This window comes from Pseudodesulfovibrio piezophilus C1TLV30 (assembly GCF_000341895.1).
Classification (GTDB): domain Bacteria; phylum Desulfobacterota; class Desulfovibrionia; order Desulfovibrionales; family Desulfovibrionaceae; genus Pseudodesulfovibrio; species Pseudodesulfovibrio piezophilus.
Genome location: NC_020409.1, coordinates 656,029 through 1,117,401, shown reverse-complemented (window position 1 = coordinate 1,117,401; position 461,373 = coordinate 656,029). Strand labels below are relative to the sequence as shown.

The following is a 461,373-nucleotide window of genomic DNA, read 5'->3' as shown; positions in this document are numbered from 1 at the left end:
AGTGGCTTTTCCCCAGGTTCTGCCATTATCCAGGCTGTGTTTGACAAGAAGAGCCCTCCGGCTTGGGGTGACATGCTGGTCTGCCTCGTTATAGGCGATGAGAAGCTGTCCATTCCGGAGGCGGATGACATCTGGAAAGCAGATATACTCTCCTTGACGTCGGTCAATGATGACATGGCGATCTGCTTGATCTGACAGGCTGGGCATCAGTCTGTCCCTCGTTCGTCCTGGACCCGTTTTGTTTTGGCAAAGCTGCGTGGCAGTTCGCCTGGACCAAGTATTCTGACATCACTGCGGACCAGAATATGTTTTCTGATCTCTTCTGAAACCTTGCGGGCCAGTGCAGTAGAGGTTTCGCGTGACGCCTGTGGACCATGTTCGACGCTGACAGACATGTGGTCAAGGCCATCACGACGGGTCAGTGATATCTGATATTCGGCAGACAGGTCATCAAAGCTGCCGAGGACTGATCCGATCTGGCCGGGGTAAATATTGACACCTCGAAAAATGAACATGTCGTCACTTCGTCCCATGATCTTGTCCACACGGGGCATGGACACTCCACAGGAACACGCGCCGGGAATCAGTCTGGTCAGATCGCGGGTACGGTATCGAATCAATGGGGAGGCTTCTTTTTGCAGGCTGGTCACAACCATTTCCCCTACCTCGCCGGGGGCGACGGGGGTGAGGGTCTCCGGGTCGAGAATTTCCATGATGTAGAGGTCCGCCCAATAATGGATTCCCTCGTGCGCCATGCACTCCAACCCGGTTCCGGGGCCGTAGAGTTCTGTCATACCGATAATATCGAAGCTGTGTTCCAGACCGAGGGATTCCTCGAATTGTTTGCGCATTTTTGTGGTATGGGTTTCTGCTCCGAAAATGGCTTTTTTGAGAGCCACCCGATCGAATAATCCCTGCTTTTGCACTTCTTCTCCCATAAGGAGGGCCATAGACGCTGTGGAACATAAACAGGTGGAGCGTAAGTCTGTAAGCATTTGCAATTGAATTTCGAGCAAGCCAGGTCCGACCGGGAGTGCCATGGCCCCGAACCGCTCACAGCCGAGTTGAAACCCTGCTCCTGCTGTCCATAATCCATACCCTACACAAATCTGAACCCTGTCCTCGACCGTCAGGCCTGCCAGTTCGTAACAGCGGGCAAACATATCCTGCCAGAGATCAAGATCGTTTTTCGTATACGCGAGAATTTTGCGTTTACCTGTGGTTCCACTGGAGCCATGGATGCGAACAACATCTGCTTCGGGAACGGAGAGCAGAGGCATCGGGTAGCCATCCTTGAGGTCTTCCGCCGTGGTGAAGGGGAGTTTGCGTATATCCTCCAGGGTTCTGATATCTTCGGGAACGACCCCCTGTGATTTCATGCGTGATCTGTAGAAAGGGCTGCCGTCAAAGGCATGCCGGGCCGTCCATTGAAGGCCGGTCAGCTGTTTATCGGCAATGTGCTCCTCGGTCAGATCGGGGATGAAGCGGTGGGTCATCAATGTCTCCTTTTGCGTTACATCAGGGGCTTCCCCTTGTCTCCTCCGGTCAATTCCGGTAGGTGTTGGGAAGCATCGCCCTCGCGGTATTCATGCAGTAAAAGATGGCATTCTTCAAGAGGCAAGGACTCTTCATGGATCAACTCCCTCCGTATTTCTTTTATATAGCAGCAGCGGTCATTGGGCTGGAGCTTGGTGGTCTGTCTTCCATTTTTATTCAACGTTGGATCGATAACGTTCCTATTTGTCGCCCTGGACGATCCATCTGCCCGGCCTGCCAAAGCAAGCTTGAGTGGCGCGATACGCTCCCAATAATGAGTTATTTTCTGCTCAGGGGGCGCTGTCGGCATTGTCAGGCGCGTATCGGAGCGCAATACCTTCTGGTCGAGATTTCCTGCCTTGCATGGTCACTTGCGCTCGTGAATCTGCATGGTTTTTCTCTTGCATGGGGAATCCACCTCGTGCTCGGCACCATGCTAATTGCGGGGAGTTTCATTGACTTTGAGACCTTTCTTCTCCCTGACAGAATCACTCTTGGGGGCACATCCCTCGCGCTTGCAACGGCCTTTCTCCTCAAGACTCCGGGCTGGCAGAGCGCCATGATAGGCTGTCTTGTCGGAGCTCTGGCCTTTTGGGTCATAGAGCGACTGTATGTATGGCGGGGCAAGTTCGGAGTTGGCCTCGGTGATGTGAAACTCATGGCCATGATAGGGGCCATGGTCGGAGTGGAAGGGTTGCCTGTCACTATAGTGCTGACAGGCGTGCTCAGCTATCTCGCCCTCGGCATCATGGCTCTCCGGATGGGACGTGACGTGTTTGCCAAACCTATTCCCTATGGACCATTCCTTAGCCTTGGTTGCATGCTTTCCATCCTTTACGGGAAGCAAATCCTGGTGTGGTGGGGCCGGATGTGACTTTTCCCGCAGTCCCATGTGCTGTTCCTGTCAACTTTGGGTCAAGGTGGCGCAGTACAGTGTCAGAGACCTGAGATTCTGCCATTGACGACCAATGGGACTGTGGGGGTGGCGCTGGCTATGGTGTGAGGGATATCCTTTATGGTGTGCCGTTGTGGGCCTTTCTCTGGTGGACTCGGTGCGGCTGCGGTATTCAGGCTTGGTAATCCCGCACTCATGATGCGCGGCTGGGGACCGGCATTCTCCTGATGATATAGATATGATACCACACGACCTTGTTGAACGGAATTTAGAGCATGGGCCATGATGCGGTCCCGTTCGGTTTTATCGGAAATAACGCCGAGCAGGATAATGTCATCGTGTACTATTTCCACTTTCACCGGGGAGCTTGTGACTTTAAAATCAGCCAAAAGCTGTGCTTTGAGTTCGGTCATGGTTGTCTGATTGCTCAAGAAGTCCGTCTTGTGCTCGGTGTCTTTCAAGTAGAGGCGATTGATGATGCCGCGTTTGTCCTTCACTGTCTCCATGCATTTGTAAATAGTACGAAGTTGTTCCTGGTCATCATACTCACCCACGAGATAGACTTTTCCGAAGTAGCAATGGGTTGTGATCTGATTTGGCCGAATCTCTTTGTTTTTATACAATTCCGCCTGTGCATGGCCTGCAATGATGGCATCAAGCATCTGTTGACGGGTGGTCCGTTCATCCACTGCTGTTTCGTAGACGGTCTGCCCATTTCCTATGAGGGAAGAAACATAGGATGGTGCTCCCGGTATCAATCCAAGGCCAAATGGAACAGCTGCACACCCTGGTAGCCCGAGCGGGACTAAACACAATAAAAGAATGGTCATACTTCGCATGGTCGATCCTTGGACAGTTCTGTCTGTTTGTCTTCATGCGATAAGCAAAAAACTTGCCACGACCATCAGATAGGTGAATTGCGTTATTCCTCAATGGTAATATGGAAAAGTATTTTTAAAAAAAAGGGCCGAAACCCACAGACAGTGGATTTCTGGCCCTATCAAAGCTCTTTATCTATTAAAAATAGATTAGAATCTATGAGAGGAGTGGACAGGCCATTGTCCTTTGAATCCCCGGCAGAGGTGGAGGGTGAATTTGCGAGCAGGTTGGTCATGGAAGCTCGACTCAAAAAATATCGGCGGACTGACGGATTCAAAGAGGTCAAGCGTCTCGCGCGGGATGGGTGAGTTCGTGAAACGTTTACGAACCATGATGGCATCCCATCCGATTTTTGTTTCGTCAGGTCCGGGCCAGAGGTCATATTGATTCATGCGTCGGTCAGGTGTCCACAGGCAATAGGTGAATGGTTGGCCGGGGGTGTAAAACGCAAGTTCAGACGTGATGTCATACTTGTTGCTGAAAAAGAAGACATGGTTCGGATTTTCGAATTCGGCGGCAGCGAGCCGTTGCATTTCCAGACCGAGCCCTTCCCACCCTTTGAGGCGCTTTGTCAGGTTGTATTGTGCTGGCAAAGGAGCAAGGGGCGAGACGAAGATGAAAAGGGTCAAAAGAGTGGCAACTCCAACAAGTATCTGACGGCCACGGCGGCTGCGGTTCGGTTTTGTCCACCATTTCTTGAAGGCCATACCGCCCACAATGGCTGCTGCCATGAACGAAACCGCAGTCCAGTTCGCTTCGGTTTTGGATTTAAGCGCCCAAAATGTAATGGTCAGCCACAAGGGCCAAAAGAAGAGGGCGGCCTGAAGAGCGTGCCGGTATTTTTCATCAAAGGCTCCGATGGGACCGATGATTGATTTTTTCACTGCACGCCAGCCGCCGATCATGATGAGAGAGAACCACCAAGGTGCCAGCAGGCCCACTTGCGCTCCGAACATCTCGAGAAACGGCATAAGGCGAATTTTGAAAGCCTTGGATTCTCCTGTAGATAATTTTGCCACATGCTTGAAACCGACCCAATCGTTGCCCATATTCCAGATCAGGATGGGAGTGAGTCCCACAAGAGTGCCGACCAGGGAGGCCAAGGCAAATCGTTGCCAGAATCGCTTCGGCATCTGGCCTCGGAATTGAAGAATAAGGGCGTAGATCGTGGCGATGACCAGGAACGCGAGCATCATGTATTTGGCCAGAATGCCCAGCGCCAGGACAATCGCCAGGATGACGAAGGGGGTATTGCCCGGAGTTTGATCCGGTTTGTTCCGCGTTGCGGCAGAGAGTGCGAAAAAAGCCACGGTCCAGCAGAAGATGAGCGGGTTGTCCGTGGTCATGAGTATACCCAGTCCATTGAGCAACGGTAAGGTGGCCGCTATGAAAAGGACATAGAGAGCCAAGCGGTATTCGCGCCAGACTCTTGAGATACCAATATAAAGCGCGGTTTGGATACCAGTCATCCCGAGGACTGCACCGAATCGGACTCCCAGTTCTGTGGAGCCGAAAACAGAGCACCAGGTGGAAATGACCCAGGCGATCAGTGGGCCTTTGGAATAATAGGAAAGCTGCGGGCGTCGAATCCAATCCCAATACTGGGCTTCATCTTGTACGAGGTTGAGTTGGCCGGTAGCCACAAACCAGTATCTGATCGCAAAAGAGATGGCGATGATCACCAAAGCGAGGACGTCCAGCCGCAGAGAATATGATTCGTTGGATTTTGTCATGATTGAGGGGATGGGTATAATATATGACCCTGCCTTGGCAAGGAGGGCGTCCATAATTGAATGTGTGTTCTGTTCAGAACGCAGTGTCGTCCGGAAAGGCCTTCTTTTGCCTTTTTTATTTCTTTCCGTCTAGGGTGTCGAGATCTGTTTGCCATAGATTTTTCTTGTGCGATAAAGGCTATTGGTATTGCTTGGGAAACTGTTCTCCCATGAGGTATTCAAGAGCTTCCCTGTCAATGGTTCCCGAGGCTACGAAGAACTCAAGGCCGACAATCATTGGATGATAGGTCAGTCCATGGGGGAGTTCATCGGCATGATCATACAAATACCTCTCTGCCGGGAGCATGTCGTCCACTGTAATAATGCCGTCGGCCTGTAAGCCCGGGAGAATGGCATGATCCAGAATATACCCACCTGGCAAGGTCGTCCAGAGGTGATAGTGTCCCATGTTTTCTTCTCCTGATTGCTCGCGGATGATTTCCTTGAAACTCGTGGAGGTTGCCTGGAAACGTTTTTCTCCGTGAACTTTCACATTGCCGAGGGTCATGATTGCGCCTGGGATGTGAAATTTCTTGGCCACCATGTGGAACATGCCGAAATTGACATTGAAGGCATTCTTCGCTCGTTGGGCAAAAGGGATATGTCCTGTTGCTTCCAGAGCGTTGAGGAGACTCGGATCAAGTGCCATTGGGGTTTCATGCATCGCAATATCGTCAAGGCCGAGTTTTCGGGTGCGGCTTGCTGCTGCCCTGAATTCTTTAAGATAGCTCATGCAGGAGGGCGTATCACTTTTTTGAGTGGAAGAAAATATGGATATCCGAAGAGAAATTTCAATGGTATCAGAGTTTCTTGTCTTCTTTTCCCATAAAAAAAACCGCCTTGGCTGGCGGTTTTTTTTATGGACTTGAGTCTTGGGCAAGAGCCTTATTCAATGGGCATCGCCCCAATCTTTGGCAACTCCCATGTCAACCTTGAGAGGAACAGCCAGGTCGGCTGCATCTTGCATGATTTCAACAAGGCGAGCACCAGCAGCTTCAATGTGTGCTTCAGGGGCTTCCACTATCAGTTCATCATGTACTTGAAGAATAAGCTTTGCACCGAGGGCGGCCAGTTGCTTGTCCGTATGGGCAGCGACCATAGCCATTTTGATGATGTCGGCTGCAGTTCCCTGAATAACTGTATTCACCGCCTGACGGCGTGCTTCACTGGCCAACATGGTGTTTTTGGAATGTAGTTCGGGGAGGAGACGACGACGTCCTGCAAGAGTGGTGACAAAGCCGTGTTCCTGAGCGTCGCTTACAATGGTGTCGTAATAGGCCTTGAGAGTTGAAAGCTTTTCAAAATAGCGTTCTGTGAACTCTTTGGCTTCGGTCTGTTTTATTTTGAGTTCCCGAGCCAGTTTCTGAACTCCCATGCCATAGATAAGCCCGAAGTTGATGGTTTTGGCATTGCGTCGCTCGTCAGGCAGCACCTCTTCGGGAGACTTGTCCGTGAGCAGAGCGGCTGTCCGTGTGTGAATATCCTCGTCATTGCGGAAGGCTTCAAGCAGGGCCGGGTCTTGGGAGAAGTGGGCAAGTACGCGCAATTCTATCTGTGAATAGTCTGCGGCAGCCAGCAGATTCCCTTCGGAAGCGGTGAAGCAGGCTCTCATGCGCGGGCCGTATTTCCCGCGAATAGGGATATTCTGTAAATTGGGCTTGGAGCTGGAGAGCCTGCCTGTTGCCGTGGCAAGCTGGTTGAAATGAGTATGCAGGCGGGCGTTTTTATCTACCAGCTTGGGAAGTGGTTCCAGGTAGGTTGAGCGCAATTTTTCGAGCATGCGATAGTTGAGTATATCTTCGACTATGGGGTGGGCATCCTTGATTTTTTCCAGAACCTGGTTGGCTGTGGAGCGTTTACCTGTGGCCGTTTTTGACCCTGCCTTGATCTTGAGCGTGTCAAAGAGCACCACTGCAAGCTGCTGGCTGGAGCGAATATTGAATTCCTCTCCAGCGTGATTGATTATGGATCGCGTCAGGCTATCGAGTTGGCCGGAAACATCATCAAGAAACTCCTTGAAGGAAGTGAGGTCAATGCCGATACCTGCCTTTTCCATGCCGACCAAAGCCGGAATAAGTGGAATTTCCAGATCGCGCATGAGTGGAACAAGTTCGGCACTCTGAACCTGTCCTTGTATACCACGCATGTATGCAAGAGCAGCGCATCCTTTGGCCTGGGGGTGCAGGTCCGCTGTTACGTCGGAGAATTCGGGGCGGCCATCCTGGTACAGTGATTGACGCAATCGCGGCCATGTGTAGTTGCGCGATTCAGGGTCAAGTAGGTAGGCGGCCAGACTGAGGTCGAACCATTGGGAAGAGAGGATGTAGCCCCATGCTTCATCTGCACGAAGCAGGTCTTGTACACTCGGAGTGGCAATGACCGAGGAATCTGCCAAGGCGCGGACAAGGTCAGCCGGAGAACCTGTAAAATGATATTCGATGCCTTCGAGTCCCAGAAAAAAGCCAGTGTCCTCCATGAGCAGGCCGACATCCTCACCTGCAAAATTTGGAAGCTCTGACGGAGTGGATATTGCTTGTGTCACCAAAGGCGCTTCCGGTTCCTGTTTTGCGGGTGGTGTGTCTCCAAAAAGGGAGAGCATCCCACTGCTGGCAGATGGTGAAGGCTTGGCCTTTGGGGAAGGAATGGAGGAGTCTGGAGAGGCACTGGCACTGCTTGTCGGAACCATCCGCTTGAGTCCTCGAAGTTCAAATTCATCGAGAAAAGCGTGGAGGGCATCTGTGTCCGGCTGCCTGATTCGGAAGTCCTCCAGCGGGATGTCACAGCAATCGGTTTTCATGCGGGTAAGCTGACGGTAAAGAAAAACATTTTCGAGTTCCGGTTCGACCTTGTCTCGCAGTTTGTCCGGGAGCCGGGTGTAGTTGTCCCTTAGGTCTTCAAGAGTCGGGCCTGTCTCGGCAAAAATCTTGCGTGCTGTTACCGGGCCGACTTTGGGAATGCCAGGGATGTTGTCCGCCGAGTCCCCGATAAGGGCTTGGAAATCAGGCCATGTTGAAGGCTCCATGCCCTCTTTTTCCCGAAAACCATCCAGAGTGTAGATGGTTTCATTTCGGCCGTGTTGACTGACCATGAAGACGTTCGTGTCCAGACTTTGCTTGAGATCTTTGTCCGAGGCCATTATCACTACTGGCCGTTCGCTTTTGTATTTTTCCGCAAGAGCACAGATGCAGTCATCCGCCTCGACTCCGTCAGAAATGAAAAGTTTGAAACCAAGCAGTTCCACTCCGGTTCGAACCGGCTCTATTTGTTGTGCCAGAGGTTCCGGCATTGATGGTCGGTTGGCTTTGTAAAGATCGTACAGAGCATTTCGAAACGTCGGTCCCTTTCCGTCCATGAGAAACGCGACATGAGTCGGGTTTTCATCTCGCAGGATATTCATGAGAACTCGGAGGACTGTATTGATGGCATTAGTAGGAAATCCATCCGAGCGGGAAAGGTCAGTGCGAGCATAAAAAGCGCGATAGAGCAGCGCGGTCCCGTCAATGAGATAGACGGGTTCCGTATTGAGATTGAGGCGTTCTTTGAGGGACATAAGTGTATAGTGGTTGTCGGTTGATGAGGATAAGAAGAAAGCTACTGGACCTGTGAAAAGAGCGCAAGAAACAAACAAGACAGGCCGACGAAAAACTGTCCTCGTCGGCCTGGTAAAGACTGTTTGGGGTGGTCTAGATTCGGCGAATGGTGTTCTTTGTACCTTGGCCGAGTCGCTTGAGCATGAAGATTTCCGGATCTTCTCCGGCAAGGTCTGTCAGTTCAACTTCGGCACGGGCAGCCTGTTTATGGCCTCCGGCGCTCCCCAGTCCGTTCATCAGCTTTTGCGCCATTAGTCCCATATCGCGCCGCAAGCCGTCCCCCCGATATATGGAGACCAGTTTGTCGTCAGCAGTACCGGAGACAACAACCCATGGCACATTGTGAACTCGAGTGAAGAAATCAGCGACAATGACAAGGATGTCCGGGTTTTCCACATTCCCGCAATGGGCAAACAGCCCTTGCCCGACCCGGCGCAGATTATAAAATGCACGAGAGAAATAACGCATCCAGTCAAGATGGAATTCGCTTCGACTGATGCGGTTCATGAGCTTGGAGTCGGCAAACTTACTGAGATATTTGAATGCAGACATGTCTGCATCAATAAATTTTCGCTCAAATGTTCGTGTGTCGCACCGGATGCCGTACATGAGTGCTGTTGCAAGGAGTTTTGCCGGGCGTATCTTCATGTTGTAAAGATACTCCGTCATCATGGTGCAGACTGAGCCATACTTGGGACGGATGTCCACAAAGTCGGCGCATACAAGATTTTCTTGCGAGATCGGGTGGTGGTCAATGACCACGGAAAACTCGAAGTTCTTGAATTCTGGGTTGTGGTGAGGTTGGGAATCCACCAAGGCGAATTTATCGTATTGTGCTGCCAAGTTCGGGATGAGTTTCTGGGTGGGGATTCGCAGGTAGCGGATCATGGACAGGTTGTCCGGTCGCTTGATCTCGTTGATCTGGCCAATGGCGATGTTATTGACCTTGCGGGCCATGATTCGTCTCAGCGCAAGCGCCGAGCCGAGTGCATCGGGATCGGCGTTGATAGCGATCAGCCAGTTGTCTTCTTTGTTGAACAGGCTCAGGAGTTGTTCTACCTGACTGTCCAGCTGTTTGAATAGTGCCACAAACTATCCCTGTTTCAGGGTTATCGGGAGTCCGGCGGTAATCAGAAAAACCTGGTCTGCCGCTTTGGCCACTTTTTGGTTCAGTGCACCAAGACTCCGAATGAAAGCACGGACTTCACGCCCTACAGGCAGTGGTCCAAGCCCTGTCTCACATGAGACCAGTATCAAATCAGTATCAGTCCAATTGTTCAGTAAAGCAATAAATTCATGAATCTTATCGTCTTCGCATCCTGCATTTCGGCATTCAAAAAGCCAATAGTCGAGACTGTCGACCAACACAGAAGGAAATTTCAGTTTAACGTGTCTGAGCGCTTGAGGCAAGTCTTCGCAAACCTCCATGACTTCTAGTTCCGGGCCGCGGCTTATGCGGTGTTGTCGGATTTGTTCTCTGAAGTCGAGGTCTTTTGCCTTGCCAGTAGCTATAAAAAGTGCCGGATCAGGCCGCTTGCCCAATAAATCGAGCGCAAAGTCAGATTTCCCGGATTTGTTACCGCCGAGGACAAAAGTAATCAATTTTGCGTGCTCCATTGGCTCATCCAGCGGATGAGGGTCTCAATAGACTGAAATATTTCAGTTTCATCGAAAACTTCCAAAGTGACGGTGTCACCGCGAAATTTGGAGAGCATCAACCGAAGAAGTGCTTTGCCTTCCTCGTCGAGATGAGTCAAGCCTGTGTGTCGACTTCCGTGAATAGGGGCGTATATGTGGAGCATCCGTGTGGACTCCCATAGGCCATCTAACTCCAAAAGGGGATACTGATTGTAGGCCATGATATGGCCGAGGTCCAGGCAGGTGGAGTAGCCTGCGCTGCGTGCTTCAGGCCAGAGGGCTGCAAGGTTGGTTTCCTCAACATTTTCCAGCAGGATATCAATTGGATCAAGACCATACGCCCGGAAGCGATCAGCAAGAGGTACGAGAAGATTGGGTTGTGTGGGAGGATGCAGAACCCAGGTTCGTGGAGAGAGGAAAGCCGCTTTATCTAAAAGTTTCGAAAGAATGTCCCATACCGCTGCAATTCCCTTATCCCAAGGGAGGTCGAGTGGAAGATGAACGTGCCAGGAAATAGGCAGGCTGGCAAGGTCCGGTGGAAGGTCAGCTTCAGAATACTTCAGGCAGGCTTCTGTTTCAAAAAAGAGAAGGCCTATCTCGGAAAAGAAATCTGCGAGAAAACGGGCGTTTTCCGCTGCACCCGCAGGAATGACAAAGGACGGTGCCGCAAGGGTGAATGGAAAATCTTCCCCGATTTTTTGTTTTGAAATCGGGGTAAAAGAATGACATTTTCGTGCAGAATTTTCCATGCTCACCAAAAAAAATGTTGAAGGGACGATTGTTATTGAATTTATGGTTTCAGGCATATTGATTGCATTTGGGTTCAGTAGTGAACAACCATGCGTCTGAGGGTATGACCATGAAACATATTCGTGATTATTGTCAGCATGTATTGAACCCGCTCCATATTTTCTGCCGATTACGTCGGATCGGATTTTCCATTGGAGTGGCCAGAAATGTCAGTCGGCTCTATGAGGTCGGTGTGTATCGTTTTTTATTGTAGCCGTCTTAATCAAGCAACCCAAGCTGTTTTTCCTTGGTAACCTTTTTTGCGGCCAAGGTGGAATGAGTCACCAATCCTTCGGGGATTTCCCTGAGATATCTGGAGGGTGGAAGGTGCAGGGTTCTGCCGTATATTTGTCTCTGCTCGGCCCGGCTGATATACAGGGTTCGTTTTGCCCGCGTCATGCCGACGTACATGAGACGCCGTTCTTCCGGGAAACGTTGTCCTCGTCCCGGTGTCAGTGTCACTTTTGCTGTCAGCAGGTCCATTCCGGCAAAGGGAAGGATACCTTCTTCGCAAGCGGGCATGAAAACAGCATCGAATTCAAGCCCCTTGGAAGCATGCAGCGTCATGATCTGGACTTTTTCGGCTGAGCGGCGCACTAACTCCAATTCAGTCTGGAGACTGACCCAGTTGACAAGTCCTTGCCAGCCGCCACGTCGGTCAAATTCCAGTTTCAATTCTTTGAACTGGCGACTTTCCCAGAAAAATTGATCAAAGGGGGGTGTTTCTGCCAGGTATGCGGCAAGTCCTACCGGTCCTTTGGCAAGGATATGGTCAGGGATGCTGACAAGTTCGTTCTTGTCGTCTGCATCGCTGTCCGTGACATCTTCAAGCTCGCTGTCCGGAGCATCCAGAGCCATACCGAGAAATCTCTGAGCAGCTCGTAGGAGCGATGCTACCCTTGGCTCTTGCCAGAAGCCGTCCAATTCCGGTGTTGAGCAGGGAATTCCAGCTCGTTTGAGTGCCTTGTCAATGGACGGGATCAAAGCCTTGAAGCGGACCAGTACCGCGATATCTCCCGGAGCAAGTTCTCCATGGCCTTCTGAGTCGGCAAGTGAATGGCTGGTTGTCCCGATCAATTCTTTTATCTTGTCGCTGATCCAGTTTGCTTCACGAACGCCATCCGGGGCTTCAAAAAAATGTATGGTGCCTGCTATGTCGAGGTTGGAATGCAGCTTGGGTTCATCAGGGAAGAGCATGGTCGATCCGTCGAGGATATTTTGTCCGGATCGATAGTTTTCAAGCAGGGTCACTGTCTTGATATTTCCCCATATTTGGGTGAGCCGCTTTGCAACATCACCTGCTGCGCCTCGGAATCCATAGATGGATTGTTTGGGGTCGCCGATGCAGAAGACCCCTTTGCCTGATTCTCCAGCTATTCCACGAATTACAGCGAGTTGCAAAGGGGTGAGGTCTTGTACTTCGTCTACCAGAACATGGCGGTAGGGCAGCTTGAAAGTGGGTGCGCCCGACTGCTCCAGCATGAATTCCAGGAGATCGGTATAGTCCACCAAATCCCAGTGGTTTTTTTGATTTCCGTAGTTGATATGGGCATCGGCAAGGTCTTCGGGGATATCGGTCAGTTGCTCTCGCCCGAGATTATATCTATTCCAGTGGTAGTCGAGATTCTTTCCTGAGAATTCCGGATTCACGTCGGCAAAGAGTTTTTTGGCGGCGGATTCAGGCAGTACGATTGGCGTTTCATTATAGGCGTGCTTCCAGTAATCAAAGCAGAGGGCGTGGAGCGTTCCAGCTTGTGGCATTTCTGCACTATTTCCACGGAGTTCCTTCATGCGATCGCGCATTTCCTGAGCTGCCCTTCTGGTGAAAGTCAGAGCGAGAATTCGCAGGGGAGCTTCTCCCTTGTCGATCAGGTGCGCCACTCGTCCCATGAGGGTTTGTGTCTTGCCGGTTCCAGGCCCGGCAAGGACCAGAACAGGGCCAGGACCAGCCTTGATGGCTTTCTGTTGAGCCTTGTTGAAAGAAAGAGGCTTGTCCTTACTGGCAGCCTTGCCCATTGGGACACACGTCATGGGTGCTTCTTCTCTTGGAGTATCTTTTTTCTTTTGCGGGATGGAAATGAGCGTGGCTCCGTTCTTTATTTCAGCCCGTTCCTTATCGGTGAAGACCGAGATGACGCCGAATTCGCCGTCAAACCCCGGTTTGCGGATGACGTTTCCATCTCGCATGCGGGTAATGCCTTCGCCCAGGGAGCAGGAGTATTTATTCAAATCTTCGGGTGGGACTCGTTGCAGAATATCCAGCTCATTGCCGAATTCCCTGATGAGTCGCATATACAAGGTGTTCACTTTCTTGGAGTTGGGACCGACCCCCACGACTTCAGACAGGACTTCCTTGAGCGGAATCAGCGAGACAAAATTTGCGGCTCCGGCTGGCTTGAGCGGCTCCTGGCGATCCGCCAGTTCTAGAATTCTGTTATATACGCCGACAGTCACGGGTTTGCCGCAGACTGGGCACATGCCACCGCGTGCTATGGTTTCATGCGGGTCCATAAGCACACCGCATTTTCGATGCCCATCCATGTGATATTTCCCTTCTTCGGGGAAAAATTCGACAGTGCCGAGAAATTTATGACCTAACCCTTCACTTCTGAGTGCTCGATAGATGCCTTCATATGAGACCTCTCCACGGAAAAAATTCGCCTCGCGGCCGAGCTTTTCACCGGAGTGAGCATCGGAATTCGAAATGAGTTTGATCCTGTCCAATTCACTCCATGTCCAGTTCATTTCAGGGTCCGATGACAGCCCAGTCTCCATGGCGAAGATTTCCTGGGCATAGTCTCCATAGCATTCCCTAATGGAGTCGAATCCTGATTTGGAACCGAAAAGTGAGAACCATGGTGTCCAGATGTGGGCAGGAACGAGAAATGCCTGAGGGTCGCATTCAAGGACCATGTCCATCAGATCGCGGCAATCCAAACCGAGGATAGGGCGACCGTCCGACAACAGGTTGCCGACTTCGCCCAATTTTTGATTGAAGCGTCGAACAGCATCAAGATTGGGCATGTATACAAGGTTATGGACTTTGCGGACTTTGCCGCCGCGCTTGTAGATGGAGCTGATTTCGGTTTGAAGCATGAACCGTGTACGGCCGGGGATGTTTCCTTCGAAGGTTGGAATTTCTTTTTCCAGTCCTGTATCATCTCGCAGGACAAGAAGACCGTCCCCTTTGTCCACAAGCTGTTCATCAATCTCTGCAAGCCACTCAGGATGGGTGAAATCCCCGGTGCCGAGGACATTAAGTCCCTTGATTCGGCCCCATGCGGCAAGGCTTCGTATAGTGAGGGTCTTGCTTGTCGCCCTGGAAAAACGGGAATGTATGTGCAGGTCTGCAGTAAATCGTTCCATAGGCGGGACAGTAAAGCCATACTCCCATTAATGCAAGTCGTGGAGTGCGAAAAAGTGGTTGACCCCAAGTTTCGTTGCACATACAACCATCCGATGTCTATCAAGCACTTCAATCCAAGGGACTCCTTGGGATTTTTGACATGGAAAGTCTCTCGCCTGGCAACGCGGGAATTGGCTGCCCGTTTTGCGAAAAGTGACATAGATGTCACAGTGGAGCAGTGGCGGGCTCTGATTCCCTTATATAAGAAGGATGGGCTTTCTCAAGGCACGCTTTGTGATTTGATGTCGCAGGAAAAGACAGGCGTTTGCCGTTTGGTTGCAGCCCTGGAAAAGCATGGTTTTGTCAGACGGGAATCCTGCAAGGAAGACCGAAGGGTTAAATTCCTTTTCATAACCAAAGCGGGAAGAGAGTTGGTGGATTCCTCATTGGATTTGGCCGTGGCCAGCCGTGAGGATCTTGTCGACCATATTGACGAAGACGATCTCGCGATCTGCATGCGAGTCCTATGGCAGATTATCGAACCGACCCTGGAAGCGGATTCCATCTGTCCTGAACATATAAAAGATTCGAGAGAAAGATCATGAATTCAATACTAAAGCCTCTTTTCATTACTCTGGCAGTGCTGTGCATGGCTGTGCCCGCACTGGCTCAGGATGGAGGCCGTCCTCCGTCTCCGGTTGTTGTATCCAAGGTCACGAAGGGCGATATGGCTCCTCAGTCAGAGTTTATCGGTACAGTGTATTTTACGGAGATTTCAAATGTGGCATCAGAAGTCACAGGCAAGGTCGTTGATATCAAGGTGACGGATGGTCAGCGTGTCAGCAAAGGGGACGTTATGGTCGTTCTTTCCTCTTCGCTGCTGGAAAAAACTATCCGCAACGCCCGAGCCCTGGCGCTTCAGGCCAAGGCAGACTTCGAGTCCGCCCAATTGGAACACGAACGGGTGTCTGCCCTGTTCAAAACTCGTTCCGTTGCCGAAGGGGAGTTTGACTCCAAACGTCTGACTGCGGATGCATTGCAATATCAATACGAAGCCCGCCAGGCGACCTTGGCCCAGCTTCAGGAAGAAGCGGAGAAAAAACGTATTCGTGCTCCCTATGATGGCGTTGTTATTGATGTGAAGGCCAACCGTGGCGAATGGATGTCTGTTGGGTCCGTTGTTGTCGTAACCGCTCGTGATGATGAATATGAAGTGGTTGTGAACGCTCCCAAGGAAGCATTCGGTGTGGTCAAGCCAGGACTGAAAGTCGGGGTCAAGGTGTCTGGTGGTGAATTGCCGGGTGAAGTTTTTGCAGTGGTCCCCAAGGGGGACGTCGCAACACGGACTTTCCCGGTTAAAATTCGTGTGGATAACAATGGTTCTTTGGCAGAAGGTATGGAAGCTCGAGTCAGCCTGCCGCGAGGATTGGGCGGAGAGACCATGATTGTTTCAAGAGATGCAGTTATTTCCGCACAGGGACAGCAGGTCGTCTGGGCTGTTCTTGATGGTAAAGCCACGCCAATCCCTGTCTACGTTGTCGGATTTCGGGGGCTTTTCGCAGGCGTCAAATCCGAGAAGCTCCAGGAAGGCATGGACATCGTCGTTAAAGGGAATGAGCGCCTTCGCCCTGGGCAACCCGTTGCTGCCCAGCCTCAGAATGACAAGATTCAGCAGGGATCATAGATGGATATAGTTAAAGCCTCAATCGAGAAGCCGGTTGCCGTCCTTGTGGGTGTCATCCTTGTGGTCATGTTCGGCACCATTGCTCTTGCCACACTACCGTATCAGCTCTCTCCCAATGTCACGGAACCGATCATTACAGTCTCCACCAATTGGACCGGAGCAACTCCATTTGAGATCGAACGCGATATTGTGGAGGAGCAGGAAAAGGTGCTCAAGGGGATACCCGGTCTCATCGAAATGGAAAGTTCGAGCTTTAATAGTCTGGCAGAACTCTCCCTGAAATTTGAAATCGGGACAGATATCGATTCCGCTTTGCTGCGTGTGTCGAACAAGCTGGATGAAGTGCCGGAATACCCGGATAATGCCGATAGGCCTATTGTCTCGGCCACAGGAGCTTCAACTTCTCCGGTCATCTGGATGATCCTCAAAACGTTGCCGGGCAATGACAGGGAGGTCCAGACATACAGGACGTACTTTGAAAATGATATCCGTCAATATCTGGAACGCATCAAGGGAGTTGCCGATCTTTTCGTCGGTGGTGGTCGGGAAAATGAGATGCAGATCATCGTTGATCCGGTGCGCCTCGCTGCCTACAATATGACCATCCCCCAGTTGATCGAAATTCTTCAGAACGAAAATATCTCCGTTTCAGCCGGATCGCTTGGTGTTGGGCGTAGGGACTACCGGATTCGGACTCCTGCCGAGTTCAAATCCGAAGAGGAAATGGAGTCCCTCGTGTTATCCTCGTCAGGTGAATATCGGTTTACCCTTGGGGATGTAGCATCCGTTCAGCGGGGAAATGAAAAAGCCACTGTGGCTATGCTGCACAACGGTGATTCTGCCATGGCTATCGGTGTTAAACCGGAATCCGGTGCCAACGTCATCGAAATGACCGATGCCGTGAAAAAAGTCGTGGACGGACTGAACGAGGGGAAGCTCAAAGACAACGGCATTCACTTGGATTGGGTGTATGATCAGCGTCCATATATCAATGGGGCCATCGATTTGGTTCAGGAAAATATCATTATTGGATCAATCCTGGCCATTGTTGTGCTTTTTGTCTTTCTGCAATCGATTTCTGCGACCATTATTGTTGCTGTTTCCATTCCGGTTTCGATTATTGGGGCTTTCATCATTTTTGCAGCTGCCGGGCGATCGCTGAATGTCATCTCCATGGCTGGTATCTCGTTTGCTGTTGGAATGCTCGTGGATAATGCTATTGTTGTCCTTGAGAATATTGACCGACATCGAGGTATGGGCAAAAACGCGCTGGCTGCGGCATATGACGGGGCCAGTGAAGTCTGGGGAGCGGTGCTCGCCTCCACTCTGACGACGGTTGCAGTTTTCCTGCCTGTTGTTTTCATGGAACAGGAAGCAGGGCAGTTATTCAAGGATATCGCTATCGCGGTGACCTGTGCCATTACCTTGTCCCTGTTTGTTTCCGTTCTGGTCATTCCCATGCTGGCGCGCCAGTTTTATGGTATCGCGGAAAGGCGGAGCGGGGGAAAGGAGAGTGGGCCTCGTGCTCCGGTCTCCTTATCTCTATTGAAACGTCTTCTTGCTCCCCTATCCACCTTGGGAAGTAAAATGTCCAATGGGATCATGGCACTGCTTGACCGTTGCATTTCCAGCACGGGGAGTCGCCTGCTGACTGTGCTCAGCTTGACATTGGCCTCTATCCTCATGGTCTGGGCCTTCTTTCCAAAGATGGAATATTTGCCGCAGGGCAATCGAAATCTTGTCATCTCCATATTGATTCCGCCGCCAGGCCTTTCGTACGAGGAACGGCTTGATATCGGCAAACATGTCTTCAATGATACGAAGGAACTCTTCGGAAAAGAAGTTGATGGGCTGCCCAGCGTGCGGGACATGTTCTTTGTTTCCGCGCCGACCATCAACCTTTTTGGTGCCATCTCCGGTGATGAACAGCGGGCTGGCGAATTGACTCCGTTCTTCAATCGGCTGCTTAATTCAATTCCCGGCATGTTCGGTGTGTCCATTCAGGCATCGATATTTGAGCAGGGACTGGGCAAGGGACGAGTGATCGATGTTGACATCTCCGGTCCTGAGTTGGAACCCATTGTGGCTGCAGCCGGAACCATGTTCGGTATGGCGATGCAGGAGATTCCCAATTCACAGATACGCCCTGTGCCCTCTCTCGAGTTACTGTATCCCGAGGTGCGTTTGATCCCTGATCGGGATCGAGTTCGTGCGGCCGGATTGTCTACTAAGGACCTTGGTGTGGCTGTGGATGTCATTTTGGACGGACGCACGATTGGCGACTTCAAGGAAGAGGGGAAAAAGAAAATCGATTTGATCCTGAAAGGCTCGAACAAGGATATCTCAACGCCTGAAGAACTGTACTCGTCACTGGTTGCTGTTCCGCAGGGATGGGCTGTCCCGGTTTCGTCGCTGGCCAAGCTTCAGAGGACGAACTCGATGAATCAGATTCGTCATCTGGAAAGACAGCGGACGATTTCTCTTCAGGTGACGCCACCCAAGGATATGCCTCTGCAGTTGGCCATGGAGACGATTCAGAACAAGTTGATCCCCGAAGTTCGGCAGATGGGTTTGCTGGATGGTTTGACCGTGCGTCTTTCCGGTGCAGCGGATAAGTTGACCGTGACCAGAAATGCGTTGCAGTGGAACTTCCTGTTGGCCATTGTCATCACGTATCTGTTGATGTCTGCACTTTTCGGCAATTTCATTTATCCGCTGATCATTCTCTTTACCGTACCGCTTGCCGGTGCTGGAGGATTTCTCGGATTGAAGCTGGAGAATGTCTTCATAGCCCAACAACCTCTTGATATCCTGACAATGCTTGGTTTTGTCATTCTTATCGGTGTGGTGGTGAATAATGCTATTTTGATTGTTCACCAGTCGTTGGGCAATATCAGGGAACATGGTATGGAGCACAAGGCGGCTATTCTTGAAGCCACACGAACCCGACTCCGTCCTATCTACATGTCTGCGGCCACGTCGGTTTTTGGAATGCTCCCTCTGGCCATTGCCCCTGGTCCCGGCTCCGAACTGTATAGAGGACTCGGTGCTGTTGTTCTTGGTGGTCTGGCCCTTTCCACGATCTTCACGGTGTTCGTGATCCCGGCATTGCTGATGTTTGTCATCCGCATGGAGAAAGTTGGGAATATGACAGAATAGCAGATCGTCACATGCATGATATTAGCCCCGGCAAACGGAAATCCGTTTGCCGGGGCTTCTTCTTTACCCTGTCACCAAAAAAACATTGTCTTTTATGAACGATCAGCCCTGGTGGGGTTGTCGAGGACTCTTTCGATGGCATCGCGTATTCTGCTTCGTATTTCGAAATCAGAGAGACGATCGGAGAGAACGATTGACCCCTTTTGGGCGTAGTGGGCCGGTATCAGATTGAGAGACAGGGCATAAATATCCTGAATATCAAGGGGGTCAAAAATGAAATCAACATAATGTTCTTCCATAAGTTGGGGCAAAAGTTCTGCAACTCTGCTTTCATTACGATTTTTGATCATACCGACATCTATTCCCCTGATTATCAATGTCTGTTGGGTCATGGACTCGTCCTCCCGATGTCAGGATTTACGGTGATTATGGTCAAGTTTAACCCGGTTTTCGGGCAGAAGGCAATGCATCTGGTATGCTTCATGCTTCAAAATGAGTGCCTTATAATGTCCTGTACGGAATCGCGCATATGGCGGGAGGTTCCCATGTCGACTCAACCCATTGAACATAAAGGGTATGGGTACTCATTTAAGCAGCCGAGCAAGATCCATGATGAGGCGGAATTTTCTCTTGATGCCGAGCTGTCAAAAAGGAGGCAGGAGACCGGCAGCGAGGCAAAAAAATCCTCTCGTGATCATATTCGTCGATTACTCGAAGGTATTCCAAAAAGAGCAGGCAACAGACTTTCTTTTACCGATATATCCGAGTATCGCACGGCGTTGGAGTCGAAATGGGATATGACGGTTACACGGGGTCTGGAAGCTGTGGGAGTTGATTTGACTCGAACATTTCACCTTTCATTTGATGCGACAACCGGTTCTGTCACAGCGTCGAGTGATCATCCTGATAAAGCTGCCATTGACGCTTATTTTGACACAGATGCAGAAGTCTCTGAAGAGTTCGATACTCTGGTACAACTCGGAAAACTCGTGGATGTGGCCGAGCGCTCCCTTTCATCCAAACAAAGAGAACAGACTCTTGATTCCGATGCCATGACCTGGTGGTTTCAATCCAGCTTGCCTCCATCGGCCCTGTTCTGTGGCGGCGGTGTGATCTTCGGCATGGGAGGTTCTTCATTTATGGGTGTTGATATCCTCGTGTGAGCACCACTTTTTTGAACACCTGCTTGACACACCTGCTGTGCAGTTCTATTTTATGATATAAGATTAGTAGCTATTGTTAATTAAGGAGAGACTGGCATGTCCTTGAAGGCATATTGTATTTCTCTTGCAGGGGTAGCTCTGTTGCTGGTTGCTCTTGCTCATACCGGGTATGCAGCAGAAAAGGAGACTTCCATGACCGAGACAAAGAAGCTTGAAAGTGCCACGGTAGCCGGTGGGTGTTTCTGGTGTGTGGAATCTGATATGGAAAAGCTCCCCGGTGTGGTCAAAGTCGTGTCCGGATATGCCGGGGGAGAAGAGGTCAATCCCAGCTATGAACAGGTCTCCTCCGGAACAACCGGTCACAGGGAGGCTGTACAGATCTCTTTTGATCCGACCCTGGTGACCTATCGTGAGGTGATTGATTATTTCTGGAAGCATTTTGACCCGACAGATGCAGGTGGTTCTTTTGGAGACAGAGGAGCTCAGTACACATCAGCCATTTTCTACCATGATGAAAGTCAGCGCCGGGATGCCGAGGCATCCAAGGAAGCTTTGGATGCTTCAGGCCGTTTGGGGAAGCCTGTGGTGACACCTCTCATTCCCTTGACAAGTTTTTATGAAGCAGAAGCGTATCACCAGGATTATTACAAGAAGAGTCCGGCTCGGTACAAGACGTATCAATATTTCTCCGGGCGTGACAAGTATGTGAATAAGACTTGGGGCAAGAATGCCGGGAAGAGTGCGCCAGAGAAGGGATCATTCGTGAAGCCGGATGATGAGACTTTACGGCGACTCCTGACAGAGGTGCAGTATGATGTCACCCAGAACAAAGGGACAGAACCTCCGTTTGAAAATGAATATTGGGATAACAAGGCTGAGGGGCTTTATGTTGACAGAGTCTCTGGTGAGCCGTTGTTCTCTTCTCGTGACAAGTACAAGTCTGGAACAGGATGGCCGAGTTTTACCCGTCCTCTGGTGGCAGACAATATCGTGGAAAAGCAGGATAGATCGTTTTTTTCAGTGCGAACAGAAATTCGCAGCAGGATGGGAGATTCCCATCTTGGACATGTCTTTGATGATGGCCCTCCTCCCACGGGATTGCGTTATTGTATGAATTCCGCCGCTCTTCGTTTTGTTCCGAAGGATGAATTGGAAAAGGAAGGATACGGGGAGTTCCTCCCTCTTTTCGAGGAGCGGAAATGAGCGTGCAGGATGGGCGAAAGCCATGTGTGCACCCGTGGTTTTTGCGTGTCACGCAAAACGCCGGGAGCTGTTGGTACATGAACAGGCTCCCGGCGTTTCGGATGGGAATGGAGAGGTATCGGTCAATAAAGAGTTGTGTCCGTCCAGAAAATGAATTTTCTTTAAGAAGTCAAAAAGAGCCATGAAAGAGCATATATGCTGAAGCAGCCGTCATTTCGTGTCAATGGATATTTACGTGGAAGAGGTTACGGGAGTATGGCGGTCAGGGGGCGTTTGTGCGACCTCTCAGCTTTGGGGCGAGAGAGTCTCCAAATCATCCAGAATAATTCCTGCTGCTCGCATGGCTGCTCCGGGGGCACCAACCAATGACCTGAGTTCTCCAAGCGAATTTTTGACTGCTTTGTATGTTTCTGGGTCATCAAGCCATCGGGCTGCTGTTTGGGCAAGGTATGGGCCTGTGGCCTGTTTTTGGATATGTTCCGGGTAAATTTCTCTTTCCGAGATGAGGTTGGGGAGGCTTATATTCTCAACATTGATCAACAGTTTGCCGATGAATGCCGAGAATCGGGAGACTTGATAGGCGACAATGACAGGGGTGCCGATAAGAGCCGTTTCCAGGGTGACGGTTCCGGATGCCGCAAGGATGAATCGGCAGGAGCGGAATACCTCATAGCGAGTGGCTGGCTCGACGATCTCCACGGGAATGTCTTCCGGCCAGAGAGCCTGTAGAAGTTCTTTGTCCATACCGGGTGCGCGGACAATGACATACGTCAAATGAGGGTGGTCTTTTTTCAGAATCTGTGCGGCGCAGGCGAACTCGGGCAGCAGCGTTGCCACTTCCTTGCTCCGGCTGCCAGGAAGCAAGCCGATGCGGTTTTCCTCAACGGGGAGTGTGTCAAGTTGATCAAGGGGGAGAACATCCATCAGTGGGTGTCCCACATAATCAACCTCCACACCGAATTTTTCATAAAATGCCTTTTCAAACGGCAGAATGCAGATCACGCGACGAACATACTTTCGCAAGAAGTGTACCCGCCCGGAACGCCAGGCCCATATTTGTGGGCTGATATAGTAATAGACCGGGATGCTCAGTTTCCTGGCTATCTTCGCCACGCGGAAATTGAATTCAGGACAGTCGATCAGAATAATGGCGCGAGGTTTGATATATGCCAGATTTTTTCTTATCTTCCTCAGTAATAAGAGTATCTTGGGGAGTCCGCCAAGAATTTCCGTGATGCCCACCAGTGAAATGAGCTTCATATCGAAAAGAGCATTCATGCCTTCCCGTTTCATGGCAGGGCCGCCCATGCCGGTGAATGTGGCGGAAGGGTCCTGCTCTTTGAGTGCCTTGATCAGCTCTGCGCCGTGCAGATCGCCGGAAGCTTCTCCGACATTGATCCAAATGGGGCCATGTGAATTGCCAGTGTGCATGGATAGTTAGTACCTCAACTGGGCAGGAGCCGCAAGCCAGGGGGGAATTATGGGGCTAATGAGGTTGCAAACCGCCTGCTGAGCGCGTAGAAACGGCGCGAGCAGGGAAACTGTGACGGACATCAAAAGAAAGGAAAGTATTATGATAAAAGTTGGAGTCGTCGGTTTGGGCTGGATGGGACGTGTCCATCTGCGTAATTATACCGAAATGGCTGATGTTGAAGTCGTCGGGGTGGTTGACGTTGACGCCACGGCCCGTGAAGAAGTAGCAGCTCAATTTGGCGTGAAGACATATGCGACTTTGGATGAGTTATTGGAAAATGACTTGGACGCAATGAGCGTCTGCGTTCCCACCAGTCTACATCATGAGACTGGCCTCAAGATTATCGAGAAAAAAATTAATTTGATCATTGAGAAGCCTCTCGCCGCCACCGCTGCAGAAGGTGAAGAACTGGTCAAAAAGGCTGCGGAAATGGGTATTTCCCTGATGGTCGGTCACGTGGAGCGTTTCAATCCGGCTGTGCAGCGGGTCAAGGAACTTCTTGGCGATGACGTTATCTCCATCCAGATCGAGCGCGTCGGTCCTTATCCGCCACGCATTCAGGATGTCGGTGTTATCAAGGATCTCGGATCTCACGATATTGACCTAATTCGCTATCTTACGGGTTCTGAATTCAAATCGGTCTATGCGGTTTCCTCTACGACTCTTGGCAAGCATGAGGATTCGGCTTTGATCACTGCTGAAATGGAAAACGGTATCTTGGCCAATATTACCACCAACTGGGTTACTCCGTACAAAGGACGCAAAATCAATGTGGCTTGTGAATCAAAGTATATCCAGGCCAATCTGATTACCCAGGAAGTCAAGGAATACTCGGCATTTTCCACTTACGACAAGTCCTACTCCGTGCGAGAGTGGCCTCTGATGTTCCGTGAGCCAGTCAAGGAAGAACTGAATCAGTTCCTTGGAGCCTTACGTAACGGGACAGAAGTTCCCATCACGGGCAAGGATGGGCTTGAGGTGCTCAAGACTTTTGAGCGTATTTTCGAATGCGCTGAATAGATCCAATCAATCTGCTTCATAAGCCCTGTCTCGAAAGAGGCAGGGCTTTTTCGTGCAGTCTCCCTGTCAGTTGGTTGCGATATCTTCGTTTTCCTGTTCCGGCGAAGAAGGGGGGGTGACCACAATGTAGTCAATAACATTGAGGACTTCACCAATCTCGTGGGCTATGGCTACTGCTGCTGTTTTTTGATTCCAACTCCCGGTAGAGCCAATGAGAATGGCATTTCCCTGGATGACTTCCACGCGCAGGTCGGCGGTTTCAAGCATGTTGGATCTCGTGAGCGCACTTGTTAGCTGAGCGAGCAGGTGGGAGTCATCAATGGCTTGTTTCGGGGTCCCCATCGGGTAGAATTTGCAAGTGACGACCTTGATGCCTTGCACTGCACTGGCAATTTTTATGGCATGGTCCGCATCCTTTCGCATGATGACGCGGCCAATCAAAAAAGCCTGTCTTGCGACGACATGGGCCGAGATGGTCTGAAGATTATTGAATTTGAGACGTTCACGTAGGCGTCTTTCAAGCATCTTATCAGCATTACCGCAGATTTCACCACCAGCCACGGAATCGCGAGGCAGATATCTGTCAGCCAGATTGGCTGCATCATAGCCCGTCATTGCGCCGCCTGCCACTTGAACGGCAGGGTAAACGGCACACCCGGTCATCAGTCCGATGTAACCGGCAAAAAGGATATGACGCATCTGTTTCAGCATGACTGACCTGGAACTCTACGCAACTCTCTAGACATTGTCTAATAGTTCAGGAATGGACTGGCCGGGAAATCGTGATAGCTGTGTCAATTTTTGATGACGACGAGGTAGACCATTCCTGCGATATCCTGTCTGTCAACGACTCTGAGATCGGCAGGGCGATCTTTCCATTGTTTCCAGTGTTTTTCGCGAATGGAGAGAACAACCTTGTCATTGTTTGTCATCAGTGAGTCGAGATTGTCCCAGTCCCCGGTCTCAATGATGTCATGTCCAGCGTAATAAGTGAAAATGCCGGAGTAAATCTTGAATGCCACCGGAGTGTATCCGGCAGTGATCAGTTCTCCTATTCTGCTCCCCTGATGTTGGGGGCTCATTGCATTATCCAGTGACGGGGCGACCAGTGCGCCTACAGGGTAGAGCCAGAGTGTGACAGCGAGAGTCGAGCAGATCAGACCTGCCTTGAACCCTGTTTTTCGGAGCGCCATGATTGCCGCGCCCCCCGCCATGAGAGTGACAGCGGCGATACCCATGCCGCGAACAGGAACCTGGAAGGGAAGCAGGTCGCCCGCCAGTACCAACCCTGCTCCCATCACACACCAGAATCCCGCGACCAGAGTCCAGAAACGATTGGTGTGTTTTTCGTCAAGCCGAGGCATGCCATCAGCCATGAGCAAGGCCAGGGGAGTGAACATTGGCAAAATATAAATAAGTACCTTGCCGCTCAGGCATGAGAGGAAGATGAATGTTGCACCAAACATGATCCACAGGAACGAGAGGGGGCCTGCTTCCTTGCGGTTGGTCCAGAGCGTGCGCCAATGCTGGGGCAAAAAAAGTTTTTTTACAGGAGCGACAAAAGCGAACAACGTCCAGGGCAAACAGGCCAGGGGCAAGGCTATGAAGTAGTAGGAGATCGGCTCGCGATGATGGAAAGTATGGGTGGCACGTTGCAGGACATGTTTACCAAGGACTGTGTTGAGGAGGAAAGAAGGGCCTTCCGTCAGGATGACACCGGCAATCCACGCTACAAGCAACCCGAGCATACTGACTATTCCCCAGGCCATTTGGCGAGTGAAGAGTCGGCGAATCTCTTCTTTCCAAAGGAGGTAGAGCAGACATGTCAATAACGGGAATATGAAGCCGAGGGGACCTTTGACCAGAGTCGCCACTCCTGCCAACAGCCATCCGTAGAGGGGCCATCGTCCCTGATCTTCCTGCTGCAGTGCACGAAACAGGCAGGCATGACTCAGCACGATGAGTGCGGTAAACATCAAGTCCATGCGGGAATAGTGGAAAAGGCCGACCAGAAAGAACGTTGAGAGGAGAACCAGAATACCTGTCAGGCTGACAGAACGATTGAATTTCAATGTTCGGGCCAGAATGTAGCTTGCCATCAGAAAAAAGAGCCCTGAGAGAGCTGCGCCAAGGGAAAAGACCGTCGGCATATCTGCCGGAGTCACTGTGTCAAGGAGCCACAGGAACCAGAAATAGACTGGGGGCTTGTCCGGGTAAGGTTGGCCGTTGAGTGCTAGGACCATCCAGTTCCCTTTTTCCACAAGGTTCTGGTAGGCATTGGCATAGCGAACCTCATCGGAAAACCAGAGTGCGCGATTACACATGGTAAACCATGTTTGGGCAAAAACGGCGACAATCATGGTCAACCATGGATGATCTTCAAGGAAACCCCATATCCGGGAAGCAATTGCTTTCATGATGAGCCTTTGTGGTGCTTAAGCCGCTTTTCCCTTGAAAAGCGAGGAAGCTGTGATGACAGAAGTTGCAAAGCCGACGAAGCTGCCTAACAGCCAGCCGAAGAAAACGTCGCTTGGGTGATGCCAGCCGAGATAGACACGGGAGAAGCCAACCAAGCCGATGAACAGCGCGAGAAAACACGTCAACCAGTGCCGCTTTTGTCTGAAGGCGAGCGGCAATGCCCATCCTGTGATCTCCGAGGTGTGGCCGGAGGGCAGCGAATGATAGCTGCCGCGAGCTGTCATGGGTTCGAAATACGTCCCCTGTCCGGGTCTCGGACGGCCAACAGTGAATTTGATAAAGTGAACACACAGGGCGGAAACAACGAACTGGACACTGAAAAGGATGCAGAGATACCGTTTCTTTTCGGTATTATTGCTACGAAAGGCTCGCATTAACATTCCAGCATACAATACATAAAAAGCCGGATTGCTCCAATCGGTAACAAAAGTGAGAATCCCCTTGAGGAGGGGATGGGTCGCCCGGTGGTCGTGAAAAAAAACGGCGATATTGGCTTCCGGTCCGATTCCGATCCAGAGAGCCAGCAGCATCAGGAGTAATGGGCTTGAAAAAATGCACCAGTGTTTCAGCAGGTCGTTACGCATGCGGGTCTTGTAGGTTATCCAGGGCATCCGGGCAAGTCGGATACGTGGATCTTTAATCTTCCGAAATGGTTTCTGGGGTGGCATCCGGGAATTTTTTGTGGGTATATTTGGCCCATGTTTCTTCATCAACACCAAGGTTTGTGAGGATCTCTGATATGGATTTGCCTTCTTGTTTCCAATACTTGTGAGTATGATCTGTGCACTCGAAGGGAATGATAAGAGTGCCGTCCTCGTCGAGGTAGGGTTCTGTTCTGTTCATGGGCGGGGACTATTTCACTTCTCCGTATGAAATTCAAGACAAGGTTTCAGGAGGGGGCGTAACAGTTCTGTGCCCCCCTGCCAGAGTTCCTATAGTATGTATTGGGCGAGCATACGCTGCACGCCGACGACATCCGTACCTTGCTTGAGTTCCTTGGTCATAGGTTCATGCATTCCTGAAAGCCATATTTTGAGCTCGGCGTCCATATCGAAATGCCCGGCTGTTTCTACGGCGAAGTGCGTTATCGATTTGTAGGGCAGAGAATGATAATCGACTTTTTTACCGGTTATGCCTTGTTTATTGACGAGGATCAGCCTTTTATCGGTAAAAATGAAGAGGTCGCGAATAATCTTGTACGCCATGACAATGCTTTCCCCCGGAGCCAGGATGGGGTCGAAGTCGTTTTGCATGTCGCTGATATTCATTTCAGAGGCATTGCCGAGAACCTTGTCAATAAATCCCATGAGAATCTCCGTTGTAACGAGTTATAATCCTGTCAATTTTCTGGCCATTGCCAGTGCTTTTTCGCCAAGTGGTCCGGATGTCCCCAGAGCGGTCAGGGTTTCGAGGTCTTCGATGGTGTCGATATCCTCAAGTGTCTCCATCGTATGTACTGCCAGTCCTTGTGTTTCCATACGTGATAAAGTCTGTTGGGCAACATCCTCGGTGCTCCAGTGCATGGAGTGGAAGACTTCCGGCAGAAAGCGCGATTTATGAAAACCGATACAGTAATATCCGCCATCGTCAGCCGGGCCGAGGCAGGCTGTCTCGGGGGTCAGCGCTTCGATGCCTTCTTCAACAATGCGAGGTGAAAGTCCCGGAATATCACTTCCGGCCAGAAGAACTCGTTCATACCCCATGAAGAAAGCCTCGCGGAAGGCGTTTTCCATTTTGTGCCCCAGGTCTGACCCTTTTTGTGCGAGATGGCGTTGCCGTGTACCGAGCCAGTCCTTCATTTGCAGTCGTGCTTGCTCCGGTGCGAAGCAGACAATTATTTCGGTCCGGCATGCTTCGGCTAATTCAGCGAGTTTTTCCTCGACAAAGGTTTTGTAAAATTCCGCTGCCAGTTCCGGCGAGGAATCTTCGGCAAGACGAGTCTTGACGGCTCCGGGTTCCGGGAATTTTGTAAAAAAGAGTAAACAGTCCTTCATTGACCAGCCTCGCTGTCATGAGGGCGATAGTGCCTGACCAAGTCCTCGGGGCGTGCGCCCATGGCATATCGCAGACGGAGCCACCAATTTGTCAGGGTGCGATGCACCATTCCTTCCTTGTCCCACCGTCGCGATGATGTCGTCACCTTACCCGCCAGGATACTTATGGGCAATCTTTGCCGATTGATTTGTTTAAAAAAAGCAACATCCTCCATGATCGGAATGGGCGCATAGCCTCCAAGGGAGCGAAAAACTGCCGTTCGAACAAAATGAGCCTGATCTCCATAGGGTAGCCGTTCCAGGCGGGAGCGGAGATTGGCAAACCATGCAATGATTTTGAGTTCTATAGAGGAAGAATCTATGGCAAGACTGAAAGCTCCTGCGACAGAGGCTCCACTGAGGGCGTGCGCAATATCTTGAAATGCGGTGGAAGGCAGTCGGGTATCGGCATGGAGAAAAAGCAGGATTTCTCCCGATGCGTGAGCTGCTCCGGTATTGAGTTGAATGCCTCTGCCGGGTTTGGAGGGTATCGTAATGACGCCAGGTGTCTCAATGGCCGCGATGGTCTCATGACCAGGCCCACCATCGCAGACAATAATTTCAACAGTATGTGACTGTGCGACTTCGGCGACGTGGTTTATGGTCGAATTGATGTTCGCAGCTTCGTCATACACGGGGATGATCACGGAAAACTGCGGCTTGGTGGTTGTGTTCTCTCCCATGGAGGATTAATAGACGGTTTGTTCGATTTTTTAAAGTATGAAGAAGCCGATTCGTAAGGAAATAACCAAAGCTGCTTCGGTAGGTGAAGCGACAGGGAGCAGGCGTTCGTTGTCTTATGTGGGCACTCTTTTGTTCATTTCCGATAATGGCGCACTGGATAACCTGATCGCATGGCTCAAGGGGAAAGTATGGTAATTTGTTATATAGGCGATTCAATCACTCTTGGCATAGGTGATGAGACAGGGTTGGGTTGGCCCGGTCGAATCAACGAATCCATCATGCGGGCCGGGCATGATCTGACGGCATATAATCTGGGAGTGCGCAAGGATGCTTCCGTGCGCATACAGCATCGGTGGAAAACAGAAGCCATGCTCAGACGATTGCCGGATGTTCCTTTTAAGTTGGTCTTCAGTTTTGGCGTTGCCGACATTACCAATGACGTGAGCAGTGAAGAATCTCTCGCCGCAGGTGTCTCCATGTTGAGCCAGGCCAAGACCATGGGAGACGTTCTTGTTATCGGTCCCACGCCGGTCAATGATCAAACGAGACGTGAGGCGGTTACCACGCTTTCCAGAATGCAGGCGGGATTGTGCAAGCGGCTCGACATTCCGTTTATTCCGACCATTGACGCCATGCATCGTTCCTTCGTATACGGCCAGGCCTTGAATGACGGCGACGGATACCATCCTGTTGCATCCGGATATGCGGATTTGGCAGAACATATATTGACATTCAGCACGGCTCGGGAATTTTTCGGGCTGGAATAGCTGAGAACATCATCAGACGGGTAACTCCAATGAAAGAACTGAAATCATTCGCAAGTGACAATAATTCCGGGGCGCACCCGGCTATCATGGAAGCAGTGGTCAAGGCCAATATCGGGCATCTCAAATCCTACGGCGAAGATGAGATGTCCATAGACACGGATGAAGTCTTCAAGGAGTTTTTCGGCTCCCAGGCGCGTATCCACTATGTGACAACCGGTACTGCTGCCAATGTTCTTGGGCTGCGGGCCGTAACACATACTTATAATTCAGTGCTTTGTGCCGAGCAGGCGCATATCAATAACGACGAATGCGGTGCCCCCGAGGCCTTCGGCGGCATCAAGCTGGTGCCGATTCCATCGCAGGACGGCAAGCTGACCCCCGGTGCCATTGCTCCGTATTTGGGGCACGTGGGCTTTGTTCATGCTTCCCAGCCCAAAGTCATCTCCATCACCCAACCCACTGAACTGGGTAAATTGTACACGCTCAAGGAAATCGAGGACATTGTCGAGTTTGCTCACGATCGAGATCTGTTGGTGCATCTGGACGGTGCGCGGATGGCGAATGCCTGCGCTGCGTTGAACTGCTCATTCTTTGATATGACAACCGCTTTGGATGTCGATCTTGTTTCTTTTGGTGGCACCAAGAACGGGTGTCTGATGGGCGAAGCCGTGATTTTTCTCAACCCGGATATTGGTCAGGGCTTTCCTTATCTGCGCAAGCAGGCCATGCAGCTTGTTTCCAAGATGCGTTTTGTGTCCGCTCAGTTGGAACGATATCTCCGCGATGACCTCTGGTTGATAAACGCACGGCAGGCGAACAGCATGGCGACGCGTTTGGCTGAGAAAGCGGGGGCCATAGAGGGTGTGACGATCAAGGGCGATGTGGATTGCAACGCTCTATTTGCCCACATTCCCCCGGAGGCAACGGAAATTCTGCTGGAAAAATATTATTTTTATATTTGGGATGAACACGATCATACTGTCCGCTGGATGACTTCCTGGGCTACCACGGAAGATATGGTCGATGAATTTGTGAACGACATCAGAAAAGCCGTGGAGGCTGTCAAGTGACGCAAAAGATGAAACGGGTGTGTGTTTATCTTGGTTCCAATCCCGGCTTCGACCCAGCTTATGCGGAGGCGACCAAGGCACTGGCGAAAGAGTTGGCGGCCCGCGAAATTGGACTGGTGTTTGGTGGCTCCAACATCGGCCTCATGGGACTGATTGCCAACACTTGCCTCGAAGCAGGCGGCGAAGTTATCGGCGTCATCCCGGAATTATTGGTGGGAAAGGAAGTCGCGCATACAGGTCTGACCGAGCAGCACGTGGTTAGCTCCATGCATGAGCGTAAGCAACTCATGGCCGATCTTTCTGACGGCTTCATAGCCCTTCCCGGCGGCATCGGCACGTTGGAGGAGTTTTTTGAAGTCTTAACTTGGAACCAATTGGGGTATCACGCAAAGCCATGCGGCTTGCTTGACGTCAAAGGCTACTATACCTGTCTTGCCGAGCACATGGACCGCATGGTGCTGAACGGGTTCCTCGTGCAGGAACACCGGGGCATGGTGCTGAACGATGCTGATCCCGGTGGGTTGCTTGATCAGTTCGAGACGTATGACCCGCCTCAGGTGGATAAGTGGATTGATAAGAAGAAGGGGCTGTAGGCTAAGCTATTTTAAAGCAAAAGCCCGCTGGTTTTCCAGCGGGCTTTTGCTTTTCTAAAGGCGGACTGTGCCTGAACCGTGGTCAAGAAATCCTAATGTAACTGCTGTCTATCAGGGGCTAAGCCCCAAGTGAATAGAGTATCGACTAAATATCTTTTAGACCCTAGATAGCCAGAGGATTAGTTCGCAGAGGTTGCCCAACAAGGGTGTACTCTAGATGGACTTGGCATCGGAATCGAGAAAGAGTTTAACGCAAAGAAGATCATGACACCCCGTGGCGGCAACTGGCATCCGTCCAGCGTGAAGAGGTTGTTGGAGCGGTTGGCTTAAGATACTGCAGGCAAACCAAATTCTTCAATCACTGCATCCATTTCTTCTTTGAAATCCCTGTACTCCCATGAGGTGGAGAATACAAATTCGCCTATTGCTTCTCCCAAAAACACCACATAGAAGATCGCTGTTTCTTGAGATATTACATCGTCGGGGTAAACTGGACCTTCATCACCGACCGTGGCGTAAAGGCATGATTGACGAACGTTTTCCAGTTCGCCATTTTCTGCCATCCCGACGAATTCGACGACTTTATCTTTCCCGAAGAGCCCCTCAACACGGTGATTCAACAATGCCCCAGAGACAATAGACACGAAATGCTTTTTCTTGTGGTTGAATTTGTAGTCTTTTCTTCTTGGAGGTTGATTCTTCTTTGCGTTGATTGGCTTACCGTCATTATAGAACAGTTCATACCATGCTTGATGAAATTTTGCGGCTTCCTCTAAAGCCAGTATGGAAAGGAAAACAGCTTGAGGGTAGTCGCCCTGTCTGCATGCATTTAATGCTTTTCTCCAACAGTCGAAAACATAGGCATTGCACTTCTGGTATTTCTCAATGCCGTCGTCTATGTCCGTGGCATTCAGCACCGGAAAACAGCATGACTCCAGTATTGTTTCCCAGTTTTTTTTAAATAACCGTGGAGCATCTTTTTCCCGTGCAGCCTTGAATGGATCATCATCACCAACCAGCTTGATCATGACTTCTGTCATTTCGTCATAGTGCTTCTTGGTTTTGTTGAATTCTTCAACACCCATTACAGCCATATATGTTTTACGAAAGGAGTATATATATCCCTTCAGGTCTCCATCCTCAACTTCACCGAAGGATAATTTGACCAGCTCATTGAAGCGATCCCAAAGAGCTTGGTTGTCATCACTCATATCTGCCCCACTTTGCCTAAGGATATAGGAAGTTGATGAGTTGTAGCATGATCATGTAGCCTTGCAAATTGAGTGAATGTGACCCAATTAATCAGGTTGGCTAAAGAATGGGACACAAATGAGTCATTTCTGCAGGGCGCGGTTCAACCGAATTTGGCATGAGACAGCGCGATTGTTCTGTGATTACAGGGCAGTGTTCTTATAGCTCAAGGTGGGCAGAATGGCTCGCAGTGAGTATCCCACCTTCTCTGTCTTTGAGTTGGGATCATTGACGATTTTTTATACTCGTTTATGGCGGAGAGTTGCACACTCACCCATTGGGAAAAAAGGTCTGCCTCGACATCTAGCCCCTCGGCCTAAGTTTTTTTGTTTTCATGGGGTATACGCCCCAGCCACCCCAGGATATCTCCTTGCACTCAAAAGTATATCAAACCGTATATCAAGACGTTGAGAAAAGGATTTGACTGACGCGCCAATACGTCTATAGTTGTCTGAGATTATTAACTATCTCACGACACAACAAAAAGCGCCGTTAAGCCTCAAGCATTTGACGTGGAACTACCTTCGCTCCCACGGCAATTTCTTTGCTATGGGGTCTTGGTATCGTGAAAATTCAATAGAAAACTGCTTTTGAGATGTAAAATAGAGGTTGCGGGTGGAGGGCTGAAACAAAAATCACGCCCTGACATCGGGAGATGTGAGGGCGCGTTTTGTCTGGTTTCTGGTCTTTTCAGTGCGGAAGCGAAAAAAGGGGCAGGTCTATACTGCTTAAGACAGACCGCGCTTGGACGCTTTGAGTGGGTTGATCTTCTTTTTGTTCGCATCACCCACGGTCTGTATTTTTCCTTTGTGCTCTTCGAAAATATCAACCGGAGAAAAACCAAGTTTTTCCAGTCTCTCTTCAAAGCTTTTGCGGGCAACTGCGTATCTGTTGAGATCAGCCATACGAGTATCTATGCGATCAGGTGTCGTCAGATACAGTCCTCGTGCATCAATGGCGAGGAGATATGTGGCATCCCCCTCGATAACTTCCTGGATTATCATGTCTTGTGTCGTGCCAAATCTGTTGACTCGTTCCATCTGAACCTCCATGGGTGATTGGTTCAGGAAAACTTATTGAAAATGATTCTCAAAGTCAACAAAGTCTTTGTTCATACAGGCAAAGGCTCTGATATTTATCTCAAGCAAGAGACTCTCAGGGGTGCTATTTGCAAAAAGCCTTTTCTTCCAGCGCCTTGATCCATGGGCCGGCACCGTACCCCAGGAGCACTTTTTTGCCTGCAACCAAAACCGGGGTTCCGGGCAGTTTCAGTGCATTGCCCAGAGCGGAGCTTTCCAGAACATGCTGTTGGTGGTCATGTTCCAGTCGGGCATAAAGCGCGTCTATATTGGTCCCTTCGAGCATGTCTGGGAAGAATATCAGGAATTGTTGCAGTACAACCATCCGAGCTTCGGCCAAATCCTGTGTCTTCGGCTGCTTCAGGTTCTCATAGGCAAAGTCGACTTTCTGTTTGAGCAAGGGGGAATCCGCCGCATCTTCCAGAATCCAGGCCGCCATATCCGATCCCATGAAACTTCTCCGTGGAAAGAACGAGAGCTTTACGGAACGGTACAGGTTTGGATATTCTTTGAGAAGTTTATGCCCCAGACGACAATGCCAGCAGAGGGGGTCGGTCACCACGAGGATATCCAGATCACCGGTTCCCTTGAATTCGACCAAGGCATTCTCCGCAAGGGCCCGGTACTGGGGATCACAGCCGTTTTCACCTTCGGCAGCAGCGAAATGGGGGACCAAGAGGGCGACAAACAATATGATAAGTGAAGTAAAAGTACGCATGGATGGACCTTATACCGATCTTTTCCCGTTGCCAAGCGGGGGAGACAAGGATGAAGGTCGGGTCGAATCAGAAGTGTTCGTAGTCGTCTTCATCCAGGAGGTCACTGGCTATTCCCATGTCGATTCCTGGCGCATTGTGCGGATCGGAGAGAGGGGGTGCTGATTCCGGGATAGCTGATTTTTGTTTTCCGGCGGAACTGTGAAGGCTCCCTTCGACCCTGAAAAAGGAGACGGAATCCTGAAGGACTTCCGCTTGTGCCGCCAACTCTTCTGATGTCGAGGCGAGTTCTTCAGAGGCAGAGGCGTTTGCCTGGGTCACCAGGTCCATCTGTTGGGTCGCAATGCCTATCTGCTGGATTCCAGCATTTTGTTCGGTACTTGCGATGGTTATGCCCTGAATAAGGTTCGCGGTCTGCTTGATCTGAGGAACCATCTTTTCAAGCATGGTTCCGGCTTTCTCAGCCACGGCCAGACTGGAGCCTGACAGCTCGCTTATTTCATTGGCCGCCTTGCCACTTCGCTCCGCCAGTTTGCGCACTTCCGATGCGACGACGGCAAACCCTTTACCATGTTCGCCTGCCCGTGCCGCTTCTATGGCTGCATTCAATGCAAGCAGGTTGGTCTGTCGGGCAATATCTTCGACGATGCTGATTTTTTCAGCGATTTCACGCATGGCATGGACGGTTTGAGTCACTGCTCGCCCGCCTTCTTCCGCATCTTTTGCCACCCCATTGGCCATGTCTTCGGTTTCTTGTGAATTGTCTGAAGTTCGGGCGATATTTGATCCCATTTCAACCATGGATGCAGAGACTTCTTCAACGGTCGCAGCCTGTTCGGTCGCGGCCTGCGAGAGAGCTTCTGCCGAGGCAGACAGCTCTTCACTGCCGCTGGCGACATTAGCCGCGCTTTCCTGAATGACGCCAATGGTTTCGCGCAGCCGCGAGGCCATGTCATTGAGCGCAATGCACATAAGCCCTATTTCATCCTTGAAATGATACGGGAGGTATTGAGTCATATCTCCCTCAGCCATGAGCCGTACCAGAGTGGCACTCTCCTTGACCGGCTTCGAGATTGACGAAGCAATATATATTGACATGAACACACCGAAGATCAGTGTGAAAGTGAGCAGGACTATGATGGCGATATCCGCTTCACGAACTGCTTCCTGCGCCATGAGCTCCGCTTCATGGGCCAGTTCGGACCCAAGCGATTCGAAGCGCATGAGCAGCCCGTTCAGAGTTCCGTTATCCTTGGCGATGATCGCTTCTTCCCTGATCAGGATGGTCAGGCTGGTAGTGACCTGGGCGACCTCATTTTGAATATTCGCCAGCAAGGAGAGGTCTTCGCTTTCAGTGAGTTGCTCTTTGAGTAAGTCAAGGAGTGCAATGACATCGGTAAAGATGCGTTCCATTGTTGCTATATGGACCGGTTTTTTGTCGAGGATGAATCCCGCTTCATGATACGCCGCTTCCAGCAGTAATTTTTCAGTTCGATTCAGCTCATCAATGATATGATTCAAGCGAATGGCTTTCGCCTTGTCTATTTCCTGAGTTGCGTCAGAAAGTTGTTGAGCCTTGTGATGCTGTCTCATCGATTCCAAGGCGACTCCCATCTTGGTCTGAAGCCTGTCAAGCTCCTCTTTTCGTTCTTCGACTGCTTGGAATGAGGTGACAACTTCTTCAAGGGTATTGGAGTAGGGGGGGAGGATTGTTTCCAATTCTTCCAGATTCCCCTGCATTGTCTGATGCATGAGCCCGGATGTCTTGATCTGGTTTATCGTGTCGATAATGGCAGTCAGGCCCTCATGAATTTTGGTGACTCGACTTTCCCCATAGTCTTTATTCTCCATGCCATGCAGAAGATAGTTTGCCTGTGCCGAACTGATTTCATTGCCGATGGTATCAATTTGAGTGAAATGCATGGAGAGTTTTGCAAACCCGGATGCATGGTCCAGATAGTAAAAAGCCCCAGCCCCCAGAAGAGCTGCAGTCACCACAAGGTATCCGAAACTGACATACATTTTGTATGCGATTTTGAGGTTGATGAAAATCTTACTGAAAATGATAGCGAAAAAACTGATGACCATGAGAGTCATGACGCCGATAATCAGCCAGAATGTCCAGCTTAATCGGGGAGAAAACTCCAGACTCTGTCGAGCTTCCGGTTCCACAAGGAAGTCTGTTCTCAATGTTTCAAGAGTTTTTTCGTCAGCGAACGAGAGTGTGGAAGTTTTGTTGGCCTCGGTCATGTACAGCACAGGGGAGTCTGAAGAAATCGGCTGCGCAGCTGACGCAGGTGACAGACAAAGAGCTGTGCTGATGAGGATCAAAGCAACAATGAATACAAAGATACCTGATCGGCACCAATACCGGAACGTGATTGGCATTGAGAAACTTCCCCCGTTAAACATGACAGATGGACGTTTCTTTTCTCTTATCACACTGGGCCGAACATTCCATTATAATGAATTGTAAGAATGAGATGCTTGCTTTTTTGAGAAATATCCCTTCATGGGAGGAGGAAATAAGCAAAAACAGAATGCTCTCCCATGCTTTTATGGCAAGGCTCAGGGGGAAGATCCGGCTAGGCTGCCGGGTAAATTTCTGCCAAGCGAGAGGGCTTGGTCACAGGAGTGGCGGTGTTACTGTCGAGGAAGGTCTGGACACCATTTTTTCCCATAAACCGTGCCAGGACTTTCGGGTCCGACTGCATTAGGTCAACAAGGATCAGTCCATCCAAACAGTTTCCAAAGTCAGGATCGACATTGAATCCAATGATTTTACCACCAAGTTTGAGGTATTGCTTCAGGAGAACAGGTATGGAGGTTCCTCCTTCCACGTCGCTGACCAGTGCACTGACATCTTCTGGGTCATTGAACATACTTTTGGGGAGTGTGAAATCGACTTTCTTGAGTCGTTTGCTTTTTGGCGGACGCTTGGGGTGTGCCATGTTTGCCAGTTCGGGCAAAGCGCAATGGCGTTCCATGAATCCAATGATCAACTCGCGGGAAACGCCGGAATATTCACCTGAAATTGAGACACATCCAAAGAGTTTCGTATATTTGGGGTTATTGACGACAAACTGTGCAACGCCTCGCCAGAGAAGGAGCAATGGCTGATAACTTTTCTGGTATTGCGGGGTGATAAAGGAACGTCCCATCTCAAGGGCTGGTCCCATATTTTCCAACAGGCCGGGCTGATAGTCAAAAAGCGTGGAAGTATAAAGTCCCTTGGGACCGCTTGATTCGAGTATTTCGTCCGTCAAACCGAACCTGTATGCTCCGGCGACTTCTCGTTCCTTGTGGTTCCACAGTACGAGATGACGGTAGGTGTCATCATATTCATCAATATCCATGGCTCGCCCTGTTCCTTCACCAACTTGCCTGAAAGTCCTTTCTCGCTGGATGCCTATTTCTCGCAAGAGACGGGGAATCTGAAAAGCGCCGGAGTGAAAAACAGTAAAATCACCAGAGCTAATGAGTATTGAATCATCCGGCAGGGCTGCAACTTCACTAGCTAGGATATGCTTCCCACGAGAATTGGCGATAGTTGCCAGTCTCCTTTTGTGTTCTTTCGGTTTGAATCCGAATCGGTGTTCCTCCTTTTTGCGAAGGAGATATGTTCTGAAGCGGAGATAATCCATGAGGTCCTTGTCCGACTCGTGGATGGCGAGCTTCTCCGAATTGACCACCGACCCAAAGGCGACTCGGATGGAGCGTTTGGAAGCATGTTTAAGATTTTCATGAGGTAAGAGCACAGTCCGTAGTTTCGGGTGGATCAGTCCGAGGGTTTGAAATAGCCCACTGTTGCGGCCATCAAAAAAGACCGGAAGGACCGCAGCCCCGGTTTTGCGGATAATACGTCCGATCATGGGGGACCATTCCGGATCGGCCACCATGGCTTTTTTCACTTTGAGACTGGAGACTTCGCCTGCCGGGAACACAATCAGCATCCCGCCATTTCTGAGCCACCGCATGGATTGCTTGAGGCCTGCGATATTTTTTTTGGTAGATTCCGCTCTGCCAAAAGGGTCGACCTCAATGAGAAGTTCATCTATTTCAGGGATTTTCCCCAGCATGAAGTTGGCCATGACTTTGATGTCCGTGCGAACTGCTTGTAGAATCTTAATCAACAGAAGACCTTCGAGTATACCGAATGGGTGATTGCAAACAGCGACCAAAGGGCCGGTCTTGGGGATTCTGCTGACCGGTTGACCGTCAACGGAGAATTTGACCCCGAGGATTCCCATGGCCTGTTCGACAAACGATTGGTCACTGCCGGACTGATGCAGTTCGGTATACATTGCATTGAGCGTTTTCAAACGCAGGACTTTAGAGAGTGGTTTTTTGAAGAATGAGAACAGAGTTTGGCGTACAGGGTCCCCAAAGGGGGAATCAAGATGAAGGAGCGGTCCAGTGATATGGCTGTCCATGAAAGCCTCCAGAGTTGGTTTGTCAGAGACTAAGGGAAACAGGTCTCTCAAATCCTCTCGAAGCAGTGACGAATATTCGTCACTTGGTGACGATTCTCCGTCGATTTCGTGACAGCGCCATGGGTATCTGCAAAAGCGAGTGTGCTCTTACTCTTCTTCCTTTTATTATAATCTATTGAGGAATATCTGGTATCCCTTGAACATGCCAATGCTCACGCGGAATAGGTAGACAGATATTCCTTTTAGCTATTTCGGCACACATGAAAAGATTTCCGGAATTCTCTTCCCAGAACACCCTGTCGACAAACAAGGAAATAGCCTGCGCCACAGTCAGATTTTCATCATTGGCTGCAGGCATGAATTGCCGCATAACAGCCTGTGCTCCATGGTGAACACTGTGAACGCCTTCCAGAGAAAGCGCCACGTCTTCAAAGTCGATAGCATACAAAATGGCATTGGTCTCATAGTCTTCATAGAAGAGGTTCTGTGAAACAGGTTGGTGCATACTAGACATGGTTCCTCCTTATTTTATTAAAAGGAATGCAAGTACCGGACCTCTACTCTATAAAAAAGAACATGAGTGGTTTATAAAAATATATGCGAAGGGTGACATGGAAGAAAATACCGTATAGAATATTCAGCAATGAAATGAATCGCGTTATAGGAGAAGCGCATGTCTTCAAAGCTCAATCTTATCGGTTTTACGGAAGAATACCTGCTGGACATACCGGAAATTGACGAACAACATAAAAGGTTTTTTGATTTGCTTGCCAAGATAGGGGATGCCGCACCGGATCTGTATAAGGTTCTGGATGACGACGAGGTGGATGCCGTTGTCGATGTGCTGGATGAATTGCGTGATTATGCCATGCTCCATTTCCGTACGGAAGAGGCGTACATGCGTGAAGTCGATTATCCCGGCATTGCCAAGCAGAAATCAGAACATAACCGTTTTATGACGGATGTTATTCGTATGGAGGCCGAGTTCATGAATGGTTCAGCCATTCCTGCTATCAAGATCAGAAATTTCATGCATGATTGGTATCGTGAACACATTCTGGAGCTTGATAAGCCGTTTAGTCTTTTCTACAAAGAAAAAACAGGCTAATATTTTCTTGGTATCGTTGGAAAAAGAATTCCGGCAGCGGCGTTCAGTGCTGACCGGAATTTTTTTTGTCTTATGCGCTTGACTCTCGATTAACCATGTTTATCTTTCATCAAGCCTGGAGGAACGATCTCGTTCTCCGGGGCAAGGGAGCCGAAGCAGGGGGTGCAAGCCACTTCGACTCCGCTTAGCAAGTACAATCACAATTGGAGGTATAAAGGAATGAAGCTTAAACCGCTGAACGATCGAGTTCTGGTCAAGCGTCTGGAAGTGGAAGAAAAGACTGCGGGTGGCATTTACATCCCGGACTCTGCCAAGGAAAAGCCCCTGAAGGGTGAAGTCGTTGCCGCCGGTCCCGGCAAGCTCGATGACGACGGCAAACGCGTTGCCATGACCGTTAAGGTCGGCGATACAGTCCTGTTCGCCAAATATGCCGGTTCTGAAATCGCCATTGATGGGGAAGAGAATCTGGTCATGCGTGAGGATGATATCCTCGCCATCGTCGAATAAGTTCTCGGATCATTAATTTTTTCATTCAAAACAAAACGATTTTCCCAAGGAGAATAAACAATGTCGAAAGAAATTCTTTTCGATGCCAAGGCTCGTGAGAAGCTGAAAGCTGGTGTGGACAAGCTTGCAAACGCTGTCAAAGTCACCCTGGGGCCCAAGGGCCGCAATGTTGTGATCGAGAAATCTTTTGGTTCCCCGGTCATCACCAAGGATGGCGTCTCTGTTGCCAAGGAAATCGAACTGGAAGACAAGTTCGAAAACATGGGTGCCCAGATGGTCAAGGAAGTTGCCTCCAAGACTTCTGATGTTGCCGGTGACGGTACCACCACTGCAACTGTCCTGGCACAGGCTATCTTTTCTGAAGGTGTGAAGCTCGTGGCAGCAGGTCGTTCTCCCATGTCCATCAAGCGCGGTATTGATAAGGCTGTTGAAGCCATCGTTGCCGAGCTGGAAGAAGTTGCCAAGCCTACTCGCGATCAGAAAGAAATCGCTCAGGTTGGTACCATTTCCGCCAACAATGATGCTACCATCGGTAACATTATTGCCGAAGCCATGAATAAGGTCGGCAAGGAAGGTGTTATCACCGTTGAAGAAGCCAAAGGTCTGGACACCACCCTCGACGTTGTCGAAGGCATGCAGTTTGACCGTGGTTATCTCTCTCCCTATTTCGTGACCAATACCGAGCGTATGACCTGCGAGATGGAAGAGCCTTTGATTCTGATCAAGGAATCCAAAATCTCCAACATGAAAGAGCTGTTGCCTGTCCTGGAACAGTGCGCCAAAATGTCCAAGCCGTTGATGATCATCGCTGAAGACATTGAGGGTGAAGCTCTCGCCACTTTGGTTGTCAACAAGCTGCGTGGCACCTTGAATGTTGTTGCTGTCAAGGCTCCCGGCTTTGGCGAACGTCGTAAGGCCATGCTGAAAGACATCGCGACCCTCACCGGTGGCACCGTCGTCTCCGAAGACCTCGGAATCAAGATGGAAAGCCTCACCGTGAACGATCTCGGTTCCTGCAAGCGCATTGTCATCGACAAGGAAAACACCACTGTTGTTGACGGAGCAGGTAAAGCCGATGAGATCAAGGCTCGCATCCAGACCATTCGCGCCGAAATCGCTGAGTCGTCTTCCGATTACGATCGCGAGAAGCTTCAGGAGCGTCTTGCCAAGATCGTCGGTGGTGTCGCAGTCATCAATGTTGGTGCTGCTACCGAGACCGAGATGAAGGAAAAGAAAGCCCGCGTTGAAGATGCACTCAACGCCACTCGCGCTGCTGTCGAAGAAGGCATCGTGCCTGGTGGTGGTGTTGTTCTGGCTCGCTCCGGCGTTGCTTGCTCCAAGGTCGAGGTTGTGGATGATGATGAGCAGGCTGGCGTGAACATCATTGCCCGCGCTGTCGAAGAGCCGTTGCGCCAGATCGCTGCCAACGCAGGTCTCGAAGGCTCTATCGTCGTCGAGAAGATCAAGGAAGGCAAAGGTGGCATGGGTTACAACGCTGCTACCGACAAGTACGAAGACCTCATCGAGGCCGGTGTCATCGATCCCAAGAAGGTGACTCGTACCGCGCTTCAGAATGCTGCTTCCGTCGCTGGTCTGCTGCTCACCACTGAGTGCGCCATCGCCGATAAGCCTGAGCCTGCTTCCGCAGCTCCCGCTATGCCTGGCATGGGCGGCGGCATGCCCGGAATGGGCGGCATGGGTGGCATGTACTAAGTCTTCCCGCTTAAGCAAAAAGAATATTCCGGCCTGTGACATCTGTCACGGGTCGGTCTTTTTTTTGCTCTCAATCACAGTTGATGGAGTCGCTTTTTGTCGGTTTTTTGGGAAATCGGGAGCAGGGGGTGATATCTCCGACACTGGGGAATGCACGATTCAGTCTTGGGTGGCATTGAGAGGTGTGAGTCGGCGCCGTTCTTATCGTTGTGCAGATGTTTGAGAGTTTTCTTTATTGAGACATTTGTGCCGCATTTACGGGGTTTGATCTCTGTTTCCTCTATTCTCCAGGCCGAAGGAAGTCTGGAAGTTCGACGGGGTTGCTCTTTTCTGGAAGACAAGGAACGGCTTGTTCGCGAGTGAAGTTCCAACACTCATTGAGTGGTTTGGCTGAGGTGTCACAAAAATCGGCGATGATCGTGAGGAAATAGCGGAGAGGACTAGATATCTCGCCTTTTTTCCATGCGATTTTTATGGAGCTGTGCTGTTCGTTCCCATCCCAGTCAAAGGGAAGAAATGTGACACAGGCGGGGCGGACCTGTTTCATGCGTTCTGGAATGAATCCCATGCCCATGCCTGCTGCTATGAGCGACAGCTTTGCTTGGTGCGTGTTGGCATCCTGAATGATTTTGGGTCTGATATCGAGTGTGCGAAATCGTGTCAGGGTGCGTTCGTAGGCATTGGGATAATTCTCGCGTGAAAACATGATGAATAGTTCGTTATCCAGGTCTCGCCATCCCACACTCTTTCGGACAGCCAAGGGGTGAGTTTCATGCACTGCGAGATAATATGTATCTACCAGGAAAATTCTGGAGTTCAGAGTCCTTGCATCAGACGCATTGTGATGACAGAGGCCAACATCAAGACTCCCGGCACGGAGAGCTTCCTTTTGGTTGCGTGATTCATTTTCTTTCATTTCCAGTGTGATGCCCGGGTGCTGTTTTCTGAACGCTGTCAAAGCCTCTGGAAAGCGGGTCTGGATGGCCGAGTTCAGGTAGCCGACACGAAGGCGACCTGTTTCTCCTCGGGCAATTGATCGAACCGTTTTCACTCCTTCCTCCAGGTTTCTGAGGCTTTCACGGGCGACTGTGAGGAAGGATTTACCTTCCTCTGTCAAGGTGACGATCCGGTTGGTACGGTGAAAAAGAAGAACTCCCAGCTCTTCTTCAAGTTTTTTGATCTGTTGAGAGAGAGGAGGCTGAGCTATGTGGCAACGTTCAGCAGCCCGTGTGAAGTTTAACTCTTCGGCCACGGCAATAAAATATTTGAGTTGGCGTAATTCCATTGCAATCTCCATCATTTCACAAACTGAAAAGAAACGATGTTCTTTTCCTCTCTGTCTTGAATTCTTTTTTATCATATTACTGAAAGCGTATGGGAAAACAAGACGTCACCGGGAGAGCAGAGGGATTATTTATCAGGATTATTACTGAATCTGGCGACAACATCCAGGAACTTTTGCAGAAGTTTTGTGTGGTTCTTTTGCTTCCAGAGGGCTGTTATTTCCCATTGAGGAAGGTCTCCATCAAGTGGCCGAAAGATAACACCGAAGCGTTTGTCCTCTGCGCTGGACGCTGGAACCAAGGCACACCCAAGCCCTGTGGCGACAAGGGCGACAGTCGATTGCTCCGTATTAACTTCCTGAACTATATTGGGCATGAAGCCCGCTTTGTGAAACGAGCCTATGAGTGAGCGGTAGAGGGCGGGCTGCGCGAGGCGTTGGTTAAAAATGAGTGGTTTGCCTTCGAGATCTTTTATATTCACCCGTGTTCGGTGGGTAAAATCATCCCCTTCAGGAATGGCCAGGACGTATGGTTCGCGGAGAAAAATCATTGAATCAAGTCCAGTGGTGTCATGTCCAAAGAGCCTGACAAAGGCTATGTCGAGTCGATCAGCCCTGAGCATGGGGAGTTGTTCGGATGTGGATTTTGCCGAGAAATCCAAGCGGATTTGAGGGTTGTCTTCCCGAAAAGTTCTGATTGCTTTGGGAAGATTACTCAGTGATGCCGGTCCAATGAAGCCTACTCGAAGCTGGCCCTCAAGGCCGAGGGCCATATCCTGAACACAGGCGACAGCTTCGTCAATTCTGTCCCGTATGTCCTTGCAACGGCGCAGGAATTCCTTGCCTTCAGGTGTCAGGGAAACCCTTCGGCTGGTTCGTTTCAGAAGAATGACCCCCAACTCTTCTTCAAGCCGCTTGATTTGTTGCGACAACGGTGGCTGGGCTATGTGGCATTGTTCTGCCGCACGCCCGAAGTGCAGTTCCTCTGCTACGGCAATAAAATAAGCAAGTTGTCTGAATTCCATTTTTTGAGACTTAATTCATATTAATCTTGTTGTAAATATGTATTAGACATATTGATTAAGGCTCTCTAGCGTGAGGCATCAAAGGCAGGAGGTTTGTCATGATGATGTTTCAGAAGAGAAGCGACCGTTGGGTGTCTGTTGTGATGCTGCTGATTGTGTTGGCCAGCGTGCCAGCGTTTGCGGAAAAGGAGCATCGTTCAGTCGTTTGCGCCAAGTTTTCATGCTGTGCGGGGTTGATTATCGATTCTCGGGGATGCCTCTACTCCGCAAATCCTCAGACGGGGAATATCTATTGTATTCCACCGGGGATAGAGCCAGTCTTGCTGGGGAGGGTGGAAGGAAAGCCAACAGTGTTAGCTGTGGATAGACTGCGTATTCTTTTTGTTGCGACAGAGAGTGGGGTTGTCTATCAGGTCGAGCGGACAGGGGAGATCAAAAAAGCGTTTCATGTGCATGGCACGCCGGTCGGACTTGCTGTTGACCGGGATGGGGGGCTGATTATCGCCATTCAGAATGGAACGATTCTTCGAGTACGCCGCTCTGGGCTTTTGTCCATGCAGTAACCGGGAAAAGTGTTTCGAGCTAGCTAGAAGTTCAGGTCGTGCATTTTCTTTTCGCTGTTCGTGCCATTTTTTTGAGGTGCCGTACTTCCGCCATTGCTGCTCCCTGATGTTGTGAATATCCTTGGTTCAGCTTGTTTTATTAACTTCTTGGCTTCATTGTTCAGCGGATTTCTATCCAGGGCAGCTTTGGCATTATTATAGACTTCGCTCCACTGCCGCTTCTTGAGGAAAAGTTTCGCCATTCGCAGGTAGAGGCTTTCGCTCGCGCCGACATAACGCATGGCGTCCTGAATGGCGGCAAGCCCTTTGTCTATCTCCTCCATTCCTTCATAGCTCAGGATCAGCGCATTGTGCGCACGGACATCATTGGGGGATTCGCTCAAGGCTTTGGTCAGGTATTCAACTGCTTCGGAGAACATTCCAAAGGTTGTTAACCTATTTCCGATATCTGAGTCGATTCCTTCGATATCCTGAAAGTATTCTGAAATTTTGCGGTAGAGTTTACGGGCTTCAAGTTTGTTGTCGTCCTTGATGAGTGTTGCGGCTTTGATCATGTTGTCATCCAGGACGGCAAGTCGTTTGCGGAGTTTGGTCACACGAGCCTTTTCCATGGCCTCGCCCAGCTTTTTGTGCAACCGCATCAGGGTTTGGTAAAATGCTTTTTCCTTGCCTTTTTGATACTTGAGCCCTTGGGGAAAGAGCCTATTTATCATTTTCATCTTGTTGAGGTCTCGGAGCGCCTCGTCAAGATGGGCATGGATTTCAAATTTTTCCGCACCAAAAACAGGACTGGTCACCATATTCCGTATGGCGTTTGCCAGACATGAGAGCGTCTTGAGATAATCACTCTTTTTGGTGTAGGCCCGCGCCCTGGCTATATCTTCACGAATTTCCTTCGCTGTCACTTTCGGCATGTTGCAATATCCCCGGCGGTTGTTACGGTCCGGTTAACACGTAAACTAATACAGGGTTGTACTTTTAGCAAGTAGGGAGCAAAAAACGGAGTTTTCCTGAACGACTATGGTATGCTCATGTTCCAGATCCTTGTGTTTTCTTTCTTGCGAATCGAGTCCTTTTGCGGGATCTCTTGCAGACTGGGGTTTTTCGAGATCGGCAAAAGAATATTCAAACAACTTATAGTGTAATGGTTGGATATTATTGTCAACTCGCCATTACTCATCTCATTCCCTCTCAATCATGCTGTCTCAGATCGGATGTCTTCTCGATATCCATTCGTTGACGTCAGGTCCCCCTGCGGATAGCTTTTGTGCCACTTCCATTGACTGGGCAAATATTCGACGTTGATGGCTGGGCCACGGTTTGAAGATGATGCATCATTATTTCTAATAACGGGGGACTTTTGAACATCTATTTCATTATTATATTGGTTTCACTCATTGTATCCTGGGTGCTTGGAGTCCTGTCCAATCTTTTAACTCTCAGGCATATGGAATCGACCCTTCCTCCGGAGTTGGCTGACATCTACGATGCGAAGACCTATGCCCAATCCCAAGACTATGCCCGATCAACCATGCGCTTTTCAACTGTCAATGACACTGTCAGTACTCTGTTGATTATAGTTTTTTTTGTTCTCGGAGGCTTCAACTGGGTCGATGGTCTTGTTCGTTCTTGCAGTTTGCCGCCGATTATCGCAGGTCTGACCTATATAGGTCTACTGGGAGTCGGGAGTTTTGTCGTTGGGCTGCCTTTTGAGCTTTATGAAACTTTCGTCTTGGAAAATAGGTTCGGTTTTAACACCACCACAGTCGGGACTTTTATTCTGGATCGGGTCAAGGGGGGAGTTCTAACAGTTTTTCTGGGAGGAGTCCTGATCGCAGGGGTCCTCTATTTTATTCAGCAAACTGGCACATGGGCCTGGGTTTGGTGTTGGACTTTGACGACATTTCTTTCTCTCGGCCTGACGTATGTCGCCCCGACGTGGATACTGCCTTTGTTCAACTCTTTTAAACCATTGGAAGCAGGGGAACTCAGAGATGCCCTTGAGCATTTTGCAAAAACGGCGGACTTTGAGTTGACCGGCATATTCGTCATGGATGGTTCCAAACGATCTACCAAAGGCAATGCTTTTTTTACCGGGTTCGGCAAGCGTAAACGCATTGCTCTTTTCGATACCCTGATCAAAACCCAGTCACCTGAAGAAATTGTCGCAGTGCTTGCTCATGAAGTGGGGCATGCAAAGAGGGGACACATCAGAAAAGGGTTGTTGTCCAGTGTTCTCAAAACTGGTGTCATATTTTACCTCATGTCAATATTTATAACTTCGCCGGGCCTTTTTGCCGCGTTTGGGATGGAACACATGTCCCTCTATGCCGGGCTGGTCTTTTTTTTCCTGCTCTATGCTCCTCTTTCCCTGGTTCTGGCCGTGGTAAGCAATCTTATCTCCCGAAAACATGAATTTGAAGCCGATGCTTTCGCCGCGGAATCCACGGGGAACCCGGCCTCCATGATTTCCGCGCTGAAAAAATTGTCAGCGAATAATCTCTCGAATTTGACCCCTCATTCGTTGACCGTCTGGCTCGAGTATTCACATCCTCCAGTGCTTGAACGTGTCAGAGCTTTGTCCCGGTTCATGAAATAAATATCGATCACCTTCCTTTTTTATGGCATGTTTCACGGTATCACCGTGAACAATCGATCATGCGAGGGGCCATGAAAGAAGTGCCATTCGATCCGGAAAATGATGATATTATGCTGCATCTGCGTAATGTCCCTGCTTTTAATGCCTTGCCTGACAGGCATATTCGTCAAGCCATGACAGCTGCGTCCATTCGCCGGTACGAATCCGGAGAAGTTATTGTTACGGAAGGGGAGTTCGACAATCAGGTTTACTTCCTGATCTTTGGGGTCTTGGAGGTTTCTGTTGGCGGTAATGTCGTCGGAAATCTCAAGCGGCTCGGTGATGTCTTCGGTGAAATGGGAATTATTGATGGGAGCCCCCGTTCCGCGACCATCATAGCGACACGAACATCTTTGGTGGTGACACTGGACGATACTGCCATTGGTACATTGGGAGACGGTAGTAAAATATTTACGCAAGCAGTCATGTACCGTGTTTTCGCGGAAGTGATGGCTGTGCGGCTACGTGCTGCCAATGAGCAAATCAGCGAATTGTCAAGAGAGCTCGCTCGACTCAAATCCTGAAGCCCAAAGAGTCCTGGATTCCCGAGATGGGGCGCTGTGTTTGAGATGAGAATTTCTTTCCTCACCCCTCATCATTGTGTCCCGCACTTCAATAAAAGCAGAGGGCGCACCCCACCGCTCCAGAGTGAAGGAGGATAATCGGGCAATCGAAAATGGACCTCTTTAATCCAGTATCAATTGCCCGACACAATCTTTAGAATCGTTCGTATTCTTCCTCTTCCTGGCTTCCTGGGAGTGCGGCAGGAGTGGCTGAAAGGTGGGATGATGTGACCTGCTGGTTTCGTGTATGAGGCGTGTTGACCACGCGGACTGATTTTGTGGTGCCATGCGGTCTATTAGGGGCATGGTCACGGTCGACTGTAAAGAATTCCATGGTTTGTTGAAGTTGCACTGCTTGGCCTGATAACTCCTGGGATGTCGCGGAGAGTTCTTCGGAGAATGAAGCATTTTTTTGAACCACTATATCGAGATGCTGGATGGAAGTGGTAATTTGCTTTGCTGATTCGTGCTGTTCACTGCTCGCCGCAGCAACTTCCTGGACAAGCTCTTCGTTGTGTTTGATATCCTTGACAATTTGTTCAAGCATCGAGCCTGCTTTTTCTGCCACTTTGAGGCTGTTACCTGTCAGGTCACTAATTTCAGAGGCTGCTACCCCGGAGCGTTCAGCCAGCTTTCGTACTTCGGCGGCGACCACGGCGAACCCTTTTCCATGTTCTCCGGCTCGGGCGGCTTCGATGGCGGCGTTGAGGGCAAGCAGATTGGTCTGTCGGGCTATTTCTTCAATGATGGATGTGCGATCCGCGATATCGCGCATGGCAGAAACGGTTTTCCTGACCGCGTCGCCGCCTTCACTGGCATCTTTGGCTGTCTTGACCGCTATTTCTCTGGTTTCCTGTGCCACTTCCATATTTTGCTGAATATTGCTGGCCATCATTTCCATGGAAGCTGAAATTTCTTCCACGCTGGCGGCCTGCTCTGTGGACCCTTCACTCATTTGTTCAGCAGAGGCTGCTATTTCTTCACTCCCTGCCGCGACCATTTCAGCAGCGGATTTCACATTGTGGACAACCCGCCGAAGGGATTGGACCATGCTGCCCAGTGAACGCATGAGGTGCCCCAATTCATTGGGAGAGTCGCTCTTCACATCTTTGAGCAGAAATCCGTGTGACATATCTTTGGCAAGAGTCATTCCCTCGGTAACAGGAGAAACGACCAAGCGTTTGAGAAAAAGAACCACCAATCCAATGACAATGATGACAATGAGAGCGCCGATTCCCATAAGGACATACCCCTGCTCTATGGCACCGGACGCCAGGTCATCCTGATAGGCAGACATGCAGACTATCCAGCCTGTCGTGGGATCCGTATGGAAAATCATAAGCTTGTCTTGCCCTTCCCAGTCATACTTGACAATCCCATCCTTTTCTCTGAGGGCAGTCTGAACAAACCCCCACTTGCTGTAGTCCTGCGTAATGAGTTGACTGTCTCGCGGGTGATATATGAAGCGCCCATCGCCATCAAAGACAAACCCATATCCTTCCTTGCCGATGGATATCGGCTCCACAAACGTTTCAACGAATTTATCCCAAGCCCCATAAATAGCCACGCCACCGACGAGTTTTCCTTCGTTGTTGTAGACCGGTGTACTGATGGCAAAAATCAAGGCCCCGTCAGTTTTCGATTTCATGACTGTGCGAGAAATGAAAGATTTTTTGCCGCTTAGAATGGCTTTGACATATTCTCTGTTGGAAACATCCAGGCCGACCATGGAATCTCCATTGGCCATGGTGCCTGCCATGATGTGCCCTTGAAGATTGAATGTGACCGCCGCCCAGAGATTTGAGTTGTCTGCAACATATATTTTAAGCACCTTTTGTGCTCGACTTGGGTCATTTTCAAGTGATTGAACAATCCCGGATCGCCCGGAGAGCGCTTTCACTGCAGCAATGTTATCCTCAATAAAGAGCTGTAAAGCAGCAGTCACAGCTTGTGCTTGATTATTCGCTGCTACTGTCTGATTGGAAAGGCTCATTTCATAAGAAGAATCATTTACATAATATACAAGAGTTGCAATACCGATAATTATTGACATAACAGTTGGTAAAAGCATGGCGCGAGACAAACTTTTTACAATCCAATGTAGCATAGTATTGCTCCTGACAAGAAATAACCCTGATTTGGGCACTCCCACTTGTCTTTTGTTTGGGAATGGGTATCGTTATCAATTTCATCAGACGTATATAGGCGAAATAGTGCCTTTAAACATCCGTGGGATACATCAAGTTAATATGGAATGAAACCTGATTATACCTTTTAGAATACAAAATAATTTTGACGAAATATCGTCTTTGAAAAGAGTGCTTTCAGAGCCAATATTCTACTGTATGTCTTCCTTCTTTTATGAACATCCAATTATTTTTTGTACTTTGTACCGTTATTTTTTCGCGTTATGATTTGACGTCTTTCCTTAAGGTGTTTCCATGGGGGGTGTGGGCTGGTGAGAATGTTCAAACTGACGTAGGAACAGGTAGAAGCGGTCGAGAGAGTGTCTGCTTTATGTGTTTTATTTGATGGGAGTTTTATAACCCTTAACAGGAGAATAGACGTGGCACTGCATGAATTGGCCGGAAAGCCTGCACCTCAAGAACTTCTTGTCAATATCCCACGGCTTGTCTCAGCATATTATTTGGTTCGGCCGAATCCGTTGGAGGCGAGTGGCCGAGTGGCATTTGGGACATCTGGACATCGGGGGTCTTCTCTGGACGGCAGTTTTAATGAAGCGCACATCCTGGCTGTAACGCAGGCCGTCTGTGAATATCGGAGTCGGGTCGGTATCAATGGGCCATTGTATCTCGGTATGGATACACACGCCTTGAGTGAACCTGCTTTGGCCTCGGCTTTGGAGGTCTTCGCTGCCAATGGGGTGACAGTAAGGATTCAGAAAGGACTGGGCTATACGCCAACGCCTGTTATTTCTCATGCCATAATAAGCTGGAATCGAGGGCGAACATCAGGTCTTGCCGATGGAGTTGTGATAACGCCTTCGCATAATCCGCCAAGGGATGGTGGCTATAAATACAATCCTCCACAGGGGGGACCGGCCGATACCGGAATCACTTCAACTATCGAAGCAAGGGCAAATGAAATTCTGGCAGAGGGGTTGAAATCTGTTCGTCGCATTCCTTACGAAAGGGCGCTCAAGGCGGGAACCACGGAGTCCTATGACTATGTAACCCCCTATATCAGTGACTTACGCTATGTCGTGGATATGGAAATGATCAGAGAAGCAAAGCTCAAGATCGGCGTAGACCCCATGGGCGGGTCGGGCATTGCCTATTGGGAACCTTTGGCTGAAATGTACGGACTCGATATGACGCTGACCAACCGCGCCATTGATCCGACTTTTTCTTTCATGACAGTTGATGGAGATGGGAAGATTCGCATGGATTGTTCTTCTCCTTCGGCTATGGCTTCATTGATTCGGCACAAGGACCAATATGATATCGCTTTCGGTAACGATCCTGATTACGACCGGCATGGTATTGTGACCCGGAGTTCCGGGCTTCTCAATCCAAATCATTATCTTGCGGTGTGCATTGATTATCTGTTTTCCCACCGCCCGGATTGGCCCGAAACTGCGGCTATCGGCAAGACGCTGGTCTCCAGTTCCATGATAGACAGAGTGGCAAAAGGACTGGGGCGTCGGTTACATGAGGTTCCCGTGGGATTCAAATGGTTTGTGGATGGGCTTGTGGATGGTTCGTGCGGTTTTGGTGGCGAGGAATCAGCTGGAGCCAGTTTTGTCAGATTTGACGGATCGGTTTGGACTACGGATAAAGATGGCATTATCCTCAATCTTCTGGCTGCGGAAATCACCGCTCGAACCGGACGCGACCCAGGTGAATTATACGGGAAGCTGGAAGAGCTATACGGGTCGCCTGTCTATGAACGGATGCAGGCTCCTGCATCACGAGAGCAAAAAGCGGCGTTCAAGTCCCTGACCCCGGAAATGGTTACTGCGGACACCCTGGCTGGCGAACCTATCAAAGCCAAGCTTACTCGCGCACCGGGAAATAATGCCCCTATCGGCGGGCTCAAGGTGACAACCGAGAATGGTTGGTTTGCAGCCCGTCCATCCGGCACGGAAGATATTTACAAGATTTATGGCGAATCCTTTCGGGGGCTGGACCACCTTCATCGGATTCAGGAAGAAGCTCAGGCAATTGTGAGTGCGGTTTTTGAAAAGGCCGGAGTCTAATGGGAAAAGAAAGTAATTGACTGAAAAAGAATAAGAAACAGGCTTTGACGGATTGTCCTCGTCAAAGCCTGTTTGTTTGAGGGGGATTGTTCTTTTAACCTGAATATTCCTCTCGAACCGTGCTGTGTTTTTTGCGAGCGCGGGCTGACATGATGACTCCGAACGCGCTGAAAACGGTGAGGGAGATGAAGGCGGCATTCATGGCTGTGACATATATCTCGCCGTCACCCTTGTGCAGCGATGCAGGGCCGATGATGATAGCAAAGACCGCACTGATGAAGACGAGGCTCACGGTCATTCCCGTGGTTCGCATACCTGCGACCACTGCGGAAGCGACACCATAATTTTCCCGACTGACTGCTCCCATGATAACCGCCATGTTTGCCGTGGCGAAAATGGCACTCCCCGCACCGCATAATCCCAGTATGATGAGTATCAAGGGGAGTGATCCTTCTGTGCCGAGGAAGATGGCAACGCCAAGGCCAAGAGTTGCCAAGACCATGCCGAGGGTCGCGATGATGTAGGCGGGCCAGCGTTCGCACCAGTTACCACTGATGAGAGAAAAGAGCACCTGCATGACAGGTTGGGCCATAAGAATTATTCCAGCTTCACTGGCGGTCATGCCTTGGGCTATCTGCAAGTAGAGTGATATCAGGAAGGTGACACCGAATGTGGCGGCATAGCTGATGAATTGAACCGCACTTCCCAAAGAAAATGATGGATTCCCTTCAAAAAGAGTCATGTCCAGCAAGGGCTCTTTGGTTCGTTTTTCCCAGAGAACAAAGGCTGCGAGAGAAAGGAGTCCCACAATCAGCATGACTTTTCCGCTGGTGTCATTGAGGTGAGAGCCTCCCTGGGAGAGCATGATCATTCCCAAGGCGCACAGGATCGCACCTCCCCAGTCAAAACGAATCCCACGGGTTATGACTGGTTTGACCGGCAAGGTCTTGAGCGAAAGAATCAAGCCGAGAAGACACGGGAGCGCTCCGGCATAGAAAATCCAACGCCATCCCCAGTGAGTGACGATCATACCTCCGAGCCATGGGCCTGCGGAGAGGCCCAGATAGACGCCTGCTGAAGCGATACCCATGGCCTTTGCCCGTCCCGGTCCGGGGTAAAGGTCCGCAAGGATTGCCAGTCCGGTGGAAACCATCATGGCACCACCCGCTCCTTGAAAGACACGTAAAATGATGAATTGGGTAATGGTCTGGCAAATTGGAATAAGCAGGCTGATCATGGTGAACCAGGCGACTCCAACCGCAAAGGTTGTCCCTCGGCCGATTTTGTCCGAAAGTCGGGTGACCGGGAAAAGCAACATGGCAACGGCAGAGATGTAACCGGATTCAACCAGTCCGAGTTGTGAAGCGCTTGCACCGAATTCCAGCCCCAGTGCGGGGACAGCCACAGCCACGGCCGAGAGCATGAACACCAGCGCAAATTGGGTGATGGTGATGGTCATAAGACCTGTGGTTCTTTCATCTTTCATAGCAGCTTTCCTTCCCGCATGATCCTAGCTCAGTCTTGACGGTCCCTATGACTCTATCCAACAGGCGAAGGAGGAGTTCCTTTTCTTCGGTGGAGAAATCATTGAACATCATATCATCATGTTCATCCAATATGCCAAGCAGATGGGGTAAAACCTCGCGGGCCTTGTCCGTGGGGTAGACCAGTTTTTGCCGCCTGTTTTTGGGATTTTCCTTTCTGACGACAAAATCCAGTTTTTCCAAAGTCTTGAGTGTCCGAGCCGTTGCAGCCCGGTTGACGCAGGCTCGAGCGGCCAGTTGATCCTGTGTCTGGCCTCCCTTTTCCAAAGTTATTTGGATGTAGGGAACCTGTCCCATCGTCAGGCCGCTCCCCGCCAGTTTTTTCTCAAGTAGACAACCGTTTATCCTGAAGAGGCGTGCGACTCGAAACCCCAGGCTATCCAATCGACGTTTTCTGAAATCAATCATCTTTGGGCCTTTGTTGACATGTTAACAGTTTGTTGATTCGGATCTACATCCGCTTTGTTAACCTGTCAACAGTTATTTGTAAAAGGTGCGTTGAGACCGGTCATACCGTTCTGGCGTGCAATATTTATAACCGCATCAAAATTGCCTTCACCTGTACATGATTGTGTCAATCATGCTATGGGAGCTGTAATTGTGTGAAATGGATCTTTATAGGAGAGGCGTTATGAAAACAGTTGAGTGTTTGCTTCGACGCATGCTGTTATCGGGTATCACCATGGGGCTGGTGATGCTTCCGATCATGGCCTTTGCCGGAAATATTCCGGTATCGGAAATGGACCCAGCCGGATATCCGGCTCAAAATACAGGGTGTTTGGCACCCGGAAAATGCCACGCCGGAGTTGAGCCGATACGCGCACATGATTCGGAGATGGCTCGGCAGATTTATGCCAAAGGAGCCGCATTGGGCGACCCGAATGGGTGTGTTGTGTGCCATGGGGGAAATCCGACAGAGGAAAAGGATGCCAAGATCGCTCATACCGGTGTGCCTGGAGGAAGTCTCCTGACAGAATTTGTCACACACGCCGGTTCAATGTGGGTCAATGGCAAGACATGTGGTCAGTGTCATGAAGATTGGGTCTATGCCGGGCATCGATCCATCATGCAGACTGAGGCGGGCAAGATCGCTGGCTGCCTGTGGGGCTGGGGATCGGCAGGGACCGGCATGAAGGTTATCTATGGAAATTATGACATAGATGACCCGGATGGCGATACTCCGGTTTTCGGGACCGAGGAATACAAAGCGTATACTCGTCAATTGATGCAGGCCAATCCGGATGTTTTTCCTCAAAGACTCAAGGTCATGCCTGCCACTGATGTGGAAACTGTCGCCGCCAATCCTGAAACGGCGGTGTATACTTATATCCGCTCTCAATGCCAGCGCTGCCATGTTGGTGTCAAAGGCCGCGACAGGCGAGGCGATTTCCGTGGCATGGGGTGTGCCTCCTGCCATATTCCGTACTCTAATGAAGGTTTTTATGAAGGTGGGGATGTCACAGTTCCCAGAGAGAAGAGCGGGCGTATGCTTGTTCACTCTATCCAGGCCTCTCGCGACGCCAAGGTCGTGGTCAATGGCAAGGTCTATTCGGGTATTCCGCAGGAAACATGCGCTTCCTGTCATAACAGAGGCAAGCGTATTGGAATGTCGTATCAGGGGCTGATGGAATTCCCCTATGGGACGCCGTTTACGGCAGATGGTTCCAAAATGCCAAAACTGCATACCAAATACTATACCCCCATTCAGGACGATGTTCATCACAGGCTCAAGTCCCGTGAAGGGAATCCTGAAGGCGGGTTGCTTTGTCAGGATTGCCACGCAACCACTTCGATGCATGGGAACGGAAATATAACCGGGACCCTCCTGGCCAATGTGGAAATTGAGTGCGCTGACTGCCATGGTACGGCACAGAAGTATCCATGGGAATTGCCCCTCGGGTTCGGTGACGAATTCGGGAACGAATTGGATATGGAAAATGGCCGGGGAACCGCTGATTCCTTGCCGTCCGAGGTTGCCAGTGGAATGATATATCCCATGGAGGATGGCTATATTCTCTCTGCCCGCGGGAACCCGCTTGGGAATATTGTGCGCAAGGGAGATAAAGTTATCGTTCACTCGGCAACGGGGTTGGACTTTGAAGTCCCGGCACTCAAGGGTATTGCCAAGGAGAACAAATGGAAGGAACCGGAAAAGGCCATGGCTGCGAAAATTCGCAACACCGAGCATGTGGCCAAGATGGAATGCTATGCCTGCCACTCCGCTTGGGCTCCCCAATGCTACGGATGCCATATCAAAGTGGATTATTCGGGCGACAAGTCTGATACGGATTGGGTCGCCACCGGGAATGCCCGGCTGGCTGACGGAACCAACCAGCAACAAAAACTTATGGGCAAGGCGAGCGAGAGCCGCTCTTATCTGCGATGGGAAAATCCGGTGCTGGGCATTAATGGAGAAGGACGAGTAACTCCGGTCATTCCAGGTTGCCAGCAGATAACAACGGTGATTGGGCCGGACGGAAAGACAGTCATCAATAATAAGATCTGGACGACGCCCAACGGACCTGAGTATGGAGCAAAAGCTGGGTTGCGCGGGTTGGACATGGCTCCGGCCGCACCTCATACCACGACACGGGAGGCTCGGGACTGCGTTTCCTGCCATGCTTCTTCAAAGGCTCTTGGGTATGGGACGCATGACGGGCGTTACATGAAGTCGTACCAGCAGGGCGTCTATGCAGAGATGATGACGAACACCGGTGAGTTGTTATCCACTCATGCCAAGTACCAGGTGTCGCCTATCCCGGATTTGCCCATGACTCTTGACCAGATAATAACTCGGGATGGCAAACAGTTGCAGACAGTCGGGTCCCATTGGCCGACTTCCGGGCCTCTCACGGCCGAGCAGCGTTCCAAAATGGAGCGTGTCGGTGTTTGTGTCGCCTGCCATAAGGAAGTTCCGGATGGTGCCATTGCCTATGCCATCCTTTCCATTACGGGCAGTCGGTTGGGGTTGATTCCGGTGACGGATAAGGAGCATCAGCACCTGGTCGGTCGCATCATGTTCCTGGCTTCCAACGTGGAAGTCTTCGGAACCGGCGCAGTCATACTCCTGGTACTCTGGTTACTCGTTCGTCGTAAGAAGAGACCCTGATAGAGCGACGACTCCCTCTCCATCCATAAACAAGCGGGCCGCATTTTCAGAAATACGGCCCGCTCTTTTTCTCTTTGAGAAGTGGATCAGGCCACATCCTGATTTTTGAGATCAGTGCAGACGAGTCGATCTATTTCGCGCACTTTTTTCATCACGCATTTGGCAATACGTTTGAATTCGGGAAAATCCTTGATCTCGTACTTTTGTTTGGCACGGGTCAGTCCTGCCAGGTCAATGGCTTCATTGAAAAGGTACGGCATATAGAGAGGGTCTTGCTTGATGAACATTTCCACACGTTTGAATGTCTCGTGAATATCCTTTTGGTTTGCCGTCAGGCTCTTGAATAATTTACCGAGATGTTTTTCCGCATTGCGAAGGGATGTAGACCAGCGTGGACCTCTTGGTTCGAAGAAGATGCTTTCTCCCTTATGCTTGCAGCTTACCAACTCTGTCATGAAACGATCCACACTGCCGGGAGCGGAGGCGAGAATTCCCTGCTTGTACGCCTTTGCAATGTCGATGGGTTTGGTGCCGTTTATGGGAACACCGCCGCCATAGATATTGTACACGGGGAAGGAAGATTGGCGTAAATCGTCTTCCAACTCACGTTTGGCTGTCATGTATTGTACGGTGGTCAGAATTTCTTCGCCATCCATGTTGGTGGTGGTCTGGTGAAAACTTTGCAGTTTCATGTTGGTTGAATGGTGGTGATGGCCTGCTGCGTGAGATTTGTTGTTGAGCCATGCGTAATCCTGGCCGACCATGACCATGTGGCTGACTCCGCACCACCGCAATAGGCGTGATAGGGTGACGGAAACATTGCCGCCAGCGTCGAGGACCAGATCACGCTCTTTCATGACATAGGTTCCCATGCCGCCCACAGTCCACAGGGGAAGAGTGGGACCCGGATATCGCTTGACGACTTCCGGGTTGAGCTTGGTTGAATATATGAGAGGAATGTCATGCGCAAAGTCGGGGTCAAGTCGCATGAAAACATCAAGCATACTCTTGTCGTAATCAATGGCAGCGCAAAAGTGCGGCTTCAATCCCAGTTGGTGAAGTACCGGAACGGTTTGAAGGGCGCAGGTATACAAAACGTGACCGCGATTGGCTTTCAAGGCCGGAACATTTTCCTCCAGGCTTGGACCTGCACCCAGGATGACGCCGCCAACTCCCTGAGCCTTGCCTTGCAGACTTTTCAGGGATCCGTCCTTCAAGGCCCTTTTGAAATTGTGAATTTCATTTCCGACCATAATGTCTTGTCTGAAACGTAGAGTAGACAGTTCCAGAGAAAAGTTTTCCAGTTTATCTCTGACGATGCGTGTCCATCGAGCATACTCTGGCCCCATTTGTTGGCTGGGAATATCAGCCTTGAGGTGAATCTGACCATAGATGAACTGGAGGTCGAGATTGCGGATGACTTCATTGATGAAATCGTGATCAGGAACCAGGATGTGGAATTTTTTGGCTTCGAAAAAAGGACGATAATCTGTTTGTCCCAGGCAGGCTAAAATCATTTCGGCGCGAGGCTCGAGGAGCATGACCTTGTGAGAGTCCGGGGTTTTGGAAAGGATGTGGTTCACTCCATAACCGAGGTTTGCACCGACTATGAATGTCGCTGAAGTATCCGGTTTTTCATTGTGAATCCAGTTTTGGTAAATACCTTGGGGAGGCATTGCTTCAAACATTCCTTGCCCTGTTTCCATGCGCCAATCGTGTATTCCGAATTTATTGATGAAAATATTTTTCAACAACTTGTCCTGCTGAAAATCCTGCGCAGTGAGCCATTGGTAAATTGGATTTCCTGTACGCTGGAGGTATTCTATGTTGGGCTGTAAATGAGGGTAAGCGGTCATGCCAAATCCTTTCGTAGAAAGTTGTGCTTTTTTTTGCAGGGTTTTGCATGTTACGTGCCAGTTGCGCAGAGAGAGAGAATGCCCTACTGTGCTGGAACTCAATGATAATACTTTGCCCATGATTTCAGGGGAATGCCATGAATAAAGACCTGCTGACGCTGATCGGTGGCACACCGATGGTGGAGATACGCCACCTCAATCCGAATCCGAATGTCAAGATTTTGGCTAAAATCGAGTCTCAGAATCCCGGGGGATCGATCAAGGACAGGGTTGCAGTGGCCATGATTGAGGCTGCCGAGGCGTCTGGTGAGCTGACACGAGACAAGATTATTATAGAGGCGACGTCGGGGAATACCGGTGTCGGACTGGCGATGGTCGCTGCCATCAAGGGATATCGCATTAAATTGCTTATGCCCGAGACAGCCAGTGAAGAACGAAAGATGATTATGGCTGCCTATGGTGCGGAGCTGGAGTTGACCCCAGGACATCTGTCAACGGATGGAGCTATAGAAAAGGCGTACCGCTACGCTCGCGAGGAACCTGACAAGTATGTCCTGATGGATCAGTTCAACAATCTCGCATCCATCGATGCCCATTATACTGGTACTGGTCTTGAAATATGGGATCAGACCCATGGTGCGGTGACTCATTGCATCATGACTCTTGGTACCTCGGGAACAGCCATGGGAGTTGCCAAACGGTTGCACGAGATGGGGGATGTGCATGTGACGGCGGTAGAGCCGAACGCGGGTCATAAGATTCAGGGACTGAAGAACATGTTGGAGTCCTATCCTCCAGGTATTTACAATAAGGCATGGCTCGATGAGATTGTGCATGTTGATGACGAGGTTGCCTTTGAAACCTGTCGCCGCCTTGCCCGTGAAGAGGGACTTTTCACGGGCATGAGTTCCGGTGCAGCTATGGCCGGAGCCATGCAGTTGGCAGAACGTTTGGATACTGGGCTTGTGGTCACCATTTTCCCGGATAGTGGGGAGCGATATCTTTCTACTCATTTGTATCGCCAACGAGCGGCGAGTGGGATGAACGTTTTTGACATGGCATCAGGTGCAGAGAAGGAAATTACCATCACGGGAGGGCTTGGTCTTTATTCAATGGGACCGAGCCTGGATAACCCGGATGGGCTGGATGCATGGCGACGGGTGGTGCTTCTTGATGTCCTGACACGGCAGTTAGCGGCACGGGGAGTACCGACTGAAGCTGCCGTGGGATTGACCGACATGGATGATCGAACACTGGCGGCAGCTCGGAAGGAGCATACATCACGAAGCTCTTTTGCCATGCAACGTCGAGAAGATATCCTTGCCCGTGCTGCTCAGATGGGGGTGACGCAGGCCATTGAATTCCCTCTTTCCACGACAAGCAACACCATGTCTGTGGAGTTGTGTGGAAAGTTACTGGGTAAGGGATTGGCATACGAGAAATTGCGATCGGTTTATTTCGATGTGTTCCGTGACAAGCGGTATGGCGAGATCGGGACTGTCGATATGGATAAGGTCTCTGGTGGCCGGACAGTCGATCTCGATGCCTATGTCAAAGATAATCCGCTGGATTTTACCCTGCTCAAACGTGCTTCTCTCCTTGATCTCAAACAGGGGGAAGTGTTGGAAACCCAATGGGGAAATGTTCGTCCCAGTTGGTTTCTGCAACATGCAGCCATGGCTCTGACAGCCATGCCGCGTACCGATATAATTATTGGGAGTGAAAAACATCGATTCCCTCATCTGGAGAATCTTCGTGCAATTTGGTCAGCCTCGGGGCGTGAACTTCAGGCCTGGATTGTGTGTCAGCAGTCTACAGACTGCGCTGATCAGGATTTGGCAAGCGTGGCTGAAAAACTCGGTGGGTTTCATGCTGCCCGCTTCTGGCTCCTCTCTGTAGCGAGTCGTAAGCCGCTTTGTGCTTCGGATGAGAATCTGACCATGTGGGCGCGTAATTGGCGGAGGATTCAGGAAGGGGCAATAGCACTCACTCTGGCTTTGGATGTGAATGGAGAAGACGTCTCCGAGGGAGTCAGGCAGGCAGTCTTCAATCTCAAAGCGGGCTTGAAGGCGGCAGTGAGTGATGATCTCGCCTTGCATCATTTTTGGCCAGTGCTTTTTAAATTTGTGAAACGAGTCAACGGATGGGCTTCGGCTGGACAGCTGAACACAGCCAGCGCTCGTCTCTGTCTTGACGAATTGCTGGGCGTGGATAGTCTTCTCGGTATTCTTGACCATGCGCAAATGCCTCTTCCATTTTCAGACCTTCCCGCACAAGTGAAAGGGCTTTTGACTGATCGTCAAAAAGCCCGTGAGGAAAAGGATTTTTCAGCTTCGGATGCCTTGCGAAATGAAATATCCAAAGCGGGATTTCGGTTGGAAGATACTTCGACCTTCCCTCGTGTCTTCAGGAAATAGCCATTATTTTGTAACGAAATAACGTCTTGCCACAACAAATAAAAGGGATCGGGGAACCGATCCCTTTTATTTGTTGCATAGTTTGATTCTTTCTGGCCCCTCCATGGTTGCTTCACCCCCCCCCCGTCATGTCTTAATATTCGATGGCACGTCTTATGCTTCTTAACAAAGCAGGAAAATATTTCCCGTAACCTCAAGAGAAGAGGAAACAGTTATGTCCACTGATGGCATTAGTTCTCTCAATTATTCGGATACGTATTCCCTGCTTCAAACCACACTGGGGAATTCTTCAACTACGTCAAGTTCAAGTAGTGCGAGCAGCAGTTCTTCTGCAAGCACGACATGGCAGTCTCAGATTAGCAGTCAGATTCAGTCGCTGCTGTCAGAGGTTCCCAAAGGAAATGACGGAAAGCTCTCTTTCAAGGATGTTGATGAATATCGGGAGCAATTGGAGGAGGCTTGGGACGAATCAGTCAAGGCCGACCTTGAGGAACTTGGCGTTGACCCCGATGCAGAGTATCCACTGACGTACGATCCGACAACCGGCAAGGTGACTGTGACCAGTGGACATCCTGATAAGGCGATCATTGATCAGTATTTTGAGGATAATCCAGACAAGATTGACGAATTTCAAAAGATTATCCAGCTTGGAAAGTTGACCAGTGTTTCCAACTCAAAGTTGAGTGCAACGGAGTTGAAACAGAATATTCAGCAGGAATCTCTTTCCTGGTGGTATGAGGACAACAGTGACCCGACCAGTTGGTTTGATGGGGGAGGGCTTGTTCTCGGCTTTGGACAGGGAACAAGTTCGTATACCGGGTTGAATATCGTCGTCTAAGCAGAGGAGAGGCCGTTATTGTCCAACGGCCTCTGTTTTTCTATGCTGGATGGACGTCCGAGTGGGCCATCAGATAGCGTTCCAGTCTATCCATGCCCTCTTTGATATTCTCGATGGAATTGGCATAGGAGAAGCGAATGAACCCTTCGGTATTTTTGCCGAAGTCTATGCCTGGTGTCACTCCGATTTGAGCGTTTGCAAGCATGTCGTAAGCCAGTTGCAGTGATGATCCGTCAAATTTGGCTGCCAGGTGGCGCATGTTGACCAAAACGTAGAATGCACCGGTTGGGTCGTGTTTGATATGAAATCCCATGTTCTTGAGACGGTCGAGCATGTAAATACGTCGTTCATTGTAGATGCCGTGCATGCGTGCGACGTCGAGGTCCGCTTTCTTGAGTGCGGCCACACCTCCCCATTGAGCCATGGTATTGGCGGAGATGAAAAAATTCTGGCACATGATCTGAAGGGGACGAATGAAATCGTGCGGTGCGATCATGTATCCCAATCGCCATCCTGTCATGGCGTAGAGTTTGGAAAATCCATTCAGGACAAAGGCCTTATCTGTAAACTCCAGGATAGAGTGTTCTTTTCCTTCATAGACCAGTCCATGGTAGATTTCATCGGAAATTATCCAAAGACCTTTTTCTTCTGCCAGATCAGCAATGGCCTGCATGCGTTCCGCAGACAGCAGCGTCCCAGTTGGGTTGGCCGGGGAATTGATGAGAATTGCTTTGACACTTTCATTGGTTTCAATGGCTTCGCGAATGGCTGAAACCCTGAACTGGAAAGAGTCTTCCTCGCGCACTGGAATTTTGATGGGCTCGGCACCGGCAAACGTGATGAAATTGTCGTAACAAGCGTAGCATGGGTCCGAGGTGATGACCTTGTCGCCATCTTCCAGAATTGAGGAGAACAGCGCCAGCATCGCGGGGCTTGTTCCTTGTGTAATCGCGATGGTTCCGGGGTCAATAGTGACGCCGTAGCGCATGCGATAATCTTCGGCTATGGCTTCTCGAAGTTCCAGTATCCCCAGCGAGTGTGTGTAGTGGGTTTGCCCTTTGTCGAGCGCTTCGCATGATGCTTGCTTGATACAGTCAGGAGTATCAAAGTCGGGTTCGCCCACTTCCATGTGGATTATGGACTTCCCGGCGCGCTCCATGGCCTGGGCCTGTTCAAGAATCTCCATGACAAGAAATGGGGTCAATTCGCAGCATCGTTTGGAAATACTCATCACTTTTCGTCCTGTTGTCTCTTGTGCAAGAACCCGCTTCGGTCCAATAAAGGCCGAAGCGGGTTTTGAATGTGATATCAATCAATCATTAATATATTAGATGACTTCAACAACCTCTATATCAAAACAGAGGATTTTTCCTGCCAAGGGATGATTGCCATCCAGAGTGACCAGATCTTCTTCGATTGTCGTCACATGCACATAAGCAGGTGTGCCGTCTTCCGAACGGATTTCCAGCATGATGCCTTCTTCCAATTCGACATTGGGTGGAATCTGTTCCTTGCGAACTTGAAAAACAAGCTCATCATTAGGCTCACCATAGCCTTCCTCTGGCGGGATCTCCACGGAGACGGTCTCGCCGACTGATTTGCCGAGGACTGCGCGCTCAAAGCCAGCGATAACCATACCTTCGCCTAACTTGAACTCAAGCGGTTCACGACCTTCACTTGAATCGAACTGGCTGCCGTCATCCTTGAGGGTACCTGTGTAATGAACCTTGACGGTGCTACCTTGCTGTGCGGTCATGTTAACTCCTTTGGGGGGTTGGTCCTCCAGCGGCTGGAGTAAGAGGAGAGAGGAGCCTGTCTTTTAGGGCACCCCTCTCCCCTTATCCCAGCCCCACATCCCGTATCGTCTTTACTGGGATGGTGCGTTCCATGACTGAGGACGCACGAGGCGGGTTACTGGTTTCCATCTCTGTATCGTTAAAGACACTGCAATACAAATAATTCATCTGAAAATTTGTCTCAGCAGCACTAGGGGGAGAAACAGTATGGAAAATGGGAGCCTTGTATCAAAAGGCTCCCGGATATATCTATATAATAGAAGTCCAGATTCGGAATTAGAAGTCCAGATTCAGAACACTGCGAACTTCATCCATGGTTTTCATGGCGAATTCGGTCGCTTTCTTGTTACCGGCTTCCAGAATCTCTGCCACTCGTTCATCTGTACAGGCTGCACGGCGCTCATGGAGCGGTGTCAGGAATTTTTCCATGGATTCCATGAGAACCTTTTTACAGTCCACACATCCCCATGACGCATTACGACATCCTTCCTGAATTTCGGGCAGCTTGGCTGGGTCGGTCATTAGCTTGTGATAAGGGTATAAATTACAGATATCCGGGTTCCCCGGATCTGTTCTCCGCAGACGGTTCTCATCGGTTTTCATGCTCCGAACTTTAGGCAAAATTTCTTCCAACGGCTCAGAAAGCTTGATGGAGTTGCCGTAGCTCTTGGACATTTTGCGTCCGTCGAGACCGGGCAGTTTCGCTTCCTCTGTGAGCATGTCGGCCGGTTCCGGGAACAATTCGGTCTTGTTCAGGTGGTTGAATCGACGAGCTATTTCGCGGGTCAGTTCAAGATGTGGCAATTGATCTTTTCCTACTGGTACAGCAAAAGGCTTATACATCAGGATGTCTGCGGCTTGAAGAACGGGATATCCCAGAAAACCATGTGTGCTGAGGTCTTTTTGGACCAGTTCTCCCTTGATTTCCTTGTAGGTCGGGTTGCGTTCCAACCAACCCAAGGGGGTGATCATGGAAAGAATCAAATACAGCTCTGCATGTTCCTTGACCACTGACTGCTGAAAGATGGTACACTTTTCTGGATCAAGCCCGGCTGCGATCCAATCTTTGACAAGTCCGGGAACAAATCCCTTGATACGAGTCGGGTCGGAGTATTCGCTGGTCAGGGCATGCCAATCGGCGACAAAGAAGAAACAGTCATAGTCTTCCTGGAGCTTGAGCCAGTTGGCGATGACGCCGAAATAGTGACCGAGGTGAAGGGGGCCTGTGGGCCTCATGCCGGAAAGAATGCGTTTGTTGTCGCTCATGATGAAAATCTTTTGTTACAGGTTAATGCCCAGGAGGGCAGCCGATCCGCGAACCAGTGGGAAAATTACTTGGCCGATAAGGCTGTAGCCGGAATATTGTCCAATAAGGATGAGGCCGATGAGCACAATGAACCCATATCGGCTCAGGCTCATGTACAGCTGCGCTATCCGCGGAGGAAGAAAGTATGCCAGAACGTTACTGCCGTCCAGAGGCGGTATGGGGATCAGATTGAAAATGCCAAGGATCAGATTGACGTATACCCCAGCCTGGCAAATCAGATAGAATGGGACAATAATCGATTCCCAGAGTGTCCCTGATTGGAACTGTATGGTCGTGAGAATATGCATAACTATGGCGAACACCGCAGCCAGTATGAAATTTACGCCCGGACCGGCAATGGCTGTAAGCAGCATCCCGAAGCGAACATCCTTGAAGTATCGAGGATTCACCGGAACCGGCTTGGCCCAGCCAAAGTGAACGAAGAAAAAGGCAAGCGTCCCGATGGGGTCAAGATGTTTGAGAGGATTGAGCGTCAGGCGGCCCTGAGATTGAGCTGTTGGATCCCCCAGAAGGTAAGCGACATAGCCATGAGCGACTTCATGGGCGACCAAGGCTATCAGCAAGCCCGGCGCGAGGATAACGTAGCGTTCAAGCGCGTCTGGTGAAAAGATATCAAACATGAGGTCGGCTACCATGTAAGAGGACTGCGGGGCAAGGGGAATGTCTCGGCCGATGCAGTTCTCAAGCGGTTAAACAATTTCTGCCCGTGAAAGCATTTCAACGAATTTTTTGAGAATTGATTTATCCACCAGCCCTTCATCATCCATGATCCGCTTGAGTGCGTTGAATGGAGTGAGTGCTTTGTCATGGCGTGTTGTCCGGGTCAGGTTGTCATAGACGTTGCAAAGGGCGAGAATTTTGGTGTGGATGGGGAGTTCACTGCCCTTTGCTTTGGTGGGGTACCCGGTTCCGTCTTCCCGTTCATGGTGGAACAGGATGCAGTTGGACGCGGCTGTGGGCAGGTTGAAGGCAGAGCACGTTCTCGCACCGATCATGGGGTGCAGGACAAACAGTTCCTTTTGCTCATCGGTCAAATCTTCGTGGGGGCTTTCCACGACTTCTTTTGGTAATCCGGTCTTGCCTATGTCGTGCAGCATGGCTCCCATGCCGCAGGCGAGAATTTTGGCATCGTCATAATCGTATTCCTGCATCAGGCTGACAGTATATACCATGGTTGAAATACCATGATGATATGCTTCATATCCTTTACTGATGAACCGGGAAAGCTCTTTGAGTGACTTGGGAGATTGAAGGAACCTGCTCGAATTTTCAATCAGTTTGGTGAACCGTTGAAATCTGCGTTCAAAAGTTCTGCCAGGGAGCGATTTTTCAAAAAGTTCTTTACCAAGCTGTGTGGCAGTGCCAGCCCATGCCTTGGCCCGTTCTTCCGGGGCAACACTGTCATCGTCAAGAAGATCAGCTATATTTTCCTGAATGTAACGCTTGTAGTGGTCCAGTCCCTGTCTATCTATGTAGAGATGCGGATTTTCATTGTGTGCCAACTCTTGAATCTTGTCGCGTGTAATGACAAGAGAGTTCGCATTGAAGAGGACGTAGTTGGTGCCACGCCGCAGGAATATGTCGAATTGACCTTTGGTATCCGGTCTCAGGACCAGGGGAGAGATGGGAACATATTCAGCATTGTTGCTTTGTGCCAAGTGGGCCTCCTGGAGTAAATTGGGTCGTTCCGCTCAGCTTTTTTTCCTCAAAAGCAGTGCAAGCGTACTGTCCGGCTAATCGCTTGTCAAACAGCCTTGGCTAAGAAAAGCGTGAAAAATCCGAGTTTTTGGCTTGATTGTAACGATGGTGGATTTTGTGACTTTGTCGAGGGAATAGGAACAGTCGTCTGGGAGTGGTCAAAAGCAAGCGACGCACTCCGATTTTTGGGGTGCGTCGCATGAGTGACAGGTTGGGCGGTTGTTAACTACCGGCTTTGTTCAGAGCCATACGGACTTTGTCTTTGAGTTCGGTGAGATCCACGGACTTGACCACGTAGTAGTCGGCTGCAATGGATTTGAGGTCGTGCTGGAAGGAGTCGTATGCTGTGGAGAGTATGACCGGTATGGTCTGGTCCTTGGCGCGAATCTCCTGGAGCAAGTCCAGCCCCGAGCGATTGACGCCGAGTTTGATATCAAGAATCACGATGGTTGGACCTTCTCGGCCTATGACATCAAGAATGTCCTCCTCGCCGTCTGAAGTGGCGACCGTATAGCCGTCGGCCTCCAGTTCTTCTCTGTAGAGCATCCGTATGTGCTTTTCGTCGTCGACAACGAGAATCTTCGGTTGGCTCATGGAATCCTCCTTGGGAATTTACCTTAATTCACTCTACTCGATATTTCTCTTTTGGGTCAATACGGTTTCACTTTTTTTGCCCAGATTCTAACACTCGGCCAAAAAACCTTGTGGTTGCTTCATTGACCATGCCTGTTCCCTGTTTCTCTCCTTGAACTTGGAGTCCATCATCAGTAGGGTCCGACCAACCCGCCGGTATTCAATAAGGCTGGCGGAAAGGAGAAAAATATCATGGTAATCGTTCATCTGGAACCTGATGGAAAGACCATCGAGATTCCCAACGTCAGGAGCGTGCTTGCGGTCCTCAATCGACTCAAACTTCGTTCAACAATGGCTCTTGTCGCTCGCGATGGCGAATTGCTGACCGCAGATCGGAAATTAAGCAACGGCGATACTCTGTTGGTTCGCAAAGTAACCTCAGCCGGGTAAGGAGTCTATACACATGAAATGCTCTCGTTGCAAAAAACTTGCGTGCGTCGCTCTTCCGAGTCATCACGCCGGGTTTTGTCCTGAATGTTTTCCGTTGTTTTTTACCCGCCAGGTTGAAACCGCTATTCGCCGCGAAAAGATGTTTACCAAGGATGAGCGTATTCTTGTCGCTCTGTCTGGTGGCAAGGATTCGCTGGGCTTGATGCTCGAACTCAAATTGCAGGGATATGACGTCACAGGGTTGCATATTGATCTTGGCATTCCTGATTCGTCTTATAAGGCCCGTAAGAAAGTCGAGAACTTTTGCGATGCGCAGGATCTGAAATTGGACGTCTTCGAGATGGAGAAATGGGGTCTACCTGTTTGTGATATCAAAGAGCACGTCGATCGGCCTGTCTGTGCCGTGTGCGGCAAGATGAAGCGGCATCATTTTAACCGCATAGCGAGGGAAGGGGGCTATGATGCACTGGCTACTGGGCATAACCTGGATGACGAAGTCGCACGCCTTTTTGCCAATACACTTCGGTGGGATACAGCGTACCTTTCCGATCAGGGACCGGTTTTGCCCGCTGCCGACGGTTTTGTTCGCAAGGTCAAACCGCTTTTTCGGCTGACTGAATTCGAGACTGCCAACTATGCATTTTTGAAGGGTATCGAGATACATTCGGACCCTTGCCCATATTCTTCAGGAGCCAGTTTTACCAACCACAAGGAATTGTGGGGGGAGTTGGAATATCGTAGTCCTGGTCAGAAGTTTCAGTTTTATCAGGGGTTCCTTCAGCGTGGTAAACAGGCCTTTGCCAATCTTGAGAAAGAGATCGGAGCTGAGTTGAAACCCTGTAAAGAATGTGGCTCTCCCACGAGTGTGGGGAGATGTTCCATTTGTCGAATAAAGGAATCCGTAGCCACTAAAAAGGCCGCTGCCACAGTAGAAGGATTGTAACAAAATGAGCACGCCGAAGATTTCCGTCACCATACCCTGCTATAATTGTGGGGATACTGTCGGGGCCGCGCTGGAAAGCCTGCTCGCCCAGACCATGGCGGATTTCGAAGTGGTGGCCGTAGATGACGGAAGTACTGATACGACTGCGGGAGTTCTGGCTGAATATGCAGGCCGGGATTCCCGTATTCGAGTGGTTACGAGTTTGCATGGTGGTGTTGTTACCGCAGCCAATACCGCGCTCGCAACCGCTCGCGGTATGTATCTGGCCCGTATGGATGCCGATGACCTGGCCCTCCCGAACCGGTTGGCTGCACAGTCCCGTTTGCTCGACTCTGACCCTTCCTTGGGGTTGGTGGGATGTCGAGTTCGATTTGGCGGATGCAGAGAGCAGAGTGCCGGGTATGCCCATTATGTGGATTGGACCAATACGCTTTTGACTCCTGAATCCATTCAGTTGCATAGATTTGTGGAATTTCCTGTACCGAATCCGTCAATCATGTTCCGGCGGGAATGCCTGGACGTTCATGGAGGGTATCGCGATGGTGATTTCCCTGAGGATTACGATCTGTTGCTTCGGTGGCTGGAAGGCGGAGTTGTGATGGCCAAGGTGGATGAGGATCTTCTTGTTTGGAATGACCCGCCAAGTCGTTTGTCCCGAAATCATCCTCGGTACGATGTGGAGGCGTTTTACCGCATCAAGACTGAATATCTGGCGCGCTGGCTCGAACGGAATAATCCGCATCACCCCTGTGTCCATATCCTAGGAGCCGGGCGTGTTACCCGTAAGCGCGCAGATCTTTTGCTTGACTACGGGATAACCTTTGCCGCCTATTATGACATTGATCCCCGAAAGATAGGCCATGTGGTTCATGGTATTGAGGTTCGCGACCGCTCGACCATACCGGCGCCGGGAGAAGGATTTTGCATCCCATACGTTGCCAGTCGAGGTGCTCGGGGGGATATCATTTCATTCCTCGAGAGCCGTGGTCTTGCTCTCGGGCGAGACTATATTCCGGCGGCGTGACACGTTTAAAGGTGTTTTCCTGTTTGAAGATAGGGTATTCACAAGAGGGAGAATACGATGACATCATTAGTGTGCCGTTCCTGCGGCAAGGAGTACGCAGGGAATGAACTGCGTTGGCAATGCGACTGTGAAGGGCTTCTCGATCTTGACTTCACGCCTTCTCTGGATCCTGATGATGTCAGCTCCCGGCCTGCGACGCTTTGGCGGTATCGTGAGGCGCTTCCTGTGCCTGATGGTGTGGAATTAACTTTGGGGGAAGGAATGACCCCTCTGCTGCCAGTTGTCGTTGGTCATCGGGAAATGTGGGTCAAGCAGGAACAACTTTCTCCTACCGGTTCATATAAGGATCGGGGAGCTTCGGTGATGATAGCCATGGCTCGGCATCTGGGGGTTCTCAAGGTTGTGGAAGATTCTTCAGGTAATGCCGGGTGCAGCGTTGCCGCCTACTGCGCCAAGGCGGGAATTGCCTGTCGCATTTTTGTCCCTGCGGATAATTCTCCCGGAAAATTGGGGCAGATAGAATTGTATGGGGCGGATCTTGTTCGGGTGGAAGGAAGTCGGGAAGAAACAGCTTCAGCCTGCATGCGCGCTGCCGCAAGTACCTTTTACGCCAGCCATGTCTATAATCCGTATTTTTTTCATGGAACCAAAACCTTTGCCTATGAAGTCGTTGAGCAACTTGGTTGGAAAGGTCCGGATACCGTGGTGCTCCCGGCTGGTAATGGAACCCTTCTGCTTGGTGCATTCTTTGGATTTTCCGAATTGGCAGAATTGGGAATCATTACATCGATCCCTCGGCTGATTGCCGTGCAGTCGGCTCACTGTGCACCTTTGTCTCATGCCTTTGAGAGAGGGCAGGAATTGGTTTCAGAGGTCAACACCCTGCCAACCCTAGCCGAAGGAATAGCGATAGCTGCTCCTGTGCGTGGTCCTCAAATGCTTGATGCGGTACGTTGTTCAGACGGCATGTTCCTGTCTGTGAGCGAAGGGGAGATTCACACTGCCTTGAATGATATGGGGCGGCGGGGCTACTGTATCGAACCTACTTCGGCTGCTGTTATTGCCGGTGCAACTCGATATGGAGAGAGTGCTCGTTCGGGTGAGAGCATTGTCACAGTCTTTACAGGACATGGACTCAAGGCTGGAGAGAAACTCCATGCATTGTCTCATGGGTATCAGAAACACGCTTGATGCAGGAAGAACACTGTTTGAGCCTGCCAAATTCGATAGAGGTCAGGGCGTTGTGGAACTCGCAGGTTGAGAGCGGTAGGTCTTTCGATTTCGTTCAAGCTGATACTTTCTGACCGCGATATTATGTTCTTTCAGAGTTTTGCTGAAATGGTGGGCGCCGTCACCTTTGGCCACGAAGTAAAGAAAGTCATGGTGTTCAGGATGGACAGCGGCCATGAGTGACTCCAGGCCGGGGGAGCAGATGGGGCCAGGGGGTAACCCCCGGTGCACATAAGTATTATAAGGATTCTCTCGGTCCAACAGATGGCTTTTGGTTATATTCCCATCAAAAGAAGGCCCCAGCCCATAGATAATGGTGGGATCAGCCTGAATGAGCATCCTCTTTTTGATTCTGTTGTGGAAAACTCCTGCAATGCGGGCGCGTTCTTCCGGGATGCCTGTTTCCTTTTCAACGAGAGAAGCCAGGATGACTGCGGTATGTAACTCGTGCCACTGTGGCAGTCCCCTCGGCCAGACCTTGTTGGCGTTCTTGAAGAATTCCTTGAGCATGGTTCGAACAATAGTGTGAGACTGGTCGTTTCGCGGAGGGGTGAGCAAATAGGTTTCCGGGAAGAGATAGCCTTCGGCATTGGAGGCCTGTATGTCGAATTCATCGAGGATGGCCGGGTCTGCGATTGCTTTGGTAAATTGATCTTGCGTTCCCATTCCCGCCTGTTGGATAAGGGCGGCCGTTTGCCACCAGGTTAATCCCTCGCGAATGGAGACTCGTTTCATGATGCCGGTTGAGGAAGTGAGTTCGTGGAGCAGGCGACCAGGTGTCCATCCTGTATTCAATTTGAATTCTCCAGCCCGGATCAGCGCGGTCTTGCCTTTGGAACTGGCCAGTTTACGAAACCTATGCGTATTGGTAACCAGTCCGGCGGTTTTGAGATTGGCAGAAATGGTGGTAAAAATCTGCCCTGGTTCGATACGGAATATGATGTCGAGCCCTGGAGTTTCCGGGGGAGTGGTCAGGAATTGTTTTTCCTGCCATGCCTTGTATCCCAGATATCCGCCGGTCGAAAAGCCGACAAGGATAATGAGGGTGAGAAGGGAGAAAATCAGTGTGCGTTTTCGAGCCATGAGCGCAGTATGATGACGGCCGCCTGACTGTCCAGGGCCATCTTTCGTTTCTTGCCGCGTACATTGGCGGCGTTGAGTTCTTCTTCAGCCTCTGCTGAGGTCAGTCGTTCATCCATCAGATATATGGGGCGGTCTGTCCGACGTTCCAGACTGGCGGCGAAATTACGAGCTTGCCGAGTGGTCAGGGTGTCTTCGCCCGACAGGGAAAGAGGCAGTCCGACAACGACAGCTTCAACCGATTCCTTTACAATGATCTCAATGAGTTCGTCAAAGAGGGCATTGCGTGTGGTTCGCTCTATGGTCCGGTAGGGCGAAACCAGGGTTCCTGTACGGTCGGAAACAGCTAATCCGACACGCTTGAGGCCGAAATCAATGCTCAAGGCGCGCATGGTTATCCTATCGCCATCCAGGAAAGGGAGCGTAACTTTGCAGTGTGTATGAACAACATGGTCGGAAACAAACACGGGAATCGTTTCGGGTCAATATCAAACGCCTTCAAAATATATTATTTTACGATGCCACTTACTCTGAGGCATGAGAGAGAAAAGAACGGCCTGTGGAATGAAAGTACTCCACAGGCCGCTCCGTGTCTTTACGAAAATGGGCTATGAGTTGTCAGCGCCTTTTCTTTCGATCGATTTCATCAACCCCTTAAGTTCCTTGCGCCATTTCTTTCCGCCAATGCATTCGGCCAGGTATTCCGAGGTATGCATGACTCGGTTCGAACGCTTCATCTGGAGCATGGAGCGTTTGATGCCGACCTTGCATGAAGGGCATCCGACTACAATAGGTCTGGTCTGGTCCATGCCGAGGTCCGACTGCATCTGTGACTGTTTTCTTTCGCGCAACAAATTGTAAATGGTCGGGTCTGTCAATGCTCCAAGACCGGATTCCCCACAACAGCCGGGAGAAAGATCCACAGTTGTGTTGGTCATTTTTTCAAGTCCGGAGCGATACATCTCCGGGGCTTTGACCTTGGGAGCATCCACCCACTCGGCATGGCACGAAGAGTGGTAGAGAACCGGTTCGGTCTGACTCATGGGCGGGAGCCTGTCCATGAGGAACTGCATCACGTCGTAGTGAGCAAGTGGTTCTACTAGTTCACCTGAGAAATCATATGTTTGTAACGATTCGCGGCATGTCCCGCAGGCCGTCAACAAAGTTGTTGCCTTGAGTCCTGCTTTACCTGTTTTAACCAGGAGGTCCAGGAATTCCTGCACATTGCGATGTCTGTTGGTTTTGTATGCTTCTTCGCAACCGCTAGCGAGCAGGGGATAACCACAGCACATGTGGTGGTCCGGCAAAACCACGTTCACACCGGATTTGAGCAACAGGTAGACTGAAGCCAACCCGATGGAGCGAGAGAAGAGTGATGCCCCACACCCAGGGAAGTACAGAACTGTTTCGTCTCGTGCTGCCTTGGGATTGCGGAAGATCGAGCCGGATTCGAGCTTCAGTTCTTCAGCAAGATTCTTGAAGTCCATACCGGGGCTGCGGTGTTTGAACATGGGCGACTCGACGCGTGAGAGCCACCGCGCAGGAATCATCCCCAGGGTCTTGTCCTGCACAGATTGGCCGACAGACAGGAGCTTGGCCGTGACCGGGAGACTGCCTGAAGGATTTTTAGCCAGGTTCTTGAGAATGATTTGTTTGAGCGGATGACCTGACTTGCCCTTGGTATCGAGGAAGGCACGCATGGAAAGCGCAGACCCTGCCGAGTCTATCTTGACCGGGCATACAGCCTGACACTTGCCGCAAGCTGTACAATGGGCCATGAGGTCCTGTAATTGAACCATTAGTTCGCGCGCGGGTTCTCCCGATTGGATTTGAGAATAGTAGATTCCCTCAATAATAGCACCCAACGAGATATTCTTGTTGCGCGGGTGATACATCAGCCCCTTGGCCGGATGGTACATGGGACAGACCTGTTTGCACTTGCCGCAACGGGTACAGGTTTGGATGTTGCGCAACAGGCTCATGAGGGCTTCCTTATCCCGCAGGGCAGTTGCATCAAGGTCCTGAATGAGTCGGTTGAATGAGAATGTAAACGGCTCACAAGGGAGTTTGCGAGAAGTCAATTTTCCGGGATTGAGAATATCTTTCGGGTCAACCTTGCTCTTGTATTCGACCAGGGCCTTGATTTTTTCCTCGCTCAGGAAGGCTATTTTGGTAATGCCGATGCCATGCTCACCAGAAACCTCGCCACCCATTTCCAAAACTTTGGTCATGACTTCATCAGCTGCTTCATGCGCCGATGCAAGCATCTCCGGGTCATTGGAATTGACGGGCAGGTTGACGTGACAGTTGCCGTCTCCGGCATGCATATGATTGGCGATGATAATGCGTTTGGCCTGCATTTCATGCCACATGGCGTTTATTTCCCGGTCGAGTTTCGGATAACTGTCGCGGAGTTTGACAAACAGGAAGCGGCACTGGGCTTCTTGTTCCTGATCCGAGAAATCGTTTGAGGTAACCTCGCCGTCAATAATGGAACGGGCGCGGGCCAATGCTTCCCGTATATCCTCGTCCTCGTAATTAACGCCTTTCATATCCCGAACCTTGTGCAGGGTCTTCCGGTATATTTTGGCAAGATAGATGAGGTTCAAGTCTTCAAGGAACTCGGAGAATTCCGGAATGACTTCCATGGGGATGACCACGTCCTCATTGATCTTGAAGCCTGATGTGCGTTTGGAAATGGCAGACAGTTTGTGTCTGTCTTCCCAGAACAGTTCGGCCTCTTTTTCGTCTTGAGCCGTGAAGATATCAACACCCTCGTAAGGTTGAGCCAATGCGACGATGGTTTGGCTCGCGGCATCAAGCGCTTCCTGATCATCCGAGTCGAGTTGGAGTATCAGCACGGAAATGGGGTCACCTTCATACTGAGTGGATTTTGCCTGATATTCTATGGCCTGGACGTATTTGGAACCAAATTCCTCCAGGGCGGAGATTTTGACCAGATCGCCTTCCTCCCGAATCTTGTCGCGCAGGCCGACAACATCCTTGATGACATACATGGCGTTCTTCATGGAGCGACCGTAGAATTCCAGGCAGAGCACACGAGAATGGGCCAGGGCCGGGTAGCAGATGAAGCTTGCTTCGGTTATGATTCCGTCAACGCCCTCTTTTTGGACACCAGGAAGACCCCCGAGATATTTATTGGAAACGTCCTTTCCCAGACCTTCGCCACGGATTTCACTGCCTTTGAGGATTACCGTATCAATCTGGGTTCCGTGTTCATTGAGAATTTCAAAGACAGCTACGTCCTGATTATAAATCTTGTGTCTCGGATGATCCTTGCGGCGAACCTCGATCAAATTTCCCGTTGGAGTGATCATGCGGTATCGAAGGATATTATCTATGGTCGTGCCATATTCGAAGGCGAACGGGCCTCCCGCATTTTCAGAGATATTCCCGCCCAGACTGGAGCCGGCCTTGGAAGCTGGGTCCACAGTGAAAAGAAGGTCCTTTTTGGCTGTGGCCTTGATGGCGTCCAAGGTGATAACACCGCTTTGCACTGTCAGAATGCGGTTTTCCGGATCGATATCAATGATCTTTTTGAAGCGGGACAGGGAAAGGATGACGGTTCGTCCCAGGGCAGGGATGGCTCCGCCTGTGGCTCCGGTACCTCCTCCGCGCGGGATGACGTTGAAGTTCATCTCATTGGACAAGCGGACGATATCCCGAATCTGGTATTCCGTTTCAGGAAAGAGCACGAGCATGGGAAGTTCCATGCGGAGATCTGTGGCATCGGTTGCGGATTCGATGCGACAGTTCGGCTCGTCACCAATACCGTCTTCCGGCATGAATTCCTTGAGTTCTTCTATGAGCGTGGCCCGGAAATTCTGGTCTGCATCGAAGCGTTCCCAGAAAAGCTCTATACCTGTGGTCAGAATCTTGGCGAATTCCCTGTCCAGCATGGGCTTGGACATATTGAGGCGTCGGTCCACGGATGTGCGGACCAGTTCAGGGTCAATAAAGGGATTATATCGCACCATGAACAATTCTGCGGCCAGATTCGAGGCGAGCTTCTTGACGCCTTCGGGCCAGTGTTCGTAGCGGTCCATCTCGACCACGCCCAGGGCGCGGCTGATGAGTTGTTCGTCGGATATGGAAATATGGGGACCAAGCTGGGCCATGACAGTATACTCCGTGTTGAATCAGGGGGAAGAGAAAGTGGTTATTCCCTTTAGGTGTGAAAGGCAAGTATAGGAATGGTTCCTGGCTTTGGCAAGAGCGAGCCCATGAGAGACCGAGGGTGTGGAAAAAAACGATTTTCCCCGATTCCTCTCTCGTCCTCTTCTAGACATCCCGTCTGCCTTCGTTATATGAACGAGACTCTTTCCGATAATGGCTGTTTTTTTTGTCTCCTTCAACCTCATCAGAGGGTATAAGCCATGAGTGCACCTAAATTCGCTTCGTTAAAAATGTTCATCACCGGTCCGACCTATATACGTCAGGAAATCAAAGAGGCGGCATTGCTGCCTGAGTTCGGTCATCGCGATGCTGAAAATGAGCTTCGTTTCGGTCCCATTCGCAGGAATCTTCGGCTTCTGGCTGGATCAGGCGAGGAGTATGAGCCGGTCCTGCTTCTGGGGTCCGGTTCTGCGGCAATGGAAGCTTCCATTCGTTCTCTAGTTGCCGATGATGAAACACTGCTCAATGTTTCCGTGGGCGCTTTCGGTGATCATTACTATAATATTGCGGTTTCCAATGGTAAAAAGGCCGAGAACCTTCAATTCGAATATGGTCGGCCCATTGATCTTGATGTTTTGGAGACAAGACTCAAGAAGCTGAGACCTGAAGTTGTTTCCTTTACACATAATGAGACTTCGACCGGTGTGGTTAACGACATGAAAGCAGTCTGTGCTCTCATTCGCCAATATGGTGCACTTCCTCTGGTCGACGGGGTCTCCATCTTCGGTGGTGCCGATCTTGACCTCGCCAATTCCGGTGCCTCTATGTATTCAACGGCAACGCAGAAGTCGTTGGCTCTGTCAGCCGGATTCGGCATTGGTTTCATCAGTCGGGAAGCCGAGGAAAAAGCTGCGCGGGTGATCAATAAAGGGCATGCAACGGATATTCTCAAGCAGTTGGACAAAGCCCGTTTGAACCAGACCTTGACCACACCAAATACGACTCTGGTAAACCAGATGTATGTCCAGCTTGAGCATATTGTGTTGGAGGAAGGTATTCAGAACAGGTTTGACCGTCACCTTGAAATGCGTTCCATGGTCGAACAATGGGTGAATGCCCTTGAAGGATTTGACATGTTTGCGCCTGAAGGGTTTCGCTCGCCCACGGTTTCGGCTGTTGTTTGTCCTGCCGGAGTCACGCCGGTTCAGCTCAAAATGGTCGTCAAGGAAGCGCTTCGGCAGTCTGGGTATCTCATGGATCCCGGATATGGGAAGCTCAACAAAGCATTGGAAGAAGCCGGGCGTCGTCAGGTCTTTAGGATAGGACACATGGGGGACATCACACCTGAGATGCTTGACGAGTATCTGAATGTTCTTGAACTGGAATTGAAGAAATTGTAGGTGAATTCGTCTTTTATTTTTTGCCTGTTGAGGGGCAGAGGAGTTGAAGACGGTTTAATCTTATAAAACGAATTCCATTGCTTGATGAGAGAATTTTCACAGTGCTTTTTCAGGAGCTGCGGCTAGTGCCGTGGCTCCTTTTCGTTGGAGTGTTTCGAGAAAAGACATTTATGTTTTTCAGATTATAATGGTGCTCTTCTCGTATACGTTTTCTTGTGTATAAGTGGATTAAAAGATTGACTTATAAAAATGTATACGGAGGTTCCCATGCTGCAAGGCCTCAAGCTGAAAACGAAATTGCTGGCAGGCATCGGTATTGTTCTCGTTCTTTTGCTTCTTGTCGTTGGTATATATCAATTTGCCATGACTGTTTCGGTTTCCAGTTTCAAGGCGCTGGTCAAAGAGGAACTCGCAATTGAATCCCATGCATTTAACGTGGAAAAGAATATCTTCGAGTGCCGGCGGTATGAAAAGGATTTTCTGATCGGGAAGGACAAGAAAGCGCTTGCCTCATTTCAGGAGCATTTGGGCGAAGCTTTGAAAAGTGCTGACGAAATTGCCCGCCTTGCAGAGCAGGTGGGGGCTCGTGATCTTGTCAATAAATCCGTTGCCATCAGAGGGGCGGCAGATACCTACCAAAAGGCTTTTCTTGATCTGGTCGCAGCCTGGGAAAGGCGGGGGCTTGATTATAATTCGGGCCTGCAAGGGGCTTTCAGGGGGCTTGTCCGAGATGCTGAAGCTGTTTTCGTGACGCACCAAGTACAGGATTTGTATCTTGATTTGCTTTTGATGCGTCGTTGGGAAAAGGATTACATCCGTTCTGGTGGTACAGCCTATCGGGCAAAAATGGCCGAAACCATGAAATCTTTCAAAAATGGACTTGATGCACGCAAGGAAAAGGGAGCTGAATTACAGAAAGTCGAAGTGGCTTTCGAGAAGTATTCCAATTCCTTTGCGCGGTTTGCCGCATCAGGGGCTGATGGAGATTATGAGGAGGTCAGACAGGCAGCCAATGAAATAGAATCTCCATTGATGCGACTCTTTGTTCCGGACGTCAAAGGTCTGCTGCTCATGGTTCGCCGTTCTGAAAAGGATTACTTGCTGCGAGGTGACGAAAAGTACGTAGCGGCAACCTATGCCAATCTGGATCATTTGATTGGTGCGTTCAAGACATCAGAAGCTGCTCCTGAATATGTTCAGAGGGCCATTCGTATGGGCGAGGCCTACAAGCAGTCTTTTGCCGATCTTGTGGCAGAGGATAGTCGCATAGCGAAAAGTGACGAAAGAATGCGTTCGGCAGTTGAAACAATTATGCCAGTGGTCGGGGCTATTGCCGAACAAGCAGGAGAGCAGGCCTTAAGTAAGGTTGGAAGCACTGAAAAAGAGGCGAATGCGTTGGGTCTCACTGCCATGAGCATTGGAATCATGGCACTTGTTTTCGGTATTGTCATCGCTTTGCTGATAGTGAGGAGCGTGCTGGGGCAACTGGGGACTGATCCCCTGGTTCTGGTGGACATCACACGGCAGATCGCTCGGGGCAAGCTTGGAGTGAAATTTATCGGGCAACCAAGTTCGCACTCTGTTTATGGGGCTATGCAGACTATGGTGACCCATCTGATCCAGACCGTCGGGCATGTGGTTGATTCTGTCAGCCAGGTGGCTTCAGGGAGTGAAGAGTTGGCGGCCTCGTCTGTTCAGGTGGCTCAAGGGGCAACTGAACAGGCGCAAAACGTGGCTGATGTCTCTGATCATGTGAAAACAATGGCTGAGAGTATTGATATCAATTCCAAAAATGCTGAAGAAACCGAATCTATCGCAGGCAAGGCCAGTAATGATGCACTGGAAGGTGGGAAAGCTGTTGATGCCACGGTCTCAGCCATGCGTGATATTGCTGAAAAAATATCTATCATTGAGGAAATCGCCCGGCAAACAAATCTTCTTGCTCTGAATGCGGCCATCGAAGCTGCTCGGGCCGGGGAGCAGGGTAAGGGCTTTGCGGTGGTGGCGGCCGAAGTTCGCAAGCTGGCCGAGCGAAGTGGTAAGGCTGCATCCGAAATCAGCGAGCTTTCTTCTTCCAGTGTGGCCGTCGCGGAAAAGGCCGGGACCATGCTGAGTCAGATGGTGCCGGACATCCAGAAAACTTCCGAGTTGGTGCAGGAGATATCTGCAGCAAGCAGTGAACAGGAGAACAGTGTCGGTTTTATCAGTGACGGTGTTAAGGGACTGGATAAGATTGTTCAGTCGAACGCCTCTGTTTCCGAGGAACTTGCAAGTACGGCGGAGGAGTTGTCCGCCCAGGCTCAGACTATGCAGATGGCGGTCAACTATTTTGATCTATCGGGTTGTGAAGATCGAATGAATCGCCAGGAGCAGGGACATGCCATGCCTCCCCGTGCACTGCCTGCCGGGGAGCACGATGAAGATTCGTTCGGAGAGGAATTTGACAGATTCTGATTTGTGCCTTGCAAGGTGAAAGAGTTTTCTTCGTGTTTTTGCCATGGAAAGAAAAAGATCAAGTCCCCGAAGAACTGGGACTTGATCTTTTTTCTGCGAAGAGAATCAGAGTACCCCGGCGAAACTGGCATTCGCGGTGCTGGGGGATCTGTTCAATTCATTTTCAATGTGTGCCGGGAGTTATTTTCTGGACAGGAGCCAGATGACATGCACAAGACCTGGAAAATACCCGCACAGAGTCAGGATGAGGTTGAGCAGAAATTGCAAACTCAGGCCGACTTTGAGAAATGCTCCCAAGGGAGGAATAAGTACTGAGATGATAATTCGAATGAGTTCCATGGTGACTCCTTTACTGTTCATTGAGATTCATATCTATCTATAGCAACTTTTTATGAAAAAAATCAAATAAGGTTACAATGAGGGTGAAAGCAGGTCGCGAATCTCCGGTTTGACGTATCGCCTGATCATGCTCCATGGAAGGGGCACGGCGGATTCTCCGGCTGCGAAAGGGGCTACTTGATACGGAGAAAAGAAAAAGGTCATTCCCTCGTCACTTAAAATGTAGTTTGCAAAATTGGACAGGGTTGGCCGCGTACCGTCCTGAAGCATTTCCGGGACAAACATATTCCCCAGAGAGCTGCGGAGAACCGTGCGGACATGTGCGGAAATCATTTGGAGTGCATCTTGGGGATCAAGCAGTATCTCGTCGAGAGCCAGTGGTTCGCCATCGGCCATATTGAAAACCCAGGTTTCGGGCCAGTACATTCCATGTGCTCCTCCCGTGTATTCGAAAATCTGAATTTTGACTGAGCCGAGCCGTCCTGCTCCGGCAGACCAGACCGAGTACTCTGATTCCATGCTGTATTTGTGCGGAAATTCTGATTGATCGTGTTCGGGATCTATGGCCTTGAAACGCGCAAGTGTTGCGGTCATATCGTCTCGAATCGTTGCCGTTGCATCCGCATCACAGAGAACCGGGTATCGCATATCAATAAGATGTCCGGCGGTTTCTTCCCTGATGGCGACCTGGCCGAGCATGGTGGGAGCACAGAATGTGAGTGGCGGAGCGGGACATGGTGCGCTCTCTTGTGCCTGGGCAGGTGCCGAGAGGAGCAGAAGTGCTATAATGGTCAGAAAGATGGTGTGCATCATGATATCCTTTATGAATGTTCAAGGAGAAGTTTTCTTTGGCCCCAGGCTGCCTGTCCAAGTGAGATGCAGGCATCATTCGGGGGGATTTTTTTGTGAACCAACGGGACCAGGCCTGCTTGTTCAAGCGCTATCGGAAGTTCTGCGGCCAATGTTAGGTTTTGCATGACACCGCCGGAGAGGGCAATATGATGTATATCGAGTATCAGTGAAAAGGAATAAGCCATATCCACGAGTCCCGTGATAAGGCCGAGGTGAAAGCGACGTGCGACAACGGGCACAGGAACTCCCGCGTCGAGGTCTTCTATGACTCCTCTGATCAACTTGTGGGTGTTGAGAGCTATCGGTTCATGAGACTTGAGAGGACAAGGGTAGGCGTGTGTTTCGGTCATGTCCTGAATTTTTTCCAGACGAATGGCAGCCTGTCCTTCATAGGTGATGGTATTTGCCAAACCACAAAGAGCGGCAACCGCATCAAAAAGTCGTCCGCAGCTGGATGTCAGGGGAGTGTTGATGCGCTTATCGAGAATCTTGGGTAAAAAGGCGGACTCGCGAGAAAACTCATCGAGCCATGGCCAACGATAGGTTCCAGGGCTGGTAATTCCTATTTCCCTGAGAGCCGCTTGGGCTATGCGCCATGGTTCCTTGACTGCAGCCTCGCCTCCAGGGAGAGGAATATGTGAAAAATGGGCTAAACGCTGATGGGACAAATCTTCAGGCATGACCAGGAGACACTCTCCACCCCAGATGGTGCCGTCTTCTCCAAGGCCTGTGCCATCCAGCGCAAATCCAATGGCTGGGTCGGTGAATTGGTTTTCGGCCAGAACCGCATGAATATGGGCGTAATGGTGCTGGAGGATGGCAACCGGGATTGACCGTTCCGAACCGAGAGTCTCGGCTCTTTCACTTGTCATGTAATCGGGATGGAGGTCTCGCACGATGAGTTCTGGCTTTACTTGGAGAGTCTTCTCCATATGCGCAAGGAGTTCCTGGTGAAACTCCATAGTTTCCAGGTTGGCGACATTCCCTATATGTTGACTGGGGAATGCCTGGTCTCCTTTGGTCAGCGTCACGGTGCATTTGAGTTCCGGTCCGACTCCCAGCACCACTGGCCCTTTGTCTGCGAGGAAGACTGGTTCTGGAGTAAATCCGCGTGCTCTGCGCATGAAAAGCGGGTCTCCACTGGTCGGATTGACGCGAAGGACAGAGTCATCCGTCCTCACTAGAATGTCCCGATTGTGGTAGAGAAATATATCGGCAATGTCAGACAATCTTTCCATTGCTTCCCTGTTGCCCAAGGCGATCGGCTCCGAGGACATGTTCCCGGAAGTCATGACAAGGGCCGGAAGAGCTTTCTTTTTTTCCATGCAATTTTGCGTATGAGTCAAATCACTCAGCAGGACATGGTGCAGGGGGGTGTATGGGAGCATCAGTCCAATGAAATTCGTGTCAGGAGCCACGAGAGAAGAAAGCGCATGGGAGGGACGTTTTGCTGCGAGGACAATGGGGCGCTTGACTCCTGTAAGCCATGCTTCCTCAGCCGGGAGGATGTCCGCCAGCTTTTTGGCTGTTTCCATATCCGGGACCATGACAGCCAAGGGCTTGTCTGGTCTGTGTTTACGAGTGCGGAGGGTCGCAACAGCGGTGTCGGAAGTCGCGTCACACACGAGGTGGAATCCTCCCAGTCCTTTGACTGCGGCGATTTTTCCTTCCAGGAGTTCACACGCCAATCGGCGAATGGATTCGTCTCCTTGGGCGATCATGGTGTTTGTATTGCTTGTCAGCCAGACCTTGGGACCGCACCGGGGGCAGGCGTTGGGTTGCGCGTGGAATCGTCTGTCCAATGGGTCGTTGTATTCGCGCTGACAGTCCGGGCAGAGAGGAAAGCAGGCCATGGAAGTTTGCGGGCGATCGTATGGAATGGAGTGGGTGATAGTATAGCGTGGCCCACAGTTCGTACAGTTGGTGAAAGGATAGCGAAACCGTCGGTTTTGTGGGTCTGCAATGTCGTTCAGGCAATCCGGGCAGGTCGCAACATCAGCACTGATGAGTACGGAGTGTCCGCTGCCACCCGTTGATTCAAGTATGATGAATTCTGTTTCTCCTGCAACCGGAGTGAGTTCGTCCATTTCAAAGGTAACGACCTGTGCAAGGGGAGGCATTTCTCCTGCGAGTGTCTCGGTGAATGCTTCCAATTGTTCCGGTGATCCTTGTGCTTCGATGATCACGCCCTGGCTGGAGTTGTTCACCGAGCCGGTAACAGCGGCATCCATGGCCGTTCTATAGACAAACGGCCTGAAGCCGACCCCCTGAACCTGGCCGGTAATGATGAATTGGTGGCGCAACACAAACATATTCTTATCCATATCGTCCCTCTCGGATGAGTGCAAGGGGGGGCTTATTTGACAAACCGTTTCATGAGGCTACGAACCCGTCCTTTGATCAGGCGCAGGAGGTGAAAGTCAAGGGGGCGTTTGTTCGACATCTCGAAACCTGTTGTGTCAAAGACCCCTGTGTTTTCAAATGGATACACGATGTCATCAGGGTGAGAACCAACCAGACGGCGCATGTATGCTTCCTCCCACAATGGCACTTGGTTTGGTTGCAAACCAAGAATAACGTATGCGGCCGTGTCCAGGGCAATGCCATTGTTTGATGCGGAAAGCAGTCCCAGTTCAAATGGCTCTCCATTAATAGGTCCATCCTTGTGCATGGAATGGATTCCGTCCATGAGGTGAAACGTTGTCGGCAGTGCATCGTAAACATCCATAAGCATGGAGCGGAAAACTTCATGACTGTGACCAAGCCTGTTATGAGCGACGGCCTTGCGAAAGCCGACCACACATCCGAAAAGATTCTTGACCGCCCCGGAGATGGTCATCTGGCAGTGGACCTTGAGTTTCGGGATATTGAGTATGAGGTCCTTTTCGAGAGCATCCTTTGAAATCCCTATGGTCCCGCCCTGGCTCAGGGGCAGTGGAGTCGGGTGGCGAAGGCTGGTCACTTCGAGACCGAGTTCTGCCATGGCTTGTCGCAGGCCGGATCGACGTGCGGCATGGGATGCATTGCCGAAAGCAGGAGAATCGGCCACGGTGATTTTCACTTTGTGGTCCAGTAAATAAGCGCACGCCGCCTTGACTATCATGGGATGCGTACAGCAATGGCTGGCATTGCTGGGGGACACCAGGTTGGGTTTCACTAGAATATGGTGGCCGGGAGAGGGAGTGAGACCTGCTTTTTCCAGAAGGACGGCAGTGCGCTGGGCGAGCGAAGGGAACGAGTATTCCGGGATATGGGTGATGACAACTTTGGCAGACATTCAGCATGCTATGCCACAACCGTGTGTATTTTCAAGGCGAAAGGGTTGCCTTTCGGTGAATGAAGGTGAAGAATGTCCTTATGCATCCACTTATTCAGCTTGAAGGCGTGTCCGTGAGACGAAACGGGACACGATTGGTAGGTTCTCTTTCCATGCAGCTTTTGCGTGGAGAGCATGTTGCCGTGGTTGGCCATAACGGATCAGGCAAAACAACATTATTGAAGTTGTTGCGTGGTGATATCCTGCCCGACCCCGGTGGAGTGCGCGTCTATGATTTGGGGGACGGTCCTCAACCAACGGTTCTGGGACTGCGTCAGCGTATCGGACTCGTTTCTGCGGATATGCAGGATTTTTATTTTCTCCATGCCCGACGGTCAGTGGGACGTACTGTTGTGCTGGCCGGGTTCTTTGATACTCCGCTTCTTTATGAGCAGGCATCCCCGCAGCAGGAAGCAGCGGCAGATGAAATCATTGCTCTCCTCGGTATTGAAGAATTGGCGGCAAGTGAGCTGGGGACTCTTTCGACAGGGCAGGTCAGAAAGTTGCTCATAGCTCGGGCCTTGGCGCCTCGTCCGGATATTCTTCTCTTGGATGAATGCCTTGAGGGACTTGATGTGGTTTCTCGTGCCGAAGTGTTGAGCTTGCTCGATACAGCGGGGGAAATTTCCACTTTGGTATGTGCTGCGCATCGAATCGGTGATGTGCCGCACTCCGTGAACCGGGCAGTGATTATGCATGGTGGGAGAATCATCATGGAAGGTGACCGGGAAGATGCGCTTGAGCTTCTTCAGGAGAGTGAACCAGATGTGGTGGCTTGTGAATTGCCAGTGCATAATGAAGTGGATGACGTTGAATTTTTGGTACGTATGAAAAATGTTTCCGTCGTGTCAGGCGGTGTCCGTTTTCTTCATTCTGTCAATTGGACTGTCCTGCCTGGGGAAAATTGGATTATTCTGGGTGACAACGGCGCTGGAAAGTCAACACTACTCAAATTGATTCTCAGTGAAATAGCGCCGTATGCTGACGATGCTCAGGGGCTTGGTGTTGTGGAGCGGTTGGGGGGCATGCCCATGGACAAGGCCCGGCCACGCATTGGTTTTGTTTCTCCTGCCTTGCAAACAGGATATGGGCGTGAACTGGCATGGGAAGTGACAGCTTTGGAAACCGTTCTTTCCGGGTATCGGGGCAGTGTCGGAATGCTGGATGAGCCAGAAAGTGCAGAGTTGCTCGGTGCACAGGATTGGCTTGCCAGAGTCGGGTTGGCTGAGCTTGCGGATCGTCCGCTTCGCCGTATGTCCTATGGGCAACAAAGACGAATCTTGTTGGCTCGGGCCATGGCTTCGAATCCGAGATTATTACTTTTGGATGAACCCATGGCCGGGTTGGACAGTGTCTCGCGTTCACTTATGCTTGGCCTGTTGCAGCAGTTGGCGGACTCCGGTGTACCCCTTGTGATGGTCACGCATCATGTGGAAGATCGAATTGCTGCTATCAATCATGTCATGGTCATGGAGAGAGGAAAGCAGATTTTTTGCGGTACTCGGGAAGAGTTCGAAGGTTCTGTTCCTATGGGAATGGGGAGCTGAAATCTCTTTCCCGCTCAAAGCGCATTGTAATTTTTAAACAATAAAAAAAATTATATTGCTTGACTTATCTTCATAAATAGCAAATAAGTTGGTTTCTACACCAGCGGCACCCGTGGAGGCGCGGTCGAATGTTGGCCGGCGCTGGTTTGAATGAACAGGTATATCGAGGAGCAGCGTGCGCATCGTGTACGCTGCTTCTTTTATTATTTTTATAGTGACGCACGGGCGTCATTTTCACATCACTTTCTTTAGGAGTTTTTTAATGTCCAAGAACATTTATGTCGGCAATTTGCCCTGGTCCGCAACTGAAGATGAGGTCCGTGCAGCGTTTGCGGCATATGGTGAAGTTACTTCCGTTAAGTTGATCGAAGACCGCGAAACCGGTCGTCCCCGTGGTTTCGGCTTTGTCGAAATGTCCGAAGACGGCTACCTGGATGCTATCGAAGCTCTGGACGGCAAAGATTTCGGTGGCCGTAACATCAAGGTCAACGAAGCCAAACCCCGTGTTGAGCGTCCTCGCTGGTAAGCATTTTACCTGCTGATCAATCAGGCACATCTACGCCCGCCTCTCATTCGGGAGTCGGGCGTTTTCTTTTTCCGCGCTTTCAGTCAGAGGCGGAAGTCATCTTAACAGGGAGGAAAATTTGGCCAAGCCCAATTATAAGTTTGCAAAGCGACAGAAGGAAATGGCTAAGAAGAAGAAGAAAGAAGAAAAGCAGAAACGCAAGGACGCCAAGAAGCTGGAAACAGCTGAAGATGGTGTTGGCATACCTGAAGAAGCAGAGAGACCGGTTTCTGAGTAAAATTGTCTCGAACCCTTTTTAAGAGAAACCGGATTGCCAAGAATATGGTATCGGGCTATCTTCGCTTCGTATCTACCTATTCCATGGAGGTCGGTGTGCGGCGAGAAGGGACGGTCAGTTGGTTTAACGAGCAAAAAGGATTCGGTTTCATCCTCGCAGATGATGGATCGGATGTCTTTGTTAATTATTCCGAAGTTATACGTGATGGGTTCCAGACCCTGGATGCTGGGGAGCGAGTCTCTTTCGATATCGTCGATGAGAAGATTGGCCCCAAAGCTGTCGATGTCAGACTAATGCATGCTGCATCACAGTCACTTCATTTCTGATTGTTTATAGCAAGCAGAAAAAAATAGGCCGCCCGAGTTCGGGTGGCCTATTTTTTTCTGAGAATGAGATTTGATTACATGCCGAGGTCACGCATATGAGCATCGAGGACATTATCCACTTTGATTTTCTTGTGCTCTATCTTGCCGGGAGTTATTGTATACCGTGTCACTTCCCATTCGAGGTTGTCGATGAATTCGACATGCCCATAGCCCTCCTCGGGCAGTCTCTTACTGATTAATTCGATAAAGTCGTCCATCAGGATATAGGTCCCTTCATGGTCAATTCGTAACACATCACCATCGTACTCAACCTGATCAACAGGGATTGCATCCTTGATTTGCTCGAAAATATCTGGAGTGATGCGGTGAAAATCGCCGTATATTCTGACGTCGTCCATGGTTATCTCCTAATTCGTACTGAATTGGTCAAGGTAAGAGTAAGCATGGATCCGGTGTGGGTCAACCGAGAAGGGCGGCGAGAAAATCATGTTTGGTTTGCAGGTCATCCCAGAGGCGTTCACGGTTTTCAGCACCAAGCCGGAGTAATTCTTCATCGGTGTATCGAGTATCGAGTTTGAATTTGTTGCCCATGACATGGCCTATCTGCTGCACACTTTTTGATTTGGCAAGACTGGAGTGCTGGACATGATGGATAGCCATGGTTCCTGTATATAGAGCAGGCATCCCTGCCAGCGCAGAACGGAGGTCTCTGTCAAGATCATCAAATTGAGATGGCGTATAGCGTAGGTCGAATCCCCCGGCCATGCGAACAGCTTCCATATTGATCAGGTGGCAGCATCCCGAAACAGACAGACAGGGGCGCGTGTACGAGAATAGTCCTGTATCTGTTGATCCGGCACAATTGTCGTACAGGAGAACCCGATTGGGAAGGTGTCCCGGTGCAGTTTTTTTGGGCGGAGTGGGGAAAAGATTGTAGTCTGCTGATTGTAGACCGAAAGGAGGAGTGGCCGCGGTGATGCGGCAGCCAACCGCACCGAGTTTTTTGTCTCCCTGCGCCGCTCCCAGTAGATGAAGGAGCCAGTCTTTGGGCAGAATAACATCGTCATCAAGAAAGGCGGCCCATTGAGCCGTACGAACAGCTGGCAACGAAAGCAGCCAGTTGCGTGCAGCAGGTGCGCCTACGTTGACAGGGAGGGTTATGGTCTGAAAGCGTTCTGCTCCGAATATATCCTGTGCCTGTCTGAGAACTTCGGGTGTGTTGTCTGTAGAACCGTTATCAAGGGCATAAATTCGGGCTTGCCCGAGATTGCTGGAGGCGAGACTTTTGAGTGTTTGGGCAAGCAATTCTCCTTTATTCCATGAGTAAACGAGGATTGCGGCATCGTTTGTTTTTTCATCTGCGGCCATGACAATGGGGTTGAAGAGGGCGTGCAGTTTGAGGGTCAGATTGATATGCCACGGAATCATGCTCCAGAGGTTGGAGAGTACCTCCTTGGCTTCCTCGGTTTCACCGCTTCGTATCAACACTTCTGCCCCGGTATAGGCCCGCCAGAGTCCCCATAGATCAGAGTCGAGCGATTCTATGGCTTGCAGAGCTTGCTCTGGCTGGTGGCAATGAAAGCTCCATTCAGCTTCCAGCCTGGCTTTGAGCGGAAAGGTGATGGCATCCCATTGAACCATGTCCAGGGCGGCTTTTGGTATCTCAGGTCGTCCGAGAAATAACATATCCTGCCAACAGTGACCAAGCCACGAAAGTCCTTTGGTCGAGTCTGCCAGGACAACGGCGAGGAAACGAAGCAGCAGGGATCGATCCTCCTGTCTAACCAGAGCATGCCATGTTTCCATGGTTTCCGTATCTGTATCATTGAGCTTTGGTGTTGCAGCGATCCGTTCAGCCAGTGCTTTTTGTTGTGGATTCGTATTGACCGTTGCGGTCGTCTCCACGGCTGCTTGAGCCAGATCATGCATGAGCGGATGGGTCTGGAATCCCCACACTCCCATTCCGAGAGCGGTATTTTTACACGAGGGGATATCTCTGCCCAGAGCGTTTAACCCTCTGATGAGCGCGAGAAGGGTTTCAGGCAGCCCCATGCCGAGGTGCCACCCGGAAAAACGTTCCCTGAATTCGGGACGTATGCCACTACAGGGCGGGAGAGTTTGGGGAATGAAAAATCTGTGCATCGTGTTTCTCTTCTACCAGAAAAGCGATAGCTTCGAAAGGAGGGTTTATTGACTTTACCGGAGTTGCCGCATAGTTGGAAACCATGAACCCTTCCTTTGACTTGACTTCGTTGCCACATGATTTGCGGCGACACCTGTTACTCGGTTTCTCGGGCAGGCTGCATTTGCAGAGTGCCACTGGTTCTGCTCTGGCAGGCAATTGGGAAAATTCCCCTATTATAGCAAGCATTGCACAGGATTTATTTCTGGCCGCATGGGGTGAAAATCCTTTTGACGGAAATTGTGTTGCCGGTTTGGCAAGTCATCTGGAATCGTTGCCCCCTGTGTCGCCAGTCCTGTTACCCGTAATCAGGGCAGTTCTTTCCCATTGGCATCCCGAGGTCACGCCCGAAGCTCGGATAGCCATGTCGGCAGACGTCCGTACTCAGATGGATTTTTTGCGAAACCGTCTGGTGAAAACCCCGCAAAATCTTTTCTGGTGGCATCACCTGTATGAATTCGTTCGAATTAATTCTCAGTGGGAATTCCTCGTCGAAATGATATCCAGCACGATACCTCGATCAGAATTGGCATCTTTGTTTGCGTATGCCAAAGCAAATGCCATGCTTGCATTGGGTGAGGTGCTTCCCGCAGCCGGAATGTATCGGGAAAATTTGAATACGTTGCCCTTGCCCGTGGTGAAGGAGCGTCTGATCACGGCATGGCTTCGGTCGGGCAAGGAAGAGAAAGCTCTTGGATTGCTTGAGAGGTGTGTGGCCGAACGTCCGTGGAATGTCAGTCTCTGGCTGCGGCTGCATGATCACCTTGCCGGTTCTGCGAAAAACGTTGCCAGGTTGCCGGGAAGGGTGACGGTGCTTGGTTACAGTTGGAACAAAGCAGACGACCTTGTCACGACTCTGGATTCGTTGCTCTCCAGTAAAGGAGCGGTGGAATCGGACATCCGAGTCTGTTTGCTTGATAATGGCAGTTCGGACACGACTTCAGATGTAATCAATCATTTCATCGAGAAGTTTGGCCCGGAACGGGCTTCATCGGTGGCTTTGCCTGTCAATGTGGGAGCACCGGCCGCTCGCAACTGGCTTATGCATTTGCCTGAAGTGCAGGTTTCTGACTTTGTAGCGTATATCGATGATGACATTGCCTTGCCTGGTGATTGGCTCGGGCGATTGGGTGAGGCTGTGAAACAGTATCCTGATGCCGGAGTGTGGGGATGCAAGGTCGTTGATTTCAACGGTCCGGCCCGGATGCAGTGTGGTGAACACAATCTGGCTCCCTCACCCGGTCACCGGCAGGAGGCATTGATGGGGACTCTCATGTTGCAGGATGCTGATTTCGGACAGGCAGACTATATTCGTCCCTGTGCATCGGTGACAGGGTGTGTGCATCTTTTCCGTACACAACGGCTGCTTGAAACCGGGGACTTTGATCTTCGCTTTTCTCCCACGCAATACGATGACCTGGAACGAGACCTTCGCATGGTTCTTGCCGGTGGATACGCCGTTTATACAGGATTTCTCTCTATTGCGCACAAAAGGAAATCAGGAGCACAGAGTGAATTGGGCGGGGGTGAGTCCGCCGGGGCCACAGCCAATCTTCGTAAACTCATGACCAAATATGAGCCAGAGGAATTTGAGAAAATGGCCCGCGATATGGATAAAGTGCTCTTGGCTGACCTGCTGGCAAAACAGGCTCAAGTGGGGTACCGTTCATGAGCGCGGCCTTAAGAGGAGGTTGGCTTCCCGGGAAAATATAATGCGAAGATATTGCCCGGCGTATCAAACGAGTGCTACATGTGCCGTCAAGCCAGCGATTCAGAAGACACTTCATATCATTTTCAAGGAGAGACCATGTCCAAATACGAAAGCTACACCTTATTCAGCGGCGGAGCCCAGGGCGCGGAAAATCAATTCGGCAAGCTGGCCGAGTATTACGGGCTGGCTGAAGTGAATTACACCTTTGAAGGGCACAGGATTGAGCGGACTCGAGGCGTACGGGTTCTGACCAATGAGGAATTGACCAGAAAAGATGTCAGTTTGACTTATGTAGCCAAGCTGCTCAATCGGAAATTTACCAACGCCGAGAAAATGCGCAAGGTCTTGCAGACCATTATGCATCAGGTCGAGTCTGGGCATGAAGTCTTTGTGGTTGGAACCATCCAGGAAGACGGAACCGTCAAGGGCGGGACCGGGTGGGGAGCCGAGTTTGCCAAGATTTGCAACAAGGACCTCTATGTCTTTGGTCAGGTCAAGAATTGTTGGTTCAAATGGGAAAAGGGTGCGTGGATTTCCGTTGAGACACCAGTTATTACCGACAGGCATTTCACGGGAACCGGGACCCGTTTTCTTGAGGAGAACGGGAAAATCGCTTTGGAAGAGTTATTTGCCCGCTCGTTCAAATAATACGAAGAAAGCATGAAATTGGATAGCGCCCGGTGAATATCGGGCGTTTTTTATATGTTTGTTTTGATTGTTTCCCAAAAGACACGGGCCGTTCCATTCAGGGTAGGAAGGACGGCTTGGAGTGATTTGCTGAATGCGCTTTTGTCAGCGTCCTTGTATGCCGCGTCCATCATGCTCAGTTCTTCCTGTGAAAATATGGCTTCGAGTTTGGAATGATTTGCATAGGTATGCCCAATAGTGGCGCGTGATTGGGCTTTTCCTGTGTCCTGAAGGTGAACCACGCCAACAGAGCCGTCGTAGAAAACCTGTCCGCCTGCTTTCCATATCTGGAGATCATGTTCTATGTCATCCACTTGGGAGGGAGAGAATCGTATATCGAAGTGTGGTACTTTTCGCGCTGCCAATCGTTTGGTGTCCAGCAGATGGCAGCATCCCATGACAGTGAGGCTCGGACGAGCAGAGTCGAATTGGCCCATATCCATGAGTGTGGGAGCATTGGGACTGAAACGAATCATGTCCTGCCCTGTCTGCGTAAAATGTCGGAAAGCGTACTGAATTGTATGCACATTCGGATTCATGCATTTGGGACCGACCGCTGCAGCCTCGGGGAAGCGGCGGAGTGTCTTATGGAATTGTGCCAGCCATGTTCGGGGGAGGAGCACGTCATCATCAAGGAAGGCCACATAGCGACACTGGCGGACTTCGGGCAGGGAAAGAAGCCAGTTGCGAGCGGCTGGGGCACCGATATTTACAGGCAGATGTACCCAATGAATTGAGAGGCCCGGAGTCTGATCATGGACGCGCCTTTCCAATTCATCCGGGGAGCAGGTCGTGGTCCCGTTGTTGAGGACAGTGACGCCGGTCGATCCGATGGCAGTGTGTGCAAGGCTGTGCAGGGTCTGTGCGAGAAGTTCCGGTTTATTCCATGTATAGAGGCATATATGAGTATTATCCTCTGGAAAGGACTCGGAATTGTCTGATTCCAGTGTTGCCAATTGTTCGATGATCGCGGGTTGGAACGGCTCGGCTTCGAGTGACGTCCTCAGATATTCAACGGCTTTTGCATGGATGCCACTGTCCAGGGCTATGCGGGCACGAAGGTTGTGGGCCACGAAGGAATCCACTCCCTCTTCGAGCAGCATCTCGGTGAGTAGAGGTTTTCCCGCAGCATAGGCTCCCCAGGCCATGAGAGGGGCCGCCAACATTCCAGACGGGGAGGCGGCGAGAATCCTGATCGCTTTGATGAGTTCCGGCCCGGCCCCTGTCTGCCAGAGGTGGAGCAGGATGGGGTATCTGTGACTATTGGCGGTTTGATGTGCGATGAATGCAATGCATTCTTGTGCGGAAGCCGTGCTGACATCGGGGAATGGAATATTTTCCGGGATAGGTTCATCTTTGGTCAGAGCCCTGGCATGTCTTATCCATTGGCTGAAGGGGGGATGTGGAATACGTTCGTTGATCTCGTGCGCAAGCCGGATCTTTTCCCTATCAAACGGATCAAAGATGGTAGCATGGCGCAGAAGGGCTGGGGCCAGAGCTGCGAGAGCATCAGGGAGAGGCCGGGCTTCGAGAATATTACCGGCTACTGCCATGGCGTGATCTGGAGTCAGGTAGCCTGTATTTCGAGTCAGAGTGATGAGTTGCTGAATGAGAGAGGTAACTGTGTGCATGAATGGGATGTATCAGAAATGGTGGAGCAAAGGAAATCCCTCGCTCCGGGAGAAGTGGAAGTAAAGGGCAGAAAGTCTTATCTTGAAGAGAAAAATGAAAGGTCCCTGTCACAGAAGAGCGACAGGGACCGTTTTTTCGGGGGCTAGACTTCCAATCTTTTTTTGGATTTCTTTTTGGATTGCGAGAATTTCTTCACGTCAATATTGTACTTCTTTACCTTGTAATTGACAATCCGGTATGAAACACGAAGGTCTCGGGCGGATTGCAGCATGTTGCCACCTGTCTTTTTCAGTGAATCCACCAGTAGTTCCTGCTCAAATTTGGCAACAGCTTCGCCAAAAGAGAGATTGGTCCCTGTGGCCGAACTTTCTGCCGACTGAAGTGTCGGGGGGAGGTGGTAGGTTCGAATCACCGCTTCCTCGCACAGGAGCACTGCGCGTTCCATGCAATTCTTCAGTTCACGCACATTGCCGGGCCAATGGTACATGACCAGAAGTTCAATGGCAGGCGTGGATATTCGTTTGACTTCCTTGCCATATTCATCTGCAAAGTCTGCAAGGAAGTATTCTGCCAGAGGCAGGATATCCTCACGCCGTTCCTTGAGAGATGGAATGAAAATGGGGAAGACATTGATACGGTAATAGAGATCTTCGCGAAATCTGCCGCTTTCAAGGAGTTCTTCAAGAGGTTGGTGTGTGGCGCAGATAAGCCGGACATCAACGGTGATCGTCTGTTCAGACCCGACTCTCTGGATTTCCTTTTCCTGAATGGCACGCAGAACCTTGGCTTGGGCATCCATGGAAAGTTCGCCGATTTCATCCAGGAACAGCGTCCCCTGATCCGCAACTTCAAAGAGACCCCGTTTGGTCTGGAAGGCTCCGGTGAAGGCTCCTTTCTGGTGACCGAAAAGCTCGGACTCGATAAGTTCGGATGGTAAAGCTGCGCAGTTAAGCTTGATAAGTGGTTTGTCGGCCCGAGGGCTGGAGGAGTGAATGGCTTCGGCAAGCAGTTCCTTGCCTGTTCCGGATTCTCCTCGCAAAAGAGCAGTAGCCCGACTTGGAGCGACCTGTCTGGATTGACGCAGCACAAGACGCATGGCCTTGGACGCGGCGACAAAATCCTTGGGAGGGGCTGCGTCCATACCGCCGGCCATCATGCCTTGAGAAAGCAGATGGTTCTGGGTTGCCATCTCTTCCTGCAGCTGTGCGACATGACCGGCGATAATACCGGCAACGACTTCCAAGAACTGGCAGTGTGCCGCCATGTCATCAGCTGGAATCAGTGGAACGTCGACAGAAAGCGCTCCGATGACTTCTTCTTCCTCAGAACGGCGGTTAACGACCGGAACGCAGATGAAACCGAGCTTTTTCAGTTCTTCTTCACTTCGGCCGAAAGCCTTGTTGAGGAATTCTGAATCGTCGGACATCCGTGTCACGGTTATGGATTCACCGGAATCGAAGACACGGCCGATAATGCCGCGTCCAGGCGAATAGGTGACATCATCTGCCTGGGCCGGACTGTATGTGAGCGAGAGTTTGAGGTTCTCGGTCTTGGGGTCCATGATGACCATGAAGGCCCTGACGTACTCCATATCCTGTGCCAGGATTTTGAGCAGTGCGTTCAGTGACTCCTCAAGCGGGGCATCCCGTTTCAGCGTCTCCTGCACCATTTTGAGTGTGACCAGGTAGCTGAGGTCGGAGGGGTCCTGTTGTGTATAAGCCATGTTTCCTTTCTCTAGACGTCAAGTGCCTTGACGCCAAGCTCCAGGGCTTTGAGGTTTACAGCCTGAATCTTCTCGGGAAGATTGGCCTTGATGGTTGCTTCCAGTGCTTCGGGACCGAAGGGAAGTTCGCCAGCGGCGCATAATGCAGCCAGCATGGCTATGTTGCCGGATTGAACAGCGCCTGCTTCAAGTCCGATGGTTTGACTGGACATGAAGTATGCCTTGTCCGTACATGAAGACACGGCTTTTTTGATATCATCAATCGTGGGACAGTCCTGTGTCCCCATGGCTACGGAAAGAGGCGGCATGAACTCAATGCTCGAGACCACCAGGCCTCCTTCCTTCAGATATGGCAGGGCTCGCATGGTTTCCATCGGTTCGAATCCCAACAGGATATCGGCCTCACCATGACCTATTTTGGGAGATTTGCAGCCGATCAGCACAGTGGATTCCACAACACCACCGCGCTGAGCCATGCCATGAATCTCACCGGAAGTGACAGGCAGTCCCTGACTGAGGACAGTCTTGGCGAGCAGGGTGGTTGCGGTCAAGGTTCCTTGGCCGCCCACACCGGTCATGAATATGCGAATTTTTTTTGTATCACTCATGGGTTAGCTGCCCCTCTTCTTCGCTTTGATGTGACCACAGACCTGTAAACAGAGCATACAGCCGTTACACAGGATCGGGTTGACTGCTGCCTTGTCCCCTTCCTTGTACATGGCAGGGCAGGCCAGCTTGTCCAGACAGTCGAATCGGCCTGTACAGGAATCAGCCACATAGGCGACCTGTGGGGCGATTTTCTTGTAGACGCGGCGTGAGTAGAGTGGACATGGCTCCTTGGCGATAAGGACTCGGACGCCCTTCATTGCCTTCAATTCTTCAAAGGCGGCCAGAGTCTTTTTCTGATTGAATGGATTGACGTTACGAATTTCGGTCACGCCAAGCCCTCGCACGGCAGATTCGATATCCAGCGGATGATCATTATCACCCAGGATGGTCTTGTCCACTCCGGGATGTGGTTGATGGCCGGTCATGGCTGTGGTGCGGTTATCCAGGACAACCAGCAGTATGTCATGACTATTGAAGACAGCGTTGGCAACACCGGTCAGGCCGGAATGGAAGAAGGTGGAATCGCCGATGAATGCAACCACGGTTTGGTCTGCCGCTTTGGCTGCGCCACATCCGGCAGAAATAGATGACCCCATGCAGAGCAGGAAATCGGCAGCCTGGAGCGGTGGCAGAATTCCAAGTGTGTAACAGCCTATATCAGATGAGTAGATGGCTTCGTCACCAAACACTTTTTTGGCGGCAAAGTAAGTCCCACGGTGGGGACAGCCTGCACACAGGTTCGGTGGCCGGACAGGAAGCTGCGGTAATTCGCAGGCACATTGAGCGACAAGGGGGTTCCCAGTCATCTCACAAATGACATTTTCGACCATGGTGACGCTGAATTCCCCATTTCGAGGCAATACATCTTTTCCGATAATTTCCACATCCAAAGAATTCTTCTGAGCCAGAACGCGTATCTCGTTCTCCACGACCGGCTCCAACTCTTCAACGACCAGAACTTTGGTCACGGATTTGATGAAATCAAGACACAGATTTTCAGGCATCGGGTTTGAGAAGCCGAGTTCAAGCACTTTGACTGAACCTGTCAGGCCAGCATGTTCAAGGGCGTCTGCCACGTAGGCACGGCTGATGCCGGAACAGATGATACCTATTTCTCCGTCGCCGGAAACGGTGTTATACGGAGAATGCTCCGCTTCATGTCGAAGATTTTCCATGCGTTCCATCAACGCGATATGCATGGGGCGTGCAAAGGCCGGGATAGGGACGAAACGCGATGGATCGCGTTTGAATCCTTCGGCTTTTCCCGGATCAGGGGCATGGCCGAATTCAACCGAGCCGCGCAGGTGATTGACGCGGGTTGTTGTGCGAAGAAGAATCGGAGCTCCGTATTTCTTGGAGAGAGCTAGGCCATCGCGGGTCATGTCCTTGGCTTCCTGCGCCGTGGCAGGCTCCAGAACCGGCATACCCGCAATGCGGGCATAAATTCGATTATCCTGCTCATTCTGGCTGGAATGACAGCCAGGGTCATCCGCCGACAGGAGCATAAGGCCTCCTGGTGCCCCTGTGTAGCACATGGTCATGAGTGGATCAGCCGCGACATTCACGCCAACATGCTTCATGGTGCAGAGTGTCATCGCTCCGGACAAGGTCGCGCCGCCAGCAACCTCAAGGGCGACTTTTTCATTGACGGAGTATTCAAAGTAGAACTTCCCGTCAGGGGAAATGCGGAAGAAGGTATCAGGAACTTCGGACGATGGAGTGCCCGGATAGCAGGTTACTACCTGCACTCCAGCCTCAATGGCTCCTCGGACGATCGCTTCGTTGCCGAGGAGGAGGTGCGTTTCGCCGGGCGTATCGGCCAAGAGCGGGTTTGCCATGGGGTATATCTCTCCGTAGGGTCTGCGCAGGAGCGCGGTTACTTGGCTTCCAGTTCTGCTATTTTAAATTGAATGAAGGGTTTGTCGGCGATCGGCTGCTCTGCCAGTTTTTGATACGCTTTCAGAGCAACATCAGTTTCCCCCGCTTGTTCGGCGGCAATTGCCAACTGACGGTTCACGCTGATGGTAAATTCTGTCGATGCTGCTTCGGCTATGTCCTGCAAGATGGGGACGGCTTCAGCGCCTTTGCCAGCCAGAGTCAAAGTCTTGGCCTTGCCGAGGCGAGCGACGATTTGAAGATCATCGTCAGAAGCTTTGGCGAGTTGGTCCCAATACTGTGAGCTTTTTTCGTATTGTTCATTTTTCATGCAGCTTTGAGCCAGCTCAAGCAAAATGGCAGGGTGAGCACCTGAAGGTGCGGCGTTCAGAAGATCTTGGAGTTGGGAAAGCTTTTCATCCCCTGCGGCCTCGATCAGGATTGTGCCGAGTTTGGCCTGCGCCGTTTTCATGGCATGCTGATTGTAGATGGTCATTCCCGTGTAGACAGCAGCCACAAGGATGACGGCACTGACACCGATGACAACCTGTTTCTGGTGTTTGAAAACGGCCTCAAGAATGGGGTGCAGTTGAGTCGGTACATGGGACTCGATGTTGTCGAGAATTTCCTGCCCGTCAGTATTGTTTTCAACCATTGGTTTTACTGTCCTCCATAAGGTGTATATAAGGGCTGCGGGACCGGAAACCGTGCCGCGACAGCGCAAAGCGCTTGATAAGCAAAATTGTCAAAAAGGTCAAAGGCTATTTTGGAATCAGGGTGTCATTTCGACAAAATCAAACGTTCCCCAAATTGAATTTCATGAAGAAATGACAAAATACGTAAAACTGGTGGTTCAGATACCTCTAAAATGAAGAATATACGTCTCAGGGCTGTTTGACATTTTCCCTCACCCCGGTTTAGCACAATGACTTCATGAAAAATGAATAATATTCGGTTGTAGTTTTCAGAGTATAAGGAGCCGGTATGGGAATTCGCGAACAGATGGTTGATATGGGCATAAGCGCAGTCAAGGCGGCTCGTGCATTATCGAAAGCTTCAGGGTCGGCCAAACAGGATGCACTGCTTCATCTGGCTGATTTGCTGGAGAGTGAATCCAAAGCTATTGGTGAGGCGAATCAGCTTGACCTTGATGCTGCGAATGAACGTGGTTTGGACAAGGCTCGTGTTCAGCGCTTGACCATCAGCGAGAAAGTGTTGGCATCCATGATCCAGGGATGCCGGGATGTCGCGGCCATGCCGGACCCTATAGGTGAAATTGAATCCATGAGCAAACGTCCTAACGGAATGTTGGTTGGCCGTATGCGGGTTCCTCTCGGTGTGGTGGCGATGATTTACGAATCGCGTCCCAATGCTACTGTTGATGCCGGTATTCTGTGTTTGAAAGCTGGCAACTCCGTGATTTTACGCGGTGGTTCAGAAGCTTTTCACTCGAATAGATGCTTGGCAGACCTCATGCATCAGGCTCTTGAAATGGCCGGGTTGCCCCGAGAAGCAGTCCAGGTTCCGCCCACTGCGGACAGGGAAGCCGTAGCGGAAATGCTCAAGCTGGATAAGTATATCGATGTGGTCATTCCGCGTGGTGGGGAGGGCCTGATTCGTGCTGTCACAGAACAAGCGACCATGCCGGTCCTCAAGCATTACAAGGGTGTGTGCCACATCTTTGCTGACGACTCCTGCGACGTTCCCAAAGCTGTCTCCATCATTGAGAATGCCAAGACCCAGTATCCCAGTGGCTGCAATGCTCTTGAATGTTTATTGGTTCACAAGGATATAGCTGCAACTTTGCTGCCTGAAGTTGCGGCCCGGCTTGGCTCTGGTGGGGTGCGGTTCAAGGCTTGTGAGCGCGCATTGCCATTGCTTGGTGATACGGCAGAGAGTGCAGAGGCAAGTGATTGGGGGTTTGAGTTTCTCGATCTGGTCATGGCAGTCAAAGTTGTGGATTCTCTGGATGAGGCAATCGATTTTATTGCTGATCACGGGTCCAATCATACAGAGTCGATTCTCAGCGAAAAGTACGAGCACTGTATGCGTTTCATTCGTGAAGTGGATGCTTCATTGGTCGTTGCCAATGCGACGACTCGTTTTAACGATGGTGCACAGCTCGGACTTGGAGCTGAAATCGGTATCTCGACATCCAAATTGCACGCCTATGGTCCCATGGGGATCAAGGAGTTGACCAGTGCCAAGTTTGTGCTGCTGGGCGAAGGACATATTCGGGAATGATCCCGTCAACACTCTTCAATGGAGAAAGAATGGACGTTAAGGATAGCAACGGTAACATATTGAGCGACGGGGATTCCGTCACCGTGATCAAAGACCTCAAGATCAAGGGGATGTCAAAGACCCTGAAACGGGGCACTGCCGTCAAGAATATCCGCCTGACATCCAGTACGGATGCGGTGGAATGTAAAGTGGGCAAGTCTGTTGTTGTTTTGAAAACCTGTTTTTTGAAAAAAGCCTCATGAACATAAATGATGTGTGGGCCACTTCGCCCATACAACGAGTATGTTTTCAGAAGAAAGGCTTCGAACACAGACTGTGTTCGAAGCCTTTGCCTTGAGACCTTTAGTGGAGGTGGCAAGATAAGCGGATAGATTCTAGCAGGTGCCGGATATTTCGTCGTCGCTTTCCTGCTGGGCTATCTTTGCCATTTGTGCCCGAATATAATTGGCGGCAAGATCCCCAAGTTCGTTATTCGCAGAGGCTGTAAGGCCGTGTTCCTTGAGATCCTTATCTATCTGTTTTTCCATTTTCGCGGATTCAAGAAACATGATGTATGCGAGGGCGAGGGCTGCGTTGTTGTCATCACAGCCATCGCAGAGCAATTCAATGTTTTCCGGTGGCACTGTCTCGAGAAGGCGATCAATGAACATGGTGATCCATTTTTCATAGAGGTCATGCATCAGTGGCGGAATAAGGCTCGCGATTTGCTCGGAAGCATTCCCGGCAGTTCCGGTGACGGCCATGAACTCATTGAGCGCATCAATACGTTTGGCTTCATCCTGCTCTTCGACTTTGTTGATGATGACAGTGAATATGTGCTGACGAATTTGTTTGGGGTCCATGGTCATGTAATATCGACTCCGAAATTGTTATGTTCCCGGCCCGATAGGGCGACAATACTCTAGCGTAATGTTGCCCGTGGGGCAAGGGTGGGCTTTGATGATATTAATAAATATTGTGTGGAGTAGAGTGTCTCCGGTTGGTACAAACTCATGTGCCTCGTATTCTTTTAATACTTATTTTTCTGGCTGTGTCGACAAGTTTGTCAGCAGGGGATGGATTCGTTGTGTCTTTGGTTCGTGTCGTGGATGGTGATACCATTGTTGTTTCCATCCCTGAGTGGCCTTCAGTTCTTGGTCACGAAATCAGTGTGCGTCTGGCAGGGTGTGATGCGCCGGAGATGAAAGATCACCGTCCGGCAATACAATCTATAGCGGTAAAAGCTCAAAAGGCTTTGGTCCAACTCTTCGAGCGCGCTGACGTGGTGACGCTTCGTAACGTCAGGCGTGGAAAGTATTTTCGGCTTTTGGCAGATGTCTATGCCGATGACGTGAATGTCTCTCTCTATTTGATAGAGAAAGGGGTGGCATATCCATATTCGGGAAGGGGAAAACGGCCATGGTAATCCCTTTGCGCTCATCTTTTTCGGTTTTCTTTCGGATTGAAAGGGCGTAGGCGAAAAAGAAAGTGTTCAATAATTCGAAGGACTGTGCATGGAAGACATCTTTATCAAATCCCTCCCGTTTATTAAGGTTATTACCGCGTTTGTTGTCATGCTGGCGGGCATGCGGTTTAAAATCGGGCTTGGGATATCCATTTTGGCGGGCGGTCTCGTTCTGGGATTGCTTTTCGGCCTTGGATTGGGGGAATGGGCACAAACGGGGTTTTGGGCTCTGACACAGGAAAAGTTCCTGTTCCTGGCGGCTATTGTCGGTCTGATTCTTATTCTTTCAGATGCTATGGAACGGTCCGGCCAGTCTCGAAGACTTATGGATGCACTTTCCGGCTATCTAACCAGTCCCAGGCTGCGTCTTGTTTTTTTCCCAGCCCTTATTGGCATGCTGCCCATGCCTGGCGGCGCCGTCTTTTCCGCCCCCATGGTCAAGACTGTTTCTGAAGATATGCATGTCAGTAATAGTGATCGGGCTGTAGTTAACTATTGGTTTCGCCATGTCTGGGAGGTCTGCTGGCCGTTGTATCCCGGCATCATATTGACCGTCGCTCTGGCAGATATTCCCATTCTTGATCTTATTTCAAAAACATGGCCAGGGACAATCGTGATGATTGCGGCTGGTTGGTTTTTCTTTCTTCGTCCAGGCGTACTGGGTAAAGGAGAGTTGATGGCTCCTCAACCAGTCACGGTTCGGAGTAAGCGATCAGTCTTTCGACAGGGATTGCCTTTGCTGCTTGCCATTGTCGGAGCCATTGGTCTGGAAGGATTTATTTCAAGCTTTATGCCGGGTGTTGATTTCGAGTGGGGAGTGATCATTGCCTTGGTTCTTGGCATATTGGCAGTGATGATGCAGAATACCAGCCTTGGCCTGCGTTTTCTGCTGGATGTTGTTTCTAAAAAATCCTTGTGGTCGATGATTTTTGTCATTGTGGCCATTTTTATTTTCAAAGACGTCATGCAGGCCTCCGGTGTCGTGGACCGAATGGCAGAAGCTGCCGGTGGGGGAGCCGCGTTGTTTGCTGCGGCTGTTTTTCTTCCCTTTCTTGTTGGGATGGTCGCAGGGATCAACGTTGCCTTTGTTGGTGCAACTTTCCCTCTGCTTTTGGGGCTTCTGCACAATCTGGGGATGCAGGATCAGATGATCCCGTATCTGGTCCTGGCAACTTTCGCCGGATTCACCGGGGTCATGATCTCTCCGATTCATATCTGTTTTATTCTTACCTGCCAGTTCTTTGAGTGCAACCTAGGGAGAACGTGGCGTAAATTGGTTGGACCGTGCACAGTCTTTTTTCTGTTTGGTGTGTCACTTTTTTCCTTTTTGCAATGGGCGGGCTAGTGTCTTTCCCTTGCCGCGAGGATGAAAACGGCTTGAATATCCGATGAATTTTTTGTAATCAGCTTCGATATTCGAGGGACGTATTTCTAACAGAATCATTGGGGGTTGTGCGTTTATGGATCGATATGGAGATATCTTCACCGCAGAAAAACTTGAATCTCTTTTTCCAGCCGAGAGGACAGACGATTTTTTTGAGGCATTGTTTGGTGATGCTGAAGAAGGGAGTTATGACATAGCGTTGGGCTATACCGGGGGCGATGGAAAATCGCTTGGTTTTGAAATCCGGCTTTCACAGCGACCGGGAAAATGTTTGGCATGCAACCTGACCTATGGGTTGCCGCAAGTCTTTTCCCGTCACCCCATTATCAATGTCCAGGGTATTGCCGATGCCGTGGCTTCTGCTGTGGGTGGTGGTTCTGCTCGTTGGAAGTTGCGGGCAACGGAAGAGGTGAGCAGTACACTGCATATTATTCCACTATGCATAGAGGTCGAGTAATTTGAGGGCAACGGTTGGTTGCCGAGATCTTTTAGACGAAAGGGGTGCAGGTTTTTCCGGCACCCCTTTCCTGTCTTGGACCTATGCGATCTGGAGTGCCCTATTGATCTGATCAATGGTCCCGGAACAAACGATCGGTTTTATGCTCACCCATTGCACAAATCTGGAGATCCGCATAGCGTGCTGGACCATGACTATAGAACGTGAATATGTGTCTGGTATGGCGGCTCGATTGGAGGCTGATTGTACAGGGTGTGGCGGTTGCCGTGTGCACTGTGCTTTCTTGGGTGAGTATGGAACGCCGGGTGAGATTGCAACGGCGGTGAGACTCAGGCCGCAGGAAGAGTGGCCTGATCCTTTTCATTGCAGCTTGTGCGGTTTGTGCGGAGCTATCTGCCCCGAGTCGCTGCGGCCGGAGGAATTCTTCCTTGAAATGCGTCGTACTCATGAGCAGAATGGCCTGCTTGATCTCGCAACATATGCTCCGGTCATGACGTATGAGAAAATAGGGAAAAGCAGGCTTTTTTCTTTGTTACGTCTGCCCGACGGCGGCGACACTGTACTGTTTCCAGGGTGTGCTCTGCCAGGAACCCGGCCACGGACTGTTCGAAGGCTCTTTTTGGCTCTACGGAACCATATTCCTGATTTGGGAGTTGCGCTGGGCTGCTGTTTGAAGCCATCGCATGATCTGGGGCGCAAGGATTTTTTCGAGAATTGGTTTGATGTGCTTTATGCACGGCTTCGTCAGGCAGGGGTCAAGCGGGTGATTACAGCGTGCCCCAATTGCCAGAAGATATTTTCGAGCTACGGCGGCCCTCTTGAATCAGTGCCAGCATATTCCCTCTTGGCGGAAGCCGGGATTGGGCCGAACAAGCCCTTCGCAAAGACCGTTGTGATTCATGATCCTTGTCCTCAACGGTATGATGCATTGACTCAGAAGAGTGTGCGCACTCTGGCCCAAAGGTGTGGTTTGACCGTAGAGAAAGGGATGCCGGAGCGCCAAAAGACGCGATGCTGTGGAGAGGGTGGGGCTGTCAAATTTGCCCGTTCGGAATTTGCGGATGCATGGACGGCTCAGCGAACCAACAAAGCAGCGGGGCGCACTGTGCTTACATCCTGTGCCGGGTGTGTTAATTTCTTACAATCATCCATGGAAACAGAACATATTCTTGATGTTTTGTTCGACTCCAAACCGACTCGTCCCATACGCCCGCCCTTGACCTACCTTTTTCGATTATGGGTCAAGGGGTGGTTTGTCAAAACCGTTCGGTAAACAGGATGCATGAGGAAGATGCACTTTTCTGTTTCCCTATGGTGAGGGCAAAATTCTTTTCTCCATACCGGATGCCGCAGGGGGGGATATGGATGAGAAAATTCTCTCGGGTCAGAGGGACTGGTTTTTTTTTGATAAGGTCTGTCTGTGATGTCGCATGGTTTTGAGAGAATCGCCTGTATAGACTATCAATCCTGACCAAATCAGGCAGAAGGTTAACATGTCCGCCGCACCAAACGGCTCATGGTAGAGAAAAACGCCGAGTATGAAAGCGATACTGGGAGCCGCATATTGCAAGATTCCAAGAGTCATGAGTCTCAGCCTCCGAGCGCCGAAAGCAAATCCGATAAGTGGTAACGCCGTGACCACGCCTGTCCCCACCAGAAGGAAGTCCGTGCTCAGGTCATTGAGGACAAAAGCACTCTCTCCTTGTGATTGAAGAATGAGGATGTACGTTAGCGCAGCAGGGGTGAGAACCATTGCTTCAAGGAAAAGTCCTGGGAGAGATTCCACGGCAGCAATCTTTCGGAGCAGGCCATAAAAGGCAAAGCTGATGGCTAGGGCTAGGGATATCCATGGCACTTCCCCGTAGTTGGCTATGGAATTTATGACACCGAGAGAGGCTAGACCCAGAGCTACACACTGCATTGGGGAGAGGCGTTCTCTAAAGATGATGAATCCAATCAGAACATTTACCAGAGGATTTATATAATATCCGAGACTGGTGGCCAGGACATGGTTTGTATTGACTGCCCAGACATAGATAAGCCAGTTGGAGCCGATGCACAGGCTGCTCAGAACAAGAATGCCGACATTACGAAAGGAACGGAGGGGAGCGAATGTTTCCGCCCAGCGTTTCTTGAAGGTGAGAATGGCACCAAGGATAAGCAGGAGCCAGACTATGCGATGACAGAGTATCTCAAGTGGAGCAACGGTCTGTATCTGTTTCCAGTAGATGGGGAGGAGACCCCAGAGGGTGAATGCGCTCAGAGCAGCTATAAAACCGTAAATGGGATCTTTTTCAGAACGTGGAGTCATCTCGCTCTCTTATTGTCAGAATCGAAAAAGAAAAAATACGTTCTTATTCCCCGATGGTAAAGAATATTTTCGAGGCAGAGAGAGCCGATTTAGAGTTTACTCTGTCAGGGCATGCGCCATGGTTCCGAGAGTCCTGACACCATTATCAAGCTGTTCAGACCATGGAGAGCCACAGCTTAAGCGAATGTAGTTGCTGAACTTGTCCTGAGTCGAGAAAATGGCTCCGGGAGCAATGCCTATACTGTGCGCTCGCGCCTGAAAGAAAAGTTCCACTGAGTCGATACAGTGTGGTAGCTCCAGCCAGAGAACACCACCGCCGCTAGGATGCGTGACCCTGGTTCCCGAAGGGAAATGGCGTTCAAGATGGAGTTGCATGGTGTCCATTTGTTTTTCCATTGCGCTGCGGAGGCGTTTCAGGTGTCGAGTCATACGGCCTTGGCGCAGGTATTCGGCGATGGCTATTTGTGATGGGGCAGAGGTTGAAACATTTGTCGTTGCCTTGATCTCCAATACCTTTTGGCGAAAGCGGCCCGGCAACAGCCAGCCGACTCGATAGCCTGGAGCCAGTGTCTTTGAAAATGAGGAGCAGAGCAGGACAAGGCCTTCCTTGTCATATTGTTTGTACGTGTCTGGGCGTTTCTGGGTAAAGTGAAGGTCCGTGGAGACATCATCTTCCACCAATGGGATGTGCCTTTGCGCCAGCATGGAAACGATTTCACGTTTGGCTCTGTCCGGGGTCAGGCTGGAGTCCGGGTTGTTGAAATTGGGGGACAGAATACAAGCTGCGATGTCGAAGGTCGTCAGGACATGGTGAAGGTCGTCTGGTGAGACTCCGTTTTCCGGGTCTGATGGTACCTCTATGGCCCGAAGGCCGAGGGTTTCCAACAATTGCAGGAAACAGTAGTATGTTGGAGACTGAATGAGGACAGTGTCACCCGGACGGCAGACTGAACGCAGGGCAAAATTGAGCGCTTCCATACACCCGGTTGTGATAATCGGATCATCCGGGGCAACAGGGATGCCATGTTCCATGGATCGAAATGCTATTTGATGAACCAGCTCCGGGTCTCCCGGTATTGGGGTATATTGCAGCGCGCGTTTTGGATTTTCGCGCACGACTGTCGTGGTGATCCTACTGAGTTCGGCAAGGGGAAGCAGGGAAGGGTCCGGAGCATTCACGCCAAGTGGGACCGTGTCGTCTCGTCCCACTGCTTCCAGTACAGTCTGGATAAGGCCGATGCGAGTAACGGGACGAGGGCTGTCCATGGAAGATGGAGATATTTCCGTTCGGGGCAGACGCATGGAGTGTCGGCAGATAAAGAAGCCTGATCGCGGTCGAGCTTCTACCACGCCTTTTCGTTCCAGTTCGACGTAAGCTTGATTGACTGTGGAGAGTGAGACTCCGAGGTTGCTACTCATCTTGCGCAGAGACGGCAAACGGTCGCCCAGAGCAAGCGCTCCCTGCTCCATCATGGCAAGAATATGCTTCTCCACTGTCTGATATCGGTATGGTTCCTGACCCATGTTCGTCTCACTTTAAGTAAATCTGTTCTGCTTTTATATTGTGATATCTGTATCTGTACTGGTGACAGTATTCAGAGTTTACTGCAAGCTCCGGTCGAGTCGAATGCAAAGAAAGGAGTGGGAGAGCGTGACAATTGAGATTATGGAAAAAGAGAATATGCGGTCCTCGACAAGTGGGAGCGTCTTGAATACAGCCCTTCGGCAGGTAACCCCCATTATTATGGGATATGTTCCCGTAGGGGCGGCGTTTGGGGTTTTGGCTCACAAGACCGGGCTTTCCATGCTGAGTACGGTTCTCATGTCCACTTTTGTTTTTGCGGGGTCGGCGCAGTTGATAGCCGTGGCCATGTTTGCTTCGGGGCTTCCTCCTTTTTCCATTATCGCCACGACATTTATTGTCAACCTGCGTCATTTGCTCATGAGCGCATCTTTGGCACCAAATCTGAAAGGGTGGGGGCGCGTTGAGATGGCGTTGTTCAGCTATGAAATCACAGACGAATCCTTTGCTGTCCATTCATCCCGATTCGGCGCTGGAGACACGAGCAAGTCTGTCTCCTTCTTAATCAACGGGCTTGCACATATCTCGTGGATCTTGGCTTCCTGGATCGGTTTTCTGGCCGGTTCCGCAGTCCCAGATATCAGGCCACTAGGCCTTGATTACGCGTTACCTGCGATGTTCATCGCGTTGTTGTCCATGCAGGTGAAGAATGGGCTGCATGTTTTTGTGGCTGGTGTGACCGGTATGGCTTCCATTGCTCTTATCCAGTCCGGGGCAGATCAATGGAGTGTTATTTTAGCAACTCTGATTGGCGCAACTTTGGGAGCAGGGGTGGAATCATGGATGAAAGAATAATTCTGTTGACTCTCGTGGGTATGACATTGGTGACGTATATTCCTCGGATGGCACCGGTTCTTGTTCTTGCGACAAAAACTTTACCGGCTCCAATCGTCCGTTGGCTTTCCTATGTGCCTACTGCCGTCTTATCGGCCATGCTCTTTCCCGCTCTTCTGCTCAAGGATACGGTTTTCGATATATCAATTGAAAATTATTTTCTCTGGGCCTCGATCCCAGCTTTTATCCTGGCTTTTCGCGCGCGGAGTTTTTTCGGTACAGTCGCTTTGGGGATGAGCCTGGTTGCGGCAGGGCGCTATTTTTGGGGGTGACTCTGAGTTCTGGCTTCATAGTCTTAGCCAGGAAAAAAGGGGGGCCCAAAAAGAGAAAGGCTTTCTGATCAGCCTGTCTTTTAAAGGTTTTCTTTATGATAGCCGGCCAAATATAATAGAGTGGAGGTTGTCTCGTTTTTAGGCTAGTCTCCAGCCTTGTTTGTGGAAATTCCCGGTATGAGGCTGCCTGATAGCTGAGGAGATAGGCTGGTTTGATACGGTTTTGGGTTCTTTCGTTACTTTTGACATTCTGCATGGCAGGACCGGTCAATGCCGCTTCGGTAAACGAGATTGTCGTCGGTTATTTCGATGAACCTCCGTTGTCGTTTGCGGATGAGGACGGCCAACCAAAGGGCTTGGCTGTTGATATCTTTTCCTCTCTTGCCGCGAAGAACAACTGGAGTGTCTCATATCTGCGGGGAACCCGTGAAGAGTGCCTGAAGCGCCTGGAGCGCGGTGAACTGGATATGGTCATTGCCTTGCCATTCAGTTATGATTACCGATTCCCCATTCACTTCGCCAAAGAGCCGATAGTGGCGGACTGGGGAACAGTTTATGTGGATAAACTTGCTATTTCAAATCTTCAGGATCTTGAAGGACGCCGCATCGGATACGCTTCCGGTGATGAACATAATGAGCGTTTCAAGAGCCTTGCCGGTAATCTCGGGGTCGGATTCACCCTTATTCAGTTCCCGACTTACAAGGATGTGCTGGAAGCCACGCATAGCGGGGCTGTTGATGTCGGCATAGTGAACAGACTTTACGGCCTTCGGTATGGCAAATCTCTCGGTGTTCATGTCACCCCTATTCTTTTCAATCCCATCTCAATCCGTTTTGCCGTGTCAGGGGGCGCCCCACAGGGGTTTCAGGAAAAACTTAATGCTGGGTTGGAACAACTGAAAGCGGACAATCAATCCGTCTATTATTCTATTTTGCATGATTGGCTCTCCCCTGAGAACGCTCCTGAGGAATTTGTCAGGACCGTGTATCTGTGGATCGGATTGGGAGTTGTTGCCTTCTTCGTTGTCGGGGTGGGAGGCTGGTTCACGCATCAACTTTCAGCCACGACCTCAGAGGTCAGTCGTCAGGAAGAGGCTCTCAAGGAAGAGACAGAGGTCCGGAAGCGTGCGCAAATAGCGCTCTGGGAAAGCGTGGAGCGGCATCGGGCCATGTTCACGGATACCATGTTGCCTCAACTTCTTGTCAGTCTTTCATCCCTCAGTATTGTCGAGGTCAACCCGGCTGCTGAAGCCTTCTATGGATTCCCTCCCGGTCAGTTGGTGGAAAAACTGCTTCACGATATTAATGGTGACACGGTCCGGCGGATGAACACGCTGCTACAGGAAGTCGCACAGGGACGAAACCGATTGATTACCAGGCATCTGCTGGCAGACGGTCGCAGGTGTGATGTCGAACTGTTCGTTAGTACTCTGTACATTCATGAGCAGGTCCACAATCTTATTACTGTGGTGGATATTTCCGAGCGAGTGGCTGCGGAGAAGGCCCGTCGGGAAAGTGAAGAGCGGCTCGACCTTGCTGTGAGGGGTGGAGACCTTGCGTTCTGGGATTGGGATATAACCTCTGGGGTTATTGTCTCCAACGATCGTTTTGCTGAGATGCTCGGATACAGGTCCAATGAAATCGGTAATACTCTGGATGATTGGATTTCACGTATTGAACCCAATGATTATGCCCGATTGAAGTCCGGGATGAATCGAGCTTTGGAAGGTTCTGTCGGACGTCAAAGTTTTCAGATACGCATTCGAACTAAGGCAGGAGAATGGCGATGGTTTCTCTCCCGAGGGAGCGTTTCCCAGCGGTCGGACTCCGGTAAGCCCTTACGTATGTCCGGAATTGCTTATGATATTACCCTGCGAAAGAGAAACGAGGATCGCCTGGCAAATATCAATGCCTGCATTCTGGGCTTTGGTCCGGATCCTGACGAAAATATCGGGAGTTTGACAGCTCTTGTGGGTGAAATGCTCGGGGGAGCGTCGGCCCTGTATTGCCGGGCGCGCCGGGAATCTTTAAGGCCTCTCAGTTCCTGGAATTCCAGCGGAGAGTTGGAAATTCGGGAAATGGAGGCGGGATTCCTGTCCTACGATTTGATGGGCCAAGGTTTTTCGGGTGTGAGGGTTATCAAGAATCTGCAATCAACAAAATATGCTCAAACCGACCCTGTCATTGCGCGTATGAATGCACAGACTTTTGTCGGTCAGGTCGTCAATGTTGGCAATCAGCCTGTAGGTGTCTTGTCCGTTTTGTTGCGCGCGAATTACACCCTTCCCGAGAGTGATGAAAAATTGTTCGGTATTATCACGGCAGCAATCCGAAATGAAGAAGAACGTAAGATATCAGGTGAGCAACTGGTTCAAGCCAAGGAAGTGGCAGAAACCGCCAGCCGTGCAAAAAGTGAATTTCTGGCCAACATGAGCCACGAGATCAGGACGCCTCTCAATGGCATTTTCGGTATGCTGCAATTGGTGGGTGAAACCGAACTTACGGAAGAACAGCGCGACTTTGTTTCCACGGCCCTGACTTCTGGGAGGAGTCTGCTCCGAGTCATTAATGATGTCCTTGATTTTTCCAAGATGGAAGCGGGGATGCTGGCTCTGGAGGAAGAGCCTTTTGATTTCAGGAATATGGTCGGGAGTGTTTTGGATAATTTTACGATTCAGGCCGCAGAAAAGGGACTGAATATGAAAGTGGCCATTGAGGATTCCGTGCCTGATACGCTTTTGGGTGATGAAGGGCGTATTCGTCAGATTCTTTTCAACCTTGTCGGCAATGCTGTCAAATTTACACCGCGCGGAGAGGTCAAGGTTGAGTCCTGGGTGCTAGCTCCCAAAACGGACACACAGAAAATGCGGCTATTGATAAGTGTGTCCGATTCTGGGATCGGTATCCCGGACGACATGATAGATTCCGTTTTCATGGCCTTTTCTCAAGTGGATGGATCATACACAAGAAAATATGGTGGGACGGGGTTGGGACTTGGTATTGTCAAGCGTCTGGTCAATCTCATGGGTGGAGAAATCGCTGTGGAAAGTGATGAAAATGGGACGACTATTCACCTTTTTGTTCATGTTCGTGAGGGGGCAGAATTCCCCAGCGTCAATGGAAAAGAGGTTCCCCCGTCTGTTCACCTTGCCCCGTTGGATGTCCTTTTGGTGGAAGATGAACGAGTCAATCGTCTTTCGGTCAAAAAGCATTTGGAGAAGCTCGGGTGCACGGTTTCCGAAGCTGAAGATGGTGGTGAGGCTCTCGATCTGCTTCGGTGGAACGAGTATGACCTTGTGCTCATGGATATCCAGATGCCGAACATGGACGGGATAACTGCTACGCGAGCCATCAGGGATGATTCGCAACTTGGCAGCAAGGCTCGGATACCGATTGTGGCACTGACGGCGCATGCCATGAAAGGGGATAAGGAACGTTTTCTTGCGGCCGGAATGGATGATTACATTGCCAAGCCTGTTGAGTTTGTTGATCTTGTTGGGGTCCTCGCCCGCCTTTCTATCGCCATTCGGGAGCGAAAAAACCAAGCTTGACCCGAATGCCTGACATGATATGGCTGTGAGCGCATTGCGCATCATTATATGGAGGACCGTGTGAACGAACAAGAAATGACCCTCAAGGATCTGCTTGAGCAGTCCGTTGCCAAGCATGCAGATCGCGTTGCCTTGAGCTTTGTGGGGGGCGATCCCCTGCACTATTCTCGGCTACTCGAACTGGTGAGAGACCTCGAAACGCTCCTGGCCGGGTGTGAGGTCAGACCAGGGGACAAGGTCGCCATTATCGGCGAGAATATGCCCCACTGGGCTGTCACCTATTTTGCCGTGACTTCAATGGGGGCTGTTGCTGTTCCCATTCTGCAAGAATTTCATTGCAGCGCTGTCCATCATATACTTCGACATTCAGAGGCAAAGGTTGTTGTTGTCTCCAGTCGATATATAGACAAGGTTGAAGGCGAGAGTTTTCCTGATCTCAAGACAGTCATCAATATGGATGACCTTTCCGTGGTGAATGAAGACGCACCCAAAACGACTTTCTCAGAAGCTGTCGAAGCGGCAAGGGAAACTTTTGAAGAACTGAGCGAAAAGGCCAGAAAGTACATGGATCGTGCTGATGACAGCACCAAGGCCAGAGTAACGGAAGCTTATGATTCCGCTCGTGAGAAGTTCAGTGAATTCAGCCTCAAGGCCCGTAAGTTTTTTGATCGTAAGACTGGAAAAGCATTTAAGCTCACGTCTGAAACGGTGGCCGCAATCCTGTATACTTCAGGGACCACCGGACATTCCAAAGGCGTGGTCCTGACCCATGGAAATCTTGTGTCGAATGCTTTTGCGGGCATTCAGACCATCCCGGTCTTTGAAACAGATCGATTCCTTTCCGTTCTTCCTATGGCTCATACATATGAATGCACGGTTGGCTTGATTATCCCATTGCATTGCGGCAGCTCCGTTGCCTATCTCCAGCGGCCTCCGACTCCCCGCACGCTGCTTCCCGCCATGGAGAAAGTCCAACCGACTGTCATGAATATTGTCCCTTTGATCATTGAAAAAATCTACAAGAAGCGAATCAAGCCGAAGCTGTCCTCCAAGGGGCTTATGGGCGGTCTGATGAAAATCGGAGCTGCACGCCGTAAAGTTTCACGAATCGCCGGAAAGAAGCTTATCGAGGCTTTTGGGGGCGAATTGCGATGTCTTTGCATCGGTGGAGCCGCGCTTGCTCCGGAAGTGGAAGAATTTTTGCATGAAGCTGAGGTCCCATATGCCATTGGGTATGGGATGACGGAAACAGCTCCGCTTCTGGCCGGGACCAGGCCGGAGAAACAGAAACTCCGAGCCATTGGGCCTCAGATTGCCGGGATTCAATTAAAAATTCTTGATCCCCATCCTGAAACAGGGGAAGGGGAAATCATCGCCAAAGGACCGAATGTCATGCGGGAGTATTACAAAGCACCCAATGATACAAAAAGTACTTTTACCGAAGATGGGTGGCTGCTTACAGGCGATCTGGGGATTATTGACGAGGATGGGTATCTTTTCATTAAGGGGCGCTTGAAAAATGTTATCATTGGTCCCAGCGGTGAGAATATTTATCCCGAAGAGGTGGAATCCATCATCAACCAGTGTGATTATGTCATGGAGTCACTTGTGTATGATGTGGATGGCAAAGTCATTGCCAGAATTCACCTCAACTACGATGCGTTGGATGAAGAGCTTGGAGCTGGAAAAATGATTGAATCAGAGGTCCGTTCCAAGATCAAGGCACTGCTTGAAGATGTCCGGACTGAAGTCAATTCAAAAGTCTCTTCCTTTGCCCGGTTGTCCCGTGTTATTGAGCAAGTGGAACCTTTTGAGAAGACCCCGACCCAGAAAATAAAGCGATTTATTTATCTCGATAAATAGATTTGTCTGAAAGACAGAAAAAGTGGCGTGACTTCATGAAGTCGCGCCACTTTTTCTGTGTCGGTGGGATCGTTATTTCGGAACGTCGGCCGCGACTTGCATGCGGACAATGATATCCGGGTTACTGACCATACCGCTTTGACCGATCCCTTTGCGAATGTGGTCAACATACTCCATGCCGGATATCACCTGCCCCCATACAGTATATTTGCCATTGAGAAATTGAGCCGGAGCGAGACAAATGAAGAATTGACTGTCTGCGCTGTCTGGAGAATTGGCACGAGCCATTCCAACGGTTCCCCGATTGAAAGGAGCAGGTGAAAATTCAGCCTTCAGGTTTTTGCCGGAACCTCCGCGACCAGTGCCGGTCGGATCTCCTGTTTGGGCCATGAATCCATCAATGACGCGATGGAACTTGATGCCATCGTAGAATTTCATGCGGACGAGTTCCTTGATTCTTTTGACATGCTGGGGAGCAAGGTCCGGGCGCATTTCAATAACGACACGCCCATCCTTGAGATCAAGATAGAGGGTGTTTTCAAGGTCTGCGGCATGGCTGGGAAATGCCATCAAGAAAATGAGAAATGCGGCAAGGGAAAAACTTTTCAAAAATGATTTCATGAGTCACTCTGGATGGTTGTGTGTTTGTGATAACGAGGCCCACTCCTTGCGGCTTCTGCAAGAATTTTCAGGTGAATGGGCAAACATTTACTGAGACAATACGTATCGAGTATTGTTTGACGCGCATTGGTTCGCAGGTCGCGGAGTTCGGCCTGTTTTTCAAGCGCAAAAAGGGTTGTATCAGCAATATGAGCAGGGGAATGAAAGTCAGTCATCAAACCGTTTTCTCCGTGCCTCAGCACCTCGTGAACAGGGTCGGTGTCCGAGCCGATAATCAGGCAACCGCATGACATTGCTTCAAGGAGGGACCAGGAAAGAACGAAGGGCCATGTCAGGTAGATATGTGCGGAAGATGCCAAAAGGACCTGTTTATACTGACCGTATGGCAAGGGACCGGTGAAGTGGACTCGACTTTCATCAACCTTGATCTGTGCTTCCATTCGTTTTCGGTAGCTGTCGCCTTCAGGGAGTTTGGGGCTGTAGCAGACTCGATCTTCACCCACGATAAGGACATGGCAATCAGGACGTTGAGCGAGAATGGCGGGCAATGCCTGATAGAATTGCGGAAATCCTCTGTAAGGTTCCATACCTCTCGCGCAATAGGTGATCAGCTCTTTTGCTCCTGTCAGGTCAAGTCCGGGAATGTTCAGTTCTTGAGGAGAGAGCAGTCCTGTGTGGTGTGGAGAAAAGTAGTGCGTATCAATTCCGTCATGAACCTGAACCAGCTTGGAGTGGAACTCTGAAGGAAACTGGGAGCGTTGCCAGTTTGTGGGAGTGATGCCGGATTGGCAGGAGACCAGATCATGAAGGATGGCATCGTTACGCAGGCGTAATTGAGCACGTTCACTTATGGTCCGTTTTCGCATATCAAAGGTGGTCTCTGCGCTGGTAGAACTATAGTACCACTCAAAGTAGCAGATAAAAGGAGTATCCGGAAAAATATCACGCATGAAAAGCGTCTGTCCCCAGCCTGAATGCCCCAGGATAACATCGGGTATGAATCCCCTTTCCTTGAGCGCCACGCATGTCTGGCTCATACCTTGAGCATGGCGGATGCTGTTTTCAAAATTCGTGCAAAGGGGGTGGGAATCTTCTCGCAGACTCTGGTTTGGGGTGAAGATGACCTTGGTTACACCTTCGATTGTCCATTCCTTTCGAGGTGTTTTGGTGACAAAGACCACTTGGTTGCCGGGGGTTCTGCCAAGGTACTCCGCAATATGCCTGAACTGAGCGGGGAAGTTGTTATGAGTGATAAGTATGCGCATGTTTCATTCAATTCTCATTCAACTCGATACCTGCCAATGACGGCAAGTGCAACCATTGCTTGATGATACAACGGAAGCGTCCAAACTCTGTGGAGAATAAGTGGTGGATTACGGTGTCTCAATGCCCCCGTTCTCAGTACTTTTGAGGCATCGTTTGATATAGGTTTGAAGCTCTGCCCGGTCCAGTGGTTTGGCCAGGAATAAGGTCGCTCCAAGTTTCAGTAGATTGGAAATGTCGTTGATACCAACGACTGCTGACATGATAATGATCGGAAAATTCATGAATTGCTGGTCGCCCCGCATGGTTTGGATCAATTGTTGTCCATCCATTACAGGCATCATTATATCCGTAAGCAGTAGGTCAAAATCGTTACAGGCCGTAAGAGCTTCGTATGCATGTTTGCCATGGGGACTGACAAAAGCGATATGTCCAAGCTCCTCAACTATTTTTGCTGCAAGTTTTTGTGATATTCTGTCGTCTTCAGCGATAAGTATCTTTGCCACGTGTTCTCCCCCGGTGCTATTTCTGGTCAGCGCGATCCCATGGCGGGAATGGACACGGATCGGAGTCCTTATTCATTATGTGAGCGATCTTTTTGTAAAAGTAAAGTGAGACGATATTATAATCTGCGTATCAGTGACGGTGTTTAGTAGGGAGGACGCCCGGTCGGAATTTCCAGCCGGGCGGGGGGGCCGAACTGCGGCTGTTACATTTTTTCCACATGCATACAGTCGTCAAATTCGCATGTCACTTTATAACTTCCTCCGGCTGCTTCTACGACATAGTCACAGCCGGGGAACAGGGTGCATGCAGGTTCAAATCCATCGTTGATCATTACATTTTTGGCTTCTCCGTTTGACTCGAAGCGAATTGACGTTCCATCCGTCAGTGTCACCATTTCTCCATGGTGGATGTTTATGGGAAGGTCAGTCTCTGTAAAGGTCGACATAGCTCTCCTCCTTGCTTGGTTGTCAAATTATCCCATACTTTTCCTATACCCTTTCCAGAAACAATTAGACAGTAAAATCCATACGGGGTGAGGCGAATGGGGGCTGGTTATCGAGAAGCAAGTGATGTATGGATGTTTTCAGGAGATTTTCAGGTGAATTCAACCGTTCTCGTCGCCTTGAGCGATGCTGCCATATGTCGGCTTATCTGCGACATCCTCACCAACAAGGGATTTGAGGTGATCGTTGCCACGTCCGGGCAAGAAGCCGTGGATATCATCAAAAGACAAGAGCCTGACGTCTTGCTTGTAGACCATGAGCCGGGCGGAGAAAGTGAAAGGCTGTTGGCATATGTCAAATCACGGGGCGAAAATCTTCCGGTGATTTTGGTTACCGGTGTAGACGTTGAAGCCCCGGAGGAAATTGCTTCCCGCATGGGGGCCTTAAGTTTCGTGCGGTGCCCGGTAGACCGATGCCAGTTGGAGGAGGCTGTACGGCAAGGGGGGATGGTCCGGGACTTGTTGCTTCGGGAGAAGCGTACGCAACGAAGCCTTACTCTTTCCAGAAGTTTTCTCGGTGCATTTCTTGATACGGGAGATGAAGCAGCTTTTCTTTTGGATTCCCGCTATGCCCTGTTAGAAGTGAACAGGGCGGGGGCTCATCTTCTCAATGGTCGGATTGAAGATTTGGTCCTTCAGAAGTATCTATCGAGATTGTCCAGTCTTTCCAGGTCAATTCAGGAAGATGCCCTCGAAAAAGCCAAGGCCACTGGCCAACCGCAGCAGAGAGAGGAATATAGCGGTGGGGCTGTCTTTATTACACAGGTTCGTCCTGTCTATACTGAGGCGGTGCTGGCCGGATTTGTGGTTGTAACACGGGATATTACAGCCCAACGTCAGTCTGAAGTGGGGCTTGCTGAGAGTGAAAAGCGGTATCGTTCAGTCTATGAAGCGGCCAGGGACGCCATCATTATGGTTGATAGAAACGATGGTGCGATACTGGACTGTAACGCGGCAGGGAGGCAGCTTTACGGATATCCCGTGGAAGTTATGCTGGATTTGACCATACGGGATTTGTCGGCTGAACCGGAACGGACCATGGAATCCATTCGTTCGGGAGCTGAACATATTCCTCTGCAATATCACTGTCGTGCGGGTGGGGTGACTTTTCCGGTGGAAGTTTCCATGAGTCATTTTGTGCATGACGGTCGAGAAGTGTGCACGGTTTTTATTCAGGATATTTCACAACGCAAAGTGGCGGAGGAAGCCCTGCGAGAGGGGGCACGACTCTACCGGGCAGTGGTCGAGGACCAGACAGAACTTATTTGCCGATATAATCCCGATGGTGAATTGACCTTCATTAACGGAGCATATGCCAAATTCTTTGGAGTGGATGAAGATGAAATCGTCGGGCAGAAGTATTTTCCGACCCTGGCCGGGAGTGAACGGCGTGATCTTAAATCCTGGATTCATGAAGCAGGCCCGGATCGGCCCGTCTTTGATCGTGAGCAGTATGTTGAACGTTCAGATGGCGAACCGAGATGGGTCTTGTGGACCAATCGCGCTGTTCTGGACCAGCGTGGCGATATCATAGAGGTCCAGGCCGTCGGGCGTGATGTCACGGATCGTAAGGAAGCCGAAAATGCTCTGGACAGGGCCACAGCGGAAAAGGAACAGTATCGTCTTAATCTGGAGGCCACGTTTCGCAGCATCCCGGATGCCATCGTGACCGTGGATAGTGAGCTTCGTGTCATAGCCACCAACAGTGCTGCAGGAGGACTTCTCTCTCTTGATCGCGAGATCGCTCAGGGACGGGATTTTCGGGAATTGATAGGTGATTCGGGACACCCCTGTCTGGGAGTCTTGAAGCAGGTTTTGCGGACGAGTAAATCTGTACGCGGATATGAAGCTGATCTGGATGTTCCGACGCTTGGACAGCGCATGGTAGAGCTCAACTGCACCCCTCTTGTCGATCAGAACAAACAGCATATTGGTGCTGTGCTTGTCGTCAGGGATGTCTCTCGCATAGCGGATCTTGAGAAACGGTTGCACGAGCGGCATGGTTTTCGGGGTATTATCGGTCGAAGTTCCATGATGCAGGATATTTACAAGCTTTTGGAGCAGCTTTCTTCTCTGGATTCCATTGTTCTTATTCTTGGAGAATCGGGGACCGGCAAGGAATTGATCGCAGAAGCACTGCATTATGGCGGATCAAGAGCCGGGGCTCCATTGGTCAAGGTCAATTGTTCGGCGCTGTCTGAAAATTTGCTAGAGAGCGAGCTTTTCGGCCATGTGCGTGGTGCGTTTACCGGTGCCGTGCGGGATAAAGTCGGGCGTATCCAGGCGGCTCAGGGTGGTACGCTTTTTCTGGATGAAATTGGTGATATTTCACCGCTTATTCAGCTTAAGTTACTCCGGTTCCTCGAGCAGAAGGAATATGAGCGGGTGGGAGAATCCAAAACCCACACAGCGGATGTTCGTATCATTGCTGCGACCAATGTGAATCTTTTGCGAGCCGTCAAGATGGGAACATTTCGTGAAGACCTGTATTACAGGTTGAATGTCATGCCGATTTTTTTGCCTCCTTTGCGAGAACGGCAGGCGGATATTCCGCTTTTGGTCGAGCATTTCCTCGAAATTTTCTCAGGGCAATTCAACAAGACTTTTGAGAAGGTTTCAGATGCAGTCCTTGATCTTTTCATGGGCTACAGTTGGCCCGGCAATGTTCGTGAACTACGCCATATTCTCGAGCATGCCTGTATCTTGTCTCCCGGAAGCGAGATAGGGATAAACCATATGCGCAAGGATCTGACGGATCAGATGCGAAACGGTTTCTATCCATACGGCGAAGGGGCCGATGTCCCTCTTTCTTCCCCCTCTGGAATGCAATTGACTGTTGGGAGGGGGAGTGCCACGTCTCAGCCTCCTTCTGCCAGAAAGGTGGGGAAACAAGATATTCTAGAAGCATTGACCCGCTGTGGCGGGAATAAAGCCAAAGCAGCCCGTCAGTTGGGTATCCATCGAGCGACTCTCTATAGAAAGCTTGATGCCTGGGATTTCGAAGCGTGATCTTCTGCAGCGCTTTGCATACATTTTATCAAAGTAGAGTGAGTCTAAGCGCTCAATATGGTGATTTGGTCATGCCCTTGTATGGTGGGAGAAGCGACCATACAAGCGTTGAAAAGTAATAACCATAATTTCTGTATATGGAGCGCCGGGAGTCGGAAAAATGATGAAAACCCGGAATCTTATACACTCGATATGAAGGTGTAAACACGGCGGGAGCCATTTCTGGTGGCATTCCTCAAGCGGAACAGTGTCTTTTTCGAGACCCACATCCTGGGTGCTGCGAGCAGGGACGTTTCGATTGAGTGTGTTATGTTTTCGATGCGTATTACATTGATAGTGCCATGGAGCGTTTCATGATCGATGGAACACCAATATTTCTGCTCTTTTCAAACGGGCGTGAGAAAGATCGACTTATGGGAGATTCTGACAGGGAGATCCCGGAAGAGTGCATTCGTGATTCGGTAGCTACAAAATAAAAAATTCCCGAATCAAACTGAATCGGGAATTTTTTATAGGGCTTGAGGGTGTGATTCTCTTTTACTTTCGGGTGAGAGGATATCCCTTGTCAGTCCAAGCATTGATGCCTTGCGTCAGGTTGTGGATTTCAACGAAGCCGTTTTTGTCCATGGACGATGTTGCAACATGACTCCGTTGTCCACTTCGGCAGTATATAAAATACGGCTTGGTTTTATCCAGCATATTGATTTTTTCATTAAAATCTTCTGCGAAGAAATCTATGTTCACACTCCCCTTGATATGTCCCTGATGAAATTCATCTGGAGTCCTGATATCCAGTATCACCAGGTCAGGGGTTGTATTCATGAGTTGTCTGGCTTGTGCCGGATTGATGTCGTGCACCTGAGCGAGAGCAGGCAAGGCCAGCAGTATCAGGAGCGACAAAGGCGCGAATGTTTTGAACAGCAATTTATTCATTTAAAACTCGCAGATCATTTTTTCAAGGATCGCAGCAAGTTGGCTGCTTTCTTTCCGAGTCAGGTTGACCGTAATGTCACGGGTGAGTTGGTTATGCAATTCATCATGTTCTTCAAAGATCGTCTGCCCTTGGTCGGTCAGTTCCACGAGAATGGAACGGCGGTCCTCTTCGTGCGGCTTGCGGCGGATCATGCCCGCTGTTTCCAGCCTGTCTGCAAGGACAGTGAGGGAGCCGGTAGTGACTCCCATACGTTCAGCCAGTTCCTTCATGCGTAAGGCCTTGTGAGTCCCAAGAATCTCCAGAGCATGGACTTGCGGCAGCGTCAGTCCCTTGTCGCGCACAACTCCATGCTCCCATGAAGAAAGTCTTTCATAGAACTCGACGATCAATGGTGTCAGTTTTTTGATTTCGGGCATGGTCCTCAATGGTTATACAGGGCCGAAGTCCAGGTAAAGGGTGTAAAATCCGAATAATATTGTGAGTACGCCAACCGTACGCATAATGGTTGGTTCGATCCAGGGCTTTTGTAACTTCCTGATCAATCCAGTCACCTTATATATTGCGAAGATGACTCCGGCAAGGGCAATGCCGGTCCCTATCGCATAGCTGGCAAAAACAGACACGGCCTGCATGGGACTGGCCGACTCCAACGCATAAGAATACATGATGGCCACGGTGGGGCAAGGGACAATCATATTGAGAAAACCAAGTGTGGCAAGCCCCCAGACCGTGGATTTTTTGGCCGTGAGTGGTGTGTGATGATGTCCATGCTCGTGCTCATGTTCGTGATGGTTGTGCTCATGATGGTCATGGCCTTCGCAGGCGTGGTCATGCCCGGAGCAGTCGCAGTGGTCATGGTCGTGATCATGCTCGTGACTGTGCAGCAAGTGAGGTCGCCAGAGGAGAATGGCTCCCAGAATGATTATGATTCCGGCAGTAATCATATCTGTGAAATAACGAGTGGATGGCGGCAGGCTGGCTGAGACTGTTCCGAGAAGCAGGCCGATAGCGAGACAGCCAGCTGTAGTTCCGGTGATAAAAGCGGCAGTGAGGCTGAAAACCCGTTTGCCGCTCGAATTGCCAGCTACAAAAGGGGTCAGAACCACCCAGGAATGACCACAGGGGTTGATGCCGTGGATAAGCCCCAGAAACATACTTGATTGAAGCGCGACGAAAAAGAGATGATCCATGATTGTGTGTACTCCATATATCTTGAAATTCAAATTAAACTATTTTGAGATAGTTTGATTGTCAAGGTAAAATGGTTTGTTTTATAAATATGAATAATATAAGATGGTTGTGGTAGTAGTGTGTGGGGATTATACCGAGTTAAGTCTGCGATTTGAAGCTGAACAGACGAAGAGAGCGAGGAAGCAGGACGTGAAAAAGCGCCTTTCGGCGCTTTTTCGTGGAGTCGCGAACGGGTGTCGGGTGCTCAAACGACGCCATTCGCAGGGTGTTCATCTCTGGCTGGGGTTTGGCTAGAGCCAGAGACGAATTGGAGGTGGTTCTAATCTTCTGTAGTCTAACCATAGCTGGATTATGTAGGGAGGCAATTGCTTCTTGCAGAATATAACAGCATCCTTTGTGGCGTGCGTTTGTTCATGGTGGTGTCAAATAAAGGTGGAGAAACTTTGTATGCACGCCATACGCTGGTATTCCAATGTTTTTTAATTTTTTATCTTGGGTGTTGAGAGGGAGTGGTGTGAAAAAAGTCAACTGGCGTATTTTGCTGCACCATGCTACAGTCTGCTGAAAAGACACACCTCTTTCCTGATGATGGAGATCATGTATGCCAAAAGCCGGGTTGCCCGAAAATATCCCTTTGGAATCTGTTCTTGATTCTGTTGCTGAGGGGATTTTTACTGTGGACCTGGACTGGAATATCACTTTCTTCAACCAGGCCGCAGGCCATATTTCTGGTATACCGCCCAAAGATGCTGTGGGGCAAAAATGTTGGGAGGTCTTTGCATCCAATGTGTGTGATGGGGATTGCCCTATGCGCCCATGTCTGGAATCCGGGAAAGCGGTGGTTGGTAAGTCCGGTTTTATCCTCCGTGCCGACGGTGAAAAAATACCCATTGGCATGAGTTCTTCTCCCCTTAAAGACAAGGATGGCACCATTGTTGGCGGGGTGGAAAGTTTTCGTGATTTGTCCTCCATCCAACAATTGATGCAAAAGGTTGAAGAACGGTATTCCGTGGAAGATATTCGTACCAACAATCCGCACATGATCCGGACCCTTCAGATATTACCTCCCATCGCTCAATCCACATCCACCGTCTTAGTGCTCGGGGAATCCGGCACGGGAAAGGAGTTGTTTGCTCGCGCCATACACAATCTTTCTCTCCGGAAGGATGAACCGTTTGTAGCTGTGAACTGTGGTGCTCTGCCGGGAAATCTGCTGGAGTCGGAACTTTTCGGCTATAAAGCGGGAGCATTCACCGATGCCAGAAAGGATAAGCCGGGGCGTCTGGAATTGGCTCAGGGCGGTACTCTTTTTCTTGATGAGATTGGTGATATGCCTTTGCCGCTTCAAGTCAAATTATTGCGAGTCCTTCAGGAAAAGGTCTACGAACCTTTAGGTGGAGTGACTCCTCTGAAAGCGGATGTTCGGTTTGTTGCTGCTACCAATCGGGACTTGGAGCAGATGGTTGCCCAAGGGGAATTTCGTCAGGATCTTTATTTTCGACTTAATGTCGTACGGATGGATATCCCGCCTCTTCGTGACAGAACAGAAGATATTCCGCTTCTGACGAATCATTTTATCCGGCAACAGAACAGCCTGCGTGGAAAATCCATTCGTGCTGTGTCGGAAAATGTTCATCAGATTCTGTTCAACCATGATTTCCCCGGCAATGTTCGGGAACTTGAGAATGTTATTGAGTATGCTTTCATATTGTGTCCGGGGGAGATGATAGAAACCGCACACCTGCCGGAACATCTGAAGCCTGTCTCCGAAAGAGGGCCGGGAGGCTGTACCCCTTCATTTATCAATGCCAAGCCTGGTATGGCAGGGCATAAATATCAGGCTGTGCTGCAAGCTCTGGAAAAGCACAAAGGAAACAAAAGTGCTGCGGCAAGAGAGCTTGGCGTGTCCCGAGATACGGTGCGCAGAATACTTGCGCGAGGTGCAGCAAAATAAGCCATGTTGCTTCTTGAGTGTGACGTGTTATGCGGCAGTTTTGATATCGGATCAAATCTGTAAATAATGTATATATTTAATATAATTGTATATTTTTGTTTGGAATGGACTGTGCACAAGAGGTCGTGTCGTCAGTCCGAAAATGAATCGGCCTCGTAAACAGACTCAGGTTGTATGGAACTCTGTATCGCTGGCTATCAAAACCGGGTGGCGACCCTGCTGGAAACAGCAACGGAATTGAGGTTGTATTCGCTCGAGGAAAAGGACGTGGTCGCAAGCGGCATGACCGCCATGCCCACTGCCGGGGCCTGTGCCCTCCCGAGCTACCTCAAGGCCATGGGTGTCGACATCGTCATCTGCGGCGGCCTCGGAAAGGCCGCGAAGGACGGGTTTGAAGCCATGGGCATTCAGGTCATCCCCTGGGTCAAAGGTCCAATCGAGGGCGTGCTCACCGCCTACATCGAGGACTCAATGGACCGGATGATCATGCCCGGCCGCAGCGCAACCACCGCTTTCTGACGATACCGACCCCCATGTTGATGAAATGGCCGCACTCCGCGGCCCTGCAACATAAGGGGGTGTTATGGGTCACATATCCAAATGGGATTGGGAGGTCGGCCAGAAAACGGTCGTCAATTCCCTCTCTCCTCTTAAAGAACATGTCTGGCAGGAGGAGCCGTACGTTTCCGACGACGGCGAAACCTTGGCAGCCATAGTTAATCTGGGTGAGGGCGAGTTCTCCATCCGTACCAACGACACGGTCTGGGATGCTGCTTTTGAAAAAATCTGGCATCCGAAATTCTCGCCGGACGGCAGGCTTACAGCCATCTGTCAGCAAGATATGGCCTGGGCCGTGGGAGTTGATGGAGAACTGATTGCCGAACCATGCGATTTTGTCTGGGATACCAAGTTCAGCGAAGACGGAAAGGTCATCGCCTGTATGGCCAAGGACAATGAACAATATGGTGTCAGTCTCAATGGAGCGATTTGGGAAAATCTCTTTGAAAATGCCAATCAGTATACTCTGAGTGAAAATGGTGTTCACGCAGCAGCCATCGTTCAGGTCGTTCGCCTTGGGCAGGCAGATATCGCTGGATTCAAAAAGGGAATTTATACCGCTGCTGTAGATGGGGAAATCTGGAAGGGTAAGTATCTCAATCTGTGGACACCGGTCTTTGACGAACGAGGTCTTCGTGTTGCGGCGCAGGCTCGTACGGATGTCCACAAATATACCATTACGGTAGACGACGAACCATGGTCCACTACATACACCCAGGTCTGGGAACCGAGATTTCATCCTGGCGGTGAATATGTTGCTGCTCCGGTACGAGTGGGGGGCAAATGGGGTGTTGCCCGCGATGGAGCCATTATTTGGAAACCCGATTACGTGCAATGTATGAAGTTGCAGTTCTCCCAGTCGGGAGATCGCCTTTGGGCTATCGTGGCCACTGGCTATGGTGAGTTTACTGCCGCCTGTAATGATGTTGCCTGGAAATCGACATTTCCGGTTGTGACTGACCTCGTTTTGAGCCGATTCGGAGATCGAGCCGCTGTCATTGCCAGCAATAACAATTCCCAGTTTCGTATAGTGGTGGATGACAAACCATGGCATGGAACATGGGAAATGGCGTGGCCTGTCACATTCTCCCCTGATGGTAATAATGTCGCTGCTCTCACTGAAAAGGGTGGCAAATATCATACGTTGGTCAACGGTAAGTCTTTTGAACGGAGCTTTGACTGGGCATGGCCACCTGTCTTCAGTGAGGATTCGAGTAAAGTGCTCATCAGAGCCATCGAAAACAACAGCTACGTCCGTATTGTTGCGGATGTGGCCCAGTTCTAGGCGGAGGATCGAACTATGATCGAATTATACAACTTCGTCTCCGGACCACTGGCTTGGGTCGCCTGGGCGATCTTTATTCTGGGGTCGGCTTACCGTTTGATTTCAATGTATTCGTTGGCAAGAAAAAAAGATGGATCGTCAATCGCTTATATGAGTTGGCCGTATGGGATCAGGTCTATCATGCGTTGGTTGATTCCTTTTGGAACCATGGGGTGGAAGGTTGATCCACTGATGACGGTTACAACCTTTGCCTTTCATATCTGTTTTATTTTGGTTGCGGTCTTTTTGAGTGCTCATGTTGTTCTCTGGGACACGGCTTTTGGTGTGAGCTTGTGGTCTTTGCCCACCGAGGCTGGAGATATTATCAGTTTCATCGTCATCGCGGCATGTGTGGTCTTTGCCTTGCGCAGACTTTTTTTGCCACATGTGCGCAGCGTGACGCGGACCAAGGACTGGGTTGCCCTGGGATTAGTCGTCCTGCCATTTATTACCGGAGTCCTCGCGTATCATCAGGTCGGTCCGGCTTTGCTCATGACTCTCCTGCATGTCCTCTCCGGTGAACTCCTCTTGGCGCTCATTCCTTTTACCCGACTGAGTCATGCCCTGTTTGTGGTTTTCACCCGCGCTTATATGGGGTCCGAGTTTGGTGGAGTGAGACATGCCAACGACTGGTAGGAACGTTCTGATCAAAGCAAACCCAAGGATACTATTATGAGTCATATAGCTGACAGAATCATTGCTGATCCCGGCCTTGAGAGTGGGGTGGCCAAACTGACCTCGGAACGGATCGAGGAAGTGGTCAACCGTGTTCTCAAAGGTGAAACCGGGGCCAAACTCAAGGCATATCAGGAAACCTGTATGCGGTGTGGGCTTTGTTCGCAGGCATGTCATTATTACATGTCTCACGACAACGATCCCAGCTATTCCCCTGTAAGCAAAGCAACTGATACAGTTTATAAGTTGATGGAGAAGAAAGGCAAAGTATATCCATATGAGATATATCAGATGGCACAGATCGCATATACCGAATGCAACCTTTGCAAACGGTGCGCTCATTACTGTCCCATAGGTATTGATACCGGATATATTATGTCGACCATGCGCCGAATCTGTTATCTGCTTGATGTCGTGCCACAGTACATCAGTGATACTGCACACTCTCATGCATCAACCATGAATCAGATGTGGGTGAAAGATGACGAGTGGATAGACTCTCTGCAATGGCAGGAAGACGAGGCCAGGGATGAGTTCCCGGATCTGCGGATTCCACTCGATAAGGAAGGGGCCGATGTTTATTATTCGGTCATCGCTCCCGAACCGAAATTCCGCACTCAGCTTATTTATCAGGCCGCAGCGATCATGCATCAGGCCGGGGTCGATTATACCATGACTTCCGGGCCAGGATGGGACAATTCCGATATGTGCATGTTTGTTGGGGATTTTGAAAATATGGGGCGGCTCAAACGCTCTCACTATGAATCCGCTCAAAAACTTCGCGTCAAGCGTATCGTCATGGGCGAGTGTGGCCATGCTTTCCGGTCGGTCTATGACATGGGTAACCGCTGGCTTGGGTATCGGGAGTCTCCGGTTCCGGTGATTCATGCCGTCGAGTTTTACTGGGAGCTTCTGACTCAGGGAAAGATCAAGTTGACCGGAAAGTTCGATAAACCTGTCACTATCCAGGATCCATGCAACATCATCCGAGGCCGAGGTCTCATGGACAAATTGCGCGATGTGACCCACATGCTGTGTGATAATGTCATTGAGATGTCTCCAAACCGTGAACATAACTATTGTTGTTGCGCTGGCGGTGGTGTCATCAACTGCGGTCCTCCTTTCAAAGGGGTGCGCATGCAGGGCAACCGGGTCAAGGCTGAACAACTTGCCGCCACTGGTGTGGAGCACATCGTGGTCCCCTGTCATAATTGTCATGGTGGATTGGAAGATATCATCGGTCATTACGATCTGGGCATGCATGCCAAGTTCCTCGGCGACATCATCTATGAGCTGATGGAAAAACCGGAAGGAATGTAAGGGAGGCAAGCCATGAACAAACAACAAATGAAACGGCTGGCGACCCCCATGGCGATTATCGTCGTCCTGGTGTTCATCTACCTGATACCTACTGCTTTCTCGCAAGACGATATGACACAGGTTCCTGTCACGGCATTTACCGTACTTGAGCGACCACAGGTCGCCTTTAATCATGACATGCATAATGAGAAGGCGGAGATCGACGATTGTGTAGTCTGCCATCACGGTCGTACTGACGATGGTGCAATGGATATGGAAAATTCGAGTGAAGGCGAGTCCTGTGACTCCTGCCACCTAGTGAAACCTGAAAACGGTGAAACGCCGCTCATGCGAGCCTATCACCGTCAATGCATCGCCTGTCATGTCAAATCCCTCAAGGGACCAGTGACTTGTGGCGAGTGTCACACGAAATAATTCAGGAGAGAGGGGATCATGAACACCACGCAACTTGCACGAAACGGGATGCTTATCTCGGATCAGGGGAATGAAGTGGCAAGGCCGCTGTCCGCCCTGGCGGGCAAGGTGCGCCTTGAAACCGGGTATACGCTCCGTTCATTTCTGAAAATGATGCATCGTTATCCCGAATTTCAGGATATCAGTGTGTTCATTCCCCCTCTGGTGGAAGAGTGTGGTCAGTGCCGGGAAATCGGGTGTGTGTCGGATATGCTGACTCATCTTGAGTTCATCAAGAAGGTCGAGATGGTCGGTTTTCCGGGTGAACCTCGGTTCAACGTTCTCTGCACCCTGATCGGGTTTCACAATGAGACCAGACAGGACCTTCGCCTCTTCCAGTTTAATACACTGCTTGATGTTCCCATACGGTTGGGAATGTTGAAGCACACGGTGTTTGGCGACAGCGTGAACATCATGAAATTCGAAACGGATTTCAGTCTTTTTGAATTCATTGAGGGAATAGCCTGGGAGTTCGGTTTTCAGCGGTTCCCTGAACATTGCAGCATAAAGGGGTAGGACATGTTTAACAAGATCATGTTTGCGACGAGTGGTTCTCCCGTTTGCGACAGCCCGGCCAAGATTGCATTCGACCTTGCCGAACGCGAAGACGCTGAACTTCTGCTTTTTCACGTTCTTGGTGTCCCTTCCAGGGGATTCAGCGTGGAAGTGACGGACGTTCGTACAGGTGACAGGGAAGACCTTGGAGAGGACTACGAGTCTTGGGTCAAGGAAGAACTCAGCAATACCTACGATAACCAGTTGAAACTTTACGGAGCTAAGACGCGAATTTTGACCACGGTTGGTGTTCCGGCCACAGAGATTTTGCGCCTGGCCCGCAACGAAGGAACGGATATGATCGTGATGGGTGCCAACACCCGTCCCGAGGAAGGTGGAGGACGCTACCGCGCAATCATGGGGAATACCATGTTGACCGTTTCCAAGCGTGCCCGCTGTCCTGTGCTTATTGTCAACAGACCGTGCAATACATGCTGGAACCTCTTCTCCAGCGTTGTTTTCTGTACGGATTTTTCCAAAGCCGCTGATCATGCTTTTACCTTTGCCTTGAAGGTCGCCAAGGATGTTGGTTGTCCTTTGCATATTTTCCATGCAGTCAATATCCTGTCCGGTGAGTTGGGTGGCAAGCCGACTCAGGAAATGATTGAAACGGAAATTGAAAACGCGACAGAAAAGATCAAGGAACGGTATTTGTCCCAGATTACGGATTTCAACATGGTGGAAGTCGATGTCCGCGAAGGCGCACCGCATGTCGAAATCTTGAAGTACGCACGGGAAAAGGAAGGAGACCTCATTGTGATGGCTCATCATTCCAAGGATATTCCACCAGAAGATGCCGAAATAGGCACAACTCTGGAAGAGGTCGTACTGCGCTCCGCCTGTCCGGTGGCCAGTGTCAATCATCCTGATTGGATAACGGACTAACCCGGACGGCGATACGCCATGACCAATACAATCAAGCGAGTCCTGGTAGTGGATGACGAGATGAACATCCGGTTGTTTCTCAAGACATTGCTTGAGACCAGTGGCTATGAACCACACTTGGCGCGCAATGCCCGTGAAGGTTTGGAGCGGGCCTCGGAGTTGAAGCCGGATTTGATCATTCTTGATGTGATGATGCCCGGAGAGGGGGGATTGGTCATGTACCAAGGGCTTCAGGAAGATGCAGGGTTAAAAAAGGTGCCGGTGATCATGCTCTCCGCTGTGGGAGCTGATACCTTCAAGCATGCGCTCAAAATCATGGGTGTGGGGCAGTCGGATTACCCTGAACCATTCGCTTATGTCCAGAAACCACCCAGGCCGGAAGACATCAAGGAAATCATCGATAACGCGCTGTGCGCGGTTTAGGAATGGAGTAAACAATGCAAGAACTCGGAATAATAGTGTGGATTAACGGGGATATCTTCGGCGGTAACCAAGGCCGGACCAGCCCTGAAACTCAGAGAAAACAGAAGGGGGCAAGCCATGTCTCGTAAAATACTCATCATCGACGATGATCCTTATATCGTTAAATATCTCGAAGATATCCTTCAGGATGACGGGTTTGAGACCTGTGCTGCATCCAATGTTGAAGATGCCCTTGCTCTGTTGAAAAAGGAAAAACCGGACCTCATCACGCTGGACTTGGAAATGCCCAACGAATGGGGCCCACGGTTCTACAGAAAAATGGTACAGGAGCCGGATCACAAGGACACGCCTGTTATCGTAGTCAGCGGCCTGTCCGGGATTCATCTCGCGATTAAAAATGCAGTCGCATCATTTAAAAAGCCCTTCAACCCTCAGGAACTCCTTGGAGCAATTCGCTCCGCTTTGGAGGCCTAGGGACCTCAGCTAAGAGCCTCCAGCGGCGTGCCCCCGTCGCTGGAGGCGTATACGGTTTTCAGACGAGCCGACTTTCTTTTCATGCTTTTCTCCTGTGTGAGCAGGCGGGACATGCTGTTCTTTTCTCCGCACATCACGCCTTTCTTCTCTGGAATGCACTTTAGTTCATCTTTTTAGGGTGTCCATAAAGTCATTGCTCTTTTCCTGTGTACCACGTGCTTTTTTTATGCAATATTTTGATATTAATAGCGAAAATATTTTTTGTATATCCGAGAGTCAAAAGAGAGGGAAAGAGTCCTATTCCCTGCTTTATTCGAGAGATATCTTCCTGACCCCCTGTGCGCATGGTATCTGAAATTCCAGTGTTTCAAATATTGTACAAAACTGGACAAAAGGTATACTCTTTGCTCAATCTTAAAGAATTTCATATCCCCGCCCTTATTCACATTGTCTCCTGGCCGGGATTCACACCATACATAATAGGTCCTTAGATGAACAACGAAAACACACCCGACACCGTCAACGATGACGCTGTCACTGATTCGAAATTTCCAGACATGAAATTCGAGGATTTACCATCCTCTCTCGCTGATGCCTGTGCCCAGGCTGGTTGGGATAAGTTGATGCCTGTGCAGGAAAAGGCGCTACCATATCTATTGAATAATACTGATGTCATGGTGCAGGCGCGAACAGGGTCAGGCAAAACCGGCGCTTTTGTCCTTCCATTGATGGAGAAGCTTGATCCGAATATTCCGCAATGTCAGGCGCTTGTCATGGTTCCGACTCGTGAACTCGCCCAGCAGGTTGCTCAGGAAGCGCGTCTGTTGGCCGGAGAGAGCGGTATCAATGTCGTGGCTGTCTATGGCGGTGTCGGCTATCAGCAGCAGCTCGATGCTTTTCGCGAAGGTGCCCAGCTTGTTGTGGGAACACCCGGTCGAATTCTCGATCACCTTGTTCGCCGCAGCTTGCTTCTCGATTCTCTCAAGGTCCTGATTTTTGATGAAGCGGACCGCATGTTGTCTGTTGGTTTTTACCCTGACATGGTTGAAGTGAAACGCTACCTGCCGCGCAATATTGACGGGAGTTTCATGTTCTCGGCCACCTTTCCGCAATCTGTGTTGCGGTTGGCCGAAGAATTTATGTCCACGCCCGATTTTTTGAGTCTTTCCAGTGATGAAGCCAATGTTTCGGCGATTACCCATCAGTTTGTGGAAGTTTCTGCCATGGGGAAAGAGCGGAAACTCATCAAGCTCATTGAGTTGGAGAATCCGGCCTCGGCAATTATTTTTGCCAATACAAAGCGCAATGTTGAATTCACGGCGGAACTGCTTTCGCAGTTCGGTTTTGATGCCGAGGGATTGACTTCGGACCTGACGCAAAACAAGCGCGAAAAGCTCATGGCCCGTATCAAGGAAGGCAAGCTGCGCTTTTTGGTTGCAACAGATGTGGCGGCGCGAGGTATTGATATCCCCGAATTGTCACACGTTTTTATGATGGAACCGCCTGAAGACCCGGAAAGTTATGTTCACAGGGCCGGACGTACTGGGCGAGCAGGTGCATCCGGGACAGCAATTACACTGGTTGACGTCATTCAGAAAATGGAACTGGAACGCATTGCCAGTCGTTTCAAAATTAAATTTGATGAGGTCAAAGATCCCACAGAAGAGGATGTTGCAGCCATCATCGAAGAGCGATTGACTGCCTTGTTGGAAAAGAAATTCCGTAAGCTGACCCATTTGCAGAGAGAGCGGGCTGCTCGTTTTCTGCCTCTGGCAAAGAAATATGGTGAGGCTGAAGACACCATGGGGCTGATTGCAATGCTCCTGGACGAAATTTATCAGAATACACTGCACGGAAAGCCTGCCGAGCCGGAATTGAAACAGCACGTTTCACAAGATGCGAAAAATGGCTCGCAAGAGGGCGGCAGAAGAGCAAAAAACAGCGGGAACAAGCCTTCAGGAGGCAGGGGGCGCCAGCAACGGGAAATGCGCGGCGAGAAGAGTCATGGTAATGGAGGGCAGGAAAATCGGGGGAGGAAACGTCAGGACGCCCGTTCGGAGTCCAAAGAACGAACCGCCGCAGATCGTCCTGAACGACCAGTGCGTGAGAATCGGCCCAAACGAGTTGCCAAAGATCAGCCTAAAGAACAGCCTGTGAGACAGGCTGAAAGTTCTCCCCAACAGACCGAGGACGAAGGGGGAGCTGCCAAACGTCGCCGTCGTCCCCGTCGCAGGAGGCGTCGGTCCTAGACTCCGTGTCATCTGTTCATCAAGCAAATCTGATACTTGGGCTGGCCGCAGGATACCACTATGGTGATGTGCGGCCATTCCTGTCTTCTCTGGAGCGGAGCGGGACAGAGGGCGAGTGCGTTTTGTTTGTTTCCGAAACAACTCGTGACATTGAACGAATGCAAGCTCATGGAGTCACAGTCATTCCGCTTGTGCGACCGCAGGGTACTGATGATATCCCGTATAATGCTTTACGGTATTTTCTCTACAGGACTTTTTTGGCAAGTTCGGAAATCGATTATGCGCGAGTCCTGATTACTGATGTTCGGGATGTACTTTTTCAGCAAGACCCATTTGGGTATCCCTGGCCTCAAGGGATAAATTGTACGCTGGAAGAGAGAAGGATTTCTCTTGGAGCTTGTCCGCATAATAGTCATTGGGTGCGGGAACATCTGGGTGAAAAAGCCTTGGCATTGGTTGCCGATGGCCCTATCTCCTGTTCCGGCACAAGTGTCGGCAGTCCTCAAGCCATGATAGGATATCTGGATGCCATGATCAATCGGCTGCTTCCTTTTGCTGGGGGCGTTCGAATGGCTGGATACGATCAGGGAGTGCATAATGTTTTATTACACGATGGCAGTTTGTCGAACGTGACCCTTCATGACAATTCCGGCCCTATAATGACACTGGGGTATACTCTGGGTGAGCCGGAATTGGATCGATGCGGCAGAGTGCTGAATGAAAAAGGAAAACCCGCCGTGATTGTTCATCAGTATGATCGCAAACCACAATTTTTTACTTTGATCAGAAAACGGTTTGCTTAAAGCAATCGTTTGAATAAGGACAGAGTTCAGCCATGACTATGAAACGATCACTTGAAGAGCAACCTTCCGTTCTTCCTATGTCTCGCAGGGAGATGGATGCTTTGGGATGGGAAGAGCTTGATATTCTTCTTGTCACAGGGGATGGCTATGTTGATCATCCTTCCTTTGGTGCGGCACTCCTTGGACGATGGCTTGTCCATCATGGGTTTCGTGTCGGCATGGCTGCGCAGCCTCGTTGGGATCGTCCAGACGATGTGTGTCTCATGGGGCGGCCAACCCTGTTCGCCGGAGTTACGGCGGGATCGCTTGATTCCATGCTGTCTCACTACACCGCATTTCGCAAGAAACGCAGTGATGACGCATATACTCCGGGAGGGGTGGCTGGCAATCGTCCCAATCGGGCCAGTATTGCCTATACCAATATCGTTCAGCGAGCCTTTCCCGGTTTGCCCGTCATACTGGGGGGCATTGAAGCTTCTCTGCGTCGTATCTCTCATTATGATTTTTGGTCTGATTCTGTGCGTCGGTCGGTTTTATTGGATAGCAAGGCCACAGCCATTACCTATGGTATGGCGGAAAATTCCATAGTGGCTTTAGCAAAGGTCATTCGAGATTCTGAAGATCGATCCATCAGGGCGTTGCGACCGTTGATGGTCTCCATTCCGGGGTTGGTTGTTGCAGGAGCAAGAAAGGATGTCCCGGAGGATAAGCCTGTCGTTGAACTCCCTTCACATGAGGCAATACTGGATGATCCGCAGGCTCTTATCAGGGCGACATTGCTTCTTGAGCGACAGGTTCATCAAAATCGGGAGATAGCTCTTCAGGAGGCTGGGGGCAGGGTGGTCATCCTCACTCCTCCGGGGGAACCTCTTGACTCCTCGGGGTTGGATGAATTGGCCGGACTTCCCTTTTCCCGGTTACCACATCCTTCCTATACAGAACGTATTCCTGCTGCGGATATGATTCAGACTTCCGTGACAACACATAGAGGGTGTGCGGGGGGCTGTTCATTCTGTACCCTGGCTCTGCATCAGGGGCGTCAGATTCGTTCACGTAGCAAAGGGTCTATCCTGGATGAAGTCGAGCGCATTACAGAAGTCAAAGGATGGAACGGCTCCATTAGTGACGTTGGGGGACCCAGTGCGAATATGTGGGGTGCCCATTGCGCTTCAGATCAATCAAAGTGTCAACGTTCCAGTTGTTTGACTCCTTCGATATGTAAACACTACACTGTGACTCAAAAGGATTTCGTCAATCTGTTGCGAAGCGTCTCCGATGTTCAATCGGTGAAGCATGTGCGTGTTGCTTCAGGATGGCGGATTGATCTCGCTTTGACGGATATGAAGTCTCTTGCATGTCTGATTCGTGAATTTGTCGGTGGGCAGGCCAAAGTAGCGCCGGAGCATCAGGTCGACCATGTTCTTAAGTTGATGCGTAAGCCGACTTTTTCTGCATTTCGTCAATTCTTGGATCTTTTTGACAAGGAATCGAAGAAGGCTGGCAAGAAACAGTATGTCATTCCATATCTCATGAGTGCTTTTCCCGGTTGTACCGATGACGACATGCATGCCCTTGGTGATTGGCTTCATTCGCAGGGGTGGAAGCCGGAGCAGGTACAATGTTTTATTCCTCTGCCCGGGACTGCCGCAGCCGCCATGTTCCATGCTGAAACCGATCTTAATGGCACTCCTCTATACGTGGCGAAATCTGATGCCGACAGGCTTCGGCAGCATGCCATATTGATGCCTATGCATCGCAGTTCCCCCAAGGGCGGAAAGGCTGCCCGTCGAGGGAAAGGGCCTGCTTCCGGCAAATCAAGAGGGAAAAACCGCTCTTTGGGTCCAACGTCTTTCAAATCCAAAGGTGATGGCAAGAAACGTCGATAAGATTGGTTATTGTATAGAAACAAAACCTTCTTTTTGGATAATTGTCTGTCCCTTATCACTTTGGATGAATTCGAGAAATTCTGTTTCTGCGCGTGTTGGAGCACCTTTGGTATAAAGATTCAATGTTCTCACGAGAGGATATCGTCTTTCTCGGACAGTGTGCTCTGTCCCCTCCACTCCATCGAATTGAAGAGCCTTGATCAAGGGGGAAATAAATCCGAGACCGATGTAGCCAATCCCATTTGTGTCCCGCGCGATCGCGTCAACCATGTCGATGTTTGACGCGATGCGAATGCTTGTTGGTATTGGTTCTGTCCGTTCCAGGACTTTCTCATACCAAAGATCATACGAAGCCGATGGTTTTGCCCTCGTATAGATGATTATTGCCGAATCCCTCCCGCCTAGTTCCGCCCAGTTCCGAATCCGTCCTCTATAAATATCTCTCGCTTGTTCCGTCGTCAGGTTGGATATGGTGTTGTTCTGATGAATAATTGGGATCAATCCGTCCAAGGCGATAATGAACCGACTTGGGGTTAATCGCATCTGTTGGCACTGGCGTAATTCAGCCATTGTCATCGGTCGTGACAACATGGCGATATCCGTTGTTCCGTGGAGAAAACCGTGTACTCCGGCCCCGGAACCCGACGCTGTGATACCGAAAGTCTGTTCCGGGTGCTTTTCCCTATACGCCTGCACAATTTTTTTCATGACAGGTGCCATGGTTGTCGAGCCGTTGAGATGGATATGTTCAGCAGCCGGGACCGAAGAGGCTCCAACCGTTAAAGTCATGATTACTAGCAGAGTATAGAGTATTTTGGGCATGGAAAAAAGGCCTCACAGGTCAACAGTAAAAGGGCATCACAGAGAGTTCTTGTCAGGATGAATATAGAGGGTTTTTACGCTCAACAACACCGGATTCTGGAGAACTGAACATTGTCACTGAAATGTCACAGCAGATTGTTACAATGGTCATGAAATCATGCTTAAGTGACAGATTCGTTTTGACACATAAATTTACTATATCAGGCGGTTAAATCATGACCCTTGGATTCCAGAGCAAGTTGACCCTCGCATCTTTGTTCATCGTCGTTCTCACCATCACTTCAATGGCGGGTGTGAATTTCGTGAATTCCAGGAGTGAATATCTTGAAAATGGTATCGCGGCTTTGGAGGATGTCTCCGGCACCTTGGAAGAAATGGTGTCCATGCAGGATCGGCTGGCAAGGAAAAAGATTGTTTCCGATCTCAATATATTCAAATCCATCATGGGGATCAGTGGATTGCCCATGTTCGAAGTCCTCTACGATGTGGATATGAAAATCAGGAACCAGCAGACCGGCGAAGTGGCTGATGCCGTTATTCCGGCCTTCAAATTGGGGTCCAAATATCTGCATGAAACAACAGAGCTTGTCGATACCATGGCTAAAACAGCAGGGGTGCTGTCTTCGGTTCTCCAGCTTGATAGTGATAAACTCATTCGTGTGACATCAACCATTCAGGACAAGGATGGCAAATCCGTTCAGGGGCTTTATATCCCATCTGACAGTGATGCATACAGGACCATCATGGCAGGTCAGCGCTATGAAGGCGTGCTGGCTATTGACGGGACTTTCCTTGTTGTTGCCTACGAAGCTATCCGGGATTTTGATGACAATGTCATGGGGGCATTGGAGGTTGCCCGGCCCCTCATTTCTCCTGATTTTGCCAAGTTCATTCAGAATGTAAACGTGGGAGGGAAGGGGTACTCGTATGTTTTTCGTCAAGATGGCTCCCAGGCGGTGAAAGCCAAAGACAGTGAAGCGGAAGCGGCCATATCAGCACAGGTTCTTCATGACCGATTGCTCTCCAGTAAAGGCGGAACCATTGTGACGCCGATAGAGAGGGACCTCGTGCAATCCAGTGTGGTGCGTTTCGACCCTTGGGATGCCTATCTGGTTACCAGTATCAACACTTCTGATCTTTTGGATGGCGTCAATGCGAGGATTGTCAAAAATGCATTGGTCAGTGGAGCTTTGCCTTTGGTTCTCTCCATAGTCATCATCTGGTTTGTCAGTCGGCAACTGGTCGCTCCCATGAATAAACTTGCTGCCACAGCCGATGATGTCTGCAAGGGGAATTTTGAATGCAATTTCGATTACAACGCCGATGACGCCATAGGGCGTACAATGGAGTCCGTCAATCACATGGTCAGGGAAATGAAGAACCAGCTTGGGTTCAGCCGAGGGGTTCTGGGTGGCGTGACCATCCCCTGCGCTGTCGTCAATTTGGATAACAAGATTACCCATATCAATCAGGCCGCAGTGGAGGTTCTGGGCAAACGTAAAACACCGAAAGAATATTTCGGCCTCCCACTGAATGAGGTCATTTATCATGACCCAAAACGTAAGACCCTGACAGAAGTCGCCATGAAAAAACGGGAGCAGGTGGAGTGGGAAATCAGCCTGGTCCGTGATGTTGACAAGAGTACGGTGACGCTCCATGTCGTGGCAACACCTATTTATGATTTGGATGGGGAGCGTATTGGAGCTATCACCATTTGGGTCGATCTCACGGAAGAACGTAAGCAAAAGAAAGTTGTCGAGGCCAAAAACGCGATTATTGAAGAGGCTGCCCGAGATGCGAATGCCATTGCTCAATCGGTTTCGGCTTCGGCCAGAAGTCTTGCTGACAAGATAAATACTGCCAGCAACGGAGCCTTGGAACAGCGCGACAGGGCTCTGGAAGCCTCTTCAGGAATGGATGAGATGAATGCATCAGTTTTGGAAGTGGCGCGAAACGCCACCTCTACAGCATTGATGTCGGAAGAGACCAGTGGCTTGGCGCGTTCCGGTGCTGATGTTGTCAACCGATCTGTCGAGATGATGCGTGAGGTTTTCCGGCAATCCGAAGGACTTCGGGCGCAGATGAATGAACTCGGCGAGCATGCAAAGGGAATTGGTGCGATCATGGGAGTCATTACCGACATTGCCGATCAAACCAACCTCCTGGCGCTCAATGCGGCTATTGAAGCTGCACGGGCCGGTGAAGCCGGGCGAGGTTTCGCAGTTGTTGCCGATGAGGTGCGCAAACTGGCGGAGAAGACCATGGATGCCACCCATGAAGTGGGGGACTATATCCGGTCTATTCAGCAGAGTGCCAACAACAATATCGAAAGTAACGAAAAGGCGAACAAGTCATTGGAAGAATGTCGGGCCATGATTGAACAGTCTGGTGAGTCGCTGCAAGCCATTGTTTCCAAGGCTGATGAGGCCGCTGCTCAGGTTCAGTCCATCGCCGCTGCTGCCGAGCAGCAATCGGCGACGAGTGAGGAAATCAATAAATCGACAGATATCGTTAATCGTATTGCCGGGGAAACTGCACAATCCATGCAGGATTCTGCTGCGGCCATTGATGACCTCAATACCCTTGCCGGGGACCTCCGTGTAGCCATTAACAAGATGCAGGCCTGAGATATTTTGGAATAAACGCTGTTTTCGCTGTGGGTTTGCGGTTCGGTTGGTTGTGCAAAAAGTATATATCGTGTAGAATTATTATTACAATTCAAGCGATACATTGCAGGAGGCCGTCCCTCATGACCCAGCTCCCCATTCTTCTCGTGGACGACGAAGATGGCATCCGAAAAGTTCTCTCCATCAGCCTGGAAGACTCAGGGTACACAGTTGATACCGCATCCGACGTGGAATCGGCTCTGTCTCTGTTTCATGCCAAACACCACCCCCTCGTTATAACCGATATCAAGATGCCCGGCCGAAGTGGGATTGATCTCTTGCGCGCTCTCAAGCAAATTGCGCCGGAAACTGAAGTTATCATGATAACTGGCCATGGTGATGTTGAATTGGCCGTTCAGAGTCTCAAGAATGATGCTTTTGATTTCATCATGAAGCCAATCAACGATGAAGTGCTGACCTTTGCTTTGCAACGGGCGCAAGAACGGATTCTCATGCGCCGGTCTCTTCAGGAATATACCTGCAATCTGGAAGAATTGATCGAAAGAAAGTCGACTCAGCTTATAGAGGCGGAAAGGCGTGCTGCGGCCTGCCAACTTTTCGAGGGCTTGACATCCAGTCTGAGCGCATTTGCATCTAACCTGGATAATCTCAGTGTTTTTAATCAGATGCCGATGTTTGTCTCCATTCATAACAGGGATAAAGGGGTGGTGACCGTCAATCAACACTACCGTAAAAGGCTGGGCGATCTTGCTGGCAAGAAAAGCTGGTCCATGTACGTTGGGCTTGAGGATGGAGAAAAGCAATGTCCAGTGGCAAAGACCATTGAGACCGGGCAGGCACAGCGGGAAAGTCGCGTTGTCCGGTGCGTCAACGGCAATGATCATGCCGTCATTGTCGATACAGTACCAATCATGTCGACTGATGACGGTGTAGAGCTGGTTCTCGAATTCATGGTGGATCTCCTCGAGGCGGAAACGCTCCGTGAAGAGTTGCGGACTACTCGGCATAAATATGAACAGCTTTTCAACCAGTCGCCTTGTTTTATTTCGGTTCAGGACAGGGATTTTCATATCAATTCGGCCAATGCTCGTTATATTGAAAACTTTGGTGATTTTACAGGGAGGCCTTGTTATGAAAGCCTCATGCATCGTCAGCGACCGTGCATTGAGTGTCCTCTTCAACAGACTTTTGTCGATGGTCAGACACACCAATTGGAAACGGTGGTTACGAACCGCAAAGGGGAAAAGGTCAATATTCTCATATGGAGTTCTCCTATCCGCGATGCATCGGGAGAGATGATTGAAGCCGTAGAGATGATCACGGATATTACTCAAATCAGAAAATTGCAGGATCGGCTCACAAGCCTTGGGCTGCTGCTCGGCTCCACGGCCCATGGTATCAAGGGACTGTTAACGGGAATAGACGGAGCCATTTATCGTCTTGGGTCAGGGCTTGAAAAGCGAAACTTTGATCGGATGGGAGATGGGTTCAACGATTTGCAAACCTTGACCGATCGCATGAAGCAGACGGTTCTGGATATTCTCTATTATGCCAAGAAACGTGAATTGAATTGGAAGGAAATGGATGCCGCTCGCTTTACCATGGATCTCTATGCATCCTTTGCGGCCAAAGCCAAGAAAATGGGCGTGATACTTGATCTTGATATGGGAGCTGTTCTTGGTTCTTTCAAGGTGGATAAATCCATTTTGGCGTCCGCTTTGGGTAACATTATAGAGAATGGAATCGATGCCTGCGCGGCTCACCCTGAAGGGAAAGGGCGCGTGACACTGAAAGTCTATGCCGACTTGGGACAGATCGCCTTTCGGGTGACAGATAATGGCATTGGCATGGAGAGGGAAGTTCGGGAAAAGCTCTTTACATTGTTTTTCTCATCCAAAGGGAGTTCCGGCACTGGGATCGGGTTGTTCATCGCTCATGAAATAGTGACTCAGCATGGTGGTTCCATCACAGTGGATAGTGAACCTGGGAAGGGAGCGGTTTTTACCGTGTGTGTCCCGAGGGAACTCAGCGTCGGAGGCTAATCTTTTTATGAATTATGGGTTAGGTGACCACGTGGGCAGTGGGGATGGTAATGGTAAATGTTGCTCCCCGACCCAGACCTGAATTCGCCATAATTGAGCCGTTCATTTCCTTGACCAGTTTTTTTGTGGCCATGAGTCCGATCCCCGTTCCTCTGCTTCCTTTGGTCGTGAAAAAAGAATTGAAGACCTTTGTCAGTATTTCAGGGGCGATGCCATGCCCTGTGTCGGAAACAATATATTTGACTGACAGTCCTCCGCCATCCATTGTTCGAATCGTGACACGTTTATCACCCTCCAGAAGGTCCTGGCAGGCGTCGATGGCATTTGATACCAGATTCGTCAGACATTCATGGATAGCCTTGGGGTCAAGACGCATGGTCGGGAGGGTGTGAGCCATATCGAGAACAAGTTCGACATTGTTGTTTTGCGCCTTTGAGAGCAAGAGATCCCGGACTTGCTTAGCCGGTGAGTTGGGGTCACATTCCTTGGGGGTGATTGTGACCGGCTTGGCGTAGTCCAGGAGGTCCATGGCCAGATTCTTGATGCGTTCGACATCGCGTCTTACCATTTCCCAGCCTTGTCGGAGATATTCCTGATTCTCCAGTTCCAGCCCTTTTTCCAGGACGAACATGCCGCCTTCCAGTCCCCCTGCGACATTTTTGATGGCATGGGACATGGAAGCCACGGTCTGTCCCACGGCAGCCATTCTTTCGGCTTCTACCAGTTCCTTGCTCTTTTCCAGGACAAGGTGCTCCAGGTTTTCCGTATACTCTCTGAGTTGTTCCCGAATCTGAATTTTTTCCAAGGCGCGTTCAAGTGATATTTCGAGCGCGGCCTCATGAAGCGGCTTGGTGATGAAATCTCCGGCTCCAAGCCGAAGTGATTCAATAGCCGAGTGCATGTCTCCATGACCGGTTATCATGATGACTTCCGCTTCATGGTTGAGCTTCTTGATCTTTTGAAGCAATTCAAGTCCATCCATGCCGGGCATTTTGATATCAGTCACAATGAGCTGAATAGGTTCTCGCGAGAGAATCGAGAGTGCTTCGGTGCCATTTTCGGCGGTCACCACAGTATAGCCAGCGTCGGCAATGGCAACGCTTAAGACAGTGCGGATTCCCTCTTCATCGTCAACAAGTAAAACTTTTTCCTTCATGTTCAGCTTTCCGCCACCGGAAGTGTTATGGTGAATCGTGCTCCGATATCACCGTTTTCTGCACGGATACTCCCGCCGAAATCCTTGATAAGACCATAACTTATGGATAACCCCAATCCTGTCCCTTTGCCGACTTTCTTGGTGGTGAAAAAAGGCTCGAAAATCTTGTGAATAAGTTCTTCAGGGATACCACCTCCGTTGTCAGCTACTTCGATCAGAAGCTCATCCTCTTGCCAGGAGGTCCGAACTGTAATTTCGGGCCTATCAGATTCAGCGGATTCTGTCTTCTCTTCAAGCTCATCCCGAGCGTTGACAAAAAGATTGATGAAAACCTGTTCCAATTGATCCGGGGTTGCCAAAACCGGCGGGAGCGAATCCGCCAAGTGCCAGTTCATGACAATGCCCCGAGAGGCGAATTGCTTGCCGAGCAATGCAAAAGCACGCTCCAGGGATTGATTGACATTCACCAACACAGCGTCTTGGTCGACCTGTCTGCCAAATTCCCGCATATGATTAATTATCTTTGTTGCTCGGTCCACATAACTATCAACTTCACGGGAAAGGGTGGCGAGAGTGTCATCCGGAATAGGTTCACCGGCATTGACTTTTTTCATAAAGTAATTGCTAGCGGATTTAATGACGGTGAGTGGCTGGTTCAATTCATGAGCAACTCCTGTTGCCATCTCGCCAAGAGTTGCCATTTTACCGGCGTGGAAAAGTTGCTGCTCGGCTTCGAGGCGTTCCGTGATGTCCGTAGTGCTTATGAGAAGGTATTCGATTTCCGCAACACCGGAGGTAGCCAGCATGATATCCACGAAGAATGGGTCACCATTTTTGCGGATACTTTTGACCTGATTGATAGTGGTGAAGGCGCGCATTTGCGATTTGAGCCGATCTGTTTCATCTGGGTGGATGACCGCCATGAAAGGTTTCCCGATCAATTCCTCGGCAGGCCAGCCGTATATCGATGTAGCAGTACTATTGCAATCAAGCACTGTCAGGGTCGCATTGTCCAGAACGAAGATGGAGTTGGGGGCATTATTGAAAATGGTATGGTATTTTTTTTCGGATTCTTTGAGTTTTTCTTCGAGCTTGATGCGTTCGCTAATATCCAGGCACATCTCCATGGCCTTGGTCACTTTTCCGTTTTTATCCAGAATGGGTGCAGTATGAACCAGCCAGTGTGAGTATGTCCCGTCGGGATTCCGACGGCTTTCTTCGCTACAGTGAGAGACTCCGGTCTGGAAAGTTTTCTCAACTGGACATTCTTCACATTTTTCGCTGATGCCTTTGTATGCTTCATAGCAATAGGCATCGGGGAATGGGGTGAATCGCTCTCGAGATTCCTTGTTATAGGCGAGAAGTTTATAGTTGAGATCCTGCACCGTGACCACGCATGGCACATTGTCGAAGAGAAGTTCGAATTCTTCCATCTTTTCGTTGATGATTTCTTGTTGTTCATGAAGCGCTTCGACCATTCGCTCATGTGAACGGGCAAGTTTGCCCAATTCATCCGGGCGTTGTGAAATGGTCCGGACAGCACTGCCGTCCTTGCCCTGTGCTATCTCTTCCGAGCACCGGGTGAGAAGAGAAAGTGGGCGGGTCACTATTTGTCTCAGACCAAAGAAAATGCACCCTGATGTGATGATGAAAAAGAAGGTGCCGAGGGTGATGAGTTGCGCTCGATAATCCGAGACCATGGCATTGACACTGTCAAAAGCGAAAATGAGATCAACGGTGCCTAATATGACGGTGTCCTGCTTGTGGAAATGGCATGGGGCTTCGATACAGGACTGACGATTGTTTACGGGGACCTGAACGCTAAAAAAGTTCCTTCCGTCCACTGTGGAATATTTCCATGTCCGTTGTTGTAGCGTCAGGGTCTTTTTCGGTGGCTCTTCACTATGGCAGACGGAGCAGACATGGTGATCCATGCCTATTCCACTCCCGACTTCTCGCGGAATGTCGGAGAATTGTATAATTCCATCCTTGCCATAAACTCGAATTGATTCAACGCGGTTAAATCGGGCCACTTCGGTTATAATCTCATTGATATCTTTCCGAGCGTTGCGGAGCATGGCATCACGGAGTCCGAGTTGGATAGTGTTACCCATCATATCCGCAGTATGGATTCGTTCTGAAAGTGTGTATTCATTAACAAAACCAATGCTCAGATAGATAAGCAACAAGGTACTCACCAGCATGATGGCCCCTGTCGCAAGAATGATTTTTGCGATCAGGTTTTCCCTGATTTTCATAATCGGTCTGAACATGTTCGGCCTGCCCCTCGCTGAACCCATCCGTCAGAAATTTTTACAGATTCTCATTAGAAGTGCTGTATGGACCAGTGACTGTCAAGGAAAAATGATTTGCCTACCACAAAGGTCTGAAATATTTCTTTACTTAAATGAACAAGAAAAATGAGCAGATATAAGAAAATAACTAAGGAAAATGCTGTCTCTAATGGACTAAAATGAATGGCTACTTTAATGTAGACGAAATTAGTCAGATTCAGAGGGATGAAATGTATAGCAAAATAGTCTTGTTTGTTTTTTCGGTCCTTTTACTGCCGGTTATTACCATGGCGGCAGAAATTAATATGCAGGTGATCATATACCCGCCATTGGCTTATGAAGTGGATGGGGAATTACAGGGAGTCGCTCCTGAAGTGGTCCGGGAAATTCAGGCCATGGTTGGTGATACCAATCCGATTCAGGTTGCTCCATGGCTTCGAGCATACGAACAGACTAAAAATAAACCGAAGCAGGCTCTTTTTGCGATTGTCCGTATCCCGGAGAGGGAAGAACTCTTCAAATGGGTAGGGCCAATTTTTGGGGAAGGTGATTATTTTTTCAAGCACAAAGGAAGCCCGATCATCGTCAATACACTTGACGATGCAAGAAAAGTCAAACGAATAGGTGTGCGGAAAGATGGGTACACGCATCAGGCCCTTCTCGCTAAAGGATTCACCAATCTGGATGTGGGGCCGACGTATGATTCAAGCTATAAAAAGTTGGCTGATAAACGGGTCGATCTTGTTCTTATGGGCGAAAGAACATATTACTATATGGTGAAGGAAGCCGGAGTCGATCCAGCAGGTTTTGAACGGACCAACTACCAATTCAACCACTCCGCTGCATGGCTCGCCTTTTCACGCGATGTCCCTGATGAGCTTATCACTCAGTGGCAAACTGCTCTGGATACGCTCAAGGCCAATGGCAAATACGAAGAGATTATGGCTCGAAATTTCAATGCCGATTAGCAAAGATCGGCGGAGACACCGCTTCAGCGTGTAATGAGAAGAAGTCCCGCCGAACAAATTCGGCGGGACTTCTTCATTTAATCAACAAGGATGGCAACTACATCCATCACATTCGTTCGAGTCGGGCCTGTCTTGAGGAGAGTCCCCGTATTCGTGAAGAATTCATAGGCATTATTGTTTTCGAGATATTCTCTCGCTGACCGTGATTGGGCTTGCGATCGAGCCACTGTGTCCGGAAAAACGAATGCCCCGGCTGCATCGGTCGGCCCATCGGACCCATCTGTGCCGAGACAGAGTACCGAGATGTTTTCTCGACAACACTGCATTCCAGATAATTCAATGGCTCCGGCAAGGGCCAATTCCTGATTGCGGCCTCCTTTGCCGTTTCCACGGATGGTGACAGTTGTCTCTCCTCCTGCAAGCAGGCAGACCGGCGGTTTGATCTCATGGTGTCCCTGAGAATATTCTCCGGCCAGCCGGATCAATCTTTTAGCCACATCTCGGGCTTCTCCTTCCATGGAGTGGTCCACCACAATCGGGGTATACCCTTTTTCTCTGGCTGCTTCCGCCGCTCCGGCCACCGCCATGGCGTTGCCAGCGATAATGACATTCTGGACTCGTTCAAAACAGGCATCGCCTTCCTTACATGTCTCAGGAGTTTTGCCTTCGCATCCGTCTGATATGACCTGAGTCACTTCATCGGGAATTTCACCGCACAGGCCATACTTATCAAGGATGGCCTGGCAGTCGAAAAAGGTGGATTCATCTGGTGCGGTTGGGCCGGAACCGATGACATCAAGATAATCTCCGACCACGTCGGATATAATCAGTGTCAATACCGTGGCAGGTTCGAGAGCCTTTGCGAAATGTCCGCCTTTGAAGAAGGAAAGGTGTTTCCTGATTGCATTGATTTCATTAATGGTTGCACCACATTCCAGAAGCTTTCGAGTTGTTTCCTGTTTGATGGCCAAGGTCACGGGATGGCGTGGTGCGGGAACGATGGCGCTGGCTCCGCCTGAAAGCAAACAGAAGACCAGATCTTTTTCTGATATCCCTTTGGCAAGGCTGATCAATTCCTTGGCCGCACGTTCTCCTGCCAGGTCTGGAACTGGATGGTTTGATTCAAGCACTCGTGTTTTTCTGAGCTTGAGACCATGGTTGTATTTGGTTGCCATGATACCACCATGAAGACGGTTTCCCAGAATTTTTTCTAGAGTTTCGGCCATGGCGGCGGAAGCCTTGCCAGCACCCAGTACAAAAATGCGCTCGAACTGGTTCAGGTCGTACTCTCTCTCAGCAACGGTCAAGACATCTCCATCAAGTTTCAGGGCGGAACGAATTGCCGGGTCTGGCGACACCGCATTGATGGTTCGCTCGACGATATGGTGGAGGTGAGCCTGTTTTTCGATGTATGAAGTCATGATGAGTCCTACGATTAAAAGGCGGCCTGCGGGCGGAATTTCATCTGCTTGCAGGCCGTATTATTTGGGCGTTGTGGAATTTTCTTTGGGGAAAGTTCTCAGCCTTATTAGGTGAATATCTCGGGGTTGAGACAGGTTTCCGGCGTTTCTCCCTTGAGCATGGCAATAATATTTCGTGCGGCCATGGTCGCCATATTGGTTCGAGACGATTTTGTGGCTGATCCTATATGAGGCAGGATGACGACATTATCAAGTTCTGCCAGTCCTGGAGCCATGGCTGGTTCATTTTCGTATACATCCAAGCCAGCACCTGCGATTTCACCTGACTGAAGAGCTTGAACCAGATCAGCTTCGTTGATGACTGGTCCACGAGCTGTATTGATGAGGTAAGCTGTTTTTTTCATGAGCGAGAATGCTGATTCATCGAACATATGTTTGGTGGTTGGAGTCAACGGGGCATGGAGTGAAATGAAATCAGACCGTTTCAGGAGTTCTTCAAAGGAGACCAACTCAGCGTTCAGCTCTGCCTCGAGAGCACCGTTTGTCCGGCCCGAGGAACTGGTGTAGAGAACCGGCATATCAAACCCTCTGGACATGAGAGCCATTTCAGTTCCTATGCGTCCTGCTCCGACAATACCGAGAGTCTTGCCCTTGATGTCGCCACCGATGAATTGAAGCGGTCCCCATCCTGTCCATTTGTCCGAACGCATTATGTGGTCGGTTTCAACCACACGTCTCGCCACGGAGAAAAGCAGTGCCCAGGCGCATTCTGCTGTGGCAGTGGTTAGCACGCCGGGTGTATTGGACACGGGAATTTGACGCCTTGTGGCCTCATTGACATCAATATTGTCATAGCCGACTGCATAGTTCGCATATCCCTTGAGATTTTTCGCGGCATCAAAGAATTCGCCATTAATTCTGTCTGTTAATACACCAATCATGGCATCGCATTCAGCAGCTTTTTCAAGCAACAGGGGGCGTGGCAGTGGAGCGTCTTCCGGGTTGATTTCGACATCGGCCACTGTTTCAAGCAGATCAATGCCTTCCTGCGGGATGCGTCGTGTAATGAAAACTTTAAATTTTGCCATGTTTCCCAACCTGTTAAGTGTTTATTTTCTCAGAGTGCAGTCGTTGTCCATTAATTCTTGACTCATAAAGGAGTCTATCATCACAGTACAAGGACTTCAAGGAGTGGGAGCACTCCAAAGAAACCCCATCATTGAGGCTGACGGTGCAATTCATTTTCACAATGTTTCTGAACAGGATATCCGCAGAGAAGAGGGAAAAACGTTTCCACACACATTCCATGAGTTGCGCCTTTGGGAAGCAGTTGCTTTAGGGCGTATCGATATTTATCAATTTACTAGATAAAGTCTGGAAATGAACAGAAGATGCGAATTAACCGAAAGTCAGTGGGCCGTTTTAGGACCGATTGTTCCAGGCAAGGCAGGTGATCCGGGGCGATCTGGAGCAGATAATCGAACATTCATTAACTGTGTCTTGCGGGTGTTATGGAGCGGAGCCCGATGGGCCGTAAAAGGAGTATGGGAACAAGTCTTTGCGTCACTTGTTAAATATAAACACAATAAAAACAGTGTTATAGGCAGTAGTATCGTCCTCGCTCATCAACAGGCCATTACCGGAAAAGGGGGGACTCGTCTGCGACCGAGGGGCGATCCAGAGGTGGGCTGGCAACCAAAATTCATCTGTGTACCGATGGGGAAGCAAAGCCGATTCGTTTCCATCTCTCGCAAGGACACTGTAATGATTGCACTCAAGGCTCATAACTCTTTCGTGGTCTCGAATGCCAATACATGCTCGCCGACAAAGGCTACGATTCCCAACAAGTCTTGGATGCCGTAAAAAAGACAGGTGGCGAAGCGGTAATTCCTCCCCGGAAGCACAGAAAGTATCAAAGGTCATATGATCGTAAACAATATAAGTTACGTAATGCCATTGAACGCACATTCGGCTTCTTTAGACAATTCAGAAGGATTGCAACGTGTTATGAAAGGAAATCTTCAAACTACAGTAGCTTGATCGCGTTGGCTGCCATCACAATGTGGATTCAGTGAATGTCGATAAAACCTAGTCATCTCCGCGAACAACTCCTGGATCGTGACTCTGGACAACCTCTCTGGGGTGCCGGCTATCGCGATTATCGCCACACCCTGGACAACCGGCTGATGAGCGCGGGCAACAACGGGTACACCCACGACGACAACGGGTTCCGTTCCATCTGGTCGAACAGGCGGTACGTACCATCTGTACAAGTACGCACCGGACTACCGGCTGCTCAAAATGGAGGTGGAGGGCCAGAACTGCGTCTACACCTTTCGCCATGACGAGCAGGGCCGGCGGGCCGCCAAATATCTCAACGGCCAACTCGTCGAGGCTTACCAATGGCTCGACTTCGTCCGGCTCGGCGCGTTCCACGACGGGCGCATGGGGTACGAGTTCTGGTATGGCGATAACGCACGCCTTCCATCGGCTATGCGGCGCGAAGACGGGGCCGTATTTACCCTGCACTACGATCAGGTAGGTTTCCTGCGCGTGGTTGCCGACGCTGGCGGCAACGTGATAAAGGAAGTCCGGTACGCTCCCTTCGGCGGGATCATTGAGGACACCAATCCCGGCCTGCGCGTGCCCATTGGCTTTGCGGGCGGCCTGCACGACCGAGATTTGGGTTTCGTCCGCTTCGGCTGGTGTGATTACGACACCTTCACCGGCAGGTGGACCGCGCCCGATCCCATCGGGAACAAGGGCGGCGATCCTGATTGGTATGGCTATTGTTTGGATGATCCGGTCAACATGCATGACCCCATGGGGTTGTTCACTTGGGTTCCGGTTGCAGGGGCCGCGATTGGCGCAGGCTCCAATGCCTACGACAATTGGGATGATTGGAGAAGCGGCAAGATGGGCACAGGGGACTATGCCAAATCAGTCGGCTTGGGCGCTGCAACCGGCGCGGTAAGCACCATGGGCGGAGGTATTGGTTCAACCCTTCTGTTTGGTGGCGGTGCAGCTGTCTTGAATGAAGCCGGGAGCCAGTATATCAAGAAAGGCAAAGTCGATGATGTCGGGAAAGTCGCTGCATCTGGAGTAAGTGGTGCTGTCGGTGGTGCAATCGGAAAAGTAGGCAAGGCTGTCGGCAAAAACTTTGGCAGAATTACACCGCCCAAAAACATACCTCCCAAGCCGTTGAAAGATGCAAGTGACCTTGGAGGTGTTGTCGGCTCAATCGTTGGCAGTGAATACAGCGATTCTTGGCTGAGTAACGCCCTGGAAAACGGGAAGAGGAAAAAGTGATAGCAGGTATCATCTTTTGGATTATTGCAAGCATTGTTTGCTCTGTTGGTGGAGTCGTCTTCATACGAGAGTGGTATTACTCTCGGCATACAGACCTTCGCCCGTTTTCATGGAAACGGTGGTTCAACAAAGATGAGGGCCTGAACCCGCGTGAGAAGCTTATCAACGGGATCATATGTATCATCATTGGTGCGTTTGCGGCATTGATCCTCCTGTCTTACCCTTTCCTTTAGATTCATCGATACGCCCGAGGCAAAAGTCTCGGGCGTATCGATTTGTTATGGTGAGTGCTGGGCGGCATCGCCATCTGGCGGACTGATTTTCGTAAGGGATTAACCACCCGTTGTTGCCCTCACTTATCAGGAAACCAGTCAAATTTGAAAAGAGGGGAGCAGCCATGTCTCTCCTTTTCGTTTACAATAGTTTGTAGACCCATTTCGCCTTGGGCGGTCCCTCATCGTAGGCAAAGACGATCTCGGCGAAGCGGGTAATTCCTTCCCGGAAGCACAGAAAGTATCAAAGGTCATATGATCGTAAACAATATAAGTTACGTAATGCCATTGAACGCACATTCGATTCCTTTAGATAATTCGTAGGGATTGCAAAGTGTTATGAAAGGGAATCTTCAAACTACAGTAGTTTGATCGCCTTGGCTGCCATCACAATGTGGATTCAGTGAATGTCGATAAAACCTAGTCATCTCCGCGAACAACTCCTGGATTGTGACTCTGGACAACCTCTCTGGGGTGCCGGCTTGGCTGTCGGATGCCCTGTGCCGCATGGCTACAGGCGGTAGTTTCTCTGCCCGGAAGTTGTTCACCAACGATAAAGAGGCCCTGTTTACGATCATGCGTCCCATCGTCCTCAACGGGATTGATCAGGTCGCAGACCGTCACGATTTGGCAGATCGGAGCCTTCGGGTAACGCTGCCGGTAATCAGGCCGAGACACAGGATGACAGAATCCCAACTGTCTTTCGTTTTCGATACAGCCGCTCCCAAGATTCTTGGCGGTTTGTGCGATGGCGTCATGTGCGCCCTGAAGAACAGACAGAGCGTCCAAGTCGAAAACCCGCCAAGAATGGCGGACTTCACCCATTGGTGTGTGGCGGCTGAAGAGGCTATGCCTCACTGGGACAAGGGAGAGTTCCTCGAAGCCTACGGAAACAATCAGGACGAATCCATCGAACGTGCTCTGGAATCAGATCATGTCGCCAACGCGATCATTACGCTCATGTCAGATACTTTTGCTTGGGAAGGAAATACAGCTACTCTGCAGAAGGCACTGGAAGGTGTCGTTGATGAACGTATCACCCGGCTGAAGCTCTGGCCCCAAACGCCAAGTTCGCTCGGAAAACGACTGACACGCTGCAAGGGCTTTCTTCGAAGCTCTGGGATTAAAGTGAACCAACAGAGAGGAGGAGATCGTCTCATCACCATAACCAATGAAAAGGCCGCTCCTGCTGCAAGTTCCAATGTGAGCATCAGCAACGGTCAGTTCTTTGAATAAGTAAAATCAAGGCAGTCTGGGGATACTCCCAGGCTGCCCGTTTCGATGGCAGGTCGGGCGGTTGATTTGCGGGGCTTAAAAAGCTGTCAAGTACAATCGGTTGAACGAAACATGTTTTTCACCAGCATGAGCATGTTTTTTGCCGACATGAGAATACATTTGGCCGACCTTGACGCGTTTCGGGGGATTGTGAGTCGAAAATCCATGTTACGCTTTTTCGCAAATATAACAGGGTAGCTCCAATCCTTCATTTCGGAGGTATGGCCAAACCCCAAAAGGAGACAGTTATGAAGAAGCAGTGGGCACAGCATATCGGTGACGATCAGCTCGTTTACGGGATGCCCAAACACATGGTTGGAGTATCAGGTGGTAACACTCAGAAGAATAGACCAGTCCCCGGAGATCCGCCATATAGGCAGCCTTCAGAGAGTAATGGGAAAACCACTTACTGGACCGTGCAGCCAAAGGCGAAGGCGTGCGATAAATGCCAGGCCATGGCGGGGAAAAAGTTTATGGAGAAGCCGGAACCGCCTCACCCCAATTGTAAGTGTGACATTCGTCAGCATGAGCACATTCCGCAAAAGCGCTATCTCAGTGAATTTATCGAAGGCTATGAGGGCAATGCTGTTCAACAGTTCTTTGGTTTGGGTCTTGTCAAAGTCAGGATCAAGCACATTACTGGTGCATTGGCTTCTGGAGTCGAAGTCTATTCAAATCTTGATGGCATCCGGTCGAGTCATACATTGACCAAGGATGTTTCCTTTACCTTCAGCACATTGACCGATACACCTGTGCTTTGGAGTATTCAGATCGTTCAAAAGGGTGCTGATAACACCGTGGTGCAGTATTGGATAGAATATGAAGAGTAGTAGCTTGCTAAGTTTGGTCCCGTTTTTGGCGCTGATGCTGGTCTCAGCAAATTTATCACTGGCTGGCGAGCCGGAGCCTTTTGTCATTTCATGTGATAAAGTGGAGTCGGTAATGGTCGAGCTAGCGTTTGATATAGAGAGCTTTGAGCGTAGAGTCGTTGGATGCCAAGTGCAGTTGACTCAAGAAGCAGGTGTTGAGCTTGATGCTCACTGCGCCAAGTGGTTTGGCGACATGTTTCCGATCTTTTCGGAGGGGAAGGTCATCACCATGTATGACAGCACCACTCGATCAACCCCTCCACAGCTATTCTTCACGGAAGAGACTTGGGAGGCAGCCAAAACAAAGCTTATGGCGATATGCTCGGAGAAGATTCCAGAAATCCCTCAAAGGGTGTTGGATCATCGTCCTGACAATCAGTAACAATGGTTTTTGACTGCCTGAACCGCCCCTGCCGCCGAGGGGCACCATTATAAATTTAAAGAGGGGCTGAAAGCCCCTCAGATCGCTGACAAACCCCACTTTTTTTGAAAGTGGGGTTTTCTCATGCTTCGATTTTTTATCACGTCGCCAAAAGGTTGTTTTGTTGGGTTGTTGTCGTGAAAGAACCACCTGAAAGGGCTCTCAAGCGGAAATGACGTAAAAATGATGACAATATTGCATGCAAAAGGCCTATTGGAACCAGCATCATAGCCATTTTCTTCATATTCTGGCAGGCGGAGGAAAGCAGACTTTGCTCTTGCACTTTAGACAAGCCTCGGAAGCGGGCATAGCGATGCCCATGCAATTCTTTCGCATCGGCAAAGCTGCGTTCAACGGTCTCTTTTCGCCGGACGTAAACCCGCTTTCCATACTCGCTGAGGCGGTGCTGATCGATCAAGTCTTTATGGTTCTGCCAAACATGCCGACTGATTGTCTTTTTGTGAGTTCTGCTCGTCGTACATTCTCCAAGTCGTCGACAGGATTGACACTGTTCTGGCGAAGAAGCGTACTGTCGATACCCTTCTCGGTTCGTTGTCACATAGTGAAGTTTTTGACCCTCTGGGCAGATATAACAATCGGTTTCAGGCTGATATTGGTACAGCCGTTTGGGGAGCATTCCTTTGCGACGAGGTGGCCGACGATAGCCAATGACACCATAAATATCTTTTTCTATCAGCGCCTTGCATATATGTGGTGTGAAATATCCGGCATCAAGTCCTACGTTTTTCACTGAAAAATCGAACCGATCAATCTGCCTTTCTAGCCTTTCCAGATACGGCACGCTATCGTGCAAGGCCGCCGAGGTCACATGGCTGTCGGTGATAATGTTGCAGCGGCTGTCTACCGTGCGATGATCCAGATAAAAGAAGCCTTTGGGCTTACCTTCTCGGACCATATAACCGCTTTCAGGGTCGGTCGTACTTTGCTTGATCTGCTTTTCTTCAGGCTCGACAGATCGTACTTTTAGCGGCTTTTTACCATGCTCACGTCGATCTTCCTCCACGGCTTCATCGAGTTCGCCGAGGTAGGATTTTGTGCTTTTACTGACCTGCTTTTCCTTGTATTTATTCTTGTTCGCATTGGCCTTGAGATGAGTTGAGTCGGTGTAAAGCGTATGCCCACCAACAAGATTCTTGTGCATGGCCTGAACTACGATCCCATCAAAAATGTCTTGGGCAACGCTGGTTCCATTAAACCTGCGCCGCCTGTTCTGGCTGAGGGTCGAGGCATTGGGAATCTTGTCCTGCAAGCCAAATCCGAGGAACCATCGATAAGCCATGTTGACCTCGATCTCTCTCACGAGTTGTCGCTCGCTACGGATTCCGAACAGGTAGCCAATAAACAGCATTTTGAAGAGCACTACCGGGTCAATGGCTGGTCGTCCATTGTCTTCGCAGTACAGCTCCTTGGTGCGTTTGCGGATGAAGGAAAAGTCTATGACTTTGGCAATTTTTCGAAGAAGATGGTTTTGTGGGACCAGGTCATTGATCGAAACAAACTCCATCTTTACTTGTTGGTCTTTAGGCGTTTTCAGCATAAAAATAGTATAAGAAAACCCTCGCCAAAAGGCGAGGGTTTGTCAGCAGTCTGAGCCCCCGAAAGGGGGCTTTGCTTATATAGACACCTGTTGTCGCGTGCAGGGCATCTTTTCCTTATCTGCCTTGCTATCTTTCGTGCGAATCCCAAGTTGAACTGGGCCGCTTCGTAGGTCATTCCTACAAGAGAGTTGCATAACTTCTCTTTTTTATCTGCATTCTTTTCTGCGTTTATTGCTTCAATCATGACTCGTATTTTTCCACGCCGCTTGTTGGGAATATCCAGCCTGTTATTGCACAAGGCAAGTCCTGTAATGACTTTTGCTTTATTGCCTGTGTAAAGACGCTGTTTATGGGGTTTGTATCCATAGCTGGCGATAATCTTATCGATATTGAAGCTGGTTTCTTTTGATAGTTTTTGACCAGAAAAAGAGAAGTGGGTCTAAGAAACTGGACCACAGTATAAGGTGGACATATGATAGCCGAAGGAGGCTTTTCGATGTCCAAGAAGAGAAGAAGATTTACTGCTGAATTCAAAGCCCGTGTAGCCCTCGACGCTTTGTCTGGCGAGCACACACTTTCCGAGCTGGCCAGCAAGTATGGAGTTCACACCAACCAGATATCCACGTGGAAACGACAAGCCAAAGAAGGTATTGTCGCGTCATTTTCTGGCAAGGCAGAGAAGAGCCAGCAAATGGACGATGCACATATCAAGGATCTGCACGCTAAGATCGGCCAACTTCTGATCGAGAAGGATTTTTTGCAACAAGCCTTCGCCAAAATCTGAGCTGCGAGCGAAGGCGTGAAGTCGTCGACAAAGAGCATCCACAACTCAGCGTCCGGCGACAATGCAGAATCCTCAAACTGCAACGCTCAACATACTATTATCAGCCGATTGGCGAATCATCGTATAACTTGGAGTTGATGAAACGCATCGACGAGTTGTTCATGGAGCTACCATTTTTCGGCTCACGCCAGATGCGCAACATTCTGCGGGATGAAGGGCATCTGGTTGGCCGTGGTCGTGTGAGACGACTTATGCGCAAGATGGGCTTGATGGCGATTTACCAAAAACCGAGGACGAGTGATCCTCATCCACAGCACAAAATATATCCGTATTTGTTGCGGAACATGAAGATCACAAAGCCAAATCAAGTTTGGTGTACCGACATTACTTACATTCCGATGAAACGAGGCTTCTTGTATCTCGTGGCAATCATGGATTGGCATAGCCGGGCAGTATTGTCGTGGCGTTTGTCGAATACGATGGAGGCCGACTTTTGTGTCGTAGCTTTGGAGGATGCGATCAACCGTTATGGAGAACCTGAGATATTCAACACAGACCAGGGGAGCCAGTTCACCAGCTATGAATTCACAAAGACTCTGCGGGATGCTGGCATCCGCATTTCAATGGATGGCCGAGGACGCTGGATGGATAACGTCATGATCGAACGACTCTGGAAGTCTTTGAAATACGAATGTGTCTACTTGCGGGAACTGGAGACAGGAAGTGAGCTGCGGAGTGCCTTGGCCTGGTGGTTTAACTTCTACAATAATCGGCGTCCTCATAAGACCTTTGACGGACGCAAGCCGATGGAGATATATCAAAGCGGTCCCATCCCAGAGGGGGTACCCCCTCTGGGATGGACCCACAAGGCGGCGTAACACGTAAAACTGTCCACCTTAAATTCGCCGCTCAGTGGTCCGATAAAGTGAACCCACTTCTAAGTTACGTCGTCGACGTATAAGGTCATGGCAAGGTTGTGTGATTTGCTAAAAGTGGAAAGCTGGTCAAACATGCCAACATTTGTCCAGAATGAAAGTAGTGGGCTAATACATGACCCTGTGGGTAAAGTCCTTTTGAAAGCACATAATCTTGTAAGAAGATGTGCGACATCTGCGTTGCACTTTAGCGTGCTGTTGAAAAAATGGTAGATGCGGCCAAATGTTACCGATTCATAAAAACTTTTAATATCTACTTTATTGGCGGCTTTGTTTGGGAGATGGGTTTCCGCGTTCGTTTTGTAGCGATTTTCCCTTAGTCGCAGAGTGTAAATAATCAGAAGTTTTTACGCATTTTAATAGGGATAAAATTCGTTCGTGAACACTTTTTAGATGTGGTCGAACTTCTTGAACCAATCGTTCTTTTTTTAAAAAGTATGGGTGGGCCAGCTTACCCTTTGGAGAAAGTGTATATACTTTGTAGTTGTCGTTACTTGAGGCTAGTTTTTGTAAGTCGTCAAGAGATTGGCCTAAAAGAAGCGCAAGTTTCTTTTTAGTTCTCAGTTTATACAGGGGGGATTGAGAGAGCGGGTATTTGTGCTTTTGCATTAATCACCAGCAAGTGAAGCAGTTAAAAAAAATCAGAAGGAGTTAGCTTCCGAAAAAAATGTTGATGGCGCTAGCCAACAGCGGGATTAACATGGATCCTATTTGGATCGCAGTTTCAGTGAAACTGGTTTCATGTTTCACGCACACTTCATTCGTCAGCGGTCTTCCAGCAGATGAAAATCTAAATCGAACATCTAGTTCAATAGTCATAAGATGACTCCTTGTGTTATTGGCCTGAGCGCGATTGCTCATAACCGTTACTCTCTACACAAGGTCATTATGAATAGGGGTAGCTAAAAGTTTGTCCTCTTTCTGACTGTCCGGCCGACTCACAGGGCGTCTTAGATGCGTAGATGTCTGTACATGTGTTGTGATCATGCGACAGTGTCGTCCTGTTCGGCGTCGGCCTCATTATGTCAAAGATCTTTGTGATCTTCACGGGATTGGTGAATCCCAACTAGTGAGAGATTCTGCCCTTGATTTTCATCTGTTTGCTAAATAATCCACCAATAGGATCATGTTAATAGAGTTGTCTTTTTTTTATCTGATGTCGACTTTTGGGGTCTGAAATGAGGGGGGCAAGTGGTGGGAATGTGGTGTTTATTGCGGTAAATAAAAAAAGGGTTTCAAGTAATCACTTGAAACCCTTTGTCTTTCTTGGTGGAGACGAAGAGATTTGAACTCTCGACTTCTGCCTTGCGAAGGCAGCGCTCTCCCAGCTGAGCTACGTCCCCAATGGAGTGAAAATCATTAGTCCTTTTTGTGCAGTGGCACAACCTTTTTTCATTGTGTGGAGAGTTATTTGACGGAATCTATTACAGGAAAGTCAGGGAAGCCCGAGAGCTTGAGTGAGGGTTTCAAGTCTGTTGTGATAGGTATGGTGCTCTTGGATTTCTTTTTTCCAGGCGTCTTGTAAAGTGATTTTATCGGAGTCATTCTTTTGAAAGGTAGTGAAAAGTGGTCCGATATCTGCCGTGACCTTATATGTAATGGGCGTGGTGAGCGAATCGGGAAAGATCGTCAGACCGGGGTTGGCGTCGGTGAGGAGGAAGCCGCCAGCGCACCAAACATCAAAGTGACGCTGGGTTAGTCCGGCAGGGAGTTGCATACCCGTGATGTTGAGTATCGCACCTGCAGCGTGGTACACGGCGGGGAGTGCTCCGTAGTAATCGAGAAATCGGCGAATGTCGTTTGTTATCCCTGAGTATTGACGCCATTTATCGTCACCGAAAATGACTGTCTCTTCCCCGGCTGCCGTGAGGCAGTCGAGCTTCCACCGTTGCCCGGTCACTTCTGCGCCTATCCCTACTGTTCGAATCTCATTGCCCGGCCAGGGGCGGGATGGGATTTGCTTATGCCACCAGTGGAAGTGAGGACGCTCCCCACGACTGAGCATTGAGACAGCCTGTTCCATCTGGGCTTTGGGTGGTTTTAATCCTGCAAAAAATTTCTGTTTTCTGGGGAATTCAGAACGGCCGACAAAAACAAGTTTGTTTTCCAGGTCGTTGCCGTGATCCGGCAGGGGGCCGGGCTGAGAGAATAATTCAGGACAGGCCGCAAGGGGGAGATGAGTGACTTCTGATGCTCCGGCTCTTTTGAGGGGAGTTATAAAAGTGTGATCCGTGACGAAAAGAGGGACTTCTTTCCAAAAACCGGACTTTATTGAGGGGAGGATGTTGAATGGATTATCCACCAGCCAGATACCTGTTTTAACACCTGCTTCACGCAGGATGTTGAAGCCAAGCCCAAAGGGGTCCAATCCCTTGAAGTTGACGGAAAGAAATAACGCAGGAGTCTCATGCTCCATGAAAGCGGGGAGAGCTGTGCCTGGCGAGCGTTCCAAGTGCTCCTGATTGATGGTGCGGACAGTATACCCTCTGGCTTCCAAAGCATGGAGAAGTTCTCTGACCAGGAGATCGTTTTCAGCGAAGGGGAGCCAGGCTATTTGTGATTGAGGCGTGAGGATCGTATGGCCCAGAGCCACCCGTGCCGTTAGAGGGGCCCAGAATGACGGAAAGGCCTTGAGACCTGGCCTATATCGTATAATCGTACTCTGCGCCGCCAGTTCTGGAGTAAAAAGTTGAGGGTCTAATGGGAGAAAACCGGATGGAACCCTTTTGTCCCATGATTGAATTTGCGATTGCATGGTCGGGCATTCTATGAAGTATGCGTGTGTATACTGTGGGAATAATTTTTTAATTTCAGCTGGTTCCGGACCAAGACCGAGGCAAATAAGATTTTTGGCACCTGGGATTACTTCGAATTGATTCGGGCCATCGGGAAGGGTCTGTAGGTTGCCCAACTCATTTATTATGCGGATTCTGACAGGTCTGGTCACGTGACTGCACTTGGCTTTTTCGGTATATTCGGGTAGGGAAACGCTCCACGCCGATCAAGGAGCGTTGCCATGAAACAATATCAGGATAAGTACTTTAAAAGGGCCAAAAAGGAAAACTACGCCGCCCGATCCGTCTACAAGCTCAAGGAGATGGACAAGCGGTTCAAGCTTTTCAAGCCGGGCCAGACCGTTCTCGACCTCGGAGCAGCTCCTGGGTCGTGGACTCAGTTTGCTGGAGAGCGGGTTGGTAAGACCGGGCATGTGCTTGGTGTCGATATTCAGGAGACGAAACATAGCTTTCCTGAAAATATTACTTTTTTGCAGGCAGATGTTTTTTCCGATGCTCCCGAATTATTGGAAGCAATGGAACCGTTGCGGCCTTTTGACCTTATTATCAGTGATATGGCCCCCAAGACAACCGGAATTAAATTTGCCGATCAGGCAAACAGTCTGGAGTTGTGTGAGCGGGCTTTTGAAGTTGCACTCAAGTATCTCAAAACGGGCGGTCATTTTACGGTCAAGATTTTTGAGAGTGGCGACACCAAGGATTTTCGGGATGCTTTGCGTCCCTATTTTGGCAAGATAAAGAATTTTAAACCGTACAGTTCGCGTTCTGAAAGCAAGGAGATATTTATCGTCGCCCTTGGCTTTAAGGGCGCGGACGGATAAAGTCGACGGCTCAGAATAAAACAGGATATTTTTTTATACTACTCAGGAGGAAGTATGGCAGGGCATAGTAAATGGGCTAATATCCAGCATCGCAAAGGGCGCCAGGACGCTAAAAAAGCCAAATTTTTCACCAAGGCGGCCAAGGACATTATCCTCGCGGCCAAGGCTGGCGGCGGTAACCCGGAAGATAACTCTGGTCTCCGTCTTGCCATTCAGAAGGCAAAAGCGGTTAACCTGCCCAAGGACAAGATCGACAATGCCATCAAGAAGGGCACTGGCGAATTGGCCGGTGGTGATATCATGGAGATTCTGTACGAAGGGTACGGCCCTGGCGGTGTGGCCATGTTGGTCGATGTTGCCACGGATAATAAAAACCGTGTGGTTGCGGAGATTCGTCACGCCTTTACCAAGCACAATGGCAATATGGCTGAAGCTGGAGCTGTGGCGTATATGTTCAACAAAAAGGGCATCATCGTTTTCGAGAAAGAAAAGTTTACCGAAGACGATCTGATGCTGGTTGGCCTGGAAGCTGGAGCCGAGGATATCGTGGATGATGGTGACACCTTCACCGTGCTGACTGCTCCTGGAGATTTCATGGCTGTACAGCAGGCATTTGTTGATGCTGAGATGGAATATCAATCTGCCGAGTTTGGTCAGGTTCCAGAGAATCTCGTCCCTGTGGATGTTGCGACTGGTAAAAAGGTCATGGCATTGTTCGATGTGCTGGAAGATAATGACGATGTACAGAAGGTTTATCTTAACGCAGATTTTCCTGACGAACTGTTCGAGGAAGAGTAATTCGTGGCAGGTCGCGGATTGGTCGTCATAGGACTGGACCCTGGCTCTCGTGTGACCGGGTATGGCATTGTCCGGGAAGTATCAGGACAAACCTCTCTTATTGAGACCGGCACTATTCGTACCCCGGTCAAAAAGGATATGGCGACCCGATTGGGTGTCATCTTTGATCGGCTGCAAATTCTCATTCGGACTCATGGGCCGGTGGAAGCCGCTATTGAGAATGTTTTTGTTTCAAAAAACCCCTCGTCTGCCCTGAAGCTGGGACAGGCGAGGGGAGCTGCAATGGCAGCCTGCGCCATCAATAATATTCCTGTTTCGGAGTATGAACCGACCAAGGTTAAAAAGAACCTTGTCGGATTGGGGAATGCGCCCAAGGATCAGGTCGCTTTTATGGTCGCGCATTGTTTGGGTGTCAAAAAACCAGATTGGGCGGAAGATGCTTCAGACGCATTGGCTATTGCCATTTGTCATCTGAATGAGCGCCGGATGCGGAGGCTCACCGGATGCTGATGGTTCTCTTGTGGGACTCAAGGCAAGTCTTTTCTACCAGTGCCAGAATGCTTTTTCATTCGTTATAGAGTCATTTTCTTTCTTTCCTTTTATCGTTCAGCTGTGCCGGTATTGACTCCGGTGCGAAAAGTTGACAACCATTCCCTTTGAATTGCGTCCGGTAATGGGCTAATAACCGTGCAACGGAGGCTTTGCATGATCGGATATTTACAGGGGTCGCTCCTTTCTGCGGATGAACAGGGTCTGGTTGTTCTGACGCCGGGAGGTGTGGGATATGAGGTTGCTGCACCGACATCTGTGGTGGCCAAGCTGCCCGGACAAGGCGGTGACATTGCACTGTTTATTCACACACAGGTGGCGGAAAAAGCGATTGATCTATTTGGTTTTTTAGAGGCCGATGACCTGGATTTATTCCGTACGCTCATTTCTATTGATAAGCTGGGCCCAAAGAAGGCGCTCGCGATCCTGTCCATGTACGACGCCGACCATTTGCGCGAAATCGCGTTTCGCGAGGATGTGGACATGTTGTCGCGAGTCCCTGGTATTGGCCCGAAATCGGCCAAGCAGATATTGTGGAATCTCAAGGATAAAGTGAATAAGCTGACCCAGACCACAGCGAGGGTTCATTCTGCTGGAGCCCCTCAGGGGCCGCAGGGGGAATACCTTGATGCCCTCGCCGGGCTGAAGGGGCTGGGGTATTCCGAAGACGAAGTTCGTCCCATGATCATGGCTGTTTTTGATGAAGAACCCGACCTTGAAGCCGCTGGTGCTATTCGTGCGGTTCTCAAGAAAATCAACGCGGCACGTTCATGAGTAAGTGCACTCTTCCCGAAGAAAATGTCAGGCCTAAAAGACTGAGTGATTTCATTGGTCAGGAAGACCTGCGGTGCAATCTAGATGTTTTTATCCGGGCTGCTACGGAGCGAGGTCGTCCTCTTGATCACACACTTTTCTATGGCAATCCGGGGCTGGGCAAGACGACTCTGGCACGGATAATGGCCAGTGAATTGGGTGTAAATATGGTCTCAACGTCCGGTCCCGTCATTGAACGTTCCGGTGACCTTGCCGCGATCCTGACCAATCTGGACAGAGGTGATATCCTGTTTATAGATGAAATTCACCGCATGCCCGCCACGGTAGAAGAAGTCTTATATCCGGCCATGGAAGATTTTCAGATCGATCTGGTAATCGGGTCCGGGCCGGGTGCTCGAACTGTCAAGCTCGATCTGGAGCCGTTTACCCTCGTTGGCGCTACCACGAGACTCGGCCTGCTGACTTCCCCTCTTCGTGATCGTTTTGGTTGCATCTTTCGCATTGAATTCTATTCTCCTGAAGAGCTTGGTCGTATTGTTCAGCGGGCAGCCGGGATCATTGATGTGGAGGTGGAGGAAGAGGGGGCTCTCGCCATTGGCCGCCGTGCTCGGGGAACGCCTCGCATTGCCAACCGTTTGCTGCGCAGGGTGCGAGATTATGCGTTGGTGCACGGAAGTGGCGTCGTCACTCGTGAGATTGCTGAATCCTCATTGGAACGGTTGGATGTGGATCAGCATGGGCTGGACAATATGGATAGGAAAATACTCACGTTGATGGTGGAGAATTTCAATGGTGGGCCGGTTGGCCTCAAGACAATTGCCGCCGCCTGTGCCGAGGAAGTTCGGACCATTGAGGACATTTATGAACCATATCTTATTCAGTGCGGTTTCTTGAAACGTACCCCTCGCGGCCGGGTAGCTACTGCTAAAGCATACCAGCACCTTAAGTTGCGTCTGGAAGACGATGATCAGCTGCGGCTGATCTAAACCATATGGGAGGGGAGAGTGTGTGATCGCTGTTCCCGACCGGACATGGTCCCGCCTCTTGCGGGGCTGCTTCCATGGCAGAGTCTTTTTCTTGCTTTCTGCGCAGGGATATTTTCTTTCAAATATCCGGTGCCGTCTCTGACGGCGTTAGGACTTCTTCTCTTTGTCGATTTTTCTTTGCGCGGTCGGGCTTCACGAGTGCCTTTTCTCCTTTTTCTATTATGCGCCGGGTGTGGCTTTGGTTACACTAGTCTGTGGACGCCTGCTCCGGTTGAGATTCCTATCTGGATGACATCTCGTACTGCCGTCAGGGTAACGGGAACGGTGGATCGGGTTGAGCCGCGCATTGATGGGCGATTCAGGATTCTTTTGCGAGAAATAACCTGCCAGGTCGGGGAGCGGAAAGAAGGGTTGCCCGGCAAATTGGCTTGGACTTGGCGAAAGCCGGATGTGACACCATTGGAAGGGCAGACCGTCACCGCGTTCATGCGAGTGGTACCTCTTCACGGATTCACCAATCCCGGTGCCTGGGATTTTTCGTGGTACTGGCAGAGGCAGGGTGTCTTTTGGCGAGCATGGCGTGTGGGCCAAGGGCGTGAGTTGGTGTGGGGGGATGGTGTTCGCTCGTCTCTTGGTGCCTTGAAAGTGCGGGTGCGCCATCTCGTGGCGGAACACATTCCCGACACCCAGGGCGGAGCTATGGTTTTGGCTCTTGTCACTGGTGATCGATCTCAAATAGAATTGGAGACATCCGCTGCAATGCGTGCAGCCGGACTTGCTCATACATTGGCATTATCAGGTCTTCACGTTGGGTTTGTAGCTGCAATGGGATTCGCCTTGGCATGGCTCATTGGTCGGCTCTCTCCCGATCTGCTGCTCCTAATTCCCCGGCCGAAATTGGCGGTTTTCTGCGCGGCTCCTCTGGTCGCAGCCTATGCTTGGTTGGGACAGCCTTCTCCTTCGCTGACACGGTCGGCGATCATGTTTGGATTTTGGGGCGCTTTGCTCCTTCAGGGGCGCGGGCGAGTTCTCCTGGATGGGCTTTTTTTTGCGCTCGTCGTGATCATTTTTGCGTATCCCCTCGCTCTTTATGATCTGTCCCTTCAAATGTCTGCCCTGGCCGTTGCTGGCATTGGTTTGATGTACCCTGTCATACGACGATTCTTCATGGCGGGCAGTCATTGGGGCCTGACACCTTTTCTCTGGGCGGCCGGTGTGCTTGGAGTGAGTTTCTGCGCCACGACTGCTCTTTTGCCGCTGGTCTCTCGGACATTCGGTTCGTTCTGTCCAAACATACTTTTCAATGTCATTTGGCTACCAACTCTTGGATTTATCGTGATGCCCATGGGTATTCTCGGAACCCTTTTGTGCACATTTAGCTGGACTGTTCCGGTCGGAGGGAGCTTGCTCGCGGGGAGTTCGATTGTCATGAATTGGCTGCTTTCGGTGCTTGCCATGGCAGGAGAGTATGGTCTGACACCCGTCTTTTCAGTCCTCAGACCTTTATGGCCGGAGATGCTCGGTGTGTGCCTTCTGTTGTTACTTGCTCTGGTCGCTTGGTCCAAGAGACGCTTTTTTCCAGTATTGACCGCTGTTGGGTTTCTGTTCATGGTCTGGCCTCATGTGGCAATCATGGCGGCTGATACAGAGGATGTGGTCAAGGTGACGCTTCTTGATGTCGGACAAGGACAAGCGGTGGTTGTGTCTGTTCCGGGCGGACACCGTTGGCTCATCGACGGAGGTGCGGGATCGCGCCATTTTGATTTTGGTGAAGCTGTCGTTGCGCCAACATTGACATTTGGCAGACCGCCCCGGTTGGATGGGGTTTTCATGAGCCATCCTGATGTGGATCATAGCCATGGTTTGCCATTTATACTTTCCCGGTTTGATGTTGGTGCTTTTTACGGCAATGGCACTCTGCCGCGTGGGCGGACCGGGAAAAGGCTCAGAGCTGCATTTGAGAAAAAAAAGCTTGTTCCTGTGACACTTCATGCTGGACAGCGTCTTGCTCTTGGACGTGATATCTCTTTGGATGTCCTGCACCCTGCATTAGACTACAAGAATCGCCATGCCAATGAACGATCCCTAGTCCTCCGTCTTATGCGGCGAGAACATTCTTTGGCTCTCATTCCCGGTGATGTGGAAGAGAACGGTATCAAGGCTATGATGGACTCTGGGGTGGATTTGAGGGCTGATATTTTGGTCCTGCCTCATCATGGAAGTAAGTCGAGTCTGGTTCCTGCATTTTATGGGAAAATTTCACCTTTCTGCGCCGTGTGTTCAAGCGGGTATCTCAATCAATACGGTTTCCCGCATAAAGAGGTGGTGAAAGCTGTCGGTGTCCCTGTTTTTGCGACAGGTAGATATGGTCAGGTAACTGCTCAATGGGGACGGGGCAGGGACTTCTCTCTCCGCGTTGCTAGGCCTTGATCTCCTTGCCAAATATGAATATTTCTGTAATATGAGGAGCATTGGAATCCCCATTTTATCGGCTTGTCGAGTTCACGCATCGTGGATAGGGGAAGGGATACTACATCATGAGAGACTCATGCCGGACGTGAAAGATAAATTTTTGAATGCTGTGGAACAGATGCCCGCTTTTCCGAAAAGTGTCCATTTGGTTCTTAAGCTTTCCAATGATATCAACTGTTCACAGAAAGAGTTGGTGGAAGTCATCAAGAAGGACCCTGTCTTTACTTTGAAGATTCTTCGTTTGGCCAATTCTCCATATTTTGGTCTGTCTCGGGAAATTACATCCATCAATCATGCCAGTGTCTATTTGGGATTGAATACCCTGAAAAACATGGCTTTGGGACTGGCTGCCGTTGGAACCATGCCCAAGTCGAATAAAGCAGGGTTGGATATGGGAGCATTTTGGCTCCATTCGCTGGCCGTAGCTGCCGCAACCCGGATGTTGGGCACCATGCTCGGTGTTTCCAGAGATGAAGCTGCTGATTATTTTGCAGCCGGGTTGTTGCATGATATTGGCAAGGTTGTTTTTGCTTTGTCCATGCCAAAGGAATTTGCTCAGGTTGCCAGGCAGTTAGCTGAAAACCATTCAATTCTTGGAATCGAGGAAATGGCCGTTGTTGGCGTCTCTCATGCTGAGATAGGGGCTATGCTTGCGGAAAAATGGAATTTGCCCTTGGATTTGATAGATGCAATATCTCGTCATCATTCACCGACGGTTGGCGAACCTTCTCAACTGGTGGATTGTGTTTTTGCGGCGGATCAGATTAGTAAAAAACTCGCATTCGGATCAGCAGGTGATTACAATATACAACCGCTGCCCAGGTCCATTCAGGATCGATTCTCTCTTGATCTGGAGGGATTGATCGCTGAATTGCCGAATCTGGATGAAGAAGTTGAGAATGCTCGGATTTTCATTAAGCTCGGGGAGGCGGACTGATGCGGTTTCGTTTTTGGGGAACGCGTGGCTCTCTCCCCGCTCCCGGGCCAGATACCGTCAAATACGGGGGGAATACAACCTGTATAGAAATTCGTACTGAGAATGATGAACTCATTATCTTGGATGCCGGAACAGGTATCCGTGAACTCGGTATGGAGTTGGCGCCGAGAGATTTGTTGGATTGTCACCTTTTCATTTCACATACTCATTGGGATCACATTCAGGGAGCGCCATTTTTCCTCCCTCTGTTCAAACCCGGCAACAAGGTGGCTATTTACGGTCCCCCGGATCCTGTCGCCATGACGGGCATAGAAACGGTGTTGTCCAGGCAGATGGCGTACCCTCATTTTCCTGTACGAGTGGTAGAGTTGCAAGCTGATATCGTTTATGAAACTTTGACGGACGGTCACGTTGTGGATCTTGGCTTTGCCACGGTTTCAACTCACCTGATGAATCATCCTGCCATGAATTTTGGCTGCAAGATCAAGTGCGAAGGGAAAACGATTTTTTTCACGGGCGATCATGAACCTCATTTCAATATATACCAGCCGGATGACGATGGGTATGAAGAGTATGAGGAAGTTGTCAGTGAGCGTTGTCAGGCTTTAGAAGACTGTCTTCAGGGGGTTGATGTTTTCATCGCTGACGCCCAGTATACGGAGGAAGAATATCGTACCAAGCAAGGATGGGGCCATTCCACTTTTGAGAAAACCTTGGAATTGGCGAGAAGAGCGGGAGTGGGAAAAACCTTTCTTACTCACCATGAAACATCACGGTCAGATTCAGAAGTTGATGCTATTTTTGACAGGTTGTGCAAGCAATGGAATACGTGCGGTGTGGATTTTGATATGGCGAGAGAAGGGGAAAAATTTCAATTATAGGGAATTTGAGAATGGATAAAAGTCCAAGGTGGTTGCATTTTTTCAATAAAAATGCGAAAAGTCCTGTACTTTTGAGGGGAGAAAACTTGACTCCGGGAGGGCGAGAATGAAAGCGTTGATCGTGGATGATGATTTTTATAGTCGTAATATGATTCATGAGATCCTTCGGCCTGTTGCTCACTGTGACATAGCAGTCAACGGGGAGGAAGCTATTGAAGCTTTTCGGCGGGGTCTTGATGAAGAAGAGCCATACGACCTTATCTGTCTGGATTTGTTGATGCCGGAACTTGATGGACAGCAGGCTCTCCGAGAAATTCGAGCCATTGAAAAAGAATTTGATGTCGGCCCTCAGACTGAGGCAAAGGTCATTGTCACCACCATGCTTGATGATGAAAAGGAAACACATGATGCTTTCTTTCTCGGCGGTGCAACATCGTACCTTGTCAAACCCATTGATGAAGAAAAGCTGATGACAGAGGTGAAAAGCCTCGGACTTCTTTAGAATAAACACTCTTTTCCTGTCAAACCGGGCCTATGCAACCTGAGCATTCGCCCGGTTTTGTTGTCTTTACCTTGATTTGCTCAAGCCGCCTTTTTCTAATATGTTACTCTCCTCGCAAGACACTTTCTCCCCCGCAAAAACGGGATATATATAGACAGGGAACCATTCAATGAGCCAGATACTTGGTGTTAAATTTAACGATTACGGGCAGGTCTATTATTTTGGATCCGGGCCTTTCGTTGTTCGTGAAGGTCAGCATGTTATCGTCAAGACTGATCAGGGTATGGGGCTGGGGAAGGTCATTCTGACACGACAGGCCCCGGTAGAAAATGAAAGTGAGGACGAAGAAGGCCATAAAGCCATTTATCGTCTTGCCAATGAAAAGGACATGGAGTCCGTGGCCGAAAATGAAGCACTTTCCAAAGATGCCTATCAATATTGCCGTAAGTGTATCACCAAGCACAAACTCGGTATGAAGCTGGTTGATGTGGAGGTTTATTTCGATCGTTCCAAGATGATTTTCTATTTTACTGCGCCAGGGCGGATTGATTTTCGCGAGCTTATCAAGGATCTTGTTCGTGAATACAGAACCCGGATTGAGCTGCGTCAGATAGGCGTGCGCCATGAAACACAAATGCTTGGCGCAATAGGGAATTGCGGACAAATTTGTTGTTGCAGACGCTTTATGCGCAAATTTGTTCCGGTGACTATCAAGATGGCTAAGGAACAGAACCTCTTTTTGAATCCAACTAAAATTTCAGGCATTTGTGGTCGTCTTCTCTGTTGTTTGAGTTTTGAGCAGCAAGGGTATGAAGAATTTCACCGCATGTGTCCTCGTGTTGGCAAAAAATACACAACTTCCATGGGAACCGTAAAGGTCCTCAGGTCCAATTTCTTCAAGAAATCCTTGTCATTGCTGACAGAGGGATTTGAGGAAAAGGAAGTTTCCATTGACGAATGGAATGAAATGGTTAACAAGCCGCCGAGTGAAGATGCCATTGCAGAGGCACGAAGCCAGGGGGCTCGTGCCCGTCGTGCTCCGAGAAAGCCTGCTGCTCCTGCGGGAGGAAGTGAGGCTCGAAAAAGTGATGCATCAGGGGCAGAGACAGCCTCGCCATCCAAAGGGAAGGATCGCCGTTCCGGCAAACCCAAGGGACAGTCTGAAAAGAGTGGACAGGATCGGCCGCGCGGAGAGCGTCCCAAGCAGGATCGCACTAAGCAGGATCAGTCAAAATCGGATCGCCCCCGCCAGGATACTCCCCGCAAGACGGGAGATCAGCCGGACAAGCCCGCTCAGAAGGGCGGAGTGGAAAGCTCCGGAGAAGATAAAAACAAACGGTCACGTAGGCCAAGACGCCGTCGGCGCAGACCCAGGAAGTAAACGTTCTTGCTCCTCATACCGGGGGGTGGGACAAGGAGATTTGGTTTGGAACGTTTTTACATCACCACGCCTATTTACTATGTGAATGCAAAGCCCCACTTGGGACATGCGTATACCACAACGGTTGCCGACTCTCTGACTCGGTTTCACAAATTGATGGGCGAGGAGACCTATTTTCTCACCGGAACGGATGAACATGGTGACAAGATAGTTCAGGCTGCTGAGGCCCAGGGGCAGTCCCCGCAGGAGTATGTGGATACTATCAGCTCCCTGTTCAAGGATCTTTGGCCCAACATGAACATTTCCAATGATGATTTCATTCGGACCACCGAGCCTCGTCATATCGAAGTTGTTCAGACAATCCTTCAGAAAGTCTATGACTCCGGTGATATCTATTTCGGTGAATATGGTGGGCACTATTGTTTCGGCTGTGAGCGTTTTTATACCGAGAAGGAATTGGTGGATGGGAAATGCCCGGATCATCAGACCACGCCGGAATACATCGCCGAAAAGAATTATTTCTTCAAGATGTCCAAGTATCAAGGGTGGCTTAAAGAGCACATCAACAAGAATCCTGATTTCATTCGTCCTGAGCGGTACAAGAATGAAGTCATGAGTCTTCTTGAGTCCGGAGAACTCGAGGATTTGTGCATTTCCAGGCCAAAATCTCGTTTGACTTGGGGAATCGAGCTGCCCTTTGACAAGGATTACGTCACGTATGTCTGGTTTGATGCGCTCATCAATTACCTTTCTGCTCTTGGTTACCCTGATGGAAAGAAATTCGAGAAGTTCTGGCCCAAAGCCAATCATCTCGTGGCAAAGGATATCCTCAAGCCACATGCCATTTTCTGGCCGACCATGCTGAAGGCAGCAGGTATTGAACCGTATCAGTCTCTGAATGTTCATGGTTACTGGCTGGTCAAGGATACCAAAATGTCCAAATCTATCGGTAACGTTGTTGAACCATTGGCAATGAAGGATACTTATGGGTTGGATGCCTTTCGGTATTTTCTATTGCGTGACATGTCATTTGGTCAGGATTCGAGCTTTTCTGAAGAAGCCCTTGTCGGCCGTTTGAATGCGGAACTCGCCAACGACTTAGGTAATCTTTTCAATCGAACTCTTTCCATGACCCACAAGTATTTTCAGGGTATTATTCCCAGGCCCGATGTGGAAGACTTGGTGGATGCGGAAATCAAAAAGCTTGGTCAGATTGCCATGCAATCCTTTCAAGACAATTTTCTGGAATTGAAATTCTCGAGGGGTCTTGAAGGATTGTGGGAATTAGTTCGTGGCCTCAACAAGTATATTGATGCCACTGCTCCATGGACGCTTTTCAAAGAAGAAAACACAGGGCGTTTGTCCACTGTGATCTATGTTCTGCTTGAAAATATGCGTAAGATAGCAGTCCACTTGTGGCCGGTTATGCCGGAAGCAAGTGAGAAGATGCTCTCCCAACTCGGCATTACTTTCGATCCTGAAAAGGTTAATCTTCCCAAGGAATTAGATGTTTGGGGATTGCTTGAATCGGGTGATACTGTTGCTGAAACATCAAACCTGTTCCCACGGGTGGACCTGCCGGAGCCGAAACCGGAAGATTGCAAGCCTCAAGCGGAGAAAAGCAAAGGCAAGGCCAAGAAGTGCAAGAAAGCCAAAGAAGAAAAGTGTGGAACTGAATTTATCGATTTCGAGGATTTTCAAAAACTCGATTTACGGGTCGGCACAGTAAAAGAAGTTGAAAAACATCCCGATGCCGACCGCCTTCTGCTTGTTCGGGTTGATACCGGAGAAGAAGAGTTGCGCCAGGTTGTGGCTGGAATTGCGGATTCTTTTGCGCCGGATGATTTGGTAGATAAACAAGTGGTTATTGTTGCCAACCTGAAACCTCGCAAACTTCGTAAGCAGCTTTCTCAGGGGATGATTTTGGCTGTAAAGAGCGGGGATGGTCTGGAACTTTTGACTCCATCTGGTGCTGTTGATCCAGGAAGCAAGGTTAGCTAGTCACCCTGAAAAATGAAGAATCACATCGCCTGAGGGTGATGAAATAATTAAAAAGCCGTTGCTTTTTAATCGTAAAAAAAACTCAAATTCCCGACTAGTGGGAGTTTGAGTTTTTTTGCGATGGAATCTGAAAGTGGCGGGAGTCCTGTTATTCGGCATGGTCTTTGTATACCTCCATCCCGGATTCGTCATTACGCCAAAAAACAGACGATCCGGGGTGGAATATGTATATTGACGTCATGTCTCCTCAGCCCAGCGGGAAAAATGGGCCATGGGGAGAGTCGTGTGTTGGCGTGTTTCGTGAAGGACAGGTACTGACGCTCGAAGAAGTTCTTGAGTCCATTCGGAGCACATGTCTCAAAGTGTTCACTTTCGAAGATCGGGAGATCTTTTCGGATAATGAGTATGGTCTTCAGTTGTGTGCGGCCTTACGAGAAGCGGGAGTCAACATACTTTGGACAGCGCGGTTGAACCAAGAGCCATCCTGTGAACTCTTGCAAGAAATGAGGTTGGCTGGTTGTCAACGGCTCGATTTTTTTCTCCCCTCAGTGGGCATAGGCGAGGTCGTTTCCCGCGTGAGAAAGTTCGGGTTCGCTGTGAGGTTGTGTTCAATTGGTGGAGTGTGGACTTCTCGCGATGAATGGACCTATTCCGTCGCTGAAAGGGAGAGAGTGGCCACCTTGCTGCCAGATGTCCATGCAGTCCATTTCGAACTGGCTGTGGCATACTACAAAGCCCGCCGATATCGTGAGGTCATGCTTCCTTTGGGAAAAGCCATGACACTCGGATTTCCTATGAATACTCTTTGTTTGAATCTCTTGGCCTGCCTTAGCGCCGTCAAGCATTATCCAGATATGGCGGCGGGGTTGCTTGAGCAGGCCGCTTATGACTGTCCGCCTCCTGTAGTATCCCGGAACCGACGGGAAATCCGGGCATGGCTGGAGAGTGGGGGGGACGTGAGGGGAGTGCCTCTTATCCTTGAGCCGGAAGCTTCTCTTCATGTCTGATGTTTATGCATGGTTTCGCAATTTCAGCTCGAGTGGATGGGGATTCAGGTAATATTGCTCATTCAGATAGGCGACATCATACTTACGTACGTAATGGTTCATGAGCGTAACGGGGACGATAAGCGGTAGAAGATTGGTCTTGTAATTCCCGATAAGTTCGAGGCATTCTTTTTTTTCGTCTGTTGTCAGCAGTTTTTTGAAATAACCCATTATATGCATGAGAACATCAACATTTTTTTTGATGGTCGGTTTTTTTGCCAGGGCAGTGCTCATGAGAGCATGATAGCTTTCAAAGAGTTTCTCAAGCCCCATGTGCTTTCCTTCACCAACAAGTTTTCCCAGAGCGCGATACAGCGTGACGTCATGGGAACGGATAAGCATTTTGTGTCGGGAATGAAAATCGATGATGTTTTTCATATTTCTGCCTGATGCAAGCATTTTGTTCCATCTGTGCTCCACGAACAGGCGTTCAATGAAATTGCCACGGAGTACAATGTCATGGAGTCGCCCCTCGTCCTCCACAGGCAAGAGCGGATAGCGCTCCATGAGCATGCCCGCAAAGAGACCGGTTCCAGCATAGCTGTTTGGTTGCCCGCCTTCTTCGGGGTAGATTTTTATTCTGCACATGCCGCTGGAGGGCGATTTTGCCTTGAATATGAAACCGCAGAGCTGTTTTTCCTCTATTTGTGGCAGTGTTTTTTCTGCCCAAGTGCGCATAATCCCAGTCCAGTCTTTGCCACTTTCTCGTCCCATGAGCTTGTTGTTTTCCAGTGTCCCTACCAGGCGGACAGGCTCTCGCGGTACTCCCATACCACAGCCAACCTCCGGGCATATTGGATAAAAATCAAGATACTCCGCCAATGGCCCCGTGATATGGCGAGCCAAGGCATTCTGCCCATCGTACCGGACATTTTCACCTAAAAGGCATGCGCTGATGCCAATCTTGATTTTCGTTTCCATGGTAAGCTCCTAGACGTGGTTGAGCAGCTTGAGTTCCGATGGGTGCGGGTTGAGGAAGTACTGTTGCCTGAGATAGGATTGATCGAGTTTACGGGCATAGTGGTTGATGATTGTAATTGGAACCAGAAGGGGAATACGTCCACTCTTATATGCATTGATCATCCCAAGCAGTTCACTGGAGTCATCTTTAGGCAGATCTTTTTGGATAAAGCGTAATGCATGCTTGAGAACTTCGGCATTTTTTTTGGGCGTTGCTTTGAGCGACAAGGATTTGAAGAGCAGGCTTGAGTATGCATCAAAAATTTCTTCATTGTTGAAGACAGAACTTTCTCCAAACAGCTTTCCCAATTGGCGATATCCGCGTAAGTCATGGGACCTGATGATCATCTTGTGGCGGTTATGAAAATCAACAAGTTCACCAATCTTTTTGCCTTTGGATTCGAGTCGTTGCCATCGGGAAAAGACGAAAACTCGTCGGATGAAATTTTCCCTTAAAAGAGGGTTGTGCAACCGCTCACTGGCTTCAACAGGAAAGAGGGGAAACATTTTTATGGCGCGGGAAGCGAAAAAACCAGGGCCTTTTTTGGGTGGTTTTCCTGTGGTGGAGAATATTGTGCTTTGCCTCAATGCACAGGAGGGAGAGCGGCTCCGGAACACAAAGCCACTGAGTTTTTCAGATTCCAGACCCGGCAGGACCTTTGTGCACCACCTGTCCATGCGATCCGACCAATCCTCACCGCTGTCTTGACCAATGAGTTTTATCTTACCGCCGCAGTCAATTTGTCTGACCTTTTCGCGGGGGACACTCATGCCACAGGCTATCTCGGGACAGAATGGTATGAATTCGACATATTTTGCCAATGTTTCAGTGAGGTACAGGTCTCGTTCATGACTGCCGTCATAACGAACTTTTTCACCTAATACACACGCACTGACGCCGATTTTTATGGTCTCGGACATGATTCAATGTTCCTCCAGTGGTTAAATGAGACACTACCACTCGAGATGGAATTGATTCAAGTATAATTATGCTTTCATGTTATGAATGAAATGGTGGTGGAATTGGCACGGATAAAATGAAAAAACCAACGTCGCCGTTCGTTGGCTTTGGTTTTTTCAGTGTGGTCGATGTCCCCTCGTTTGAGTGCTTGCTCTCCTGAAAGTGAAAAGGAAGGGAGGTTAGGAAGCTTTGCTGTGTGGATTTGGGCAGCAAGAGCAGGTTAAATCAGATTCGCTGCTCTCCACCGCCATGATTTTGCTTGCCATCCGACAGCAAAGGACTATGTCAGCACCCCTTACTCGGACTTTGTAGCCGTTGGAATCTTCAGCGAGTACTTGGATTGGGCAGCCTGGGGTCATACCCATTGCGAGCATTCTGGATCGGGCTTTTTGTCCTCCCTGAATATTTGCAATTCGTACAGTGCTTCCCTGAGGGTAGGAACTAAGCGGTTTTGTAGTCATTCAAGATTCCTCTCAATGTTTGGCAGGCGTTGAGAATAAAATTCAATTTCGATAGTGTCAACGAAGAATGTGACGATTCAGTAAAAAAATTGACTGATGTTCATGTGACTTTTTGTAGTCAAAGAAGCCAAAAATCTGGACGGTTGGCGAGTCTATGAATTCTGTCTTGTGTATTTTACTGCTCAGTAAAGATTCTAGGGTAAGAAAGGAAAGGTCTGGCCATGCCGTTTGTACGGGCAGAGGAAGAATTCAAGCGGGTTGAAGAGGTTGAAACTTGAGGCAGTCCGGGCAAGAGCATGTTTTTACGTTGCGTTCGGGGAGAGAACCCTATATGTAAACAGCTTGTTTGGGGGGTGGCGGCGTTGCCTACCCGAACGGAAGAGCGGATTGTTTTTCCCGACCTGAAAAAATGCCGTAACTTCAACTCTTTCCAATAAAAAAATGCCCAAACGCACAGATATCAAGAAGATCATGTTGATCGGCTCCGGCCCCATTGTCATTGGCCAGGCTTGTGAATTCGACTACTCCGGCACCCAGGCGCTCAAGGCGCTTAAAGAAGAAGGGTACGAAGTTGTCCTTGTCAATTCCAACCCCGCTTCGATCATGACGGACCCCGAGTTGGCGGATGCGACGTACATCGAGCCCATAGAACCGGAAACTGTTGCCCGAATTATTGAAAAAGAGCGTCCCGACGCTCTTTTGCCGACTTTAGGGGGGCAAACAGGGTTGAATACAGCCCTTGCCCTTGCTGAAATGGGCGTTCTCGAGAAGTTTGAAGTTGAGCTTATCGGGGCGGATATCCCGGTCATCAACAAGGCCGAGAGTCGGGAAGAATTCCGCGAGGCCATGGAGAACATCGGTTTATCCATGCCGCAGGCCGGTATCTGCCGCACGATGGATGATGTGCGCGAATGGGGGCAGAAGATTCCGTTCCCGATTATTGTCCGCCCTGCTTATACGTTAGGTGGTTCGGGTGGTGGTGTAGCCTACAACATGGAAGAGCTTGAGGATATCTGTTCCAACGGCTTGGCCCTGTCCATGAAAAGTGAGATCATGCTTGAACGTTCCATCCTCGGGTGGAAAGAGTATGAGCTTGAGGTTATGCGCGATAAAAAGGATAACTGTGTGATCATCTGTTCTATTGAGAACCTTGATCCCATGGGAGTTCATACTGGCGATTCCATAACCGTTGCTCCTGCCCAGACTCTAAGTGACGATGAATATCAGGCTTTGCGGAATGCCTCCCTTGCCGTCATGCGTGAGATTGGTGTTGAGACCGGGGGCAGTAATGTCCAGTTTGCCATCAATCCGGAAAATGGCGAAATCATAATCATTGAAATGAACCCTCGGGTTTCCCGGTCTTCGGCTTTGGCCTCCAAGGCCACGGGATTTCCTATTGCAAAAATAGCGGCGAAACTCGCAGTCGGATATACGCTCGACGAGATTCCCAATGATATTACGCGCGAAACCATGGCCTCTTTTGAACCGGCCATTGACTACTGCGTGATCAAGATTCCCAGATTTACCTTTGAAAAATTTCCGGGAACCGAAGATTATTTGACAACTGCTATGAAGTCCGTGGGTGAGACCATGGCCATCGGGCGGACCTTCAAGGAAGCGCTCCAGAAAGGACTGCGCTCTCTTGAGACTGGGCATATCGGCCTAGGGAAAAGGTTTGATACGTGTGATATCGACAAGAATGAAATCCTGAGATTGTTGCGTCGCCCTAATTCCGAACGGATATTTGCCGTGCGGAATGCCCTGCGTTGCGGCATGACTGAAGATGAGGTCTTCGAGGCTACTCAAATTGATCCGTGGTTCCTGCGTCAGTTTATTGAGCTTTTTGAGATGGAAAAGGAGCTTGTGGCTTTCGGAAAGAAGGAAGGTGTAAGCTGCGAATCAGAAGGTATGGCCGAGATGCTTAGGAAGGCCAAGGAGTTTGGCTATTCCGATCCCCAACTTTCTGCCATGTGGAAGGTTGGTGAAGATGCTATTCGATCTCTGCGCAAGGAATTGGGTATTGTCCCGACATACTATCTTGTGGATACATGCGCTGCCGAGTTTGAGGCATATACTCCGTATTATTACTCCACCTACGAGACTGGGCAGGAAAATACGCGCGATGATGTCAAGAAGGTGGTCATTCTGGGTGGTGGACCCAACCGGATCGGACAGGGGATTGAGTTTGACTACTGCTGCTGTCATTCTTCTTTTACCTTGAAAGAGATGGGCGTGCAGTCCATTATGGTTAACTCCAACCCCGAGACCGTCTCCACGGATTACGACACGTCTGACAAGCTGTACTTTGAGCCACTGACTTTCGAGGATGTGATGAATATCCTGGAATTTGAGAAGCCTGACGGAGTCATCGTGCAATTTGGCGGACAGACTCCACTCAACCTCGCAATTCGGTTGATGAATGCGGGAGTGCCTCTCATTGGCACCAGTCCGGATGCCATTGATCGCGCTGAGGATCGGGAGCGGTTCAAGCAATTCCTGAATAAATTACACCTCCGGCAACCATCGAACGGTACGGCTATGTCAATGGTTGAAGCTCGCGAAGTTGCTGAAAAAATAGGCTTTCCAGTGGTGCTTCGTCCCTCATATGTCCTGGGGGGCCGTGGCATGGACATCGTCTATACCATGGATGAGTTTGAAGAATACTTTCGGTCTTCTGCTCGGGTTTCGCCTGAGCATCCGACCCTCATCGACAAGTTTCTCGAATACGCCATTGAGGTTGATGTGGATGCTTTGGCAGATGGTGAAGAGGTCTATATCGGCGGCGTCATGGAGCATATCGAGGAGGCGGGAATTCATTCCGGCGACTCGGCTTCCGTGCTTCCTCCATATAGTCTGAGCGCTGAAATGGTGCGAGAGATTGAGAGGCAGACTATTGCCATGGCCATGGAGCTTGGTGTGGTCGGATTGATGAATGTGCAGTTCGCCATCAAAGATGGTGAAGTGTATATCATCGAGGTCAACCCCCGCGCATCCAGAACTGTGCCGTTTGTTTCAAAGGCAACCGGAGTGCCGCTTGCCAAGCTTGCCACCAGGGTTATGCTCGGAGAGAAGCTCAAGGATCTCAAACCAGCTGCCATGCGCAAGAGAGGGCATGTCTCTGTCAAGGAATCCGTATTCCCATTTAACCGATTCCCCAATGTGGATGTTCTGCTCGGACCTGAAATGCGTTCGACCGGAGAAGTCATGGGGATCGACCCCAGTTTTGGGCTGGCCTATATGAAATCACAGTTAGCAGCCGGGCAAAAATTACCGACCGAAGGGACGGTTTTCATTTCGGTGAATGATTGGGATAAATCCAAGCTCGTTCTGGTCGCCAGAGACTTCGAAGCCATGGGATTCAAGGTTGCAGCCACAGGTGGAACCGCTGATTTTCTGATTGAGAAAGGAATCAAGGTTAATAAGGTTCACAAGGTCCACGAAGGACAGCGGCCTCATGTGGTCGATCATATCAAGAATGGGGATTTCGATCTGGTCATCAACACTCCCTCCGGCAAAAAAACCGTGGGGGATGCCAAAATGATCCGCCAGAATACACTGTTGTACGACATTCCCTACACCACCACGGTGTCGGGCGCCCGGGCTGTAGTCCAGGCCATCCATGAACTGAGGGAGAATGGCCTCAAGGTCCAGAGCCTCCAGAAATACTACGGCGAATAACGCCGATTTTGACAAGAGAGAGTCATGAAAAAAGAGTATTGCGGACTTTTCGGAATCTACGGCAATAAAGAAGCCGCCAGGATGACCTATTTTGGGCTTTATGCCCTCCAGCACCGCGGACAGGAGTCTGCGGGCATTGTCACCTGGGACGGAGAGAAAATCCGTGAACAAAAAGGTATGGGGTTGGTGGCAGATGTTTTTAACGAACGTCACCTAGGCAAGGAATTACGTGGTGAAATTGCCATGGGACATATCCGGTACTCTACAACCGGGGCTTCTCTTATTCGCAATGCACAACCGTTTCTTGTCCGTCATGGCGACTTGCGTCTTGCTGTGGCTCATAATGGCAATTTGGTGAACACCTTTGAACTCAGGGCAGAACTTGAAGAGAACGGGTCCATCTTTCAAACGACCATGGACACCGAAGTCTTTGCCCACTTGATCATTAAATATCTCCACCAATCCGAGACCATAGAAGAGGCGGTGGCCAAAGCGTGCAAGCGGGTTCGGGGTGCTTTTTCCATTCTGGTCATGGCCAACGATAAACTCATTGCTTTGAAAGATCCGAATGGAGTGCGTCCGCTCGCTTTGGGACGTGTCGGGGATAGCTATGTGTTTGCTTCTGAAACATGTGCCTTTGATCTCATCGAAGCAGAATACCTTCGTCCGCTCAATCCGGGAGAGATGGTCACTATTCACAAGAACAAGATGACCTCGACGCACTACTGTGAGCCGGAGCCGAAACGGCAGTGTATTTTTGAGTTGATCTACTTTGCCCGTCCTGATTCCACGGTTTTCGGCGATGTTGTTTATGAGAGTCGCAAAGCCATGGGGGCCATGCTTGCCAAGGAAGCGCCGGTCGATGCCGATTTTGTCATGCCGTTCCCCGATTCCGGCAACTATGCGGCCGTGGGGTATTCCCAGGCATCCGGCGTCCCTCTGGAACTGGCCATGATTCGCAACCACTACGTGGGTCGGACTTTTATCCAGCCTTCTCAGGATATGCGGGATTTCTCGGTTCGCGTGAAGCTCAATCCGGTTAAATCCATGGTTCAGGGAAAACGGATTATTATTGTGGAAGATTCTGTTGTCCGGGGAACGACAATTCGAGCTCGTGTCAAGAAACTTCGCGAGCTCGGTGCCAGGGAAATTCATTTGCGAGTGAGTTGCCCCGCAATCAAGCACCCCTGTTTTTACGGGATTGATTTTTCTTCCAAAGGGGAGCTGATAGCTGCCAATCATGAGCCGGAAGAAATTGCACGTTTCATGGGCATCGAATCCTTGCATTACCTGACCATTCCCGGGTTGGTCGATTCGGTGACTGCTAATGATGCATGGTGTCTTGCCTGTTTTGACGGGCATTATCCTATCCCGCTTTCAGACAGAATGGGGAAGGATTGCCTGGAAGCATCTCCTGGTATTATCAAGGAATTTTGCTAAGCGGAGCTATTGTACATGGAATGCACTTCCGGCAGAACCGACTGGGTGAATATCGCCAGAGAGGTTCTGGATACCGAAATAGAGGGACTTGAGGCTGTCAAGGGACAATTAAGTGAAACCTTTGCTACAGCAGTCACGGCCATGGCCGGGTGTTCTGGACGCGTCGTGGTCACCGGCGTGGGGAAATCCGGTCTGGTGGGACGCAAGATTGCAGCCACGTTGTCCAGCACGGGAACACCGTCTTTTTTTCTGCATCCGGTCGAAGGTGCTCATGGCGATATGGGCATGTTGCGTGATGAGGATGTTATCCTGGCTATTTCCAATTCAGGTGGTACGGATGAATTGAACGCGATTCTTCCGACTTTGAAATCACTTGGTGTCACGATCATCTGCATGACTGCTCACACCACTTCGGATATGGCCAGACTCAGTGATATTGTCATCGAGGTCGCAGTCCCGCGTGAGGCGTGTCTGATTGGTCTGGCTCCGACGTCATCAACCACGGCACAGTTGGCTGTGGGCGATGCTTTGGCTGTCTGCCTTATGGAATGGAAGTCCTTTGGGCGAGATGATTTCAAGAAATTTCATCCCGGTGGATCACTGGGACAGCGATTGGCATCCAGCGTGGATCAACTCATGCATTGCGAAGGGCTGCCTGTTGTTGGTTCGGATGCTTCGCTTCACAGTGCCCTGGAAGTTTTGAATTCCGGGGGGCTTGGGCTTGTCGCGATTGTTGATGACGAAACGGTTCTCAAAGGGGTTCTTTCCGATGGAGATGTTCGCCGGGAAGTCTGTTGTGGGCCATTTGACGTTACCCGCCCCATTGGTGAGGTCATGACTCTTTCTCCCAAGCGGGCGAATGTCGGTGAATCCTCGGCTCTGGTGCTCGATGTCATGGAGCAGAACCAGATTACCGTTCTACCTGTGGTCAATGACGATGGCGTGCTGGTCGGCATGGTTCATCTTCACGATCTTCTTGGCAAGGGGGCGTTGCGCTTTTCCGGTTCCGGGCTTACGGAGAATGTCGGGTAACAGGAGTGATGGCATGAGCTTGACCCATACCGGCGACAGCGATATTTGCAGACGGTGTTCCCTTCAGGGACCGACCTGTTGTCGAATAGCCACGGGGCAGGAAGAGTACTGCTTTCCCATTTCTCAAGTAGAAAAAGAACGAATACAGGAACACGCTCCGTTTACTGGTGGCTTTGTTCTTTCTCCAAATTCCAAGGCTTTTGCAGATTATGCTGCTCGCCTCTTTCCCGGCGAAGAGGCTCTGGTCAGAGCGTTATTTCCCGAGGGAAAAGAGCATTTTCGTCTGGCTGTGGATTCTTTGGGCGCATGTCGTTTTCTTGGGCCTGAAGGGTGTGAAATCCCACAGGAAATTCGTCCGTATTATTGTCGCCTCTTTCCCTTTTGGATGGCTGAGGGTGACGTGATTTTTTTTGACTCTCCGACCTGTCTTGCCCGCAGGGAGGAGAGAACTCTCAATCGAATGTTGCGCTGTCTCGACATGACGCGAGCCGAGGTCAAGGATCTCTATGGCCGCTTGCGACTGGTCTGGGGGCTGCCGCCCGCCAAGGGTGCCCGCACGGTTAAAAAAGGTTTTTGAATCAAATGAAAATAATGAAGATTCTTTTTATAACATCCCTCGTTTGTCTTTTTTTGGGTCTCGCCGGAGCTTTTGGCCTTTATAATTGGGCATCACGGGAACTTCCGGGGTTCAAGAAAATCACGGACTACCGTCCCCCATTGGTGACGACGGTCTATGCCAAGGATAATCAGGTCCTTGGATATTTTTACAAAGAGAAACGGTTTTTGGTCACACTCGATCAGATGTCGCCTTGGTTGCCCAAGGCTTTTCTCGCTGCCGAAGATGCGAGTTTTTACGAACATGACGGTGTTGATCTGACGGCCATATCTCGTGCCTTTATTGCCAATCTGCGGGCTGGACATACCAAGCAGGGTGGGTCGACCATCACGCAGCAAATCATCAAGCGTTTGCTTCTGACACCGGAGCGAAGCTACAAACGCAAGCTGAAAGAAGCCATTCTCGCCTTTCGCCTAGAGAATTATCTGACTAAGGAAGAGATTCTTACTATTTATCTGAATCAGATTTTTCTTGGTGCCCATTCCTACGGGGTAGAAGCCGCAGCCAGGACATACTTTGCGAAACACGCCAAAGACCTGACGGTCGCAGAATCGGCCATGCTCGCGGGATTGCCCCAGGCTCCGAGTCGCTATAATCCCTATAGGAATTGGGATCTTGCAAAGCAGCGTCAACGGTATGTCCTGCAGCAACTACGGGCCCAAAATTGGATTACCCAAGCCCAGTATGATGATGCCATGGCAGAAGAGATTACCCTACAATCTATGCCTGACCCATCATGGCATGCCGGGGCCTATTATCTTGAGGAAGTCCGTCGGTGGCTCATTGATCAATATGGTGAGGATGTCGTTTATGAAGGGGGATTGAATGTCACCACCGCATGTGATCTCAAGCATCAGGTCGCGGCGGAAAAAGCAGTCAGACGTGGGCTGCTCAATTCTGCAAAACGGCGCGGTTGGCTTGGTCCTATTGAAAATGTGAGTGCTGGCGATGTCAGTCGGGTTCTGGAAGAAGGTCCACAGGATACAGATGGTATCATGGAAAAGGATACCCCCATGAAAGGGTGGGTTTCCAAAGTCGAAAAAGATAAGGCTTATGTTCGATTCGGGAAATATCAAGGGATAATTCCCCTCAGGGCCATGTGGTGGGTTCGTAAGCCGGATATCAGGAAGAGCCATGAGGATGTCCCCAATCCTTCGGATGCACGCCGGGTTCTCAAGAAAGGAGATGTCATCTGGGTGACTGTTTCCAAAGCACCTGATGCGCCGGAGGGGATATGGGAACTTGATATGGAGCGGGAGCCTCTGGTCGAAGGAGCTATGGTTTCCATCAAGCCGGAAACAGGTGAAGTACTGGCGCTTGTCGGTGGGTATTCTTTTCATAAAAGTCAGTTTAACAGGGCGACGCAAGCACATAGACAGCCTGGGTCGGCTTTCAAGCCCATTGTCTATTCCACGGCTATCGATAATGGCTTTACCCCCGCATCCATTATTCTCGATGCGCCCATTGTGTATGCGAATAATGAGCAAGGCAAGCTGTGGCGTCCTGAAAATTTTGAAGGAACTTTCGAGGGACCGACCTTGTTACGGACGGCTTTGGTCAAATCCAAGAATCTCGTTACCATCCGTATTGCCCAGAAAATTGGGATCAGAAAGATTATTGAAAGAGCCAAGGCTATGGGAATCGAGACTGACTTTCCTGAAGATCTTTCCGTAGCGCTTGGTTCCGCAGTCGTGACTTTGATGGATTTATGCGAAGCCTATACCGCATTTGCCCGCGGCGGTTCCTACGTCAAACCTCGTACAGTGTTGTCGGTGACTTCGGCCTGGGGGGAGGAAATGTTTGCTTCTGCCCCTGAAGCTGTGGATGCTATTAGTCCACAGACTGCCTATATCATGGCCTCGCTTATGAAACAGGTGGTCCAGAACGGGACAGGGTGGCGTGCCAAGGTGCTCAAACGTCCCATTGCCGGGAAGACCGGAACATCCAATAACGAACAGGATGCCTGGTTCATGGGGTATTCACCATATCTTTTGACTGGTGTCTTCGTCGGTTTTGACGAACTCAAACCCATGGGTAAGTGGGAGACAGGTTCTCGTGCCGCGAGTCCCATATGGGTGGATTACCGAAAGAAGGTCGAAGCGGATTTTCCATATCAGGACTTCACTCAGCCGCCAGGTATTGTTATGGTTCGAGTAGACGGAGCAACTGGAAAGCTTGCTTCCCCCAGTTCCAAGACGGAATTTTTCCTGCCATTCAAGGTGGGGACAGAGCCGACGGAGATGTCAACTAGCGGTGGCTCGACAGGGGGAGGACCCGGTTCTGCCGATGATCTGTTCAAGCAGACCTTCTAACAAAGGAGATGCCATGGAACTCGATCTTTATCAGGTTGATGCTTTTGCCGATGAAGTCTTCAACGGTAATCCGGCTGCTGTCGTGCCTCTTTACGAGTGGCTTTCCGATGAGTTGATGCAGAAGATCGCTGCTGAAAACAATCTTTCTGAAACCGCATTTTTTATTAGGAAAGGAGAATACTTCGAGCTTCGCTGGTTTACCGCCGAGTCCGAAGTCGACCTGTGTGGTCATGCGACCCTGGCGAGCGCCTATGTGCTCTATGAGTTCCTGGAGTATACCGACCCTGTCGTGGTATTCGAGACCAAAGGCGGGCGGTTGTTCGTGGACAGGGAAGCAGATACATATTCCATGGATTTCCCTGCCTGGGGATTGCGGGAGATTCAGGTGACAGAACGTGTTTCTCAGGCTCTCGGCGCACGTCCAGCGGAATTATTCATGGGGGAGCGAGACATGATGGCTGTCTTTGAGAACGAAGATGAGGTTCGCGGTCTTTCTCCGGATTTTCGTCTGGTCTCTCAGCTTGACGGCATGTGCATGATTTGTACTGCGCCCGGTCTTGATTATGATTTTGTCTCACGGACTTTTGTCCCGGAGCAGGGAATTCCGGAAGACCCCGTGACTGGGTCGGCTCATTGCACCATGGTGCCTTTTTGGGCAGATCGTCTTGGCAAGACTCTTATGCGCGCCTATCAGGCCTCATCACGAGGGGGGGCTATAGACTGTGAATATCTTGGAGATCGTATCAAGATTGCAGGGAAGGCTGTGACATACATGAAAGGGATTATTACTCTTTAGGATTCAAGAACAGAGGGGATGAGGTCTGCTTGTTTGATTCACAATAATCAGAGATGATTGAGGAGCTTGACCGAAAAGGGCTCGGCCTCTGGGGAAAGAGAAGAAATATTTGACGGCCCTGAAAACAGATGTTTTCAGGGCCGTTCATTATCCTAATTTATGAGGCTGAATACTTCCTGTGGCCTGCCTTTCAAAGTATCGAATGCTCTTTGGGATCAGAGCAGTTTTAATTTCCAGTTGAAGGTACTGGTCCGCTTCGGGCGGGGGACATCACGGGGCCATTCTTCTTTCATAGTAATGAAGCTCTTGAAACCGGCCCGATCAAGATTTTTGTATTCTTCAGTCAGATCAAGTTCCCATCCTGGGTACAGCCAGTTGTTTTGGCCATGTTTGCGAACGAACATAACCTCATGCATCGGACTTTTGATAGGTTCTTCATAGCGAACTGATTCGGCGAGAAATCGAGCTATACCAAATGGCCAAAGACCTTTGACGACAAAGCCGAGGGGAATGGGAGGATTCTTGGCAAGGTCGAATATGTCTTCGGCTGGGAGTTCGGGACTGATGATTGCAGATGAACATCCCAGATCTTTCATGATCTTGAGCGTAAGACGGTTAGACGCATTGCAAAAAGGACCAGCTACGAGAGTCACATTTTTGCGATCTTCAAAAAAACCGGCTTGCCAGGGAGCATTGAGTACAAATTCCCTGGCTCCTTTTTTGACGGCTTCCTTGATGAGAGAGCGTATTTTCTTGTCTTCGTCTGGCCAGATAACTGGAGGTAGCCACCACTGGGAGCGATTAACCAGAGCACGGGCTAGTTTGCTTAAGGTGGAACGTTCCAGCCAGAAAGCGCTTTTGCCGTGGACCCGTCCTTTTGGCAGAGTATGCGAGACAATGATATTTTCGGGTCTCACTTTGGCACGAGAGGCTGTTTTTGGCCATGTGGGCGTAAAGGTTGATTCCTTGGATGTCGGCGCAGGGAAAAGGGCCAGTTCGCCCTCAAGCTCCTTGATCTGTTTGGTCAGTTCCGGCTCACGTCTATCCACGAGAAAGATTTTTGTCCCCACTGGGATTCGGTTGTTTTCCGGTTTCTTGGAGAAGGGGATATCCATACGGCCGCGCTTGGGGACTCGACGACGAATATACAGGGTGCGATGGCCCGGCAGATCTTCATAGCCCACCCGGATGACATCGCCTGGATTGAGCGGTTCTCTGGGTTGGAAGAAAAGTTTTTTCTGGTCGCGCTTGATCTCGCCAACCAGTCTGCCAGATCCTGTCTCCTCACCCGGACGGATCGGTTGAAAAGGGCGCTGGGGCAGGAAAAGGGAATGGCTGGACGGGCGTCCCAAGGCCTGTTCAAGAAGCTCCTGAGCAGCTTTTTTTGCTTGTGCATCCTGCGGATTGTCCCGGAGCATCTGGTAGGCACGGACCGTGTAATAAACGTAATGGGGACCCTTTTTGCGGCCTTCAATCTTCCAGGCCGTGACCTTGGGCATGGAGAGCAGTGGTTTGGTCAGGACGTCCAAGGACAGGTCTGTACAAGAGAACAGGCGTTGGGCATCCTGTTTCTGCTGCGTGTATAAACGTCGGCAGGGTTGCACACAGCGTCCTCGCAGCCCTGATTTCCCTCCCAGATAGCTTGACCAGTAGCAGCGGCCAGAGACACAGTGGCAGAGTGCCCCATGGACGAATATTTCAAGGTCCAAATCTTTGGGGCACGCATCAGCCATCATCTTGACCTCATCAAGGTTCAGCTCACGAGGGATGACGATGCGCTTGACGCCGAGTTTTTTTGCGACGTCAAAGCCTGATGGATGGCTCAGGTTAGCTAGGGTGGAAAGGTGAAGCTCGCCACTATATCCGACCTGTTTCGCCAGCTCCAGCATGGCGAGGTCTTGTACAATGAGGGCGAACGGTTTGACGGTTTTTTGCAGACGATCAATAAGCCGTCCGGCTGATTCCACGTCATTGGGCTTGACCATGGTGTTCATGGCAACGTAGGTCTTGGTGCCGCGGTCTCTGCCTAGGCTTGCCAGCTGTGCGAGCTCGCTGATAGAAAAGTTGGTGGCCTGCATTCGGGCTGAAAAGTGTTTCAGTCCGACATAAATGGCATCTGCGCCGGCTGCGACAGCGGCGAGATAGGAAGCGGAATCCCCTGCGGGGGCCATAATTTCTGGAATATGAATTTTGCTCATAAGGGTTGTATCGATGTCCTTGAGGAATTGCCGGAATGTAAAAGTATTGGAAGTCTCCCCAGTCGGTCAATCAAAAAGGCCTGATGAATTTTTTGAAATCAGGCTTGAATACCCGGACTGGGACGGGTGGAAGCCTGGCCAGTTTGTCATGATCCGCCCCTCCGGCTGGGATTTGGATCTGATTTGGGCAAGGCCGTTTTCCATCTGTTCCGCCGATGAAAATTCGCTGACGCTTTTTATTCAGAAGGTCGGTCGCGGAACAGAACGTATCACCACCTTGAAACCCGGTGATGAAGTGGCGATCTGGGGTCCCCTTGGCAACTCCTTTGCCATGGAACCGGACACGCCGACACTTTTGTTGGCGGGCGGCATCGGAATCGCACCTTTTCGCGGTTATGTCGAGCATCATCCTGCACCGGACAATGTGAGCCTTTTTATGGCCCATCGTCTTCCACTGGAATGTTACCCGTACAATCAGCTTTCCAAGACCGTCTGCGGGAGCTGTATGCTCGAAGAGCAGCCACAGGATCTTCAGGGTATTATCGAGTTCATGCGTGAAGAAATCAAGCGTTATGCAGAAAAAAACGGTTTGATTCTTTCATGCGGGCCAACGCCTTTCATGAAGACCGTCCAGAAATTTGCCAACGAGTTCGGTGCGAGGGCTCAGGTCTCGCTTGAAAATCGTATGGCTTGCGGAGTGGGAGCCTGTTTGGGATGTGTAACCAAGGATGGCGATGACCATCATATTCAGGTCTGTACACGTGGTCCCGTCTTCTGGACTGATAAAGTGAAATTGTAGGGAGTTTATATGAATATGAATGTTTCTTTTGGTGGTCTGGAACTTAAAAATCCGGTCATGACCGCTTCGGGAACCTTCGGGTTTGGCCTGGAATTCGCTCCCTATGGTGATCTGGAAAAGCTTGGCGGTCTTGTCGCAAAGGGAATCTCGCTTAAGCCGCGAGAGGGCAACCCCATGCCTCGGATTGCTGAAACTCCGTGTGGGATGCTCAACGCTATCGGTATACAAAATCCAGGGGTGGAAAGCTTTGTAAGACAGGCATTGCCTGCGCTCAAGTCAAAAGATGTTGCCGTCGTCGCCAACCTCTATGCATGTGATGCCGAAGAATTTGGAGAGCTTGCCGCTGTTTTGGCAGGAGAGGAGGGGGTGGCTGCACTTGAGGTCAATGTTTCCTGTCCTAATGTCAAGGAAGGCGGCATTGCCTTTGGTCAGGACCCGGCTCAGATCGGTAAGGTCACCGAGGCTGTGAAAAAGCGAGCGGGAGATAAGCATGTGATGGTCAAGTTGTCGCCCAATGTGACAGATATTGTGGTCTGTGCCAGGGCTGCGGCCGAGGGAGGGGCGGATTCCTTGTCCTTAATCAATACTCTTTCCGGGATGGCTGTGGATATCCACTGTCGCAAGCCGCGTATCGCCAATGTCATTGCCGGGCTTTCCGGTCCGGCTATCAAGCCGGTTGCGCTTCGTTGCGTTCATCAGGTGGTACAGGCTGTGGATATCCCTGTGGTGGGTATTGGCGGCATTGCATCGGCAGAGGATGCTTTGGAGTTCATTTTGGTCGGAGCCCATGCCGTCCAGATCGGAACAGCCAATTTCCTGCGTCCTGACTTTGCATTTGGACTTGCTGAAGAAATGGAAAAACTTCTGAAAAAAGTCGGAGCTTCCAGTTTGGAACAGTTTCGGGGCAGTCTTGAGTTGCCATTGTAACTCATTGGGAAAATTTCTTTCTTTTTTTACTTGCCATGCCGTCTCATATTAGTTAGTTACTGCCTCTCAGCGCGGAGAGGTGTCCGAGTCCGGCTTAAGGAGCACGCCTGGAAAGCGTGTGTCCCTTCACGGGGACCGGAGGTTCGAATCCTCTCCTCTCCGCCAGACTATTCAACGGGTTAGACTGTATGTCTAACCCGTTTTCTTTTGGCCTTTTGAGGCCTTATGCATGCCGTCATGCGTGCTCTCGTTTGAATGAGTATCAAGCTTCTGTGCGAGAGATTTATCCACGCCAAGTTCATGCAGGTAAATTTCAGTCGTCTTTTCGGTCTTGTGGTGCAGTAAATTCTTCAGTTGGCGAGTGGTAAACTTTTTCGTGTAGGCTCGTCGGCTTGCTACATGGTGCCGAAGGGAGCGAGCCGTGAATGGTTTAATGCCAGCAATTGAGCAGAGGCCTTTCCTTATGACTGACGCCAAGAAGAATACACCTTCGGCGCGATAATGAAATATCGTTTCCAATGAAGATGCCCTGCGAGAGAAAGATGCTTAAATACATTCCTCCTGTCATGGCAGCAACTTGTTCCATGATTGTGCTCATGCTTGAGCTTATTTTTTATCGTTCCGCGTGGACTGGATATGGGGAGTTTGATGGGCGCTTTGCTGAGCTCACCTCTTCAGCAATATTTGAGCATTGGTGATATTGAGTTCCTCGGACATTGCATATCAATTCAGGTCGTTGGCAAGCAGCTCCATCTGGTGCATGTAAGCCTGGATCCCTATTCCAGAAAATTTCAGCATATTTTCATTGAGTTTTTTTTCTTTTGCCTATGGTTCTTCTGAGGTCTTTCGGATTTCGGGAGACCTTTTTTGTGTTCGAGAGTCCTGCATCATGTAACTAACCATGGGAATTGTCGAGACAGTATGCTATGCAGGAGGAGTCTGTGAACTCTGAAAAGTTATTACTGAAGGGTATATGAACCGAATTTTTGAATGTTTTTCGAATCAGTTTATCAAACAGGGGGGCGTTGATCAGTCTGTGGTCTTCTTAACTGATTGATTGCATAGACTGAGTTAAGAAACACAATGAGCAGCCGAACCGTTTGGCTGTGAATTATTGAATGACAGGTTCAATAGGGAGGAGTTGTGGAATATCTCAAGAAATTTTCACCAATTATTGTTACTGTCCTTATGACATTGTTTCCGACACCGGAAGGACTGACTCCCCAGGCCTGGTATTTCCTTGCTATTTTTGTCGGTGTCGTTGTCGGACTTATTGTCGAGCCTGTCCCTGCGGCTCTGGTCGGGCTTGCCGGAGTAGCGGTCGTGGCCATGTTTGGCTTGGTAGACCCCAGTGCGACAGTCAATCGGAACTGGATGTTATCGGGATTTGGCAATGGTGTGATCTGGCTCATTTTTTCTGCATTCATGTTTGCCTTGGGATACAAGAAAACCGGGCTGGGAAAGCGTATCAGCCTGATCCTTATTAAATATCTGGGTAAATCAACTCTCGGGCTTGGGTATGCCGTCGCCTTTTCCGATGCCGTTCTTGCGCCGTTCATGCCTTCCAATACAGCTCGCAGTGCGGGGACCATCTACCCTGTTGCCAGTAATATTCCACCTATGTTTGATTCATATGCAGATAAGAACCCACGTAAAATGGGAGCGTATCTCTGCTGGGTCGCCTTTGCCTCCACATGTGTAACCAGTTCCATGTTCCTGACCGCTTTGGCTCCGAATCTGCTGGCGGTGGACTTGATCCAGCAATCGCTTGGCGTCAGCTTGCAATGGGGAGAATGGGCCTCCATCATGATCCCGACGATGTTGCCGCTTTTTTTGCTGACCCCCTGGCTGGCATATGTGATTTACCCACCAACGCAGAAAGTGTCTCCCGAGGCTCCGGTCTGGGCCACTGATGAATTGAGAAAGATGGGCCCTGTTTCTTCCAAGGAATTTTTGATGCTTGGGTATGCCGTCCTTGCTCTCGTCTTTTGGATTTTTGGAAAACAGTTTGGTGTCAATGGTACTGTTGCAGCTGTCTTTGTTTTAACTCTGATGGTTTTGAGCGATATCATTACATGGGAGGATGTGATTACCAACAAGGGGGCATGGAACGTGCTGGTCTGGTTTGCCACATTAGTCGCAATGGCCAGTGGGTTGAAAAAAACTGGAGTGCTGACATGGATTGGTGATCTCGTCTCCGTCTATCTTCAAGGTCTGCCTGCGGGGACTGTGGCGATCATGCTCATACTCCTTTTTTTCGTGCTTCATTACTTCTTTGCCAGTACGACTGCGCACACAACCGCACTTCTGCCTCTGTTCCTGGCTATAGCCGGACCATTAGTGCCATCGGACATGCTGCCGCGAATCGCTTTGATGCTCGCGGCGAGTCTCGGGGTCATGGGGGTTATTACTCCATATGCGACAGGACCGGCCCCCATCTGGTATGGTGCAGGGTTCATTTCGCAAGCCAGGTGGTGGGGACTCGGGGCTCTTTTCGGGAGTCTCTACCTTGCAGCCATGGTTATTGTCACTTTGCTCTACGTCTGATGAGAAGTTAAGTTTTTAGAACAGGGGTTGTCCTTCAAGGATGGCCCTTTTATTTTGGCATGTGAGAAGGTGGTGGGTGAGGATAAGAAAAAAGGCGCGTTCCGAAGAACACGCCTTTGAGTGGAAACCGGACACCCGATAGCAAACGATACCGCTGCTTCCTTTCGGACCTGACGGAGTTCTCATCGCAACCGCCGTCCGGCTTCCCTCTGAATTGGGAAAGGCATTCCTACAGTGTTCTCTATGGTTTCGTCAACCTTCCATTTGCACCTTCTTTCAAGTTGAGAGTCCTGATTGAATTTATTGATTTCCGACTTGCGCCCGATAGTGATACTGACTTGGTGGATCACAAGGCGAAATTGGACGGTTTCATTGAACAAGGATGGGTAATATGAACAGTTTCGAAAGACGGGTCGGCGGGCCGGTCCAGGCTGTTGCGCTCGAGATTCTTCAGGTTAATGTGGGGCTCAAATGTAATCAGACGTGTGTTCATTGTCATCTGGACTGTTCTCCAGTCCGGGATGAGTCCATGTCTTGGCAAACAATGTTGCAGGTCGTTGAAGTCACTGAATCGATCTCGCCGACTTTGGTGGACATTACGGGAGGTGCACCTGAATTGAATGAATTTCTCAAGCCGTTTATCTCTGAACTGCGTGAAGTCGGAGCTTCGGTACAGGTGCGGACGAATCTCTCGGTGATGGAGGAGCCGGGGCTGACAAGTTATCCGGCATTTTTTGCCAGAAACAAGGTCGGGCTGGCAGCCTCTTTGCCATGTTATCTTGAAGAAAATGTTTGCAAGATGCGTGGGAGCGAGTGTTTTTCAAAAAGTATTTCCGTGTTGCGTCGTTTAAATTCCCTGGGCTATGGGATTGAAAAGGAACTGCCCCTTGATCTGGTTTTCAATCCAACTGACGGCACCTCGCTTCCTCCAGGGCAGGAGGCGCTTGAGAGAGAGTATAAACGGGAGATGAAGCGCCGATATGGAGTCACGTTTGATCGGCTTTTGAGTCTTGCCAATGTTCCTATTGGAAGGTCGAAAGAGGAGTTGCATGAAAACGGGCAAGAAGAGAAATATATGGCGCTTCTCGCCAAATCTTTCAATCCTGGGACGGTTCATGGTCTCATGTGTCGGCGTCAGGTCAATGTGGGGTGGGATGGGCAACTTTATGACTGTGATTTCAATCAGGCTCTCGGGTTGGGGGTATCTTTGGAAGTTTCCCAGCATATAGATGATTTTCTAGAAGGACAAATCTCCAGGCGCCGGATTGTCACCGGAGATCACTGCTTTGCTTGCACTGCAGGGGAAGGGTCGAGTTGTGGAGGTGCGATAACTTCATAGGGAGAAATTCTTTCAGCGGGATATCCTGTTTCAGAGTAGGGGTATGTTTTCTCAAAACGTTTCATCGCACAGCATACGTGGCGGAAGCAGTGTTGCGAAAGACTCGGCACCATGAATTTGCGATTTTTCACGTACTTTTTCATCGTTGACACAATGCCTCTTTTCAGTCACCCCTCTGCCATGACTTTTCACGCACTCCCCCAGTTCATTGAGAAACAGTTTTTGGCCATTGCTGTCATACTGTCCGCAGCGGCCCTTGCCTTCCCTGTATCCTTTACATGGATCAAACCACATATACCCCTTGGGCTAGGCATCATCATGTTTGGCATGGGGCTGACACTTGATTTTGAGGATTTTCGGGATATCATTCGCAAATGGCCTCTGGTGGCGTTGGGGGTTGCCATGCAATACCTGATCATGCCGCTTGCTGCAGTGGGGATTTGCTCCTTGCTCAATCTTCCGGTGGAAGCGGTAATTGGTCTGATTGTGGTCGGTGCATGTCCCGGAGGGACAGCTTCTAATGTCATCGCATATCTGGCGCGAGCCAACGTTGCGCTTTCCGTGACGATGACGCTGGCCGCAACCTGCCTGGCGCCTCTTTTGACACCGGCTATTGTGTATCTCATACTGGAGCAGCAGGTTGAAATCAATTTTTGGAGCATGGTTGTCTCTGTGTTTTGGATCGTGGTTTTCCCTTTGATGGATGGCTTGATATTGCGTCGTCTTTTTCGACGTCAACTTGAGCCTTTGCTCCGATATTTTCCCTCTCTCTCAATTGTGGTTATTTCCCTGCTTATTGCCTGTATCATCGGATTGAATCAAAAGACGCTTTTTGCGCTTCCGCTTATGGTCCTTGTAGCTGTCATTTTGCATAACTCCATAGGGCTTGCCGCCGGTTATGGGGTGGCTCGGCTTTTCCGTTGTTCCAAGCGGGATGCGCGCACTCTGGCAATTGAAGTTGGTATGCAGAATTCAGGCTTGGGTGTGGCCTTGGCTGTCAAACATTTTGGGGCCGTGACGGCCTTGCCCGGCGCTTTATTCAGTCTGTGGCATAATATTTCGGGTGTGACTCTCGCACGTCGCTGGCGTGCTGATCCTGACTCCTGATTTCCTGCTTTTCATAATTCCATTCTTCACTGGTGTGTTATGAACACGGCTCTTGCGCTTGACTTGTGTTACTAATTTGATATCAGTATGCATCAGTCAACCACGAAGTTCTAATATGTATTCGTAAACAGTGAGGAAAGAACAGTGACGAAGTTGAAAGTGATATTGTTCGTGTGTGTCTTGAGTCTTTTGAGCGCCTCTGTTTCCTGGGCTCATTTCGGAATGTTGATTCCTGATACGGACGCTTTGAGTCAGGATAAACGATCTGTAAACCTGATCCTTGCTTTTGCGCATCCATTCGAAAGACAGGGGATGGAGCTGGAAAAGCCAAACAAATTTTTTGTGGTTGCCGATAATGAAGAACGGACGGACCTATCGGGAAGTCTCAAGAAAATTGATTTGATGGGACATACTGCGTGGCATGCGTCTTATACGCCCACTGGTCCCGGTTTGTATGCGTTTGTTTTTGATCCAGTTCCATACAAAGAAGATGCGGAGAATAATTATATTCGCCATATTACGAAAGTAGTGGTGGATGGATATGGTGAAGGAGAAAATTGGAATACGCCTCTGGGGCTTAAAACTGAAATAGTGCCATTGACTCGTCCATTCGGCAATTATGCGGGGAATGTTTTTCAAGGTGTGGTGATGTTGGATGGTGAACCCGCTCCCTTCACTCGTGTCGAAGTTGAGTACTATAATAAAGACGGCGCACGCAAAGCTCCGGAAGAGCGGATGGTCACTCAAGAAGTCATTGCCGATAGCAATGGCGTTTTTACGTTCGTTTGCCCATGGAAAGGGTGGTGGGGATTTGCCGGTCTTAATGCCGATGCAGAACTGTATAAGGGGCGGGAATTGGAACTCGGAGCCGTTATCTGGGTTGAGATGAAATAATTGAAAACAAAGGGCACCAGTGTGCCCAATATATAAAAGACTCCGGCTCTCATAGCCGGAGTCTTTTTTGGGCGAGTACGAGTCTGTGAGAGTTTCATGACAAGTGGGAATATTTCGATTGTACAATTCACCTCAAAGGGACACCACAAAAGATCTCTAGTTGTCATGATCGGGATGAAATTTGCTGCTCACTTTCCGTGAGCTTGCGGGCCGCCTTTTCTGCATGCATCAAGCGGAGAATAGGCGTGATGAATTCATCAGGAAACGCACCGCACATGGCTCCGAAATATGCTCCAAACATAGATCCGATGACAAGGTTGGCACCATTGGCACTGTCAATGATCTGATACAGGGTGCCGAGGAATGTTCCCATGAATGCCCCCATTATCCATCCATCGTTATTAACGCCACGATATGGGGCCATTCCGCGCCATGTCCGGGTCAGGTCCTTGATGAAGAAACCGGAAAATCCGCCAAGGAAAGCTGCTACCAGTGTCAGCATCATTCCCGGAAACATCGTATGAAGGGTAAAACCGTCTCGCATCATTCCTTCGAGGAGACCGGCCATTCCGCCGACAATAAGAATGCCGTGAAAGTGCTTTTCCTTGATATCCAGTTTAGGGAGCATGATTCAGTCCTTTTCTAGCTGTGGTGCCAAGACGGCAAAAAATTCCCCATTCGGTTCAAATGCCAGAAACGTGCCGGTATAGGCTCTCTTGTTTTATAAAAAATTCAAACGGCTGTTTTAACGGTAAAATTTTCGGTTACCCCGTTTACAAAACAGATTTGCTTGGGTATACCTTCCGCGTTTGTCCAATTAATCATTTGGTGTTTCAAAACGGTCTTGAATCGTCGCATCCGGGAGGTGTCGGAAACATCGCAAGACCGTTGTCGTGTGCAAGCGACAGCCGCTTAGGGGGAAGGATGAAACGCGCATCCGTTGTGGTTTTCTGTACTTTTTTCATGATACTTTTATTCTCTGCCTCGCTGGTCCATGCGGGCGGATTCGCTTTGTATGAGTGGAGCACTCGTGGCGTCGCCATGGCTACCACGGGCTATGCCCAGGCTGGCGATGCTTCTATCATTGCAACTAACCCGGCACTCATGACCAAGTTGGAAGGGAAAAATGCCTTGGCCGGCTTTACGCTGGTTACGCCTCAGGCCTCGGTATATCTGGATGGCGACAAGAATAAGACCAAGGCAAATACATATACTGTTCCTCACGCTTATTACACACAGCAGATGGAATCCAACGAGAATGTCTGGCTTGGAGTAGGTGTTTTTACTCGTTTTGGTCTCGGAACTTCTTATGATGAAGACTGGATAGGGAAAAGTTCTTTACAGCATGTCGAAGTGCAGTCCGTTTCTGTCAACCCGAATATAGCTTTCAAGTTCAGCGATAAACTTTCTGTCGCTGTCGGTGTCGAAATCCTCAGAGGAACATTCGACATGCAGCGTTTTGTGGGAAGTGAAATAACCTTTAAGACAGAAGGGTATGGTGTTGGTGGAAACATTGGTGTGACCTATGACATCAATGACGAGTTAACAGCCGGTTTCACATGGCGTGCTCCCATGAGATTATATACTTCCGGAAGTGCGGATTATGATTTTGCTGGCATTCATTCTGATGATGGTCAGGAGATTTCAGCAACCCTTCCAGGGAGTTATACTCTTGGTTTGGCATATAAGCCTAATAAGGATTGGATCATTGAGGGTGATGTCATTCATACTCGTTGGGAATCCACAGATAAAATTACCTACGGTGGAACTATCGAGTCAGAAACAGCATTGCATTATAAAAACGCCTGGCGGTTTCAGCTCGGTGCTGAATACTGGGCCAAGGAATGGTTAGCCTTGCGCGCTGGATATGCATATGATCAGACCCCCACTCGTTCCGGGGATGCTTCCTTCATGTTGCCGGTTAATGACAGGCAGTTGTTTTCCACAGGGCTTGGCTTCAAGCTCAACAATTGGAATATTGACTGGTCCTTTATGTATGTTGTTGCCAAGGAACGCCATGGTATCGATATAGAGGCATGGGATGTTGATTTTCAGGATGGTAGAACCTGGGTTTCTGGTTTGTCTGTCGGATACAGCTTTTAATTATCCCTTCTATTTTCGATATTATCAGGCCTCTGCTTATGCAGAGGCTTTTTTTTGGGCAGAGCTCCGTGCTCTGGTAAGACATTAGTAACCCGTTTTTTCACATACCTTTACTGTCAGGCTGGAGAGTCTCCGAGGTTGACATTCAAGGGGCCGCTTCCTCTTCTTCAGTTCCAAGTTGACAGAGTACCAAGGTTGGTAAAATGTGGGGCATTATCACTTACCCCAAGGAATTTCATGATTGCATTGTCTGGCATAGATTATTTGTATCCTTCTGGCGGAAAAGCCTTGTCGTCGGTAACCATGAACATGGATCATGGCGCACTCATTGGGCTTGTGGGAGCCAATGGTAGCGGTAAATCCACCCTGATGTCTCTTATGGCAGGCCTGTTTTCTCCAGGTAAGGGGACCTTGTCCATGGGAGATTTGGTCAGTCCGGGAGATGAAAAAAAAATACGTTCTATCTGCCGTATGGTCATGCAGGATGCAGACTTACAGATACTCGGCTCCACAGTGGAAGAGGACTTGCTGCTGGGTCGAAAACGAACTGATGAAGCTGTTAAGAAAGCCAAGGAGATAGCAGCCAGATTCTCTCTTCTCGATGTGTGGGATAAATCTGTTCAATCTCTCTCTTGGGGCATGAAGCGCAAGGTCTGTCTTGCTGCTGCTCTTTTGGATAACCCCCAAGTTGTTTTGCTCGATGAGCCGTTTAGTGGACTGGATTATCCTGGAATGCGCGAAATGCGCAGGATGATTCTTGAGAATAAGTCCAAAGGTTTGACGCAGGTGGTTTCATCGCATGATCTTGAATGTTTTGTTGATATTGTTGATGAACTGGCTGTCCTTGACCACGGTCGGCTTGTCCTGAATGGTCCGGCTGAGGTGGTCCTGGATCATGTGGCCGCGTATGGGGTCCGTCCGCCGTGTTCATGGAATGCGGGACTCGGCATCATGCCTTGGGAAGAGGCCAAATGATCCATCTGACAACACTCGATGCTCGTCTCAAGATGGCGACCGTTTTAGTTTTCGGTCCATGTATGTGGTGGTTCTCGCCCATGGCTGTATTTGCCTGTGTTCTTTGTTTGCTAATCCTTATGAGAAGGGTCAGTCGTGCGGAACCGTTAGGGGGTGGCATGGTCCGAAGTCTTTGGACGTTTTTGTTTCTTTGGATTGCCATCAAGATGGGACTGGATAGTCTGGCGGGACTTGGCTGGGCTGAAATTCTTCGGGGCGGTGCAATTTTAGGATTACGATTGGGTGGACTTTTGCTTTTGGGCCTTGGGTTGGCTCTCACAACCTCACCAAGAGAACTTGGCCTTGCTGTGACCTGGGGTGTCCGGCCTGTTCTTGGGAAGGAGCGGTCCTGGAAGTTGGCACTTTCACTTTCATTGATGGTGCATTTTTTGCCTTTATGCCTTGCTACAATGAATCAAGTGAAAATGACGCTGGCCCGGCGGTGTCCTCATTGTTGCTTCGTCCAACGCATGATAATCCTTCCTCAAGCCATGATTCGGAATCTGGGCCAGAAAACATGGAGTCAAACTCTTGTCATTGCCGGTCGCAGACTTGAGTCGGCTGATGCCTGGGAGCCTGATTTTGAGTGGAGTGCTGGCGACACTCTGGTCGCATTTCTGCTTGGTTCGGGGGGCATTGGCCTGGCCCTTGTTTAGATTTTCTGCTCCTGTGTTGACGCTCTCCTGTTTCATGCCATATGCTTGCGAGAATTGTTTTTCTTTTTTTTCATTCAGTGAGGCCATCATGACACAGTCGATACAGATGATGAATGTGGATCAGGCAAGAGAGTTTATCGAGCGTCGCAAACCTGAGGATTTCACGCTGCTCGATGTTCGGCAGGCTTGGGAATATGAGGAGTTTCATTTGCCTGGAGCAATCCTCATCCCCTTGACTGAATTGGCGGATCGGTTGGGTGAGATTGATACGTTTAAACCGGTACTCGCCTATTGTGCCTCTGGAGGACGAAGTATGGCTGCTGCCACCCTTCTGGAAGGGCATGGGTACAAATCGCTTATCAATATGGTGGGGGGCGCCATGGCTTGGAACGGCCAGAGTGCTTTTGGTCCCATGGAGCTTGGAATGGTCGTTTTTTCCGGTTCTGAATCCGTTGGTGAAATCATAGGAAAGGCCTATGCCATGGAGAACACTCTTCAAGGCTTTTACGCCCGACAAGGGGAGCAGGCAGAAACTCCGGAGCAGAAAGATCTGTTCATGACCCTCGCAGGATTTGAGGATCGTCACAAAAAAACACTTTTCACATTATACAAGAAGGCGGTCACTCTGTCTCTTAGCCAAGAGAGTTTTGAAAAAAAGATTATGAAGGATGTCGGGGGACTGGGAGAGGGGGGCGTCAATCTGGAAGAATTTGTCGAGGAATTCGGTGGAGCTTTTGACGACGAGCATGGCATTCTCCAACTTGCCTCCATGATAGAAGCTCAGGCGATGGATTATTATATTCGATGTGCCAGACGGGCGGAGAGCGAAGAGACAAAGGAAGCTTTGCAGTTGTTGGCACGTGAAGAGAAGGCGCATCTCAGGTTGCTTGGCAAGCAGATGGACCGTTTGGGAACAGAGTAATGGAATGAGAGCGGGGCTTTTTTACTTCAAGAAATAGTGAGAGCCAAAAGAGCGTTAAAATCTCATGAGTAACGGACTCCTTTTGTCTTTTTCCGTATCTGAATTATAGGGGTATCCAGTCCTCCAAAGTGGAGGTTGCCATGCGAAGTTTCATGATTCTATGTTTTTCTTTTCCTCTGGCATGTACGTGCGCCTTTGCCGGAGAGTTCCCTGTTCCTTTTTTTTTCATCAGAGAAAATTCAGTCCACCACGGACAGGTCTGATGTGAATGAGCCTGAAGAGTTGGCAAAGCGTGGGTGCTGTTCATGGTATGGGGGAGAGTGTGATTGTCAGAATGGAAGGGGTGTTGGGATGGGGCATTCAGTCAATCCTGTTCATGTCGGGATAGTGGAAAGCTTTCGTCGGAAGGGAGTCAAACCGGAGCTTGCATATATGCCATGTACTCCTGGTTCCCCTTTGGTCCAAGAATTTTTGATGGCACGATTCCTTTGATAGTCAGAGTAAGCTCTTCACTGCAGAAATTGGTGACGAGCTGAACAGCCTGTTGGCGGAGTCCTTCATCGCGTACAACCCCTTTGTCTGTCTGTCCCGGTCCGAGTTCGAATTGGGGTTTGATAAGCACCACCAACTCTCCTCCCGGTTTGAGAAATTGCATGCACGCTGGCAGTATTTTGATCAGGGATATAAATGAGACGTCAGCTACAATGACATCAATCTGTTCAGGGATAAGCTCTGCGGTTGCATGACGGATATTGGTTCTCTCCAGATTGATTACCCGTGAATCCTGACGCAATTTCTCATGCAGCTGGCCATAGCCCACATCGGCTGCATAGACCCTAACGGCACCGTGTTGAAGCATACAATCGGTAAATCCTCCGGTGGAAGCTCCGGCATCCAATGCAGTTTTTCCCTCAAAGTTGATGGAAAACTCTTCGATGGCTGTCAGAATCTTGTATGCCCCGCGCGAGACATATTGGTTTTCTTCCGGTACGACAAATTCAGTCTCCGGTGGAAATTGCTGGCCTGGCTTTGCAACAGGTATCTTCTGTCCATTCTCTATATAATGGACTTTCCCTGCCATTATCTGGCGTTTTGCCTTTTCACGACTCTCTGCCAGACCTGCTCCAGTCAGGAGTTGATCTGCACGTTGTTTTTTCGCCATTAGAATCTCTTTCCACGGACTTTTGGGGCAGATAACCATGTCATCTCTGATGAGAGTTCATGGTTATCCTGTCAGTGATATCCGTTTGACTGCTATTTCTTTTTCAAGCCAAGTTTAGCGACAATAGTGTCTGCCGTGGTCCGTGTATATTCATCGGCTGAAAGAGTGGCTTTCTCTTCAGGTGAGATGACTAGCTCCGGTCTGTTGGCCAGGGAAGTATCAGGAGAAACCTCGAATTCCGGCGGGAATGTATTGTCGAAGTACATGTTTTGGAAATCGACAAATTTGAGTTGATGAGCCGTGGAGTCGAGGATGCATAACTCTTTTTCCGAGAGCAATCCCAGTCCCAAAGCTCGTTTGGCTCCGGCAAATGTCTCGCCGCCCTGAGTGCATGCAATGTGTCCATTTCTATTGGCCTGAATCATGGAATCCATGATCTGCTGTTCAGTGACCTGAATGATCTGGAAAGAGTCTTTGCCTCCAATGTGTTCGAATTTTTCAGCAAAGTATTTGACGCGGGGGAATGAAACAGGATTGCCAATCATGGCGGCCTGGGCCACGGATGGGGTCACGGTTACCGGTGCGTAGTGGCGTTCATCCGGGTTGTCCACAGCATAGTAACGGTAAACAGGATCTGCATGGTGGGATTGAACACCAAAAATACGTGGTAAGTCGGTAATAATGCCCAGATCGTGGAGTTTGAGGAAACCGGCCATTATTGCCGTGACATTGCCTGCATTGCCTATGGGAACAAATATGCATTTGTCTTTGAGGTCCCAGTCAAACCATTGGGCGCATTCAAAGGCGTAAGATTCCTGGCCGAGAATCCGCCAGGCATTCTTCGAGTTCAGGAGCGCTACGCGGTAATTGTCTGCCAGGTGCTCCACTACCTTCATGCAGTCGTCAAAGACTCCGGGGACTTCAAGAACGACTGCACCGGACCCCAGGGGCTGGGCGAGTTGTGCCGGGGTGACTTTACCATGGGGAAGGATCACGACGGATTGAATGGCGTCACCTACGTATGATGCATACAAGGCTGCGGCTGCCGAAGTGTCACCCGTGGAAGCGCAAACGGTAAGAATCTGGTCCCAGCCATGTTTCCGGATGAGCGCGCGCAAATAGGAGAATCCACAAGCCATTCCTCTGTCCTTGAAGGATGCGGATGGATTTTGCCCGTCGTTCTTGTAGGCTGTTCTGATTCCGGTGCATTCTCTGAGAGTTGGGCTGGATTCGATAATAGGAGTGTTTCCTTCTCCCAAATAGACAATATCCTCTTCGTCAATGACCGGCGCCATCAGTTCATAGAAGCGAAAAATGCCTCGCAGAGCCGTTTTCTTTGAAGCGGCGCGTGCATCAAATATTGCTCGCCATTCTTCGCCGGAGGTTTTTTTCAATTCATCGAATGCGAGGTTCTCCAACAGAAACACACCGCCGCAGTCCGGGCAGGTGTAGTAAAGTTCATCAGTTGGAAATCTTTTTCCGCAACCGAGGCAGAAGTATTCCATGTCACCGCGATAGGAAGGGAAGAGGTCGGCAGTCATCTTTGTACCCAAATATGAATGAAGGTTTTTTCCAATAAAGTGCTGTAAACGGGCCTCACACGTTCGCTTAAAAGAGCGGGAGGTGCAAGTCAAAAGTGGAAGTGAAACCTGACTGAGCATAAATTGCCCTTTTTTAAAATATGAGAGATAGGTACCACAACGAAGTAATGAGAGGGTATGGAAACAATGGCGAAGAAAAAAAGTATTTCACTTGTGCTCGGAAGTGGCGGAGCGCGGGGATTAGCACATATAGGTATTATCAAGTGGCTTGAAGAAAATGACTACGAGATAAAAGCCATAGCTGGCTGTTCCATGGGGGCTTTGGTTGGGGGGATTCATGCCATCGGTCAGCTTGATGAATTTGAAACATGGGTGCGGGGAATTACCAAAACAGACATGCTCGCACTGATGGATGTGTCTTTTGGTATGGATGGATTGATCAAGGGAGATCGAATTATCAATACGCTCCGTAATCTTGTCGGTGAAGCATTGATTGAAGATCTGCCTGTTGAATTCACAGCTGTGGCTGCCAATATTTCTAAGAGGAAAGAGGTGTGGTTTCGGCAAGGACCGGTTTTTGAAGCGATCAAGGCATCCATTTCCCTGCCTTTGATTTTCAAGCCTTATCGTTTGAATGGAGATGACCTCATTGATGGTGGTATTTTAAATCCGGTTCCTATCGCGCCCACATTCAGTAATCAGACGGAATATACAGTGGCTGTCAATCTCTGTGCCCCACAGGTTGAGGGAATAGAAATTTCTTCAAGCAAGCACCGGGAAGAACCTTCGGGTGACAGGTCCATCGTTTCGAATGCTATACGGGATTTTGCGACAACATTGACTGATAAATTAACTCAAAGCCGTGTGGATATTCGGGCTTATGAGATCGTTTATAAATCGTTTGACGCCATGCAGGGAACCATAGCAAGACAGAAAATTGCAGCTTACCCACCTGATTGTTTATTGGAGATTCCGGCAAACCTTTGTTCCATGATGGAGTTTGACGCTGCCGCTCCCCTTATCGAGTTTGGGTATAAGAAAGCGGCCAGAGAGCTTCCTGACAAATTGTGTGATTAGACTGTCGTCATTTCCAGTTCGGCATCGATAAAGCGGTGAAGAGAACGTGTAGCCGGAGTGTTGTTCCTCTGGTTGAGGCGGAGGGCTATGCCGACGGGAGGAATAAAGGGAAGCCCTTCATTCTTGGTTAGCCGCCTACAGCCGGGGATAGCGGTTCCATGCGCCACAACTGCCACGGCAAGGCCAGCCCTGACGATGGCCAGAATACCCGCCAGACTGGGGCTTCCATATGCGATTCGGTATGAGATTCCAGCTTCTTCCAATGCTGTAAGGGTGTTACGTCTATAATGGCACCCTTCATGAAATAATGCGAGGGGGAGTGGGCTTTGTTCCATTGCCGTTCCATGTTCTTCCACTATCCACATAAGATCCTGCTGTCGACAAAAGGGGCCATCAGCGCGCGATTCAGTCGTGATCATGACATCAAGCTCACCATCTTGGAACTGCCTGCTCAAATTTTCCGAAACATCACAATAGACATCCACGGTAATACGGGGATGCAGGGTAGCGAACCGTTGTAAAGCGCTGGGCACATACTGGGCCGCATAGTCTTCAGGTGCTCCCAGTCTAACAACTCCTGACAATTGGGGTTGGGTGAGAGCTGCGAGCGCTTCATCGTGGAGTGTCGTCAAACGAAGAGCATATCGATAGAGTGTTTCTCCATCAGTTGTCAGTCGAACACCACGTCCTTGCCGCACAAAAAGCGGCTTTTCTAGATCACTCTCCAGCCGTTTCATTTGCATGGACACAGCGGATTGTGTGCGATGCACTAATTCCGCCGCATTTGTGAAGCTCCCTGTTTCAACGGCATAAATGAAAGTTCGCAGCACATCTGGCGGTAACTGGGTTAAAGTTGAGGTATAAGACATTCTTATATGTTAGATGAAAAAGATTCGTTTGTCGAATATCTAGGAGGTTGGCAAACTGTACAAAACATAAGGAGTTGTCATGACAGAAAGTCAAATTGCAGTGAAGGCGAACATTGAGAAAAATTGGAAACAGTACCAGGACTTGATGCCTGAGATTGCTGATGCTTACGAACAATTACCACAAGAGGTCTACAAGAATGGAGTTCTGAGTGGTAAGCACAAACGGTTGATGGCGTTGGTAGGAGCATTGGTCGGTGGGTGCCGAGCGTGTATCCTCTACCAGACCGGGGTGAGCCTGGAATTGGGTGCCACCGTGGAGGAGATATTAGAGGCTTGTGCCGTAGCTGTTTCTCTGGGAGGGACCATGGCGTCAGGGCAGACTTCACGAGTGGTGGAGTATCTTAGGGAAGTCGGACTAGTGGAGGAAGAAATCGGGCGTTCAAGTTGTGTCGATACCGAAGCTTGTCACGGCCAGATTTGAGGAATTGCCATAACGACAATGACAGCGCCTATGGCTGTTTTGATAGTGAATCCGAGAGCCTTGCCCACGAAGGCTCCCTTGGCTGCTTTGAATGCTTCAGGTCTTGAGCGGCCGGGTATCTCCATGATCAGACAGCCCAGGTAGGCACCGCCCAAGGCTCCCAGGAGTGCTCCGAGACCAAGGAAGAATGGAGCAAAAAAAATGGCACCGGCAATAGCTCCGAGAATACCGCCGATATTGCCACGAGCCGTTGCTCCATATCGTCCTGCACCCCACATTTGAAGTCCGATTTCAAGAGCTTCAGCTAGCGCTGCAATGACACCGAGTACAACGACGAAGTTCCAAGCCATGGATTCGGGATAGAGGACTTTCCACGCAGCAACCAATGCCAGCGAAACCCAATTTGCTGGCATGGAAAAAAGTTGAAGCATTTGCGAGAGCGCCAGTCCAAAAATAAATAAAATGGCCCAGAGATATTCCATGGTCTACTTCTTTCTGCTGTCCATCACGCGAACAGCCTTGCCTTCGTTTTTGGGTATGGAGTCGTGTTGGCATAGCTCTACACGGGGAGTCAGGAGAATCTCATTGCACAGGTTTTTGGCTATACGCTTCTGGAGTCCTTGTAACACACGCATGTCTTCAACGAAATATTCATCCTTGATTTCAACCTTGACCTTCAGTTGGTCAGTCACTCCTTCCGTAACAAGCTCTATGAGATAGTTCTGACCAACTTCCGGCATGGACATGAGGCATTGTTCGATCTGCATGGGGTAGATATTCACGCCCTTGAGAATCATCATATCATCTGCACGGCCTGCAATGCGATCAATACGGCGGTGAGTCCTGCCACATTGACATTGCCCTGGAACAAAGCGTGTCAGGTCACGTGTCCTGTAGCGGATGATAGGCATCCCTTCCCGCGTCAGAGTCGTCATGACCAGTTCGCCGATCTCACCTTCCTCGACATGCTTACCTGTCTTCGGATTGATGATTTCGACTATATAAGAATCTTCCCACACATGCATTCCGTTTTGATACGTACATTCAAAAGCGACACCAGGTCCATTCATTTCAGAGAGACCATAGGAGTTGTATGCCTTGATATGCATCATTTTCTCAATTTTCCGACGGGCTTCTTCAGTATGAGGCTCGGCTCCGATCAGTGCTATTTGCCATGGCATGTCACGGACATCAAAACCTTCTTCCTGAACTTTTTGTGCAAAGTAGAGGGCAAAGGAAGGGATAATATGCAAGACAGAAACATTGAAATCCCGAATTAACTTGATCTGTCGCTTGGTATTACCAGCTCCGGCAGGGACGGTGAGCATACCGAGGCGCTCAGAACCATAGTGAATCCCCAGCCCGCCGGTGAACAATCCGTAGCCTGACATATTCTGAAGGACATCTGATTTGCGGCAGCCGCATGCAAACATGCACCGGGCCATCAGATCTGCCCACGTGTCCAGATCCTTTTGAGTGTAAAAGACGGCTGTGGGGGTTCCAGTCGTGCCGGATGATGCGTGTAATCGAACAAAGTCATCCAGTGACCGAGTCAACATCCCATAGGGATATTGGCTGCGTAAATCATCTTTTGTGGTAAACGGCAGACGACTTATATCCTTTATTGAAGTAAGGTCTTCCGGTGAAATATCAGCGAGTTGCTCGGCATAAAAAGGAGTAGCCTTGGCATTGGCTATGGTCTCCTTGAGGCGTACAAGCTGGAGCTTTTCCAGTTTGTTGCGGTCCATGGTTTCCACTGGATCGTAATACATGACGGTCTTCTTGAGCTGGAGTTTTATACGCCGGGGGGCAGTTCCGAGGGGTATACCGTGGCATCCATATTTTCGAAGAGGGTGTATTCTTTCTTGAAGAAAAGCTCACACCTGCCAACAGGGCCGTTACGTTGTTTTGCTATAATAATTTCCGCATGATTTTTGAGCGGGTTGTCCTCGCTCTTGTTGTATGCGGCATCACGGTAAAGAAATATAATAATATCAGCATCCTGCTCGATAGCACCAGATTCACGAAGGTCTGACATCATGGGGCGTTTGTCTGTCCGTTCTTCAACTTTACGGTTCAGCTGCGAGAGAGCGATGACCGGAACATTGAGTTCCTTTGCCAATGCCTTGAGACTTCGGGAAATTTCAGAAATTTCCTGCTCACGTGAGTCGGTACGCCCACTCGCCCGCATAAGCTGAAGGTAGTCGATGATGATCAGGCCAAGATTGTGTTCGGCCTTGAGTCGGCGACAACGTGCCTGGAGTTCCAATGTTGACAACGCCGGGGTATCATCAATGAACATAGGAGCTTGTGATAAAACATCTCCAGCTTCATAAAGCTTTTGCCAGTCCTCATCTTCGATATACCCGGTGCGGAGATTCTGTAAGCCGACCTTTGCTTGCACGGCCAACAGACGAGTCATCAATTGTTCCATACTCATTTCAAGAGAAAAAACAACAGTGGGGGCTTCCGAACGGACAGCAGCACGAAGGGCCACGTTCAAGGCAAAAGCTGTTTTACCCATGGAGGGACGACCTGCCATGATGATGAGATCTGAATTTTGCAGTCCGGCAGTCATGTTGTCAAAATCATGATAATGCGTCGCTATGCCGGTGATGGAAGATTTGTTTTCGTATTTTTTGGTCAAGTCTTCAAAGACTCGATCAAGCAGTCGCTTGGAATCAAGTTGATTCGTTGCTGTTTGAGCTTGGGCGATATTGAAAATTTCTTTCTCAGACTCTCCGAGCAGCTGGTCAACATCTCCGGCTTCGTAACAATTCGTTATGATGTTAGACGATGCATCAATGAGTTTGCGGAGAATTGATTTGTCCCGAACTATTTTCGCATGGTGAAGTGCGTTCGCTGAGCTGACCACCGAGTCGGCGAGTTCAAAGAGATAGACCGGCCCACCGATGGTGTCCAGGGTGCCCGAGGTTTCCAGGTAGTCCTTGACCGTGACGAGATCTATGGGCTTTTGCTTATTGTAAAGTTCAATAAAACCTTGGAAGATTGTCCGATGTGCTGGAGAGTAGAAGTCGTCTGCGTCAACAACATCTACCAACTCATGGAACATGGTGTTGGACTGGAACACACCACCAATGACGGCCTGCTCAGCCTCAAGATTCTGGGGAGGGAGTTTGCGTAGGAGATCGGAAGAGGCCCTACCAAGGGCCTCTTCCGTATTGGTATCGAACTGGCCTGATCTAGGCCTCTGTGACTTCGGCTTCATCGGTGGTCTCTACTGATTCCTCGACAGCCTCACCCTCAACGGGTTCTTCGATTTCTTCCTGGATGGGACCGCCGTGGCGAACAACGGTGAGTTTCAATTCGCCGCGTACATCCGGGTGCAGTTTTATTTCAACTTTATATTCACCCAGTGCACGAATTGGCTCAGGCAGCAGGATTTTGCGGCGATCGATGTCGATACCAGCAGCTTCCATTGCATCGCCAATGTTGGCAGTCGTGACAGAGCCGTACAGCTTGTCACCTTCACCAACACGAACTTCGATTTCAACCGGATGAGAAGCAATTTTTTCAGCCATACCTTCGGCCTGGGCACGAAGGGAGTCAGCCTGGGCCTGGAGCTTGCGACGCTCCAACTCAAAGGCTTTGAGGTTGGCATTGGTTGCAGGCTTGGCAAGTCCCTGGGGAATCAGGTAATTGCGGCCATAACCAGGCTTGACATTAACGATTTCTCCGAGTCGACCAAGGGCATCAACATCGGCGCGTAAAATAAGTTTCATTGGTCCTCCTCCTTATATGGAGCTACGCTTTTTCACATCAGTGCTGTGAACGGTGGTGTAGAACAGGAGGGCCATTTGACGAGAGCGCTTGATTTCGTTGGTCAGGCGGCGCTGATGCTTGGCGCATGTGCCGGTGATGCGACGGGCAATGATCTTGCCGCGCTCGGTCACGAAATCACGAAGGATGTCGGGACGCTTGTAATCCATGGGGAGTTCTTTGTCCGCGCAGAAGCGGCAGAACTTCTTCCTCGGGGTGAACTTTTTGCGAAATGCCATGGTGAAACCTCCTAGGCAGCCAGTTTGACGGTCATGAATTTGTAGATACCGTCGGTAATGCGGATGTTGCGTTCCAGTTCTGCCACCAGCGCACCGGGGGCAGTGTAGACCAAACGCACATAATAACCGCGGGTCTGCTTTTCGACAGGGTAAGCCAGTTGGCGCATTCCCCAGTCGTCGGTCTCAACCATTGTGCCGCCTTCGCGATCCACGATGGAGGTGAGGTTGCTCAGGATTTCTTTCCTGTTGTCCTCAGCCAACTCGGGAGACAGAAGAACGAGCGTCTCGTAGTTGTTAGCCATTTTATATAACTCCTTTTGGTCATTGGCCCTCCCCAAACAATAGGGGGGAGCAAGGCAAGAGGGGATTAGTAGTTGTAAACAAGACATCTGTCAAGTGACACTGTGTCCCCAGAGAGAGTTTTATGTTTCCTGATCATTTTTTGGAGGCGGCGTCCAGCCGCATGAATCATGACTTGGACCTCACCCTTTACCGGAGAACAAGCGACGAATCATATTGCCGACTATCAATCCCAGCAACACCAGTCCGATCAATTGTAACCATTCAATCATAGTTTTATCTTGTCTCATTTTCTGTCCAGAAAGGCATAGAATAACGTGCTTTTCTGGTGCGTGGAATTTTTAGACTGTCAGCTCTGAACCGGTCAACAGGCTGTAAGCTTTCATGTAGTTTGCTCTGGTCTGAGCTGCTATTTCCTGCGGGATAGAGGGGGCAGGCGGTTGCTTGTTGAAACCGATTTGAACAAGCCAGTCACGGAAATACTGCTTGTCAAAACTGGGCTGAGACTGGCCTGCTTTATACCCTTCCATGGGCCAGAAGCGCGAAGAATCGGGGGTCAGAACTTCATCTATGAGAATGAGTTCTTCGTCAATCATGCCGAATTCAAATTTGGTGTCGGCGATAAGTATACCTCGTTGCTTCGCATAATCACGAGCTCTAGTGTATATATCTAGAGCAAGTTTCTCAACTTTTCGCATCATGTCATCACCGATTAATTCTGCGGCTGCTTCAAGGGTTATATTCTCGTCATGGTCGCCCAGATCTGCCTTAGTGGAGGGCGTGAAAAGCGGCTTTTCGAGCATCTCCGATTCCTGAAGATTCTCAGGGAGCGTCTGCCCACAGACTTCACCTGTCTTTTGATAGTCCTGCCAGCCTGAACCAGTAATGAAGCCACGTACAATACATTCGATAGGCAATGGTTTGGCCTTTTTGACCAGAACACTCCGGTCCTGAAGTTCTGCCTTGTATTTATGTAGGGGGGCAGGGTACTCGTCCACGTTGGTCGCGATAATGTGATTGTCGACCAAATCCGTCATCTTCTCCATCCAGAACAAAGTGATCTGGTTCAGCACTTTTCCCTTGTCGTCGATAGGGTCAGGCATGACTACATCAAAGGCGGAAATACGATCTGTCGTCACCAGCAGCAGGGTTGTCTCGTCAATCTCGTAAATATCGCGGACCTTGCCTTTTGATACGAGCGGGTATTCCGTGATGTTGGTCTCAAGGACAGCAGCCATGTCAATTTCTCCCTCTATGGTTCTTATGGTCAAAGGTCGTGGATGCCAATTCATGACAAGAGAAGGTTCTGAGGGCGTTTTTAGTGAAATTACACAAAAAACAATCTCTAGATATTTTCGCTATTTATTGCGGCATTCCACGCTCCGTGCGTGGGCTTCTAAACCTTCCAATCTCGCCAATCTGGCTATCTTGTTTCCGTGTTCTGCAACATATTTCGGGCTTGTCGCAATCACGCTGGATTTTTTACAAAAATTTTGAACGGAAAGTGCGGATGAAAATCGAACAGTCCGAAGTGTCGGAAGAACATGGTTGGGACCCGCAAAGTAGTCACCAACTGGTTCAGGGGAATTGTGGCCCATGAAGATTGCCCCGGCGTGGCGGATTGATCCGAGCATCAGCCAAGGGTCTGCCAGAGCAAGTTCAAGGTGTTCAGGTGCCAAGAGATTGATGAGTTCCGCTCCGATCTCAAGGTCTGGGACTGTGATGATACCGCCCCAATCCGTGAGGGATTGTGCTGCAATCTCTCCGCGAGGCAAATCCTTGCACTGAGTTTTCAGTGCCTCTTTGACCGCTGCTGCCAATTTGGTGTCAGGAGTGACCAGCAACGACGCTGCAAGAGGATCGTGTTCCGCTTGAGAAAGCATATCTGCTGCCAGCCATTCCGGATTTGCCGAACTGTCAGCAAGGATGGCAATTTCGCTCGGGCCAGCGACCATATCGATGCCAACTTGACCAATCAGTTGAGATTTGGCCGTAGCCACAAAAATATTTCCAGGCCCGGCCAGGACATCACATGGGGCGATGGTCTGCGTTCCATAGGCTAAGGCTCCGATGGCCCAGGCTGAGCCAGCCAGATATACCTCATCCAATTCCAGCAGTGCTGCGGTGGCGAGTATATACGGGTTGAGCGTACCATCCTGTCTCGGTGGGGAAGTCACCGCTATGGAATTAACACCAGCAACCTGAGCCGGGATGGCATTCATGATCAAGCTGGAGATAAGGGGGGTTTCCCCGCCTTGTCCCCCGGGAACATAGAGGCCTACTCTGTCAACCGGGCGAACCATTTGTCCGAGAATGGTTCCGTCTTGACTCGTGGTCCACCATGACTCTTCTTTTTGTTTGGCATGAAAAGAGCGCACTCGTGTAATGGCCTCTTCGAGAATCGCGGCATCAGATTCCGGGAGTTCCGCCAAAGCAGCACGAATGGCATGTGCTGGGACTTTGATTTGATCAGTCGTAAAATGTGGGCAATCGAATTGGGCAGTGTATTGTGCCAGTGCCGCATCTCCGTTGGTCTGCACGTTTTTTAGAATTTCGCGGACGATGGTATCGACTTTGGTATCCGGATCTTTTCGTTGATCGAGCCATTTGGCTATCTCTGACCAGTCTTTTGTCGTCGTATATATCAATTCTCTACAGGGCATCGCGACCTCGGGCTTGAGTAGAAAGTGTGTCAGCGTTTTTCTGCTGACCAAGGGAATTTCATATATCCGACCCATACTAAAAAGTCGAGTCTCGTCAGGCAGTCAAAAAAACAAAAAAGAGGGCCGGGGTTTGCACTCCCCGGCCCTCAGCGTCACTTCAGTGAAGTAGTAGCTGAATGCTGACTGATTCTAAGCGAGCTTAGAAGGAGTAAGCGATACCAGTGGTGACCTTCCAAGCGTCGCCGCCTTCGTTGTCAGCACCCCAGTAGTTTTCGTCAGCATCCAGGTTCAAGTAACCCAACTCCAGACCGATGGTCAGCTCGTCGTAGAGCTTGTAGTAGGTGTTGAAGTCGACTTCAATCAGGCTGTCTTCTTCGGTCAGAGTACGACCGTAGGAGATGTTGGTAGAGGAACCGGAGTCAGTAGCAACATCTTTATCGTTGGTACCCTGAGCGTACAGGATGGTAGCAGTGTGAGTCATGCCGTCAGCAAAGGACTGGATGTCTTTCAAAGACAGACCCAGGGCCCAGAAGCCGAGGTAATCGTTACGTTCTGCGATAGAACCCTGCAGGAAGTAGTCCCCGCCGAAGAAGAAGGAACCCAGAGCCCAGTTGGAGGCAGCCATGACAGGCATGCGCTCGGAACCGGCGTCACCAGAGGTGCTGTTTCCGTCTTCACCAGAAGAATAGGCGAAGAAGACTTCAGGAGTCATGAAATCAAAACCTTTGTATTCCAAAGCTGCGTCCATCATCCAACCGGAACGGTCGTTCTGATCAACATCAGAAGAAACGTTACCGTAGTTGATGTCAGCATTCAGAACGAAAGGATCGAACAGGTCCATGGTGAAAGCCATGCCCAACCAGTAAGCGCCTTCGTAGTCGGAGCCGGAAGCGTTGGTGGTGGCGTTCATGGAAGCCAAGCCAGCAGCGTTGGTACCAGCGAGATCAGCACCAGAGGTGTTGTCGCCGATGCTGCCGTAGACACCGAAAGGAGTCAGGGAGAAGCCATCGAAGGTCATGGGCAGAGCAACAGCATATGCATCCATGAAGTCTTCGCTTTCGTCATCGTTAGCGTAGGGGCGGATGAAACCGGCCATGAAGCCAACGTTGTCGGTGATATCGCCGGAAATGGTCATGGCAGAAACTTCTTCATCAAGGATGAAGGAACCGCCGCCAACTGCTGCTGGCAAGGACAGACCCATGTAACCGAGCTTTGTGCGAACAGAAGTCTCGGGGTAGGTGAAGTCCAGGTAACCGCGACGCAGGTTCATGGTAGCGGACTCAGCGCCGACAGCGGTGTCGCCTTTACCCCAGTTGGTGTTGGAGCGCAGGTAGATGACTGCTTTCAGGTTTTCGTTAGCAACGAAGTCGAAGACCAGGTTGATACGCTGTTTGATGTCAAACACGCGATCGTCGTTGTCTTTAGCGCCGTTGTCTTTGAAGTTCCAGTTGGACTGCCACTGAGCGTCGGTGATGAAATCACCGCTCATCTTCAGGTCGGCAGCTGATGCAGCAGCTGCGCTGAGCACAAAGGCGCACAGGACTGCGAGCATGATCAAACGTTTCATAATAAATCTTCCTTTTTTTGCGGTTTTCACTGAGTGAACGCTTAAACTGACACTGTCTTTATCCCAGATGAGAAGGTTTTGGCAAGAGGGTTTTGCAAAAAAATGTTCCAGAGTAAAAAAATTTTAACCGTACAAAAAAATGTATCTAGAGCAGTGTTATGTTCTTTTTTATCCTTTAATTGTATACTGTTGAGTGCACCATTCTTGAGATGATTTTCAGTTTGAAATGGTTTATGATGAACAAATGATATTTTTTGTTGAAAAAAAAAGACAGTGCCATGAGTGAAGAGTTCAAATTTTTTGCCGCTGATTTTCCAGACACTCCCGGCGTGTATCTCATGAAAAATGAGAAAGAAAGAATCATCTACGTTGGTAAAGCCAAAAGGCTCCGGAGAAGGCTTGCATCCTACTTTCAAAAAAACGCAGGGCATACTCCCAAGACCGAGGCTCTTGTCAGGAAGGTACGTTCGGTTGATATTCTACTGACTGGGACTGAAAAGGAAGCTCTGATTCTGGAATCCGGACTGATAAAGAAACATCGACCTCGCTATAATGTCGTGCTCAAGGATGACAAGCAGTATGTTTTATTTCGACTCGATAAGAAGTCGGTTTATCCGCGATTATCCATCACCCGCAAAGTTGTTCGGGATGGATCGGTTTATTTCGGTCCATTTACATCCGGTTCAGCGGCACGGGCGACTTGGAAGCTGCTCGGCAAGGTCTTCCCTTTGCGAAAATGCAGTGAACATGTTTTCAGAAATAGAGTCCGACCGTGCCTCTATTATGATATACATCAATGCTTGGCTCCCTGCGTTCTGGAGGTCTCTTCTGATGTCTATGCGGATCAGGTGCGACGAGTCGAAATGCTTTTGTCTGGTAAATCTGGAGAATTGGTTGCTTCTCTGCACAAGCAGATGACTGAAGCTTCTGAGGCTCTCGAATTTGAAAGAGCGGCTTTCTTGCGCGATCAGATTCAGGCGGTAAAAAAGACTGTTGAAGGTCAAGTCGTCGTAACTCATGATAACAGAGATCGTGATGTCCTCGGTTTGACCGAAAATGAACAGGGACTGGGGCTTGGTTTGTTGTTCATCAGGCAGGGACGGTTATTGGATGAAAAGCAGTTCTTTTGGCCTGGATTGACATTGGATGAAGGTCCGGAAGTCGTGGAGAGCTTTTTGCTGCAGTTCTACAATGCAGGGCGCTTTATTCCCCCGGTCATCATCGCACCATATGAAGTTTCGGATACCTTGCTCGGAGAAGTGCTGACCGAGCGTCGTTCCGGGGCGGTTCGACTTGTCGCACCGTCAACCACGCAGGAGAAGAAGCTGTCGGAGATAGCAAAGAACGTTGCCCGGCAGGCTCGAATCAAGAAAGATACCATCACCGAACGACTGTATTCAGTTCTTAAGCTGAGCGAAGAACCCTTTCGAATTGAGTGTATTGATGCTTCCCACTTGGGTGGTACTGGTATGCGGGTGGGGCAGGTCGTTTTCGAGGAAGGGCGTCGAAACAAAGAGGCGTCAAGGGTCTATTCCTTTCCTGAGTTGGAAGGGGCGGGTGATGATTATGCGGCATTGGCCGCTTGGGTCCATCGTCGTGTCGATTCCGGCCCGCCATGGCCTGACCTTGTTTTGATTGATGGTGGGCGGGGACAAATTTCTGCTGTTGAGAACGCTCTCTCGGAGTGTGTTGAGGAAATGTGCTGGGAGTTGGCTTCCATCGCCAAAGGGCCTTCCCGACGGGCCGGAGAGTTGGCAGATCTCATTTTTAGGCCGGGCAGGAAGAATCCCATGCCTCTCAAACCGGGAAGCGCTGAGTTGCTTTTTTTGCAAATGGTCCGCGATACGGCCCACCGCTTTGTGCTGGGGCGTCAGCGGAAGGCACGAAAAAAAGCGGTCTTGCAGAGCGAATTAACCTCCTTGCCCGGTATTGGGCCTCAGACTGCGCGTATTCTCTGGGATCGATTCGGTTCTCTTGATGCCATGGTCGAGGCAGATGAGCAGAATATCAGGACTCTTCCGGGAGTCGGTAAAAAAAAGGCTGCTCAGATACTCGCGGCTCTGGGGAGCCTGAAGGCTGCTCGTTCGGTTTAAATCTTTGTCCGCTTCCCAATTTCCAGTTCAAGCATCTTCGTATCCGGTGCCATCAGGGAAAGGTGTTCGGCCATGGATTCTGTATTTTGGCCAAGGATGGGCCATGTGCCCCAGTGCATCGGGATAACCCGTTTACACTTCAGGAGTGAGCAGGCATAGGCGGCTTGTTGCGGGTCCATGGTATAGCGACCGCCGATGGGGAGCATTGCAATATCAATGTCGTGAAATTTGGAGAAGAGCTCCATGTCGCTGAAAAGTCCTGTGTCCCCGGAATTGTAGAGGCAGGTGCCATCGGGCATGGTGAGGATAAATCCCGCAGGCATCCCGTTGATAGATGAATGCAGAGCCTGCACCATCTTGATCGATATACCCAGCCGCTCAACCGTTCCCCCTATGTTCATGCCCACTCCGAGGCTTTCCGGTAGTCCCATGCCAATCAGGCTTTGAATGATTTCAGGCATGGCAACGACTTCGGCATCAAGTCTGATAGCAAGCTCAAGGGTTTGGCCGATGTGATCGGTATGGTCATGGGTCACCAGAATGATATCACCCCGTTCGATTTCCTTGTAAGTCGCTGGAGAACTGGGATTTCCGACAAAGAAAGGGTCAATAAGTACAGAAGCCGCCTCGGTTTCTATTCTGAAATTTGCATGTCCGAACCAAGTTATTTCCATTTGCATCGCCTCCTAGTTTCCCCATCTCTTGTAGAGGGTGTGGGAGATATCCAGTTGATCGAGAATCTTGCCTGCCAGGTGATTTGCAAGATCCTCAATGGTTTTCGGTCGGTGATAAAATCCGGGGCTTGCCGGAATGATGATGGCTCCTGCTTGATCCGCAGCGAGCATGTTTTTCAAGTGGATGGTGTTGTAGGGAGCCTCTCGGGGGACAATAATGAGTCTTTTCCGCTCCTTGAGAGTGACGTCAGCAGCTCGATGAATGAGGTTGGTGCCCAGTCCGGTAGCCACAGCAGAAAGACTTGCCATGGAACAGGGGCAGAGAATCATGCCGTGGTGTCGCCATGAGCCACTGGCTGGAGGGGCTGCAATGTCTTTGATATTGTATTCGGTACAGGAGGGGGGAACGAGATCATTGAGTGACAAATCTGTTTCAAGCCGCAGGACTTCTCGCGCAGCATCGGATATGATGACGTGCAAATCGACGTCCTCACAGGCGCTGAGAGCTTGAACAAGAGTCGCAGCATAGAGACTGCCACTAGCTCCAGTAACTCCCAGAATGATTCGTTTTTTTGTCATAATCCCCCCGGTTGTCCGGGTAATTCCGCTTGCGCACAGACAGGAAAGGGGTAGCCCGGAATCATCATACTCGTGATCTTATAGACTTTTTATAGACATTTTTGCAAGTGAAATCATACGCCTGCCTTTTGTCACTGTTGTCATATTTCTTTTGTTTCAGGAATGATGTAGTCTTGACAAAGGAGTAGGCGAAGGATAGCTACTTGCGTTCGCGGGCCACTAGCTCAGCTGGATAGAGTGTCAGCCTCCGGAGCTGAAGGTCGCAGGTTCGAATCCTGCGTGGCTCGCCAAAGAAGATGAAAAGGTCTGTCGCATCATGCATGCGACAGACCTTTTCATCTTTCGTCCTGATGTGAAGAGTGTTTTCCTTTCTTACTCGCTGTCGTCGTCCCCGATCTCTGATTCTGTTTTAGGTTGAGGCATGTAGGGAATGTACTTCCTGTCCTCTTCTAATATATGAGCCTTGAGCCAACGGCTGAGGTAGACAAAAATTTGGGACAGGTTGGTCCTATCAAATTGTGATTTCCTGAAATTGGTCACATCCTGGATGAACTGGGAGTGTTGGAACCGATGTCCCTCCAGATCCTGATATCCGTGTTTTTTCAGTAAATTTTCTTCGACGGCGAAATGCATGTGGGCATAGTCAGTCATTTTCGAAATGAGCGTTGTCATGTGGTGTTCATCGTGTCTTTGCAACGCATCGTAGGCCTCATTGATCAAGGATATGAGTTGTTGATGTTGGACATCAAGCGCATCAACATGGACTGACATTGATTCATCCCATTGCATTAAGGGCATTTTTCCTCCGCGACTAGTGATCAATATACTTTTGAATTATCACAACTCTCCACTTTGGAAAAGTGCAGTGAGGATAAATTGTCAGGTGTTTTTCATTCTTTGAAAATGAAATAGGGTTTATCGCTCTTGGTGTAGAAAATCTTGGGAAGGAGATTATAATTTCAGAAAAGTGGGAACTATGCTTGCATTTCAGACTGAGAAAATATGTGTTTTTGGAGGTTTTTAAATGCGTAAAGTTTCAACAATAACAAATAATTGTCTTGAGTGTGTCTTTCTCAGGAAAAAATGCATACTGGGTCTAAAACGTCCCTGGAATGCGCAGACCTGTGATGATTTCAGGCCGTATTGCCTTGTCTGTGTCTATCCGGAAGTCTATTGTCATACCTGCCGGAGTAAAAAATTCCGATACATGAAGCCGTTGAAGTACGATATGCGGCCTTTGTACGGTGGGCATGAATCTCTTCACTACGATTGTGTCTGGCAATCTTTCGAAAGAGTTCATCATAAATATTAGGTCCTGGCCAACTCACAGAATTAGGTCCTGGCCAACTCACAGAAATCGCTTTCATCTCTTCTCTTAACATTTCCTCTCTTTCCGTCTAGATTCTTTTGTCACAAACTTGAAAGGGAATCATAATGGGATATACGAATACTCGACAATGCCTTGATGCACTTGAGGCGAAAGGTGAACTTGTACAGATCGATAAGGCTATCGATGCGAATATCGAAATCGGTGCCATTCAGCGCAGAGTTTTTCAGGCCGGAGGGCCGGCTCTCCTCTTCACGAATGTGAAAGGGTGCCGGTTCCCCATGGCTGCCAATATTTATGGAACCAAAGAGCGGATGCAGTTCATTTTTCGTGATACTATTGAGACAGTAAAGCGATTGATGAAACTCAAACTCAGCCCTTTGGATGCGCTGAAACGTCCTTGGCAGTACCTTGGCGCACCTCGAACAGCCTGGCATACCATACCGAGAAAGAAAAAATGGGGACCGGTGCTGGAAAATGAGACAACCATCTCCAGACTTCCTCAACTTATTTCATGGCCCATGGATGGCGGAGGATATGTAACCTTGCCTCAGGTTTATTCGGAAAGCCCTGATGCACCAGGCTATGCCGGGTCAAATCTTGGCATGTACAGGGTCCAACTTTCGGGGAATGATTTTATCCCGGACAAGGAAATCGGACTACATTATCAGATTCATCGCGGTATCGGGCATCATCATGCGCAGGCTCTTGAGAATGGCGAAGCGTTGAAAGTCAATATTTTTGTCGGAGGAGCGCCTGCCATGACCCTGGCGGCGGTCATGCCTTTGCCCGAAGGGGTTGCAGAGATATTTTTCGCCGGAGCCATGGGTGGTCATCGTATCCCTATGGTTGCCCGTGAAGGTGGACTTCCCATCCCGGCAGAGTCTGATTTTTGTATCTGCGGTACTGTATCCAAAGGCGTGGAAAAACCGGAAGGACCGTTTGGTGATCATCTTGGCTATTACAGTTTAACACACGATTTTCCGGTGCTCAAAGTGGATAAGGTCTTCCATCGAACCGGTGCAATTTGGCCGTTCACCACGGTGGGAAGGCCTCCTCAGGAAGACACTGTTTTCGGTGATTTCATTCATGAAATGACCGCCGAGTTGGTTCCTTCGGTCTTTTCCGGTGTCCATGAGGTGCACGCGGTCGACGCCGCTGGAGTTCATCCTCTTTTGCTGGCTGTAGGGAGTGAACGATATGTCCCGTATGCCGAAGAGCGGCAGCCGCAGGAACTTCTGACCAATGCCATGGCTCTTCTGGGCAATACACAGACCTCTTTGTCAAAGTATGTATTTATATCAGCCAGGGAGGATATGCCGGCAGGTCTCAACTGTCATAATATCCCGGAATTTTTCAGGCATATGTTGGAACGGGTGGATTTGAAACGCGACTTGCACTTTATGACGCGAACCACCATTGATACATTGGATTACTCCGGTATCAGCTTGAATCAGGGGTCGAAATTGATCTTCGCTGCTGCCGGTAAGCGTCAACGCTCTTTGGCAACGGAGATGCCGTCTGGTATGGATTTACCTCGCGGATTTCGTGATCCACAAATATTTGCTCCGGGAATTTTAGTACTCAAGGGACCAAAGCATCAAAAGAAAAGAGACTATCAAGACCCCGCGTTGGATCGTCTGGCCCAGAGTCTAGCCAAGGCCAAAGGTATTGAAGGCTTCCCAATGGTGGTAGTCGCGGACGATGCCAATTTTACCGCCATGGATTGGGATAACTTCCTTTGGGTCACTTTCACACGTTCGGACCCGGCAACTGATATGTATGGTGTCGGTGGGTTCACACATGCCAAACACTGGGGTGCAGAAACCGCAGTTATCATCGATGCTCGGCTCAAGACATACCATGCTCCGCCTCTGGAGGCTGATCCTGATGTGGAAAAACGGGTGGATGCCTTGGGCGCTCCGGGTGGCCCTCTGCATGGAATTATCTAGTCATTTACAAGGCCTTCATTGGCTGTAAGTCTGCCTTTGAGTGTTACCTCGCATGGTGGTGTGGACACCTTTCATTTTTTTTGAGAGATGAGGTGTGGGGCGCACTGTTCTCTTACTGAAATCTGATAGCGTATTTGTCTCTCTGCTGAAAAGACGCTACCTCTGCATAAAATTGGAGATTAATATGAATACCGAAGTCATGGAAGACCTTAAGCTTGCTTTCGCCTGCGACCTCTATGAGACCATCAAAGCGGCCCGGAAAAACCATGAGGAGACTGTCTTTCGCCATACTATGACGGATGAAGCCGGTCAGATGGTTTTTGCGGCCATGTTTCCCAAGAAAGAAATTATGGAATTTCCCAATCTCACTGACGAGTTTGTTGAGAAGTTGAAAACGTTCAACCTGCTTGGTGTGGTGACAGATGGGGAAAGCGGGCTGGATATGTTTCATCTTGGTGGAATGAATAAACCGTTCACGACGTTGACAGATGCCCGCAGCGTTACCAAGTGTTTAACAGACGAACCCTTTGCAGTTTTTTTACAGATGTACTTTCAGATAAAGGGTGTGATGATCAATATTGACGAAGTCAGTCATGAAGAATTTCTTGCAGCCGTGGAAAGTGAGGTCTTCAAGAATACGTCATTTTCTCAAATGCAGGAAGCTGGTGAATTTCTGAAAGCGTTCAAGAATTAACCCCCTTGAGAGCCTGGAGGGCGGATTGCTCCGCCCAGGTTCTTGGCGCACTATGATTGGGGATGCTCTTCAAGTGTTTTTTGAACTGCATTCTCAAGCATCGTGGTATGTAGCAGGATGCTGATATCGTGGCTATTTTCCACGTCATCCAGTAACTCCCTGAGCTTGTCGACAGATTCAAGACTGGCCGTGACAATTGCTTCGCTGGGGTAGAGCTTTCCCTTGCGGATCATTTCCAGGACATTTTCCAACTTGTGTGCAAGCTCTTCGATGACTGAGAGCTTGAGCAAGTTGGCTCCTGCCTTGACTGAATGGGCATCTCGAAAGATCGAATTGACGAGTGTCGGGTTACTGGATGCCTGTGTCTCCAGTTTTAACAAACCCGCTTCTACTGCCGTCAGCCTTTCGACAGCTTCTTCTATGAATACTTCAAGCACTTCATCGCCGTTATGGGTCACGCTGTTTTTCCTTCAATAAGTTCAAGAGCTTTTTCTGGAATTGTGTGCAGGTCTGGTTTGGAAATTTGTATGTTGGCTCCGACGGATTCTCCCTTGTGCCGTAATTCCTTGGTAATGATAGACGAATACAGGATAACAGGCAATTTACCTAATATCGGATCTTCCTTGAGCTTTTTTGTCAGACTGAACCCATCCATGAGTGGCATTTCGATATCAGAAACAACCAGATCAACATAATCTGTGATGTCGTTTCCTTCTTCTTCTGCCTGGGCCTTGTATGACATGGCCTTTCTCAAAGCTTCATCTCCATTATTGGTGATGCATGGAAGAAAATTGGCTTGGGTAAGATTCTTTTCGACCATCATCCTGATTGTGGCAGAATCATCGGCGACCAGAATTTTGTATTGTCTGGACGCCGTGATGAATTCGTGTGCCATATCCGGCTGAATTTGGGTCAGAATGGTTTCCAGGTCGAGAAGCTGAATGAAGCGTCCTCCTTTGTCCACAAGTCCGACAATGGCATCGGTGGATTGTGAAATGACGCTGGATGGGGGGATGACTTCTCCCCACCCCACGCGGTGGATTTCAGTCACGCCTGAGACAAGGAAGCCTGTGACGGATTTTGAAAATTCCGTCACGATGACGATATCCCGTTCTGTTTTCGGCATTTCGAGTTCGAGCCATACGGACAGATCAAGAACCGGCAAAATAAGGTCACGGAGCGGAATGGTTCCCATGAAGGACGGGTGTGGGGCCGACTCCGGTGGATCGAGATTGGGGGTTTCGATAACCTGCATGACCTTGGCCACATTGATTCCGAAATAATTTTTGACTTCTTCGCCATTATCCATGGTTTCGACAATATAGAATTCAAGGATTTCCAGTTCGTTGGTTCCGGTCTCCAAGAGTATTCCTGTGTCGACTTCACTTTTCTTCATGTCACTACCTCGTTGGCAGGTTGCTATATCGCCACCGGGGGCTGGCCTGTTAATCTATAGCTCGGCAAGTCCTTTATGTCCACGATATTGGGTTGTTAAACAAGAAATTATAATGTCTCACAATCATTGTGAATGATTATCTGTCAAAGCTTGACTCCTTGAACCAGGCCATGCACAAAACCAATATGAGAGAGTTCCTCAAACACCAAGCGGAGTAAACAATGGGCGATACTTTGAAGGTTGATCCGTCGGTTATTCGTGGTAAAGTGGAAAAAAAACTGCATGCATCCGCCGAAAAACTGATTCCATGGTTTTTGGGCGATATGCCGGAATATTATTTCCGAACTCACAGTGAAGAGGAACAGATAAAACACGTCATGGCCTTGGTCTCCGGCATGGTCCGGGATGAGAAACAATCCATGGCCCTGCATAGTCAGAGCGGTTCCATGGTCACTCATATAACCCCTGGTGGGGATATGAGAGCCTTGGCCGGGGTTCTGAAGGAATACATTGACAAAGATATTCAAATTGCCCGCATCTACTCCAGTCATGACGATACAATTCGGTTGGACACGTTGATTTTCGGTCCACAAATCTCTCCGGATGGCGAGGAGCCTCTGCGCAATGCACTGGGGATGGCGCGGGATGGTGAAGTATCCATAAATGAAGATGATGCTGAGGCGTTCGAACATTTCCTGGCTTCAGCCAGCGCGGATTATATCGAGAAATTCGAGCCGAGAAGAGCTCTTCGTCATTTTAAGACATGTCTTGGTGTAGAAAATAAGGAAGGTGTTCAGGTCCTGCTGGAAAAGGAGGTGCATCCAGGTTTTGACCGTATAGCAATTGCCATGGAAAACCCGCCGCGAAAGGGATTGCTGCTTCGTGTGGTGAATCTCTTCGCACGTGAAAATATACCGGTGGATAGAGCCTATTCGGATCAGTTTGAGCGGGGAGACAAGTCACCAATCGTGACCATGAGCTTCTACTTGGATCGCGCTCGCATAGATATGCAAGAAGATTCGGAGCAATGGAGACGCTTCAAAAGGCAATGCGAATTGACCAAGTGGTTCGCCTTTCACGGACTTGAAGCGCTCTCAGAGGATGATGGATGGGAATTGGGGCAAGTCATGCTCATGCAGGCTGCCAGCGAATTCGCGCATCAATTTCTCATCAGCGAAGACATGCATGCCTATAGTTCCAGCAGGATTACCTATGTTGTCCTCAAGCATCGCGATATAGTGGCAAAGCTCATGGGGTACTTCGATGCACGCTTCAATCCTGAATTTCAGGGTGATCGTGTAACCATTCGAAGCTCTCGCAGGCAGGAAGTGCGGGAAGAAATTCGGCAGATATCTAACGTCGTTCATCGTAGAATTCTGGTCTATATCTACCGGTTTTTCCGGTATACTCTGCGTACTAATTATTACCTGCCGGAAAAACTTGGCCTGAGTTTTCGGCTTGACCCGATGATTCTTGCTCCGATGCCCAAGGAGGAAAGACCCTTCGGCATATATTGCTTCCATGGTCCATACAGTTTTGCATTTCATGTTCGCTATAGGGATATAGCGCGAGGTGGCGTGAGAGTGGTCCCCACATGGACACAGGAACATTTTGAATTGGAGTCCAATCGTCTTTTCGACGAAGTTACGAAATTGGCCAGCGCCCAGCAACTCAAGAACAAGGATATTCCGGAAGGAGGGTCCAAAGCAGTGATTCTGCTCGGGCCGGATGCGGATATTGAGTTGGCGGTTCGAAGCATGGTTGATTCTTTCCTCGATTTGCTCGTTGTGCCAAAGGGCAAAAATGAATTTGTTCTGCCTGGTATTGTTGATTATCTTGGTAGGGAAGAGCAGATATTCCTCGGCCCTGATGAAAATATTACGCCGCAACATATCATGTGGATAACCAAGCGCGCGGAGTTGCGCGGGTACAAGTGGCCCAGTGCTTTCATGAGCTCCAAGCCCGGTGCTGGTATTGCCCATAAAGAATATGGTGTCACGAGCGAAGGTGTGATTGTCTTTGCCGAAGAGTTACTCAAGACTCTTGGCATAGATCCGAGAAGTGAGCCCTTTACAGTCAAGCTTACAGGTGGGCCAGCCGGTGATGTGGCTTCGAATGTCATGAAGATTCTGATTCGTGAATATGGCGAGAATGCCCGAATCGTGGCCATGACCGATGGCCACGGAGCAACCTATGATCCCGAAGGGATGGATCATGCCGAGCTGCTTCGGCTTATTGAGGGAAATTATAAAGCTTCTCATTTTGATAAATCGAGACTCAAGGGAGAAAATGCTTTTGTTGTTTCCACCGAAGATCCAGCGGGAACCCGCATTAGGAATGAGCTGCATAATACTGCTGTGGCGGATATATTCATCCCGTCTGGAGGACGTCCGGATACGATTAATATGTCGAACTGGAAGCGTTTCCTCTTGGAAGATGGCACATCTTCGGCGAGAGGGCTTGTGGAAGGTGCCAATATCTTTATTTCGGCTGAAGCTCGGGCCGAGATGGAGCGGGTTGGGGTCTTGGCTGTGCCGGGACCATCGGCGAACAAGACTGGTGTTATTTGTTCATCCTATGAAATCCTTGCTGGCTTGATTCTTTCTGAGTCTGAGTTCCTCGAGATAAAAGAGACTTATGTGGCGCAATTGATGGTTATTTTGCGTGCTCGTGCTCGCAGTGAAGCCCGGTTGCTCATGCGTGAGTACAAAATGGCGGGAGGGAAGCGAACGATTACTCAGCTATCCTATGAGCTTTCAAACTCAATTAATACATTGGCTGATCATGTTGCCCTGGTTCTTGAAGAAGGTGTTGGGATCTTGGCCGATGATCCGAAGTTGTGTGATGTCCTGCTTTCATACTGCCCGGCTATCCTTGTTGAGAAATATCGGGATCGGATTGTCCGGGATATTCCGCGTCGGCATCAGTTGGCGTTGATAGCTTCTTTTGTGTCTGCAAAGATGATGTATCAGGAAGGCATGGGATGGGCCAGTACGCTGGTCTCGGTAAGAGATATTCCTGAGGTTGTCTTGGGGTACCTCGAAGAGGAGAAAAAGGTTGTTCAACTCTTGGAAGAACTCCAGGGCGTGGGATTGGAACATCGCGACATGGTGATGGAAATAATTGAAAATGCCGGTCGCAAATATCTTACATTGCAGCGCCTTGGGCTTGGGTAGTCGATACCATTCCGCCTTGACAGGCCGAGGTAATATGTCATGGTGAGATGGGGCGAAAATGACAAAACTCTTTGATGCAAAGGCAATCGCGTGTTATGCTGAAGCTCTGATATGAAAAGAGATCAATAAGGAGAATACTCATGAGTGAAAGAAATGGAGTTGCTACTTTTCAGGGTGATCCCCTGACATTGATAGGACCGGAGATTAAGGTTGGCGATACCGCTCCTGACTTTGTATTGGCAGGAAATGACATGTCGTCGGCATCGCTGGCTGACTTTGCGGGAAAGGTTCTGATCATCGCATCCGTCCCTTCCCTTGACACTCCTGTTTGCGATATGGAAACTCGCCGTTTCAATACTGAAGCTGCGGCTCTTGGCGATGATGTCACGATCCTCACCGTCTCCATGGATTTGCCCTTTGCTCAGGCCCGATGGTGCGGAGCTGCGGGGGTGGATGCAGTGAAGACCCTTTCCGATCATAAGGATGCTTCCTTCGGTGAGGGGTGGGGGACTTTGGTCAAGGAATTGCGTCTTTTGACTCGGGCCGTTTTCGTGGTCGACAAGGAAGGCAAGGTCGCTTATGTAGAATACCTGCCTGAAATTACTGATGAGCCTGATTATGGGGCTGCACTGGATGCAGCCAAGGCTCTCGTCGGCTAATACGCTGAAATGAAGAATGTAAAGCCGTCTTCAGATTGAAGGCGGCTTTTTTTGCGCTTCTCACGCTTGACTCTCGCTTTGGACGAGGGTACGTTTATTACAACTGAGCAACTGCTCATATGATATTGAGGTAAACATGTCGAATATAGCATGCAGTGATACGACGCAACACGCTGAAAACGTGGGCAAGGTCCGAGAAAAAATGCTCTCCGAACGGGATTTTCTGTTCATGGCAGAGTTGTTCAAGGCCCTTGGCGACTATACGCGTGTCAGGATTCTGTATGCACTTTCCATCAATGAGTTGTGCGTCTGCGCCTTGGCTGAAGTTCTGGATATGTCGCAGTCGGCCATTTCGCACCAACTCAGGCTTTTGCGTGCTGCCAAATTGGTACGGTATCGCAAGGAAGGGAAGAACGTGTTTTACTCTTTGGACGATGATCATGTTCGAAATCTGGTTTCTCAGGGACTTGATCATATTCGTGAGGAAGGGTGATTCCTTCCTCATATATTTTTTACCCTATAATATGAATGCTTGCTCAATCATGACGTATGTACAGAGAGCAGGTGGGTGGGATTATGGACATATTTACTGATATATTAAAAGAATCGTGGAATGTGTTGGTCGAGGCCGGTCCCTATGTGCTGTTCGGTTTTTTTGTAGCCGGTTTGCTGAAGGCCTTCGTGCCTGATTCATTTATGGCAAAGCACTTGGGGGGCGACTCGGTTGGTTCCGTCGTCAAGGCTTCATTAATAGGTGTTCCTCTTCCGCTTTGTTCTTGCGGTGTGCTTCCTGCGGCTTTGGGATTGCGCAGGCAGGGGGCAAGCAAAGGAGCCACGACGGCTTTCATGATCTCAACCCCGGAGACAGGGGTGGATTCCATGGCTGTCACCTATGCGCTTATCGATCCTTTGATGACAGTCATTCGTCCTGTCGCTGCCTCCATTACAGCCATCTTTGCCGGAATATTGGTCAATGCCTTTCCTGAAAAGAAGAAAGAGCCGTTGCCTTTGGGCGTTTTGATGGCTCCAGTGGAACATGTCCATGAGCATGAGGATGGTCACCAGCACGGAGGGTGTGGCTGCTCGGACGGCCATTGCGACCCGAATAGCAATCCGACGGCTTATGGTAAGTTCGTCGGCGGAATGCAATATGCTTTTGGTGAGATGATTCAGGATATTGGACGCTGGCTTTTAGTGGGTGTCGCCATTGCCGGTATCATTTCGGCTGCCATGCCTGCGGATGCGCTCAACGAATATGTTGGAAGTGGCTTCCTTTCCTATCTCTTGATGCTTGTGGTGGCACTGCCGCTTTATGTGTGCGCTACAGCTTCGACACCTATCGCTGCTTCACTGTTGCTCAAGGGACTTTCCCCAGGCGCGGCTCTTGTCTTTTTGTTGGCAGGACCGGCTACCAACGGTGCGACGATAACTGTTATGCTCAAAAGTCTCGGTAAGCGTGCGGCAGGGCTTTATGTCCTCTCGATTGTCATCTGCTCTTTGGGTCTGGCATGGGCTGTTGACCATTTATACGTGGCCCTTGGACTTGATATCAGGGCCGTTGTTTCCGAAGTGACCGAAGCCTTGCCTCACTGGGTGGGCGTCGGAAGTGGGCTTGTGCTTCTCTTTCTCGTCGGGCGAAGTTTCATTGGCTCCAGGAGTGGAGGTTGAGGTTAGGAAATTCTCACCGGTCTGGTGAGATTCGAAAGTTCGTGGCGGACAGGATATTCTCCTGCTCCGCCTTTTCTTTCATGTGCAGCCATGGTACGTTATCTTCATCAAAATATGGGAGATATGGGATGAAGAAAAACGTACTTGTGGTTGTCTTACTCTTAATGCTCAGTTCCCTTGCCCATGCCGGAGACGTGAAGATCCGTTTCGGTATTCTGCCTGTCCTTGATACGCTTCCTCTTCAGGTGGCAGTCAATGACGGATTATTCAAGGAGCATGGGTTGGATGTCGAATTGATTCGATTTTCTTCGGCTCTGGAGCGAGATATGGCAATGCAGGCTGGTGAGTTGGATGGTTATTTTGGAGATATTGTCGCCACCTGTATGCTCATCAATAAGAATGTGCCCATGTACATCGCCTTGACTTCCTGGCGGACGACACCCGGATTTCCCCTGTTCGGCATTGCGAAGTCGCCTGCACGGAGTGAGTGGAAACTTCCGGAGTTGCAAGGGGCGAAGCTCGGGCTTTCAAAGTCGACCATCATGGAATATCTGGCAGACAGAATAAATGAAAAAAAGGGTGTCCCCCTCGATTATTTTTCCCAGATAGAAATCAAGAAGCTGCCCATTCGCCTTCAGATGCTCATGACTGATCAGATTGATATGGCAATTTTGCCGGAACCACTGCTTTCACTCGCCAAGCTCAAGGGCGGTGGCATATTTGCCACAGCCGAAGACCTAGATAGGCCGTTGACAGTCCTCTGCTTGCATCGCAAATATTTCAATGATGGTGCGGAACCGTATGTCAATTTCGTCACAGCTTACAAAGAGGCGGTAACCCGGCTGGCTCGTCACCCGGAGGAATACCGTCAACTCATGGCCCAAACTTGTCGTATTCCTCAACCGTTGATTGATAAATTTCCAATCTATCCCTATCCCATGCCGACCTTGCCGACTTCCGCTGAACTTGATGACGTACAGGCGTGGATGAAGGAGAGGGGATTGTTGCAGGAAATGATTCCCCATGAATTGATTCTGTCACCTATAATCCCATAACCTATGCTGACAGCAACAAATCTGGGAAAAGCATACCACGGCGAGGCTGTTTTGGAGGAGGTTTCCTTCACGCTGGGAAGAGAGGAAACCTTGGCGGTCGTCGGACCATCTGGGTGCGGCAAGACGACATTGCTGTATCTCCTCTGCGGATTGTCTTCCCCTGATGCCGGAACAGCTTCTCTGGCTGGTCGGCCCATTAATGGTCCGACGCCTGATATCTCCATTATTTTACAAGACTACGGGCTGCTCCCATGGAAGAGTGTTATTGAGAATGTAGCCTTGGGGTTGAAAGTGCAGGGTGTGGCAAAAACGGAACGTCTGGAGCGGGCACGAGAACAGTTGGCCGAGGTCGGAATTGTTGGCCGCGATGAAGATTTTCCTGCGACTTTGAGTGGAGGAGAACAGCAGCGGGTAGCCATAGCACGGGCTTTTGTTTCCCGCCCCCGTCTTATGTTACTGGATGAACCTTTTTCTTCCCTCGATGCCTTGACGCGTGAACGATTGCAGGATGCATTATTGGCCGTCTGGCAGCAGCGTAAGGTTCCCTATGTGCTGGTGACCCACTCTTTGGAAGAGGCTGTTGTTCTCGGCAAACGAATTATGGTCATGTCCGGTCGCCCGGCCCGGCCTGTGGCTTTGTTCGATAACCCCAGGTTCGGAGAGGCTGCAATTCGAGAGAGCAAAGGATGTTTTGAATTGTTGAAAGAACTTCGGCACACTGTGGAGGAAGTATGGTGATCTGGTTTCGATCACTGCTGCACTATGGATTTGTCGTTGTGGTTCTACTTGGTCTTTGGAAGCTGGCTGCGATTGCTTTGGGCGGTATAATTCTGCCTCACCCTGAAGAGGCGTTGCGTCTCTTCTTTTTTGCTACCACCACCAAGTTGTTCTGGGAACATTTTTTGGTCAGTGGCTATCGTGCTGTCTCAGCCATGGCCTTGGCCTGGTGTATCGCTTTTCCCTTAGGGCTTGTCATGGGGTCAGTAAAAAAAATTGATCAGCTTTTCGCGCCGTTCATTTTTCTGACCTATCCAGTGCCAAAGATAGTATTACTTCCTGTTTTTCTGCTCTTATTTGGGCTTGGAGATCTGTCCAAGATTGCCATGATAGCACTTATTCTCGGGTATCAGATTTTAGTCACCACTCGGGATGGGGTGAAATCCATTCATCCTAAATACTATGATTCTGTCCGATCTCTCGGAGGCTCAGGGATTGATATTCTGCGGGAGGTCCTGCTCCCTGCTGCTTTGCCCCACGGGTTTACCGCCCTGAGACTCGGTACAGGTGTTTCTGTGGCTGTTCTGTTCTTCGTGGAATCGTTTGCCACTAGTCGGGGGCTTGGATATATGATTATGGACGCCTGGGGCGCGATGGATTATCTTACTATGTTTACGGGGATCATCGGCATGAGTCTGATGGGTGCAGCTCTTTATGAATTGGCTAACCTGATGGAGCGCAAGCTGTGCAAATGGATGTTTCTGAGAACCAAAGGATGAGGGAGGAACCTCAACTGACTTCCACCAAGCTCGAATTCGATGATGGGCAGTTGGCAAATCAACTGTTTGGACCACAGAATCAGCATCTCAAGCTTCTTGCCGAACGACTGGGCGTCCAGTTGGAAAGCAGAGGGAATTCTGTTTCCATAGTGACTGGTGATGCCGACGGGAACGGTGATCAGGCCTGTCTTGCCGGACAAGTCCTGACTCAACTTTATGCGATGCTCAAGGCGGGGAAAAATCTGTATCCTCAGGATGTGGATTTTGCTTGTCGGATATTGGAAAGGCAGCCTTCAGCCGATGTCGGTGAAGTCTTCAAGGGCGATGTTTACGCCACTTCCGGGAAGAGAACTGTTGCTCCCAAATCGTTGAATCAGAGGGAGTATCTTGACGCCATTCGTGAGGCGGATATGACCTTTGGCATAGGTCCGGCCGGTACCGGGAAAACATATTTAGCCGTAGCCATGGCTGTGGGTGCGCTTATGCGGCGCGAGGTCAAGCGTATTGTCCTGACCAGACCGGCAGTGGAAGCGGGTGAGAAGCTTGGATTTCTGCCTGGTGATCTTGCGGAGAAGATTAATCCGTATTTGCGTCCATTGTATGACGCCCTGCATGATATGCTGGATTTTGCCAAGGTGGAAGAATATCTTGAGACAGGTGTTATCGAAGTTGCTCCTTTGGCGTTTATGCGTGGGCGTACATTGAATGATGCTTTTATTATTCTTGATGAAGCTCAAAATACTACGCCAGAGCAAATGAAGATGTTTCTGACACGTCTTGGGTTTGGTTCTCGTGCCGTGATTACAGGCGATGTTACGCAGATCGACCTTCCGATTCATGCAAAGTCGGGGTTACTGAATGCCCGTTCCATTCTTGATGGGGTCAAGGGGATTCAGTTCATCCTATTTGATGAACACGATGTCATTCGTCATCCTTTGGTCGGGCGTATCGTTCGTGCGTATGATGTCCATGAGAAAAACGGATAAATGACATGACCTGCGATATATCCATAGTCAATGAAACGCGGCTTGATCCGCGATTTCCATTTTCCAGGCATGAGCTTGGCGATCTGATGAATATTTTGCTGGATTCTCTCGGGTTGGAGGGATGTTCCCTGGTCATCAAATTGGTTGCCGACCAAGAAATAGCTCGTCTCAATAAGGAATTCATGGGGTGTGTCGGACCGACCAATGTCCTGAGCTTTCCTGTAGCCGATGAGCCTGAGCTTGGTGTTAGGCAGGAAGGAGAGGGTCCTGTCTTTTTGGGAGAGTTGGCCTTGTCTGTGGATGCTGTCGGTCGTGAGGCATCCCTTTATGGGCAACCCCCGGTCCTTCATCTTGCACGACTCCTTGCCCATGGGACACTGCATTTGGCAGGATATGACCACGGCGACAGTATGTATGATATGACGGATGCTGCTGTGGATCGAGTCCAGCTTGAGTATGCTGTCGTAGAGTAGCCTGTGAGACTTCCGGAGCAGGATGATCAGAAAAATGTCAGGTGGTGCAGTGCGGGGCGTTTGTATGCCTTTACTTTAGTTCGAGAGTCCTTTTTATGATGGGATGGTTGGCTCTGAAATCCGTCACTTGAACAGTCCAAAAATCTTTACTTTCAAGTGATAATGGGCCAAACTCCACCTCTTTCGTAAGTTATAGGCAATCGAAGAATGGAGAGAACCCGATGCCCAAGCACTTTTTGACCATTCTGGACATCCCTCGGGATGAGGCCCGGCAGGTTCTTTTGCGTGCCAAAGAGATGAAGGACAACAAGGTCCGGACTGATCTTCTGGCAGGCAAGACTCTGCTTCTAGTCTTTGAAAAGGCTTCCACGCGGACCCGTGTGTCTTTCGAGGTTGGCGTTCGCCAGCTCGGTGGTGACCCGGTCTTTATTACTTCCAAGGATTCCCAGCTTGGCCGCAGTGAACCCCTTAGGGACACGGCGCGCGTTTTGTCGCGCTATGCAGACGGGCTTATAGTGCGAACATTCGGCCAGGAGAAGCTCGAAACCCTGGTCGAATATGGCGATATCCCAGTAGTTAATGCGCTGACGGATGAGTACCATCCCTGTCAGATCATGGCTGATGTCTTAACCATGTATGAACGTACTCCAGATCTGGCAAAGCTTAAGGTAGCCTGGATCGGAGACGGCAATAATATGGCTCATTCATTTATCAATGGTTCCGTCACCTTCGGCTATGAGTTGGCCATTGCCTGCCCTGCCGGGTATGATCCGGACCCGGCTGTGGTGGACAAAGCCGTAGGCTTGGGAGCCAAAGTGTCCATTACCCGTGATCCTGTCGAAGCTGCAACTGGAGCACATTACATCAATACGGATGTCTGGGCCTCCATGGGGCAGGAAGAAGAGCAGAAAAAACGTGAAGCTGCTTTTACCGGATTTGTGGTGGATGAGAATTTGATGGCGAAAGGCGCTGCTGATGCCAAATTCATGCACTGTTTGCCTGCTCATTGCGGTGAAGAAGTGACTGAATCCGTTTTTGAGGGACCGAACTCCATTGTGTGGGATCAGGCCGAAAATCGTCTGCATATGCAAAAAGCCATTCTTGAATGGATATATAAGAATTAATTAGAGAGACCTGAGGGATATTTCAATGAGCAAGATAGATAAAGTTGTCCTCGCCTACTCCGGCGGGTTGGATACCTCGATTATTTTGAAGTGGATCAAGAACAATTATAACTGTGAAGTCGTCTGCATGACCGCTGATCTTGGTCAGGGCGAAGAGATGGACGGCATTGAGGAAAAAGCGCTGGCAACTGGCGCAGTCAAGGCTTATGTCGAGGATATGCGCGAGGAATTTGCGCGTGACTATGTTTTTCCCATGTTCAGAGCTAATGCCTTGTATGAAGGACGTTACTTGCTGGGGACAGCCATTGCACGCCCCCTTATCTCCAAACGTATGGTCGAAATCGCTGAAATGGAGGGAGCACAGGCGGTGTCTCACGGTGCTACAGGCAAGGGCAATGACCAGGTTCGTTTCGAACTGGCGACCATGGCTCTCAATCCTCGATTGAAGACGATTGCTCCCTGGCGTGAATGGGATCTCAAGTCTCGCACAGATCTTATCAATTTTGCCAAGGAAAATGAGATTCCCATTCCGGTGAGTCGCAAGAAACCATGGTCTATCGATGCCAATTTGCTGCACACTTCATTTGAAGGCGGTGAACTGGAAGACCCGTGGAATTCTCCTGGCCCGGATTGTTATCGCAACATCACTCCGCCAGAAATGTGTCCGGATGATCCAGAGGAAATCACCATTGATTTTGAAGCTGGTGATCCTATTGCGGTCAATTCTGTAAAATATTCGCCTGCCGCACTGCTGTCAAAACTCAATGAACTGGGTGGCAAGCATGGCATCGGGCGTGTGGATATGGTCGAGAATCGTTTTGTCGGAATGAAATCCCGTGGCGTGTATGAAACTCCAGGTGGGACTATTCTGGCCGCAGCACATCGAGATCTTGAAGGTATTTGCATGGATCGTGAGATGATGCATTTGCGCGATAGCTTGATTCCAAAATATGCTGAAATGGTTTACTATGGGTACTGGTTCTCTCCTGAGCGCGAGGCCTTGCAGGCATTGATTGACAAGTCTCAGGAAAAAGTGACCGGGACTGTTCGAGTCAAACTGTTCAAGGGAAATTGTGTCCCGCTCGGCCGCAAGTCTCCTTTCTCCATGTATCAAGCAGAGCTTGCCACTTTTGAAGAGGATGATATCTACGATCAGGCTGATGCCGAAGGGTTCATCAAGCTGGTTGGTCTCCGTCTCAAGGGCCGTATGCAGCAGTCCAAATGGGGCGGTAAGGACACTGAAGACTCCTGCGAGTAATTACAGATGGCAGAAAAAAAATTATGGGGTGGCCGGTTTGCCGAAGGCACCGCCGCCTCCATGGAAGCATATTCCGAATCAGTCTCATTTGATTGGCAGCTCTATGCCGAGGATATTCGAGGTTCTCAAGCCCATGCCCGCGTTTTGGCGAAGCAGGGTTTTTTGACCGAGGATGAAGCAAGGCAGATTTGTGATGGCCTTGATACGGTTAAGGCGGAAATTGAAGTCGGAGACTTCAATTGGAAGACCGAGATGGAAGATGTTCATATGAATATCGAGTCACGTCTGACGGAAATCATTGGTCCTCTTGGGGGCAAATTGCATACGGCCCGCAGCAGAAACGATCAAGTTGCCTTGGATTTTCGGTTGTATGTGACCGCGCGTCTTGCCGTGTGGCAGGAATGTCTGACGTCTCTGGTTGATGTATATGTGGCTCGTGCCGAAGAGCATGGGGAGACATTGCTTCCCGGATGCACGCATTTTCAGCCTGCACAGCCTGTGAGCCTGGCTCAGCATTTGCTAGCCTACTCGCAGATGTTCAAGCGCGACTATGAACGTGTTGCGGATTGCCTCAAGCGGGTTTGTGTTATGCCCTTGGGGGCTGCCGCTCTGGCTGGAACCACTCACCCAGTGGATCCTCAGGCCGTAGCCGATGATCTTGGAGTTCCATTGATTTTTGCTAACTCCATGGATGCTGTTTCCGACAGGGACTTCGCTCTTGAGGCTGTCTTTGCCGGGAGTCTTATCATGACGCATCTTTCCCGCATGTGTGAAGAGATCATCATTTGGGCCAATCCGAATTTTGGGTACGTGAAATTGCCGGATCAATATGCTACCGGCTCTTCAATCATGCCACAAAAGAAGAATCCGGATGCCTGTGAATTAATGCGTGGCAAGACCGGTCGAGTGGTCGGTTCCCTCATGGGGTTGCTTGTTTTGCTTAAAGGACTCCCTTTGACCTATAATCGTGATTTTCAGGAGGACAAGGAGCCGTTCTTCGATGCTGACAAGACCGTGACCGCGTCACTTGATATTATGGCCGACATGCTTGGCCAACTCGAATTTGTTCCGGATAAGATGCTTGGAACAGTGGAACGCGGCTTTCTGAATGCCACTGAATTGGCTGATTATCTAGCCGCCAAAGGAATGCCTTTTCGTGAGGCTCACCATATTACCGGTGCGGCCGTTGCTTTTGCCGAAGGTAAGGGAGTCGGACTTGAGGGACTGACCCTCAATGAACTGAAGCAATTTTCGGATGAAATAGAGGATGATGTTTTCCTGGTGTTGGATTATAAGGCCTGCGTCCGGCGTCGGACATCTCCGGGAGGTACCGGTCCACAATCTGTTGCCAAACAGATTACTGACCTTAGGGAATGGCTCCAGGCAGTCAAATAGCTGTCAGTCTTCCCGGAAAACACGATACGTGGCTTTTTTTGTTACGTATCCCTTGATTTTTCACCCAAGGGCATTATCCTAAGTTCTTAGCAGACGATAAACCACAGGCCGCACCCCCGTTATGCGGTCCGCACACGAGGGGCAGGCGGTGAACCCGTATGTCCGGAGGAAGTTCCTTTGAACAGCCATATGAAAAATCTGGTTATTTGGGCAATCATCTTTGTTTTGATGGTCGTCCTTTTCAATCTTTTCAATCAACCACCTGTGCCACAAAATACGCCGTCCTATAGTGAATTCCTCTCTATGGTGGACAGTGGCAACATCGCCGAGGTGAAAATCCAGGGACCACGAATCTCCGGCGTGAAAACGTCTGGTGAAAAGTTCCAGATTTATACCCCGCAAGACCCGAATCTTATAGACACGCTTATCAAGAAGGGTGTTGAGGTCAAGGCGGAACCGCCGGATGAATCCCCATGGTATATGACCATGCTTCTATCATGGTTTCCCATGCTTCTGCTCATCGGTGTTTGGATATTCTTCATGCGCCAAATGCAGGGTGGGGGGAGTGGCGGACGCGGAGCCATGAGCTTCGGTCGGTCCAAAGCACGTCTAATAAGTGAAGAAACCGCCAAGGTTACGTTTGAAGACGTTGCCGGTGTGGATGAAGCCAAGGAAGAGCTTTCCGAGGTAGTCGATTTCCTTCGGGAACCACGTAAATTCACTCGGTTGGGTGGGCGAATCCCCAAGGGTGTCCTGCTTGTCGGGAGTCCTGGTACAGGTAAAACCTTGCTGGCGAGAGCCGTTGCAGGAGAAGCTGGAGTCCCGTTTTATACCATCTCCGGTTCCGATTTTGTCGAGATGTTTGTTGGCGTCGGAGCTTCTCGGGTTCGAGATCTCTTTGCCCAAGGTAAAAAGAATGCTCCCTGCCTGATTTTTATTGATGAGATCGACGCCGTCGGTCGTCAGCGTGGCGCCGGTTTGGGTGGCGGGCATGATGAACGGGAACAGACACTCAACCAATTACTGGTGGAGATGGATGGTTTCGAGTCTAACGAGGGCGTTATTCTTGTTGCTGCGACAAATAGGCCTGATGTTCTTGATCCGGCTTTGCTTCGACCAGGACGTTTTGATCGTCAGGTTGTAGTCCCTAATCCTGATCTGCGCGGGCGTGAACGGATTCTTCAGGTACATAGTCGAAAAACACCACTGTCTTCGGAAGTGGACTTGGCTACTATCGCCCGCGGTACTCCCGGATTTTCCGGCGCAGACCTGGAGAACCTTGTCAACGAAGCAGCTCTCCAGGCTGCCAAGGCTGACAAGGATCAGATTGGTATGTCGGATTTCGAAGAAGCCAAGGACAAGCTCATGATGGGTGGCCGAGAGCGGCGCAGCCTTATTATGACCGACGAAGAGAAGCGCACGACTGCTTACCATGAAGCTGGTCATGCGCTGGTCGGGAAGTTGATGCCTAAGGCTGATCCGGTTCACAAGGTGACAATCATTCCGCGTGGTCGAGCTTTGGGTGTGACTTTGTATCTGCCCGAAGAAGAACAGTTGACGATTTCGAAGGAATATCTTCAAGCGCGTATGGCCTGCGGTATGGGCGGAAGGGTTGCAGAATTGTTGATTTTCAACCACCTGACGACCGGAGCTTCTAATGATATCAAGCAAACGACTCGCATTGCCCATAACATGGTGTGCGTCTGGGGTATGAGCGATAAACTCGGTCCCTTGGATTTTGGAGATAATCAGGAGCAGGTCTTCCTCGGCAAAGAAATAGGGCATAATAAGAATTATGGCGAAGAGACTGCCAAGATGATTGATGCAGAAGTGCGTCGGTTTGTCGAAGAAGCTCATGAAACTGCCATGACTTTATTGACTGACAATCGGGACAAGCTGGAAGCTATAGCTCAAGCTCTGCTCGAACGTGAAACCATTTCCAGCAAAGAAATTGATCTGCTCATGGAAGGCAAGGACTTGCCACCCATGGAAAATAATACTGGGACGCCTTCCGGTGGCTCTCCGGCATCCTCAGGCGGAAACGGAGTGACCCACAGTGATTCTGCCAACGCTGGGTACAAACCGATGAGCGAAGAAAATACACCTGAGAACGATTCCTCTGAGGCTTCCTCCGGTGAAGATTTCATCCTTGATGAAGCGGATGACCCTTCGAAGCCAGGCGGAGATGGTAGTTCAAAAATTCAATAACATATTGATGGATATCGGCATTACCGACTATGAATAATACGATATGGACAGTAAAAGGGGGCAAGGTTCTTGGACCTGCCCCCTTCTTTATTGCTGGAATTGTCAATGTGACTCCTGATTCATTTTATGATGGGGGAGAACACGACAGTGTGGATGCGAGTGTGGCCCATGGTCTGCTGCTGGCCGAGCAGGGGGCACATATCCTGGATATAGGTGGCGAATCGACCCGTCCGTATGCGGACCATGTTTCTGCTGAAGATGAGATGGCTCGGGTTATTCCGGTCATCAAAGAACTGGCCGAAGCAAATGGGAATACTGTCCTTTCGGTTGATACTTACAAGGCCGAAGTTGCCGCAGCTGCACTTGAAGCAGGGGCGGATATTCTCAATGATGTTTCAGCTTGTGCATTCGACCCTGCGTTGCTTGATATTATCGGACAATTTAAGCCTGGATACGTATTGATGCATAGTTTGGGGCGACCTGAAGATATGCAAGATGCACCTCAATATGATGATGTCGTTGATACTCTTCTTGCTTTTTTTGAATCGCGTTTGGAGATGTTGGACAAAGTCGGGTTGCCCCGAGACCGGATTGTTCTCGATCCCGGAATCGGCTTTGGTAAACTTCTTGAGCACAACCTGACCATTCTCAAGAATATAAATCGATTTGAGAAACTGGGTTTACCGCTTTACATGGGGCTTTCAAACAAGTCTCTCTGGCAGGGGCTGCTCGGGCTTGGTGTTGGTGAAAGGCAGAATGCGACTCAGGTGGCCACAGCTTTGCTTGCCGCCAAAGGAGTCCCTATTCACCGCGTTCATGAGGTAAATCTTGCTCGTCAAACATTGACCATCGTTCAGGAAATAGCGTAGTCAAAATTATGTTTGAACTTTTCGGGATACAAATAACCTGGCGCGTCGTGCTCGATATCGGGCTGGTTGCCTTTCTGTATTACAATGTAATCCTGTTGGTTCGGGGCACCCGAGCTGCGGCCGTTCTCTACGGGCTGGTTGTTGTTCTGGTCGTCTACTACATTTCTGATATTTTTAATCTCTATACTCTCAATGCCCTGCTTGGGGAGTTCCTGACGTCCATCTTCCTTGTTGTTGTCATTTTATTCAAAAATGACATCCGAATGGGATTGGCAAGTGTTGGGACCAAACGGTTTTGGGCAAAGTCGAATGTTCGTGATACCACCCTTGATCAACTCACTGAAGCGGTTATGGCCATGTCTATGACGCATACCGGGGCTATCGTTGTCATCGAGAAATCGATGCCTCTTGGTGATATTATTGAGAGGGGGGTAGAGGTTGATGCCAAGATAAGCACTGAACTGCTCAAGACTATTTTCGTAACTGAGACCCCACTTCATGATGGTGCCGTAATCGTCAGGCGAGACAGAATCGTTGCCGCCGCTTGCATCCTTCCCTTATCAAATAAATTGCGTGGCCAACCAATGTACGGTACCCGGCATCGGGCGGCTTTGGGAATCAGCGAAGGGTCTGACGCCATCACCATTGTCGTTTCCGAGGAAAGAGGTGAGGTTTCTGTTGCTATGAATGGACGACTGACTACCAGTCTGGATGCCATCCGTTTGCGTCGGGTCTTGAGAAACGCTTTGGGGCGCTGAGTTATGATGAAGAATTGGCAAACAATGATTCTTGCTCTTGCTCTGGCTATCTTCACATGGTTCCTAGTCACCGGACGAGAAGTGGTTGAAACGTGGCTTGAAATGCCAGTGGTCATGACCAATCCTCCTGAGGGAATGATTATTGAGGACGGTTTGGTTGATAAAATCCAGGTCCGTCTCCGTGGCCCGAAAGGGTTGGTTGACAGTCTCGCTTCACAGCATCTTACGTATCCTCTGGATGTCAGCAAGCTTCGCGCGGGGAAGCAGGTCATGGAAATTGATTCTGCAAAGCTCCCTCTCACTGCTTCATATGAAGTCATTGAAATCAAGCCCAACAGGTTGACTTTGGTTGTGGATCGCCGAATCTCCAAGAAAATTCCATTGGAGTCTGCGTGGTCCGGTTCATTGAATCCTGATTACCAATTGCTTGAAGTCATTACCGCTCCCGATCTTGTTGAGATCAGAGGACCGGAAACGCAATTGCGAAAGATCAACAAAGCCAATGTTGTTCTCGAAGAAGATTTTCCCAATGAAGTGCCGAGAAGTTGGGTCGAAGACGTAGGACTTCATCTCCCGGAGAATATCGAGGCTTCCCCCAGTCAGGTTCGCGTGGAAGCTTTCTTCGGGCCTAAAATGCGAGATATATGGGTTAAATTGCCACTTTCTGCCATTGCTCCTGAAGGGTATCAGGCGGAAGTTCAGCAGGATTTTGTCCGGCTGAATATTGAAGGGCCAATTTTCCTTTTTCGTAATAATGAGTTCCGTAAGGATATGAGTGCAACCGTCCTTTTTGGCGGTGAGACAGCACCGGGAACCTATTCATTAGAATATGATCTCGTTCTTCCTGAAGGGTGCCGTTTGCTGAAAAAAAATCCTGAGACTGTCTCCGCGACAATACGAAAAAAATAGCCCGGCATATGCGAGGCTATGGAGTTATAGATGAAACAACGGCTTTTTGGTACCGACGGTCTGCGTGGCCAAGGTAATATATACCCCATGACACCTGAAATTGCTCTAAGGCTCGGATTGGCCGCAGGGCAATATTTTCGTAATGGTTTAAAGCATCATCGAGTGGTCATTGGGAAGGATACCCGGTTGTCGGGTTATGTTTTCGAAACGGCATTAACCTCCGGGTTGTGTGCCAATGGGATGGATGTTTTTCTTGTCGGCCCCATGCCGACCCCGGCTATCTCATTTCTGACTCGTTCCATGCGCGCTTCACTTGGCGTCGTTATCTCTGCTTCTCACAATCCTTTCATGGATAACGGCATTAAGTTCTTCGACCCCAATGGATTTAAATTGCCGGATGAGGTTGAGGACGAGATCAGTGAACTCGTCCTCGACAGCAAGACGAACTGGGATTATCCAGCTCCCGAAAATATCGGACGTACCAAACGAATCAACGATGCCGCTGGGCGGTATATCGTCTATTTGAAGAATAGTTTTTCAGATAAGCTGACCTTGGATGGACTGAAGGTTGTTTTGGATTGCGCTCATGGTGCAGCATACAATGTTGCCCCTAAAGTTCTTGAAGAATTAGGGGCTGAAGTCATTCAGGTAGGTGTGGAACCGAACGGTTTGAACATCAATCAAAAATGCGGTTCCCTGTACCCGGAAGTCATATCGAGTATCGTTCAGGATGAAAATGCCCATCTGGGTATTGCGCTTGATGGTGATGCGGATCGGCTTATTGTGTGCGATGAGAAGGGACGCATTCTTGACGGTGATCAGATTATGGCTCTTTCTGCTTTGGAATTATTGGAGAAAGGAAAACTTCCCAAGAATATGCTTGTTTCAACCGTCATGTCTAATATGGCCCTTGAAATTTTTATGCAGGAAAATGGCGGGCAGTTGTTGCGGACAGCCGTGGGAGACCGGTATGTGGTTGAGGCCATGCGTCGAGAAGGAGCCATGCTTGGTGGAGAACAATCGGGGCATCTTATTTTCATGGAGCATTCAACGACAGGGGATGGGCTGTTGGCTGCCCTTCAGTTGTTGAGGATCATGTGCGAAAAACAGAAGCCGCTCTCTGAATTGGCAGGCTTGCTGGAGCCATTCCCACAAGTGCTCAAAAATGTGCATGTCGAACGGAAGATTCCATTCGGTGATGCGCCTCAGGTTCAAGAAGCCGTGCAGAAGGTTGAGCAGGCTCTTACCGGAAAAGGGCGAGTCCTTTTGAGATACTCTGGCACGGAAGCCGTTTGTCGTGTTATGGTCGAAGGACCAGACAGGGATCGTGTGGACCTGTACGCAAACGACATCGTCGATGCCTGTGAAAAGTATTTGAAATAAGAACCAAGGGGAAATCATGGAAATCAAGAAGGCTGTCATACCCGTTGCCGGTTGGGGAACCCGTTCACTTCCTGCCACTAAAAACGTCCCCAAGGAGATGCTGCCCATCTTCCGCAAACCGATCGTACAGTATATTGTGGAAGAGGGAATTGACGCTGGATTGACGGATGTTGTCTTTGTTACCAATCAGAATAAAACGATCATCGAAGATCATTTTGATCGAAATTTTTTGTTGGAACAACTTCTTGAGCGTGCAGGGAAGACTCGTCTTCTGGAAGAAGTTCGCCGGGTCGCGGATCTGGTGAATGTCATTGCAGTACGCCAGAAAGAGCAGCTTGGACTGGGGCACGCCGTGCTCACCGCGCGTGAGACATGTAAAAATGAAGCATTTGCCGTTATGCTGGGTGATGACTTGATGTTCGGTATCAATGCCGGGATCGGGGAGCTTTTGAATGCTGCCCGTGAGACAGGGAAGGCCGTTGTTGGCGTTATCGAAGTTCCACAGGAAAAAGTCAGTAAGTATGGTGTGATCAATGGCGAAGAAATCGGCAATGATCGCTACAGGGTTACGCAACTTGTCGAGAAACCTTCACCGGAGGAAGCGCCTTCCAATCTTGCAATTATTGGTAGATATGTTCTCCTTCCCGAGATATTTGACATCCTCGAAGGGCAAAAAGCTGGTGTGGGCGGCGAGATTCAGCTCACAGATGCCTTGCAGGGACTTGCTGACCAGGACAAATTGCTTGCCGTGAAATTGGGTGGACAACGGTTTGACGCAGGGGATTGGGTGGAATATCTTACCGCAAACATTTATTTCGCTCTGCATGACGAAGAACTTCGTGACGACCTTGTCAAGCGGCTTCAGGAGCTTTTATCTTGTTCCAGTTGATGAGAATTTTCATATTTGTGTGTCTTTGCCTGTATTCTCTTCCTGCATTCGCTTTTGCACCGGATGACAGTGAGCTTACGGAGCTTTTGCATGAAAACTACGGTGCTCTCTCTTCGTGGGAAGCGGAAATGACATTTCCTGGATTTCCCGATGTCAGCGCTCATCTTTGGTATGCGCGAGGAAAGTGGCGGCAAGAGTGGAATTCCGGTGCACAGGCTGTGGGAATCAATGGCCATGGATTGTCCAAATGCACGGCAGAAGAGTTCGCTGTTTCGCCGTTATTTGTTTGGATGGTCCCGAATCCTGTCGAGACATGGAAGGCATGGGGCGTGGACAACGCGACCCGTAGCCTCGGATTCTGTGACGACCTGCCATGCTACATGTATGGGGCAGATGAGGATGATAAGACTTCGCCGGCGGTCTATTTGAATAACGAAGACTTTTCTCCGATAATGATTCGATTTTTGTCCGAGGGGACGCTCTTTTCCGTGAACTACGGGGAATACACAACCTTCAAGGGGTTTCGTCTTCCTGAAATGGTACGGGTTACCATGGGGGGCGATCGTGTTCTCATGGTGAAAGTCAAGTGGATTGAAGTGAATAGGGCAAATGGCGAGGATTTGTATTCTGGGAATTCCTTGTCCGTAAAACAGTGTCTGTCGCCTCCGTCGCCGTTTGATATACTGGGCGAGTTTTTTCATTACCCCGCAGGCCCGTAGTTCATTATGGCCGACCTTTGGCAGGTTACGCTCGTCAGTCCACCGTATCAGGTTTTGACTTACGAGCGACCTTCTTTTTTCCCTGATTTGCAGGCCGGACAGCGTGTGATAGTCCCCCTTGGGCGATCTCATCGCATGGGTGTCGTCATGGGGTCATGCTCCTCTGCACCAGAAGGTATTTCCCTGAAACCGCTCATATGGCCATTGGAATTGGCTCCACTTCTGGATGCCGATTATTTGGATATGGCCGAGAATCTGGGCGCACGTCAGATGGCAAGTGTCGGGAGAATCCTTGAGATTCTTCTTCCCCGTGGTTTGCGTACGGCAGCAGTGACCTTTCGAGTCGATAAGCATGTGTCGGAACGGAAACTTCCCGGAACGGTTCGTCCTTCGGAACTGGCCCGTTTTGGAACGGAAGATATCAATGCCTTGATGACCTTGTGGTTGGATGGCCGAATGCGTGTTCGCATTAATGCCCAACGGGAAGCCGAGGAACGGTTTGTTTCGCTTGTTTCCGATCCGCCATGGGCTGTTCGCCCCAACGCCAAACGGCAGATTCGTATCCTCGAACATCTTCTTGATAATGGGCCTCAGTCACTCTTTGCCCTTAAGCATTCCCTTGGAGAATGGGCGCCTGATATTGCGGCAAAGATGGAGGGACGCGGCTTGGTCGCTCTGGGAGAACTGACAGCTGACACCATGGATGAGATTGACGGAAGTAGAACCTGTGATCTGATGGAATCTCCAGTCTATGACCTAACTTCGGAGCAACAGGTTGCCATTCAGGAGATGGAAGTATCTTTTTCCAAAGGGGGCGGGGCACATCTTGTTTACGGAGTGACTGGGAGCGGAAAAACCGTTGTTTATCTGGAGATGGTGGAACGGTGCCTGAAACAGGGACGCTCTGTTATCTTGCTCGCCCCGGAAGTCGCACTCGCCTGCAAGCTCTATCGAAATGTCACTGAGCACTTTCCGGGACAGCAGGTTGTCTTTCACCATGGATATCAAAGCCCCAGGAAGCGTGAAATGACTTTCACCGACCTGGCAGGTGAGACGGCTCCTGTGATTGTTGTCGGCACTCGATCCGCTCTTTTTTTGCCGTTAGGCAATCTAGGCATGGTTATTATGGACGAAGAGCATGATGAGTCATTCAAGCAGGAAGATCGCCTCGCTTATCATGCCAAGGAAGTCGCATGGTACCGGGTGGAAAAGTCGGGCGGGCTTCTTGTCCTTGGCTCGGCGACGCCGGATATCAAGACGTTTCAAGCAGCGGCCACGGGAGCTATACCGGTTTCCACTCTTAAGGAGCGAGTTGGGGACTCTGTTCTCCCGGAAGTTGAGCTTGTTGATATTGCTGAATTAACGAATTCGAAACAGGCCTTTGCCCCTCGGACTATTGAAGCGCTCAAGGAGACTGTGAAGTCTGGAAAACAGGCCATTGTGATGCTCAATCGTCGGGGATATGCGCCTCTGATGTATTGTCTGGATTGTGGTGAGACTGTTCGGTGCCCCGAGTGTGAGGTCGGTATGACTTATCACAAGGGCAGACAGCGGGTTGTGTGTCATTATTGTGGGATGTCCTATCATTATCCCATGCTTTGTTCCAAGTGCGGAGGGGGAAATTTCCTGCCTATGGGAGAAGGGACTGAGCGGTTGGAAGAATATTTGAGCGAGACATTGCCGGAAGGGACGAAAGTCCTCCGTCTGGACAGAGATGCAACCCGGCGGCAAGAACGTATGGAAGAGATTCTCGATGCATTCGGACGAGGAGATGCACAGGTTTTGGTCGGGACACAGATGATCTCCAAGGGGCACCATTTTCCCAATGTCACATTGGTAACTGTGGTCGATGGGGATTTAGGGTTGAATTTGCCTGATTACAGATCCTCCGAGCGGACTTTTCAGCTTTTGGTTCAGGTCGCAGGGCGGGCCGGTCGAGGAACAACTCCGGGCAAAGTGCTTATTCAGACACGAAATCCCGGGCATCCCATTTGGAATGAAGTTTTGGGGGGAGACTATCGAGGTTTTTTTGAGCGGGAAATCGGGCGGCGAAAGATGTTTAAATATCCCCCTTTTTCAAGGTTGGCATTGATCCGTATAAGCTACCCTTCGGATTATGGTGATGGACAAGCCTCTCTTTCTCTTTTTACGCGCATTATAAAGCAGCAGGCTACCAATTTGGGTATTATGGCCCTTGGTCCTGCTCCTGCTCCTCTCTCCATGTTACGAGGGCGGTTGCGCTTCAATTGTTTGCTGAAAGGAGATGATTGGGGAAAATTGCGGACTTTATACGCCCATGTAGCCCAAAGTAATCCCAATCCAGGGAAAATTCGTACCGCTCTTGACCTGGACCCGTTAACCACGCTGTAACTCGTCTCGACAACATCTGTGCTTTATGGCTAGAGTAGAAAATACTGATGAGGATAAAAAGGGTTATCATAATGAAATTATTTAAAATATGTCTTTTTTTGTTTTGTATTTTCTTGATCGTTCCCATTGCTGCGGCGCAAAGCTCCAAGGTCGGTTTTGTCAACCCGCAGCGGATAATCAGTGAGTCCCGGATTGGGCAGATAGCTCAGGAAGACCTCGCTCATTTGGGAAAGGAGAAAGATCGTCGGGTACGTGAGGCGCTTCATGACGTTGAGGTGCTCAAGAAAAAACTGGAAAGTGATACTTTGTCTGTGGCAGAGCAACAATCTCTTGAACAGTCACTCCGGTTGTCTGCCCGTTCATATGAACAGATAGTGGAGATGAGCAATACGGACATTCAGGCTGAAGAGCGTCACCTCATTCGGTTTATCATGCATAGGGCAGATTCATTACTGCAAGCCATTGCTCAGGAAGGCGGATTTACCATGATCCTCACAGACCCGGAGGTTATTGGGTATGTTGATAATTCTATGGACATTACCGATCGTGTTATTCGTGAACTCAACTCCATGCTCTAGAGGCTGACTCCCTATGCGAAAATATTATATTGTGACGATACTGACTTTGAGTGTTGCATTGCTGACTGTTTCTTCGGCTCTGGCTTTTGGTGAAATTCGTTTTCCAGATCGTCCTCTCAACCTTCGGAAATCCCGTTCGGCAAAGGCTGAATGGGTTGGCAGTTTATATCCTGGACAGATGGTGCGTGTCGCCTTCCTGAAAGATGGCTGGGTTGCAGTTTTTGAACCTGGCGAAAGCAACGCCAGTGAAGATGCGGCTGTAGGATACTCCAATGTCAAGTTCTTGAAGACGGAGCAGACTCGGGTCGAGCCGAAGGCGTGGGGAACACTGATGAAAACCACGCAAAAGCTCAATGTTCGTTCTCAACCATCTACTCGGGGGGCGAAGGTGACGCTTCTTGATATCGGCGAAACCGTGAAAATTGATTTTCCCGATGACGAGTGGGTAATGGTTTTTGCCCCGGATGCGACGATTCGTTCTCAAATGAACGGCATAGGCTATGCAAGTAGTGAATATATGGAACCTGCTGGGAGTACAGGAGTGACAACTCCTGGCCCTGCCAAATCCGAGAATCGGACTCGTGTCAAAGTGACTCCCCCGAGAGAAATAGAGAAGACAGTTTCCAGCAAAGAGGAAAAGGGTATCTCGCAACCAGATGAAACACCATCGGGCATATGGGGCAAGGTCGTGACTGTTCAACGTAAAGTAAATATTCGTGAGCAGAGAACGACTGGGGCCCGCTATGTTCGGACTGTGCAGCCTGGCGAAAGGGTTCGCGTGGATTTTTTAAAAAACGGTTGGTACGCTGTTTTTGCAGAAAATGAACCTCTTCGTATGGAAAAAAGAGCCATGGGCTATGCATTGCAAAGTCTTTTGGAGAGCGGATCGGAATCCAATCGTCACGAGGGCAGTCCTCGCGGATCATCAGCTAAAGTAGAGACTCGAAAAGCTGTAGCCGGGGAATCGGTTGCCGCGACGAGAAAAAGTATGGTGATAGACCGGACTCGCTTTTCGGGAGCCAAGCGTCCTGATCCGATAGCTGATAAAACTATACATGGCTATCAGTATCGTTTGCTTGAAAAATCTGAGGCTCGACGATATGGGGAATCCTGGATTACGCTCAAGGTCTTCCTTTCCTCCTCGACGCTGCCAAGTTCTGCCGGCTTGACGGATTTTGCGACGACTTTATGGAAAGAACACAGAAGAGCCACCAAGAATCTAGCCGTGTTTATTTATCTTCCCGGCATGGATACTGATGACCTTGCATATGGAGTTGTCCAGTTCAGCGATGAAAAAATGCTTGAAAAGTGGGTACGGAAAACCACTTTGCTCGGCACCAAGTTTCTCTAAGGCTTCACCGGTGAGGATAAGACAATAAGAAACGCAGCAATATGCTGCGTTTTTTATTGTCTTAATAATGATTACCCCAACTCTCGTTCAAGAAAGAGCGGGATAGTCTTTTTTACTGTTGACCGGGCTTCAGATTTCTTCTTGGGTGGAGATGAATCTTCCCGCGGGAGAATGTAAAGGCTGTTGCAGCTTTGGCACTCCCAGTGATTGTCGCGTTCCTGTAAGTGGACCAGAAGGCCGTCTCGATCGTAACATACCTGACAGAAAGGTCCTTTTCTTTCTCCATCATCATTGAGCCAGTACTTCTGACCATCAAACTGTACCTTGTCCGCCAGATCAAGGACATTTGCCACTTCGGAGAGTTGGAGTTTCAGTGCCTCGTTTTCCTCGCACACTGCGAGAAATTCGTCCTGGAGACTTTTCATGAGCGCTTCCGCTTCAGCATGCTTTCCTTCTTGGCAGAGAGTGAGAGCTCGCTTGAATCCGGTGGCCTGGAATATGCTCGAGAACATGAATATTTCCCCCGTTATAATTCAGTCACGGAACTATTATCGTCTGACTTTTTCAGAAACTTTAGGTTATAAGTGACGTAAGATGGAAAAAAGATATTTCTTGGTACTCTCTGCTGTCTTTTGTTTATCATTACATATTGTTGTCAGGGGCAATTGATTGCAAAGCGATTTTTCAAGGGGAAAGTGCAGTGACAGTGCTTTACATGGAGAATAGTTTGACATAGGGTTCACTGAGCTAGGGGTGCCCGATGCGGGCTGAGATGGCAATGCGCCTGACCCTTTGAACCTGATGCGGATAATACCGCCGTAGGGAAGCTGCATACTTTCTGTTATGGAATAATTGCACGCTTGCCCCTCTTGGCAAGCGTTTTTTTTTGGGTGAAGCCACGGTCCGTTTCGTGGCAAGGAGTTGGTCATGGATATCGTGATGAATGGCAAGAATGTCGAAGTAGCGGGCTCCGCGAGTCTTCTGGATCTTCTGGAGCTCAATGGAATTGACTCCGACACGGTGGTCATTGAGTTGAACGGGCAGATCATTCCGTCTGTTGAATTCGATTCAGTCGAACTCAACAACGGTGATCACCTTGAAGTCCTCCGCTTTGTCGGTGGAGGCTAGGAGAAGCAAGCATGAGCGAAGACATCTTTAAAATCGGCGGCCTTGAATTCAAAAGCCGCTTGTTTATCGGCACAGGAAAATACGCGGATGACTTCATTATTCCATCCGTATGCGACGCTTCCGGCGCCCAAGTCATTACCGTGGCGCTGCGGCGTGTGGATATGGAATCTCAAACCGCTAATGTCATGAGCTGTATTCCTGAGCACATGCAACTGCTTCCGAATACTTCCGGTGCAAGGACAGCTGAAGAAGCCGTTCGTATAGCCCGACTGGCTCGTGCCATGGGATGTGGAGACTGGATTAAGATCGAGGTCATCTCGGACAACAAGTATTTGTTGCCTGATGGATATGAGACAGCCAAAGCCACTGAAATCCTCGCCAAGGAAGGTTTTATAGTGCTGCCTTATGTCAATGCCGACCTGTATGTGGCGCGTTCACTTGTTGATGCCGGTGCTGCCGCGGTTATGCCGCTTGGTGCACCTATTGGAAGCAATCGTGGTCTCAAGACCAAGGAAATGGTTCGCATCCTTATAGATGAGATCAATGTGCCGATTGTTGTGGATGCAGGCATCGGGCGACCTTCCGAAGCGTGCGAAGCCATGGAAATGGGTGCTGATGCCTGTCTTGTCAATACTGCGATTGCCACAGCCAGTGATCCTGTCATGATGGCCCGTGCTTTTGGGCGTGCTGTGACGGCTGGACGTGAAGCATATCTTTCTGGACCGGGAGCGCGGCAAAGAGAGGCGATTGCTTCCTCTCCGTTGACCGGTTTCCTTGGTGAGGAGTAATGCCATGAGTTATTATCCTCTATGCAGGGAATTGGAAGAAGCTTCTCTGGAAGAACAATTTGCAGCTGTAACTGAAGCTGATGTGCTCCGAGCTATTGCAAAAAAACATTGTACTCCAGGTGACTTCCTGGCTCTGATGAGCCCGACCGCAGCACCGTTTATTGAGGACATGGCTCGTAAGGCGAATACCCTGACTGCGCAGAACTTCGGACGGACTATTCAGCTCTTCACTCCGTTGTATCTATCCAATTATTGTTCCAATCATTGCGTCTATTGTGGTTTCAATGCCAAAAACGTGATTCCCAGGAGTCAACTGACCGCTGAGCAGTTGGAGGTGGAGGCCAAGGCCATTGCCGCGACGGGCCTTCGGCACCTTCTGATTTTAACGGGTGAATCTCGGGTCAAGGCTTCTCCCGAGTATCTTGAGGAGTGTGTTACACTTTTACGAAACCACTTCCCTTCGGTGTCTATCGAGATTTATGCCATGACACTGGAAGAATACACAAGGCTTGTCGAAGTCGGTGTGGATGGATTGACCCTTTTTCAGGAGACATACGACGAGGATTTGTACGATACTTTACATCCTCGTGGGCCTAAGAAGGATTTTCGATTCCGCCTTGATGCTCCGGAGCGGGGGTGCCAGGCGGGGATGCGTGTGGTGAATATCGGTGCGCTTCTCGGTCTGGGAGATTGGAGAAAAGATGCATTGCAGACAGGGATGCATGCAGCGTATCTCATGGATAATTATCCGGATGTGGATATATCGGTTTCATTGCCGCGTATGCGCCCTCATGCAGGTGAGTTCCAGCCTACAACTCTCGTCTCTGATCGGGAAATGGTCCAATTGATGCTTGCCATGCGTCTCTTTCTTCCTCGCCTCGGTATTACTATTTCTACCCGCGAAAGCCCGGATTTCAGGGAAAACCTTCTGCCTCTTGGCGTGACCAAGATGTCTGCCGGAGTTTCTACTGCCGTGGGAGGACATACTCAGGATTGTGACAAGGTCGGTCAGTTCGACATTAGTGACGACCGTTCTGTCGAGCAGATGTGTGCCATGCTCAAGAGTCATGGATATCAGCCGGTTTTTAAAGATTGGGAACCCTTTGACAGGAATGTTTCAGGAGGCGCGGCATGAACAGGACAGAGCAGGGTATAGCGTTGTACCTGGGAGAAGATCGTTTACGTTTTCTCCAAGTCCGTACAATCGGCATAGCCGGAGTGGGCGGACTCGGGTCCAATTGTGCCATGCATCTTGTCCGGAGTGGATTCAAGCGGTTTGTTCTTATCGATTTTGATCGCGTGGATGAATCCAACCTGAATCGGCAGGCCTATGGTATCGACCAGATAGGACAGCTCAAAGTGATGGCTCTTTCCAAGAATATGCTGGCAGTCAATCCGGATCTCGATCTTGATGTAAGGACTCTGACTCTGGCCCCGGATAATATGGAATCCGCATTCATGGACTGTGATGTTGTCATCGAGGCACTTGATGACCCCATGTTCAAGAAGGCTCTGGTAGAGGCATACCTGCCGACCGACAAGCTTGTGGTGACGGCCTCCGGCATCGGGGGAACGGGAAATACCGACGCTCTTGTGACACGAAAAGTGCGGGAAAACTTCTACATGATAGGTGACATGCAGACAGAGTGCTCCATGGAAAATCCCCCCCTCTCACCGAAAGTCGCCATTGCCGCAGCCAAACAGGCAGACGTAGTTCTCAATCATTATCTTGAAAAGTTCATAGTCGAAGGAGGCAAGTGATGGGTCGGGAATTCTCACGGCACACGATTCTGGATACTGATCTCTATTGTTTGACAGCGGAAAAGTTTTCTCTGGACCGTTCGAATCTTGATGTGGTCAAGGCGATGTTGGAAAGTGGTGTCTCCTTGATTCAGTATCGGGAAAAAGAGAAAAAAAGTGGTGAAAAATATCAGGAATGTCTTGCAATTCGCCAGATGACACGCGATGCGGGGGCCGCATTTATCGTTAATGACGATATTGACCTCGCTTTGATGGTGGAGGCGGATGGCGTTCATATAGGACAGGAGGATTTTCCTGTTCAGGCAGTCAGAAACATTGTCGGCGAGAAGATGGCCATAGGCTTGTCAACACATTCACCGGAAGAGGCTCGTGAAGCCGTACGGTGTGGAGCCGATTATATCGGTGTGGGGCCGATCTTCAAGACATTCACCAAAGATGACGTGGTTGACCCCGTCGGTTTTGAGTATCTGGAATATGTTGTCGGCAATGTCGACATTCCGTTTGTCGCTATCGGCGGCATTAAGGAACACAACGTGGCTGAAGTGGTCAGGCGCGGCGCTCGCTGCGTTGCCATTGTCACTGAAATCGTCGGGTCTGAGGATATCGGCGGGACAATCAATGCACTGCGTCAAAAGATGCAGCATGCTTAAGGAGAAAAGAATGGAATATACGACTCAAATGGATGCCGCTCGCAAAGGCATTGTCACACCCCAGATGGAGACCGTGGCCCGTAAGGAAAATATGCGTGTGGAAGACTTGATGGAACGCATGGCCAAAGGAACCGTCATTATCCCGGCAAACAAGAACCATACTAGTCTTGATGCTGAAGGTGTTGGCGAGGGAATGCGTACCAAGCTCAATGTTAATCTTGGTATCTCCAAGGATTGTTGCGATATCGAACCTGAAATGGACAAAGTGCGCGCTGCTTTAGATCTCAAGGCTGAGGCTATCATGGACTTGAGCTGCTTTGGAAAGACCCAGGAATTCCGGCAACGTCTGGTGGAAATCTCTCCGGCTATGATTGGCACGGTTCCTATTTATGATGCAGTTGGGTTTTATGACAAGAATCTTCAGGATATCACTGTTGACGAGTTTTTCGACGTTGTCAGAAAGCACGTTCAGGACGGTGTGGACTTCTTGACCATTCACTGCGGGCTGAACCGGCATACTGCCGACAAGGTCAAACAGGGCGGGCGTCTGACCAATATCGTTTCCCGTGGTGGCTCACTTCTGTTTACCTGGATGGAAATCAATCAGGCCGAGAACCCTTTTTATGAGCATTATGACCGTCTGCTTGATATTTGTGAAGAGTATGATGTCACACTGAGTCTTGGTGATGGATGTCGTCCTGGTTGTCTGCACGATGCGACTGACGCCTGTCAGGTTGAAGAGTTGATTACGCTGGGTGAGTTGACCAAGCGTGCTTGGGAGCGCAATGTTCAGGTTATGATCGAAGGTCCGGGTCATATGGCCATGAATGAGATTGCGGGGAACATGATGATGGAAAAACGTTTGTGCCATGGTGCGCCATTTTATGTCCTCGGCCCGTTAGTGACAGATGTTGCGCCCGGTTACGATCATATTACCGCTGCAATCGGTGGCGCAATCGCTGCCATGTCCGGTGCTGATTTTCTGTGCTATGTCACCCCGGCAGAGCACCTGCGCCTGCCCACGCTTGACGATATGAAAGAGGGGATTATCGCAACACGTATCGCTGCCCATGCTGCAGACGTTGCCAAGGGATACCCTGGGGCGAGGGATTGGGATGACTCCATGTCCAAGGCTCGTGCAGCACTGGATTGGGAAGAAATGTTCAATCTCGCCATGGACCCGGTCAAACCGCGTGAATACCGTGAGTCCTCCAAGCCGGAGCATGAAGATTCCTGTACCATGTGTGGAAAAATGTGCGCAGTGCGTAACATGAATCGTGTTCTGGAAGGCAAGGATATCCAACTCGACGATTAGTATTGTCCATTTGGTCTTTGTATTGCTCCGGCATCCGCAAGGTGTGCCGGAGCTTTTTTTTATCGGTTATTCCAAGGGGCTGTCAGTTTACTCCTTTTTAATTCTCAGAGTATTATTCGAGGAGGCCCAGAGAGATATAATTGTCCGGTCAATATGACTCGACTAGGATCAGAATTGTTCATCGTACGTCTTGGCGGATTTGTTGCTCTCTTTGGAGTCCGCTTTATGACAATGTCGTTCCTCAATGCCGGAGATGGACTTCGTGTTCGGTTGCAGGATTATACATGAAGGTCGGGCTTATGATTCAAGGCGTGGATCTTTTTTTTTCTCTCTTCAATAATCTCGCGCTTTTTATCGCGCTTGTCGTTTTGTATAGATTCATTCATGAGCAGTTCTCTGCCTGGCCCTCGTCCGGGCGACAGATTGTAATGGGGATTGTGTTCGGGTTCTTTGCCATCGGCTGCATGTATGAAAAAATTCCGGTCTACGAAGGGGTGATCGTCGATCAAAGGAATGCGGTTATTGCGCTGAGCGGTGCCTTTGGTGGACCTGTGTCCGCTTTGATCAGTGGAATGCTTGCGGGCGGCTTCCGAGTGTACCTTGGTGGCGGCGGGGTTTTGGCTGGAGTGGTCGGTGTTGCTCTTGCGGCATTTGCCGGTGTTGTGATCAATCTCTTTTTCCGACCTTTTTCCAGTTTGCCGAGGGCGTTTTATTTCGCTTTTTTTGCCTCTGTGCTCATTGTGCCGGGATTCCTTTTTGTTCAGGATTTCAAGACTGGGTGGCTCCTGACACAGGCCATCGCCTTGCCTTATGGGGTTGCCATTTTTTGTGGCATATTTGTGGTTGGTTTGTTGTTAAATAGTCAGGAGGGGCAGGCCGAACTGGATACTCTCTTTCGCGAAAGCGAACAACAATACCGAGGGCTGGTGGAAAGCTCGGAAGATCTTATCGTGAACGTGGATAGGCAAGCCCGATTTTCCTTTGTTAATCATATGGCAGCCATGGTTCTTGGGTGTTCGCCAGGAGAAAGTGTGGGGCGCTCTGTTTTTGATTTTGTTCTTCGTGAAGATCGACGAAAAACTCGGGAATGGTTTGAAGAGTGCATTGAAAGGAATGTCCGTCAGGCCAAATTGGAAAATCGTTTGGTCAATATGAAGAACCAAAGTTATCGAGTTGTCATGTGGTCCTGTTCGTTCCACTATGACGATCAAGGTGTTTTTCTGGGGTTAGGTGGCATCGCCCGAGATATTACGGAACGCAAGAGAGTGATGGAGGAATTTCGTCGGGAGGCAGCCAGACGGAGAGCCTTGATGGATACTGCCACTGACGGTATCGTCATTATCAATCAGGAACATTGCATTATTGATGCGAACAAGGCCTTTGCTCAGATGCTTGGCTATGAGCTGCATGAGGTTCTTGGTATGTATACTTGGGAATGGGAAGCCGTGATGACAGAAGGGGATACTCGTCATATCTTCAAGGATTTTTCCAAGGTGCACACCACATTTGAAACCCAACATAGACGTAAGGACGGGACCGCATTTGATGTTGAAGTCAGTGTCGGAGGGACGACCATTGATCATGATTCCTATATCATAGCGATCAGCCGGGATATATCAAAGCGAAAAGTTATGGAGGATCACCTGGTTCAGGCAAAGGAGCAGGCGGAAACAGCCAGCCATGCCAAGTCTATTTTCTTGGCCAATATGAGCCATGAAATTCGAACTCCATTAAATGGGCTTGTGGGGATGCTCCACCTTTTGCGATCATCGGAGCCGACTGAAAAACAGTTGGAATATGTGGATATCGCCCTTAACTCCAGCACCAGGCTAAATCGGCTTTTATCCGATATCCTTGATCTGTCAAAAGTTGAGGTCGGCAAGATTCAGGTCGTGAAGGAACCTTTTGATTTCAAGGATGTCATGGTCGGGCTGGCACATCTTTTTCAGCCTGTGGCAAAGCAACAGGGCGTGGAATTTTCTCTAAATCTTGATTCGGATATTCCAGCCGTACTCTTGGGCGACTCAACGCGACTTCAGCAATTGCTCAGTAATATAGTGGGTAATTCTATTAAATTCACGGAAAATGGTACAATTAAATTGGATGCACGGTTGCTCCCTCGGTGCCCTGCGGATAAAACCTGTTTGCTGTTCTCAATCGAAGATACAGGAATCGGCATTCCCGACGAGATGGTTGGTGTTCTTTTCGAACCGTTTACTCAGGTCGAGGGAAGTTACCAACGTAATTTTCAGGGTGCCGGGCTGGGGCTGTCAATAGTGAAGGGGCTTGTCTCGCTGATGGGAGGAACCATCTCTCTGGAAAGTGAAGTGGGTGAGGGGACGACCACATACCTTTCCATACCTTTTGAAACTGATCAGGCTGCATCTGTCTCACGTGAAAAGGTCAAAATGGTGGAGGCTGAAGGCGCGGATTTGACTTTGGCGCATGCTGTGCTTTTGGCGGATGATGATCGGGTCAGTGGTTTGTCCGCTAAATGGCAGATGGAAAAGATGGGATGTACCGTTACATTGGTTACCAATGGAGAGCTTGCATTGGAAGCTCTCTCCAAATCTGATTTTGATATGGTTGTGCTTGATATTCAGATGCCGGTTCTTGATGGCCTGGAGACCGCCAGAGCCATTCGAGGAGGTGATGTCGGGTTGGATAAAGCTGATATTCCTATCGTGGCACTGACAGCATACGCCATGACCGGGGACAGGGAAAAATTTCTTGAGGCCGGTATGGATGATTATCTGACCAAACCCATGGAGCCGGATGAATTGAAAGGGATATTTGTCGCCCTCTTAAATTAAGTCACGGGCAGAGCAAACAGCAGTGTCATGAATATCTCTCTCACTTGTGAAGAGAAAAATAAAAAAGCCGATTACATCGTTTGATGTAATCGGCTGATTTTCTAGTGGTAGCGGGGAGAGGACTTGAACCTCTGACCTTCGGGTTATGAGCCCGACGAGCTACCAACTGCTCCACCCCGCGACACGTGAGAGCTGTTTCTATGGGGTGAATTTGATTTTGTCAATCAAAAGTAGTGAAATTAAAAAAAATGTGAGAGTTATTTATGATCAATGAAAAGGAGGAGTGAAGGTTCTCTTCTTTCATGATCAGTTATTGAGGATCAGAGAATGCACACAAAAAAAACCGGCGACATCATTCGATGCAACCGGTTGATTTTCTAGTGGTAGCGGGGAGAGGACTTGAACCTCTGGCCTTCGGGTTATGAGCCCGACGAGCTACCAACTGCTCCACCCCGCGACACGTGAGAGCTGTTTCTATGGGGTGCCCCAGCTTTTGTCAATTGCTTTTTAAAAATAGTTTAAAAAAAATCAGGAGAGTATTTTGCATTCATTTCCCAGATTGGGAGTCTGACTGTTTACAACTTCCTTCAAATTCCGTAATTCATCTCGCATATGAAAAACAACGACAAATTCTCAGTGGTACTGCCGGTCTTCAATGAGCAGGACAACATCAAAGCGTTGTTCAATGAATTGAAACAGGCCGTGGATATCACAGGCAGGCAGTGGGAAGCCGTCTTCGTGGACGACTGTAGTACGGACGACAGTTTGTCCATAATTCGTTCTCTTGCAGATCAGCATGATGAAATTCGTTATGTGGCTTTTGCAGAGAACTGTGGACAGTCAGCCGCTTTTTGCGCCGGTTTCGATGCCGCGGAAAGTGACATCGTCGTGACAATGGATGCCGATCTGCAAAATGATCCGGCGGATATACCAAATATGCTGGCTCTTTTTGGTGATGGCTGTGAGATGGTCATTGGGTGGCGGGTCAAACGGAAGGATACTTTCATTAAGCGTATTTCTTCTCGTATAGCCAATGCCATCCGGGATGCCATCGTGGATGATGGTGTCAAAGATACTGGGTGTTCGCTCAAAATAATGCGCAGGGATATGCTTTTGAAGTTGCCTCGATTCAAGAATATGCATAGATATTTTCCCATTCTCATGAAGATGCAGGGTGCGAGGATCAAGGAAGTCAAGGTCAACCATCGCGAGCGTGGAGCAGGGGTGTCGAAATACGGAACCCTTGATCGCGCCATGGCTGGTATTTATGATCTTATAGGCGTCGGTTGGCTTATCAAGCGACATATCGGCTATAGCGTGAAAGAAGAAAAGTAACTCATGCAATTGCCTGCCTATTGGTGGCTTCTGGCCCTCGCGACCGTTTTGCAGGGGGCCTTTTTCGTGCGATTGTGCCTTGTGCGCATGAAGCGAAAGACAGTACATTCTTTTTCGCGTGCGACGATGTTTGTGCTGTTTGTTTCGTGCGGCTCGGGACTTGTGTATGCAGTGGTCCAGAGTGACCCCCTTTTTTTTCTCGGGCAGGCCTGTCTTCTTTATCTCTACTCTCGGATGCAGCAACAGAAATATGACGAAAACAATAAGCAGTGAAAAGAGAGGCGGTGTCAAAGCCGTTGTCAAAGGGCTGGTCATGGTGGCCGGACTGGGATTAATCGTTTATCTGGGCCGTTCTTTCGGGCTTGGGGATATGCTCAAGAATACGGAGTGGTTTAATGATCATATAATTGGCCATGGTCCGTTGGCTTTTCTGATTTTTATTGTTGTCGGGGCGGTTCTGTCGGCTGCGGGCCTTCCGCGTCAATTGGTTGGATTTCTCGGTGGTTTTGCTTTCGGCATTGTTGGTGGGACGATCCTGTCTACCATCGGCTCCGGACTTGGATGCGCCTTGGCCTCGTGCTATGCACGATGGGGAGGGCGGGATCTTGTTGCAAGAAAGCTTGGTCCCCGTATCAGTCGACTTGATGGATTTCTCCGTCATAAGCCATTCAGGACAGCCCTTGCCATTCGCTTTTTTCCTCTCGGGAGCAATGTCTTGACCAATCTTGCTGCTGGAATAAGTTCAATTCCATTGATACCCTTTATTCTCGGTTCAACTTTGGGCTATATTCCGCAAAATTTTATTTTCGCTCTTTTTGGTGCAGGGATGAAAGAAGAGTCAACTCTTGGCGTGGCGTTGTCGCTGGGCATGGCAGTGATGCTCTTTCTTGCCTCAATCTGGCTTGGAATGGCAATTTTTCGGAGCTATAAAAAAGAAGCAACGGCAGCAGGACTTGTCTCTTCCGAAAAGGATGCCTAGCTCTTTCAAAGCCGGACTCTCTGGCTCAGAGCTCGCCAGATCAACCAGACTGAGACTGCCACAATGGCACCCATCAGCCATCCGGCCAATATATCTGTCGGGTAATGTTTGCCGAGATATATTCGTGAATAGCCCACAGCTGCCGGGAGAAGCAAAGGCCATTTTTTCACGGCAGGCCAGAAAACAATGGTCAGAAGTGCCAGGCACATGGTGTTTGCCGCATGAGCGGAAGGATATGATCTTCCTGTTATCTTGGTGCGGCTGAATTCAGGCGCGCGTTGACGCCATTCTCCATCTTCCCGATAGTGTGTCTCGGCTATGGAATTGTACGGCCGGACACGGTTTACCTGTTTTTTGACCAGATTGGTCGAGAAATCTGATACCCCCACTGCCGCAATCAAAATGAGGAAGAGAAGAACATTCTTTTTCCCTCCCCACACTGCCAGGAATGCCAAGATAATTGCCAGAATTATTATGAGGACTGTCATGGACGACAGAATGGGCATGATGCCATCAAAGAGGCCGCAACGAAGGTGTTGGTTGATGAGTACGAACAGGTGTAGATCAAATGATGGGGTCAGAAAAAACATGGGACTCCTTGATGGTATGAAACTTCCGGACTCATAACGCTCTTTGTTTTTCCGTGCAAGAACTCCGCCTTGTCAAAGTCGTCAATATCGTTCACAAGGTATGCCTATGGCGACATTTGATAAAAAAAGGCGTTTGGCTGTGACCATGCCCCGCTTCAGTAAATATGGCGGCGCAGAATCCTTTGCGTGGAGGCTTTCTGAAGCCTTGGCAGCTCGTGGGCACGAGGTGGATTTCATCTGCGGCCGCGTGGAGACGGAACCACCTGCGGGAGTGACTCCTGTCGTTGTCGGCCGTTTTGGCGGTTTGCGACTTTTCAAGGTTCTCTGGTTTGCCCTCATGGCCGACCGTTGTGTGCGCAAAAAAAAATATGATTTGGTTTTTGGTATGGCGAATACGATCAACCAGGATATTTTGCGTATCGGCGGGGGGCCTATCTCTGTTTTCTGGCGTCTTTCACAGCAGGCTTGGCCTGCGGGATTCCCCCGTTGGTTTAAAATGTTTCGGCGTCGGCTATCACCTGTCAACTGGCTCATTCACTGGCTTGACGCACAGCGCATGCATCGCACACCGCGGATTGTGACTGTTTCACATTTTGTACGGGATCTGATCGTCGAGGCTCATCCTTATCGCGCCCCTGATTCCATAGACGTCATATACAACAGGCCGGACTTGAGTCGGTTTTCCCATCCTTCAGAAGAAGAGCGGACGTCACTTCGTGCTGAATTGGATATTTCGACTGACAATGTGGTGATCGGCACTGCCGCAACCAATTTTGCCCTCAAAGGTATCGCGCCACTCCTGCATGTTTTGGCAGGATTGCCGGAAAACCACGTTTTGCATGTGGCCGGAGGGCGGAAACCTGATAAATATCTCCGCCTTGCACGGGAGCTTGGCGTGGAGCACAGGGTTCGTTTTCTTGGGCGAGTCGATGATATGCAGTGTTTTTATCGGCGGATAGATATTTTTATTTTGGCGAGCTTTTACGATGCCTGTTCTAATGCAGTGCTTGAAGCGTTGGCCTGCGGATGCCGGGTTGCGTCAAGTGCCCTTAACGGGAGTGCATATTTTCTGCCCAAAAAGTGGATTTTCCCCGATCCTGCAGATGTTTCAGCCATGACAGAGCTTCTTGAACGGATGTCAGTCGAAGACCGCCCAACGCCTTTTGAATGGCCTACGGATATTGAAATAGGTCTTGAACCATATATAAAAATGATCGAAAATACGATTTCAAATAAATAAATGAAAATTATGTTTCTCATCCCTCAGGGGATGCAGAATTCCCATGCGCAATTTCGTGTGCTGCCCTTGATAGCACATGAATTTGGGGATGCTGCTGATATGTTTTATAAGGAAATTCCCAAGAATCCGATTCGCCGGTATTCTTTTTTTAGCCGACTACCCCACGCAGACGTGATTGTTATTCATCGAGAGTTGGTCTCCGCTTTTGAGTTGGGAGGTATTCGTCGGTTATGTGAAGTCCTGGTTTTCGATTGTTCGGAAGCAGTCTGGGCAATGCCTGGAGAGAGTCTCAATAGGTTGGGCGCAGCCCGGAAGCTGGCAAAAAGGCAACGTCGCTTCGAACGCCTTTGTCAACAGGCGGATATCGGTGTTGCCGATAATTCCAGACTTGCAAAAGAAATGTCAGGACTATGCGAAAGAGTCCATACTGTTCCCACGGCTATTGACTCAAACCTTTACTGTCCGGGAACCGGAGGCAAGAGGGGAGGCGTCACATTAGTCGGCTGGGTAGAGACTGTGGGGGATCTTTCTGCGTTCAAAAGCACTTTGGCACAGCTTGAAATGCATGCAGGTCAGATTCAGTTTTCAATTGTTTCCCGTAAACAATATATAGGCCCAGGGCGTGAGTATTCCTTTTGGGCTGCATGGTCGCAGGAGAATGAACCCATGAAACTCCAGGCCATGGATATCGGTCTGCTTCCCGTGGTCAATGATGACTTCGGCGAGGGAGGGTGTACCTTGAATATATTGAAGTACATGGCCAGTGGTGTTGCTGTTGTCGCTTCGGATATTGGTGTTCATAGTGAAATGGTGGAACATGGTGTGAACGGATTTCTTGTTCGGGAGACCGGGGACTGGGAAAAATACGTCATGATGTTGGCCAATGACAAAGTTCTGCGAGCGCGTTTGGCAGAAGCGGGGCGGCAAAAGGCTGTGGAGATGTTTTCATTGAGGGAATACAGAGAGCGATACCGCACGGTGCTCGCTTTTTGAGAAGACGAAGACGCATAAAAAAGCCGTTTCTTTCTGAAACGGCTTCAGACTGCTGACAAACCCTCGCCTTTTGGCGAGGGTTTTCTTATACTGTTTTTATGCTGAAAACGCCTAAAGACCAACAAGTAAAGATGGAGTTTGTTTCGATCAATGACCTGGTCCCACAAAACCATCTTCTTCGAAAAATTGCCAAAGTCATAGACTTTTCCTTCATCCGCAAACGCACCAAGGAGCTGTACTGCGAAGACAATGGACGACCAGCCATTGACCCGGTAGTGCTCTTCAAAATGCTGTTTATTGGCTACCTGTTCGGAATCCGTAGCGAGCGACAACTCGTGAGAGAGATCGAGGTCAACATGGCTTATCGATGGTTCCTCGGATTTGGCTTGCAGGACAAGATTCCCAATGCCTCGACCCTCAGCCAGAACAGGCGGCGCAGGTTTAATGGAACCAGCGTTGCCCAAGACATTTTTGATGGGATCGTAGTTCAGGCCATGCACAAGAATCTTGTTGGTGGGCATACGCTTTACACCGACTCAACTCATCTCAAGGCCAATGCGAACAAGAATAAATACAAGGAAAAGCAGGTCAGTAAAAGCACAAAATCCTACCTCGGCGAACTCGATGAAGCCGTGGAGGAAGATCGACGTGAGCATGGCAAAAAGCCGCTAAAAGTACGATCTGTCGAGCCTGAAGAAAAGCAGATCAAGCAAAGTACGACCGACCCTGAAAGCGGTTATATGGTCCGAGAAGGTAAGCCCAAAGGCTTCTTTTATCTGGATCATCGCACGGTAGACAGCCGCTGCAACATTATCACCGACAGCCATGTGACCTCGGCGGCCTTGCACGATAGCGTGCCGTATCTGGAAAGGCTAGAAAGGCAGATTGATCGGTTCGATTTTTCAGTGAAAAACGTAGGACTTGATGCCGGATATTTCACACCACATATATGCAAGGCGCTGATAGAAAAAGATATTTATGGCGTCATTGGCTATCGTCGGCCACCTCGTCGCAAAGGAATGCTCCCCAAACGACTGTACCAATACCAGCCTGAAACCGATTGTTATATCTGCCCAGAAGGTCAAAAACTTCACTATGTGACAACGAACCGAGAAGGGTATCGACAGTACGCTTCTTCGCCAGAACAGTGTCAATCCTGTCGACGACTTGGAGAATGTACGACGAGCAGAACTCACAAAAAGACAATCAGTCGGCATGTTTGGCAGAACCATAAAGACTTGATCGATCAGCACCGCCTCAGCGAGTATGGAAAGCGGGTTTACGTCCGGCGAAAAGAGACCGTTGAACGCAGCTTTGCCGATGCGAAAGAATTGCATGGGCATCGCTATGCCCGCTTCCGAGGCTTGTCTAAAGTGCAAGAGCAAAGTCTGCTTTCCTCCGCCTGCCAGAATATGAAGAAAATGGCTATGATGCTGGTTCCAACAGGCATTTTGCATGCAATATTGTCATCATTTTTACGTCATTTCCGCTTAAGAGCCCTTTCAGGTGGTTCTTTCACGACAACAACCCAACAAAACAACCTTTTGGCGACGTGATAAAAAATCGAAGCATGAGAAAACCCCACTTTCAAAAAAAAGTGGGGTTTGTCAGCGATCTGAAGCCGTTTCTTTCTGAAACGGCTTTTTTATGTCTAAAGGTTTTTCAAATAGGTGTCGAAATATTCAATGGTTTTAGTGAGTCCTTCTCGAAGTGTGATCTGCGGATTCCAGTGTATGTTTTTTTGAGCCAACGAAATGTCTGGTTTGCGTTGCATGGGATCGTCAGCTGGAAGATCTTTGTGGATGATTCTGGATTGGCTTCCAACCATGTTAGTGATGGTTTGTGCCAGTTCGAGAATCGTGAATTCACCAGGATTACCGAGGTTCATCGGCCCCGTGAAAGTGTCCGGGGTTTTCTCCATGAATCCAATGATGCCATCGACAAGATCATCGACATAGCAAAAGCTGCGAGTCTGTTCTCCTTTGCCATAGATGGTAATATCCTGTCCGCGCAGAGCCTGGACTACGAAGTTTGAAATCACACGACCGTCGTCCATAGCCATTCTGGGACCGTAGGTATTAAAGATGCGGCCCACTTTGATTCGTAGATTGTGTTGTCGATTATAATCGAAGAAGAGGGTTTCAGCACAACGTTTGCCTTCATCGTAGCAGGAGCGGACCCCTATAGGGTTGACGTTGCCCCAATAGTCTTCGGTTTGAGGGTGTATTTCAGGGTCGCCATAAACTTCACTTGTCGAAGCCTGAAAAATTTTGGCCTTGATGCGTTTTGCCAGGCCAAGCATATTGATGGCTCCGTGAACGCTGGTCTTGGTGGTCTGTACCGGATCGTATTGGTAGTGTACTGGAGATGCCGGGCATGCAAGGTTGTAGATTTCATCCACTTCAATGTAGAGCGGAAAAGTTACATCATGTCGGATTATCTCAAAATAAGGATTGCCCATGAGGTGGAGAATATTCTCCTTTCTGCCTGTAAAAAAATTGTCAACGCATATGACTTCCCTGCCCATGGAGAGAAGGCGTTCGCAGATGTGGGAACCGAGGAAACCCGAACCACCAGTGACGAGAACACGTTTTTTCTTCATGATGGTGAATTTGCAAAAATGTTTCGTTTTGTCAATATACTGTGAAGAATGATTCTGTACTCGGAATGATTGAAAAGATGTATTTATACCAATACAACTGGTTGTGAATGGTGAAAGGAAAAGGCTGCAAACGGTTGACGTCGCACCGGGAGCGTGAGACGTAGACTATAAATTTTATCTACGTAGGTTATATAAATGGTTGTCAATGTTGTTGAGTGTTTTGGGGGAGTTCGCCGGGCAAAAGGGTTGGTGGTCATCATTGATGTCTTCAGGGCTTTTTCTCTGGCCTGTTATGCCGTGGAAAATGGTGCTACGGATTACCTTGCCGTTGGTGATGTCGAGCTTGCAAGAAATCTGGCAGCAGAGACAAACGGTATTCTCGTCGGAGAAAGGGATTGTGTTCGCATAGAAGGGTTCGATTATGGTAATTCTCCTGCTGAAATCGAGCATGTTGATTTTACCGGCAGGACAATGATTCATACCACCAGTGCCGGGACACAGGGATTAGTGGGTGTTGCTGATGCCGATGAAGTTCTTACTGGCGCTTTTGTCAATGCTTCAGCGCTGGTGGAATATATCAAAGCGAGAAAACCGGATGTTGTAACCCTGGTTGCCATGGGCTCCGGCGGGGTGATGAGAGCGCAGGAAGATATGATGTGTGCTATGTATTTGAAAAATGAATTGGAAGGGTATCCGAACAGTTTCGAAACGCTGAAAACGTTTCTGGAAGGTGTGGATAGTGCTGAAAAGTTTTTCGATCCCAGCAAGGAGTTTGCTCCGGAGAGGGATTTTGAATTGTGCATGGCCCTTGATCGATTTGATTTCGTGTTGAAAGCGACACCTCACGAAGATGGTGGCGTGAGGCTCGAACCAATACATGTCCCAACGGCTTAGGGTGATGAGGTGGCGTGATGACACAGATGCAAAAGGTTCTCATAGTTGATGACTCGCAGACCAATCTTGCCCTGCTGAACCATATGCTGGCTCAGGAAGGGTGCGATATTGTCCAGGCAAAGAGCGGGATCGAAGCGATAGAGTTGGTGAGACATACCAATTTTGCCCTGATTTTACTGGATATCCAGATGCCGGGCATGAACGGTTATGAGACCGCCTTGAAGATCAAGGAATTTGATAAGGGGAGGCATGTCCCGATCATTTTCATCACAGCCATTTTTCAGGATGAGGACAATGTCAGGCAGGGATATGAAACCGGAGCTGTTGATTATCTATTTCGACCAGTTGATGTCGAGACCCTCAAAAGCAAAGTTCAGGTTTTTCTTCAGCTCAATGAGCAGAAAATGTTACTTGAACGGGAGATTGATCAACGCAGAAAGTCAGAACACGCCTTAGGGGTTGCCGAGGAAAAATACAGATCAATCTTTGAGCGTGCTGTAGAAGGTATTTTTCAGGCTACGGTCACAGGCGTGCTTTCCGAGGTGAATCCGGCGATGGTCCGATTATTCGGATACGACTCTGCGGATGAAATGGTTGGTGTCGAAGCCATGCGGCAACATCTCATGATTGATGCTGATGAACGCGAAGAATATATCAAGGTTCTCAAAAGGGATGGCTTTGTTTCCAATTTTGAATTTCGCGCCAGAAAAAAAGATGGTGAAATTATTTGGTGCTCCGAAAGTTCCCGGCTGGTTACCCTGGAAGGAAAAGAGACGGAGTTCATCGAAGGTGTTTTGGAAGACGTCACTAAGCGTAAGTTGAATGAAATGGAATTGAAGCACCTTGCCACAGTCGACAGTCTGACGGGGGTGCCCAATCGTCATCTCTTTTTTGACAGAGCGGAACACGCCCTGGCTCATGCAAAACGGTACGGAACCAAGGTCGCTGTTCTCTTTGTCGATCTCAACGATTTTAAACGGGTCAACGACACCTATGGACATCAAACAGGGGATGAACTGTTACGTATGGTGGCCGAGCGATTGATGCGCAGAACCCGTGAAACCGACACACTTGCGCGTTTGGGGGGCGATGAGTTCGGAGTTCTTCTGACTAACCTGGAAGATCCTGAGTCCGCAGTATTCGTCTCCGGCAATCTTCTTGAGGTGATGGATTCGCCATTTATCATTCAGGGAGAATCCATCAAGGTCGGTGCGACCGTCGGGATCAGCTATTATCCGGATGATGGCAAGGATTGCGTTACCTTGATCAGCCGGGCAGATGCAGCCATGTATGGGGCTAAAAAACGCGGTGGTGTCAGATTTGGCACTTTCAAGGATTGTGGCGTCCCGAAATAGCCATTAAATCATAACCGGATTGTCACCATTTTAAAGTGCCTCGTGTATACGGGGCGCTTTTTTTATTGGTGGGTTGTGTGAAATTAAGTACATGGATGGCGTAGCTCGGGAGTGTAGGGTTTTCGGGGGTTGCAAGACTCTAGACTTACTCTAGACGCAAAGCAGAGTGAATGAAAAAGCAGACTTAGAAGGTCGGACATTAGAGAAAAAAAGAGCGATGTACTTGACTTGGTCCTTTTAAAAAGGCATGAGGGGCAGTAACCTCTAGGAGTAAGTTTTACCTATGAGGGCGTAGCAAAATTACTGCCAAAGGACTTGGGTATGGTTTTTAGCTGGCTGCACTTTGCAATGATTCTTTTTTTGCTCGCTGGGCTTCTTTTTGCCTGCGGGCCGTTGATTTTGGCCGCGCTGTTTGCCCCGAAAGCTCGGGGAGGGGACATTGGAATGCCGTATGAATGCGGTATGGTCCCTTACGGCAGCTCATGGGCACGATGGGGGGTATCGTATTATGTATATGCCCTGATCTTCCTCGCCTTTGACGTGGATGTCCTTTATCTGTTTCCCGTTTCCACGGCGTATACTGACGCTGCGGGCTGGATTCCCTTTGTAAAGGTTTTCATCTTTCTGTCATTCCTTATTCTTTCCGTCGTCTATTTTTGGGCGAAAGGGGTGTTTACATGGCCGCGCAGGATTCAGTAGTTCCCAATGATTATTTGACGGCCGGGCATCACCGCCTGGACCCGCCTATCGTCAATGTTCAGCTGGCGCAGGATATTTTTGATGTCTGCCGCTCCATGTCCCTATGGCCCATGACCTTCGGCCTGGCGTGCTGTGCCATCGAAATGATGGCAACAGGGATGGCCCGTTTTGATATGGCGCGTTTCGGGGCCGAAGTCTTTCGGCCATCGCCGCGTCAATCAGATGTGATGATCGTTGCCGGAACTGTCACCAAGAAGATGGCACCGGCGGTTGTCCGCTTATATGAGCAGATGCCTGGTCCCAAGTGGGTTATTGCAATGGGGAACTGTGCCATTTCTGGTGGCCCGTTCAAAATAAAGGACAATTATAACGTGATTGAGGGAGTGGATACACTCATTCCTGTTGACGTGTATGTCCCGGGCTGTCCGCCGAGACCGGAAGGACTTCTGGAGGGATTCTTCCAATTGCAGCGGCTGATTACCGGAAAGCGTTGGTGGCCTGTGGCTGCCAAGGTGGAGGGGTAAGTCATGTTACAAGTACTTGCAGATATCCCGACACAATGTGTGTCAATGCAGGATAGGGAAACGACAGGACATGTCTGGTCGATTTTTCTTGCTCCGAATCAAATCCTCAAGGCAGCGCAGAAACTGTATGAGGCCGAGTATGCCCTCGAAGATGTCCTGGCATTGGACTTTGAAGAGGGCTTTTTAGTGCTCTATCACTTCAACCGATGGACCGTTGACGAGCGGGTGACATTGCGTGTGCTGGTCTCCGGAGCGACTCCCTCGCTGCCTTCCATAGCAGGGGTTTTTCAGGGGGCAGAATGGCACGAGCGGGAAGTCCGTGACTTTCACGGAATTCACTTCGAAGGCAATCCGAATCTCGTGCCGTTGTTGATGCCTGCCGAGGCTGTGGATGTTCATCCACTCGTCAAGACTGCGAAGGTGCGTCAATCCATCAAGGATCTCCTGAACCTTGGCGAGATTATCTCGTGTACCAGGGAAATTGAAGAATTGTTTGCGGAAGCAGAGGCCGAGGACGCCTCTGATGCGTAGGCCGGGGCCACCGGTCGGTATATAAACCGGACTAAAAGTTTATGTCGGCTTACCAAAATATGGAACAGATGGCGGGTGATTTCTACACCCGCAAGTTCGAGGCCGGAAAGCAGGACGGAACCCTGATCATTAATATGGGTCCGCAGCACCCGTCGACACACGGCGTGCTGAGGATCGTGATTGAGGTTGACGGCGAATACATTGTCCGCGCCGAACCCGTACTGGGTTACCTGCACCGCATGCATGAAAAAATGGGCGAAACACAAACCTGGGGAGGCTTTATCCCCAATATGGGCCGTGTCGATTATGGGCACCCCATGGCATGGAACTGGGCTTATGTCGGCGCAGTGGAAAAATTGATGGGCATTGAAGTGCCGGAACGCGCAGAATATCTGCGCGTGATTATGACCGAATTCAACCGCCTTACTTCACATTTGCTCTGGTGGGGGGCGTATATTCTCGATCTCGGTGCGTTTACACCGATTATGTATGCGTTTGATGATCGTGAGATGATTCTTGATATCCTGCAACGACCATCGGCTTCCCGCTTGACGTATTCAAACTTTCGGGTTGGCGGCGTGCAGATGGATTTCGATGACAAATGTCTTGAATTGATGAAGGCATTCATTCCGCATTTTCGGGAACGGTTGCCGATGTATCACGATCTTGTCACCGAGAATCTCATTCTCAGACGACGCATCGAAGGGGTCGGTATTATTGATAAGGATATGTGCCAACGTTACGGCTGTAGCGGCCCTGTCCTCCGTGGTGCAGGGGTGTGTTCGGATGTTCGCAAGGACGAACCGTATTCCATTTATGATCGGTTTGATTTTGATATCCCGACACAGCAGTCGGCGTGTTCGGCTGGCCGGTATCATGTCCGAGTCGCGGAAATGGAACAATCTCTGCGCATTATTGAGCAGGCATTGGAACAACTTGATGGGGCTGAAGGAAAACACATCATGGACAAGGCTCCCAAGCCTTCCATGAAACCACCGGCAGGGGAAGCTTATTGCACAGTTGAAGGTGGTCGTGGAAAGATCGGTGTCTATGTGGCCTCTGATGGAAGCAAGATTCCCTATCGCGTCAAATTGCGCGCTCCGGGGTTCTCCAACATGCATGCTTTTGCCGAGGCGGCAACAGGCACCATCTTGGCTGATGCAGTCGCCATTTTGGGCAGCCTTGACCTGATTATCCCGGAAATCGACAGGTAGGGTGGATCTATGAACGCATTCTTACAACATTTGATACCTTTGGTCATAGGTGCCATTGGGGCCATGGTATGGTTAGGTCTCAATGCACTGGTGCTGGTTTATTGTGAACGCAAATTCGCAGGACATATCCAGCGCCGCCCCGGTCCTTTTGAAGTCGGTCCCCATGGAATTCTTCAGCCTCTTATTGATGGCTTGAAGCTTATGGGGAAGCAGCTCCTGACCCCGGATAATTCCGATGCAATCCTTTTCTGGATGGCACCGATTCTGTCCATGATTCCGGTTCTGCTCCTCTTTATGCCTATCCCCTATGGTCCCTCGGTCATTGGAATGAAGGTGAATCTTGGTCTGTTGTTGATATTGGCATTTTCCAGTTTCAACGGATTAGCTGTGATTCTGGCTGGTTGGGCTTCAAACAATAAGTGGGGTGTGCTTGGTGCGGCTCGTGCAGTAGCTCAGACCGTAGCCTACGAAATTCCGCTTTTGTTGGTGGTTTTGACCATCTCATTCATGACGGGGACTCTGGACCTGTCCGAGATCACAGCGCAGCAGAGCGGACATATCGGTAACTGGTTTATATGGAAACAGCCTCTTGCTTTTATTATCTTCATTGTGGCGATGTTTGGTGAAACGAATCGTGCTCCCTTTGACCTGGCGGAGGCCGAGTCCGAGTTGACTGCGGGTTTTCATACCGAATATTCGTCCATGGGATTTGGTCTCTTCTTCATGGCGGAGTACGGATATATGGTCGTGATCAGCTCCGTGTGTGCGGTGCTCTTTTTGGGAGGTTTTCATGGTCCCATCCCCGGTATTGACGGATGGTGGTGGATGCTTCTCAAAACATATGCTCTGCTTTCCTTCATGATCTGGGTTCGTTGGACCTACCCTCGGGTTCGGTTTGACCAACTTTTGAACATCAACTGGAAATGGCTTCTGCCGCTGGCTACAGCAAATCTGTTGGCTACAGCGTTGCTGATCAAGTTGTAGGGTGTCACATTATGAGTACATTCAAGAAAAACGTCATACAGCCAATTCTCGATTGTTGGTCTCTGCTGGTGGGATTGAAGATCACAGGCAAGTATTTTTGCAAGCCATTGGTCACAGTCCATTATCCGCGTGAAGTCATCGACGACGAGAACCTGTCAACATACGGTGGGCACATTGAGCTTATAGGCAAGCCTAAGGATCCGGCCATGCCCAAGTGCATTTCGTGCATGATGTGTGTGACCAACTGCCCGAGTAAATGTCTGAAAGTTGTCAAGCAAAAGGCTCCCAAACCGACACCTGAACAGGAAGCGGAATGGGCACGGGCTGAAGAAGCTGGTGAAAAAGTCGTCAAACCCAAAGCGCCGAAGAATCCGGCCAAATTCACCTATGACTATACTTTGTGCAGCTTGTGCGGGACCTGCATCGAAAACTGCCCGGCCAAGTCGTTGAAGTTCTCCAACAATATATACTGGGTGGCAACAAGCCGGGAGGAGATGCATATAGATCTTATCGCCCGCTTGAAAAAGCAGGCCACGGAGTTGTCTGCTCCGGCTCCCAAAGGTACGGCTCAATCCGCCGTATCGGGGAAGGAGGCATAACATGGAAATAATGGCAAAAGTCGCATTTTGTATCTACACGCTGGTCATTTTGGGAGGCTCAATCGTTGCGGTCTCAAGTTCCAGTCTGGTCCGTGCCCTGGTAGGGCTAATCACCACACTGATCGGTGTAGCCGGCATGTATATGCTTCTGGCAACTCCGTTTATGGCCTTCATGCAACTCCTGATTTATGTGGGAGCCGTTTCTGTCCTCATCTTCTTCGCAGTCATGCTGACGCGGGCCGAACGAGGTGGAGATGAATCCGGAAAGGCCCCTATGAAAACGTATGTGTTCGGGCTTGCGGCCACTCTTGCTCCGGCCGGGGTTCTCGGCTGGCTGATCATGACCAGGCCGGTCCAGTCTCTTGCGGTCCCAACAGAGGTCACTATTAAGCAATTGGGCGGTGAGCTTCTTGGGTCGTATTTTCTGCCCTTTGAACTTATCTCGGTCATTCTTATGGTCGCCATGTCTGGTGCCGTCTTGTTGACTTGGGAAAAGAGAGGAGGGGAGAAGAGATGAGTGCCCTGACACTATATCAAATCGTTGCGTTGATTTTGTTGTGCGCAGGCCTGTTTGGTCTGACTCAGCGGAGAAGCCTTGTCGGTATGTTGATCTGTGTGGAGCTTATGCTCAATGGTGCGGGATTGTCCATGGTGGCGGCCGCTCAACTCACGGAATTCAATGCGGTCCTCGGCCAACTCGGTACCCTTTTTGTCATGGGGCTTGCCGCAGCAGAAGCGACCATCGTGCTGGCAATCGTTGTTGTTGTCGCCAGGCGGTTCGGTTCCGCCCGCACCAGTGACATCACTACCTTGAAGGAATAGCTGTTATGAATGGGGTTACAATCGAAAGTGCCCGGATTCTGCTGCCGGTGGTGATTACACTGATCGCACCGCTCTTTGTCTGGCTAATGAGAAAAGATGAAAACAAACGGGAGGCTGTCAGTTTCATTGCTGCCGCGCTCACGTTTGTCTGTATGTTGTCCATGGCCCCTGCCATCTTGAAAGGCGAGGTCTGGTATTGCCATGTGACGACGATCCTTCCCGGTTTGACCATCGCCTTTTCCGCCGACGGCCTCTCAATGGTCTTCGGGTTGATTGCACCGTTCCTCTGGTTCTTTGTGACCAGCTATAATATCGGCTATATGCGCGGTCTCGATGAGCACGCGCAGACACGGTATTACATCTGTTTTGCCGTCGCTATCTTTGGTGCTGTCGGGGTGGCTCTCGCGGCCAATGTGTTCACGCTCTATCTCTTTTACGAGATCATTACCGTGTTCACCTACCCTCTTGTGTATCATCACGAAGATGAAGAGGCCAAGGTCGGTGCCCGCAAGTATATCGTTTACCTGATGGGAACGTCCAAGCTCTTCCTGCTTCCTGCAATGGTTTTGACTTATGTGCTGGTCGGAAATCTTGATTTCCACCTGGCAGATATCGTTAATGGGATGTTCTCCCCGCAGGTTGTGGCCGAGCATCCGAGGTTGGTCGCACTGACATATTGGCTGTTCATCTTTGGTGTAGGTAAAGCCGCTCTTATGCCGTTTCACAACTGGCTGCCTTCTGCCATGGTTGCACCGACACCTGTTTCGGCCTTGCTGCATGCAGTGGCAGTTGTCAAAGCCGGTGTCTATTGCGTCTGTAGAATTGTGCTGTCTGTGTTCGGAACAAAGACAGCTGGACTGTTAACCATGAGCCAGGTCTATATCGGTGCGCCGGGGTCGCTTCTAGGGGATCTGAGTATTGCCCACGGGACAGCGTATATCGCGGGATTTACCCTCGTCGTCGCCTCATTCATCGCCTTGACCAAGGACGATATTAAAGCTCGGTTGGCCTACTCAACAGTGGCACAACTCTCATATATCGTCGTCGGTGTGACAATGCTGGCGGATACGGCAATACAGGGAGGCGTGATGCATATTGCTCACCACGCTTTTTCCAAAATAACGCTCTTCATGGGTGCGGGTGCCATATATGTGGCGACTCACCTCAAGAAAATCAGTTTGATGGACGGCTTGGGGCGCAGGATGCCTTGGACATTCGGTGCATTCGGGATCGCTTCATTATCCATGATCGGTATGCCGCCCGTGTGCGGGTTTGTTTCCAAATGGTATTTGATTAACGGTACCCTGGATTCCGGCCAGTGGCCGATTCTGCTTCTGCTTCTTCTCAGTACGGCGCTCAACGCAGGGTATTTTGTCCCTATCCTGTACCGTGCCTTCTTCAAGCCAGCGGCTCCTGAGGCCAATATCGAGCAGTACGGCGAAGCATCCAAAACCATGGTCATTCCGCTGTGCATTACGGCAACCATCTCGGTGTTCCTGGGTCTGTATCCGCAGACATTCCTGAACTTCGTCAACATTCTGGGCAAGTTCTAGGGGGTAGATATGAGTCAACAAGGGTTAGGCGAGCTTCTCGCCAAATGGAGAGACAACGCAAGGACGTGGAAGATCATCTTCTTCGTAGTACTCATTGTGCTGCTGGTTCTTAATGTCCCATTCGTCTCGCATCATCCGCACTTCGGCCTCGACAGATATCCCGGATTCTTTGCCGGGTTCGGACTCTTTGTCGGATTGGGGATGGTCATTATCATGAAAAAAATCGTCCAGCCGTTTATCAAGCGCAAGGAGGACTATTATGGAGACTAGTTTCATCCATCCCTCCATGGCTTTCCTTGTCTTAGCGGCGCTCGTTCCCCTCATTCCGAAGGATCTTTGGCTGAATAAAGCTTTTCGAGGCTCATTGGCGCTCTGTGCGCCATTGATTGCCTTGGCCAGCATTATGGCCGTTGAGCCTGGCATGTACGGAACATTACATTACCTTGACCAGGCGCTTGTGCTTGGACGAGTTGATAAACTGTCCATCGTTTTTGGTCAGGTCTTTGCCGTCATCGCTTGTGTCGGGGCTATTTACGGCATGCACGTAGAGGATAAAGGGCACTATGTGTGTGGCTCTCTCTATGTGGCAGGTGGTTTTGGTTGCGTCTTTGGAGGAGATCTGCTGACAGTTTTTCTGTTTTGGGAATTGATGAGTATTGGCTCAACATTCCTTATCTGGCAGGCTCGAACCAAAGAGTCCGTCGGAGCTGGATTCCGCTACTTTGTGTATCACACAGTCGGCGGTCTTTTCCTGTTGGCCGGATTGCTATTGAAATACAAGGCCACCGGTTCTTTTGCCTTTGTGGGGGCAGACCCGCAAAGTGCGCATTTGTATGATTGGCTGATCCTTCTCGGATTCTGCGTTAATGCTGCTGTCGTGCCCCTGCATGCCTGGTTGCCTGACGCATATCCTCGCGCATCGATAGCAGGTGCCGTTTACATGTGTGCTTTCACAACTAAAACTGCTGTGTATGTGCTGGCTCGGGGTTTTGCCGGATGGGAAATCCTTGCCGTAGCCGGTACCTGTATGGCGGTTTTCGGTGTACTCTACGCCTGCATTGAAAATAATGCCCGGCGTATTCTGTCCTACCATATCGTTTCGCAGGTCGGATACATGGTCGCGGGTATTGGTATAGGTACAGCCATGACGCTCAATGGTGCCGTGGCACACGCATATGCCCATATCCTCTATAAAGGGCTGCTCTTCATGGGCACCGGTGCTATCCTTTATGCAGTCGGTACGGTTAAACTCAACGAGTTGGGGGGATTGGCCTATAAGCTGCCCTGGGTTATGGTTTGGTATATGGTGGCGGCATTGTCCATTTCGGGAATGCCTTTGTTTAACGGCTTCATTTCCAAGACAATGACTATTGCCGGAGCTGCTGAAGCGCACCATACACTCCTGGCGCTTGGCATGGAAGTCGCCGCAGTTGGAACATTTATCTCTGTAGGGATCAAACTTCCGTACTTTGCATTCTGGGGTGGCAAGAAGGAATATGTCGGCGAGGTTAAACCGTTGCCGTTCAATATGTACATAGGCATGGGAATTTGTGGTCTTCTTTGCATTGCGCAAGGGGTGTACCCTGAAATGCTGTATCACTACCTGCCATACGCCGTGGAGCATCACTTTGAGCCGTGGCATATCGACAAGGTCATTAATTCCAGCTTGTTGCTCGGTTTCTCTGGTCTGGCATTCTACCTGACACGGAAGATAATTACACCGCATGCGTTTCTCAATCTGGACTTTGACTGGTTTTACCGTCTCATCGGCAATGTCACCATGAAAGCTGTATGCTGGCCAATTTCCAAGGTTGATGATCTCTGGACCGAAGTCTATCGGACTGTTGGTCTGCGAGCTTTGATCAGTGCCGGAGCCGGAACAAGTGTCTTCGACAAGAAGGGCATTGATACAGTGGTGGATGGAAGCGCCTACGCCGTCAGGGATCTCGGAAAGGTGGGGGCCAAGGCCCAGACCGCCAATCTGCAGGATTACCTCGCGTTTGCCGCCGTTCTTGGTTTGGGCATCTTCGCCCTGGTCTGGTACTTCGGCTAAGCCGGACAATCTAAGGAGAGCTGTTTTGGACTTCGGATATCCGGTACTTACAGTATTGATAGCATTCCCCATGGTGGCGGCGTGTGGCCTTTTCTTCCTGCGGGCTCCGCAGGTGGTGAGGATGTACACTTTTGCGGTGTCAATCCTTGAGCTGCTGCTAGCCATCCCTCTTATGAACTTTCAACTTAACGCTGAATTCCAGTTTGTCGAGCAAATAGATTGGGTCCATCAATGGGGACTGCAGTATTACCTCGGCGTGGATGGTATCAGCTTACTTATGGTTTTATTGACGATCGCGATCCTGCCGTTATGCGTCATGTGTTCGTGGACCTACATAGGGAAACGGGTCAAAGAGTTTCACTTCTGCCTGTTATTCATGACCTCTTCGGTACTGGGTGTTTTCTGCTCCCTTGATCTGGTCCTGTTTTATGTGTTCTGGGAAGCCATGCTTATCCCCATGTATCTGCTCATCGCGGTTTGGGGGGGGGATGATCGCAAATATGCGTCACTCAAGTTCTTTCTGTACACGTTGGCAGGTTCAACTCTGCTGCTGGCGGCGATAGTCGCTTTCAGAATAACCGGGGGCACCTTTGCCATTCCAGATCTGATGCAGATGAACTTCAGCTTCAGATTTCAATTCTGGGCATTTCTTGCCATGGCCCTCGCCTTTGCCATCAAGGTTCCCATGTTCCCGTTCCATACATGGCTTCCAGCGGCGCATGTTCAGGCTCCGTCCGCAGGGTCCGTCATTCTGGCAGCCGTGTTGCTCAAGATGGGAACCTATGGTTTCCTTCGTTTCTGTCTTCCGCTCACACCTGCGGCTAGTGCCTACTTCGCTCCGATGATGATTGCCATTTCACTGGTTTCCATCATTTACGGCGGAGCTATTGCTTTGGGCCAGTCCGATATTAAAAAGTTGATTGCATACTCTTCGGTAGGGCATATGGGGTTCGTAACCCTTGGCATTTTCCTCTTCAACATGCGAGGCGTGGAGGGAGCGCTTTTCCAGATGCTCAACCATGGTATCGTCACGGGTGCACTCTTCATGATGATAGGTGCTGTGTATGAACGAAGCCACAGTCGTGAGATTTCAGACAATATGGGCTTGGGCAAATACATGCCTGCTTTCATGTTCTTCTGGGGACTGATGGCCCTCTCCTCTCTGGGATTCCCGGGAACCAATGGGTTTGTGGGTGAAATTCTGGTTTTTGTGGGGGCATTCCAGGAGAATACATGGATCGGATTCCTGTGTGTGCCCGGTGCATTGCTTGCTGCGGCCTATATGTTCCGCGTGTCTCTCAAAATGGCTTGGGGAAAGCCTACTACTGCCAGCAAATGGAGAGATCTCAATGCTCGTGAGTGGGTCTATCTGGCTCTTCCAGCGGTCTTTGTTTTCTGGATAGGGCTGGCTCCCACTCCGTTTTTTAATATCGTTGATCCATCCATCAATAAGCTGTTGAACGATTTCGATAAGCGTAAAGTGGCTCATCTTGAAGCCGAACAACCCATGCAAACTGCCGCCAATGACATCCTGAGTGTCTTGGCGGACAAGAAATAAGGGGGCCAGGAACGTGTCTCACATTACACTCATTGTCCCGGAACTCTATTTTCTTCTCCTTGTCGTTGCACTGATGATTCAGAGCTGCGGCACAAGGGAGTGGAAACCTGATGTTGAAAAATGGCTTCCTTTTGGGGCGGGACTCGGCTTTTTCGTTTCAATTGTCGCTTATGGTTCACAGGGGTATCTGTTCTGGGATGTTTACAAAGTCGATATGATGTCCCAATTCTTCAAGATAGTCATAGCTTTTGGGTTCTACGTAGTCGTTCTCAATGCATCGCGTAAGAAGACGATCAGTGATGAGAAGAGAACGGATTATTACATGCTGCTTGGTTTTTCAACGTTCGGCCTGATGCTTTTGGCTTCCTGCGTCGAGTTGATCACAATTTACCTGGCATTGGAGCTGGCTTCTTATTCAATGTACGCGATTATTCCGCTTAGAGCCAAATCCAAGGGCGCAGCGGAAGCGGGGGTCAAGTACATCCTTTTCGGGGCTGTCGCCACGGCATTAGCTCTGTATGGATTGTCCTACATCATGGCCAGTCAGCACACGACGTATATTGCTGAACTCGCAGGGAAGAACTGGCATTTTGCTGACAACCCGATGGCTGTTGCCGGCCTGTGCCTTTTCCTAGGCGGTATGTTCTTCAAACTGGCTCTGTTTCCCTTCCACTTCTGGTGTCCTGATGTTTACCAGGGAGCGAGTAACGAGACGGCTGCTTTTGTGGCGACCATGCCCAAGATGGGGGCCATCGTGGTGCTCGTTCGCATGGCAACATTCTTGAAGCCCGGTCTGGAAGTGACAACGCTTCTCGCTGTCTTGGGAGCTTGCTCCATGACATTCGGCAACCTTTCGGCATTGGTCCAGACTGATTTGAAACGTCTTCTTGGATTTTCTTCAGTTGCTCATGCTGGGTATATCATGGTTGGTTTGGTCAGTGGCACACCTGAAGGATTGGCTGCGGCTGCTTTCTATGCATTGGCTTATCTGGTCATGAATCTGTTGGTCTTCTGGATCATCAGTCGAGTGGCTGTGGATGGTCGCAATCTCAAACTTCACGATCTTAATGGGCTTTATAAGAAGGCACCGGTACTGGCTTTTTCACTTGCAGCCGGAGCTTTTGCTCTTGTCGGGCTGCCTCCAACAATGGGCTTCATGGGGAAATTCTTCCTCATCACCTCGGCTTGGGGACACGGATATAACTGGTTGGTCATAGTGCTTGTGTTGAATTCAGCTCTGGCTATTTATTATTATCTCGGGTTGTTTCGGCATGCTTTCACAGAAGACACAGCTTCCGACTCAAGCCCTGTGCCGGATAATGGCTGGTTTGCCTCTGCCGGGGCCGGAATGTTGGCCGCAGCTGTTTTGCTGGCCGGGATAATCCCGGCACCGCTCTTCAATTTCGCTGTTGCGGCCGGCAAAAGTCTGTTCGGTATTGTCGCTGTTGGTGGCGGGCATTAAAGACTTATTTGAAATGGTGTGATGGGGTGGAGGGTATGACCTTCACCCCCTTTTTTTTGCCAAACGAGTTGTTGTGGTTGCTGTGGGGATGTGTTTGACAGCACTTGCTTTGCGAGATGAGCGGTTTTATCTTCTTGGGTAAGGAGGAGTATCATGCATGAGACAAGTTTAGGCGGTACACTCAGAGATTATTTGACAGGAGAAGAAATTGACGAAACCACATTCGAGGAATTTCGACAAGCTTTGGGACGATTTTTGGTAGAAGAAAAAGGGTATCCTCTGCAACAGATAAAGGGGAAAGTGAAATTACGCTACTGCATTGATGGCGAAGAGTATGAGCGCCCATTGGATTTCGTTGTGTATGATAAAATGGGGAGACCTGTTCTGGTTATCCTTTTTTGTTCAGGAGAAGTCGGGAGTTATGAGCGGGAAACTGTGTGTGCTGGACGCCTTCTTGATGGCGGTCCTGTTGCTTACGCATTGGTGACCGACACCATGGATGCCTCTTTGATAGATGTCATGACAGGTGAAGTCATAGCTCGGTCCATGAATGCGGTCCCAAACTATGAGGATCTGCTTCAGATGACCCATGAGGTAGAAACACGCCCTCTGACTGAAGAGCAACGAGAAAAGCAAACCCGAGTCTTTCATACCTATTGTGGATTTTTGTATGGAACCTGTTGTAGTGAATCATGTTCTTTACCCCCAAAATGACAGTTGTAGAAAGTGGGGACACTGAATTGAAGGGAAAAGAAATCGTGATGAAACAGTGAGGCCTTAGTATGGTAGCTTGGAAAATCGGGCAGTCAGAGCTGCCCGATTTGTTAGCAATCCACGAAAACGATACATCCTTCAGGGCATGCATTCATAATATCGCGTACCTCTTCTTCCGTCACTTCGGAGCGGCAAACATAAGGCATATCGAGCACTTCGTCCCATTCGAAAATATCCGGATTCAACTCAGTACATCCTTGGCATAAGCGGCAATCGCCTAACTCAAGGGCAACCTCTCGCATCTTTGGGCATGTATTATTTGTCTTCATATAATAATATTAATTACTATTGCGATATAGGGCAAGTGAAAGCTTGTAACAGGCCATATTTTTTATCCCCTTTTCCCTGCTAAGGAACAAGCATTGTCTGGAGCGTTGTTTTCCTTTAGGATTCTGTGCATGGAATTGCATATGAACATATTTCTTATTGGCCCTCGGGCATGCGGTAAGACTCGTATCGGTCGTCTTTTGGCGAATTCTCTGGGTGCAGAATTTGTCGATACGGATCATTTTTTTGTAGACATGGTTGGAATGGAGATCGCCCCTTACGTCGAAAGATACGGGTGGGAAGGGTTCAGGGAGATGGAAACAGAGGCTTTGGCATCTGTTTCTACGGGTGGACGTCGAGTTATCGGATGTGGCGGTGGCATTGTTTTACGCGAGTCAAATCGCGCTATCCTTGCATCCGGGGTGGCTGTTTACTTGAAGACTGCTCCTGAGGTTCTTGTCCACAGACTTCAGCGTGACCCTCATGAAGCGCAACGGCCTTCATTAACCGGCCATTCAGTGGTTGACGAAGTCGCATCAGTCCTGTCAGAACGTGCAGCCCTCTACGAAGGGTGTGCCGATATTATCGCGCCAGAAGGTGAACCGGACGATATTGTCAAGTTTATCAAACGTGAAATCCTCCTGCTTTCCTGAGATTTTTTGACAGCTGAGGGAGAGAGGCATATAGACTGCTGGAGGCGGTACTCCGAAGGCTGCTTCTTCGGATTCCGTTGTTTTGAGGGAGTATATGCGAATCAAGTTTTTATCTCCATATTGGTTGCCCGTATGGTTCTTTGCCGGGGCTATTTTGATTGGGACGATTATCTTGCATCTGGATGTCAGTCATCCCGGTGGCCCTTTGTCCTTTGTTGATGCCTTGTTTACTGCGACTTCCGCCATGTGTGTGACCGGGTTGATCGTGGTTGATACCGGGTCTTTTTTTTCTGTGCTCGGCCAGGATGTCATCCTGATTCTTATTCAATTTGGTGGATTGGGAATTATGACGTTCACCACGCTTTTTATCTATCTTTTTGGCAAGCATGTTTCTCTTGGTGACCGAATGGCAGTGGGACAAAGTCTGTTACATGACCCCTCGTTCAGCCTGGTGAAGTTCCTGGGGCGGATCGTCATTGCAACATTTGTCCTTGAAGGATTGGGAGCATTTGCCCTCTGGTGGATGGACCCAATTGGATTTTCTCCATATTCAGCAATTTTCCATTCTGTTTCAGCATTTTGCAACGCAGGATTCTCTCTTTATTCAGATAGCTTAAGCCAGTGGAGTAACCATGCGGGTATCAACATGGTCTTCATCGTGCTCATCACTGCCGGAGGGCTGGGCTTTTATGTCCTCTATGAATGTTCGTCATTACTGAAAAAAATGATCCTGAACAAAAGAGCCATTCGTCGAGGTGTCCCACTTCTCAGTTGGCATTCTTCCATTGTACTCAAGACATCATTCTTTTTAGTTATTGCGGGGGCGATTGTTATTTTTTCCGCTGAAAGTGCTGCGAATAATGCTCCAGCGAGCATGAGTGAGCGCGTGCTGACAGCGCTCTTTCAATCCGTGACATGCCGCACAGCGGGATTCAACACTGTCGATATCGGGAGTATGTCCAATGTTTCCCTTGTCTTCATGATGGGGCTGATGCTCATTGGTGGATCTCCGGGGTCCTGTGCCGGTGGTATCAAGACGACCTCTTTCCGAGCACTGTGCAGTTTTGTGGTCGCGCAGTTCAAGGGGCATTCCCAAGTCAAGGTAAGTCGCTTTGCGCTGAGCAGTGAGGCTTTGAATAAGGTCTTGACATTATTCATGGTTTCCGTCCTGCTGGTGATTCTCGGAACCATGGTCCTGACCACACTTGAGAGTGCGGGAGCGTCGTATCTGATGGGGCGTGGCAAATTTATGGTGAATATGTTCGAGGTCATCTCCGCTTTTGGAACGGTGGGAATCTCCACAGGCTTGACAGCTAATCTTAATACAGCGGAGAAAGTGATGATAATTGTCCTCATGTTTGTTGGCAGGCTTGGGCCGATGTGGCTTTTGTCTGCTCTGCAAAGTTGGCAGACAGAGCGACGCTACAAGTTGCCGACAGGCGACCTGCCGCTTGGCTAGGTCAGGAGAAATAGATGGCTGGAAAAATGGAAATTGGGGTTATCGGGCTCGGGAAATTCGGTTTTTCTCTTGCGGAAGCCCTTGCCAACCTTGGCCATGATGTTGTCGGTGTGGATCTGAATGACGAACATGTTCGTCGTGCGCAAGATAAGTTGGCGCAAGTTTTTCAGGCTGATGCCACAGATGAGAAAGCGCTGGAGCAAATCGGTTTCAAGGACTTGGAAAAGGTTATTGTTTCGACCGGATCATCCATGGAAGCCAGTCTGTTAGTTGTCTTGAATCTGCAAGCCCTGGGTGTCAAAAACATATGGGTGAAGGCGATCAGCGAAAAGCATGAGCGGGTACTCTATAAACTCGGGGTTCCTTATGTTGTTTTTCCTGAGGCATTTGTCGCCTTCCAATTGGCACACCGCCTCACGACTCCGGGGATTCACGATTATCTCGGCTTGGGTGCGGATGTGGTCACCAGGGAGATTCTGATTGACCGTTGGGCCGGGAAAACATTGCGAGACCTGGATTTGACCAACCGATATCAGGTTCAGGTCGTGGCCTACAGAAAGAATGGTGAAGCGGATTTCAGTTTTGTCCCAAGAGCGGACAAAAGATTCGAAGAAGGGGATGTCATCGTCCTGATAGGCAAGACACAAGATGTCTTGCAGATAGAAAAATTTTAGGGAGTTTCGATGCACGGAAACATTTTTGGAGAAATATTCACCCTGAGCACATTCGGTGAATCCCATGGTCCCGGTTTGGGCGGCATCATTGACGGTTGTCCATCAGGTATCCCACTCGATGAATCCATGCTTCAGCTGGAGCTTGATCGGCGAAAACCCGGGCAGGGCGGGATTGCTTCAACAGCCCGGCAGGAGGCGGACCATGTCAGAATTCTTTCAGGAGTTTTTGAAGGAATGACAACCGGTACCCCTATTGGTTTTACTGTTGAAAACACAGACCAGCGTTCCCGTGACTATTCCAAGATCAAGGATGTTTTTCGTCCGGGCCATGCTGACTTTACACTCAATGGAAAGTTTGGATTTCGTGACTATCGTGGCGGTGGACGATCCTCGGGAAGGGAAACTGTCTCGCGAGTGGCTGGAGGAGCCGTAGCTCAGGAGCTTTTGCGTTCGGAAGGAATTGCCATTTTTGCCTACACCGTTGAGTTAGGGGGGATAGCGGCAGATATTCTTGATTTTGAGGGAGCACAGGACAGACCTTATTTCAGCCCTGACCCAAAAGCACCGGCTCTTTGGGAAGAAAGAATCAAGGATGTCAAATCCCAGGGGGACACCCTCGGTGGTGTGGTCGAGGTCCGTGCGACATCTGTTCCCGTGGGACTGGGGGAGCCTGTTTTCGGCAAACTTGATGCTCGTCTGGCCCATGCTCTTATGTCTGTCGGGGCCGTGAAAGGTGTCGAAATCGGCTCTGGTATGCAGGCGGCTCGATCTTTGGGGAGTGAAAACAATGATGCCATCGGACCTGAAGGATTCTTGTCAAATAATTCTGGTGGAGTGCTAGGCGGAATTTCTTCGGGACAGGATATTGTAGCCAGGGCCTATATCAAGCCCATACCGTCCATTTCTCGCGAGCAGCAGACTGTGACGACCCATGGAGAGCCAACACGAATTAATATCGGAGGGCGTCATGACATTGCAGCGATCCCACGCATCAATCCTGTACTCAAGGCGATGATGGCACTGACCATTGCCGACCTTCTGCTTCTTGACCGCAGGCTTGGAGTGCGTGCCTAGTGAGCTGAAAGATCAATGAAATTGATTCAAGGAGTTTTCCACTGGAGGCGATTGTCACTCCGTTCGTCTTGAATAACTGTGTATTGTGTGGTTTTATAGCTCGTAAGGAGCTTTTATCATGCCACTGAAGGACTACACCGGAATTGTGGAAAGGCTGCAACAAACCCTCGGTAAGGGATTTGCCGAGGAACCCTGGATCTTCAACATGCCGGGCAAATCCATTGCCTGCAAGATCGATCATTATTATTATATTGCTGTTATGCCCGCTTTTGCAGAACAATTGGGACGTCTTGGTGGCATGTTTCCTGACCAGGTGATGGAAGCGCTTGTCAAGACAGGAAATTGTATCACTGCTGCGCCGCAGCGCGAGCCTGTGTTGCCCTTGTCTGTGAGTTGGGGTGGGCGGGTTGTGACTGTGAAGGCCGCCTTTGTTGACGCTGATTTCATTGACCGGGCAGTCAAAACATACGGCGGTCTCGGGTCAGTGCTGAATGTTTCGGAATTAAAGATCAATGGCGAGGATCGAGTCAAGGTTGAAACGTTATTTAAAGGGAAGACCGCACCACAGAATTTGGCCTATTTTTGATATTCTTTAAACTAAACAGTGTTTTGGAAGAATGTCATGTGTCTTTCGAATGAATTGGCAAAGTAAAAAAAGCCCCACTCATAACAAGTGGGGCTTTCGAGCATTTCAGGTTTAATAGGTAAAGACGGCCCAGGGGAGAATTCCTATGATCACGAGGACCAGGAGCCATAATCGTCCGGCCATCAGGTTATAGTCCTGCAAAACCCTTTCGAGTGAATTCGTCTGAACAAAAAGGACGAGACCGAGTTCAAAGACGAGAGTTTGTGCCACCCATATCATCCCTGCCCAGAGTGCTTCACCCGAAGAATTCAAGGGCCAAAGGTCTTCGAGCAGAAGTGTATACAGACCAAAGAGCAAAACTGCTGTGAAGCACGAAAGCTGGTGTGCTCGCAGTTCGGACATCAGAGGCCCGTATAGTTTGTCCCTCGCCGCACCATTGAGAAGTGCGAAAAGAACCATCGGGAGCCACGCAATGGCATATGTGTTGAGCATCGGTTTTTCGTGTCCTGCTGAAGTTCATTATTGCTTCCAACCGAGTTGGGTGAAAGAGGGAAATGAGTCGCCGGATAAACCAGAAGCTGCCTATTGGGCTTTGACTGTACTCTTGGGACAGGTCTCGCTCATGTAACAGATTTCACAGCCGCCATTATATGGGTAGGGAGTGAGGACGGCGAATTTACGGTTGACTGTTCCTTCCTGATTCCAGGTCAGTCCCAGTTCAGCGAAAGCACCGAGAACTCCTTCGCCCGGACGAGGGAGGGGGGCACATTGTCCATCTCCGAGTTCGGGAACAAAACCTTGTGCCGTGCTCATGACCATGGCTATGGCAAGGTTGTGGAAGAGAAGCCCGTGTGTCGGGGAGTCCTGCCAGATCCCTTCGATAGTATTTTCCACGTCTTCTTCAAGGAATATGAGAAGAAATTTCCCTTCACCTTCAGTGTTGGTCAACTCGAATGCTTTGAGGCTTTCTTTTGCCCATGTATCCCAGAATGGTTCAAAATCGTCCATGATCTGCTGATCAACACGAGTTTCTCCTGCTATTTCAAGGAAATACATCATGTCGAATTCCGGTTGAGGCTTCAGGGGCGTAATATCATATTTAGGCATGTATGGTCTCCATTGGTATGTGATGAATGGTCGGATGGTCTGAGTACCTTTTTTCCCGGTTTCGCTCAAGTTGCGTCGCTGCATTGCACTTAATGTCGGATTCGGGTTAGTCTCGGATAGGTTGAGATATGTCGGGCACTCTCTTTGTCAACTGCGAATATCAAGTGAAATCTGGAGTATCCATGCCGGAGCATAGTGGAGAACCCCTTTTTGAAAGGCTCAAACGACCCAATATTCAGTACCTGTTTCTTGCAATCCTGATCGGAATACTTGCCGGGTATGGCGCTGTCCTTTTCAAATATATTCTCAAATTCATGCAGTGGCTATTTTATCAGAACACCGAAGACATGGTCCATATGGCAGATACAGTGCCTCTGTGGATGAAAATAGTCATGCCTGGCATTGGCGGACTGGCTGTTGGTTTGGTTGTGAATTTTTTTGCCAGTGAGGCCAAGGGGCATGGTGTGCCTGAAGTTATACAGGCCATTGCCCTTCGGGGCGGACGCATTCGAAAACGAGTGGCTGCTGCCAAAATTTTTGCTTCGGCCATTACCATAGGCTCTGGAGGGTCTGTGGGACGTGAGGGGCCGATGGTTCAGATCGGTTCTTCCATCGGTTCCTCCATCGGCCAATTGTTCAAGGTTCCGAGTGTACATATGCGGACCATGGTTGGCTGTGGAGCTGCTGCTGGTATCGCCGCGACCTTCAATGCTCCCATTGCGGGAGTTCTCTTCGCATTGGAGATTATTATCGGTGACTTCGGAGTCATGCAGTTTTCTCCGGTCGTGCTTTCTTCAGTGACTGCGACAACTATCTCGCGCTATTATTTTGGTGATTTTCCCCATTTCAAGATCCCGGAGTATTCCATAGTTTCGTTATGGGAATTTTGTTTTTACCCGGTATTAGGTATTCTTACCGGGTTTGTGGCATTGGCGTTTACAAAAATCTTATATCAGTGCGAAGATTGGTTTGATGCCATGTCCATACCGGAATGGATAAAACCGGCACTGGGTGGCATACTTCTCGGCTGTGTTTTTTCTCTCTTTCCGGAAGTCTTTGGTGTGGGATATGGTGCCATGAATATGGCCCTGACAAATTCCATGGATTTGTGGCCTCTTTTCATGCTTATTTTTGTCAAGATTCTAGCTTCATCTCTGACCTTGGGGTCTGGAGGGTCAGGGGGGATTTTTGCTCCCTCTCTGTTTATGGGGTGCATGACTGGCGGTGCCTTCGGACTGGTCCTTCATACTCTTTTGCCAGGGCAGACTGCTGTTCCTGGCGCATACGCACTTGTCGCGATGGGGGGCGTGGTAGCCGGGACGACCTACGCGCCTATTACCGCTATTCTTATAATATTCGAGATGTCAGGGACTTATTCGATCATACTCCCGCTGATGCTTACTTGTATAACGGCTACGGTCATGAATTCCACGATCCGACGGGCATCTATCTATACGACTCGTTTGCTTCGGCGAGGTATCGATATTGAGGCCGGGCGGGAACGACATCTTTTGGAACACATTATGGTCAAGGAGGTCATGACCAGCGAGGTTGTGACCATTCCCCAGTCCATGCCTCTGGAGCAGATAGTATGGACCTTCAAGGTCAAAAACGCACCATACCTTCATGTTGTCGATGAGGAAAATCGTTTGACCGGCATCATTTCGTTTCGCGATATTCGGGCAGTGTTGAATGAGGATGGTCTGTTGAATCTCATAATCGCCCATGATCTCGCTACTCGTGAGCTTGTGACGGTTACCATGGATGACACCTTGCAGGAAGCATTGGATCAGATCACGGACAAGGGTGTTTCCCAGTTACCTGTTCTAACCTCGAAGATGAGACCTCAACTGGCTGGAACATTAACAGAATCAGCTATCAACGCCGCTTACAATTCAGCTTTAGTCAGAGACGAACTACTGGGGAACGGCTGACTCGGGAGAGTCGTTGTCGTGCGGTCTCAAGTGTGCTAAATGCGACGCGTCAGCCCGTTTTCGTGCTGATGGACTTATGAAGTACTGAAGGAACACATATATATGAATGATATCAGAATAACAGCAACTCTGTCTTTGGATGAAAAACATCCCGATGACGCCTATCTTGACTTCAACCTCTCTGTGGACGGCCAATACTTGCACGAGGTCAATGTGTATGTTGACCCTGTTGCACTTGTCACATCGTCCACCATCTCTGGTGAATTTTTTATCTACACCTGTGATTGCGGTAATCCGGCCTGTCAGGGCATAGATGATGGAGTCGTGATCTCCCACACTCCTGATTCCGTTATCTGGCGATTGAAGAATCCCATTTCATGGCCCACGGATGAACCCAGGCCGGACTGGGCGCATGATGCTGAATTTACCTTTTCCAAGGCTAATTATGTTCAGCAGGTAGCAACATCACTTGATCATGCCAAACGCTTGGTGAAAGGATTCAGACCGAGTAACAAGATATGGGTTGGCCCCGATTTGACCATAGAGGGACTTCTTGCCTTGGAAATGCCCATGCATGGCGGTTTTTTTGTTCCTGAACCGGATGAATACGCAGTCCACTAGTCTTGTTAATGTTCTTATTCGCAGCCACTGGGCATGGTCTTTTCCATGGAGCTTGCTAAAGTCGGGCACCCGTCTCTTTGCCATCAGTCCAAGCCTCCGATAAGTTCTCTGATCCGAAAGCAGAGGCGGGGCATATTCAAAGTTCTTTTGGTGGAGGCATGACAACCTATTCATCACAATTTGTGATGTAGACAGTATCTCTATTCAGCTCTGCATTTGTTTTATTATTCATGTCACGATGCGGGAGTGTGAGTGCTCCGGGAATATACCCTTTTACGTATGCGGCTGCTGATCGCGTATCCGTGACCGTTACTTTCTCGTCGCTCTTGAGCGCTTCATCATGGTCCCATGAATCCAATTCATAGTGAATTTTGTCTTCGAAGTGTTTGATCCGTTCCAGCATGATTCTTTCCTTATTATTGCCTCAGAAGAGCATGCTTGGGCTGAAGAAGCCAACCGGGAAACCAGAGGTGGGGGATAAAAAAATGACACCAGGCTGTGAATAGGAGAATATTCTTTGATTATACAAAAAAACAGGACCAGATGTTCATTGAACATCTGGTCCTGATATATGACATGCGCCTTGAGTTGATGTTACTTCATGGCCACCTTCACGATAACCTTGTGAAGTTCTCCTTCCGAGATCATCGGCATATGACCGTCTTCCGGGAAGTATATGCCAAGCATACCCGGCGTAATGTCTGTCCAATGTGTGGGTGGATCTTCATAGAAGTCCACATCGCTGCGTGGGTCTGAAGCCTGGATTGTTGGTCCCAGGTCGTGTCGCGCTTTCCATCCGATGGAGTCCGTTCCCCGCAGTACAAATTGAATATCAATATAGTGATCATGAGTCTCGATGAGCGCTTCCTCGGCTTTACGACCGTGTCCTTTGGCAACGACAGCGTAGACATTCTGACCGTCTACGTCATGTCTGCCGACTTCGAGATCGGCAAGGTCTTCCCGGTTGAGGAAGGCGAATGCTTTGGCAAAGTGGGGATTGAGGGCGACATAGTCAGATGCGTTCTTCAAGATATCGATGATCATGCTGTTTTCTTCCTTTCAGCTTTGAGTGCCATCAGCAGCGACTCGTCCAGGGACGGGTGCGGGAAAATGGTCTTGTGGATATCTTTTGCGGTCCAGGCTTGTTGGACGATCATGGTGGCAGCCACACAGAGTCGTGATACATCATGTCCCACCGCCGTAATGCCGACAACTGTACCATTGGACCAGACAACCTTGACAAATCCCTGTGTGGCCGCGTGTGCCTGAGCCATGGGATTGGCTGCCAGTTGAGCTTTTGAGGTTTCCGTCGTTTCATAATCGGAAAGGAATGCTTCATTCTCTGTCAACCCTACGCGCATGACTTCCGGCGCGCCATAGAGCACGCTGGGGACCGGTCCTGATTCATATGGCAGATCGGTTTTGCCTGTAATGCGAGAGACAACATAATGTGCCTGATGAGAAGCTGCATGGGCCAACTGAATGATGCCGTTTACGTCACCGATAGCATAGATATTGGGGGCTGCCTGAAGGTTTTCGTCAACCTCGATCTTGTTGAATTGTCGTTCAACTCCAGCTTCCGCCAATGCCATGCCGCCAGTAACAGGGCCACGGCCCACTGCCACAAGGATCAGGTCCGCTTCGATCTTGTCGCGGTTATCGAGCGTTAGAACGCCCTTGCCATCAATAGTTTGGACTCCGGCCACGCGTTTTTCAAGGAGAACGTCCCATTTCCAGCGTTTGAATGTGGATTGAAGCGCCTTGGAAACTTCAGGGTCTTCCAATGGAGCAACTCGATCCATGGCATCAATAAGTGTTACTTTGGCACCCATGCGGTGTGCAACCTGTGCCATTTCTATCCCTATGAAACCTGCCCCGACAACAATGAGTGAAGAGGGCATCTCTTCCACACCAAGGAACATGTTTGAATCAAGAATGCACTCTCCATCCGGCTCGAGGCCAGGGAAGAAAAGTGGTTGTGACCCTGTGGCAATGATCAGGTCTTTGTACGTGGCAGTGATTTTCCCATCCTTGGTTGCCACTGAGATTTCTCCTGTGCCTTTCAGGGTTCCGATCCCTTCGAGCAGGTCGATGCCGAGTTTCTTGAGCTGTGCCCCCATGGCCTTGCGCGTTCCGGCCAGGTGTTTCTGCACCCGTGCCTGGAGTGCTGGAAAGGCAATGCTTACTTCTCCAGATGCGACTTTCATTTTCGCCTGGTTATGCAATTCGTCAATGGCCGTCGTCGCCCCCAGCCAAAGTTTGGTCGGGATGCATCCCCAGTTGAGGCAGGTACCGCCAAGAAGCTTTTTTTCGACCAGTGCAACCTTCAAGCCTTTTTCGGCACCAGCCACAGCTGCATCAAATCCTCCGGGACCAGCGCCTATGACAATCAGATCATAAGTCATCGGTCAGCTCCATGGAGCGGGCGGCTTTGGTTTCATCCAATCTTGTTACGGGAAGCGTGACAGGAGCGGCATGGATGGCATCCGGGTTTGTATCCACCATTGTGACAATATCAATGAGATCATCAATGAATGCGTCCAAGGTTTCCTTGTTTTCGGTTTCCGTGGGTTCGATCATAATTGATTCGGGAACAATGAGCGGGAAGTATACCGTCGGCGCATGATGTCCTTTATCCAGAAGAGCCTTGGCTATATCAAGCGCCCGGATGCCTTTTTCGGCTTGGGCCGATGCGCTGGCGACAAATTCATGCATGCAGATGCGGTTGTATGGCACCTCAAAATGATCGGCCAGTCGTTTTCGCATGTAGTTGGCGGCCAGAACCGCATTTTCCGTGGCGCGAGCCAACCCCGGACCACCGAGGCGCAGGATGTAGGCGTAGGCTCTCAGCACAACACCAAAGTTTCCGTAAAATGGCGAAATGTAGCCGATGGATTTTGGATAATTGTAATCAAGAAAGAACTGTCCGTCCTCCTGTTTCGCAACGCGAGAAATGGGAAGGTAGGGGACCAGCTTCTCGCTGACGCCAACCGGACCAGAACCCGGACCACCTCCGCCGTGAGGGGTGGCAAAGGTTTTGTGCAAATTCAAGTGGACAATATCGAAACCGACATCACCAACGCGCATCTTGCCCATGATGGCATTCAGATTTGCGCCGTCATAGTACAGCAAAGCATCAACTTCCCGGAGCATCCTGACAATCTCGGGAAGATGTTTTTCAAACAGACCCAATGTATTGGGGCATGTCATCATCATTCCCGCCACCTGGTCATCAAGCACTTCGGCCAAGGCCTTTGGGTCCACGATGCCATCGCGTGACTCGATACTGATGACTTCATATCCTGCGATGGCAGCTGACGCGGGGTTGGTTCCATGCGCCGAGTCGGGGACAATGATTTTGGTTTTTTTGTTCCCTTTGTCCTTGTGGTAGGCAGCCATGAGCATGACTCCGGTCAGCTCGCCGTGGGCTCCGGCCATGGGGTGCAGGGTGTATGCGGACATCCCTGTCAATTCGGATAGCAGGGATTCTGTCTCGTACATGACTTCAAGTGCGCCCTGGCACAATCCACCAGCTCCCTGGAGTTGGGGCAAAACAGGATGTAACCGGGTAAAACCGGGAAGGGCAGCGGCATTTTCGGTAAATTTAGGGTTATACTTCATGGTACAGGACCCTAAAGGGTAGAAATTCCCATCCACACCGAAATTACGCTGGGAAAGTTTAGTGAAATGTCGCACTACGTCCAATTCGGATGCTGAAGGGAGACCTATTTCGCCGCTTCGCAGCAGTTCCGAGGGAATATAGGCCTCTTCCGCCATTCCTTCGCAAGGCCAGCAGCCTTCGCGCCCGGCAACTGATTTATCGAATATGGTCTTCATATGAGTGCTCCTTTGAGCATCTCGGCGAAGATGCCGATTTGTTCTTCATTGGTCTTTTCCGTACAGGCCACGAGCAATCCGTTTTCGAGGGACGCATAGTATTTGCCGAGAGGGAAGCCGGGGACGAAACCACGAGCGGTGAGCTTGGCTATGACATCAAAGGCGTTGACCGGGAGGCTGAGGGCAAATTCATTGCCGAATGGTCCTTTGGTCAGCATTTCCACGCCATCGATTGCGGTGAGGCGTTCGGCGCATATATGTGCTCGTTCAATGGACAGTCGGGCAGCCCGTTTCATGCCGAGTTCGCCCAAGGCACACATGTGTACAAGAGCACGTAAGGCGCACAGGGACTGGTTGGAGCAGATATTTGAGGTCGCCTTCTGGCGGCGGATGTGTTGCTCTCGCGCTTGAAGGGTCAGCACGTACCCGGTACGGCCCTGGGAGTCCTCTGTACGGCCAACAATACGTCCCGGCATCTGGCGAACCATTTTCTTGGTACAGGTCATGATGCCAAGATATGGGCCTCCGAATGAGAGCGGTAGACCCAGGGATTGTCCCTCTGCTACCGCTATGTCGGCTCCCATGTCTCCCGGGGTCTTGAGCAGGGTTTGCAGGACCGGGTATGATGAAATGATGGATACGGCCTTGTTCTCCCGGCATACAGTGAACAGGTCGGTAAAGTCATTGATGGAACCGAAAAAGTTCGGATTTTGCACGAGGAGGGCAGCTGTCTCGCCGTCAATGGCGGTTTTGAGTCCCTCTATGTCGGTCATGCCATCCTTGTGCGGGACGGTTACGAATTCCATATCCAGATTGGATGTATAGGAACCAAGCATGACCCGATAGATTGGGTTCAGGGCTTCTGAAACGATAATCTTGCGCCGTTTTGTTTTACGTACGGCCATCATCAGCGCTTCGTACAGAGCGGTCCCGCCATCGTAGACCGAGGCATTGGCACAATCCATCCCCAATAAACGGGTTACTGCTGTCTGGTATTCGAAAATGGCTTGAAGTGTCCCTTGGGATGCTTCGGGTTGATAGGGAGTATAGGCGGTGTAGAATTCGCCACGCATGGTCAGCGCATCCACTGCTGCGGGAATGTAATGGTCGTAGAAACCTGCCCCCAGAAAGCTTACCCGATCCGTGGCATTCTTTGCAGCCATGGACTCCAGCTTACTCAATACTTCCATTTCACTTAAACCGGCGGGCAGATCATAGCTTTTCGGGCGCATGTCCTCGGTGATCTCGGCAAAGAGATCTTCCACGGAATCCACGCCAATAGTTGCTAGCATCTGCCGTACTTCGTCCTCGGTATGGGGAACGTATGGCATATTGTTTTCCTTACGGCTTCCATGTGCCTATGGCGGAAAAAGGAATGCTTCCCTTTGCGTCGGAGTGACGCTGGAACCTTGTATGGTTCTTCCGACAGTCATCGGCCAGTGGCAGCCTAGCTTGTCTGTGAGAAAAAAAGGCCGAAACTGATGTCCCGGCCTAAAAAGCGTTCTAGTGTTCGGACTCAACTAGGGAGGTATATGCCTCGGCATCAAGGAGATTATCAGGCTCTCCTTTGATCTTGAATTTCAGGAGCCAGCCGTCTCCGTATGGTTCTTCATTCACATTCTCCGGAGCGTCTTCGAGTTCCTCGTTGACTTCGACAACTTCGCCGGTAACGGGAGCGTAAATTTCGCTGGCTGCTTTGACAGATTCCACGGACCCCATCTCCGTGCCGGCTTCGAAGGTATCTCCCACTTCGGGCAGTTCCACAAAAGTCAGATCACCCAATTGTTCCTGAGCAAAGTGAGTAATGCCGACCGTTGCAATATCGCCTTCTACCATAACCCATTCATGAGATTTTGTGTACTTGAGATCATCGGGAATCATATCGGTGCTCCTTGTTGGCAAAAGAAATGGCTGTAAAACATGATTAATCAAAACTCATTAACATGCACAAAGAATGTTGGAAATAGTAAAAAAAATGACGCTTTCCTCCTTCTTGAATCTTGAAACAAAAAAGGCAAGGCAAAGCGTCAATAAAATGGCGATTTTGCTTGGTTTGAATACAACTCACTATAAATAAAGATGAATAAATTTTTTTGAGAATTGCTTCAGTTATACGCTATCGTTCATTGAGATATCGGGAGTACTACGAATCAGGTTGACTGTAGCACTGGGCGAGAGTAGCTTTGCTCAACGTTATGTGTAAAAAACAAGGTGATTCAGAAGCCTTTCATAGGTTCAGTGTTCCTGACCCGGGTTCCCGCGTGGAAGTCGAGGTTGAAGGGCGTGTCTGGCTTCTTGATCGGGCAGCGGACATGGAAGCGCTCTGGGAATGCATGGAGGAAGCTGATCTTGGCGATGATGAGCGTCTCCCCTACTGGGCGGAAGTATGGCCTGCAAGCGTCCTCCTTGGACGTCATATTTTTAGAAACAAGCAGAGGCTTGCCGGAAAAGCATGTCTCGATATGGGGTGCGGGCTTGGTCTGACCGGAATGATAGCAAGTTCGGTGGGAGCTTCTGTCGTGGCCTTTGATTATGAATGGCCAGCTGTCCTTTTCGCCCGGCATAATGCCGCTTTGAATGCCGTGCCACAACCTCTTTGGCTGCTTATGGACTGGCGTGCGCCTGCAATAGCGGAAGGAGCTTTTGATTTTATTTGGGGTGGTGACATCTTGTATGAAAAACGGTTTTTTCAGCCGTTGATCCGCCTCTTCCGTCATGCCCTTGCTCCGGGGGGGAAAATCTGGATTGGAGAGCCTGTCCGCACGGTCTCTCGTCCTGTATGGGATGCTCTGGATGCAGAAGGTTTTTTGCCGAAAAAGTTGACTGTGGAAAAGGTTGCTTTGTGTGGGCAGAATGCCACGGTCAATCTCTGGGAAATAACAATTCCTTAATGTGGAGGGATGTATGGGAAAGACAATACGATTTGGAGTTTCGCTGGATTCGGACCTATTGCAGAAATTCGATGAACACTGCGATGAGCGAAGCTACCAGACCCGCTCAGAGGCTATTCGCGATCTCATCAGAAAGACTCTTGTTCAGCGGGAATGGGAAGAGGCTGAAGGAGACCTTGCAGGGACATTGACTCTTGTTTATGACCACCATAAATCCGGCCTGTCTCAACGATTGACTGAGATTCAGCACGAGCATCACAATGTCATCCAGTCCTCGTTGCATGTTCATCTCGATCACTATAATTGTCTGGAAGTCATTATTCTCAAGGGCGAAGCCGATACCATCAAGACACTTGGGCAGAAATTGATTTCCACCAAAGGTGTCAAGCACGGCAATCTTGCCTTGACGACCACCGGAAAGGACCTGATTTAATAAAAGTTTACCCTTGGTCTGTTTTATGAGGATACACTTTCTACCTCGCCATGTGTGCGCAAGAGGTATGGAAGTCTCATTCGAGGCCGCGAGACAAGGATTACTGTATATATGGAAGACGTACAAAAACATCAGGCAGCTATTGCCATGCCCATCGATAGAGTTGGGGTGAAGGGGCTGAAATTACCTATCATTGTTCGAGACAGAGAGTCCGGCATCCAGCACACTGTTGCCGAGGTCTCGCTCTCCGTTGATTTGCCGGCCGAGTTCAAGGGAACACACATGAGCCGGTTTATTGAAGCTCTGGAGCATTGGTCCGGCGAACTTGATTACAATTCCTTTCGGTCATTGTTGGACGATATCGTGGTTCGACTTCAGGCTCGGAGTGCTCATGTCCGCTTTGTTTTTCCTTTTTTCCTTCGTCGTAACTCTCCTGTAAGCGGAGCCAACGGTCTGATGGACTATACCTGTCGTGTGGATGGCATGCTCAAGGAGGGGAAGCTCACTTTTACTCTGGGAGCTGATGTTCCGGTCATGACCGTTTGCCCCTGTTCCAAAGCTATTTCGAACGAAGGGGCGCACTCCCAGCGAGCTGAAGTCCGTATCCGTACTCGTTTCAATGGATTTGTTTGGCTGGAAGATCTTATCGAAATAGGAGAGCGGTCCGGCTCGTGTCAGGTGTATTCTCTGCTCAAAAGGGAAGATGAAAAATACGTCACCGAAACAGCTTTTGCCAATCCAACCTTTGTCGAAGACGTGGTTCGCGAAGCGGCTAAGGGATTGGCAGAACATGAGCAGATTCACTGGTATAAAGTCGAAGTTGAAAGTTTTGAATCAATCCACAACCATTCGGCGTTCGCAGTTATCGAAAGCGCTTCACTTGCGTAAGAGGACAAGATGTGGTTTACCATTAAGATAGAATCCGTGATTTTAACGTCGTGGAGGATGTCTGATGAAATATCTTGTTCCTTTGATATTCTGCACTCTCTGTGTGCTGATGGTCATTCCTCATAAAGTCTGCGCGGGCAGCAATACATCTGTTTTCGTGCATTTTGTAGTGCTTCCCGTGAAGCAGGGAGAGGGCGGAGAGAATTCTCCTGCATTGAATACCTTTCGTGCTGAGATGATTATGCTGGCGGGTGGATATTCAGAGCTTGGTCCTTCGCTGGGTGGATCACTTCATCCAGAAGGAGTGGTGTCCAAGGAGAATATCTCCTACCTTGTCAGTGCAGATCGAGATATCAGCCTTGAGATCAGGAAAGTAGTCAACACTCTCTTTGGTCTTGAAAAGGCCTTTATTCTTGTCTGGCCAGCTCAGCTGGTTCGTTGAGAAAGCTTGTCAGGAAAGCCGTCAGATCTTATCTTTTCTATAAAATCATTTTTATGAAGAGAGGAGAAGAGTCTTCATGTCCGAAAGCAATACTTCGGCCTTATCTGCTCTGGCAACCATTCATCAGGTAACAGCCAATAATATCGCCAATGTAAACACTGAGGGTTTTCATGCTTCCTCGGGATTTTTAGAGACCGGGCCTCAAGGACAAGATGTGCGTGTGGGGGCCATTCGTGAGAATGCGGCCTCTAGTCCTGGTGCAGGGGAAGTGGTACGTACAGATATTGGCACTGTGGGAGTCAACATGATTATGACCCAGAGGGGCTTTCCCGCCAATGTGAACGCCCTTCGAGCATCGGAAGAAATGATCGGGCACCTTTTTACTATGCTTGCGTGAAGCTCTGGGTTGACAGATTCTTATTTTATATCTTATGGTCAATAATGGCCCGTCTGCGCGCGCTCCGTTTTTGGAGGCATCAGAGCGGGCCATACTTGCGTAGACCAGAGAGGATATTATGACTGAAAAGACTGTTAAAACCAATTATGACGTAATTATTGTCGGTGGCGGCCCAGCAGGGCTGTTTGCCGCCTATTACCTGAGTGAACATTCCGATCTCGATGTTTTGCTTATAGACAAAGGGAAGAGTCCTTTAAAACGGGACTGCCCACTTTCCGGGGATCAGGAATGCATCAAATGCCGTCCGTGCAATATTCTTTGTGGAGTCGGAGGAGCTGGTCTGTTTTCAGATGGTAAGCTTAATTTCATCCACAAGCTCGGCAAAACTGATTTGACTCAGTTTGTCGGTGCTTCCGAAGCTGTCGCTCTCATTGAAGAAACCGAGGAAATCTTTAACCAATTCATGATGGATGGACAAGTCTTTCCCACCGATATGGATAAAGCCAAGGAAATCAGAAAGGATGCCCGGAAGCATGGTATCGATTTACTTGTAATCAAGCAGAAACACCTCGGGAGTGATAATTTACCTGGTCATATCGCGGCCATGGCAGATTATATTCGGGATAAGGGCGTTGATTTTCACACGTCTGAGGATGTGAAGGATATCATCGTCCAAGACGGCCAAGTGACAGGTGTTGTTACCAAAAAACAGACATATTCGGCAAAGAGTGTCATTCTTGCTCCCGGCCGGGTTGGTGCAGAATGGGTCGCTTCCCTGGTTCGACAGCACGGTATTGAAGTCTCCCAACGTGGGATTGAAGTCGGTGTCAGGGTCGAGGTGCATAACGAAATCATGCAGGATCTTTGTTCTGTCATTTACGATCCGACCTTTTTTGTTCGAACTAATAAGTATGACGACCAAACACGGACATTCTGTACCAACTACGGTGGCTTTGTCGCACTGGAAAATTATCAGGACTTTGTCTGTGTGAATGGGCATGCGCTGATGAATACCAAATCCGAGAACACCAACTTCGCATTTCTGTCCAAGGTTGTTCTTAATGATCCTGTGGAAGATAACCAAGCTTACGGAGAATCCATTGGCCGACTTGCCACACTCATTGGTGGTGGAAAGCCTATTTTGCAACGATTTGGTGATTTACGCCGTGGACGTCGTTCTACATGGGATCGTATCGGTAACGGGTATATTGAACCGACCATGAAGAATGTTGTTCCAGGTGACATAGCGATGGCTTTGCCTGAGAGGATTGTGACCAATCTTATGGACGGTCTGGAACAACTTAATAATATTGTACCGGGTGTTTCCAATGATGAAACACTTCTTTATGCACCGGAGATCAAATTCTTTGCCACACAAGTTGACACCCAAGCGCATCTGGAAACATCGGTGCAAGGACTGTTTGTGGCTGGAGATGGTCCTGGAGTGGCCGGTAATATCGTCGGTGCAGCTGCCACAGCCTTGATTCCGGCAAAGGAAATTCTGCGTCGTCAAGAGTCGCTATAATGGACACTCTTTGATAAGCTTGGTCGTGCCGGGCTCGAACACCGGAACAGTTTGAACTTTTGGGTATGGATAGACTCTTGAAAAAGCAAGAGGAAAATTCTCTTTAAGAGGGAAGAATCTGTCTTCCTCCTGCCCGATTTGGTTCTCTGTCGGAGTGTCTCTTTATATGTTATTCTAGCCCGGTTTTACCGGGCTTTTTTTATATATCGGGGGGAGGGATGGCTCGTTTCGGAATGATAATTTTGTGTTGCTTCTGTCTTTCGGCAATGCCACTTTTTTGTGCCGCAGGTGAGATTCGAAAAGTATTGACAGTATATTATCTCGAATTTCCACCTTATTATTTCACCAATTCGCGTGGCGAGCCTGATGGTTTTCTTTTCAAGAAGGTCGATGCTGTTTTCCATTTGGCGGATATACTTCCGGTTTATGAATCAATGCCTGCTAAACGTATCTTGCAGGTGATGCATGGTACTGAGCAGGTTGCTTCATTGGGGTGGTTCAAAACTCCGAGTCGTATGCACTATGCCAAATTCTCAAATCCGATATATGAAAATAGACCTTTGGAAGCTCTCGCCCTGTCCAAAAATACAAGATTCTTTTCGGGGGTGACTTCATTAGCCGACCTCCTCAATAAAGAAGAAATGGTGCTTGGGCGCCTTGATGGGTATTCATACGGATTTCATGTGGACTCGTTGATTCAGGAAAATGTATCAACCGTTACCAATGTTGTTGGCAGTTTTGGACAATTGTTGCGTATGCTTGTCGCAGAGCGTTTTACTTACATGTTGGTCGCACCGGAAGAGAAGGATGTCCTTGTTCAGCAGGAGCAGTTCTCTACGGATTTGTTTCTCTCCGTATCACTTGATGATATCCCTATGGGCAATTTACGGTATGTCATGTTTAGTCTTGCTGTCCCTGACGAGGTTGTGACCCGTTTCAATATGGCTCTTGAGACTCTTCCTTGAATTTACCTGTGAAAGCTGGGGCCTTGATTGCTTCACAGGTGTCATTTTTATCCTTCTATCCACGTTGTTTTTAGGTTCTTTTTGAGAAACTTATCTCGAATCGTTGACATGGCGTCATTTTGTTGACAGGGATGATATATATTAAAGAAATAGTCGGTCGTAGGATCCAATTTTAAAGAAAATAATCATGCGGCTTTGGAGGGGAAATGGCACTGAATCTGGACGGGATCATCGGGGACAGTTCGGCCTTGGCCGATGTGTTCAAAGTCCTTGGCAAGGTGGCTCCAACGGATAGTACTGTTTTGGTGTCCGGTGAATCCGGCACAGGAAAGGAATTATTGGTTCGCGCCCTGCATCACAATAGTGAGCGCAGGGATGGAGCCTTCGTGCCTATCAACTGCGGTGCTATTCCTAAGGAATTGTTGGAGTCAGAACTGTTTGGGCATGAGAAGGGCGCTTTTACCCACGCCATTCGCTCTCGTCCTGGCCGATTTGAGTTGGCAGATGGCGGGACTATTTTTCTGGATGAAATTGGGGAAATGGATCTTAGTCTTCAGGTTAAGATTCTTCGGGCATTACAAGAGAAGGAAATCGAACGGGTTGGTGGGATTACTATCAAGAAGGTTGATGTCCGCGTTGTTGCCGCGACCAATCGTGATCTTGAGAGTGAAGTGAAAGCGGGACGGTTTCGCGAGGATTTATATTACAGGCTCAATGTCATACCTTTGCATTTGCCGCCATTGAGAGAGCGTGGCAACGATATACTTCTTTTAGCAGATCATTTTTTGAAAGAGCAGAGCAAGGCAAAGGCTCGTAAAAGAATGAGGCTTTCGGAGCAGGCAGCGGAAATAATTCTGACCTATTCATGGCCTGGCAATGTACGTGAGTTGGAAAATTTCATGGAACGCCTCGCTATTCTTTGTGATGCGTCAAGCGTCATGCCGGAAGATCTACCTGAGAAAATCTTTTTGGATATCGGAGAAAAGCCGCTCAAGAAAATGGAAGAGATTCAGCCAGCTCGGTCTGTCGGGTTCGATTGGCCAACACTCAAGGATATGACGGACAAGGAACTCAAGTTGAAGGATTTTCTGGAGGCTATAGAAGGACGCCTTCTTGCCGAAGCGCTGGAAAGGTCGGATGGGATCAAAAATAAAGCTGCTGAATTGGTTGGAATCAAGCGGACAACCCTGATTGAAAAATTGAAAAAGAGGGGCTTGTTATAAAAAGGCAGAGGATAGCGGGCTTGAATTTGTGTCCGATTGCACGACAATTGCATAACTGCTCGATGTGACTGTGAAAAGTGCCAATAATCCACTCTGGCCCATACTGCTGGCCTTTCTGATCGGGGTGTTCCATGCATCCCCTGCATCTGCTTTACGTGTCAATTCTACTTCCTCTGCAAATGTAGAAAAATTTATTTTTTCTTTTGATTCAGATAGTTTATCGAATATTTCGGTACGCCGTTCCGGTCCTGAGGCCATCTCGGTAAATATACCACAAGAAGTGTGGCAAGCCGAATCCAAGCCATCGAGCAAAGATTTCCCTGGAATGGTTGTGAAATCCATGCGCGCAACACAAAATGGCGTCGAATTGGTGACATCCACCAATGCTTTCGGTTTTATCAAGGTGCCATCTCCAGGAAAATCCGAATTTGTTGTACAAGTTTATCGTGATGCTTATGGGGCACGATGGAAGGCTCCTACCTCACAACAGGGAACGGATACAGCGACCAAGTCTTCAGACTCGATTGCTGCTCAATCGTCTCCCCAAAGGTCATCATCTCAGCCGGAAATTCAGGTGGAACAATCAAGTTTAGCATCGAATTCTCCTTCAAGCCAGCCTGTTGCAGGGGCTGGAGAACAAGCAGCACAGTCTCGTCCTACTCAGCCTCAGGGCGAAGTTGATTTGCCGCCAGAATCAGAGGAACGCCAGCCTTTTTTTTCGGTCCCTTACTCGGTACGAACCAAGGTGTCCCCGCCTGGAACTTCCCAGCCTGAAGCAAGTCAGCCGAACAATGCTTCTCAGTCAGGAGACTCCGGTTCGCAGGCTGTTAACAGAGTCAGTCCAGATGTTGTTGTGGATTCGTCCGAGACGCGTATTCCTTTGCCAACGGCAAATCCAACACAATCGCAAAGCCAGGCAAGGCCGGAAGGGGGCCCTGTACAAGTTAAGATTCGCTTACCTCAGTCTCAAGAAGCTTCGCCTGAGCCAGAAGTGACACCTCCTGCGGATGTTTCTGAAAGGGCGGTTATAGAGGGTCCTCCGGCACAACCCCGTGTTGCAACTGATGGAGATGGGCAGGTCAGCATGAATATTGGACCTCCGCCCGATTCCCCGAATCAGGATGGGCGAGTTGGGATTTCCATTGCTCCACCTGTGGAAAATTCGGGGAATATACAGCAGAAACGAGCTGTCAATGAGGGTGCTCAACCGATAGAAGGGGCCGAGATATCTCCAGAAGGTGGAGTGGTTGTTACCATTGCACCTCCTTCAGGTGGGCAAAGTGTTCGAGTATCTCCGCCCCCGACAGTGGTTGAGGGCGCTCCTCCACCACAACCCACGCAAGAGGAGATTGCTGAGGCCAGTAAAAGTGTCGCTCCTTCTGCTGAAAATCTGACAATTCAACAGCAGATGGCACTTCAAGAAGGAAGACCCTTACCTTCGGCAGAGAACCAATCTGTCGAGGCCATTGATCCTCAAGCTAAGGTTGAAAATGGAACAGACCAAGGTCTTTCTGGTCAAGATATCCAAGGGCGGGATGGAGTGGAGGCGAGCAACGCAACTTTGGCTGAAGAGGCTCGTCTGCAGGCCATCAGGGACAAATTGTACGAAGCTCAATCCATGATGTTTAATGGTGCATTGGAAAATGCGTTGACCATGTTCGAAGATATTCTCAAGCAGCCTGGAGTTCCTGACGATGTTCGTGAAGAGACTCTCTATGCCATAGCTGACATCAAAAAACAGGTCCACAGTGATGATGTAGAAGCTCATTATGATGAGCTTTCTCAGTCTTTTATTGAAGCAATGAACTCCAATTTGCGTTCAACTCGATTACCCCGTGCTCTGCTTAATCTCGGCTTGCTTAATTTGCAGGTGGGCAATTTCCCGGAAGCCAAGGCATATTTTAAGATTTTACAGGATAAATTCCCGGATGATGATAATATTCCATCTATCAGCTACTATTGGGGTGAATACTACTATAAAAAAGGTGATTATAAAAAAGCAGCCGATCAGTTCCAATATTTAATCCAGACATATCCTGAACACGAATTGGTTAAGCCCGCAGCCTATTATCTGGCAGACTCACTTAATCGCACAGGCTTTACTGATCAGGCTTTTCAGATTGTTGATTACATCGATAAACGGTGGCCGGATTATTACATGGAAAATGCCCAATTCCTGCGTTTGGCTGGTGGCGTCGAAATGAAGCTCAAAAAGTGGGAACAAGCCAAAAATCATTATTTTACATATTACAACCTGAATCCCGAAGCTGAAGGCGCAGATATTGTCCTTGCGCAGATCGGTGATATCTACATTCGGGAGAAGGAGCAGGACGCCGCCAAGCAGATTTATCAAAAGGCAGTGAAGGATTTCCCGGATAAAGATGGTGGGTTGGTCTCAAAAATGCGTTTGGCGGAAGAGGGCATTTATGATGAACCGGCTATGTCTGAAATGGCGACGGTCTTTGATAGACCCTACAATAAGCGGCCGGAGAATATATACAAAGAGATTGTTGAAGAACATCCTCAGAGTCCTCTGGCTCCCATAGCGCAGTTGAAACTTGCCATGTGGTATGCCTTTAATAAGAAATATCCAGAAGCACTGGCTGCGGCGCAGGATTTTATTGATAAATATCCTGCGAGTCCTTTGATTGATCGTGCCAGAAAATTGGGAGATTCAGTTTTTGCCTTGGCCGTTCCGGGGATGGTGGAGGAAGGGCGTTACGGTCGGGTTGTCAGGTATTGGGAAACGTATGACTTCATCGGAAAGAAAGATACCAAGGTTGATGACTCAACACGGTTGAATGTTGCAACAAGTTATTGGAAAGTCGGTCAGCCGGAAAAAGCCCTTGAACTTATCAAGCCGTTTTTGACTCAAAAGCAGCGCCTTGAATTGTCAGAAGAAGCTCTGGGACTTGCTGTCAATATCTATCTCGATCAACTTGCATGGTCAGAGATTGCGGATTTGGTCGCCATGGCAAAGAAAAATTGGAAACTCAAGCCTGCGCAGCTCAGACAGCTAGACTATGCCCGCGCCATGTCGCTTCAGAATCTTGGTGAAGCGAATAAGGCTCTTGCCATGTGGGCTGATCTTGCCAAGGACATGAAGGTGGCTCCTGCCTTCCGCGCCTATGCGATGTACTACATGGCCAAGGCTGCAATGGATCGTCAGGACCTTCGTAAGGTGTTTGTCTATGCCCAGGAGGCGCTTTCTTTGTTGTTGCAAACCAGTGGCGATCCAGAGAAGATCAAGGATGCCGTTTTGATGTCCATTTATGCTACCGAGCGCTCTGGACGGTATTCCGAGGCTCTCAAATGGGCCAAAGAGTATGATAATTATATCGATGTGGATAACCCGGAGTGGGCTTCTACTCGCTTTAAACTGGCAAGAATTTATCGTAAAGCCGGGGCTATTGACGAATGGAAGCAGTTGCTTGAAGACATTATAGAAAAGAAACCAGAGACACTTCAGGCGCAGTTGGCTCAATCCGCTTTGGATTCTTATGCCCTTGAGCAACAGGTGCAGCAATACGCACCTGCCCCTCAATAATTCGAATACCGGAAAACGGAGGGATACATGCACAGAGAGCCTGTTGTCGCTGGACGTTTTTACGAAGCTGATCCAACAAGATTGAACACGGTATTGGACGGTTATTTGTCTGGTGCTGTCAGACGAACAGAACCGACAATCCTGGCAATGGTACCTCACGCCGGATATGTTTATTCAGGCGCTCTTTGTGGGCAGACATTAGGGACTGCGTCTCTTGCCTCGACTGTCTTGCTTCTTGGCCCGAATCATACGGGGCGAGGAAAACAATTTTCCCTGTGGCCTGAAGGCGAATGGGCTATTCCTGGTGGAAATGTTCCTATTGATACAAGTCTGGCAACAGTTTTGCTAGAAAGTAATTCCATGCTTTCAGCGGATACAGAAGCACATATCGGAGAGCATTCGTTGGAAGTCGTTTTGCCTTTTCTCAAGCATATGAATCCTGATACAACGTTCGTTCCTATCGCTCTTTCCGCCAATCGATTTGAGGCAATGGAGGAGATTGGTCGGACCATTGGAGACGTCATTCAGGCATTTGAACGCCCTGTATCAATCATTGTCAGTTCAGATATGAGCCATTATATTTCACACGAAAAAGCCCAGGAAATGGATTCCATGGCCTTGGAAGCGTGTGTGGAGTTAGACCCGCTCGCCCTTTTTACCACAGTGCGGGAAAAACGTATTTCCATGTGCGGTGTTCTGCCTATGACATGTGGGTTAGTTGCGGCTCGTGTATTAGGAGCTCACTCAGGAGAATTGGTCGGCTATACAACATCGGGTGATGTTACCGGTGATTTGGCACAAGTCGTAGGGTATGCCGGCATACTCGTCAGTTAGCGCTTTTTCGGTATTTTGAGGATTAAAAAGGCGGTCTTTCCGAATGGGAAAGACCGCTTTTTATTCGCTACCCAGCGAATTAGATATTTTAAATATGTCATGAGCCGCCATTGAAACCGATTGAAGGTTCACCGTTCTTGAGGATAACAGGGATTCGCCGCTGACCACCTGAAAAATGCAATGATTCTTCCAAAAATTGGGAAGAGGCGAGAACATCCCTGAATTCTGCTTCAGGGTAGGCATTCAATGCTTTTTGGGTATGTGGACAAGCTGGTTTACCATAAATCACTACCTCCGCCATAGGACTCCTCCTTTCACAGAAAAATACCATGAGAGAACGCTTTCGTCTATTGGCAGGGGCTATGAAATGCTTGTTTTAATTGCGGTGTGCAAGAGGGGGGCTGAAAAAATGATTTTAAATTTGAGACTGAAAAGGAAACGCCCCATTTCAACTTTGTCGAAATGGGGCGTGGGTCTCTTAGGGGCTGGGGTTAACGGCGCCCGCGGTTGTTATCGCGGCGTCCGCGATTATTCTCACGACGATCGTTACGATCTCCGCCACGAGGAGCTGGACGTTTGAAGTCATCCAGGTTGACTTCCTGTCCGGCTTCTTCCATCAACCATGCCTTGCGGGACAGACGGATACGTCCGCCAGGCTCAAGGGCGATGCACTTGACCCATACTTCCTGACCAAGTTGAACAACGTCTTCAACTCTTTCCACCCGCTCGAAATCAAGCTGGGAGATATGCAGCATACCTTCCTGACCAGGTAAAATTTCGACCAGTGCTCCGACTTCCAGAACTTTTCGAACAGTACCGAGGTAGTTCTTGCCAGGCTCTGGTTTCTGGTCATAGTAGAGGACCATTTCCTTGGCCTTTTCCATGGAAGCCAGAGTCGGGGCAAAGATGGAAATCTTGCCGGAATCTTCGATATCGATATCGGCTTCAGTCTCAGCTGTGATTGCCTTGATATTTTTACCACCGGGTCCGATGACAGAGCGGATTTTCTCGGGATCAATGTGAACCACGGCCATTTGCGGAGCCAACTCAGAGAGTTCTTTACGTGGTGTGGCAAGCTCTTCACCCATATGATCCAGGATATGTGTCCGGGCTTCTTTTGCCTGGTACAGTGCCTTTTTCAAGACTTCTGAGGGGATACCAGCGATCTTGATGTCCATTTGGATAGCGGTGATGCCATCCCGGGTTCCTGCGACTTTGAAGTCCATATCGCCGAGTGCGTCTTCATCACCGAGGATGTCTGTGAGGACAAAGTACTGGTCGTCTTCTTTGCACAGCCCCATGGCGATACCTGCAACCGGCTCGGAGATAGGCACACCTGCGTCCATCAGGGACAGGGTTGCGCCGCATACTGATGCCATGGAAGAGGAACCGTTTGATTCCATGATTTCGGAGACGACACGAATGGTGAACGGGAAGTCTTCGGCATTGGGCAGAACTGGGGAGATGGCACGTTCAGCCAAGGCTCCGTGACCAACTTCACGACGAGAGGTGCCGCGAAGCATGCGAGCTTCACCAACACAATATGGCGGGAAGTTATAATGCAGCATGAAGCGCTTGGTGGCATCTCCAAGCAGGGAGTCATAACGCTGTTCGTCGCGCGTGGAACCAAGGGTGGCAACAGCCAGTGCGCTGGTTTCACCACGGCGGAACAGAACGGAACCGTGTGTCTGACTCAGGACGCCGGTCTGGATGGACAGCGGGCGGACTGTGGTCGTGTCACGACCGTCAATACGCAACCCTTCTTTGACGATGCGGTTGCGGACGATTTTTTTGGTCATGCTTCCGATGACATCGCCCACAGCTTTCAGCTTGGCTTCATCTTCGGGGAATTTATCTGCGACGGCATCTTTGGCCTTTTGCTTTGCAGCATCCTTGGCTGCATAGCGGATCATCTTCTCCGGAGTAGTCAGAGCCTTCTCCAGATCAGCGGTGATGAAGTCTCCCAGAAATTCGACGAGTTCAGCATCCTGAGCAGGAGTTTCAACTTCGATTTTGGGAACGCCAACTTTCTCGCGCAGTTCGTCTTGAATATCGAACAGAGGAGCGACCTGCTCATGGCCCCATGCCAAAGCATCAGCGATGATATCTTCACTGACGAACTTGGCTCCACCTTCAACCATGACCATGGCATCACGTGTTGCGGCGAAGACCAGGTTCAGTGTGGATTCTTCTTCAATCCCCTTGTAAGTGGGGTAGAGAACAAACTCATTGTTCACGTATCCCACACGAGCACCGACAATGGGGCCGAGGAAAGGCATTTTGGATATGTGGCATGCGGCTGAAGCACCGGTCAAAGCCAGGACGTCGGGGTTGACGCTCTTATCAGCAGACAGAACAGTGGCGATGATCTGAACTTCATCGGCAAAGCCATCAGCGAAAAGAGGGCGAATGGGGCGATCTATGAGACGGGAAACTAAAGTTTCATGTTCAGAAGGGCGACCTTCTCGGCGGAAGTAGTTGCCCGGCACGCGACCAGCGGCATAAGCCATTTCCTGATAATTGCATGTCAGCGGAAAAAAGCCGCGATCAATTGCCAGGGGTTGGGTCACGGCAGTGACCAGAACAGTGGTTTTGCCAGAGGTGATGGTCACAGCTCCACTGGCTTGGCGGGCATATTTACCCGTTTCAATTGTGATGTCGATGTCACCGACTTTGGCGGTGACACTTGTGGCATCAAATGGAATCATTGTCATAGTGATTTCCTACATATTAAATGTAATAGGTTGATCACTTCCTGCGTAAGACCCTCTGATGGGTTAGCCGGCTTGGGGAGGAGCTTTTGGAGCAGTTGATGGCATAAGCCAAAAACGCCTTCCGCAGCCAACTAAACTGTGCGAAAGAGGTATAAACGAAACCGAAGACGGCTCCGCCGCAGGGAGTGATGATACGATGTGGGGGAGACCGCAGTCTCCCCCGTAAACTCAATTGTAAAAGAACTACTTGCGCAGGCCGAGACGTGCGATAAGGTCACGATAACGCTGAACGTCCTTGTTGGCGAGGTATTTAAGCAGTTTCCTGCGCTGGCCAACAAGTTTCAGCAGACCTGTACGAGAATGATGGTCTTTCTTGTGGGTTTTGAAATGGTCGGACAGGTACAGAATGCGTGCGGTCAGCAAGGCAACCTGAACTTCAGGGGAGCCGGTGTCACCTTCACAGGTCTTGTACTCGTCAATAATCTTTTGTTTTTCTTCAGCAGTCATCACCACAGCGATATCCTCCTAGCTAGAGTGTTTATTTATAATGAGCCAGATCGTGGCAAGGAGCGGGTTCAGCCCTGACTCCATAAACCTCGCAGAATTCCCCATTTGAGAATATTGTCCTGTATCTTTGCCTCTACCAATGCGAGCGGTGAACCGAGATGGTCAAGTATCATGGCTCGATCCCCAAGGACACCGGCAAGCAATTCACCTGGTTCATCATTGACAGGAAGCCAAGCCCCGTTTTTTACGAGACCGGCAAGTGGTTCTGTCAGGTGAAACCGAGGCCAGTGAGGCAGGGTTTCCCCGAGGGGGATAACCTTATCCGAAAAAGATTCCGGATTTTCCAGGACGTTTGCGAGGGTGTGAGTATGGTCGAGCCCAAAAGGCTCACTCTGCTCGCGGTTCAGGCTAGTCAACACTGCGCCGCACCCTATTCGTGTCCCCAAGCTGTGGACCAGGGAACGTATGTAGGTACCGGCGGAACAACTGACTCTGAACGAAGCTTCCTTCGCTTGCACGTCTAGCACTTCCACATGAGAAATAACAATGGGCTTTATCTTGACCGGCGTTTCCTTGCCCTCTCGGGCCAAAGAGTACAACGGTTTACCCTCATGTTTGGCAGCCGAATAGGCTGGAACTTCCTGTTCTGTCAACTCTTTCCAATATAAAATTTCACGTTCGACATCTTCTTTAGTGGCTGTGACTTCGGTTTCGGAGACTGTTTTCCCTTGAATATCAAGGGTGTCAGTCGTTATTCCCAATCGAAAAGTACCACAATAGGTTTTTGTCGCGCCGCTCAAATACGGTGCCAACTTGGTTCCGTTGCCCAGCATAACCAAAAGGACGCCGGAAGCAAGTGGGTCAAGGGTTCCGGCATGGCCTATTTTGAATTGTTTGAGCTGATGTTTGATGTCATTCAAGCAATCGGCTGAGGTCGGCCCTGACGGTTTGTTGAGTACCAGCAGACCATCACGTTGTTCCGGGCTGCGTTTTTTGCGTCTGTTACCCATCTAAGGCCTATCCAATGAACCGCTGATTACGTCAACCAACATTTCGATAGCGTTTTTGAGAGAGGCCTCGAGTGTCCCCCCTGAAGCATTCTTGTGGCCACCACCGCCAAAGCGGACCGCCATCTGCTGGACATTGTCATTGCCGTAGGAACGCAGGCTGAATTTATAGCTCTCATGAGCTTCTTCACGAAGAATGACTGAAACTCGGACTGTCTTCAGGCGGCTTATGAAATTGATAATACTTTCTGTGTCTTCGCTGGTTGTGCCTGTCCTCTCGAACATTTCCTGAGTTATGACCCCAATAGCTATTTGCTTATCGGCATACAGTTCCACGCTTGCCATCACTTCGGTCCAGAGGCGCATACGGGCTTCGGTCCACTGTTTCGTGATCATTTTGTTCATGCGTGGCATATCCAGCCCATGCCGAAGCATTTGGGCGGCCAGCTCCAGTGATTCCGGGGTGGTTGAACCGTACGTGAAGAAACCGGTGTCTGTTGCAATGGCCAGATAAATACATTCAGCCAAGCCATCAATAATAGGGACGCCCAGATGCGTTGCCAAGACGGCCATCATGGAACCGACGGCTGGTTGACGGACATCAACCCAGTTGAATCGACCATAGTCTCCATTTCCGAGATGGTGATCGATATCAATGATTGTGGTTTCGTCAAGACGGGCGAGCAAATCTTCACCGATTCGATCCAGAGCACCACAGTCTAGGACTATCGTCCACTTTGGCAGCGTTGCCGGAAGGGTGGATGTTATTGGCGCAGGTTTTCCGACAAAGTCGTATCGGTGCGGCACACCGGATATGTTATACAGGGTAAATTTTTTCCCGAGATATTGGAGAATGTGCCCCATGGCACAGGTCGACCCTATGGCATCTCCATCGGGATTGTAATGTGAGACAACGAGAAAATCATCCTCGTTTCTTATCTGGTCGCTAATCATTTGAATTTGACTTTCCATAGACCACGTCCTCAAGGAAATCATCGAAAACAAACCTGAGTTCAGGTGTGAATTGCAGCTTCAGTCTCCGCCCAATGTGAGAACGAAGAAAACCCGAGGCCTTCTCAAGCCCGGTCTGCACCTTTCGACGGTGTTCGGCATCGCCTGAAACAGTATAAAATATTTCAGCGATGCGCAGGTTGGCATTCATGCGAACCCCAGACAGGGTCACCAGTTGCAAACGGGGATCCTGTGCTTCTTCTACCAGGAGGGTCGCAACCTCTCGCATAATTTGATCACCCATACGGACAGCGCGGCGGGAACTGGATGCTTTCATAAAAATATCCTCAATCGCTAGTGCTGGTTTTACAGCATTCAAGCGGTTCAATTACACACGTAAAGTCACTCTCTCTGTGCTCACTATTCATGATGTGTCAGATTTTTATTGTCGAGTCTGACGTTTGTGGAGGCAGTGGGAAGGCTTTACTGTAATTTTTCATGAACGTCTGATCTCTATGGGAGCATCAGGACGCCTAACAACAGGATTCTACCGAAATAAAATAAGACGGGCGACCCATTAATGCAATGAGTCGCCCGCCTTAAATGTCATATTTCTAGTCGATAGTACGGGCAACTTCTTTAGTTTCAAATGCTTCGATAGCATCTCCAACTTTAATATCATTGAACTTTTCAAGTCCAATGCCGCACTCGAATCCTTTAGTAACTTCTTTGACGTCGTCCTTCATGCGGCGCAAGGAGCTGACTGCGCCAGTGTATATAACAACACCGTCGCGAAGCAGGCGAACCTTGCAGTTGCGGACAATCTTTCCGTCCGGCACGAAGCAACCTGCGATGATACCAACCTTGGGAACGCTGAAGGTCTCTCGAACTTCGGCCTGGCCAAGGTAGACTTCTTCGATATCAGGAGTGAGCATGCCGCTCATGGCGTCTTTTACTTCCTGCACCAACTTGTAGATGATGTCATAGAATCGAACTTCAACGCCCTCATGCTCGGCGATTTCTTTGACTTTCAGATTCGGTCGCACATTGAAGCCGATAATAATAGCCTCTGATGCACCGGCCAGCAGAATATCTGATTCAGTGATAGCACCGGCTCCGCCGTGAACAACATTGATCTTGATTTCGCTGGTGGACAGCTTGTTAAGGGCTTCAGTAACAGCTTCCAGTGAACCCTGTACATCCGCTTTGAGTACCAGGTTAAGATCCTGAGCCTTGTCATCCGGCTTGGAAGCCAGGAATGACTCCAAGGTCACCTTGGACTTGGAAGATAGAATCTTCTCACGTTGTTTCATGGCGCGAGACTGTGCAATGCGGCGGGCAACCTTTTCCTCTTCAACAACGAAGAGTTCGTCACCAGCTTCAGGCAATCCGTCAAAACCCTGGATTTCCACAGGCATGGCCGGACCGGCACTTTTGAGCTTCTTGCCCTGATCGTCAAACATGGCGCGGACTTTACCGAAATGAACACCAGAAACAAAGCTATCGCCCTGATTAATGGTCCCTTCGGTAATGAGCATGGTGCCCACTGGGCCGCGCCCTTTATCCAGGCGAGCTTCAACGATGTGGCCTCGTCCCGGCTTATCTGGGTTGGCTTTAAGCTCTAAGACTTCTGCCTGGAGCAAAACCATTTCAAGCAGTTCATCAAGCCCGGTTTTCTGTTTTGCGGAAACATGGGCAAAGATGGTGTCTCCACCCCAGTCTTCGGGAACCAGTCCTTGTTCGGCAAGCTCTCGCTTGACGTTGTCAGGATTAGCTCCTTCTTTATCAATTTTATTTACAGCGACAACGATGGGAACGCCTGCAGCCTTGGAGTGGCTGATAGCTTCTCTTGTTTGCTCCATGACGCCGTCATCGGCAGCAACAACGAGAATGACGATATCAGTTACCTGTGCTCCACGCATACGCATGGTCGTGAATGCTTCATGACCAGGTGTATCCAGGAAGACAATTTCGCCCCTGGCTGTCTGCACATGGTATGCACCGATATGCTGAGTAATACCGCCAGCTTCACCGTCCGTGACATTGGATAAACGGATTGCGTCCAGCAAAGAGGTCTTTCCGTGATCGACGTGTCCCATGATTGTTACCACAGGAGGGCGAGACTTGAGATCTTCTTCTTTATCCACTTCGGAAGGAGCCAGGAATTCCAACTCATCAAAAGAAACGTTTTCAACTTCGTACCCAAATTCGCTGGCAAGAAGTGAAGCAGTATCAATATCAAGGGATTGGTTGATCGTCGCCATGACTCCCATACCAAACAGAGCTTTGATAAGATCCTGGGCTTTGGTTCCCATCTGGTGAGCCATATCAGAAAGTCGGATGGCTTCATCAAATTTGATTTTGCGCTTGGCTGCCTTCATCGGAGTGACCTGTGGCTGCTCAACTTGCTGCTGCCGACGGCCTCCCTTTTTCTTGCGACCTTTACGTCCCTGGAAATCGTCATCAAAACGACCTCCCTTATCGCGACCTCCGGTGGCAAATTCTACCACTCGGCGATCTTTTTTGCCTTTTTTCTTTTTGCTGCGGCCATCAGGCATTGGTGGTTGTGGGTCAGGCGCACCTCCTGTGGGACGACCGGCACCCGGCCTTGGTCCTCCAGGGCGACCTCCACCAGGACGTCCTGCTCCGGGGCGTCCTGCTCCGGGACGTCCATCATTGGGACGACCGCCGCCGGGGCGACCCGGGCCACTGCGGCGAGCAGGCTGCGACATCGCTTTGGCAGCTTCACGGGCCTTAACCTCATTGGGGTCAGGCATGGAAATAATTTTAACTTTAGGAGCTTCTGGCTCTTTTCTTTTCTTTTTCTTTTTCTTCTTGTCGTCTTTGGCTGTCTTTTCCTCAACGTGCGGAGCTTTCGACTTGGCAGCAGGCTTTTCTTCTGCTGCAGGCGTCTCTTCTACTTTGGGGGCGGACTTGACTTCAGGAGTATCCACGACGACAGGCTTTGCTTCGGCTTTCTCAGGCGCGGGTTCGGGGGCGGCCTCTTTTGCCACAGTTTCTGCCACAGGAGTTTCTGCTGCTTCAGCCTTGGCCTCAGGGACTTCTGGTTCTATAACTTCAGGAGTCGGGTCCACAGCAGGTTTGATAATCTTGACCTGCGGAGCTGACTGTTTGGCCGGTTTTTTGACGGCTGGTTTCTTTGTTTGAACCTCGGCAGCCTTTTCGGGGGCTTCTGCCTCAGCGGTCACTTCTTCAGCAGGAGCAGGAGCCTCGTCCTTGGGAGTTTCAGAAGAAATATCCTGGGCTGTTTCGGCTTCGGACGGAGTTTCTGCTATTTCTTCCTGAACCATTGTCTCTTCTTCGACAACGGCGTCCTTGCTCTTTTTACGTCTGCGTCTGACTATGACACCAGAGTCGGTTACACGACGAACTTCTTTGCCGCCGCTCCCACTCTTCATCTCCGCCTTGAGGCGGTCCACATCTTCGTCTTCGACCATGGTTTTCTGGCTTTTGGCCTGAACACCGATCTCGCGAAGCTGCTGTATGATCTCCTTGTTGCTGAGTCCAAGCTCAGCAGCCAAGTCTTCTACCCGAACCTTTGCCGTCATCGATAATCCCCCTTGCGTTTTTTCATCAGGCCCTTGATCATTTTCGGGAAAATTTCCCTGCATCGGGCCTGGACGCATATATAAAAACCACGTCCCGGTCTTGTCTTTCCCGGGTCCGGAACCGGACCGTCCGTTTCCAGTTCCAGCATGGTATCCGGACACACATACCGCTCAAGGTCCCTCTTGGGATACCGCTGGCGGCAAACGACGCACATTCGCACAGGATCTTTGTTCATACCTGCCTCGAGAGTGAATCGCCCTTGATTGGCGTCTATTTCATCTCCTCGCCATCGGCGGGAGTTTCGGATTCCTCTTCAGTTTCTTCCACGACCTCGGCAGCCTCTTTTTCGGCTCCGTCCTCTTCGGTCGTCTCGTGTATCTCACCTTCGTCGAGTTCTTGTTTCTCGTCGACAGATGCTGCTTCGAAATTCTCTTCGGCCTGTTCTTCAGCCTTAATTTCATCAACAATGCCTGGGGCGAGCATGTTTATTGCCACTCGAACATCCGCGATCTTGGTTTCGGTCAGGCCATTCACATCAAGGAGGTCTTCATCCGAGGCTCTGACGATGGATTCCAAAGATTCGAAACCGGCGTTGATGAAGTTTTCCATAGAGACTTCGGCCACGGCTGCAATCTGATCCATGCCTTTACGGGCTGCATTGAGTTCGCCGTAACGAGATTCAGTGAAGATGTCTATCTTCCATCCCAAAAGTTTGGCTGCCAGCTTGACGTTTTGACCTTTGCGACCGATGGCCAGTGTCAACTGATCATCAGGACAAACCACTTCCAATGCTTCTTCCTCATCATCCACAGTGATTCGGGATATCAGAGCAGGGGAAAGGGCATGTTGGGCATACATTGCGATGTCTGGACTCCAGACGACGATGTCAATTCGTTCACCTTTGAGTTCCTGCACCACATTCTGGATACGGGAACCCCGGATACCAACACATGCACCGACCGGATCGACGTCTCGGTCACGGGACATGACGGCAACCTTGGCGCGGAGGCCCGGGTCACGAGCAACACCCATGATTTTGACTGTGGAGTCCGCAACTTCCGGAACTTCGCGTTTGAAGAGTTCAATCATGTAGTCCGGGTGTGAACGGGAAACAACGACCTGAGGGCCGCGTGATTCCTTCAGGACATCAATAATATAGGCCTGGACGCGATCGCCGCGTTTGTATCGTTCGCGGGGAATCTGTTCGTCTTTGGGAAGTAGTGCTTCCGTACGGCCAAGGTTGATAATCCACCCCGTGCGATCACGGCGCTGGATGATACCGCTGGAAATTTCTCCCACGCGGTCCTTGTATTCTTCAAAGATGATTTCCTGTTCCGCATCACGCATGCGTTGGATGATCACCTGTTTGGCGGACTGAGCAGCGATCCGGCCGAGATCTTCGATTTTGACGGGAAAACCCATCTCATCGTCAATACGGGCATTGGGGTCATGCTCTTGTGCGTCCTCCAGAGAAATTTCGCTGATGGGGTCGTGCACATCTTCCACGACAACCTTGAATTCAAAGACTTCGATTTCTCCGTTGTCTTCATTGAAGGCAACTTCGATATCCATGGTTTCGCCATATTTGCGAGCGACTGCGCTACGAACCGCTTCTTCGAGGGTGTCGATGAGCAGGTCTCGGTCAATGCCTCTGTCCTTGCTAATCTGGTCGATGGCTTTTTTCAGCTCCGACATGATCAAACCTCCGCTCCTCATGCTAATCGGCCCGGCCGCGTCGATGAAGAGTGCTTTTATCTCTGTGTTACCAGGTGGTATAACCTAAAATTCGTGTACCAGCCGGACAACCTTCAAGTCGATCCAGTGCAGGGTAACGTCTTCGTTGTCCATGTTCAGTGTAAAGGCGTTTTCTTCAATGCTCTTGAGTTTTCCGGTAAACTTACGATGACCTTCCACGGATTCGTGAACCCTGGCAGTTATCGTGCGCCCAACATATCCGTTCATTTGCTCCGTGGAGAAAAAACGTCGGTCGAGTCCGGGAGAAGAAACTTCAAGAATAAACGCTCCGGGAATAATATCTTCGACTTCGAGCATGAGGCCGACCTGGCGGCTCACCCTGGCGCATTTGTCAATTGTCGCGCCTTCTTCACCTTCAATATATATCCTTATAACACGCTTTTTACCTTTTGTGGGAGAGGTCAGTCCCCAGAGGGTACAACCGAGCCCTTCCACCTCTGGGCGGACAAGTTCGGTCAATTTCTCTTCAAAAGTCTTGCGCATGTTGGATAATCTCCTGAAATACAAATAAAAAAGGTGAGCCCGAGCTCACCTACGCGAACCCCGCAAAGCTGCATTTGCAAACTTTGCGCAAGGCATTGGAGCGGGTGACGGGGGTCGAACCCGCTACTTTCAGCTTGGGAAGCTGACACTCTACCAATTGAGTTACACCCGCTTGGAAACGAGCTTATTTATACACATACAATTTGAATGTCAACAGGCAAGAGAGTGCGGGATTGCTCTATTGGAAGTCAGAGACTGATTAGGAAGCAGAGTAGATACTCTCGTTTTTCAAATGAGTCCAGCTCTTGGCATGCATAGTGCAAATCCTTCGTCGAACAGGAGGAACATACTATGCGAGATAGTAGTTTAAGCGCCATTTTCGGGGCTTTATCCAATGAAATGAGGATGTCAACGATCGCCAATAATTTGGCGAACGTGAACACAACCGCTTATAAAAAAGACACTATGGCCTTTCATGATGTCTTTACCCGTTTTGCACATGATCATGTTGTTACGACAAAATCTTATCTGCGAGACAAGGATATGTTTCCGCGTCCAGATATCATGGCAAAGCCTCGTTTGTCAGAGCAAACAATCGACTTCAGTCAGGGAAGTTTGCAGGAAACGGGAAACCAACTTGATATTGCATTGAGTGGAGAGGGGCTTTTTAAAGTGCAGTCTCCAAGTGGAATGCTCTATACCCGAGCCGGGAATTTCGTTGTGGATTCCACAGGCACTCTGGTGACTGAGCAAGGGACTCCCGTGATGGTTTCTGGCGGCAGTTTGACTGTGCCCCCCGGTGCCAAATTAAGCGTTGATGAAGGTGGCAACATCTCCGTCAATGGCAATCCGACCGGTTCTTTCGATCTCGTTACATTTGACGATATCGGGCGGTTGGAGCGGGTTGGTGGGAATTTCTATCGTGCTCAGGAAGGAGCTGCCGAAGTTGTCCCGCCTGATGATCTTGTTGTGCAGCAAGGGTTTATTGAAAAAGGCAATGTGGAAGTCGTCACGGAGATGGTTTCGATGATTGAAACACAACGTTCGTTCACGATGTATACGAAAATGATTCAAGGCACGGATCAACTCGACAAGACCATGATCCAAAGCTTGTCTCGTATTACCGGATAAGCAGGAGGTTACCAGTTATGATGCGTTCCCTTTGGACTGCCGCGACCGGCATGGTCGCCATGCAGAAGCATATCGACACCCTGTCGAACAACTTGGCCAACGTGAATACCACCGGTTTCAAAAAAAGCCGCGTGGAATTTGAAGATCTCATGTATCAGACTCTCCAGATTGCGGGGACTGAAAACCAGAGCGGTGGGAGACTTCCGGTCGGTATGCAAATTGGTATGGGTGTTCGCCCTGTGAGCGTGCATAAATTTTTTACGCAGGGGGATTTTCAGAATACTGGCAACTCCTTGGATCTCGCCATTGAGGGGGAGGGGTTTTTTCTTGTCGATATGAACGGTGAAGATGTCTACACCCGAGCTGGTTCATTTAAATTGGACAATGAAGGGCGGATCGTTACTGCAGGAGGATATGTTCTTCAGCCAGAGATGACAATCCCTCCCGAAACCGTTTCCGTTGTCGTTTCTGATACCGGCACTATTTCGGCGTTGGACAGTGATGGAACTGCGTTGGCAGAAGCAGATCTCCAAATTTATCGTTTTCAGAATCCAGCTGGCCTGACTGCTACCGGGCGTAATTTCTATCGGGAAAGTGAAGCTTCCGGTGATGCCGTCGCCGGTACGCCCGGTGATGAAAACTACGGCACGATAGCACAGGGCTTTCTTGAGGGGTCCAACGTTGAGATGGTGGATGAAATGGTCGGGTTGATTGTTGGTCAGCGCGCATACGAGATCAATTCGAAGGCCATTACAACTTCTGATGGTATGTTGCAGACGGCTATCAATATCAAGCGCTAACGGGCGAATGAGTGATCCCGGGCAAGGAAGGGCAGAGTCATGTTAAACAAGATAGAGAGAAAGCACCGTTTGAAGACCGTGGTGTCTGCGCTTGCAGTGATATTGGTGTTGATTCTGGGAACCTCATCATTCACAGGTGCGGCTTCAAATAGCAGCAATGATTGGCGGGTTCTGGTTCGGAACGCGGCATGTGTGCAGGGACCTATCGTTTTGCTGGGCGAAATTGCCGATCCAGCTCAGGGAGTGGATGCTCGGACATGGGCTGCTCTTTCTCAAATTAAACTCTGGCAGGCCTCCACCAAACGGGGAAGGCCTGTGACCATTGATCGGGACAAGCTTAGAAATGTTCTGAAATATTACATGGGTGCCCAGGTCAAACGACTTATTCTGCCAAATCAACTGACCGTGCAGACCGGTGGGGCTGTCGTCACCGGACAAGACCTCAAGAATCGAGTTGTCGCTTTTTTGACACCTCGAGCTAAATCCATGAGCGATGATATCGAATTTAAGGATATGAACCTTCCGCTCCATTATTTTTTGGATAATACATATGACAAACTCGAAATAAGTTTGGGTGACGACATTCGTCCCGGTCGCAATATCATCAGAATGCGAGTGCTTTCTCATGAAGGTAAATTGATGTCGAGTAAAGCTGGGTCCGTTTTTATCAATGTTTGGAAGACTGTTCCCGTCGCGGCTAAACCCCTCAATCGTCATGAGCGTTTGACACGGGACAAGATTACCTTCCGTCGGGTCAATCTCGCGCACAAACCTGAAATATGGGACGGAACAGGAGGCCCGTGGCGTATGACTCGGACCCTGGGCCGTAGCCAGGTCTTTACTCAAAGCCATATTGAGCCCGTCCCACTCATAGAAAAGGGTGAGTTAGTCACGTTAATGTACAAAAATAGCCGTGTGCAGCTCTCCATCAAAGCCGAGGCATTGGGAGAAGCGAGCGTGGGCCAACAGGTCGCGGTACGTAACCTGCAAAGCAAAAAGACAGTCTTGGCCACCGTTGTGGCTGATGACATGGTTATGGTCAGATAGAGAAGGAGCATGTGATTATGAGACGCCATTTTTTAATAGCTGTTGCCGCAATCATGCTGGCTGCCTCCATAGGGGCCGGGTGCGCTCCTCGATATGAGGAACAGCCCATGCCTATTTTGACGCCTCCGGTGTATGAGGAGCAGGACCCCGCAGCCAATCCCGGTTCTCTTTTTGATACCAACCGTTCTGAATTTCTCTATGACGATAATCGGGCCAGTAGAGTGGGTGATATTGTCTTGGTGCAGGTTTCGGAGTCGGCGAGTACCAAGATCAAATCTGAAACCACGGCGTCCAAGGAAAATACAATCGCCAATTCCGTGACGGCCATGCCCTCAACAGGGTTGATAGGAAATATACCGCTTGCCGGAACATTGGGTGCCAAAGTCGGTGCTGATATCGGTGCATCTCAATCCTCGGATTTTACCGGCAACGGAGAAACCAAACAGGAGTCGAATTTTGATGCCACCGTGGCGACGCGTATAGTCAGAAGGTTGCCGGGTAATCTTTTGCAGGTTGAAGGGGCTCGTCGTATTCGGGTTAATCAGGAAACGCAGTTTTTGGTGGTACGTGGGTTGATCAGACAACGGGATATTGCTTCCGATAATACCATCCCATCCACGAGTCTGGCAGAAGCTCAAATTGAAATTTACGGACAGGGGGTCTTGGCGGACAAGCAACGTCCTGGATGGCTCTCACGGATATTGGATAATATTTATCCCTTCTAAGGGCGCACGGACAAGAAATCATGAAGAGTTTCGAGGAGCTGAGGTCATGAACATGCAACAGCGTATCATGAAATACAATAGAGACAAGAACAGACGCCCCGCTTTGATGGCCGTTGCGCTCTTTGTCGGACTCGTTTTGTGGGTGACCATGTCATCGAGCGAAGCCAGTGCAGCGCGTTTGAAGGATATCGCAAGCTTTAGCGGGGTTCGGACCAATGAGTTGGTCGGGTATGGATTGGTTGTAGGTTTGGCCGGGACCGGTGACGGGACATCCTCAACTTTTACTCTGCGCTCCATGTCGAATATGTTGGAGAAAATGGGAGTGGAATCCAATCCTGAAGACCTCAAACCCAAAAATGTCGCTGCCGTCATGGTTTCAGCTCGTTTGCCTGTCTCCACCAAGCCCGGTTCTAGAATTGATGTGACAGTCTCCTCTCTGGGCGATGCCGAGAGTTTGTTGGGTGGCGTATTGCTCGTGACTCCCCTGAAAGGGTTGGATGGTCAGGTCTATGCGATTGGTCAAGGATCATTGACCATAGGTGGTTTTACTGCGACCGGAACCGCTGCCACGGCTCAGAAGAATATACCGACTGTCGGAAGAATTCCCAATGGGGCAGTCGTGGAACGATCGGTTGCTTTTAAATTCAACAACCAGGATCACCTGACCGTCAATTTGTCGGTACAGGATTTTGGCACTGCCATGCAGGTCGTCAACAAGATCAATGCGACAATGGGAGGCAATTTTGCCTCGGCCAAGGATATTTCCACCGTTGAACTGAAAATTCCCGAGCAGTTTCGTGGCAACATGGTTCCTCTGATGGCCTCTCTCGAGAATCTGAGCATTACCCCCGACGGCAAAGCCCGTGTGGTGGTTGATGAAAAAACCGGAACCGTGGTGCTTGGTCATGATGTCCGTTTGAGCAAGGTTGCCGTTGCTCATGGAAATTTGCAAATTGTCATCACCGAGTCTGAAGACGTCAGCCAGCCTGGACCTTTCTCTGATGGAACCACGGTGGTTACTCCTCAAACCGACCTTTCCGTTAATGAGCAGAATAATCCGCTCATGCTCATGGAAGGAGCGACTCTACAGGAATTGGTTGACGGCTTGAATGCCATCGGTGCTGCCCCAAGGGACCTTATTTCGATCATTCGCGCACTCAAAGCGGCGGGCGCTCTGCACGCCGATGTGGAGGTTATCTAAATGATGAGCGCAGGAGTTGATACACAGTTGGCGTCCAAGCAATTGGAGAGCCGGGACCTCATCCGCTTCAAGCAGGAAATGGATGGCTTGAAAGGGCGAATGAAGGGCACCACGAATGATACAGAAGCACAACTGAAAAAGGCGTGCCAGGATTTTGAGGCAGTTTTTATTAGTAAGCTCTGGAAGGGAATGAAGTCCACTGTTCCCAAGGAAGGTTACCTCCATTCCAAGCAGGAAGAACAATATATGTCCATGTTTGATCGTGATTTCGCAGAAAAAATGGCGAAGTCGGGTGGCATCGGCTTGGCTGACATGATTTATGATCAGTTGAGTCAAAAGCTTGTAAAGACGAGTAGGGATGTTTTGCCCGGTACCGTGGAGATTAAGCCTCTGGCCCAGCAACCGATTCCTCTGAATACGGCAAGTTCTGCCTTGTCCATGCCTGAAACTGCAGGAAAGACGCTCGAAGATTGGGGAGGGAATGCTGTCGGCGGAGCACTCTCTCTGAATGGCGGAGACGTGCTGGAAGACCCTTCTGAAGAAATCGCCACCATCAGTTCGCAGCCTATGAGTGACGTGGAAGTTAAAGCACGACTTGATGAATTGACAAGGCGGCTGGAGACAGAGCGGATTAAGACCGGGCTTCTCGGCACAAATCCTGGGACAGTGGGGAAATCATATGAAGCCCTGGAAGGCGGTGAAGTTGGCCGGAAAATTGCAAAGATTGGGTGAACCTCAAGTAATGTTAACGAGGTCTTTCGATTGTTAAGACATAAAATTCAAGTCGTTAGCTTGGCAAGGGAGAGAGTATGTACCGCCTATTAGAGGAAAATTTGGTCCGGCAGAACAAGGCGTTAATGCTGTTGTACATCCTTCTGGAGGAAGAATTTACCCGTCTGATGAGTTCTAACCCGCAAGGGGTGTCTCAGATCGAGTTGTCCATTCAGGAGCTTATGCGTCAGATTGCGAGTGAAAGGCTGAGTTTGCGCAAGATGATAGGGACTCTTGTCAAGGGAGCTACTCGGGTTCGGGATTTGTATTTGATGATGGATGATGAGACCAGGGAAACATTTCAGGGGCTCGTCAAGCTTTTGGAAGAGACTCAGCAGAAAAGTGCTGTTCAAGCTGCCAAGAATAACGAGATGGCCAAGGCCCTTTTTGATCAGAGCAAAGGGCTTCTCAAGTTCATGCATGATCAGATCAAGCCCAAGAACACTGGCGCTTACGGATCTACCGGACGTTTTGCCAAGAGTCCGGGGAATGCTCGTATCCTGACCGGGAGACTGTAATGTCCTTCGGCGCCAACTCAATCCTTGATATGGGCCGCTGGGCCTTGTTCGCGTCGCAAGTACAGTTGCAGGTGACGGGACAGAATATATCGAACGTGAATACCGAGGGGTATTCCCGACGATCTGTCCTTTTGGAAGAAGGCACTTATATTGACTATTCACCTGGTCAATTGGGTACCGGGGTCAAGGCCACTCAGGTGGCTCGCAGTTTTGATGAAATGGTCGAGGAGTTGTACCTGGAACAGGCGGCTCACAAAGAAAAGTGGGGCACTCTGTGGGAGCAGCTTTCGAGTGTTGAGAACTTGCTCAATGAATCAAGCGGAACAGGTGTCAGTAACACCTTGTCTCAATTTTTCAATTCATGGAATGAGGTCAGTCAGCGTCCGGATAATTATGGGGCGCGTCAATCCGTTGTGAACGATGCGGCAACGCTGGTCTCAACGCTCAAGCAGGTTGATACGGACCTTTCCCTGATGCAGCAGCGTATCAATACGACGGTGGCTGCTCAAGTCGATGAAGCCAACTCCTTGATGAGTGAGATTGCCGATCTCAACAAGGAAATACAAATTCACCATATTGAAGGGCAGAACAATGCCAATACTCTGCTTGACGAACGTGCTCGAAAGGTTCGTGAATTAGGTGAATTAGTGGATATTACCACCATTGATAACGGAGGTGGTGATTTTACCATCATGACCACGGCTGGCCAGAATCTTGTTGATGGTGCAAGCCATTATGCTTTGGAATTTAGTGCACCGGAAATCACCAAGGATCTTCGGTCTACTTCGACATTTGAAGGCGATATTTATTTCGAAGGAAATGATGATTTCGAGTATACCATCGAATTTGTTGGCTCCAGTGCAGGGTCCACTGCTGCAGGAGAACTGACTTCAGATGGTTCCTCTGCTCAATTCCGCGTTTCCATGGATGGCGGCGTGACCTGGTTGACCGATGAAAATGGAGATCAGCAACTCTTTTCGGCTCGCGATTATGATTCCCGTGTGAATGTGGAAGGGTTGCAGATCTGGTTCGGGACTTCAACCGATTCCAAGGCAACACCCGGCGGTGAATTTCAGGCTGGAGATCGGTTCATCATCAGCCCGCATCAGGGACTGTATTGGGTGGAAAATACTTCTCATAAGGAAAATATCACCCCCCAATTACATTTCAATGGGGAAGAAAATTCGACTCGACTGACTGGTGGCAGTATCGCGGCAATGTTGACTTTTCGCGACAATTACGTTGGCAAGTATCGGGAGAAGCTGGAAAAATTATCCGAAAGCCTCGTCTGGGAAACGAATCGACGTCATAGTCAAGGCGCAGGTTTACAGACCTTTACGAATTCCGAAGGGACATATCAGGTTGCAGACTCTGCCAAGGCCTTGGGGTCTGACTCCACTGGATTGGTCTTTGGTGACAAGCTCCAGTCGGGCAGTTCTTTCATGTATGTCTACAATGCCAGCACGGGGTTGTTGACTTCTTCCGCTGCTCTTGATTTTGGAGGCGGCGCGACATTCAACCCGGATATCCATACTCTCGAAGATGTGAGGGATGCTTTCAATAATACGTATCCGGGCATGATTTCAGCGTCCATTGTCAATAACCAACTGATGTTGGATGCCGAAGACGGGTACACTTTCGCCTATGGAACAGACAGCGCCGGATTAATGGCAGGACTCGGGTTAAACACCTTTTTCAAGGGATCGACTCCTGGTGATATCCAAGTCAACGAGAAGATAACAGGTGATTTGGACTATCTTGCAACCGGGCATGTCAATGGGGCCGGAGAGTTGAATCCCGGCGACAATACAACAGCCTTGTCCATGTATGATTTGCGTGAAGTCGATGTCAAGTTTTCGACGATCACCGAAGGAACCACATCCACTTCCATCCTTGATTACTATAACGGACTTGTGGGCAATGTTGGAACCGATACCAATCGTGCCGAGTTCAATCAAAATTTCTACAGTACACTGGCCAATGACCTGGACGAGAGGCAACAGCAGGTTTCAGGTGTCAACCTGGATGAAGAAATGAGCAATCTCATCAAGTACCAGTCATCCTACACGGCCGCAGCCAAGCTTATCACCACTGCTGACGAGATGCTGCAAACCATCCTGTCACTGAAGGCTTAAGGAGAGGAGTTATGCGCGTAACGCAACAAATGCTCTTTAACAGGTATGTGTATAATCTGAATACCTCCCTGACTTCTTTGATGGATCTCAATATCAAGGCTCAGACACAAAAGCAGATTAATAAGCCGAGTGACGATCCTACAGGAATGACACGTATACTCGACCATCGAGATACGATACGGTCTCTTGAACAATATAGCGAGAATATTTCGACGGCAAAAGGGTGGCTGAATGGTTCTGATGAAGCTCTTTTGCAAGTCTCTACAATTTTGACACGAGCCAAGGAATTGGCGACCCAGGCTGCCACAGGAACGGTTGATTCCGATAACCGGGAACAAATCAGTTATGAATTGAGAAGTCTCTTTGAACAGATGGTTGGACTGTCCAATACGGAGTTTGAAGGGAATAACATTTACGGAGGGCAGAAGACCCAAGGGGCGGCCTTCGAAGAGATCATGTGGCTGACGACGAATGATGACAGTTTTGCCAGTTCGGTTGATTTTACTGTCAATGGGTCAGCAGACACTACCGTTCTGGTTCAGTTCCTTGATGAAAGCGGAACTGTCGAGGTCGGTGGGGACATGAATCTGTCCAATGCCGGGGTCCGGTACAGCATTGATGGTGGTGATAGCTGGCTGAGTGATGGGTACATGACGTTTAGCGCCGGTCAGGGGACATTGAACCTGCCAAGCAGTGGTACCAGTGTGGATTTTGCCAGTGATACCATCGTGAAGAATAATGATTCTGAGGATCCGACCAACTCCGATGGAACATGGCTCTGGATCAGACCTTCTGTTCGTTATCTCGGTGATGATAATGATCCACCGCCGGATGTCGATCAGTTCGGAACCGGGAGTGGCACTATCACCGCTTCTGCTTCCGGCTCATTTTTGAATACCAACGTGACTGTTCGTATTGATAATTCCAGTGCCGTGGCAATGAATGAAGATATTGAATATTCTTACAGTCTTGATGGCGGCATCAATTGGGTTACCGGGAACATTGCTCAAGCCGATACTTCGTCCAATGCAACGACCCTAAGCGTTGCTAATGGCGGTATTCTTCGTCTGGCCTCAAATGGCTCCAATCAACTGCAACCGGGGCAGCAGTTCGTTATCAGGCCGAGGACCGCAGATATTGAACTTGATATTTCTTCAAGTGAGCGAGTGAGGGTCAATGACGTTGGTAAGGACATCTTCGGGGGGATTTATATGGACCCTGATGCTGTAACAGCTGCGGATGGTTCCATTTTAACTCTGGGCAGCGCTAATGCCTCAAGGGTTTTCCAGTCGGATGGAGCACCTAATATGGCGGTCTCGATTCAGGGAGATGATGAATACTCCAAGAATCTCTTTGAAGTCATGGGAAACCTGATCGCCTTTACCGAGACTAACAACCAGACAGGTGTTCAACAGGCGCTCGCCAATCTGAGCGAGGCGCAAAAGCACATCATGAACAGCACTGCGGATGTTGGTGGCCGTGAAAATCGCCTTGAAGTGGGGCAGACTATTCTTGAAGGTCTGCAACTGAATGAGGACACACTCGTCAGTTCCATCGAAGATGCCGATGTGAGCGAATTAATGACCGAGCTGGCACAGCAGCAGATCGTCTATGAATCCGTTCTCAGGTCCACTTCAATGATCATGCAGTTGAACCTTGGTAAATTTATTTAATATTTCTTAAACTGGACTTGCATTGAAACGTGATGTAGTCGGCTTGTAGAAGGTACGTGCGAAATTGTCGCGCTGAAGCCGTAACGTATGGTGGCACAATGTTGATACTGACCCGGAGACCGGGAGAAAGCCTCTATCTGGGCGATAATATCAAGCTGAAGATCCTGAGTGTTCAGGGCAAGCAGATAAAAATCGGCCTGGATGTCCCCGAAGACATGACTGTCTATCGGGAAGAGGTGTATTTGAAGATCAAGGAACAGAACAAGCAGGCGCTGGAAACCAGCCAGCAGGACCTGCTCGCGGCGGCTGCGCTATGGCAAAAGAAAGAAATCAAAAAATAATGACGAGGCTGGGCGAGCGTGAAATCAGCCCGGACGGTATTGTTTATTTCCCTCGGGGGCTCATCGGTCTTGAGGACAAGCGCGAATTTGCATTGTTGAGCGTCAAGGACAATGATTCTCCTTTTCTGCTTCTACAGTGTATCACTGATCCCGGATTAGGATTGCTTGTCGCTGATCCGTACTCCTTTCTTGACGACTACGATGTGAAACTTGAGAAGATCGACAGGAAAACTCTCAAGATAGAGAATGTCAAACAGTTGGCGATTCTTGTGACTGTCACCATTCCACAAAACAAACCAGAAGACACCACCCTGAACCTTCAGGGGCCGATAGTTATCAACACTGAGGCTCGGATAGGTCTTCAGGTCCCGCAGACTGATGGGGGATACCCCACCCATTTTAGTCCGATTGATCGTTAATCCCGGTCTTTCAGCAATTATTAACGGTCAACAAGAAGTTCGAGGTCGTCGCGGATAAGATTTGCGGCGGCCTTTTTCAGGTCCGGCGTATATGTTCCGTCCTTGACCTGTTGCTTCAACTTATCCACCTTTTCCCGGCGAATATCTGACGTTTCGTTTGCCGTTTGTAAAGCCGCTCCGCGCAGCTTGGCTTCGGAGGACAGCACCACACGGTCTGCATTATCTCCTGACGACTTTGTTGTCGTCTGGGTCTGTTGCTGATCCGTGGGGCCTCTGTTCTCGACTTTCTTGTTTGCGTAAGGGTGTTGATCCCCTACTATACTCTTGATAACCATGTCTTCCCTCCCGAATGTTCCGGGATAATCAAAGCATTGTCTCGTCAACCTTGGACAATGTTATCTCCCAAAGTCTCCGCATGACCGTGTTTCTCTCAGCGCCCTGAAGCTCTGATATGCCATGCTCCATTTCTCTTAATATCTGAACGTCACCTCCGTCTACCGGATATTCGAAAATAAATCGGTGTCCGAATTCCGCCTGCAGCTGCTGTGTGACGGCAGCCACAACCGGAGACTGTTCCGTATTGACTATCAGATTTTCAATGATCTCGTGCGCTATACGCTCAACCAATTCACGTCGCTTCGCCTGCTTGGCAACGTCATCACGTTCAGGAGACGCTCCCATGGCCTGCCTGAAACGGGCGAGGCGCTTGGCGCTTGTCAGCTGCTTCCCATAGGTGCGCAGCATGGTGCGAACATTGGCCGATCTATTGTACACAGTTTTAGTCCTTCCTTGATTGATTGGATCGTCTCTGAATAAATTAACTTTAGGGGTAAAAGTAAAAAAAATCTAGAAAAGTGCGTTTTATGCTTTCTCTTAACATAAATAAAATTGATAAAGGTTGAATGTTTTCAAAATTTAAACCAAAATTCGATGCATGCCTGAAGGTCTGAAAAATATTCTTATCGTGACAAAAGCTGATGATACGAAAAGCGCCATCCTGGGAAAAGAGATGACAGCTCATCTTTCCTTGTCGGGAATCGAAGCCCATTGCCTTGAGCATTCGGCAGAGACATGTAGGGACAGTTTTCAGGAAACGAGACAGTATGATCTCATTTTGATTCTGGGTGGTGATGGGACATTCATTGCAGCCGCTCGCTGGTTGCTCTCCCTTGGTACGCCTTTTATGGGAGTGAATCTGGGGCGGGTGGGGTTTTTGACCCAGTTGCACCGGGATCACTGGAAAGCGTGGCTTTCAAGTGTCATTGCGACTGGTCTTGATGTCGCAGGTCGAATGACTCTGGAGTACGAGATTTTACGAGGGGACACTCTTGTCAGGAGCGGGACTGCCATAAATGATCTTGTTGTCAGTAGAGGTGTTCTGGCTCGTCTCGTCAAGTTGGGCATAGCTTACGATGGTGTGGATTTATCGACCTTCCGAGCCGATGGGGTTATCATTTCGACTCCCACTGGCTCTACAGCCTATGGAGTTTCAGCTGGCGGTCCACTTCTGCATGCAGACTTGTTCGCCTACAGCGTAACACCCATCTGCCCATTTCTTAATAGTTTCAAGCCGCTGGTTGTCCCTGCGGACAAAGAGTGCATGGTGATGATAGCTGAAGAGCGGGGAGAGGTCAGTCTAACTGTAGACGGACAGACTTCCCATAGCCTGTATTTTGGGGACAGGCTTGTCATCAGGCGGTGCGCGACTGATTTGCTCGTGGTCAATCTCGGACCTACCGCCTATTTTGAGAAGTTGAAGAAGCATGGATTTCTGACGGAGAAGTAATATGATGTTCAAATGCAATTTCGAGTCGGCCAAAGAGATTCAATATGGCAAACATGTATCCTTGGATGCCTTGCTCCTGCATTTTATGACAGAGAATCATTTGGAATACACTATAGACCCTGACAAAAATGGGTCCATGGAGCAACTGCGATTCATAATGGCTCTGGAGGATGGCGAATTTTATGCGCCATGTTCGGATGAAATGTTTATGATGCTTTTGGAGGAGGGGCTTCCATCCCCGCTTCTTGACGAATACCTACAGCAGTGGAAAATATTTATAGCCCTGACGAGAAATTTTTGTTCGGAGCGAGAGCTGGCCAGTCGTTTTATCCAGTTGGCGCGTCACAAATTCCGCATGGTTCTTGCTTCTCCTATTGTCATTCCGTCTCGGTTGATGAAACGGCTCGTGACCATTTTCATGACCCAGAGCGGAATTGATGACCCTTACAGGGACATCAGGAAAGCGTTGAATCGTCGTGGTGCAAAGATTGTTGACAGCGAGACCTTTGACAACATGGTCAACGGGTGCCTGGACGGTGTGGAGGAATGCGGACGCATAGATGATTTACGGCATCATCTGGATATGATCGAGGTGGAACGGCTCATGCGAATTTCCACCTTGAGCGATAACTGGTCGCCGGAATCCTTTGATGAAGAGTCTTTTCGCAAGGCTGATATTGATAGCGAGATTCGGCATACTTCCAGACTTTTTGCTCCTGTGGCATCTGCGTTGGATAATAGTGAAGGTCCCATGCGGATTCTGTATCTTCCGAATCGCGCTGGTGGATTGATGTTTGATCTTCAGGTGGTCAAGGCGTTGCTGCGTCTTGGACATCGTGTCATTATGGCATTGAAGGAAGGATTTTTCTTTGAGCAGCCGACTTTCTGGGATCGGGACCATGATCCCATTTTGGCTGAACGGTTCAATGGTGCTCATTTTGTGAGTGAGGATAAACTTTCGAAAAATCAGTTGCTTGAAATAATGAGCAAACATCCGTTTGTGGTGATTTCTGATGGAACTCGCGAAAAATTCAACCCGTATCGGTGCTCTGTGAGCTTTGCCAGGGCATGGAAAGAGTGTGACTTGATTGTGGCCAAAGGGCAATCGATGAACAAACGCCTTATAAATACCTGCCATGATTTCACGCGGGATATTGTCAGTTTTTATCGCAACGAAGAAGGGCGCTTTATCCTTGATTACAGGCCGAAAGCTGACTCTGCACACAAGTTTAGCGAACGCTATATCGCGAACAAGGCAGAAGAGATTATTCAGCAGATGCGACAGGCGAGGGAGCAGGGGAAAACGGTCATGTTTTATTCTGGCATCATTGGAAGTGTACCGGGGCAGACACAGCAGGCCATCAAGGTGATCACCGCCTACGTCAACCATTTGCGTAATCAGCTTGATGATGCTTTCATCATTAATCCTGGCGAACATTTTGAAGAAGGGATGGATGCTGATGATCTCATGTATATGTGGGAAAAAGTTCAGAGAAGCGGTTTCATCAACGTCTGGCGTTTTCAGACATATTTCGATATTGAAAAGAGCTTCGAGATAATGGGGATGAAGGTCCCGCCGGTCTGGACAGGGAAGGATGCGACATATTCCACAGGGTGTACCAAGGAAATGCATATCGCTCTCGATGTGCAGAAGGCATATCCGGAACTCCAGATTATCAGTCCCAGCCCGGAAAAATTCTTCCGTCGGCGGGAGTATGGTGTTGGCAAGTTTTGCGATGTCGCCATTGATTCATGTGGCTAACGGGAATGTTATTTGGGCTGGAATGAAAGCTGATTTTATCAAGAGTACTCCCGGATACCTGGTACGGGGTTGTCTGCTCGTTTTTATATTGGGTGGGATGGTTGCCTGCATCAGGGGCAAGGCACTTCTGGAAAAACAGGAACCTTTGCCTGTTGAACGTCCCCAAGTCTCCAATGCTCCGTTGGTAGAGAAGCCTTCTTTTTCTGTCGGACTTTGCCAACCGGGGGTGACCAAGGGCTTGACCTTGCGAACTGTCCGGGAGCCAGCGGTACTCCCGGCCTGTGATTTGTTTTTTCCGTTGAATAATGCCGAGGGGCTTGAAAATACGGTTAAGATTGATCTTAAAAGTCAAGGATTGGATTCCTGGATGGCATTGTCCAGCCCGGTGCAGCGCAGCTTGGAGTATGCATTGAACATGCCGCAGGACAAGCTCGCTCTGGAGCGACCGGGCATGTCACTGACATGGGCGCAAGTCGTACGGAGTCTGGAAGAATTCATAGAGTTGCTTCCTCTCCTGGATGAGCAGCCCGAGTTGTTGGCGAATCGTTTCGTATGGTTTGGAATGAATAAGAAGCCCCTGATGACCGGCTATTATACGCCAGAAATTCCGGCAAGCCTGACTCGTCGGCCAGGCTATGATTTTCCCATTTATGGTGTACCTGGTGACCTGCGTTATGGAAAGGTGCGAGGTCGTGATCGATTCTATCGTCTTGAAAATGGTCGGGTTCGACCATATTATGAGCGTGGTGACGTTGATATTCAGCATGTCTTGGATGGGCGAAGGCTTGAAATCGCGTGGGCCAAAGATCCGATAGATGTCTTTTATATGCAGGTGGAAGGGTGCGGACGCCTTCGTTTGCCGGATGGCACGTCCCGTAATGTCTTGTATGGAGCGAAGAACGGCCACGGTTTTCGTAGTTTGGGACGCATACTTTTTTCCAAGGGATTGTTGCCGAAAGGACAACTTTCAAAACAGTATGTTCGGCAATACTTTGCAAAACATCCTGATAAAATGTTTGAGTTGATGGCTGAGAATAGGAGCTATGTTTTTTTCCGACTTGAGAATTCTCCGCCAGAAGGGACAATCGGAAAGCCGTTGACGCCGATGGTCTCACTGGCTACAGACCGAAAACTCCTGCCGCTTGGGAGCCTGCTTGCATTTGAAGCGGAGATTCCCCATGCCGAGAATGGCAGAGCGGTCGGCAAGCGACGAGTGGCGGGCATTGGGCTTGCCCAGGATACGGGAACTGCTATTCGTGGTTCTCGGCTTGACTATTATATAGGCGAAGGGAACGAGGTGGAACCCGTCGCCAATAACATAATGACCGAGGCCACCGTGTACCTCCTCATAAGCAAAGAAGCACTTATCAATGGCTGATATGACATTTGAGACGATTAAGGAAAGCATCCGTGACGCTCTTGCACACCAGACTCGGTCTGTAACGGATTGGCATTTTGGCGAACCTGTATATGACGATGAGGGCGAGCCTGCGGCTCATCTAACCGGAGTAGCCGGTTTTCGAGAGCTCGTCGGCCGTCAGCATTGGACCAATTTCAAGCTCTGGCATGTCGAGGACCGTGCGCGTCGTAAGGACGTCAATGCACAAATAATAGCAGACTGCAAGTATGCCATTGATAAATTGAATCAAAAACGAAATGACCTGATTGAGCGGGTGGACGAATGTTTGATTGGTATGTTGAATCCCCTGTTGCCCGTTGAAGGCGAGAATCGTTTCAATACGGAGACAGTCGGTGCTGCATTGGACCGTTTGTCCATTCAAGCTCTCAAGATATATCATATGAAAGAGCAGTGCGGGCGAAAGGATGTTGACGAAAAGCATGTTGAGCAGTGCAGTGTCAAAGTGATGACTTTGCAACAGCAGCATGAGGACCTCGAACGCGCTGTGCTGGAACTGATTGATGAGTATGCTGTGGGCAGCAAAAAACCCAAGGTCTATTTTCAGTTCAAGATGTACAACGATCCAAGTCTGAACCCAGAACTCTACGCTAACCAAAAATAGATTGGGAGGAGAGAGCCCATGTCTCGCTACGAAACCGTTATTGGACTGGAAGTCCACGCTCAGCTCAAGACGCAGACCAAAATATTCTGTTCCTGTTCCACAAAATTCGGCGTTGATCCGAATGAGAACGTGTGCCCTGTTTGTTCCGGTATGCCCGGTGTTCTGCCTGTGCTTAATGAAAAAGTTGCGGAGTTTGCAACCAAGATGGGACTTGCGACCAATTGTGAGATTAATCTCAAGTCAGTCTTTGCCCGTAAGAATTATTTTTATCCGGATTTACCAAAAGGCTATCAGATATCTCAGTTTGAGCTTCCTATTTGTGAGCATGGACATGTCGATATCGAAGTTGATGGTGAGAAAAAGAGGATTGGGCTGACTCGCATTCATATGGAAGAAGATGCAGGAAAGAATATTCACTCTGCCGCTGACAATGCCAGTTTTGTGGATTTGAATCGTACGGGCGTCCCTTTGATCGAAATTGTATCCGAGCCGGATATGCGCTCGGCAGAAGAAGCAGTAGCGTATCTCAAGGAAATTCGTTCCGTCCTGCTGTATCTTGGCATATGTGATGGGAACCTGGAGGAAGGCAGCTTTCGTTGTGATGCCAATATTTCCATTCGTCCCTATGGGCAGGAAGAGTTTGGAACCCGTGCGGAGTTGAAAAATCTTAACTCGTTTAAACATATTCTGAAAGCCATCGAGTATGAGGTGGAGCGCCAGATAGATGTCATTGAAGATGGCGATGAAGTTGTCCAGGAAACTCGTTTGTATAATGCGGACAAAGGCACTACGCATTCAATGCGGAGCAAAGAGGAAGCCCACGACTATCGATATTTCCCGGACCCGGACCTCGTCCCATTGATTCTTGAAAGTACATGGGTGAAGAAGTGGCAGGAGGAACTTCCTGAGTTACCAAGTGCCAAGCGAGCTCGCTTTATGGAAGAATACAAGATTGCGGACTATGATGCAGCTCTGCTGACGAGTGAGTTGGTCATTGCTGAATATTATGAAGCAGCGTCCAGGGCGTATGGCGGTGAGGCCAAAAAAGTGACGAATTGGGTCGTTGGTGAATTGTTACCTTTTTGCCATGATACAGAGACTTTGGCGTGTGATTGCATGCTCACTCCTACCAGGTTGGGTGAATTGCTTCACTTAGTGGATGATGGAACCATTTCGGTCAAGATCGGTAAGGATATCTTCCGTGATTTATGTGAATCCGGGGATTCTCCTACTGAATTTGTCAAGGCCAAGGGGCTTGCACAGATGTCCGATTCCGGTGAATTGGAAGCCATGGTGGATCAGGTTATCGCTGATAGCCCCAAGGAAGTGGAAGCCTACAAGGCTGGCAAGACGAAGCTCATGGGCTTTTTTATGGGGCAGGTTATGAGGCTTTCCAAGGGACAGGCAAACCCTGGTGTCGTGACTAAATTATTTCAGGAAAAGCTTTCGTAGCAAGAGCAAGGGAGTCCTGTGGACTTCTGAATGGATGGTATTGAGGTCATAACGGGAACGCCGCCGTCGCCGATGATCACTCGAAATGGTTTATAATGAGAACTCAGTAAACCCCGGAGACCACTCGAGAGAGGTGGCTTCGGGGTTTCAAAGAACTACCGGAGATTGATTCATGACCGAACACATACAATATTCTGCTGAAAAAGATGCACTAATTCTGCTCGATCAACGCTACCTGCCCAATCGGGAAGAATGGTTCGAGTGTCAGACAACTGAGGATATTTGCTACGCCTTGGTCGTGATGGTGGTCCGTGGAGCACCTGCTATTGGGGTCACAGCTGCGTATGGTTGCTACTTGGCCGGTCGTGAAGTGCAGGGGATGGATGGAGACTGGAAAGAGTTTCTGCAGAGCAAGCTTGGACAGATTCATGATGCGCGCCCCACGGCTGTGAACTTGCGTTGGGCTGTGCGAGAAATGCAGCGTATTTGGAATGAAGCTGGAAATATTACGCTTGAGGATTTATTACCTCTCTGGCTCGAACGCGCCAAAGAGATTCACATTGGCGATATTGCAATGTGTGAGTTGATAGGGAAATTTGGCGGAGCTTTGATGGATGATGGTGACACCATCATGACTCATTGCAATGCAGGAGCACTGGCCACGGCAGGGTATGGAACCGCTCTTGGAGTTGTACGTGGTGCTATTGATCAGGGCAAGAAAGTCTCAGTTATTGCCAACGAAACGCGGCCTTTCCTTCAAGGTGCTAGGTTGACAGCCTATGAACTGCATAAGGATGGTATTCCTGTCAAAGTCGCTTGTGACAATGCTTGTGCCTTGTTGATGAAGCGTGGTCTGGTGGACAAAGTGGTCGTAGGGGCTGATCGAATCACCGCCAATGGCGATGCGGTCAATAAGATTGGGACGTTTGGTGTGGCTATTTTGGCAGACCGATTCAATATCCCATTCTATGTGGCTGCCCCCAAGTATACTATTGATATAGAAACTCCGACTGGTGAGGATGTTCCCATTGAAGACCGCGATCCTATGGAAGTGACTCATATCGGTGATCATCGCATTCCTCCGGAAGGTGTAGAGGTTTACAATCTTGCATTTGATCCGACTCCAAATGAACTGATTGCAGGTATTATTACGGAAGAAGGCGTGTTGTATCCTCCGTATAATGAATCGATCAAAAAACTCTTCTCCGCAGATTAATTGACGTTATCGGGGCTCCCCGATTTCACAATTGTTTCAAAGCCCATGTTTGAGGATGTAAGAACATCTTGTCGATCTTGGGCTTTTCCTTTTTCACGGAACCAGAAACTTCAGGTGGTATTTATCCCTGTGCTTTTGTCTTTATTGTATTATGGTTCAAATGACATGATGAAGACAGATTTGTGTTCCGCTGCTGGTAAAATCAATTATTATAGGTTATAATTGATCCTCAATCAGAATTCGGCCAGAGCATGAGATACTGGTCTGGAGTGAGTGCCTTTCTTCAAACTGGCTACAAAGAGGAGTTCATTATGCGGATAAAAAGCATCAATACTGTCATTACGGTGTTGATAGCTACAGTTATCATTGTGACTGTTGCAGCCGGAGTTTTTTGGGTCAGTGGAAGCACGCACGAAAAGCTGTTCGGTGAAGAAAAAGTGGCAATGGATAATGTAGTGAATCAGACCATGGCTGCCCTTGATGTGTACATTAAACATACAGGGGACATGACACGGATGTTGGCGTCTCAACAGAACGTGCATGATGCTTTGAAAGGATTGGGCACTGAAGAAGCCGATTGGCTGTTCAAAGATCTGCTTGAATATTCGGATGATTATTGGGCTGCCTTTGTTTTCGATAAGCAAGGTCAGGTCGTCGCTGGATATAACGCCAAAGGAGTCAATCTTGCCGGGGCGGATCGAAGCAGCCGTGGATATGTCAAGGCTGTTTTGAGCGGTCAGTCTGATGCATATCTTTCCAATGAAATCCTCATCTCTAAAAGTGGGGGGGGGATCTATATTTTTGCTTCTGCTTGTGTTGTCCGTGATCGTGATGGGCAGATCCTCGGCGGTGTTGGGATTTTCCCCAAATGGGAAAAATTCACCGCAAAATTTTTGGACCCTTTTCGGGTTGCAGAACACGGCTATGGGTACATTCTTGACGAAAATGGACGGATGATTGCTCATGCAGTGAATAAAGATTTGATGCTCAAGGATTTGAGCAATATGAGCTTTGTAAGAACGGCCCTTGAGAAGAAAGAAGGCAGTGTCTTTTATGAATGGGAAGGCCGTTTGAAATACATGCAATTCAAGACTCTTGAAAAAATGGGCTGGACTATCGTCATGAGCGCATATGAAGACGATATGTCCGCAGCAGCCAATGAACAGCGCAACACTCTTTCCGTCGGTGGCCTGCTGGTTGCCATACTGTTGACGATGGTTGTCGTCTTTTTTATCCGGAGGTTGGTCACACAACCTGTCAAGGGATTACTCGATTATGCAAGCCTTATTGCTGAAGGCGATCTCCATGCGCAATTGAAAGGAAAGTACCATTTTGAGTTAAAGGTTCTTGCCCAGCAAATCGAGGTCATGGTCAATGAACTCAAGACAAAGCTTGGTTTTTCCGAAGGTGTTCTCAATGGGCTGACTCTTCCATGCAGTCTGATTGGACCTGATCATAAGATTCTCTGGGTCAATCAGCAGATTCTCGACCTGATTGAACGTGATGGAAACCCCAAAGACTTTATTGGGCATACGGCAGGGGCATTCCACTATGATGAACCTGATCGTGAAACCTTGTCCAGCAAGGCTCTTCAGCAACGGGAGCAACTCCATCTTGAAATCGAATACACGAGTTTCAAGGGGCATCACAAAAATATCCAAGTCACGACAACGCCTTTTTATGACATGGATGGACAGATGCTCGGAGCATTGACTCTCTGGGTTGATGTCACTGAGATTCGAACTCAGCAGAAGTTGATAGAAAAGCAGAATGAACGGATCTCGAAAGCGGCGAATGAGGCCGAGGATATTTCTCAGGCTTTATCCAGTGCTTCTGAAGAATTGTCCACACAAATCGATGAAGCCAACCGAGGTTCAGAAACGCAGCGGTCTCGTGCTGCTGAAACGGCTACAGCCATGGAAGAGATGAATGTGACCGTTCTTGAGGTTGCGCAAAATGCCAGCATGGCTGCCGAGGATGCGGATCAGGCCAAGGAGAATGCCCAGAATGGTGAAAGGATAGTCAGTCAGGTTATTGAAGCTGTTGGCGACGTTCAACGGCAGGCTGAAAATTTGAAAAATTCCATGGAAGACCTTGGTGAGCAGGCTGCGGGAATTGGAAATGTTCTTGAGGTTATCACGGATATTGCGGATCAGACGAACCTGCTCGCTTTGAATGCTGCTATCGAGGCCGCTCGCGCAGGCGAAGCCGGACGTGGATTTGCCGTTGTTGCTGACGAGGTTCGTAAGCTGGCGGAGAAAACCATGTCCGCGACAAGTGAAGTTGGCAATGCCATTGTCCGTATCCAATCGATGACTAAGGATAATGTACTGGCTACCGAGAAAGCCGCCGAGTCTGTCTCGCGTAGTACTGAACTTGCCAATGACTCTGGAAAGGCGCTTCATGAGATCGTTGCCAGAGTTGAAAATGCGGCGGATCAGGTTCGTGCTATTGCTACGGCCGCCGAAGAACAGTCCGCGACGAGTGAGGAGATCAATAGGGCCACAGATGAAATCAATGAGATTTCCATGGAAACGTCGAACATCATGCGAGAGGCTTCTGCGGCAATTCAGGAAGTTGCGACAATGGCTTCCCGATTGAACTCGGTTATTGAGGAAATGGCGACGAAATAACCTGTTTGTTCTTTTCTTCCGAAGAACAATGGACTCGACATTTGACCTAGGGTAGGTTAAGCCCGCGCTTCCTTGTACATCAAGAAGGCGCGGGTTTTGACATCCATTACCCGAAAGCTACAATCTATCCGGAGCCTAAATCATGCTGCCAATCGTCGCCCTCGTCGGACGCCCCAATGTGGGAAAGTCCACTTTATTCAATCGTTTACTCAGGAAGTCGCGGGCTATTACCCATGACATGCCAGGGGTGACGCGCGACCGTATCTATGGCGAATGCCAAATGAACGATGTCAAGTTCGATCTTGTTGATACAGGAGGAATGGTACTCGAATCCGAAGCGACACCGGAACTCAGCAAGGATTTCGAAGATGAAATTTTTGAACAAGCCCGCGAAGCCATTGAAGAGGCAAACGCCATTATCTTTGTCGTAGATGGGAAAGAGGGGCTGACTCCGCTTGACCAACAAGCTGCCGAGTATGTTCGCAGAAGTGGAAAACCCGTTATGATGTTGGTCAACAAAGTAGACGGGAGCGAATTTTCTGCTGCCATGACTTCGGATTTCCACATCATGGGGTTGGACCTCCTGCCTGTTTCAGCCGCACACGGCTACAATCTGTCCGAAGTCAGAAAGCGAGTTCGTCAGTTTGTCGTTGAACTCAACCTGCCGGAAGAGGTTGATGACGGCATAGAGCGCGGCCTCAGGCTGACTATGTTGGGACGTCCCAATGCTGGAAAGTCTTCAATCATCAATGCCATCATTGGACAGGATCGCCTCATTGTCAGTGATGTTGCCGGGACGACACGTGATTCTATCGATGTTACTTTTGAGAAGAAGAACAAGCGATATACTTTTGTGGACACTGCAGGCGTCCGTAGACGTGCAAATATCCAGGATCATCTTGAAAAGATAAGTGTCATTCGTGCTCTTAAAAATTCCAAGCGTTCGGATGTTACCATACTGACCATTGATATAACACTTGGTGTGGGGCGTCAGGACAAGCGCCTGATCGAATTTCTCGCTAAGGAGAAAACTCCGTTCATTGTTGTGGTGAACAAAGCTGACCTGGTGCCCCGCAATGAGACCAATCAGGCACTTGATGCATTTCGGCGTGAGTTAAGAATTATCCCCCATGTGCCCATCGTCATGACATCAGCACAAAAGGGTGTGGGGATCGGAAAGCTTCTTCCCATGGCAGAAGCCATGCGTAAGGAGTGCGAAATTCGTATCGGTACTGGTATCTTGAATCGTTCGCTCCAAGCTGTTCTGGAAAAGCAACAGCCTCCGGTAGTCAAGCGTAAGCGTCCCAAGTTCTTTTATGTCACGCAAGCGGATGAACCAATTCCAACGTTCGTCTTCTTTTGTAATGATCACACGCTGGTAAAATCTGCCTATGCGCGATATCTTGAGAACCAGTTCCGAAAAATGCTCGGGATAAAGACTGCGCCAGTCAATGTCGTATTCCGCTCCAGTCATGAGAAAAAAGATTGGGAGAAGGGACGTGGTATTTCAGCTCTTGGAAAGCGTGGTCCTGGCCGAGAGCGTATAGGTGGTGCCAAGACGCGGAGGCATGAGACCAAATACAAGAGCCTTAAAAGGAAACGCCGCAGAGAAACCGAAGAGAAAAAGGATAAATAGGGGACAACCTTATTGACAAAGAACAGGCGAAAAGGTAGACACTCTTTCCTCGACGCACCTGCTGTTACAGCTGTGTTATCGAGACCGGAGAAGTGGCCGAGTTGGCTGAAGGCGCACGCCTGCTAAGCGTGTATGGGGCGTTAAACTCCATCGAGAGTTCAAATCTCTCCTTCTCCGCCATATTTTAAGGGCTTACAACGAAAGTTGTAAGCCCTTTTTACGTTGTCTTGCACTCTTTCTTTTGTCTTGAGTGTCACCTTGTGTGTCATTTTTTACGGTTTTAGATTTTTTGAGTATATCGTTACTGTCCAAAATCACGTATAAATTCGAGCAATTGTATGTGCTGTATGCAGGTTGGTTGGGAGGTGCTTGAGGGCCAAAAGAAAAGGCACTCGCATGAAGTTCATGCAAGTGCCTGTAATGTCTGGTCGGGATGAGAGGATTTGAACCTCCGGTCTCTGCGTCCCGAACGCAGCGCTCTACCAGACTGAGCCACATCCCGTCGTTGTGAAGGCGGTTTAGCGTAGCCCTGATTAAAAGGCAAGGTAAAAATGCAACTTAACCCTAATGAGATGGACAAAGACCTCAAATGCGCCTATCGTGCCATTTTAAATGATTTAAAATAATAATTCCCTTGGGGTGAACCGGTGAATAGGGTATAACCTGATTGCCCACTGTGTGCTGCAAGGAGAAAGTTGACTCATCGGTGAGATTGGGAAGGAAGGAGACGGTTTGTGATAAAAGTTCTTGTTGTGGACGATTCCGCTTTCATGCGGAAAGCTATCAGCACGATGCTTGATAAGGACCCGGGAATTAAGGTTGTTGGCACTGCCAGAGACGGTAGTGAAGGCCTCGAAATGGTCCGCAAGCTTGATCCTGATGTCGTTACCATGGACATCGAGATGCCGAAGATGGATGGTTTGACTGCTTTGCGGCAAATCATGATGGAAGCTCCCAGGCCGGTCCTTATGGTGAGTTCCCTGACAACGGAAGGGGCTGAATCCACTCTGAAAGCCATGGAATTGGGGGCTGTTGATTTTATCCCTAAGCAACTGTCCAAAGTTTCTCTCGATGTCGTTAAAATCGAAAAAGATCTCATCGCCAAAGTCAAGACAGTTGCTGCCCGCAAAATGCGGCATGTCACTGCAACTCGGACTTCTGCGCGCCCTTTGTCCTCACCAGTCAAGAGTGTTGCCGCTTCTGCGACAGGAAAGCCCAAGCGTGATGTTATTGCGATAGGTGTTTCGACAGGAGGGCCTCCTGTGGTGCAGAAGATTCTTTCTTCTCTGCCTGCAGATTTTCCTGCCAGTATAGTGATTGCACAGCATATGCCAGCCGCTTTTACGGGGCCATTCGCCAAACGGTTGGATGGTGTTAGCGCTTTGACCGTCAAGGAAGCTGAAAATGGGGATATTCTCAAGCCTGGGCATGTTTTTATAGCCCCTGGCGGGAGGCATGTTGTCCTTGATCAGAAGATTAGTCGAGTCGACGTCGTCGTTACTGATCACCCTGCGGGAGAACTCTACAAACCCTCGGCAAATGTTCTCATTAGTTCCGTGGCCCAGGCTGTGGGTCGGCGCGCGTTGGGAGTCATCCTGACGGGTATGGGGAATGATGGCTGTGAAGGAATACGGGATTTGAAGAGCAAGGGAGGGCGAGCCCTGGCACAAAGTGACAATACGTGTGTCGTGTATGGTATGCCGAAAGCTATAGTCGATGAAAATCTGGCCGATGAAATAGTGGACCTTGATGATCTGGCAGAATCTATCATTGCCAATCTCTATAAATAGATGAAGACTGACCTTCCAACACCCGAGCAGGGGGAGGCGTGATCATATGGCGGAATGCACAGAATATTTGGCACTGTTGAAAAGCGACGACAAAGAAGTCGTGCGTGAGGGCGCATTTCGTGCCGGAGAGGACAACTGTGTTGAAGCAGTCGGGGTACTCGCCGAGTTGTTGCAAACCAATCATTTGGGTATTCAGGAGGCTGCGGATAGTTCCCTGCGGAAGATAGGTGGCAAGGAGACTGTACGCGCAGTTCTTCCTCTGTTGCGCTCTGATGAAGCCCCGGTTCGAAATCTTTCCATGGACATTCTGCGTGAGGTAGGTTGTCAGGATCTTCCCTCGTTGATTGAACTCGTTCACGATGAAGATACGGATATTCGGATATTTGCAACGGACATCCTTGGTTCGACGGACAATCTGTTGGCAGTCGAGCCCCTTTGTATGGCTTTGCTCAAGGATCCGGAAGTCAATGTGCGCTATCAGGCTGCGGTGAGCCTGGGGGAGCTTGGGAAGGCTGAGGCTGCTCCGTGTCTGAATAAGGCTATAGAGGATGAGGAGTGGGTTCAGTATTCGGTTGTCGAAGCATTGACCAAGATAGGGCATGCCAGTTCTGTGGATGCCATGGTCAAGGCCTTGGATAAGGCGTCCGACCTTGTTGCTTCAATGATCATTGATTCACTTGGAGAAATGGGGAATGTCAAGGCTGTAACCATGTTGCTCAGACGTATGGATGATTCGCATACGGCTTTGAGAAACAAAATTGTCAAGGCTGTTGTCAAGATTCTTGGTGGCAAGTCTCTGACATTGCTTAATACTGCTGAACGGGAACGGTTCCGAGAATATTTATTGGTTGCCCTTAAAGATGAGGATGAAGACATTCAGGACGCCGCCATCCAGGGATTGGCTTATGTGGGGGGAGAACAAGCTTCGGGTGGTATTCTCGACATTGCCAGCAAGCTGGATCAAGACAGGGATCAGGAGCGGCTAAATAGTATCATAGGGTTCCTGGCTGAAATCGGTTTGACAGATGCTCTCAGAGAAGGAGTGCATGGTGAAAATCCTGATAGGGCACGTGTTTCTGTTCAGGCCCTTTCACAAGTATCACCGGGAGCAACGTGTAGCGAACGCGATGTGTGTGGTGTGCTTATGGCTGCATTTTGGGAAGTCGGACTGCCGATTCAAAGGCAGATAGTCAGCGTGACAGCTGAACGCGGAGGAGAGCACGCTCAAAATTTCTTTATCAAGATTCTTGATGAGCATACAGACGGCACTGTTCTGAAAAGTGCTGTCTATTTCCTGGGTGAAAAATTGAGACTTGCTGAAGTGGCAGACAGGATTTTCCCTCTTTTGCAACATCAATATGATGATGTGAAGGAAGCCGCTCTGGAAGCCTGTATTGCTATTAATGGGCCGGTTGTTCGTGAGCGGTTTAAAGCGATGTTTTCGAGTGACAATCCAGTGGATAGGTTGATGTCGACTTATGCTCTGGGAAAACTTGGGGCCATGGAGAATCTTGATGTGCTTGGTAAGGCGCTTGAAGATGAAATTCCGGATATTAGAAAAGTGGCAATTGAAGCCTTGGCCACGTCTTGTGAGTCGTACGACGAATGGAAGCCGATGGTCTTGGGAATGCTTGATGATGAGAGTAAAGACGTACGACTGACTGTTATCGAAATATTGGGAAAATGCTTCACTGAAGATTTTGTTCAATATATGATTCGTGCTTTGGATGATGGCGATGATTGGGTCAAGATTAGAGCCATTGATGCTTTGGGTGAGCATCAAAGCAAGGAAGCCGTCCCCAAGCTGATTGAAATGTTGGAGAATCCCAATCGCTTTGTACAAATGAAAATTATCGAGGCATTAGGAGGGATTGGTGGGACATCCGCATTTCGGGCTTTATTGGAAATGACTAATCGTGATGAATATGAGCTTGTGAGCGCGGCAGAGAGTGCCATTTCAAATATTCAGGAAGCCCAGGGGTAGGCGAATACATGTCGTCACTTTTTTCAAAGACAATCTCCCTTGGCAAGGAACTCAAGATCACTGATCATGAGTTCGCAAGCCTGAGAGATTTTATCTATGACCAGTGCGGTATTTATATTGCCGACAACAGGAAATATCTTCTTGAAAATCGATTAGGTAACCGACTTAAGAAATTAAACCTGAGAAATTTTGACGAATACTATAATTTTTTGCGGTATGATGGTGGGAAAGATCGAGAATTAAAGAAACTGTTTGAGGTCATTACAACCAACGAAACGAGTTTTTACCGTAATCCACCTCAGTTGAAAGTCTTTCAAGAGAAGGTCCTTGCGGAGGTCTTGAAAAATTGTCGTTCCAAGGGGCGTAAGCTTCGCATATGGTCGGCTGGTTGTTCAACAGGTGAAGAGCCGTATACCATCTCCATGATTTTGCATGAGGCCCTCAGGACTGAAATTGCGCAGTGGGATATTCGGATTACGGCCAATGATCTTTCTGAACGTGTCTTGGAGTCAGCTCGAAGTGGTGTTTATAATGATTACACCTTGCGAACGACACCGAAAGAGATTGCCCAGCGCTATTTTGACATGAATGATGGGACTAATTCGATCAAACCTGAATTGAAGAAACTGGTTAATTTTGGTCAGATAAATCTCAAGGATCGGACTCAGGTTCGTCGTATAGAGCGATCGCAGATTGTTTTTTGCCGTAATGTCATAATTTATTTTGATGATGAGATGAAAAAGCAGGTTATCAGCGCTTTTTATGATAATTTGGTTCCGGGAGGCTATCTTATTATCGGCCATTCTGAATCCCTGCACAATATTACACGTGCGTTCAAGCCCATCCACTTTCCTGGTGCCATCATTTACCAGAAGGAAGAATAGAGGCGTGGAAAACGAATTGGATCAGAAAGTATATGGTAGTTGCGGAGGAGCCAGTCCAGAATCTCCTGCTGGTGACAGAGTTCTGCGATTTTGCAAAAGTGATATAATTGTCTACACCATGCTAGTGGAGGTAAGAGGGAATCATGGCTAAACATATTCTAATTGTGGACGATTCCAAGACGGTACGTAACTTGGTAGCCTTTATTATGAAAAAAGAAGGATTTAAGGTCACATCTGCTGAAGATGGTTTGGACGGCCTTGAAAAATTATATAGTGCTACCGAAGTCGATTTGATCGTTTCGGACGTTAACATGCCGCGCATGGATGGCTTGACTTTCATCAAGACGGTACGTGAACAGGAAGCTTATCGGGATATCCCGATTGTGGTTTTATCTACTGAAGGCCAAGATAAGGATATCCAGACTGGCTTGACGGTTGGAGCGAATCTGTACATGGTCAAACCCGCACAGCCTGAAAAGCTGGTGAGAAATGTCAAGATGTTGCTTGGCTAAAAACCAAGTATATTTCGTTGGTATAATAGAATCCAGGTGTTCATAGTTTGTCAGTAATGGCAGTCTTTCGAGGTCACCAGAGGGTATCGAATGAGTCAGGACTTTCTTGATCCGGAAATATTGGCCGATTTTTTTGTTGAGGCCAAAGAGCATTTGGAGACAATCGAGCCGAATCTGCTAGAGCTTGAAAAGTCCCCGGAGAATCTTGGGTTACTTAATGAAATTTTTCGTCCAATGCACTCACTCAAGGGTGCATCGGGCTTTCTTGGGTTAAACAAGATCAACGGCCTGGCTCACAAGGCTGAGAACATTCTCGATGAACTCAGGCAAGGCTCCATGCATGTGACTGGGGCCATAATGGATTTGATCCTCTCTGCCACAGATGCCTTGCGCACGATGGTTGATAACCTGGAAAATAGTGGAATTGAAGGCGATGTCGATACAACTCCGATAATCGCTGATATTGAAAAAGCCTTGGCTGGGGAGTTGGACGAAGAGGTGACAGGTGAGCAGGGAGGAGACTCCCCCGTGATCCCATCGCCCGGAGCCCCTGAAGCCACGGTGAAACCGGTGGTCGAAACCGTGCCCGATTCCATAGCAACATCCTCTCAGATTGCTACCGAACCTGAGCCCGCATCACCTGCGGTCGATACGGAAGATAGAGCCATGACTTCATCTTTTCAGCCTCAACCAGATCCAAATTTCGATGATACGCCTTATATCCTGACGACCGTAGGGGAGGGCCACTTGGCCGACTTCCTTGAAGAGGCTCAGGAGATAGTGGAGAACCTTAATCGGTGTCTTTTGGCGCTTGAAGGTGACCCGGATGGTAGTGATGAAATGATCAATGATACATTTCGTTATTTTCACAATCTTAAAGGAAACAGCGGTATTATCGGTTTCAAAGAGTTGAATGCTTTAACTCATGAAGCAGAAACTCTTCTGAATAAGGTTCGAAAGGGGGATATGGAGTGCAGTCAGGGGCTTATTGATCTTTTGCTCGCTGCCGTTGATCTTATTGAAGAATTGATTGGCAAAGTGGATATGGAGACCAACAAGGTCTCACCAGTGGATACAAGTGTGATGGTCCAGTTACTTCAAAAAGTAACTGAAGACCTTGATATGGCGGCTGTCGAAGGCGCTGTTGCTGCGGGCAAAGATGAGGCAGGTGAAGCTCAGGATTCCGCTGCTGGAACATCCTTTGCGCAGGAACATGGCTATGATCAGGAAGATGTGACGCTTTTTGTTTCAACCATCAATCAGCAACTGGATTCTGCTTCTGTGGCCTTGGAGCTGCTTCGCCAGGATGCAACCCAGATGGATATTATTGATGCCTTGTTCCGAACCTTCCAGACAATTCAGAACTCTACAGGCTACATGGGCCTGAATGAAATTAAGGAATATGCATCCCGGACAGCTGGGTTGGTCGATCAGGGGCGCAAGTCTGATATCGATTTTACACTGATGCTGGATATCCTGGACCAGGAATTTTCCATTTTGAAAGAAATGCTTCTTCAGGCCATTGCTGATGTTACCGGAGAAGCCGCAGTTGATCCAACTGAGAAAGGGCAGACTTCCAAGTCTGAGGCAGAATCAGAATCCAGCGCTCCCAAGAGTCAGGACGAAGGAGCTGCTCCCTCAGCTCCTCCAGCTCCAGCTCCAACTCCTCAGGCTGCTGAGGTTAAACAAGAGCCTGTGCCGTCCCCTGCACCCGTTGCTGAGCCAGTTGCTTCAGCTCCCCCTCAGTCAACTTCGCCAAAGCCTACTCCTGCCCCAGCTTCTCAACCTGCACCCAAGTCCGCATCGCCTGCGGCCTCTAAATCTATGTCGAATGTTCCGAGCAAAAGTGCTGCGAATACTCCAGCTCCCACTAAACCCAAGGGGTCCAGCACTATTCGAGTGGATCACCATAAACTTGATCACTTGATGAATGTTATTGGTGAGTTGATAATCAACAGAAATCGTTATGCAATGTTGGCCCGTGCACTTGAAGAAGGGCATGAGGATGTTCATGTTGTCGCGCAGCAGTTGACAGAGACCACTTACGCCATGGCTCGGATTTCCGATGATTTGCAAGATACGATCATGAAAGTCCGCATGGTCCCGGTGCAAACTGTTTTTTCCCGGTTTCCGCGTCTTGTTCGTGACCTGAGCCGGAAATCTGGCAAACAGGTTGAACTGATCATGGAAGGCGAAGAGACTGAATTCGATAAATCTGTTGTTGAAGAAATCGGTGATCCTTTGGTGCACCTCGTGAGAAACGCGGTGGATCACGGACTTGAGGATGAGCAGGAACGAGTTCAGGCTGGCAAAAAACCAAAAGGCCATGTCTGGTTGAGAGCCTACCATAAAGGGAACTCTGTCGCTATCGAGGTTGAGGATGACGGGCGTGGAATCGACCCAGATAAACTCAAACAAGTGGCTATTAGAAAAGGGGTTATTACTCCAGAAGAAGCTAATGCCATGGATGATAGAGAAGCTTTGGATCTCATCTTTGCTCCTGGTTTTTCTTCAGCTGAAAAGGTGACGGATATTTCAGGTCGTGGTGTTGGTATGGATGTGGTCAAGACCAACATTAAAAATCTCAAGGGAAGTGTTAATACCCAGTCTGAAGTTGGTAAGGGGACACGGTTGACCCTGACCCTGCCATTGACGCTCGCCATTATCGATGCGCTTATGGTCCAGGTGGCTGGGGATACTTTTGCCATCCCTCTCGATGCTGTTTCCGAGACCACGAAGATCGAATTTGCAAAGCTCTCTGATGTCAATAATCGAAAAGCAGTGACTTTGCGTGGCGAAGTACTCGGGATTGTCGAATTGGCAGAGTTACTCGGGTTGCCGCAAACCATGGATGAACGAGAAGTGCTGCCGATGGTTGTTATACAGGACAATGACCGACGTTTGGGGCTTGTTGTGGACCGATTGTTAGAAAGACAAGAAATAGTTATTAAGCCTCTTGGACAGTATCTCAATAATTTTAACCTTAAGGGGCTTTCCGGGGCAACTATTATGGGGGATGGCTCTGTTGTGCTTATTCTTGATCCCCATGAAATATACAGTCTGTCAACTCAGCTTGGACGGAAGGAGCCTTCGGCATCTGTTCCGGCGCTCAGTTCTGGAAAGTAGACTAAGTATACAGATGATCAAAAAAGACCGGGGAGCAAAGCTCCCCGGTCTTTTTTGATCATCAAGTAGAATTTTATCTATATCATCATCATGAAATTGACGAATACTGTGACGTTCATGGTATGCATCAACCACATGAGAATGAAGGTAACAAGTGTTAATCCTTTGAGTTGAAGCGGGGATTGGCTGCGGGCGAGACCTCCCCAGATGAGAATGCATATGAGCGTGAGTACTGCTCCAACTCCCCATACAAGACCAAGGGGAGTGCCAAGAACGATGGTTTGTATCGTTTGGGGGAGGGCTAGGAAAAGCCAGCTTTGGCACCCAAGGAAAGGGATGGAGAAAAATAGAGCCCAACGTGACGCGAGTTTAAGTGCGAAGTTGTAATAGTCACGTCCAAAATCGTCTTTTTTTCGGCGAAAGACTAGGTAGAGACAACTCAAGCCAGCGGCCGCAGCCACAGTTAGGATCAAATACATACCAGTTAATGGAGCTAGTATGGAGTGAACAATTTGAGGTAGCACTTCCTCAGACCCAGCCACTGTGAGTTTTGGAAAGATCCCAAGTATAATCAGAGCAATGGCCGCAGAGGCTGCTCCAATTCCTATAATGGTATGTATAATTTTATATGGCCGTAGTCTCTTCCAAGTCAGAGAATAGGTTACCGAAAAAAATAAAAAGAGCACCATGGCAATGCCAGCTCCGGCAAATGGAGAATTTGCTGTTATCCATTCCTGGAAAAGGTTCGGGAATTTAATATATGCGACAGCAAGTCCCACTATTTCAACAATGATCGTCAAGAGAGTCAGCAGGACGCCCATTGTCGCAGTTTGCTGGCCATACTTGTCGTAAAAAACTTTTCCTTGAAAACGAGCTGTCAGTTCGCCAAGCAGAGCGATAATAGGGCTGCCCAAAGCTGCCAGCCCCAGTAGGCTGAAAAAGGCTGGAGCCAGCATGAAAGCGGTCATGGTCAGTGTTTCATTTATCGTCATAGTGTTTTTCTCTCCAGATACTTTTTACTCCCATTTAATGGTCGCGTGGCTTATTTGCCTGAAAAATAGCACAGGCGCAAGGTTTGGTCTTGATATCAGCTGTCGGTTTGGCAACGATTCCTTGCAAAAAATCAATTGATCGCCTATTTCTCATAAAACGCTCTATGTTTTAAGAAATGGGAGATTGTGAATGGACTATCTGAAGCTCGTCCTGCTGACTGTGGTATGCCTCATGGCATCAGCTTGTACTGCGGCCAGGCAGCAGGCATCCACGATAGATGCGAGTACGGAATGGCGATTGAAAAGTCTTGAAGAGAGCTTTTTGAATTTTCGTGAAGAGCAACGGCTTCAGGCTGACCGGAGTCTTGAAAGTTCCGAAGCTGTCTCTCGTAAGCTTGAAAACCTGGAACAGAAAATTGCCTCCCTTAAGTCTGGTTCTTCTATAATGGCTGCCCCGGAAGATGTTTCTGCGGACTCTTCCTCTGTTGAGAAAGGATGGGTGACAGATCTGAAACCCGAAGATGATGGCTGGGTTGAGGGGCAGAAAAATGAGGTGTCAGATACTGTCAAAACCACAATCCAAAATGATGAAACTCAACCCTGGGATACTGTGCCTGGTCCTCCTCCGGTCGTGCCTGAACCCAAAATTGTTGAGAGGAAAAAAACTTCTGTTCAGAGACATAAGGCTTCTCCTGAGCTGTCTTCTGCCAAGGCTCTCTATACTTCAGGGCTCGCCAAATATAATGGGGATGATTTTATTGGCGCTCGGTCTGCCTTTGAGCAGTTCGTTAAGAAATATCCTAAGAATGATCTTGTTCCTAATGCCCTTTATTGGAAGGGAGAGACGTTCTATTCACAAAAGGATTTTGCCCAATCCATTTTGGCTTTCAAGGAAGTTACGGGACGATACCCGAAACATGACAAATCTGCGGCGGCATTGCTCAAGATAGGAATGTCTTACGACAAGGTGGGCGACCCTGATAATGCAATTTTCTATCTGCGTGCGCTTATAGAGGATTTTCCAAAGTCTGCGCCAGCAAAGCTCGCTCGTCAAGAGCTGAACCGCTTGGGCGGTTGATGAAGTGTTCCGATAGTTTTTGAGCCAGGAGGCGGAATTCTTGCCACGGTCCATTTTCATCAAGTAAGCTTACCATGGATTTTTCAAAAGAATATTTTGCCTGCCTTGCCCTCAAGCACACCGCGTACCTTGGTCCATTGGTCTGGAAGCAGCTTTTTGAACAGTATCCTTCCGCTTATGATGCTGTTCAGGATGCATCCAAATGGCGTTCTCTTGGTATAGAGAGTCGGTGGATCAAAAGTATTTCAGCTCAATGTAAAAACGAAGTATGGCGGAAGAAAGCTGAGACCGAATTCAAAGCGGCCAGAGAAGCGGGAATGGACGTGGTGACATGGTTTGATCCGCGTTTCCCACAGGGGTTGAAGCATCTACCGGACCCTCCTGCCATGCTGTATTTCTCCGGCGATATTACTCTGCTGAAGAACCCCGGTGTGGCTGTTGTCGGAGCACGCGAGTGCACAGCCCTCGGCCTGGAAGCTGCTGGGCGCATCAGTACGCAACTTTCCACTATTGGGATCACAGTTGTTTCCGGCTTGGCGCTCGGAATAGACCGCCAAGCGCATTTGGGTGGTTTACGAGGAATAGGCAGTTCTATTGCGGTTCTCGGTTGTGGTTTGGATATTGATTATCCCTACGATAATTTTGATGTTCGCAAACAGCTTATGACCAGAGGACTTGTGGTGACGGAGTATGGGCCGGGTGTGAAACCGAGGCCATCCAATTTTCCTGTGCGCAATCGGTTGATTAGTGGACTGTCTCTTGGCGTACTGGTAGCAGAAGCTGCGCACAACAGCGGGAGTCTTATTACCGCTCGTTTGGCAGGAGAACAGGGTCGTGATGTCTTTGCTCTGCCTGGTCCTCTGGGTCAGCCCACTTTTACCGGCTGTCACAGACTCATCAAGCAGGGAGCATCACTGGTTGAGAGTGCCTCGGATATCGTTGAGATATTACGATATGATTTTGCCCGAGAATTAGTCGAATTGCCTGATCCTGTCTCTGTCGAGCCAGGCGATGTGATCGATGAATCCGAGTCCAGGGTAAAGGGTTCGACAAAGCGGAAAAGATCAGTCACAAAAAGAGCGGAGAGACAGGCTCCTCATCGAAAACGTTCTACTGTGGTGGAGCGGGAAGCACTAATTTTGAATGATGATGAAAGAGCCATTATGACAGCCCTTAATTCTTCTGACAAGATGCATATCGACAACCTCGGGCGAGAGTTGGGATGGACATCCGCAAAGGTGAGTAAAGTCATGCTGATGCTCGAGATGAGGGGGGCTGTCAAGCAGTTGCCCGGTATGTGGTATTTGGCCAAAGAGGATTAAATGATGATTTGTGAGTTACAATCGATCATGGAGAATATAGAATGGACTGGAAGCTTCTCTTAACGACGTTCGGAACGCTTTTTGTTGCTGAGCTTGGTGATAAAACTCAATTAGCATGTATGCTTATGACTGCCAAGACTCAAAAGCCCTGGACTGTCTTCCTCGGTTCCTCGCTTGCTTTGGTGCTTGTGAGTTTTCTTGGGGTTATGTTTGCTCAATTTATCTGTCAATATGTCTCTCCGGCAGTTATCAAGAAGGTAGCTGCTGTCGCTTTTATTCTTATGGGCAGTCTGATCTTTTTCGACAAGATTTGACCAGATGGCTCTTTTGTGCAGAAAGAAGGCTTTGTGTTCACGAGTTGTGAATGTGCAACTCACTTAATTTTTTATTAATATAATTATGCAAAAGATACCGATCGATCTCGCCGCACCGGGCATGAAGTTGGCAAAACCCGTCACCAAGGAAGGTGGTATGACCATCATGGCCGAGGGGATGGAGTTGACAGAGAGTCTCATTGCCCGACTCGAGAATATGAAAGTAGATCGGATTACCGTTCAAGGGAATCCCGTTGATATGGGAGGGGCTGGTGCTGGGACCAAATATGCCGAAAGAATTGAACGATTGGATCATCTCTTCCGACGGTACCCAAACGATAAATGGATGCTTCGGGTTAAGGATAGGATCGCACAATACTTCCGCATCAAGGCGGCAGCACAAGAAGCCAAACTCAAGGCCTTACAGGCGATAGAAGCCCATGAAGCAGATGCGGTGGAGAGTGATGTGGAAATCAGTACTGAGGATTCCGGGAAATAGTCGATGGATATAGATCTCAAAACAAGTGTGAAGGGTGAAATCCTTGCGGTGAAGGATTTACCGACGCTACCGCATGTTCTTGAAGAAGTGACCAAGCTTATCGAGAACCCTGATACTTCGAGTGAGGCCATTGCGAAGGTTATTTCAACTGATCAGGTGCTTTCGGCCAAGGTTTTGAAGATGGTTAATTCTCCTATCTATGGTTTTCCGGGGAGAATTGGTTCTATTCAGCATTCCCTTGTCCTTCTGGGCTTCAACGTCATACGTGGTATCATTATTTCTACTTCGGTTTTTGATATGATGGTTCAGGCCATGAAGGGATTGTGGGAACATAGTCTTGGCTGTGCAACGGCGTGTAATATCATAGCCCGGCGAGCGGGATTCGAAGACCCTGAAGAATATGCTGTTGCCGGTTTATTGCACGACCTTGGGAAGGTTGTGACGGCGGTCCAATTACCGGATTTGCACAAACATATTCTGGATACTGTGGCAGCCAAGGATTTAACGTATTTTCAGGCAGAAAAAGATGTCCTTGGTTTTGGGCATGATCGCATCAATGCATGGCTTGCTCGCCATTGGGGATTGCCGCCGAATATTCGTGAAGCCATGGCTCGCCATCATGCTCCTCAGTTGGCCGAATTTTATAAACCCATGTCATGTGTTGTTCATTTGGGAGATTTTCTGGTGCGTTTACTTGAATTTGGTAATTCCGGGGATGACCAGACGGCATACTTGAGGCCTGAGGCGATGATTGAATTGAAATTCAAGATGTCTGACCTGGATAAGGTGATGGATGAGATGTCAGATCAGTTTATTGAGGTGTCTGATCTTACTTTCTAATTCTTTCGACCTTTGTTAAGTTCCCAGTATGACCATGACTTTGGAAAACTCCCTCTTTCAGCGCAAGCAGACAGCTTTTCTGCTGTCTCCAGATAAAGCATTAGCTGATATGCTCCAGAAGTTGTGGCCTCTTGAGATTCTGGAGTTTCTTGTTTTTGAAAATGGTGGCCGGGCAATCGAGTATATGTTCACAGAACCCCCTGATTTATTGATTGTCGATAACAGGCTTAAAGATATATCCGCTCAGGAAGTTGCCAACCTGGTCAAAAGCGAGAATGTTTATCGTCAATTGCCGGTGGTCATGTGTGTGGACCCTGTGGATGTGGAAAGGCCGTGGAATTGGAATGTTATCGAGGTTGATGATTTTCTTGTGCGCCCATTCAACCCTTCTGAAGTGCGGGATCGTATCAATCTGACTCTTTGTCGAGCCATGCGTGCCCTGGATGCCAACCCTCTCTCAAAGTTGCCTGGAAATACGTCCATAATTCAGCGAATTCAAAGTCTGATAGAGACTCGCGAAGATTTTGCTTTGGCGTATTGTGATTTGGACTACTTCAAATCGTATAACGATAAATACGGATTTTCCAGAGGGGATGAAATCCTGATGATGGCGGCTCGTTTGATTGTGAATACAATACGAAGTTACCAGGGTGTCCTCAGTTTTGTGGGGCATGTTGGAGGGGATGACTTTGTTTTTATCTTACCGCCGGACAAAGCCGAAGATGCCTGCAAACGTATTATTCAATCCTTTGATGATATTGTTCCCCATTTTTATGATCCTGAAGACAGGAAAAACGGCAATATAACTTCAGTTGACCGGGAAGGGCATACGAAGGTTTTCCCGCTCATGGCTGTTTCGATTGCCGTTGTCGTGAACACTGATGGTCGTATTGAACATTATGGTGAGGTCTCATCAATCGCCATGGGGTTGAAAAAGAAGGCCAAGGAAAATCCAAAGAGTTGTTATGTCTTCGATCAACGACAAGCGTAGTGATTATGGAGAATTCGTACGTGGTTTTCTCGGCTATCTTTCGATAGAACGAGGATACTCTGATGCCACCCTTAGGTCATATGGGACTGATCTGGAGCAATTCGAAAATTTTTTGGGGAGAAGTAAGCGGACCCTGGAAAAGCCTTCTGGGATAAGGAAAGAGCATGTTCGTGCCTATCTGGCAGAAATGCACAGACGGGCCTTGTCAAAGACATCTATTGGAAGAAAGCTTTCAAGCTTACGTGCTTATTTCAAATATCTGGTGAAACACAAAGTCGTTTCCGTGGACCCACTTGCGGGCATTCGTAATCCCAAGCAGGAACAGCGCCATGCGCACGCTTTGAACGTGGATCAAGCAATTGCATTGATGGAAGTCTCTATCGATCCGGACCCTGAAGGCCTTCGTGATATGGCCCTTGCCGAGTTGTTGTATGGAGCGGGCCTTCGCATCAGTGAGGCTCTTGGGCTGAATTTATTTGATGTAGATAACGATGTTCTTCGCGTAACAGGGAAGGGAGCTAAAGAACGCATTGTGCCTTTGGGGGATAAGGCGGCAAAGCGAATCCAGCATTATATCGAACATAGACATGCTTTCCTTAAAGGCGATTATTCCGAACAAGCTCTTTTTATTGGTGTCAGAACAGGGAAACGTCTTAATCGTCGTCAGGCAAACAGAGTTATTGCTAGACTCAGCAAGATTGCTAGGCTTCCTAAGGATGTCCATCCCCACATGTTACGTCACAGTTTTGCCACTCATATGCTTGAAGCCGGAGCAGATCTTCGCAGTGTTCAGGAATTACTCGGCCACGAGCATCTGACGACAACGCAACGATATACGCATCTGGACATGCAACATATCATGCAGGTATACGACCAAGCGCATCCTCGGGCTGGAGACAAGCCCACCAATACAGAGGAAGAGACTTAAGACATTTTAGATTATGGAGTAGATGATGGAAAATCCTATGGTTCTTCTGGAAACGCCTGAAGGAGAAATCCTTATTGAATTGTTTCCCGATAAAGCACCGAAGACCGTTGAAAATTTTTTGCAGTATGTTGATGACAAATTCTATGATGGCACCCTGTTTCATAGAGTTATCAAGGGGTTCATGATTCAGACCGGTGGTCTGAACTTTTCTATGCAGGAAAAAGAAACGCGCGCAGCTATAATTAATGAAGCGACGAATGGTTTGAAGAATCTTGCAGGAACTGTTGCCATGGGGCGAACTGCCGATCCGCATAGTGCGGCTGCTCAGTTTTATATCAATGTTGTTGATAATGTTGATCTCGATCATACAGCTGAAGATGACGAGAATTTTGGGTATTGTGTTTTTGGTGAAGTCATAGATGGAATGGATGTCGCTATGAAGATTAACAAGGTAAAAACAAAGACCTACCAGGGGTACGATGATGTTCCTGTTGATCCTATTTCAGTTATCTCAGCGCGACGATTTGAGTAAATTCAGAGAGCTATACAAAAATGAAAGGCACCTGTGTATACAGGTGCCTTTCATTTTTTGGCACTTATTTACTTTCTGTTTGATAGGGCCAACCGTTCATTCCATTTTCAAGAATGAAAAGGCGGCTTTCATCAATACCCTGAGATTTGTAGTATTCGTATGTGCGTTTGGCTCCACCTCGTCCGGCAGGGCAGATAATGACTATACCATCAGTTGATGAGCTGAGGTCAGGAAGAATCGCTTGCAGCTTATTCCGATCTTCCTCTGTTTTGACAGGATAGGCATTTGTCTCAACAGATCCGGGAAGATGGCCTTTAGCAAACTGGTCAATGGGGCAGATGTCAACAATGTTAACTGCTTCATTTTTGTCCAATTTGGCTTTCATCGCTTCCTGGCTAATAAAGTTGTAATCATGGGCCCATGCCAAAACTGGCAAGAGCATGAGAAAGAGCGCGGCGAGTGTCAATTTTTTCATTTTTCCCCCTGGTAGTTTGAATTTCAGATTAACTAATTGAATATATCTATTCAATCTAGTCAAATATATAATGCCGATAATTCTCATGCAGAGCGAAGAATCTTTCAATGTGAAAAAGGTCGTTCTTCGTGTGACATCATACCTATCCCTTTATCAAACGTATCGAGACAGTTATGGGGGTGGCTGGGAGTAGAAATCGGCAATGAAAAAGCCTTCCTTGTTTCCAAGGAAGGCTTGCTGCTCGACGAATTTTTATCTGTAATACAGATTTCTTCCACCAATGGTTCGGAAGACATGCTGAATGTTCTTGCGAATATCCTTACGGCTCCAGACACCTTGTATGTGGCCGCGAGAAAGAGCCTTGAAACAATTGTGATAGTCTGGGGGAATCTCTATCCCGGTTGTTTCCTTTATGACGCCAGGGCCTGCAAATCCGAGACGCGAAGATCGCACTGCATACTGGTATGGAGAGCAGCCCAGGAAAGAGGCGACAGGGCCTGCGTAGGAATTGGTGTCATAAAGAACAACATACAGGCCGCCGGCTTCGATGTATTGTCTGACAGCCATCGTACAGCGTGGCATCTGGATCAAACCATTGACGCCTTCTTGAATCCGTATACCTGCGGTTCCATGGACGTAGGCAAGAAATGGTTGATGTTTTGTTTGTGCCAACTCAAGAGCACGGATGAATTTTTCACCTTCCGCTGCACCGACAGACCCACCTCGGAAATTGGCTATCAAGGTTGCACAGGTCAGGTGAATGCCCTCCAAACTCGCATTGAACGTGAGACAACTGCTTTCAAGCTGTGTCTTGTTCTTGGCAGCTTCGATTCTTTTCTCGAAGTGAGGAAAGCCGGTGGGGTTACCTGAGGCGATGTCATGGTTGAATTCCCGAATTGATCCAGCATCAAACACATTATGGAGATACCATTGGTACTCCATTGGGAAGTTGTAGCCGCAGTGGGGGCACACCCCGTCAAAATCAGTGAAAAGATCTCTGGCCCAAATATCCAAACAGCCTCGTTTCTCGGCATGAGGGCAAGTGATTTCTCTATCCATTTGGGCTTGTGGGCTAACATACCCACTGCCTCTTTCTATAACGACATCGTCTTTTACTGCTTTTGACAAGCCGGTCAACTCAAGTTCTTTCTGTTTGTCTCCATTGGACTTGATTCCGAGTTTCTTGAGTCCGGAATGATAGATTGAGTCAATCTTTCCCGTAATAACATGGATTTCATCAGTCGCTTCTTCAACAATACGGGCAATACGTTGTTTGAAGGGTTTGACTATTTCATAAAGAATTGCCGATGTTGTGCTGGAGACGATCCCACTGCTTGTGGCATTGAGTTTTTCCAGCATGGACCGGTTATCCTGATAGGCGTGCAAGGCGAGCTTGCGATATTTTTTGAATCGTCGATTGATTAGACGCTGACGACCTTTGTCACTCATGGACCAGCGTACAATAATATCAGCATGCTTATAGAAATGTCGCATGGCAACTGCGCGGAACAAGCTCATGCCGCGAACAGAAAGAGTCACTTCATCTGTAGCGCGGACAACTTGCTCGCGAACACGCTTATAGAAATCAAAATGGTCTATTCGAGCACCTAGGGCTGGTTCCTCAATGATCTCATCGATATAACCGTTTTTAAGATTGTCCTGAGCAGTGATTTGTTGAGCGATGGCACATGATTCAATCAATTCAATCGGAGCACGTTCGGAGCCTTTGATTCGGCCTTCGATAGCTGCAGCTCCTTCCGGGGATATGACGGAGTAGTAGCCATGGGAGAGCATGAGTCGTTTGTCAGCCATGCCGATGGCTTCAGCTCCACCTGATCCGCCCTCGGAAAATATGGCGATAATGGGGACCGGCAGGCCCGCCATCTCATAAATGTTCTCAGCTATTTGCTGAGCGGCACCAGGGAAGTCTTCAACTGGATACGAACCAGGGGTGTTGACATAGGCATGAATGGGGATCTGCTCACGAGCAGCGACTTTCATGTACTTGAGAGCCTTGCTGTTTCCCCATGGTTTGATTGAGCCGCCGTTGCGAAATTCCTGGCCATGGCCTTTTTCCTGCCCGACCACCATGACTGGTTGGTTGATAATTTTTTTGCCTTTGCGACGAGTGATATAGGCTCGGGCAATAAGCATACCGGGATCAATGGAGTGTTCATCCATTCCTCCGATTTCCGTGTAATTATCATATACGTTTTCAAGAATATCTTTGAGGCAGCACCGTTGCGGATGGCGTACTATGCGTACTTTATCCATCGCCGTCAGTTGGGAATCAATGGCGGACTCTATGGTGGAAAGCCGTCTTTCAAGAGATTCGACTGCTTTAATGGTTGTTGCGTCGTTGGACTGCAGGTGCTTTTCTGGGAATGCTCCTATTTCAGTGACAAAAGCATCCAGTTCCGGTCGAGACTTGTTGCCAAGAATCTCTAGAGTATAGTTGACACGCTGTAGTAATTCGGAAAGTTTTTTATCTATATTCATAAGGTGCTTCTTTAAAATTCAAGAAGGTTTTCGGTCTTTTGCATGAGGAATGGGATATTTGCTTTCATGGTACCACCACTTGTATCAACACCAGTGAGAGCTAGGTCTTGAAGGAAGTCAAGCCCTCGTTGTTTGGCTTCTGTGATATCTTTTCCCCAAATAATGGCGAGAGCGAGGTTGGGATCATATTCGGTTGGAATTTGATACGGTCTGTCCAGTGGCACATGGGTATGCACAGAAAGCCAGTCCTGTTTTGTCCAAGCGACTTTTTCTATTTTGCCTACCCAGGGAGAAAAACCATTTTCAGTGTCTTCAGCGATGATGCGATACTCAATACTGACACCGCCAAAAGTGACATCTTTTTGTGTATATCCCAGTTCTTCGCCAAGCCCAATTCGAATCTGTTCCCTGATAAGGTTGACATTCTTATCTCCTTTGACAGAGGCAATATCAGCCGAGACACCATTTTCAACTTGGATTCGGGTATTAACTTCCATGAGAAAAGGCTCACCGTTGGGTGTTACAATCCATTCCCATGTCCCGACGTTGTCATATTTGATCTCTTTGGCAATGGACAGGGAATACCCTGTTATATCATCCATGAGCTTTTGTGCATCAAACGTATAGTGGATGTCTTGGGGGCTGAATCCAGGGGCGACCTCAATGCGTTTCTGGAGGCCGGGGCTTTGAACTGAGCAGTTACGAGTTCCGAAGTGAACAGGATTGGTCCCCGTGCGGTCGGATGCTATCTGCACTTCCAAGTGGTTGAAGTTAAAGACACGCTGTTCAATGAGGACACCTTCATCGTTAAATGTGCGGAGTGAATAGTTTCGAATGCGGCGATAGGTTTGGCGAAAACGAGCCATATCTTCACATTCATCGATTCCCATTCCTCCTCCGCCAGCCGAAGCCTTGACGAGAACAACTGGCCTCTTGATGCCCATTTTGACTTGAAATTCAAAGAGACTTTCCGCGATTGATTCGGCTTCCAGCTCATCATAGATGGCGCGGTCTGAACCGGGAACTGTGGGGACACCCAGTTTACGTGCAAGTCGTTTAGTGTTGATTTTGTCTCCAAGATCTCGAATAACATCCCAGGAGGGGCCAATAAAGATCATGGATCGGTCCCGTTCGGTTACTCGTCGCGCAAAACGATAGTTTTCCGAGAAAAACCCATAGCCCGGATGGATGGCAGTTGCACCGGATTCGTCAGCAACGGAGAGAATATCACCTGCATCAAGATAATTCTGGATTTTGTAGAGAGATTTTTCTCCGCCGAGTTTTCGGGCCACATCGATATGACCGGAATCTTTGTCTTCTTGAGTGTATAGAGCAACAAAGGCCAGTCCTAATTCGGCGCAGGCTTCCATTATTCTGACGGCTATTTCGCCTCTGTTGGCTATAAGTATTTTATGATCTTTTATGCTCACGGAATTTTTCTCCTGAGATGACGTTTGGAAGCTGAATTAAATAGCGCTTCTTGTCCATTCTTGCAAATTCTTTGAAATATGAATTTTATGATATATTACATGGTTTTAAGATTAAACATTCGTTTGAATTTGTGAGAGTCTTGACAGTATGAAGAGCGTACAATGATTGATGAAATCATGGCTGATTTTATGTCCTCTTTTGCATTATTGGAAACAGTCTGTTCAATAAATGGGCAAAAAGAGTCTCTGAGAGACGGTATTGTTGGGAATTGGTATTGGTTAATCAGAAGATTGCTGGATAATTCCTGTTTATGAAAGAGGCTTCATGTTTGCGCGAGATCGGGGCATGTGCATGAGAGAGTCGATGATGTATCAAAACGAAGAAATTAAATCCAAGGGTTACAATTGGGAACTGTTTCCATTATGCAATCAGCGAGTCATTTTATAGAGCCTACCGCTTCCTCCCGACTCTCTCAAGTGTCCATTGTAAGTATATTCATCAGCCTTTCTCCTTTTGGGGTGATGCAAAAAAATCAAAGCTATTTATGATTCCAAACCATTATGTGGTGAGCGTTTTGATTTTTTTTACCGATCGTCTCTTCGGGGGGAAGGCCCAAGGCGCCACTTCACAGATGAGCAGTCGCAGTGGGATGGTTTTCTTTAAAGTGAGAGTGACACGAGATGAGAGCTTGTGGTCAAGGGAAGTAAACTGAGTACGGTTGAAAAAGGCTTTTGAGAAGCAAGAGAGAAAGTGACAAATGATTGTTTCCTGGAATAGAGGGATGAATTTTGGAGATGACTGAATTGGCGATTATAGTGTCGAGAGGAAAAAAGAGTTGCGTCAAAAATGTTTCAAGATGTATGAATAAGTCAAAATGACTTGGAAAAAAGACAAGTCAAAACAATTCAGGAGGTGTAAAAATGGGTATTGTTATTGACCCGGATGAATGTATTGGCTGTGAATCGTGTGTGGAAATTTGTCCAGATGTTTTTGAGATGGACGCGGACGGAGAAAAGGCTCTCGTTATAGCTGAAGATTCAACGGCAGATTGTGTCGATGAAGCCATTGAAACCTGTCCTAATGAAGCGATTTCAAAGTAGTTCTGAGTGATGAAACGGGAAGCGGCATAACCGCTTCCCGCAAAAAATGGTCCCATTTGCTTGATGTCTATTGTTCTGAATCATGTGAAGAGTTGAAAAGTGTTCGGAGCTTTTCAAGACGCTTTCGATTTGCACCCAAGTCGGAGTATCCCACTCTGGAAGCCGATCTGACATTGATTATACCTTTGTCTTGTTCATAGAAGCATTCAAGGTCGTCTACAAAATGCAATAAAGGCGTTGAAAATTCTGCATGAAGGTAGTTGCCTTCAACCGTGATAATCCTACTGCCGTCCATCAAACCAATTGTTTTGGTCAAATGTGCCATTTCTCGTGCAACGCTTCCGGTCGCATGGAGTGGAGCTATGGCATATTTTGCAATGTCAGCTTCTGATGAGACGCAATTGTCTTTGTTTGGGCATTGAGAGAGTTTGCCGTTTGTTATGCCCAAGGAGTTTGGTTTGCGTTGAGAGAGTATTATCAGGGAAACTGTGGTGCTAAGAAAAAGAATAAGGGCAAAAATGAGGTATTTCATAGCAGACAAATACGCTAGAGAGGGTGTGTTTGGCAATTCTTGATGCTCTCTATTTTGAACGTGTCGCTAAGATGACCCCTGTAAATATGAGGACGAATCCGACTACATGCGAATGCGTAATCGGTTGATCTAGAAGGAAAAAAGCCCCAATACTACTGAAAATCGGCATGAAATATTGAAAGAGGGATGATGTTCCCGGGCCTATGTGGGTGACAGCTTGGTTCCATAGAAAAAAAGCCACTAAAGATGCTCCTATACCTATATAGACGGTCGCTCCCAAAATTGATGGAGTCATAGCCCAATTCGGCGAGTAGCACTGTTCAACAAAGGCCGCCGGGATAAGTGGTATTGCTCCGATGAAAAAGAGCGCTCCAAGAAAAGAATATTGGCTAATATCAGACGGCTTCCGTTTGACTAGTATGGAATATATGGCCCAGAGCAGACCTGCTAGGAGCATCCATATATCTCCAACGCGAAAAGTCATGTGTAACAGGGTGTCTATATTACCGTGTGTGGCGATGATTAGCATGCCTGCCACTGCAATGGCCAAACCAAAGGCTCGTAAATAACTGATTGCTTCACCAAGAAAGATTCTTGAGAGAATCACGACAAAAATAGGTGTTGTCGAAGCAAAGAGAGCCATATTGGCTGTGTCTGTAGTCCGTGCACTTATGTAAACGAGTGTGTTAAAAAGAGTGACTCCGGTTATCGCCGCAGTAAGGGTTGACCATTTGTAGGCAAGAAGGGCTTTTTGGTCCCGGCGAATGGCTTTCACTGCAAAGGGGATCAGGACTATGGTAGCTGTGCACCACCTGAGTGCTGCAAGTGTAATGGGAGGAAGCGTGTTTACCATCCCGCTGGCAATGATGAAGTTTCCAGACCAGATGCTGACGGCAATAAGGGCGTAGAGAAAGCCAAGAGTTTTGATTCGAGACATAGAGTAAACAGTTTTTATAGGAAGGCTACTGTAGGGGCATTGTGTGTTTTGAAGAAAAAAAGCCTCCCGGATGGAATCTGGGAGGCTTAAGACGTCTATTTGTAGAAGACTAGACGAGCTGTGCCATCAAGTATTCCTTGATTGCATCAATGGATTGCTCGCCGTCTAGTTCAATGTACTTGAAGCCACCATCTTTCATGTTCTTGTAAAAGTTACAAGCTGCCATGGTTCCGGTTTCTTCATCATAGTAGATATTATGACGGACATCAATTGCACCCTCATCCTGATCATCATCACGAGCAGAGAGAGAGCCGCCACACACACGGCATTTGTCGCCTTCAGGTGCGATGACCGGAATGCCAACATTGTTCGGGTGGTTGGGGTTGTTTTCACAGAGGCGACGCCCCATGATACGGCCTTTGGCAATGTCACGCGGCAGTTTGATCTCAATCACGTAATCAAGTTTGACACCATCTTTTTGCAAAGCTTCCCACAATTTTTCTCCCTGAACCAGAGAGCGGGGAAAGCCGTCAAGCAGCCATCCGTTGGTGGAGCTGGCCAAGACATCGAGAACCATTGGGATCGTGATATCATCAGGAACAAGCTCGCCCTTGTTGATAAATTCCTTGGCTTTCATGCCGAGTTCGGTGCCGCCGCCGATATGTTTGCGGAAAATAGCCCCGGATTCGATATGATCCAGACCGTACTTATCTTTAGCCAGGGTTCCCTGGGTGCCTTTACCGGAGCCATTGGGGCCGAAAATCAGAATATTCATACAAAACTCCTCCTGATGATAATAAAGCGCGATATGACAATATCTAAGAGACATTGTGCAAAAGATCACATGCTATTATACCGCTGTATGGAGGAAGTCAATGTTTGTGGGAGAAAACCACACCCGATGCAGTGATCGTCGCGACTTTATTTCCTGGGAATTGAAATACAGCCCCGTTCTTTTTGTCGCACCACGCTTGATCGAGTTTGAACAGGGTTTTCGCTAGGGCCTGTCCTTCGCCTAAATTGTCAAGGGCCGCTTTAAACAATCGAAGACGAAGTGCTTTATGAGAAGAAAGAAGGACTTTTTGTGACAGTTCTTGGTCTGGGCTCGACGTCATTTGGTTCCAATAATCTGAATCTATTCGGCCGATTTTCCACATGCGGGCTATGGATTCTCGGAACTTAGGATTTTCTTTGAGAAAAAGAGGGAGGAGAGTTGTGCGAACCCTATTTCGAGTCCATTCATCATCTTGGTTGGAGGCATCTTCTCTCCAACCAACCTTCAAATCCTGTAAAAAAGATTTCAATTCTGATTTTGGGGTGAGTAAAAAAGGCCTGACCAGTGTTCTGTGTGGATCAAATCCAGACATCCCAGCAAGTCCGGGCCATGCAGTTCCACGAGTCAGTCGCATGAGAACATCTTCGCAAAGATCATCGAGGTGATGGCCCAACATGACAAAATCCCCTTTGACCAGCCTCATGATATCTTGGAAAAATTTATACCTGGCGTCTCTTCCCGCTTCTTCGATGCCGATTCCATTGATCTTGGCGCTATTTCGAATATCTTCTGAACGGGTGAAACACTCAATTCCAAGCTTCTTACAGAAAGCTTCGCACCATTGAGAATCCTCCTGAGCTTCTTTGCGAAGATTGTGGTTCATATGGGCAGCAACAATCCTGCCTCCTCTTCTTTTTGCCAGAAACTGCAAAGTGAGGATAAGAGCGGTTGAGTCAACTCCACCTGAAAATCCGACAATGCTTGTTTTATTGTCTATTGAAAGCTTGAGTTCATGAGCGATGAAGTTGTCTACGTTAAGACAGAAATGCGCCCATTGAGGGGGAATTTCCTGAAGTGAAGTAGGGAGGTCAAGGAACTGCGATTGCATTATATCGAAATTTCGAGTTCATCAAGAAATTGGTCGAGATACTCGATCATGTGTTTACGCTGGTCAGATGTCGCATAGGAGACACAAGAGCAACGCATTTTATTTTTGGCCCGGACCAGAAGTTCAAGGCGCAACTGATTGACTCCCCGGTCTGTCAGGAATTCAAGGGCCATGAAATATGGTCCACATTCATTCGCATGTGTCTCTTGTTCCTGTTGCAGAAGTTCATCAGGTAAAGGGAGATAATATATGCCATCCAATCCTCCCCGTAATTCCAGTTCATCAAAAGCTGTGCGAGCCTTTTCAATATCGGTATCAGCTATATCTTCAATAAGGTATATACGCATTATTGTTCCTTGTTTTTTGATGCATCTATAAACCTGTCGATGTCTTCTGGAGCGCAGGTTGTATTTTTTCTATCCAAATGGGCATCGGGGGGAACAACCTCCTCGTCGAGATTGAACATTCGTCTGGCCAAATCAATGAACCTCTCGGCAGACCCTTCTTCCTGAGTTCGTCTTTTTAAAAAGCACAGAGGTTCATGAAGACATTTTCGGCTGACGGAGAGAACAAGCGTTTCGAGAGAGTTCCGTGTCTTTTGATCAACCGGACCGATCTTTTTTAATGTTTTCGCGAGTTCTCTCAATGCGATTTCTTCATTTTTATCAACAAGGTCGACAATGGTCGGTTGAATCTCCAGAGAGTTGAGCCAGTTCTTAAATGTTGCAGTCTCTGCTGTGACGACAGCTCGGGCTTTTGCAGCCTCTTCGTGACGCTGGGCCATATTATCTTCTACAACTTCCTTGAGGTCATCAATATCGTAGAGATAGGTGTTGTCCAACTGGTTCACATCAGGGTCTATATCTCGTGGCACAGCAATATCAATAAAGAACATCGGCTTGTTTTTGCGCTTCCTGAGAACTTTTTTTACCGCTTTTGCCTGAACCACGGCGACAGGTGATCCCGTCGAGCTGATGACAATATCAACTTCATGGAGCCGATCAGCCATGTTTTCAATCTGGATGGGTTCTCCCCCCATGGAACGTGCTAATTCCTTTGCTCTGGAAAGAGTCCGATTGGCTATGATGATATCCTGTACTCCATTTTGGAGCAGGTGGGTCGCTGCAAGTTCTGCCATCTCGCCAGCGCCGATGAGCATTGCTCGCGTCCCACTGAGGTTACCGAATATCTTTTTCGCCAGTTCGACTGCCGCAAAGCTGATGGAGACAGCGCTTGATGCTATTGCCGTCTCTGTCCGTACTCTTTTGGCCACAGAAAAGGATTTATGAAGAAGACGGTTGATAATGGTTCTGGCTGTCCCCTCATCAACGGCTTTACGGTAGGCATCCTTGAGTTGGCCAAGGATTTGAGGTTCACCCATAACCATGGAATCCAAGCTACATGCAACGGTAAAGATGTGCTCGACAGCCTCAAGATCCGTGTATTGGTACGTGTTCTCAACCAAATCAGCTACTGAACCATGGCATGTGCTCGCCCAATATTCGATAATTGAGTTGAGAACGTCCTGTTCCGAAGCATGCTTGGCGGTTGCTATTATCTCCACCCGGTTGCAGGTGGAGAGGCACATACACTCATGGATAGGGCAATGTGCGGCTAAGCCCTTCTCGAAATGCTCGGTATCAGTCAAAGCAAATTTTTCTCGGATATTCACATTGGCCGTTTTATGGTTGAGCCCTATAAGAATGATTTTTCTATTCATGGCATGGCCCTGAAAGTAATTGTATGATGGATAAGTGAGATGCCCATTCCAATGAAAATCCATATGGCCAAAATGGCCGGTTTACGCCCTCGCCATCCGAGAACTTTGCGTTGGTGGTAAAGAAAGGCAAATAGGAACCAGACTGCGAGGGAGCCTATTTTCATGATGTCCCAACGGAAAATCTTGTCGGGAGAGATCCAATACCATGAGTATGTGGAGAACAGGCCAAGAGTAAAGAGCGGGAAGCCCAAGGATACAGCCCAATTGTTTACTTTATCAAATTTATCAAGAGAGGGAACGTCCTTGCCGATACTGGAGAGGCCTGCTTTGGTCTTTAATTTTCGATTATAATACAGAAAAGCAATTGCAGCTCCAAAGGCCATCATCAAAACGCCTAGTGTCAGAATCAATGAGCCTATATGGAGACCAAAAAAAAGAGCCGTCATTTGGCTGGGCATCGCTACATGAATGCCGCCGAGCGCCATTGAGGCAATAAAAAGCAGAAGAGATAAGGGCAGCGCGGTAATCGCGAGGAATTCGAGCTTGAGCCTCCACCACAAGAAGAAATAAAGTGCCAGTACACACCATGCAAGAATATTGAAATAGAATTTCCCGGCATAGAGGGCTGCCGGTTCGCGAGCCAGGACAAATGCCAGATCTAGGGTGTTGGTCGTAAAGCCGATGACAGCAAACCAGACCGCCATTTTTTTCAGCCGGTTGTTATTGGTTGCAACACCGGTCAGGAAAAGGATCGTCCCTAATCCGTATAAGAGTATGATTACAATTTTTAGTATCTCAAACAAGCTCATCAAGAAGCTCCGGTATGTTGGTGTGCAAAGACGAAGGTAGCAATTTTTTAAGTATTTCGCGAGCGGCGTCAAGATTATGTTCTTTCATTGCTTTAAGAAGTGGTGATCCGACCATTTCCCTGAAGACCTTCGTGTTGTTTTTTGTTTCCATTCCAAGAGCAAGGAGAAGAGGGCGTAACCGTCCCATAAAAGTCAGGAAACGGGCGTATTCATCACCAAATTGATTCGCGAGATCTCTGCGAAGTTGTCTTGTCATGGCCGGGCTTTGCCCAGATGTGGAAATTGCCAAAGTCAAATCGCCGCGTTTGACAGTAGCAGGTACGGTGAAACTGCCCAACTCGGGTTGATCCACACTATTGCAAAGCGTATTGCGTCTTTCGCAGAGTTCACAAATTTCCTGGTTGAGGGCTTTATTGGAAGTACTTGCGATGACAAGAAATTTTGACTCAACATCGGAAGCTTGAAAAGCACGACATTCAAAGATGACATGCTTTTGAGAAACCATTGAGGCTAATTCATCATCTGCCGGGTGGGTATCGATTACCAGAATTGTTCGCGCGCGGGCTTCAAGAAGTGACTTGATTTTCCGTTTACCAACATCTCCTGCTCCGACGACGAGGCAATCCTTATTCTCAAGATGAACGAAAACTGGATAATAACGCATGCGCTTTGATAACCAATGCCAGCACGCATGTAAAACATGAATTACTCGGTTCTTGCTTTATCCTTCTTAGTTGCTGTACTAAACTGAATGAAGACACCAAATACTTATGGAACAGATACTTATTATACAACTTGCCCGATTCGGAGATCTGCTTCAGACAAAGCGATTGATTGTATCGCTATGTGCGCAAAAGAAGCAGGTGCATCTGTGTCTCGACTCCTCTCTGGAGGCTTTGGCCCGATTGATCTATCCGAATGTCATTTTGCACCCGGTTGCTGCCCATGGAACAGGTCATAAGGATCAGTCTCGTTTCCATTCCGTGTTTCTCACGAACAGGCGGGCTTTTGAGAAACTCAAATCGATACCGTTCGAGGCTGTTTTCAATTTGAATTTTTCAGGACTCAACTTTCGGCTCGCCGCCTTGTTTGATCCCGATATTGTTCATGGCTATTCGTGGAAAAACGGTCAGGAAATTATCGGAGTCTGGCCGTCAATGGGCATGCGTTGGTCGGAGACAAGGCGATTGGGATTGAATCTTGTGGATTTTTGGGCTGGATATCTGCGTCACAAGGTCGCTCCGGAGGATGTCAATCCAACAGCAGAGCCTCGGGGAGGAGGGCTGGGAGTGGTTTTGGCAGGCCGCGAATCTCGTCGTTCCCTTCCTGTTCCGGTCCTGGCGGCAATCATCCAGACACTCGTCGTTAGTTCAAGCTATGACAGTATTCAACTCCTGGGTGGTTCTCAGGAGTATGGTGCAGCAAAACAGCTTCTCAAGCTTTTACCTCGAGATTTGCAACAGAAGTCCTTCAATCTGGCCGGAAAGACCAGCTACTCCGATCTCGTGGAGAGAGTGGCAGGGCTTGACTGCCTTGTAACGCCGGATACTGGAACCATGCATCTCGCGGCCCATCTTGGAACACCCGTGAAAGCTTTTTTCCTTTCTTCGGCATGGTGTTTTGAAACTGGTCCCTATGGAAAGGGCCATATTGTTTATCAAGCGACAACAAACTGCCTGCCGTGCCTGGAAAGCCAGCCCTGTCCATACGAAACCCGTTGTCTTGAGTGTTTTTTCTCTTCTGAATTCAAAAGGTTCATGGTCACCGAAAAAGAAGCTCACGCACCGGAAAACATGATTGCATTCAGGTCGGATTTTGATGAGTTGGGCCAGATTTATGTTCCTTTTGCCGGACAGGATAAAGAGAGCGAAAAGCGAACACAGTTTCGTCATTTTCTTCAACAGTATCTCACTGGTGAGGGAGAGGGGGCCTCAGATACGGATACGACACTTGCGTTGCGCCTCTACAGTGAAAAGGATTGGATGATGAGTGAAGGGCCAAAGAAATTATTCGGGATATGATATGAAAAATTTAAGGATTCTTGTTGTTCTTCCCCTTTATGGTGGGTCACTGCCTATTGGGCGGTATATCACTTCGGCTCTGAGTAATGATGGGCATTTGGTTGAAGTTTTTGAAGCCCCGGAGTTCCTCGATGCCTATAATTCGTTGGCGGGGTTGAAGATCACTGCAAATAAATTAAGCTATTTGCAAAATTCTTTTTTGAATGTCGTCAGCCAAGCTGTTTTGGCCAAGGTCGAGACATTTGAACCGGATCTTGTCTTGGCTATGGCTCAAGCCCCACTCAATCATCAAGCCTTAAAAAGATTGAGGAAGGATGGGGTGACCACAGCTATGTGGTTTGTCGAGGATTTTCGTTTATTTACGTATTGGAAATCCTTTGCCCCGATGTATGATATATTTGCCGTGATCCAAAAAGAGCCTTTTCTTCAGGAGTTGGAAAAGATCGGGCAACCGAATGCACTGTATTTACCCCTTGCTGCACAGCCTGACTTTCATCAACCGCTCACTCTCAATCCAGTTGATAAGAGAAAGTTTGGTTCCGATATTTCTTTCATGGGAGCAGGCTATCCCAACAGGCGTGTAGCTTTCCGGGAGCTGGTTCAGTACAATTTCAAGTTATGGGGAACAGAGTGGGAAGGAGACCATGTTCTTGAACCTCTTGTTCAGCTTCAAGGGGCACGAGTTTCATCGGTAGACTGTGTCAAAATCTTCAATGCTTCCAAAATCAATCTGAACCTTCATTCGAGCATTCAGGCAGAAGAATTGGTGACATTGGGCGATTTTGTCAATCCAAGGACCTTTGAACTGGCAGCGTGCGGGGCATTTCAGCTTGTTGATGAGCGTCGCCTTTTGTCGGAAGCTTTTACGAAAGAAGAACTGATTACATTCAGCTCAATGGATGATTTGACCGATTTGATAGACCATTATCTCGTGCACCCTGAAGAACGAATTGCATTGGCTGAAAAAGCCAGGAAGCGTGTATTGGCAGATCATACGTATCAAAAACGGATGCAATCCTTATTGGAATTTACAGCAGAAAAAATAGAAGGCTGGCCTCGCCAAAAGGCTGTTCATTCGAGCCTTATTGATTTGCCCCCTGAACTTTCCGGAGAAATATCTGCGTTGCTTGTACGGTTAGGGTTACCGGAAGATGTCTCTTTTGATGATTTGGTATGGGCTATCAGACGGCAACAGGGGAAGCTTTCAGAGTTGGACACTGCGATTCTTTTTCTGGATGAATGGAAAAAACAATATTCGCAGTAAAAGGACAGACGAGGGGCACGCCTTTGGGGTTTGGCGAAAATGAGCTATAGGTTTCTCTTGAAATGTCTGAGCCAGGAAACTAAACGGGATTCGTCACCTTGGTCTTTGGGGTGGTAAAATTTTCTTCCAAGCAATTCATTAGGAAGATAGTCCTGATCAGCCCAGGACTTGGGGAAATTATGCGGATACAAGTATCCCCGACCATATCCCCATTCCCGCTGTAATGATGACGTTGCGTTTCTGAGATGCAAGGGAACCGGCTTTGGACCATTCTCCCTCACTTCCTTTTGGGCAGAACGGTACGCTGCGTAGGTGGAATTGCTTTTTGGGGCTAAGGCGAGATAGACAGTCGTTTGGGCCATTGGGATAAAACCTTCTGGCATTCCGACAGTTTCCACAGCTTGATGGCATGCCATTGCCTGAGAGAGTGCTTGTGGGTCTCCAAGACCAATATCTTCTGATGCAGATATAATCAGCCTCCGGGTAACAAAGCGTGGATCTTCACCACTTTCCAGCAGGCAAGCCAAATAATAGAGAGCCGCATCAGGGTCACTGCCACGAATTGATTTTATCAACGCCGAGGCCAGTTCATAATGAGAATCTCCATCTCTGTCTCCCCGAACAACCTTTTCAGGTAAGGAGTCTCTCAGAATATCCACCCGCCGCTTTTCCTCGGGCAATTCCGCAGTATATTCAATGAGATTCAGGAGAGTTCGTGCATCACCCCCTGCCATGGCTGTGAGCAGTTTATAGCTTTCTTCTTCCAGTTCAATATCGAGTTCTGCAGTCCCTCGTTTGGCAACTTGTGTAAGTTCTTCCCGATTCAGCGTGCGAAGACGTAAAACATGAAGTCGTGAAAGCAATTGTCTGGTGACACTGAAAGAGGGGTTCTCTGTTGTCGTTGCCAGAAGAGTTATTTTTCCAGACTCAAGGATGGGAAGAAAGAAGTCCTGTTGCGCCTTGGAAAAACGGTGCAGTTCATCAAGAATGAGGATGTCATACCCAGGGAGTTTTTTTCTCAATGCGGTCAGTCCAGCTTCCGGCGCACTGACCCGAAGGCTTTTTTTGCCGGTGAGTTTGGCCAACAGCATGGCCAGGGTTGATTTTCCGCAACCGGGAGGGCCGAACAAAAGTAAGCTGGGCATCCTTTTAGACTGGGTAAATGCTTCCACCCTATTGCGGATGTGCCCTTGTCCAAAAAAGTCTTCGAGTGATTCCGGACGAATCCTGTCAGCAAGGGGTTGTGCGCCTTCTATTTCCAATTTCATTTCGAATCCTGTCTCGCCAAGGAGGCTATGCTCAAGCAATAAAGAGCCGCTGTTTCCCACCGTAGAATAGAGTCTCCCAAGGTCACTGTCTTAAAGTCAGACTCTATGAGTTTCTGTGCTTCTTCGTCTTCCAGGCCCCCTTCAGGACCGATGACGATAAGGTTTTTGCCTCGTATAAAGCTAGACGGTTTCAAGCTTTCGTTCACTTCGGTCGCTTCCCATGCCAGATAGCATTGATCAAAGTCTGCAGCATATGCAATAAGGCCTTTGATTCCATTTTGGAGTGTAGAAAGAGTCGGAACAAATGGGGAACCGCACTGTTTGGCTGCTTGGAGGCACTTCTCCCGCCATGCGTCTTTCGTTTTTTTTGGGGGATGCCCCTGGCTGCGACGAGCGTCCCAAAAGGCGATCCCGTTCCCTCTGAGTTCGACAGTCTTTTCGAAGAGATAATTTCGTCGTTTGGATTTTCCCCATCCGATGGCAAGAGTGACATGCAGATCACTTGTCTGATGATGTGACAATTCAAGGGCTTCCAGAATAACCTGTTTTGGTGCAATTTGGATAACACGAAATAATCCGTCCTGACCATTGCCATCAAAAAGACGCACGATCTGTTCAGTTTCGGTCCGAAGGACAGTAATCATGTGTCGAGCTTCATTGCCGACAAGCATGATCTTTTCTCCAATGGAATCAGGCCATTGGTTTGTTGGAATATGAAAGGAATTCAATCTGGACATATTTCTTGAAAACCGAAAAGGGGATTTTTCCCCCTTTTTTTTTCGGCTATAATCCTAGAGTTCGTTTGCTACTAAATCTTCGTATGATTCACGTTTTCTGGCAACGAGAATGGTCTCCCCATCAACAATCAACTCACATGCTCTCGGCCTGCTATTGTAATTGGATGCCATTGTGAATCCATATGCGCCTGCAGAAAAAACAGCCAGAAGTTCTCCATCATGCACTTCGGGCAAATCTCTTTCTCGTGCGAGAAAATCTCCAGATTCACATATGGGACCGACAATATCATATTCCTTAGTCTCTCGTTCGTTCTTTTCCACTTCACCGATGCGGTGATATGAACCATAGAGACTGGGGCGAATCAGATCATTCATTCCAGCATCAACAATGAGGAAGTTTTTTGTCGGGTTTGATTTGGTATAAATGACCTCTGTCACCATGATTCCGGCATTGCCTGCTATGACACGGCCTGGTTCCAGAATGACCTTGAGGGGGACACCAGCCAGTTTTTCCGCCAAGGCTTTGCCGAATTCAGAGGGGTGAGGCGGTTCTTCTTCTTCATAGGAAATACCCAGCCCTCCACCAAGATCCAAATACTGAATGCTTATATTAATTTCTTTCAGTCTTTCGTAAAACTTCAAGAGTTTTTCAAGGGCTTCAAGGAAGGGGGAGATACTGGTCAACTGTGAGCCAATGTGACAATCCATACCGATTGGTTCAATGTGGCTCAGTTTTGCGGCCAGTTTGTATGCTTCGAGGGAATGCTCAATATCAAGACCGAATTTGTTCTTCTTCATTCCGGTGGAAATGTATGGGTGGGTTTGCGGATCAACATCAGGGTTAATACGGATGCTGATTTTGGCTATTTTCCCCATTTCCTCGGCAACATCATTGATCTTGTGCAATTCAGCGATAGATTCGACGTTGAACATTAAGATTCCAGCTTCGAGAGCCTGTTTGATTTCGGCAGCTCGCTTGCCAACTCCAGAGTAGACGATTTTGTCTGCAGCTACTCCGGCTTTGAGTGCACGGAATAACTCACCACCTGAGACCACATCCATGCCGGCTCCCTGTTCTGCAAGCATCTTGAGAACCGAGAGGTTGGAGTTCGCTTTGACTGAAAAGCAGGTTAAATGGTCCAAGTCGGAAAAGGCTGAATCAAACGCCTGAAAATGACGCCTGAAAGTGGCTGCTGAGTAAATATAAGCAGGTGTGCCATACTGTTTGGCCAGTTCTGAAACATTGACTTCCTCAGCAAATAGTTTCCCATTGCGATATTCAAAATGATGCATCGGTTCTCTCTCCTTACAATTCTCTCTATTGGGGGGTGGTGGTAAAAATGTCAGTGTAGACAAGTGGGCTTGTCGGGAGTTCACTTTTTCCGGCCACACGAAAACGGTATTCAATCTTGGGGTCCAGGGAACACATGCTCAAGGAGAGCGTCTCGCCTTCCATGTCAAAGCCATCCTGGTCACGAGTGAAGTTGACGACATCTCGTGGTATGAAAGGGCATCCTTCACAGGTGCCCAGTTCTCCGCCCACTGTATCGTATTGGATACTTGCGCGGTACAGTCTTTGTGAAGCTCCACTGACGGCAACTTGTAAGAGAAGGCAATTGTCTCTTCTTGCTCCCGAAATCAGGGTCAATTTAAAAAGGTCTTCACTTTTTTGTGCAACAGGCCATTCCTTTTTTCCGAGTGCACACCCAAAGAGTGTGGTTGATAAAAGGAAAACTATGGTTGCAATCATTCTCCAGCGCATGGCTACCCCTTGATCATGTCTTTCCATTGGTTGAGGAGCATGAGGGCCTGAATAGGTGTCATCCCATCCACATCAAGATCAGTCAACTGCGTGACTATCGGGTGTTCAGTCAGTTCTTCACTGATTTCGATCGGGGGTGCTCCAAAACCGGGTAACAACGTTTGTGAAGCGCGTTCAACAGCCCCTTTTGCTCTGCTATCATGCGACTTTTCTTCCAATTCGGCAAGAATTTCTCGGGCACGGTCCACGACACCCTTGGGAACCCCAGCGAGTTTTGCGACTTCAATACCGTAACTGCGGTCAGCTGGGCCAGGAACAAGCCTTCTCAGGAAGACGATATCACCTTTCCATTCTTTGACAGCGATATTAAGGTTTCTCAGGCCATCAATTTTGCCTTCAAGTGCAGTCAATTCATGGTAATGAGTGGCAAAAAGTGTTCTAATTCCACCTCGTGCCCGTGTCGAAAGTTCTTCCACGACAGCCCACGCCAAGGATAAGCCGTCATAAGTACTTGTCCCACGGCCAATCTCATCGAGAATAACCAGACTGCGTTTTGTTGCCTGACGCAGTATTCGTGCCGTTTCCGTCATTTCAACCATGAATGTGGAATGCCCTTGGGCAAGATTGTCAGACGCTCCGACACGGGAGAAAACCCGATCTGCAAGACCTATTTGTGCCTTTTTTGCAGGAACAAATGATCCAATCTGGGCCATGATAGTCAGAATGGCGACTTGTCTGAGGACTGTCGATTTACCGGCCATGTTAGGTCCGGTAATCAAAAGGATACGACGACTGTGGTCAATCCTGAGGTCTCCTGGAATATAGTTCGATGCTCCCATAGCATCTTCCACAACAGGGTGACGGCCAGCTTCTATTTCTATCTCCATTCCTTCATGCAGGGATGGTCGGCACCATTCATTGACGCGGGCTGTTTCAGCCAGCCCTTGCCAGAAATCAATGGAAGCAATGACATCGGCCATAAACAGAAATCTGCTGCGGGCAGCAGAAAGTTGTTCACGTAATTGAATGAAAAGCTTGTACTCCAGACTCTTGCGGTCATCCGAGGCAGAGATGATTCGGTCCTCCATCTCTTTGAGTTCTGGAGTAATATACCGTTCGCTGTTGACCAGAGTTTGACGGCGTATGAAGTGTTCAGGAACTTGTCCTTTGAACGCCTTGGAAACTTCAAAATAATAGCCAAAAATTTTATTGAATCCAAGCTTGAGTTTAGGAATATCATTTTGGTTTAATTCCTTCTCGTGAAGTCGCTTCAGACGATCTTCCCCATGTTCTGTCAATTCAATCAATTCATCAAGTTTGGCATCAAACCCTTTCTTGAAGAGACCTCCATCAGTGATATTAGGAGGAGGTGAATCCACCAATGAAACATCAAGTATGGAAGCGATATCTTCCATATTGTCCCATTTCTTGAGAATCTTTGTAAGCTCTCCGGTATCTTCTTGAAGAGCCGTACTGAGAAAATCCCGGAGCTTGGGAAGCATATGGAGGCTCTGTCTCAGTGCTATGAAGTCTTTCGGGGTTGCTCTTCCCAGAAATACCCGAGTGGAGAGTCTCTCAAGGTCATAGACGGAATCAAGTGCGTTCCTCAGGTCTGCTCGAAGGTGATCTCTTTCAAAAAGAAATGTCACGCATTCGAGAGATTTTTCGATAGGAGCGCGGTCTCTCCATGGCTGCCGAAGACGGGATTCAAGCAAACGTCCACCCATGGAGGTCTTTGTTTTATCCAAGACCTTCCAAAGAGTTCCTTTGCCAGTTTTCCCATCCAGTCTTCGAAATATTTCCAGATTTCGTTCTGTTATTTCATCCAACAGGAGATGCTTACCAAGATTGAGCGGTTTAAATTCACCCAAATGTCCCAGTTTGCTTTTTTGAGTATGCTCCAAGTAGGTCAGCAAAGCACCGCAGGCGCGGACGAGTTCCGGTTTATCGTCCAGATCAAGTGCCTTCATGTTGACGGTTCCCTGCAGCTCCTGAATCTTGGTCACCGCAGAAGAGATATCGAAATAGGCACCGAGAGGGACGGAAGTCACCTGACTGCTCAATTCGGTGAATTGAGGAGGTATTTTGAATCCTTGAGGAAGGAGGAGCTCACTGGGGTTGATTTTGACGAGCCATTGCCAGAGTTCCGGTTCTTTGCGGCTCAAAAGACCGGACCATTGGCCTGTTGAAAAATCCAACCAGGCAATTCCTCCGGTATTCGTTGACGCATCCCAATACAATGATCCGAGGTAGTTATTTTCTTTGGATTTAAGATTTGAATCCTCAACCACGGTTCCTGGGGTCAAAACACGGGTCACGTCTCGTTTGACAAGCCCTTTGGCTTCTCTGGGGTCTTCTATTTGATCGCATATTGCAATTTTATACCCCTTCTCCAGAAGTTGGCTTAGGTAAGGCTCAACAGAGTGGTGTGGCATGCCACACATAGGAATGGGATTTTCATCATTGGGATTTCGACTTGTCAAAGCTATTTGGACAGCCTTGGCAACTGTTTCCGCGTCCTCAAAAAATAATTCGTAAAAATCGCCCATGCGGAAAAATAGAAGGCAACCGGGATTTTCCTCCTTGAAATGGAGGTACTGCTCGAGCATTGGAGTGAGTTTTCTTTTGGTCACGTGAAATGATAATCTTATTGGGAGAAGTCAGTTCTGAAAGCGATGGAATGCCAACTGCGGCATCGCGGGCAATTAAAAAATATCTGGTCTCGTTTCAAGCCGCATTGGCGACAATAAAAACGCCGTACATTTCGGGCGTGGCCCATGAAGTAGGCAAGTTGGTCTTTGAAGAATGGCGTCAAAGTCTGATCATTTTTTGAAAGTTCAAAAAGTTCCAAACGGGCAACCCAGAAATCGGATTGAAGGACAAGTGCTTTTTCCAGCCAATTCTTGGCATCTTCATATTGCTTGATTCGAAGCATGAAAGCGGCACCATAATAAAGGAGTAGGACATCAGGTTCCTGGTGTTCAAGAACGGGAATAACGACGTCACAGACCTCTTTGTCAGAACATGTCTTCAGCCATTGAGATTCTTCTTGCGAGGACTTTGCCACTTCTCGTTCCGCTCGAATCATGACTTGAAGAAGCCCCTCCAAAAGGACAAACCGCAGTTCGGGGGCGACCTTCTCTAGCGCTTCTCGGAGGATATCGGCCATTCTCCGCGAGTTCCCGTTTTTATAAGCATGAGTAATTTGTTCAAGCCATGCTTCTACAGCTCCAGGATACGCCCGAATAGCATGGCGTAGCGAACGATGTGCCTGCGAATCCTTTCCTTCGCCAAAAGAGTCCATGGCGAGGCGCACAAGACTGTTGGCTTGTGCCAATGGTTCGCCTAATTGTCCATAAAATTCAGCAGCTTTCGCAAAGTCTCCGCGTTCTATTGCCAAACGGGCCATCTCGACTTGAATTGCGGTTTGATCCTGACCACAACTCCGCGACTCTTCAAAAGCCTTTTCGGCTCTATCAAGAAATCCCCCTCTCCTGAAATCCCGGCCAAGCTCAAAGAGGGCGCGGGCCTTGAATTGGCGATCAAGGCCCGGCCTGAGGATGAGACTATTTCTGATCTGGATGGCGCGTTCAATCTCTCCCTGGGAGCGATAGAGGCTCCCGAGAGCGAGGTAAATCTCCACAGCTTCAGGGTCGTTTTTCACGACCTGACTGAGTTCTTCAATGGCTGCCCGTGTATCTTGGACAGGGAGGGTTTCACCTCCGCCAATACTTTGGGCAATTTTTGAGTTCACATCTGTGCCAGTTGATTTATTCCTACTGAAAAACTTCCAGATCATACAGGGACCCTATATCTCTTTTTTCTCCCCAGAATCGTCGGGAGTGCCATACGGTTGGTCGTCTGTGATAGGCATGGTCCGCAGGGAATTCAATTCCTGCTCAAGGCTGGCCATTCGAGTTTTGCATTCTTTGAATTTTGCACTGGAACGAATTTTGTCTACTGCAAAATAAATCATCGTTAACAGAGAACCTGCAACAAATGCAGCAAGAATCAATACTCCAAATGGAAGGGGGATGGAGTGCAGAGTCATTGCATAAGGGATTTCAAGTTTCAGGACTAACGCCTGAAGCAGGATGTCATTGTTTTGTGAAAAGAAAAGAATGGAAAACACAAACAGTGCCAGCAGGAAGAAAACTTTGAGAAAACGCATGAAACAAACTCCTTAAAATGTGATTTCATCAAACAGCGGTTTGAGCCTGCTGTAAGTTGAAGACAAATGTTCGGGTATGACGGTTGTCTCTCCAAAAACCGCCATAAAAGAGGCATCACCATTCCAGCGAGGAACAATCTGAAAATGCAGATGTTGAGCAATGCCGGCCCCTGCGGCCTCTCCAAGGTTTAACCCCATGTTTACCCCTTGAGGATGAAAGGCCTTTTCCAAAATAGATGTAGCGTGTCGAATCCAGAGCATGCAGTCGTTGGATTCTTCCAGAGTCAACTCAGTGAGTGTGCTCGTATGACGATAAGGCGTGACCATCAGATGACCATTATTATAAGGGAACTTGTTCATAATGACAAAGCAGTGTTCACCTCGAGCGAGAATGTATCTCTCTTCATCTTCGTCAGTCTCCCGAGGAATACAGAATACGCACTCTTCAGGTTTTGGTCCAAGTATATAATTGAGGCGCCATGGTGCCCACAACACTTCCATAAAATCACCGTGTAGAAAAATGATTAAAATATGAGTCTCGGGTCAATAGCCATACCGTGTTAACGGCATATCAGATCAATTTCTCGATCGCCCTTGAGCAAGGATATCCGAGAGATACTATCGTATCACCACTAAACCAAAGCAACAGCAGTATATCCACCAAGAGATTGAAATTTCTACACTGCTTGTCGTCTCAGGGCAAGTGTCAAACCATCAACTCTCATCGGCTTTATCTTCTTTGGCTGATTCTCGCGCATAGCATTCTTGTGCCATATCAAGTTCATCCTTTTTTGTTTCAACCTGGCCATCTATCTTTGCGGCCATGATTTTCTCCAGTATCGTCGAGTAAATTGGTCCCGGTTCAATTCCCAATTCATGCAGATCATTGCCGGTAATTTCTATTTCCATATCTCTGAGTCTTGCAAGATATTGAGATATGTTCCGGCGTATATGTTCCTTGCGGCTCTTTCCCATAAGGAAAAGGACGCCCTCTACAGGCAAGGGATGCAGAATTGAGTAGAGACGGCTGAGCTTGGATTTTCCTTCACGCCAACTCATAAGCTGTATCAAGGCTTCATGGATCATTTCTCTGAGTTGCAGGAATTCACGTTCTTCGCGTTGGGTAAAATGAAATCGGTCAGTAACCTGTTTGATTTGGGTGTTTTTTATACCCATGGTCATACCAAGGAAGTAGAGTTTCCATGGCTCGACCGACTGTTCAAGGTAAAGAAGTTTGTACCAGTTATGCACTTTGGCTAGCTCAATCAGGACTTGGATTCTTTCTTTGTGGAGTTTGAGAAGAGGGTGAATAGCCTCCATGATTCCGAGTTCTTGCATCCGGTTGAGGCAAGCCAGCGGGTCTTCTTCACTGACAATCAATTGTAATTCATGCATGACGCGTGTGCCGGAAAGCTTGCTGAAAAGTTTGAGGTTGAGCGCATTCTTTACAAGTCGCATTGTCTGGCCGCCAATCTGGAAGTCAAATCGACGTTCGAAGCGGATCGCTCTGAGGATGCGGGTCGGATCTTCAACAAAGCTTAGTGAGTGGAGGACCCGTATCGTTTTATTTCGAATATCGCGCTCTGCACCAAAAAAATCGACCAGTTGTCCAAAACGATCGGGATTGAGTCTGAGAGCGAGGGCATTGACGGTAAAATCACGTCGGTACAAGTCCATTTTGATTGATGATAACTCAACTGTAGGCAGTGCAGCTGGATACTCATAGTACTCCAGTCTTGCCGTAGCCACATCAACTCGCTGACCGTTTTCCAGGATGACAACGGCGGTTTTGAACTTGTTGTGCGCCTTGACTCGTCCACCAAGTTTTTTAACCAATTCCTTTGCAAAGAAAATTCCATCTCCTTCCACCACCAGATCAAGGTCGAGGTTGGGACGACCGAGCAGGATATCTCTTACAAATCCACCCACTGCATAAATTTCCCACCCGAGTTTATTGCCGAGTTCTCCCGCGACATTCAATAAATCGAGCATTTTTTGCGGAAGTCGATTAGTGACAGTTGATGCTATGTTTTTCTCTCGGCGGCGGTCGGGCATGAGCGAGTCAGGGATGCGCGCCGGTTCCTCTATAAGCATGTTCATGAGGTCGGTTCTGGTAATGACACCGATGATATTGTTATCTTCTAAAACCGGGAGCATTCGCTGACGGTTGCCAAGAATTATTTCCATGACTGTATAGAGGTCTGTTCCTGCCGTCACTGTATCGAATTTTTGGCTCATATATTCGCTTAAAGGCATTCCGCCCAAGCCGTGTGAAGCAGCCTTGTCAGCAATGGCATGTCCCATAATTCCGATGCAATGCATGGTCTCCTTTTCGACGACGGGGAGGTCTTTGAGGCCATAGCGGGTCATAAGTTCGACAGAATCATCGACAGTCTTGTTGCCTTCAATGGTCACAGGAGGGCCGGACATGAGTCCTTTTACGATGATTTGCGGATTAATTTGCGAATAGAGGAGAGCGAAGAGGTCATCGCGCACTTCCGCCAGTGTCTTGTCTTTGACCGTGGCTGAAGCCGCGACTTCGTGACCTCCGCCACCCATTGTCGAACAAATCTTTCCGACATTGACATCCGGGTTTTTAGATCGTGCAATAACATGAATACGGTCGCCCATCCTGCCAAGGGCAAAGACCACTTTGATATCTTCCATATCCATAAGTTTGTGTACCAGAAGCGCGAAGTCCGGGACGAACTTGTCTGTTGAAATCTCCGTAATGAGTATCTCTATTCCATGGATGTCATAATTGTTTGCATTTTGGAGCAGTTCTCCCAAGTTCGTAATTTGTTGGGCAGAGAGTTCGTGCGAAAGGAGGTCTTTGATGACTTCAATATCCATTCCCTGGCTTTTTAACCACCCGGCAGCATTGAAGTCATGGGGCGTTGTGGTGTTAAAGCCAAATGATCCCGTGTCTTCGTATATACCAAGCCCAAGCAACGTGGCTTCTTCACTGGTCAGTGTCCCGTGTTGTTCCATTATCAGAGAGGTTATGATTGTCGTTGTGGACCCCCATTCCCTGACAATACTTTTCTCAGCAACAAGGTCATCGTCTGTATCAGGATGATGATCGTAGAGGTGGACTCTGAGATTTGGATTATCCAAAAGAGGGCGAACATGAGGAATACGGGCTTTTTGCCTTGTGTCACAGACGACCAGGAGTTCAACAGAGCTCGGATCAATATCTTTGAACGCCTTGAAATTGAAGAGGTATGTCGTGGATTGTATGAAGAAGTTGCGAAGATTTTTTTCCTGGCTACCAGGGAATATTAATGTGGAATCAGGATAAATTTTACTGGCGGCAACCATACTGGCCAAAGCATCAAAATCTGCATTGGCGTGTGATGTAATAACTGTCTTTGTTCGAATTTTAGATGCTTTTTGTTCTTTGTTCATAAATTATAGATCAGATCTCGGGTGAAATTTTTGATGAATTGATTTGAGCTTTCCAGCAAGAATGTGAGTGTATATTTCTGTTGCGGCAATATCCGCATGACCGAGAAGAAGTTGTACAGTTCTCAGATCGGCTCCTCCGTCAAGTAGGTGCGTGGCGAAAGAGTGACGGAAGGTGTGCGGTGATATACTTCTTTTTATGCTCGCTTGAGCCGCATATCTTTTTATCAATTTCCACACTCCTTGCCGTGTGAGTCCCTTGCCGGATCTGTTGAGAAATATGAAATCGGCTGTTGGTTTGAAAAGGGGCCGAGTCACTTCCATATAGCAGGAAAGGACTTCCTGAGCCATAAAATGGATAGGGACCAGCCGTTCCTTGGCCCCTTTGCCAAAGATTCGCAGTATGCCTACTTGTGGGTCATAATCAAGTGCCTTTATTTGAATCAGCTCTGAAACTCTGAGCCCGGCCGCGTAGAGTAGTTCCAACATGGCTTTGTCGCGCATACCAAGTTTTGTTTTGGTATCAGGTTGAGCAAGCATACGTGATATTTCTTCACGAGTAAGGAATTCAGGCAACCGTTTTGGGAGTTTTGGATTTGACAACAGATGAGCAGGATCATCCTTGTACCAGTTTTCCTGCATGGCAAAGCTGAAAAAACCGCGAAGAGTTGAGAGGTGGCGTGCCAGTGACCTGCTTTTTAAACCTTTTGAACGAAGATAGGTAAGGTAGAGGAAGAGCGCGTTGTCCGACAAATCTTCCAATCGAAATGATTTTTCTTCTAAGAAAGTCAGAAGTGAGGCCAGATCCTGTGCATAACTGCTCAGGCTGTTTTCCGAGAGGCCTTTTTCAATGAGTGTATATTCCAGATAGGCATCTATCCATGGATGCGAGCGGGAAACTGAGGGGGATTCGAGAACATCGGTGCCCTTAGTCATGGTTGAATCGTGTGCTCCGTTTTTATGGATTGTCATCATCGTGTTCGTCAAGAGAGTCCTTGATTGCTATCAAGAGGTTGAGGAAAGAGCAACGGTTCGCATTGACAGCCGCACAGTGCCCAATTATGACAGTTTCTCCATAGAACTTGTGAAGGAGAGTCTAATTCATGTCAGATTTCAAACTTGCCGATCGTCTTTCGACGCTTCCTCCGTACCTTTTTGCCGCAATCGACAAGGCCAAAGCAGAGGTCGCAGCTCAGGGAATGGATATCATCAGCCTTGGCATCGGCGACCCGGATCTTCCAACCCCGAATTTTATTATTGAAGCCTTGCATGAGGCAGCAAAGAAACCCGTCAACCATCAGTATCCATCCTATGTTGGTATGCTTGGTTTTCGTCAAGCCGTTGCCGATTGGTACAAGGAACGTTTTAATGTCGACCTTGATGCAGAAAAAGAGGTCGTCAGCCTCATCGGTTCCAAAGAAGGAATTGCTCATTTCCCTCTGGCATATATAAACCCGGGTGATATCGCCCTGATTGCCACTCCCAATTATCCTGTTTACGGAATAGCCACGAGTTTTGCTGGTGGACAGGCTGAATATCTGCCCCTGCTTGAAGAGAATGACTTTCTGATAGATCTTGATGCTGTTTCTGATGATATGTGGGCAAAAGCCAAGATGATTTTTGTCTGTTATCCGAACAACCCGACAGCAGCAACCGCCACCAAGGAATTCTATGAGCGTCTTATCGAAAAAGCACGAGAATTCAATGTGATAGTGGTGTCTGATGCCGCCTATACTGAAATTTATTATGATTCTGAGAACAAACCTCTTTCCATTTTTGAATGCGAAGGGGCCAAGGATGTTTGCATTGAGTTTCATTCCTTATCCAAAACCTATAATATGACCGGGTGGCGGGTCGGTATGGCTGTTGGAAATAGTGATCTTATTGCCGGGCTTGGAAAGATTAAGGAAAATGTTGATTCCGGTATTTTTCAAGCTGTTCAGGAAGCGGGTATTGCGGCTTTGAAGCAGGGCGAACCGTATGCTGAACAATTCCGTGCTATCTATAAGGAACGTCGAGATGTCGTGAGTGCCGCTCTGACCAAGATAGGGATCAAGCATCGTGTTCCTGATGCCGCGTTTTATATGTGGTGCCATACCCCAGAGGGCTATACTTCCTCGGAATTCGTTACCAATGTTTTGAAACAGACTGGTGTTGTCTTGACACCTGGACAAGGGTTTGGTGCTCCCGGTGAAGGATATTTCCGTATATCTTTGACAGTGAACAACGACCTACTTGAGGAGGCAGTATCCAGAATATCGAAACTGTAAATTGTTACGTCAGTCTTGGGTCGAATCAGGGTGATACAGAGGAAAATCTGAACGATGCACTGACGTTGCTTGAGACGTATGGGGATGAAATAGCACTTAAATCATTTTCGAGTACCTATCTGACAGAGCCTCAAGGTGAGATCAAGGATCAACCTTGGTTTGCCAATCAGGTCGTTAAACTCGAAATTGACGCTGAGATATGGGCACCATCAGGTTTCTTGTCCACATGCACCGCTATTGAGGCGCAGATGGGCAGAGAGCGTCAGGAACCAGGCGGCCCCAGACCGTTGGATATGGACATTATAGCTTGGGGCGACACTGTGATGCAAAGTGACTTTTTGACACTCCCGCATCCACGCGCGTTGAAAAGGGCGTTTGTCCTTATCCCCTTGAAAGAAATAGAACCGGACTTTGTTTTCCCGGATGGTACAACCGTTGACGAAGCACTCGCCAACATAGAGTATCGCATCGAAGGTAACAGGATCTGGCAGGATTCATAAAAGATTCGGAGCGTTTTCATGTTGAAATTCTTAGTCATCGGTGTTGCCTTGTTTCTCGTTTATAAGCTCTTTATGGGTGATAAAGCGAAGCGAGAAATGGACAAAGCCAAAGTCGTCAAGAAAAAGGCTGCTTCCGGAGAGATGATCAAAGATCCCATCTGCGGTACATATGTTGAAAAAGATGGTAACATACGGGTGAAAGAGGGAGACAAGGTACATGTCTTTTGTTCGTATGAATGTCGAGATAAATACTTGAAGCAGCTTGAAGCGACAACCGTCAATTCAGACGATAGCTAAGTGTCGATATGAGAAACGCCTCGAGCCGGTATGTGTTGTTACTTGCTGATTTGATGCAATGAATACAGTTCGTTGAATTAATAGAGAATCCCCCTGTTCATACTCTGGCAGGGGGATTCCTTTTGTCATGAAGAAAGTTGTCTAATTCTTCCTGAATACCCATTCCCCACATGCTGTGCCAAGTAAGCCTCTACAGGGCTCAGTATTCTTCTTTGATACAAGTGAGAACCCTTGATTTCCCATAAATAGTTGCAATTCCTGGTCTGAGACACTTTGATAGGGGTACCCACCGAGCCAGTCACGGATATCCGTGAAAAAATTCATTCCTCTTTTAGACTCATATTCCGAAATATATTTATATGGGTTATTGCCAGCCAAAAGCCTGCGTAAAGCAACTAGAGTGATCATAAGGCCATCCAGCAGAGGTCTTATCAATTTATATTTACTATATATTTTTTTTCTTTTTCCCAGAATTGACAAAAGGGAGTTTTGACATAGAGGGCCACGGAAAAAAGACCACCATTTTTGCAATAGGCACACGCATTTTCGATGGCTTTCCACATGTCTCCTGTGTGATGGAGTACTCCATATGAATAAACCACATCAAATTTTTTTTGGGATTTTGGTTTCGCCAATATATCGGCCTGCGAGGATTTCCATTTTTTTTGAGGAACGTGTTTTGATAGGAGTGTGGTTGTGGACTGGACACTCATGGTGTCATAATCAAAGGCACAGACCTCTGAAGCTCCCAAGTTGAACGCCGCAAGACTGTGCAAACCTGACCCTGAACCTATGTCAACAAATGTTTTCCCTGTGAGATCACCTGTCAGGAGCTTTTATTCTTCCGTTGCAATGTCAATTTTCCGTTGATCAAGTGTGTTGAGAAAATCATACCAGTTATTGCCAAAATCATAACGAGTTTCTTTCATGGATCAGTGTATAATTTTTTTGAAATAAAGAAGCAAACGAAAGATCAGTGCAGAAAAAACATGGAGTGATTTTCAAAGAATTTTTGCTTTTCTTTTAATCATGAAAAATCCTTATCATTTTATTCTTTGAGGTCAAACAGGGTAAAGTCCCGGAAAAACTTATCTCTTTGTCGTGTTACCTCATCAGTATTGGTCATTATCATGTCGAGTTGGCGGGTGTGGGTAATCAGGTAACCGAGAATTTTCAGGCGATGCTCCATTTGGGGACGCCCAAGTCCCTCCAATCGCGCAAAGAGGGTATCTTCTTTGATTCGGACACGAAAATCGAACTCCGCCAGGATATCACCAATAAAACGGGCGCGCAGGATTCGGCGTTCAAGGTTTGCTGCCCCTCCTTTAAATTGGAGACTTGCGTAGTTTTCGGTGTTTCGGTCACTCACCAGGGCTTCAACGCCACAAAAATGGAAACCGAAACGGGACTGTAGAATGCAATAGTTTTCAGAAATCATGAAATAATTTTTTTGAGAAAACCGTGATGGTGCAGTTGGATTCAGGTCAGTATTGACCGTTGCTTCAAACATGACAGACATCAGGCCCTGTGTGTGAACAGGGGGAGGGCCCTCCCATGGGATGGCATCCATACCCGCCCATAGCGCACACATGGGGATAGAGCGAATGTGTTCAAGCAAAACACAGCGGTCGGCACGATGTTTCCCTTCAGGTGCAATGCCGCTGTCAAGGTTGAGAACCCAGAATTGTTTGGGAACATTACAGATAAGTTGTCTGGAAGCCCCTTCGATGTAGTCTTTATTCATGCCAAATTCGAACATTTCACGCACAGCCATTTCATGGCAAAATCGCATTATATCATGAAGTGTTTTACAATTCCCTGGCTTGAAACTGAAGGCATCAGGATCAATGAGATGAAGACGAACAATATACTTGGCAGCTTTTCTGAGACTTTTTTGGACAGGGCTTCCACGCATTATCCGTTCTCTCGGTTTTTTTTCAAGGAATGCTTCGACTCTTCCATTATAAACGGCACATCCTTCAGCATCAACCGTCACGATCTGACCATGAAAGAGCTTTTTTTGTGCATTCTTGAGCCCAAATAATGCAGGAATGCCAAACTCACGAGCAACATTTGCTAGATGTCCTGCGGCCCCGCCTTGTTCTGATATGACAGCACTGCATCGTCCAAGGAGTGCCGCTCGATTGGGAAGAGCCTGATTGAGTACCAGGACTCCACCGTCCGGGAAGAGTAATGTATCCACATCTTTGGCGACCATATAGACAGGGCCTGTCCCTATGCCTGGGCTGGCTGTGCGCCCGCCTGAGAGAATGGGAGGTGGCAGTGTGGAATCTGGTGGAAGGAGTCCACGTTTGTGCTCCGCCAAAAGGAGCGGACGACATTGCAGTAAGGAAAGCTGGCCAGATTCGGTTATTGCCCATTCAACATCCTGCGGCAAGCCAAAGTACTCTTCTATACGCATGGTTGCCTTTGCAATCAAAAGAATCTGTTCGTCTGTGAGGGATGGTTGAGTTCGATTTTTCTCAGTTAGCGAGATCCGGCAGAGGCCTTCTTCCTTATCGCAGACATAAATTTCTTTTTTGTCAGCAATGTGTCGTTTGAGTATGCGGGGAGCGGGGAGACGTGCTACAAGAAATTCATCTGTATCCATAGAGCCATTAACAACAGCTCTTGGCAGACCCCAGATTGAATAGAGGGAAAGAGTCTTATCACGAATATTTATTGGATTGCGTGAGTATGCGACTCCGCTTGCATGGGCTTCCACCATGACCATGCATCCCACACAAAGAGCGACATCGTCATCTCGTATGCCTCGGTTAAAACGATAAGCCATTGCTTGTTGTGAATATTTGGATGCGAGAACCTCTTTATATGCTGGGAGGAGAGATTCTCGATCCACATTGAGGATTGAGCGATATTGTCCTGCAAAGGCGGCTCCTTCCAGATCTTCGCCAAGGGCGCTGGAGCGAACGGCAATCTTGATCGCTTTACCATGGCGTTCACATAAGTCGTCGTAGGAATCAAGGATGGATTGTGACAAACTTTCAGGGATGGATGTCTCAATAATCAATTGCATGATTCGGGATGAGAGGCGAATCATGGATTCCATGTCTTCAAAGTTCGTCCCTTGGATTTGGCGGTCAATCTCCTCGTTCAGCCCTCCTGATTTCATGAAGAGACGGTAGGCGGCAGCAGTGACAACGAAACCGGTCGGCACTTTCATATTCAGATTATTTGCTGCCTCCCCAAGCATTGCCATTTTGGGGCCGCACATGTCTGCGTGATCACGGCCTATCGAATGAATCTCGAGAATTAAATCATTCTCCTCTGCATGCGATACTGGTGAGATGTGCATGTGTATGGTGCTTTGAAGAGTATCGAAAATATCGAAGAGTTTTTCATATGTTTTAGGATTAAGGCTATCCAGATGCTGGATCATTTGAAATATTGATGCAGAGAGACGTGTGCATAAAGCCCGGACATACTGCATGCCGTATGGTTGAAAACCGCGAAGCGCTTCCTCGAGTTCCGCCATCTGTTCGTGTGCACGCGTATTGGCTTGAATAAGACGTTTGAAATGGTTAATGCGGGTTGCGAACGTGCGGCGAATCTCAGCCAGTTCTTCCTGGGTTTTCTTCCCTTTGTTTTTTTTGAAGGAGAACCAATCCTGTATTCCCATGTGTTCACAACCCGCATTTTTATTTTTAGATATTTCCCAGCCGCTACATTTCCTGTTTTTTGCCCGCCTTCATTTCAAGCCCCAGTCCCTCACACATGAAAAAAATACCATACCCCCACCACAGAGTGTATACAACATAGAAGAGCAGTGAGAAGAGTAAAATTCCCCACCTGTGCGCTGCATCCTGGCCTTCAATTCCATAGTAGTTATATCCGACTTCTATGGCTCTTTTTATGATGTTTTTATCAATAAAAACAGCAGCTCGAAAGGACTTTTGCTGATCAAGAGCACTCTTGATTTCTTTCATGGTTTTCCACCACACATACATGGCTTGTTTTTCATCCATGGCGTACTTGTTCGAGAGAGTTGGACCCGCATTTTTGAACATTGCATCGGCATCCTCAAGGACTCGTGCCATTAATGATCCCAGATCACCTGAAACGAGGATACCCTTGGCTGTGTCAGTAATCTTGAGTCCATTTTTCATCAAAATAGTTTTGGCATAGGGGATTAAACGTGTCTCATCTTCAAATATGGTGGTCTGAAATTGTTTTCCGTCAAAGAGTTTCGCGTCTTCCGCTACCTGTGGGATGTAATAGGTTGATCCCTTGGATATGGAATTAAACAGATTATCAGAAGCATGGAACGCATTGGTTCCATTAAAATTCGGAGTGAACATGTAAGAAAGAACTATCAGGAATGCCACCGAAAGTATCAGCCCTAGCAAAAAGAGTTTTTTGTGTCTGACTATCATGATTTATCCCTCTCTCAAAATGTTGATTTTTGTGAAGAATGTTAGAATAACCCATACAGCAAACACCCCAATGACAATAAAAAAAAGCCAATTCCCGATATTCGTCAGAAATAGAGCGGTTTGTGCATTCAGAGCAATATATTTCATCTCCGCAAGTTTTCCGGGCATGGCGAAGAGTCTGTTTATGAACCCTGCGAGAATAGCCATGGCATAGAACCCTCGGATGTAGATACCGGGGACGAGTTTGGTGACAAAGGCACCGATTTGGATTCCTACGAGTGATCCAAGTAACATACCCATGGCGAGTGTATAGAAGATGAAACCATAGATGGCATACTGGCTTATGGCTGCGAATCCTGCCGTAAATATGATTTGGAGAATATCGGTCCCAACTGTGGTAAACGAACTGACACCCAAGACATAGACAAACATCGGGAAAGTCAAGAATCCGCCGCCGACCCCCATTATAGCTGCCATAAACCCGACAATAAGCCCGCAGGCCGCGACAAACCAACCGGATATCTTTTTGCCGCCAGGCATAAGATCTTTATCAAAGGTAATCATGGGCGGTATCTTGGCTCGTTGGAGAGCCGCTGGAAGCCCCCCGGAATTGTGTTGTCCTCCACCATGTGCGTCGATTTTGTTTCCTGCTTTCCTGAGGCGGAGAAAGTCGACCATGGCATATGTTCCTAAAAAACCGAGAAGGACGACATAGATTACTGATATAAAAGCGTCAGATGCGACGGGGTTGGCCTCATATATAAGGCGATTCAAAACGCCACCTCCGAGAACTCCGACTCCCGAACCGACAAGAAATGCCAATGCCAGAGACACTGAAACATTACCTAATTTCTTGTGAACAGCAGTTCCCATGATCGCTTTGGCAAATATGTGGAACAGGTCTGTACCTACAGCGAGAATTCCTTTTATTCCTGCGGACATTAGGGCGGGAGTAATGATAAATCCACCTCCGGCACCGATACATCCGGTGATAAGCCCGGCACAGAGGCCTATGGCGATGGATGCGACAAAAATGCCAGTGGTATAGAATGCCGGGGTGTAGGCACTTTTCCCTCCAAGCATGGATGGCAGGTCGAGGTCACTTGCGAAAGCCAAAGAGCCGAGCAGACCAAGGGCAGTCATAACGACGAGGAGCCACATCTTGCGTTTGTCTTTTATGATACTCGTGGAGACTTCGATATCCCATTGAGCGTGAGCCCTGGCCGCCTCCCGCAGTGATACATAGAGCTGTTGAGCGAATCTCATAATTCCACCTTCATATTTTAACGTTAATAAATAGGGATTTTATTGGGTATTCCCATTGGTTTTTTCAAATTTTTTCAAGCCATGTTCATTTATTTGAAATGTCTTTCGCACGCAGGCATCTTCCAGTTTATAAAGGAGTTCCTCAAAATCCACAGGCTTCATCAGATACTCGAATGCTCCAAGCTCTAAACCATGAATAGCAACTTCCTGGTTTGCATGGCCTGTTAGCATTATGACTTCGACGTGCGACCACGTACGTTTGATCTTGTGAAGAGTGGTTAACCCGTCCATGCCTCGCAGTTTGACATCCAGGAGCACCACATCAGCAGGAAAGGTTGCTAATTGTTTCAGTGCTTCTTCACCGGAAGTCACAGCACAAACTACGAATCCCCGCTTCTGAAGGCGTTTTTCCAATGTGCGCAGGTAATCCGTTTCATCGTCCACCAGCAGTATCTTGATGGCAGTCATGACTTTTCTCCTTGGTTCATTTCTTGACAGCCTGATGGATGATTTCGAGGACCGCTTCCATCGCGCAGGGTTTCAATAGATAGTCGTATGCTCCTGCTTTGAGGCCTTCTTTGGCCGCTTTTTCAGAGCCGTGTCCCGTCAGCATGATCACAGGCATTTCAGGGACCATTTTCTTGAAGATCTGCAAGACTTCAATTCCATCCATATCTTCCATCTTGAGATCCAGGATCGCCACATCGAAATCGTGCAATCGAAGTGTCCGAATCGCTTGGCTTCCACTTGTCGCACTGGTCACCGTCAAACCTCGCTTGGCGAGACGCTTGTGCAGCACTTCAGTAAAACCGATCTCGTCGTCCACTATAAGAACTCGGATGGAAGGAGGTTTCATGGTTTTCTCCCTAGTCGCCACGACGGAGAACTATATGTCGGGCTTTTGCTTCACTTATTTTGTCTTCATGGGACTGTTTTTTTTGATAGGCTTCATCTATCTTGCACAAAAGCTCCTCGATCTCACATGGTTTTAACATGTAGTCGAAAGCCCCAAATTTCATTCCTTCAATGGCACTTTCAACGGTCGCATGTCCGGTAAGCATGATCACTTCGATCAAGGGATATGCAGATTTGATTTTCTTAAGTACTTCAATGCCGTTCATACCGGGCATCTTCACGTCCAGAATCACCACATCCATGAACCCAGAGTCCTCAAGGACCGCCACCCCTTCTTCGCCTCCATAGGCGGTGCTCACCGCCAGGCCACGTTTAGCCAAGCGTTTAGCCATGGTGTCCACAAATCCCGATTCATCATCAATGAGCAGAATGGTTGCTGGCATTTTTATCTCCTTTTTGTTCGGATTGTTGCTGATGCTTTTTACTGGTTATGATCTGTTCTGGTGGGAATTTTTGTTCGATTCCACCGGCTACAGGCAAGCGGAGTGTGAATACTGTCCCTTTATCCAGAGCTGATCTCACAGTTATCTCTCCCCCCATTTTATTGACAATGCCGTATATGATGGAGAGTCCGAGACCGGTTCCTTTGCCAACAGGTTTAGTCGTAAAAAAAGGATCGAATATGCGAGAGAGATTTGCCTTTGGGATGCCACATCCGGTGTCAGCTATCGACACCACGACCGTGCCATTTTCAAAGCGAGTGGTGATGTCGAGTTCTCCTCCTCCCGGCTCCATCGCATCAAGAGCATTATTAATCAGATTCAAAAAAACTTGCTGTAATTCCGATGGGCTTGCTGCAACATCAGGGATGTCATTTCCCAAGCTTGTTTCAATAATCACATTAACGAACTTGGCCCTTTGTTCGCAGAGAATAGCCATTTCCCGAACGAGATCATTGAGTGCTACCTGCTTGACTGTGGGATCGATTTTACGGGCGAAGCTGAGCAATTTATGAGTGATGTCTTTGCAGCGTGTCCCCTGATTTCTTATTTGGTTTAAGGCTCGTTGGACTTCTCGAGAATTATCCGATTTTTCGAGTCCTTCATCGAGTAAATCTTGAATCCATCCCGCTTCTTCCACCATGATTGCTACGGGATTATTTATTTCATGCGCAATTCCCGCTGCTAATTCCCCCACCGATGCGAGCTTTCCTGCTTCAATGACCTGTTCATTCATCATGTCTTTCTCCAAGTCCGACATCTCTACCTTCCTTGCCATGCGTCTGGACATGAGTAGCGCCATAATGGTGATACCTATGCCACCCAGCAGGAGGATTACCGCTGCCAGATTCCTCGCCTGGTTCAGGTCGGAAAAAGCATCGGCAGCCTCCTGCTGATAGACCATGAGCCATTCTCCATTCTTGATGGGGCTGGTGACGAAGATGGTTTCATGACCGGTGGCTGGGTTGATTTCGGTCGTCATGGTTGCGCGTCCCCGAACAAGGTCAAGATTGTCGTTTCGGTGACCGAGCATCTTTTTGAGGAATGGTATTTCCGCAGTCATATTTCTGCGAGGTGTGGTCTGAAGGTCTCCATTTCTGTTGATAAGGAAGGCCATTCCGGTTTCCCCAACCCGGATATTTTCTACTCGTTTGTTAAATGAGATAAAGTCGAGGGTGGTTCGTAAAACCCATTCCTGCCCGCCTGATTCAAGTTGGAGTGCAATGATAAAATGAGGGACTCCTCGCAAACCAAGAAAAACGTCACTGATATAGACTTGACGACTTTTAGCTGCTCGAAACCATTCGGCTTCGGCATAGTTGGCATCCTTGAGTTTGAATGGGCCGGAGTAGGCTATTTGGACGCCCTGGCTATTGATAAGTCCAAGGTCAACAAAATCAGTACCATGATGTCTTACGAGCGATGTATGCAGGGCAGTGAGACTTGGTTCATCCCTCAAGCGAATCAGGCCTTCCATATCGGTGAGAACCTGGATTTCAGCGATTTTTTCATCCAGGAAATAATCGATGCTCTGCCCATGCTTGAGAACGATCTCACGCATGTGGGCAATGACTTTTTCCTTGTAGGCAAAGCTGTATTGATACCCGGCAATGAGCGTAATCAGGAGAAGTGGCGTAAATGAGACCAGGATGATTGTGAACATCATGGTCTTAGCCAGCCCTTGGTAATATTGAGGACTAGACATTATTCTTCTCCCGGCCGTTGTCAGCATTCAACTCTGGGTATAGTTCTGCAAAAACAGCTGTTACCATGCTGGTAAGTTTCTCAGGGTTGCCATTTTTTTCTACCATGGCAGTCACTTGGTAGAGAGTTGTATCGTCCGGCAGATCTTGAAGGTAGGTGTGTAGTATGAGAGGTATCTGTGGGAATCTCTTTTCCATTTGGTGTAGCAAATCTCGTCCTGAGCTTTCGGATGTGTCGATATCAAGGATCACCACATGGGGCAGGGGAGCCGTTTCAAGTTTGAAGAATAGTTCAGTGACACAGGAAACGCCTTCGATTGCAAAATTTCGTTTGGCAAATTCGCGACGGAGGAAATCACGCATTCTGGGGTTGCGATCCACGATAATAATTTTGATATCTGCGTTTGCCATTCACTCCTCCGAGTTCGTGTTCTGACAATGCATAAGGCAATAGTCATGCCAGCTTTGGTGTGCTTGCTTGTTTGTTAACTGTCTGAAATAATTTTATAAAATAAAAAAATAAAAGGCAGTAGAAATTGTGGCGAAGGGAGGACTGTCTGATTTTTTTACGAAGTGAAAAAAAAGCTGTCGTCCAAGGGAGGATGACAGCTTTTAAGCTTCAGGACGTTTCGTATCGCCTGATTTGCGTTTGTTCTGTGAAAAGGAGAGATGTCAGGAAATGATAGTATGTGTTTTTAGACCGTACTTTTCAATGCGAGCCAGTAGGGTTGGGCGGGACATGCCAAGGAGACGTGCTGCTCTTGTTCGGTTACCGTCAGTGATCGCTAGGGCCTCGCCCACGACGAGCCGACCGGAATAGTCCATGAGCATTTCGAAACAATTTTCTCCGGCGTATTGGGTGAGTACTCGCCGAATTTCCGATTTGAAGGACTCGTCTGATTTGTCTGCCAGGGAGCTTTGGGCCGTGGAGAGTCCCACCGCCTGTGTTAATTCGTCTCGAGTAATGGGGGCACCCCGGTTGAAGATGAGTGCTTTTTGAATGATATTAACTAATTCTCGGACATTTCCTGGCCAATCATGAGCGGCCAAGAAGTCTTTTGCTTCTTGCGCTAGCCCAGGGTTTGTCATTTCCATTTCAGCGCTCAGGCAGGCGAGGAAATGATCGGCAAGTTCAAAAACATCTCCCTCCCGGTCTCGTAAGAGTGGCAATCCAATTGTCACAACGTTCAATCGATAATACAAATCTTCGCGGAAGACCCCATCAGCCACAGCTTGTTCCAAATTTCTGTTTGTAGCAGCCAGGATTCGTACATTTGCGCGAAGAGCTGTACCTCCGCCCAACCTCACAAATTGTTTTTCCTGTAGTAAACGGAGAATCTTTGCTTGAATGTTCAGCGGCATATCACCAATTTCATCAAGAAAAAGAGTCCCGCCGGAAGCCTGTTCGATTCGCCCGGCCTTGCTCCGGTTGGCTCCGGTAAAGGCTCCTTTTTCATAGCCGAATAGTTCTGATTCGAGCAAGGTGTCTGGTATGGCGACACAGTTTATGGGGCAAAATGGCTTGTCATGTCGTTGGCTGTATTTATGAATTGCCAGGGCTACCAATTCCTTTCCAGTCCCGGACTCTCCTCGAATAAGTACAAGAGCATCGGTCGCGGCCACGCGGCCTATGGATTTATAGACATCCTGCATGATGCGACTACTTCCCAGCAGTTGATCAGGTTTTGTCAGGACCGCAGTGGGAGCGGTTGTTTTTTCTTTGCTGCACCGGGCTGTCTCCAGAGCTTGGTTGATGAGAGTCAACATCTCCGGAATATCGAATGGCTTGAGAATGTAATCAAACGCGCCCATTTTTGTTGCTTCGATGGCAATTTCCGTTGTTCCATATGCTGTCATGATGATGACTATCAGGCGTGGATCAATGGTCCGCATTTTCTGGTATGCTTCCAAACCAGTCATTCCGGGCATACGCATATCCATGATCACGAGATCTGGTGATGATTGTTTGACGGCTATGACACCTGCTTCACCAGAAGAAGCCACATGAACGTGATGACCTTCCTGGGTGAGCAGTTTCTCAAAGCTTTGCCGGAGTTGTGAATCGTCGTCTACAATCAGGATCTGAGCCATTCGCTTGATTCCTTTAGAGGGATGGCAAGGACAAAGGTTGTCCCATCCGAACCGGATGATTTGAGATGGAGCCACCCACCGTGTTCGGTCATGATACGGTTGGCAATGGAAAGTCCGAGACCAGTCCCTTCTTCCTTGGTGGAGTGAAAAGGTTTGAATATCTCATCCTTGAACGCGGGAGGAATTCCGGGACCATTGTCCGTCACAGTGAGAATTGCCATTTTCCCATGGGGCACGATGGTTGCGATATCTTCAGTGATAGATATTCTGCCTCCATTAACCATGGAATCGCACGCATTGAGGATAAGATTCATAAGTGCCTCCTTGAATTGTTCAGGGTCCGCACTGACATCCGGCAGTCGTTTCTTGCGGCAAATAGTGACAATGACATTGGAAGCTTCCAGACGATGGACAAGGAGGGTCAGAGTACTTTCCACAAGGTCGGATGGCGAGACTTGTTGAGGCCGAAGTTTTGGAGGGCGGGAAAATTCAATAAAGTTGCGTATGATGGTATCAAGATGTCTGATCTCTTCGGATATGACGTCAAAATCTTCTTTTTGAATGGCATCCAGATCAAGGCTACGCTCCAGCGAAAAAAGACGCATTTTGACGGAAGTCAATGGGTTTCGAATGGAGTGAGCAACTCCGGCAGCCAACTTTCCCACAGTTGCCATTTTTTCGGATTGTACTACTTGGTCTCGACTGTGCTGAAGCATCTCATAGGCATGTTCCACATCATCCATTAAGGTTTGAATACGGTCGGAGAGTGCTCCCATTTCTCCTGATAAATGGTCAGGGAGTGCCTCTTCCAGTCTGGCGAGTTTTCTAATGGGGTCCAGAATACGCTTTACGAGGATGAATCCAAGCCATATGGCGAGCAGGGCCGAAACTGGCATAGCCGTGAATGAGAGGACTGTCAGCAGTTGGGCCTTTGCCTTGTAAGAGACCGCAGCCAGAGTTATTCGGTGCTGATAGAGAGCTTTGTATTCTTCGCAGAGATCATAGAGAGTTTGGTATTTTTCTCGTATATTTTTGTGTTCTTGGAGCGCTTGTTGTGTGCGCCCTTTGCGATAGAGATTAATAACATCGTTTCTGGAGTAGACATATCGGAGATAGCCAGAATCAATGTTATTGAGAATTTCCCTTCCTTTTTCAAGATAATTGGACAGTCGTGCCTGTTTGAGAAAAATCTCGAATTGCTTGTGGTGTCCATTGAGACGCTGGAGCCATGTTTCATCATGGTCCAGCGAATAATACGTGGTCAGTCCCTGTTGGGACATTAATTCTTTTTGCAGACTCTGGGCGGAAAAAAGGGCTTGGATATCATGGGTCGCCATTTCCTGGAACATTTCTTGTGTCGCTCTGACATACCACAATGTTAGAGACGCTCCTGCAAGAGTTGCCACGACAAGACCTGTAAGTAGCAAGAGGAGTTTTGTTCTTAAAGGAGAAAAAGGCGAAACAGCCTGGCGGTTTTCAATCATGGTCCGTACTTATAGTTTTTTTGTATACAGAGGAATGCTAATTCATTTGGCTCTTGCATATACCCTTACTGCATAGAATCTGTCTTGATCAATACTCTTTCGTGGAATATCGCATTTCTGGCGCATTCTACTGAGAATTATCACGAAAAAATGGAGATTTCCCAGAGATTAGGGATAAGAAGAGAGTATGCTTTACCACAAGGTAAGTATGATGTCTTGAATGGGAAGGAGAAGAGCAGGGGGGGGGGACCTATCTCTTCAACTGGAGAGTTGTAGACTCTCCAGTTGAAGAGATAGGAATAGACTTAGGGTGTTTCGTATAATCCCAGCAGGGTATAAACGAGTTGTGCTGCTGCAAAGTCTGAAGCATGATCACCAGATTGTGGAGCGAGTTCGACAACATCGGCACCAATAAGTGTTCTGTTCTCCAGAATACGCTCCAAAAGTGTCAAAGTATTGTGCCAATTCAGGCCACCGGGAACCGGTGTGCCTGTGGAACGAATCACTGAGGGATCCAGTCCGTCTACATCAAAGGATATATATATCCTGTCCGGAAAGTCCGAGGGAAGGATGTGCGTCGGGATACCTTTGAGATGAAGTTGGCGAGCATCAAGATGTGGTATTTCGTTTTTTTGGCGGTACACCGCTTCTTCTTCACACAGGGCGCGTACTCCAATTTGGAAAACGGGAATGTTCAGGTCTTCCGTAGCCCGTCGCATGACACAAGCGTGGCTGTAGGGTGAACCTTCGTAAGTATCTCGAAGGTCTGCATGTGCATCAAATTGGACTACTCCAAACTTGCGTCGAGCCTGTTTCATACCGCGTAATGCCCCCAAGGTCACGGTGTGCTCTCCGCCAAGGACAAGTGGCATGGCTTCGCATTCCAGAGCATATGCCACGGCATCTTCAATGCGGTCCAGTGTTTTTGCTATCTTCCCGGAACAGTCCACCGGATCAGCTGTGTGAATGCCAAAGTTGGCAGGGACGCTTGTGCCGTCCCATAATTCCAGTTGTCTTGAAGCAGTCAGAATTCCTTCGGGGCCTGCCGCAGTCCCTGCGCCATAGGAAACCGATGCTTCAAGGGGAACTGGGATCACATGGAAAGTGGCGTTTTCTGGCTTTGCATTTTGAATTTCACCAGCGAGAAAATGTGATGCCATGAGTCATCTCCTAGGAAAGTCTGTCACGGAATTCGGCATAGCCGAATTGACGGACAAGGGTGAGAAGATTTTTTTCGGGAGCAAACCGGTATATAGACGGTAATGGGATGCCGTTGAATGTATTGGTTTTAACCATCGTATAAATAGCCATGTCGGTGAATATGATTTTTTCTCCGATACTCAAGGGAGTATCAAAAGAATACTCTCCGGCAATATCTCCGGCAAGACAGGATGGTCCGCCTATTCGACAGGTCCAGGCTTTGGCATTGGGGGGTGCAGAGTACACGATATGCGGTCTGTATGGCATTTCAATCACATCGGGCATATGACAGGGGACAGCGGAATCCATAATGACCACAGGCATATCTGCTTCGATAATATCAAGGACTGTCGTGACAAGATATCCCGTATTCAGTGCGACGGCTTCGCCTGGTTCCAGATAGACTTCAACATCCCATTTTTTTTTGAAGCGGGATATGAGTTCAATCAGGAGTTCAACGTTATAGCCAGGGCGGGTAATATGATGCCCACCACCGAAATTGACGTAGCGCATAAGCGGGAGAATGCCCGCAAACTGTTTTTCTACGGCGGTTATTGTGCGCTCTAGGCAATCCGCATCCTGCTCGCAGAGATTGTGCCAATGAAGACCGGCGATTCCGTCCAGATTTTGTGAGTTGAATTGATCCCGGCGAATGCCTAATCGAGAGCCGGGAGCGCAGGGATCATAAAGAGGTGTGGTTCCTTCTGAATGTTCTGGGTTGATGCGCAGGGCCAGTTCTATTTTTCGACCGTTGTCAGCTGTGATTTTTTTGACCAGAGGGCGGAATCGGTCGAGTTGAGCAAATGAATTAAAGACAATGTGATCACTGATAGAGCATAGAGCATGGATGTCAGCTTCAGAATATCCGGCAGCGAAGGTATGAACTTCTTTGCCAAATTCTTCATGTCCCAGCCTTGCTTCATGTGGAGAACTGGCGCAGACTCCATCGAGCGTTTTCGCCAATATTGAGAATATGTCGTGCATCGCAAAGCACTTGAGGGCGAGCAAAATTTTACACCCAGCCCTTTCCTTGACCGAGGAAAGGATTGCTAGATTATCTCTGAGCAATCCTTCGTCGATAACATAGCTTGGCGTTTCGACCTCGGTGGGGGCAAAACGGTATTCCAGGTGTCCGTTCACTACAGCTCCACTTCCTGCCACGGTAACCCGTATTGATTCAGAGCAGTCATGAATGGATCAGGGTCGAATTGTTCCATATGAAAAACGCCGTTGCCGGTCCACTTGCCAGTGAGCATCATCATGGCACCTATCATGGCCGGAACACCCGTTGTATATGAGATGGCCTGAGAACCGACTTCTGCATATGCTGCTTCGTGACTGCATATATTGTAAACATACATCTTCTTTTCCCTGCCATCTTTAAGACCTTTCATGACATTGCCTATGCATGTCCTGCCCTTGGTCAAGGGGCCAAGGGAACCTGGTTCAGGCAGGATAGCCTTGAGAAATTGAAGTGGCTGGATTTGTTGCCCATTGTAATTGATCGGTTCGATAGACGTCATGCCAATTCCTTCCAGCACACGCAGATGGGTCAGATATTGATCCCCAAAGGTCATCCAGAAGCGGGCTCGTTTAAGACCTTTAATATGCAGTGCCAAGGATTCCAATTCCTCATGGTACATTAGATAGCATTTCTTTTTGCCGATCCCCTCTGGGAATTCATAATCCATGGACCAAGCGAGGGGATCTGTCTCTACCCATTCACCGCGTTCCCAATACCGGCCGCGTTGCGTGATTTCCCGGATGTTGATTTCCGGGTTGAAGTTGGTGGCAAAGGCCTGGCCGTGATCTCCGGCATTGCAGTCGATGATATCCAACTCATGGATTTCATCAAAATGATGCTTCATGGCATGGGCAGCAAAAACATTGGTGACACCTGGGTCAAATCCGGAACCAAGCAGGGCCATGAGGCCGGCTTCCTTGAAGCGCTCCTGATAGGCCCATTGCCATTTGTATTCGAACTTGGCTTCGTCCGGTGGTTCGTAGTTGGCAGTATCAAGGTAATTAACGCCAGCTTCAAGACAGGCATCCATGAGTGGAAGATCTTGATATGGTAAGGCCAGGTTGACGAGAAGGTCAGGTTTGACTTTTCGAATGAGTTTGACTGTCTCATTGACATTGTCTGCATCCAGCTGCGAGGTCGATATATCCATACCGGTCCGTTCCTTAACAGACGCAGCAATGGCATCGCATTTGGATTTGGTTCGGCTTGCGAGGTGGATATCGGAAAAAATCTCAGGGGCCATGGCACATTTGTGTACCGTCACGCTGCTGACGCCACCAGCGCCGATGATCAGAACTTTGGACATTGTCGTATCCTCATATATCTCTTGAAAGAGTATGCTTATCGTTCGAAGTAAGTGTAACCCTGAAGCCCATTTTTGTAGGCCCGGAGAGTTTCACGCCTCTGGATAGGGGTGATGCGTCCTTGTCGAACCGCTTCTTCAGCAGTTTCACGAAATCGATTGAACAGAGCTTTGGTATCATATTCCACATAGGAAAGAATATCTTCTACCGTATCTCCTTCCAATTCGCCGACAAAGTCAAATTCCCCATTCTCCTTGATCCTGACTGTGACAATATTCGTATCACCAAGCAGGTTATGGAGATCACCAAGAGTTTCCTGATAGGCACCGACAAGAAAGGCCCCGAGGTAATACTCTTCGGATTCTTTCAATTCATGGAGGCGCATGGTCCGTTTGACTCCCTGGCTATCAATGAAACGATCAATTTTTCCATCGCAATCACAGGTAATGTCTGCCAGCAATCCTTCACGTACCGGTTTCTCATTGAGCCTGTGCACAGGCATGACAGGAAAGAGCTGTCCTATTGCCCAGGCATCAGGAAGAGATTGGAACACGCTGAAGTTACAATAATAAATGTCAGACAATGCTTCTGTAATCCCTTCCAATTCGTGAGGGAGGGCGTGAAGGTCTTTGGCCAATGAGGCGATTCGATTAATAGTTTCCCAGAAAACGTTGTCACCAAGAGCGCGCTCTCGGAACGTCATTTTTCCGTGATTGAATGCCTGGCGTACTTCATCTCGGTAGTAGAGAATATCGTTAAAACACTCCTGAACATTACGGATATTGAGGACCTGCAATGTTTCAAAGAGGTGTTGAATATGAATATTCGTTCCTTCCGGGAGACTCTCCGGCAAGGGCTCAGGTTCAAATCGTGCAGAATCAAGCACATTGAAAAGGAGCATCGAATAATACGCAACCAGAGCGCGTCCAGATTCGGTGATGATGATTGGATGGTCGATTTTCTGTTCATCAAGGACGGTCATGACACCTTCCACTACATCGACGCAGTATTCATTGACCGAGTAGTTGCGACTGCTCATAAAGTTGGTTTGGGTACCATCGTAGTCAACAGCAAGCCCACCCCCCAAATCAAGATAACGCATTCCTGCGCCTTCCGCTACCAGTCCGGCGTAAACGCGGGTGGCTTCAGCCACGGCATTACGTATCTCTCGAATGTTCGGGATCTGTGATCCCAGATGGTAATGGAGCAGTTGCAGGCAGTCGAGCATATCAGCCTCTTTAAGGCTGTCGATGACGTCGATGATTTGCGCTACATTGAGACCGAAAATAGACCTGTCGCCACCTGACTCGGCCCATAAACCGTTCGCCTGGGAGGAAAGTTTGACTCGCACTCCCAAGATGGGTTTGATTCCGAGGGCTTTTGAGCGTTCGATGATCAACGGAAGCTCGCCCGGCATTTCCACAACAAGAATGCACTGGAAACCCAGTTGGGTCGCATGAAGGCCAAGGTCGACAAATTCTTCGTCCTTGTAGCCGTTGCAGACGAGGACTGCTTCGGTATCGCCAAGCATACCCATGGCTGCTATCAGTTCGGCCTTGCTCCCGGCTTCCAGACCATGGTGGTATTTTTTGCCGTGACGAGTCACGGCTTCCACTACCTGCTGCTGTTGGTTAACCTTGATAGGGTATGCACCAAGATATGAGCCTCGATAGTCGAGACTCTGGATGGCAGCCTGAAAGCTGTCGTTGAGCAGGGAAATTTGTGTGTCGAGGATATTCTCGATGCGAAGCAGAACAGGCATATCAAGCCCGCGCTCCTGAACTCCAGCGATGATCTCAGGAATACTGACCGCATTGTCAAAACATGCGGGAGATGAAGTTACCTGAAGTTCACCTTTATCGGAGATGCCGAAGAAACCAGCGCCCCACTCGCGGACGCCGTAGAGTTCTGCGGACCGTTCAGCGGTCCATCTTTCCAGTGAAGGGGTCACTCATAAATCCTCCATTTAATTGGAATTTTTTCGGTTTATAGTCGAACCTGTCAAATGAAGAGGCAAAGCCTGTCACCGACCGATGGCGGGATTTATGTTTTCGTTTCGAAAAAGTCAACACTAAAGAGGAACTATGTGTCAAACTCGATTGTTTTATCTGATTTAGCGGTGGTCATCAGGGTCAGGACGTTTGGGTTAAGCGATGTAGAGGATAATCGGATTTCACAATTCCCTTGGTATTGTTCTCTGGATCGCCAGGAGGGATCAAATTGATCAAAAATATCGAATCAGAAGATCTTATTAGCTGAGGGGGAGTTCGATCTGGTAAGGGTTTCACAATGCAAGGCAGCACCAAGAGCGCCAATCATATCTGGTTCATCAGGGACAAGCAGTTCTTCCCCCAGGGCCGCTCCAGTTTCATGAGCGAGTAAGGAGAGAACACAGAGATTATTTGCTACACCGCCAGAGAAAACAATTGGGGTTTTTAGGCCGACACGGCGCATCATCGTAATGGTTCGTTTGACGATGGCTTTATGTAATCCCAGTGCAATACTTTCGGGAGATTCTCCACGAGCCATGAGGGATGTGGCTTCCGTTTCTGCAAAGACTGTGCAGATAGAGCTTATTTCCGGGGGATTGTGTCCTTTCATGGCATAACTCCCAAAGTCTTCAACCGGTATCTGAAAAACTCCGGCTGTGTATTCCAGGAATTTACCGGTTCCGGCTGCACATCGATCATTCATTTCAAATTTTAAGACTCGTCCTGCGGAGATGGAGACAGCTTTGGTGTCTTGTCCTCCTATATCGAGGACTGTCCGTACTTGGGGAAACAACGAGAATGCCCCAATGGCATGAGCTTTGATTTCCGTGATTGTGTCGCATGGGCATTCCAGCCCCAAACGTTGGATGAGATTGCGTCCGTAACCGGTCCCGACCAAGGAGGCTGGGCGCAATCCATCCAACAGTTTGGAACACTGTGAAATTGGGTCGAATGTCGTTGGAACTCGCGCAGAGTGGCAGAGTTTTCCATCGCGAAGAGCTACCAACTCTATAGAGCGGGAGCCGATGTCGATTCCGATTTTCACGCAAGAGTCTCCATAAAGGCTTCCACCCGAGTCTTTAATTGTTCGACATCCTCCATGGAGTAGTCGGTTTCAATGGAAAGCATTGGAATGTTCTCAGCCTGGAGTGCTTTGTCAATTTTAAGGGCTTCGTGGGCGTAGGGTTGGCAGAAGAGCAGGCTGTAATGGATCACTCCATCCGCATTCATGTTTTTTGCGAGGGCCGTTACATTCTCGAGCCGTTCATTGTTTGGAGTAAAACAGGCACAGTCGATTTTCATGTAACGTTCCACGAGAGCGTCTATCATTTCTTCCATGGTACTGGCAGATTCATCGACCAAGTCACGAGAATTGCGGGTCCCTATGCAGGACTCTTCGCCAACTATGACCGCACCCGAGCTCTCTATGACATATGGGAGCTTCCAGTTGGGAACGGCCATGGGACAGCCGGAAAGCAACAATCTCGGCGCGTTGGATGGAGCGACTCCCACCTGATCGTTGATTCTTTGTTCGAGTTCTTCACAGAGTTCATTGATTTTAGTCGTAAACCTGATTGGATCATCATAAAAACTGATTTGGTTGATCAGCAAGGCATCGCGACCAGAGATGGGAGCGGGGGAAGCTTTTCGCAGTGCAGTAAGGCGTTGAAGAGCACGGCGTTTATCGTTCGTAATACTGATTCCCTGCTTGAGCTTTTCCGTCGTAATGGTTTTCCCTGTGAGTTTTTCCACCTCGGCCATATATCTGAGAATTTCAGATTTCCAGAGGGCTTTGGCCGCATCCGTTTTTGTCTGCGGGACTTCCATGACATATGTCGGGGCTATTTCATTGAATGTTTCATAAGCCTTTTTCTTGCCATCGCAGGTGGTTTCTCCAACGATCAGATCGCTTGATTCAATAAAAGGACAAATCTTGGCCATTTTAAAGCCGATGAAAGATTTGATCAAAGCGCATGTGTTTCTGGGAACAAGCTGCTCTGCCAAATCCGTTCCAGCCTCGGCTCCTGCACAGAGACCAACATGGACTGCATCTGCTGCGAGGGTTATTTCTTCAGGGACAAAGACACAGAATGATCCAATGACTTTTCGTCCTTCCGCTTGAGCATCCTGCAGTTCCTTAATGCGAAGGCCATGAACCTCTGATAAAACAAAATCAAGATATTCAGCACCCTTGAGCCTGTTCTCTTGGGACATGTATATATCCCCGTAAAATTTCCCCAGGACTCCGAGCAGGGCATCGTGCGCATCAATATCAAGGTTGAGTTTTTCCCACATTTCATGATGTGTTTCAGACATGCTGTCTCCCTTTTGGTGGTCAAACACGGGTTTTGTATCGAATGTTTCTATGTTTTACTATTGGGTTTGTCTATGTTTTCAAGTCGTATTCGTGCAATCTATATGAACTTGCTGGCGATTTGGCACTATGGCAACAGGTTGTGAGATACACAATCATAAGAAGAGTGGGAGCAAAAAAGGCAGTTCAAAGAACTGCCTTTCACATTATTCAGAAAGCCTTGTCTGTTAGACAAAACGTCTTCTCAGGATACCGCACATATAGTCGATCAGTGTCACCGATACGATGACCATGATCATCATGGTGCAGACTTCGCGGTAAAGGTAGCCGTTTATCTTGTCAAACATCAGAAATCCGATGCCGCCTGCTCCAACAAAACCGAGAATGGTGGCTGAACGAACATTGGCTTCAAAGCGTAAGAGTGTGTAGCTGACAATAAGAGGCATGACTTGGGGGATGACGGAAAAGGCCATTATCTGAGCTGGTCCTGCGCCGGATGCGGCCACGGCTTCCACCTGTCCAGCCTCGATTTGCTCAATTGCTTCTGAAAAGACTTTGCCGAGAATGCCGAAGGTGTGAATGGCGAGGGCGAGGACTCCGGCGTATGGGCCAAGCCCTATGACGGCTACAAAGATCAGTGCCATGACAAATTCATTGAATCCTCGACAGAAATCAAGCATGCGTCGGGCTGTAAACTGTCCAAACCATCGGATGATTCTTTGGTGGGTTCCATCACCCTGAATCATCAACTCCAGGGTGTTTTTTGCTGCAAACATGGCCATGGGGATGGCGGCGATAAAAGCGATGAGTGTTCCCCATATGGCGATGGCCATTGTTTCTATAAGTGCAATTGTATATTCCTTTATATGTGTCCGTGCTGTTTCAGGTGGAAAGTACCCGCCAGTCTTTTCATCCGAAATACGTGTGTATTCCTCTTGAACTATCGCTTCTCTTTCTGCCGGAGAGACTGCTGCCATGCGAGTCTCTGCAATCTTCCGTGCTTCTCGCTGCATGGCGACTGGGTCCAGTTTTTGCCCTTGGGCCAGATGTCTTTTTTTGACTTCCTGATAGGACTCTTCGAAGGCGATAATCTCGGGTAAACGGCGGGCCTGGTCCAAAGCGGATTGTCTGTCTACCTCGTTCAGTTCTCTGCCAAAGAGATATTCAAAGGCATTGTGTCTTTTTTCATAGAGTTTGAACGGGTCAATATCCGTGGAAATGTATGAAGCGACGAGCACTGCAAAAATAAGTGTCATAAGGCCCCCCAGGGCGAGCTTCTGGATAAAGCTCTTCCTGGGAGTAACCTGTTCGAGTGTCAGATCCTGGCTCATGGCTATTGCTGAGCTAACTGCTTTTTGAGGCGTTTCAGATATCGAATGATGTCATAGTCGGCGTCGTTGGTGTGACGGTAGCCACCGTTTTGAAGTACGTTAAGTGCTTCCGGATCATCATTAATCTGCAACAGAGCTCCGGCAAAAGCTGCTTTGAGACTTTCCGGCAGATCTTTTCGGGCGGCCATGGGAGCACCTGGGATCAGGTCTGAACGTTCGATGATAGTGAAGTCATCAAGGGAAACGGATCCTTTTTCTATCATACGGTCCAAGTCAATATTATTGGTTGCGGCAACTTCGATGGAGTGGTTTTTGACAGCGAGGATTGACGCACCGTGAGATCCGGAGAAGCGAACTTCCTTGAAGTATTTTTTGGGGTCAACCTTCATGTCTCGAGCAAAAAGTACGTTGGGAACCAGGAATCCTGAAGTTGAATTAGGGTCAGTGAAAGCAAAGGTCTTTCCTTTGGCCTGATCCATGTTGGTGATACCGGAATCCTTGCGAACAATAATCAGACCGGTATACCCAGGTTGCCCTTTCTTGTTCAGTTCCATGACGAGGGCTTCCGCATTGGCTTTTTCAGCTGCTTCTGTATAACTTTTAGGGCCGAAATATGCAAAATCAATGTGCTTGTTTGCCATGGCAGTGATAATACCATTGTAATCAGAAGCTGTGAATATTTCCACTTTCACACCGAGGGCTTCTTCCAATTTTTTGGCAATAGGGCGAGCGCGTTTGGCAGAGTCGGCAGCCCCTTCGGTAGGTATAAATCCTAATTTGATGGTTTTGGGCCATGCAGAGTTGTCGGCACGCGACAAACCGGGCAAGGCAAAAGTCAGTACAAGAGCTGTAGCCATAAAGATTTTGAGGAATTTACCAAACATTGAGACTCTCCTGGGTTCTGTTAAAATTGTTAGCATGCTGTCATGGCAGAGTGAAGGAATCGTCTATTGATCACGCTGCGGACAGCTCTTCCAGAGCTTCATCAGCTTTATCTCCGTAGATGCAAGAGACCGTTGTCGTGTCGAGGTCCCTACTTGTGCCGTCAAAGATCAACTCTCCTTTGGACATGCCAAGGATGCGTTTGCCGTAGCGTTGGGCAAAGTCAATATGATGGAGGTTGACCAGGACCGGGATGCCTTTTTCTTCATGAATTTGGGAAAGAATTTGCATGACTGTTTCAGAACTTCTAGGGTCAAGGCTGGCAATGGGTTCGTCTGCCAGAAAGACCTCTGGTTCTTGAGCGAGGGAACGGGCGATCGCCACGCGTTGTTGTTGACCACCCGAAAGAGCATCGGCTCGACGATAGGCCAGATCGGCAATACCGACTTGCTTGAGGCACTCGAAGGCGAATTCCCGTTCATGCTTGGGAAAGATCCTGAAGATGGAAAGCCCCCGATTGATGGGACCTGCATTGAAACGAAGACGGCCGACCAAAACATTTTCTAGGACAGTCAGGCGGCGAACGAGATTGAATTGCTGGAAGATCATGCCTACACGGCGGCGGACCTGTTTCAATTTTGTTCCGTTTACAGTGGTAATTTCTTCGCCAAAGAGTGACAACTGTCCCGAAGTGGGACGGATAAGTCTGTTGAGACAACGGAGCATGGTTGATTTTCCGGCTCCGGAAAGACCTATGACGACAACAAAATCGTTGTCGTTGATGGTAAGGGAGACATCTTTCAAGGCCTGTGTTCCGTTCGGATAGACCTTGCATAATTTTGTGGCCTGGATGGCTTGTGCTGTCCGGTTATTGGGCAATTCAAGAGATTTCATCTGGCGGCTCCGTAACTGCTATAAAAGATCGGGTTGGATTATAGTGGATGACACTTTTCTTCACACATTGTGTCAGCATATCCGACTTCGGCTACGGTGGTATTGAGGTTCTGTTACTGTTTGATGTGAATTACGCGCGATGTTGTTGCACTTACGCCGCATTTTTTTGGTTTATTTCAAAGGACGTTGGAGAGTCGGTAGACCATGTTTGTAACACTGCGGGGATATTTTCCACTTCTCGGGCACGAACAAGGTCGGCCCGTTTGCCGAGCGCTATCTCTCCTCTGTCATGAAGCCCTGTCACTTGGGCTGGATTCAGGCTGATAAGTGCAATTGCCTGGTGCAGCGGAATGTCCATTTCTCTGTTCAGTGTGAAGGCACCTGAAATGAGGCTGGTCGGTACATAATCCGAGGAGAGAATGTCCAGCAATCCTTCGGCGGCGAGTTGCCTGGCAGAAACATTTCCGGAGTGAGAACTGCCTCGGACAACATTGGGCCCCCCCATGACAATTTTAATGCCCGCTTTGCGGGCAAGTGACGCTGCCAGAAGTGTCGTAGGGAACTCAGAGAGGGTAACTTTTTCCATTTTGGCTTGGGTAATATGTACGGCCAGCGTATCATCATGGCTGGCCAGGGGGAGAGCTCGTTGTTGGCATAATTCAACTATCATCTGCCTGTTACCTTCCGCGCACGATCGTTGAGTCGTAATAAGGCGCTGGGAAACTTCATCAAATTCTTTGTCACTCCATCCTTGCTTATAATATTTACGATAGACGTCAGTGTCCGTGAATTGGCGTTGTCCTGGTGTGTGGTCCATGAGCGAGACAAGCATCAAGACTGGATCATTTATGTGGGGGCTAAGAAAATCCATGACTTTTGGGTCCGAGTACTCGCAACGTAGATGGAGTTTATGGTCTGACTTGAGGATTCCTGTAGAACGGGCTTTGTTTAAGGCGTGGATACTCATGTCGAGAATTTGTGTTCGTTTTGGCCCGTCATGGTATTCCCCTAATGAGACAGCATCAAAGACTGTGGTGATGCCTGCTGTGAACATGTGCGCATCGTGGGCGAGCACGGCGCTTAACGGGTCAGGCCAGAAGACTCCCGGCCGCGGTTCGAGTTGTTGCTCAAGATTATCTGTGTGGAGTTCGACAAAACCAGGCAGCAGGTAGTCTCCGTTGAAATCAACGGCTGATTTATGTGAGCATGGGCCTGTATCAATGGCATCAATGATGCCGTTACAGACGCGGAGTGCGCCAGTCACAATCTCGTCGCGCAGGACGATACGAGCATTCTTGATGATAAGATTCATTTATGCAGCCTCCTTGAAGCTACTCATGTGAAACAGTCTGTCCGCGATCAAATTGCGGACATGTTTATCATGGAAAATTCCAACAATCGCAGTCCCTCTTGATTTGGCTTCTCTTATCAACTCAATCACTCTTTCGCAGTTTTCCGCGTCCAGTGAAGCCGTTGGTTCATCCAAAAGGAGGATGGGATATTCAAGGCTGAAACCGCGTGCTATATTAATGCGCTGCTGTTCTCCTCCTGAGAACGTGGCAGGTGGAAGGGACCAGAGTGTTGCAGGGATGTTGAGTCGTTTTAAGAGAGACGCCGCACGCTCACGCGCAGAGCTTCGATCACTTGTAAGATTGAAAAATGGTTCTGCAACAACATCAAGAGCAGAAACCCTTGGGACCACTCGCAGGAATTGACTGACATAACCCAGAGTCTGTTTTCGTATTTCAAGAATTTCTCGCGGATTGGCTGTCAAGACATCAACATACTGTTTGTTATGGAGTATTTTGAGGCTTCCCGATTGTGGCTTGTAGTTGCCATAGAGGGAGCAAATGAGTGAGGACTTTCCAGAACCGGAGTGGCCCGACAGGGCGACGCATTCTCCGGCTTGCACATCGAGATTAAGAGCAGAGAATACCGGAATGACAATGCCTCCTTGAGTATGCAACGTGAATGTCTTACTCAGATTATTGATGGAAATTCTGGTACACATGAATCAATTCCCTATGCTTGGAGTATGGAAGAAACAAGAAGTTGAGTATATGGGTGCTGTGGGTCATCAAGCACTTGATCCGCGAGTCCGGTCTCGACGACTTCACCCTTTTTCATTACCATAAGCCTGTGTGCCAGCAGTCGGGCTACAGCAAGGTCATGGGTGACTATGACCACGGAGAGGCCGAGCCGTGTCACCAGGTCGCGCAGAAGATCAAGCAGGCGCGCCTGCACTGAGACATCGAGTCCTCCAGTTGGTTCATCCATGAATATTAATTTGGGGGAGGTCACAAGATTGCAAGCTATTTGCAAACGTTGCTGCATCCCTCCCGAGAATTCTCTTGGAAAATGATCAATTCGATCGGTTTCAAGCTCGACTTCTCTCATCCAGTAGAGAGCTTTTGATCGTATCTTGCTATAGTTGCGGAGTCCGGTGCTCATGAGTCGTTCACCTATATTGGCTCCGGCAGTCACTCCCAGTCGGAGGCCATCGCGTGGATTTTGGTGAACGACGCCCCATTCGGTGCGCATCAATTTACGTCTGATCGGTTCAATAACGGAATGAATATCTATAAGTCCGAATTCCGTGGATTGATATTCAATCTTCCCGGATGTTGGACTGAGTTTTCCGGAGAGACATCCCAGAAGTGTTGACTTCCCTGACCCTGATTCTCCGACAATCCCCAGAACCTCTCCGGGCCAGAGTTCCAGATCAATATTGTGACATCCGATCATTTCACCATAACTTTTTGAAAGTCCGCTCGTTGTGATCAGTGGATGGGGTCTCTTAAACATGAGGAGACTCCGGAAAGTTTTTTTCTTTTTTGAGTGTTATTATATCTGTCCGATTGGCCATGGAACCAACATATCCTTTGCATTGGCGTTTTGAGCAGTAATCAGTATCTGAACAGACGAACATTTTTTCTCCATTATCATTGAGGATAACTTCATCCAGGTAGCTGTCTTTGGCTCCGCAGAGCCCGCAGCATTCTTTCCATGTTTCTACCGAGAAAGGGTGGTCCTCGAAATCAAGGCTTTTGACATCCGTATAGGGTGGGACTGCGTAAATTCGTTTTTCCCTGCCAGCTCCGAAAAGATGAAGGGCTGGACTCATATGAAGTTTGGGGTTGTCAAATTTGGGAATGGGTGAGGGGCTCATGATGTACCTGCCGTTAACGGTCACCGGGTACATGAAGTTGGTCGTAATGCGGCCGTGTTTTGCAATGTCTTCATAGAGTTGGACATGCATGATCCCATATTCCTGGAGGGCGTGCATGGTTCGGGTTTCAGATTCCCTCGGTTCGACCCAACGTAAAGGTTCAGGTATAGGCACCTGGTAGATCATGATCTGGCCTTCGGAAAGCGGCGTCTCCGGGATTCGGTGACGAGTTTGGATTATGGTAGCTTTTTCAGTCTGTTCAGTGGTTTTGACCTGTGCGACTCGAGAAAAGAAGTGGCGGATGGAAATGGCATTTGTCGTGTCATCCGCCCCTTGATCAATGACCTTGAAAATATCATCGGAACCGATCACGCTGGCTGAGAGTTGGATGCCGCCTGTTCCCCAGCCATACGGCATGGGCATTTCTCGTCCGGCAAAAGGAACCTGATAACCGGGGATCGCCAGAGCCTTGAGAATCGCACGGCGGATCATTTTTTTGGTTTGTTCATCCAGATAGCAGAAGTTGTATCCATCATCAGGGATTGGAGACGATGTGGATGATCTGTCATATGTGGGCTTCATGCTTACTCCTCGTTTTTATCTTGCGCTTTACGAGCAAGAACTGCATCGCGCATGGAGCGAATCATGATTAAATCTGATTGAAAATCAACATAGTGGGGTAATTTGAGGTGTTGTACAAAACCTTGAGCCTCGACATTGTCACTATGGGAGAGCACAAATTCTTCATCGTGTGATGGAGCCGAAATTTCTTCGCCTAATTCTCGTGCCTGCAGAGAGCGGTCTACCAAAGACATGGCTAAAACTTTTCGTTCATTATACCCAAAGGAAAGTCCATATCCTCTTGTGAAGTGTGGAAGTTCAGATTGAGAATCAGTGAAACTGGTCACCATTTCGCATTCAGTGATAGTGATTTCGCCTATTTCGATCTCAAAACCGAGTTCGTCAGGAATAATGGCTATTGGAACTTCTCCCATGCGTATTTCTCCGACAAAGGGATGATTATCTCCAAATCCACGTTGGCTGGAATATCCGAGAGCGAGCAGGAATCCTTCGTCACTTCGAGCGAGGTTTTGAAGCCGGATATCTCGGTTTACAGGGAAAGATATGGGATCACGGGTGATATCACCGACAGTCTTTGGAGTCTCTTCCAGTTCTCCCAATAAGTTTTCAATTTTCAGGATATCCATGACTCGAGGCATAGGGTTATCAGGCATCTCACCAATTGAGGTTTCAGGAGCTTCAGACTCGGCCGCGAGCTTGAAATCGAGTAATCGGTGGGAGTAATCGAACGTGGGACCGAGTATTTGCCCCCCAGGAATATCTTTGAAGGTCGCAGAGATACGACGCCGAATATGCATGGATGTGCTCTCTATCGGATTGGAAGCATAAAAACGAGGAAGGGTGGTTCTATAGGCACGCAACAGGAAGATTGCCTCGACCAAATCTCCTCGTGATTGCTTGATTGCAAGGGCTGCCAGTTGAGGATCGTACAACGACCCTTCGCTCATGACCCGGTCCACAGCGAGTGTCATTTGTTCCAGAATCTGTTTGACCGTCAGCTCTGGTATACTAACATTCCCACGTCGTTCCTCGGCCATGAGGCGATGGGCTTTTTCGATGGCCCGTTCCCCTCCTTTGACGGCGACGTACATACTAAGCTCCTACCTGAACTGTTCTGGGGAGTGATACTATTTCTGTGCTTGTAGCCAGAATCACATCATATCCGAGTGGGAACCGTTTATTGTTTATTTGGAGATCATGCCAAAAGGTCGAGCTTAATCCGCCTACGCGTATCTGTGTTGAATCCTTGATTCCTGGTCCGGTCAAAGAAATTCCATTACCGACTTCGATGGCCCCAACCTGAATGATAAGAGTCGCTGAGCGGTCTGGATATTCAAATTCTCCAGGATTGAACTTCTCGAGGTCTGGGATTTTTATCCCGTCCAGAATAATAGCAAAGGCAGCTGCCTTTTGGTCGCTTATGATGGGAGTGCCACAGTGGAATTGAAGGTAGGAGCGAACTTCTTCCGGGGCGTCTCGATCAATCCAAAGAGGTGTTTCCATATCTGTCAGGGCCAGGCAAACTGCAGCAGCGGCAGGATGCAAGAGAGCTGGTGGTTGTGGCCAATGACCGAGGGCTGTCACTGTCCCCGGACTGGACATGGTTCTCAATATGGCTCTGAAAATTCTTTGGTTATCCTGAGGAGAGTTCGTGTAACTCTGATCAGCTGTTTTGAGGGGAGTTTCTTGCATATGTGTGCCTCAGTTCTCGCCGCGAACCATGGTGAAAAAATCCACTTTGGTTGCAGCAGTTTTTTGGGCTTGGGTTCGCCACTTCTTTTCGATTTCAGCTTGTAAGGGAGAGAGTATTTCTCGAAGAATGGTAGGACCATATTCATCGGACTGAAGCAGTGCGTCATAGAATGCTGCCAGTTCCGCGTGACGTTTATCGCGCCCAATGACATATCCATGTCCTACAAGGTGAGCGCCCGTTTTTATGGAACAGCGTGTCATGGTCATTTCACCAAGATTGAATTGCTGCCCCGTTCCATCGGCTTTTCCGCGAATCATGATCATACCTGTTTCCGGGGTTCGCAGGTAGACGTATTCAGGTAGACTGCCTAAGCCTGCAAGAGCATCCTGTAAACATTGTGGGTGTGTTCTTGACAATATTCCCATCCATTTCTTCCGGTTTATCTCAAGACCATCTGCATTGTTGGTGACTTTGTTCTGTTCCATTTCAGTGACATCCTTTCGGGGTATCTGGACATCCATTGGAGCCTGTGATTCTGCTGGAATCAGCATGTCTTTTCAGGAGGTGAAGGTGATGCTCGCTCGTGGGACCGGTATTGCTTTGTGGCGACAGATTTGTTCGAGGTTGGAGAAGGATATTGCGTCCGCCGTCTTTGCTCCGGGTGACCGTCTGCCCTCTGAAAATCATCTTGCTGGTGAATTCGGTGTGAACCGACACACTCTGCGACGTGCTCTCGCTTTTTTGGAGGAAGAAGGGCTTGTCAGGATAGAACATGGACGGGGGGTATTTGTTCGGGAGCCGATCATTCATTACCCTGTGGGGCGGCGAACTCGGTTTAGTGAAAATTTGTCCCAACAAAGGCGTGTTCCCGGAAATGTATTTATTTCCTCCGTTGATATGGAAGCAGATGGAGTTGTGTCCGAGGCGTTGGAAGTCACAACAGGTTCTCTGGTCACGTGTATCACAAGCGCGGGAGAAGCCGATGGGCGTCGAATTAACTACTCTCATTCCTATTTCCCTCGGTCGATTTTTCCCAGGATGGCAGATGTCTATGTGGAAACAGGGTCGATTACCCGGACCATGAAAACTTTTGGGGTGCACGACTATTTTCGCAAGAAAACGCGGATAATCAGCAGAATGCCAACAGCGGAAGAGGCAAGGGAACTTGGCCAGCCCAAAACGAGGCCTGTATTGATCACTGAGAGTGTCAATGTCATTGGTGATGGTAAGCCTATCGAATACGGGGTCTGTTTGTTTGCCAGTGATTGGGTACAGATTGTTGTTGAATCCTCTGCATGATATCATTGGGTCAAATCCTTGTTTGTCATTCGAAATGTCATATGCAGCGATATCTCGTGAGTCGATGGATACTGCAGGATCAAAAGACAGGCATTAGACAAGTTTTGTTTTTGTCTATTTTTCAATATAATTTCAACGAGTTGTAACTTTATTGTCATTTTTGTTTCAAAAAAGACTTGGTTCTGTGTTTTTTCCAATCAAATGGACTTGTATTCATGAGTTACAAAAAATGATTTTCGATCGCCGGTATAATCAAAGCTGGGCGTCTGCGATTTGATTGGTGGGATTGGTCTTCGGGGTGTATCTGAGTGGCCTTCGAATATTTCAGAAGACTTTTGTCGAGGATTTCCACGACAAGTATGAAAGGGAAGCTAAGGTAATGTGATGGAAGGACGGTTTGCGGTCTATTTCTCACCTGAAAAAGACAGCGATCTTGATCAGTTTGGAAAATGGTGGTTGGCACGATGTGCTGAATCCGGACAGTGTTTCGAGTCCCCTCGACTCCGTACAATCAGTTCGGAAGACATTCTTCGCTTAACGACTGTGCCGCGACAATATGGGTTTCATGGAACTCTTGTTGCTCCATTCATTTTGTCATCATCCTGCACGGAATGGCAGTTGATCCGTCATGCTACGGAGTTTGCCCAACAGCAGAAGGCATTCTTTCTCGAAGGTTTCAACATAATAGAAATCGGCAATTTTTTAGCGTTGGTTCCTGAGGATTATGAACAAATAAATTCACTTGCAGATTCTTGTGTGCGAGCTTTCGATTCTTTTCGTGAGCAACCGACGCTTGCCGAGATGGAGCGAAGGAGAGCCAAGGGGCTTACCCCTGTCCAGGAGCGGCTTCTTGCTCGATGGGGATATCCATTTGTTTTAAGCGAATTCCATTTTCACCTGACTCTGACTGACTCCATACGTGACCGGAAGATGCGAAAGAAGCTTATCAGAAGCCTCAACGACCATACTTGGAGGTTGAGAAAACAGTCTCATTTCGTCAGTGAATTGTGTCTTTTTTATCAACAGAGCAAAAAGACACCTTTTATGCTCATTCATCGTATTCCATTTGGCAAAAAAGAGGTTGAACAGTGAAGAATGGACGATTGATTTATGTTGTCGGACCGTCTGGTTGCGGAAAAGACAGCGTCATAAATTATGCAAGGGCACGATGCCCTGGAAAAGAAGCAATCTTTGCCCACAGATATATAACCAGACCCATTACCCTTGGGAGTGAGAATCACATTTATTTGCACCCTGATGAATTTAAGGCTCGATTGGATAGGAATCTTTTTGCGCTCCAGTGGGACAGTCATGGATTTCGATATGGGATCGGCGCGGAAATTGATTTGTGGATGGATGCCGGATTTCCCGTAATCATGAATGGTTCAAGGGCATATCTTTCTGAAGCATCATCACGGTATCCGAATATTGTACCGATCTTGGTTACTGTTGAAACAGAAATTCTCCGCCAACGGCTTTTGGCCCGAGGAAGAGAAAGTGGTGAGGAGATTGAGAGTCGTTTGCAACGGGCAAACGCCTTTGGGGTTGAACATCCTTCTCTTCAAACCATCGATAACAGTGGAGAGCTTGTTGAAGCTGGTGAATCCCTTCTCAAATTGGTCAGGGGAAAACTGACTCGTGTCAGACATGGTGATCAAAACAAAATTTCTTTTTCCCATTGAGGCCTGAAACTTTTTAAGACTTTTCTTATATCCCGATTGCGTTCGCAACCTCACAGCATCGTTTCATGTGGAATGATTCTCTTTAATAAAGAAAATAAATGCATGAATGCCATATCTCTCGTAAGCTCAGCTGAAGCTCGACTTGTGTCGTGTGTGTTTGGATCATGAAGAGAGGGGATAGAATGGTTGGCCGCAAACGTCGATTCGCATCACTGGCTTTGATAATGGTCCTGCTGGTGGGAGCAGTGTCCATGTTCAGTACATATTTGTTGTATGAAACATCCCTTAATGAGCAGAAAGTTCGCCTGCATGAACTCGTACAGAGCCAGGCTGCATTACTGACGGAATTAGGACAGATTGCACAGGGTGTTGAAGGAGATGGGGTTGGTGGCGTTCCTTTGGATACTCTTTTGCACCACCTGAGTCATGCGTATACAAAATTTCAGATAGAGAGCGATGCTGGCGAATTGACGATCGGTCGAAAGTCTGACGAGGATGTCAGCTTTCTGGTTGTGAATGGCAAAGCAGTAACGCCAGCCAATTCCAACGCGCAAATCTCTTACGAGAATCACTATGCTATCCCAATGAAGGCTGCATTGGAGGGGAAAACTGGAACTGTGATCGCCCTTGATTACAGGGGAATAGAAGTTTTGGCAGCTTACACTCCTTTGTTTTTTCAGGATGAAACCATGGGGTTGGTGGCAAAAATTGATATTGATGAGATTAAGGAACCCTTTATCAGAGCCAACCTCATTATTTTCGGCGTAGGAGTAGCGTTGACTCTTTTGGGGTTGATTGTCTTTTTCAAACTCAGTGAACCGATCATCAGGGATATCCAACTTCGTGAACAGAACTATCGTGATTTGGTCCAGGGGGCGAATAGCCTGATTATTAGGATAAATGAAGATGGGAAAATTACTTTTGCCAATTCTTTTGCTCGAAAATTACTAGTTGGTGAGGAAGGAGAATTGGTCGGTAGGGATTTCATGTCATTTTTAGGAGCTGCACAGGGACATGGGGGGCTTGATGTTGTTCTTCAATTCTTTGAGCAGGGGGAAAACTATAGTGAGTCGGCGTTGACACTCTATAATGATAGCAATGGTTGGGTCTCATGGACTGTTCGTCTTATTGAAGAGTATGGTCGCCCTCGTGAATTGCTTTGTATCGGGAGTGATGTCACCAAATTGCATCGTGCCAATGAGGCTCAGCGAGAGATTGAGGAGCGTTTTCGTGCCATAGCCAAGGCTTCACCTGTGGGGATTGCCATCACGGACATGGAGGGAAATCTTATTTACGCCAATGAGCGTATGCATGAGATGACCCAAACAACAGCTGTGGACCTCGCTGGAAAAGGGTGGCTGGATCGAATCCATGCTCATGATAAGGCTGTTGTCAAAACTCAGTGGCTTCGGGGGAAATTTGTTCATTCCAACCAAGTTGAGATGCGGTTGGTGACCAAAGAAAACCTCGAAATTTGGGTCTTGGGACAGATTGTCAATTTACGGAGTATACAAAAGGAAATTGTAGGTAAGGTCCTTACATTTACAGATATAACGCCCATAAAAGAGGCGGAGCAGGCCATGCGGCAACTGACGGCAGCCATGGAACAGGCTGCTGAAGTAGTGATTATTACAGATATCAAGGGAATCATTACCTACGTCAACCCTGCATTTGAAGTGATTACGGGCTTTTCTCGGCAGGATGCATTAGGAAAGACTCCGAACATCCTCAAAAGCGATGACCAGAACGAGGCGTTCTATAAGGAGCTATGGGAAACTATAGCTCGCGGTGAGGCTTGGAGTGGGCGTTTTGTCAACCTGAGAAAGAATGGTCGACGGTATACTCAGGAAGCAAATATCGGCCCTATCCGCAATCATGACGGACAAACCACAGGGTATGTCTGCGTGGCAAGGGATATCTCTGATCAACTTGTCGTTGAAGCACAATTGAGACAAGCTCAAAAGCTTGAATCAATAGGGGAATTGGCGGCAGGAATTGCACATGAGATAAACACGCCAACGCAGTATGTCACATCGAATCTTCAATTCTTGGGTGACTCATTTGATTCTTATTCAAAGATGATGGAGCGGAGTCGGGAGTTGGTTCATTATATATTGGAGCGATGCAAAGATACCCCGGATGAGGGTTTGCAGGCTCAAGCCGAGTCGACGCTTGATCTTAAAGAAATAGAATATCTTTCAGAGGATGTGCCTAATGCATTGAGTGAATCCGAAGCCGGTCTTAAAAGAATTGCAGAAATTGTTCAATCTGTAAAACAACTTGCTCACCCCGGTGAAGTCTCAAAGAGCTATCACAGCCTCAATAAAATAGCCCAGGACGCGGCAACTGTCTCCACTAATGAATGGAAATATATTGCCGATATTGAATATTATCTTGATGATACCCTTGCGAGTATCTTTTGTCTCAAGGGAGAGGTGGGGCAGGTCGTTTTGAATCTTATTGTCAATAGTGCCCATGCAATTGAAACTAAAGGGGCCGGAGGGGAAGAGAGAGGGACCATTACGCTCAAAAGTTATCAGGAAGGGAGTATGGCTGTTCTTGAGGTCAGTGATACAGGAATTGGTATGTCTCCTGATATAATGGAACGTGTTTTTGACCCATTCTTCACGACCAAGGATGTGGGCAAAGGGACAGGGCAAGGATTGGCTATTGCACATAATGTCGTGGTGAACATGCATGGCGGCATAATGCTTGTTGAGTCCAAGCTTGGTATAGGGAGTACGTTTATAGTCAAGTTGCCTTTTGAAGAACAGAATTGATATTGAGTGGTTTTCTCTTGCAACAAACCGGCAGGGCAGAAGGTTTTATCTCCTTCACTCCCGGTTTGTTGTTTTTGTTACAGTACTAATTGGTTTGTTCTTCAACTGCCTGTTCAGCCTCTTCGGTTTCCTGTTCAGGAACCAGGACAGTTATCTCATCATTGATACCGACTTTTTGGGCGAACATTTGAATATGTCCAATTTTGTCTTTATCAAGCTCAAGGCTTTTGCGCAGAAGCATCGCACCTTGATTCGAGATGACATCTTCATGGAGGACCATACCAGGCTCAAGCTCAGTAATTCGGATAGTCTTAATGGCGTACCGTGCTTCCACTCCAAGCATTCCTTCAAGATAATACATCAACTCGGGATCGTAGAAATCACTGTTTTTTTCCAGGCTCAGGAATGCTTGCTGGGGATTTTTTTCAAGCTGAAGGGCCAGATCGTAATCCAGAGCGATTTTAAGGATACGTCCCCCGAGTGGGATATCATCTTCCTTTTTGGCATCTCTTGGGGTTCCTGATCCATCAAATCCTTTGAGTTGATAGGCAATCATATCAGCAATTGCGCCCATACGAGGCAGTTTGGAGAGGAGGCTCTGGGCAATTCCAGGATGCATTTCGTACATCTGGGTCTGTTCCGGGGAAAGTTCTGCTCCGCTGATAAGGGCGTCCAGTGTGCCGGGGGGTAATATAAGGGTTCCTAGCTGACAGAGCATGGTCGCAATATCATATCGCCATAAATCCTTAACTTCTTTTTTCATTGCGAGATATTTGACGGAGCGTCTGACCCGGTTTATCTGCTCTCCGGCATGGGGATTGACCATGGATGTAATTTCACTGAGCAGTTCAACACTTCCTTTGAGAGTCTTTTCTAGCAAGACTCGTTTGGCTGTGACCAATTCATATTGCTTGACGGCTTCGTTGACGTGCTGGAGCAATGTTTCCTTTTCACATGGTTTTGTGAGAAATCGAAAGACATTGCCATCATTGACAGCTCGGATAGCGTTATCAAGATCTGCATATCCTGTGAGCATGACCCGAGTTGTTTCAGGGCTGAGGCGCTTCACTTCATTGAGAAATTCAATGCCATTCATTTTTGGCATTCGATAATCTGACACTACGGCAGCAAAAGGATTACTCCTATCCAGCCGTTTGAGCGCCGCTTGAGGGTCTTGTTCCACTTCAATTTCGTATTTGTCACGCAACTGGCGACGTAACGCTGAGAGCACATTGGGTTCGTCGTCTACGAGAAGTACGCGGGCGCTCATTCTTTACTCCTTGTCAGCATATTTTTTATTGATTCAGGGTCTGCACTATAAAATTCTCCAACTCCAAACCAGTGATCCTCAAGGTATTTGAGCCACTTTAACATCTTGGATTCATCATGGATAATGGGGGCTAATCCTGATTTTAATTTGATCTTGACGTAATCATCATTAAAAACCACAAAATTGTGATCAATGATATTTGCCACTGAAAGGTACATGGTCAGGCTTCTGTCCATCTTGTTGTGAGAGTGATGGTAACCGATCCCGTGGACAACTTCAGGAGAGACTCCCCACAAGCCCATCAGATAGGCACCGACCTCGGCATGGGAAGTCTTGTATACTTTCCGCTCCAAGTCATAGACGGGGCCCCCTTTGGTCGCGGCTATATTGAGTACCGCACCATATTTATCAGGGAAGTAGCTTGCCAGAATTAGTTTCCCTACATCGTGCAGCAGACCTGCCATTCTGCATTGCGTAACTAGCCTTCTGTCCTCCCCTTCGCATTCTGCTATCAGTCGTGCGATATTCGACACTCGAAAACAGTGCTCCCATAAAAGGGTCAGATTGAAGTTGGGGAGTGTTGATTCATCATACATTGAAAAAAGGTGTGTGGAGAGCACCAGGGATTCAATCGTTTCCAATCCAAGCATGGTAATAGCTTGATGCACTGAGGCAATATGTGATGGCAGACCAAAAAAGGGAGAATTGACTAGATTAAGAATTTTAGCCACCAATCCGACATCCTGAGTAATGAAGCTTGCTATCTTGTCGATGGAAGGAGCTTTGCTGTTTAATTCAAGTTGTATTTCTTGAAAAACTCTTGGGATGACTGGGAGGGATTCTATTTCAGTAACAAGGTTGAGCATGGTTTCGTCAGTCAGAACTGAGCGGGAGAGGAGTGCTCCTTCTATTTTTTCTATCAAATTATCGGCTTCGCACGGTTTGGATATGTACTGGTGAACTGCGCGAATACTGCGAATGACTTCATTGAGATCGACCTGACCGGAGAGTGCTATTCGAATGATTCCCGGATATTTTTCTTTGACTCGAGTAAGAAGTTCTGCCCCATCCATACCAGGCATACGTATGTCGGAAATGATGACATCATACGTTTTTTCTTCAAGCATTCTAGTTGCTTTACTACCTGATTCGATAAAATCCATTGCCCATTCATCGTGTTTTGCTCGCAGCATGCGTTTGAGAGCGGCGAGAACGTTCGGTTCATCATCAACAAAAAGAATATGTATCTGACTCTGCATCAGGCTTCTCCGGATTTGCCAAGTGGTAAACTGATAGTGCAATCAGTGCCGATTCCTTCTCGACTTTGTATTTCAATAGTGCCTTTGTGTCGATCCGTCACGATACCATAGCTTAAAGCGAGTCCCTGACCAGTCCCCACTCCGACATCTTTCGTCGTAAAGAAAGGATCAAAGACTCTTTCTAACAGTGCTTTGGGAATGCCAATACCATTATCACTAATCTGAATAATAATATGATCTCCTTTGACTTCGGTATGTATTGTTATTTTCCCTTTTCCTTGAATTTCTTCGTATTTTTTTTTGACTGCGTGAGCCGCATTTATGATCAGATTCAGAAAAACCTGATTGATGTCATTGATGAGACAAGGCACAAGAGGAAGATTCGGTTGAAGGTCAAAAAATATTTCTGAATGATATTTCCATTCATTTCTACAGACTTCACTCGTGTTCTTTAGTGCTTCATTGATATCGGCGAGGCGTAGTGAGTCTGACCCAGGGTGCGAGAATCGTTTCATTGCCTGGACGATAGTCGTTATCCGTTCGATTCCTGCTCTGGATTGGGCAATGGCCAAAGGTGTTTCTTCGAGCAGAAACTTGATATCAATAGTTTCCTGTAACATATTCATTCTATGGGCTATTCCCTCAATATCATGGCCATTCGCTTCAGATTCACAGATCGCGGTGCTTAGTGTCAAAAGCTTACTCAGCGATTCGTAGGAACTACTGATAAATCGCAGATTATCCGCGATAAATTGTGAAGGTGTATTGATTTCGTGTGCGATTCCAGCTGCAAGACTCCCTATACTTTCAAGCTTTTGGGCATGCGCCAATTGCCGTTCGATGGCTTTGCGTGCGGTTATGTCGAACATGGTCACGACATAGTGGGGGCGATCATGTATTTCCAGTTCAAGAACAGTTTTGATCACCGGAATGATACGATTATCTTGCCTATGCAGTTTGAATTCTGCATGCAGATTATTTGTTTCAAGGGCAGAGCATTGATGTTCTTTTGTCCCTTCAGTATGAGGGCAGAGGTATTTATAGCAGGAATCTCCAATGATAATTTTGAGTGGAACACCGAAGATCTGTTCTGTAACGGTATTTGCCCAAGTGATAGTTAATGTCTCCTTATCAATAAAGAGAACTGCAGCTTCAATGCCTTCGAGAATAGCTTGCAAAAGCTGCTGATTCTTTAGGAGAGCCTGTTCGTATTCTTTTCGACTCGTAATATCCTTGACCATAATAAAGAAAATTACGGCGGTGAGAACGAGCGCACTCATGCCAGCTGCTATCCACCAACGAAGATTGAGAACAGGTTCGAAAAGTTTATGGTAATCGAGGTGTAATACTAGAATCCAAGGGAAATCACGACTGTGATGATGCAGATGTGGTTTGGCAATGATCAGTTCTTTAAGCCCTGATTTTGTTCTATGGACAAAGGAATTTTGACCATTCTTGATTTTATTGAACAACGCTGTATCAGCATAGTGGGCAAAAGTTCTATGTAGGGCTGTAGAGTAAAGGAATTCACCTTGAGGCGTCAGGAGGTCTATTCGGCGTGTCGCCATTTCGACTTTTTCCATTCCTCCGCCTCTGACGAGTGCTGTCATTGTGCAATTGGCTCGAACCACACCTTGTGTAACCTTTTTGTTATCAACAATGCTCACGGCAAATGTGAGAAGTTTTGCACCACTCCTTTGTTTGGTAAAGGAAAAGGCTGTTCCTTTTTCTTTGACTTCTTTCCACCAATCCTGGTGAGCGATATTTTCGTTGACTGGTGCTGTGGATGCGACAACATTTCCTTCATAGTCAGTCAACTGAATATCGCGGAACAGGCGATAACCGAATTCGGTTTCAAAAAAATTAATGAAGTATTGTCTTAGCTGATCTGAAAGTTCGTCATATCCGATATGCTTGGCGGACGAGAGCATGTCCGCTCCTTTCGTAATGGCGAAAAATTTGATGTATTCTTCAGTAAAAATGAAATTATGGTGCAGTCTGTCAGTGATTTTGTCTCCCACCAGGTTACTATCGAAAATGATGCGATCCTTCAGTGCATTATAGCTTTGCTGGTAAACAAAGGCCGTAATAACGAGGAGAAAAAGTGCGAATGCGCTGATCAGAAGAGTAAGGCGGGTAGTCAAGCGCATTTTTACCGTCCCATGTATTTCACATGTTTGTTGACAATCTGAGCAGGGTACATTGGAAATCCAAAATCATTGGAACCAAGTTCATTGACAACATCACCAAATATCCCAGGGTAGACGAAGCCGGCGCGCACTGTTTCCATGATGGCATCAGGTGTGGGACCGGCTTCTTCTAAAATCTGAGCCAGGAGGTTAATCATGTCAAAACCTATGCCGGAGTAATGGCTGAGCGGGCGGGAAAATTCTTTTACGTAATCATTTCCGACCTGTACTGCATAGGGATAAGAAGGATTATATATGAGGGGGGCAGAAAGGTGAACCCTGTCCAACGCTGGTAACTGAACAAAATGAGGACTGGCTATACTGTTCGGTCCGATAAGAGGTGTGTCCGGGCGTATCTTTCGCAGAATCTCAGCAAGTTTTCCGATTTGCTGGGGGAAGCAGGTAAAGTGGATGGCATCACATGGCTCCATAAGGCTGAGTTCTTTTTCCAGGGTTGCGTCTATTGTTTTGAAAGGTATTTGTTCAGTCTGGACTCCTTCTTCTCGTAAGAGCTTTCCCAGAATTCCAGCAACGGAATTGCCATATGTGTTGTCGATATGGACGAGACATAGCTTTTTTGCCTGCAATGACTCGACTATGGGGAGGACTGCACAGCTTTGAGCTGTGGCATTGGGCCAATAGCGTATTGAGTAAGGAGCATTTTCCACCAGTCCATCAGCCGTGGCCAGAGTTGCGAGCTGTGGGACTTGTAGTTCTGTAGCCAAAGGAACTAAGGCTTCTGTTATGTGGCTGTATATATTGATAATTGCAGATGGAGAAACTGTTGCAAGTTCTCGAAATTGTCGCTGAGCCAAAGCTGGGTCACCTTTGCAGTCGCGATAATACAGTTTGATATGCCGTCCGTTAATGCCATTCCCGGCATTCAGTCTCTGGATCGCGAATTCCATTCCGTTAAGGACTTCTCGTTCAACTTTGAGTGGAAGTCCTTCTTCAGTAGAAAGAATGATAACTGCACCGATAATGATGTCGTTATCCCGCGAACACCCAGACAGGAGAGGCGCTGGAAGTAGTAGTATGACAAGAAATATCATGGTGGTAGATATTCTCAACCCCATTTCTCCCTCCTGTTCGTTTGGAGTGGGTGAATGGTTCAAACCATATCATACTTGGAGATCATAATGTCTTATTTTTTCCCCATCCATTATGGTGCTCATTGGGGGATATTTAAACGTAATTGTCTTCGTTTGTGCATTATCAAACTCCTAACAATTTTTGGAGATTTGCTACAAATCCAACTCAGTGCTCATGGAATTTGACGTCAGAAGGGCATCCCGAAGGATGCCCTTGATTTTTTCTTTATAGTTTCAGGATTACTTGGCTTTGCCTGCCTTCCATGCTTCTATGAGTTTGTCGTAGTCGACTGTTTCACCCTGAGGTTTTTCATTGGCCAATTTGGCTTTGGGGGATCCCGGTTGGTTCAACCAGTAGGATTCATCCCGTGGTTTATTCAGTTTGGGACCGCATTCGCCGAGGATGCCTGCGCGTTCAAGTCGCATCATTATCTTGTCCTGTTCCTTGGCCAAGTTATCCATGGCAGTGGAAACCGTGACTTCTCCAGCAACGGCTTCACCTATATTCTGCCACCAAAGTTGCGAGAGCTTTGGGTAGTCGGGAACATTGGTACCGGTCGGTGTCCAGGCAACGCGGGCTGGTGAACGGTAGAATTCCACGAGGCCTCCCAGTTTGGGAGCGCGTTCGGTAAAGGACTTGTCTCGAATGTCCGAGTCTCGGATTGGGGTGAGTCCGACATGAGCCTTCTTCAGGGAAACAGTCTTGGCCACGCAGAATTGTGCAAAGAGCCATGCGGCCTGACGTCGTTTGATTGGTGTGGATTTCAGCAGAGTCCATGCTCCACAATCCTGGTATCCAAGCTTTTGCCCTTCTTCCCAATAAGGGCCATGCGGAGAGGGGGCCATACGCCATTTGGGAGTGCCATCGGCATTGACAACAGGGGTACCTTCCTGAACCATAGAAGCAGTGAACGCCGTGTACCAGAATATTTGCTGGGCGACATTCCCCTTGGCCAGGGAGGGAAGTGATTGATAGAAATCCATGCCTAAAGCGCCTGGGGGGGCATATTTGCGGAGCCACTCCATATATTTACGCAGAGCATATTTCGCGGCAGGGCCGTTGGTTGCTCCACCACGAGAGACAGAAGCACCGACAGGGACGCATCCGTTGACACGGATCCCCCATTCATCAACGGGCTTTCCATTGGGAATGCCTTTGTCTCCGGCTCCGGCCATGGAGAGCCATGCATCAGTAAATCTCCAGCCCAAGTCAGGTGCTTTTTTGCCGTAATCCATATGGCCGTAAATGGCGACACCATCAATTTCCCTCACGTCTTCCGTGAAGAATTCTGCAATGTCTTCATAAGCAGACCAGTTCACAGGGACGCCAAGATCATAACCATACTTGGCTTTGAATGCCTTTTTGTATTCGGGGTTTTGAAACCAATCATACCGAAACCAATACAGATTCGCGAACTGTTGGTCAGGCAACTGGTAGAGCTTGCCGTCCGGGCCGGTAGTGAATGATTTTCCCATGAAATCGTCAATGTCGAGTGTCGGCAGGGTCACGGACTTACCTTCCCCTTCCATCCAGTCCGACAGATTGACAACATGACCACCACGGAAGTGTGTCCCGATCAAGTCGGAATCATTGATGTACGCATCAAAAACATTTTCGCCGGATTGGAATTGAACCTGAAGTTTTTCAATGACATCACCTTCTTGAATCAGGTCATGTGTGACCTTGATGCCGGTAATCTCATAAAAAGCTTTTGCGAGTACCTTGGATTCATACTCATGGGTCGGGATTGTTTCTGAGACGACCTTGATTTCCATACCCTTGAAAGGGGCTGCGGCTTTGATGAACCATTCCATTTCCTTCATCTGTTCCGCTTTGGTCAAGGTCGATGGCTGGAATTCGCTATCGATCCATTTTTGGGCAGCCTGCATATCTGCCATGCCGATGCTGGCCAGGCTGAGGAATGCCACTGTGAGCATCCCCGTCATCAGTAATCGCCGCAACTTCATACGTACCTCCGTATGCTGGTTAAGAACAATACCTTACCTCTCGTACCACAAAACCGCTGTTTTCCTCGTGCCATATAGGAATTGCCTATGGACTACCCCCACCGCATCATGATCACGAGAAAACAAGCGGCTATTACCGTTGCGATCCATAGGGGGAAATCAGTCAATCCCACCCATGTCAAATGTATGTAAGCACTGCCAAGCAGTCCAATGAACAGGCGATCTCCTCGTGTGGTGGTCAATGGAAGAAAACCCCGGCGAGCGACACATGGGGAAGCTATTTCCCAGATGGTCATACCTATAAGCAACAGGATGATGAAGGTGAAGAAACCAGCAGTGACCGGTGTCCATGCCATCCATTCCAGATTCATATCTCAGCCTCCCGTTAGACTCTACCAAGGGCAAACCCCTTGGCGAGGTGATTGCGGACAAACCAGATGACAAGTGCACCAGGAACGATGGTCAGGATTCCGGCTGCTGCCAATAATCCCCAATCAAGACCAGTTGCGCTGACTGTCCGTGTCATGGTTGCGGCTATGGGCTTTGCCGCAGTGGTTGTGAGCGTCCGGGCGAGTAACAGTTCCACCCAACTGAACATGAAGCAAAAGAATGCAGTCACACCAATTCCTGCTCGGATGAGGGGAATGAAAACCCGGATGAAAAAGCGAGGGAAACTGTATCCGTCGATGAATGCGGTTTCGTCTATTTCGCGTGGAACACCAGACATGAATCCTTCAAGAATCCAGACTGCGAGAGGTACATTAAACAGGCAATGCGAAAGAGCGACGGCGAAGTGGGTGTCGATGAGATTGAATGTGGAATAGAGTTGGAAGAAGGGCAGCAGGAAGACAGCAGGCGGGGCCATTCTATTTGTCAGAAGCCAGAAGAAGACATGTTTGTCGCCTATGAATTTGTAGCGTGAAAACGCGTACGCGGCAGGTAAAGCGGACAGAAGAGAAATAACAGTGTTGATGGTTACATAAATGATCGAGTTGATATAGCCGGAATACCATGAAGAATCCGTAAAAATCTTCATATAGTTTTCAAGGGTCGGGTGACCTGGGAACAAGGCAAAGGTGTTCATTATGTCAGCATTTGTGCGCAATGACATGTTGAGCATCCAGTAGATGGGCAAAAAAAGCAGGATCAGATAGAATAACAGTCCTATGTGGCGTTTTTTGAATGTCATGATTTGTCCCCCGTACCAACTGCCTGCAATGCTTGATAGAAGAGCCAGCAGAAGAGTAGTATTATGAGAAAGTAAATGAGAGAGAATGCTGCAGCCGGACCGAGGTCGAATTGTCCGACCGCAATTTTGACCAGATAAATGGATAGGAATGTTGTTGCATTCCCCGGTCCCCCACCAGTGAGGACAAAAGGTTCGGCATAGATGAGAAAGCTGTCCATGAAACGAAGTAAAAGAGCAATAGTGAGTACTCCACGCATCTTTGGTAATTGGATAAAACGGAAGATTGCCCACGAGGAAGCTCCATCGATTTTGGCTGCCTGATAATATGCTTCGGGAATGGCTCGAAGTCCTGCATAGGCTAGTAGGGCAACAAGAGGTGTCCAATGCCAGACCTCCATGAGCATCAGTGTTATCCAGGCATCAACGGAACTTGCAGTATGATCGAAGGTAATTCCTGCGCTGTTGATGAGAGCGCCGAAAAGTCCGATGTCGGGTCGAGTGAATATTATCCATATAGTTCCGATTACATTCCAGGGAATGAGGAGCGGAAGGGCAAGGATGACGAGACAGGCTGATGAAGCCCATCCTTTCTTGGGCATCATCAGTGCGATAATGATCCCAAGGGGCATTTCAATGAGTAATACCAAACATGAGAAAGCGAGTTGTTTGAATAAAGCGTCATGAAGACGTTGGTCGAGAAGAACTTCTTTAAACCACTCTATGCCAACGAAAAGCCGTTGGCCTGGCCCGAAAATATCTTGAACGGAATAATTGACGACCGTCATGAGTGGTATAATTGCACTGAAAGCGACAATGACGAAGACGGGAAGGACGAGGAACCATGCTCTATTGTTTTCCCATTTATTCATGATTTCCTCTCTTTATTTGATCAGACGTTCGTCACAGTAGAGTTTTGTTTTTTCCGGCGGAAAGAAAAGACAGCAAGGACCTTTTGAAAGGATTCTGTTCTCATCAACACGAGCTTTGACCTGATTTTCACCGAATTGGGCTGTAATGATTTTGCAAAATCCCTGATCTTCAATGCTTATAATTTCAGCATGGATGCCGCCTTCGATAATGTTATCAAAGATTTCAACATACATGGGACGAACGCCTATTTTGATTTTGCCGCCTTTTTTCGTAGCCTTCTCGGCATAGGCAGGTAAGAGAGGGATGACGGTTTCTTCGAGTTGAGCTGAAGTACCATCGAGTGTACATTCAATAAAATTCATTCCTGGACTGCCGATGAAATACCCAACAAAGGTGTGCTCCGGGTTCTCAAATAATTCTTCAGGGGTACCCATCTGAACGATCTCACCCTCATACATGACGACTATCTGATCTGCGAAGGTCATTGCTTCTACCTGATCATGGGTGACATAGATCATGGTAAGCTTGAATTCTTTGTGTATCTCTTTGAGTTTGCGACGAAGATCCCATTTGAGATGTGGATCGATCACTGTCAGAGGTTCGTCGAATAGAATTGCGGCAACATCTTTTCTCACCAAGCCCCGGCCAAGCGATATTTTTTGTTTTGCATCAGCGGAAAGTCCCGCTGCCCTTTTATGAAGGTCTTGTGTCAAATCAAGCGCTTCTGCTATTTCCAGAACTCGATTGTTCACTTCTTCAGAGGGAACCTTTCTATTCTTCAACGGGAAGGCCAAATTTTCATATACGGTCATTGTGTCATACAAAACAGGGAATTGAAAAACTTGGGCAATGTTTCTTTGTTCCGGTTGCATGTATGAGACATCGACATCATCATAATGAATTGATCCATGTGATGGCTTGAGAAGGCCTGAGATGATATTGAGCATCGTTGTTTTACCACAACCGGAAGGGCCGAGCAGAGCGTATGCGCCACCGTCTTCCCATGTTGTGTGGATGCGTTTTAGAGCGAAATCATCTTCATTCGATGGATGAGAGTGGTAACTGTGCTTAATTTCATTGAGTTCGATGCGCGCCATGGTATCCCCTGCTTATGCATTGTCAGGCGAAGTCATAAGCTTGCCTGCTCCGTTGAAGACATAAAAGGATCCGGGGTTGATATATGCTTTGACCCGATTCCCCACTTTGACGGAGTGAATGCCGTTCTCCTGAACGACAAGAGAATCTTTCCCATAAGTAAAATGGATAAAGGTTTCGGAGCCGTTGATTTCGCTTAATCCGATCTCACCAGCAATGGAGGCACATTTGTCACTTGGACAGGTGAGATTCAGTTGGCTTGACCGGATACCAAAAGTATAACTTCCCGGAGGTAAGTCATTCATGGCAGGGGGAGCTTTGAAGCTAAGACTTTCTCCTATATTGACCTGACCTTGATGGATGTCACCATGCATGAAATTGATTGGTGGATCACTGAAAACTTCGGCAACCTGAGTGGTTGCTGGATTTTGATATACCTCAGCAGTAGGCCCAACTTGGAGCACTTTACCTTCATGCATGACGATGACATGTCCCCCGAGCATTAATGCTTCAGTCGGTTCTGTCGTGGTGTAGACCACCACAGAGTCACGTTGGATGAAAATTTTTTGTAGCTCATCACGTAATTCTTCTCGAAGTTTGTAATCTAAATTAACCAAAGGTTCGTCCAGTAAGAGAAGGTCGACATTTTTGACCAGTGCGCGAGCTATGGCTGTCCGTTGCTGTTGACCTCCTGATAATTCCGCAGGGAGTCGGCCCAGCATGCCGTCTATGTGAAGCATGCGGGCGGTATTCCGGACTCGGTTGTCTATTTCGCTCTTATCCAGACCATGAATTTTCAAGGGAGAGGCGATGTTTTCGTATATAGTCTGGGAAGGGTAGTTGATGAATTGCTGGTAGACCATAGCTACACTGCGTTTACGAACTGAGACACCAGTGACATCTTGACCGTCGGCCAGGACTCGACCGGTGCTTGGGCGATCAAGACCGGCCATGATTCTGAGTAAGGATGTTTTTCCAGCGAGTGTTCGACCAAGAATGACATATCGTGAACCCGATTCAAACTCGAGATCAATGTCTTTAAGGTGGACTTCTTGTCCTACTCTTTTGCTGACGCCGTGAAGTTGCAAGCCCATAATTGAGTCTCCCCGATGATCGGTTCTGGTCAAAATAGGAATATGTTTATCAGTATTCGACATATCATTGCTACAAAATGTTCGCAAGCGAATATGCCATATACCTTGCTTCTCGGCTTAAAAAAAGACTACAGGCTTCTCTCACCTGTCCCGACATGCAGATCTATGTCGTGATGCCGCATGACCTCCATCAATTCGAGCGGAGGATGTTTGTCTGTAAACATGGCATCAACTTCCTGGATATTGCCAAGACGAACCATGGCATTTCTGCCAAATTTCGTATGGTCGGTCACAAGGAATACTTTTCGTGAGTTTTCAATGATGGATCTTGCTGCAGTAACCTCTCTGTAGTCGAAGTCCAAGAGAGTGCCGTCCATATCGACTCCGCTGATGCCGATGATGCCATAGTCCACCTTGAACTGGCGTATAAAATCAATTGCAGCCTCTCCGACTATACCGCAGTCTTTGGGGCGAACCAGTCCTCCGGTTACTATGACTTCAATATCACTGTTACCACTTAATGTTTTTGCCACATTGAGGTTGTTGGTAATAACTCTGAGCCATTTATGGTGTATCAGTGCCTTAGCAACTTCTTCGGTAGTGGTTCCCATATTAATGAAGAGGGATGACCGTGAGGGAATGTGCTTTGCCACGAGCTGTGCAATGATTTGTTTTTCTCTGAGGCAGAGAACCTTGCGATCCGTGTAATCCACGTTCTCGGTACTGTATATGGGACCTGCCCCACCATGATGACGTTGGAGAAGTCCTCGTTTACTCAGGGTATTGATATCTCGTCTGATGGTTTGCGGCGTGACGGAGAAGTGGCCTGCCAAGGTCCCTATGGCAATAAAACCCTGTTCCCTGACAAGCTCTATTATCTGGTTGTGTCGGGTGCGAACTGAGGCATGCTTTCCCCTGTGCTCCTGCTTCTTGTCCATATATGACATGGAGATTTTTATCCTTGAGAAGGTTCGTTATTGAAAATAAAAAGGCAGTGATTTCTGATCGAAAGTGAAAAAAATAATGACGCAAAGTTTGAATTTGAGTAACATTTGGATATTCTCTTCATTGGAATATACAAAAAAGTCTTTTTTAGAATATAGCATTTCAATTTTTTTGCTACAAGAGAAAAGAAAAGTTTGCCATAAGGCAAAGCTCTTCCGAGCATGATTGTATGCTGGTATCATTGGAATTAATATTATGAAGATTTTGCAGACCACGGTTCTTATTTTGGGTGGCGGAGCCACTGGAACAGGTTTGGCTAGGGACCTGGCTCTGAGGGGTGTGCAGTGCCTTCTCGCGGAACGTCGGGATATTAATTCCGGTGCTTCCGGCGGCAATCATGGCCTTTTGCATAGTGGAGCGCGCTATGTCGCATCCGACATGGAAGCGGCTGTTGAGTGTGCAGAAGAAGGGGCTATAATGAGGAGACTGGCACCTCAGTGTGTGGAGGAGACCGGAGGGTTGTTTGTCGCGGTACAAGGGGATGATGAAAATTATATAGCTGACTTCCAGGGTATGTGTGATCGAAGTTCCGTCTCGGTTCGCGAAATGGATTTGGCAGAGGCTCAAGCTCTTGAACCTGTTTTGTCCGAACATCTGATCGCGGCATATGAAGTGGAAGACGGTGCGATCGATCCTTTCATGCTCTCTCTCGACAACCTTTCTCAGGCTCAGGAGTTGGGGGCACGGTTTCTTCGAAAGGCTCAGCTTATCAGTTTTATGATTGAGAACGGTCATATTCAACGCTCACGATTCCTTAATGAAGCCACAGGCGAGTTGTTTGAAGTTGAAGCATCGGTGGTCGTCAACGCCACCGGAGCTTGGGCAGGAATTGTCGCTGCGCTTGCAGGAGCCGATATCCATATATTGTATTCATCAGGGAGTCTGCTGGTGACACAGGACAGGCTTGCCACAAGGGTTATTAACCGTCTGCGACAGGCAGCTGATTCCGATATCCTTGTGCCGGGAGGGACTGTGTCCATTTTGGGGACGACTTCGATCACTGTGGAGAATCCTGACTTGTGTCGCCCTACGGTTCAGGAGGCTGATGCTATCATCGATGATGCTCGGGCCATGATCCCCATGCTGGAAACAACTCGCTATATTCGTGCATATGCAGGTGTTCGTCCTCTGGTTCTTTCAAGTGAGCATGGTGATGCTCGAAGTGTCAGTAGGGGGTTTTCGCTCATAGATCATAGCCGTGACAACGTGGAAAATTTCGTGACTATTACGGGGGGAAAATTGACCACGTATCGCCTGATGGCAGAGCAAACTGCCGATATGGTGTGTGCTAAACTTGGTGTGGATGTCCCTTGTCAAACCCGTTTTGAACCATTGCCTCCTTCCACCATGGGGCGTTGGACAGAGGCTGGATTTGCGCCAAAATCGTGGATTGGCAATCGTAATGAGGATGATCTTATCATGTGCGAATGTGAAATGGTGGCAAAGAGTGCAATAGATACCATTGTCGAGAATATGGGCGCGATGCACGGCGAATCCATGATGCAGAGTGTGGGAGTTCGGAGCCGGGTTGGCAAAGGTCCATGTCAGGGAGGGTTTTGTGGTCTTCGAGTCACAGGGCATCTTTATGACCAGGGACTGCTGCATGGACAATGTGGGTTAGATGAATTGCGGCAGTTTGTGGATAGGCGATGGCGTGGCTTTCGACCAGTGCTCTGGGGACTCGGAGCCATTCAGGGCGATTTGCAGGAGGCTTTGTATTGTGGGGCATTGGATTTGGAGCTGGATCAGACCACGGCCCAATGCGGAGAGGATGAATGACACAGGAGCATCAAATATATGATGTGATGGTCATAGGAAGCGGTTTTGCCGGGATGGCTGCCGCTCTTTTTGCTTCGAATAGGGGGCTGAGCGTTGTTCAAGCTGGCTCGACCGGTGGCATTGATTTCAGCACCGGGTTCATCGATTTGATGGGAGTCCATCCCATCGAAGAGGGAAGACGATGGAAGAATCCCTGGAAAGCGATTAAAGCTGTGGTTCATGATCGGCCCGACCATCCGTACGCTTTGCTCTCTGATGCTGAGATTCGCAACGGTATTGATGAGTTTACTGATTTTTTAAATGAAATGGGTTTGGATTATGTAGGGGCTAATGATCATAATATCTGCGCCCTAACTCCCGCCGGAACCGTGAAAAGAACGTACCGTGTGCCGGGCTCAGCCTGGAAGGGAACAGAGGCTCTGACAAAAAGATCTGCGACATTGATAGTTGATTTTCATGGGCTCAAAGGATTTAGCGGAACTCAATTAGTTGAGTCCCATATCCATGATTGGCCAGCTCTCAGAACTGTGCGGCTTGATTTTCCCGGGAGTCGGGGAGAACTTTATCCGGAACACATGGCCTGGGCTTTGGCTGATCCAGTGAATCGAGTCAAGCTTGCCGAATCAGTTGTTCCTCACATCCATTCAGCAGAGTATATAGGGTTTCCAGCGGTTTTGGGCCTGAATGATCCTCGTATGGTCATCCGTCATCTTGAAGACATGACAGGAAAGCAGATTTTTGAAATCCCAACTCTCCCTCCCTCCATTGCCGGGCCTCGCCTTCGGGCAGTTTTTGATCGAAGTCTTCCCCATCGCGGAGTCCGTACCTTGTCGCAAAAGATGGTTGAAAAAGTGCAGGTTCGAGAAGATGGAACTTTTCTACTCGAAGCAGGCAAAGGAGCGGCCATCGTGACCGTGGCGGCTAAAAATGTTATTCTGGCGACAGGGCGATTCTTTGGAAAAGGGCTCAAGGCTCAAAGGCATAATGTGATAGAGGCTGTTTTTGGTGTTCCTGTTATTCAGCCTGAAAATAGAAATAATTGGCATGGCGATACCTTTTTTACAGCCAAAGGCCATCCGCTTAATATGGCTGGGGTCGAGGTTGATATACACCTACGTCCTCTTTCCGGTGGAAGAGTTCTTTATGAAAATTTGTACGCCGCAGGGACCATTCTCGCACATCATGATTGGATGCGCATGAAATGTGGTGCCGGGCTTGCCATATCAACAGCATATAAAGCTGTTCAAGAGTTGCAATTGTAGACGACCGTTCTATTGGCAAAGAGGGGAGGCATGACGTTTTTCAATCTGGGATTGATTTTGGCGTTGACTATCTGTGCTGTAGGCTTGGTCTTCCGTTTCGTGCAATGGGGGTGTGTCAAGCGTGTTTTTGAGGATGCTAAATGCCTGGAGCAACCTCCCATACCGCTAAACTGGCTTGGCGTAATCGGGAAAGGGGTACAAGACATCCTTATGCTTTCCCGCACGTTGCGTGGAAGCGGCGTTCGTTGGCTTGCTCATTGTCTTGTTTTTTTTGGTTTTATGGGATTGCTTTTCTTTCACGCTCTTGACGATTTGGTCACTGCCCGGTTTTTCCCAGCGTACGAGTCTCCTCTTGATCCATGGCAATTGTTGCGGAATCTTTTTGGGCTGATAACCTTGGTCGGACTTGGGCTTATGATTCTACGTCGGGTAATATTCCCCCGCTTGAGAAGTTTGAGCCGTACTCAGGATTGGACTCTCCTCTTCGTTGTTGGAGGAATAATTCTTTCAGGTTTTTTACTAGAGACATCAAAGGTCATTTCTCCCGCCGTCTTTGATAGGATGACGAATGAATATTTTATCGCAGAGGAGGGCAGTGATTTAACGGCGCTGAAAGCATTTTGGAGCAAGGAAAATGGTGTCGTTTTTTCCATTCCCCTTCCGCTAGGGGATGATATGGTGAGCAAAGGAGCGCAGTTGTCCGAGGAAAACTGTTCCACCTGTCATTCTCCGACCGAGTCGGCTTTTGTTTCTCGTTACATGGCATCTGTTTTGGGACCACTTGCTCAGGCATTAAACAGAAGTCGAGCGGATCAGGTCTTTTGGTACTGTCATATTATCTTTTGTTTTGTCGGTCTTGCGGCGCTTCCATTCGGAAAATTTCTGCATCCTCTCTCTGTTCCCATCAATCTTCTTTTTAGGCACGGGCGTCGAGACGGTAATACCGAGACAAATTTTATTGCTCAAGGGGTGGGCATGGATGCGTGTACTCGTTGCGGAATATGTAGTTTGCATTGCAGTGTCGCTCCCATTTTTACCGTGTTGGGCACTCCAGATATTTTACCATCTGAAAAACTGGTCTCTTTAAAACGATTTGTTCAGGGAAAGAGGTTTTCCTGGCAGGAAATGAATCATTTTTCCGAAGGGAGCAGGATCTGTACGGAATGTCTACGATGTACGGATATTTGTCCGTCTGGCATCAACCTTCAGAATCTTTGGCTGGCATCCAAGCCACTTGTTTCCGAACAATTCCCTGACTCCAACCGTGCAATACGTCAAATGCGTAGTGAGGAACGAATCGCAGTCTATGCGGATTCGAGTGCTCCTTCTTCGTTATCGGGACTTGCGGATAACGCCGAATCCTTTTGGGACTGTGTACAGTGTACTACCTGTACCAGCGTGTGTCCGGTCGTGGCGGTGAGTGAAGATCCTTCGCGAGATTTGGATATGACTCCACAGCAGATAATGAATTTGTTGCGCATGGGATTGAAGGATCAGGCTCTGGGGGTGCGGATGGTTTGGAGCTGCACCACGTGCTATAAATGTCAGGAACATTGTCCTCAGAATATCAAAGTTGCTGATGTGTTGTATGAACTGCGAAATATCGTTGCAGCTCGCAAGCGAGAAAGAAGCTGAGGAGAGAGTGTGAAGTTTGCTTATTTTCCCGGGTGCAAGATTGCCCATCATCTTCCTTGGTACGGATCTTCTCTGGAAGCTGTTTGTGCTGCTGTGGGCATTGAGTTGGTCAAGTTGGAGTTCTCCTGTTGCGGTTGGCCTGTTCGGCATGAGAGTGAAGTGGCGTCTCTTTACTCGGCTGTTCGCAATTTCATTATTGCGCACCGGGCGGGACTTCCTATTCTTACCCCTTGCAAGTGTTGTTTTGGCAATCTCAAATATGCTCAGTCCCGGATGCAGGAGGATGTTGAGCAGAGAACACGAGTGCTTCAGATACTCCATCGGGAGGGGCTTGTTTTTCCCGAAGCGGTACCAGTTTTCCACCTTCTGAATGTGTTGGAGAGCCATGTGGGATTCCAAGTCCTGACCGGAATGACGAAAACCCCTCTGTCAGGAGTGCGGGTGGCCTGTCATTATGGGTGTCATGCCTTGCGTCCCGGTATTGTCACCGGGTTTGATGACCCTTTGGCTCCAACTCTTTTTGAACGTCTCGTTGAGTCGATTGGTGCTGAAAGTGTTAAATGGGACCTTCGTCTGGAGTGTTGTGGGCATCCACTTCGAGGGCGGGATGACAAAATTTCGGACGCTCTCATGCGGAAGAAGTTGGAAGATGCCGCCTCTGCGGGAGCGGATGTACTTGCAACTGCGTGCACCTATTGTCAATTGCAGTTTGATCGTAGCCGCGCAAAACTTCCGGTCAATGCCTCTTTGCGTTTAGCTCCTCCTGCTGTTTTGGTAACACAGTTAATTGGAACAGCTTTGGGATTGGATGAGACCGTTTTAGGGGTGAAGGAAAACAGTATCCCGTGGAGGCGGCCTGTGTTGTAGTGAAAAATTTTACGATAAGGGTACACGACTCTTATGGTAGCTATTCGATAGGGTAAGGAAGGAGTCTGTCATGGTAAAGTATATTGGAGCAGTGGATTCGGGGACAACTAGTAGTCGTTTTATTATTTTTGATGAAAAAGGGCGTATTGTCGGTCTTGATCAAAAAGAGCACAGGCAGATTTATCCAGGGCCGGGATGGGTGGAGCATGATCCCATGGAAATCTGGAATAATACTCAAGAAGTGATTCGAGGGGCACTCACTAAATCCGGGATCAAAGGGAAGGAACTGGCAGCCATAGGTATTACGAATCAGCGGGAAACAACTGTTGTTTGGGATCGTTATACAGGAAAACCTTTTTATAATGCCATTGTTTGGCAATGCACCCGAACTCACGACATTTGCAAGGACCTGACAGCCGAAGGTGGCCAGGATTGGTTTCGGTCCAAGACAGGGCTTCCCATCGCAACATATTTTTCCGGGCCAAAGATAAAATGGATTCTGGAGAATGTCCCGGAAGCAAAGTCTGCGGCAGACCGGGGTGAAGCCATGTTTGGCACTATTGAAACATGGATTATCTGGTGGCTGACTGGGGGGCCACGGGGGGGAGCGCATGTCACGGATGTCACGAATGCCAGCAGGACCATGCTCATGGATTTGGAGACATTGCAATGGGATGAAGAGATTCTTGGTATACTGGGAATCCCTGCTTCCGGTTTGGCTCGGATCGTGCCTTCGTCAGATGAAGGGACATGGGGACCAACTTCGGAGAGCGGCCCTCTTCGTGCTCGAATTCCTGTTTGTGGTGCTGTTGGAGATCAGCAGGCAGCCTTGGTCGGGCAAACGTGTTTTGCTCCGGGGCAGGCCAAAAATACATACGGGACCGGGTGTTTCCTCTTGATGCATACCGGTCACGAGCCAATTCAGTCTCAACATGGGTTGATTACAACTCTGGCGTACCAGTTTAGCGGGCGTAAACCGTCATACTGTCTTGAAGGTTCCATTGCCATTGCCGGTGCTTTGGTACAGTGGCTAAGAGATAATCTCAAAATGTTTCAATCCGCCCCGGAAATAGAGGCCATGGCTAGCAAGGTTGAAGATACCGGTGGCATGTATATTGTCCCGGCTTTTTCCGGGTTGTATGCTCCATACTGGCGACCGGATGCTCGTGGTGTCATGGTGGGGCTGACACGATATATTAACAGGAACCATATTGCACGTGCTGTCCTTGAAGCCACAGCCTATCAGACAAAGGATATCGTTGAGGCAATGAATAAGGATTCGGGGGTAGTTCTTGAAACTCTCAAAGCTGATGGGGGCATGGTTTACAATGAGCTTCTCATGCAGTTTCAGTCTGACATCCTTAATGTTCCGGTTGTTAGACCCAAGGTTGCCGAAACAACCTGCCTTGGGGCGGCATATGCGGCTGGGATCGCGGTCGGCTTTTGGTCAGGGCGTGAAGAATTGTATAATAATTGGGAAGAGGACAAAACTTGGCAGCCGGATATGAATGAAGAAAGACGAAGTTCTGGATATAGAGGATGGGGTAAAGCTGTAAAGAGAACGCTTGATTGGGTTGAGTGACTGTGGCTGTTTTAAATTCTTTGGATGATCAAAGGAATTTTTCCCTCAAGGATTGATTATGCAGTTTCATACCACTTCATCCCGGCGTATTCCGGTGCTGGACGTTGCCCGCTTTATTGGCATAACACTTGTCTACTATGGTCATATTATTGAGCGGATTATGTACTTAAATAATCCGATTGCCAGCTCTCAATACAAATTCATTTATTCATTTCATATGCCATTCTTTTATATCTTGGCAGGTGTTACTCTTGCTCCTGAAAAGATATTGTTGCCGGTAAAAAAATATTTGAAGAGATTGGGTGCTTCCCGATTGGTTCCATATTGTTTTTTTTCTCTTCTTATGGCTTTGGCAAGTTTTGTTATTCCAGGAGATTTCCCACTCACAGATCTGTCTTCATTTTTTGGTTATCTGGCGGCTTTTATTTCGACTTTGCGAGGATTTCCTCTCTTCAATGTCCCTCTTTGGTTTCTTGCTTCTCTAGTAACAGTGGAAATCCTGCATTATTGTATAGGGCGGTTTTTGAATTCCACACCACGACTTCTTTTGGCTGTAGTGGTTTTCTATCTTACAGGATATTTTATCACATTGTCTTTCCGATTCTTTCCGGAATATAATTTCTGGGTTCTTCATGAATTACCGGTTGTGTATTCTTTTTACCTGGTTGGTGTCATTATTCGGCGAGAATCTGTTTTGCTGGGAACTCGGCCACGTTGGAAGCTCCTGGCAATGTGTGTGCTATGTCTGCTGGGAATTATTTTCACATATGACGAAAATACCGGCCCCTTCAGAGTGTTTGATGCTGTAGTCATCCTTGCATCCGGCCATGGTCATATTTTCCTTTTTCCACTGACAGCTCTCATGGGAAGTTTCATGGTTTTTCTTTTGGCAAAGAGTTTTGGAGCAAACTCTTTCTTCATGTTCATGGGAGAGAATGCTTTGATTCTTTTCTGTCTTAACGGCGTTTTTTATCATTTTCTGAATGGGCCATACGCCGCATGGGTCCATACTACTCTTCCTGCCCATTGGTTCTTTGTGACCACCGCTGGAATAGGGTTTACGGTTGTGAGCCTTGTCTCTTGTATTCCTTGTATTTTTCTGCTGAATAAGTACGTTCCACAACTTGTGGGCAAACCCACCCGACGAGGACCTCTGCTTTCGTCATTTCTTTGATCAGGCTGCACTCTCAAGAATTTTAATCAATTCTTCATGGGTTAATTCTATCGGATTCCCTTTCATACTGCTGGTTTGGGCGGCTTTTTGAGCCAATTTGTCAAAGTCTTTTGATGGTACACCCAAGCCTGCCAGTGAAGGGATTCCCAACTCGGAACATAAATTTTGAATCCAGTCAGCGCCATCTTCTGCCTCATTGGTAACGTCACCAGTAAGCATGACCGCTATTTCAGTATACCTGAACAAAGTGGATGATTCCGGTGTTCGCAGACGAAGAGCTTGGATATTTGCACGTATGACATGAGGCAGGAGGCTGGCACAGATCATCCCGTGGGGAGCTTTGAATTCTCCTCCCATAGGGGCGGCGAATCCGTGCACGGCTCCAAGCTTTGCATTGGCAAGAGCGATCCCGGAAAACAGACTTGCGATGCACATATCCTCACGGGCGGCTATGTTTTTTCCGTCTTCACATGCCGCATGGAGGGAGGTGGCGGCGCGCATTATGCCTTCTCTACACAGAGCGTCTGTAATGGGATTCGATTTGTTGGAAACATAGGCTTCAATCAGTTGGGTTAAGGCATCCATTCCGGTTGACGCTGTAACTGAGTGGGGCATTGAGAGTGTCAATTCCGGGTCAATGACTGATATGTTCGGAATCATTTCAGATGAGCGAAGACTGACCTTGACGCCATGCTTGTTTGAGAGAAGAACACCATTGGCTGTAACTTCCGAACCAGTACCGGCTGTTGTGGGAACTGCGATCATAGGAAGAGGTGGATTCGTCAGTGGCGTGCCTCTTCCAACGACTTCAAGATACTCAAATATATCTTTTTTATTCGTAGCCAGTGCCGACAGGACTTTGCCCGTGTCAAGAACACTCCCCCCGCCTAAAGCAACGACCACATCACAGTTGCCATCACGTACCGCAGCCACGGCTTTGACCATGCTGTCAGTATCCGGTTCTGTTGCCATTTGAATGATCAATGGAGGCTCGTTGAATGCATCGCGAAGCCATGCAGTCCTGTTCGGATTACTTCCAATAACCAGGCATGGTCGTTCTCCGAATTGGGCTGCAAGAGCTGGTATTTGCTGGGAGGCTCCTTGTTTGAAAATGATTCTATGGGCTGTGCTGAATTCGAAATTCATGATTGTACCTTGATAAGTCTGTCTGAAAGTGGGGAGTTCTTTTCATTAGGGGAACTCGCAAATTGTTTACGCAACGAAAGTTTAAATGAGCGTAAAAAATATTCTGAATCTGCAAAGAATGAGCATGTTTTCCAAAGTTGTGATTCTGTATATTCCCTTCCATCCTTTACAATTGTTTTGCCAAAGCAGCAACAGAAAAGCCCGGAAAAACCGGGCCTTATAAAAAGAATACAAGGGGGGTATCATTTAAGATTCAAGAGAAATATCAAGCGCTTTCCATTGGGTCACTGCTTGCTTTTCACCTTGCGAGATCTCTTCTTGGGACCACGGTTCAATAATCAGTGCTTCGGCAACCAACTGCCATATATATTTGACTTCAAATTCACATCCCTCAAAATACCTGGGTATACGTTTCATGATTTGATCGCGACAGTTGGAACACCCCACGACAACGACATCTGCTCCACTTTCTTTAATCTGGCGACGTTTGTATCGGGCATGCCATGCTGACTGCGCCTCAAAGGGCATGGGCCAGAGACCTCCACCAGCTCCACAACAATAATTCTTTTCACGATTGGGAGTCAGCTCTACGAAATTATCCACACATTGGTTGAGAATCCACCGAGGCTCATCAAAATAGCCTTTGCCATAGGTCCTGGCCAACTCACGACCATGTTTGCACGAGTCATGATATGTAAATTTTTTGCCACTATGGACCGATTTATCCAGTTTGATACGGCCAGTCTTAAGTATTTCGATGAGATAGTCATACAGGTACAAGAAGCCCACTTCATTCGCTGGGTCCAGTGTATTCAGTTTGGACATTCCTTTCCGGCAGCCGTAGGACCCGCCACCACAATCGGGCATAATCATCTTTTTGATGGAATGATCCTTCATGTAGGCTATTTTTCGTCTGGCAAGCTCCTCATTTGCTTTATCGTTCCCTGTGAAAAGAGCCCAATCAACCGCTTCCCAATTGTTTCCAGGAACCGTCCAGTTTTCCTTGGCTGCGTAAAATATTTTCCACCACCAGAATTGATCCTCAAAATCCCCATAGACTTCTTTGGAGTTGGGGAAGAAAAGTATTTCGGCATTGTCTTTGTCAACAGGAACATAGAAGCCGGGACATTCTTTTGCCAAATCGTGGCCAAGTTCAGCCATGCCTTCAAGGTAATCTTTGGGGGAAATAGCCAAATTGTTGCCGGTTTCGAGGTTGTTGATCATACCCTGATACAGTGTGCCGGGGATATCCTCCTTCGGCCGCAGACTCTTGAGGTGTGTCATGATCGAGGGTATATCAAGACCGCCAGGGCAGGTGCTGGTACACCGACCGCATCCGGTACAAAGCCAGGGGAACTTTGATGCAATGACCTCATCAATAAGACCATTTGCCAGCATACGCATGACTTTCCTCGTGTCCCAGCCTGCTAAATCAGGTGCTCCTGTAGTCGGGCAACCATTGGAACACGCTCCGCAGACGAGGCAATTGGAAAAATCGCAGGTATTCAGAAATTGGGTGTGCTGTGTTTCTTGTTTTTTCTTCATAGTGCCGGTGTCTCTCGTTTCTCAGTAACTAACCATTTGCCATCGATTGGCAAGTTTCGTACCCCGTAAGGGGATGACTCTTTTTCAGAAGGTTGAGTTAACAGTACCTAAGGTAATGCGAGCCTGCTCATTAAGACATCTCATTGCCAGCATGCTAACGACTTGATATCTATTGTATTGACTGTATGACAGATTGTTTTTATTCGAAATCATCTTCGATAGTTTGCTGTGAGTGCCCATTATTTATAACTATTTGAACTTTGGAAGTTGTTCTTATGTTGGATTTTACTGCTCAACTTGAATATTTGCGTGATGTCCAGCGGACATTCGGCAGTGGGTCCGACCGAATTGATTTGGTTGTTGTTTTTTCCAAAATTCTGTTGATTACAGTGCCCCTTATACTCGTGATGGCGCTTTGGCACTATCGTCATATTATCGGTTTTACCATTCTCAGACTTTTTTATCGTGTTTTTGCCCCTCGTACTCATAGTATTGTCGAAAATTACCTGATTAAAAAAGGTATTATCGTTAATGTGTATAAGTATTCTACAGATGGGAGCGGGCGAAAAATAGCGACTGCGCGTGTGGAAGAAGTTGTTAATGGCATGATGAAATTGCAGCTAATTAAAGTTGAACCTACTGCATTGAATCTTAAGAACACCCGTGTGATCTGTTATACCAACCCTTTTACTTATTCCGGCAAGAAGTTGAATTCCTTTTCTACTTTTGTTGCATCGGTGAGTAAACGAGGTTCGGTTATCAAAGCATTGTCATTGATGACTCCGGTTCGGTATCGATTTATTGTCAGACGAAAACATAGTCGACAGCGAGTTACGCGGGAAGGAGCTATCAGGGTCAAGGCTTGGGAGGGGAACAAGCGAAAATCATTCTGGATGGCAAAACCGGATTTGCAAACTATAAATAATCCAGCACGCTATGGGGAAAAAATGCGATTAAGCGTAGAGAATATCTCTGCGGGTGGGATGCGCATGTTTATTTTACATCCCAAAGGAGGTTTGCCCACTCTAAATCAAGGAAATGAATTGATTCTACGGGTTAGTGTCTGGAACCCAAAAAGTAAAAAATTTTCATATTTTACAGTTGTTGGTGTCATTCGAAGTCGCTTTCGTGGACGGGGTGGGGCTATCGGGCTTGGGATTCAATTTACAGCTGAAGGGGAGAAGCTGGATGGACGGTACAGTTGGAAAAGCCTTCATGGTGAAATGAAGGCTTTAAAACAATTTTTACACGATACAACTCGCTAATAGATTATTTTTTCTTCGAACGACAATCTTTGCAATAACCATAGAGGTACATCTTGTGCCGAAGCAGGGCAAATCCATGCTCTTGCGCCAACTCTTCCTGGCGTTTTTCAATCATCGTATCGAGAATTTCTATGTTTTGCCCACATTGTTCACAAATGAGGTGGTCATGGTGAGTTTCACCATATGATAGCTCATATCTGGTAACACCGTCTGCAAAGTCCAATGGCTCTATAAGACCTGCTTCATTGAGTAGCTTGAGGGTCCTATAGACCGTTGCTTGCCCAACCGATTTATCTCTTCTTTTGACCTTGATATACAGTTCTTCAGAAGAAAGATGGGCATTTTGTTTAATGAACGTGTCCAAAATGAGTCGCCTTTGGGGGGTCATCTTGAGACTCTTGTTCGAAAGGTAGTCTGCAAAAACATCTTGCGGATTTTTCATTCTCTATCCAATCGGTTTGTATGAATAGTTGCTCATTTTTCACTTACGATATGCCATGAAACATGTCAAAGGGGGGGGCTACGAGAAAGGACGTGATCAAGTCCTTTTGAGGTCGCCTAGATTCGAACCTGCTGACATGTTTAATGGAATATTCTCTAACAACTAAGATCGGTTTTGTTAAGACAATTATGTCCATGCTCTTATCATGGATGAATGTGTTCATATTCATCTAGAATTATGAACTTTCAGGACCCAATAGCGTGTCTCTTCACTCTTAGTAGGTGTTATTTTGTTCAAAAGAAGTTCTGAGAACCCAATTCTTATACCCCCAAGCATTTAACATGGTTTTCATCTTGACAATTCTTGGAGTCACTCCTACAAAGTTTCTCCCGGATTCGATTGTAACAAATAACAATCAGTTCACGGAGAGGTGGCAGAGCTCGGTTTAATGCGCTGGTCTTGAAAACCAGAGGCGGGGCAACTCGTCCGGGGGTTCGAATCCCTCCCTCTCCGCCATAGAATAAAATCACTTTGGTTCATAAAGTGTCATAAGCCCTCAAAATGAGGGCTTTTTTGTTTCTTTTTGTGTGCCTTGCGGTGTCATAGGGTGTCTTGAGATGGCTGGTATAAAGGTACAAAAAATGGTATAAATCGAAATATACCATTTTTCATTATACCACTCTCAGGAGAAGACTACATGCCGCTGACAGATGCCAAGATCAAAGCAGCCAAACCGAAATCCAAAGAATTCACCCTGAATGATGGTGAAGGCCTATCTCTAGTCGTTAACCCGAAAGGGCGTAAGTGGTGGCGATTTCGCTACCAAATCAATGGCAAGCGGACCATGCTGTCTCTGGGGCCATATCCTTACATCAGTTTGCAAGAAGCACGACTTAAGCGGGGAGACCTGAAAACCCTCATTGCTCAAGGTCATGATCCTTCTCGGAAGCGCAAGGAGGACAAGAGGAAAGCAAGTGCAAGTGAGGCATTTGAAGCCATTGCAAGGGAATGGTTCGGGAAACAGGTAGGCTCAGGGTGGAGTGAGCGCCACGCGAAAACCACAATGGAACGGATGAAGAAGAACATCTTCCCCTTCATTGGAGACAGGCCCATATCGGAGCTTGGCGTTGAGGATATGCTTGGAGTCGTTCAACGATGCGAGAAACGAGGAGCCGTAGAGACAGCTCGGCGTATTCGTCAAATAATGTCCCAGGTCTTCCGCTATGCAGTGGCTGCCGGACGAGCTGAGCGAGATCCTGCTGCGGATATCAAGGGTGCGCTCCCTCCTGCGAGGAAGGTGAAACATCATCCTTCGATAACCGACCCTAAGGAAATCGGCCCCCTCTTAAGGGCTGTAGATGGCTTCTCAGGGACTTTGGTGGTGCATTGCGCTCTTCGGTTCGCTCCCTTGGTTTTTGTGCGTCCAGGAGAACTCAGGAACGCAGAATGGGGTGAAGTTGATTTGGAGGGGAGCGAGTGGCGGATACCTGCGGAGAAAATGAAAGGAGGAAGTCCCCATATTGTCCCCCTGTCCACTCAGGCCGTGGAGGTCTTAACAGAACTTCATCCACTTACTGGCCCCTCTGGGTATGTCTTTCCAAGTGTGCGAACGTCGGCACGCCCGATGTCTGAAAATACGATCAATGTATCTCTTCGGCGTATTGGATACGACAAAACCGAAATGACAGGGCATGGCTTCAGGTCTATGGCTTCAACACTTTTAAATGAGCATGGCTGGCATAAGGATGCCATTGAGCGGCAGTTGGCCCACACGCCTAAAGACAAGGTGAGGGCGAGCTACAATTACGCTGAGCATCTGCCGGAGCGTAAACTAATGATGCAAGCTTGGGCAGACTATTTGGATAGTTTGAAGGCTGGCGGGAAGGTTGTTCCATTGTTTTCTCAGAAGGTGGGGTGAGTATGAGCGAAAGGTCGAAATTAAATACTTTTGTTGGTCGGAAAGGGGAGTCTTGGAGCGGTGTTAATCTAGACGTCCTTCCTGAGATCAATTTTGAGGCAATAGAGGGACAGACAGGCCTAAAGCTAAACGAAGACATTCGTGAAGGTATAAAAAGGGCACTCGCGGGATATGTTTGTCAGCTGAGAGGTTGTGTGGACAGGCCTTTAGCTGACGAAAGAAAAGAGTTGCTCAAACATGTTGAGAAAGCATGTAGATTACTTGAGTCTTTTCTCGAGTGGGATTCCCCGGGAACCTTAGGCGAAGATGAATATGATCCAATTAAGTTGTATCTGTACGAGCATGTACGTCCATCTGTGAATTGTTTTGTAGATAGGGGTGAAGGGGATGGTTTTCCTCGGTTGGTTGTCAAAGAATGTAAATTATTCGACGATGAAGTCGGAGAAATCGCCCTAGATGGGAAAAATGTCAGCGACTATCTTGCTCTTTGTAGGAAAAAAATCATGGATGAGAGAAGCTTGCCATATCCTTCTGGGCGTCCTGAAAATTTTGCAATTGAACGTTGCTTGAAATGGCTTCAGAAGTATTATCATAAGGCTGGAGGAGAAGGCCGTGGTGCTAAACGTTCAGATGGCGCAGGGTTCAGTGGGCCATTTTTAACGTTTGCTAAACTGTTTCTTGATTACACTAAAAAACCCCTTGGTCTTACTGGTAACCCTTTTGCCGAGTCTACTTTGGGGGCTCTTGTTATAAATAACCTCAAGTTATAATTCTACATTTTAACCACCTCATAATAGAGGTAGTTGTAATGTTACTAATAATCGATTTTGTTCCATAAGGTTTCACCAAGAGTAAAGGCATTCATGTGAATGCCATAATCTATGGAGGAACATATGAAACAACCTTTTCCGCAAGTGGGCTTTGTTCGCCTGCCTCAAGTCCTTGCCGTTATTCCCCTCAGTCGCAGTACTTGGTTGCGTGGGGTTAAGTCTGGAAAATATCCAAAACCTGTGCAGTTGACGAAAAGAACAAGGGCTTGGCGTGTTGAGGATATCCTTGAGTTGATAGACTCCCTATCTGAAACGGCAGCCAGCTAAAGTTATGCAACCCGGTGTGCGCTTTTTGCCTTACAAGCTTTTTGTGGGGTTATTTATTCCTGATATTGTAGCGAGTTTCGATGGGTTACAGCTTTCATCTAAACTTGTTTGGGGGAAGTTAGCACAACATGCAGGTGAAACCGGTGATTGTTTTCCTGGTGTTGATACCATTGCAGAAGGGCTCGGCTGTAGCGGACGAACCGTACAACGCTGTCTCAATGAGTTGATTGAAAAAAAGTTCATTGAAGTTGAGCGTTGCTTCAGAAAGAAAAGTCGTCTGCAGACAACCAATCGTTATTATTTCCTTTGGCATCCAATTTTTGATTCAGCTTTGACTCGGACAAAGCAAGAGTCTGACAGGGTGACAAAAAGTCGCCCTAGGGATGACAAAAAGTCACCCCTAGGAGCGACAAAAAGTCACCCCTCCAACGGTGACAAGATGTCACCCAAAGAGAATCAGTACCTCTTTGAAGAGAACCCCCAAAAGAGAACAAGAACAAAAAAGAGAAAAGGCAGTAGTGGTTGTCTTTCTTCTGAGGTCTTGAGGTGGATTGATATATGTTCGGTAATCAAAAAAGATGCCGATGCATATAAAGCAAAAATGGTGCTTCTTGGCGAACAGGGAAAATTGAATTTGGATTTACTTGAGAAGGAGGCCGAGAAAGTGGCTCAAGGAGAGAGGGGAAGCTCCTCAAGTCAGCATCGAGCAGTGATTGAAAAGTTGATTTCTGAGGGGCGGGGGGAAGACTTCATTCATTTCTTAGACGCAACGAGTACCCCAATGATTACAATAGGCGGCTTAAGTTTTGATACTGATGTAGCTAGAAGCATGGTTGTAAAGACGATGAAGGAGCTTGGTGAATAGTATGGCCATACCTATCTCTCCTGACCTTTCCCCAACCGACATGTCCGCGATCGCATTCTCGAAGATATTTGGAGAGAACTGGTGGGCGATTACAGAGCACGCCTCGGTCAACACCCCCTTTTTCAAAATTCTCTCCGAGATCAACACGCTGCTCATGGCGGCGGTTGTTGGTTGGTCGATATGGACCTTTGTTATGTCTCTGGGTGGAACTGCCCAGGAGGGCACGGTCGGAGGTAGGCGTTTCAATGGTGTGTGGTGGCCGATCCGTTGCATGTTTGGAATGACCATGACGACTCCTATGCTTTCGGGGGGGATTTCCCTTTTTCAAGCTGGAATTCTTGTATGCCTCGGTTGGGCATGCACCTGGGCAAATAGCATCTATTACTTTTCCATGGATCATTTGGCTAAATCCAATTTTGCTGCAGTCACGGCTGAAATGCCTCCACAGATGCAAGAGGAGGCCAAGAATATCGCGCGTGTTTTGATGCAGGCAGGCTTGGTTCAGAATTACATTAGCAAAGAGTCCATTGATGAGAATAGGGAATTTTTGAAACGAGGTTCCCAGCCAATTTCTCCGGTGTGGGTAGGCTTTTTACCGTTTTCCACCAGTGCCCATAGTTCAACCCTTGAGTCCAATGACTTCAGCTTGTTTTCAAACGACAGGCCAAAGTGGATTTTTAAATTCGCGGTTCCTCCAGGGCGTGGTCTAGATTCAGAGGATCTCGGCACTATCGAAATCCCTGGTGATGTCAAAGACCCTATGATGTTGGCGAAAGTGAACGGCATCATAGCTATGAATAATGTGATTTTCCCGGCTGCCTCCAGAATCGTATACGGTGTAGAGCAAACTGATTCCAATTGGCTGATTTCAGCTGTTAATGCGTATCAAAGTTCCGTCATGCCGGTCATTCAAAACTTTGCGTCATACTACCCTCAATATCAGATCACACAAGATTCTCAGAAGTTTGTTGGCAAGACTAAAGAACTTGGCTGGATGGCAGCTGGCGCATGGCCGTTGATGATGTCTCAGCTTTCTAGGGAAGCACGAGATATAGTTGCTAGCCCGGTTAACTTGAGCCGAATGGATACCAAGGCTGTTAGCCGACAAGCCGAAGATTTTCTTTTTGGTGGTCTGGGAATAGCCTTATCCGTAGGCGATGCGAAATTTAATGCGCAACCCGATCCATCACAAGTAGGTACGTCCATCAAGCAAGCTATGCTAGCTGGAGATGTGTCTAGCATGGTTGAAGATGCGTTATATGCTTTTTCTGGGCGTTTTTTCCTCCAAGATCTGTTGAATCGCTTTGAAAATGAAGATCCTACGCTCGTAGTCGCGCAATTTGGACATCGAATAATGGATGCAAGTGCCATGCTTTGGAGTGCAGGGCTGGGATTGCGCATGGCCTCAGGTTACGGGGAGGGCTTTACCGAGAGTTTGTTTGGGAAAGTTGTTGGTGTCTTCACAGGTGGACAGCTTGAAGGAGCTGCTGGAGCCGGTATAGAAGGGGCAAAGTACATAGCCGAATCGGTGGTTAAAATTACTGATGGACTGTACACAATCGGAATTATATTTGCCTATGTAATACCTCTTATGCCTATGTTGTATTGGTGTATTGCTATGGTTGGATTTCTGTTGCTTGTCGTAGAAGTGATGGTAGCCGCACCTTTTTGGGTGGCTGCCCATGCATGGAGTACTCAAGCAGACGGCCTTGCAGGCGAAATGGGTAGTCAGGGATACTACCAATTCCTTGAGATTCTTTTTAAACCACCTCTCTATGTCGCTGGTTTTATAATTATATTTATGATCATGAGAGTGATGGGCTGGATTGTCGCTAGAATATTTGAAGCATTTTATTACAGTTATTCGAATGCAGATATTAGTTCGGTTTCATCCCATACAGGCATTTTAACTAGTTTCTTCATGTGTATTATCATGAGTGTACTTTTCGTCTATATGTTTTCTTTCCTTTGCTCCCAAGGCTATTCTCACCTGCCGCGTAAAGTTATGAGTTGGATAGGTCATCAGGCTTCTACAATGGGCCTCGCAGGACATGCTGATTCTATGAGGCAAATAATTATGGGAGGTGTGGGGAATGTGACGCATAGTTCCCCTAAGCCTAGTAGCAAGCCTCAGAGAGGTGATAACCAAGGTAAGAAGGGAGGTGGTGAATCCTCTGGAGGAAGCTCTGGATATAACCCCAATAGGCCTGGAGAGGTGTCAGAAGTGGTTGAAGGGACGGGAGGGGCTGGCTCGAATTTGCTTGACCGAGATTGAGACTCATAGAATGAAATTGATTTTTTTAACAATCATACGTATACTTTATACGTATTTGAGAGTTCGAAATCAATTCTGAAATGGAGGCCATATGAATTTTAGCACGAACAGTATTCCCTTCAGTCAAGAAGGGGGTAATTCTGTCAAGGATCAGCTGAAGGATATCATTGGCCTAAACCCTGTGGTCAGGGATTTAAAAGGGCTAGGAGTTGTTGTTACTCTACTGATCGTGTCTGCTGCACTCGGCATGAATGATATTGCTGCCTTTTGGTCTCTTATAGCCTTTTGGTTTCTCGTTCCGGTGGGCATTATCACGCTTTTATTTGCATTCAGTCACATATTCGCTGTGCCTACCTACAATAGAATTAAACGAGCGATTGAGTGCGGTGAGATCCAGGTCGATTTCTACGTGCCGGCTAAGTATCGACGTGGAGGCTACCTGGTGATTGATCGTGGGGCCGACGCTATCTATTTCGGCGGGGAGATGTACCGGCTTTCAGATTTGCGTGACGTTGGTGCAGGAGAAAGGAGCCACTCTGTTGGTAGCTCTAATTTTTCCCAAGGAACTTTGCATTTGTTTTTCCGGGCTGGAGCCAAACCTGAACAGGTTTTGTCAATGAGCACTCATGAGCAAGCTCGACAGGAAGAGTTGAGAATTCGCAATTTCATGGGGTGGTAACTTTCAGCGTTGCCCCTTTCTCCTTGAATGGCCCGACACTTGGGGAAGTGTCGGGCCGTTTTGTTTAGGGGCACATAAACGGAGGCGGCTTGAAAGCCGCCTCCGTTTAGTCGTCTTCAGGGGGACACTCCATAGAAAGGGAAAAAACGCACGCTTAGAAAGCGCCCCAAGTGGTTCCCCCTCCTCTTAAATGTCTGACTGTTGTAATAATAATTTCTAATTGCGAGACAGTAAAAAAACGCGATCGTTATTTCTTAATAAATATTTCATACTTCTTGATCTTATTGTCCAACGTCGTGCGCGTGATGCCCAGCAGCTTTGCCGCCTCGCTTTTATTGCCTTCCGTCTGTGTCAGCGTTTCTTCGATGGCAACCTTTTCGATCTCTTGCAGCGACTTGCCGCCTACGTGATGCTGGCCTCCATTGGAGCCACTAACATTTTCGAAATGCTGCGTAAGTGCTGAAGGCAAATCCTTTTCAGACACGTATTCACCAGCGGAAAGAATGACTGCTCTTTCCACTGCGTTTTCCAGTTCACGGACATTTCCGGGCCAATCATATTTCACGAGCACATCCATTGCCATGGGGGTAAATCCCTTCAACTGCTTTCTGTTGAACTCGGAGAAACGCTTCAAGAAAAATGTAGCCAACAGTGGTGTATCCTCTCCACGCTCCTTCAAAGACGGAATCCAGAGGTTCACCACGTTCAGCCTGTAATACAGGTCTTCTCGGAAATTCCCTTTTTCGACTTCAACCAAGAGGTCTCTGTTGGTTGCTGCGATGATTCGGACATCAACCTTCAAGACTTTGTCACTGCCGACTCGTTGGATTTCTCGCTCTTGAATTGCCCGGAGCAACTTTGCCTGCATTGGCATCGGTATTTCACCAACCTCATCCAAGAATATGGAACCACCGTTGGCTTGCATGAAACGGCCATCCCTTTTCTTGTCTGCTCCAGTGAACGCACCTTTTTCATGGCCGAAGAGTTCTGATTCTAAGAGAGTGTCAGTCAGGGCAGCGCAATTGACAGTCACAAGCGATGCCTTCTTCCGGTTGCTGTTTGCGTGGATCGCTTTGGCAAACAGTTCCTTCCCGGTGCCACTCTCGCCGGAGATCAAGATCGTGGCCTCAGTCGATGCGACAGTCTTAACCATACTGATAAGCTCGTTCATGGGCTTGCTGTTGCCGATAATGTCCGTCAGGCTTGAGTCTTCCGATATTCTCTCTTTGAGGGACTGGTTTTCCTTGATGAGCGTCATGTGGTCCAGAGAACGCTCCAAAGTCATATTGAGTTCATCAAAGTTCAAGGGCTTGGTCAGGTAGTCATACGCCCCCAACTTCATCGCCTCCACAGCCGTATCAACGGAAGAGTATGCGGTCATGATCACAACCGGAATGGCCGGGTTATATTCCTTGATCTGGCTCAGGGCTTCAATGCCACCGATTCTTGCCATTCTGACGTCCATCAGAACAGCGTCAAAGGGAGCCTCCTTCACCTTCTCAATGGCGTCTGCCCCATCTTCCACGCCCACAACAGCATACCCCCACCCCGTAAGCATCGTTTCAAGCATTGATAGGTGTGCTTTGTCATCGTCTACAACTAAAATCTTGGCACTCATATTTACGCCGTTCCTTTTGATTCTATCGGAATGAGAATGGTAAAAGCTGTTCCATTTGGCCCGGTATATTCAACTTTGATTTCGCCGGAATGGGCTTCGACAATCTTGCTCACGATGGCAAGGCCCAACCCTGTTCCGGTCTGTTTGGTGGTGAAGTACGGGTCAAATATGCGCGACACATCAGCATCAGAAAGCCCTGCGCCTGTATCTGAAACCGTCAACTGCAAGAAAGCTCCATGCCTGTTGGCATCGACTGCAAGCGTGCCTCCATCCGGCATGGCCTGAATGGCATTGACGTAAAGGTTGATCATGGCTTGCGTCATCCGATCCGGGTCGAGGATGACATCTCCAATGTCTTTGGAGGTCTCCAAGGACACGGACACACCCGCACTTTCGGCCTCCTGTTTAACCAAGCGCAGAGAGCTTTCAAGAAGCGTTGAGACATCCGTATCGCGCAGTTTGACGTCAGCAGGACGGGCCATTTCAAGGAGTTCAGATATGACTCGGTTCAGTCGATCAACTTCCGAGGTCATGACCTCTGCTGCCTTTCGATTGTCGCTGCCTTCATCAAAAAGGGAGCCGAAGTATGTTGCATAGCCCTTGATGGAACTCAGAGGGTTGCGCACCTCATGAGCAACACCTGCGGCAAGATGACCAATAGCTGCCATTCTATCGGCTTTGCGAACCTCTTCTTGGAGTTCTTTGACCTGACTCAGGTCGCGAACCATAAATAACTGGCCAACATTGACTCCCTCTTCGGTGATGATATCAGTTACAACCGCCGCTATAGGCAACTTATGTCCGTCATTCAACGCAAGCTCCATTTCTTTCTCAACTACCTGCTGCTCTGTATTTACTGAGGAGCGAAGCACCCAGAGTTCATCGGGCAAGAGGGTTTTGGCCTGTTGTCCCACAATCCGTGTGATATCATCATAATCACGTGCCAACAGAGCAAGGGCAATGTCGTTTGCATAGGTGATTCGTCCATCAGGATCGCATACAACCAGACCTTCTGGGATGTTCGCTACCATCTCTGCGGTCAACGCTTGAGAGTCCTGCAAAAGCTTCTTGGACCGTGTGTGGCTTTGCATCCAGAACAAAGACACCACGCCACCAAGGCCCAAGAGCAGCAGGATACCTGACATAGTCAATGTTAATGAAACGTCTTCGGCAATGGCCTCTTCGAACGGAGCTACGTCCATACCAATAAATATGGCAGGTCGTTCGGCTGGGTCCAATATCCTGTCCTGTTTAAGTCCACTCATCCAGCCCGGTTGGCACCAATCATCGGACATGCCTCCTGACTGTCTGCCCATCATACGCTGCATCATCTGGCTTCTTCTTTGCTGCATTGCTGCAGGCAGGCCAGACTGAGTGCGCTGTGCCAAAGCAGGAAGGAATCGCTTGAACACCTCGAAAGACTTTGTGCCTTCGGGTTCATCTACGACACGCCACTGAGAATCCTTGGTGACAGCCAACTCGGTCAAATCCTTTTCGGAGATAAACTGCTGACCGATTTCAACTTCATTACTATGCGCCAGAATTTCTCCGGAGGAGTCTACCACGGCAATGTAGAGGATGTCGGGTTGGGTCGCGATTTCTTGCATCAACACTTGCAGGTTGGGTCCCTCACCGAGCATGCCCATCATTCCAGTGCGTGTTCCTGCTTCAAAGGCTTTGATCAAGGCCGAGCCTTTCTCACTGAGCACCCGTCCCATATATTGTTTTTCGCGATTGTAATTCATGAATGCCAAAACGAGCACCACGATTACAAGGATAAGGCTCATCCCGATAACAGCCCAAGGCGACATATTTCCCAAAAAATTGTTGATTCTTTTCTTCATTATTCGGCTTTCCTTTTTCAGATCGAGACAGCCTGGCTAAAATTTAGACACTCTGCATGCCTCATGTGTACACTTTTTAAGCACTCACGCCTACCTTCTCAATCCAGATCACGCGGCGGATTCCGCTGGAAAATACTTTTCTCCAATATTAAGTGCGACTTGTAGAGTTTGTTCATTCTTTGGCATCAGTCTTGCCTTAGTCATTGCAAAGCTTGTTCACAAAACACTCAATAGGAGAAATTATCATGAAGAAGAACATTATCGCTTTGGCACTGGTTATGGCTGTTGGTCTCGCTTTCGTCGCAACCGATGCAATGGCATGGGGATACGGCAACTGCGGAGGTTGGAATGGCAATGGATACAATGCACAATCCTTCGACACCAACAACAAGGCGTATCAGGACTTCCTGAACTCCACCGCCAAGCTGAGGGCAGAGATTGATGCAGACCGCGCTGAACTGGCCGCTATCATGGCCAGTCCTAATCCTGATGCAAAGAAGGTCCGCAGCCTGACAAAGCAGATCAATGAGGGCATCACCACCCTCAATGAAAAGGCTGCTGCTCAGAATCTCCCGACCAATGGCATGATGGGTCCCGGCATGATGGGACGCGGAATGGGCCGAGGCATGATGGGGCGTGGTATGGGTCCCGGTATGATGGGTTACAATGGCTACGATAATGGATACGGCTACAACTGCCCCCGTTGGTAGGTCTGAATCTCGAATTCGATGGGGGAGGAAACTCCCCCTCACCTCTCATGCTCATAAGGAGATTAAATCATGTGGAGTTGTAATTTTGGAATATTGAATGGCGGTGGCCCCGGCTGGTTCATGGGAGGCGGCATGTTTGGATTCATTTGGATGATACTTCTCGCATTGGTTGCGGTGTATCTCATCTCCAAACTCTTTCAAGCCTTCACCTCCCGACAAGGTGGACGACCGGACAGAGATGACTCCCTGAACATCATCAAGGAAAAATTCGCAAAGGGAGAACTCACTGCGGATGAATACCAACGAATGAAGGAAGTGCTGACAAGACAATAAGATATCGCAATAAATGAAGTTGACGACTTATGCATGTGGGGCATGTGGATTTAAAACCTGTATGCCATGCCCCCTTAACGCACCACTTGGACTTACATACCTATAAAGGGTGACCCGTGTTACCCCAAGCTCTTTACAGAGATTCCTCACGCTAGTTGTCTTGTTTTTCATTGCAGCTTGCGCCATTTGTACTTGGGTCTTGTTTAGAGCGAATCGCCGTCCTCCCTTGCGACCGCGAGCGCGGGCGGCTTCAAGCCCTGCCATGGTTCGCTCTCTGATCAATTCACGCTCGAACTCGGCAAGGGCTGCGAAGATGCCAAAAATCAGCTTGCCACTTGCAGAGGTTGTGTCGATATCTGCCCCACGCCCTGTGAGGACTTTAAAGCCAATATCCTTCTCAGCAAGTTCTTGCACCACGCATACAAGGTGCTTGAGATCTCGCCCTAGGCGATCAAGCTTCCAAATCAACAGAATGTCTCCTTGGCGTAGAGCTTTTAGGCAAGCGTCCAAACCTGGACGTTTGCCTTTCTTGCCGGAAGCCATGTCTTCATAAATGCGCTTAGCAGGAACTCCTGCCTTCAGCAAAGCATCTCGTTGGAGATCTAAATTTTGTGAGCCATCAGCTTTTGACACTCGTGCGTAACCAATTTTCATAGGCTGTTCACAAACCCTCGTTTGAGTTACATGTCCAATATAGTTCAGGTAGGTACGATATCCTGTACCTTATTCCGTATCACAAACTATGTTAACAATACGTTATTGATTCTAGAAAAGATACAAGTGGGTTCAAATGCCTCGCAGAACAGTCCTTTCCTCTTCCCAGAGAACCGTTTTTGAAGTCTTACCAAGCGTTCCGGATTTACTCACACGGTACTACGTTTTGGACGAAGACGAACTTGCACTTATTTCCAAATGTAGACGGCCACGCAATCGGCTCGGATTTGCTTTACAACTCTGTCTCATCAAATTCCCTGGAAGGGCCTTACGACCCGATGATGAAATTCCCGATTCCTTGGTCGAATTCATTGCAGAGCAAATAGAAGAAGAGTCGGAAGTCTTCTGTGGCTACGCGGACAGAGACCAGACGCGCAGAGAGCATTTTAAGACCTTGATAGAGTTTTTCCGGCTTTCAAGATTTGGAGATAGTCACTATCAAGAGATGGTGCGCTGGCTGACGCCAATTGCTGTAGACAATCCAAAGAGTACTTTCCTTGTAGGTGCAACCCTAAATGAATTGAGACGTCGCAAAATTCTGCATCCTGCTTTGACAGTTGTGGAACGCCTCGTTGCCCAGGTGAAGATCCAAGCAGATCGCAGAGTCTACAATGAAGTGACCGGCCTGTTGTCCGACAGGCACCAGGCTGATCTTAAATTTTGGCTTAATCCACGAGGCGAGAAATCACAGAGTAGACTTTCATGGATTCGTCAACCTGCTGGCCGTCCTTCTCCTATAAATGTGATTTTGATAATGGAAAAGTTGGCCGCTATCCGGTTGCTTGGTCTTCCTTCCGAGGTCTTGGACGCAGTACCGACAATTCGCCGCAAGCAACTTGCCCAAGAAGGTAATCGAATTGCTGTGCATAATCTGCGAATGTTGAATGAACAAAGACGGTATACGATCATGACCGTATGCTTGCTTGAAATTCAACGCTCCTTAATGGATGAGGTCGTCAACATGCATGACCGCATCATTGGCTCCCTAATGCGGCGTAGCCAACGAAAACAGGCTACTCAGCTACAAGATGATGCAAAGAACATCAAAACAACCGTCAACGTTTTCTCAAAGCTTGGCCAAGCCTTAATCAAAGCGCGTGAGGAGCATTTAGACCCTTGGGAGCTAATCGAGGCTGAACTGTCCTGGGATGATTTTCGTGCAACGGTTGAAGCTGCTGAAAACCTGTCTCAACCTCAGCGGTTCGATTATCTCCATTATGTTGACACGAGTTTCAATCAGATTCGGCGGTATGCTCCAACCATGTTGGAGCATTTTGACTTCCGTGCAAGCTCTGGTGGACGGGATGTTCTTACAGCTATTGATATCATCCGTGACATGAACAAAACGGGCAAACGCAAATTGCCCGACCAAGTTCCTACTTCATTTATCCCAAAACGCTGGCAACCATTTATTTTCGAAACTGATGGCCTGAACCGTAGGTACTATGAACTGTGCGCTTTAAGCGAACTCCGTAACCGACTCCGTTCTGGCGATGTATGGGTACCAGGCAGCCGTCAATTCGAAGATTTCAACGAATACCTCATGGGCCCTTCCGCTTTTCGTCAGCTTCAGGAGTCTCGTGAAATACCTGTAGCGGTCGAAACGGATTGCACAAGATACATCTCAGAGCGGAAAGAACTCCTTGAAAGTCAGTTGGAAGAATTCCAAAGGCTTCTCAGAAGCAATGATTTGGATACGGTTTGTCTCAAGAATGGTAGGCTTTCAATGCAACCATATAGGGGTAACTCTGTTCCCGATGAAGCCAAGCAATTCAGCCGGCGCGTATATGCAGAGCTTCCTCGCATTAAAATTACCGATCTCCTCATTGAAGTAGATCAATGGACAGGTTTCACCGAACAATTCACTCATTTGAGAACTGGCCAACCATCTCAAGACAAGGAATCTCTTTTGTCAGTGATTCTCTCAGATGGGATTAATCTTGGACTGACAAGGATGGCAGAGGCTAGTTCCGGGGCCTCGTATAAACAGTTGTCTTGGGTTTCGGATTGGTATGTCAGAAGCGAATGCTATTCCAGAGGGTTGGCTGAGATAACCAATTACCACCACATAATTCCACTTGCAGGACAGTGGGGCGATGGCTCCACCTCGTCTTCAGACGGGCAGCACTTTCCTCTTGGCAGTGTTGGTCGAGGCCTCGGAGATGTAAATGCCCGATATGGGCGAGATCCCGGTGTGATTTTCTACACCCACATCTCGGATCAATACACCCCATTTCACAGCCAGCTCATCAACGCAACAGCACGCGATGCAACCTATGTCCTGGACGGCTTGCTTTACCATGAAAGCAATCTCAATATTGAAGAACACTACACTGACACCGCAGGTTTTACGGACCATGTGTTTGCTCTTTGCCATTTGCTCGGATTTCGTTTTGCTCCCCGAATTCGCAACATAGGTGACGTAAAACTATACACCTTTGGCAGCGCAAAACGCTGGGCTGACCTGGAGCCGTTGATAGGATCAAAGATCAAGCAAAAGGACATTGAGAACCAATGGGAAGAGATATTGAGGCTGGCAAGCTCAATTCGATTGGGAACCGTTACGGCATCCCTCATAATTCGTAAGTTGGCCTCCTATCCACGGCAAAACAAATTGGCTTTGGCCATACGCGAGCTTGGGCGTTTGGAAAGGACTCTTTTCCTATTGGATTGGGTCAAAAAGCCAGAACTCCGTTCTCGTGTTCAAGCCGGTCTGAACAAAGGGGAGTCCAGAAACGCACTTGCTCGTGCAGTGTTTTTCAATCGACTCGGAGAAGTCCGAGATCGTTCTTTTGAAAGCCAGTGCTATAGGACTTCTGGTCTAAACCTTGTCGTAGCTACGATAATCCTCTGGAACACGGTCTATCTGGAAAAGGCCGTGAAAAAAGTACGAGAGGAAATGGATGTTCCGGAGGAGTTTCAGAGCTACCTTTCTCCGCTTGGATGGGAGCACATCAATCTCACAGGAGATTATATCTGGAATCTTGGCCAAACGCCTTAACGTGCAACTTTGTCCGCTCTATGGAGTGCCCCCTTCAGGGAGACGCGTGTCTTGTGCTATGTCGTCCAATTCGTCCGGATCTGCGGTAGCCACGAGGAACGTTAGAGAACGATCCACGACAGTGAACAGGCTGGCCTCTGGGAGGTTGTCCAGTTCGTCGAAGAAGCTGCTCATAGTCATGTCCTGGAGAGGGACGTAGCGGCTTTCGCCATTGGGGAGCTGTATCAGGTTAGCAAATTGTCCTGGCTCCGGCATGAACAGGCGGCGGTTTCCAACGGGCAACACGGCGCCAGACTCGACAGCACGCACGATAGTGCGTAATTGGTAATCAAAATTTTGCAATTCGGGATGCATTTCCGAAAGCCTCCTTGAGGGGTTTTAGGTTTAGGCCTGGCAGGGTGGTAGGAACTCTGTCAGGCCGTTTTTGTGGCCTTGCCTTAAACCTTCTTGCGAAGGGGTTTTTAAATATCCACACTGACAAATTGACTATAAGTTGTATAAAGTTTACATCTTTTAACAACTATATAGTCTTATGATGAAAAAAGGAAGTCTTTTCTAGGAGGTTAAGTGCTTACAATATCAGTATGGAATCCAAAAGGAGGGGTTGGGAAATCTACCCTGGCTTTGAACCTTTCAGCCGCAGTTCAGGCTAAAGGAAAGAGTGTGGTTTTGGCAGACCTTGATCCTCAGGGAACCGCTCTTGCGATTGCCGCCGATGGGAACCTTCCGTTCGAGGTGACTGATAAAATCCCACGCAATGGTTTTGATGTCGTAATAGTGGATCATCCTCCAGGGTTTTCAGAGGTTCCCACTTCACAGGCCGTAGTTTTCCCTATGCGTCCATCCCGTCCTGACATGCAAGCCGGAGTCAAAGCTTTGCGTAGTCTCGTGGCTTCGGGAGTGAAAGTCGTTGTCGTATTCAATGATGTGAAGAGACAGCACAGGGTTGAAAGGCAGACCATGCAGCGGGCTGTCAAAATGAAGCTCTTTGCAGAGCCTAAGATCGTGAAGAGCAGAACTGTTTATCGGGTGGCAATGGATCAAGGAAGGACCATCTTTGATGTTGAGTTGAATAGTGCCTATGCAGTACAAGATGCGCGACAAGAGATTCAAAATGTTCTAAAAAAATAGATAAAGATTTCAACTTTACTCACATTAGCGGAGTGTGCTGCATAATGTCTAATAATGACGATTGGATGAATGAATTAGATAAAGACGAAGCAACCGACATGGAAGTCCTCAAAGAAGAGGAAGAAAAGAGGAAAAGCAGTACGAAGCAAAGTCGCCCAGGGGCGAGAGGAAAGAAGCCTGTCAAACGTTTGGAGGTGGAGGTCGGAGAACGCCTGGGCAAGCGGGGGCCATTGGTTTTGATGTATGGCCAAGGCCCAAAGCCGAGGACGTCCGTAAATGTGCCAATCTCAGCAGAGATCCGGAACAAGCTTGAGAAGAAAACTGTCGGACCTAGAGGCCAGGTTTGCGCTCTTCTTATTGAATGGGCGCTCGATGAGCTGGCCGCTCAGGGTAAAAGCATAACGGCAACGCCTGTTAAGTAGCAGGAATGCCCTTAACAATTCTCGCTAGTTCGCGGCATTGGACTAGGCCGGTCTGAGCCGGTCCAGCTTGGTGCGAACCAATGAAGTAAATCTGTGGTGTTGAAGGGGAACTGAAATGAAAAGTACTCAGATAAATGCGCTGATTGGTTTTGCGACATGCATTGGTGTTTTTTTGTACGGTTATTTTTGGTATAAACCACCCAAAAAGAATAAATCTGAAGACAACAATAAAAGCCCGGAGTGAGCCAATCCGGCTGAGGAGAGAAAATGATGGAAGATAGCACTATCAAGTACCTGATTGGTTTTGCCATGCTTGGCGTTGTTTTTCTCTATGGGCTTTGGTACCAATCAAAACAGAAAAAATAGCTCCTGAAGACAATGAGAAAGCCCGGTTTGAGCCGGGCTTTCTTTTATCCGTGTGTTTGAGCCAACGCATTTCTTTTTCTGGTTAGTATCAAAAATTCAGTAATGTATTTGTTTATCTCGTTGAAGAAGATTTCTACGAATTCATGAGAAAACTCCAACATGGCGTAGCCAAATTCGCTGCTTGATTTGAGCTTATAGATAGCCACTTCTGTGGGGATAGGGGCAGATGTTACTTTATTTATGATTTCCATTTGGCTTGTTTTTGTGGTCGTACCAGAGAGCAAAAACAAAAGCGGCGACCCCGGCCACAAAGATGACAATGTAGGGCGTAAGGTTGCTATCCATTTTTGATCTCCTTCTTTATGAAAAAGGTGGTACTTCTCAGATCCCCTTTTCGGAAGAGGATAACGCTCAGTATAAAGAGGTAAACCTCAAGACCTGAGCCAATCAATTGTAAGTTGTCATCCTTAAAAGTCAAATTGGGATCAAAAAAGGACGGCCATAAACGCCGCCCTTTAGGAAATAGGCTTAACTGCCTGTCGTTACTTGTTTTGTGCGATTGCTACATAATGTCGGGTCAGTATTAAAAATACTGTCGCAGTCGTTAAGGAAAATACACCGACTCCCAAGAGTAGGCTTTGCATTTCTATTGGCGTGGCCGGGCCTGTAAACATAGCGACATCCTTGCCGAACTGCCTGAAAGATAGGCCTATGTAGTTGGCAAACTCGCTGCCATGGAATACTGAACCCAAAAAGTTTAGTAGGTTGAGGAAGCCTGTACCTCCGTTGTGAACTGCAAAAGCGATGAAGCCGATGGGTAGGCCGAAGGTCATTGCAGTTTTAAATTTGTTCGCCATTTCTCCTCCATTGTTTTTTAGTTTGCCAGAACTCTCACTTGCTTTGCTTTTCCCCTTTTATTCCTCCTTTGAGTATTTTTTAAATAGCTGCATGAGGCGTTGGTGGCTGATTGTATATCTGTGGTGCTTTTTTAAATACGTGGCACAGTTTCTCCAGCTCAGATTCGAGTCTCTCAGTTCTTGGACGAGTCCATGCAGTTGTATGCGATACTGTCTTTCTTTTTTTCCCTCTGGGCGTCCTTTCGTGAAAGCGTCGATACGTATTTTTGTTAAAATTTTTAGATTTTGAGTTTCGTCACCTTCAAAATATTTATTTGTCAAAATATCTAGCGTGGCAGCTCGTTTTGAGAGGGCTTCGGCTAGAGTCGCAAGGGCGATCATTGGGGAGGGGTTCGTCTGTTGGCCTGCTAGTCTTCGGAGCAGGTCGCGCTGCAATTCGAGCACGTGAATCTGTTCGGCTTCTGTCATTGTTGCGAACCAGTGAAACAAATCCTCTCGTTGCTCGGGGGTCGTGTCCGTATACCTCTTAATTGTGGATATGGTACTATATGACATTGTATGACCTGTTGTGAGATTTGTTTATTAAATGAAAGATTCAATGTAATTTAGACATAGTGTGACATCA

The 461,373-nt window shown here is 48.9% G+C and carries 416 protein-coding genes, 9 tRNA genes, 1 other RNA gene, 1 pseudogene and 1 riboswitch (1 of these 428 only partly in view); of the genes and pseudogenes, 233 read left to right on the top strand and 194 right to left on the bottom strand.

Annotation, left to right across the window (positions count from 1 at the left end; all coding sequences use genetic code 11):
* Positions 1 to 207, bottom strand: partial view of a sialidase family protein gene (locus tag BN4_RS05360; protein WP_015414349.1) — the beginning only. 1,341 nt of this gene lie to the left of the window's left edge; only the first 207 of its 1,548 coding nucleotides appear in the window; it begins with the start codon at positions 205 to 207; the stop codon falls past the left edge of the window.
* Positions 207 to 1,496: a phenylacetate--CoA ligase family protein gene (locus BN4_RS05355; protein WP_015414348.1), complete on the bottom strand. Its 1,290-nt coding sequence runs from the start codon at positions 1,494 to 1,496 to the stop codon at positions 207 to 209. Before BN4_RS05355 ends, BN4_RS05360 begins: the two co-directional genes overlap by 1 nt.
* Positions 1,497 to 1,630: 134 nt before the next feature.
* On the opposite strand from BN4_RS05355, the gene BN4_RS05350 reads away from it, so the two are divergent.
* On the top strand, positions 1,631 to 2,410 hold the full coding sequence (locus tag BN4_RS05350) for a prepilin peptidase (protein WP_015414347.1): 780 nt from the start codon (positions 1,631 to 1,633) through the stop codon (positions 2,408 to 2,410).
* 62 nt (positions 2,411 to 2,472) lie between these two features.
* Here the strand turns inward: BN4_RS05350 and BN4_RS05345 are convergent, their stop codons facing one another.
* From BN4_RS05345 to cbiR, 7 genes are all read right to left on the bottom strand, one after another.
* Complete coding sequence (locus tag BN4_RS05345) at positions 2,473 to 3,270, bottom strand: BON domain-containing protein (protein WP_015414346.1); 798 nt, start codon at positions 3,268 to 3,270, stop codon at positions 2,473 to 2,475.
* 189 nt (positions 3,271 to 3,459) lie between these two features.
* Positions 3,460 to 5,097 carry an ArnT family glycosyltransferase gene (locus BN4_RS05340; RefSeq protein ID WP_015414345.1) on the bottom strand — a complete coding sequence of 546 codons (1,638 nt, stop codon included), beginning with the start codon at positions 5,095 to 5,097 and terminating at the stop codon, positions 3,460 to 3,462.
* Between the two features lie 124 nt (positions 5,098 to 5,221).
* Positions 5,222 to 5,815, bottom strand: coding sequence for a hypothetical protein (locus tag BN4_RS05335; protein WP_015414344.1), 594 nt, complete (start codon positions 5,813 to 5,815; stop codon positions 5,222 to 5,224).
* 156 nt (positions 5,816 to 5,971) lie between these two features.
* Entirely contained in the window at positions 5,972 to 8,632 is a 2,661-nt protein-coding gene (gene polA, locus BN4_RS05330) for a DNA polymerase I (RefSeq protein WP_015414343.1), read from the bottom strand.
* A 133-nt stretch (positions 8,633 to 8,765) separates the two neighbouring features.
* Positions 8,766 to 9,761: a DHH family phosphoesterase gene (locus BN4_RS05325; RefSeq protein WP_015414342.1), complete on the bottom strand. Its 996-nt coding sequence runs from the start codon at positions 9,759 to 9,761 to the stop codon at positions 8,766 to 8,768.
* A gap of 3 nt (positions 9,762 to 9,764) precedes the next feature.
* Entirely contained in the window at positions 9,765 to 10,289 is a 525-nt protein-coding gene (locus BN4_RS05320) for a bifunctional adenosylcobinamide kinase/adenosylcobinamide-phosphate guanylyltransferase (protein ID WP_015414341.1), read from the bottom strand.
* Positions 10,271 to 11,059, bottom strand: coding sequence for a cobamide remodeling phosphodiesterase CbiR (cbiR, locus tag BN4_RS05315; protein WP_015414340.1), 789 nt, complete (start codon positions 11,057 to 11,059; stop codon positions 10,271 to 10,273). Before cbiR ends, BN4_RS05320 begins: the two co-directional genes overlap by 19 nt.
* Before the next feature lie 110 nt (positions 11,060 to 11,169).
* Here cbiR and BN4_RS17910 point away from each other — a divergent pair, with 110 nt between their 5' ends.
* A complete protein-coding gene (locus BN4_RS17910) occupies positions 11,170 to 11,313 on the top strand; it encodes a hypothetical protein (protein WP_173399600.1) in 144 nt (47 codons plus the stop codon).
* A 5-nt stretch (positions 11,314 to 11,318) separates the two neighbouring features.
* On the opposite strand, the gene BN4_RS05310 is transcribed toward BN4_RS17910, so the two are convergent.
* A complete protein-coding gene (locus BN4_RS05310) occupies positions 11,319 to 14,465 on the bottom strand; it encodes a UvrD-helicase domain-containing protein (RefSeq protein WP_015414339.1) in 3,147 nt (1,048 codons plus the stop codon).
* 54 nt (positions 14,466 to 14,519) lie between these two features.
* Between BN4_RS05310 and BN4_RS05305 the strand changes: the two genes are divergently transcribed.
* From BN4_RS05305 to BN4_RS05295, 3 genes are read left to right on the top strand one after another with little or no spacing between them, the layout of a single operon-like run.
* Positions 14,520 to 15,050 carry a MarR family winged helix-turn-helix transcriptional regulator gene (locus BN4_RS05305; protein WP_231856580.1) on the top strand — a complete coding sequence of 177 codons (531 nt, stop codon included), beginning with the start codon at positions 14,520 to 14,522 and terminating at the stop codon, positions 15,048 to 15,050.
* Entirely contained in the window at positions 15,047 to 16,129 is a 1,083-nt protein-coding gene (locus BN4_RS05300) for an efflux RND transporter periplasmic adaptor subunit (RefSeq protein ID WP_015414337.1), read from the top strand. The genes BN4_RS05305 and BN4_RS05300 overlap by 4 nt, the downstream gene beginning before the upstream one ends.
* Positions 16,130 to 19,288, top strand: a complete 3,159-nt coding sequence (locus BN4_RS05295; RefSeq protein ID WP_015414336.1) for an efflux RND transporter permease subunit — start codon at positions 16,130 to 16,132, stop codon at positions 19,286 to 19,288. It abuts the gene before it with no gap.
* Between the two features lie 92 nt (positions 19,289 to 19,380).
* Here the strand turns inward: BN4_RS05295 and BN4_RS05290 are convergent, their stop codons facing one another.
* Positions 19,381 to 19,680 carry a late competence development ComFB family protein gene (locus tag BN4_RS05290; RefSeq protein ID WP_015414335.1) on the bottom strand — a complete coding sequence of 100 codons (300 nt, stop codon included), beginning with the start codon at positions 19,678 to 19,680 and terminating at the stop codon, positions 19,381 to 19,383.
* Between the two features lie 153 nt (positions 19,681 to 19,833).
* Between BN4_RS05290 and BN4_RS05285 the strand changes: the two genes are divergently transcribed.
* Both BN4_RS05285 and msrB read left to right on the top strand, forming a co-directional pair.
* Entirely contained in the window at positions 19,834 to 20,451 is a 618-nt protein-coding gene (locus tag BN4_RS05285) for a hypothetical protein (protein WP_015414334.1), read from the top strand.
* Between the two features lie 96 nt (positions 20,452 to 20,547).
* Positions 20,548 to 21,654: a peptide-methionine (R)-S-oxide reductase MsrB gene (gene msrB / locus BN4_RS05280; RefSeq protein ID WP_015414333.1), complete on the top strand. Its 1,107-nt coding sequence runs from the start codon at positions 20,548 to 20,550 to the stop codon at positions 21,652 to 21,654.
* Positions 21,655 to 21,939: 285 nt separating this feature from the next.
* Here the strand turns inward: msrB and lpxB are convergent, their stop codons facing one another.
* Entirely contained in the window at positions 21,940 to 23,085 is a 1,146-nt protein-coding gene (lpxB, locus tag BN4_RS05275) for a lipid-A-disaccharide synthase (RefSeq protein WP_015414332.1), read from the bottom strand.
* Positions 23,086 to 23,227: 142 nt separating this feature from the next.
* On the opposite strand from lpxB, the gene BN4_RS05270 reads away from it, so the two are divergent.
* The gene (locus BN4_RS05270; protein WP_015414331.1) at positions 23,228 to 24,148 is read left to right on the top strand and encodes a Gfo/Idh/MocA family protein; all 921 of its coding nucleotides are present in this window, start codon (positions 23,228 to 23,230) and stop codon (positions 24,146 to 24,148) included.
* 66 nt (positions 24,149 to 24,214) lie between these two features.
* Here BN4_RS05270 and BN4_RS05265 read toward each other — a convergent pair whose 3' ends face one another.
* The 7 genes from BN4_RS05265 to BN4_RS05235 form a co-directional block, all read right to left on the bottom strand.
* On the bottom strand, positions 24,215 to 24,859 hold the full coding sequence (locus BN4_RS05265; RefSeq protein WP_015414330.1) for a BON domain-containing protein: 645 nt from the start codon (positions 24,857 to 24,859) through the stop codon (positions 24,215 to 24,217).
* 83 nt (positions 24,860 to 24,942) lie between these two features.
* Positions 24,943 to 26,565 (bottom strand): ArnT family glycosyltransferase, encoded by a 1,623-nt coding sequence (locus BN4_RS05260; protein ID WP_015414329.1) that lies wholly within the window; start codon positions 26,563 to 26,565, stop codon positions 24,943 to 24,945.
* Between the two features lie 18 nt (positions 26,566 to 26,583).
* Positions 26,584 to 27,210 carry a phosphatase PAP2 family protein gene (locus BN4_RS05255; protein WP_041720662.1) on the bottom strand — a complete coding sequence of 209 codons (627 nt, stop codon included), beginning with the start codon at positions 27,208 to 27,210 and terminating at the stop codon, positions 26,584 to 26,586.
* 52 nt (positions 27,211 to 27,262) lie between these two features.
* The gene (locus tag BN4_RS05250; RefSeq protein WP_015414327.1) at positions 27,263 to 27,469 is read right to left on the bottom strand and encodes a hypothetical protein; all 207 of its coding nucleotides are present in this window, start codon (positions 27,467 to 27,469) and stop codon (positions 27,263 to 27,265) included.
* 89 nt (positions 27,470 to 27,558) lie between these two features.
* Positions 27,559 to 27,933: a PH domain-containing protein gene (locus tag BN4_RS05245; protein ID WP_015414326.1), complete on the bottom strand. Its 375-nt coding sequence runs from the start codon at positions 27,931 to 27,933 to the stop codon at positions 27,559 to 27,561.
* A gap of 21 nt (positions 27,934 to 27,954) precedes the next feature.
* Complete coding sequence (locus BN4_RS05240; RefSeq protein ID WP_015414324.1) at positions 27,955 to 28,620, bottom strand: TIGR04282 family arsenosugar biosynthesis glycosyltransferase; 666 nt, start codon at positions 28,618 to 28,620, stop codon at positions 27,955 to 27,957.
* On the bottom strand, positions 28,617 to 29,342 hold the full coding sequence (locus BN4_RS05235) for a TIGR04283 family arsenosugar biosynthesis glycosyltransferase (RefSeq protein WP_015414323.1): 726 nt from the start codon (positions 29,340 to 29,342) through the stop codon (positions 28,617 to 28,619). Before BN4_RS05235 ends, BN4_RS05240 begins: the two co-directional genes overlap by 4 nt.
* A 37-nt stretch (positions 29,343 to 29,379) precedes the next feature.
* Between BN4_RS05235 and BN4_RS17645 the strand changes: the two genes are divergently transcribed.
* Genes BN4_RS17645 through BN4_RS05220 form a run of 4 tightly spaced genes read left to right on the top strand, consistent with a single transcriptional unit; the run spans position 29,380 to position 31,773 of the window.
* Positions 29,380 to 29,538, top strand: coding sequence for a hypothetical protein (locus BN4_RS17645; RefSeq protein ID WP_015414322.1), 159 nt, complete (start codon positions 29,380 to 29,382; stop codon positions 29,536 to 29,538).
* Positions 29,532 to 30,110: a GDSL-type esterase/lipase family protein gene (locus tag BN4_RS05230; RefSeq protein WP_015414321.1), complete on the top strand. Its 579-nt coding sequence runs from the start codon at positions 29,532 to 29,534 to the stop codon at positions 30,108 to 30,110. Before BN4_RS17645 ends, BN4_RS05230 begins: the two co-directional genes overlap by 7 nt.
* Positions 30,111 to 30,139: 29 nt before the next feature.
* Entirely contained in the window at positions 30,140 to 31,180 is a 1,041-nt protein-coding gene (locus BN4_RS05225) for a threonine aldolase family protein (RefSeq protein WP_015414320.1), read from the top strand.
* A gap of 8 nt (positions 31,181 to 31,188) precedes the next feature.
* Positions 31,189 to 31,773 carry an LOG family protein gene (locus tag BN4_RS05220; protein WP_041720660.1) on the top strand — a complete coding sequence of 195 codons (585 nt, stop codon included), beginning with the start codon at positions 31,189 to 31,191 and terminating at the stop codon, positions 31,771 to 31,773.
* Between the two features lie 326 nt (positions 31,774 to 32,099).
* On the opposite strand, the gene BN4_RS05215 is transcribed toward BN4_RS05220, so the two are convergent.
* The 6 genes from BN4_RS05215 to BN4_RS05190 form a co-directional block, all read right to left on the bottom strand.
* A complete protein-coding gene (locus BN4_RS05215) occupies positions 32,100 to 32,858 on the bottom strand; it encodes an AbiV family abortive infection protein (RefSeq protein WP_157871267.1) in 759 nt (252 codons plus the stop codon).
* 894 nt (positions 32,859 to 33,752) lie between these two features.
* The gene (locus BN4_RS05210; protein ID WP_015414317.1) at positions 33,753 to 34,064 is read right to left on the bottom strand and encodes a hypothetical protein; all 312 of its coding nucleotides are present in this window, start codon (positions 34,062 to 34,064) and stop codon (positions 33,753 to 33,755) included.
* A 124-nt stretch (positions 34,065 to 34,188) separates the two neighbouring features.
* A complete protein-coding gene (locus BN4_RS05205; protein ID WP_015414316.1) occupies positions 34,189 to 34,821 on the bottom strand; it encodes a DsbA family protein in 633 nt (210 codons plus the stop codon).
* A 67-nt stretch (positions 34,822 to 34,888) separates the two neighbouring features.
* Positions 34,889 to 37,207 (bottom strand): methyl-accepting chemotaxis protein, encoded by a 2,319-nt coding sequence (locus tag BN4_RS17035; protein ID WP_015414315.1) that lies wholly within the window; start codon positions 37,205 to 37,207, stop codon positions 34,889 to 34,891.
* A gap of 197 nt (positions 37,208 to 37,404) precedes the next feature.
* The gene (locus BN4_RS05195; RefSeq protein ID WP_015414314.1) at positions 37,405 to 39,252 is read right to left on the bottom strand and encodes a lysophospholipid acyltransferase family protein; all 1,848 of its coding nucleotides are present in this window, start codon (positions 39,250 to 39,252) and stop codon (positions 37,405 to 37,407) included.
* A 172-nt stretch (positions 39,253 to 39,424) separates the two neighbouring features.
* Positions 39,425 to 39,766, bottom strand: a complete 342-nt coding sequence (locus BN4_RS05190) for a hypothetical protein (protein ID WP_015414313.1) — start codon at positions 39,764 to 39,766, stop codon at positions 39,425 to 39,427.
* A 159-nt stretch (positions 39,767 to 39,925) separates the two neighbouring features.
* Between BN4_RS05190 and BN4_RS05185 the strand changes: the two genes are divergently transcribed.
* From BN4_RS05185 to groL, 3 genes are all read left to right on the top strand, one after another.
* A complete protein-coding gene (locus tag BN4_RS05185) occupies positions 39,926 to 40,360 on the top strand; it encodes a bacteriohemerythrin (protein ID WP_015414312.1) in 435 nt (144 codons plus the stop codon).
* Positions 40,361 to 40,579: 219 nt separating this feature from the next.
* Positions 40,580 to 40,867, top strand: a complete 288-nt coding sequence (gene groES, locus BN4_RS05180) for a co-chaperone GroES (RefSeq protein WP_015414311.1) — start codon at positions 40,580 to 40,582, stop codon at positions 40,865 to 40,867.
* A 60-nt stretch (positions 40,868 to 40,927) separates the two neighbouring features.
* Positions 40,928 to 42,580 (top strand): chaperonin GroEL, encoded by a 1,653-nt coding sequence (gene groL / locus BN4_RS05175; protein WP_015414310.1) that lies wholly within the window; start codon positions 40,928 to 40,930, stop codon positions 42,578 to 42,580.
* A 280-nt stretch (positions 42,581 to 42,860) separates the two neighbouring features.
* Here groL and BN4_RS05170 read toward each other — a convergent pair whose 3' ends face one another.
* Positions 42,861 to 43,865, bottom strand: a complete 1,005-nt coding sequence (locus tag BN4_RS05170) for a LysR family transcriptional regulator (protein ID WP_015414309.1) — start codon at positions 43,863 to 43,865, stop codon at positions 42,861 to 42,863.
* A gap of 125 nt (positions 43,866 to 43,990) precedes the next feature.
* Entirely contained in the window at positions 43,991 to 44,887 is an 897-nt protein-coding gene (locus BN4_RS05165; protein WP_015414308.1) for a LysR substrate-binding domain-containing protein, read from the bottom strand.
* Between the two features lie 98 nt (positions 44,888 to 44,985).
* Between BN4_RS05165 and BN4_RS05160 the strand changes: the two genes are divergently transcribed.
* Positions 44,986 to 45,450, top strand: coding sequence for an NHL repeat-containing protein (locus BN4_RS05160; RefSeq protein WP_015414307.1), 465 nt, complete (start codon positions 44,986 to 44,988; stop codon positions 45,448 to 45,450).
* Between the two features lie 23 nt (positions 45,451 to 45,473).
* On the opposite strand, the gene BN4_RS05155 is transcribed toward BN4_RS05160, so the two are convergent.
* Positions 45,474 to 46,364, bottom strand: coding sequence for a tetratricopeptide repeat protein (locus BN4_RS05155; RefSeq protein ID WP_015414306.1), 891 nt, complete (start codon positions 46,362 to 46,364; stop codon positions 45,474 to 45,476).
* Positions 46,365 to 46,810: 446 nt separating this feature from the next.
* Between BN4_RS05155 and BN4_RS05150 the strand changes: the two genes are divergently transcribed.
* Both BN4_RS05150 and BN4_RS05145 read left to right on the top strand, forming a co-directional pair.
* Positions 46,811 to 48,049 carry a M48 family metallopeptidase gene (locus BN4_RS05150; RefSeq protein WP_015414304.1) on the top strand — a complete coding sequence of 413 codons (1,239 nt, stop codon included), beginning with the start codon at positions 46,811 to 46,813 and terminating at the stop codon, positions 48,047 to 48,049.
* A 71-nt stretch (positions 48,050 to 48,120) separates the two neighbouring features.
* Positions 48,121 to 48,612, top strand: coding sequence for a cyclic nucleotide-binding domain-containing protein (locus tag BN4_RS05145; protein ID WP_157871263.1), 492 nt, complete (start codon positions 48,121 to 48,123; stop codon positions 48,610 to 48,612).
* 193 nt (positions 48,613 to 48,805) lie between these two features.
* Here the strand turns inward: BN4_RS05145 and BN4_RS05140 are convergent, their stop codons facing one another.
* Positions 48,806 to 50,758 carry a methyl-accepting chemotaxis protein gene (locus BN4_RS05140; RefSeq protein WP_015414302.1) on the bottom strand — a complete coding sequence of 651 codons (1,953 nt, stop codon included), beginning with the start codon at positions 50,756 to 50,758 and terminating at the stop codon, positions 48,806 to 48,808.
* Positions 50,759 to 51,217: 459 nt separating this feature from the next.
* On the opposite strand from BN4_RS05140, the gene pgm reads away from it, so the two are divergent.
* A complete protein-coding gene (pgm, locus tag BN4_RS05135) occupies positions 51,218 to 52,870 on the top strand; it encodes a phosphoglucomutase (alpha-D-glucose-1,6-bisphosphate-dependent) (protein WP_015414301.1) in 1,653 nt (550 codons plus the stop codon).
* Positions 52,871 to 52,964: 94 nt separating this feature from the next.
* Here pgm and BN4_RS05130 read toward each other — a convergent pair whose 3' ends face one another.
* Entirely contained in the window at positions 52,965 to 54,356 is a 1,392-nt protein-coding gene (locus tag BN4_RS05130; protein ID WP_015414300.1) for an MFS transporter, read from the bottom strand.
* Complete coding sequence (locus tag BN4_RS05125; RefSeq protein WP_015414299.1) at positions 54,346 to 54,822, bottom strand: MarR family winged helix-turn-helix transcriptional regulator; 477 nt, start codon at positions 54,820 to 54,822, stop codon at positions 54,346 to 54,348. Before BN4_RS05125 ends, BN4_RS05130 begins: the two co-directional genes overlap by 11 nt.
* Before the next feature lie 223 nt (positions 54,823 to 55,045).
* Between BN4_RS05125 and BN4_RS05120 the strand changes: the two genes are divergently transcribed.
* Positions 55,046 to 57,523 carry a hypothetical protein gene (locus BN4_RS05120; RefSeq protein ID WP_015414298.1) on the top strand — a complete coding sequence of 826 codons (2,478 nt, stop codon included), beginning with the start codon at positions 55,046 to 55,048 and terminating at the stop codon, positions 57,521 to 57,523.
* Positions 57,524 to 57,609: 86 nt separating this feature from the next.
* Here BN4_RS05120 and BN4_RS05115 read toward each other — a convergent pair whose 3' ends face one another.
* Complete coding sequence (locus BN4_RS05115; protein WP_015414297.1) at positions 57,610 to 59,379, bottom strand: motility associated factor glycosyltransferase family protein; 1,770 nt, start codon at positions 59,377 to 59,379, stop codon at positions 57,610 to 57,612.
* Between the two features lie 137 nt (positions 59,380 to 59,516).
* On the opposite strand from BN4_RS05115, the gene BN4_RS05110 reads away from it, so the two are divergent.
* Positions 59,517 to 61,796, top strand: coding sequence for a cysteine synthase (locus BN4_RS05110; RefSeq protein ID WP_015414296.1), 2,280 nt, complete (start codon positions 59,517 to 59,519; stop codon positions 61,794 to 61,796).
* A gap of 214 nt (positions 61,797 to 62,010) precedes the next feature.
* Positions 62,011 to 62,634: a hypothetical protein gene (locus BN4_RS05105; RefSeq protein WP_015414295.1), complete on the top strand. Its 624-nt coding sequence runs from the start codon at positions 62,011 to 62,013 to the stop codon at positions 62,632 to 62,634.
* 40 nt (positions 62,635 to 62,674) lie between these two features.
* On the opposite strand, the gene BN4_RS05100 is transcribed toward BN4_RS05105, so the two are convergent.
* The 6 genes from BN4_RS05100 to BN4_RS05075 form a co-directional block, all read right to left on the bottom strand.
* Complete coding sequence (locus BN4_RS05100; RefSeq protein WP_015414294.1) at positions 62,675 to 63,865, bottom strand: pyridoxal phosphate-dependent aminotransferase; 1,191 nt, start codon at positions 63,863 to 63,865, stop codon at positions 62,675 to 62,677.
* A 96-nt stretch (positions 63,866 to 63,961) separates the two neighbouring features.
* Positions 63,962 to 64,390 (bottom strand): FKBP-type peptidyl-prolyl cis-trans isomerase, encoded by a 429-nt coding sequence (locus BN4_RS05095; protein WP_015414293.1) that lies wholly within the window; start codon positions 64,388 to 64,390, stop codon positions 63,962 to 63,964.
* Between the two features lie 316 nt (positions 64,391 to 64,706).
* The gene (trpS, locus tag BN4_RS05090) at positions 64,707 to 65,696 is read right to left on the bottom strand and encodes a tryptophan--tRNA ligase (protein WP_015414292.1); all 990 of its coding nucleotides are present in this window, start codon (positions 65,694 to 65,696) and stop codon (positions 64,707 to 64,709) included.
* A gap of 15 nt (positions 65,697 to 65,711) precedes the next feature.
* A complete protein-coding gene (locus BN4_RS05085; RefSeq protein ID WP_041720652.1) occupies positions 65,712 to 66,377 on the bottom strand; it encodes a site-2 protease family protein in 666 nt (221 codons plus the stop codon).
* 69 nt (positions 66,378 to 66,446) lie between these two features.
* Positions 66,447 to 67,415, bottom strand: a complete 969-nt coding sequence (locus BN4_RS05080; RefSeq protein WP_015414290.1) for an HD-GYP domain-containing protein — start codon at positions 67,413 to 67,415, stop codon at positions 66,447 to 66,449.
* Positions 67,416 to 67,677: 262 nt separating this feature from the next.
* Complete coding sequence (locus BN4_RS05075; protein WP_015414289.1) at positions 67,678 to 68,049, bottom strand: response regulator; 372 nt, start codon at positions 68,047 to 68,049, stop codon at positions 67,678 to 67,680.
* Between the two features lie 231 nt (positions 68,050 to 68,280).
* On the opposite strand from BN4_RS05075, the gene BN4_RS05070 reads away from it, so the two are divergent.
* The 4 genes from BN4_RS05070 to BN4_RS05055 are packed head-to-tail and all read left to right on the top strand — an operon-like array spanning position 68,281 to position 71,636.
* Complete coding sequence (locus tag BN4_RS05070; RefSeq protein ID WP_015414287.1) at positions 68,281 to 68,478, top strand: ubiquitin family protein; 198 nt, start codon at positions 68,281 to 68,283, stop codon at positions 68,476 to 68,478.
* Positions 68,479 to 68,491: 13 nt separating this feature from the next.
* Positions 68,492 to 69,421 (top strand): ATP-binding protein, encoded by a 930-nt coding sequence (locus tag BN4_RS05065; protein WP_015414286.1) that lies wholly within the window; start codon positions 68,492 to 68,494, stop codon positions 69,419 to 69,421.
* A 4-nt stretch (positions 69,422 to 69,425) separates the two neighbouring features.
* Complete coding sequence (locus BN4_RS05060) at positions 69,426 to 70,445, top strand: glycosyltransferase (protein WP_015414285.1); 1,020 nt, start codon at positions 69,426 to 69,428, stop codon at positions 70,443 to 70,445.
* 57 nt (positions 70,446 to 70,502) lie between these two features.
* The gene (locus BN4_RS05055; RefSeq protein ID WP_015414284.1) at positions 70,503 to 71,636 is read left to right on the top strand and encodes a threonine synthase; all 1,134 of its coding nucleotides are present in this window, start codon (positions 70,503 to 70,505) and stop codon (positions 71,634 to 71,636) included.
* 42 nt (positions 71,637 to 71,678) lie between these two features.
* Here BN4_RS05055 and mltG read toward each other — a convergent pair whose 3' ends face one another.
* From mltG to BN4_RS05040, 3 genes are all read right to left on the bottom strand, one after another.
* Positions 71,679 to 72,758: an endolytic transglycosylase MltG gene (gene mltG, locus BN4_RS05050; RefSeq protein ID WP_015414283.1), complete on the bottom strand. Its 1,080-nt coding sequence runs from the start codon at positions 72,756 to 72,758 to the stop codon at positions 71,679 to 71,681.
* On the bottom strand, positions 72,737 to 73,147 hold the full coding sequence (gene ruvX / locus BN4_RS05045) for a Holliday junction resolvase RuvX (RefSeq protein WP_015414282.1): 411 nt from the start codon (positions 73,145 to 73,147) through the stop codon (positions 72,737 to 72,739). The genes mltG and ruvX overlap by 22 nt, the downstream gene beginning before the upstream one ends.
* A 216-nt stretch (positions 73,148 to 73,363) precedes the next feature.
* A complete protein-coding gene (locus BN4_RS05040) occupies positions 73,364 to 76,894 on the bottom strand; it encodes an FAD-binding and (Fe-S)-binding domain-containing protein (protein ID WP_015414281.1) in 3,531 nt (1,176 codons plus the stop codon).
* 258 nt (positions 76,895 to 77,152) lie between these two features.
* On the opposite strand from BN4_RS05040, the gene BN4_RS05035 reads away from it, so the two are divergent.
* Both BN4_RS05035 and BN4_RS17030 read left to right on the top strand, forming a co-directional pair.
* A complete protein-coding gene (locus BN4_RS05035; RefSeq protein ID WP_015414280.1) occupies positions 77,153 to 78,292 on the top strand; it encodes a pyridoxal-phosphate-dependent aminotransferase family protein in 1,140 nt (379 codons plus the stop codon).
* A gap of 267 nt (positions 78,293 to 78,559) precedes the next feature.
* Positions 78,560 to 80,746 carry a methyl-accepting chemotaxis protein gene (locus BN4_RS17030; protein WP_015414279.1) on the top strand — a complete coding sequence of 729 codons (2,187 nt, stop codon included), beginning with the start codon at positions 78,560 to 78,562 and terminating at the stop codon, positions 80,744 to 80,746.
* Between the two features lie 180 nt (positions 80,747 to 80,926).
* On the opposite strand, the gene BN4_RS17485 is transcribed toward BN4_RS17030, so the two are convergent.
* The 4 genes from BN4_RS17485 to BN4_RS05010 form a co-directional block, all read right to left on the bottom strand.
* Positions 80,927 to 81,085, bottom strand: a complete 159-nt coding sequence (locus tag BN4_RS17485; RefSeq protein ID WP_015414278.1) for a YqaE/Pmp3 family membrane protein — start codon at positions 81,083 to 81,085, stop codon at positions 80,927 to 80,929.
* Positions 81,086 to 81,157: 72 nt separating this feature from the next.
* Positions 81,158 to 81,898 carry a DUF3298 and DUF4163 domain-containing protein gene (locus BN4_RS05020; RefSeq protein WP_015414277.1) on the bottom strand — a complete coding sequence of 247 codons (741 nt, stop codon included), beginning with the start codon at positions 81,896 to 81,898 and terminating at the stop codon, positions 81,158 to 81,160.
* 8 nt (positions 81,899 to 81,906) lie between these two features.
* The gene (hypF, locus tag BN4_RS05015) at positions 81,907 to 84,261 is read right to left on the bottom strand and encodes a carbamoyltransferase HypF (protein ID WP_015414276.1); all 2,355 of its coding nucleotides are present in this window, start codon (positions 84,259 to 84,261) and stop codon (positions 81,907 to 81,909) included.
* Positions 84,262 to 84,293: 32 nt separating this feature from the next.
* Positions 84,294 to 85,214, bottom strand: a complete 921-nt coding sequence (locus BN4_RS05010) for a DUF362 domain-containing protein (RefSeq protein ID WP_015414275.1) — start codon at positions 85,212 to 85,214, stop codon at positions 84,294 to 84,296.
* Positions 85,215 to 85,273: 59 nt separating this feature from the next.
* On the opposite strand from BN4_RS05010, the gene BN4_RS05005 reads away from it, so the two are divergent.
* The 3 genes from BN4_RS05005 to BN4_RS04995 all read left to right on the top strand — a co-directional run bounded on the left by BN4_RS05005 (position 85,274) and on the right by BN4_RS04995 (position 87,929).
* Positions 85,274 to 86,800 (top strand): ATP-binding cassette domain-containing protein, encoded by a 1,527-nt coding sequence (locus BN4_RS05005; RefSeq protein ID WP_015414274.1) that lies wholly within the window; start codon positions 85,274 to 85,276, stop codon positions 86,798 to 86,800.
* Between the two features lie 262 nt (positions 86,801 to 87,062).
* Entirely contained in the window at positions 87,063 to 87,326 is a 264-nt protein-coding gene (locus tag BN4_RS05000) for an RNA recognition motif domain-containing protein (protein WP_015414273.1), read from the top strand.
* A 321-nt stretch (positions 87,327 to 87,647) separates the two neighbouring features.
* The gene (locus tag BN4_RS04995) at positions 87,648 to 87,929 is read left to right on the top strand and encodes a cold-shock protein (protein WP_015414271.1); all 282 of its coding nucleotides are present in this window, start codon (positions 87,648 to 87,650) and stop codon (positions 87,927 to 87,929) included.
* Between the two features lie 74 nt (positions 87,930 to 88,003).
* Here the strand turns inward: BN4_RS04995 and BN4_RS04990 are convergent, their stop codons facing one another.
* Positions 88,004 to 88,327 (bottom strand): hypothetical protein, encoded by a 324-nt coding sequence (locus BN4_RS04990; RefSeq protein ID WP_015414270.1) that lies wholly within the window; start codon positions 88,325 to 88,327, stop codon positions 88,004 to 88,006.
* Positions 88,328 to 88,388: 61 nt separating this feature from the next.
* A complete protein-coding gene (locus tag BN4_RS04985) occupies positions 88,389 to 90,071 on the bottom strand; it encodes a glycosyltransferase family 2 protein (RefSeq protein ID WP_015414269.1) in 1,683 nt (560 codons plus the stop codon).
* Positions 90,072 to 90,154: 83 nt separating this feature from the next.
* On the opposite strand from BN4_RS04985, the gene BN4_RS04980 reads away from it, so the two are divergent.
* Positions 90,155 to 91,783 (top strand): glycosyltransferase, encoded by a 1,629-nt coding sequence (locus BN4_RS04980; protein WP_015414268.1) that lies wholly within the window; start codon positions 90,155 to 90,157, stop codon positions 91,781 to 91,783.
* 135 nt (positions 91,784 to 91,918) lie between these two features.
* Positions 91,919 to 92,470, top strand: coding sequence for a hypothetical protein (locus BN4_RS04975; protein WP_015414267.1), 552 nt, complete (start codon positions 91,919 to 91,921; stop codon positions 92,468 to 92,470).
* 50 nt (positions 92,471 to 92,520) lie between these two features.
* Here BN4_RS04975 and BN4_RS04970 read toward each other — a convergent pair whose 3' ends face one another.
* The 5 genes from BN4_RS04970 to BN4_RS04950 all read right to left on the bottom strand — a co-directional run bounded on the left by BN4_RS04970 (position 92,521) and on the right by BN4_RS04950 (position 99,003).
* Positions 92,521 to 94,140, bottom strand: coding sequence for a glycosyltransferase (locus BN4_RS04970; protein WP_015414266.1), 1,620 nt, complete (start codon positions 94,138 to 94,140; stop codon positions 92,521 to 92,523).
* Between the two features lie 143 nt (positions 94,141 to 94,283).
* Complete coding sequence (locus tag BN4_RS04965) at positions 94,284 to 95,864, bottom strand: sigma-54-dependent Fis family transcriptional regulator (protein ID WP_015414265.1); 1,581 nt, start codon at positions 95,862 to 95,864, stop codon at positions 94,284 to 94,286.
* Between the two features lie 11 nt (positions 95,865 to 95,875).
* A complete protein-coding gene (locus BN4_RS04960) occupies positions 95,876 to 96,472 on the bottom strand; it encodes an indolepyruvate oxidoreductase subunit beta (protein ID WP_015414264.1) in 597 nt (198 codons plus the stop codon).
* Positions 96,473 to 96,475: 3 nt separating this feature from the next.
* Positions 96,476 to 98,311, bottom strand: coding sequence for an indolepyruvate ferredoxin oxidoreductase subunit alpha (gene iorA, locus BN4_RS04955; protein WP_015414263.1), 1,836 nt, complete (start codon positions 98,309 to 98,311; stop codon positions 96,476 to 96,478).
* 38 nt (positions 98,312 to 98,349) lie between these two features.
* Positions 98,350 to 99,003 (bottom strand): YfgM family protein, encoded by a 654-nt coding sequence (locus BN4_RS04950; protein ID WP_015414262.1) that lies wholly within the window; start codon positions 99,001 to 99,003, stop codon positions 98,350 to 98,352.
* 329 nt (positions 99,004 to 99,332) lie between these two features.
* Here BN4_RS04950 and BN4_RS04945 point away from each other — a divergent pair, with 329 nt between their 5' ends.
* Entirely contained in the window at positions 99,333 to 100,592 is a 1,260-nt protein-coding gene (locus BN4_RS04945) for a glutamate-5-semialdehyde dehydrogenase (protein ID WP_015414261.1), read from the top strand.
* 29 nt (positions 100,593 to 100,621) lie between these two features.
* On the top strand, positions 100,622 to 100,834 hold the full coding sequence (locus BN4_RS04940) for an alkylphosphonate utilization protein (protein WP_015414260.1): 213 nt from the start codon (positions 100,622 to 100,624) through the stop codon (positions 100,832 to 100,834).
* A gap of 132 nt (positions 100,835 to 100,966) precedes the next feature.
* On the opposite strand, the gene BN4_RS04935 is transcribed toward BN4_RS04940, so the two are convergent.
* The gene (locus BN4_RS04935; protein ID WP_015414259.1) at positions 100,967 to 101,440 is read right to left on the bottom strand and encodes a hypothetical protein; all 474 of its coding nucleotides are present in this window, start codon (positions 101,438 to 101,440) and stop codon (positions 100,967 to 100,969) included.
* Between the two features lie 218 nt (positions 101,441 to 101,658).
* Here BN4_RS04935 and BN4_RS04930 point away from each other — a divergent pair, with 218 nt between their 5' ends.
* The 4 genes from BN4_RS04930 (at position 101,659) to BN4_RS04915 (ending at position 105,150) form a co-directional block, all read left to right on the top strand.
* A complete protein-coding gene (locus BN4_RS04930) occupies positions 101,659 to 101,997 on the top strand; it encodes a thermonuclease family protein (protein ID WP_015414258.1) in 339 nt (112 codons plus the stop codon).
* An 88-nt stretch (positions 101,998 to 102,085) separates the two neighbouring features.
* A complete protein-coding gene (locus tag BN4_RS04925; RefSeq protein WP_015414257.1) occupies positions 102,086 to 103,381 on the top strand; it encodes a DUF401 family protein in 1,296 nt (431 codons plus the stop codon).
* A 115-nt stretch (positions 103,382 to 103,496) separates the two neighbouring features.
* Complete coding sequence (locus BN4_RS04920; protein WP_015414256.1) at positions 103,497 to 103,877, top strand: hypothetical protein; 381 nt, start codon at positions 103,497 to 103,499, stop codon at positions 103,875 to 103,877.
* Positions 103,878 to 104,067: 190 nt separating this feature from the next.
* Positions 104,068 to 105,150, top strand: a complete 1,083-nt coding sequence (locus BN4_RS04915) for a (Fe-S)-binding protein (RefSeq protein ID WP_162138610.1) — start codon at positions 104,068 to 104,070, stop codon at positions 105,148 to 105,150.
* Positions 105,151 to 105,261: 111 nt separating this feature from the next.
* On the opposite strand, the gene rarD is transcribed toward BN4_RS04915, so the two are convergent.
* Both rarD and BN4_RS04905 read right to left on the bottom strand, forming a co-directional pair.
* Positions 105,262 to 106,188: an EamA family transporter RarD gene (gene rarD / locus BN4_RS04910; protein WP_015414254.1), complete on the bottom strand. Its 927-nt coding sequence runs from the start codon at positions 106,186 to 106,188 to the stop codon at positions 105,262 to 105,264.
* Between the two features lie 96 nt (positions 106,189 to 106,284).
* The gene (locus BN4_RS04905) at positions 106,285 to 107,712 is read right to left on the bottom strand and encodes an aminotransferase-like domain-containing protein (RefSeq protein ID WP_015414253.1); all 1,428 of its coding nucleotides are present in this window, start codon (positions 107,710 to 107,712) and stop codon (positions 106,285 to 106,287) included.
* 127 nt (positions 107,713 to 107,839) lie between these two features.
* Between BN4_RS04905 and BN4_RS04900 the strand changes: the two genes are divergently transcribed.
* The 4 genes from BN4_RS04900 to BN4_RS04885 all read left to right on the top strand — a co-directional run bounded on the left by BN4_RS04900 (position 107,840) and on the right by BN4_RS04885 (position 114,290).
* Positions 107,840 to 108,565, top strand: coding sequence for an AzlC family ABC transporter permease (locus tag BN4_RS04900; RefSeq protein WP_015414252.1), 726 nt, complete (start codon positions 107,840 to 107,842; stop codon positions 108,563 to 108,565).
* Positions 108,550 to 108,876 carry an AzlD domain-containing protein gene (locus BN4_RS04895; RefSeq protein ID WP_015414251.1) on the top strand — a complete coding sequence of 109 codons (327 nt, stop codon included), beginning with the start codon at positions 108,550 to 108,552 and terminating at the stop codon, positions 108,874 to 108,876. The genes BN4_RS04900 and BN4_RS04895 overlap by 16 nt, the downstream gene beginning before the upstream one ends.
* Positions 108,877 to 109,088: 212 nt before the next feature.
* Complete coding sequence (locus BN4_RS04890) at positions 109,089 to 112,427, top strand: response regulator (protein ID WP_015414250.1); 3,339 nt, start codon at positions 109,089 to 109,091, stop codon at positions 112,425 to 112,427.
* Positions 112,428 to 112,475: 48 nt separating this feature from the next.
* Positions 112,476 to 114,290, top strand: a complete 1,815-nt coding sequence (locus tag BN4_RS04885; protein ID WP_015414249.1) for an AMP-binding protein — start codon at positions 112,476 to 112,478, stop codon at positions 114,288 to 114,290.
* A gap of 72 nt (positions 114,291 to 114,362) precedes the next feature.
* On the opposite strand, the gene BN4_RS04880 is transcribed toward BN4_RS04885, so the two are convergent.
* From BN4_RS04880 to BN4_RS04865, 4 genes are all read right to left on the bottom strand, one after another.
* A complete protein-coding gene (locus BN4_RS04880) occupies positions 114,363 to 114,911 on the bottom strand; it encodes a peptidylprolyl isomerase (RefSeq protein WP_015414248.1) in 549 nt (182 codons plus the stop codon).
* Positions 114,908 to 116,176, bottom strand: coding sequence for a glycosyltransferase (locus BN4_RS04875; protein ID WP_015414247.1), 1,269 nt, complete (start codon positions 116,174 to 116,176; stop codon positions 114,908 to 114,910). Before BN4_RS04875 ends, BN4_RS04880 begins: the two co-directional genes overlap by 4 nt.
* 108 nt (positions 116,177 to 116,284) lie before the next feature.
* A complete protein-coding gene (locus BN4_RS04870) occupies positions 116,285 to 116,680 on the bottom strand; it encodes a response regulator (RefSeq protein WP_015414246.1) in 396 nt (131 codons plus the stop codon).
* 203 nt (positions 116,681 to 116,883) lie between these two features.
* On the bottom strand, positions 116,884 to 117,126 hold the full coding sequence (locus BN4_RS04865; protein ID WP_015414245.1) for a hypothetical protein: 243 nt from the start codon (positions 117,124 to 117,126) through the stop codon (positions 116,884 to 116,886).
* A 153-nt stretch (positions 117,127 to 117,279) separates the two neighbouring features.
* Here BN4_RS04865 and BN4_RS04860 point away from each other — a divergent pair, with 153 nt between their 5' ends.
* Positions 117,280 to 120,192 (top strand): sigma 54-interacting transcriptional regulator, encoded by a 2,913-nt coding sequence (locus BN4_RS04860; RefSeq protein WP_041720637.1) that lies wholly within the window; start codon positions 117,280 to 117,282, stop codon positions 120,190 to 120,192.
* Between the two features lie 353 nt (positions 120,193 to 120,545).
* Positions 120,546 to 120,668, top strand: coding sequence for a hypothetical protein (locus BN4_RS18210; protein WP_269450395.1), 123 nt, complete (start codon positions 120,546 to 120,548; stop codon positions 120,666 to 120,668).
* Positions 120,669 to 120,729: 61 nt separating this feature from the next.
* Here BN4_RS18210 and BN4_RS04855 read toward each other — a convergent pair whose 3' ends face one another.
* From BN4_RS04855 to BN4_RS04845, 3 genes are read right to left on the bottom strand one after another with little or no spacing between them, the layout of a single operon-like run.
* Positions 120,730 to 121,125 (bottom strand): rhodanese-like domain-containing protein, encoded by a 396-nt coding sequence (locus BN4_RS04855; protein ID WP_015414242.1) that lies wholly within the window; start codon positions 121,123 to 121,125, stop codon positions 120,730 to 120,732.
* Positions 121,126 to 121,542, bottom strand: coding sequence for a MarR family winged helix-turn-helix transcriptional regulator (locus BN4_RS04850; protein ID WP_015414241.1), 417 nt, complete (start codon positions 121,540 to 121,542; stop codon positions 121,126 to 121,128). It abuts the gene before it with no gap.
* Between the two features lie 12 nt (positions 121,543 to 121,554).
* Positions 121,555 to 122,316: a sulfite exporter TauE/SafE family protein gene (locus tag BN4_RS04845; protein ID WP_015414239.1), complete on the bottom strand. Its 762-nt coding sequence runs from the start codon at positions 122,314 to 122,316 to the stop codon at positions 121,555 to 121,557.
* A gap of 602 nt (positions 122,317 to 122,918) precedes the next feature.
* Between BN4_RS04845 and BN4_RS04840 the strand changes: the two genes are divergently transcribed.
* From BN4_RS04840 to BN4_RS04780, 13 genes are all read left to right on the top strand, one after another.
* Positions 122,919 to 124,271 (top strand): sigma-54 interaction domain-containing protein, encoded by a 1,353-nt coding sequence (locus tag BN4_RS04840; protein WP_015414238.1) that lies wholly within the window; start codon positions 122,919 to 122,921, stop codon positions 124,269 to 124,271.
* A gap of 174 nt (positions 124,272 to 124,445) precedes the next feature.
* The gene (locus BN4_RS04835) at positions 124,446 to 124,790 is read left to right on the top strand and encodes a NifB/NifX family molybdenum-iron cluster-binding protein (protein WP_015414237.1); all 345 of its coding nucleotides are present in this window, start codon (positions 124,446 to 124,448) and stop codon (positions 124,788 to 124,790) included.
* Positions 124,791 to 124,854: 64 nt separating this feature from the next.
* On the top strand, positions 124,855 to 126,114 hold the full coding sequence (tmcD, locus tag BN4_RS04830; RefSeq protein ID WP_015414236.1) for an electron transfer complex subunit TmcD: 1,260 nt from the start codon (positions 124,855 to 124,857) through the stop codon (positions 126,112 to 126,114).
* Between the two features lie 15 nt (positions 126,115 to 126,129).
* Complete coding sequence (gene tmcC, locus BN4_RS04825; RefSeq protein ID WP_015414235.1) at positions 126,130 to 126,789, top strand: TmcC family electron transfer complex membrane anchor subunit; 660 nt, start codon at positions 126,130 to 126,132, stop codon at positions 126,787 to 126,789.
* 36 nt (positions 126,790 to 126,825) lie between these two features.
* Positions 126,826 to 128,148 (top strand): electron transfer complex ferredoxin TmcB, encoded by a 1,323-nt coding sequence (gene tmcB / locus BN4_RS04820; protein ID WP_015414234.1) that lies wholly within the window; start codon positions 126,826 to 126,828, stop codon positions 128,146 to 128,148.
* A gap of 12 nt (positions 128,149 to 128,160) precedes the next feature.
* Positions 128,161 to 128,562 (top strand): acidic tetraheme cytochrome c3 TmcA, encoded by a 402-nt coding sequence (gene tmcA / locus BN4_RS04815; protein ID WP_015414233.1) that lies wholly within the window; start codon positions 128,161 to 128,163, stop codon positions 128,560 to 128,562.
* A gap of 18 nt (positions 128,563 to 128,580) precedes the next feature.
* The gene (locus tag BN4_RS04810) at positions 128,581 to 129,117 is read left to right on the top strand and encodes a hypothetical protein (protein ID WP_015414232.1); all 537 of its coding nucleotides are present in this window, start codon (positions 128,581 to 128,583) and stop codon (positions 129,115 to 129,117) included.
* A gap of 3 nt (positions 129,118 to 129,120) precedes the next feature.
* On the top strand, positions 129,121 to 130,041 hold the full coding sequence (locus tag BN4_RS04805) for a universal stress protein (protein WP_015414231.1): 921 nt from the start codon (positions 129,121 to 129,123) through the stop codon (positions 130,039 to 130,041).
* Between the two features lie 18 nt (positions 130,042 to 130,059).
* Positions 130,060 to 130,464, top strand: coding sequence for a response regulator (locus BN4_RS04800; RefSeq protein WP_015414230.1), 405 nt, complete (start codon positions 130,060 to 130,062; stop codon positions 130,462 to 130,464).
* A 117-nt stretch (positions 130,465 to 130,581) separates the two neighbouring features.
* A complete protein-coding gene (divK, locus tag BN4_RS04795; protein ID WP_015414229.1) occupies positions 130,582 to 130,938 on the top strand; it encodes a DVU0259 family response regulator domain-containing protein in 357 nt (118 codons plus the stop codon).
* Between the two features lie 491 nt (positions 130,939 to 131,429).
* Positions 131,430 to 133,187: a DEAD/DEAH box helicase gene (locus BN4_RS04790; RefSeq protein ID WP_015414227.1), complete on the top strand. Its 1,758-nt coding sequence runs from the start codon at positions 131,430 to 131,432 to the stop codon at positions 133,185 to 133,187.
* 5 nt (positions 133,188 to 133,192) lie between these two features.
* On the top strand, positions 133,193 to 133,990 hold the full coding sequence (locus BN4_RS04785; protein ID WP_015414226.1) for a hypothetical protein: 798 nt from the start codon (positions 133,193 to 133,195) through the stop codon (positions 133,988 to 133,990).
* A 32-nt stretch (positions 133,991 to 134,022) separates the two neighbouring features.
* Positions 134,023 to 135,876 (top strand): YgiQ family radical SAM protein, encoded by a 1,854-nt coding sequence (locus BN4_RS04780; protein WP_015414225.1) that lies wholly within the window; start codon positions 134,023 to 134,025, stop codon positions 135,874 to 135,876.
* A gap of 6 nt (positions 135,877 to 135,882) precedes the next feature.
* Here BN4_RS04780 and BN4_RS04775 read toward each other — a convergent pair whose 3' ends face one another.
* Entirely contained in the window at positions 135,883 to 136,698 is an 816-nt protein-coding gene (locus BN4_RS04775; protein ID WP_015414224.1) for a PstS family phosphate ABC transporter substrate-binding protein, read from the bottom strand.
* Between the two features lie 215 nt (positions 136,699 to 136,913).
* Here BN4_RS04775 and BN4_RS04770 point away from each other — a divergent pair, with 215 nt between their 5' ends.
* Together BN4_RS04770 and BN4_RS04765 are read left to right on the top strand one after the other, a co-directional pair.
* A complete protein-coding gene (locus BN4_RS04770) occupies positions 136,914 to 139,325 on the top strand; it encodes a methyl-accepting chemotaxis protein (protein WP_015414223.1) in 2,412 nt (803 codons plus the stop codon).
* Positions 139,326 to 139,447: 122 nt separating this feature from the next.
* Positions 139,448 to 141,367 carry a response regulator gene (locus tag BN4_RS04765; RefSeq protein ID WP_015414222.1) on the top strand — a complete coding sequence of 640 codons (1,920 nt, stop codon included), beginning with the start codon at positions 139,448 to 139,450 and terminating at the stop codon, positions 141,365 to 141,367.
* Positions 141,368 to 141,386: 19 nt separating this feature from the next.
* Here the strand turns inward: BN4_RS04765 and BN4_RS04760 are convergent, their stop codons facing one another.
* Together BN4_RS04760 and BN4_RS04755 are read right to left on the bottom strand one after the other, a co-directional pair.
* Positions 141,387 to 142,523: a sensor histidine kinase gene (locus tag BN4_RS04760; protein ID WP_015414221.1), complete on the bottom strand. Its 1,137-nt coding sequence runs from the start codon at positions 142,521 to 142,523 to the stop codon at positions 141,387 to 141,389.
* 2 nt (positions 142,524 to 142,525) lie between these two features.
* Positions 142,526 to 144,796: a PAS domain S-box protein gene (locus tag BN4_RS04755; protein WP_015414220.1), complete on the bottom strand. Its 2,271-nt coding sequence runs from the start codon at positions 144,794 to 144,796 to the stop codon at positions 142,526 to 142,528.
* A gap of 251 nt (positions 144,797 to 145,047) precedes the next feature.
* On the opposite strand from BN4_RS04755, the gene BN4_RS04750 reads away from it, so the two are divergent.
* Entirely contained in the window at positions 145,048 to 145,785 is a 738-nt protein-coding gene (locus BN4_RS04750; RefSeq protein WP_041720138.1) for a substrate-binding periplasmic protein, read from the top strand.
* A gap of 77 nt (positions 145,786 to 145,862) precedes the next feature.
* Here BN4_RS04750 and BN4_RS04745 read toward each other — a convergent pair whose 3' ends face one another.
* Positions 145,863 to 147,206, bottom strand: coding sequence for a glycerate kinase type-2 family protein (locus BN4_RS04745; protein ID WP_015414218.1), 1,344 nt, complete (start codon positions 147,204 to 147,206; stop codon positions 145,863 to 145,865).
* 107 nt (positions 147,207 to 147,313) lie between these two features.
* Complete coding sequence (locus tag BN4_RS04740; RefSeq protein ID WP_015414217.1) at positions 147,314 to 148,294, bottom strand: 2-hydroxyacid dehydrogenase; 981 nt, start codon at positions 148,292 to 148,294, stop codon at positions 147,314 to 147,316.
* Positions 148,295 to 148,586: 292 nt separating this feature from the next.
* On the opposite strand from BN4_RS04740, the pseudogene BN4_RS17480 reads away from it, so the two are divergent.
* The 6 genes and pseudogenes from BN4_RS17480 (at position 148,587) to BN4_RS04705 (ending at position 153,313) form a co-directional block, all read left to right on the top strand.
* Positions 148,587 to 149,281: pseudogene (locus BN4_RS17480) on the top strand (IS5 family transposase).
* The gene (locus tag BN4_RS18050; RefSeq protein WP_231856578.1) at positions 149,282 to 149,551 is read left to right on the top strand and encodes a hypothetical protein; all 270 of its coding nucleotides are present in this window, start codon (positions 149,282 to 149,284) and stop codon (positions 149,549 to 149,551) included.
* Positions 149,508 to 150,515 carry an RHS repeat domain-containing protein gene (locus BN4_RS04725; RefSeq protein WP_015414214.1) on the top strand — a complete coding sequence of 336 codons (1,008 nt, stop codon included), beginning with the start codon at positions 149,508 to 149,510 and terminating at the stop codon, positions 150,513 to 150,515. The genes BN4_RS18050 and BN4_RS04725 overlap by 44 nt, the downstream gene beginning before the upstream one ends.
* Positions 150,516 to 151,294: 779 nt before the next feature.
* Positions 151,295 to 152,023 (top strand): hypothetical protein, encoded by a 729-nt coding sequence (locus tag BN4_RS04715; RefSeq protein WP_051053222.1) that lies wholly within the window; start codon positions 151,295 to 151,297, stop codon positions 152,021 to 152,023.
* A 287-nt stretch (positions 152,024 to 152,310) separates the two neighbouring features.
* Positions 152,311 to 152,892: a hypothetical protein gene (locus BN4_RS04710; protein ID WP_015414211.1), complete on the top strand. Its 582-nt coding sequence runs from the start codon at positions 152,311 to 152,313 to the stop codon at positions 152,890 to 152,892.
* A complete protein-coding gene (locus BN4_RS04705) occupies positions 152,882 to 153,313 on the top strand; it encodes a hypothetical protein (RefSeq protein WP_041720137.1) in 432 nt (143 codons plus the stop codon). The genes BN4_RS04710 and BN4_RS04705 overlap by 11 nt, the downstream gene beginning before the upstream one ends.
* Before the next feature lie 139 nt (positions 153,314 to 153,452).
* Here the strand turns inward: BN4_RS04705 and BN4_RS04700 are convergent, their stop codons facing one another.
* On the bottom strand, positions 153,453 to 154,910 hold the full coding sequence (locus tag BN4_RS04700) for an IS1182 family transposase (protein WP_015414210.1): 1,458 nt from the start codon (positions 154,908 to 154,910) through the stop codon (positions 153,453 to 153,455).
* Positions 154,904 to 155,155 (bottom strand): hypothetical protein, encoded by a 252-nt coding sequence (locus tag BN4_RS04695; protein WP_041720136.1) that lies wholly within the window; start codon positions 155,153 to 155,155, stop codon positions 154,904 to 154,906. The genes BN4_RS04700 and BN4_RS04695 overlap by 7 nt, the downstream gene beginning before the upstream one ends.
* A 252-nt stretch (positions 155,156 to 155,407) precedes the next feature.
* Here BN4_RS04695 and BN4_RS17640 point away from each other — a divergent pair.
* Positions 155,408 to 156,573, top strand: a protein-coding gene (locus BN4_RS17640) for an IS3 family transposase (protein WP_407635864.1) whose coding sequence is annotated in 2 segments (ribosomal slippage) — positions 155,408 to 155,683 and positions 155,686 to 156,573 — 1,164 coding nt in all. Because the reading frame shifts where the segments join, the coding sequence is not laid out codon by codon here.
* A gap of 315 nt (positions 156,574 to 156,888) precedes the next feature.
* Here BN4_RS17640 and BN4_RS18045 read toward each other — a convergent pair.
* The 3 genes from BN4_RS18045 to BN4_RS04675 form a co-directional block, all read right to left on the bottom strand.
* Positions 156,889 to 157,239, bottom strand: coding sequence for a hypothetical protein (locus BN4_RS18045; RefSeq protein ID WP_015414207.1), 351 nt, complete (start codon positions 157,237 to 157,239; stop codon positions 156,889 to 156,891).
* Between the two features lie 658 nt (positions 157,240 to 157,897).
* Positions 157,898 to 157,973, bottom strand: a tRNA-Ala gene (locus tag BN4_RS04680).
* Positions 157,974 to 158,065: 92 nt separating this feature from the next.
* Positions 158,066 to 159,385, bottom strand: coding sequence for a glycosyltransferase family protein (locus tag BN4_RS04675; RefSeq protein ID WP_231856577.1), 1,320 nt, complete (start codon positions 159,383 to 159,385; stop codon positions 158,066 to 158,068).
* 261 nt (positions 159,386 to 159,646) lie between these two features.
* Here BN4_RS04675 and BN4_RS04670 point away from each other — a divergent pair, with 261 nt between their 5' ends.
* From BN4_RS04670 to BN4_RS04615, 12 genes are all read left to right on the top strand, one after another.
* Positions 159,647 to 160,246, top strand: a complete 600-nt coding sequence (locus BN4_RS04670; RefSeq protein ID WP_015414204.1) for an RlmE family RNA methyltransferase — start codon at positions 159,647 to 159,649, stop codon at positions 160,244 to 160,246.
* 54 nt (positions 160,247 to 160,300) lie between these two features.
* Positions 160,301 to 161,044: a YebC/PmpR family DNA-binding transcriptional regulator gene (locus BN4_RS04665; protein ID WP_015414203.1), complete on the top strand. Its 744-nt coding sequence runs from the start codon at positions 160,301 to 160,303 to the stop codon at positions 161,042 to 161,044.
* A 3-nt stretch (positions 161,045 to 161,047) separates the two neighbouring features.
* Entirely contained in the window at positions 161,048 to 161,554 is a 507-nt protein-coding gene (gene ruvC, locus BN4_RS04660) for a crossover junction endodeoxyribonuclease RuvC (RefSeq protein ID WP_015414202.1), read from the top strand.
* A gap of 195 nt (positions 161,555 to 161,749) precedes the next feature.
* The gene (gene ruvA / locus BN4_RS04655) at positions 161,750 to 162,367 is read left to right on the top strand and encodes a Holliday junction branch migration protein RuvA (protein ID WP_015414201.1); all 618 of its coding nucleotides are present in this window, start codon (positions 161,750 to 161,752) and stop codon (positions 162,365 to 162,367) included.
* Positions 162,364 to 163,353, top strand: a complete 990-nt coding sequence (ruvB, locus tag BN4_RS04650) for a Holliday junction branch migration DNA helicase RuvB (protein WP_015414200.1) — start codon at positions 162,364 to 162,366, stop codon at positions 163,351 to 163,353. Before ruvA ends, ruvB begins: the two co-directional genes overlap by 4 nt.
* Before the next feature lie 18 nt (positions 163,354 to 163,371).
* Positions 163,372 to 165,783, top strand: coding sequence for a DNA internalization-related competence protein ComEC/Rec2 (locus BN4_RS04645; RefSeq protein WP_015414199.1), 2,412 nt, complete (start codon positions 163,372 to 163,374; stop codon positions 165,781 to 165,783).
* A gap of 118 nt (positions 165,784 to 165,901) precedes the next feature.
* A complete protein-coding gene (locus BN4_RS04640; RefSeq protein WP_015414198.1) occupies positions 165,902 to 166,762 on the top strand; it encodes an HDOD domain-containing protein in 861 nt (286 codons plus the stop codon).
* A complete protein-coding gene (locus tag BN4_RS04635; protein WP_015414197.1) occupies positions 166,762 to 167,643 on the top strand; it encodes an MBL fold metallo-hydrolase in 882 nt (293 codons plus the stop codon). Before BN4_RS04640 ends, BN4_RS04635 begins: the two co-directional genes overlap by 1 nt.
* A gap of 106 nt (positions 167,644 to 167,749) precedes the next feature.
* Complete coding sequence (locus tag BN4_RS04630; protein ID WP_015414196.1) at positions 167,750 to 168,145, top strand: response regulator; 396 nt, start codon at positions 167,750 to 167,752, stop codon at positions 168,143 to 168,145.
* A gap of 169 nt (positions 168,146 to 168,314) precedes the next feature.
* On the top strand, positions 168,315 to 169,526 hold the full coding sequence (ricT, locus tag BN4_RS04625) for a PSP1 domain-containing protein (RefSeq protein ID WP_015414195.1): 1,212 nt from the start codon (positions 168,315 to 168,317) through the stop codon (positions 169,524 to 169,526).
* Between the two features lie 45 nt (positions 169,527 to 169,571).
* A complete protein-coding gene (gene metG / locus BN4_RS04620) occupies positions 169,572 to 171,527 on the top strand; it encodes a methionine--tRNA ligase (RefSeq protein WP_015414194.1) in 1,956 nt (651 codons plus the stop codon).
* A gap of 224 nt (positions 171,528 to 171,751) precedes the next feature.
* The gene (locus BN4_RS04615) at positions 171,752 to 172,534 is read left to right on the top strand and encodes a tetratricopeptide repeat protein (protein WP_015414193.1); all 783 of its coding nucleotides are present in this window, start codon (positions 171,752 to 171,754) and stop codon (positions 172,532 to 172,534) included.
* A 3-nt stretch (positions 172,535 to 172,537) separates the two neighbouring features.
* Here BN4_RS04615 and BN4_RS04610 read toward each other — a convergent pair whose 3' ends face one another.
* The 3 genes from BN4_RS04610 to BN4_RS17475 all read right to left on the bottom strand — a co-directional run bounded on the left by BN4_RS04610 (position 172,538) and on the right by BN4_RS17475 (position 174,955).
* On the bottom strand, positions 172,538 to 173,494 hold the full coding sequence (locus BN4_RS04610; RefSeq protein ID WP_015414192.1) for a YbgA family protein: 957 nt from the start codon (positions 173,492 to 173,494) through the stop codon (positions 172,538 to 172,540).
* Between the two features lie 9 nt (positions 173,495 to 173,503).
* Positions 173,504 to 174,454, bottom strand: a complete 951-nt coding sequence (locus BN4_RS04605; protein WP_015414191.1) for a YbgA family protein — start codon at positions 174,452 to 174,454, stop codon at positions 173,504 to 173,506.
* Between the two features lie 219 nt (positions 174,455 to 174,673).
* Positions 174,674 to 174,955, bottom strand: a complete 282-nt coding sequence (locus tag BN4_RS17475; protein WP_083863070.1) for a FeoA family protein — start codon at positions 174,953 to 174,955, stop codon at positions 174,674 to 174,676.
* Between the two features lie 441 nt (positions 174,956 to 175,396).
* Here BN4_RS17475 and carB point away from each other — a divergent pair, with 441 nt between their 5' ends.
* From carB to BN4_RS04575, 6 genes are read left to right on the top strand one after another with little or no spacing between them, the layout of a single operon-like run.
* Positions 175,397 to 178,633, top strand: coding sequence for a carbamoyl-phosphate synthase large subunit (gene carB / locus BN4_RS04600; RefSeq protein ID WP_015414190.1), 3,237 nt, complete (start codon positions 175,397 to 175,399; stop codon positions 178,631 to 178,633).
* Positions 178,634 to 178,657: 24 nt separating this feature from the next.
* Positions 178,658 to 180,073: an amidophosphoribosyltransferase gene (gene purF, locus BN4_RS04595; RefSeq protein ID WP_015414189.1), complete on the top strand. Its 1,416-nt coding sequence runs from the start codon at positions 178,658 to 178,660 to the stop codon at positions 180,071 to 180,073.
* Between the two features lie 15 nt (positions 180,074 to 180,088).
* On the top strand, positions 180,089 to 181,105 hold the full coding sequence (locus BN4_RS04590) for a KpsF/GutQ family sugar-phosphate isomerase (protein ID WP_015414188.1): 1,017 nt from the start codon (positions 180,089 to 180,091) through the stop codon (positions 181,103 to 181,105).
* Between the two features lie 13 nt (positions 181,106 to 181,118).
* Entirely contained in the window at positions 181,119 to 181,682 is a 564-nt protein-coding gene (locus tag BN4_RS04585; protein ID WP_015414187.1) for a YkgJ family cysteine cluster protein, read from the top strand.
* Positions 181,683 to 181,687: 5 nt separating this feature from the next.
* Entirely contained in the window at positions 181,688 to 184,033 is a 2,346-nt protein-coding gene (locus BN4_RS04580; RefSeq protein ID WP_015414186.1) for a penicillin-binding protein 1A, read from the top strand.
* A gap of 13 nt (positions 184,034 to 184,046) precedes the next feature.
* The gene (locus BN4_RS04575; RefSeq protein WP_015414185.1) at positions 184,047 to 184,829 is read left to right on the top strand and encodes a PhzF family phenazine biosynthesis protein; all 783 of its coding nucleotides are present in this window, start codon (positions 184,047 to 184,049) and stop codon (positions 184,827 to 184,829) included.
* A 215-nt stretch (positions 184,830 to 185,044) separates the two neighbouring features.
* Here BN4_RS04575 and BN4_RS04570 read toward each other — a convergent pair whose 3' ends face one another.
* The gene (locus BN4_RS04570; protein ID WP_015414184.1) at positions 185,045 to 187,027 is read right to left on the bottom strand and encodes a peptidase U32 family protein; all 1,983 of its coding nucleotides are present in this window, start codon (positions 187,025 to 187,027) and stop codon (positions 185,045 to 185,047) included.
* A 13-nt stretch (positions 187,028 to 187,040) separates the two neighbouring features.
* On the opposite strand from BN4_RS04570, the gene BN4_RS04565 reads away from it, so the two are divergent.
* The 3 genes from BN4_RS04565 to BN4_RS04555 all read left to right on the top strand — a co-directional run bounded on the left by BN4_RS04565 (position 187,041) and on the right by BN4_RS04555 (position 188,918).
* A complete protein-coding gene (locus tag BN4_RS04565; protein ID WP_015414183.1) occupies positions 187,041 to 187,826 on the top strand; it encodes an iron-sulfur cluster-binding protein in 786 nt (261 codons plus the stop codon).
* 9 nt (positions 187,827 to 187,835) lie between these two features.
* On the top strand, positions 187,836 to 188,753 hold the full coding sequence (locus BN4_RS04560) for a dihydroorotate dehydrogenase (RefSeq protein WP_015414182.1): 918 nt from the start codon (positions 187,836 to 187,838) through the stop codon (positions 188,751 to 188,753).
* A 73-nt stretch (positions 188,754 to 188,826) separates the two neighbouring features.
* A tRNA-Ser gene (locus tag BN4_RS04555) sits at positions 188,827 to 188,918 on the top strand.
* Positions 188,919 to 188,945: 27 nt separating this feature from the next.
* Here BN4_RS04555 and BN4_RS04550 read toward each other — a convergent pair.
* On the bottom strand, positions 188,946 to 189,272 hold the full coding sequence (locus tag BN4_RS04550; RefSeq protein ID WP_015414181.1) for a hypothetical protein: 327 nt from the start codon (positions 189,270 to 189,272) through the stop codon (positions 188,946 to 188,948).
* A gap of 624 nt (positions 189,273 to 189,896) precedes the next feature.
* On the opposite strand from BN4_RS04550, the gene BN4_RS04540 reads away from it, so the two are divergent.
* On the top strand, positions 189,897 to 191,300 hold the full coding sequence (locus BN4_RS04540) for a DASS family sodium-coupled anion symporter (RefSeq protein ID WP_015414178.1): 1,404 nt from the start codon (positions 189,897 to 189,899) through the stop codon (positions 191,298 to 191,300).
* 116 nt (positions 191,301 to 191,416) lie between these two features.
* Here BN4_RS04540 and ffs read toward each other — a convergent pair.
* Positions 191,417 to 191,510: signal recognition particle sRNA small type (gene ffs, locus BN4_RS17470), an RNA gene on the bottom strand.
* A 181-nt stretch (positions 191,511 to 191,691) separates the two neighbouring features.
* Between ffs and arsS the strand changes: the two genes are divergently transcribed.
* The 3 genes from arsS (at position 191,692) to BN4_RS04520 (ending at position 194,640) form a co-directional block, all read left to right on the top strand.
* Entirely contained in the window at positions 191,692 to 192,639 is a 948-nt protein-coding gene (arsS, locus tag BN4_RS04530; protein ID WP_015414177.1) for an arsenosugar biosynthesis radical SAM (seleno)protein ArsS, read from the top strand.
* 180 nt (positions 192,640 to 192,819) lie between these two features.
* The gene (locus tag BN4_RS04525) at positions 192,820 to 193,746 is read left to right on the top strand and encodes a bile acid:sodium symporter family protein (RefSeq protein ID WP_041720629.1); all 927 of its coding nucleotides are present in this window, start codon (positions 192,820 to 192,822) and stop codon (positions 193,744 to 193,746) included.
* Between the two features lie 144 nt (positions 193,747 to 193,890).
* The gene (locus tag BN4_RS04520) at positions 193,891 to 194,640 is read left to right on the top strand and encodes a DUF4198 domain-containing protein (protein ID WP_015414175.1); all 750 of its coding nucleotides are present in this window, start codon (positions 193,891 to 193,893) and stop codon (positions 194,638 to 194,640) included.
* A gap of 163 nt (positions 194,641 to 194,803) precedes the next feature.
* Here BN4_RS04520 and BN4_RS04515 read toward each other — a convergent pair whose 3' ends face one another.
* Positions 194,804 to 195,268, bottom strand: coding sequence for a hypothetical protein (locus BN4_RS04515; RefSeq protein WP_015414174.1), 465 nt, complete (start codon positions 195,266 to 195,268; stop codon positions 194,804 to 194,806).
* A gap of 296 nt (positions 195,269 to 195,564) precedes the next feature.
* Here BN4_RS04515 and BN4_RS04510 point away from each other — a divergent pair, with 296 nt between their 5' ends.
* The 4 genes from BN4_RS04510 to BN4_RS04495 all read left to right on the top strand — a co-directional run bounded on the left by BN4_RS04510 (position 195,565) and on the right by BN4_RS04495 (position 199,335).
* Positions 195,565 to 196,743: an OmpP1/FadL family transporter gene (locus tag BN4_RS04510; protein WP_015414173.1), complete on the top strand. Its 1,179-nt coding sequence runs from the start codon at positions 195,565 to 195,567 to the stop codon at positions 196,741 to 196,743.
* Positions 196,744 to 196,980: 237 nt separating this feature from the next.
* Positions 196,981 to 197,718, top strand: coding sequence for an energy-coupling factor ABC transporter ATP-binding protein (locus BN4_RS04505; RefSeq protein WP_015414171.1), 738 nt, complete (start codon positions 196,981 to 196,983; stop codon positions 197,716 to 197,718).
* Positions 197,715 to 198,413: a hypothetical protein gene (locus BN4_RS04500; RefSeq protein ID WP_015414170.1), complete on the top strand. Its 699-nt coding sequence runs from the start codon at positions 197,715 to 197,717 to the stop codon at positions 198,411 to 198,413. Before BN4_RS04505 ends, BN4_RS04500 begins: the two co-directional genes overlap by 4 nt.
* Before the next feature lie 88 nt (positions 198,414 to 198,501).
* Complete coding sequence (locus BN4_RS04495; protein WP_015414168.1) at positions 198,502 to 199,335, top strand: rhodanese-like domain-containing protein; 834 nt, start codon at positions 198,502 to 198,504, stop codon at positions 199,333 to 199,335.
* Between the two features lie 412 nt (positions 199,336 to 199,747).
* Here BN4_RS04495 and BN4_RS04490 read toward each other — a convergent pair whose 3' ends face one another.
* Positions 199,748 to 200,497 (bottom strand): TlyA family RNA methyltransferase, encoded by a 750-nt coding sequence (locus BN4_RS04490; protein WP_041720133.1) that lies wholly within the window; start codon positions 200,495 to 200,497, stop codon positions 199,748 to 199,750.
* A 92-nt stretch (positions 200,498 to 200,589) separates the two neighbouring features.
* Entirely contained in the window at positions 200,590 to 202,038 is a 1,449-nt protein-coding gene (gene thrC, locus BN4_RS04485; protein ID WP_041720628.1) for a threonine synthase, read from the bottom strand.
* Between the two features lie 186 nt (positions 202,039 to 202,224).
* Between thrC and BN4_RS04480 the strand changes: the two genes are divergently transcribed.
* On the top strand, positions 202,225 to 203,115 hold the full coding sequence (locus BN4_RS04480; RefSeq protein WP_157871259.1) for a patatin-like phospholipase family protein: 891 nt from the start codon (positions 202,225 to 202,227) through the stop codon (positions 203,113 to 203,115).
* Here BN4_RS04480 and BN4_RS04475 read toward each other — a convergent pair.
* Positions 203,112 to 203,984 carry a LysR substrate-binding domain-containing protein gene (locus BN4_RS04475; protein WP_015414164.1) on the bottom strand — a complete coding sequence of 291 codons (873 nt, stop codon included), beginning with the start codon at positions 203,982 to 203,984 and terminating at the stop codon, positions 203,112 to 203,114. The two genes, BN4_RS04480 and BN4_RS04475, sit on opposite strands and share 4 nt — an antisense overlap.
* 79 nt (positions 203,985 to 204,063) lie before the next feature.
* Here BN4_RS04475 and BN4_RS04470 point away from each other — a divergent pair, with 79 nt between their 5' ends.
* On the top strand, positions 204,064 to 204,465 hold the full coding sequence (locus BN4_RS04470) for a carboxymuconolactone decarboxylase family protein (RefSeq protein ID WP_015414163.1): 402 nt from the start codon (positions 204,064 to 204,066) through the stop codon (positions 204,463 to 204,465).
* On the opposite strand, the gene BN4_RS04465 is transcribed toward BN4_RS04470, so the two are convergent.
* The 9 genes from BN4_RS04465 to BN4_RS04425 all read right to left on the bottom strand — a co-directional run bounded on the left by BN4_RS04465 (position 204,450) and on the right by BN4_RS04425 (position 213,014).
* The gene (locus BN4_RS04465; RefSeq protein WP_015414162.1) at positions 204,450 to 204,947 is read right to left on the bottom strand and encodes a DUF456 domain-containing protein; all 498 of its coding nucleotides are present in this window, start codon (positions 204,945 to 204,947) and stop codon (positions 204,450 to 204,452) included. The two genes, BN4_RS04470 and BN4_RS04465, sit on opposite strands and share 16 nt — an antisense overlap.
* 3 nt (positions 204,948 to 204,950) lie before the next feature.
* Positions 204,951 to 206,237, bottom strand: coding sequence for a phenylacetate--CoA ligase family protein (locus BN4_RS04460; protein WP_015414161.1), 1,287 nt, complete (start codon positions 206,235 to 206,237; stop codon positions 204,951 to 204,953).
* Between the two features lie 23 nt (positions 206,238 to 206,260).
* Complete coding sequence (dnaB, locus tag BN4_RS04455) at positions 206,261 to 207,694, bottom strand: replicative DNA helicase (protein ID WP_015414160.1); 1,434 nt, start codon at positions 207,692 to 207,694, stop codon at positions 206,261 to 206,263.
* Entirely contained in the window at positions 207,669 to 208,208 is a 540-nt protein-coding gene (gene rplI / locus BN4_RS04450) for a 50S ribosomal protein L9 (RefSeq protein ID WP_015414159.1), read from the bottom strand. Before rplI ends, dnaB begins: the two co-directional genes overlap by 26 nt.
* A 12-nt stretch (positions 208,209 to 208,220) precedes the next feature.
* Complete coding sequence (rpsR, locus tag BN4_RS04445; protein ID WP_015414158.1) at positions 208,221 to 208,484, bottom strand: 30S ribosomal protein S18; 264 nt, start codon at positions 208,482 to 208,484, stop codon at positions 208,221 to 208,223.
* 11 nt (positions 208,485 to 208,495) lie between these two features.
* Positions 208,496 to 208,786: a 30S ribosomal protein S6 gene (gene rpsF / locus BN4_RS04440; RefSeq protein WP_015414157.1), complete on the bottom strand. Its 291-nt coding sequence runs from the start codon at positions 208,784 to 208,786 to the stop codon at positions 208,496 to 208,498.
* Between the two features lie 339 nt (positions 208,787 to 209,125).
* Entirely contained in the window at positions 209,126 to 210,022 is an 897-nt protein-coding gene (locus BN4_RS04435; RefSeq protein WP_015414156.1) for a phosphoribosylaminoimidazolesuccinocarboxamide synthase, read from the bottom strand.
* Between the two features lie 120 nt (positions 210,023 to 210,142).
* Positions 210,143 to 211,447, bottom strand: a complete 1,305-nt coding sequence (gene hisD / locus BN4_RS04430) for a histidinol dehydrogenase (RefSeq protein ID WP_015414155.1) — start codon at positions 211,445 to 211,447, stop codon at positions 210,143 to 210,145.
* A 199-nt stretch (positions 211,448 to 211,646) separates the two neighbouring features.
* Complete coding sequence (locus BN4_RS04425) at positions 211,647 to 213,014, bottom strand: outer membrane homotrimeric porin (protein ID WP_015414154.1); 1,368 nt, start codon at positions 213,012 to 213,014, stop codon at positions 211,647 to 211,649.
* 278 nt (positions 213,015 to 213,292) lie between these two features.
* Here BN4_RS04425 and uvrC point away from each other — a divergent pair, with 278 nt between their 5' ends.
* On the top strand, positions 213,293 to 215,107 hold the full coding sequence (uvrC, locus tag BN4_RS04420; protein ID WP_015414153.1) for an excinuclease ABC subunit UvrC: 1,815 nt from the start codon (positions 213,293 to 213,295) through the stop codon (positions 215,105 to 215,107).
* Here uvrC and BN4_RS04415 read toward each other — a convergent pair.
* Positions 215,104 to 215,787, bottom strand: a complete 684-nt coding sequence (locus tag BN4_RS04415) for a metal-dependent hydrolase (protein WP_015414152.1) — start codon at positions 215,785 to 215,787, stop codon at positions 215,104 to 215,106. The genes uvrC and BN4_RS04415 overlap by 4 nt on opposite strands.
* Before the next feature lie 6 nt (positions 215,788 to 215,793).
* Entirely contained in the window at positions 215,794 to 216,360 is a 567-nt protein-coding gene (locus BN4_RS04410) for a UbiX family flavin prenyltransferase (protein WP_015414151.1), read from the bottom strand.
* Positions 216,361 to 216,573: 213 nt separating this feature from the next.
* Between BN4_RS04410 and BN4_RS04405 the strand changes: the two genes are divergently transcribed.
* Positions 216,574 to 216,650, top strand: a tRNA-Arg gene (locus tag BN4_RS04405).
* A gap of 82 nt (positions 216,651 to 216,732) precedes the next feature.
* Here the strand turns inward: BN4_RS04405 and BN4_RS04400 are convergent.
* Positions 216,733 to 217,158, bottom strand: coding sequence for a bacteriohemerythrin (locus tag BN4_RS04400; protein WP_015414150.1), 426 nt, complete (start codon positions 217,156 to 217,158; stop codon positions 216,733 to 216,735).
* A gap of 636 nt (positions 217,159 to 217,794) precedes the next feature.
* Here BN4_RS04400 and BN4_RS04395 point away from each other — a divergent pair.
* Positions 217,795 to 219,639 carry a UbiD family decarboxylase gene (locus BN4_RS04395; RefSeq protein ID WP_015414148.1) on the top strand — a complete coding sequence of 615 codons (1,845 nt, stop codon included), beginning with the start codon at positions 217,795 to 217,797 and terminating at the stop codon, positions 219,637 to 219,639.
* Positions 219,640 to 219,823: 184 nt separating this feature from the next.
* Positions 219,824 to 220,333: a hypothetical protein gene (locus BN4_RS04390; protein ID WP_015414147.1), complete on the top strand. Its 510-nt coding sequence runs from the start codon at positions 219,824 to 219,826 to the stop codon at positions 220,331 to 220,333.
* A gap of 50 nt (positions 220,334 to 220,383) precedes the next feature.
* On the opposite strand, the gene BN4_RS04385 is transcribed toward BN4_RS04390, so the two are convergent.
* Both BN4_RS04385 and BN4_RS04380 read right to left on the bottom strand, forming a co-directional pair.
* Positions 220,384 to 220,791 carry an Hpt domain-containing protein gene (locus BN4_RS04385; RefSeq protein ID WP_015414146.1) on the bottom strand — a complete coding sequence of 136 codons (408 nt, stop codon included), beginning with the start codon at positions 220,789 to 220,791 and terminating at the stop codon, positions 220,384 to 220,386.
* On the bottom strand, positions 220,788 to 221,729 hold the full coding sequence (locus tag BN4_RS04380; protein ID WP_015414145.1) for a chemotaxis protein: 942 nt from the start codon (positions 221,727 to 221,729) through the stop codon (positions 220,788 to 220,790). The genes BN4_RS04385 and BN4_RS04380 overlap by 4 nt, the downstream gene beginning before the upstream one ends.
* Positions 221,730 to 221,950: 221 nt before the next feature.
* Here BN4_RS04380 and BN4_RS04375 point away from each other — a divergent pair, with 221 nt between their 5' ends.
* From BN4_RS04375 to BN4_RS04270, 22 genes are all read left to right on the top strand, one after another.
* The gene (locus BN4_RS04375; protein WP_015414144.1) at positions 221,951 to 224,905 is read left to right on the top strand and encodes an NAD-glutamate dehydrogenase domain-containing protein; all 2,955 of its coding nucleotides are present in this window, start codon (positions 221,951 to 221,953) and stop codon (positions 224,903 to 224,905) included.
* A 140-nt stretch (positions 224,906 to 225,045) separates the two neighbouring features.
* Entirely contained in the window at positions 225,046 to 225,564 is a 519-nt protein-coding gene (gene tpx, locus BN4_RS04370; protein ID WP_015414143.1) for a thiol peroxidase, read from the top strand.
* 136 nt (positions 225,565 to 225,700) lie between these two features.
* Positions 225,701 to 226,057 carry an ArsR/SmtB family transcription factor gene (locus BN4_RS04365; protein WP_015414142.1) on the top strand — a complete coding sequence of 119 codons (357 nt, stop codon included), beginning with the start codon at positions 225,701 to 225,703 and terminating at the stop codon, positions 226,055 to 226,057.
* An 83-nt stretch (positions 226,058 to 226,140) separates the two neighbouring features.
* Entirely contained in the window at positions 226,141 to 227,232 is a 1,092-nt protein-coding gene (locus BN4_RS04360; protein ID WP_231856575.1) for an SO_0444 family Cu/Zn efflux transporter, read from the top strand.
* Positions 227,233 to 227,360: 128 nt separating this feature from the next.
* Positions 227,361 to 228,287, top strand: coding sequence for an ABC transporter substrate-binding protein (locus BN4_RS04355; protein ID WP_015414140.1), 927 nt, complete (start codon positions 227,361 to 227,363; stop codon positions 228,285 to 228,287).
* A gap of 3 nt (positions 228,288 to 228,290) precedes the next feature.
* Complete coding sequence (locus tag BN4_RS04350) at positions 228,291 to 229,025, top strand: ABC transporter ATP-binding protein (RefSeq protein WP_015414139.1); 735 nt, start codon at positions 228,291 to 228,293, stop codon at positions 229,023 to 229,025.
* Positions 229,019 to 229,783 carry an ABC transporter permease gene (locus BN4_RS04345; protein WP_015414138.1) on the top strand — a complete coding sequence of 255 codons (765 nt, stop codon included), beginning with the start codon at positions 229,019 to 229,021 and terminating at the stop codon, positions 229,781 to 229,783. Before BN4_RS04350 ends, BN4_RS04345 begins: the two co-directional genes overlap by 7 nt.
* A complete protein-coding gene (locus tag BN4_RS04340; RefSeq protein ID WP_041720132.1) occupies positions 229,780 to 230,769 on the top strand; it encodes a PhoH family protein in 990 nt (329 codons plus the stop codon). The genes BN4_RS04345 and BN4_RS04340 overlap by 4 nt, the downstream gene beginning before the upstream one ends.
* 5 nt (positions 230,770 to 230,774) lie before the next feature.
* The gene (gene ybeY / locus BN4_RS04335; RefSeq protein WP_015414136.1) at positions 230,775 to 231,242 is read left to right on the top strand and encodes an rRNA maturation RNase YbeY; all 468 of its coding nucleotides are present in this window, start codon (positions 230,775 to 230,777) and stop codon (positions 231,240 to 231,242) included.
* A gap of 221 nt (positions 231,243 to 231,463) precedes the next feature.
* Entirely contained in the window at positions 231,464 to 232,366 is a 903-nt protein-coding gene (gene argF / locus BN4_RS04330; RefSeq protein WP_015414135.1) for an ornithine carbamoyltransferase, read from the top strand.
* Between the two features lie 25 nt (positions 232,367 to 232,391).
* A complete protein-coding gene (locus tag BN4_RS04325) occupies positions 232,392 to 233,624 on the top strand; it encodes an argininosuccinate synthase (RefSeq protein WP_015414134.1) in 1,233 nt (410 codons plus the stop codon).
* A gap of 6 nt (positions 233,625 to 233,630) precedes the next feature.
* The gene (argH, locus tag BN4_RS04320) at positions 233,631 to 235,019 is read left to right on the top strand and encodes an argininosuccinate lyase (protein ID WP_015414133.1); all 1,389 of its coding nucleotides are present in this window, start codon (positions 233,631 to 233,633) and stop codon (positions 235,017 to 235,019) included.
* Between the two features lie 177 nt (positions 235,020 to 235,196).
* Positions 235,197 to 237,227 (top strand): ATP-dependent zinc metalloprotease FtsH, encoded by a 2,031-nt coding sequence (gene ftsH, locus BN4_RS04315; protein WP_015414132.1) that lies wholly within the window; start codon positions 235,197 to 235,199, stop codon positions 237,225 to 237,227.
* Positions 237,228 to 237,256: 29 nt separating this feature from the next.
* On the top strand, positions 237,257 to 238,096 hold the full coding sequence (gene folP, locus BN4_RS04310) for a dihydropteroate synthase (protein ID WP_015414131.1): 840 nt from the start codon (positions 237,257 to 237,259) through the stop codon (positions 238,094 to 238,096).
* Between the two features lie 8 nt (positions 238,097 to 238,104).
* Complete coding sequence (cdaA, locus tag BN4_RS04305; RefSeq protein ID WP_015414130.1) at positions 238,105 to 238,854, top strand: diadenylate cyclase CdaA; 750 nt, start codon at positions 238,105 to 238,107, stop codon at positions 238,852 to 238,854.
* A gap of 3 nt (positions 238,855 to 238,857) precedes the next feature.
* On the top strand, positions 238,858 to 239,763 hold the full coding sequence (locus BN4_RS04300; RefSeq protein WP_015414129.1) for a CdaR family protein: 906 nt from the start codon (positions 238,858 to 238,860) through the stop codon (positions 239,761 to 239,763).
* A 30-nt stretch (positions 239,764 to 239,793) separates the two neighbouring features.
* Positions 239,794 to 241,146: a phosphoglucosamine mutase gene (gene glmM, locus BN4_RS04295; RefSeq protein ID WP_015414128.1), complete on the top strand. Its 1,353-nt coding sequence runs from the start codon at positions 239,794 to 239,796 to the stop codon at positions 241,144 to 241,146.
* Between the two features lie 16 nt (positions 241,147 to 241,162).
* A complete protein-coding gene (gene galU, locus BN4_RS04290) occupies positions 241,163 to 242,035 on the top strand; it encodes a UTP--glucose-1-phosphate uridylyltransferase GalU (RefSeq protein WP_015414127.1) in 873 nt (290 codons plus the stop codon).
* 128 nt (positions 242,036 to 242,163) lie between these two features.
* Entirely contained in the window at positions 242,164 to 242,754 is a 591-nt protein-coding gene (locus BN4_RS04285) for a hypothetical protein (RefSeq protein WP_157871258.1), read from the top strand.
* A gap of 6 nt (positions 242,755 to 242,760) precedes the next feature.
* Positions 242,761 to 245,124: a replication restart helicase PriA gene (priA, locus tag BN4_RS04280; RefSeq protein ID WP_015414125.1), complete on the top strand. Its 2,364-nt coding sequence runs from the start codon at positions 242,761 to 242,763 to the stop codon at positions 245,122 to 245,124.
* Between the two features lie 71 nt (positions 245,125 to 245,195).
* Positions 245,196 to 245,702 carry an OmpH family outer membrane protein gene (locus BN4_RS04275; protein ID WP_015414124.1) on the top strand — a complete coding sequence of 169 codons (507 nt, stop codon included), beginning with the start codon at positions 245,196 to 245,198 and terminating at the stop codon, positions 245,700 to 245,702.
* Positions 245,703 to 245,715: 13 nt separating this feature from the next.
* Positions 245,716 to 247,053 carry an SH3 domain-containing protein gene (locus BN4_RS04270; RefSeq protein ID WP_015414123.1) on the top strand — a complete coding sequence of 446 codons (1,338 nt, stop codon included), beginning with the start codon at positions 245,716 to 245,718 and terminating at the stop codon, positions 247,051 to 247,053.
* A gap of 71 nt (positions 247,054 to 247,124) precedes the next feature.
* Here BN4_RS04270 and BN4_RS04265 read toward each other — a convergent pair whose 3' ends face one another.
* Positions 247,125 to 247,565 (bottom strand): hypothetical protein, encoded by a 441-nt coding sequence (locus BN4_RS04265; RefSeq protein ID WP_015414122.1) that lies wholly within the window; start codon positions 247,563 to 247,565, stop codon positions 247,125 to 247,127.
* Positions 247,566 to 247,792: 227 nt separating this feature from the next.
* A riboswitch (TPP riboswitch) is annotated at positions 247,793 to 247,895 on the top strand.
* Between the two features lie 85 nt (positions 247,896 to 247,980).
* Between BN4_RS04265 and thiS the strand changes: the two genes are divergently transcribed.
* The 7 genes from thiS (at position 247,981) to BN4_RS17025 (ending at position 255,508) form a co-directional block, all read left to right on the top strand.
* Positions 247,981 to 248,181, top strand: a complete 201-nt coding sequence (thiS, locus tag BN4_RS04260; RefSeq protein ID WP_015414121.1) for a sulfur carrier protein ThiS — start codon at positions 247,981 to 247,983, stop codon at positions 248,179 to 248,181.
* An 11-nt stretch (positions 248,182 to 248,192) separates the two neighbouring features.
* Positions 248,193 to 248,969, top strand: coding sequence for a thiazole synthase (locus BN4_RS04255; RefSeq protein WP_015414120.1), 777 nt, complete (start codon positions 248,193 to 248,195; stop codon positions 248,967 to 248,969).
* 4 nt (positions 248,970 to 248,973) lie between these two features.
* Positions 248,974 to 250,104: a 2-iminoacetate synthase ThiH gene (thiH, locus tag BN4_RS04250; protein ID WP_015414119.1), complete on the top strand. Its 1,131-nt coding sequence runs from the start codon at positions 248,974 to 248,976 to the stop codon at positions 250,102 to 250,104.
* Complete coding sequence (thiF, locus tag BN4_RS04245) at positions 250,101 to 250,730, top strand: sulfur carrier protein ThiS adenylyltransferase ThiF (RefSeq protein WP_015414118.1); 630 nt, start codon at positions 250,101 to 250,103, stop codon at positions 250,728 to 250,730. The genes thiH and thiF overlap by 4 nt, the downstream gene beginning before the upstream one ends.
* Positions 250,730 to 251,380 (top strand): thiamine phosphate synthase, encoded by a 651-nt coding sequence (gene thiE / locus BN4_RS04240; RefSeq protein WP_015414117.1) that lies wholly within the window; start codon positions 250,730 to 250,732, stop codon positions 251,378 to 251,380. Before thiF ends, thiE begins: the two co-directional genes overlap by 1 nt.
* A 10-nt stretch (positions 251,381 to 251,390) precedes the next feature.
* Positions 251,391 to 252,695: a phosphomethylpyrimidine synthase ThiC gene (thiC, locus tag BN4_RS04235; RefSeq protein ID WP_015414116.1), complete on the top strand. Its 1,305-nt coding sequence runs from the start codon at positions 251,391 to 251,393 to the stop codon at positions 252,693 to 252,695.
* A gap of 284 nt (positions 252,696 to 252,979) precedes the next feature.
* Positions 252,980 to 255,508: a PAS domain S-box protein gene (locus tag BN4_RS17025; RefSeq protein ID WP_015414115.1), complete on the top strand. Its 2,529-nt coding sequence runs from the start codon at positions 252,980 to 252,982 to the stop codon at positions 255,506 to 255,508.
* Between the two features lie 105 nt (positions 255,509 to 255,613).
* Here BN4_RS17025 and BN4_RS04225 read toward each other — a convergent pair.
* Both BN4_RS04225 and BN4_RS04220 read right to left on the bottom strand, forming a co-directional pair.
* A tRNA-Met gene (locus BN4_RS04225) sits at positions 255,614 to 255,689 on the bottom strand.
* A gap of 200 nt (positions 255,690 to 255,889) precedes the next feature.
* Positions 255,890 to 255,965, bottom strand: a tRNA-Met gene (locus BN4_RS04220).
* Positions 255,966 to 256,120: 155 nt separating this feature from the next.
* On the opposite strand from BN4_RS04220, the gene BN4_RS04215 reads away from it, so the two are divergent.
* The gene (locus BN4_RS04215; RefSeq protein ID WP_015414114.1) at positions 256,121 to 256,843 is read left to right on the top strand and encodes a glycosyltransferase family 2 protein; all 723 of its coding nucleotides are present in this window, start codon (positions 256,121 to 256,123) and stop codon (positions 256,841 to 256,843) included.
* A 250-nt stretch (positions 256,844 to 257,093) separates the two neighbouring features.
* A complete protein-coding gene (locus BN4_RS04205; RefSeq protein WP_015414112.1) occupies positions 257,094 to 257,822 on the top strand; it encodes a TVP38/TMEM64 family protein in 729 nt (242 codons plus the stop codon).
* A gap of 5 nt (positions 257,823 to 257,827) precedes the next feature.
* On the opposite strand, the gene BN4_RS04200 is transcribed toward BN4_RS04205, so the two are convergent.
* Positions 257,828 to 258,412: a phosphatase PAP2 family protein gene (locus tag BN4_RS04200; protein ID WP_015414111.1), complete on the bottom strand. Its 585-nt coding sequence runs from the start codon at positions 258,410 to 258,412 to the stop codon at positions 257,828 to 257,830.
* A 106-nt stretch (positions 258,413 to 258,518) separates the two neighbouring features.
* Here BN4_RS04200 and BN4_RS04195 point away from each other — a divergent pair, with 106 nt between their 5' ends.
* From BN4_RS04195 to BN4_RS04185, 3 genes are all read left to right on the top strand, one after another.
* The gene (locus tag BN4_RS04195) at positions 258,519 to 259,652 is read left to right on the top strand and encodes a glycosyltransferase family 4 protein (protein ID WP_015414110.1); all 1,134 of its coding nucleotides are present in this window, start codon (positions 258,519 to 258,521) and stop codon (positions 259,650 to 259,652) included.
* A complete protein-coding gene (locus BN4_RS04190; protein WP_015414109.1) occupies positions 259,653 to 260,645 on the top strand; it encodes a glycosyltransferase family 4 protein in 993 nt (330 codons plus the stop codon).
* Between the two features lie 98 nt (positions 260,646 to 260,743).
* Entirely contained in the window at positions 260,744 to 262,201 is a 1,458-nt protein-coding gene (locus BN4_RS04185) for an IS1182 family transposase (protein WP_015413747.1), read from the top strand.
* Between the two features lie 95 nt (positions 262,202 to 262,296).
* On the opposite strand, the gene BN4_RS04180 is transcribed toward BN4_RS04185, so the two are convergent.
* Entirely contained in the window at positions 262,297 to 263,247 is a 951-nt protein-coding gene (locus BN4_RS04180; RefSeq protein ID WP_015414108.1) for a UDP-glucuronic acid decarboxylase family protein, read from the bottom strand.
* A gap of 195 nt (positions 263,248 to 263,442) precedes the next feature.
* Between BN4_RS04180 and BN4_RS04175 the strand changes: the two genes are divergently transcribed.
* From BN4_RS04175 to BN4_RS04100, 16 genes are all read left to right on the top strand, one after another.
* On the top strand, positions 263,443 to 264,141 hold the full coding sequence (locus BN4_RS04175; protein WP_015414107.1) for a 2-phosphosulfolactate phosphatase: 699 nt from the start codon (positions 263,443 to 263,445) through the stop codon (positions 264,139 to 264,141).
* A gap of 17 nt (positions 264,142 to 264,158) precedes the next feature.
* Positions 264,159 to 265,496, top strand: a complete 1,338-nt coding sequence (locus tag BN4_RS04170) for a two-component system response regulator (protein ID WP_015414106.1) — start codon at positions 264,159 to 264,161, stop codon at positions 265,494 to 265,496.
* A gap of 321 nt (positions 265,497 to 265,817) precedes the next feature.
* A complete protein-coding gene (locus BN4_RS04165; protein ID WP_015414105.1) occupies positions 265,818 to 266,195 on the top strand; it encodes an NADH-quinone oxidoreductase subunit A in 378 nt (125 codons plus the stop codon).
* The gene (locus BN4_RS04160) at positions 266,174 to 266,719 is read left to right on the top strand and encodes an NADH-quinone oxidoreductase subunit B (RefSeq protein WP_015414104.1); all 546 of its coding nucleotides are present in this window, start codon (positions 266,174 to 266,176) and stop codon (positions 266,717 to 266,719) included. The genes BN4_RS04165 and BN4_RS04160 overlap by 22 nt, the downstream gene beginning before the upstream one ends.
* A 3-nt stretch (positions 266,720 to 266,722) precedes the next feature.
* On the top strand, positions 266,723 to 267,250 hold the full coding sequence (locus BN4_RS04155) for an NADH-quinone oxidoreductase subunit C (protein ID WP_015414103.1): 528 nt from the start codon (positions 266,723 to 266,725) through the stop codon (positions 267,248 to 267,250).
* A 41-nt stretch (positions 267,251 to 267,291) separates the two neighbouring features.
* Complete coding sequence (locus tag BN4_RS04150) at positions 267,292 to 268,464, top strand: NADH-quinone oxidoreductase subunit D (RefSeq protein ID WP_015414102.1); 1,173 nt, start codon at positions 267,292 to 267,294, stop codon at positions 268,462 to 268,464.
* A gap of 9 nt (positions 268,465 to 268,473) precedes the next feature.
* On the top strand, positions 268,474 to 269,448 hold the full coding sequence (gene nuoH / locus BN4_RS04145) for an NADH-quinone oxidoreductase subunit NuoH (RefSeq protein WP_015414101.1): 975 nt from the start codon (positions 268,474 to 268,476) through the stop codon (positions 269,446 to 269,448).
* A gap of 11 nt (positions 269,449 to 269,459) precedes the next feature.
* Complete coding sequence (locus BN4_RS04140; RefSeq protein ID WP_041720130.1) at positions 269,460 to 270,047, top strand: 4Fe-4S binding protein; 588 nt, start codon at positions 269,460 to 269,462, stop codon at positions 270,045 to 270,047.
* A gap of 1 nt (position 270,048) precedes the next feature.
* Positions 270,049 to 270,564: an NADH-quinone oxidoreductase subunit J family protein gene (locus BN4_RS04135; RefSeq protein WP_015414099.1), complete on the top strand. Its 516-nt coding sequence runs from the start codon at positions 270,049 to 270,051 to the stop codon at positions 270,562 to 270,564.
* Positions 270,561 to 270,869, top strand: a complete 309-nt coding sequence (gene nuoK / locus BN4_RS04130; RefSeq protein WP_015414098.1) for an NADH-quinone oxidoreductase subunit NuoK — start codon at positions 270,561 to 270,563, stop codon at positions 270,867 to 270,869. Before BN4_RS04135 ends, nuoK begins: the two co-directional genes overlap by 4 nt.
* 5 nt (positions 270,870 to 270,874) lie before the next feature.
* Positions 270,875 to 272,422, top strand: a complete 1,548-nt coding sequence (locus tag BN4_RS04125; RefSeq protein WP_015414097.1) for a monovalent cation/H+ antiporter subunit D family protein — start codon at positions 270,875 to 270,877, stop codon at positions 272,420 to 272,422.
* 9 nt (positions 272,423 to 272,431) lie between these two features.
* On the top strand, positions 272,432 to 272,692 hold the full coding sequence (locus BN4_RS17870; protein WP_015414096.1) for a hypothetical protein: 261 nt from the start codon (positions 272,432 to 272,434) through the stop codon (positions 272,690 to 272,692).
* Positions 272,682 to 274,475 (top strand): Na(+)/H(+) antiporter subunit D, encoded by a 1,794-nt coding sequence (locus BN4_RS04115; RefSeq protein ID WP_015414095.1) that lies wholly within the window; start codon positions 272,682 to 272,684, stop codon positions 274,473 to 274,475. The genes BN4_RS17870 and BN4_RS04115 overlap by 11 nt, the downstream gene beginning before the upstream one ends.
* 25 nt (positions 274,476 to 274,500) lie before the next feature.
* Positions 274,501 to 276,033: a complex I subunit 4 family protein gene (locus tag BN4_RS04110; RefSeq protein WP_015414094.1), complete on the top strand. Its 1,533-nt coding sequence runs from the start codon at positions 274,501 to 274,503 to the stop codon at positions 276,031 to 276,033.
* Between the two features lie 13 nt (positions 276,034 to 276,046).
* Positions 276,047 to 277,495 (top strand): NADH-quinone oxidoreductase subunit N, encoded by a 1,449-nt coding sequence (locus tag BN4_RS04105; protein WP_015414093.1) that lies wholly within the window; start codon positions 276,047 to 276,049, stop codon positions 277,493 to 277,495.
* Between the two features lie 153 nt (positions 277,496 to 277,648).
* Positions 277,649 to 278,209, top strand: coding sequence for a type I restriction enzyme HsdR N-terminal domain-containing protein (locus BN4_RS04100; RefSeq protein WP_015414091.1), 561 nt, complete (start codon positions 277,649 to 277,651; stop codon positions 278,207 to 278,209).
* Positions 278,210 to 278,319: 110 nt separating this feature from the next.
* Here BN4_RS04100 and BN4_RS18040 read toward each other — a convergent pair whose 3' ends face one another.
* Positions 278,320 to 278,511: a 4Fe-4S domain-containing protein gene (locus BN4_RS18040; protein WP_269450397.1), complete on the bottom strand. Its 192-nt coding sequence runs from the start codon at positions 278,509 to 278,511 to the stop codon at positions 278,320 to 278,322.
* 168 nt (positions 278,512 to 278,679) lie between these two features.
* Here BN4_RS18040 and aroL point away from each other — a divergent pair, with 168 nt between their 5' ends.
* The 5 genes from aroL to BN4_RS04070 all read left to right on the top strand — a co-directional run bounded on the left by aroL (position 278,680) and on the right by BN4_RS04070 (position 282,982).
* Positions 278,680 to 279,189: a shikimate kinase AroL gene (gene aroL, locus BN4_RS04090; protein ID WP_231856574.1), complete on the top strand. Its 510-nt coding sequence runs from the start codon at positions 278,680 to 278,682 to the stop codon at positions 279,187 to 279,189.
* 94 nt (positions 279,190 to 279,283) lie between these two features.
* The gene (locus BN4_RS04085; RefSeq protein ID WP_015414088.1) at positions 279,284 to 280,648 is read left to right on the top strand and encodes a TrkH family potassium uptake protein; all 1,365 of its coding nucleotides are present in this window, start codon (positions 279,284 to 279,286) and stop codon (positions 280,646 to 280,648) included.
* 14 nt (positions 280,649 to 280,662) lie between these two features.
* The gene (locus BN4_RS04080; RefSeq protein WP_015414087.1) at positions 280,663 to 281,322 is read left to right on the top strand and encodes a potassium channel family protein; all 660 of its coding nucleotides are present in this window, start codon (positions 280,663 to 280,665) and stop codon (positions 281,320 to 281,322) included.
* Positions 281,323 to 281,331: 9 nt separating this feature from the next.
* A complete protein-coding gene (gene aroC / locus BN4_RS04075; RefSeq protein ID WP_015414086.1) occupies positions 281,332 to 282,396 on the top strand; it encodes a chorismate synthase in 1,065 nt (354 codons plus the stop codon).
* A 118-nt stretch (positions 282,397 to 282,514) separates the two neighbouring features.
* Complete coding sequence (locus BN4_RS04070) at positions 282,515 to 282,982, top strand: hypothetical protein (RefSeq protein ID WP_015414085.1); 468 nt, start codon at positions 282,515 to 282,517, stop codon at positions 282,980 to 282,982.
* Between the two features lie 111 nt (positions 282,983 to 283,093).
* Here the strand turns inward: BN4_RS04070 and BN4_RS04065 are convergent, their stop codons facing one another.
* Both BN4_RS04065 and BN4_RS04060 read right to left on the bottom strand, forming a co-directional pair.
* Positions 283,094 to 283,474 (bottom strand): hypothetical protein, encoded by a 381-nt coding sequence (locus tag BN4_RS04065; protein WP_015414084.1) that lies wholly within the window; start codon positions 283,472 to 283,474, stop codon positions 283,094 to 283,096.
* Between the two features lie 90 nt (positions 283,475 to 283,564).
* Complete coding sequence (locus BN4_RS04060; protein WP_015414083.1) at positions 283,565 to 284,089, bottom strand: hypothetical protein; 525 nt, start codon at positions 284,087 to 284,089, stop codon at positions 283,565 to 283,567.
* A 182-nt stretch (positions 284,090 to 284,271) separates the two neighbouring features.
* On the opposite strand from BN4_RS04060, the gene BN4_RS04055 reads away from it, so the two are divergent.
* On the top strand, positions 284,272 to 286,023 hold the full coding sequence (locus BN4_RS04055; protein WP_015414082.1) for a chloride channel protein: 1,752 nt from the start codon (positions 284,272 to 284,274) through the stop codon (positions 286,021 to 286,023).
* 102 nt (positions 286,024 to 286,125) lie between these two features.
* Entirely contained in the window at positions 286,126 to 286,644 is a 519-nt protein-coding gene (locus BN4_RS04050; RefSeq protein WP_015414081.1) for a hypothetical protein, read from the top strand.
* Positions 286,645 to 286,810: 166 nt separating this feature from the next.
* Here the strand turns inward: BN4_RS04050 and BN4_RS04045 are convergent, their stop codons facing one another.
* The 6 genes from BN4_RS04045 to gcvH form a co-directional block, all read right to left on the bottom strand.
* Positions 286,811 to 287,047 (bottom strand): rhodanese-like domain-containing protein, encoded by a 237-nt coding sequence (locus BN4_RS04045; protein ID WP_015414080.1) that lies wholly within the window; start codon positions 287,045 to 287,047, stop codon positions 286,811 to 286,813.
* A gap of 191 nt (positions 287,048 to 287,238) precedes the next feature.
* Positions 287,239 to 287,688, bottom strand: coding sequence for a YhcH/YjgK/YiaL family protein (locus BN4_RS04040; RefSeq protein ID WP_015414079.1), 450 nt, complete (start codon positions 287,686 to 287,688; stop codon positions 287,239 to 287,241).
* A complete protein-coding gene (locus tag BN4_RS04035) occupies positions 287,685 to 289,049 on the bottom strand; it encodes a dihydrolipoyl dehydrogenase family protein (protein ID WP_015414078.1) in 1,365 nt (454 codons plus the stop codon). The genes BN4_RS04040 and BN4_RS04035 overlap by 4 nt, the downstream gene beginning before the upstream one ends.
* Complete coding sequence (gene gcvPB / locus BN4_RS04030; protein WP_015414077.1) at positions 289,039 to 290,481, bottom strand: aminomethyl-transferring glycine dehydrogenase subunit GcvPB; 1,443 nt, start codon at positions 290,479 to 290,481, stop codon at positions 289,039 to 289,041. Before gcvPB ends, BN4_RS04035 begins: the two co-directional genes overlap by 11 nt.
* Positions 290,478 to 291,812 carry an aminomethyl-transferring glycine dehydrogenase subunit GcvPA gene (gene gcvPA, locus BN4_RS04025; protein WP_015414076.1) on the bottom strand — a complete coding sequence of 445 codons (1,335 nt, stop codon included), beginning with the start codon at positions 291,810 to 291,812 and terminating at the stop codon, positions 290,478 to 290,480. The genes gcvPB and gcvPA overlap by 4 nt, the downstream gene beginning before the upstream one ends.
* 172 nt (positions 291,813 to 291,984) lie before the next feature.
* On the bottom strand, positions 291,985 to 292,362 hold the full coding sequence (gene gcvH / locus BN4_RS04020) for a glycine cleavage system protein GcvH (protein WP_015414075.1): 378 nt from the start codon (positions 292,360 to 292,362) through the stop codon (positions 291,985 to 291,987).
* Positions 292,363 to 292,676: 314 nt separating this feature from the next.
* Between gcvH and BN4_RS04015 the strand changes: the two genes are divergently transcribed.
* From BN4_RS04015 to BN4_RS03975, 8 genes are all read left to right on the top strand, one after another.
* Positions 292,677 to 293,372, top strand: coding sequence for a class I SAM-dependent methyltransferase (locus BN4_RS04015; protein ID WP_015414074.1), 696 nt, complete (start codon positions 292,677 to 292,679; stop codon positions 293,370 to 293,372).
* Positions 293,373 to 293,385: 13 nt separating this feature from the next.
* Positions 293,386 to 293,805 carry a nickel-responsive transcriptional regulator NikR gene (nikR, locus tag BN4_RS04010; RefSeq protein WP_015414073.1) on the top strand — a complete coding sequence of 140 codons (420 nt, stop codon included), beginning with the start codon at positions 293,386 to 293,388 and terminating at the stop codon, positions 293,803 to 293,805.
* 111 nt (positions 293,806 to 293,916) lie between these two features.
* Entirely contained in the window at positions 293,917 to 294,693 is a 777-nt protein-coding gene (gene folE2, locus BN4_RS04005; protein WP_015414072.1) for a GTP cyclohydrolase FolE2, read from the top strand.
* A gap of 64 nt (positions 294,694 to 294,757) precedes the next feature.
* On the top strand, positions 294,758 to 295,135 hold the full coding sequence (locus BN4_RS17020; protein ID WP_015414071.1) for a hypothetical protein: 378 nt from the start codon (positions 294,758 to 294,760) through the stop codon (positions 295,133 to 295,135).
* Positions 295,136 to 295,211: 76 nt separating this feature from the next.
* Complete coding sequence (locus tag BN4_RS03995; protein ID WP_015414070.1) at positions 295,212 to 295,532, top strand: flagellar basal body protein; 321 nt, start codon at positions 295,212 to 295,214, stop codon at positions 295,530 to 295,532.
* A 118-nt stretch (positions 295,533 to 295,650) separates the two neighbouring features.
* Positions 295,651 to 297,057, top strand: a complete 1,407-nt coding sequence (locus tag BN4_RS03990) for an NAD(P)/FAD-dependent oxidoreductase (protein ID WP_015414069.1) — start codon at positions 295,651 to 295,653, stop codon at positions 297,055 to 297,057.
* A gap of 218 nt (positions 297,058 to 297,275) precedes the next feature.
* Positions 297,276 to 298,022 carry a type 2 periplasmic-binding domain-containing protein gene (locus tag BN4_RS03980; RefSeq protein WP_015414068.1) on the top strand — a complete coding sequence of 249 codons (747 nt, stop codon included), beginning with the start codon at positions 297,276 to 297,278 and terminating at the stop codon, positions 298,020 to 298,022.
* Positions 298,023 to 298,228: 206 nt separating this feature from the next.
* Positions 298,229 to 299,245 (top strand): sigma-54 interaction domain-containing protein, encoded by a 1,017-nt coding sequence (locus BN4_RS03975; RefSeq protein WP_015414067.1) that lies wholly within the window; start codon positions 298,229 to 298,231, stop codon positions 299,243 to 299,245.
* Here BN4_RS03975 and BN4_RS18035 read toward each other — a convergent pair.
* The gene (locus tag BN4_RS18035; protein ID WP_015414066.1) at positions 299,240 to 299,647 is read right to left on the bottom strand and encodes a hypothetical protein; all 408 of its coding nucleotides are present in this window, start codon (positions 299,645 to 299,647) and stop codon (positions 299,240 to 299,242) included. The genes BN4_RS03975 and BN4_RS18035 overlap by 6 nt on opposite strands.
* A 172-nt stretch (positions 299,648 to 299,819) precedes the next feature.
* Here BN4_RS18035 and BN4_RS03970 point away from each other — a divergent pair, with 172 nt between their 5' ends.
* Positions 299,820 to 302,792, top strand: coding sequence for a tetratricopeptide repeat protein (locus BN4_RS03970; RefSeq protein ID WP_231856572.1), 2,973 nt, complete (start codon positions 299,820 to 299,822; stop codon positions 302,790 to 302,792).
* Between the two features lie 27 nt (positions 302,793 to 302,819).
* On the top strand, positions 302,820 to 303,626 hold the full coding sequence (gene amrB, locus BN4_RS03965) for an AmmeMemoRadiSam system protein B (RefSeq protein WP_015414064.1): 807 nt from the start codon (positions 302,820 to 302,822) through the stop codon (positions 303,624 to 303,626).
* Positions 303,627 to 303,723: 97 nt separating this feature from the next.
* Here amrB and uxx1 read toward each other — a convergent pair whose 3' ends face one another.
* The 11 genes from uxx1 to BN4_RS03910 form a co-directional block, all read right to left on the bottom strand.
* Positions 303,724 to 303,927 (bottom strand): UXX-star selenoprotein family 1, encoded by a 204-nt coding sequence (uxx1, locus tag BN4_RS03960; RefSeq protein ID WP_015414063.1) that lies wholly within the window; start codon positions 303,925 to 303,927, stop codon positions 303,724 to 303,726.
* A 190-nt stretch (positions 303,928 to 304,117) separates the two neighbouring features.
* Entirely contained in the window at positions 304,118 to 306,340 is a 2,223-nt protein-coding gene (pnp, locus tag BN4_RS03955; protein ID WP_015414062.1) for a polyribonucleotide nucleotidyltransferase, read from the bottom strand.
* A gap of 243 nt (positions 306,341 to 306,583) precedes the next feature.
* On the bottom strand, positions 306,584 to 306,853 hold the full coding sequence (rpsO, locus tag BN4_RS03950) for a 30S ribosomal protein S15 (RefSeq protein WP_015414061.1): 270 nt from the start codon (positions 306,851 to 306,853) through the stop codon (positions 306,584 to 306,586).
* Between the two features lie 62 nt (positions 306,854 to 306,915).
* Positions 306,916 to 307,857: a tRNA pseudouridine(55) synthase TruB gene (truB, locus tag BN4_RS03945; RefSeq protein WP_015414060.1), complete on the bottom strand. Its 942-nt coding sequence runs from the start codon at positions 307,855 to 307,857 to the stop codon at positions 306,916 to 306,918.
* Positions 307,858 to 308,826, bottom strand: a complete 969-nt coding sequence (locus tag BN4_RS03940) for a DHH family phosphoesterase (protein ID WP_015414059.1) — start codon at positions 308,824 to 308,826, stop codon at positions 307,858 to 307,860.
* Positions 308,801 to 309,142, bottom strand: coding sequence for a 30S ribosome-binding factor RbfA (gene rbfA, locus BN4_RS03935; RefSeq protein ID WP_015414058.1), 342 nt, complete (start codon positions 309,140 to 309,142; stop codon positions 308,801 to 308,803). The genes BN4_RS03940 and rbfA overlap by 26 nt, the downstream gene beginning before the upstream one ends.
* Positions 309,143 to 309,419: 277 nt before the next feature.
* The gene (gene infB, locus BN4_RS03930; protein ID WP_015414057.1) at positions 309,420 to 312,374 is read right to left on the bottom strand and encodes a translation initiation factor IF-2; all 2,955 of its coding nucleotides are present in this window, start codon (positions 312,372 to 312,374) and stop codon (positions 309,420 to 309,422) included.
* Positions 312,371 to 312,610 (bottom strand): YlxR family protein, encoded by a 240-nt coding sequence (locus BN4_RS03925; RefSeq protein ID WP_015414056.1) that lies wholly within the window; start codon positions 312,608 to 312,610, stop codon positions 312,371 to 312,373. Before BN4_RS03925 ends, infB begins: the two co-directional genes overlap by 4 nt.
* Positions 312,611 to 312,645: 35 nt before the next feature.
* Positions 312,646 to 314,070, bottom strand: a complete 1,425-nt coding sequence (nusA, locus tag BN4_RS03920) for a transcription termination factor NusA (RefSeq protein ID WP_015414055.1) — start codon at positions 314,068 to 314,070, stop codon at positions 312,646 to 312,648.
* An 84-nt stretch (positions 314,071 to 314,154) separates the two neighbouring features.
* Positions 314,155 to 314,613, bottom strand: coding sequence for a ribosome maturation factor RimP (locus BN4_RS03915; protein WP_015414054.1), 459 nt, complete (start codon positions 314,611 to 314,613; stop codon positions 314,155 to 314,157).
* A 96-nt stretch (positions 314,614 to 314,709) separates the two neighbouring features.
* Positions 314,710 to 314,785 (bottom strand) — tRNA-Gly (locus BN4_RS03910).
* 179 nt (positions 314,786 to 314,964) lie between these two features.
* On the opposite strand from BN4_RS03910, the gene flgF reads away from it, so the two are divergent.
* The 11 genes from flgF to fliW all read left to right on the top strand — a co-directional run bounded on the left by flgF (position 314,965) and on the right by fliW (position 325,374).
* Positions 314,965 to 315,744, top strand: coding sequence for a flagellar basal-body rod protein FlgF (gene flgF, locus BN4_RS03905; protein WP_015414053.1), 780 nt, complete (start codon positions 314,965 to 314,967; stop codon positions 315,742 to 315,744).
* Positions 315,745 to 315,761: 17 nt separating this feature from the next.
* On the top strand, positions 315,762 to 316,544 hold the full coding sequence (flgG, locus tag BN4_RS03900) for a flagellar basal-body rod protein FlgG (RefSeq protein WP_015414052.1): 783 nt from the start codon (positions 315,762 to 315,764) through the stop codon (positions 316,542 to 316,544).
* 39 nt (positions 316,545 to 316,583) lie between these two features.
* Positions 316,584 to 317,591, top strand: a complete 1,008-nt coding sequence (gene flgA / locus BN4_RS03895; RefSeq protein WP_015414050.1) for a flagellar basal body P-ring formation chaperone FlgA — start codon at positions 316,584 to 316,586, stop codon at positions 317,589 to 317,591.
* A gap of 17 nt (positions 317,592 to 317,608) precedes the next feature.
* Positions 317,609 to 318,316 (top strand): flagellar basal body L-ring protein FlgH, encoded by a 708-nt coding sequence (locus BN4_RS03890; protein WP_015414049.1) that lies wholly within the window; start codon positions 317,609 to 317,611, stop codon positions 318,314 to 318,316.
* Between the two features lie 46 nt (positions 318,317 to 318,362).
* A complete protein-coding gene (locus tag BN4_RS03885) occupies positions 318,363 to 319,517 on the top strand; it encodes a flagellar basal body P-ring protein FlgI (protein WP_015414048.1) in 1,155 nt (384 codons plus the stop codon).
* A complete protein-coding gene (locus BN4_RS17015; RefSeq protein WP_015414047.1) occupies positions 319,518 to 320,249 on the top strand; it encodes a rod-binding protein in 732 nt (243 codons plus the stop codon).
* Between the two features lie 77 nt (positions 320,250 to 320,326).
* Positions 320,327 to 320,806, top strand: a complete 480-nt coding sequence (gene flgN / locus BN4_RS03875; protein WP_015414046.1) for a flagellar export chaperone FlgN — start codon at positions 320,327 to 320,329, stop codon at positions 320,804 to 320,806.
* Positions 320,806 to 322,941 (top strand): flagellar hook-associated protein FlgK, encoded by a 2,136-nt coding sequence (gene flgK, locus BN4_RS03870; RefSeq protein ID WP_015414045.1) that lies wholly within the window; start codon positions 320,806 to 320,808, stop codon positions 322,939 to 322,941. Before flgN ends, flgK begins: the two co-directional genes overlap by 1 nt.
* An 11-nt stretch (positions 322,942 to 322,952) precedes the next feature.
* Positions 322,953 to 324,614, top strand: a complete 1,662-nt coding sequence (gene flgL / locus BN4_RS03865; protein ID WP_015414044.1) for a flagellar hook-associated protein FlgL — start codon at positions 322,953 to 322,955, stop codon at positions 324,612 to 324,614.
* A gap of 98 nt (positions 324,615 to 324,712) precedes the next feature.
* The gene (gene csrA, locus BN4_RS03860; RefSeq protein WP_015414043.1) at positions 324,713 to 324,955 is read left to right on the top strand and encodes a carbon storage regulator CsrA; all 243 of its coding nucleotides are present in this window, start codon (positions 324,713 to 324,715) and stop codon (positions 324,953 to 324,955) included.
* Entirely contained in the window at positions 324,928 to 325,374 is a 447-nt protein-coding gene (gene fliW, locus BN4_RS03855; RefSeq protein ID WP_041720125.1) for a flagellar assembly protein FliW, read from the top strand. The genes csrA and fliW overlap by 28 nt, the downstream gene beginning before the upstream one ends.
* A 20-nt stretch (positions 325,375 to 325,394) precedes the next feature.
* On the opposite strand, the gene flgM is transcribed toward fliW, so the two are convergent.
* Positions 325,395 to 325,709, bottom strand: a complete 315-nt coding sequence (gene flgM, locus BN4_RS03850; protein ID WP_015414041.1) for a flagellar biosynthesis anti-sigma factor FlgM — start codon at positions 325,707 to 325,709, stop codon at positions 325,395 to 325,397.
* Positions 325,710 to 325,737: 28 nt separating this feature from the next.
* Positions 325,738 to 326,148: a DVU0524 family FlgM-associated protein gene (locus BN4_RS03845; RefSeq protein ID WP_015414040.1), complete on the bottom strand. Its 411-nt coding sequence runs from the start codon at positions 326,146 to 326,148 to the stop codon at positions 325,738 to 325,740.
* 235 nt (positions 326,149 to 326,383) lie between these two features.
* Between BN4_RS03845 and BN4_RS03840 the strand changes: the two genes are divergently transcribed.
* The 9 genes from BN4_RS03840 to BN4_RS03800 all read left to right on the top strand — a co-directional run bounded on the left by BN4_RS03840 (position 326,384) and on the right by BN4_RS03800 (position 338,060).
* Complete coding sequence (locus BN4_RS03840; RefSeq protein WP_231856571.1) at positions 326,384 to 327,160, top strand: NAD(+)/NADH kinase; 777 nt, start codon at positions 326,384 to 326,386, stop codon at positions 327,158 to 327,160.
* Position 327,161: 1 nt separating this feature from the next.
* Positions 327,162 to 328,922: an ARMT1-like domain-containing protein gene (locus BN4_RS03835; RefSeq protein ID WP_015414038.1), complete on the top strand. Its 1,761-nt coding sequence runs from the start codon at positions 327,162 to 327,164 to the stop codon at positions 328,920 to 328,922.
* Positions 328,897 to 330,300: an MltA domain-containing protein gene (locus BN4_RS03830; RefSeq protein ID WP_231856570.1), complete on the top strand. Its 1,404-nt coding sequence runs from the start codon at positions 328,897 to 328,899 to the stop codon at positions 330,298 to 330,300. The genes BN4_RS03835 and BN4_RS03830 overlap by 26 nt, the downstream gene beginning before the upstream one ends.
* Positions 330,293 to 330,943 carry a DUF4254 domain-containing protein gene (locus tag BN4_RS03825; protein WP_041720124.1) on the top strand — a complete coding sequence of 217 codons (651 nt, stop codon included), beginning with the start codon at positions 330,293 to 330,295 and terminating at the stop codon, positions 330,941 to 330,943. Before BN4_RS03830 ends, BN4_RS03825 begins: the two co-directional genes overlap by 8 nt.
* A gap of 18 nt (positions 330,944 to 330,961) precedes the next feature.
* Positions 330,962 to 332,395 (top strand): Asp-tRNA(Asn)/Glu-tRNA(Gln) amidotransferase subunit GatB, encoded by a 1,434-nt coding sequence (gene gatB, locus BN4_RS03820; RefSeq protein WP_015414035.1) that lies wholly within the window; start codon positions 330,962 to 330,964, stop codon positions 332,393 to 332,395.
* 172 nt (positions 332,396 to 332,567) lie between these two features.
* Complete coding sequence (mtnA, locus tag BN4_RS03815; protein ID WP_015414034.1) at positions 332,568 to 333,611, top strand: S-methyl-5-thioribose-1-phosphate isomerase; 1,044 nt, start codon at positions 332,568 to 332,570, stop codon at positions 333,609 to 333,611.
* 311 nt (positions 333,612 to 333,922) lie between these two features.
* The gene (locus tag BN4_RS03810) at positions 333,923 to 336,244 is read left to right on the top strand and encodes a methyl-accepting chemotaxis protein (protein WP_015414033.1); all 2,322 of its coding nucleotides are present in this window, start codon (positions 333,923 to 333,925) and stop codon (positions 336,242 to 336,244) included.
* A 142-nt stretch (positions 336,245 to 336,386) separates the two neighbouring features.
* A complete protein-coding gene (der, locus tag BN4_RS03805; protein WP_015414032.1) occupies positions 336,387 to 337,880 on the top strand; it encodes a ribosome biogenesis GTPase Der in 1,494 nt (497 codons plus the stop codon).
* Positions 337,881 to 337,966: 86 nt separating this feature from the next.
* A tRNA-Ser gene (locus BN4_RS03800) sits at positions 337,967 to 338,060 on the top strand.
* A 245-nt stretch (positions 338,061 to 338,305) separates the two neighbouring features.
* On the opposite strand, the gene BN4_RS03795 is transcribed toward BN4_RS03800, so the two are convergent.
* Positions 338,306 to 338,382: transfer RNA gene (locus BN4_RS03795), tRNA-Pro, on the bottom strand.
* Positions 338,383 to 338,614: 232 nt separating this feature from the next.
* Here BN4_RS03795 and BN4_RS03790 point away from each other — a divergent pair.
* The 5 genes from BN4_RS03790 (at position 338,615) to BN4_RS03770 (ending at position 346,176) form a co-directional block, all read left to right on the top strand.
* Positions 338,615 to 339,670: a protein-glutamate methylesterase/protein-glutamine glutaminase gene (locus BN4_RS03790; protein ID WP_015414031.1), complete on the top strand. Its 1,056-nt coding sequence runs from the start codon at positions 338,615 to 338,617 to the stop codon at positions 339,668 to 339,670.
* Positions 339,671 to 339,716: 46 nt separating this feature from the next.
* Entirely contained in the window at positions 339,717 to 341,654 is a 1,938-nt protein-coding gene (locus BN4_RS03785) for a HEAT repeat domain-containing protein (protein WP_015414030.1), read from the top strand.
* A gap of 8 nt (positions 341,655 to 341,662) precedes the next feature.
* Entirely contained in the window at positions 341,663 to 342,538 is an 876-nt protein-coding gene (locus tag BN4_RS03780) for a CheR family methyltransferase (RefSeq protein WP_015414029.1), read from the top strand.
* A 143-nt stretch (positions 342,539 to 342,681) separates the two neighbouring features.
* Positions 342,682 to 343,050, top strand: a complete 369-nt coding sequence (locus BN4_RS03775; protein ID WP_015414028.1) for a response regulator — start codon at positions 342,682 to 342,684, stop codon at positions 343,048 to 343,050.
* A 90-nt stretch (positions 343,051 to 343,140) separates the two neighbouring features.
* Complete coding sequence (locus BN4_RS03770; protein ID WP_015414027.1) at positions 343,141 to 346,176, top strand: chemotaxis protein CheA; 3,036 nt, start codon at positions 343,141 to 343,143, stop codon at positions 346,174 to 346,176.
* 77 nt (positions 346,177 to 346,253) lie between these two features.
* Here BN4_RS03770 and BN4_RS03765 read toward each other — a convergent pair whose 3' ends face one another.
* Positions 346,254 to 347,168 (bottom strand): hypothetical protein, encoded by a 915-nt coding sequence (locus BN4_RS03765; RefSeq protein WP_015414026.1) that lies wholly within the window; start codon positions 347,166 to 347,168, stop codon positions 346,254 to 346,256.
* 190 nt (positions 347,169 to 347,358) lie between these two features.
* Here BN4_RS03765 and ybgF point away from each other — a divergent pair, with 190 nt between their 5' ends.
* The 8 genes from ybgF to BN4_RS03725 all read left to right on the top strand — a co-directional run bounded on the left by ybgF (position 347,359) and on the right by BN4_RS03725 (position 353,672).
* A complete protein-coding gene (gene ybgF, locus BN4_RS03760; RefSeq protein WP_015414025.1) occupies positions 347,359 to 348,246 on the top strand; it encodes a tol-pal system protein YbgF in 888 nt (295 codons plus the stop codon).
* Between the two features lie 74 nt (positions 348,247 to 348,320).
* A complete protein-coding gene (gene dprA / locus BN4_RS03755) occupies positions 348,321 to 349,568 on the top strand; it encodes a DNA-processing protein DprA (RefSeq protein WP_015414024.1) in 1,248 nt (415 codons plus the stop codon).
* Between the two features lie 41 nt (positions 349,569 to 349,609).
* Complete coding sequence (locus BN4_RS03750) at positions 349,610 to 349,882, top strand: TMEM165/GDT1 family protein (protein WP_015414023.1); 273 nt, start codon at positions 349,610 to 349,612, stop codon at positions 349,880 to 349,882.
* A gap of 85 nt (positions 349,883 to 349,967) precedes the next feature.
* Positions 349,968 to 350,381 (top strand): hypothetical protein, encoded by a 414-nt coding sequence (locus tag BN4_RS03745; RefSeq protein ID WP_015414022.1) that lies wholly within the window; start codon positions 349,968 to 349,970, stop codon positions 350,379 to 350,381.
* Between the two features lie 3 nt (positions 350,382 to 350,384).
* Positions 350,385 to 351,221: an HDOD domain-containing protein gene (locus BN4_RS03740; RefSeq protein ID WP_015414021.1), complete on the top strand. Its 837-nt coding sequence runs from the start codon at positions 350,385 to 350,387 to the stop codon at positions 351,219 to 351,221.
* Positions 351,222 to 351,249: 28 nt separating this feature from the next.
* On the top strand, positions 351,250 to 352,212 hold the full coding sequence (locus BN4_RS03735) for a GGDEF domain-containing response regulator (RefSeq protein ID WP_015414020.1): 963 nt from the start codon (positions 351,250 to 351,252) through the stop codon (positions 352,210 to 352,212).
* Entirely contained in the window at positions 352,187 to 353,140 is a 954-nt protein-coding gene (gene xerC, locus BN4_RS03730) for a tyrosine recombinase XerC (RefSeq protein ID WP_015414019.1), read from the top strand. Before BN4_RS03735 ends, xerC begins: the two co-directional genes overlap by 26 nt.
* Positions 353,141 to 353,165: 25 nt before the next feature.
* Complete coding sequence (locus BN4_RS03725) at positions 353,166 to 353,672, top strand: peptidylprolyl isomerase (RefSeq protein WP_015414018.1); 507 nt, start codon at positions 353,166 to 353,168, stop codon at positions 353,670 to 353,672.
* Between the two features lie 64 nt (positions 353,673 to 353,736).
* Here BN4_RS03725 and BN4_RS03720 read toward each other — a convergent pair whose 3' ends face one another.
* The 3 genes from BN4_RS03720 to BN4_RS03710 all read right to left on the bottom strand — a co-directional run bounded on the left by BN4_RS03720 (position 353,737) and on the right by BN4_RS03710 (position 358,076).
* Positions 353,737 to 354,147 carry a rhodanese-like domain-containing protein gene (locus tag BN4_RS03720; RefSeq protein ID WP_015414017.1) on the bottom strand — a complete coding sequence of 137 codons (411 nt, stop codon included), beginning with the start codon at positions 354,145 to 354,147 and terminating at the stop codon, positions 353,737 to 353,739.
* A 252-nt stretch (positions 354,148 to 354,399) separates the two neighbouring features.
* Positions 354,400 to 356,646: a carboxyl transferase domain-containing protein gene (locus BN4_RS03715; protein ID WP_015414016.1), complete on the bottom strand. Its 2,247-nt coding sequence runs from the start codon at positions 356,644 to 356,646 to the stop codon at positions 354,400 to 354,402.
* Between the two features lie 11 nt (positions 356,647 to 356,657).
* Complete coding sequence (locus BN4_RS03710) at positions 356,658 to 358,076, bottom strand: biotin carboxylase N-terminal domain-containing protein (protein ID WP_015414015.1); 1,419 nt, start codon at positions 358,074 to 358,076, stop codon at positions 356,658 to 356,660.
* Positions 358,077 to 358,238: 162 nt separating this feature from the next.
* On the opposite strand from BN4_RS03710, the gene BN4_RS17625 reads away from it, so the two are divergent.
* Both BN4_RS17625 and BN4_RS03705 read left to right on the top strand, forming a co-directional pair.
* Positions 358,239 to 358,391, top strand: coding sequence for a hypothetical protein (locus BN4_RS17625; RefSeq protein WP_157871254.1), 153 nt, complete (start codon positions 358,239 to 358,241; stop codon positions 358,389 to 358,391).
* A gap of 606 nt (positions 358,392 to 358,997) precedes the next feature.
* On the top strand, positions 358,998 to 359,177 hold the full coding sequence (locus tag BN4_RS03705) for a ferredoxin (protein ID WP_015414014.1): 180 nt from the start codon (positions 358,998 to 359,000) through the stop codon (positions 359,175 to 359,177).
* A 67-nt stretch (positions 359,178 to 359,244) separates the two neighbouring features.
* On the opposite strand, the gene BN4_RS18295 is transcribed toward BN4_RS03705, so the two are convergent.
* The 8 genes from BN4_RS18295 to BN4_RS03665 all read right to left on the bottom strand — a co-directional run bounded on the left by BN4_RS18295 (position 359,245) and on the right by BN4_RS03665 (position 365,722).
* Positions 359,245 to 359,709, bottom strand: a complete 465-nt coding sequence (locus BN4_RS18295; protein WP_015414013.1) for a DUF1499 domain-containing protein — start codon at positions 359,707 to 359,709, stop codon at positions 359,245 to 359,247.
* 49 nt (positions 359,710 to 359,758) lie between these two features.
* A complete protein-coding gene (locus BN4_RS03695) occupies positions 359,759 to 360,646 on the bottom strand; it encodes a DMT family transporter (protein ID WP_015414012.1) in 888 nt (295 codons plus the stop codon).
* Between the two features lie 109 nt (positions 360,647 to 360,755).
* Complete coding sequence (locus BN4_RS03690; protein WP_015414011.1) at positions 360,756 to 361,421, bottom strand: adenylate kinase; 666 nt, start codon at positions 361,419 to 361,421, stop codon at positions 360,756 to 360,758.
* A gap of 97 nt (positions 361,422 to 361,518) precedes the next feature.
* The gene (gene tilS / locus BN4_RS03685; RefSeq protein ID WP_015414010.1) at positions 361,519 to 362,529 is read right to left on the bottom strand and encodes a tRNA lysidine(34) synthetase TilS; all 1,011 of its coding nucleotides are present in this window, start codon (positions 362,527 to 362,529) and stop codon (positions 361,519 to 361,521) included.
* Positions 362,529 to 362,876 (bottom strand): hypothetical protein, encoded by a 348-nt coding sequence (locus tag BN4_RS03680; RefSeq protein ID WP_015414009.1) that lies wholly within the window; start codon positions 362,874 to 362,876, stop codon positions 362,529 to 362,531. Before BN4_RS03680 ends, tilS begins: the two co-directional genes overlap by 1 nt.
* Positions 362,876 to 364,249, bottom strand: a complete 1,374-nt coding sequence (hemA, locus tag BN4_RS03675; RefSeq protein ID WP_015414008.1) for a glutamyl-tRNA reductase — start codon at positions 364,247 to 364,249, stop codon at positions 362,876 to 362,878. Before hemA ends, BN4_RS03680 begins: the two co-directional genes overlap by 1 nt.
* Positions 364,246 to 365,058 carry a cytochrome c biogenesis protein CcsA gene (gene ccsA / locus BN4_RS03670; RefSeq protein WP_015414007.1) on the bottom strand — a complete coding sequence of 271 codons (813 nt, stop codon included), beginning with the start codon at positions 365,056 to 365,058 and terminating at the stop codon, positions 364,246 to 364,248. The genes hemA and ccsA overlap by 4 nt, the downstream gene beginning before the upstream one ends.
* The gene (locus BN4_RS03665; protein WP_015414006.1) at positions 365,045 to 365,722 is read right to left on the bottom strand and encodes a precorrin-2 dehydrogenase/sirohydrochlorin ferrochelatase family protein; all 678 of its coding nucleotides are present in this window, start codon (positions 365,720 to 365,722) and stop codon (positions 365,045 to 365,047) included. The genes ccsA and BN4_RS03665 overlap by 14 nt, the downstream gene beginning before the upstream one ends.
* Before the next feature lie 106 nt (positions 365,723 to 365,828).
* On the opposite strand from BN4_RS03665, the gene BN4_RS03660 reads away from it, so the two are divergent.
* Together BN4_RS03660 and BN4_RS03655 are read left to right on the top strand one after the other, a co-directional pair.
* The gene (locus BN4_RS03660; protein ID WP_015414005.1) at positions 365,829 to 367,079 is read left to right on the top strand and encodes a glycosyltransferase family 9 protein; all 1,251 of its coding nucleotides are present in this window, start codon (positions 365,829 to 365,831) and stop codon (positions 367,077 to 367,079) included.
* 1 nt (position 367,080) lies between these two features.
* A complete protein-coding gene (locus tag BN4_RS03655) occupies positions 367,081 to 368,343 on the top strand; it encodes a CgeB family protein (RefSeq protein ID WP_015414004.1) in 1,263 nt (420 codons plus the stop codon).
* A gap of 44 nt (positions 368,344 to 368,387) precedes the next feature.
* Here BN4_RS03655 and BN4_RS03650 read toward each other — a convergent pair whose 3' ends face one another.
* From BN4_RS03650 to xerD, 10 genes are all read right to left on the bottom strand, one after another.
* On the bottom strand, positions 368,388 to 369,611 hold the full coding sequence (locus BN4_RS03650; protein WP_041720123.1) for a replication-associated recombination protein A: 1,224 nt from the start codon (positions 369,609 to 369,611) through the stop codon (positions 368,388 to 368,390).
* The gene (locus BN4_RS03645; protein WP_015414002.1) at positions 369,608 to 370,282 is read right to left on the bottom strand and encodes an RsmE family RNA methyltransferase; all 675 of its coding nucleotides are present in this window, start codon (positions 370,280 to 370,282) and stop codon (positions 369,608 to 369,610) included. Before BN4_RS03645 ends, BN4_RS03650 begins: the two co-directional genes overlap by 4 nt.
* 120 nt (positions 370,283 to 370,402) lie before the next feature.
* Positions 370,403 to 371,641, bottom strand: a complete 1,239-nt coding sequence (gene lysA / locus BN4_RS03640) for a diaminopimelate decarboxylase (protein WP_015414001.1) — start codon at positions 371,639 to 371,641, stop codon at positions 370,403 to 370,405.
* A gap of 25 nt (positions 371,642 to 371,666) precedes the next feature.
* Entirely contained in the window at positions 371,667 to 372,110 is a 444-nt protein-coding gene (locus tag BN4_RS03635) for a hypothetical protein (protein ID WP_041720121.1), read from the bottom strand.
* 2 nt (positions 372,111 to 372,112) lie between these two features.
* Positions 372,113 to 374,719, bottom strand: a complete 2,607-nt coding sequence (mutS, locus tag BN4_RS03630) for a DNA mismatch repair protein MutS (RefSeq protein ID WP_015413999.1) — start codon at positions 374,717 to 374,719, stop codon at positions 372,113 to 372,115.
* 38 nt (positions 374,720 to 374,757) lie between these two features.
* Positions 374,758 to 375,909 carry a tetratricopeptide repeat protein gene (locus tag BN4_RS03625; RefSeq protein ID WP_015413998.1) on the bottom strand — a complete coding sequence of 384 codons (1,152 nt, stop codon included), beginning with the start codon at positions 375,907 to 375,909 and terminating at the stop codon, positions 374,758 to 374,760.
* A gap of 9 nt (positions 375,910 to 375,918) precedes the next feature.
* Positions 375,919 to 376,281 (bottom strand): LapA family protein, encoded by a 363-nt coding sequence (locus tag BN4_RS03620; protein WP_015413997.1) that lies wholly within the window; start codon positions 376,279 to 376,281, stop codon positions 375,919 to 375,921.
* 12 nt (positions 376,282 to 376,293) lie between these two features.
* Positions 376,294 to 376,782 carry an HIT family protein gene (locus BN4_RS03615; protein WP_015413996.1) on the bottom strand — a complete coding sequence of 163 codons (489 nt, stop codon included), beginning with the start codon at positions 376,780 to 376,782 and terminating at the stop codon, positions 376,294 to 376,296.
* A gap of 213 nt (positions 376,783 to 376,995) precedes the next feature.
* Positions 376,996 to 379,689: a CBS domain-containing protein gene (locus tag BN4_RS03610; RefSeq protein WP_015413995.1), complete on the bottom strand. Its 2,694-nt coding sequence runs from the start codon at positions 379,687 to 379,689 to the stop codon at positions 376,996 to 376,998.
* 3 nt (positions 379,690 to 379,692) lie between these two features.
* Complete coding sequence (gene xerD, locus BN4_RS03605) at positions 379,693 to 380,622, bottom strand: site-specific tyrosine recombinase XerD (RefSeq protein WP_015413994.1); 930 nt, start codon at positions 380,620 to 380,622, stop codon at positions 379,693 to 379,695.
* Between the two features lie 167 nt (positions 380,623 to 380,789).
* Here xerD and BN4_RS03600 point away from each other — a divergent pair, with 167 nt between their 5' ends.
* From BN4_RS03600 to BN4_RS03590, 3 genes are read left to right on the top strand one after another with little or no spacing between them, the layout of a single operon-like run.
* Positions 380,790 to 381,956 (top strand): LL-diaminopimelate aminotransferase, encoded by a 1,167-nt coding sequence (locus tag BN4_RS03600; protein WP_015413993.1) that lies wholly within the window; start codon positions 380,790 to 380,792, stop codon positions 381,954 to 381,956.
* Positions 381,935 to 382,456, top strand: coding sequence for a 2-amino-4-hydroxy-6-hydroxymethyldihydropteridine diphosphokinase (folK, locus tag BN4_RS03595; RefSeq protein WP_322785976.1), 522 nt, complete (start codon positions 381,935 to 381,937; stop codon positions 382,454 to 382,456). The genes BN4_RS03600 and folK overlap by 22 nt, the downstream gene beginning before the upstream one ends.
* Before the next feature lie 18 nt (positions 382,457 to 382,474).
* Positions 382,475 to 382,753 carry a TRASH domain-containing protein gene (locus tag BN4_RS03590; RefSeq protein WP_015413991.1) on the top strand — a complete coding sequence of 93 codons (279 nt, stop codon included), beginning with the start codon at positions 382,475 to 382,477 and terminating at the stop codon, positions 382,751 to 382,753.
* Positions 382,754 to 383,184: 431 nt separating this feature from the next.
* On the opposite strand, the gene BN4_RS18290 is transcribed toward BN4_RS03590, so the two are convergent.
* The 27 genes from BN4_RS18290 to phnG all read right to left on the bottom strand — a co-directional run bounded on the left by BN4_RS18290 (position 383,185) and on the right by phnG (position 411,981).
* Complete coding sequence (locus BN4_RS18290) at positions 383,185 to 383,583, bottom strand: class I SAM-dependent methyltransferase (protein WP_083863065.1); 399 nt, start codon at positions 383,581 to 383,583, stop codon at positions 383,185 to 383,187.
* A gap of 218 nt (positions 383,584 to 383,801) precedes the next feature.
* Positions 383,802 to 386,393 carry a PEP/pyruvate-binding domain-containing protein gene (locus BN4_RS03575; protein ID WP_015413988.1) on the bottom strand — a complete coding sequence of 864 codons (2,592 nt, stop codon included), beginning with the start codon at positions 386,391 to 386,393 and terminating at the stop codon, positions 383,802 to 383,804.
* Between the two features lie 43 nt (positions 386,394 to 386,436).
* Complete coding sequence (locus BN4_RS03570) at positions 386,437 to 387,147, bottom strand: hypothetical protein (protein WP_015413987.1); 711 nt, start codon at positions 387,145 to 387,147, stop codon at positions 386,437 to 386,439.
* A gap of 3 nt (positions 387,148 to 387,150) precedes the next feature.
* A complete protein-coding gene (locus BN4_RS03565; RefSeq protein ID WP_015413986.1) occupies positions 387,151 to 388,413 on the bottom strand; it encodes a sulfite exporter TauE/SafE family protein in 1,263 nt (420 codons plus the stop codon).
* Between the two features lie 39 nt (positions 388,414 to 388,452).
* Positions 388,453 to 388,881, bottom strand: a complete 429-nt coding sequence (locus BN4_RS03560; protein ID WP_015413985.1) for a response regulator — start codon at positions 388,879 to 388,881, stop codon at positions 388,453 to 388,455.
* A 16-nt stretch (positions 388,882 to 388,897) separates the two neighbouring features.
* On the bottom strand, positions 388,898 to 389,269 hold the full coding sequence (locus tag BN4_RS03555; protein ID WP_015413984.1) for a response regulator: 372 nt from the start codon (positions 389,267 to 389,269) through the stop codon (positions 388,898 to 388,900).
* A gap of 10 nt (positions 389,270 to 389,279) precedes the next feature.
* The gene (locus tag BN4_RS03550) at positions 389,280 to 389,711 is read right to left on the bottom strand and encodes a response regulator (RefSeq protein ID WP_015413983.1); all 432 of its coding nucleotides are present in this window, start codon (positions 389,709 to 389,711) and stop codon (positions 389,280 to 389,282) included.
* The gene (locus BN4_RS03545) at positions 389,686 to 391,473 is read right to left on the bottom strand and encodes a sensor histidine kinase (protein WP_015413982.1); all 1,788 of its coding nucleotides are present in this window, start codon (positions 391,471 to 391,473) and stop codon (positions 389,686 to 389,688) included. The genes BN4_RS03550 and BN4_RS03545 overlap by 26 nt, the downstream gene beginning before the upstream one ends.
* Complete coding sequence (locus BN4_RS03540; protein WP_015413981.1) at positions 391,466 to 391,882, bottom strand: response regulator; 417 nt, start codon at positions 391,880 to 391,882, stop codon at positions 391,466 to 391,468. Before BN4_RS03540 ends, BN4_RS03545 begins: the two co-directional genes overlap by 8 nt.
* A gap of 261 nt (positions 391,883 to 392,143) precedes the next feature.
* On the bottom strand, positions 392,144 to 393,562 hold the full coding sequence (locus tag BN4_RS03535; protein WP_015413980.1) for a sigma-54-dependent transcriptional regulator: 1,419 nt from the start codon (positions 393,560 to 393,562) through the stop codon (positions 392,144 to 392,146).
* Positions 393,547 to 395,046, bottom strand: coding sequence for a sensor histidine kinase (locus BN4_RS03530; protein ID WP_015413979.1), 1,500 nt, complete (start codon positions 395,044 to 395,046; stop codon positions 393,547 to 393,549). The genes BN4_RS03535 and BN4_RS03530 overlap by 16 nt, the downstream gene beginning before the upstream one ends.
* A gap of 305 nt (positions 395,047 to 395,351) precedes the next feature.
* The gene (gene speB / locus BN4_RS03525) at positions 395,352 to 396,206 is read right to left on the bottom strand and encodes an agmatinase (RefSeq protein ID WP_015413977.1); all 855 of its coding nucleotides are present in this window, start codon (positions 396,204 to 396,206) and stop codon (positions 395,352 to 395,354) included.
* 10 nt (positions 396,207 to 396,216) lie between these two features.
* Positions 396,217 to 397,386, bottom strand: coding sequence for a carboxynorspermidine decarboxylase (gene nspC / locus BN4_RS03520; RefSeq protein WP_015413976.1), 1,170 nt, complete (start codon positions 397,384 to 397,386; stop codon positions 396,217 to 396,219).
* Entirely contained in the window at positions 397,386 to 398,576 is a 1,191-nt protein-coding gene (locus BN4_RS03515; protein ID WP_015413975.1) for a saccharopine dehydrogenase family protein, read from the bottom strand. The genes nspC and BN4_RS03515 overlap by 1 nt, the downstream gene beginning before the upstream one ends.
* 35 nt (positions 398,577 to 398,611) lie before the next feature.
* Entirely contained in the window at positions 398,612 to 400,525 is a 1,914-nt protein-coding gene (gene speA / locus BN4_RS03510) for a biosynthetic arginine decarboxylase (RefSeq protein ID WP_015413974.1), read from the bottom strand.
* A 287-nt stretch (positions 400,526 to 400,812) separates the two neighbouring features.
* The gene (locus tag BN4_RS03505) at positions 400,813 to 401,610 is read right to left on the bottom strand and encodes an acyl-CoA dehydratase activase (protein ID WP_015413973.1); all 798 of its coding nucleotides are present in this window, start codon (positions 401,608 to 401,610) and stop codon (positions 400,813 to 400,815) included.
* Positions 401,607 to 402,881 carry a double-cubane-cluster-containing anaerobic reductase gene (locus tag BN4_RS03500; RefSeq protein ID WP_015413972.1) on the bottom strand — a complete coding sequence of 425 codons (1,275 nt, stop codon included), beginning with the start codon at positions 402,879 to 402,881 and terminating at the stop codon, positions 401,607 to 401,609. Before BN4_RS03500 ends, BN4_RS03505 begins: the two co-directional genes overlap by 4 nt.
* Positions 402,882 to 403,106: 225 nt before the next feature.
* Positions 403,107 to 404,210 carry a phosphonate ABC transporter, permease protein PhnE gene (gene phnE / locus BN4_RS03495; protein ID WP_015413971.1) on the bottom strand — a complete coding sequence of 368 codons (1,104 nt, stop codon included), beginning with the start codon at positions 404,208 to 404,210 and terminating at the stop codon, positions 403,107 to 403,109.
* Between the two features lie 2 nt (positions 404,211 to 404,212).
* Positions 404,213 to 405,094 (bottom strand): phosphonate ABC transporter substrate-binding protein, encoded by an 882-nt coding sequence (phnD, locus tag BN4_RS03490; RefSeq protein ID WP_015413970.1) that lies wholly within the window; start codon positions 405,092 to 405,094, stop codon positions 404,213 to 404,215.
* A 70-nt stretch (positions 405,095 to 405,164) separates the two neighbouring features.
* The gene (gene phnC, locus BN4_RS03485; protein WP_015413969.1) at positions 405,165 to 405,986 is read right to left on the bottom strand and encodes a phosphonate ABC transporter ATP-binding protein; all 822 of its coding nucleotides are present in this window, start codon (positions 405,984 to 405,986) and stop codon (positions 405,165 to 405,167) included.
* A 151-nt stretch (positions 405,987 to 406,137) separates the two neighbouring features.
* On the bottom strand, positions 406,138 to 407,298 hold the full coding sequence (locus BN4_RS03480) for an alpha-D-ribose 1-methylphosphonate 5-triphosphate diphosphatase (RefSeq protein WP_015413968.1): 1,161 nt from the start codon (positions 407,296 to 407,298) through the stop codon (positions 406,138 to 406,140).
* On the bottom strand, positions 407,299 to 407,997 hold the full coding sequence (gene phnL / locus BN4_RS03475) for a phosphonate C-P lyase system protein PhnL (RefSeq protein WP_015413967.1): 699 nt from the start codon (positions 407,995 to 407,997) through the stop codon (positions 407,299 to 407,301).
* A gap of 11 nt (positions 407,998 to 408,008) precedes the next feature.
* Positions 408,009 to 408,791, bottom strand: coding sequence for a phosphonate C-P lyase system protein PhnK (gene phnK, locus BN4_RS03470; protein WP_015413966.1), 783 nt, complete (start codon positions 408,789 to 408,791; stop codon positions 408,009 to 408,011).
* Positions 408,784 to 409,737 (bottom strand): alpha-D-ribose 1-methylphosphonate 5-phosphate C-P-lyase PhnJ, encoded by a 954-nt coding sequence (locus BN4_RS03465; protein ID WP_015413965.1) that lies wholly within the window; start codon positions 409,735 to 409,737, stop codon positions 408,784 to 408,786. The genes phnK and BN4_RS03465 overlap by 8 nt, the downstream gene beginning before the upstream one ends.
* Before the next feature lie 2 nt (positions 409,738 to 409,739).
* Complete coding sequence (locus tag BN4_RS03460) at positions 409,740 to 410,828, bottom strand: carbon-phosphorus lyase complex subunit PhnI (protein WP_015413964.1); 1,089 nt, start codon at positions 410,826 to 410,828, stop codon at positions 409,740 to 409,742.
* A 1-nt stretch (position 410,829) separates the two neighbouring features.
* Positions 410,830 to 411,429, bottom strand: a complete 600-nt coding sequence (gene phnH, locus BN4_RS03455; RefSeq protein WP_015413963.1) for a phosphonate C-P lyase system protein PhnH — start codon at positions 411,427 to 411,429, stop codon at positions 410,830 to 410,832.
* A 9-nt stretch (positions 411,430 to 411,438) separates the two neighbouring features.
* Positions 411,439 to 411,981 (bottom strand): phosphonate C-P lyase system protein PhnG, encoded by a 543-nt coding sequence (gene phnG / locus BN4_RS03450; protein ID WP_015413962.1) that lies wholly within the window; start codon positions 411,979 to 411,981, stop codon positions 411,439 to 411,441.
* Between the two features lie 22 nt (positions 411,982 to 412,003).
* Between phnG and phnF the strand changes: the two genes are divergently transcribed.
* The 4 genes from phnF to BN4_RS03430 all read left to right on the top strand — a co-directional run bounded on the left by phnF (position 412,004) and on the right by BN4_RS03430 (position 417,191).
* Complete coding sequence (gene phnF, locus BN4_RS03445; RefSeq protein ID WP_015413961.1) at positions 412,004 to 412,729, top strand: phosphonate metabolism transcriptional regulator PhnF; 726 nt, start codon at positions 412,004 to 412,006, stop codon at positions 412,727 to 412,729.
* Between the two features lie 384 nt (positions 412,730 to 413,113).
* Entirely contained in the window at positions 413,114 to 413,821 is a 708-nt protein-coding gene (locus BN4_RS03440) for a DUF1045 domain-containing protein (protein ID WP_015413960.1), read from the top strand.
* A complete protein-coding gene (phnN, locus tag BN4_RS03435) occupies positions 413,818 to 414,411 on the top strand; it encodes a phosphonate metabolism protein/1,5-bisphosphokinase (PRPP-forming) PhnN (protein WP_015413959.1) in 594 nt (197 codons plus the stop codon). The genes BN4_RS03440 and phnN overlap by 4 nt, the downstream gene beginning before the upstream one ends.
* A 182-nt stretch (positions 414,412 to 414,593) precedes the next feature.
* Entirely contained in the window at positions 414,594 to 417,191 is a 2,598-nt protein-coding gene (locus BN4_RS03430; protein WP_015413958.1) for a PAS domain-containing sensor histidine kinase, read from the top strand.
* An 85-nt stretch (positions 417,192 to 417,276) separates the two neighbouring features.
* Here BN4_RS03430 and BN4_RS03425 read toward each other — a convergent pair whose 3' ends face one another.
* The 11 genes from BN4_RS03425 to BN4_RS03375 all read right to left on the bottom strand — a co-directional run bounded on the left by BN4_RS03425 (position 417,277) and on the right by BN4_RS03375 (position 430,163).
* Positions 417,277 to 418,461: an HD domain-containing phosphohydrolase gene (locus tag BN4_RS03425; protein WP_015413957.1), complete on the bottom strand. Its 1,185-nt coding sequence runs from the start codon at positions 418,459 to 418,461 to the stop codon at positions 417,277 to 417,279.
* Positions 418,458 to 419,720, bottom strand: coding sequence for a response regulator (locus tag BN4_RS03420; RefSeq protein ID WP_015413956.1), 1,263 nt, complete (start codon positions 419,718 to 419,720; stop codon positions 418,458 to 418,460). Before BN4_RS03420 ends, BN4_RS03425 begins: the two co-directional genes overlap by 4 nt.
* Positions 419,720 to 421,870: a sensor histidine kinase gene (locus BN4_RS17005; protein WP_015413955.1), complete on the bottom strand. Its 2,151-nt coding sequence runs from the start codon at positions 421,868 to 421,870 to the stop codon at positions 419,720 to 419,722. Before BN4_RS17005 ends, BN4_RS03420 begins: the two co-directional genes overlap by 1 nt.
* A 2-nt stretch (positions 421,871 to 421,872) precedes the next feature.
* Positions 421,873 to 422,985: an ABC transporter substrate-binding protein gene (locus BN4_RS03410; RefSeq protein WP_015413954.1), complete on the bottom strand. Its 1,113-nt coding sequence runs from the start codon at positions 422,983 to 422,985 to the stop codon at positions 421,873 to 421,875.
* 255 nt (positions 422,986 to 423,240) lie between these two features.
* Positions 423,241 to 424,968, bottom strand: a complete 1,728-nt coding sequence (locus tag BN4_RS03405) for an ABC transporter substrate-binding protein (protein WP_015413953.1) — start codon at positions 424,966 to 424,968, stop codon at positions 423,241 to 423,243.
* A gap of 92 nt (positions 424,969 to 425,060) precedes the next feature.
* Positions 425,061 to 425,339 (bottom strand): DUF2160 domain-containing protein, encoded by a 279-nt coding sequence (locus BN4_RS03400; protein WP_041720120.1) that lies wholly within the window; start codon positions 425,337 to 425,339, stop codon positions 425,061 to 425,063.
* A gap of 14 nt (positions 425,340 to 425,353) precedes the next feature.
* On the bottom strand, positions 425,354 to 426,157 hold the full coding sequence (locus tag BN4_RS03395) for a carbohydrate ABC transporter permease (protein ID WP_015413952.1): 804 nt from the start codon (positions 426,155 to 426,157) through the stop codon (positions 425,354 to 425,356).
* Positions 426,154 to 427,026, bottom strand: a complete 873-nt coding sequence (locus BN4_RS03390; protein ID WP_015413951.1) for a carbohydrate ABC transporter permease — start codon at positions 427,024 to 427,026, stop codon at positions 426,154 to 426,156. The genes BN4_RS03395 and BN4_RS03390 overlap by 4 nt, the downstream gene beginning before the upstream one ends.
* 12 nt (positions 427,027 to 427,038) lie before the next feature.
* Positions 427,039 to 428,124, bottom strand: coding sequence for an ABC transporter ATP-binding protein (locus BN4_RS03385; RefSeq protein WP_015413950.1), 1,086 nt, complete (start codon positions 428,122 to 428,124; stop codon positions 427,039 to 427,041).
* A gap of 12 nt (positions 428,125 to 428,136) precedes the next feature.
* On the bottom strand, positions 428,137 to 429,216 hold the full coding sequence (locus BN4_RS03380) for an ABC transporter ATP-binding protein (RefSeq protein ID WP_015413949.1): 1,080 nt from the start codon (positions 429,214 to 429,216) through the stop codon (positions 428,137 to 428,139).
* A gap of 128 nt (positions 429,217 to 429,344) precedes the next feature.
* Positions 429,345 to 430,163 carry a DeoR/GlpR family transcriptional regulator gene (locus BN4_RS03375; RefSeq protein ID WP_015413948.1) on the bottom strand — a complete coding sequence of 273 codons (819 nt, stop codon included), beginning with the start codon at positions 430,161 to 430,163 and terminating at the stop codon, positions 429,345 to 429,347.
* 253 nt (positions 430,164 to 430,416) lie between these two features.
* On the opposite strand from BN4_RS03375, the gene glpA reads away from it, so the two are divergent.
* The 6 genes from glpA (at position 430,417) to BN4_RS03340 (ending at position 438,520) form a co-directional block, all read left to right on the top strand.
* The gene (glpA, locus tag BN4_RS03365) at positions 430,417 to 432,000 is read left to right on the top strand and encodes an anaerobic glycerol-3-phosphate dehydrogenase subunit A (protein WP_015413947.1); all 1,584 of its coding nucleotides are present in this window, start codon (positions 430,417 to 430,419) and stop codon (positions 431,998 to 432,000) included.
* Complete coding sequence (gene glpB, locus BN4_RS03360) at positions 431,997 to 433,262, top strand: glycerol-3-phosphate dehydrogenase subunit GlpB (protein ID WP_015413946.1); 1,266 nt, start codon at positions 431,997 to 431,999, stop codon at positions 433,260 to 433,262. The genes glpA and glpB overlap by 4 nt, the downstream gene beginning before the upstream one ends.
* 30 nt (positions 433,263 to 433,292) lie before the next feature.
* On the top strand, positions 433,293 to 434,897 hold the full coding sequence (locus BN4_RS03355; protein WP_015413945.1) for a 4Fe-4S dicluster domain-containing protein: 1,605 nt from the start codon (positions 433,293 to 433,295) through the stop codon (positions 434,895 to 434,897).
* Positions 434,898 to 434,906: 9 nt separating this feature from the next.
* Positions 434,907 to 435,764: a CoB--CoM heterodisulfide reductase iron-sulfur subunit B family protein gene (locus tag BN4_RS03350; protein ID WP_015413944.1), complete on the top strand. Its 858-nt coding sequence runs from the start codon at positions 434,907 to 434,909 to the stop codon at positions 435,762 to 435,764.
* Positions 435,765 to 435,834: 70 nt separating this feature from the next.
* On the top strand, positions 435,835 to 437,346 hold the full coding sequence (gene glpK, locus BN4_RS03345) for a glycerol kinase GlpK (protein WP_015413943.1): 1,512 nt from the start codon (positions 435,835 to 435,837) through the stop codon (positions 437,344 to 437,346).
* Positions 437,347 to 437,404: 58 nt separating this feature from the next.
* Entirely contained in the window at positions 437,405 to 438,520 is a 1,116-nt protein-coding gene (locus tag BN4_RS03340; protein WP_015413942.1) for an acyltransferase family protein, read from the top strand.
* Here the strand turns inward: BN4_RS03340 and BN4_RS03335 are convergent, their stop codons facing one another.
* A complete protein-coding gene (locus BN4_RS03335; RefSeq protein WP_015413941.1) occupies positions 438,521 to 439,666 on the bottom strand; it encodes an iron-containing alcohol dehydrogenase in 1,146 nt (381 codons plus the stop codon).
* Between the two features lie 246 nt (positions 439,667 to 439,912).
* Positions 439,913 to 441,211, bottom strand: a complete 1,299-nt coding sequence (locus BN4_RS03330) for a (Fe-S)-binding protein (RefSeq protein WP_041720118.1) — start codon at positions 441,209 to 441,211, stop codon at positions 439,913 to 439,915.
* 275 nt (positions 441,212 to 441,486) lie between these two features.
* Here BN4_RS03330 and BN4_RS03325 point away from each other — a divergent pair, with 275 nt between their 5' ends.
* Positions 441,487 to 442,476, top strand: coding sequence for a PilZ domain-containing protein (locus BN4_RS03325; RefSeq protein WP_015413939.1), 990 nt, complete (start codon positions 441,487 to 441,489; stop codon positions 442,474 to 442,476).
* Positions 442,477 to 442,480: 4 nt separating this feature from the next.
* Here the strand turns inward: BN4_RS03325 and BN4_RS03320 are convergent, their stop codons facing one another.
* Complete coding sequence (locus BN4_RS03320; RefSeq protein WP_015413938.1) at positions 442,481 to 442,918, bottom strand: Fur family transcriptional regulator; 438 nt, start codon at positions 442,916 to 442,918, stop codon at positions 442,481 to 442,483.
* A gap of 424 nt (positions 442,919 to 443,342) precedes the next feature.
* Between BN4_RS03320 and BN4_RS03310 the strand changes: the two genes are divergently transcribed.
* The 7 genes from BN4_RS03310 to BN4_RS03280 all read left to right on the top strand — a co-directional run bounded on the left by BN4_RS03310 (position 443,343) and on the right by BN4_RS03280 (position 449,752).
* A tRNA-Ser gene (locus tag BN4_RS03310) sits at positions 443,343 to 443,434 on the top strand.
* 181 nt (positions 443,435 to 443,615) lie between these two features.
* Positions 443,616 to 444,836: a tyrosine-type recombinase/integrase gene (locus tag BN4_RS03305; RefSeq protein ID WP_015413936.1), complete on the top strand. Its 1,221-nt coding sequence runs from the start codon at positions 443,616 to 443,618 to the stop codon at positions 444,834 to 444,836.
* 2 nt (positions 444,837 to 444,838) lie between these two features.
* Positions 444,839 to 445,606: a hypothetical protein gene (locus BN4_RS03300; RefSeq protein ID WP_015413935.1), complete on the top strand. Its 768-nt coding sequence runs from the start codon at positions 444,839 to 444,841 to the stop codon at positions 445,604 to 445,606.
* A 123-nt stretch (positions 445,607 to 445,729) separates the two neighbouring features.
* Complete coding sequence (locus BN4_RS03295) at positions 445,730 to 445,933, top strand: helix-turn-helix transcriptional regulator (protein ID WP_041720116.1); 204 nt, start codon at positions 445,730 to 445,732, stop codon at positions 445,931 to 445,933.
* 25 nt (positions 445,934 to 445,958) lie between these two features.
* Positions 445,959 to 446,798 (top strand): helix-turn-helix domain-containing protein, encoded by an 840-nt coding sequence (locus BN4_RS03290; RefSeq protein WP_157871252.1) that lies wholly within the window; start codon positions 445,959 to 445,961, stop codon positions 446,796 to 446,798.
* A gap of 1 nt (position 446,799) precedes the next feature.
* Positions 446,800 to 449,073 (top strand): DotA/TraY family protein, encoded by a 2,274-nt coding sequence (locus BN4_RS03285; RefSeq protein WP_041720115.1) that lies wholly within the window; start codon positions 446,800 to 446,802, stop codon positions 449,071 to 449,073.
* A 91-nt stretch (positions 449,074 to 449,164) separates the two neighbouring features.
* Positions 449,165 to 449,752: a hypothetical protein gene (locus tag BN4_RS03280; RefSeq protein WP_015413932.1), complete on the top strand. Its 588-nt coding sequence runs from the start codon at positions 449,165 to 449,167 to the stop codon at positions 449,750 to 449,752.
* 247 nt (positions 449,753 to 449,999) lie between these two features.
* On the opposite strand, the gene BN4_RS03275 is transcribed toward BN4_RS03280, so the two are convergent.
* Together BN4_RS03275 and BN4_RS03270 are read right to left on the bottom strand one after the other, a co-directional pair.
* Entirely contained in the window at positions 450,000 to 451,370 is a 1,371-nt protein-coding gene (locus BN4_RS03275) for a sigma-54-dependent transcriptional regulator (RefSeq protein ID WP_015413931.1), read from the bottom strand.
* 2 nt (positions 451,371 to 451,372) lie between these two features.
* The gene (locus BN4_RS03270) at positions 451,373 to 453,214 is read right to left on the bottom strand and encodes an ATP-binding protein (protein WP_015413930.1); all 1,842 of its coding nucleotides are present in this window, start codon (positions 453,212 to 453,214) and stop codon (positions 451,373 to 451,375) included.
* 245 nt (positions 453,215 to 453,459) lie between these two features.
* On the opposite strand from BN4_RS03270, the gene BN4_RS03265 reads away from it, so the two are divergent.
* Positions 453,460 to 453,924 (top strand): zinc resistance-associated protein, encoded by a 465-nt coding sequence (locus BN4_RS03265; protein WP_015413929.1) that lies wholly within the window; start codon positions 453,460 to 453,462, stop codon positions 453,922 to 453,924.
* Positions 453,925 to 453,993: 69 nt separating this feature from the next.
* Positions 453,994 to 454,257: an SHOCT domain-containing protein gene (locus tag BN4_RS03260; RefSeq protein WP_015413928.1), complete on the top strand. Its 264-nt coding sequence runs from the start codon at positions 453,994 to 453,996 to the stop codon at positions 454,255 to 454,257.
* A 27-nt stretch (positions 454,258 to 454,284) separates the two neighbouring features.
* Here BN4_RS03260 and BN4_RS03255 read toward each other — a convergent pair whose 3' ends face one another.
* Positions 454,285 to 454,911, bottom strand: a complete 627-nt coding sequence (locus BN4_RS03255; protein WP_015413927.1) for a recombinase family protein — start codon at positions 454,909 to 454,911, stop codon at positions 454,285 to 454,287.
* Between the two features lie 136 nt (positions 454,912 to 455,047).
* On the opposite strand from BN4_RS03255, the gene BN4_RS03250 reads away from it, so the two are divergent.
* Positions 455,048 to 457,972, top strand: coding sequence for a Tn3 family transposase (locus tag BN4_RS03250; protein WP_015413926.1), 2,925 nt, complete (start codon positions 455,048 to 455,050; stop codon positions 457,970 to 457,972).
* A gap of 18 nt (positions 457,973 to 457,990) precedes the next feature.
* On the opposite strand, the gene BN4_RS03245 is transcribed toward BN4_RS03250, so the two are convergent.
* Entirely contained in the window at positions 457,991 to 458,326 is a 336-nt protein-coding gene (locus BN4_RS03245) for a hypothetical protein (protein WP_015413925.1), read from the bottom strand.
* Between the two features lie 213 nt (positions 458,327 to 458,539).
* Here BN4_RS03245 and BN4_RS17000 point away from each other — a divergent pair, with 213 nt between their 5' ends.
* Together BN4_RS17000 and BN4_RS03235 are read left to right on the top strand one after the other, a co-directional pair.
* Positions 458,540 to 459,103 carry a ParA family protein gene (locus tag BN4_RS17000; protein ID WP_015413924.1) on the top strand — a complete coding sequence of 188 codons (564 nt, stop codon included), beginning with the start codon at positions 458,540 to 458,542 and terminating at the stop codon, positions 459,101 to 459,103.
* Between the two features lie 44 nt (positions 459,104 to 459,147).
* Positions 459,148 to 459,525, top strand: a complete 378-nt coding sequence (locus BN4_RS03235) for a hypothetical protein (RefSeq protein ID WP_015413923.1) — start codon at positions 459,148 to 459,150, stop codon at positions 459,523 to 459,525.
* Positions 459,526 to 460,433: 908 nt separating this feature from the next.
* On the opposite strand, the gene BN4_RS03230 is transcribed toward BN4_RS03235, so the two are convergent.
* Complete coding sequence (locus tag BN4_RS03230) at positions 460,434 to 460,748, bottom strand: hypothetical protein (protein ID WP_041720112.1); 315 nt, start codon at positions 460,746 to 460,748, stop codon at positions 460,434 to 460,436.
* Between the two features lie 57 nt (positions 460,749 to 460,805).
* Entirely contained in the window at positions 460,806 to 461,237 is a 432-nt protein-coding gene (locus tag BN4_RS03225) for a hypothetical protein (RefSeq protein WP_157871251.1), read from the bottom strand.
* Positions 461,238 to 461,373: the final 136 nt, after the last annotated feature.

What these genes read in the sequence shown, in the direction of transcription:
- BN4_RS05355 (WP_015414348.1), bottom strand. Translation starts at nt 1,496, where the DNA reads ATGACCCACCGCTTCATCCCCGATCTGACCGAGGAGCACATTGCCGAT.
- BN4_RS05350 (WP_015414347.1), top strand. Translation starts at nt 1,631, where the DNA reads ATGGATCAACTCCCTCCGTATTTCTTTTATATAGCAGCAGCGGTCATT.
- BN4_RS05345 (WP_015414346.1), bottom strand. Translation starts at nt 3,270, where the DNA reads ATGCGAAGTATGACCATTCTTTTATTGTGTTTAGTCCCGCTCGGGCTA.
- BN4_RS05340 (WP_015414345.1), bottom strand. Translation starts at nt 5,097, where the DNA reads ATGGACGCCCTCCTTGCCAAGGCAGGGTCATATATTATACCCATCCCC.
- BN4_RS05335 (WP_015414344.1), bottom strand. Translation starts at nt 5,815, where the DNA reads ATGAGCTATCTTAAAGAATTCAGGGCAGCAGCAAGCCGCACCCGAAAA.
- polA (WP_015414343.1), bottom strand. Translation starts at nt 8,632, where the DNA reads ATGTCCCTCAAAGAACGCCTCAATCTCAATACGGAACCCGTCTATCTC.
- BN4_RS05320 (WP_015414341.1), bottom strand. Translation starts at nt 10,289, where the DNA reads ATGGAGCACGCAAAATTGATTACTTTTGTCCTCGGCGGTAACAAATCC.
- cbiR (WP_015414340.1), bottom strand. Translation starts at nt 11,059, where the DNA reads ATGGAAAATTCTGCACGAAAATGTCATTCTTTTACCCCGATTTCAAAA.
- BN4_RS17910 (WP_173399600.1), top strand. Translation starts at nt 11,170, where the DNA reads ATGAAACATATTCGTGATTATTGTCAGCATGTATTGAACCCGCTCCAT.
- BN4_RS05310 (WP_015414339.1), bottom strand. Translation starts at nt 14,465, where the DNA reads ATGGAACGATTTACTGCAGACCTGCACATACATTCCCGTTTTTCCAGG.
- BN4_RS05300 (WP_015414337.1), top strand. Translation starts at nt 15,047, where the DNA reads ATGAATTCAATACTAAAGCCTCTTTTCATTACTCTGGCAGTGCTGTGC.
- BN4_RS05295 (WP_015414336.1), top strand. Translation starts at nt 16,130, where the DNA reads ATGGATATAGTTAAAGCCTCAATCGAGAAGCCGGTTGCCGTCCTTGTG.
- BN4_RS05290 (WP_015414335.1), bottom strand. Translation starts at nt 19,680, where the DNA reads ATGACCCAACAGACATTGATAATCAGGGGAATAGATGTCGGTATGATC.
- BN4_RS05285 (WP_015414334.1), top strand. Translation starts at nt 19,834, where the DNA reads ATGTCGACTCAACCCATTGAACATAAAGGGTATGGGTACTCATTTAAG.
- msrB (WP_015414333.1), top strand. Translation starts at nt 20,548, where the DNA reads ATGTCCTTGAAGGCATATTGTATTTCTCTTGCAGGGGTAGCTCTGTTG.
- lpxB (WP_015414332.1), bottom strand. Translation starts at nt 23,085, where the DNA reads ATGCACACTGGCAATTCACATGGCCCCATTTGGATCAATGTCGGAGAA.
- BN4_RS05270 (WP_015414331.1), top strand. Translation starts at nt 23,228, where the DNA reads ATGATAAAAGTTGGAGTCGTCGGTTTGGGCTGGATGGGACGTGTCCAT.
- BN4_RS05265 (WP_015414330.1), bottom strand. Translation starts at nt 24,859, where the DNA reads ATGCTGAAACAGATGCGTCATATCCTTTTTGCCGGTTACATCGGACTG.
- BN4_RS05260 (WP_015414329.1), bottom strand. Translation starts at nt 26,565, where the DNA reads ATGAAAGCAATTGCTTCCCGGATATGGGGTTTCCTTGAAGATCATCCA.
- BN4_RS05255 (WP_041720662.1), bottom strand. Translation starts at nt 27,210, where the DNA reads ATGCGTAACGACCTGCTGAAACACTGGTGCATTTTTTCAAGCCCATTA.
- BN4_RS05250 (WP_015414327.1), bottom strand. Translation starts at nt 27,469, where the DNA reads ATGAACAGAACAGAACCCTACCTCGACGAGGACGGCACTCTTATCATT.
- BN4_RS05245 (WP_015414326.1), bottom strand. Translation starts at nt 27,933, where the DNA reads ATGGGATTTATTGACAAGGTTCTCGGCAATGCCTCTGAAATGAATATC.
- BN4_RS05240 (WP_015414324.1), bottom strand. Translation starts at nt 28,620, where the DNA reads ATGAAGGACTGTTTACTCTTTTTTACAAAATTCCCGGAACCCGGAGCC.
- BN4_RS05235 (WP_015414323.1), bottom strand. Translation starts at nt 29,342, where the DNA reads ATGGGAGAGAACACAACCACCAAGCCGCAGTTTTCCGTGATCATCCCC.
- BN4_RS17645 (WP_015414322.1), top strand. Translation starts at nt 29,380, where the DNA reads ATGAAGAAGCCGATTCGTAAGGAAATAACCAAAGCTGCTTCGGTAGGT.
- BN4_RS05230 (WP_015414321.1), top strand. Translation starts at nt 29,532, where the DNA reads ATGGTAATTTGTTATATAGGCGATTCAATCACTCTTGGCATAGGTGAT.
- BN4_RS05225 (WP_015414320.1), top strand. Translation starts at nt 30,140, where the DNA reads ATGAAAGAACTGAAATCATTCGCAAGTGACAATAATTCCGGGGCGCAC.
- BN4_RS05220 (WP_041720660.1), top strand. Translation starts at nt 31,189, where the DNA reads ATGAAACGGGTGTGTGTTTATCTTGGTTCCAATCCCGGCTTCGACCCA.
- BN4_RS05215 (WP_157871267.1), bottom strand. Translation starts at nt 32,858, where the DNA reads ATGGGTGTTGAAGAATTCAACAAAACCAAGAAGCACTATGACGAAATG.
- BN4_RS05210 (WP_015414317.1), bottom strand. Translation starts at nt 34,064, where the DNA reads ATGGAACGAGTCAACAGATTTGGCACGACACAAGACATGATAATCCAG.
- BN4_RS05205 (WP_015414316.1), bottom strand. Translation starts at nt 34,821, where the DNA reads ATGCGTACTTTTACTTCACTTATCATATTGTTTGTCGCCCTCTTGGTC.
- BN4_RS17035 (WP_015414315.1), bottom strand. Translation starts at nt 37,207, where the DNA reads ATGCCAATCACGTTCCGGTATTGGTGCCGATCAGGTATCTTTGTATTC.
- BN4_RS05195 (WP_015414314.1), bottom strand. Translation starts at nt 39,252, where the DNA reads ATGGACAGCCATATCACTGGACCGCTCCTTCATCTTGATTCCCCCTTT.
- BN4_RS05190 (WP_015414313.1), bottom strand. Translation starts at nt 39,766, where the DNA reads ATGTCTAGTATGCACCAACCTGTTTCACAGAACCTCTTCTATGAAGAC.
- BN4_RS05185 (WP_015414312.1), top strand. Translation starts at nt 39,926, where the DNA reads ATGTCTTCAAAGCTCAATCTTATCGGTTTTACGGAAGAATACCTGCTG.
- groES (WP_015414311.1), top strand. Translation starts at nt 40,580, where the DNA reads ATGAAGCTTAAACCGCTGAACGATCGAGTTCTGGTCAAGCGTCTGGAA.
- groL (WP_015414310.1), top strand. Translation starts at nt 40,928, where the DNA reads ATGTCGAAAGAAATTCTTTTCGATGCCAAGGCTCGTGAGAAGCTGAAA.
- BN4_RS05170 (WP_015414309.1), bottom strand. Translation starts at nt 43,865, where the DNA reads ATGGAATTACGCCAACTCAAATATTTTATTGCCGTGGCCGAAGAGTTA.
- BN4_RS05165 (WP_015414308.1), bottom strand. Translation starts at nt 44,887, where the DNA reads ATGGAATTCAGACAACTTGCTTATTTTATTGCCGTAGCAGAGGAACTG.
- BN4_RS05160 (WP_015414307.1), top strand. Translation starts at nt 44,986, where the DNA reads ATGATGATGTTTCAGAAGAGAAGCGACCGTTGGGTGTCTGTTGTGATG.
- BN4_RS05155 (WP_015414306.1), bottom strand. Translation starts at nt 46,364, where the DNA reads ATGCCGAAAGTGACAGCGAAGGAAATTCGTGAAGATATAGCCAGGGCG.
- BN4_RS05145 (WP_157871263.1), top strand. Translation starts at nt 48,121, where the DNA reads ATGAAAGAAGTGCCATTCGATCCGGAAAATGATGATATTATGCTGCAT.
- BN4_RS05140 (WP_015414302.1), bottom strand. Translation starts at nt 50,758, where the DNA reads ATGCTACATTGGATTGTAAAAAGTTTGTCTCGCGCCATGCTTTTACCA.
- BN4_RS05130 (WP_015414300.1), bottom strand. Translation starts at nt 54,356, where the DNA reads ATGAAAGATGAAAGAACCACAGGTCTTATGACCATCACCATCACCCAA.
- BN4_RS05125 (WP_015414299.1), bottom strand. Translation starts at nt 54,822, where the DNA reads ATGATTGATTTCAGAAAACGTCGATTGGATAGCCTGGGGTTTCGAGTC.
- BN4_RS05120 (WP_015414298.1), top strand. Translation starts at nt 55,046, where the DNA reads ATGAAAACAGTTGAGTGTTTGCTTCGACGCATGCTGTTATCGGGTATC.
- BN4_RS05115 (WP_015414297.1), bottom strand. Translation starts at nt 59,379, where the DNA reads ATGACCGCTTACCCTCATTTACAGCCCAACATAGAATACCTCCAGCGT.
- BN4_RS05110 (WP_015414296.1), top strand. Translation starts at nt 59,517, where the DNA reads ATGAATAAAGACCTGCTGACGCTGATCGGTGGCACACCGATGGTGGAG.
- BN4_RS05105 (WP_015414295.1), top strand. Translation starts at nt 62,011, where the DNA reads ATGTCCACTGATGGCATTAGTTCTCTCAATTATTCGGATACGTATTCC.
- BN4_RS05100 (WP_015414294.1), bottom strand. Translation starts at nt 63,865, where the DNA reads ATGAGTATTTCCAAACGATGCTGCGAATTGACCCCATTTCTTGTCATG.
- BN4_RS05095 (WP_015414293.1), bottom strand. Translation starts at nt 64,390, where the DNA reads ATGACCGCACAGCAAGGTAGCACCGTCAAGGTTCATTACACAGGTACC.
- trpS (WP_015414292.1), bottom strand. Translation starts at nt 65,696, where the DNA reads ATGAGCGACAACAAACGCATTCTTTCCGGCATGAGGCCCACAGGCCCC.
- BN4_RS05085 (WP_041720652.1), bottom strand. Translation starts at nt 66,377, where the DNA reads ATGTTTGATATCTTTTCACCAGACGCGCTTGAACGCTACGTTATCCTC.
- BN4_RS05075 (WP_015414289.1), bottom strand. Translation starts at nt 68,049, where the DNA reads ATGAGCCAACCGAAGATTCTCGTTGTCGACGACGAAAAGCACATACGG.
- BN4_RS05070 (WP_015414287.1), top strand. Translation starts at nt 68,281, where the DNA reads ATGGTAATCGTTCATCTGGAACCTGATGGAAAGACCATCGAGATTCCC.
- BN4_RS05065 (WP_015414286.1), top strand. Translation starts at nt 68,492, where the DNA reads ATGAAATGCTCTCGTTGCAAAAAACTTGCGTGCGTCGCTCTTCCGAGT.
- BN4_RS05060 (WP_015414285.1), top strand. Translation starts at nt 69,426, where the DNA reads ATGAGCACGCCGAAGATTTCCGTCACCATACCCTGCTATAATTGTGGG.
- BN4_RS05055 (WP_015414284.1), top strand. Translation starts at nt 70,503, where the DNA reads ATGACATCATTAGTGTGCCGTTCCTGCGGCAAGGAGTACGCAGGGAAT.
- mltG (WP_015414283.1), bottom strand. Translation starts at nt 72,758, where the DNA reads ATGGCTCGAAAACGCACACTGATTTTCTCCCTTCTCACCCTCATTATC.
- ruvX (WP_015414282.1), bottom strand. Translation starts at nt 73,147, where the DNA reads ATGCGCGCCTTGAGCATTGATTTCGGCCTCAAGCGTGTCGGATTAGCT.
- BN4_RS05040 (WP_015414281.1), bottom strand. Translation starts at nt 76,894, where the DNA reads ATGGCCCAGCTTGGTCCCCATATTTCCATATCCGACGAACAACTCATC.
- BN4_RS05035 (WP_015414280.1), top strand. Translation starts at nt 77,153, where the DNA reads ATGAGTGCACCTAAATTCGCTTCGTTAAAAATGTTCATCACCGGTCCG.
- BN4_RS17030 (WP_015414279.1), top strand. Translation starts at nt 78,560, where the DNA reads ATGCTGCAAGGCCTCAAGCTGAAAACGAAATTGCTGGCAGGCATCGGT.
- BN4_RS17485 (WP_015414278.1), bottom strand. Translation starts at nt 81,085, where the DNA reads ATGGAACTCATTCGAATTATCATCTCAGTACTTATTCCTCCCTTGGGA.
- BN4_RS05020 (WP_015414277.1), bottom strand. Translation starts at nt 81,898, where the DNA reads ATGATGCACACCATCTTTCTGACCATTATAGCACTTCTGCTCCTCTCG.
- hypF (WP_015414276.1), bottom strand. Translation starts at nt 84,261, where the DNA reads ATGGATAAGAATATGTTTGTGTTGCGCCACCAATTCATCATTACCGGC.
- BN4_RS05010 (WP_015414275.1), bottom strand. Translation starts at nt 85,214, where the DNA reads ATGTCTGCCAAAGTTGTCATCACCCATATCCCGGAATACTCGTTCCCT.
- BN4_RS05005 (WP_015414274.1), top strand. Translation starts at nt 85,274, where the DNA reads ATGAAGGTGAAGAATGTCCTTATGCATCCACTTATTCAGCTTGAAGGC.
- BN4_RS05000 (WP_015414273.1), top strand. Translation starts at nt 87,063, where the DNA reads ATGTCCAAGAACATTTATGTCGGCAATTTGCCCTGGTCCGCAACTGAA.
- BN4_RS04995 (WP_015414271.1), top strand. Translation starts at nt 87,648, where the DNA reads ATGGTATCGGGCTATCTTCGCTTCGTATCTACCTATTCCATGGAGGTC.
- BN4_RS04990 (WP_015414270.1), bottom strand. Translation starts at nt 88,327, where the DNA reads ATGGACGACGTCAGAATATACGGCGATTTTCACCGCATCACTCCAGAT.
- BN4_RS04985 (WP_015414269.1), bottom strand. Translation starts at nt 90,071, where the DNA reads ATGCACAGATTTTTCATTCCCCAAACTCTCCCGCCCTGTAGTGGCATA.
- BN4_RS04980 (WP_015414268.1), top strand. Translation starts at nt 90,155, where the DNA reads ATGAACCCTTCCTTTGACTTGACTTCGTTGCCACATGATTTGCGGCGA.
- BN4_RS04975 (WP_015414267.1), top strand. Translation starts at nt 91,919, where the DNA reads ATGTCCAAATACGAAAGCTACACCTTATTCAGCGGCGGAGCCCAGGGC.
- BN4_RS04970 (WP_015414266.1), bottom strand. Translation starts at nt 94,140, where the DNA reads ATGCACACAGTTACCTCTCTCATTCAGCAACTCATCACTCTGACTCGA.
- BN4_RS04965 (WP_015414265.1), bottom strand. Translation starts at nt 95,864, where the DNA reads ATGGCTTATACACAACAGGACCCCTCCGACCTCAGCTACCTGGTCACA.
- BN4_RS04960 (WP_015414264.1), bottom strand. Translation starts at nt 96,472, where the DNA reads ATGAGTGATACAAAAAAAATTCGCATATTCATGACCGGTGTGGGCGGC.
- iorA (WP_015414263.1), bottom strand. Translation starts at nt 98,311, where the DNA reads ATGGCAAACCCGCTCTTGGCCGATACGCCCGGCGAAACGCACCTCCTC.
- BN4_RS04950 (WP_015414262.1), bottom strand. Translation starts at nt 99,003, where the DNA reads ATGGTTGAAAACAATACTGACGGGCAGGAAATTCTCGACAACATCGAG.
- BN4_RS04945 (WP_015414261.1), top strand. Translation starts at nt 99,333, where the DNA reads ATGGGAATTCGCGAACAGATGGTTGATATGGGCATAAGCGCAGTCAAG.
- BN4_RS04940 (WP_015414260.1), top strand. Translation starts at nt 100,622, where the DNA reads ATGGACGTTAAGGATAGCAACGGTAACATATTGAGCGACGGGGATTCC.
- BN4_RS04935 (WP_015414259.1), bottom strand. Translation starts at nt 101,440, where the DNA reads ATGACCATGGACCCCAAACAAATTCGTCAGCACATATTCACTGTCATC.
- BN4_RS04925 (WP_015414257.1), top strand. Translation starts at nt 102,086, where the DNA reads ATGGAAGACATCTTTATCAAATCCCTCCCGTTTATTAAGGTTATTACC.
- BN4_RS04920 (WP_015414256.1), top strand. Translation starts at nt 103,497, where the DNA reads ATGGATCGATATGGAGATATCTTCACCGCAGAAAAACTTGAATCTCTT.
- BN4_RS04915 (WP_162138610.1), top strand. Translation starts at nt 104,068, where the DNA reads ATGACTATAGAACGTGAATATGTGTCTGGTATGGCGGCTCGATTGGAG.
- rarD (WP_015414254.1), bottom strand. Translation starts at nt 106,188, where the DNA reads ATGACTCCACGTTCTGAAAAAGATCCCATTTACGGTTTTATAGCTGCT.
- BN4_RS04905 (WP_015414253.1), bottom strand. Translation starts at nt 107,712, where the DNA reads ATGGGTCAGGAACCATACCGATATCAGACAGTGGAGAAGCATATTCTT.
- BN4_RS04895 (WP_015414251.1), top strand. Translation starts at nt 108,550, where the DNA reads ATGGATGAAAGAATAATTCTGTTGACTCTCGTGGGTATGACATTGGTG.
- BN4_RS04885 (WP_015414249.1), top strand. Translation starts at nt 112,476, where the DNA reads ATGGAGGACCGTGTGAACGAACAAGAAATGACCCTCAAGGATCTGCTT.
- BN4_RS04880 (WP_015414248.1), bottom strand. Translation starts at nt 114,911, where the DNA reads ATGAAATCATTTTTGAAAAGTTTTTCCCTTGCCGCATTTCTCATTTTC.
- BN4_RS04875 (WP_015414247.1), bottom strand. Translation starts at nt 116,176, where the DNA reads ATGCGCATACTTATCACTCATAACAACTTCCCCGCTCAGTTCAGGCAT.
- BN4_RS04865 (WP_015414245.1), bottom strand. Translation starts at nt 117,126, where the DNA reads ATGTCGACCTTTACAGAGACTGACCTTCCCATAAACATCCACCATGGA.
- BN4_RS18210 (WP_269450395.1), top strand. Translation starts at nt 120,546, where the DNA reads ATGATCGATGGAACACCAATATTTCTGCTCTTTTCAAACGGGCGTGAG.
- BN4_RS04855 (WP_015414242.1), bottom strand. Translation starts at nt 121,125, where the DNA reads ATGAATAAATTGCTGTTCAAAACATTCGCGCCTTTGTCGCTCCTGATA.
- BN4_RS04850 (WP_015414241.1), bottom strand. Translation starts at nt 121,542, where the DNA reads ATGCCCGAAATCAAAAAACTGACACCATTGATCGTCGAGTTCTATGAA.
- BN4_RS04845 (WP_015414239.1), bottom strand. Translation starts at nt 122,316, where the DNA reads ATGGATCATCTCTTTTTCGTCGCGCTTCAATCAAGTATGTTTCTGGGG.
- BN4_RS04840 (WP_015414238.1), top strand. Translation starts at nt 122,919, where the DNA reads ATGCCAAAAGCCGGGTTGCCCGAAAATATCCCTTTGGAATCTGTTCTT.
- BN4_RS04835 (WP_015414237.1), top strand. Translation starts at nt 124,446, where the DNA reads ATGGAACTCTGTATCGCTGGCTATCAAAACCGGGTGGCGACCCTGCTG.
- tmcD (WP_015414236.1), top strand. Translation starts at nt 124,855, where the DNA reads ATGGGTCACATATCCAAATGGGATTGGGAGGTCGGCCAGAAAACGGTC.
- tmcC (WP_015414235.1), top strand. Translation starts at nt 126,130, where the DNA reads ATGATCGAATTATACAACTTCGTCTCCGGACCACTGGCTTGGGTCGCC.
- tmcB (WP_015414234.1), top strand. Translation starts at nt 126,826, where the DNA reads ATGAGTCATATAGCTGACAGAATCATTGCTGATCCCGGCCTTGAGAGT.
- tmcA (WP_015414233.1), top strand. Translation starts at nt 128,161, where the DNA reads ATGAACAAACAACAAATGAAACGGCTGGCGACCCCCATGGCGATTATC.
- BN4_RS04810 (WP_015414232.1), top strand. Translation starts at nt 128,581, where the DNA reads ATGAACACCACGCAACTTGCACGAAACGGGATGCTTATCTCGGATCAG.
- BN4_RS04805 (WP_015414231.1), top strand. Translation starts at nt 129,121, where the DNA reads ATGTTTAACAAGATCATGTTTGCGACGAGTGGTTCTCCCGTTTGCGAC.
- BN4_RS04800 (WP_015414230.1), top strand. Translation starts at nt 130,060, where the DNA reads ATGACCAATACAATCAAGCGAGTCCTGGTAGTGGATGACGAGATGAAC.
- divK (WP_015414229.1), top strand. Translation starts at nt 130,582, where the DNA reads ATGTCTCGTAAAATACTCATCATCGACGATGATCCTTATATCGTTAAA.
- BN4_RS04790 (WP_015414227.1), top strand. Translation starts at nt 131,430, where the DNA reads ATGAACAACGAAAACACACCCGACACCGTCAACGATGACGCTGTCACT.
- BN4_RS04780 (WP_015414225.1), top strand. Translation starts at nt 134,023, where the DNA reads ATGACTATGAAACGATCACTTGAAGAGCAACCTTCCGTTCTTCCTATG.
- BN4_RS04775 (WP_015414224.1), bottom strand. Translation starts at nt 136,698, where the DNA reads ATGCCCAAAATACTCTATACTCTGCTAGTAATCATGACTTTAACGGTT.
- BN4_RS04770 (WP_015414223.1), top strand. Translation starts at nt 136,914, where the DNA reads ATGACCCTTGGATTCCAGAGCAAGTTGACCCTCGCATCTTTGTTCATC.
- BN4_RS04765 (WP_015414222.1), top strand. Translation starts at nt 139,448, where the DNA reads ATGACCCAGCTCCCCATTCTTCTCGTGGACGACGAAGATGGCATCCGA.
- BN4_RS04760 (WP_015414221.1), bottom strand. Translation starts at nt 142,523, where the DNA reads ATGAAGGAAAAAGTTTTACTTGTTGACGATGAAGAGGGAATCCGCACT.
- BN4_RS04755 (WP_015414220.1), bottom strand. Translation starts at nt 144,796, where the DNA reads ATGTTCAGACCGATTATGAAAATCAGGGAAAACCTGATCGCAAAAATC.
- BN4_RS04750 (WP_041720138.1), top strand. Translation starts at nt 145,048, where the DNA reads ATGTATAGCAAAATAGTCTTGTTTGTTTTTTCGGTCCTTTTACTGCCG.
- BN4_RS04745 (WP_015414218.1), bottom strand. Translation starts at nt 147,206, where the DNA reads ATGACTTCATACATCGAAAAACAGGCTCACCTCCACCATATCGTCGAG.
- BN4_RS04740 (WP_015414217.1), bottom strand. Translation starts at nt 148,294, where the DNA reads ATGGCAAAATTTAAAGTTTTCATTACACGACGCATCCCGCAGGAAGGC.
- BN4_RS18050 (WP_231856578.1), top strand. Translation starts at nt 149,282, where the DNA reads ATGTCGATAAAACCTAGTCATCTCCGCGAACAACTCCTGGATCGTGAC.
- BN4_RS04725 (WP_015414214.1), top strand. Translation starts at nt 149,508, where the DNA reads ATGGAGGTGGAGGGCCAGAACTGCGTCTACACCTTTCGCCATGACGAG.
- BN4_RS04715 (WP_051053222.1), top strand. Translation starts at nt 151,295, where the DNA reads ATGGCTACAGGCGGTAGTTTCTCTGCCCGGAAGTTGTTCACCAACGAT.
- BN4_RS04710 (WP_015414211.1), top strand. Translation starts at nt 152,311, where the DNA reads ATGAAGAAGCAGTGGGCACAGCATATCGGTGACGATCAGCTCGTTTAC.
- BN4_RS04705 (WP_041720137.1), top strand. Translation starts at nt 152,882, where the DNA reads ATGAAGAGTAGTAGCTTGCTAAGTTTGGTCCCGTTTTTGGCGCTGATG.
- BN4_RS04700 (WP_015414210.1), bottom strand. Translation starts at nt 154,910, where the DNA reads ATGCTGAAAACGCCTAAAGACCAACAAGTAAAGATGGAGTTTGTTTCG.
- BN4_RS04695 (WP_041720136.1), bottom strand. Translation starts at nt 155,155, where the DNA reads ATGATTGAAGCAATAAACGCAGAAAAGAATGCAGATAAAAAAGAGAAG.
- BN4_RS18045 (WP_015414207.1), bottom strand. Translation starts at nt 157,239, where the DNA reads ATGCAAAAGCACAAATACCCGCTCTCTCAATCCCCCCTGTATAAACTG.
- BN4_RS04675 (WP_231856577.1), bottom strand. Translation starts at nt 159,385, where the DNA reads ATGCAATCGCAAATTCAATCATGGGACAAAAGGGTTCCATCCGGTTTT.
- BN4_RS04670 (WP_015414204.1), top strand. Translation starts at nt 159,647, where the DNA reads ATGAAACAATATCAGGATAAGTACTTTAAAAGGGCCAAAAAGGAAAAC.
- BN4_RS04665 (WP_015414203.1), top strand. Translation starts at nt 160,301, where the DNA reads ATGGCAGGGCATAGTAAATGGGCTAATATCCAGCATCGCAAAGGGCGC.
- ruvA (WP_015414201.1), top strand. Translation starts at nt 161,750, where the DNA reads ATGATCGGATATTTACAGGGGTCGCTCCTTTCTGCGGATGAACAGGGT.
- ruvB (WP_015414200.1), top strand. Translation starts at nt 162,364, where the DNA reads ATGAGTAAGTGCACTCTTCCCGAAGAAAATGTCAGGCCTAAAAGACTG.
- BN4_RS04640 (WP_015414198.1), top strand. Translation starts at nt 165,902, where the DNA reads ATGCCGGACGTGAAAGATAAATTTTTGAATGCTGTGGAACAGATGCCC.
- BN4_RS04635 (WP_015414197.1), top strand. Translation starts at nt 166,762, where the DNA reads ATGCGGTTTCGTTTTTGGGGAACGCGTGGCTCTCTCCCCGCTCCCGGG.
- BN4_RS04630 (WP_015414196.1), top strand. Translation starts at nt 167,750, where the DNA reads ATGAAAGCGTTGATCGTGGATGATGATTTTTATAGTCGTAATATGATT.
- ricT (WP_015414195.1), top strand. Translation starts at nt 168,315, where the DNA reads ATGAGCCAGATACTTGGTGTTAAATTTAACGATTACGGGCAGGTCTAT.
- BN4_RS04615 (WP_015414193.1), top strand. Translation starts at nt 171,752, where the DNA reads ATGTATATTGACGTCATGTCTCCTCAGCCCAGCGGGAAAAATGGGCCA.
- BN4_RS04610 (WP_015414192.1), bottom strand. Translation starts at nt 173,494, where the DNA reads ATGGAAACGAAAATCAAGATTGGCATCAGCGCATGCCTTTTAGGTGAA.
- BN4_RS04605 (WP_015414191.1), bottom strand. Translation starts at nt 174,454, where the DNA reads ATGTCCGAGACCATAAAAATCGGCGTCAGTGCGTGTGTATTAGGTGAA.
- BN4_RS17475 (WP_083863070.1), bottom strand. Translation starts at nt 174,955, where the DNA reads ATGACTACAAAACCGCTTAGTTCCTACCCTCAGGGAAGCACTGTACGA.
- carB (WP_015414190.1), top strand. Translation starts at nt 175,397, where the DNA reads ATGCCCAAACGCACAGATATCAAGAAGATCATGTTGATCGGCTCCGGC.
- purF (WP_015414189.1), top strand. Translation starts at nt 178,658, where the DNA reads ATGAAAAAAGAGTATTGCGGACTTTTCGGAATCTACGGCAATAAAGAA.
- BN4_RS04590 (WP_015414188.1), top strand. Translation starts at nt 180,089, where the DNA reads ATGGAATGCACTTCCGGCAGAACCGACTGGGTGAATATCGCCAGAGAG.
- BN4_RS04585 (WP_015414187.1), top strand. Translation starts at nt 181,119, where the DNA reads ATGAGCTTGACCCATACCGGCGACAGCGATATTTGCAGACGGTGTTCC.
- BN4_RS04580 (WP_015414186.1), top strand. Translation starts at nt 181,688, where the DNA reads ATGAAAATAATGAAGATTCTTTTTATAACATCCCTCGTTTGTCTTTTT.
- BN4_RS04575 (WP_015414185.1), top strand. Translation starts at nt 184,047, where the DNA reads ATGGAACTCGATCTTTATCAGGTTGATGCTTTTGCCGATGAAGTCTTC.
- BN4_RS04570 (WP_015414184.1), bottom strand. Translation starts at nt 187,027, where the DNA reads ATGAGCAAAATTCATATTCCAGAAATTATGGCCCCCGCAGGGGATTCC.
- BN4_RS04565 (WP_015414183.1), top strand. Translation starts at nt 187,041, where the DNA reads ATGTCCTTGAGGAATTGCCGGAATGTAAAAGTATTGGAAGTCTCCCCA.
- BN4_RS04560 (WP_015414182.1), top strand. Translation starts at nt 187,836, where the DNA reads ATGAATATGAATGTTTCTTTTGGTGGTCTGGAACTTAAAAATCCGGTC.
- arsS (WP_015414177.1), top strand. Translation starts at nt 191,692, where the DNA reads ATGAACAGTTTCGAAAGACGGGTCGGCGGGCCGGTCCAGGCTGTTGCG.
- BN4_RS04525 (WP_041720629.1), top strand. Translation starts at nt 192,820, where the DNA reads ATGACTTTTCACGCACTCCCCCAGTTCATTGAGAAACAGTTTTTGGCC.
- BN4_RS04515 (WP_015414174.1), bottom strand. Translation starts at nt 195,268, where the DNA reads ATGCTCCCTAAACTGGATATCAAGGAAAAGCACTTTCACGGCATTCTT.
- BN4_RS04510 (WP_015414173.1), top strand. Translation starts at nt 195,565, where the DNA reads ATGAAACGCGCATCCGTTGTGGTTTTCTGTACTTTTTTCATGATACTT.
- BN4_RS04505 (WP_015414171.1), top strand. Translation starts at nt 196,981, where the DNA reads ATGATTGCATTGTCTGGCATAGATTATTTGTATCCTTCTGGCGGAAAA.
- BN4_RS04500 (WP_015414170.1), top strand. Translation starts at nt 197,715, where the DNA reads ATGATCCATCTGACAACACTCGATGCTCGTCTCAAGATGGCGACCGTT.
- BN4_RS04495 (WP_015414168.1), top strand. Translation starts at nt 198,502, where the DNA reads ATGACACAGTCGATACAGATGATGAATGTGGATCAGGCAAGAGAGTTT.
- BN4_RS04490 (WP_041720133.1), bottom strand. Translation starts at nt 200,497, where the DNA reads ATGGCGAAAAAACAACGTGCAGATCAACTCCTGACTGGAGCAGGTCTG.
- thrC (WP_041720628.1), bottom strand. Translation starts at nt 202,038, where the DNA reads ATGACTGCCGACCTCTTCCCTTCCTATCGCGGTGACATGGAATACTTC.
- BN4_RS04480 (WP_157871259.1), top strand. Translation starts at nt 202,225, where the DNA reads ATGGCGAAGAAAAAAAGTATTTCACTTGTGCTCGGAAGTGGCGGAGCG.
- BN4_RS04475 (WP_015414164.1), bottom strand. Translation starts at nt 203,984, where the DNA reads ATGTCTTATACCTCAACTTTAACCCAGTTACCGCCAGATGTGCTGCGA.
- BN4_RS04470 (WP_015414163.1), top strand. Translation starts at nt 204,064, where the DNA reads ATGACAGAAAGTCAAATTGCAGTGAAGGCGAACATTGAGAAAAATTGG.
- BN4_RS04465 (WP_015414162.1), bottom strand. Translation starts at nt 204,947, where the DNA reads ATGGAATATCTCTGGGCCATTTTATTTATTTTTGGACTGGCGCTCTCG.
- BN4_RS04460 (WP_015414161.1), bottom strand. Translation starts at nt 206,237, where the DNA reads ATGTATTACGATCCAGTGGAAACCATGGACCGCAACAAACTGGAAAAG.
- dnaB (WP_015414160.1), bottom strand. Translation starts at nt 207,694, where the DNA reads ATGAAGCCGAAGTCACAGAGGCCTAGATCAGGCCAGTTCGATACCAAT.
- rplI (WP_015414159.1), bottom strand. Translation starts at nt 208,208, where the DNA reads ATGAAACTTATTTTACGCGCCGATGTTGATGCCCTTGGTCGACTCGGA.
- rpsR (WP_015414158.1), bottom strand. Translation starts at nt 208,484, where the DNA reads ATGGCATTTCGCAAAAAGTTCACCCCGAGGAAGAAGTTCTGCCGCTTC.
- rpsF (WP_015414157.1), bottom strand. Translation starts at nt 208,786, where the DNA reads ATGGCTAACAACTACGAGACGCTCGTTCTTCTGTCTCCCGAGTTGGCT.
- BN4_RS04435 (WP_015414156.1), bottom strand. Translation starts at nt 210,022, where the DNA reads ATGGCTGCTGTCCTTGAGACCAACATCACGGAATACCCGCTCGTATCA.
- hisD (WP_015414155.1), bottom strand. Translation starts at nt 211,447, where the DNA reads ATGCCCTGTAGAGAATTGATATATACGACGACAAAAGACTGGTCAGAG.
- BN4_RS04425 (WP_015414154.1), bottom strand. Translation starts at nt 213,014, where the DNA reads ATGAAACGTTTGATCATGCTCGCAGTCCTGTGCGCCTTTGTGCTCAGC.
- uvrC (WP_015414153.1), top strand. Translation starts at nt 213,293, where the DNA reads ATGAGTGAAGAGTTCAAATTTTTTGCCGCTGATTTTCCAGACACTCCC.
- BN4_RS04415 (WP_015414152.1), bottom strand. Translation starts at nt 215,787, where the DNA reads ATGCAAATGGAAATAACTTGGTTCGGACATGCAAATTTCAGAATAGAA.
- BN4_RS04410 (WP_015414151.1), bottom strand. Translation starts at nt 216,360, where the DNA reads ATGACAAAAAAACGAATCATTCTGGGAGTTACTGGAGCTAGTGGCAGT.
- BN4_RS04400 (WP_015414150.1), bottom strand. Translation starts at nt 217,158, where the DNA reads ATGCCCTTAATGCAATGGGATGAATCAATGTCAGTCCATGTTGATGCG.
- BN4_RS04395 (WP_015414148.1), top strand. Translation starts at nt 217,795, where the DNA reads ATGGGATATACGAATACTCGACAATGCCTTGATGCACTTGAGGCGAAA.
- BN4_RS04390 (WP_015414147.1), top strand. Translation starts at nt 219,824, where the DNA reads ATGAATACCGAAGTCATGGAAGACCTTAAGCTTGCTTTCGCCTGCGAC.
- BN4_RS04380 (WP_015414145.1), bottom strand. Translation starts at nt 221,729, where the DNA reads ATGAAGAAAAGTGAAGTCGACACAGGAATACTCTTGGAGACCGGAACC.
- BN4_RS04375 (WP_015414144.1), top strand. Translation starts at nt 221,951, where the DNA reads ATGGGCGATACTTTGAAGGTTGATCCGTCGGTTATTCGTGGTAAAGTG.
- tpx (WP_015414143.1), top strand. Translation starts at nt 225,046, where the DNA reads ATGAGTGAAAGAAATGGAGTTGCTACTTTTCAGGGTGATCCCCTGACA.
- BN4_RS04365 (WP_015414142.1), top strand. Translation starts at nt 225,701, where the DNA reads ATGTCGAATATAGCATGCAGTGATACGACGCAACACGCTGAAAACGTG.
- BN4_RS04360 (WP_231856575.1), top strand. Translation starts at nt 226,141, where the DNA reads ATGGACATATTTACTGATATATTAAAAGAATCGTGGAATGTGTTGGTC.
- BN4_RS04355 (WP_015414140.1), top strand. Translation starts at nt 227,361, where the DNA reads ATGAAGAAAAACGTACTTGTGGTTGTCTTACTCTTAATGCTCAGTTCC.
- BN4_RS04350 (WP_015414139.1), top strand. Translation starts at nt 228,291, where the DNA reads ATGCTGACAGCAACAAATCTGGGAAAAGCATACCACGGCGAGGCTGTT.
- BN4_RS04345 (WP_015414138.1), top strand. Translation starts at nt 229,019, where the DNA reads ATGGTGATCTGGTTTCGATCACTGCTGCACTATGGATTTGTCGTTGTG.
- BN4_RS04340 (WP_041720132.1), top strand. Translation starts at nt 229,780, where the DNA reads ATGAGGGAGGAACCTCAACTGACTTCCACCAAGCTCGAATTCGATGAT.
- ybeY (WP_015414136.1), top strand. Translation starts at nt 230,775, where the DNA reads ATGACCTGCGATATATCCATAGTCAATGAAACGCGGCTTGATCCGCGA.
- argF (WP_015414135.1), top strand. Translation starts at nt 231,464, where the DNA reads ATGCCCAAGCACTTTTTGACCATTCTGGACATCCCTCGGGATGAGGCC.
- BN4_RS04325 (WP_015414134.1), top strand. Translation starts at nt 232,392, where the DNA reads ATGAGCAAGATAGATAAAGTTGTCCTCGCCTACTCCGGCGGGTTGGAT.
- argH (WP_015414133.1), top strand. Translation starts at nt 233,631, where the DNA reads ATGGCAGAAAAAAAATTATGGGGTGGCCGGTTTGCCGAAGGCACCGCC.
- folP (WP_015414131.1), top strand. Translation starts at nt 237,257, where the DNA reads ATGAATAATACGATATGGACAGTAAAAGGGGGCAAGGTTCTTGGACCT.
- cdaA (WP_015414130.1), top strand. Translation starts at nt 238,105, where the DNA reads ATGTTTGAACTTTTCGGGATACAAATAACCTGGCGCGTCGTGCTCGAT.
- BN4_RS04300 (WP_015414129.1), top strand. Translation starts at nt 238,858, where the DNA reads ATGATGAAGAATTGGCAAACAATGATTCTTGCTCTTGCTCTGGCTATC.
- glmM (WP_015414128.1), top strand. Translation starts at nt 239,794, where the DNA reads ATGAAACAACGGCTTTTTGGTACCGACGGTCTGCGTGGCCAAGGTAAT.
- galU (WP_015414127.1), top strand. Translation starts at nt 241,163, where the DNA reads ATGGAAATCAAGAAGGCTGTCATACCCGTTGCCGGTTGGGGAACCCGT.
- BN4_RS04285 (WP_157871258.1), top strand. Translation starts at nt 242,164, where the DNA reads ATGACATTTCCTGGATTTCCCGATGTCAGCGCTCATCTTTGGTATGCG.
- priA (WP_015414125.1), top strand. Translation starts at nt 242,761, where the DNA reads ATGGCCGACCTTTGGCAGGTTACGCTCGTCAGTCCACCGTATCAGGTT.
- BN4_RS04275 (WP_015414124.1), top strand. Translation starts at nt 245,196, where the DNA reads ATGAAATTATTTAAAATATGTCTTTTTTTGTTTTGTATTTTCTTGATC.
- BN4_RS04270 (WP_015414123.1), top strand. Translation starts at nt 245,716, where the DNA reads ATGCGAAAATATTATATTGTGACGATACTGACTTTGAGTGTTGCATTG.
- BN4_RS04265 (WP_015414122.1), bottom strand. Translation starts at nt 247,565, where the DNA reads ATGTTCTCGAGCATATTCCAGGCCACCGGATTCAAGCGAGCTCTCACT.
- thiS (WP_015414121.1), top strand. Translation starts at nt 247,981, where the DNA reads ATGGATATCGTGATGAATGGCAAGAATGTCGAAGTAGCGGGCTCCGCG.
- BN4_RS04255 (WP_015414120.1), top strand. Translation starts at nt 248,193, where the DNA reads ATGAGCGAAGACATCTTTAAAATCGGCGGCCTTGAATTCAAAAGCCGC.
- thiH (WP_015414119.1), top strand. Translation starts at nt 248,974, where the DNA reads ATGAGTTATTATCCTCTATGCAGGGAATTGGAAGAAGCTTCTCTGGAA.
- thiF (WP_015414118.1), top strand. Translation starts at nt 250,101, where the DNA reads ATGAACAGGACAGAGCAGGGTATAGCGTTGTACCTGGGAGAAGATCGT.
- thiE (WP_015414117.1), top strand. Translation starts at nt 250,730, where the DNA reads ATGGGTCGGGAATTCTCACGGCACACGATTCTGGATACTGATCTCTAT.
- thiC (WP_015414116.1), top strand. Translation starts at nt 251,391, where the DNA reads ATGGAATATACGACTCAAATGGATGCCGCTCGCAAAGGCATTGTCACA.
- BN4_RS17025 (WP_015414115.1), top strand. Translation starts at nt 252,980, where the DNA reads ATGAAGGTCGGGCTTATGATTCAAGGCGTGGATCTTTTTTTTTCTCTC.
- BN4_RS04215 (WP_015414114.1), top strand. Translation starts at nt 256,121, where the DNA reads ATGAAAAACAACGACAAATTCTCAGTGGTACTGCCGGTCTTCAATGAG.
- BN4_RS04205 (WP_015414112.1), top strand. Translation starts at nt 257,094, where the DNA reads ATGACGAAAACAATAAGCAGTGAAAAGAGAGGCGGTGTCAAAGCCGTT.
- BN4_RS04200 (WP_015414111.1), bottom strand. Translation starts at nt 258,412, where the DNA reads ATGTTTTTTCTGACCCCATCATTTGATCTACACCTGTTCGTACTCATC.
- BN4_RS04195 (WP_015414110.1), top strand. Translation starts at nt 258,519, where the DNA reads ATGGCGACATTTGATAAAAAAAGGCGTTTGGCTGTGACCATGCCCCGC.
- BN4_RS04190 (WP_015414109.1), top strand. Translation starts at nt 259,653, where the DNA reads ATGAAAATTATGTTTCTCATCCCTCAGGGGATGCAGAATTCCCATGCG.
- BN4_RS04185 (WP_015413747.1), top strand. Translation starts at nt 260,744, where the DNA reads ATGCTGAAAACGCCTAAAGACCAACAAGTAAAGATGGAGTTTGTTTCG.
- BN4_RS04180 (WP_015414108.1), bottom strand. Translation starts at nt 263,247, where the DNA reads ATGAAGAAAAAACGTGTTCTCGTCACTGGTGGTTCGGGTTTCCTCGGT.
- BN4_RS04175 (WP_015414107.1), top strand. Translation starts at nt 263,443, where the DNA reads ATGGTTGTCAATGTTGTTGAGTGTTTTGGGGGAGTTCGCCGGGCAAAA.
- BN4_RS04170 (WP_015414106.1), top strand. Translation starts at nt 264,159, where the DNA reads ATGACACAGATGCAAAAGGTTCTCATAGTTGATGACTCGCAGACCAAT.
- BN4_RS04165 (WP_015414105.1), top strand. Translation starts at nt 265,818, where the DNA reads ATGGTTTTTAGCTGGCTGCACTTTGCAATGATTCTTTTTTTGCTCGCT.
- BN4_RS04160 (WP_015414104.1), top strand. Translation starts at nt 266,174, where the DNA reads ATGGCCGCGCAGGATTCAGTAGTTCCCAATGATTATTTGACGGCCGGG.
- BN4_RS04155 (WP_015414103.1), top strand. Translation starts at nt 266,723, where the DNA reads ATGTTACAAGTACTTGCAGATATCCCGACACAATGTGTGTCAATGCAG.
- BN4_RS04150 (WP_015414102.1), top strand. Translation starts at nt 267,292, where the DNA reads ATGTCGGCTTACCAAAATATGGAACAGATGGCGGGTGATTTCTACACC.
- nuoH (WP_015414101.1), top strand. Translation starts at nt 268,474, where the DNA reads ATGAACGCATTCTTACAACATTTGATACCTTTGGTCATAGGTGCCATT.
- BN4_RS04140 (WP_041720130.1), top strand. Translation starts at nt 269,460, where the DNA reads ATGAGTACATTCAAGAAAAACGTCATACAGCCAATTCTCGATTGTTGG.
- BN4_RS04135 (WP_015414099.1), top strand. Translation starts at nt 270,049, where the DNA reads ATGGAAATAATGGCAAAAGTCGCATTTTGTATCTACACGCTGGTCATT.
- nuoK (WP_015414098.1), top strand. Translation starts at nt 270,561, where the DNA reads ATGAGTGCCCTGACACTATATCAAATCGTTGCGTTGATTTTGTTGTGC.
- BN4_RS04125 (WP_015414097.1), top strand. Translation starts at nt 270,875, where the DNA reads ATGAATGGGGTTACAATCGAAAGTGCCCGGATTCTGCTGCCGGTGGTG.
- BN4_RS17870 (WP_015414096.1), top strand. Translation starts at nt 272,432, where the DNA reads ATGAGTCAACAAGGGTTAGGCGAGCTTCTCGCCAAATGGAGAGACAAC.
- BN4_RS04115 (WP_015414095.1), top strand. Translation starts at nt 272,682, where the DNA reads ATGGAGACTAGTTTCATCCATCCCTCCATGGCTTTCCTTGTCTTAGCG.
- BN4_RS04100 (WP_015414091.1), top strand. Translation starts at nt 277,649, where the DNA reads ATGCATGAGACAAGTTTAGGCGGTACACTCAGAGATTATTTGACAGGA.
- BN4_RS18040 (WP_269450397.1), bottom strand. Translation starts at nt 278,511, where the DNA reads ATGCGAGAGGTTGCCCTTGAGTTAGGCGATTGCCGCTTATGCCAAGGA.
- aroL (WP_231856574.1), top strand. Translation starts at nt 278,680, where the DNA reads ATGAACATATTTCTTATTGGCCCTCGGGCATGCGGTAAGACTCGTATC.
- BN4_RS04085 (WP_015414088.1), top strand. Translation starts at nt 279,284, where the DNA reads ATGCGAATCAAGTTTTTATCTCCATATTGGTTGCCCGTATGGTTCTTT.
- BN4_RS04080 (WP_015414087.1), top strand. Translation starts at nt 280,663, where the DNA reads ATGGCTGGAAAAATGGAAATTGGGGTTATCGGGCTCGGGAAATTCGGT.
- aroC (WP_015414086.1), top strand. Translation starts at nt 281,332, where the DNA reads ATGCACGGAAACATTTTTGGAGAAATATTCACCCTGAGCACATTCGGT.
- BN4_RS04070 (WP_015414085.1), top strand. Translation starts at nt 282,515, where the DNA reads ATGCCACTGAAGGACTACACCGGAATTGTGGAAAGGCTGCAACAAACC.
- BN4_RS04065 (WP_015414084.1), bottom strand. Translation starts at nt 283,474, where the DNA reads ATGCTCAACACATATGCCATTGCGTGGCTCCCGATGGTTCTTTTCGCA.
- BN4_RS04060 (WP_015414083.1), bottom strand. Translation starts at nt 284,089, where the DNA reads ATGCCTAAATATGATATTACGCCCCTGAAGCCTCAACCGGAATTCGAC.
- BN4_RS04055 (WP_015414082.1), top strand. Translation starts at nt 284,272, where the DNA reads ATGCCGGAGCATAGTGGAGAACCCCTTTTTGAAAGGCTCAAACGACCC.
- BN4_RS04050 (WP_015414081.1), top strand. Translation starts at nt 286,126, where the DNA reads ATGAATGATATCAGAATAACAGCAACTCTGTCTTTGGATGAAAAACAT.
- BN4_RS04045 (WP_015414080.1), bottom strand. Translation starts at nt 287,047, where the DNA reads ATGCTGGAACGGATCAAACACTTCGAAGACAAAATTCACTATGAATTG.
- BN4_RS04040 (WP_015414079.1), bottom strand. Translation starts at nt 287,688, where the DNA reads ATGATCATCGATATCTTGAAGAACGCATCTGACTATGTCGCCCTCAAT.
- BN4_RS04035 (WP_015414078.1), bottom strand. Translation starts at nt 289,049, where the DNA reads ATGACTTATGATCTGATTGTCATAGGCGCTGGTCCCGGAGGATTTGAT.
- gcvPB (WP_015414077.1), bottom strand. Translation starts at nt 290,481, where the DNA reads ATGAAGACCATATTCGATAAATCAGTTGCCGGGCGCGAAGGCTGCTGG.
- gcvPA (WP_015414076.1), bottom strand. Translation starts at nt 291,812, where the DNA reads ATGCCATACGTTCCCCATACCGAGGACGAAGTACGGCAGATGCTAGCA.
- gcvH (WP_015414075.1), bottom strand. Translation starts at nt 292,362, where the DNA reads ATGATTCCCGATGATCTCAAGTACACAAAATCTCATGAATGGGTTATG.
- BN4_RS04015 (WP_015414074.1), top strand. Translation starts at nt 292,677, where the DNA reads ATGTGTAAAAAACAAGGTGATTCAGAAGCCTTTCATAGGTTCAGTGTT.
- nikR (WP_015414073.1), top strand. Translation starts at nt 293,386, where the DNA reads ATGGGAAAGACAATACGATTTGGAGTTTCGCTGGATTCGGACCTATTG.
- folE2 (WP_015414072.1), top strand. Translation starts at nt 293,917, where the DNA reads ATGGAAGACGTACAAAAACATCAGGCAGCTATTGCCATGCCCATCGAT.
- BN4_RS17020 (WP_015414071.1), top strand. Translation starts at nt 294,758, where the DNA reads ATGAAATATCTTGTTCCTTTGATATTCTGCACTCTCTGTGTGCTGATG.
- BN4_RS03995 (WP_015414070.1), top strand. Translation starts at nt 295,212, where the DNA reads ATGTCCGAAAGCAATACTTCGGCCTTATCTGCTCTGGCAACCATTCAT.
- BN4_RS03990 (WP_015414069.1), top strand. Translation starts at nt 295,651, where the DNA reads ATGACTGAAAAGACTGTTAAAACCAATTATGACGTAATTATTGTCGGT.
- BN4_RS03980 (WP_015414068.1), top strand. Translation starts at nt 297,276, where the DNA reads ATGGCTCGTTTCGGAATGATAATTTTGTGTTGCTTCTGTCTTTCGGCA.
- BN4_RS03975 (WP_015414067.1), top strand. Translation starts at nt 298,229, where the DNA reads ATGGCACTGAATCTGGACGGGATCATCGGGGACAGTTCGGCCTTGGCC.
- amrB (WP_015414064.1), top strand. Translation starts at nt 302,820, where the DNA reads ATGCACAGAGAGCCTGTTGTCGCTGGACGTTTTTACGAAGCTGATCCA.
- uxx1 (WP_015414063.1), bottom strand. Translation starts at nt 303,927, where the DNA reads ATGGCGGAGGTAGTGATTTATGGTAAACCAGCTTGTCCACATACCCAA.
- pnp (WP_015414062.1), bottom strand. Translation starts at nt 306,340, where the DNA reads ATGACAATGATTCCATTTGATGCCACAAGTGTCACCGCCAAAGTCGGT.
- truB (WP_015414060.1), bottom strand. Translation starts at nt 307,857, where the DNA reads ATGGGTAACAGACGCAAAAAACGCAGCCCGGAACAACGTGATGGTCTG.
- BN4_RS03940 (WP_015414059.1), bottom strand. Translation starts at nt 308,826, where the DNA reads ATGGAAAGTCAAATTCAAATGATTAGCGACCAGATAAGAAACGAGGAT.
- rbfA (WP_015414058.1), bottom strand. Translation starts at nt 309,142, where the DNA reads ATGAAAGCATCCAGTTCCCGCCGCGCTGTCCGTATGGGTGATCAAATT.
- infB (WP_015414057.1), bottom strand. Translation starts at nt 312,374, where the DNA reads ATGACGGCAAAGGTTCGGGTAGAAGACTTGGCTGCTGAGCTTGGACTC.
- BN4_RS03925 (WP_015414056.1), bottom strand. Translation starts at nt 312,610, where the DNA reads ATGAACAAAGATCCTGTGCGAATGTGCGTCGTTTGCCGCCAGCGGTAT.
- nusA (WP_015414055.1), bottom strand. Translation starts at nt 314,070, where the DNA reads ATGTCGGAGCTGAAAAAAGCCATCGACCAGATTAGCAAGGACAGAGGC.
- BN4_RS03915 (WP_015414054.1), bottom strand. Translation starts at nt 314,613, where the DNA reads ATGCGCAAGACTTTTGAAGAGAAATTGACCGAACTTGTCCGCCCAGAG.
- flgF (WP_015414053.1), top strand. Translation starts at nt 314,965, where the DNA reads ATGCGAGATAGTAGTTTAAGCGCCATTTTCGGGGCTTTATCCAATGAA.
- flgG (WP_015414052.1), top strand. Translation starts at nt 315,762, where the DNA reads ATGATGCGTTCCCTTTGGACTGCCGCGACCGGCATGGTCGCCATGCAG.
- flgA (WP_015414050.1), top strand. Translation starts at nt 316,584, where the DNA reads ATGTTAAACAAGATAGAGAGAAAGCACCGTTTGAAGACCGTGGTGTCT.
- BN4_RS03890 (WP_015414049.1), top strand. Translation starts at nt 317,609, where the DNA reads ATGAGACGCCATTTTTTAATAGCTGTTGCCGCAATCATGCTGGCTGCC.
- BN4_RS03885 (WP_015414048.1), top strand. Translation starts at nt 318,363, where the DNA reads ATGAACATGCAACAGCGTATCATGAAATACAATAGAGACAAGAACAGA.
- BN4_RS17015 (WP_015414047.1), top strand. Translation starts at nt 319,518, where the DNA reads ATGATGAGCGCAGGAGTTGATACACAGTTGGCGTCCAAGCAATTGGAG.
- flgN (WP_015414046.1), top strand. Translation starts at nt 320,327, where the DNA reads ATGTACCGCCTATTAGAGGAAAATTTGGTCCGGCAGAACAAGGCGTTA.
- flgK (WP_015414045.1), top strand. Translation starts at nt 320,806, where the DNA reads ATGTCCTTCGGCGCCAACTCAATCCTTGATATGGGCCGCTGGGCCTTG.
- flgL (WP_015414044.1), top strand. Translation starts at nt 322,953, where the DNA reads ATGCGCGTAACGCAACAAATGCTCTTTAACAGGTATGTGTATAATCTG.
- csrA (WP_015414043.1), top strand. Translation starts at nt 324,713, where the DNA reads ATGTTGATACTGACCCGGAGACCGGGAGAAAGCCTCTATCTGGGCGAT.
- fliW (WP_041720125.1), top strand. Translation starts at nt 324,928, where the DNA reads ATGGCAAAAGAAAGAAATCAAAAAATAATGACGAGGCTGGGCGAGCGT.
- flgM (WP_015414041.1), bottom strand. Translation starts at nt 325,709, where the DNA reads ATGGTTATCAAGAGTATAGTAGGGGATCAACACCCTTACGCAAACAAG.
- BN4_RS03840 (WP_231856571.1), top strand. Translation starts at nt 326,384, where the DNA reads ATGACAGCTCATCTTTCCTTGTCGGGAATCGAAGCCCATTGCCTTGAG.
- BN4_RS03835 (WP_015414038.1), top strand. Translation starts at nt 327,162, where the DNA reads ATGATGTTCAAATGCAATTTCGAGTCGGCCAAAGAGATTCAATATGGC.
- BN4_RS03830 (WP_231856570.1), top strand. Translation starts at nt 328,897, where the DNA reads ATGTCGCCATTGATTCATGTGGCTAACGGGAATGTTATTTGGGCTGGA.
- BN4_RS03825 (WP_041720124.1), top strand. Translation starts at nt 330,293, where the DNA reads ATGGCTGATATGACATTTGAGACGATTAAGGAAAGCATCCGTGACGCT.
- gatB (WP_015414035.1), top strand. Translation starts at nt 330,962, where the DNA reads ATGTCTCGCTACGAAACCGTTATTGGACTGGAAGTCCACGCTCAGCTC.
- mtnA (WP_015414034.1), top strand. Translation starts at nt 332,568, where the DNA reads ATGACCGAACACATACAATATTCTGCTGAAAAAGATGCACTAATTCTG.
- BN4_RS03810 (WP_015414033.1), top strand. Translation starts at nt 333,923, where the DNA reads ATGCGGATAAAAAGCATCAATACTGTCATTACGGTGTTGATAGCTACA.
- der (WP_015414032.1), top strand. Translation starts at nt 336,387, where the DNA reads ATGCTGCCAATCGTCGCCCTCGTCGGACGCCCCAATGTGGGAAAGTCC.
- BN4_RS03785 (WP_015414030.1), top strand. Translation starts at nt 339,717, where the DNA reads ATGGCGGAATGCACAGAATATTTGGCACTGTTGAAAAGCGACGACAAA.
- BN4_RS03780 (WP_015414029.1), top strand. Translation starts at nt 341,663, where the DNA reads ATGTCGTCACTTTTTTCAAAGACAATCTCCCTTGGCAAGGAACTCAAG.
- BN4_RS03775 (WP_015414028.1), top strand. Translation starts at nt 342,682, where the DNA reads ATGGCTAAACATATTCTAATTGTGGACGATTCCAAGACGGTACGTAAC.
- BN4_RS03770 (WP_015414027.1), top strand. Translation starts at nt 343,141, where the DNA reads ATGAGTCAGGACTTTCTTGATCCGGAAATATTGGCCGATTTTTTTGTT.
- BN4_RS03765 (WP_015414026.1), bottom strand. Translation starts at nt 347,168, where the DNA reads ATGACGATAAATGAAACACTGACCATGACCGCTTTCATGCTGGCTCCA.
- ybgF (WP_015414025.1), top strand. Translation starts at nt 347,359, where the DNA reads ATGGACTATCTGAAGCTCGTCCTGCTGACTGTGGTATGCCTCATGGCA.
- dprA (WP_015414024.1), top strand. Translation starts at nt 348,321, where the DNA reads ATGGATTTTTCAAAAGAATATTTTGCCTGCCTTGCCCTCAAGCACACC.
- BN4_RS03750 (WP_015414023.1), top strand. Translation starts at nt 349,610, where the DNA reads ATGGACTGGAAGCTTCTCTTAACGACGTTCGGAACGCTTTTTGTTGCT.
- BN4_RS03745 (WP_015414022.1), top strand. Translation starts at nt 349,968, where the DNA reads ATGCAAAAGATACCGATCGATCTCGCCGCACCGGGCATGAAGTTGGCA.
- BN4_RS03740 (WP_015414021.1), top strand. Translation starts at nt 350,385, where the DNA reads ATGGATATAGATCTCAAAACAAGTGTGAAGGGTGAAATCCTTGCGGTG.
- BN4_RS03735 (WP_015414020.1), top strand. Translation starts at nt 351,250, where the DNA reads ATGACCATGACTTTGGAAAACTCCCTCTTTCAGCGCAAGCAGACAGCT.
- xerC (WP_015414019.1), top strand. Translation starts at nt 352,187, where the DNA reads ATGTCTTCGATCAACGACAAGCGTAGTGATTATGGAGAATTCGTACGT.
- BN4_RS03725 (WP_015414018.1), top strand. Translation starts at nt 353,166, where the DNA reads ATGGAAAATCCTATGGTTCTTCTGGAAACGCCTGAAGGAGAAATCCTT.
- BN4_RS03720 (WP_015414017.1), bottom strand. Translation starts at nt 354,147, where the DNA reads ATGAAAAAATTGACACTCGCCGCGCTCTTTCTCATGCTCTTGCCAGTT.
- BN4_RS03715 (WP_015414016.1), bottom strand. Translation starts at nt 356,646, where the DNA reads ATGAATATAGATAAAAAACTTTCCGAATTACTACAGCGTGTCAACTAT.
- BN4_RS17625 (WP_157871254.1), top strand. Translation starts at nt 358,239, where the DNA reads ATGATTGATGAAATCATGGCTGATTTTATGTCCTCTTTTGCATTATTG.
- BN4_RS03705 (WP_015414014.1), top strand. Translation starts at nt 358,998, where the DNA reads ATGGGTATTGTTATTGACCCGGATGAATGTATTGGCTGTGAATCGTGT.
- BN4_RS18295 (WP_015414013.1), bottom strand. Translation starts at nt 359,709, where the DNA reads ATGAAATACCTCATTTTTGCCCTTATTCTTTTTCTTAGCACCACAGTT.
- BN4_RS03695 (WP_015414012.1), bottom strand. Translation starts at nt 360,646, where the DNA reads ATGTCTCGAATCAAAACTCTTGGCTTTCTCTACGCCCTTATTGCCGTC.
- BN4_RS03690 (WP_015414011.1), bottom strand. Translation starts at nt 361,421, where the DNA reads ATGAATATTCTGATTTTCGGCCCCAATGGCTCCGGTAAAGGCACCCAG.
- tilS (WP_015414010.1), bottom strand. Translation starts at nt 362,529, where the DNA reads ATGCAATCGCAGTTCCTTGACCTCCCTACTTCACTTCAGGAAATTCCC.
- BN4_RS03680 (WP_015414009.1), bottom strand. Translation starts at nt 362,876, where the DNA reads ATGCGTATATACCTTATTGAAGATATAGCTGATACCGATATTGAAAAG.
- hemA (WP_015414008.1), bottom strand. Translation starts at nt 364,249, where the DNA reads ATGAATAGAAAAATCATTCTTATAGGGCTCAACCATAAAACGGCCAAT.
- ccsA (WP_015414007.1), bottom strand. Translation starts at nt 365,058, where the DNA reads ATGAGCTTGTTTGAGATACTAAAAATTGTAATCATACTCTTATACGGA.
- BN4_RS03665 (WP_015414006.1), bottom strand. Translation starts at nt 365,722, where the DNA reads ATGCGTTATTATCCAGTTTTCGTTCATCTTGAGAATAAGGATTGCCTC.
- BN4_RS03660 (WP_015414005.1), top strand. Translation starts at nt 365,829, where the DNA reads ATGGAACAGATACTTATTATACAACTTGCCCGATTCGGAGATCTGCTT.
- BN4_RS03655 (WP_015414004.1), top strand. Translation starts at nt 367,081, where the DNA reads ATGAAAAATTTAAGGATTCTTGTTGTTCTTCCCCTTTATGGTGGGTCA.
- BN4_RS03650 (WP_041720123.1), bottom strand. Translation starts at nt 369,611, where the DNA reads ATGAAATTGGAAATAGAAGGCGCACAACCCCTTGCTGACAGGATTCGT.
- BN4_RS03645 (WP_015414002.1), bottom strand. Translation starts at nt 370,282, where the DNA reads ATGCTTGTCGGCAATGAAGCTCGACACATGATTACTGTCCTTCGGACC.
- lysA (WP_015414001.1), bottom strand. Translation starts at nt 371,641, where the DNA reads ATGCATCATTTTGAATATCGCAATGGGAAACTATTTGCTGAGGAAGTC.
- BN4_RS03635 (WP_041720121.1), bottom strand. Translation starts at nt 372,110, where the DNA reads ATGCGCTGGAGAATGATTGCAACCATAGTTTTCCTTTTATCAACCACA.
- mutS (WP_015413999.1), bottom strand. Translation starts at nt 374,719, where the DNA reads ATGCTCGAGCAGTACCTCCATTTCAAGGAGGAAAATCCCGGTTGCCTT.
- BN4_RS03625 (WP_015413998.1), bottom strand. Translation starts at nt 375,909, where the DNA reads ATGATCTGGAAGTTTTTCAGTAGGAATAAATCAACTGGCACAGATGTG.
- BN4_RS03620 (WP_015413997.1), bottom strand. Translation starts at nt 376,281, where the DNA reads ATGCGTTTTCTCAAAGTTTTCTTCCTGCTGGCACTGTTTGTGTTTTCC.
- BN4_RS03615 (WP_015413996.1), bottom strand. Translation starts at nt 376,782, where the DNA reads ATGGAAGTGTTGTGGGCACCATGGCGCCTCAATTATATACTTGGACCA.
- BN4_RS03610 (WP_015413995.1), bottom strand. Translation starts at nt 379,689, where the DNA reads ATGAACAAAGAACAAAAAGCATCTAAAATTCGAACAAAGACAGTTATT.
- xerD (WP_015413994.1), bottom strand. Translation starts at nt 380,622, where the DNA reads ATGACTAAGGGCACCGATGTTCTCGAATCCCCCTCAGTTTCCCGCTCG.
- BN4_RS03600 (WP_015413993.1), top strand. Translation starts at nt 380,790, where the DNA reads ATGTCAGATTTCAAACTTGCCGATCGTCTTTCGACGCTTCCTCCGTAC.
- BN4_RS03590 (WP_015413991.1), top strand. Translation starts at nt 382,475, where the DNA reads ATGTTGAAATTCTTAGTCATCGGTGTTGCCTTGTTTCTCGTTTATAAG.
- BN4_RS03575 (WP_015413988.1), bottom strand. Translation starts at nt 386,393, where the DNA reads ATGGGAATACAGGATTGGTTCTCCTTCAAAAAAAACAAAGGGAAGAAA.
- BN4_RS03570 (WP_015413987.1), bottom strand. Translation starts at nt 387,147, where the DNA reads ATGATAGTCAGACACAAAAAACTCTTTTTGCTAGGGCTGATACTTTCG.
- BN4_RS03565 (WP_015413986.1), bottom strand. Translation starts at nt 388,413, where the DNA reads ATGAGATTCGCTCAACAGCTCTATGTATCACTGCGGGAGGCGGCCAGG.
- BN4_RS03560 (WP_015413985.1), bottom strand. Translation starts at nt 388,881, where the DNA reads ATGACTGCCATCAAGATACTGCTGGTGGACGATGAAACGGATTACCTG.
- BN4_RS03555 (WP_015413984.1), bottom strand. Translation starts at nt 389,269, where the DNA reads ATGAAACCTCCTTCCATCCGAGTTCTTATAGTGGACGACGAGATCGGT.
- BN4_RS03550 (WP_015413983.1), bottom strand. Translation starts at nt 389,711, where the DNA reads ATGCCAGCAACCATTCTGCTCATTGATGATGAATCGGGATTTGTGGAC.
- BN4_RS03545 (WP_015413982.1), bottom strand. Translation starts at nt 391,473, where the DNA reads ATGTCTAGTCCTCAATATTACCAAGGGCTGGCTAAGACCATGATGTTC.
- BN4_RS03540 (WP_015413981.1), bottom strand. Translation starts at nt 391,882, where the DNA reads ATGGCAAACGCAGATATCAAAATTATTATCGTGGATCGCAACCCCAGA.
- BN4_RS03535 (WP_015413980.1), bottom strand. Translation starts at nt 393,562, where the DNA reads ATGGCTCAGATCCTGATTGTAGACGACGATTCACAACTCCGGCAAAGC.
- BN4_RS03530 (WP_015413979.1), bottom strand. Translation starts at nt 395,046, where the DNA reads ATGATTGAAAACCGCCAGGCTGTTTCGCCTTTTTCTCCTTTAAGAACA.
- speB (WP_015413977.1), bottom strand. Translation starts at nt 396,206, where the DNA reads ATGGCATCACATTTTCTCGCTGGTGAAATTCAAAATGCAAAGCCAGAA.
- BN4_RS03515 (WP_015413975.1), bottom strand. Translation starts at nt 398,576, where the DNA reads ATGTCCAAAGTTCTGATCATCGGCGCTGGTGGCGTCAGCAGCGTGACG.
- BN4_RS03500 (WP_015413972.1), bottom strand. Translation starts at nt 402,881, where the DNA reads ATGTCTGAAACACATCATGAAATGTGGGAAAAACTCAACCTTGATATT.
- phnE (WP_015413971.1), bottom strand. Translation starts at nt 404,210, where the DNA reads ATGAGCCAGGATCTGACACTCGAACAGGTTACTCCCAGGAAGAGCTTT.
- phnD (WP_015413970.1), bottom strand. Translation starts at nt 405,094, where the DNA reads ATGTTTGGTAAATTCCTCAAAATCTTTATGGCTACAGCTCTTGTACTG.
- phnC (WP_015413969.1), bottom strand. Translation starts at nt 405,986, where the DNA reads ATGAAATCTCTTGAATTGCCCAATAACCGGACAGCACAAGCCATCCAG.
- BN4_RS03480 (WP_015413968.1), bottom strand. Translation starts at nt 407,298, where the DNA reads ATGAATCTTATCATCAAGAATGCTCGTATCGTCCTGCGCGACGAGATT.
- phnL (WP_015413967.1), bottom strand. Translation starts at nt 407,997, where the DNA reads ATGTGTACCAGAATTTCCATCAATAATCTGAGTAAGACATTCACGTTG.
- phnK (WP_015413966.1), bottom strand. Translation starts at nt 408,791, where the DNA reads ATGTTTAAGAGACCCCATCCACTGATCACAACGAGCGGACTTTCAAAA.
- BN4_RS03465 (WP_015413965.1), bottom strand. Translation starts at nt 409,737, where the DNA reads ATGAAGCCCACATATGACAGATCATCCACATCGTCTCCAATCCCTGAT.
- BN4_RS03460 (WP_015413964.1), bottom strand. Translation starts at nt 410,828, where the DNA reads ATGTACGTCGCCGTCAAAGGAGGGGAACGGGCCATCGAAAAAGCCCAT.
- phnH (WP_015413963.1), bottom strand. Translation starts at nt 411,429, where the DNA reads ATGCAAGAAACTCCCCTCAAAACAGCTGATCAGAGTTACACGAACTCT.
- phnG (WP_015413962.1), bottom strand. Translation starts at nt 411,981, where the DNA reads ATGCTGATTCCAGCAGAATCACAGGCTCCAATGGATGTCCAGATACCC.
- phnF (WP_015413961.1), top strand. Translation starts at nt 412,004, where the DNA reads ATGCTCGCTCGTGGGACCGGTATTGCTTTGTGGCGACAGATTTGTTCG.
- BN4_RS03440 (WP_015413960.1), top strand. Translation starts at nt 413,114, where the DNA reads ATGGAAGGACGGTTTGCGGTCTATTTCTCACCTGAAAAAGACAGCGAT.
- BN4_RS03430 (WP_015413958.1), top strand. Translation starts at nt 414,594, where the DNA reads ATGGTTGGCCGCAAACGTCGATTCGCATCACTGGCTTTGATAATGGTC.
- BN4_RS03425 (WP_015413957.1), bottom strand. Translation starts at nt 418,461, where the DNA reads ATGAGCGCCCGCGTACTTCTCGTAGACGACGAACCCAATGTGCTCTCA.
- BN4_RS03420 (WP_015413956.1), bottom strand. Translation starts at nt 419,720, where the DNA reads ATGCAGAGTCAGATACATATTCTTTTTGTTGATGATGAACCGAACGTT.
- BN4_RS17005 (WP_015413955.1), bottom strand. Translation starts at nt 421,870, where the DNA reads ATGCGCTTGACTACCCGCCTTACTCTTCTGATCAGCGCATTCGCACTT.
- BN4_RS03410 (WP_015413954.1), bottom strand. Translation starts at nt 422,985, where the DNA reads ATGGGGTTGAGAATATCTACCACCATGATATTTCTTGTCATACTACTA.
- BN4_RS03405 (WP_015413953.1), bottom strand. Translation starts at nt 424,968, where the DNA reads ATGAAGTTGCGGCGATTACTGATGACGGGGATGCTCACAGTGGCATTC.
- BN4_RS03400 (WP_041720120.1), bottom strand. Translation starts at nt 425,339, where the DNA reads ATGAATCTGGAATGGATGGCATGGACACCGGTCACTGCTGGTTTCTTC.
- BN4_RS03395 (WP_015413952.1), bottom strand. Translation starts at nt 426,157, where the DNA reads ATGACATTCAAAAAACGCCACATAGGACTGTTATTCTATCTGATCCTG.
- BN4_RS03390 (WP_015413951.1), bottom strand. Translation starts at nt 427,026, where the DNA reads ATGAATAAATGGGAAAACAATAGAGCATGGTTCCTCGTCCTTCCCGTC.
- BN4_RS03385 (WP_015413950.1), bottom strand. Translation starts at nt 428,124, where the DNA reads ATGGCGCGCATCGAACTCAATGAAATTAAGCACAGTTACCACTCTCAT.
- BN4_RS03380 (WP_015413949.1), bottom strand. Translation starts at nt 429,216, where the DNA reads ATGGGCTTGCAACTTCACGGCGTCAGCAAAAGAGTAGGACAAGAAGTC.
- BN4_RS03375 (WP_015413948.1), bottom strand. Translation starts at nt 430,163, where the DNA reads ATGTCATATATGGACAAGAAGCAGGAGCACAGGGGAAAGCATGCCTCA.
- glpA (WP_015413947.1), top strand. Translation starts at nt 430,417, where the DNA reads ATGAAGATTTTGCAGACCACGGTTCTTATTTTGGGTGGCGGAGCCACT.
- glpB (WP_015413946.1), top strand. Translation starts at nt 431,997, where the DNA reads ATGACACAGGAGCATCAAATATATGATGTGATGGTCATAGGAAGCGGT.
- BN4_RS03355 (WP_015413945.1), top strand. Translation starts at nt 433,293, where the DNA reads ATGACGTTTTTCAATCTGGGATTGATTTTGGCGTTGACTATCTGTGCT.
- glpK (WP_015413943.1), top strand. Translation starts at nt 435,835, where the DNA reads ATGGTAAAGTATATTGGAGCAGTGGATTCGGGGACAACTAGTAGTCGT.
- BN4_RS03340 (WP_015413942.1), top strand. Translation starts at nt 437,405, where the DNA reads ATGCAGTTTCATACCACTTCATCCCGGCGTATTCCGGTGCTGGACGTT.
- BN4_RS03335 (WP_015413941.1), bottom strand. Translation starts at nt 439,666, where the DNA reads ATGAATTTCGAATTCAGCACAGCCCATAGAATCATTTTCAAACAAGGA.
- BN4_RS03330 (WP_041720118.1), bottom strand. Translation starts at nt 441,211, where the DNA reads ATGAAGAAAAAACAAGAAACACAGCACACCCAATTTCTGAATACCTGC.
- BN4_RS03325 (WP_015413939.1), top strand. Translation starts at nt 441,487, where the DNA reads ATGTTGGATTTTACTGCTCAACTTGAATATTTGCGTGATGTCCAGCGG.
- BN4_RS03320 (WP_015413938.1), bottom strand. Translation starts at nt 442,918, where the DNA reads ATGAAAAATCCGCAAGATGTTTTTGCAGACTACCTTTCGAACAAGAGT.
- BN4_RS03305 (WP_015413936.1), top strand. Translation starts at nt 443,616, where the DNA reads ATGCCGCTGACAGATGCCAAGATCAAAGCAGCCAAACCGAAATCCAAA.
- BN4_RS03300 (WP_015413935.1), top strand. Translation starts at nt 444,839, where the DNA reads ATGAGCGAAAGGTCGAAATTAAATACTTTTGTTGGTCGGAAAGGGGAG.
- BN4_RS03295 (WP_041720116.1), top strand. Translation starts at nt 445,730, where the DNA reads ATGAAACAACCTTTTCCGCAAGTGGGCTTTGTTCGCCTGCCTCAAGTC.
- BN4_RS03285 (WP_041720115.1), top strand. Translation starts at nt 446,800, where the DNA reads ATGGCCATACCTATCTCTCCTGACCTTTCCCCAACCGACATGTCCGCG.
- BN4_RS03280 (WP_015413932.1), top strand. Translation starts at nt 449,165, where the DNA reads ATGAATTTTAGCACGAACAGTATTCCCTTCAGTCAAGAAGGGGGTAAT.
- BN4_RS03275 (WP_015413931.1), bottom strand. Translation starts at nt 451,370, where the DNA reads ATGAGTGCCAAGATTTTAGTTGTAGACGATGACAAAGCACACCTATCA.
- BN4_RS03270 (WP_015413930.1), bottom strand. Translation starts at nt 453,214, where the DNA reads ATGAAGAAAAGAATCAACAATTTTTTGGGAAATATGTCGCCTTGGGCT.
- BN4_RS03265 (WP_015413929.1), top strand. Translation starts at nt 453,460, where the DNA reads ATGAAGAAGAACATTATCGCTTTGGCACTGGTTATGGCTGTTGGTCTC.
- BN4_RS03260 (WP_015413928.1), top strand. Translation starts at nt 453,994, where the DNA reads ATGTGGAGTTGTAATTTTGGAATATTGAATGGCGGTGGCCCCGGCTGG.
- BN4_RS03255 (WP_015413927.1), bottom strand. Translation starts at nt 454,911, where the DNA reads ATGAAAATTGGTTACGCACGAGTGTCAAAAGCTGATGGCTCACAAAAT.
- BN4_RS03250 (WP_015413926.1), top strand. Translation starts at nt 455,048, where the DNA reads ATGCCTCGCAGAACAGTCCTTTCCTCTTCCCAGAGAACCGTTTTTGAA.
- BN4_RS03245 (WP_015413925.1), bottom strand. Translation starts at nt 458,326, where the DNA reads ATGCATCCCGAATTGCAAAATTTTGATTACCAATTACGCACTATCGTG.
- BN4_RS03235 (WP_015413923.1), top strand. Translation starts at nt 459,148, where the DNA reads ATGTCTAATAATGACGATTGGATGAATGAATTAGATAAAGACGAAGCA.
- BN4_RS03230 (WP_041720112.1), bottom strand. Translation starts at nt 460,748, where the DNA reads ATGGCGAACAAATTTAAAACTGCAATGACCTTCGGCCTACCCATCGGC.